Source organism: Erythrobacter sp. EC-HK427 (assembly GCF_902498745.1).
GTDB lineage: Bacteria > Pseudomonadota > Alphaproteobacteria > Sphingomonadales > Sphingomonadaceae > Alteraurantiacibacter.
In genome coordinates this window covers 1189899-1517500 of the sequence record NZ_LR701479.1, presented here as the reverse complement: position 1 = coordinate 1517500, position 327602 = coordinate 1189899, and the positions used below count along the sequence as shown (strand labels likewise).

The 327602-nt window shown below is 63.2% G+C and carries 323 protein-coding genes, 7 tRNA genes, 2 rRNA genes and 1 riboswitch (2 of these 333 cut by a window edge); of the genes, 151 read left to right on the top strand and 181 right to left on the bottom strand.

Annotated elements, in window-relative coordinates; translation table 11 throughout:
• The 4 genes from GC121_RS07380 to GC121_RS07365 all read right to left on the bottom strand — a co-directional run.
• Nucleotides 1–956 (bottom strand): 23S ribosomal RNA (locus tag GC121_RS07380) (it extends 1833 nt beyond the left edge of the window).
• 257 nt (nt 957–1213) lie between these two features.
• Nucleotides 1214–1289: transfer RNA gene (locus GC121_RS07375), tRNA-Ala, on the bottom strand.
• Between the two features lie 17 nt (nt 1290–1306).
• Nucleotides 1307–1383 (bottom strand) — tRNA-Ile (locus GC121_RS07370).
• 181 nt (nt 1384–1564) lie between these two features.
• Nucleotides 1565–3049: ribosomal RNA gene (locus GC121_RS07365) — 16S ribosomal RNA — on the bottom strand.
• Together the 16S and 23S rRNA genes with 2 tRNA genes alongside form the textbook arrangement of a ribosomal RNA operon.
• 692 nt (nt 3050–3741) lie before the next feature.
• On the opposite strand from GC121_RS07365, the gene GC121_RS07360 reads away from it, so the two are divergent.
• Together GC121_RS07360 and GC121_RS07355 are read left to right on the top strand one after the other, a co-directional pair.
• The gene (locus GC121_RS07360; RefSeq protein ID WP_151973509.1) at nt 3742–4653 is read left to right on the top strand and encodes a glycosyltransferase; all 912 of its coding nucleotides are present in this window, start codon (nt 3742–3744) and stop codon (nt 4651–4653) included.
• The gene (locus tag GC121_RS07355) at nt 4650–6113 is read left to right on the top strand and encodes a lipopolysaccharide biosynthesis protein (RefSeq protein ID WP_151973507.1); all 1464 of its coding nucleotides are present in this window, start codon (nt 4650–4652) and stop codon (nt 6111–6113) included. Before GC121_RS07360 ends, GC121_RS07355 begins: the two co-directional genes overlap by 4 nt.
• A 3-nt stretch (nt 6114–6116) precedes the next feature.
• On the opposite strand, the gene GC121_RS07350 is transcribed toward GC121_RS07355, so the two are convergent.
• Entirely contained in the window at nt 6117–6959 is an 843-nt protein-coding gene (locus GC121_RS07350) for a glycosyltransferase family A protein (RefSeq protein WP_151973505.1), read from the bottom strand.
• Entirely contained in the window at nt 6956–7552 is a 597-nt protein-coding gene (locus GC121_RS07345; protein ID WP_151973503.1) for a class I SAM-dependent methyltransferase, read from the bottom strand. Before GC121_RS07345 ends, GC121_RS07350 begins: the two co-directional genes overlap by 4 nt.
• A gap of 120 nt (nt 7553–7672) precedes the next feature.
• Here GC121_RS07345 and GC121_RS07340 point away from each other — a divergent pair, with 120 nt between their 5' ends.
• Both GC121_RS07340 and GC121_RS07335 read left to right on the top strand, forming a co-directional pair.
• Entirely contained in the window at nt 7673–8665 is a 993-nt protein-coding gene (locus GC121_RS07340) for an aspartyl protease family protein (protein WP_151973501.1), read from the top strand.
• Between the two features lie 50 nt (nt 8666–8715).
• Entirely contained in the window at nt 8716–10536 is a 1821-nt protein-coding gene (locus tag GC121_RS07335) for an ABC transporter ATP-binding protein/permease (protein ID WP_151973499.1), read from the top strand.
• A gap of 129 nt (nt 10537–10665) precedes the next feature.
• On the opposite strand, the gene GC121_RS07330 is transcribed toward GC121_RS07335, so the two are convergent.
• Nucleotides 10666–13503, bottom strand: coding sequence for a pitrilysin family protein (locus tag GC121_RS07330; protein ID WP_151973497.1), 2838 nt, complete (start codon nt 13501–13503; stop codon nt 10666–10668).
• A 230-nt stretch (nt 13504–13733) separates the two neighbouring features.
• Here GC121_RS07330 and GC121_RS07325 point away from each other — a divergent pair, with 230 nt between their 5' ends.
• Nucleotides 13734–15239: a SulP family inorganic anion transporter gene (locus GC121_RS07325; protein ID WP_151973495.1), complete on the top strand. Its 1506-nt coding sequence runs from the start codon at nt 13734–13736 to the stop codon at nt 15237–15239.
• Nucleotides 15240–15366: 127 nt separating this feature from the next.
• Here GC121_RS07325 and hslU read toward each other — a convergent pair whose 3' ends face one another.
• The 3 genes from hslU to GC121_RS07310 form a co-directional block, all read right to left on the bottom strand.
• Nucleotides 15367–16668: an ATP-dependent protease ATPase subunit HslU gene (hslU, locus tag GC121_RS07320; protein WP_151973493.1), complete on the bottom strand. Its 1302-nt coding sequence runs from the start codon at nt 16666–16668 to the stop codon at nt 15367–15369.
• Between the two features lie 117 nt (nt 16669–16785).
• Nucleotides 16786–17346: an ATP-dependent protease subunit HslV gene (hslV, locus tag GC121_RS07315; RefSeq protein ID WP_151973491.1), complete on the bottom strand. Its 561-nt coding sequence runs from the start codon at nt 17344–17346 to the stop codon at nt 16786–16788.
• Between the two features lie 46 nt (nt 17347–17392).
• Complete coding sequence (locus tag GC121_RS07310; RefSeq protein ID WP_234421152.1) at nt 17393–17857, bottom strand: outer membrane protein assembly factor BamE; 465 nt, start codon at nt 17855–17857, stop codon at nt 17393–17395.
• A gap of 181 nt (nt 17858–18038) precedes the next feature.
• On the opposite strand from GC121_RS07310, the gene GC121_RS07305 reads away from it, so the two are divergent.
• Nucleotides 18039–18563, top strand: coding sequence for a ubiquinol-cytochrome C chaperone family protein (locus GC121_RS07305; RefSeq protein ID WP_151973489.1), 525 nt, complete (start codon nt 18039–18041; stop codon nt 18561–18563).
• Nucleotides 18564–18573: 10 nt separating this feature from the next.
• On the top strand, nt 18574–19098 hold the full coding sequence (locus GC121_RS07300) for a DUF177 domain-containing protein (RefSeq protein ID WP_151973487.1): 525 nt from the start codon (nt 18574–18576) through the stop codon (nt 19096–19098).
• Here the strand turns inward: GC121_RS07300 and GC121_RS07295 are convergent.
• A complete protein-coding gene (locus GC121_RS07295; protein WP_151973485.1) occupies nt 19095–19538 on the bottom strand; it encodes an Lrp/AsnC family transcriptional regulator in 444 nt (147 codons plus the stop codon). The two genes, GC121_RS07300 and GC121_RS07295, sit on opposite strands and share 4 nt — an antisense overlap.
• Nucleotides 19539–19644: 106 nt before the next feature.
• Between GC121_RS07295 and GC121_RS07290 the strand changes: the two genes are divergently transcribed.
• On the top strand, nt 19645–20841 hold the full coding sequence (locus tag GC121_RS07290; RefSeq protein ID WP_151973483.1) for an indoleamine 2,3-dioxygenase: 1197 nt from the start codon (nt 19645–19647) through the stop codon (nt 20839–20841).
• 355 nt (nt 20842–21196) lie between these two features.
• Here GC121_RS07290 and GC121_RS07285 read toward each other — a convergent pair whose 3' ends face one another.
• From GC121_RS07285 to GC121_RS07255, 7 genes are all read right to left on the bottom strand, one after another.
• Nucleotides 21197–21730: a hypothetical protein gene (locus GC121_RS07285; RefSeq protein ID WP_151973481.1), complete on the bottom strand. Its 534-nt coding sequence runs from the start codon at nt 21728–21730 to the stop codon at nt 21197–21199.
• Nucleotides 21731–22009: 279 nt separating this feature from the next.
• Nucleotides 22010–22159 (bottom strand): hypothetical protein, encoded by a 150-nt coding sequence (locus GC121_RS15270; protein WP_199857787.1) that lies wholly within the window; start codon nt 22157–22159, stop codon nt 22010–22012.
• 382 nt (nt 22160–22541) lie between these two features.
• On the bottom strand, nt 22542–23081 hold the full coding sequence (ssb, locus tag GC121_RS07275; protein ID WP_151973479.1) for a single-stranded DNA-binding protein: 540 nt from the start codon (nt 23079–23081) through the stop codon (nt 22542–22544).
• A gap of 254 nt (nt 23082–23335) precedes the next feature.
• Entirely contained in the window at nt 23336–25183 is a 1848-nt protein-coding gene (locus tag GC121_RS07270; protein ID WP_151973477.1) for a ferrous iron transporter B, read from the bottom strand.
• A complete protein-coding gene (locus GC121_RS07265) occupies nt 25180–25443 on the bottom strand; it encodes a FeoA family protein (RefSeq protein ID WP_255478888.1) in 264 nt (87 codons plus the stop codon). The genes GC121_RS07270 and GC121_RS07265 overlap by 4 nt, the downstream gene beginning before the upstream one ends.
• Before the next feature lie 76 nt (nt 25444–25519).
• Nucleotides 25520–26197: a COQ9 family protein gene (locus tag GC121_RS07260; protein ID WP_151973475.1), complete on the bottom strand. Its 678-nt coding sequence runs from the start codon at nt 26195–26197 to the stop codon at nt 25520–25522.
• Between the two features lie 31 nt (nt 26198–26228).
• Entirely contained in the window at nt 26229–26843 is a 615-nt protein-coding gene (locus GC121_RS07255; protein ID WP_151973473.1) for an ankyrin repeat domain-containing protein, read from the bottom strand.
• An 89-nt stretch (nt 26844–26932) separates the two neighbouring features.
• On the opposite strand from GC121_RS07255, the gene GC121_RS07250 reads away from it, so the two are divergent.
• Genes GC121_RS07250 through GC121_RS07225 form a run of 6 tightly spaced genes read left to right on the top strand, consistent with a single transcriptional unit; the run spans nt 26933 to nt 30817 of the window.
• A complete protein-coding gene (locus GC121_RS07250) occupies nt 26933–27538 on the top strand; it encodes an SCO family protein (RefSeq protein ID WP_151973471.1) in 606 nt (201 codons plus the stop codon).
• Nucleotides 27526–27966, top strand: a complete 441-nt coding sequence (locus GC121_RS07245) for a YcgN family cysteine cluster protein (protein ID WP_151973469.1) — start codon at nt 27526–27528, stop codon at nt 27964–27966. The genes GC121_RS07250 and GC121_RS07245 overlap by 13 nt, the downstream gene beginning before the upstream one ends.
• Nucleotides 27967–28704 (top strand): M48 family metallopeptidase, encoded by a 738-nt coding sequence (locus tag GC121_RS07240; protein ID WP_151973467.1) that lies wholly within the window; start codon nt 27967–27969, stop codon nt 28702–28704.
• 43 nt (nt 28705–28747) lie between these two features.
• Nucleotides 28748–29218 (top strand): hypothetical protein, encoded by a 471-nt coding sequence (locus tag GC121_RS07235; RefSeq protein ID WP_151973465.1) that lies wholly within the window; start codon nt 28748–28750, stop codon nt 29216–29218.
• Nucleotides 29197–30189 (top strand): bifunctional diaminohydroxyphosphoribosylaminopyrimidine deaminase/5-amino-6-(5-phosphoribosylamino)uracil reductase RibD, encoded by a 993-nt coding sequence (gene ribD, locus GC121_RS07230; RefSeq protein ID WP_234421151.1) that lies wholly within the window; start codon nt 29197–29199, stop codon nt 30187–30189. The genes GC121_RS07235 and ribD overlap by 22 nt, the downstream gene beginning before the upstream one ends.
• 10 nt (nt 30190–30199) lie before the next feature.
• Entirely contained in the window at nt 30200–30817 is a 618-nt protein-coding gene (locus tag GC121_RS07225) for a riboflavin synthase (RefSeq protein WP_151973463.1), read from the top strand.
• A 1-nt stretch (nt 30818) separates the two neighbouring features.
• On the opposite strand, the gene GC121_RS07220 is transcribed toward GC121_RS07225, so the two are convergent.
• From GC121_RS07220 to GC121_RS07205, 4 genes are all read right to left on the bottom strand, one after another.
• Nucleotides 30819–31367, bottom strand: a complete 549-nt coding sequence (locus tag GC121_RS07220; protein WP_151973461.1) for a GNAT family N-acetyltransferase — start codon at nt 31365–31367, stop codon at nt 30819–30821.
• Nucleotides 31368–31619: a hypothetical protein gene (locus tag GC121_RS07215; RefSeq protein ID WP_151973459.1), complete on the bottom strand. Its 252-nt coding sequence runs from the start codon at nt 31617–31619 to the stop codon at nt 31368–31370.
• A 64-nt stretch (nt 31620–31683) separates the two neighbouring features.
• Nucleotides 31684–32865, bottom strand: coding sequence for an aromatic amino acid transaminase (locus GC121_RS07210; RefSeq protein WP_151973457.1), 1182 nt, complete (start codon nt 32863–32865; stop codon nt 31684–31686).
• A 92-nt stretch (nt 32866–32957) separates the two neighbouring features.
• Entirely contained in the window at nt 32958–33779 is an 822-nt protein-coding gene (locus GC121_RS07205; protein WP_151973455.1) for a DUF1134 domain-containing protein, read from the bottom strand.
• Between the two features lie 240 nt (nt 33780–34019).
• On the opposite strand from GC121_RS07205, the gene GC121_RS07200 reads away from it, so the two are divergent.
• The 7 genes from GC121_RS07200 to GC121_RS07170 all read left to right on the top strand — a co-directional run bounded on the left by GC121_RS07200 (nt 34020) and on the right by GC121_RS07170 (nt 41684).
• A tRNA-Ser gene (locus GC121_RS07200) sits at nt 34020–34111 on the top strand.
• 202 nt (nt 34112–34313) lie between these two features.
• A riboswitch (glycine riboswitch) is annotated at nt 34314–34406 on the top strand.
• 161 nt (nt 34407–34567) lie between these two features.
• Complete coding sequence (gcvT, locus tag GC121_RS07195; protein WP_151973453.1) at nt 34568–35710, top strand: glycine cleavage system aminomethyltransferase GcvT; 1143 nt, start codon at nt 34568–34570, stop codon at nt 35708–35710.
• 3 nt (nt 35711–35713) lie between these two features.
• A complete protein-coding gene (gcvH, locus tag GC121_RS07190; RefSeq protein WP_151973451.1) occupies nt 35714–36085 on the top strand; it encodes a glycine cleavage system protein GcvH in 372 nt (123 codons plus the stop codon).
• A gap of 144 nt (nt 36086–36229) precedes the next feature.
• Nucleotides 36230–37585, top strand: coding sequence for an aminomethyl-transferring glycine dehydrogenase subunit GcvPA (gcvPA, locus tag GC121_RS07185; RefSeq protein WP_151973449.1), 1356 nt, complete (start codon nt 36230–36232; stop codon nt 37583–37585).
• Entirely contained in the window at nt 37582–39153 is a 1572-nt protein-coding gene (gene gcvPB, locus GC121_RS07180) for an aminomethyl-transferring glycine dehydrogenase subunit GcvPB (RefSeq protein ID WP_151973447.1), read from the top strand. The genes gcvPA and gcvPB overlap by 4 nt, the downstream gene beginning before the upstream one ends.
• 112 nt (nt 39154–39265) lie before the next feature.
• A complete protein-coding gene (locus GC121_RS07175) occupies nt 39266–40876 on the top strand; it encodes a pre-peptidase C-terminal domain-containing protein (RefSeq protein ID WP_151973445.1) in 1611 nt (536 codons plus the stop codon).
• A 94-nt stretch (nt 40877–40970) separates the two neighbouring features.
• Nucleotides 40971–41684 carry a PPC domain-containing protein gene (locus GC121_RS07170; RefSeq protein ID WP_199857786.1) on the top strand — a complete coding sequence of 238 codons (714 nt, stop codon included), beginning with the start codon at nt 40971–40973 and terminating at the stop codon, nt 41682–41684.
• 122 nt (nt 41685–41806) lie between these two features.
• Here GC121_RS07170 and GC121_RS07165 read toward each other — a convergent pair whose 3' ends face one another.
• From GC121_RS07165 to GC121_RS07140, 6 genes are all read right to left on the bottom strand, one after another.
• A complete protein-coding gene (locus tag GC121_RS07165) occupies nt 41807–43240 on the bottom strand; it encodes a sugar MFS transporter (RefSeq protein ID WP_151973441.1) in 1434 nt (477 codons plus the stop codon).
• Nucleotides 43241–43317: 77 nt separating this feature from the next.
• On the bottom strand, nt 43318–45753 hold the full coding sequence (locus GC121_RS07160; protein WP_151973439.1) for a glycoside hydrolase family 3 protein: 2436 nt from the start codon (nt 45751–45753) through the stop codon (nt 43318–43320).
• 71 nt (nt 45754–45824) lie between these two features.
• Entirely contained in the window at nt 45825–47060 is a 1236-nt protein-coding gene (locus GC121_RS07155) for an MFS transporter (RefSeq protein ID WP_234421150.1), read from the bottom strand.
• Nucleotides 47053–48120, bottom strand: coding sequence for a LacI family DNA-binding transcriptional regulator (locus GC121_RS07150; RefSeq protein WP_234421149.1), 1068 nt, complete (start codon nt 48118–48120; stop codon nt 47053–47055). The genes GC121_RS07155 and GC121_RS07150 overlap by 8 nt, the downstream gene beginning before the upstream one ends.
• A gap of 5 nt (nt 48121–48125) precedes the next feature.
• A complete protein-coding gene (locus tag GC121_RS07145; RefSeq protein ID WP_305038606.1) occupies nt 48126–49136 on the bottom strand; it encodes a glycoside hydrolase family 16 protein in 1011 nt (336 codons plus the stop codon).
• A gap of 119 nt (nt 49137–49255) precedes the next feature.
• Nucleotides 49256–52366, bottom strand: a complete 3111-nt coding sequence (locus GC121_RS07140) for a TonB-dependent receptor (protein ID WP_234421148.1) — start codon at nt 52364–52366, stop codon at nt 49256–49258.
• Between the two features lie 322 nt (nt 52367–52688).
• Here GC121_RS07140 and GC121_RS07135 point away from each other — a divergent pair, with 322 nt between their 5' ends.
• Together GC121_RS07135 and GC121_RS07130 are read left to right on the top strand one after the other, a co-directional pair.
• Nucleotides 52689–54197 carry a tryptophan halogenase family protein gene (locus GC121_RS07135; protein WP_151973433.1) on the top strand — a complete coding sequence of 503 codons (1509 nt, stop codon included), beginning with the start codon at nt 52689–52691 and terminating at the stop codon, nt 54195–54197.
• An 80-nt stretch (nt 54198–54277) separates the two neighbouring features.
• The gene (locus GC121_RS07130; RefSeq protein ID WP_151973431.1) at nt 54278–54952 is read left to right on the top strand and encodes a response regulator transcription factor; all 675 of its coding nucleotides are present in this window, start codon (nt 54278–54280) and stop codon (nt 54950–54952) included.
• Between the two features lie 146 nt (nt 54953–55098).
• On the opposite strand, the gene GC121_RS07125 is transcribed toward GC121_RS07130, so the two are convergent.
• The gene (locus GC121_RS07125; protein ID WP_339390147.1) at nt 55099–57795 is read right to left on the bottom strand and encodes a TonB-dependent receptor domain-containing protein; all 2697 of its coding nucleotides are present in this window, start codon (nt 57793–57795) and stop codon (nt 55099–55101) included.
• Between the two features lie 122 nt (nt 57796–57917).
• Nucleotides 57918–59513 (bottom strand): hypothetical protein, encoded by a 1596-nt coding sequence (locus GC121_RS07120; protein ID WP_151973429.1) that lies wholly within the window; start codon nt 59511–59513, stop codon nt 57918–57920.
• A 287-nt stretch (nt 59514–59800) separates the two neighbouring features.
• On the opposite strand from GC121_RS07120, the gene GC121_RS07115 reads away from it, so the two are divergent.
• The 12 genes from GC121_RS07115 to GC121_RS07060 all read left to right on the top strand — a co-directional run bounded on the left by GC121_RS07115 (nt 59801) and on the right by GC121_RS07060 (nt 72457).
• Nucleotides 59801–60172 (top strand): tetratricopeptide repeat protein, encoded by a 372-nt coding sequence (locus GC121_RS07115; protein ID WP_234421147.1) that lies wholly within the window; start codon nt 59801–59803, stop codon nt 60170–60172.
• Nucleotides 60173–60341: 169 nt separating this feature from the next.
• Entirely contained in the window at nt 60342–60977 is a 636-nt protein-coding gene (locus tag GC121_RS07110) for a lytic transglycosylase domain-containing protein (protein ID WP_234421146.1), read from the top strand.
• A 2-nt stretch (nt 60978–60979) separates the two neighbouring features.
• Entirely contained in the window at nt 60980–61285 is a 306-nt protein-coding gene (locus tag GC121_RS07105) for a TrbC/VirB2 family protein (protein WP_151973427.1), read from the top strand.
• Nucleotides 61286–61298: 13 nt separating this feature from the next.
• Nucleotides 61299–61580 (top strand): type IV secretion system protein VirB3, encoded by a 282-nt coding sequence (locus tag GC121_RS07100; RefSeq protein WP_151973425.1) that lies wholly within the window; start codon nt 61299–61301, stop codon nt 61578–61580.
• Nucleotides 61581–61599: 19 nt separating this feature from the next.
• A complete protein-coding gene (locus GC121_RS07095) occupies nt 61600–64035 on the top strand; it encodes a VirB4 family type IV secretion/conjugal transfer ATPase (RefSeq protein WP_151973423.1) in 2436 nt (811 codons plus the stop codon).
• On the top strand, nt 64032–65261 hold the full coding sequence (locus GC121_RS07090) for a type IV secretion system protein (protein WP_151973421.1): 1230 nt from the start codon (nt 64032–64034) through the stop codon (nt 65259–65261). Before GC121_RS07095 ends, GC121_RS07090 begins: the two co-directional genes overlap by 4 nt.
• Complete coding sequence (locus GC121_RS07085; RefSeq protein WP_151973419.1) at nt 65258–66055, top strand: TrbG/VirB9 family P-type conjugative transfer protein; 798 nt, start codon at nt 65258–65260, stop codon at nt 66053–66055. Before GC121_RS07090 ends, GC121_RS07085 begins: the two co-directional genes overlap by 4 nt.
• Before the next feature lie 17 nt (nt 66056–66072).
• Nucleotides 66073–67245 carry a TrbI/VirB10 family protein gene (locus GC121_RS07080; protein WP_151973417.1) on the top strand — a complete coding sequence of 391 codons (1173 nt, stop codon included), beginning with the start codon at nt 66073–66075 and terminating at the stop codon, nt 67243–67245.
• Nucleotides 67246–67255: 10 nt separating this feature from the next.
• On the top strand, nt 67256–68293 hold the full coding sequence (virB11, locus tag GC121_RS07075; protein WP_151973415.1) for a P-type DNA transfer ATPase VirB11: 1038 nt from the start codon (nt 67256–67258) through the stop codon (nt 68291–68293).
• Nucleotides 68294–68352: 59 nt separating this feature from the next.
• The gene (locus GC121_RS07070; RefSeq protein ID WP_151973413.1) at nt 68353–70551 is read left to right on the top strand and encodes an RNA degradosome polyphosphate kinase; all 2199 of its coding nucleotides are present in this window, start codon (nt 68353–68355) and stop codon (nt 70549–70551) included.
• On the top strand, nt 70548–72044 hold the full coding sequence (locus tag GC121_RS07065) for a Ppx/GppA family phosphatase (protein WP_234421145.1): 1497 nt from the start codon (nt 70548–70550) through the stop codon (nt 72042–72044). The genes GC121_RS07070 and GC121_RS07065 overlap by 4 nt, the downstream gene beginning before the upstream one ends.
• Before the next feature lie 89 nt (nt 72045–72133).
• Entirely contained in the window at nt 72134–72457 is a 324-nt protein-coding gene (locus GC121_RS07060; protein ID WP_151973409.1) for a TraR/DksA family transcriptional regulator, read from the top strand.
• Here GC121_RS07060 and GC121_RS07055 read toward each other — a convergent pair whose 3' ends face one another.
• On the bottom strand, nt 72458–74479 hold the full coding sequence (locus GC121_RS07055; RefSeq protein ID WP_234421144.1) for a TonB-dependent siderophore receptor: 2022 nt from the start codon (nt 74477–74479) through the stop codon (nt 72458–72460). It abuts the gene before it with no gap.
• Nucleotides 74480–74651: 172 nt separating this feature from the next.
• Here GC121_RS07055 and GC121_RS07050 point away from each other — a divergent pair, with 172 nt between their 5' ends.
• Nucleotides 74652–75155 carry a hypothetical protein gene (locus tag GC121_RS07050; protein WP_151973407.1) on the top strand — a complete coding sequence of 168 codons (504 nt, stop codon included), beginning with the start codon at nt 74652–74654 and terminating at the stop codon, nt 75153–75155.
• Between the two features lie 37 nt (nt 75156–75192).
• Here the strand turns inward: GC121_RS07050 and GC121_RS07045 are convergent, their stop codons facing one another.
• Entirely contained in the window at nt 75193–76152 is a 960-nt protein-coding gene (locus tag GC121_RS07045) for a hypothetical protein (RefSeq protein ID WP_151973405.1), read from the bottom strand.
• 137 nt (nt 76153–76289) lie between these two features.
• On the opposite strand from GC121_RS07045, the gene GC121_RS07040 reads away from it, so the two are divergent.
• The 4 genes from GC121_RS07040 to GC121_RS07025 are packed head-to-tail and all read left to right on the top strand — an operon-like array spanning nt 76290 to nt 82539.
• Entirely contained in the window at nt 76290–77228 is a 939-nt protein-coding gene (locus GC121_RS07040) for a bifunctional 5,10-methylenetetrahydrofolate dehydrogenase/5,10-methenyltetrahydrofolate cyclohydrolase (RefSeq protein WP_151973404.1), read from the top strand.
• A 34-nt stretch (nt 77229–77262) separates the two neighbouring features.
• A complete protein-coding gene (locus GC121_RS07035; RefSeq protein ID WP_151975639.1) occupies nt 77263–78774 on the top strand; it encodes an NAD(P)/FAD-dependent oxidoreductase in 1512 nt (503 codons plus the stop codon).
• 3 nt (nt 78775–78777) lie between these two features.
• A complete protein-coding gene (locus GC121_RS07030; RefSeq protein WP_151973403.1) occupies nt 78778–79542 on the top strand; it encodes a molybdopterin-binding protein in 765 nt (254 codons plus the stop codon).
• Between the two features lie 12 nt (nt 79543–79554).
• The gene (locus tag GC121_RS07025; protein WP_151973402.1) at nt 79555–82539 is read left to right on the top strand and encodes a DUF2339 domain-containing protein; all 2985 of its coding nucleotides are present in this window, start codon (nt 79555–79557) and stop codon (nt 82537–82539) included.
• Between the two features lie 37 nt (nt 82540–82576).
• On the opposite strand, the gene GC121_RS07020 is transcribed toward GC121_RS07025, so the two are convergent.
• From GC121_RS07020 to rplK, 3 genes are all read right to left on the bottom strand, one after another.
• Nucleotides 82577–83209, bottom strand: a complete 633-nt coding sequence (locus GC121_RS07020) for an outer membrane protein (protein WP_151973401.1) — start codon at nt 83207–83209, stop codon at nt 82577–82579.
• 777 nt (nt 83210–83986) lie between these two features.
• A complete protein-coding gene (gene rplA / locus GC121_RS07015; RefSeq protein WP_151973400.1) occupies nt 83987–84679 on the bottom strand; it encodes a 50S ribosomal protein L1 in 693 nt (230 codons plus the stop codon).
• 4 nt (nt 84680–84683) lie between these two features.
• A complete protein-coding gene (gene rplK, locus GC121_RS07010) occupies nt 84684–85115 on the bottom strand; it encodes a 50S ribosomal protein L11 (protein WP_151973399.1) in 432 nt (143 codons plus the stop codon).
• A 397-nt stretch (nt 85116–85512) separates the two neighbouring features.
• Here rplK and GC121_RS07005 point away from each other — a divergent pair, with 397 nt between their 5' ends.
• Nucleotides 85513–86337, top strand: coding sequence for a CPBP family intramembrane glutamic endopeptidase (locus tag GC121_RS07005; protein WP_151973398.1), 825 nt, complete (start codon nt 85513–85515; stop codon nt 86335–86337).
• A gap of 82 nt (nt 86338–86419) precedes the next feature.
• Here the strand turns inward: GC121_RS07005 and nusG are convergent, their stop codons facing one another.
• A complete protein-coding gene (gene nusG / locus GC121_RS07000; RefSeq protein ID WP_151973397.1) occupies nt 86420–86959 on the bottom strand; it encodes a transcription termination/antitermination protein NusG in 540 nt (179 codons plus the stop codon).
• A gap of 46 nt (nt 86960–87005) precedes the next feature.
• Nucleotides 87006–87227 carry a preprotein translocase subunit SecE gene (gene secE / locus GC121_RS06995; RefSeq protein ID WP_151973396.1) on the bottom strand — a complete coding sequence of 74 codons (222 nt, stop codon included), beginning with the start codon at nt 87225–87227 and terminating at the stop codon, nt 87006–87008.
• A gap of 290 nt (nt 87228–87517) precedes the next feature.
• Here secE and GC121_RS06990 point away from each other — a divergent pair, with 290 nt between their 5' ends.
• On the top strand, nt 87518–89032 hold the full coding sequence (locus tag GC121_RS06990) for a sodium:alanine symporter family protein (protein ID WP_151973395.1): 1515 nt from the start codon (nt 87518–87520) through the stop codon (nt 89030–89032).
• An 88-nt stretch (nt 89033–89120) separates the two neighbouring features.
• Here GC121_RS06990 and GC121_RS15265 read toward each other — a convergent pair whose 3' ends face one another.
• The 3 genes from GC121_RS15265 to GC121_RS06980 all read right to left on the bottom strand — a co-directional run bounded on the left by GC121_RS15265 (nt 89121) and on the right by GC121_RS06980 (nt 90881).
• Nucleotides 89121–89270: a hypothetical protein gene (locus GC121_RS15265; protein ID WP_199857785.1), complete on the bottom strand. Its 150-nt coding sequence runs from the start codon at nt 89268–89270 to the stop codon at nt 89121–89123.
• Nucleotides 89271–89421: 151 nt separating this feature from the next.
• A complete protein-coding gene (locus GC121_RS06985; protein WP_151973394.1) occupies nt 89422–90579 on the bottom strand; it encodes a glycosyltransferase family 87 protein in 1158 nt (385 codons plus the stop codon).
• Between the two features lie 226 nt (nt 90580–90805).
• Nucleotides 90806–90881: transfer RNA gene (locus GC121_RS06980), tRNA-Trp, on the bottom strand.
• 89 nt (nt 90882–90970) lie between these two features.
• Between GC121_RS06980 and aat the strand changes: the two genes are divergently transcribed.
• Nucleotides 90971–91699 carry a leucyl/phenylalanyl-tRNA--protein transferase gene (gene aat, locus GC121_RS06975; protein ID WP_151975638.1) on the top strand — a complete coding sequence of 243 codons (729 nt, stop codon included), beginning with the start codon at nt 90971–90973 and terminating at the stop codon, nt 91697–91699.
• Here aat and GC121_RS06970 read toward each other — a convergent pair.
• Genes GC121_RS06970 through GC121_RS06955 form a run of 4 tightly spaced genes read right to left on the bottom strand, consistent with a single transcriptional unit; the run spans nt 91603 to nt 93712 of the window.
• A complete protein-coding gene (locus GC121_RS06970; RefSeq protein ID WP_151973393.1) occupies nt 91603–92151 on the bottom strand; it encodes a DUF2155 domain-containing protein in 549 nt (182 codons plus the stop codon). The genes aat and GC121_RS06970 overlap by 97 nt on opposite strands.
• A 5-nt stretch (nt 92152–92156) precedes the next feature.
• The gene (locus GC121_RS06965) at nt 92157–92555 is read right to left on the bottom strand and encodes an NADH:ubiquinone oxidoreductase subunit NDUFA12 (RefSeq protein WP_151973392.1); all 399 of its coding nucleotides are present in this window, start codon (nt 92553–92555) and stop codon (nt 92157–92159) included.
• A gap of 55 nt (nt 92556–92610) precedes the next feature.
• Nucleotides 92611–93138, bottom strand: a complete 528-nt coding sequence (locus GC121_RS06960) for a DUF192 domain-containing protein (protein ID WP_234421143.1) — start codon at nt 93136–93138, stop codon at nt 92611–92613.
• On the bottom strand, nt 93122–93712 hold the full coding sequence (locus GC121_RS06955) for a regulatory protein RecX (protein WP_151973391.1): 591 nt from the start codon (nt 93710–93712) through the stop codon (nt 93122–93124). Before GC121_RS06955 ends, GC121_RS06960 begins: the two co-directional genes overlap by 17 nt.
• A 151-nt stretch (nt 93713–93863) precedes the next feature.
• Between GC121_RS06955 and GC121_RS06950 the strand changes: the two genes are divergently transcribed.
• Both GC121_RS06950 and GC121_RS06945 read left to right on the top strand, forming a co-directional pair.
• A complete protein-coding gene (locus tag GC121_RS06950; protein ID WP_151973390.1) occupies nt 93864–95591 on the top strand; it encodes a fatty acyl-AMP ligase in 1728 nt (575 codons plus the stop codon).
• 98 nt (nt 95592–95689) lie between these two features.
• Nucleotides 95690–96646 (top strand): hypothetical protein, encoded by a 957-nt coding sequence (locus tag GC121_RS06945; RefSeq protein ID WP_151973389.1) that lies wholly within the window; start codon nt 95690–95692, stop codon nt 96644–96646.
• Between the two features lie 13 nt (nt 96647–96659).
• On the opposite strand, the gene GC121_RS06940 is transcribed toward GC121_RS06945, so the two are convergent.
• From GC121_RS06940 to GC121_RS06930, 3 genes are read right to left on the bottom strand one after another with little or no spacing between them, the layout of a single operon-like run.
• Nucleotides 96660–96932 carry a hypothetical protein gene (locus GC121_RS06940; protein WP_151973388.1) on the bottom strand — a complete coding sequence of 91 codons (273 nt, stop codon included), beginning with the start codon at nt 96930–96932 and terminating at the stop codon, nt 96660–96662.
• A 23-nt stretch (nt 96933–96955) separates the two neighbouring features.
• Nucleotides 96956–97351 (bottom strand): MAPEG family protein, encoded by a 396-nt coding sequence (locus GC121_RS06935; RefSeq protein ID WP_151973387.1) that lies wholly within the window; start codon nt 97349–97351, stop codon nt 96956–96958.
• A complete protein-coding gene (locus GC121_RS06930) occupies nt 97351–98952 on the bottom strand; it encodes a TIGR00341 family protein (RefSeq protein WP_151973386.1) in 1602 nt (533 codons plus the stop codon). The genes GC121_RS06935 and GC121_RS06930 overlap by 1 nt, the downstream gene beginning before the upstream one ends.
• A gap of 112 nt (nt 98953–99064) precedes the next feature.
• On the opposite strand from GC121_RS06930, the gene GC121_RS06925 reads away from it, so the two are divergent.
• From GC121_RS06925 to GC121_RS06915, 3 genes are read left to right on the top strand one after another with little or no spacing between them, the layout of a single operon-like run.
• A complete protein-coding gene (locus tag GC121_RS06925) occupies nt 99065–100273 on the top strand; it encodes a toxic anion resistance protein (protein ID WP_151973385.1) in 1209 nt (402 codons plus the stop codon).
• A gap of 9 nt (nt 100274–100282) precedes the next feature.
• Nucleotides 100283–101104 carry a hypothetical protein gene (locus GC121_RS06920; protein ID WP_151973384.1) on the top strand — a complete coding sequence of 274 codons (822 nt, stop codon included), beginning with the start codon at nt 100283–100285 and terminating at the stop codon, nt 101102–101104.
• Complete coding sequence (locus GC121_RS06915) at nt 101104–101412, top strand: polyhydroxyalkanoic acid system family protein (protein WP_151973383.1); 309 nt, start codon at nt 101104–101106, stop codon at nt 101410–101412. Before GC121_RS06920 ends, GC121_RS06915 begins: the two co-directional genes overlap by 1 nt.
• 16 nt (nt 101413–101428) lie before the next feature.
• Here GC121_RS06915 and GC121_RS06910 read toward each other — a convergent pair whose 3' ends face one another.
• The 3 genes from GC121_RS06910 to GC121_RS06900 are packed head-to-tail and all read right to left on the bottom strand — an operon-like array spanning nt 101429 to nt 103723.
• On the bottom strand, nt 101429–101899 hold the full coding sequence (locus GC121_RS06910) for a DUF2721 domain-containing protein (RefSeq protein ID WP_234421142.1): 471 nt from the start codon (nt 101897–101899) through the stop codon (nt 101429–101431).
• A gap of 9 nt (nt 101900–101908) precedes the next feature.
• Nucleotides 101909–102940, bottom strand: coding sequence for a mannose-1-phosphate guanylyltransferase (locus GC121_RS06905; RefSeq protein ID WP_151973382.1), 1032 nt, complete (start codon nt 102938–102940; stop codon nt 101909–101911).
• 57 nt (nt 102941–102997) lie between these two features.
• Nucleotides 102998–103723, bottom strand: a complete 726-nt coding sequence (locus GC121_RS06900) for a hypothetical protein (protein ID WP_151973381.1) — start codon at nt 103721–103723, stop codon at nt 102998–103000.
• Nucleotides 103724–103802: 79 nt separating this feature from the next.
• Here GC121_RS06900 and GC121_RS06895 point away from each other — a divergent pair, with 79 nt between their 5' ends.
• The 3 genes from GC121_RS06895 (at nt 103803) to GC121_RS06885 (ending at nt 108601) form a co-directional block, all read left to right on the top strand.
• Complete coding sequence (locus GC121_RS06895) at nt 103803–107291, top strand: hydantoinase B/oxoprolinase family protein (protein ID WP_151973380.1); 3489 nt, start codon at nt 103803–103805, stop codon at nt 107289–107291.
• Nucleotides 107288–108295 carry a DUF2891 domain-containing protein gene (locus GC121_RS06890; RefSeq protein ID WP_151973379.1) on the top strand — a complete coding sequence of 336 codons (1008 nt, stop codon included), beginning with the start codon at nt 107288–107290 and terminating at the stop codon, nt 108293–108295. The genes GC121_RS06895 and GC121_RS06890 overlap by 4 nt, the downstream gene beginning before the upstream one ends.
• A 102-nt stretch (nt 108296–108397) precedes the next feature.
• Nucleotides 108398–108601 carry a DUF2892 domain-containing protein gene (locus GC121_RS06885; protein WP_151973378.1) on the top strand — a complete coding sequence of 68 codons (204 nt, stop codon included), beginning with the start codon at nt 108398–108400 and terminating at the stop codon, nt 108599–108601.
• Nucleotides 108602–108608: 7 nt separating this feature from the next.
• Here the strand turns inward: GC121_RS06885 and GC121_RS06880 are convergent, their stop codons facing one another.
• The 5 genes from GC121_RS06880 to GC121_RS06860 form a co-directional block, all read right to left on the bottom strand.
• Nucleotides 108609–109100 carry a hypothetical protein gene (locus GC121_RS06880; protein ID WP_234421141.1) on the bottom strand — a complete coding sequence of 164 codons (492 nt, stop codon included), beginning with the start codon at nt 109098–109100 and terminating at the stop codon, nt 108609–108611.
• The gene (locus GC121_RS06875; protein WP_234421140.1) at nt 109093–110046 is read right to left on the bottom strand and encodes a polysaccharide deacetylase family protein; all 954 of its coding nucleotides are present in this window, start codon (nt 110044–110046) and stop codon (nt 109093–109095) included. Before GC121_RS06875 ends, GC121_RS06880 begins: the two co-directional genes overlap by 8 nt.
• 13 nt (nt 110047–110059) lie before the next feature.
• Nucleotides 110060–110455 (bottom strand): hypothetical protein, encoded by a 396-nt coding sequence (locus tag GC121_RS06870; protein ID WP_151973376.1) that lies wholly within the window; start codon nt 110453–110455, stop codon nt 110060–110062.
• Between the two features lie 54 nt (nt 110456–110509).
• Nucleotides 110510–112009 carry a CoA-acylating methylmalonate-semialdehyde dehydrogenase gene (locus GC121_RS06865; protein ID WP_151973375.1) on the bottom strand — a complete coding sequence of 500 codons (1500 nt, stop codon included), beginning with the start codon at nt 112007–112009 and terminating at the stop codon, nt 110510–110512.
• Between the two features lie 72 nt (nt 112010–112081).
• The gene (locus GC121_RS06860) at nt 112082–112861 is read right to left on the bottom strand and encodes an enoyl-CoA hydratase-related protein (RefSeq protein WP_151973374.1); all 780 of its coding nucleotides are present in this window, start codon (nt 112859–112861) and stop codon (nt 112082–112084) included.
• 138 nt (nt 112862–112999) lie between these two features.
• Between GC121_RS06860 and GC121_RS06855 the strand changes: the two genes are divergently transcribed.
• Entirely contained in the window at nt 113000–113773 is a 774-nt protein-coding gene (locus GC121_RS06855) for an enoyl-CoA hydratase-related protein (protein WP_151973373.1), read from the top strand.
• A 201-nt stretch (nt 113774–113974) separates the two neighbouring features.
• Here the strand turns inward: GC121_RS06855 and GC121_RS06850 are convergent, their stop codons facing one another.
• The 9 genes from GC121_RS06850 to GC121_RS06800 all read right to left on the bottom strand — a co-directional run bounded on the left by GC121_RS06850 (nt 113975) and on the right by GC121_RS06800 (nt 128351).
• Nucleotides 113975–116128 (bottom strand): acetyl/propionyl/methylcrotonyl-CoA carboxylase subunit alpha, encoded by a 2154-nt coding sequence (locus GC121_RS06850; RefSeq protein ID WP_151973372.1) that lies wholly within the window; start codon nt 116126–116128, stop codon nt 113975–113977.
• Nucleotides 116129–116593, bottom strand: a complete 465-nt coding sequence (locus GC121_RS06845; protein WP_151973371.1) for a lysozyme inhibitor LprI family protein — start codon at nt 116591–116593, stop codon at nt 116129–116131.
• Nucleotides 116594–116879: 286 nt separating this feature from the next.
• On the bottom strand, nt 116880–117104 hold the full coding sequence (locus GC121_RS06835) for a hypothetical protein (RefSeq protein ID WP_151973369.1): 225 nt from the start codon (nt 117102–117104) through the stop codon (nt 116880–116882).
• Nucleotides 117101–119329 (bottom strand): methylmalonyl-CoA mutase, encoded by a 2229-nt coding sequence (gene scpA, locus GC121_RS06830; protein ID WP_151973368.1) that lies wholly within the window; start codon nt 119327–119329, stop codon nt 117101–117103. Before scpA ends, GC121_RS06835 begins: the two co-directional genes overlap by 4 nt.
• A 119-nt stretch (nt 119330–119448) precedes the next feature.
• Entirely contained in the window at nt 119449–119898 is a 450-nt protein-coding gene (mce, locus tag GC121_RS06825) for a methylmalonyl-CoA epimerase (RefSeq protein ID WP_151973367.1), read from the bottom strand.
• Nucleotides 119899–120043: 145 nt separating this feature from the next.
• Nucleotides 120044–120550, bottom strand: a complete 507-nt coding sequence (locus GC121_RS06815; protein ID WP_151973366.1) for a hypothetical protein — start codon at nt 120548–120550, stop codon at nt 120044–120046.
• A 17-nt stretch (nt 120551–120567) separates the two neighbouring features.
• Nucleotides 120568–122100 carry an acyl-CoA carboxylase subunit beta gene (locus GC121_RS06810; protein ID WP_151973365.1) on the bottom strand — a complete coding sequence of 511 codons (1533 nt, stop codon included), beginning with the start codon at nt 122098–122100 and terminating at the stop codon, nt 120568–120570.
• A gap of 122 nt (nt 122101–122222) precedes the next feature.
• Nucleotides 122223–128114, bottom strand: a complete 5892-nt coding sequence (locus tag GC121_RS06805; RefSeq protein ID WP_151973364.1) for a lamin tail domain-containing protein — start codon at nt 128112–128114, stop codon at nt 122223–122225.
• Nucleotides 128115–128275: 161 nt separating this feature from the next.
• A tRNA-Lys gene (locus tag GC121_RS06800) sits at nt 128276–128351 on the bottom strand.
• 187 nt (nt 128352–128538) lie between these two features.
• On the opposite strand from GC121_RS06800, the gene GC121_RS06795 reads away from it, so the two are divergent.
• A complete protein-coding gene (locus tag GC121_RS06795; protein WP_151973363.1) occupies nt 128539–129141 on the top strand; it encodes a hypothetical protein in 603 nt (200 codons plus the stop codon).
• A gap of 144 nt (nt 129142–129285) precedes the next feature.
• On the opposite strand, the gene folK is transcribed toward GC121_RS06795, so the two are convergent.
• Genes folK through GC121_RS06780 form a run of 3 tightly spaced genes read right to left on the bottom strand, consistent with a single transcriptional unit; the run spans nt 129286 to nt 131516 of the window.
• Nucleotides 129286–129771, bottom strand: coding sequence for a 2-amino-4-hydroxy-6-hydroxymethyldihydropteridine diphosphokinase (gene folK, locus GC121_RS06790; protein ID WP_151973362.1), 486 nt, complete (start codon nt 129769–129771; stop codon nt 129286–129288).
• Nucleotides 129772–129800: 29 nt separating this feature from the next.
• Nucleotides 129801–130664, bottom strand: a complete 864-nt coding sequence (gene aguB / locus GC121_RS06785) for an N-carbamoylputrescine amidase (RefSeq protein ID WP_151973361.1) — start codon at nt 130662–130664, stop codon at nt 129801–129803.
• Between the two features lie 6 nt (nt 130665–130670).
• Nucleotides 130671–131516 carry a class I SAM-dependent methyltransferase gene (locus GC121_RS06780; protein ID WP_151973360.1) on the bottom strand — a complete coding sequence of 282 codons (846 nt, stop codon included), beginning with the start codon at nt 131514–131516 and terminating at the stop codon, nt 130671–130673.
• A gap of 104 nt (nt 131517–131620) precedes the next feature.
• Between GC121_RS06780 and msrA the strand changes: the two genes are divergently transcribed.
• Complete coding sequence (msrA, locus tag GC121_RS06775) at nt 131621–132148, top strand: peptide-methionine (S)-S-oxide reductase MsrA (RefSeq protein ID WP_151973359.1); 528 nt, start codon at nt 131621–131623, stop codon at nt 132146–132148.
• A 48-nt stretch (nt 132149–132196) separates the two neighbouring features.
• On the opposite strand, the gene GC121_RS06770 is transcribed toward msrA, so the two are convergent.
• On the bottom strand, nt 132197–133411 hold the full coding sequence (locus GC121_RS06770) for an RsmB/NOP family class I SAM-dependent RNA methyltransferase (RefSeq protein WP_151973358.1): 1215 nt from the start codon (nt 133409–133411) through the stop codon (nt 132197–132199).
• A gap of 145 nt (nt 133412–133556) precedes the next feature.
• Between GC121_RS06770 and GC121_RS06765 the strand changes: the two genes are divergently transcribed.
• Nucleotides 133557–133712, top strand: coding sequence for a DUF1674 domain-containing protein (locus GC121_RS06765; protein ID WP_151973357.1), 156 nt, complete (start codon nt 133557–133559; stop codon nt 133710–133712).
• A 32-nt stretch (nt 133713–133744) separates the two neighbouring features.
• Nucleotides 133745–133957, top strand: coding sequence for a hypothetical protein (locus GC121_RS06760; RefSeq protein ID WP_151973356.1), 213 nt, complete (start codon nt 133745–133747; stop codon nt 133955–133957).
• Between the two features lie 115 nt (nt 133958–134072).
• Here GC121_RS06760 and hemH read toward each other — a convergent pair whose 3' ends face one another.
• The 4 genes from hemH to GC121_RS06745 are packed head-to-tail and all read right to left on the bottom strand — an operon-like array spanning nt 134073 to nt 138339.
• Nucleotides 134073–135107 (bottom strand): ferrochelatase, encoded by a 1035-nt coding sequence (hemH, locus tag GC121_RS06755; RefSeq protein WP_151973355.1) that lies wholly within the window; start codon nt 135105–135107, stop codon nt 134073–134075.
• Nucleotides 135104–136954: a molybdopterin cofactor-binding domain-containing protein gene (locus GC121_RS06750; protein WP_339390121.1), complete on the bottom strand. Its 1851-nt coding sequence runs from the start codon at nt 136952–136954 to the stop codon at nt 135104–135106. Before GC121_RS06750 ends, hemH begins: the two co-directional genes overlap by 4 nt.
• Nucleotides 136955–137377 carry a molybdopterin cofactor-binding domain-containing protein gene (locus GC121_RS15850; protein WP_339390120.1) on the bottom strand — a complete coding sequence of 141 codons (423 nt, stop codon included), beginning with the start codon at nt 137375–137377 and terminating at the stop codon, nt 136955–136957.
• Nucleotides 137374–138339, bottom strand: coding sequence for an Mrp/NBP35 family ATP-binding protein (locus GC121_RS06745; RefSeq protein WP_151975634.1), 966 nt, complete (start codon nt 138337–138339; stop codon nt 137374–137376). The genes GC121_RS15850 and GC121_RS06745 overlap by 4 nt, the downstream gene beginning before the upstream one ends.
• A 94-nt stretch (nt 138340–138433) precedes the next feature.
• Here GC121_RS06745 and hflK point away from each other — a divergent pair, with 94 nt between their 5' ends.
• The 3 genes from hflK to GC121_RS06730 all read left to right on the top strand — a co-directional run bounded on the left by hflK (nt 138434) and on the right by GC121_RS06730 (nt 142152).
• Complete coding sequence (gene hflK / locus GC121_RS06740) at nt 138434–139609, top strand: protease modulator HflK (protein WP_234421139.1); 1176 nt, start codon at nt 138434–138436, stop codon at nt 139607–139609.
• A gap of 1 nt (nt 139610) precedes the next feature.
• Nucleotides 139611–140471: a protease modulator HflC gene (gene hflC / locus GC121_RS06735; RefSeq protein ID WP_151973354.1), complete on the top strand. Its 861-nt coding sequence runs from the start codon at nt 139611–139613 to the stop codon at nt 140469–140471.
• Nucleotides 140472–140619: 148 nt separating this feature from the next.
• Nucleotides 140620–142152 carry a Do family serine endopeptidase gene (locus GC121_RS06730; RefSeq protein WP_234421322.1) on the top strand — a complete coding sequence of 511 codons (1533 nt, stop codon included), beginning with the start codon at nt 140620–140622 and terminating at the stop codon, nt 142150–142152.
• Nucleotides 142153–142239: 87 nt separating this feature from the next.
• Here the strand turns inward: GC121_RS06730 and GC121_RS06725 are convergent, their stop codons facing one another.
• The 4 genes from GC121_RS06725 to GC121_RS06710 form a co-directional block, all read right to left on the bottom strand.
• Nucleotides 142240–144372, bottom strand: a complete 2133-nt coding sequence (locus tag GC121_RS06725; protein ID WP_151973352.1) for a transglycosylase domain-containing protein — start codon at nt 144370–144372, stop codon at nt 142240–142242.
• A 110-nt stretch (nt 144373–144482) separates the two neighbouring features.
• Nucleotides 144483–144905 carry a peptide-methionine (R)-S-oxide reductase MsrB gene (gene msrB / locus GC121_RS06720; RefSeq protein ID WP_151973351.1) on the bottom strand — a complete coding sequence of 141 codons (423 nt, stop codon included), beginning with the start codon at nt 144903–144905 and terminating at the stop codon, nt 144483–144485.
• 280 nt (nt 144906–145185) lie between these two features.
• On the bottom strand, nt 145186–145857 hold the full coding sequence (locus tag GC121_RS06715) for a glutathione S-transferase family protein (RefSeq protein ID WP_151973350.1): 672 nt from the start codon (nt 145855–145857) through the stop codon (nt 145186–145188).
• Nucleotides 145858–145930: 73 nt separating this feature from the next.
• Entirely contained in the window at nt 145931–146290 is a 360-nt protein-coding gene (locus tag GC121_RS06710; RefSeq protein WP_234421138.1) for a hypothetical protein, read from the bottom strand.
• Between the two features lie 111 nt (nt 146291–146401).
• Here GC121_RS06710 and GC121_RS06705 point away from each other — a divergent pair, with 111 nt between their 5' ends.
• The 7 genes from GC121_RS06705 (at nt 146402) to GC121_RS06675 (ending at nt 152632) form a co-directional block, all read left to right on the top strand.
• Complete coding sequence (locus tag GC121_RS06705; protein WP_151973349.1) at nt 146402–147832, top strand: NAD-dependent succinate-semialdehyde dehydrogenase; 1431 nt, start codon at nt 146402–146404, stop codon at nt 147830–147832.
• Between the two features lie 12 nt (nt 147833–147844).
• Complete coding sequence (locus tag GC121_RS06700) at nt 147845–148951, top strand: S-(hydroxymethyl)glutathione dehydrogenase/class III alcohol dehydrogenase (protein ID WP_151973348.1); 1107 nt, start codon at nt 147845–147847, stop codon at nt 148949–148951.
• A gap of 36 nt (nt 148952–148987) precedes the next feature.
• Entirely contained in the window at nt 148988–150424 is a 1437-nt protein-coding gene (locus tag GC121_RS06695) for an amidohydrolase family protein (RefSeq protein WP_151973347.1), read from the top strand.
• Between the two features lie 24 nt (nt 150425–150448).
• Nucleotides 150449–150847, top strand: coding sequence for a VOC family protein (locus GC121_RS06690; RefSeq protein WP_151973346.1), 399 nt, complete (start codon nt 150449–150451; stop codon nt 150845–150847).
• Nucleotides 150844–151233 (top strand): VOC family protein, encoded by a 390-nt coding sequence (locus GC121_RS06685; RefSeq protein ID WP_339390115.1) that lies wholly within the window; start codon nt 150844–150846, stop codon nt 151231–151233. The genes GC121_RS06690 and GC121_RS06685 overlap by 4 nt, the downstream gene beginning before the upstream one ends.
• Nucleotides 151234–152073 carry an S-formylglutathione hydrolase gene (fghA, locus tag GC121_RS06680; protein WP_151973345.1) on the top strand — a complete coding sequence of 280 codons (840 nt, stop codon included), beginning with the start codon at nt 151234–151236 and terminating at the stop codon, nt 152071–152073. It abuts the gene before it with no gap.
• A 64-nt stretch (nt 152074–152137) separates the two neighbouring features.
• Nucleotides 152138–152632 carry a VTT domain-containing protein gene (locus tag GC121_RS06675; RefSeq protein WP_151973344.1) on the top strand — a complete coding sequence of 165 codons (495 nt, stop codon included), beginning with the start codon at nt 152138–152140 and terminating at the stop codon, nt 152630–152632.
• Here GC121_RS06675 and metW read toward each other — a convergent pair.
• Genes metW through GC121_RS06660 form a run of 3 tightly spaced genes read right to left on the bottom strand, consistent with a single transcriptional unit; the run spans nt 152629 to nt 154620 of the window.
• Nucleotides 152629–153216 (bottom strand): methionine biosynthesis protein MetW, encoded by a 588-nt coding sequence (gene metW, locus GC121_RS06670; protein WP_234421137.1) that lies wholly within the window; start codon nt 153214–153216, stop codon nt 152629–152631. The genes GC121_RS06675 and metW overlap by 4 nt on opposite strands.
• Entirely contained in the window at nt 153213–153521 is a 309-nt protein-coding gene (locus tag GC121_RS06665) for a hypothetical protein (RefSeq protein WP_151973342.1), read from the bottom strand. The genes metW and GC121_RS06665 overlap by 4 nt, the downstream gene beginning before the upstream one ends.
• Nucleotides 153514–154620 carry a homoserine O-acetyltransferase gene (locus tag GC121_RS06660; protein ID WP_151973341.1) on the bottom strand — a complete coding sequence of 369 codons (1107 nt, stop codon included), beginning with the start codon at nt 154618–154620 and terminating at the stop codon, nt 153514–153516. Before GC121_RS06660 ends, GC121_RS06665 begins: the two co-directional genes overlap by 8 nt.
• Nucleotides 154621–154864: 244 nt before the next feature.
• On the opposite strand from GC121_RS06660, the gene GC121_RS06655 reads away from it, so the two are divergent.
• Nucleotides 154865–155968, top strand: a complete 1104-nt coding sequence (locus GC121_RS06655) for a histidinol-phosphate transaminase (RefSeq protein WP_151973340.1) — start codon at nt 154865–154867, stop codon at nt 155966–155968.
• Nucleotides 155958–156863 carry a prephenate/arogenate dehydrogenase family protein gene (locus GC121_RS06650; RefSeq protein WP_151973339.1) on the top strand — a complete coding sequence of 302 codons (906 nt, stop codon included), beginning with the start codon at nt 155958–155960 and terminating at the stop codon, nt 156861–156863. The genes GC121_RS06655 and GC121_RS06650 overlap by 11 nt, the downstream gene beginning before the upstream one ends.
• Nucleotides 156864–157040: 177 nt before the next feature.
• On the opposite strand, the gene trxB is transcribed toward GC121_RS06650, so the two are convergent.
• From trxB to GC121_RS06625, 5 genes are all read right to left on the bottom strand, one after another.
• Complete coding sequence (gene trxB, locus GC121_RS06645) at nt 157041–158012, bottom strand: thioredoxin-disulfide reductase (RefSeq protein ID WP_199857784.1); 972 nt, start codon at nt 158010–158012, stop codon at nt 157041–157043.
• Between the two features lie 378 nt (nt 158013–158390).
• Nucleotides 158391–159050, bottom strand: a complete 660-nt coding sequence (locus GC121_RS06640; RefSeq protein ID WP_151973338.1) for a hypothetical protein — start codon at nt 159048–159050, stop codon at nt 158391–158393.
• A 54-nt stretch (nt 159051–159104) separates the two neighbouring features.
• Nucleotides 159105–159329 (bottom strand): hypothetical protein, encoded by a 225-nt coding sequence (locus tag GC121_RS06635; protein ID WP_151973337.1) that lies wholly within the window; start codon nt 159327–159329, stop codon nt 159105–159107.
• Nucleotides 159330–159382: 53 nt separating this feature from the next.
• Entirely contained in the window at nt 159383–159976 is a 594-nt protein-coding gene (locus GC121_RS06630) for an FMN-dependent NADH-azoreductase (RefSeq protein WP_151973336.1), read from the bottom strand.
• A 127-nt stretch (nt 159977–160103) separates the two neighbouring features.
• Entirely contained in the window at nt 160104–160805 is a 702-nt protein-coding gene (locus tag GC121_RS06625; protein ID WP_151973335.1) for a pirin family protein, read from the bottom strand.
• Nucleotides 160806–160916: 111 nt separating this feature from the next.
• Between GC121_RS06625 and GC121_RS06620 the strand changes: the two genes are divergently transcribed.
• Nucleotides 160917–161816, top strand: coding sequence for a LysR family transcriptional regulator (locus tag GC121_RS06620; RefSeq protein WP_151973334.1), 900 nt, complete (start codon nt 160917–160919; stop codon nt 161814–161816).
• Between the two features lie 987 nt (nt 161817–162803).
• Here the strand turns inward: GC121_RS06620 and GC121_RS06615 are convergent.
• Nucleotides 162804–162878: transfer RNA gene (locus GC121_RS06615), tRNA-Gly, on the bottom strand.
• Nucleotides 162879–163120: 242 nt separating this feature from the next.
• On the opposite strand from GC121_RS06615, the gene GC121_RS06610 reads away from it, so the two are divergent.
• Both GC121_RS06610 and GC121_RS06605 read left to right on the top strand, forming a co-directional pair.
• Complete coding sequence (locus GC121_RS06610) at nt 163121–164080, top strand: tetratricopeptide repeat protein (RefSeq protein ID WP_151975629.1); 960 nt, start codon at nt 163121–163123, stop codon at nt 164078–164080.
• 126 nt (nt 164081–164206) lie between these two features.
• On the top strand, nt 164207–164818 hold the full coding sequence (locus tag GC121_RS06605; RefSeq protein ID WP_234421136.1) for an LON peptidase substrate-binding domain-containing protein: 612 nt from the start codon (nt 164207–164209) through the stop codon (nt 164816–164818).
• A 245-nt stretch (nt 164819–165063) separates the two neighbouring features.
• Here the strand turns inward: GC121_RS06605 and GC121_RS06600 are convergent, their stop codons facing one another.
• The 4 genes from GC121_RS06600 to argB form a co-directional block, all read right to left on the bottom strand.
• On the bottom strand, nt 165064–165687 hold the full coding sequence (locus GC121_RS06600) for a MarC family protein (RefSeq protein ID WP_151973332.1): 624 nt from the start codon (nt 165685–165687) through the stop codon (nt 165064–165066).
• Between the two features lie 3 nt (nt 165688–165690).
• On the bottom strand, nt 165691–166464 hold the full coding sequence (locus tag GC121_RS06595; protein ID WP_151973331.1) for a hypothetical protein: 774 nt from the start codon (nt 166462–166464) through the stop codon (nt 165691–165693).
• A 31-nt stretch (nt 166465–166495) separates the two neighbouring features.
• Nucleotides 166496–166753 carry a YggT family protein gene (locus GC121_RS06590; RefSeq protein WP_151973330.1) on the bottom strand — a complete coding sequence of 86 codons (258 nt, stop codon included), beginning with the start codon at nt 166751–166753 and terminating at the stop codon, nt 166496–166498.
• 94 nt (nt 166754–166847) lie between these two features.
• On the bottom strand, nt 166848–167765 hold the full coding sequence (gene argB, locus GC121_RS06585; protein WP_151973329.1) for an acetylglutamate kinase: 918 nt from the start codon (nt 167763–167765) through the stop codon (nt 166848–166850).
• A gap of 90 nt (nt 167766–167855) precedes the next feature.
• On the opposite strand from argB, the gene ppk2 reads away from it, so the two are divergent.
• Together ppk2 and GC121_RS06575 are read left to right on the top strand one after the other, a co-directional pair.
• Nucleotides 167856–168629: a polyphosphate kinase 2 gene (gene ppk2 / locus GC121_RS06580; protein WP_234421135.1), complete on the top strand. Its 774-nt coding sequence runs from the start codon at nt 167856–167858 to the stop codon at nt 168627–168629.
• 4 nt (nt 168630–168633) lie between these two features.
• A complete protein-coding gene (locus GC121_RS06575; RefSeq protein ID WP_151973327.1) occupies nt 168634–169161 on the top strand; it encodes a thermonuclease family protein in 528 nt (175 codons plus the stop codon).
• 3 nt (nt 169162–169164) lie between these two features.
• On the opposite strand, the gene GC121_RS15260 is transcribed toward GC121_RS06575, so the two are convergent.
• From GC121_RS15260 to GC121_RS06555, 5 genes are all read right to left on the bottom strand, one after another.
• Entirely contained in the window at nt 169165–169665 is a 501-nt protein-coding gene (locus GC121_RS15260; RefSeq protein WP_199857783.1) for a YegJ family protein, read from the bottom strand.
• A gap of 41 nt (nt 169666–169706) precedes the next feature.
• Complete coding sequence (locus GC121_RS15255; protein ID WP_199857782.1) at nt 169707–170327, bottom strand: hypothetical protein; 621 nt, start codon at nt 170325–170327, stop codon at nt 169707–169709.
• Nucleotides 170311–170607 (bottom strand): pentapeptide MXKDX repeat protein, encoded by a 297-nt coding sequence (locus tag GC121_RS06565; RefSeq protein WP_199857781.1) that lies wholly within the window; start codon nt 170605–170607, stop codon nt 170311–170313. Before GC121_RS06565 ends, GC121_RS15255 begins: the two co-directional genes overlap by 17 nt.
• Nucleotides 170608–170684: 77 nt before the next feature.
• Nucleotides 170685–171893: a Na+/H+ antiporter NhaA gene (gene nhaA, locus GC121_RS06560; protein ID WP_151973324.1), complete on the bottom strand. Its 1209-nt coding sequence runs from the start codon at nt 171891–171893 to the stop codon at nt 170685–170687.
• A gap of 116 nt (nt 171894–172009) precedes the next feature.
• Nucleotides 172010–172195 (bottom strand): YdcH family protein, encoded by a 186-nt coding sequence (locus GC121_RS06555; RefSeq protein WP_151973323.1) that lies wholly within the window; start codon nt 172193–172195, stop codon nt 172010–172012.
• Between the two features lie 378 nt (nt 172196–172573).
• Between GC121_RS06555 and GC121_RS06550 the strand changes: the two genes are divergently transcribed.
• Entirely contained in the window at nt 172574–173194 is a 621-nt protein-coding gene (locus tag GC121_RS06550; protein WP_151973322.1) for a hypothetical protein, read from the top strand.
• Between the two features lie 127 nt (nt 173195–173321).
• Here the strand turns inward: GC121_RS06550 and GC121_RS06545 are convergent, their stop codons facing one another.
• The 6 genes from GC121_RS06545 to GC121_RS06520 all read right to left on the bottom strand — a co-directional run bounded on the left by GC121_RS06545 (nt 173322) and on the right by GC121_RS06520 (nt 178012).
• Nucleotides 173322–174179 carry a M28 family metallopeptidase gene (locus tag GC121_RS06545; protein WP_199857780.1) on the bottom strand — a complete coding sequence of 286 codons (858 nt, stop codon included), beginning with the start codon at nt 174177–174179 and terminating at the stop codon, nt 173322–173324.
• A 251-nt stretch (nt 174180–174430) separates the two neighbouring features.
• Nucleotides 174431–174685, bottom strand: coding sequence for a YdcH family protein (locus tag GC121_RS06540; RefSeq protein WP_151973320.1), 255 nt, complete (start codon nt 174683–174685; stop codon nt 174431–174433).
• 124 nt (nt 174686–174809) lie between these two features.
• Nucleotides 174810–175952 carry an FRG domain-containing protein gene (locus tag GC121_RS06535; RefSeq protein ID WP_151973319.1) on the bottom strand — a complete coding sequence of 381 codons (1143 nt, stop codon included), beginning with the start codon at nt 175950–175952 and terminating at the stop codon, nt 174810–174812.
• Nucleotides 175949–177016 (bottom strand): ribonucleotide-diphosphate reductase subunit beta, encoded by a 1068-nt coding sequence (locus GC121_RS06530; RefSeq protein WP_151973318.1) that lies wholly within the window; start codon nt 177014–177016, stop codon nt 175949–175951. The genes GC121_RS06535 and GC121_RS06530 overlap by 4 nt, the downstream gene beginning before the upstream one ends.
• A gap of 134 nt (nt 177017–177150) precedes the next feature.
• Nucleotides 177151–177642: a hypothetical protein gene (locus GC121_RS06525; protein ID WP_151973317.1), complete on the bottom strand. Its 492-nt coding sequence runs from the start codon at nt 177640–177642 to the stop codon at nt 177151–177153.
• 64 nt (nt 177643–177706) lie between these two features.
• Complete coding sequence (locus GC121_RS06520; protein ID WP_151973316.1) at nt 177707–178012, bottom strand: hypothetical protein; 306 nt, start codon at nt 178010–178012, stop codon at nt 177707–177709.
• Between the two features lie 104 nt (nt 178013–178116).
• Here GC121_RS06520 and GC121_RS06515 point away from each other — a divergent pair, with 104 nt between their 5' ends.
• The gene (locus GC121_RS06515) at nt 178117–178968 is read left to right on the top strand and encodes an arylamine N-acetyltransferase (RefSeq protein WP_151973315.1); all 852 of its coding nucleotides are present in this window, start codon (nt 178117–178119) and stop codon (nt 178966–178968) included.
• Between the two features lie 6 nt (nt 178969–178974).
• Here GC121_RS06515 and GC121_RS06510 read toward each other — a convergent pair whose 3' ends face one another.
• The 5 genes from GC121_RS06510 to GC121_RS06490 all read right to left on the bottom strand — a co-directional run bounded on the left by GC121_RS06510 (nt 178975) and on the right by GC121_RS06490 (nt 182123).
• On the bottom strand, nt 178975–179253 hold the full coding sequence (locus GC121_RS06510) for a hypothetical protein (RefSeq protein ID WP_151973314.1): 279 nt from the start codon (nt 179251–179253) through the stop codon (nt 178975–178977).
• 102 nt (nt 179254–179355) lie between these two features.
• Nucleotides 179356–179538, bottom strand: a complete 183-nt coding sequence (locus GC121_RS06505) for a hypothetical protein (protein ID WP_151973313.1) — start codon at nt 179536–179538, stop codon at nt 179356–179358.
• Between the two features lie 51 nt (nt 179539–179589).
• Nucleotides 179590–179865 (bottom strand): DUF2442 domain-containing protein, encoded by a 276-nt coding sequence (locus GC121_RS06500; RefSeq protein ID WP_151973312.1) that lies wholly within the window; start codon nt 179863–179865, stop codon nt 179590–179592.
• Nucleotides 179843–180091 carry a DUF4160 domain-containing protein gene (locus tag GC121_RS06495; RefSeq protein ID WP_151973311.1) on the bottom strand — a complete coding sequence of 83 codons (249 nt, stop codon included), beginning with the start codon at nt 180089–180091 and terminating at the stop codon, nt 179843–179845. Before GC121_RS06495 ends, GC121_RS06500 begins: the two co-directional genes overlap by 23 nt.
• Nucleotides 180092–180101: 10 nt before the next feature.
• Complete coding sequence (locus tag GC121_RS06490; RefSeq protein ID WP_151973310.1) at nt 180102–182123, bottom strand: ribonucleoside-diphosphate reductase subunit alpha; 2022 nt, start codon at nt 182121–182123, stop codon at nt 180102–180104.
• A 638-nt stretch (nt 182124–182761) separates the two neighbouring features.
• Between GC121_RS06490 and GC121_RS06485 the strand changes: the two genes are divergently transcribed.
• Nucleotides 182762–182980 carry a hypothetical protein gene (locus GC121_RS06485; protein ID WP_234421134.1) on the top strand — a complete coding sequence of 73 codons (219 nt, stop codon included), beginning with the start codon at nt 182762–182764 and terminating at the stop codon, nt 182978–182980.
• A gap of 59 nt (nt 182981–183039) precedes the next feature.
• On the opposite strand, the gene GC121_RS06480 is transcribed toward GC121_RS06485, so the two are convergent.
• Both GC121_RS06480 and GC121_RS06475 read right to left on the bottom strand, forming a co-directional pair.
• Nucleotides 183040–183126 (bottom strand) — tRNA-Leu (locus GC121_RS06480).
• A 109-nt stretch (nt 183127–183235) separates the two neighbouring features.
• On the bottom strand, nt 183236–184150 hold the full coding sequence (locus GC121_RS06475; RefSeq protein ID WP_339390107.1) for a zinc-ribbon domain-containing protein: 915 nt from the start codon (nt 184148–184150) through the stop codon (nt 183236–183238).
• Between the two features lie 152 nt (nt 184151–184302).
• Between GC121_RS06475 and ftsE the strand changes: the two genes are divergently transcribed.
• Genes ftsE through GC121_RS06455 form a run of 4 tightly spaced genes read left to right on the top strand, consistent with a single transcriptional unit; the run spans nt 184303 to nt 187219 of the window.
• A complete protein-coding gene (gene ftsE, locus GC121_RS06470) occupies nt 184303–185028 on the top strand; it encodes a cell division ATP-binding protein FtsE (RefSeq protein WP_151973309.1) in 726 nt (241 codons plus the stop codon).
• A complete protein-coding gene (locus tag GC121_RS06465; RefSeq protein WP_151973308.1) occupies nt 185025–185945 on the top strand; it encodes an ABC transporter permease in 921 nt (306 codons plus the stop codon). Before ftsE ends, GC121_RS06465 begins: the two co-directional genes overlap by 4 nt.
• A gap of 14 nt (nt 185946–185959) precedes the next feature.
• Nucleotides 185960–186502: a YdcF family protein gene (locus GC121_RS06460; protein WP_151973307.1), complete on the top strand. Its 543-nt coding sequence runs from the start codon at nt 185960–185962 to the stop codon at nt 186500–186502.
• Between the two features lie 18 nt (nt 186503–186520).
• Nucleotides 186521–187219 (top strand): 1-acyl-sn-glycerol-3-phosphate acyltransferase, encoded by a 699-nt coding sequence (locus tag GC121_RS06455; RefSeq protein ID WP_151973306.1) that lies wholly within the window; start codon nt 186521–186523, stop codon nt 187217–187219.
• A 102-nt stretch (nt 187220–187321) separates the two neighbouring features.
• Here the strand turns inward: GC121_RS06455 and GC121_RS06450 are convergent, their stop codons facing one another.
• Nucleotides 187322–188059: a hypothetical protein gene (locus tag GC121_RS06450; RefSeq protein WP_151973305.1), complete on the bottom strand. Its 738-nt coding sequence runs from the start codon at nt 188057–188059 to the stop codon at nt 187322–187324.
• 132 nt (nt 188060–188191) lie between these two features.
• On the opposite strand from GC121_RS06450, the gene GC121_RS06445 reads away from it, so the two are divergent.
• From GC121_RS06445 to GC121_RS06435, 3 genes are all read left to right on the top strand, one after another.
• Nucleotides 188192–188431, top strand: a complete 240-nt coding sequence (locus GC121_RS06445) for a hypothetical protein (protein ID WP_151973304.1) — start codon at nt 188192–188194, stop codon at nt 188429–188431.
• Between the two features lie 87 nt (nt 188432–188518).
• A complete protein-coding gene (putA, locus tag GC121_RS06440) occupies nt 188519–191632 on the top strand; it encodes a bifunctional proline dehydrogenase/L-glutamate gamma-semialdehyde dehydrogenase PutA (RefSeq protein ID WP_151973303.1) in 3114 nt (1037 codons plus the stop codon).
• Nucleotides 191633–192062: 430 nt separating this feature from the next.
• Nucleotides 192063–192689: a hypothetical protein gene (locus tag GC121_RS06435; RefSeq protein ID WP_151973302.1), complete on the top strand. Its 627-nt coding sequence runs from the start codon at nt 192063–192065 to the stop codon at nt 192687–192689.
• Nucleotides 192690–192701: 12 nt separating this feature from the next.
• Here the strand turns inward: GC121_RS06435 and GC121_RS06430 are convergent, their stop codons facing one another.
• The 3 genes from GC121_RS06430 to GC121_RS06420 form a co-directional block, all read right to left on the bottom strand.
• On the bottom strand, nt 192702–194543 hold the full coding sequence (locus GC121_RS06430; RefSeq protein WP_151973301.1) for a DEAD/DEAH box helicase: 1842 nt from the start codon (nt 194541–194543) through the stop codon (nt 192702–192704).
• Between the two features lie 219 nt (nt 194544–194762).
• On the bottom strand, nt 194763–195734 hold the full coding sequence (locus GC121_RS06425) for a hypothetical protein (RefSeq protein WP_151973300.1): 972 nt from the start codon (nt 195732–195734) through the stop codon (nt 194763–194765).
• 84 nt (nt 195735–195818) lie between these two features.
• Nucleotides 195819–196787: a zinc transporter ZntB gene (locus GC121_RS06420; RefSeq protein WP_151973299.1), complete on the bottom strand. Its 969-nt coding sequence runs from the start codon at nt 196785–196787 to the stop codon at nt 195819–195821.
• A gap of 104 nt (nt 196788–196891) precedes the next feature.
• Between GC121_RS06420 and dcd the strand changes: the two genes are divergently transcribed.
• Nucleotides 196892–197446 (top strand): dCTP deaminase, encoded by a 555-nt coding sequence (dcd, locus tag GC121_RS06415; RefSeq protein WP_151973298.1) that lies wholly within the window; start codon nt 196892–196894, stop codon nt 197444–197446.
• A 296-nt stretch (nt 197447–197742) separates the two neighbouring features.
• On the opposite strand, the gene GC121_RS06410 is transcribed toward dcd, so the two are convergent.
• The 3 genes from GC121_RS06410 to GC121_RS06400 all read right to left on the bottom strand — a co-directional run bounded on the left by GC121_RS06410 (nt 197743) and on the right by GC121_RS06400 (nt 201766).
• The gene (locus GC121_RS06410) at nt 197743–199881 is read right to left on the bottom strand and encodes a TonB-dependent receptor (RefSeq protein ID WP_151973297.1); all 2139 of its coding nucleotides are present in this window, start codon (nt 199879–199881) and stop codon (nt 197743–197745) included.
• 131 nt (nt 199882–200012) lie between these two features.
• Nucleotides 200013–201344, bottom strand: a complete 1332-nt coding sequence (gene gltX, locus GC121_RS06405) for a glutamate--tRNA ligase (RefSeq protein WP_151973296.1) — start codon at nt 201342–201344, stop codon at nt 200013–200015.
• Nucleotides 201345–201370: 26 nt separating this feature from the next.
• Nucleotides 201371–201766 carry a hypothetical protein gene (locus tag GC121_RS06400; protein ID WP_151973295.1) on the bottom strand — a complete coding sequence of 132 codons (396 nt, stop codon included), beginning with the start codon at nt 201764–201766 and terminating at the stop codon, nt 201371–201373.
• A 234-nt stretch (nt 201767–202000) separates the two neighbouring features.
• Here GC121_RS06400 and GC121_RS06395 point away from each other — a divergent pair, with 234 nt between their 5' ends.
• Nucleotides 202001–202990: a polysaccharide lyase family 7 protein gene (locus tag GC121_RS06395; RefSeq protein ID WP_199857779.1), complete on the top strand. Its 990-nt coding sequence runs from the start codon at nt 202001–202003 to the stop codon at nt 202988–202990.
• A gap of 6 nt (nt 202991–202996) precedes the next feature.
• Here the strand turns inward: GC121_RS06395 and GC121_RS06390 are convergent, their stop codons facing one another.
• The 4 genes from GC121_RS06390 to rpoB form a co-directional block, all read right to left on the bottom strand.
• Nucleotides 202997–203470, bottom strand: a complete 474-nt coding sequence (locus GC121_RS06390; protein ID WP_151973293.1) for a DNA-directed RNA polymerase subunit beta' — start codon at nt 203468–203470, stop codon at nt 202997–202999.
• 50 nt (nt 203471–203520) lie between these two features.
• Nucleotides 203521–204225, bottom strand: coding sequence for a hypothetical protein (locus GC121_RS06385; RefSeq protein ID WP_151973292.1), 705 nt, complete (start codon nt 204223–204225; stop codon nt 203521–203523).
• A 182-nt stretch (nt 204226–204407) separates the two neighbouring features.
• Nucleotides 204408–208682: a DNA-directed RNA polymerase subunit beta' gene (gene rpoC / locus GC121_RS06380; protein WP_151973291.1), complete on the bottom strand. Its 4275-nt coding sequence runs from the start codon at nt 208680–208682 to the stop codon at nt 204408–204410.
• A 184-nt stretch (nt 208683–208866) separates the two neighbouring features.
• The gene (gene rpoB / locus GC121_RS06375) at nt 208867–213048 is read right to left on the bottom strand and encodes a DNA-directed RNA polymerase subunit beta (protein ID WP_151973290.1); all 4182 of its coding nucleotides are present in this window, start codon (nt 213046–213048) and stop codon (nt 208867–208869) included.
• A gap of 393 nt (nt 213049–213441) precedes the next feature.
• On the opposite strand from rpoB, the gene GC121_RS06370 reads away from it, so the two are divergent.
• The 8 genes from GC121_RS06370 to rplL all read left to right on the top strand — a co-directional run bounded on the left by GC121_RS06370 (nt 213442) and on the right by rplL (nt 219803).
• The gene (locus tag GC121_RS06370) at nt 213442–213933 is read left to right on the top strand and encodes a hypothetical protein (protein ID WP_199857778.1); all 492 of its coding nucleotides are present in this window, start codon (nt 213442–213444) and stop codon (nt 213931–213933) included.
• Between the two features lie 141 nt (nt 213934–214074).
• Nucleotides 214075–216126, top strand: a complete 2052-nt coding sequence (locus tag GC121_RS06365; RefSeq protein WP_199857777.1) for a TonB-dependent receptor — start codon at nt 214075–214077, stop codon at nt 216124–216126.
• A gap of 342 nt (nt 216127–216468) precedes the next feature.
• Entirely contained in the window at nt 216469–216600 is a 132-nt protein-coding gene (locus GC121_RS15775) for a hypothetical protein (protein WP_255478887.1), read from the top strand.
• 26 nt (nt 216601–216626) lie between these two features.
• Complete coding sequence (locus GC121_RS06360) at nt 216627–217178, top strand: DUF2975 domain-containing protein (protein WP_151973287.1); 552 nt, start codon at nt 216627–216629, stop codon at nt 217176–217178.
• Nucleotides 217178–217405 (top strand): helix-turn-helix transcriptional regulator, encoded by a 228-nt coding sequence (locus GC121_RS06355; protein WP_151973286.1) that lies wholly within the window; start codon nt 217178–217180, stop codon nt 217403–217405. Before GC121_RS06360 ends, GC121_RS06355 begins: the two co-directional genes overlap by 1 nt.
• Nucleotides 217406–217474: 69 nt before the next feature.
• Nucleotides 217475–218521, top strand: a complete 1047-nt coding sequence (locus GC121_RS06350) for a type 1 glutamine amidotransferase domain-containing protein (protein WP_199857776.1) — start codon at nt 217475–217477, stop codon at nt 218519–218521.
• 320 nt (nt 218522–218841) lie between these two features.
• Entirely contained in the window at nt 218842–219357 is a 516-nt protein-coding gene (gene rplJ, locus GC121_RS06345; protein ID WP_151973284.1) for a 50S ribosomal protein L10, read from the top strand.
• A gap of 74 nt (nt 219358–219431) precedes the next feature.
• Entirely contained in the window at nt 219432–219803 is a 372-nt protein-coding gene (rplL, locus tag GC121_RS06340; RefSeq protein WP_151973283.1) for a 50S ribosomal protein L7/L12, read from the top strand.
• Nucleotides 219804–219891: 88 nt separating this feature from the next.
• Here rplL and GC121_RS06335 read toward each other — a convergent pair whose 3' ends face one another.
• From GC121_RS06335 to GC121_RS06325, 3 genes are all read right to left on the bottom strand, one after another.
• Nucleotides 219892–220251 carry a hypothetical protein gene (locus GC121_RS06335; protein ID WP_151973282.1) on the bottom strand — a complete coding sequence of 120 codons (360 nt, stop codon included), beginning with the start codon at nt 220249–220251 and terminating at the stop codon, nt 219892–219894.
• Nucleotides 220220–220438, bottom strand: a complete 219-nt coding sequence (locus tag GC121_RS06330; RefSeq protein WP_151973281.1) for a hypothetical protein — start codon at nt 220436–220438, stop codon at nt 220220–220222. The genes GC121_RS06335 and GC121_RS06330 overlap by 32 nt, the downstream gene beginning before the upstream one ends.
• 78 nt (nt 220439–220516) lie before the next feature.
• Complete coding sequence (locus tag GC121_RS06325) at nt 220517–220912, bottom strand: BLUF domain-containing protein (protein ID WP_151973280.1); 396 nt, start codon at nt 220910–220912, stop codon at nt 220517–220519.
• Nucleotides 220913–221231: 319 nt separating this feature from the next.
• Between GC121_RS06325 and GC121_RS06320 the strand changes: the two genes are divergently transcribed.
• Complete coding sequence (locus GC121_RS06320; RefSeq protein WP_151973279.1) at nt 221232–221504, top strand: hypothetical protein; 273 nt, start codon at nt 221232–221234, stop codon at nt 221502–221504.
• A 23-nt stretch (nt 221505–221527) separates the two neighbouring features.
• Here GC121_RS06320 and GC121_RS06315 read toward each other — a convergent pair whose 3' ends face one another.
• Nucleotides 221528–222070, bottom strand: coding sequence for an acyloxyacyl hydrolase (locus tag GC121_RS06315; RefSeq protein WP_199857775.1), 543 nt, complete (start codon nt 222068–222070; stop codon nt 221528–221530).
• A gap of 129 nt (nt 222071–222199) precedes the next feature.
• Between GC121_RS06315 and GC121_RS06310 the strand changes: the two genes are divergently transcribed.
• From GC121_RS06310 to GC121_RS06295, 4 genes are all read left to right on the top strand, one after another.
• On the top strand, nt 222200–223612 hold the full coding sequence (locus GC121_RS06310; protein WP_234421133.1) for an MATE family efflux transporter: 1413 nt from the start codon (nt 222200–222202) through the stop codon (nt 223610–223612).
• A 147-nt stretch (nt 223613–223759) separates the two neighbouring features.
• Nucleotides 223760–224047 carry a co-chaperone GroES gene (gene groES / locus GC121_RS06305; RefSeq protein ID WP_151973277.1) on the top strand — a complete coding sequence of 96 codons (288 nt, stop codon included), beginning with the start codon at nt 223760–223762 and terminating at the stop codon, nt 224045–224047.
• Nucleotides 224048–224119: 72 nt separating this feature from the next.
• Nucleotides 224120–225769, top strand: coding sequence for a chaperonin GroEL (gene groL / locus GC121_RS06300; RefSeq protein WP_151973276.1), 1650 nt, complete (start codon nt 224120–224122; stop codon nt 225767–225769).
• Nucleotides 225770–225903: 134 nt separating this feature from the next.
• Entirely contained in the window at nt 225904–227745 is a 1842-nt protein-coding gene (locus tag GC121_RS06295) for a DUF885 family protein (protein WP_151973275.1), read from the top strand.
• 77 nt (nt 227746–227822) lie between these two features.
• Here the strand turns inward: GC121_RS06295 and GC121_RS06290 are convergent, their stop codons facing one another.
• A complete protein-coding gene (locus GC121_RS06290; protein ID WP_151973274.1) occupies nt 227823–228101 on the bottom strand; it encodes a metal-sensitive transcriptional regulator in 279 nt (92 codons plus the stop codon).
• Nucleotides 228102–228150: 49 nt separating this feature from the next.
• Between GC121_RS06290 and GC121_RS06285 the strand changes: the two genes are divergently transcribed.
• The 3 genes from GC121_RS06285 (at nt 228151) to GC121_RS06275 (ending at nt 231289) form a co-directional block, all read left to right on the top strand.
• Nucleotides 228151–229947 (top strand): copper resistance system multicopper oxidase, encoded by a 1797-nt coding sequence (locus GC121_RS06285; protein WP_151973273.1) that lies wholly within the window; start codon nt 228151–228153, stop codon nt 229945–229947.
• Nucleotides 229947–230942, top strand: a complete 996-nt coding sequence (locus GC121_RS06280; protein WP_151973272.1) for a copper resistance protein B — start codon at nt 229947–229949, stop codon at nt 230940–230942. The genes GC121_RS06285 and GC121_RS06280 overlap by 1 nt, the downstream gene beginning before the upstream one ends.
• A gap of 80 nt (nt 230943–231022) precedes the next feature.
• Nucleotides 231023–231289 carry a hypothetical protein gene (locus GC121_RS06275; protein WP_151973271.1) on the top strand — a complete coding sequence of 89 codons (267 nt, stop codon included), beginning with the start codon at nt 231023–231025 and terminating at the stop codon, nt 231287–231289.
• Between the two features lie 69 nt (nt 231290–231358).
• Here GC121_RS06275 and GC121_RS06270 read toward each other — a convergent pair whose 3' ends face one another.
• On the bottom strand, nt 231359–233530 hold the full coding sequence (locus tag GC121_RS06270) for a DUF305 domain-containing protein (RefSeq protein ID WP_151973270.1): 2172 nt from the start codon (nt 233528–233530) through the stop codon (nt 231359–231361).
• 441 nt (nt 233531–233971) lie between these two features.
• On the opposite strand from GC121_RS06270, the gene GC121_RS06265 reads away from it, so the two are divergent.
• Nucleotides 233972–234982, top strand: a complete 1011-nt coding sequence (locus GC121_RS06265) for a serine hydrolase (RefSeq protein WP_370513747.1) — start codon at nt 233972–233974, stop codon at nt 234980–234982.
• 119 nt (nt 234983–235101) lie between these two features.
• Here the strand turns inward: GC121_RS06265 and GC121_RS06260 are convergent, their stop codons facing one another.
• Nucleotides 235102–235365 (bottom strand): hypothetical protein, encoded by a 264-nt coding sequence (locus tag GC121_RS06260; protein WP_151973268.1) that lies wholly within the window; start codon nt 235363–235365, stop codon nt 235102–235104.
• Nucleotides 235366–235565: 200 nt separating this feature from the next.
• Between GC121_RS06260 and polA the strand changes: the two genes are divergently transcribed.
• The 3 genes from polA to GC121_RS06245 all read left to right on the top strand — a co-directional run bounded on the left by polA (nt 235566) and on the right by GC121_RS06245 (nt 239966).
• On the top strand, nt 235566–238400 hold the full coding sequence (gene polA / locus GC121_RS06255) for a DNA polymerase I (RefSeq protein ID WP_151973267.1): 2835 nt from the start codon (nt 235566–235568) through the stop codon (nt 238398–238400).
• A gap of 40 nt (nt 238401–238440) precedes the next feature.
• Nucleotides 238441–239529: a mechanosensitive ion channel family protein gene (locus GC121_RS06250; RefSeq protein WP_199857774.1), complete on the top strand. Its 1089-nt coding sequence runs from the start codon at nt 238441–238443 to the stop codon at nt 239527–239529.
• A gap of 80 nt (nt 239530–239609) precedes the next feature.
• A complete protein-coding gene (locus GC121_RS06245) occupies nt 239610–239966 on the top strand; it encodes an endonuclease domain-containing protein (RefSeq protein WP_151973265.1) in 357 nt (118 codons plus the stop codon).
• A gap of 63 nt (nt 239967–240029) precedes the next feature.
• Here GC121_RS06245 and GC121_RS06240 read toward each other — a convergent pair whose 3' ends face one another.
• Complete coding sequence (locus GC121_RS06240; RefSeq protein WP_151973264.1) at nt 240030–242336, bottom strand: CDC48 family AAA ATPase; 2307 nt, start codon at nt 242334–242336, stop codon at nt 240030–240032.
• Between the two features lie 468 nt (nt 242337–242804).
• Here GC121_RS06240 and GC121_RS06235 point away from each other — a divergent pair, with 468 nt between their 5' ends.
• From GC121_RS06235 to GC121_RS06205, 7 genes are all read left to right on the top strand, one after another.
• The gene (locus GC121_RS06235; RefSeq protein ID WP_151973263.1) at nt 242805–243527 is read left to right on the top strand and encodes a CoA transferase subunit A; all 723 of its coding nucleotides are present in this window, start codon (nt 242805–242807) and stop codon (nt 243525–243527) included.
• Nucleotides 243527–243874, top strand: coding sequence for a DUF5076 domain-containing protein (locus tag GC121_RS06230; protein ID WP_151973262.1), 348 nt, complete (start codon nt 243527–243529; stop codon nt 243872–243874). The genes GC121_RS06235 and GC121_RS06230 overlap by 1 nt, the downstream gene beginning before the upstream one ends.
• Nucleotides 243871–244680, top strand: a complete 810-nt coding sequence (locus GC121_RS06225) for a hypothetical protein (protein WP_151973261.1) — start codon at nt 243871–243873, stop codon at nt 244678–244680. Before GC121_RS06230 ends, GC121_RS06225 begins: the two co-directional genes overlap by 4 nt.
• Before the next feature lie 12 nt (nt 244681–244692).
• A complete protein-coding gene (locus GC121_RS06220; RefSeq protein ID WP_151973260.1) occupies nt 244693–245328 on the top strand; it encodes a CoA transferase subunit B in 636 nt (211 codons plus the stop codon).
• A 149-nt stretch (nt 245329–245477) separates the two neighbouring features.
• Nucleotides 245478–245996 (top strand): DUF2141 domain-containing protein, encoded by a 519-nt coding sequence (locus GC121_RS06215; RefSeq protein ID WP_151973259.1) that lies wholly within the window; start codon nt 245478–245480, stop codon nt 245994–245996.
• The gene (locus GC121_RS06210) at nt 245996–246454 is read left to right on the top strand and encodes a hypothetical protein (RefSeq protein ID WP_234421132.1); all 459 of its coding nucleotides are present in this window, start codon (nt 245996–245998) and stop codon (nt 246452–246454) included. The genes GC121_RS06215 and GC121_RS06210 overlap by 1 nt, the downstream gene beginning before the upstream one ends.
• Nucleotides 246451–247134 (top strand): glutathione S-transferase family protein, encoded by a 684-nt coding sequence (locus tag GC121_RS06205; protein ID WP_151973257.1) that lies wholly within the window; start codon nt 246451–246453, stop codon nt 247132–247134. Before GC121_RS06210 ends, GC121_RS06205 begins: the two co-directional genes overlap by 4 nt.
• 347 nt (nt 247135–247481) lie before the next feature.
• Here the strand turns inward: GC121_RS06205 and GC121_RS06200 are convergent, their stop codons facing one another.
• Together GC121_RS06200 and GC121_RS06195 are read right to left on the bottom strand one after the other, a co-directional pair.
• Nucleotides 247482–248984, bottom strand: coding sequence for an ABC transporter permease (locus GC121_RS06200; protein ID WP_151973256.1), 1503 nt, complete (start codon nt 248982–248984; stop codon nt 247482–247484).
• On the bottom strand, nt 248981–249907 hold the full coding sequence (locus GC121_RS06195) for an ABC transporter ATP-binding protein (protein ID WP_151973255.1): 927 nt from the start codon (nt 249905–249907) through the stop codon (nt 248981–248983). Before GC121_RS06195 ends, GC121_RS06200 begins: the two co-directional genes overlap by 4 nt.
• Here GC121_RS06195 and GC121_RS06190 point away from each other — a divergent pair.
• From GC121_RS06190 to GC121_RS06170, 5 genes are all read left to right on the top strand, one after another.
• On the top strand, nt 249891–250079 hold the full coding sequence (locus tag GC121_RS06190; protein WP_151973254.1) for a hypothetical protein: 189 nt from the start codon (nt 249891–249893) through the stop codon (nt 250077–250079). The two genes, GC121_RS06195 and GC121_RS06190, sit on opposite strands and share 17 nt — an antisense overlap.
• Nucleotides 250058–250624, top strand: coding sequence for a GbsR/MarR family transcriptional regulator (locus GC121_RS06185; protein ID WP_234421131.1), 567 nt, complete (start codon nt 250058–250060; stop codon nt 250622–250624). The genes GC121_RS06190 and GC121_RS06185 overlap by 22 nt, the downstream gene beginning before the upstream one ends.
• A gap of 154 nt (nt 250625–250778) precedes the next feature.
• A complete protein-coding gene (locus GC121_RS06180; protein WP_151973253.1) occupies nt 250779–251186 on the top strand; it encodes a hypothetical protein in 408 nt (135 codons plus the stop codon).
• A gap of 25 nt (nt 251187–251211) precedes the next feature.
• On the top strand, nt 251212–251589 hold the full coding sequence (locus GC121_RS06175) for a hypothetical protein (RefSeq protein WP_151973252.1): 378 nt from the start codon (nt 251212–251214) through the stop codon (nt 251587–251589).
• 214 nt (nt 251590–251803) lie between these two features.
• Nucleotides 251804–253066 (top strand): MFS transporter, encoded by a 1263-nt coding sequence (locus GC121_RS06170; RefSeq protein ID WP_151973251.1) that lies wholly within the window; start codon nt 251804–251806, stop codon nt 253064–253066.
• Here the strand turns inward: GC121_RS06170 and GC121_RS06165 are convergent.
• From GC121_RS06165 to hisS, 7 genes are all read right to left on the bottom strand, one after another.
• The gene (locus tag GC121_RS06165) at nt 253056–254243 is read right to left on the bottom strand and encodes a DUF418 domain-containing protein (RefSeq protein WP_151973250.1); all 1188 of its coding nucleotides are present in this window, start codon (nt 254241–254243) and stop codon (nt 253056–253058) included. The genes GC121_RS06170 and GC121_RS06165 overlap by 11 nt on opposite strands.
• Nucleotides 254244–254355: 112 nt before the next feature.
• Complete coding sequence (gene metK, locus GC121_RS06160) at nt 254356–255561, bottom strand: methionine adenosyltransferase (protein ID WP_151973249.1); 1206 nt, start codon at nt 255559–255561, stop codon at nt 254356–254358.
• A gap of 51 nt (nt 255562–255612) precedes the next feature.
• Nucleotides 255613–257238 carry an apolipoprotein N-acyltransferase gene (lnt, locus tag GC121_RS06155; RefSeq protein ID WP_151973248.1) on the bottom strand — a complete coding sequence of 542 codons (1626 nt, stop codon included), beginning with the start codon at nt 257236–257238 and terminating at the stop codon, nt 255613–255615.
• A 43-nt stretch (nt 257239–257281) separates the two neighbouring features.
• Nucleotides 257282–257995: a DUF4167 domain-containing protein gene (locus GC121_RS06150; protein WP_151973247.1), complete on the bottom strand. Its 714-nt coding sequence runs from the start codon at nt 257993–257995 to the stop codon at nt 257282–257284.
• 188 nt (nt 257996–258183) lie between these two features.
• The gene (gene prmC / locus GC121_RS06145) at nt 258184–259146 is read right to left on the bottom strand and encodes a peptide chain release factor N(5)-glutamine methyltransferase (protein WP_151973246.1); all 963 of its coding nucleotides are present in this window, start codon (nt 259144–259146) and stop codon (nt 258184–258186) included.
• Complete coding sequence (prfA, locus tag GC121_RS06140) at nt 259139–260206, bottom strand: peptide chain release factor 1 (protein WP_151973245.1); 1068 nt, start codon at nt 260204–260206, stop codon at nt 259139–259141. Before prfA ends, prmC begins: the two co-directional genes overlap by 8 nt.
• Nucleotides 260203–261489, bottom strand: a complete 1287-nt coding sequence (hisS, locus tag GC121_RS06135; protein WP_151973244.1) for a histidine--tRNA ligase — start codon at nt 261487–261489, stop codon at nt 260203–260205. Before hisS ends, prfA begins: the two co-directional genes overlap by 4 nt.
• A gap of 292 nt (nt 261490–261781) precedes the next feature.
• Here hisS and ppa point away from each other — a divergent pair, with 292 nt between their 5' ends.
• On the top strand, nt 261782–262312 hold the full coding sequence (gene ppa, locus GC121_RS06130) for an inorganic diphosphatase (protein ID WP_151973243.1): 531 nt from the start codon (nt 261782–261784) through the stop codon (nt 262310–262312).
• 20 nt (nt 262313–262332) lie between these two features.
• On the opposite strand, the gene GC121_RS06125 is transcribed toward ppa, so the two are convergent.
• Complete coding sequence (locus GC121_RS06125; RefSeq protein WP_151973242.1) at nt 262333–262731, bottom strand: hypothetical protein; 399 nt, start codon at nt 262729–262731, stop codon at nt 262333–262335.
• Between the two features lie 198 nt (nt 262732–262929).
• On the opposite strand from GC121_RS06125, the gene lptB reads away from it, so the two are divergent.
• From lptB to GC121_RS06085, 8 genes are all read left to right on the top strand, one after another.
• On the top strand, nt 262930–263694 hold the full coding sequence (lptB, locus tag GC121_RS06120; RefSeq protein ID WP_151975624.1) for an LPS export ABC transporter ATP-binding protein: 765 nt from the start codon (nt 262930–262932) through the stop codon (nt 263692–263694).
• 11 nt (nt 263695–263705) lie between these two features.
• Nucleotides 263706–265145 (top strand): RNA polymerase factor sigma-54, encoded by a 1440-nt coding sequence (gene rpoN, locus GC121_RS06115; RefSeq protein ID WP_151973241.1) that lies wholly within the window; start codon nt 263706–263708, stop codon nt 265143–265145.
• A 4-nt stretch (nt 265146–265149) separates the two neighbouring features.
• Nucleotides 265150–265989 carry a DUF2971 domain-containing protein gene (locus tag GC121_RS06110; protein WP_151973240.1) on the top strand — a complete coding sequence of 280 codons (840 nt, stop codon included), beginning with the start codon at nt 265150–265152 and terminating at the stop codon, nt 265987–265989.
• An 870-nt stretch (nt 265990–266859) separates the two neighbouring features.
• The gene (ctrA, locus tag GC121_RS06105) at nt 266860–267555 is read left to right on the top strand and encodes a response regulator transcription factor CtrA (RefSeq protein ID WP_151973239.1); all 696 of its coding nucleotides are present in this window, start codon (nt 266860–266862) and stop codon (nt 267553–267555) included.
• Nucleotides 267556–267712: 157 nt separating this feature from the next.
• Entirely contained in the window at nt 267713–268414 is a 702-nt protein-coding gene (locus GC121_RS06100; protein ID WP_151973238.1) for a tRNA (guanosine(46)-N(7))-methyltransferase TrmB, read from the top strand.
• Entirely contained in the window at nt 268414–268767 is a 354-nt protein-coding gene (locus GC121_RS06095; RefSeq protein WP_151973237.1) for a hypothetical protein, read from the top strand. The genes GC121_RS06100 and GC121_RS06095 overlap by 1 nt, the downstream gene beginning before the upstream one ends.
• Nucleotides 268764–269450, top strand: coding sequence for an SDR family NAD(P)-dependent oxidoreductase (locus GC121_RS06090; protein ID WP_151973236.1), 687 nt, complete (start codon nt 268764–268766; stop codon nt 269448–269450). Before GC121_RS06095 ends, GC121_RS06090 begins: the two co-directional genes overlap by 4 nt.
• A gap of 72 nt (nt 269451–269522) precedes the next feature.
• The gene (locus GC121_RS06085) at nt 269523–271310 is read left to right on the top strand and encodes an SLC13 family permease (protein WP_151973235.1); all 1788 of its coding nucleotides are present in this window, start codon (nt 269523–269525) and stop codon (nt 271308–271310) included.
• Here the strand turns inward: GC121_RS06085 and GC121_RS06080 are convergent.
• From GC121_RS06080 to GC121_RS06070, 3 genes are all read right to left on the bottom strand, one after another.
• Nucleotides 271307–272425: a DUF1501 domain-containing protein gene (locus tag GC121_RS06080; protein WP_234421129.1), complete on the bottom strand. Its 1119-nt coding sequence runs from the start codon at nt 272423–272425 to the stop codon at nt 271307–271309. The genes GC121_RS06085 and GC121_RS06080 overlap by 4 nt on opposite strands.
• A 2-nt stretch (nt 272426–272427) precedes the next feature.
• Nucleotides 272428–273846: a DUF1800 domain-containing protein gene (locus GC121_RS06075; RefSeq protein WP_151973234.1), complete on the bottom strand. Its 1419-nt coding sequence runs from the start codon at nt 273844–273846 to the stop codon at nt 272428–272430.
• A 65-nt stretch (nt 273847–273911) separates the two neighbouring features.
• Nucleotides 273912–276176 carry an NADP-dependent malic enzyme gene (locus GC121_RS06070; protein ID WP_151973233.1) on the bottom strand — a complete coding sequence of 755 codons (2265 nt, stop codon included), beginning with the start codon at nt 276174–276176 and terminating at the stop codon, nt 273912–273914.
• 118 nt (nt 276177–276294) lie between these two features.
• On the opposite strand from GC121_RS06070, the gene mutS reads away from it, so the two are divergent.
• Together mutS and GC121_RS06060 are read left to right on the top strand one after the other, a co-directional pair.
• Nucleotides 276295–278919, top strand: a complete 2625-nt coding sequence (gene mutS, locus GC121_RS06065; RefSeq protein ID WP_234421128.1) for a DNA mismatch repair protein MutS — start codon at nt 276295–276297, stop codon at nt 278917–278919.
• A 24-nt stretch (nt 278920–278943) separates the two neighbouring features.
• Entirely contained in the window at nt 278944–279228 is a 285-nt protein-coding gene (locus GC121_RS06060; protein WP_151973232.1) for a hypothetical protein, read from the top strand.
• 39 nt (nt 279229–279267) lie between these two features.
• Here GC121_RS06060 and GC121_RS06055 read toward each other — a convergent pair whose 3' ends face one another.
• From GC121_RS06055 to gluQRS, 4 genes are all read right to left on the bottom strand, one after another.
• Complete coding sequence (locus GC121_RS06055; RefSeq protein ID WP_151973231.1) at nt 279268–279612, bottom strand: hypothetical protein; 345 nt, start codon at nt 279610–279612, stop codon at nt 279268–279270.
• 50 nt (nt 279613–279662) lie between these two features.
• On the bottom strand, nt 279663–280229 hold the full coding sequence (locus tag GC121_RS06050) for a cob(I)yrinic acid a,c-diamide adenosyltransferase (protein WP_151973230.1): 567 nt from the start codon (nt 280227–280229) through the stop codon (nt 279663–279665).
• Between the two features lie 123 nt (nt 280230–280352).
• Nucleotides 280353–280580, bottom strand: coding sequence for an HIG1 domain-containing protein (locus tag GC121_RS06045; protein ID WP_151973229.1), 228 nt, complete (start codon nt 280578–280580; stop codon nt 280353–280355).
• Nucleotides 280577–281467 (bottom strand): tRNA glutamyl-Q(34) synthetase GluQRS, encoded by an 891-nt coding sequence (gluQRS, locus tag GC121_RS06040; protein WP_370513746.1) that lies wholly within the window; start codon nt 281465–281467, stop codon nt 280577–280579. The genes GC121_RS06045 and gluQRS overlap by 4 nt, the downstream gene beginning before the upstream one ends.
• A 241-nt stretch (nt 281468–281708) precedes the next feature.
• Here gluQRS and GC121_RS06035 point away from each other — a divergent pair, with 241 nt between their 5' ends.
• The 3 genes from GC121_RS06035 to GC121_RS06025 are packed head-to-tail and all read left to right on the top strand — an operon-like array spanning nt 281709 to nt 283210.
• A complete protein-coding gene (locus tag GC121_RS06035; RefSeq protein WP_234421319.1) occupies nt 281709–282299 on the top strand; it encodes an HNH endonuclease in 591 nt (196 codons plus the stop codon).
• Nucleotides 282296–282700, top strand: a complete 405-nt coding sequence (locus GC121_RS06030) for a hypothetical protein (protein WP_151973227.1) — start codon at nt 282296–282298, stop codon at nt 282698–282700. Before GC121_RS06035 ends, GC121_RS06030 begins: the two co-directional genes overlap by 4 nt.
• Nucleotides 282701–282736: 36 nt before the next feature.
• The gene (locus tag GC121_RS06025) at nt 282737–283210 is read left to right on the top strand and encodes a hypothetical protein (RefSeq protein WP_151973226.1); all 474 of its coding nucleotides are present in this window, start codon (nt 282737–282739) and stop codon (nt 283208–283210) included.
• 589 nt (nt 283211–283799) lie between these two features.
• On the opposite strand, the gene kynU is transcribed toward GC121_RS06025, so the two are convergent.
• The 6 genes from kynU to dksA all read right to left on the bottom strand — a co-directional run bounded on the left by kynU (nt 283800) and on the right by dksA (nt 288990).
• Nucleotides 283800–285023 (bottom strand): kynureninase, encoded by a 1224-nt coding sequence (gene kynU / locus GC121_RS06020; RefSeq protein ID WP_151973225.1) that lies wholly within the window; start codon nt 285021–285023, stop codon nt 283800–283802.
• Nucleotides 285024–285138: 115 nt separating this feature from the next.
• Complete coding sequence (locus GC121_RS06015; RefSeq protein ID WP_151973224.1) at nt 285139–285933, bottom strand: tryptophan 2,3-dioxygenase; 795 nt, start codon at nt 285931–285933, stop codon at nt 285139–285141.
• Nucleotides 285934–285968: 35 nt separating this feature from the next.
• Nucleotides 285969–286430: a DUF4112 domain-containing protein gene (locus GC121_RS06010; RefSeq protein WP_370513745.1), complete on the bottom strand. Its 462-nt coding sequence runs from the start codon at nt 286428–286430 to the stop codon at nt 285969–285971.
• A 21-nt stretch (nt 286431–286451) separates the two neighbouring features.
• Nucleotides 286452–287969, bottom strand: a complete 1518-nt coding sequence (locus GC121_RS06005) for an ABC transporter substrate-binding protein (RefSeq protein WP_151973223.1) — start codon at nt 287967–287969, stop codon at nt 286452–286454.
• 56 nt (nt 287970–288025) lie between these two features.
• Nucleotides 288026–288361, bottom strand: coding sequence for a PilZ domain-containing protein (locus GC121_RS06000; protein WP_151973222.1), 336 nt, complete (start codon nt 288359–288361; stop codon nt 288026–288028).
• Between the two features lie 170 nt (nt 288362–288531).
• Nucleotides 288532–288990 (bottom strand): RNA polymerase-binding protein DksA, encoded by a 459-nt coding sequence (dksA, locus tag GC121_RS05995; protein ID WP_151973221.1) that lies wholly within the window; start codon nt 288988–288990, stop codon nt 288532–288534.
• A 321-nt stretch (nt 288991–289311) separates the two neighbouring features.
• On the opposite strand from dksA, the gene GC121_RS05990 reads away from it, so the two are divergent.
• Complete coding sequence (locus GC121_RS05990) at nt 289312–289644, top strand: SEL1-like repeat protein (protein WP_151973220.1); 333 nt, start codon at nt 289312–289314, stop codon at nt 289642–289644.
• A gap of 23 nt (nt 289645–289667) precedes the next feature.
• Nucleotides 289668–289808: a hypothetical protein gene (locus GC121_RS15690; protein ID WP_234421127.1), complete on the top strand. Its 141-nt coding sequence runs from the start codon at nt 289668–289670 to the stop codon at nt 289806–289808.
• Nucleotides 289809–289811: 3 nt separating this feature from the next.
• Here the strand turns inward: GC121_RS15690 and GC121_RS05985 are convergent, their stop codons facing one another.
• The 7 genes from GC121_RS05985 to GC121_RS05955 form a co-directional block, all read right to left on the bottom strand.
• Nucleotides 289812–290432 (bottom strand): hypothetical protein, encoded by a 621-nt coding sequence (locus GC121_RS05985; protein ID WP_151973219.1) that lies wholly within the window; start codon nt 290430–290432, stop codon nt 289812–289814.
• The gene (locus tag GC121_RS05980) at nt 290392–290874 is read right to left on the bottom strand and encodes a hypothetical protein (RefSeq protein WP_151973218.1); all 483 of its coding nucleotides are present in this window, start codon (nt 290872–290874) and stop codon (nt 290392–290394) included. Before GC121_RS05980 ends, GC121_RS05985 begins: the two co-directional genes overlap by 41 nt.
• Nucleotides 290875–290952: 78 nt before the next feature.
• Entirely contained in the window at nt 290953–292104 is a 1152-nt protein-coding gene (locus GC121_RS05975) for a GNAT family N-acetyltransferase (protein ID WP_151973217.1), read from the bottom strand.
• Between the two features lie 10 nt (nt 292105–292114).
• Complete coding sequence (locus GC121_RS05970; protein WP_199857773.1) at nt 292115–292855, bottom strand: glycerophosphodiester phosphodiesterase family protein; 741 nt, start codon at nt 292853–292855, stop codon at nt 292115–292117.
• Nucleotides 292848–293309, bottom strand: a complete 462-nt coding sequence (locus tag GC121_RS05965) for a RidA family protein (RefSeq protein ID WP_199857921.1) — start codon at nt 293307–293309, stop codon at nt 292848–292850. Before GC121_RS05965 ends, GC121_RS05970 begins: the two co-directional genes overlap by 8 nt.
• A gap of 20 nt (nt 293310–293329) precedes the next feature.
• A complete protein-coding gene (locus tag GC121_RS05960; RefSeq protein ID WP_151973214.1) occupies nt 293330–293950 on the bottom strand; it encodes an HAD family hydrolase in 621 nt (206 codons plus the stop codon).
• Entirely contained in the window at nt 293947–294216 is a 270-nt protein-coding gene (locus GC121_RS05955) for a DUF3572 family protein (RefSeq protein WP_151973213.1), read from the bottom strand. The genes GC121_RS05960 and GC121_RS05955 overlap by 4 nt, the downstream gene beginning before the upstream one ends.
• 108 nt (nt 294217–294324) lie before the next feature.
• Between GC121_RS05955 and GC121_RS05950 the strand changes: the two genes are divergently transcribed.
• The 4 genes from GC121_RS05950 (at nt 294325) to GC121_RS05935 (ending at nt 296812) form a co-directional block, all read left to right on the top strand.
• Nucleotides 294325–294726 carry a response regulator gene (locus GC121_RS05950; RefSeq protein WP_151973212.1) on the top strand — a complete coding sequence of 134 codons (402 nt, stop codon included), beginning with the start codon at nt 294325–294327 and terminating at the stop codon, nt 294724–294726.
• A gap of 106 nt (nt 294727–294832) precedes the next feature.
• Nucleotides 294833–295075 (top strand): acyl carrier protein, encoded by a 243-nt coding sequence (locus tag GC121_RS05945; protein ID WP_151973211.1) that lies wholly within the window; start codon nt 294833–294835, stop codon nt 295073–295075.
• A gap of 7 nt (nt 295076–295082) precedes the next feature.
• Complete coding sequence (locus GC121_RS05940) at nt 295083–296333, top strand: aminotransferase class I/II-fold pyridoxal phosphate-dependent enzyme (protein WP_151973210.1); 1251 nt, start codon at nt 295083–295085, stop codon at nt 296331–296333.
• Between the two features lie 47 nt (nt 296334–296380).
• Nucleotides 296381–296812, top strand: a complete 432-nt coding sequence (locus GC121_RS05935) for an OsmC family protein (protein ID WP_151973209.1) — start codon at nt 296381–296383, stop codon at nt 296810–296812.
• On the opposite strand, the gene GC121_RS05930 is transcribed toward GC121_RS05935, so the two are convergent.
• Genes GC121_RS05930 through GC121_RS05910 form a run of 5 tightly spaced genes read right to left on the bottom strand, consistent with a single transcriptional unit; the run spans nt 296809 to nt 299453 of the window.
• Nucleotides 296809–297489 (bottom strand): MIP/aquaporin family protein, encoded by a 681-nt coding sequence (locus tag GC121_RS05930; RefSeq protein WP_151973208.1) that lies wholly within the window; start codon nt 297487–297489, stop codon nt 296809–296811. The two genes, GC121_RS05935 and GC121_RS05930, sit on opposite strands and share 4 nt — an antisense overlap.
• Nucleotides 297482–297994 carry an arsenate reductase ArsC gene (locus GC121_RS05925; RefSeq protein WP_151973207.1) on the bottom strand — a complete coding sequence of 171 codons (513 nt, stop codon included), beginning with the start codon at nt 297992–297994 and terminating at the stop codon, nt 297482–297484. Before GC121_RS05925 ends, GC121_RS05930 begins: the two co-directional genes overlap by 8 nt.
• 3 nt (nt 297995–297997) lie before the next feature.
• On the bottom strand, nt 297998–298420 hold the full coding sequence (locus tag GC121_RS05920) for an ArsI/CadI family heavy metal resistance metalloenzyme (RefSeq protein WP_151973206.1): 423 nt from the start codon (nt 298418–298420) through the stop codon (nt 297998–298000).
• Entirely contained in the window at nt 298420–298746 is a 327-nt protein-coding gene (locus GC121_RS05915; RefSeq protein ID WP_199857772.1) for a helix-turn-helix transcriptional regulator, read from the bottom strand. The genes GC121_RS05920 and GC121_RS05915 overlap by 1 nt, the downstream gene beginning before the upstream one ends.
• 59 nt (nt 298747–298805) lie before the next feature.
• A complete protein-coding gene (locus tag GC121_RS05910) occupies nt 298806–299453 on the bottom strand; it encodes a YqaA family protein (protein WP_370513765.1) in 648 nt (215 codons plus the stop codon).
• Between the two features lie 159 nt (nt 299454–299612).
• Here GC121_RS05910 and GC121_RS05905 point away from each other — a divergent pair, with 159 nt between their 5' ends.
• Both GC121_RS05905 and GC121_RS05900 read left to right on the top strand, forming a co-directional pair.
• Nucleotides 299613–300149, top strand: a complete 537-nt coding sequence (locus GC121_RS05905) for a hypothetical protein (protein WP_151973204.1) — start codon at nt 299613–299615, stop codon at nt 300147–300149.
• Between the two features lie 147 nt (nt 300150–300296).
• The gene (locus GC121_RS05900) at nt 300297–301265 is read left to right on the top strand and encodes an IS1595 family transposase (protein WP_151973203.1); all 969 of its coding nucleotides are present in this window, start codon (nt 300297–300299) and stop codon (nt 301263–301265) included.
• 200 nt (nt 301266–301465) lie between these two features.
• Here GC121_RS05900 and GC121_RS05895 read toward each other — a convergent pair whose 3' ends face one another.
• Nucleotides 301466–302248 (bottom strand): DUF3800 domain-containing protein, encoded by a 783-nt coding sequence (locus tag GC121_RS05895; protein WP_151973202.1) that lies wholly within the window; start codon nt 302246–302248, stop codon nt 301466–301468.
• 10 nt (nt 302249–302258) lie between these two features.
• On the opposite strand from GC121_RS05895, the gene GC121_RS15250 reads away from it, so the two are divergent.
• The 9 genes from GC121_RS15250 (at nt 302259) to GC121_RS05855 (ending at nt 308933) form a co-directional block, all read left to right on the top strand.
• Nucleotides 302259–302396, top strand: coding sequence for a hypothetical protein (locus tag GC121_RS15250; protein WP_199857771.1), 138 nt, complete (start codon nt 302259–302261; stop codon nt 302394–302396).
• A gap of 505 nt (nt 302397–302901) precedes the next feature.
• Nucleotides 302902–303210, top strand: coding sequence for a hypothetical protein (locus GC121_RS05890; protein WP_151973201.1), 309 nt, complete (start codon nt 302902–302904; stop codon nt 303208–303210).
• A 263-nt stretch (nt 303211–303473) separates the two neighbouring features.
• The gene (locus tag GC121_RS05885) at nt 303474–304118 is read left to right on the top strand and encodes a hypothetical protein (protein WP_151973200.1); all 645 of its coding nucleotides are present in this window, start codon (nt 303474–303476) and stop codon (nt 304116–304118) included.
• Nucleotides 304108–305439: a DNA-packaging protein gene (locus GC121_RS05880; RefSeq protein WP_151973199.1), complete on the top strand. Its 1332-nt coding sequence runs from the start codon at nt 304108–304110 to the stop codon at nt 305437–305439. Before GC121_RS05885 ends, GC121_RS05880 begins: the two co-directional genes overlap by 11 nt.
• Nucleotides 305440–306204: 765 nt before the next feature.
• On the top strand, nt 306205–307389 hold the full coding sequence (locus GC121_RS05875; RefSeq protein WP_151973198.1) for a phage portal protein: 1185 nt from the start codon (nt 306205–306207) through the stop codon (nt 307387–307389).
• Nucleotides 307386–307694: a DUF6127 family protein gene (locus GC121_RS15685; protein ID WP_151973197.1), complete on the top strand. Its 309-nt coding sequence runs from the start codon at nt 307386–307388 to the stop codon at nt 307692–307694. Before GC121_RS05875 ends, GC121_RS15685 begins: the two co-directional genes overlap by 4 nt.
• Nucleotides 307619–308023, top strand: a complete 405-nt coding sequence (locus GC121_RS15845; protein WP_339390075.1) for an HK97 family phage prohead protease — start codon at nt 307619–307621, stop codon at nt 308021–308023. The genes GC121_RS15685 and GC121_RS15845 overlap by 76 nt, the downstream gene beginning before the upstream one ends.
• Nucleotides 307938–308339 (top strand): DUF2793 domain-containing protein, encoded by a 402-nt coding sequence (locus tag GC121_RS05860; protein ID WP_151975618.1) that lies wholly within the window; start codon nt 307938–307940, stop codon nt 308337–308339. The genes GC121_RS15845 and GC121_RS05860 overlap by 86 nt, the downstream gene beginning before the upstream one ends.
• 60 nt (nt 308340–308399) lie before the next feature.
• Complete coding sequence (locus tag GC121_RS05855; RefSeq protein ID WP_151973195.1) at nt 308400–308933, top strand: superoxide dismutase family protein; 534 nt, start codon at nt 308400–308402, stop codon at nt 308931–308933.
• On the opposite strand, the gene queC is transcribed toward GC121_RS05855, so the two are convergent.
• The 6 genes from queC to GC121_RS15815 all read right to left on the bottom strand — a co-directional run bounded on the left by queC (nt 308930) and on the right by GC121_RS15815 (nt 314180).
• Nucleotides 308930–309622: a 7-cyano-7-deazaguanine synthase QueC gene (gene queC, locus GC121_RS05850; protein ID WP_151973194.1), complete on the bottom strand. Its 693-nt coding sequence runs from the start codon at nt 309620–309622 to the stop codon at nt 308930–308932. The two genes, GC121_RS05855 and queC, sit on opposite strands and share 4 nt — an antisense overlap.
• Before the next feature lie 54 nt (nt 309623–309676).
• The gene (locus GC121_RS05845) at nt 309677–310087 is read right to left on the bottom strand and encodes a hypothetical protein (protein ID WP_151973193.1); all 411 of its coding nucleotides are present in this window, start codon (nt 310085–310087) and stop codon (nt 309677–309679) included.
• A gap of 84 nt (nt 310088–310171) precedes the next feature.
• Nucleotides 310172–311068 (bottom strand): Hsp33 family molecular chaperone HslO, encoded by an 897-nt coding sequence (locus tag GC121_RS05840; protein ID WP_151973192.1) that lies wholly within the window; start codon nt 311066–311068, stop codon nt 310172–310174.
• A 40-nt stretch (nt 311069–311108) separates the two neighbouring features.
• Complete coding sequence (gene argF / locus GC121_RS05835) at nt 311109–312041, bottom strand: ornithine carbamoyltransferase (protein WP_151973191.1); 933 nt, start codon at nt 312039–312041, stop codon at nt 311109–311111.
• A complete protein-coding gene (locus GC121_RS05830; RefSeq protein ID WP_151973190.1) occupies nt 312041–313231 on the bottom strand; it encodes an aspartate aminotransferase family protein in 1191 nt (396 codons plus the stop codon). Before GC121_RS05830 ends, argF begins: the two co-directional genes overlap by 1 nt.
• A 133-nt stretch (nt 313232–313364) precedes the next feature.
• Complete coding sequence (locus GC121_RS15815) at nt 313365–314180, bottom strand: cold-shock protein (protein ID WP_151973189.1); 816 nt, start codon at nt 314178–314180, stop codon at nt 313365–313367.
• Nucleotides 314181–314429: 249 nt separating this feature from the next.
• Here GC121_RS15815 and GC121_RS05820 point away from each other — a divergent pair, with 249 nt between their 5' ends.
• From GC121_RS05820 to GC121_RS05810, 3 genes are read left to right on the top strand one after another with little or no spacing between them, the layout of a single operon-like run.
• Nucleotides 314430–314876, top strand: a complete 447-nt coding sequence (locus GC121_RS05820) for a TIGR01244 family sulfur transferase (RefSeq protein ID WP_151973188.1) — start codon at nt 314430–314432, stop codon at nt 314874–314876.
• A 9-nt stretch (nt 314877–314885) separates the two neighbouring features.
• Nucleotides 314886–315284, top strand: a complete 399-nt coding sequence (locus GC121_RS05815; RefSeq protein WP_151973187.1) for a hypothetical protein — start codon at nt 314886–314888, stop codon at nt 315282–315284.
• Nucleotides 315285–315290: 6 nt separating this feature from the next.
• Nucleotides 315291–316175: a sterol desaturase family protein gene (locus GC121_RS05810; protein WP_151973186.1), complete on the top strand. Its 885-nt coding sequence runs from the start codon at nt 315291–315293 to the stop codon at nt 316173–316175.
• Here the strand turns inward: GC121_RS05810 and GC121_RS05805 are convergent.
• The 13 genes from GC121_RS05805 to GC121_RS05745 form a co-directional block, all read right to left on the bottom strand.
• Nucleotides 316172–317308: an OmpA family protein gene (locus GC121_RS05805; protein WP_151973185.1), complete on the bottom strand. Its 1137-nt coding sequence runs from the start codon at nt 317306–317308 to the stop codon at nt 316172–316174. The genes GC121_RS05810 and GC121_RS05805 overlap by 4 nt on opposite strands.
• A 77-nt stretch (nt 317309–317385) precedes the next feature.
• Nucleotides 317386–317724 carry a P-II family nitrogen regulator gene (locus GC121_RS05800; protein ID WP_151973184.1) on the bottom strand — a complete coding sequence of 113 codons (339 nt, stop codon included), beginning with the start codon at nt 317722–317724 and terminating at the stop codon, nt 317386–317388.
• Nucleotides 317725–317927: 203 nt separating this feature from the next.
• A complete protein-coding gene (locus GC121_RS05795) occupies nt 317928–319256 on the bottom strand; it encodes an ammonium transporter (protein WP_151973183.1) in 1329 nt (442 codons plus the stop codon).
• Nucleotides 319257–319273: 17 nt separating this feature from the next.
• Entirely contained in the window at nt 319274–319612 is a 339-nt protein-coding gene (locus tag GC121_RS05790) for a P-II family nitrogen regulator (protein WP_151973182.1), read from the bottom strand.
• A gap of 153 nt (nt 319613–319765) precedes the next feature.
• Nucleotides 319766–320476, bottom strand: coding sequence for an endonuclease/exonuclease/phosphatase family protein (locus GC121_RS05785; protein ID WP_151973181.1), 711 nt, complete (start codon nt 320474–320476; stop codon nt 319766–319768).
• Between the two features lie 13 nt (nt 320477–320489).
• Nucleotides 320490–321047, bottom strand: coding sequence for a pyridoxamine 5'-phosphate oxidase family protein (locus tag GC121_RS05780; protein WP_151973180.1), 558 nt, complete (start codon nt 321045–321047; stop codon nt 320490–320492).
• 32 nt (nt 321048–321079) lie between these two features.
• Nucleotides 321080–322612 carry a peptide chain release factor 3 gene (locus GC121_RS05775; protein WP_151973179.1) on the bottom strand — a complete coding sequence of 511 codons (1533 nt, stop codon included), beginning with the start codon at nt 322610–322612 and terminating at the stop codon, nt 321080–321082.
• A gap of 48 nt (nt 322613–322660) precedes the next feature.
• A complete protein-coding gene (locus GC121_RS05770) occupies nt 322661–323080 on the bottom strand; it encodes a hypothetical protein (protein ID WP_151973178.1) in 420 nt (139 codons plus the stop codon).
• A complete protein-coding gene (pheT, locus tag GC121_RS05765; protein WP_151973177.1) occupies nt 323077–325467 on the bottom strand; it encodes a phenylalanine--tRNA ligase subunit beta in 2391 nt (796 codons plus the stop codon). Before pheT ends, GC121_RS05770 begins: the two co-directional genes overlap by 4 nt.
• Entirely contained in the window at nt 325464–326573 is a 1110-nt protein-coding gene (gene pheS / locus GC121_RS05760) for a phenylalanine--tRNA ligase subunit alpha (protein ID WP_151973176.1), read from the bottom strand. The genes pheT and pheS overlap by 4 nt, the downstream gene beginning before the upstream one ends.
• Before the next feature lie 80 nt (nt 326574–326653).
• Complete coding sequence (gene rplT / locus GC121_RS05755) at nt 326654–327013, bottom strand: 50S ribosomal protein L20 (RefSeq protein ID WP_151973175.1); 360 nt, start codon at nt 327011–327013, stop codon at nt 326654–326656.
• 22 nt (nt 327014–327035) lie between these two features.
• Complete coding sequence (gene rpmI, locus GC121_RS05750; protein WP_151973174.1) at nt 327036–327239, bottom strand: 50S ribosomal protein L35; 204 nt, start codon at nt 327237–327239, stop codon at nt 327036–327038.
• Nucleotides 327240–327363: 124 nt separating this feature from the next.
• A protein-coding gene (locus tag GC121_RS05745; protein ID WP_151973173.1) for an aspartyl/asparaginyl beta-hydroxylase domain-containing protein crosses the window boundary here: on the bottom strand, nt 327364–327602 show its 3' end. The gene runs 496 nt beyond the window's last position; only the last 239 of its 735 coding nucleotides appear in the window; its start codon lies off the right edge, out of view — the gene reads right to left on this strand; its stop codon occupies nt 327364–327366.

Below are 327602 nucleotides of genomic sequence, written 5' to 3'. Positions count from 1 at the left end.
TCAATGGTATTCGGAGTTTGGTTAGGCTTGGTACGGCTCGCGCCGCCCGCACCCATCCAGTGCTCTACCCCCATTGGCATACATCTGACGCTCTACCTCAATAGATTTCGCGGAGAACCAGCTATTTCCCGGCTTGATTGGCCTTTCACCCCTAAACACAAGTCATCCGATAATTTTTCAACATTAAACGGTTCGGCCCTCCAGTGCGTGTTACCGCACCTTCAGCCTGCTCATGCCTAGATCGCCGGGGTTCGGGTCTAATGCATCGTACTGTGTCGCCCTATTCAGACTCGCTTTCGCTGCGCCTACACCTAACGGCTTAAGCTTGCACGATACATTAAGTCACTGACCCATTATACAAGAGGTACGCTGTCACCCCCTATGGGGCTCCAACTGATTGTAAGCATTCGGTTTCAGGTACTGTTTCACTCCCCTAATCGGGGTGCTTTTCACCTTTCCCTCACGGTACTGTGTTCGCTATCGGTCATGTACGAGTATTTAGGCTTGGAGGGTGGTCCCCCCATGTTCAGACAGGATTTCACGTGTCCCGCCCTACTCGAGTCCTTCATCATCACTTTCGCATACGGGGCTGTCACCCACTATGGCCAAACTTTCCAGAATGTTTTGCTAGTTGAAATGAAGGCACTGGCCTGGTCCGCGTTCGCTCGCCACTACTAACGGAATCTCGGTTGATGTCTTTTCCTCCAGGTACTGAGATGTTTCAGTTCCCCGGGTTCGCTTCACCAAGCCTATTTTATTCAGCTCGGTGATACCCTATCCACCTCTTCTGATCTTCCCGAAGGAAAAACAGAGGAAATGGTGAGGGTGGGTTTCCCCATTCGGAAATCGCCGGATCAAAGTTTGCTCACAACTCCCCGACGCTTATCGCAGCGTGCCACGTCCTTCATCGCCTGTACATGCCAAGGCATCCACCAAATGCTCTTACCTCACGCTTGAGAATCCACACCATCAACGTCAGGCCTGTATAAAACCTGATCGCCTTGCGATGATATGGAAGAATTATCTCAGCCAGATAATCAATTTGATTGATTTGTGATGCATTGATCGCGTCAGATGGTCGGCTAGACCACCCTTGCAATCCATGCGCCACGGCATCGATTTAAAAACCCATTCACAATGTCAAAGACGGCAATCCGAAGATCGCCTACCTGCCGAAGCAGGATCCGCTCTCGTTTCATTCACTGGAGTTGTCTGGTGGAGCCTATCGGGATCGAACCGATGACCCCCTGCTTGCAAAGCAGGTGCTCTCCCAGCTGAGCTAAGGCCCCATATCAGACAAGAGAAATGGTGGGCCTGAGTGGATTCGAACCACTGACCTCACCCTTATCAGGGGTGCGCTCTAACCAACTGAGCTACAGGCCCACACAGCCGCAACTGGCCGTAAGGCCGCGGGCGGCGTGAGCCAGCTCAGGCGCAAACACGCAAGGTTTCCCTTGAGTGTTTCTCCAGTGATGAAAGGACATGAGGACGACGGCAATGTTCTTTGGAAACGGAGGAAGCACTTCCGGAGACTAGCCCCGGCGCTTTCCGCCAATATCCTTAGAAAGGAGGTGATCCAGCCGCAGGTTCCCCTACGGCTACCTTGTTACGACTTCACCCCAGTCGCTGATCCCACCGTGGCTGGCTGCCTCCCTTGCGGGTTAGCGCACCATCTTCGGGTGAAACCAACTCCCATGGCGTGACGGGCGGTGTGTACAAGGCCTGGGAACGTATTCACCGCGGCATGCTGATCCGCGATTACTAGCGATTCCGCCTTCATGCTCTCGAGTTGCAGAGAACAATCCGAACTGAGACATCTTTTGGAGATTAGCTAACCCTCGCGGGATCGCTGCTCACTGTAGATGCCATTGTAGCACGTGTGTAGCCCAGCCTGTAAGGGCCATGAGGACTTGACGTCATCCCCACCTTCCTCCGGCTTATCACCGGCAGTTTCCTTAGAGTGCCCAACTGAATGATGGCAACTAAGGATGAGGGTTGCGCTCGTTGCGGGACTTAACCCAACATCTCACGACACGAGCTGACGACAGCCATGCAGCACCTGTCACTTCGTCCCGAAGGAAGGAAACCATCTCTGGTAACCGTCGAAGGATGTCAAAGGCTGGTAAGGTTCTGCGCGTTGCTTCGAATTAAACCACATGCTCCACCGCTTGTGCAGGCCCCCGTCAATTCCTTTGAGTTTTAATCTTGCGACCGTACTCCCCAGGCGGATAACTTAATGCGTTAGCTGCGCCACCCAAGTTCTGTGAACCCGGACAGCTAGTTATCATCGTTTACGGCGTGGACTACCAGGGTATCTAATCCTGTTTGCTCCCCACGCTTTCGCACCTCAGCGTCAATAATTGTCCAGCAAGTCGCCTTCGCCACTGGTGTTCTTCCGAATATCTACGAATTTCACCTCTACACTCGGAATTCCACTTGCCTCTCCAATATTCTAGCATTGCAGTTTCAAGGGCAGTTCCGGGGTTGAGCCCCGGGATTTCACCCCTGACTTGCGACGCCGCCTACGTGCGCTTTACGCCCAGTATTTCCGAACAACGCTAGCTCCCTCCGTATTACCGCGGCTGCTGGCACGGAGTTAGCCGGAGCTTATTCTCCAGGTACTGTCATTATCATCCCTGGTAAAAGAGCTTTACAACCCTAAGGCCTTCATCACTCACGCGGCATTGCTGGATCAGGCTTTCGCCCATTGTCCAATATTCCCCACTGCTGCCTCCCGTAGGAGTCTGGGCCGTGTCTCAGTCCCAGTGTGGCTGATCATCCTCTAAGACCAGCTAAGGATCGTCGCCTTGGTAGGCCTTTACCCTACCAACTAGCTAATCCTACGCGGGCCCATCCAAAGGCGATAAATCTTTGGTCCGAAGACATTATCCGGTATTAGCAGCAATTTCTCGCTGTTATTCCGAACCTAAGGGCAGGTTCCCACGCGTTACGCACCCGTGCGCCACTCACCCCGAAGGGTTCGTTCGACTTGCATGTGTTAGGCATGCCGCCAGCGTTCGTTCTGAGCCAGGATCAAACTCTCAAGTTTGTGTCACTCACCTATCAGTCACGGATCGAAATCCGCCCGACCGACAAGCAAGAGCTTCAAGGAGCCGATACCTGCACTGTCAAACGTAATGGATACGAATGAACATGCATCATCACACAGAAAACGTGGTGTTTTCCGAGGATGTGGCGTCGGCTTAAATTAACCGGTGATCGCGACCTTGAGGTTCGCGGACCGGGCGCCGTCGCCCACATGTCCCTTCATCAAAAACTAACAATGTCAAAGAGCCACTCAACATTAAAAACCGGACAGCAAGTGTATCCCCGATTTACACCGGGGGACCGGCTATCCAGTTATGTTGGCGACCGAGCGAGGCGAGAGCGGCTGAACCGTCAGCGCCGCGTCGGTGGAGCCCATCTAGGCCCGCTGTTGGATTCGGTCAACGCCTTTTTGCAATTTTATTTCACGGGCCGGTCAAAGTCCCGTCAAGTAACTGGAAAACAGCGATTTTTGCCACTCCGGCATTGCTCGCACGGGCCGCTTCTGCGCCCCCTTGGCCACCGCCAAAGTCACCAATTGGCAAGATTTTGGCCGGTTTCCGGGCTGATTCCGCCGTGGCTAACGCGGCGTAAACGCCTTTGGCCCTAAGGCAGCAGCATGATTCACCGGTCGCACGTGCCACGAATCGCATTTCATGCCGAATCCGATTCGGCCCGGAGGCTTTGAACAGGCGCATGACAGGCGCAATATCCAACCCATGCGGCACCTTGCCGCAGGCTGCGCCGGCGGTCTCCATTGTGCTGCCCGTCTTTAATGGCGCAGCCTATCTGGCGCAGGCGCTCGATTCGGTCCTCGCGCAGAGCTTCACCGGGTTCGAGCTGATTTGCGTGGACGATTGTTCCACCGATGCGACGCCGGAAATCCTCGCCAACTATGCGCAGCGCGATTCGCGCATTCGCGTGATCCGCAATGCCGCCAACAAGAAACTGCCCGGCTCGCTCAATGTGGGCTTTGCCGCGGCCCGCGCTGATTGGCTGAGCTGGACATCGGACGACAATATCCTGTTGCCCGATACGCTCGCCGAGCTGGTAAAAGCGCGCGACGCCCATCCCGCCGCCGATATCATCCATGCCGATTACCGCGTGATCGATCCGGAGGGCACGCACAGGCAGCGCATCCGCACCGGCCCCGCCGACCATCTGCCGCTCGACAACACGATCGGCTGCTGTTTCCTCTATCGCCGCGAAGTCGATGCGCGGCTGGGCGGCTATGACGAGTCGCTGTTCGGGATGGAGGATTACGATTTCTGGCTGCGCGCCTGGCGCGCGGGCTTCACTTTCCACCATTTGCCGAGCGAGCTGTATCTCTACCGCCGCCATCCCGGCAGCCTGACCGACCAGCGCGCGCGGCATATCCAACAATTGGTGCATGACCGGCTGCTGGGCGAAGTCGAAGCCCTGCCCGCCTCTGCATTTCGCGCGCGTGCGCGTGCGAGGCTGGCGACGCGCGATACTTACACCTTCCGGCCCGCACACCTGCTGCGCGCCTTTGGCGAATCGCCGATGGCTGTGCTTGGCCAGCTGCGCGCGATCCTTACTTGGCTGCGCATCAGCCTTGCCGTGCGCCTGAAAGGCTCCACACAATGACCTCTATGCGCGATAGCGTGAAGCGCGCCGTGATGTGGCGTTCGGGCAGCCAGATCCTGTCCCAGATCGTTGCGTGGAGTGCCACGCTGATCGTCATCCGCATTCTCGATCCGGCGGATTACGGCATCTTTGCGATGACGCAGGTGATTCTCACCTTCCTCGCCTTCCTTGGCGGATACGGCTTTGCCAGCTCGCTGATCCAGGATCGCGAAGTGGACGAACGCAAGATCCGGCAGGCGTTCGGGATGCTGCTGCTGGTCAATGGGGCGATTGCGACGGTGCAATTCCTCGGCGCGCCGCTCGCTGCCGCCTATTACCGCACCGAGATGGTGACCGAGCTGCTGCGCGTACAGGCGCTGATCTTCCTCTCCACCCCGTTTATCGCGCTGCCCGAAGTGCTGCTGACGCGCGAGATGGATTTCAAGCGGCCCGCGATCTGCAATCTTATTGCCACCATCGTTTCCGCCTCGGTCGCGCTCACGTGTGCCTTAAGCGATTTCGGCGTGTGGACGCTGGTCTTCGCGCCGCTGGCGGCGTTCTGGACGCGCGGCATCTGCCTGATGATCGCCGCACGCTTCACCTATTGGCCGAGCTTCGATTTGCGCGGCGCGGGGCGGATGTTCAATTTCGGCGCGGCGGTGCTGGCGGGCCACTTCTTCTGGACACTGGTGACCCAGTCGGACATTTTCATCGCCGGGCGTTTCCTGACGCCGGAGAACCTTGGCTATTATGCCGAAGGCCTGTTCCTCACCACCATCGTGGCGGTGCGATTTGTGCCCGCGCTGAACGAAGTCGCCTTCCCCGCTTATGCGCAATTGCAGGATGACCGCGCGGCGCTGCGCTACAGTTTCCTCAAAGCGGTGCGGCTGATCATGCTGGCGACCTGCCCGATGTTCTTCGGAATGAGCGCGGTGGCGCCGGAAATGGTTGCGGTGCTGCTGGGCAGCAAATGGCTGTCGATGATCCCGATTGTCACTGTGCTTGCCTTCGCCATGCCCGCACTCACCCTGCATTCGCTGTTTGCACCGGCGTTGAACGCCATCGGCAAGCCGGGGATTACCATGCAGGCCTCGATCATCGGCTTCTGCATTGTGCCTGCCGCTTTCTATATCGGCGTCGGCTGGGGCGGAGTGGGGCTAGCCTGGGTGTGGGTGCTCGTCTTCCCCGTTCTGCCGCTCTCGGTGTTCCTGCTGGCCAAGCCGCATCTCGGGATCAGCCATGGCCACATGCTTGGCGCACTGGCACCGGGGCTAGGCGCGAGTGCGGTGATGGCGGTGGTGGTCACGCTGGCGAGCGCCAACCTGCCGGTCGAATCGCCCTTCATCCGCCTGCCGCTGCTGGCGGCGTTGGGCGCGGCGACCTATGGCGGATTGCTGCTGCTGGTGGCGCGCGAGACGTTGGGCGAGCTGATCCGGCTGGTTATCAAGCGCAAGCCGCCAGTGGTGCAGCCCGCCGAGTAGCGCCTAGATCGCGCCGCGCATCCGTTTGATCGCCTGCCGGTCAAACCACCACCACACCGGATCGCGGCGCGGCTGCCAGCGGGGGAGCCACTCGGCATAGCGATCGGCAAGACGCGGCGGCAGCGCCTCCGGCCCGCCCTCTTCGCGCATGATGCGGGTGATGATGCGGTTCTGGAAATGGCGCAGGCTGTAATTCACCATCCGCTTGTACTGGCCATGCAGGCTGGCGGGCGAGAGCGCAGTCGGCTCGCACAGAAAGCCAGCGCCCTTGCATGGCACAACGCGGCTATCGTCCCAATGGCTTTCATCGCGCGCATCGGTTTTGGCCATCGCGCAAAGCAGGCCGTCATCGCCGATCAGGTCTTCGGGCAAGCGGATACCGCGTTCGCGCAGCAAGGCGACGAAGCGGCCCGACAAAGCGTAGAGATCGCCAAACAGGCCATGCTCGCGCGCCAAGGCCTCGGCATAGTGTTCGGCCTTGCGGCCATTGCGGGGGAAGCCCGAGGCGGCATTGGCGCGCGGGTTAGCGGCAAGACATTCGGCCAGCGCGCTCACCGAGCCGGGGCAGACCTCGGCATCGCCATCGACGAAAATATAGGTGCCCGCCTCGACCGCGCCCTCGCCAAGCATGATGCGGTTCCAGCTGCGCGACTTTCCGCCCTGCTTGTATTCGTGGACGGTTACCCCGGCAAAGCTGCGCGCAATCTCCGCTGTGCGATCGGTCGAGCCGTTGACGACAACGTGCACCGCCACCGCCGGATCAGTTGTCGGCAAGCTCGCTAGGCATATGCCAATGCGACGCTCTTCATTATGCGCGAGGACAACAATGGCGAGATCCTTGGTCATTGCGGCTTCTTTGCAAAGGCCCAGACGGTGATGGGAAAGTCGGGCTCGTTCTTCAGGCTGCGGTTCCAGCCGGTGCGCGCCCAGCGGTTAAAGTTCGCCTTCACTGCCGCGCGGTTGCCCCATGATCCGGTGCTGATGCTGCTTTCGTCAAAGCCATTGTCTTCTAGGAAGTGGCGCATCCCTTGCTCCGTCCAGCGGGTGCAATCATTCGGGATCGGGTGGCGGCGGATGAGGAAGGGCGTAATATTGACGAACCAGCCGCCGGGTTTGAGCATTTGGAGCACGTGCTGCGTCGCGCGCCACGGATGCAGCAAATGCTCCCACACATTGTCGGCGATGATGATGTCGAATTGCTGGCCCAGCACATCGTTGCAGATATCGTGATCGGGCCAGTTCATTTCGGTGAAGCTGCCCCAGCCTGCCTCGCGCCATTTCCAGCCCGCGGCGATTTCCAGCGCGTCCATCTCGCCCACCGGCAGCCCGGCGAGGAAGGCCTCGACCTCGGCATAGGCGACGGTGCGCGTAATATGCGTTTTATCATAGCCGACCGTGCTGGCGGCGCGTTCGACGAAGGATTTGAGTGCAGGTGTCATACGCCGCCGCGATAGCGCGGAAACCCTAAGAATCATTTGCAATTTGGGGCTTTGCCGCGCGCGTGGTAAACTTGCGCCTCCCAACGCATAGCGGGACGTGCAGCGGGCGGGAGACAGATCATGGATTGGACGGCCCTCAGCGGCGCGCTGGCGCTCGCTCTCGCGGGTTTCGGGATGCAGGAACGCGACCCCGGCAATGCGGCAGACCCCGAAACCGCCGCTACTGGCGATCCCGATACCGAAGAGTTTACCGAAACACTCATCTTGGAACGCGATTCCAACCAGCGCCTCACCGTGCCAGTCACCATTATGGGGCAAGGCCCGTTCGACTTTATGGTCGATACCGGCGCGCAGGCAACCGTCCTGTCAGAAGATCTCGCCACGCAGCTGGAACTGTTCGACCGCGAACCCGCGCTGCTGATCGGCATGGCGAGCAGCCGCATGGTGGAAACCACCATCGTTCCCGAGTTTGCGCTGGGCGAGCGGATTTTCACCATCCGCCAGGCTCCGATTGTCGATGGCGCAAATATCGGCAGCGCCGACGGCATCCTCGGCCTCGACAGCTTGCAGAACCAGCGCGTGCTGCTCGATTTCCGCAACCGGCGGATGACCGTGTCGGAGAGTTTCGAGGCAGGCGGCGCGAACGGCTATGACATTGTCGTGCGTGCGCGCGAACGGCTCGGCCAGCTCATCATCCACCGCGCGCGGATCGACGGGGTGAGCACCGCCGTGCTGATCGATACCGGCGCTTCGGGATCAATCGGCAATCTGGCGCTGCAACGCCGCCTGCGCAATCGCCCCGCGCTGGAAGATGCGACCATGACCGACGTCAACGGCGTGGCGGTGACGAGCGAAACGCGCATCGCCCGCTCGCTGCGGATGGGGGAAATGCAGATCACCAATTTCCCGGTTTCCTTCGCCGCCTCCCCCACGTTCACGCATCTCGGGCTGGAGGACGAGCCGGCGATGATCCTGGGCATGAACGAGCTGCGGATGTTCCGCCGCGTCGCCATCGATTTCCGCGAGCGGCGCATCTTGTTCGAATTTCCCGATGAACTGACCACCGATCAGGCGTGGAACTTCAACGACCGGGCAACGCGGCTGCACGACTGACACCGGCAGGCTTGTTAAAGGCGCGCATCTGCCCCACTTGTGGGCAGCGCATGAGGGATTTCGGAACAGCGACGGGCGAGACTACACCCAGCGGCGACAATGCCGACTGGGTCACCATGCGGCGTTTCCTGCCCTATCTCTGGCCCAAGAACCGCCCCGACCTGCGGCTGCGAATCGCGCTTGCCACGCTGCTGGTGATCGCCGCCAAAGCCGTCACCCTCGCGCTGCCCTTCGCTTATGCCGGAGCGGTCGATGCAATGGCTGCGGATGGCGATGGGCTGCTCTGGCCCGCATTGTCGCTGGTGCTCGCCTATGCCGCCGGGCGCTTTGGCGCGGTGTTGTTCGAGCAGTTCCGCAATATCGCTTTCAACCGCGTCAGCCAGGATGCCGTACGCAGTCTGGCCGAAGACGTGTTCACGCGGCTGCACCAATTGTCGCTGCGCTTCCACCTTTCGCGCCGCACGGGCGAGATCACCCGCATCATGGAGCGCGGCACGCGCAGCATCGGGACGATGCTGTATTTCCTGCTCTTCAACATCCTGCCCACCGTGATCGAGCTGACGGTGGTGGCGGTGGTGTTCTACACCCTGTTCGGCTGGGAATTGCTGCTGGCAACCGCCATCACCGTGGTCGCCTTCGTTTGGAGCACGCAAGCGATCACCGAATGGCGGGTGAAGCTGCGCAAGGAGATGAACGATCTTGATGGCACCGCCATGGCCCGCGCGGTAGACAGCCTGCTGAATTACGAGACGGTCAAATTCTTCGGTGCCGAAGCGCGCGAACAGCGCCGCTATGCCGAAACCGCCACCGCCTATTCCGAAGCCGCGATCAAGACCGAGAATTCGCTGGGCGCGCTCAATATCGTGCAGGCGCTGATCATGAACCTGCTGATGGGTTTTGCCATGGGCTTTACCGTGTGGGGCTGGTCGCAAGGCCGCTTGTCACCCGGCGATCTGGTGCTGGTGAACACCTATCTGCTGCAACTGTTCCGCCCGCTCGATATGCTCGGCTTTGTCTATCGCTCGATCCGACAAGGGCTGATCGACATGGCCGATATGTTTGCCCTGCTCGACCGCGAGGTGGAAGTCGCCGATGCTCCCGGCGCGCCTGCGCTGCTGGTGCGCCGCCCGATGGTGACGTTCGAAAATGTCAGTTTCGGCTACGAGCCTGACCGGCAAATCCTGCACGATCTGAGCTTCGAGGCTCCGGCAGGCGCGAGCGTCGCGCTGGTCGGCCCGTCGGGCGCGGGCAAATCGACTATCGGGCGGCTGCTCTTCCGCTTCTACGACCCGTGGAGCGGGCGCATCTGCATTGACGGGCAGGATATTGCCGCGGTTACCCAAACAAGTCTCAGGCAGAGCATCGGCATCGTCCCGCAGGACAGCGTGCTGTTCAACGACACGATCGGCTACAATATCGGCTACGGGCTCGACCAGCCCGGCGATGAAGCGATCCGGCAGGCGGCGGAAGATGCGGCGATCTGGCCGTTTATCGCCGCCCTGCCCCAAGGCCTCGATACCGAAGTGGGCGAGCGCGGCTTGAAGCTGTCGGGCGGCGAGAAGCAGCGCGTGGCGATTGCCCGCACCCTGCTCAAAAACCCGCCGATCCTGCTGCTCGACGAAGCGACCAGCGCACTCGACAGCCGCACCGAGCAGGACATTCTCGCCACGCTCAAACGGGTGAGCGCCAACCGCACCACCATCGCCATCGCGCACCGGCTCTCGACGATTGCCGATGCCGATATCATCAATGTGATGGAAGCGGGCCGCATTGTCGAAAGCGGCAGCCACGCCGCGCTGCTCAAACGCGACGGGCTCTATGCCGATATGTGGAACCGCCAGCTGAGCGAAGAGCCGGAAGCGGTCGGTTAAAAAGCCCTTCCCCTTGGGGGAGTCGAAGACGGCGCTTTGCGTCTAAGGTTGGGATGGGGGTTCGGCGTCAAATGGGCGTGGAACCCCCACCCCCAGCCCCTCCCCAAGGGGAGGGGAGACGTAAGGATTCTACCCGCCCATCGCAGGGCCAGCCGTATTCAGATCAAGCTCGCTCGCCGGGATAACCTCCACATCGGGCCGGATCGCGCGCAGTTCCTCGATAAAGGCCGCCGCATTGCCGACCACCACCACGCTGGTGCGCGCTGGATCGAAATACTGCGCCGCCGCCGCGCTCGCCTGTTCTGCGGTCACTCCCGCCAGACTATCGGCATAGGTCGCAATTTCCGCCGGATCGCGGCCCAGCGTCAGCAGGCTGGAGAGGATGCCCGCATAACCCGCCGAGCTTTCCAGGCTGCGATCATAGCCGCCGGTCAGGAACAGCCGCCGCCGCTCCAGCAGTTCATCGCCCAGCGGCTCGCTGCCCACGCGGGCAAATTCGTCGAGCATCACCTGTACAACCTCGTCCACCGTCTCGTTCGCGGTCTGCGTGCTGGCGGATAGCAGCGTGCCATCGGCAAAGTCGGAAATGCCCGAATAGGAACCGTAGGCGAGCCCGCGCTCATTGCGGATTTCCTCGAACAACCGCCCGCTCGATCCGCCGCCGAGCACCGCATTGGCGAGTTCGAGCGGGCTGTAGGCGGCATCGGTCACATCGGGGCCGCGCGCCAGCAGGAACACCGCCGCTTGGCCCGCATCGGGCATATCGACCACCAGAGTGCGCGCGGGCAGCTCTTCGCCCGCAGGCGCTTCGATCACAGCGGGCACCGGCGCATCGCTGCTCCAGTCGCCAAACAGCCGCTCGGCCAAAGCAAAGGCCTCTGCCGGAGCAATCCCGCCGCTCACCACGATCTGCGCACGCGCCGGGTGCCAATAGGCCTGCCGGTGGGCGAGCAAATCCTCGCGCGTGATCGCGCCGATCGATGCGAGCGTGCCACCGCCGATATTGCCGTAGGGCGCATCGCCGAACACCAGCGGGCGCAGCACCATGCGCGCCAGCGAGGCCGGCTCGTTCATGGCGACGCGCAGATTGTCGAGCCCGCGCTCCAGCTCGCGCGCGACCTCGTCCTCCGGATAGTCCGCATTCCGGATCACATCGGCGAACACGGTGCCCGCTGCATCCATATTGGCGACCGGTGCGGTGAGGAAGAAGCCGGTATTGTCGGTGCCCGCATTGCCGCCCATCGACGCACCGAGGCTTTCCATGCGCGCCGCGATCTGCTGCGCGGTGAGAGTCGGCGTGCCGCGATCCGCCAGGCTGGCCGCCCATCCGGCCACGCCTGCGGTGGCGCGGTCATCGGAGATCGAACCGCCGGGCAGCAGCACCCGCATACTCGCAATCGGCACATCACCGGTTTGCACCGCCAGCACTTCGATGCCGTTGGAGAGCGTGTGCGTCACGAAGGCGGGCACCGCGACGCTTGGCACCTCGCCCGGAGGGGGCGGCGCCTGCCGTTCGCCTTCGGGCAGCACGACCAGCGGCTCTCCCACCGGCGGCGGCAGTGTGCGGAAAATGGGCATGGGTTCGGGGTTGGCGAAGGTCGAGGGGTCAAACTCGCCGCGCGTCAGCCGCATATCCACCCGCGCATCGGGATCGAGCCAGTATTGCGCCACGCGCAGCACATCTTCCGGCGTGACGGCGGCAATCGCTTCCAGCCGCCGGTCTGCCGCGCGCGGATCGCCGGTGCTGACCAGCGCTTCGCCCAATTCGAACGCCCGCCCGCGCGCGGTCTCGCGGCTGCGCATGGCAGAGGCGATGATTTCGTTGCGGGCTTCGGCAATCTCTGACTCGCTCACCAGCTCGCTGCGCACCCGCGCGGTTTCGGCGGCGAGCACGGCGGCAACCTGTGCTTCATCCGATTGCGGGCTCATCACCGCATATTGCGCCCACACGCCGCCCTCTTCGGAGAGGCTTTCATACTGCACCGCCTGCACCGCAAGGCCGGGCTCGACCAGCGCGGTATACAGCCGCGAGTTCTGCCCCCGGCTCATAATCGCGCCGAGCACTTCCAAGGCAGCGGCATCGGGATGGGTCGCCTCGGGCATTTGCCATACGCTGCCGACGACTGGCAACGGCACGTTGGGGCTGGCGGCGCTGACGCTGCGCGCACTGGTGCGGCGATCTTCGCGCTCGGTGATTGTCACATCCACCGGATTGGCGCGGCGGGGAATATCGGCGAAATAGCGGTCAACCATGCTGCGCAAAGCCGCCATATCGAAATTGCCCGCGACGATCAGCGTTGCCGTATCCGGCCCGTAATAGGCCTGGTGGAAGGCGCGGGCATCGTCCAGCGAGGCCGCCGCCAGATCCTCCATACTGCCGATGCCGGGGCGGCGGTGCGGCAGTTCGTCATAGGCGATTTCGGGCAGCACCACGCGCTGGAACAGGCCATAGGGCGGCGCGAGCACGCGGGTGCGGTATTCCTCCATCACCACGCTGCGTTCGGTTTCGAACACTTCGGTATCCACCACCGGAAACGCCATCCGCTCGCGATGCGTCCACAGCATGGTTTCGAGATATTCGGCAGGCACCGTCTCGTAATAATTGGTGCGATCGGTGCCGTTGGACGCGTTGCGCGTGCCGCCGACATCGGCGGTCAGATCGTTGATCTGGTTGTAATACATATTCTGCGTCTTGCGGCTGAGAATATGTTCGAACAGATGCGCAAAGCCGCTGCGCCCCTCGGGATCGAGCTTGCTGCCGATTTCATACCACAGGCTGGTGGTGACGGTGGAGGTCGTATCATCCTCGATTGCGATCACCCGCAGGCCGTTATCCAGCGTCCATTCGGTAAATTCGATTTCGGGCGCGGTGAGCACGGGCGCGGTGTCGCCGGCGTCCTGCGCCAAAGCGGGCTGGGCAGCAGCAATGGCAAGCGCGGCGGCGGTGGCGAGATAGCGGAATGTCACGGTTAAGTCCCCTTGGAAGTCTGGCGCTTCTATCGGGCGCTGTTAAACCGCAAGCGGCGCGCGGGTGCAAGGCACCCAAAGCCCGTGTCGATAAACCGCTTGGTCAGCTCTGCGAACGACTTGGGCGGGAGCGCAGCCTTGCATTGTGCAGCGCAGCATCTATGCTCCTACCGAAGCTTCCCCCGCGCGCCGCCCGTTGGCTTGTGCGCCCAGCCATAATGGACTGACCCATGTTTGACACCGCCGCGCTCAGGCGCGACTGGCTCGCGCAGCCGCGTGCCGATATCCTCGCCGGCATCGTTGTTGCCCTTGCGCTGATCCCCGAAGCGATCGGCTTTTCGATCATCGCGGGCGTTGATCCGCGTGTCGGGCTGTATGCCAGTATAGCCATTGCCATGATCATCGCCTTTACCGGCGGACGGCCCGGAATGATCTCCGCCGCCACCGCTGCGGTGGCCGTGGTGGTAATCCCGCTGGTGCGCGATCACGGGGTGGAATATCTCTTCGCTGCGACCATTCTGATGGGCATTTTCCAAGGCATTGCCGCGCTGCTGCGGCTCGACCTGCTGATGCAGTTCGTCGGCCGCGCGGTCATCACCGGCTTCGTCAACGCGCTGGCGATCCTGATTTTCATGGCCCAGCTGCCGGAGCTCGATCCCTCGGCTGACGGGGTAAGCTGGATCACCTACGCCATGGTCGCAGGCGCGCTGGCGATCATTTATGGGCTGCCCAAGCTGACCACCGCCGTGCCCAGCCCGCTGGTGGCGATCATCGTGCTCGGCGCGCTCAGCATCGGGATGGGCCTGCCGGTCAACACGGTGGGCGATATGGGCGATATCCCGGAGGGCCTGCCCTATCTGGTGTTCCCCGATGTTCCGCTGACATGGGAAACGCTCGCGATCATCGCCCCATACTCTGCCACGATGGCCGCGGTCGGCCTGATCGAGAGCCTGCTGACCGCCAAGATCGTTGACGATATGACGCATACCAGCAGCAACAAGCGCCGCGAGACCTGGGGCCAGGGCGCAGCAAATATCGGTGCGGCACTGTTCGGCGGCATGGGCGGCTGCGCAATGATCGGGCAGTCGGTGATCAACGTCACTTCGGGCGGGCGCGGACGGCTTTCGACCTTCGTTGCGGGCCTGACGCTGCTCATCCTGCTATGGCTGCTCGGCCCTATCGTGGGCCAAATCCCGATGCCCGCATTGGTCGCGGTGATGATCATGGTGAGCATCGGTACGTTCAGCTGGACGAGCATTCCAAACCTGCGCCACCACCCGTGGCAGGCGAGCGTCGTGATGCTGGCGACCGTGATCGTGGTTGTGACGACGAACAATCTTGCCCTTGGAGTGCTGGTCGGCGTGCTGCTGTCGGGCATTTTCTTCGCCGCGCTGGTGATGAACCTCTTCAGCGTAGAGCGCACCAGCGACGGTAAAACCGCGCATTACACCGTCACCGGCCAGATCTTCTTCGCCAGTGTCGAACGGTTCAACGCCGCGATGAAGCCCGAAAGCCAGCGCGAAAACCCCGCCGACCACGTGGTGATCGACGTATCCAAGGCGCATTTCTGGGACATTTCCAGCGCGGGCGCTCTCGATGCGATTGTCGAGCGGATGCGGAGGAACGGCCGCAGCGTGCAGGTGATCGGCCTCAACGAAGCAAGCGCCGAGATGATCGACAAACACGCGGTGGTCGACCGGACGGGCGTGGAGATTGGTCTCGCACCGCATCCTTGATGGGGACAGCACAAACCCCTCTTCCTCCGCTCATCCTGAGCTTGTCGAAGGATCGCTCTTTCTGTTGGCATAGCACCAGAAGTTAAGGTCGATGCTTCGACAAGCTCAGCATGAGCGGGGTCAGGGTTTATAGGACGTACTTACTCAAATCCGTATCGCTCGCCAGATCGGTCAGCCGTTCGCGCACATAGGCGGCGTCCACCGTTACGCTCTGGCCGTCCATATCCTCGGCTTCGAAGCTGAGTTCCTCGAACAGCTTTTCCATCACGGTTTGCAGGCGGCGCGCGCCGATATTTTCGACGCTTTCGTTCACCTGCGCAGCGATGCGGGCGACTTCGGCGACGGCGTCCTCGGTCATTTCGACCGTCAGATTCTCGGTGCCGAGCAGCGCCTTGTACTGGCTCACCAGATTGGCCTTGGTCTCGCTCAAAATGCGGATGAAGTCTGCTTCGGTCAGGCTGCGCAGTTCCACGCGGATCGGCAGGCGGCCTTGCAATTCGGGGAGCATATCGCTGGGCTTGGCGACATGGAACGCGCCGCTGGCGATAAACAGCACGTGGTCAGTTTTCATCGGGCCATACTTCGTGGCGACCGTGGTGCCTTCGATCAGCGGCAGCAGGTCACGCTGCACGCCTTCGCGGGAAACCGAGCCGCCGCGCACATCGCTGACTGCGATCTTGTCCACCTCATCGAGGAAGACGATCCCGTTGGTTTCGGCATTGGCGAGCGCCACGCGGGCCACATCGTCCTGGTCCATGCGCTTTTCGGCCTCTTCATCGACCAGCTTGTCCCACGCATCGGGGACTTTCAGCTTGCGCTTTTTCTTGGGCGCGCCGCCGAAGGCCTTGCCCATCATTTCCGACAGATTGATCATCGTCGCGCCGCCGCCCATGCCGGGGATGTCCATTTGCATGGCGGGCGCGTCGGACACTTCGATTTCGACTTCGGTTTCGTTCATCGCGTTCTCGACGATGCGCTGGCGGAAGCTGGCGCGGGTCGCCTCGCTCGCGCCGGTGCCGACCAGCGCATCGAGCAGGCGGTTCATCGCCGCCTCGCTCGCGGCTTCGCGCACAGCCTCGCGGCGGCGTTCCTTCTCCAGCCGGATCGCTTCTTCCACCAGATCGCGGGCAATCTGTTCAACGTCGCGCCCGACATAGCCGACTTCGGTAAACTTGGTCGCTTCCACCTTCACGAACGGCGCTTCGGCGAGCTTGGCGAGGCGGCGGCTGATCTCGGTCTTGCCGCAGCCGGTGGGGCCGATCATCAGGATGTTCTTGGGCGTCACCTCGTCGCGCAAATCGGCGTTGAGGCGCTGTCGCCGCCAGCGATTGCGCAGCGCCACGGCAACCGCGCGCTTGGCATCCTTCTGGCCGACAATATGTTCGTCCAATGCGGCTACGATGGCTTTGGGGGTCAAATTCTGGGTCATTACGGTCCTAATTCCGACTGCCCTGAGCTTGTCGAAGGGCTGTACTTTCTTGAAATCTTGGAGCGAGCCAGAAGGAAAAACAGTCCTTCGACAGGCTCAGGACATTCGGTTGAAGGGTCAGACAGTCTCAACCGTCACATTGCCATTGGTGAACACACAGATATCGGCGGCGACTTTCATCGCCTTTTCCGCGATCACCTGCGGATCGTCCTCATATTCGGCAATCGCGCGCGCGGCGGCGAGCGCGTAGTTCCCGCCCGAGCCGATCGCGGTGATCCCGCCTTCGGGTTCCAGCACATCGCCATTGCCGGTCAGCACCAGCAGCACATCCTTGTCCGCGACGATCATCAGGGCTTCGAGATTGCGCAGATATTTGTCCGTGCGCCAGTCCTTGGCGAGCTCGACCGCGGCGCGCAGCAATTGGCCGGAATATTGTTCCAGCTTGCGTTCCAGCCGTTCGAACAAAGTAAAGGCATCGGCGGTGGCTCCGGCGAAACCGGCAATCACCTTGCCGTCCTCGCCAATGCGGCGGACTTTGCGGGCGTTGGGCTTCATCACCGTGTTGCCCATGGAAACCTGCCCGTCGCCCGCGATCACGGTGCGGCCTTCGCGTTTCACGCCGACAATGGTGGTGCCGTGCCACTGGATCAGGCCGTGGCTCGCCTTTTCTGCATTCATGCGCGGGATATGGGCAAAGCCGCCGCGCCGTTCAAGCGGGGTGGCCTTACTGGCCGCCGCCGCCAGCGCCGCCGCCGACACCGCCCACGGTGCCGATATTGCCGAACAGGTCTTCGAAGAAGCCCCGCTCGCGGCCCAGCGTCGGCGTTTCGTCGCGTTCATAGCTGATGCGCGCCACCTGCTCCATGCCGGTGCGCTCGGTCGAGATGACATTCCCTTCCGCATCGAAATGCACGGCAAACACGTTGTGCGTGGCAATGCGCGGCTGGCGGAACGCCGCCTGCTCGGTGCGGCTGGAGACATAGTACCAGATCGGCTGGCCGAACTGGCTGGTCAACGTCGGGCGGCCCAGCGCATCTTCCACCGACTGGCGGTTATCGAGCCCCGGCTGCACCGACTGGAACAGCGTTTCATCGGCGATATAGCCACGGTGGGTGGAGATTGAGTTGCAACCCGTCACCGCGAGGCCCATTCCGGCCAGCACAGCCATCCGCATCATCGCACGCTTCATCGTCAAACCCTTCAATCCATCGCTTCGCAGCGTCTTTGGCCTGCATTGCCACGCCCGCGCTGCGTCCTATATCTGCGCCAGCCTTAGGGGAGCCATCGCGCAGGTGCAATGCGCTCTCGATATGCTAGCCACGATTGAACCCCCGCTTAACTGGCGGCGGAATGACGAAAGAGAAACTGCGATGTCCTTCCTCCAGCGCCTGATGGGCAAAAGCGGCCGCGACGAGTTGCGCACGCTGTGGCACGCCACCGTTGGCACCAGCCGCGAGCGCGAATGGTATGCGGAATGCGGGGTGGAGGATTCGGTGCAGGGCCGGTTCGACATGATCGCGCTGGTCATGGGTCTTGTCACCCTGCGGATGGAGCAGAGCGAGACGCTCGCCCCCAAAACCGCGCTGCTCACCGAATTGTTCGTGGAGGATATGGATCGGCAATTGCGCGATACCGGCGTCGGCGATCTGATGGTGGGCAAGAATATGGGCAAGCTCGTCGCCGCTTTGGGTGGCCGCATGGGCGCGCTGCGCGAAACGCTGGGCGAAAGCGATGCCAAGCTCGCCGAAGTGCTGGCGCGCAATACGACTCTGACCGATCCCGACGCCAAGCCCTACGCGCTCGCGGTGCGGGCACGCGCGTTGCATAATGATTTGCAGGGGCAGAAGGACTCGCTCTTGCTCGACGGGCAGATCCGGCCCAGATTGGTGCGATGAGTTTGGTGCGATGAGCGATACGCCCGAATTTTCCCGCCTGCACGATTTGCGCGGGATTACCGCCGCGCCGGTGGAACTGGTCGCCACGCCGGAAGAATGCGCGGCTTTGGCCAAGCGGTTCGGGCTGGTAGCGGTACACTCGCTCGCGGCGAGCCTCTCCCTGCAAGCCAAGGGGCCGGAGGTTTCCGCCACCGGCCCGATGCGCGCCGAGATCGTGCAAAGCTGCGCGGTTTCGGGCGACGATCTGCCTGCCAGCATTGCCGAAGATATCGCCATCCGCTTCGTCCCCCTCGCCGCGCTGGAAGCAAGCGAGGCGGAGGCGGAGATCGAGCTCACCCCCGAGGATCTCGACGTGATCGGCTATACCGGCACCAGCTTCGATCTGGGCGAGGCGGTGGCACAGAGCCTCACGCTGGCCATCGATCCGTTCGCGGTCGGCCCGAACGCCGACGAAGTGCGGCGCGAAAAGGGTCTCATCGAAGAAGCGGCGAGCGGCCCGCTGGCAGAAGCGTTGCGGGGGCTGAAGGACGGTTAGGCCCGCATATCCTTCGACGATCCCAAACAGATATGCGAGGTGATGCTCGCCACTTGCGGCAGCGTGCCCAGCGTATCGGCGTGGAAGGCCTTGTATTGCGCCAGGCTTTCGACCTCCACCCGCAGCAGATATTCGACCGCGCCGGTCACATTGTGGCACTCGCGCACTTCGTCCGCCGCCGCCATCGCCGCTTCGAACGCGCGCGCATCCTTCGCCAGATGCGCTGACAGGCCGACCATCACGAAGGCGGTGATCTCGCCGCCCAACCGCGAGCGGTCGAGCACGGCGCGGTAGCCTTTGATAAGGCCCGTCCGCTCCAATTCCTGCACCCGCCGCAGGCACGCCGAAGCGGAAAGGCCAACCCGCGCCGCCAGATCGGTATTGCTGATGCGCCCGTTGCTTTCGAGAGTGTGCAAGATTTTGCGGTCTATCGCGTCCATTGCCGAATAATCTGCGAAACAGGCGCGTCCGTCAACGCAGTTCGCAAGGAAATTCGCTCCGAAGCGGTGTATATTTGCGCGCATACTCAGGGAGAGGATGCCAGACATGAACACCGCCACTATCGACAAGTCCGCAATCAAACCGCTCGCCGACTACGATATGTCGGCCGAAACCGGCTTTCTTTGTCGCCATGATGCGGCGGGCGTGACGCTGCCCGACGCTTGGGCCGATGCGGCGAAAGTGGCGCTGCAATTGCCGAACGTGCTCCCCGCAGGCGAAGTGCGCGCGTTCCTCGAAAAGCACCTCCCCGCTCCCGAAGAACTGTCCGACGCGGCGCACCTTTCGGACGCGCAGGCGCGCATGGCGACGGTGCATTACACCTTCATGGTGCAGTCGTGGGTGTGGGGCGAGCAGGCCGTCTCGAACCGCCTGCCCGCCAAGCTCGCCGTGCCGATGGTCGCGCTGGCGGACCGGCTGGGCCAGCAGCCGCTGCTTACCTACAGCTCCTATGTGCTCGACAACTGGTCGCTGATCGATCCGGCCAAGCCCGTGGCGCTCGACAATATCCGCATGATCCAGAACTTCCTCGGCGGCATGGACGAGGCGTGGTTCGTGCTTGTCCACGTGGCGATCGAGGCTTGCGCTGGCGAAGTCCTCGCGCGCTTCGCCGAGATCGACGCGGCGGTGAAGACCGGCGATGCCGAGCTCGCACGCACCCATCTGGAGGCCAATGCCGAACGCTGGGCGCAGATCAACGCGCTGTTCGACCGGATGCCCGAACGCTGCGACCCCTATATCTATTTCGAGCGCGTACGCCCCTATATCCACGGCTGGAAAGACAATCCCGCCTTGCCCGAGGGCGTGATCTATGAAGGCGTCGAGCGGTACGGCACCGCAGCCCAAGCGTTTCGCGGGCAGACCGGATCGCAATCCAGCATCGTGCCGAGCATGGACGCGCTGATGGGCGTGGGCCACGCGGCCGATCCTTTGCGCGAATATCTCGACCAACTGCACGAATACCGCCCCGGCCCGCACCGCCGCTTCGTCGACGATGTGCGCGCGGCAAGCACCTTGCGCGGCTTTGCGAAAGAGGTCGGATCAAAGGGGTTGAACGAGGCCTATAACGCGAACATCCAGGCGGTCGCCGACTTCCGCACGCGGCATCTGGAATACGCGGCGAGCTACATCAACAAACAGGGCAGAAGCAGCGCGGGGAATGATACGGATGTCGGCACCGGCGGGACGCCGTTTATGCGGTATTTGAAGAAGCACCGCGACGAGACGGCGACGAATTTGTTGTGAGGGGGTGGCATGAGATCTGCTGATCTAGGGAGCGCTACTGGTTCGCTTTAGTTGAGGTTTGCCTTCGCTAGTTTTTGCGCGAACCAAGGTGACAAACCAAGCCTATAGACGGAATCGCAACTTTCGCCTATTAAAGCACAACGGCGCTCCCCGTTTGGACCGGAGACGCGCCGTTGCTCTTACCCCGTTTGGACGGGGGTAGGGAACAGGAAGCGAGGGCTATGCCCCCGCGTCCTTTCTGTAGAGGGCCGGATAGGGGCTAAAGGCACCTAACCGGACTGGATGCAAAAGCATCCAGAACCTCCAAACTGTGGGGACTGAGCCGCCCCACTCGGCAAGGCCTGGAAGCCTAGGTTCAAAGATCGGACGAAGCTGCAACTTCGTCCACGTCTGGGGAGGCCTCGGCCTCCCCATTCTCGTTGAGGCGCAGCTTGAGCGCGACCCGTAGGCCTTTACGCTCAATATGCTCGCCCTTCATATTGCTAAGCATCGGGGAGATTGAAGCCATGGCGATTTCCTCTCCCTTTAATGCTGAGGCTCGCTCTTGGATTTCGTTTGCGTCAATCCAAACTCGGTTGGAGAGCATAAGCGCATCCCAAATATACGCCTTGTTCGTCCCTTTGCGGAAAGGATTGCCTTGGCAGTGGTCTTCCGGCGCTGAGTTTGAATAAGCAACGGCAGCTATGCTGGCCATTTCCGCAAGGATTGGCTTGCGAACAACATCACTGTCCACAGAAGCGCCGCTCATAATTGCCAAAATTCGTTCACTAGCATCAAGATCAGCAAGCACAGCCTTAGCCGAAGCAATTGTTTCTTCGGCGTCAGCAATTACTTTGCGCATCTCTTCGCGCTTGCGCTGGATGCTGGAAAGATTGAGAGAATCAGTCATGGTCGCTTACATAAAGCGCCATCGCGCAAAAGACAAGCCTGTTTTAATCTCGCTTGCCGTTTTACCCCGCTGTGCCGCCGCAGCCTTTAGGGCAATGGCCTTGCGTTCTTCAAGTGGAGGACTGTCCGCCCTCGCTTTTCCGCCAATTTGCCCGCCCTTGCGGTTGGCTTCAGCAGAAGGGTCTGGCTTATCACTGTCCCTTGCTTCGCCTGTGGCGATTTGCCCAGTAAGCACGGCAGCGCCGATTACATCGGCTGGCCTCTTTTGTCCGTTGGGCCCTTAGACATCGCGCTTCACTTCCTTGTCGTTGTAATACCAACCTATGGCTAAGGCGGCGATAAAGACAGTCCAGCTTGGCGGCTGTAGCCAAGCGGTGATCGCAAAGGTGGCGATAATCCAAAGAAAAATATGATTGCCGAAACGCGCCACACTGCCTCCAAGTTTGTGCCAAGAGCATAGGCATGGCCATCGGCTGGCGCAAACGGTAGTCAACAGCCTCTATTTTCAAACTGAGACACTACCTTCCGTGGCAAACTTTTATATCGCGGACAATTCAGTGATCCACCCAACCCCTTTCCTACACTCCCCCGCATCTGCAACCACTGCCCCCGCTCTTTCCCATCGTCCGAACCTGCCCGCGTCGAAATGACAGTTTTCGCAGCCCGCGCACAACTGTCACCTTCGCTTTCTCGCGCAGCAAGCCCTTGTCTACAAAAGACAAACCGGTATCGCGCAAAGGTGACACGGTGTCACCTTTGTCACCCTCTCAAGCAGGAGAGCTTTCAGGGGATTTCGTTGGCGTAGTGCCCGATCAGAACGGGATATCGTCGTCCAGATCGTCGTAATTGGCGCCGCCGCCCGAGCCGCCATTGCCGCCGCCGCCCGAGCCGCCATTTCCGCCTCCACCCGAACCGCCGCCGAAGCCGCCGCCGCCTTGGCCGCCGCCTCCGCCATAGCCCCCGCTGCGCTGGCCACCGCCGCCGCCCCCACCGCCGCCTTGCGCGCCGTCGAGCATCGTCATCACCGAATTCGGGCCGCGCAGCACCACTTCGGTCGAGTAGCGGTCATTGCCTTGCTGGTCCTGCCATTTGCGGGTCTGCAACTGGCCTTCGATATAGACCTTGCTGCCCTTGCGCAGATACCGCTCCGCCACGCCCGCAAGCCCTTCGTTGAAAATGGCGACGGTGTGCCATTCGGTGCGTTCCTGCCGCTCGCCCGAGTTCTTGTCCTTCCAGCTTTCGGACGTGGCGATGCGCAGATTGCACACCTTGCCGCCGTTCTGGAACGTGCGCACTTCCGGGTCCGCGCCCAGATTGCCGATAAGCATGACTTTGTTGAGGCTGCCCGCCATTCTCGAATCCCTCTTTTGTGTTCAGACAAAGGCTTATCGAAGGCCGTTGCGAGTCGCCACCCCTGCGGCGCTGATATGTCCACAGTCGAGCTTTTTGAGGCGCTCGCAGAGGCGCGGAGGCGCAGAGTTTTTTGCCGTCGGCGGAGCCGGACAAAACCGATTACCTCGCCGCCAGCGGATAGCTCTCATGTTGAGAGCGGCTTCGCCGCAAGCACCACCTCTCCGCGCCTCTGCGCCTCTGCGAGCGCAAAAACCTAAAGCCCCAGCCCCACAGCCGCCCAATAGGTCAGTCCCGCAAACACATAGGCCAAGGCGAACAGATACCCCACCATCACCAGCGGCCATTTCCACCCGTTGGTCTCGCGCCGCGCTACCGCAATAGTGCTGAGGCATTGCGGGGCGAAGATGAACCAGGCGAGGAAAGCGAGCGCGGTCGGCAGGCTCCAGCGTGCGGCGATCTGGTCGCGCAGGGCGAGTTCGGTCTCCGCCTCGTCGCCTGCATCCACCGCATAGGTTGTGGCGAGCGAGGCCACCGCCACTTCGCGTGCCGCCATTGCGGGCACCAGCGCCAGCGTCATCTCGCGCTGGAAGCCGATCGGCTCGAAAGCGGGCTGCATGAAGCTGGCGATATGTCCGGCGGCGGAGGCGTCGAGCTGGCTCTCGCCCGGTTCGGCCTTGGGGAAAGTGAGGAGCAGCCACAGGATAACGGTCGCGGCAAAGATGATCGTGCCCGCACGGCGAAGGAAGACCCAGGCGCGCTGCCACAGGCCGATCAGCAGATCGCGCAGGGGCGGCCACTGGTATTTGGGCATTTCCATGATGAACCCGCTCGCCGCGCCCTTGGTGGCGGTCATCCGCAGCACCAGCGCGACCAGCATCGCGCCGATAATTCCGGCGATATACAGGCCGAACAGGACGAGGCCCTGCAAACCGATGCCGCCGCCCACACTCGTCGCCGGGATGACTGCGGCGATGATGACGGTGTAGACCGGCAACCGCGCCGAACAGGTCATCAGCGGGGCAATCAGGATGGTGGTCAGCCGGTCTTTCGGATCGGCGATGCTGCGGGTCGCCATGATGCCCGGAATGGCGCAGGCGAAGCTGGAGAGGAGCGGGATAAAGCTGCGGCCCGACAGGCCGACATACGCCATCAGGCGGTCCATAATGAAGGCGGCGCGGGCCATGTAACCCGACTGCTCCATCACGAGGATGAAAGTGAAGAGAATGATGATCTGCGGCAGGAACACCACGACCGAGCCGACCCCGGCAATCACGCCTTCGGTGATAAGATCGCGCAGGAAGCTCTCCGGCATGGCGGACACCACCGCGCCGCTTACGCCTTCGGCCAGACCTTCGATGGCGCCGATCAGCGGGTCAGCCCAAGCGAACACCGCCTGGAACACCACGAACAGCAGGGCGAAAAGGATAAGCGGGCCAAGCCACGGGTGCAGCAGCACCTTGTCGAGACTGGCGTGCAGCTTGCGCTCGCCGCTTTCAGACAACACCGCGCCCTTGGCGATATTGCGCGCCGCCAGCCGCCGTTCGGGCAGGGTGAGCGCGGCGACTTCGTGGCGCTGCGAGAGGTCTTGCGAATGCGCATCGGCCATGGCGGCGGCCAGCGCGTCGAGCCCCTTGCGCCGCACCGCGACTGTCGGCACGACTGGTACGCCCAGCGCATCGGCCAAAGCGTCAGCGTCAATCGCCAAACCATCGCGCTCGGCCAGATCGACCATGTTGAGCGCCGCCACCGTCGGTCGGCCCAAGGCGATTACTTCCTGCGCGAAGACCAGATGCTGCTCGAGGTTCGCCGCATCGAGCACGATCACCAGCAAGTCCGGCTGCGCTTGCCCGGCAAACTCGCCGGTCACAACCTGCCGCGTCACTTCCTCGTCCGGGCTGGAGGAATCGAGCGAATAGGAGCCGGGCAGATCGAGCAGCTCCACCGGCTCGCCGCTCGGCATCACCATGCGGCCCGCTTTGCGCTCCACCGTGACGCCGGGATAGTTGGCGATCTTCTGCCGCGCGCCGGTCAGCGCGTTGAACAGGGCGGATTTGCCCGCATTGGGATTGCCGACCAAAGCGGCGGTGCGCAAAGTGCTCACAGCTTCACCACCTGCATCGCCCGCGCATGGACGCGGCGCACGGCAATCGTGGTGCGGCCGACCAGCAGCGCGATGGGATCCTTGCCGAAGAAGACGCCGCGATGGGCGATAGCCACCCTCGCCCCGGTATCGATGCCCAGCGCGCGCAGGCGCTTGCCTTCATCGGGGGCGAGCGCGGCCCAATCAACGGACATGATCTCGGCCCGGTCGAGCGGGGCGAGCGTATCGAGCGTTACAGGTGAATCGGCAAGCTGTGTCACGCCTCGCGCCGTGCCATGGTGTTCGCGTAATTGCAACTCATTATCAATAGGAAAATCCGCTCATATTGAACGGATGTTACCCCTGCGGATAACGCAGCCGCCCGAGGAAGCGGGCGACATCGAAATGTTCGCGATCCTTGCCGAGGAATTGTGCTTTCACTTTTTCGAACTGCATCACCCCGTCGATGCGGCGATCGAGGAAGGCGGCGGTGTCGGCCTTGTCCTCGCTCTCATCGCTCTTCCACACCGCCAGCGTCGCCGCATAGATCGAGGCGAGGATCGCGCGTTTGGTGTAGTGGTTGTAATCGGTCGCGGTATCCCCCGCGAGCCGCCACATTGTATCCGCGCTACGCCAGCCCTGCTTCATCGCGGCGGCAACGTTCTGCGGCATGGCCTGCACCGTTACTGCGCGCGCGAGTGCTTCTTCCAGCCCGGCAATCGCTTCCAGCCGGAACCAGACGAGGCTGCGGATGCGCTGGCGGATGGACATATTGCCCAGCCGGCCATCGGCAAATTCTTCCGCCATGCGCGCGTCGATAGAGGCGATCCACGCATCGATCATGTCCATCGCGCGGCTGCCCCGTCCGCCGGCGGGAAAGGCGAGGCGCGCAATCGCCGGGTCGATCCCTGCGTTGTCGGCAGCGGCGTCGAGCGCGGCCTCGCTCCACCCGTCAAACATCGCGGCCATGGCAATTTCGGGCGCAAGCGCGATGCGCACTTCGTCCAGCGTCAGATCGTCGGCCACATCAGTCATGCATTTGTCCTTCCCGCGCGCCCAGCCCCGATCAGAAGACCGGGCCGTAAATCCGGCCATCGCCGCCGGCATTTTCGGTTTCGTTTTCCTCGATCGTGGCGAGAATGCGCGGCGGCACACCCGACTGGAGGGCATAATCGCGCGCGCTGCGACCGGTATTGTCGGTGCGATCAGGATCGGCCCCGCCTTCCAGCAGGATTTCCATCAGGTCGACATTGCGCGCGAGCACAGCGGAGATCAGCGGCGTTTCGCCCACGCTGTTCACCACATCCACCCGCGCACCGCGCCGCAGCAAAATCTCCACGCCTTCCAGAAAGCCGACTTCGATGGCAACGTGCAGCGGCATCCGCCCGCGGCTGTCGGCGATATTGGGGTTGGCCCCTTCCTGCAGCAGCCAGCGCGTCCAGGTCGCATCCTGCCGCCCTACCACGATATGCAGCCCTGTTTCGCCGCTGGAGACATCGCGCGCATTGATCACCGTGGTGCCCGGCTGGTTGAGCATCTCGGTCGCATCGGTGCCGTTGCGTTCGCGCACGGCTTCGAGGAATTCATACCCTTCGGAATAGAATTGCGCCGCCGCCGGGCTCGACACCGCCAGCGCAAGGCCTGCGGTGGTGATTGCGATGAATTTACGAAGAGCGACCATGGCCTTCCGGCCTCCTATTGCCTGAAAAATCTGCGCGAAACTGCCCCCTGGCATTGGCGCGCACCTTGAATAGCCCGTGTTAGCAGACCATGAATAGAGCCACCATGTTTGCACGATTATACCGGATTGCAAGCCTTGCTGCGCTCGCCTTTGTGGCGGCGTGCAGCAACGCGCCTGCCGAAATCCCGCCGCTTTACGATTCCGCCGTGGTCGGGGGGTTCGAATTGCAGGATGCGCAAGGGCAAACCGTCTCCAGCGAGGATTTCGCCGGACGCTACCAGATGGTCTATTTCGGCTATGCCTATTGCCCCGATATCTGCCCGTTCGACATGGCCAAGATGGTGCGCGGGCTCGAATCGTTCGAGGAAGCCAATCCCGAATTTGCCGGACAAATCCAGCCGATTTTCATCACGATAGACCCCGCCCGCGACACGCCCGAAGTGATCGCGGAATGGACCAGCGGCTTCTCCGAAGATCTGATCGGCCTCACCGGTTCGCCCGAAGCGATTGCCGCGGCGGCGGGCAATTATTTCGTGCAATACAGCCAGCAGGAGCCGAACGCGCGCGGCGATTATCTGATGGATCACACACGGCTCGGCTATCTGGTCGACCGTGAAGGCCAGCCGATGGCGCTGCTGCCCGTCGACCAGTCGCCCGAAGCGGTTGCTGCCGAGCTTGAAAAGTGGGTGCGGTGAGGGAGCGGTTTTGGGAACTGGAGCTGGGCGAGCTCACCCGTCCCGAATGGGAAGCGTTATGCGACGGCTGCGGCAGGTGCTGCCTGCACAAGATCGAGGATGACGATACCGGCGAAATTCTCGATACCAATGTCGCGTGCAAGCTGCTCGATACCGGCACCGCGCGTTGCCGTGACTATGCCCATCGCAAGGCCTTTGTGCCCGATTGCCTGCGCCTGACGCCCAAGCTGGTGCGCGAAGTGCGCTGGTTGCCCAAGACCTGTGCCTATCGCGTGCGCGCAGATGGCGATCCCTTGCCCGAATGGCATTATCTGCTCACCGGCAGCCGCGACACGATGATCGAGGCGGGCGCGAGCATTGCGGGGCGCTGCGTGTGCGAGACGGTAGCGGGACCGCTGGAGCACCACATTGTCGACTGGGAGCTGTAGATGCTCGACTGGTTGCGCCGCGATCACCAGCATCCCAGCGTAGAGATTGCCGGGCGCAACCTGCCGATTGCCATCCGCCGCCATCCGCGCGCACGGCGGCTGACGATGCGGCTTGCGCCCGATGGCAGCGAATTGCGCATTTCCATGCCGCAATGGGGCCGCACGCTCGATGCGCTCTCCTTCGCCAGCGCGCGCAGCGCGTGGATCGAAACCCAGCTTGCCAAAGTGCCGCAGCCCGTGGCGCTGGGCGATGGCACCGTGCTGCCTTTCTGCGGCGAGAGCCTGACGCTGCGCTGGTCTGCCACCGGCACCCGCAAGGTGCGGCGCGAGGGCAAGCTGCTCCACACCGGCGGGCCGCAAGAGTTGCTGGCCGCGCGCCTGCGCCGCTGGCTGGAGGCAGAGGCGCTCGCCTTGCTGCAAAGCGATCTTGCCGATTATTGCGCCAGAGCCAGTCTCCCCCAACCCGACCTGCGGCTGTCGCGCGCGCAGCGGCGCTGGGGGTCATGCTCCAGCGAGCGGCGCCAGAACGGCGCGTGCATCCGCATCAACTGGCGGCTGGTGATGGCCCCGCCGCATGTCCGCCGCTCGGTCGTCGCGCATGAAGTCGCGCATCTCACCCATTTCGACCATTCGCCCGCGTTCTATGCCGAGCTGGCGCGGCTTTACGAAGGCGATCTCGCCGCCGCCGATGGCTGGCTCAAGGCGGAGGGGCGCGGGCTCTATGCGCTGTTCGGTTAGCGCCCACTGGCGCAGCCGCCCGCAACCGCCTATCTAGCGCGCCATGAAGGACTTCTTCCGCCGCATTTCGCCGTTCCGCGCGGTCAAGGATTTTACCCATGTCTGGGGTGAACCCACGCCGCATCGTTGGCCGATCCTCGGCGTCGCTTGCGCCGCGACCTTTGCCATATTCATGCTGTTCGTGCCCGAAGGCACGCGGATCGTGCCGCGCGCCCCCGATCTGATCTACATCTCCACGCTCGATGAAGACCGCACCGAGGCGGAGATCATCGCCGAGAATTGCGCGAACCAGGAATTGCAGGACGCCATCGCCGCGCGGCTGGAAGAGCGTGCCGAACTGCGCCGTGATATCTATCGCGCGCTGGGCGAGGCGACGTTTGTCGATGTCGATTCGATGGTCGAGGAAGCCGAGCGGCGTGAGCAGGCGGAGGCCGTGGCAGGCGGCGGCAGCGAGCCGACGGGAGAGGAGTTGCAACTCTCCATCGCCGAATATTGCGCGCGCGCAGCGGGCTGACCGTGGCGGCTGGCGACACGCGCTGGCTCGCCGCAGCGGCATCGCTAGCAGAGCGCGCGCGGCCCCTCGCTTCCCCCAATCCCGGTGTCGGCGCGATCATCGTGCGGGACGGCGTGGTGGCAGGGCGCGGCTGGACGCAACCGGGCGGACGTCCCCATGCCGAGGCGGTGGCGCTCGCAATGGCGGGCGAACAGGCCAAGGGCGCGGCGATGTATGTCACGCTGGAGCCATGCGCCCACCGCTCGGAGCGCGGCCCGGCCTGCGCCGATCTGGTGGCCGAGGCGGGACTCGCCCGCGTGGTGATCGGAATGCGCGACCCCGATCCGCGCACCGCAGGCGCAGGGATGGCGCGGCTGCGGGAAGCGGGCGTGCAGGTTGACGAAGCGGGGCTGGCGGCTTCCGCACTCGGGCTGGGCGGACACGAGGCATGGCTGACGCTTGGCCGCCAGCATATCACGCTCAAACTCGCGTTGTCGCTCGACGGGTGCATCGCCATGGCGAGCGGCGAGAGCCGGTGGATTACCGGCGAGGCGTCGCGGGCGCATACCCACCGCGAACGGGCGCGAGCCGATGCGATTCTGGTGGGCGGCGGCACGCTGCGAGCGGACAAGCCGCGCCTTGATGTGCGCTTGCCGGGGCTGGAAGGCCGTTCGCCGCAGCGCCTCGTGCTGACACGCGGTGCATCGCCCGCAGGCTGGCGCGCGCTCGCATCACCCGAAGCCGTGCGCGAACTGGCGGACATACGCTACCTCTTCATCGAAGGCGGCGCGCAGACCGCAGCCGCGTTTCTTGCCGCCGATCTGGTTGATCGCCTGCTGATCTATCGCGCCCCCGTCATCATCGGCGGCGGCATCGCGGGCATTGGCGATATCGGGCTTGCCGGGCTTGCCAGCGCGCATGGCCGGTGGCAGCGCGAGGACGCGCGCAACCTTGGCGCAGATACGCTCGAAATCTATTCCCGAACCCGCTAAGGCTCGACCCATGTTCACCGGAATCATCACCGCCATCGGCACTATCGAGCACGCAGAACAGCGCGGCGACCTGCGGCTGCGCATCGCCTGCCCGTTCGATCCTGCCAGCATCGCCATCGGCGCGAGCATCGCCTGTTCGGGCGTGTGCCTGACCGTGGTGGAGAAAGGCGGCGTTGCGGGAGAAGCGCATTTCAGCGTCGATCTCTCGGCCGAAACCGTCTCCCGCACCGCGCGCAATATGTGGCGCGAAGGCGGCACGCTGAACCTCGAACCGAGCTTGCGGATCGGCGACGAATTGGGCGGGCATATCGTCACCGGCCATGTCGATGCGGTGGGCAAGGTGGTGGACTGGGAGCCCATCGGCGATTCGATGCACGTGGTGATCGAAGCACCCGCACCGCTCGCACCATTTATCGCCGAAAAGGGCTCGATCACGGTCGATGGCGTGTCGCTGACCGTGAACAAGGTGGACGACCGCGAGGATAGCAGCGTGCATTTCCACCTCAACATCATCCCGCACACCGAAGAGATGACGACTTTGGGCGAGCTGAGCCAGGGCCACCAGGTCAATCTGGAAGTCGACACTATCGCGCGCTACCTGCACCGGATGCAGGCGCTGAGAAGCTAGACTAAGCTGCCAGCGGCCCGCCGGCAAAGCCCGCGCGGTCGATCACGTAGAACAGGTGCCGCACGGTGCCGATGCCGGGCACATCAACATCCTCGGTACGGCTCTCGTCAAGCCATGCGCCGATATTCGCCAGCGCACGGCGGCTGCGCCAATTGCCCTCGCCGACGTGGAAATCCACCCGTTCGACGCTTGTGAAGGCATGGGCCAGCATCAGCCGCTTCATCTCGCGGTTGTAGCCGCGCCCCCAATAGGCCTGGCCGAGAAATGTCCACCCGATTTCCAGCGAACCGCCTGCGGCGGGATCATAGCCTTGGAAGCGCGAGGAGCCGATCAACGCGCCGCTCGCCCGGGCAATCACCGCCAGTGCCCCGCCCTGTGCCAGCGCATCAGCAAAGAAGGCGCGAAACACCGGCTCCTGCCAGCGGTTATGCGCCGGATGCATCGCCCAGATTTCGCGCTGCGAAGCGATGGCAAACAGCGCGTCCCAATCATCCGGTTGCAGCGGACGCAACGCGACCAGATCACCTTCCAGATGCGGTTGACGATCCACCTATCCGAACAGCTTTTTGATGAGCCCGCGCGAACGCGGGTCGGGCGGTGACTGGCGCGCGATTTCGAACAGATTGTTGGCCAGCAGCGCCGCCTGTTGCCGATCCATCAGGAAATAGTGCGAATGCACGTCGTCTTCTCCATGCGGCGGCGGCTTGCGCACGCTCTGCAGGCGCAGGGTGAACCGGTCGCCCTGTTCCAGTGTCGTCCAGCCCACCAGCGCGCCGTAGTCATCCTCGGGTGATGCCGTCATAGCTTTCGCCTCCTTTGCAGGGGCAAGCGTAAGCGATTTTACAAGTTCGGGGCAAGCCTGCCCCTCACCCCTCTGCGGTGACGGCAGCCAGCGCAGCGATGAATTGCTCGATATTGCCCAGCGTCAGCCCGGCCACATTGATGCGGCCCGATCCCGCCATATAGACGCCGTGTTCATCGCGCAGGCGCTGCACCTGTTCCTTGCTCACCGGCAGCATCCCGAACATTCCTTTCTGCCGCCCCAGCGGCTCAAGGTTCACGCCGCCCGCATTGCTGGCCGCTGCCAGAGCCGCGCGCACTTCGGCGATGCGTGCGCGCATCGATGCGAGCTCGTCCTGCCACTTGGCGGACATCGCCGCGTCCTCCAGAATCAGCCGCACAGCCGCACCGCCGTGATCGGGCGGCATCGACCAGTTGGCGCGGGCGAGCGAGGCGGCGTTGGACATGGCGCGCTTGGTCGCTTCGGCATCGCCGGTAATCGCGTAGAATGCCCCCACACGGTCGCGGTAGAGGCCGAAATTCTTGTCGCAGCTATAGGCCACCAGCACTTCGCTGCACGCTTTGGTGACCGCGCGCACGCCATAGGCGTCTTCCTCCATGCCATCGCCCAACCCCTGATAGGCAAGGTCGATCACCGGCAGGACGGGGCTGTCCGAAAGGAGCTGCGCGATCTCGTCCCATTCGGCATGGGTGTAATCGACACCAGTCGGGTTGTGGCAACAGCCATGCAGCAGCACCGCATCGCCCTCACCCGCATTGGCGAGCGCACTGCGCAAAGCCGCCATATCGGCACTGCCATCGCTCGCCGCGTGGGAGAAGCCGACCAGTTCGAGGTCGAGGTCGGCGAGGATCTGCGCGTGGTTGGGCCAGCTCGGCGTGCCCATCAGCACGCGGGTCGCCCCCGCCGCTTTCGCCAGCGCCAGTGCCAGCCGTACTGCGCCGGTGCCGCCGGGGGTCTGCATCCCGTCCATCCGCCCGGCTGCGGGGGTGGCATCGCCGAAAATATGCGGCACCAGACCGTTCACAAACCCCATATCGCCTTCAGGGCCGAGATAGCTTTTGCTGGCCTGCTCGGCGACCAGCCTGGCCTCGGCATCCTTGATCGCGGCGAACACCGGTGTGGCCCCATCAGCGGTGCGATAGACGCCCACGCCCAGATCGATCTTGTCGGGCCGGGGATCGGCGTTGAAGAGCTTGATCAGCGCCAGCAGCGCGTCGGGCGATTGGGCTTCGAGTCGGTTCAGCATGATGCGAGGCTCAATGCCCCCCGCGCCGCCCTACCGCAAGGCGGGCGTTGCCGCCGGTGCGGATTTTCCGACCGATAATTACGTATGCGGCGTCAGAAAGGCAGCCAGCGTTGCTCGCGCGAGAAGCGCATATAGCCCGCATTGACCCCCAGCCGCAGCCCTGCGCCCACACGGATCGGGATCAGCACGGTGTCCCCCCGACGCACATAGCTCGCGCTCAGCCCGCCGACGAAATAGGCCTGCCCCTCGCCCGCGGGGAAGCGCTGATACAGATCGTCAGTGTCGTAGAGGTTGTAGACCAGCACAAAGGTGCTGCCCGCATTCGCGCCCGCGTCAAACCCGATCGAGGGGCCCGTCCAGTAGACCGGCATATTGCCTTCGACGCGGTGAAACAGCGTGCCCGAACCATAGCGCAGGCCAAGGACAAACGCTCCGCCCGCCTCGCGCCCGACGATATAGGCGTTGGGTTCGCCCTGATCGGCCAGAATGCTCTGGATCAGCCGGGCAATGCCTTCCGCCCCGTCACCGAACAGATCTTCGGCGGCGCCAATCAGGTCGTCCTCGCTATAGGTGGTCGGATCGGCTGCAGCGGTTTCCACCGGCGCGGCGGGCACAGTGTCGACTGTTCCGCCCTGCTCCCAAGCCTGCGCAAAGGTGGGCGCATCAGGATCGCGCGGCGTGGCGGTGTCCAGCGGTTCGACCTCGGCATAGCGCGGCGCGGCATCCTCGGTCGAATAGCCGCTGTCATAGCTGCCGCCGGTCGTGCCGGGATTATCCATCAGATCGGCATCGATCACATCGTCAGGATCAATGCTCTGCATCTGCGCTGCGGCAGGCGCGGCGGCCAGCACCAGCAAGGGCGCCAGCAGCCCCGCAGCAAAAGCGCGTGTCGAACGGGTGAGTGTGAATCGCATCGCCAAATTCCCTCGACTGGTGGGTGCCCCTTGCCCATGGACACATTCGTCTCGCGCAAGCAGAGTCCTTCGCGCCTGAAGCGGCAATGAATGTTCGGCCAAGCGAATCGGTTTTGCGGTGAGTTGAATCGATTATGCGGCAGCCAGACGGGTGCGGGCGTTAAATGTGCGCAGCGCAATCTTGTCCTTGAAGCGCACCCAACCCCTCGTTATAGCGCCGCTTCTGCCGCACAAAGACCCGGAGACGTGGGTGAGTGGCTGAAACCAGTTCCCTGCTAAGGAACCATACCTCTATCGGGGTATCGAGGGTTCGAATCCCTCCGTCTCCGCCAGCGGCGCCTTTTCTGGCCCACCGCTTCGCTGCTTGATGCCAGTGGCCTTTAATCTAGCCTACCGCTTCGCTGCTCGAGGCCGGTTGTTCGATATCAAATTCGCCGCACCGGTGGAAACCTGCTGTGCAATGCAGCATTCCCGATTGACCGGGCGGGCGCTTTCCCGCAGAGCCAGCTGCGTCTGGTGAACGATTCTTCGTTCGGCAGCTGCGCGGGAGAGCTTTTGCGCGATGCAAAGGCACCGAAGGAGCAACCGCCCCGGAAACTCTCAGGTCACAGGGACCGCGCGGCTGGCACAGGCACTCTGGAAAGCGCAGCGCCCCACGCGGGCGATGCCACCGAAGGAGTAAGGTTCGCTCTGCAAAGCGCGCCGGAATCTCTCAGGTATCCAAGACAGAGGGGGCATGGTGAAGGCGTCCGGTGTCCGGGCGTCGCCTATCCGTGCCGGAAGTCTTGATGAGCGATAGCGAACCCGAATTCGAAGAGCAGCCTCCCGAAAAGCTGCCGCTGGACGCCTGGCACCGCGCGCAGGGGGCACGGATGGTGCCCTTTGCGGGCTATGAAATGCCGATCCAGTATAACGGCGAACACGGCGGGATAGTGGCCGAGCACAACTGGACGCGCACCTCCGCCAGCCTGTTCGACGTCTCGCATATGGGCCAGCTCGCCATCAGCGGAGAGAATGCCGCGCATGAGCTGGAAAAGCTCGTCCCCGGTGCCATCGCCAATCTCGGCGAAGGCAAGATGCGCTACACGCTGCTGCTGACCGAGGGTGGCGGGATTATCGACGATCTGATCGTGACCCACGCGGGCGAGCGGCTGGCGCTGGTGGTGAACGGCGCGTGCAAGTGGGATGACATCGCCCATTTGCGCGAACATCTGCCCGATGCAATTACGCTCACCCACTATGAAGACTTCGCGCTGCTCGCTTTGCAGGGGCCGAAGGCGGCCGAGGTGCTCGAAAGCCTGATCCCCGGCGTCGACGAACTGTCCTTTATGACCGCCGCGGCGTTTACGTGGGACGGCATCGATCTGTGGATAAGCCGCGCGGGCTATACCGGCGAGGACGGGTTCGAAATCGCGCTGCCGGAAGGCGACGCGGAAAGGCTCGCGAATGCACTGGTGGCAGACGAGCGGGTGCAGCCTGCGGGCCTTGGCGCGCGCGATTCGCTCCGGCTGGAGGCAGGGCTGCCGCTATACGGGCATGATCTATCGCTGGAGACCGACCCGGTCAGCGCGGGCCTCGCCTTCGCCGTGTCCAAAGCGCGCCGCGAAACCGGCGGCTATTTCGGCTACCAGACCTGCATGGAACGCCTTGCAGAGGGCGGTTGCGCGCAGATGCGCGTTGGCCTCTCGCTCGAAGGCCGCCTGCCTGCCCGCGAAGGGGCCGAGGTTTTTGCAGCAGCCGCGAAGGTCGGCACGCTGACAAGCGGCGGCTTCTCGCCCACGCTCGGCCATCCGGTCGCGATGGCCTATATCGACACGGCGCACACCGCGCCCGGCACCACACTCGAAGTGGAGGTGCGCGGCAAACGCCTGCCCGCCACTGTCACCACCCTTCCCTTCGTCCCGCACAAATATCACCGCAAAGGAGCCTGAGGCATGGCACGTTACTTTACCGAAGAGCATGAGTGGATCGAAGTCGACGGCGAAGCGGCAACCATCGGCATTACCGATTACGCGCAGGAACAGCTGGGCGATGTGGTGTTCGTCGAAGTCCCGCAAACCGGCACCGCGCTGGAAAAGGGGGCGGAAGCCGCAGTAGTTGAGAGCGTGAAGGCCGCCAGCGACGTCTACGCGCCGATTTCGGGCGAAGTACTGGAAGGCAACGGGGCGCTGGAAGCCGATCCCGAACTCGTCAATTCCTCGCCCGAAGACGAAGGCTGGTTCTTCAAAATGACCGTCGCCGACAAAAGCGAGCTGGAAGGCCTGATGGACGCCGCCGCCTACAAGGCGTTCTGCGACGGGTTGTGATGAATCTCCCCTCCCGCTCGCGGGAGGGGTTGGGGGTGGGCCAGTCCACAGGCGTTCGAAACCTACCCCGCTGCGACTAGGCAGCAAGCTGCCAAGTCTCGCTGCCCCTCCCGCAGGCGGGAGGGGGATTAGGAACAGGAAAATATGCGCTACCTCCCCCTTACCGAAGCCGACCGCACGGAAATGCTCAGCGTCATTGGCGCCCCCAGCGTCGATGCGCTGTTCAGCGATGTGCCGTCCGATCTCTATCTCGAAGGCCCCATCACTGGCCTGCCGCTCCATGCCAGCGAGATGGCGGTTGAAAAGCATATGCGCCGCCTCGCCGGGCAAAACCTTGCGGCATCCGATGCGGCGTTCTTTTTGGGGGCAGGCGCGTATAAGCATCACGTTCCCGCCACGGTCGATCACCTGATCCAGCGCGGCGAGTTCCTGACCGCCTACACGCCCTACCAGCCGGAAATCGCGCAGGGCACGCTGCAAATCCTGTTCGAATTCCAGACGCAGGTGGCGCGGCTCTATGGCTGTGCGGTGGCCAATGCTTCGATGTATGACGGCTCGACAGCGTGCTGGGAAGCCGTCGCCATGGCGGCGCGCGTGACGCGCAAGAAGCGCCACGTCCTCTCCGGCGCGCTGCATCCGCATTACGCCGAAGTCGTGCGGACGATGGCCAAGTTCACCGAGGACGAGATTGCCGGAGCCAGCGTCAGCTTGACGGCCCTGCCCGACGATGACGGGCTGATCGCGCGCATCGATGCCAACACCGCCAGCGTTGTGGTGCAGTACCCCGATATTCTGGGCCGCATTCCCGATTTGCAGAAGATCGCCGACGCCGCCCACGCACATGGCGCGAAGCTGATTGTCGTGAACACCGAGCCGGTGGCGCTGGGTGCGCTGGAGGCTCCCGGTCATCTCGGCGCGGATATTGTCGTGGGCGAAGGCCAGTCGATTGGTGTGGGCCTGCAATTTGGCGGGCCGTATCTCGGCCTCTTCGCTATCACCGATCCCAAGCTGGTGCGGCAGATGCCGGGGCGGCTGTGCGGCGAGACGGTGGACGCCAATGGCAAACGTGGCTTCGTGCTGACGCTCTCCACCCGCGAGCAACACATCCGCCGCGAGAAAGCCACGTCCAACATCTGCACCAATAGCGGGCTGTGCGCGCTGGCCTTCTCGATCCACATGACGCTGCTGGGCGAAAAGGGGCTGACCGGCCTTGCGGCAGAAAACCACCGCCTCGCCTGCATCGCGGCGGATCGTCTGGCCAAGGTGCCCGGCGTTACCGTGCTGAACGCGCAATTCTTCAACGAATTTACCCTGCTTGTGGAGGGCGACGCACGGCAGATCGTACGTGATCTCGCCGCACAGAACATCCTCGCCGGTGTCTCGCTCGCGCGGCTCTTCCCCGATGGTGATGCGCGCGGCCTGCTGGTCGCGGTGACCGAGACGACCACGCTGGAGGATATCGAAACCCTTGCCGCCGCGCTTGAGGAGATGCTGTCATGAACAAGCCGATCAACCAGAGCGGGTGGAAGCCCGGCACGCCTGTTGCCAGCGATGGCAGCGCGCACCCCACCGTCACCGGCAACAAGGCGCTGATGCTGGAAGAGCCGCTGATTTTCGAAAGCGGCGGCGCCGATATTTGCGGTGTGGATCTGCCCGAAACGCCGACCGATCTGCCGAGCCGCCTCGGCGCGTTTGCCCGCAAGGATGCGATTGGCCTGCCCGGACTCTCCGAGCCGCAGACGGTGCGCCACTACACGCGCCTCAGCCGCCAGAATTACGGGATTGATCTCGGCTTCTTCCCGCTCGGCAGCTGCACGATGAAGCACAATCCGCGCCTTAACGAGAAGGTCGCGCGGATGCCCGGTTTCGCTGATGTCCACCCGATGCAGCCCACCGACACGGTGCAAGGCGCGTTGGGCGTGATGAACGAGCTGGCGCACTGGCTCATCACCCTCACCGGAATGCACGGCGTCGCGATGAGCCCGAAGGCGGGCGCGCATGGCGAATTGTGCGGTATCCTGTGCATCCGCGCTGCGCTGGAAGCGCGCGGCGATGCGCGCAAAGTGGTGCTGGTGCCCGAGAGCGCGCACGGCACCAATCCGGCGACCGCCGCCTTTGCGGGCTACAGCACGGAGGATATTCCGGCGACTGCAGAAGGCCGTGTTGACCTCGAAGCGCTCAAGGCTCGCCTCGGCCCCGATGTGGCAGCGGTGATGATTACCAATCCCAACACCTGCGGGTTGTTCGAACGCGATCTGAAAGAAATCTCGGACGCGGTGCACGCGGCAGGCGGGTTCGTCTATTGCGACGGGGCGAATTTCAACGCGATCATGGGCCGGGTGAAGCCGGGCGATCTGGGCGTGGATGCGATGCATATCAATCTGCACAAGACCTTCTCCACCCCGCATGGCGGCGGCGGCCCCGGCTCTGGCCCGGTGGTGCTGTCCGAAGCGCTCTCGCCTTTTGGCCCGCTGCCCTTCACCGCAAAGACGGCGGATGGCTATGTCCATCTGGTCGAGGAAGAGAACGCCCAGGAATACGATCATGTGCAGGCCTTTGGCCGGATGACCGCTTTCCACGGGCAGATGGGGATGTTCACCCGCGCGCTTACCTACATCCTCAGTCACGGCGCGGACGGATTGCGGCAAGCGGCAGGCGATGCGGTGCTCAACGCCAATTACATCCTGCGGCAACTCGAAAGCGATCTCGACGCGCCGTTTGCCGCCAGCGGGCCGTGTATGCACGAAGCGCTGTTCAGCGATGCGGGCTTTGCCGAGGGCTTCTCGACGCTCGATCTGGCCAAGGGGCTGATCGATGAAGGCTTCCACCCGATGACGGTGTATTTCCCACTCGTCGTCCACGGCGCGATGCTGGTGGAGCCGACCGAGACGGAGGCGAAATCGGGCATCGACCAGTTCATCATGGCAATGCGCTCGCTGGCGGAGCGGGCCAAGGCGGGCGATGCAGCGCTGAAGTCGGCTCCGCACCACGCTCCGCGCGCCCGGCTTGACGAGGCGCAAGCCGCGCGCAATCCGCGATTGACTTGGAGCGCGCCGGACGAGACATAGTCCGATAGGTATATCGCCGTACAAGTATGCGTGTACGGTGGGTTTTGTACGGCTTTTATTCAGCTTTCATGCCTTAGGGGTGAACGGCTTTTTGCTTACAGGGGGATTTCCAATGACCAAGACGATGCTTCTGTCCGCTGCCGCATTGGCCGCGATATTGACCGTCACACCCGCCGCTGCCCAGTTCAACCAGAGCGCGGCAGCGCAGCAGTCCATGCAAGAGCAGGAACGCAAGCCCGCTGCCCGCTCCAGCGCGACGGGCCGTCTCGTCATTGGCGAGGGCGTTGATGGACGTCTTTCTGCTCGCAACGAAACGCTGACGATGGAAGGCCGCGCGGGGCAGCGCGTGCGCATCTCGCTCGCCTCCGACCGGTTCGACACCGTGCTGCGGATGACCGGGCCGGGCAACTTCTCTGCCGAGAATGACGATGCGCCGGGCGCGCAGACTCTGAACAGCATGATCGAAACCGTGCTACCTGCCGATGGCACCTACACGCTCACGGTGTCGGCCTATAACAATAGCGGCAGCGGGGCTTACCGCATCGCCGCGTTGGATATGGCCAATCCGGCGGGCGACAGTGCGCGGCCCGTCGCGTTTGGTGAAACCACCACCGGAATGCTGACCGCCAGCGATGATACCAGCTTCGATGGCGCCTTTGTCGATTACTACGCCTACACCGGCCGCGCGGGTGAGCGGGTGACGTTCGATCTCGGCTCGGACGCGATCGATACCATGCTCTCGGTTTACCTGCCCAACGGCACCGAGGAACGGAACGACGACTTCCGCGCCAGCGAAGGCACTGACAGCCGCCTGTCGATCACCCTGCCCGTAGACGGCACGTACACCATCGCCGCCAGCAGCTACTCTCCGGGCGAGCAGGGCGGCTATTCGCTGACCATCCGCGAGGCCGATGCAGGCGTGCGCACCGTGCGCCCCGCCAGCGGCAATGCCCGCGTTTTCGCGCTGTCGGTCGGCGTGGCGGATTACCAGCGGATCAGCCCGCTCAACCGCACCGATGAAGATGCGACCCGCGTCACCGATGCTTTGCGCGAAACCGGAATGCTCGCACCCGAAAGCGTGACGCTGGTGAACGCGCAGGCAACCCGCGCCAATTTCCAGTCCGCACTGACCGACATCACTCAGGCCATGGGCGATGACGATCTGCTGCTGATCTTCTTCTCCGGCCATGGCGAGAAGGTGGAGAACATGACCACCGAACGCGATGGCAGCGCGGAAACGATCGAGTTGTTCGATGCCGCACTGTTCGATTACGAACTCGCCGCGATGATGGAAGGCATTGATGCCCGCACCCTGTTGGTGATCGATGCCTGCTTTGCCGGCGGGTTCGATAACGTCATCCGCAACGCCGACAACCGCATGGGCATTTTCAGCAGCGATGAAGACGTGCTGAGCCTGGTGGCCGAGGGCGAGAAGGCGGGCGGCTATATCAGCCACATCTTCCGCGCCGCGATGGAAGGCTCTGCCGACATGAATGGCGACCGCGCTATCGAGGCGGGCGAGCTGTCCGAATATATGCGCCGCGAATTCTACCGCATGGTGCTGGAAGAACCGCTGGGTACTGATGCCGAGGATTTCCGCGATATGCAGACGCCCGGCTGGCAGAACATCGTGGTCGACCGCGGCGGAGACGGGATGCCGCACCAGCAGGTGCTGATGAATCTCGGCAGCGCGGACAACCGGCAGGTCGCACGCGCCAACTAAGGCGCGCGCCACCACAAACAGCCGTTGCATTGCCATAGGGTTCGTCCATGGTGAGCGGCATCGAACACGCCTATCGCAAGAGGAATTGATGCATATGACCAAATTCGGCGCGCTTCCGCTAGTCGCGCTCGCTGCCATGGCGAGCGTCCCCGCCGCCGCGCAGGTCGCGATCTCGGAAACGGGAGAGCTTACGGCACGCGACACAGTGAACTGGACGGGCAGCCATACCGACACCTACACCTTTGAAGCGAGCGAGGGCGAAACGCTGGAGGCTTCGCTTTCGTCTACCGCATTCGACGCCCACCTCACCGTGCGCGGCCCCGACGGGTTCCGGGTCGAGAATGATGATGCGGATGCCGCAACGCTCGATGCGCGGATCATGCGCCGTCTGCCCGCCAGCGGCACCTACACCATTGAAGTCAGCAGCTATTGGGAAGGCGAGACTGGCGGCTATGCCCTGACGGCAGCCACCCGTCCGGCAGTTCCGCCGCAGATCGTTGTCGATACCACCGCCGCGCTGACCACCGCATCGCAGCTGCTGGACGATGGCAAGTATTTCGAGCTCCACCCCTTCACCGCGCAGGCCGGCCAGCAGGTGACTGTGGAGCTGACGTCTGACACCTTCGATACCTTCGCGGTGCTACTCACCTCCGGGGGGCAGCCGCTGGTCGAGGATGATGATGGCGGCGAAGGCACCAATTCGCGCATCCAGCAGATGCTGACCTCGGACGGGGTCTATCTGGTGGGCGTGACCTCCTACGCACCGGGCACCACGGGCAGCTACACGATTGTGGTCACGCTCGACTAAGACCGCCAAAACACATGCAAAAGGGGCGGGAAGCACGCAGCTTCCCGCCCCTTTTTGTGTCCTCAGGCGATGGGGCGACGCGGAAGGAATTACGCGCCGCCCTCCCCCCGGAAAAACGGCTGCTAGGCCATGGTCGTCGCGGGCCGCCGAGCGAAAATGCCGAAGCCTGCGATAATGGCGTAGCACGCGATCGGAATCGCCATCGCAAGCGAGAGATTGCCGCCCGTCGCATCGGCAACCACGCCGAAGAGCAGCGGGACAACCGCGCCGCCGAAAATCGCGACGTTGATGATCCCCGAACCGTCAGCCGCCTTCGCCCCCAGCTTTTCGCAAGCGAGCGAGAAGATGGTCGGGAACATGATCGAGTTCATCAGGCCGACGGCCAGCAGGCTGTAGGCGGCCACCTCGCCCGACGTCATTGTCGAGATGATGATGAGCAGGATCGCGCCCGTGGCGTTGAAGGCGAGGATCTTGCCCGGGCTGAAAACGCGCAGGAAATACGAACCGATGAAACGGCCCACCATTGCGCCGCCCCAGTACAGGCCGATCATCCAGCCGATCACGTTTTCCGGTTCACCCAGCACGCGCTCGGTGGACAGGTAGTTGATGATGACCGACCCGATTGACACCTCGGCACCGACATAAAGGAATATGCACAGCGCACCGTAGCTGAAGCGCGCACGCTTCAGCAGGTCATTGTCATACAGCCACAGCACGGGTGCCGCGAGGATGAAGGCAACGCCAAGCCACGCATTGACTTGCACCGCCAGAAACGCGCCCAGCGCAGCCAGCGCCAACCCGATCAGATAGCGGCTGTTGGAGACAAATTCGCCATCACCCATGATTTTCGCATCATGCGGCAGCCGGTTGCGGAACATCCACACCGCGGCGGCAACAACGGCAATCAGTGCGGCAACGCCGAGATAGCCTTGCCAGATCGCCTGGCTTTCCGCCGCGCGATAGGCCTGCAACGCTGCACCTTCCAGCTCGTCCGCACTCATTTCGGCAAGGCTGCCGAGAATGACCGCCGCGCCGACAATGGGAAAGATCGTGGTGCCCAGCGAATTGAACGCTTGCGCAAAAGTCAGGCGGCTATGCGTGGTGGATGGCGGCCCGAGCAGACTGATCAGCGGGTTCGCCACCACCTGCACGATCACAACCCCGCTCGCCAGAATAAACAGCGCGCCGAGGAAGATGACATACGTGCCGTTCTGGCTTGCCGGGATAAACAGCAAACAGCCCGCGATCATGGTGGCAAGACCGGCAACCGCGCCGCGCATATAGCCGATCTTTTTCACCAGCTTCGCGCCGGGAATGCCGATCAGCAAATAGGCGGCAAAGAAGCAGAACTGGATAAGCATGGCTTCGGTCCAGCTCAGGGTGAAGAGCTCGCGCAGCTTCGGGATCAGCACATCGTTGAGCGAGGTAATCCCGCCGAAGATGAAGAACAGTCCGAAGACGAAATACTGCAAGCCCGGCGCATCGACGGGCGGCGTGTCGTCATCGGTCACCGGCCGTGGATCGGTGCTTGCGGACACATCGGGCGCTAGCGCCATATATACTCTCCCCTGAAAGCGGGCCGGGCTGCATCCCGGCTCCGCACACTATGTTGGACCCATTTCTCTCTGACGGATCAGAAAGAGCATTCCGCCCCGTCGGGCAAGTCTTCCCGGCGGATTTCCGCGATACGGAAGGTAATCTCGCCTTCGCTGACAAAGCGCAAGGTATCGCCCAGATTGGCGGCGCAGGCATCGGTGATAACCATTTCGCGGAAGCCCTTGCCTTGCGCGTTCTCGAATTCGAGGCGGACATCGAGCTCGCTCATGCTGCCGCCCGCATCGCCGGTCATAATCGTTACCGCGCCCTTCGGGCGGGTGACGACTTCGTAGGTGATACGCCACGCGCCGCCGCTGCTCTCGCTTTGCGTGATGCCGAACTGCGCGCCCGCATCCATGCGGATTTCGCGCGAATCTTCCTGCGCATCGCGGTCGTAACCGCGTGCACGCACGCCGCCTTCGCTGCCGACAAGATTGGGCAGTGCGCCGCCGCCGCGAACCGTGGCGGTCACACCGTCACCCAGACGACCCGAGCCGTAAACTTCCTGACCCGGCCCGACCAGCAATTGCGCGCACTCCTCGCTCAGCGTCTGCAACGGCGCGGTGTCAGCAAAGGTGCGGCCATAGCCGAGCGTGAACAGTGCGCCTTGCGATCCGTTGACCGGCGTGCCGCCGCACTGGAGCGGCCAGCTGAAGGAAAGGCGCCCGGTCGGCTGCATCAGGCCGAACAGCACGTCGGCCACGCCGCCACCTTCGCTGCCCGGCAGCCACGACGCGACAAAGGCGTTCGCTGCATTGAGTTCGCGGTTCATCCACATCGGGCGGCCCGAAAGGAAAACGGCGACCGTCGGGATGCCCTGTTCGCGGAAGCTGCGCAGCAGGTTCAGGCCTTCCTCGTCACGGAAGACGAGATCGGTCTGGTCACCGGCAAATTCGGCGTAAGGCTCTTCGCCGAACACCACGATAGCGACATCGGGGCGGGTTTCGAAACTGCCATCGGCGGAAAGCGTGGCACTGCCGCCGCCTGCCTCGACGGTTTCCTGAATCCCGTCCCAGATCGACATGGCGTTGGGGAACAGCTCGTCAGCGATACCGGCGTCAGCGCCCATCACGCCTTCGAGCCCGCCCTGCCATTCGAGCGTCCATCCGCCCGACGCGCGGCCGATATCATCGGCAGCCACACCCGCCACCAGCACATTGGCACTCGCCTGCAACGGCAACACGCCGTCATTGCTGAGAAGAACCTGAGACTTCGCCACGGCCTCGCGCGCCAATGCGCGATGTTCGTCCGATGCGAGCAGGTCAAACTGGCCGCCAACGCCGCGCTCCGACGGCAGCACCGGTTCGGGCCGCAGCAGACCGGCGCGATATTTGACGCGCAGCACGCGGGTCACCGCCTCGTCCACCCGCGCCATGGGGATGGTGCCATCCTCAACCTGCGCGATCAGCGTTTCAGCAAGCGCTTCCCAATCGTCGGGCACCATATAGATGTCGAGCCCGGCGAGCAGCGATTCCGGGCAATCGGTCACGGTGCAGCCTGCCACCTGGCCGTGGCCGTTCCAGTCGCCGACAACCAGCCCGTCAAAACCCATCTGGCCGCGCAGGACCTCGGTCAGCAATTGCTCGTTGCCGTGCATCTTGGTGCCGTTGATCGAGTTGAAACTCGCCATGATGGATTCGACCCCGGCACCGATGGCTGCCGGGTAAGGCACGGCGTGGATCGACATCAGTTCTTCCAGATCGCCATTCACATCGCCCTGGTCGACGCCCTGCTCGGTCCCGCCATCGCCAAAGAAGTGCTTGGCGGTGGCGATAACGCGGGTGTCGCCGAGGAAATCGTCGGAACCGGGTGTACCCTGCAGGCCTTCGACCAACGCAGCGCCCATTTCAGCGACCAGTTCGGGGTTTTCCGAATAGCTTTCATAGGTTCGGCCCCAGCGGTCATCCTGCGCGACTGCCACGGTGGGGGAGAAGTTCCAGTCGATGCCGGTCACTTCGATTTCGGTCGCGGTCGCATGGCCGATGCGGCGCACCAGATCAGCGTCGCCCGCCGCGCCCAGCGCGATATTGTGCGGGAAGATCGTTGCGCCCACCACATTGGTGTGGCCGTGCACCGCGTCTGTGCCCCACATGGTCGGGATGACCGGCTGGCCATCGGGCAGCGGCTCGATCGAGGCTTCGTACATCTCGTCGGCATAGCGCAGCCATTCAGACGCTTCGGCAAATTCATTGCCGTAAGGGCCCCCATTGCCGCCGTTGAGATAGCTGCCGAAGCGCCAGCGCTCCATGTCTTCAGGGGTGAAGGAATTGATCTGCGGCTGGATCAGCTGGCCGATCTTGTGCTCCAGCGACATCCGCGAAACGAGATCGGCGATAAAGGCCTCTTCATCGTCATACGACACTGCGGATTCGGCGATCGTCACCGCTTCGCCAAAAATGCCATCGCAGGCCGCAAGGCTCAAACTCAAAGCCGCCGCAGCCACGGTTGCGCGGAACACCGCCTTCACTCGCATTGTATCCTCTCCGATTTGAGAACGTTCTCAAAGTCGCTTGTTTTACACCGCAAGCCCCTCTTGGCAAGCGCCTATTTACCGTGGTGGCGGATACGTCCGGCGCTCAGCAGGCACAGGCAAGCAAGCGATGCGAGGCCGGAGAGGAGGACAAACAATCCGTCAAACCCGAACACCGGCACCAGCGTCAGCGTCAGCACCGACATGATCGGGGAAGGGACGGTATTGGTGAGGTTGAACAGCCCGAGATCGCGCCCACGGCGCTCGGGCCGGGGCAACACGCGCAGCGTCTGCGCCGAATGCAACGAGAGGAACACATGGGCGGACAACCCAAACACCGCATAGGCGGCCAGCGCCATGACGAGATTGGGCGCAATGGCCATCGACAGCAGCGCTGCTGCGGCAACTCCGGCAGCGATGGTGAGCGGGAAGATGGGGCGATCCACACGGTCGGCCCAGCGCCCGACCCATAGCGCCACCGGCACAGTCACCAGCAAGACGCCGAAAAAGATCTGCGCCGCCTCATTGTCGCTGAAGCCGGGCGCAATCGAGCGGAGCCAGAGGTAGAGATAGGCGAACAGCGCCGCCTCCGCGATCTGCACCAGTAGCCGGGCGAGCCACATCCGCACCACCACCCCGCGCTTTTGGCTGGGCCTGCGCACAGCCGTCGACGCGACCGGATCGACCAGTTCGGGAAAGCCCGCCGGTTTGCCGAAGAGCAGCGCAGGGGCAACGCAAAGAATGACAAGGACGGCAACCAGTATCAGGCGGGTATCGGGCGACGCGAGGCCGGGGATCGTTATGAGCGCGCCCACCAGCGCACCCATCGCCGGAGCCGATGCCAGCAAGCCGCCGAGCAGGCCTTTCTGATGATCGGGCACCGTATCGCCCGCCCAAGCGGCAAGCGGAGCCAGCATCATATTGAGCGCAAACTGCCACGCCACCAGCATCGCGATCAGCACCGGCAAGTGCGTGACTACGGACATATTGGCGAGCAGCAGGCTGCTGACCATCAGGCCGGTGGCGATCCAGCCGCGCCGTCCCCATGGCAAAGCGCGCGTCAGGTCGGACGCCCAGCCGAAGCCGATATTCGCAAAACTCGCCGCGAGGGCCCCGGCCATTGCCGCATAGGCCAGCCAGTCGACGCTGGCATCCCCCGCCAGCGCCTCCACCCGCACCGGCAGCAGGATCGTAAGGAACGGAACATAGGCAATCGCGCCCCCCGCCACGGCGAGCGCGTACAACAGCAGAAAGCGCGGGGATTGACTCTGCTGGCTGGCTATCCGGTCGGCGGGCGTTGCGTCAGGCACGCGCAACCGGACTGCGCAGCGGGCGCACCGAGGCGCGCTCGATCAGCTCGCCTTCGATCACCACCGGCATTTCGGGCAGGTCCTCGCCGCGATTGGCAGCAATCAGCAATTCGACCGCGCGACCAACCGTGGCCGCAATCGGTTGATCGACGGCGGTCAGCGGCGGCTGCACAAAGCGCACCACCGGCGTGTTGTCGAAGCTGATGATCGAGACATCCCCCGGCACCCGCAGTCCAACGGCATGGGCGACATCATTGGCGGCCATCGCCATCTGGTCATTGCTGGCGATGATCGCGGTCGGGCGACGGATGCTGCTGAGCAATTTGCGCGCGGCCCGCTCGCCCGAAAGGAAGGTGAAATCGCCATCGACACACAGCCTCTCGGTGTCGAGCCCGGCGGACTCCATCTCCTCGCGCCACCCGGCTTTGCGCCTGCCGCTTACGGCATATTCGTCCGGCCCGGCGATAAAGCCGATGCGGGTGTGGCCGCGATCGATCAGATAGCGCGTAACCCTGCGCGCCATCCGCTTGTCTCCCATCGTCAGCGAGATGTTCCCGCCATTGGCGCGGCTGCCGATGCGGGCGAAGGGGATCTGTTCCTGCTCCAGCAGCTCGGTAATCAGCGGATTGTCCGAGTGCGGCGGCGTCAGAATCACACCGTCGGGCTGCAAAGCGGCAATCGCGCCCTGCAATTCGCGCTGCACATTGTCGTCATGCGTATCGACCAGCTCGAAGATCAGGCGATAGCCATATTCTGCGCATTTGAGCATTCCGCCCATCAGCATCTGGTCCACCCAGTCGCTGCCTTCACGCGCTTGCCAGGCAGCAATCGTGCGTTCGCGGTCATTCAGTGCGAGAATGATATAGGAGCGCGAGCCACTCATCCGCTGGGCGGCGATCGAGGGGACATAGCCCAATTTGTCGATCGATGCCTGCACCCGCTCCTTCATTTCAGGGCGGACATTAGCCTCGTTATTAATGACACGGCTGACCGTTTGCAGCGAGACGCCGGCATCGGCCGCCACGTGCTTGATCGTTACCGATTGCTTCCTTCGTGCCACGCGCCTTAACCCCCGGTGCAGCCCCTGCCTGTAGCCGGACTGGCATCGCATTCCCAAACCCGCACCCAATCGACTTCCATCCGCTTGGGAAACCCTTCATCGGATACGCCGCCAAGCGCATTGCCTTCCGGCCAGCGTCCCCCAATAGCCAGATTCAGGATAATGTGGAAATCCCTATCGAACGGGGCGTTCCGTCCCGTGGTTGCGGTTGTATACCAATCGCTTGCGTCGGCGGTGGCATAGACTTCGCCATCGACCGTCCAGCTGAAACGCCCTTCCTCCCAGATCACGCCATAGGTATGGAATTCCCCGTCGAGGAGGGCGGGGAAGGATCGGCCCTGGCTGAACTGGTCATTATTGGGCCAATTGCCGCCGAAATGCAGCGTGCCGTAAATCGAGTTTTCGCCCCCTGCCTCGCAGGTGTCGCACACCACGCCGGGATTGATGATTTCGAGAATGTCGATCTCGCCCGAGGCTGCCCAGCCGCCATATTCGCTGCGTTCGGGCATCATCCAGAAGGCGGGCCACACACCCTGCCCTTGCGGGAAGCGCGCGCGGATTTCGAAGCGGCCATAGGTGCGCGCGAAATTGCCCTGCGTGGTGATCTTGCCCGAAGTATAGGGCTTGGTGCGCTGCTCGCCTGGATCCGTGCCGCTGGGGCCGAAATTGGCGGGCCAAGCAGGCCCCGTCCATTGCTCCGACCGCGCGGTCAGCACCAGCAGACCGTTCTCGACCGAGACGTTTTCGGGGCGCGGGGTGTAGCACTGGCGCTCCTCGTTACCGCCGCCCCAGCAATCATTGATGAGGTTCCAGCGCCCGGTATCGATTGCGGTGCCTGCAAATTCATCCGACCACACCATTTGCCACGCACCGCCGGTTGGCGAAGGTGTGGGAGACGGTGCCGAGACGATTGGGCCGCCGCTGCCGCCGGACGCACTGTCCCCGCCGCAGCCGGAAAGCGCGAGAACGCTGGCTGCCAGAGCAAGCGCGGTAAAATGCGTGATGTTCGCTGTCACATTAGGCCCTTTCGCCGCACGGTCTGTGCGGCGATTGCATGAAACCAAAATGGGCTCCGGCGTGCAATACACCGGAGCCCATCTGCCCCCTCTTGTGGAGGGTATCCGTTGCGCTCCGGTTAGAAGCTGAAGCGCACCAGACCGGTAAAGCGGCGGTCGTTCCGATAGGCGGAACGGATGATCCGCGTCCCGTCAAAGTCGATCACCGAGCTTGTCTGCGTCACTTCGTCGAGCAGGTTGACGCCCTGCACCCCGATCGTGATGTTATCGGTGATGTCGTAGAAGATCGAGCCGTCGAGCTGCCCGGTCGATTCACCCCAGATGGGCGAGAACGGGAAGATCACGTCGCGCGGCGTCTGCAGGAATTCGGAACGCCAGTTATAGGCTGCGCGCGCCGAGAACCCGCCGACCTCGTAGAACAGCGTCGCGTTGACGGTGTGCTCCGAAATGCCGGGCTGCGGCAGTTGACCAAACACATCGCCGTCTGACGAGAAGTCGTTCGAGTCGATATAGGTGTAGGTGAACTGTCCGCCCAGATATTGCAGCGGTCCGGGCAGGAATTCCCACACGTCCTGATAGGCCAATTCCACCCCGCGCAGCTGCGCAGTGCCGAAGTTGACCGGGCCGTTGACTTCCACATCCACCGTTACCCCCGAGGGGCTGGTGAAGGGTCGCACCGTGGGGCCGAAGCCGAACAGGTTGCGGAAATCCTTCTGGAACACCGCCGCCGTGATCGAGCCCACATCATCGAAGTAATATTCGAAGCTAAGGTCGAAATTGTCCGATTCGATCGGGCGCAACAGGCGGTTGCCGGTGAAGATGGCGAACAGCGGGCCATTTGCCAGTGCTTCGGCGCCAGCCAGTTCCAGCGAGCGGCTGTTGTCGAAGATCGCACCGCCGGTGCGGAAATCAGACAGATCGGGACGCGAAATGCCGGTCGAGTAGGCAAAGCGTGTCAGGAAGCCGCCACCGAAGTCCAGCTTCACGTTGAAGCTGGGCAACCAGTTGTCGAACGCGATGTCATCACTATCGTCGATCACTTCACCAGTGAAGGCCGCTGCGAATTCGGCCTGACGGCCTGCGCTGAGCGAGCAATAGCCCGGTGCTTGCTGCCCCGGCTGCACATTGCCGCAAGCCGCAGCGATTTCAGCTTGCGAAACCGTGCCGTTCTGATCGGTGTCGAAGAAGTTGCCGAAGGGGAAGTTGATTTCACCTTCCGAACCGATCAGCGTTTCAACATAGCGGATGCCGATATTGCCCGACAATTCCCAGCCATTGGCGAAGTCCGTGCCGAAATCGACGCGGGCATAGGCTGCGCGGGTCGTTTCATCGACGTCGGAGATTTCACCCGGAAGGAACGGCCCGTCCACCGCACCACCGCGCGCGCTGATCGGGAACCAGGCGTTCGGGGTCAGGGTGAAGGCAGTGATTTCATTCGCCTGCGTGCGGACCGCGCCGCTCAGGTAATCGTCGAGCACATTGTCCGAACCGAAGAAGAAGGCCGAACCATCACCCAGCGGAGTCGGCGCAGCGCCGCGCTGGAAGTTGTCGCCGAACGGATTGCGCACTTCCGCCGAATTCGGGAAGTCGAACACATAGGCACCGCCGCAACCAAAGGCCTGGAAGTCGCCGCAGTTCCAGTTGCCGCCACGGCCCGTCCACGGTGCACCAAGGTTGCCCCAGTTGGAGAAGTTGGCGGTACGGGTAACGCGGTTGCGCTCTGCCCAACGGGCGCCAAAGCGCGCCGTGCGGAAGAAGCCGTCATCCGAAATATCATATTCCAGATCGGCACGCAGGCTGTACAGATCCCCTTCGTTGCGCACCTGGTTGTCCAGCAGGAACCAGTAGAAGGTGCGCGCCGGATCATTGAAGTAAGATGCATTCGAAGCGCCGGTGCCGGGCTCGAGGAAGGTCACCTGCGGCGTTTCACCGGTATTGTCGATCTGCACATCGGTGTAGGTCTGCATCGCGGAGATGAAGCCATCTTCGCTGCGGCTCGAGCTGATATACTGGCCTTCGAAATTGAGCGTCAGGCGATCCGTCAGCTCCATATCGACATCGAAGCTGAAGTCTTCGGTGACGGCTTCGTCTTCACGGTTGAAGCGCAGCAGTTCGGTCGGGATGCCGCCTGCCTGGTTGCCGACAAATGGCTGCAGCTGGGTCAGCACCCCGGTCTGGAACACGGGGCCGTCAAACGTCCAAGTGGAACCAGCGGCCGGAACAGGGAACAGGCCGTCATCATTGACCAGCGCCAGCGCCGCAAATTCGGAAAGCGAGCCTTCGACTTCGGCGCGCAGATATTCGAGCGTGACAACAAAGGCGCCGTCATTGCTTTCAAACTGGCCGGTCGCCGAATAGGCGCGGCGGTCGCGCGTCAGCGTGGTGGTGCGCACACCCGCGCCCTTCGGCACCACAACAGTGCCCGCGGGCGGGAAGTTGGTTTCGTCGAAATTCGGGTTGCCGAAATAGCCACCCGAACCGACGTTCACGACGCGCAGACAGCCGCTGTCGAAAGTATCGGCGCGGTAGCACGGGTCGGTCAGCTGCGACGCATCGGTGCGGGTGACCAGCTCTTGCTGCGAGTAACCGAGCTGCAGACCAAAGGTGCCGATGCCGGTGTCGAAGGTGTTGGAGATCAGGCCAGAGAAACCAGGCGACCATTCTTGTGCCAAGTCGCCGTAATTGCCCTCGATCGTGCCGGCAACGTGAAAGCCTGGTCTGTCGAGCGGGCGACGGGTCACAAGGTTTACCAGACCCGAGATGTTGCCTTCGATCATGTCAGCCGAGACGTTCTTGTAAATCTCGACACGGCCCAGAAGCTCGGGCGATACATCGTTGAAGGACAGCGTACGGCCGCCATTGGCGGAGAAGATGTCGCGTCCGTTCAGGTTGGACAGCACATAGGGGAGGCCACGGATGATGACGTTCGAGCCTTCGACCGAGAAACGGTCCGGATCGTCGCGCTGTTCAAAACGGCTGATATTCACACCGGGAACGCGCTGCAGCGCTTCGGCAACCGAGCGGTCGGCCAGCGCGCCAATGTCTTCGGCGGTGATGACATCAACCACCGTGTCGGCGTTTTCCTTGAAGTCCTGCGCGCTTTCCAGCGAGGCGCGGAAACCCGAGACGACGATAACGTTTTCGTCTTCCGGATCGACCTGCGCTTCAGGATCGGCGTCCTGCGCGAAGGCACCATTGGAAACCACCGCACACAGCGCGAGGCTGGACACAGTTGCAAGCGAACGAGCCCGGTTCGCGGGCGTAAACATGGATTTGCGCATCTAATCTCCCCTTCGATGCAGCCTTGCGGATTGCGTGCACCGGCACCAAAAACTGTCCCGACATTCGGGATCAGCCTTTGCATACCAATAATGTGATCGTTCACAAGTGCAAAAAATGAACGTTCACATTTGCGGGCGCCTGGTGTAACATTTTTGCCAACATTGGCTCCGGCACACCCGCCCGACACAGACCATTGCACAGGGCGAACGCCCCTTTCGCAATGCGCGGCGCGGCGGTATCGTCCGGCAGCGAGAGGATGCAGAACAAGACATGGCAATCGAACATATTGTGATCGTTGGCGGGGGAACCGCAGGCTGGATGGCGGCAGCGGCCTTGTCGCGGTTGCGCAAGAATCGCGAGCTGGCGATCACGCTGGTGGAAAGCGAGGAGATCGGCACGGTTGGCGTGGGCGAAGCAACCATCCCGCCCTTTGTCGACTTCCAGACGCTGCTCGAAATCGACGAATCGGAAATGCTCGCCGCCGTGCAAGGCAGCTTCAAGCTGGGCATCCAGTTCGTCAATTGGGGCAATGTCGGCGAAAGCTACATCCACCCCTTCGGCAATTATGGCTACCAGATGGGCGGGCTGAGCTTCCACCACATCTGGCACCATGCGAAATCGCGCGGCGACAACCGCCCGATCCAGGTCTTCAATGCCGAAACCATGGCCGCCTATTTCGGCAAGTTCGCCAAGACCGACGACATGAAGCGCGACGATCTGCCGCCGATCAATTACGCCTATCACATCAACGCCACCGCTTATGCGGCCTTCCTGCGCAAATATGCCGAAGCGCGCGGCGTGGTGCGGACGGAAGGCAAGGTCGCCGATGTGCGGCTCGATGCCGAAACGGGTTTCGTTACGTCAATCGCCTTGGAGAACGGGCCGGAGATTGCCGCCGATTTCTTTGTCGATTGCACCGGCTTCCGCGGCCTGTTGATCGAGCAGGCGCTCGAAACCGGCTATGAGGAATGGACACATTGGCTGCCGTGCAACCGTGCGGTCGCCCTGCCCTGCAACCGCGATGACGGCGCTCCTCCGCCGCCCTTCACCAAGGCGACGGCGCACAAGGCGGGCTGGCAGTGGCAGGTTCCGCTGCAGCACCGCAACGGCAACGGCCATGTCTATTGCGACGCTTATATGAGCGCGGACGAGGCGACCGATATCCTTATCGCCAATATCGCCGGCAAGCCGACGGCAGATCCCAACCACCTGCGCTTTATCACCGGGCGGCGGAAGAAGTTCTGGAACAAGAACGTCGTCGCGCTGGGCCTTGCCGCGGGCTTTATGGAGCCGCTCGAATCGACCTCGATCCACCTCATCAACACCGGCATCAACAAGCTCATCGCCTTGCTCTCGCTCGACGGAGTGAACGAGGCGCAGCAGGCGAGTTTCAACCGGTTAACGGCCAAGGAATACGAGAAAATCCGCGATTTCCTCATCCTGCATTACAATGCGACGCGGCGTGATGATTCGGACTTCTGGAATTACTGCCGCACTATGAGCGTGCCCGACAGCCTGACCGAGAAGGTCGAGCTGTTCAAAATGAACGGGCAAATCTTCCGCGAGGATGACGAGCTGTTCACCGAAACCAGCTGGGCGGCGGTTATGATGGGTCAGGGCATTTCCATGAACGGCCACAACGCCATGGCGGCGACGCTGGATCAGGCCGAAACGCATAAGGAACTGGACGAAATCGAAAAGTCGATCCGCTTCCTCGTGCAGCATATGCCCGCGCACGGCGACTATCTGGCCCGTTATTGCCCGGCGAAAGCAGCCTAAGCGGAAAACCCGCAGCGCTGTCATAATGCGGTCAACAAATCCCTCCAGCACTCCGGTCACATCAGGGGATGGGCCGAAGCATGAAGCGCGTCAGTATTCTTACCACCAGCACGGAAGCTGCGCAGTATGCCGCGTTTGCGCATGGTGAAATGCAGTTCGCCTTTTCGCTGCTGACCTCTGCCGGACCCAGCCAGCTGGTCGAAGGGCCGGCGTGGATTTTTGTCGACTGGGTGCTGGATGATTGTTCGGGGCTGGAAATGGTGCGCCGCTTGCGCAGCGATCCGCGCCTTGGCGACGCGCATATCACCGTGATCCTCGAAGAAGATGACGTGGAAGACCGGCGCCGCGTGTTGAAGGCGGGGGCGGATGACTATGCGATTGCGCCGCTCAGCCGTCAGGCCATGCTCGATAGGGTGCTGGCCTTGCAAAGCGGCCCCGCCGTCCCCGCGGCCGACCGGCTGATCGAACGCGGCGAGCTCACCATCAATCTCGGCAGCGAGCAGGCGCGTTGGCGGGGCGAGCCGATCCCGCTGCGCCCCAACGAGTTTCGCGTACTACGCTATCTAGCGGAAAATCCCGACAGAATCTTCTCCCGCGAGGAGCTGATCGACGCGCTCGGCAAGGCTGGTGACCCTGGCTATACGCGCACCGTAGATGTGTGGATCAAGCGGCTGCGGCACGGCTTGCGGCAGGCGGGCGCGGACCATGTGCTGCGCACCGTCCACGGTAAGGGCTACGTTTTCGACGCGCCCTGAGCACGACGAACACTGCAGCGAACTGTCTGAGATATCTATCGTAACCGGTGTGTCCGGCCGCCGGATTGATGCTCCCCGGCTTTCGATCGGAAATGCAAAGGCCCCCGGCATCGCTGCCGGAGGCCTTGTTGCTCATGCCGCTTCGATCAGAAAGTGAGCGAGAGCGATCCGGCGATGGTGGTGCCGACGTCAAACGTGTTGATCTCGAACCGGTCAATGCCGTTGGTCTGGAACTCCTCGTTCCCGCGCCCGAAAATGTTGCGCGCTTCGAACTTGAACTCCGCTTCGGAGCCGAACAGATCGATGCCCTGACGGAACACCAGATCGACGCGCAGGCCGGGATCTTCGACGATGTCAGGCAGGCCGGACGTGCCGCGGCTGGTAACGCGCTCGCTCGCATAGTTGAGCAGCACGGTGAACTGCTGCAGCGTGTCGATGTCTTCCAAGCTGACCTGGAAGTTGGCGAGGTGATCGGACTGGCCGGTCAGCGGCACGCCATCGCGGAACAAGTTCGTCGCCGGGGTCACGCCACTGGGGAACAGCAGCGTGGTGTCTGCCGCATCAACCGCGATTTCCGAACTGGTCCAGGTGTAGTTGGCAAAGATCGAGAGGTCCTTGCTTTCGAACCACCCACCCCAATCCATCAGGCTGATCGTGTAAGCAACATCGGCTTCCACACCATACAGCGTGGCCGACGGGGCGTTGGCGAAGCTGGTGAGCTGGTTGTTGTCGGAGAAGCTGGAGAAGGCTTCGATCGGGTCCTGGATATCCTTGTAGAAGGCGGCGACCGAGATGCGGTCACCCCCGCCCAGATAATATTCGCCGCGAACTTCGTAATTGGTCAACTCGCTATCAATCAGCAACGGGTTACCGTTGAACTGGCGGTTGGTTTCCGGATCGTAGAAGGTCTGGAAAATCAGCTCGCGGAACTGCGGGCGGGCAATGGTGCGCGAGGCGTTGGCGCGCAGCTGCAAGTCCTCGATCGGCTCGAAAGTGATCGTGGCTGCTGGCAGCCAGTACTCGTTTTCGAGCGAGGTCGAAGCGGTCGAGACCGACGGGGTGGCGAAGACTTCGGCCGGGCGCACGAACTGCGTCGCGCGTTCGTAACGCACGCCGGCATCCACGCTGAGGCCAAACACCGGCTCCCAGTTGATCTTGCCGTAGCCGCCATGAACTTCAAGACCAGCGTCGAAGGCCGGATCGGACTGCGTCGATTCGATCAGGCCGATATCGAAGAAGTCGATGATGGCATCGCCCAGCAGCAGGTCGGGGCGCAGCGCGCCAACCGCGTCGGGCAGGCTGGTGGGTGCGTTGAACAGGAATTCGCGGCGCTCGGAGAAGCGGATGGTGTCGCTGTAAGCGTAGCCCACCGTCAATGCGAGACTGTCCAACAGCGGGTAGCTAAGGTCAATGCCGCCCGACCACAGTTCTTCCTGCAGGTCGGAGAACACCACCGAAGCGTCGCCCGTCTGGCGGTCGAGCACGTTAATGAAGGTGTTGCCGAGCTCGCCCGGCGTGTTCGAACGCACGTAGGTGAAGGTGTATTCGTAAGGTGCTTCACGGTCGGTGCGGGCGTAGCCGCCGCGCAGATCGACGCCAAGGTCGCCAAATTCCAGCTCGGCCACCAACTGGGTGTCGATCAGCTGCCGTTCGTACCAAGCAGTCTGCTGCTGCTGGACACTATCGTCGTCCTGGAAATCCTCACCCTGCGAAAGCCGCGCCAACTTCTGCGTGTCGCGGATATACAGGTTGGTGAAGCGGAACTGATGATCGCCGATTTCCAGCCCGAAGCCGAGCATGGCGTTCACCAGCGAACGGTTGTCGGTCACCAGATCGTTGAAATCGGTATCGAGCGAGAAGTCGGCCAAGATCGTCTGCGCGGTGATGTCGCGCGTACGCCAGCGGTTCGACACCGAGCCGGTGAAGATAATGCCGAACTGGCCGTCGCTACCAACGTCGATCGCGGCCCCCGCGGTCAGACCCGCCGACCAATTGGCCGGAATGTCACCGATCGTCTGCAACAGCACTAGATTGGGGTTGCCCAGCTGCTGCGCGATATCCTGCTGGGTTACCGGCGCGCCGTCGATGTTCTGCGAGGGATCGAGCGGAATGTCGCTCAACCGCAGGCCGCTGCCGAAATAGGTTTGCAGCGCGGGCGGCGCATCGCGGGTACCGTCGTCAAAGCCGAACCAGTCATAGTCCGAGCCGTAATAGGACAGGCCGTTGTGGAACGTTGTTTCGGTGTCGGCGCTCAGCCCGGTGCTCAGCGTGATGAAGCTTTCATCGGGAATGGCGCGGGTGGTCAGGTTGATCACACCGCCGCCAAATTCGCCGGGGAAGTTGGGAGAATAGGTCTTCTGCACCAGCGAGGAGGCGATGACGTTGGTGGGGAAAATATCCAGCGGCACCACGCGGCTCAGCGGCTCGGGCGAAGGCAGCGGCAGGCCATTGAGCAGCGCCAGCGAATAACGGTCACCGAGCCCGCGAACATAGACGAACCCTTGACCCTGCACCGAAAGGCCGGTCACGCGGCCCAGAGCGCCGGCGATGTCGCCTTCGCCTTGGCGTGCGATCTGCTCGCTCGAGACAACGTCGACAACCTGGCTGGAGCTTTGCACCGGATCGCGGTTGACGCGGCCGGTCACGATGATCGTATTGCCGCCGGGGATGGAAATATCGGGTTGCTCGAACTCATCCTCGGGATCGGCATCGCCGGGATCCTGCGTGGAGGGCGTGTTCGCCGCTTCCTCTTCAGGGGTTGCCTGGGCAAATGCCGCACCCGGCACGGTGAGGGCGGTGGTGAAGAGGAGCAAAGCCGCCAGCTTCTTGCCAGTGGTCATCATCGGGGAATCCCTCGCATACGATCCAGAATGTCATAAGCGGACGCCAAGGCTCCGCTCGCAAATGCGGCAGAGGGGGCCTCAGGCAGACACATAATCATGCCCGCAGCCCCCTCCAAAGCCACTTAGAAGACCGGGATGCTGGTGCAGTCGCCGGTATTGTTGGTGCCGAAGCTCACGGCCGCCGAGTTACACGTCCAACGCTGCGTCCAGTCATCGGTCGGGCTGACCGCGCCGATGAAGTTGGTGGCCACAAAACTGAAGCCGTTATTGTTCAGCGTCGTCACGTCGAAGATCGGGGTGAAGCCGGTCTCGTTGGCACCGTTGAGGTAGCCGTTGACGATGGTGTTGGTGAAGCTGGCATTGTTGCCAGTGCCGGCATTGAACACCGCTTCGGTATTGGCCAGCGAGACACCGCTGCTGCCCGCACGGAAGTCGGTGGCGCAATCGAGGGCCACCGAGTTGAAGCGCGGCGCACCCACTTCATCACCGCCCGGATTGGTGGCAGCGATGGTTTCGGTCTGGTCGATGCGGATACACGGCGTGCCAGCCGACGAAGCATCGATCACCAGCGTGTTGTACAGGCCGTAATCGGTGCCGCCGCGGATGCGGATGACCTGGTCACGGTTGTTGCGCTGGATGAAGGTCGCATTGGCGATCGTCGTGTTCTGACGCGGGGTCTGCTGGTACAGGCCGTTGTCGCTGTCCGCCTCGATGATCGTATCGCCGACATCAGGACGCTGCGCAGCGATCACGAACTGCATGTTCGCCTTCACGCCGGTGTCGGTATCGAGCGAATCGTCTTCCGCGCCCGCCACGATCAGGTTCGCAATGTTGACGATGCCACCGAAGAATTCGACGCCATCATCCGACGAGTTGACCGACTGGATGTGGTTGAGCACGGTGCTGCGACCGGTGCCGCCGGTGGTCAGCGCCTGCAGCTCGCTATTGCCCGACAGCACGAAGCCCGAGAAGCGGATCTGCACGTAACGCATGCTGCCCGAGCTGTCGCCCGGCGACGCACCGCCGAACAGGGCGGGGTTCACAGCGCCTTCAACCTGACGTTCGCAATCCACCGTGCCAGGCGTTGCACCCGGTGCGATACAATCGGTAACCGGAGCGCGGCCCGAAAGCACCACGCCGCCCCACTGGCCCGAAGCGTTGGGGTTGTTGGTGTTGAAGCCCACCACATTGTCACGGCTGGTGAAAATGATCGGCATCTGCGGGGTGCCGACGGCGTTGATGCGGTTGCCGCGGGTCACGTTGAGGAAGCCCGAACCCGAGCTGTAGAGGATCACGCCGGGATCGATGGTGAGCGTCACGTTGGTGTCCGAGAGGCCGTCCGAAGCATCGGCAGCCGGGCCGCCGTCGGTGCCAACATTGGTTTCACCAGCGATGCGGTACAGGAGGCCGTCAAAGCGCGGGAGCGTCGAAGAGACGTTGAGGCGGGCCGGCAGGGTGCACACACGCCAGGTGCCTTCGGGGCCGGTGATCGTGCCTTCGTCGGTCAGGCCCTGTGCATCGGCGATGGTCGGGCAGCCGCCAGCCGGGGTCACCAGCGCCTGGGTCGGCGTGGGAGTCGGGGTCGGTGCCGGCGTCGGTGCCGGGTTGTTGATGATGACATTGCCGCCGGTGCCGGGCGAAGCAATTTCTTCCGGGCCGCAAGCGGCGAGCGCCAGAATCGAGCTACCAATGATGAGTGAACGGGATAGTTTGGTCACAGCTTACAGCCCCTCATGAGGATCGTTTGAATTGCAAAGCAACGGGATCGATGTCGCGAGGGGGGCAATAGGCCTGCGGTGTGACGGTTTATTTGCGATACTGTGACGGTTTGGGGAATCTGCCAGTCAAGTCCCATAAAGCATTGAAAGATTTTGCATTAACTTATCCACCTTTGGTCGGAGGGGCTGAAGGCACAGGCCCGTGTTTCAGATTTATGACAATGTTACAGTTTTGTTGCATCTCGATGCTGGGAGGCGCACAAAGTGCCCAGAACAAGGAGAGAGTTATGATTGCAACGCTAACACTCGCGCCGCTCATGCTGGCCCAGGCGGCCATGCTGCCGCCGGTCGCTGACGCCGATCCCGAAGTCCTGAATGTCGCTTACGAGGAAATCGCCAACGGCAATCTTGAGGGCGCGCTTGCGGTTCTCGAAGCTGCCCATGCGGCTGATCCGGAAGATCCGGCGACGCTGATCAATCTCGGCAGCGTCCATCAGCAGCTCGGCAATGCCGAGGAAGCGCGACTCTATTATACAGCGGCGCTGGAAAGCAGCACGCGCTACGATATGGAGCTGGCGGATGGTCGCTGGGTCGATTCCCGCCGCGTCGCCCTGATGGCGCTCGGCACGCTGGAAAATTACCGGCTGGCGGCCCGCTAAGCCCCGCAATACCCCGTTTCTTCACTGCTGGAAGTGAAGCTGCCTCGGCCCGGTGCGCGTGTTCCTTCCGCGTCCGGGTCGATTTTTGTGTGGCGGACGCAATCCTGCGGGTTTGTCACAGCCGTGTCATTTCGTGTAAGCAAAGGCCTCGCTGCTGGAGGGTCTTTGCATGATTCCGCGCAATCGCCGCGCAATTGCCATGATAATGCTGTGCTGTGCCTATGCGCTTCCCGCGCAGGCGCAGGCGCAGGTCATGGAAATCGGTGCGGATGGCGAGGCGGCGTGGGTCACCGGCGGGCTCGCAGGCTCGGCAGTTGCACCCAGCTTTGGTGCCAGCGCGCCTTCAACCGGCTTGCCCGCAACGAACATCAACCCCGCTACGCCCTCTGCCGGCAATGTGCTGGCGCATATCCCGCCTGCCTATGTCGATCATGTCACCATGCTGGCGGCGCGGTATAATCTCAGCCCTGCTCTCATCGAAGCGCTGGTCTGGCAGGAAAGCCGCTGGCGCTCCAATGCCGTTTCGCCCGCCGGTGCCCGCGGCCTTGCCCAGCTGATGCCGGGCACCGCGCGCGATCTTGGCGTCGATTCCAACGATCCCTTCGCCAATCTGGAAGGCGGCGCGCGCTATCTGCGCCAGCAGCTTGACCGGTTTAACGGCAATCTTGAACTGGCGCTGGCAGCGTATAATGCAGGGCCGGAGCGGGTGATCCGTTCAGGCGGCGTTCCGCGCATCCGTGAAACACAAAACTATGTGGCCGCCATTTTGGGCCGCCTCGCTTATCACTCCCGGGAAACACGATAATCATGCTTCAACCGCTCCGCGCTTCTTTGGCCCGACTGGCCGCGCTTTTCACGCTTCTGTTGCCGAGCGCCGCGATGGCGCAGGATCCTGCCGGTTCGCAGCCGATCAACAATGCCTTCAGCTGGATGCAGGGCGTGCTACTCGGCCAGATCGCGACAACGGCGGCGGTCATGGCGGTGGCCGCCGTCGGCTTCATGATGCTGACGGGCCGGGTGAACTGGCGTTTCGGCGCGACCGTGATCATCGGCGTGTTCATCATTTTCGGCGCGGCGTCGATCGTCGGCGGCATCCAGAGCGCGGCAGGCTGAGGCACCCGCCCCCATGCCGCTGATCCGCCACCCCGTCCATCGCGCGCTGACCCGTCCGCAAATGTTTGCGGGCGTGACGATGAACTTTTTCATCATCAATATGATGGTGTCGACCATTGCTTTTCTTATCCTGAAAAGCTGGTGGTTCGTTCCCGTGGCGCTGGTGATGCACCTGGTCGGCTATTTCGCTTCCTTGCGGGAGCCGCGGATTATCGACCTGTGGGTCACCAAGGTTTCGCAATGCCCCCGCGTGCGCAATTATGCGCGCTGGGGCTGCAATTCCTACGCGCCGTGAATATTCTGGAGCACGCAGCATGAGCAACAAGTGGCTGGGAGCCGCGGCCTGGAGCGCGAAGGAAGCGCAGGCTGGTGACCGCCTGCCCTATGCGCGGCTGATCGACGACGGCGTCCTACTGCTGCGCGACGGATCGCTGATGGCAGCGCTGCAGGTGCCCGGCCTGCTGTTCGAGACCGAGGAAACCGACGCGCTGAACGCCCATGCGCAAACGCGCGAGGTGATGCTGCGGTCGAACCTTGATGCGCGCTTTGTGCTCTATCACCACGTCATCCGCCGCCGCGTGAGCGTGGAGCTGGACGCAACGTTTGAAGACCCGCTGTCCGCGCATATCGACCGGCGCTGGCGCGAAAAGCTCTCCTCCGGCTCGCTTTTCGTCAATGACCAGTTCGTCACGCTTGTGCGCCGTCCAGCGCGCGGCAAGGCAGGCTTGGTCGAGCGGGCAAGCAAATGGTTCAAAGGCAAGGCGCGCGAGGCGGATGAGATCGATCCGCGCGATCTACGCTCCTTGCGCGGCGCGGTGCAGGCGCTCGCGGCCAGCCTTGCCGAATATGGCGCGCAGCCGCTGGGCGATTATCGCGGCGCGAACGGCGAGCTGTTCAACGAAACGCTGGAGCTGCTCTCCGCGCTTTATAATGGCGAAATGCGCCCGGTGCGGCGGCCCTCGGATGAAACCGATATCGGCGATATGCTGCCCTATCGCCGCGCCAGCTTCGGGCTCGATGCGATGGAATTGCGCGGCAGCGGCGGGGCGGATTTTTCCGCCATGCTCAGCCTGAAGGACTATCCCGAGGCAACCCATCCCGGCCTGCTCGATCCGATGCTGCGCCTGCCTTATGAAATGATCGTCACCGAGACGTTCGCGCCGCAGGAACGCCAGAGCGCGCGCGAGCGGATCGATCTCGCGATCCGCCGGTTGCGCAGCGCCGACGAGGACGCGCAGGCCGAGCGGGCGGACATGATGGCCGCGCGCGACGAACTGGGCGCGGGCAGCGTCGGCTTTGGCGATCACCATTTGTCGGTGCTGGTGCGCGAACGCTCGCTCGATCGGCTCGACGATGCCGCAGCCGCGGTCGGCGCAGCGCTGGGCGATACCGGCGCGATCGTCGTGCGCGAGGACACCAATCTGGAGCCCGCCTTCTGGGGCCAGTTCCCGGGGAACGAGCAATATGTGGTGCGCCGCTCGCTGATCTCGACGGCGAATATGGCGAGTTTTGGCAGCCTGCACGGTTTCGCGCTGGGGCAGGCGCAAGGCAATCACTGGGGCGACGCGGTGACGCTGCTGCAAACCACCAGCTCCACCCCCTTCTTCTTCAACTTCCACAATGGCGATCTGGGCAATTTCTCGGTTATCGGCCCGTCGGGTTCGGGCAAGACCGTAGTGATGAATTTCCTCGCCGCGCAGGCGCAGAAATTCGCACCCCGCACGGTTTTGTTCGACAAGGATCGCGGCGCGGAACTGTTCATTCGCGGCATTGGCGGCAATTACGACCGGATTGCCTCGGGCCAGCCGACCGGTTTCAACCCGCTCGCCATGCCAGATAACCCCACCAACCGCGCTTTCCTGCGCGACTGGCTCAGCGTGCTGCTGCAAGCCGAAGGGCCGGAAGAAGCCGCCACCATCGCCACGGCGGTGGACGCGGCCTATGCCAATGCGCCCTCGCTGCGCCGCTTGCGCCATTTCAAAGAGCTGGTTTCCGGCAGCCGCCGCCCGCAGCCGGGCGATTTGGCTGACCGTCTTTCGGCATGGATCGGCTCGGACGACGGTCAGGGCGGCGAGCATGGCTGGCTGTTCGACAATGCGACGGACAATCTCGATCTCACCACCCGCGTGATGGGTTTCGACATGACCGCGCTGCTGGAAAACCCCAAGCTGCGCACGCCGACCATGATGTATCTGTTCCACCGCATTGACGAGCGGCTGGACGGCGATCCGGCGATGATCCTGATCGATGAAGGCTGGAAGGCGCTGGATGACGAGGTCTTCGCAGCCCGCATCCGCGACTGGCTGAAGACCTTGCGGAAACGCAATGCGCTGGTGGGCTTTGCCACGCAATCGGCGCGCGATGCGCTCGATTCCAAGATCAGCACCGCGCTGGTGGAGCAGACCGCCACCATGGTCTTCATGCCCAACGCCCGCGCCCGCTACGAAGACTATTGCGACGGTTTCGGTCTGACCGAGCACGAGCTGGCGCTGATCAAATCGCTGCCCGCGCATAGCCGCTGCTTCCTTGTCCGCCAGCCCGATGCCAGCGTGGTCGTGCGGCTCGATCTATCCAATGCGCCCGAAGTGCTGACAATCCTCTCGGGGCGCGAAAGCAGTGTGCGGCGGCTGGATGATCTGCGCGCCACGCTCGGCAATGCGCCTGCCAAATGGTATCCCGCGCTGACCGGCCATGTCTGGCCCGGCCCCGACGGGGTGGTGTCGGATAGCAACCGCGAGGCCGCCGAATGAGCGCATTGGGCGTCATGACAGCGGACTGCCAGCGCCAGATGGAAGCGGTCGGCGCAGGCATCGGCGCGAGCCTCCGTGGTGTCGACTGCGCCGCCAATGCGATGAGCGAGGCGGCGTTCAACAATCTGTTTGCCGAGGGCGGCGCTCTCGGCCCCACGCTGACGGCAGTGTTGGTTATTTTCGTTGCCCTGATCGGGTATGCCTTGGTCACCGGAAGGACGCGCATCGGGTTGGCATCGCTTACCCCGAAAATGGTCACGCTAGTGCTCGTCGTCACTTTCGCGACGAGTTGGCTACTGTTCCAACAAGTCTTCTATTCCCTGTTCGTAACCGGCCCGGATTCGCTCGCATCGGTAATTATGGATTCGGACGGTTCTGCCACCATTATCTTCGCCGATAAACTAGATGCGGTGATGCTGGCTTTGATGGAAGCATCTGGCGGGGATGCGATGGATGCGAACACCAGCATATTTTCGCCGCCGGGTCTGCTGTGGTCCGGTGGAACGATGCTCCTTCTGGGCACTGTCGGCGTGTTGGCGACGAGCAAAATCGCACTTGCCATTCTGATGGGGCTTGGCCCGATCTTCATTCTCACGGCCCTGTTCGATGGCACGCGCGGCCTGTTTACGGGTTGGCTGAAAGCCGTGGTGTTAATGGCCCTGACGCCGCTCTTTGCGGTGTTGGGCGGGACGCTGATGCTCGAACTGGCGGTGCCCGTGCTGTCCAGCCTTGCCAGCTCGCCCGGCGAGATCGACGTGCGGCCCGCGATGGCCTTTTTCATGATTGGCGCGGTGCATCTGGCGCTGATGTTTATGGTACTGAAAGTGCTCACCACCATGGTCAGCGGGTGGAGCGTATTCGGACTGGTGCGTACTGCGGATGATCGCCCGCAGGCGCCTGCGCCAACGCCTGCGTCGACCATGGCGATTCCGGCGGTCAATCCGGCGCTGGCCACCGCCACCGCAAGCGACCGCGCGCGGCAACTGGCCCCCGCCGTCGCCCGCGATGTGCGCGTGGCGGCAGCGGCGGTGCCCATGGCAGCGAATGATTCAGGTGCGGCGGGCAGCAGCACGACCACCCGCGAAACGCGCATTATCGGCGGTGCCGCCGCCACACAGGCGGCTCCCTCCAACAGCAGCCTGCCTTCCCGCGCGCGCGGCATCGGCAGCCGTTTCAAATCCGCCCCTGTGCGCTCCCAACGACTCTCTACGGAGAAAATGACATGATCCGCCACGCCATCATCATGGCAGTGCTGGCGCTGACCACGCTCGCTACCCCCGCCGCGGCGCAAGACCCGCGCCTGGTCGAGCGGCTGTATGATCCCTACAGCGTCGTGCGGGTCGAAGGCCGTGTGAATGTGCAGAGCACGATCCGCTTCGGCGAGGGCGAGACGATTGAAAACGTCGCCATCGGAGACAGCGCCGCATGGCAGGTGACGCCCAACCGCCGCGCCAATCTGTTATTCGTCAAACCGCTGCTGCCGCGCGCGGCGACCAATATGACGGTCATCACCAACCGCTTCACCTATCTCTTCGATCTGGTGGCAGTGCCCGATACGCGCACGCCGGTGTATATCCTGACTTTCATCTATCCCGCCGAATTGCTCCCGCCCGAGGAAGAAGAGGACGGCCCCGATACGCTGGTCGGCGCAGGCGCACCCAATGCGCTGGAAACAGCCGCGGCGAATGACGAATATGCCGTGCTCGATCCCGCCATGCTCAATTTCAGCTGGGTGCGCACCGGCGACACCAGCCTGATGCCGAGCGAAGTCTATGACAATGGCGTGGCGACCTTTCTTACCTGGCCGGGCGACCGCGCCATGCCCGCGATCCTGCTGACCGATCACGAAGGCAATGAAGGCCCGGTCAATTACGCAGTGCGCGGCGATACGATCGTGCTTGACCTGGTGCCGGCGGAAATCATCCTGCGATCGGGCGACAACGAGGCGCTGCTCGTCAATCAGGGCACCAGCGGCGGCTATCTGGCGGACGGCACAGCCCGTTCGGCGGAACGCGACTGAGAGGAAGGGATCAGACGATGAAACAGTCGAATCAGCTTCCGGGCGAAAGTGCCGCCAGCGAAGGCGATCCGCGTGACAGCGCGAGCGAGGAGAGCATCGATCTCGCCAGCCGCACCGCCTATCCGGCAGTCGCCAACCGCAATGCGCGGGCCGATACAATCGGACTACTGGCAGGGATCGCCTTTGTCGCACTTGTCGGAGCTGGCGCATGGGGAGTCCTGTCTACGAGTGATGGTCCGGCGAGCGAGGATGCTCAAGACCAGCAAGTCGCCCAGCCCAACACCGCACCCAATATGGCCGTCGCCCCCGGCACTACGCCGACCGACGGCTTGCCCAGCGCCAATGCGACCGCAGCAGCGGTGACGCAGCCGGTGGGCGGAGCCACGGTGCAACCCGTCGAATTGACCCGCGCCCCCGATGCGACGGTGATCGCGGGGCCGGTTGCCGCACCGCCCAATTTCAATTCCCCCACGCTCGTTTTCGATGGCGGCACCGCGCCCTCCTCCGCCGCCGCTGTCGCCGCGCAGGCCGAGGCGGCAAGCGCCGCGCAGCCCAATGCGACAATCCCCGGCTCGGGCGGGGCGAATGATTTTGCCGCCCGCGTCGGCGGAGTCGGTGGCGGGACGGCGAGCGCCTCGGTCGATTTCAACCCGGCGACCACGGTGACGCAGGGGACGATGATCCCCGCAATCCTCGAAACCGCGATCAACACCGATGTCCCCGGCTATGTCCGCGCGGTGGTGAGCCAGGATGTGCGCAGCCATGATGGCAGCCGCGTGCTGATCCCGCGCTCCAGCCGCCTGGTCGGCCAGTACCAGAGCGGGCTGCAGGCAGGCCAGCGCCGCGCCTATGTCATCTGGCAACGGGTGATCCGGCCCGATGGTGTCTCGGTCGCGCTGCAAAGCCCCGGCACCGCGTTTGACGGGACAGCGGGGCTGGAAGGCGAAGTCGATACGCATTTCTTCAGCCGTTTCGGCTCGGCCATGCTGCTGTCGGTGATCGGAGGGCTGACCAATATTGCCAGCGGCGGTGCCTCGGTGGTGCTCGGCGGTGGCCAAAGCGCGGCCAGCACCGCCTTGCAGCAGGACGGCCAACGCTCGCCGACCATCCGCGTGGGCATGGGCGAACCGATCCGCGTCTACACCGCGCGCGATCTCGATTTCGGCACGGCTCCGGCGGTGCGCCGGTAAGGCGGTTGCGATGAACGGCGACCTCCATCCCTTGCCCGATGATGCCGGGTCGGACGCAGCACAGCTGGCGGGCGGCGGTTCGGTCTATCTCGACGCCTATCTCGCACCGTTCCGCGAATGGCTGGAGCGGGACACGGTCACCGAAATCCTCGTCAACGGCCCGGGGGAAATGTGGATCGAAGACGCGGCCGTGTCGGGCGGGATGACCCGTATCGAGCGCGCCGAGATTACCGACAAGCTGGTGCAGCGGCTGGCCGAGCAAGTCGCGCGGGTCAGCCATCAGGGCATCAACCGCGAACATCCGCTGCTCGGCGCGACGCTACCCGCGGATGAGTATGGCGGCGCGCGCATCCAGTTCTGCGGCCCGCCCGCTACCCGCAAGCACTGGGCGATGTCGATCCGCCGCCACCGCCGACTCGATCTGCCTTTGGATGCTTACGATGCAGGCCCGCTGACCCCGCACGCCGAGCCCGTTTTGCCCGATCCGCAGGCCGAACCTATTGCCTTCCTGCGCGCCGCGATCAGGGCGCGCAAAACGATCCTGATTTCCGGCGGCACCAGTACCGGCAAGACGACTTTCCTCAACGCCATGCTGGGCGAAATCCCGCGCGAGGAGCGCGTGGTGCTGGTGGAGGATACGCCCGAACTCAAATTCCCCGGCCTCAACAGCGTGGGCCTTGTCGCGGTGAAGGGCGAGCTGGGCGAAGCGAAAGTCACCGCCAACGAATTGCTGCAATCCGCGCTGCGCCTGCGGCCCGACCGGATCGTGCTGGGCGAATTGCGCGGGGCGGAAAGCGTCAGCTTCCTGCGCGCGATCAACACCGGCCATCCTGGCAGCTTCTCCACCATTCACGCCAACAGCCTGCGCGGCGCGCTGGAGCAATTGGCGCTGATGGTGATGCAGACGGGGATCGGCCTCACCCGCAGCGACACCATCGCCTATGCCGCCAGCGTCATCGACGTGATCGTCCAGCTGGATCGCAGCGACGGCAAACGCGGCATCAGCGCCATCGCCAAAGCGAGCGATCTGGCCGAAAGCTGGGCGTGATTGTGTCCGCCGCGCGCCCTCTCTTGCGCGCAGGGCAAAGGGGCGATTAAGGGTCTGCCATGGCCAGCACTCCCCAGCCCCCGTCTGCCGATGCCACCAATGCCGGAGGTGATCTGTCCCAACTTTCTGCCGAGGAACGCTATTTCAACCGCGAGCTTTCATGGCTGGCGTTCAATGACCGCGTGCTGGAAGAAGCGAACAACGCCAACTACCCCCTGCTAGAACGGCTGCGTTTCCTCTCGATTTCGGGCAGCAATCTTGACGAATTCATGATGATCCGCGTGGCGGGCCTTGCAGGCCAGGTGCGCAGCGGGGTGACGCAGACCAGTATCGACGGACGCACGCCCAAGCAGCAGCTCGCCGCGATTGGCACCAAGGTGCGCGAGCTCGAAGCCAAGCAGCAGGCTACGCTCGCAAGGCTGCAACCGCTGCTGGAGGACGAAGGCATCCATCTGGCAGGCGAAGACCGGATCGAGGAAGACGCGCATCGCTGGCTGCGCGATTATTTCGTCAATCACATCATGCCGGTGCTGACCCCGCAGGCGCTTGATCCCGCGCATCCCTTCCCCTTTGTGGCCAATGGCGGCATCGGCGCGCTGTTCAACCTCACGCGCAATTCGGACAGCAGCCAGCTGGTAGAAATGGTGCTGATTCCCGGTGCCTTGCCGCGCTTTGTCCGTATCCCCGAAGAGGTGCTGGGTGATGAGGCGATCTACGTGCCGGTCGAACGGCTCGTATGCCGCTATGCCAAGCTGCTCTTCCCCGGTTTTACCATCGTGGGCGATGGCGTGTTCCGCATCCTGCGCGACAGCGACATGGAAATCGAAGAAGAGGCCGAGGATCTGGTTCGCTTCTTCCGCAGTGCCATCCAGCGGCGGCGGCGCGGGCAGGTCATCATGCTGGAGATCGACGACAGTTTCGATCCCGAAGCCGAGGAATTGCTGCGCGACAAGCTGGAGCTGGAACAGGCCTTCGTCACCAAAACCACGGGCATGATCGGCATTTCCGGCCTGTCCCAAGTCGTCGATGAAGACCGCCACGATCTGAAATTCACCCCCTACAGTCCGCGCTATCCGGAGCGCATTCTGGAGCATGACGGAGACGCCTTTGCCGCCATCAGCGCGAAGGACATCATCATCCACCACCCTTACGAGAGCTTTGAAGTGGTGGTGGATTTCCTCCGCCAGGCCGCGGCCGATCCCAAGGTGATCTCGATCAAGCAAGCGCTTTACCGCGCAGGCAACCAGCCGACCGTTATCAACGCGCTGATCGAAGCTGCCGAAGCGGGCAAATCGGTCACCGCCGTGGTCGAGCTGAAAGCCCGCTTCGACGAAGAGCAGAACCTCAAATGGGCAGGCGAGCTGGAGCGCGCCGGGGTGCAGGTGATTTACGGCTTCATCGACATGAAAACCCACGCCAAGGTATCTATGGTGGTGCGGCAGGAAGAGGGCCGCGCGCGGACTTATTGCCATTTCGGCACTGGCAATTACCACCCCGTCACGGCGAAGATTTACACCGATCTAAGCTATTTCACTGCCGACCCCGCCTTGGGCCGCGATGCGGCGAAGCTGTTCAATTTCGTCACCGGCTATGTCGAGCCGCAATCGATGGAACGCCTCGCGATCAGCCCGCTCAACCTGTACGAACGGATCATCGCGGATATCGACCACGAGATTGCGTTGGCCCGCGCGGACAAGCCTGCTGCGATCTGGGCGAAGATGAACTCGATCACCGAGCAAGGCGTGATCGACAAGCTGTACGAAGCGAGCCAGGCGGGTGTCGAGATCATGCTGGTGGTGCGCGGCATTTGCTGCCTGCGCCCGGGCGTGCCCGGCCTTTCCGACAACATCACCGTCAAATCGGTGATCGGGCGGTTTCTGGAGCACAGCCGCATTTATGCGTTCGGCAATGGCGAGCCGATGCCCAGCAACACCGCCAAGGTCTATATCTCCAGCGCCGACATGATGGAGCGCAACCTCCACCGCCGGGTGGAATCGCTGGTGCCGATCCAGACCGATACGGTGCACGATCAGGTGCTTGACCAGGTGCTGCTCGCCAATCTGATCGACACCCAGCAAAGCTGGCTGCTCGACGGCGAAACCGGGGATTACCAGCGCGTCGCCCCGGCTGACGGGCTTGAGCGGGGCGGGTTTAACTGCCACGAATATTTCATGACCAACCCATCGCTCAGCGGGCGCGGAGAGGCGCTGAAGGAAAGCGGTGTGCCCAAGCTGACGTTGCGCAAGCCGGCATCGTGAGCCCCCCTCCTTCCCGTCGATCAGCACAGGCCATCGAAACGCCCGACCGGGCGGTGATCGATATCGGCTCCAACACTGTGCGGCTGGTGGTCTATTCCGGCCCCAAGCGCGCGCCCAATGTCTGGCTGAACGAGAAAGTCACCGCGCGGCTGGGGCGCGATCTGGCGGTGACGGGCATGATCCCTGAAGAAGCGGAGGCGATGGCGCTGGCCGGTTTGCGCCGCTTTGCCGCGATACTCGACAATCTGGGCGTCAGCGATGTCGCCAGCGTTGCCACCGCCGCATCGCGCGATGCCGGAAACGGCCCTGCCTTTATCGCCAAGGTACGCGATCTGGGCCTGTCGCCGCGTGTCCTTACCGGAGAGGAAGAGGCGCTGGCGGCGGCGCATGGCGTGATCGGCGCCTTTCCCGGCGCGAAGGGCATTGTCGCCGATCTGGGCGGCGGCAGTCTGGAACTGGTCGCGGTGGACAATGGAAGCTGCCATGACGCGATCAGCCTGCCGCTCGGCACGCTGCGGCTTCCCGCTTTGCGCGCGGGGGGCACGAAGGGTTTTCGCGCCGCAGTGCGGGCGGAGCTTGCCAAGGCGGGCTGGGCGAAGGGACAGGGCGGGCCGCTCTATCTGGTCGGCGGCACATGGCGGGCGCTGGCCAGCTATGCGATGCACAAGGCCAAATATCCGCTCAGTGATCCGCAGGCCTATGCCATGACGCCAGCCGAGGCGGAGAAAATCGCCCGCCGCCTGGCCCGATCCGCGCCCGAACAGTTGACGGGGATTTCCGAAATTTCCGCCAATCGCGCCGCCGGATTGCCCGATGCCGCCGCCATGCTGCACGTGATCTTGCGGGAATTTGCGCCGGAATCGCTGGTGATTTCGGCTTGGGGCCTGCGCGAAGGCCTGCTGTTTGACCGGCTCAACAATATCGAGCGCGAGCAAGATCCGCTGCTAACCGCGGTGACGCATTTCGCCACCCCGCGCGGCGCCAATATCACCAACGCGACACTGAAAGCCGCGTGGACGGCCGATGCGGTTGACGGGCGCAATCGCGGGAGCGAGCGCATCCGCCTCGCCGCCACACTGCTGGGCCAAGCCGCCGCACGGATCGAGCCGAATATGCGGGTGGCGCATTCCACCGATTGGGCGATGGAAAAGCGCTGGCTGGGCCTCGACCATACGGGCCGCGCGATGATTGCGCAGGCGCTGCGGGCGAGCAGCGGCTCACCCAAAATCGTCGATGCTTATCTGCGCCTCGCCAGCGAAAAGCAGCTACACCGCGCCTCCGCATGGGGGCTGGCCAACCGGCTGGGGCGCAAACTCGGCGCTGGCACGCGCATCTCGCTCACCGGCAGCAGCTTGCGCCGCCAGAAGAACGCACTGGTGCTGACCTTCGCGCCTGACAGCGCCTTTCTGATGGCCGACAGCGTGGAAACCGAACTCGCCAACCTCGCCGCATGGTTGGGGCTGGATTACCGCGTGGAGATCGCGGGCGGGTAGCTGCGCCACATTTGCTCTCGATCAAAGTGAGCGCGCCGTTGCGGTGCTAACCGATGCTGGTATCACAGCCAGCAGGGAGGGCTCACGACATGGCCGGATTGGATAGCGTAAAGGCACAGCTCGAAGCACAACTAGCCGACTTGCAGGAACGTTTGCAGCGGATCGAGCGCGATCTCGACGAGCCGCATGATCCCGATTCCTCCGAACGCGCGGTGCAGATGGAGGATGACGAAGCGCTCGAAGCGAAGGGGCGGCTAATGCAGAGCAGCATCGCCTCGATCGAACGCGCCCTGCTGCGAATCGAACGCGGCGAATATGGCGAATGCGTGCAATGCGGCGCGCAAATTTCGGAAGGCAGACTGGCCGCGCGGCCCGAAGCGGCCTTGTGCATCACTTGCGCCAGCGCCGAGTAATCAGAACCCCCAACGCAGCCCCAGCCAGAAGGTTTGCGGCGCACCCAGATCGATCGATCCGCCCTGGTTGCGGGTGATGATCGCTTCGTCGAGCAGGTTCTCCACCCGTCCCACCAGCGCCAGCTGCGCGACCAGCGGTACTTGCGCATACAGATCAACCGTTGTCGCGGCGGGAAGCACATCGTCCTCCTGATCGCCTTCGAATTGCGCGCCCACATGGCGCAGCGTCACGCTGGCGAACGCACCTTCGGCAAAGCTGTAGCGCGCGGTCAGATTGCCTGCAATTTCCGGGGTTTGCGGCGGTCGATTGCCATCAAGTGGGGCGGCAGAGCCTGTCCCCACCACTTGCGCATCGGTGTAAACCAGCGTGCCCTCAAGCGCGAAAGCGCCGCGATCCAGCGAGGCGGCGAGTTCCACCCCTTGCGCGGAAATCGCATCGAGATTGCGCCGCTGGCGCAGGTTTTCGGCCACGGTCACATTGGCAATCGCGCCCTCCACTTCGTTGTCGAAATAGGTCGCCGCAAGGCGCAGGCCCTCGGCAAGAGCAAGATCGAACCCGATTTCCCAGCCTTCCAGCCGCTCCGGTTCCAGCGTTTCATTGGCCTGTGTCGTCACCGGAAAGACCACGAAAGGGCGGTATAATTCATTCAACGTCGGCAAACGGAAGCCGGAATAGGCCGCCGCGCGTAAAGTCAGCGAATCGCTTGCCGCGAACAAGGCTCCGGCGCGCCAGGTGACTTCCCAATCTTCGCGGTCGGCAAAGCGGTTATCGCTGACCACGCTGCCATCGGGGGCGAGTGCGCGGAAAAAACCGCCGGTGATCGTGTAGCGATCCGCGCGCAGTCCGCCGGTCAGCGTCAGCGCACCCGATTGCCAGTCATTTTCGATAAAGCCGCCCAAGGTCGAGGTCGCGCCGCCGGCAAAACGGCTCTGCGTCAGATTGCCGGTGAAGGCGGAGTAGGCATCCTCCGCCAGCTCGCCCTCGCTGCGGCGATAGTCCGCGCCCAGCCGCAGCGTGTGCCCGCCGCCGACCGGCGGGCGCAGCTCGATCTTGCCGCCGAGGCCGCTGGCGGGCGTATCGCGCTGGTCGAGCACGGGGACAAAGCGGGTGGCGGAAATCACGACATTGGTGAAATTGCGCCATTGGGCATAGCCGGTCAGATCGACGCCCCACGCGCCCCGCCCCACCAGCCGCAGCGAGACGTCCTGCCCTTCGGAGGTGCTGTCCGCCCCGTCAAAGCGCAAGGTGCGGCTATCGGCAAAGGCGAGCAGGCGGACCTGCACTTCCCAGTCAGCGTCCACCGGCTGAACCACTCTTGCGCCGGTTGACCATGCGTCAAAGGTGGCGCGGGTGGTGGCTGGCACGCGCTGGTCTTCGGGCGTGGTGAAAAAGCCCTCCCCGCGATCCCAGCGGCCATGCAGCACGGCGAAGCCCTCGCCAAGCTCGGGCGCGATGCTGGCCGAGAGTTCGCTATCGCCGCGCGCATTCACCAAGGCGCTGGCATTGACGAGGCCAAGCGTGCGGGCATCGGCGCTGGTGATATCAATCACGCCTGCCAGAGCACCCGCACCGAACGGGCCGGAGCCCCCGCCGCGCGTAACGCGGATGCTGCCCAATTGTTCGGGGGCGATGGCGCTGAAGGGGATGAAGCCGAAAAACGGATCGCCCACCGGCACCCCGTCGAGCAGCACCAGCGCGCGGCTCGACGCATTGCCGCCCAGCGCGCGCAAGGTTGCCCCTTGCGCGGAAGGATTGGCCGAGCGGCTGTCCGACCGGCGGAATTGCTGGAACCCCGCGACGCCCGACAGCACATCTTCCAGCCGCCCGCTGGCGCTGGTGACAATCGCCTCGCGCTCCAGCGTGACCGAGGCATAGGCGGGCGCGGCAGGCGTTTCGGGCAGGCCTTGGCCGGTGACGACGATCACCGTTTCCGGCTCGTCCGCCGCTTCACCGGCCTGTTGCGCCATCGCGGGGCTTGCCAGAATCGGGAGCGCGGCAAAGGCGGGGGCGAGATATTTCATGCGTTCGGAAGGGCCTCTTTATGACAATCGCCGTCATGTAGGCGGCAATTGCTGTAACGCCAGCAATCTGCGCTGGATTTGGCGCGGCGTGCCGTTAGACTACGCTCGTCACGCCACAGTGATCCAAACAGTGTGATCCAAACAGTGTGATCCAAACAGGGGGCTAAGAATAATGAAGGTCAAGACAGCAGTATTTGCAGGGCTCGCCATGGCTGGCGCCGCGCTCGCGCAACCCGCCGCCGCGCAGGCTTACCCGCCGGTCTATACGCTGGGCGAGAATGACGATGCCGATTTGATCAGATGCGGTATCCGCTATGCCGATGCGATCAACCAGGCCAACAACACGCTGCGCGCCAACCGCGTGCCAATGGGCACCGAGGATATGGCGGTAACGCAGCGGGCGCTGGCGCTGTATCTCAATCTCAACATCTCGCCCATCGTCTATGATGACGGCGAGGATTCCGGATCGTGCTATGGCGGCGTGACGATTTCGCTGCAAAGCTATTCCTTCGTTGATGAGCCGGTGACCGGCACCCGTCGTTTTGCCGCGCTGACCTTCTGTCAGGACGGTTTCACCTTCACCCTGACGCGCAACGCGCTGCGCCGTGAGGTCGAGCGGCAGATCGAAGAAAAGGTGAATGGCTGCCTCGCCGAATGGCGCGCTTCGGCCGAGTAAATGGGACCAGACGCTGCGGCTCCCAGAGCCTGCTTCGCTACGCGGGGCCGCAGCGGTTGAGGTAAATCCGGTCATCAAGCACGGTGACGCGGGCGATCTGCCCGTCGCCCATCACATATTCGCGGATATCCAGCCCGTCGCCAAGCTGTTCGTAATCCGCGCCCCATAGCGCGTCGAGTCCGGCGGGATCAGGGAGATTGCGCCGGTCGAGATCGGAGCAGGTGCGGGTGTTTTCGTCCGCGCTGGCGATGGGATCGGGCGTAGGCACTGACCCCACTTCCGCCGCATCGCCGTCCGCCGCGTCAAGCCCGGCGAGGAAATCGTCGGTCATGCGCGAGGGGCGCGGAGCCTCTGCTTCCGGCTCGCCTGCGTCCTCCTCCGCTACCGGCAAAGCCGAGTCGGCAGGTTCATCTGCAGCATCGTCCGACGGCTGCACAGGGTCGGCCATTTCCTCTGCCGCTACCGCAGTTTCCGGCGTCGCCAGTTCCGCCTCGTCCGGCTCATCCGCCGGATCGTAATCGGCGACGGTCTGTGCATTGTCGCGGTCGTAAATCATGCCGTCGGCAAACGGCCCCAAGCCGGTGCCGCGCACCACGCGCACCAGCGGATAAGGTTCCAGCTCGGTGCCGAGATATTCCATCGACATCGTATAGTCGCCGGTCATGGCGAAATGCAGCACATCGCCCGTGCCGCCGCGCTGGGTTGGCGGGAAGCGCAATTGCACCACCCCCTCGCGTTCGGAGCCATCGGCGGCAGTCACCAGCTCCTCGCCCGAAAAGGCCACAAAGACGACGCCATTGCCTTCAAACCGTGCGGGGCGCAGCCAGTTGCCCTCCCACGAACCATCCTCTTGCCGGTCCATGGTGAACACCCAGATCGTGGCATCGTTGATGCGCAGCGCCCAGGTACCTTCCTGATTGCCCTCCGCTTCCTGTGCCAAGGCAGCGGCGGGAATGGCGAGCAGTGCCAGAGCGAAAAGCAGGATAAGTCTCATCATGCCCGCGCTTGTGCAGCAGGCGGGGCAATGCTGGCAAGCAAAAGGCGGCAGGGCGTGGGACAGGGGCTGGGAAACTGCCGGTGAAGTGCTAAGAGCGCGCCATTACCACCCCGCGCACCAGCAGGACGAGACCGCCCATGGCAGAGATTATCGACGGACGCGCCATCGCCGCGCAGTTGGACGAAGTCACCAAGGCCGAAGTCGCGCAGCTTGTGGCGGCAGGGCATCCGGCGCCGGGACTGACGGTCATTCTGGTGGGCAATGATCCGGCGAGCGAAGTCTATGTCCGCCGCAAGATCGCCGCGTGCGAGAAGGTAGGCATCCGCTCGACCGAGCACCGCCTGCCCGACACCATCTCGCAAGACGCGCTGCTGACGCTCATCGCGCGGTTGAATGTCGATCCCGAGGTGCACGGCATCCTCTGCCAGGTGCCGCTGCCCGCGCATATCGAGACGGGCAAAGTGCTGGGCGCGATTGTGCCGGAAAAGGATGTCGACGGGTTCCACCCCGTCAATGTCGGGCGCCTGTCGACCGGAACCGGCGGCATCGTTCCCTGCACGCCCTTGGGCATCATGATGCTCATCAACACGGTGGTGGATGATCTGACCGGCAAGGATGTGGTGGTGATCGGCAAGTCGAACATTGTCGGCAAGCCGGTGGCGAACCTGCTGCTGGAAGCCGAGGCGACCGTTACCGTCACCCATATCCACACTCATGGCCTGCCCGATATCGTGCGCAAGGCCGATGTCATCGTCGCTGCGGCGGGTGCCCCGCGTCTGGTGCGCGGGTTCTGGGTGAAGGAAGGCGCGGTGATCATCGATGTCGGCATTACCCGTGTCGAGGGCGAGGACGGCAAGACGAAGCTGGTGGGCGATGTGGCTTTCGACGAGGTGCAGCACGCCCGCGCCGTGACCCCCGTTCCGGGCGGCGTTGGCCCCATGACCATTGCCTGTCTGCTCGCCAACACGGTGAAAGCCGCGCGCGCCGCCTATGGCCTCGGAACCGAGGGCGGTAGTGACAATCCGGACGCAATCGGCCATTCGCTGTTTACAGGCTCGGGCAGTTTGCCCAATTAGGTTGCCCAGTGAAACGAAACTGCGAGTGGATGCGATGAGCCAGCCCGATACCGACGTTCTGATCATTGGCGCAGGCCTCTCCGGCATTTCGATGGCCGGGCACATGAAAATGCACTGCCCGACGCGCGACTTCGTGATTCTCGACCGGCGCGACCAGCTGGGCGGGACGTGGGATTTGTTCCGCTATCCCGGCGTGCGCTCGGATTCGGATATGCACACGCTGGGCTTTTCGTTCGAGCCATGGAAGCACGACGATGCGATTGCCGATGGCCCCGCCATCCTCGAATATCTTGACCGCGTGGTCGATGAACGCGGCATCCGTCCGCATATGCGCTTCGGCGAGGAAGTGCTGAGCGCGGACTGGGACAGCAAGACCGCGCGCTGGACGATTACCAGCCGCCGCAAGGACGGGACGCAAAGCACGCTCACCGCGCGCTGGCTCTATTTCGGCAGCGGCTATTATGATTACGACAATCCGCACGATGCCGACATTCCCGAACTGGACGCGTTTGGCGGGCAGGTGCTGCACCCGCAATTCTGGCCGGACAATCTCGATTACAAAGGCAAGAAGGTCGTCATCATCGGCTCGGGTGCGACGGCGGTGACTCTGGTGCCCGCGATGGCGGAGGATGCGGAGAGCGTCACCATGCTCCAGCGCACGCCGACCTGGATGGGCAAGGGCCCGCGGCAGGACAAGTGGGACCGCCGCTTCCGCCGCTGGTTTCCGGAAAAGACCGCCTACTGGCTCACCCGCCGCAAGAATATCCTGTTCCGCGCCTACATCTTCAGCCTCTCGCGCCGCAATCCGCAGAAGCTGGCGGACAAATTGCGCGGAATGCAGCGCGCCTCACTGGGCGACAAATACGATCCCAAGCACTTCGAACCGCCGTATAATCCGTGGGAGCAGCGGCTGTGCCTGATCCCCGATGGCGACCTCTACAAGGCGATGCGTGCGGACAAGGCGCAGATCGTCACCGATCATATCGCCGGGTTCGATGCGGGCGGGGTGAAGCTGCAATCGGGCGACTATCTGCCCGCCGATATCGTGGTGACCGCCACCGGACTGAAGCTGGCGCTGGCGGGCAAGGTAGCGGTGCGCAAAGACGGCGCGCCGGTCGATTTCACCGACCACTATTTCTATCGCGGGACGATGTTTTCCAATCTGCCAAACCTGTCTTTCGTGTTCGGCTATCTTAACGCCAGCTGGACGTTGCGCGCCGATTGCAACGCGCAATATGCCTGCGATGTCCTGAACGACATGGCGAAGGCAGGCGCGAATGTGGCGGTCGCCGAACTCGCGCCGGAGGACGAGCCGGGGACGGTGGAGCCGTGGGATTATTCCTCCGGCTATCTCCAGCGCGCCAAGCATCTGATGCCCAAGGTCGGGCCGGAGCGTCCGTGGACGCTGAAGCACGAGTATCTGGAGGACGTGAAGGACTTTCGCCAGCGTCCGGTGCGCGACGGGGTGCTGCGGTTCTATTCGGTGGATGACAGCGCCACCGAAGCTACGCCAGCCGAAGACCACCAGTCCATCGCTGCCGAATAAGCCATGACCGCACAGGGCAAGATCTGGACTGCCGCGCTGGTGGTGATCGGGGATGAAATCCTCTCCGGCCGCACGCAGGATGCCAACATCCACCAGATCGCCCGCTGGTTGCAGGTGCAAGGCATCCGCCTTGTCGAAGTGCGCGTGGTGGCGGACGATATGGGCGCGATTGCCGATGCGGTGAACGCGCTCCGGGCGAGCCACGATTATCTCTTCACCACCGGTGGCATCGGCCCGACGCATGATGACATTACCGTGGATGCGGTGGCGCAGGCGCTGGGCGTGGCGGTAACCATTCATCCCGAAGCGCGCGAGATGCTCGCCGCCTATTACGAGGCGCGCGGGCTGGAACTGACCGAGGCGCGGCTGCGCATGGCGCGCGTGCCCGAAGGCGCTTCGCTCATCCCCAACCGCATTTCCGGCGCACCGGGCATCCGTCACGGCAATGTCTTCCTGATGGCAGGCGTGCCGCATATCACCGCGCAAATGCTCGACGGGCTGACCGGCCAGTTGGAAGGCGGCGCGCCCCTGCTTACCGAAACCGTGGGCTGCTGGGTCAATGAAAGCGAAGTGGCCGAGATCCTGCGCGCGATCGAGGCGGCGCATGAGGATTGCCAGATCGGCAGCTACCCCTTCTTCCGCGAAGGCCGCGTCGGCGCAAATTTCGTCATCCGCTCGACCAACGCCGAAGTGCTGCAAAGCGCGGTCGACACTCTGTGCGAAGCGCTGGGTGAAGAGGGCCATGACTTTACGCCGGGCGGGATATAGCATCACCGCACGATGGATTGGATTTTCATATTCGGCCTGGTGATTGTCTGCCTCATGCTATGGCAACGGCTGGGCGTGATGGAGCGGCGGCTTGATTCGCTTGAGGAGTTCATCTCCTCGCGCTCGCTCTCCGCGTCGCCTCCTCCGCCCCCGCCTCCGGTAGAACCGGTCCGTGTTATCCCGACAACGCGCACGGTGCCAAGAACGGCCCCTGTCAGAAAGGCCGAGCCGGAAGCAGAGCCTGTACCAGAAACAGAGGTGATCCCGGAGCCGGTCGCCAAGGCCCATCCGGCCACACAAGCGGCGATAGCTTCCGCACCACTTCCGCCCAGCAAACCGCCCGCACCACCGCAACCCGCGCCAGAGCCCGAACCCGAACCCGAACCTGAACCCGAGCCCGCGCGCAGCTTCGATTTCGAGGACATATTCGGTCGACGGTTGCCGATCTGGGCCGGCGGGATTGCGCTGGCCGTCGGCGGCATTTTTCTGGTTCGCTATTCTATCGAAGCGGGCCTGCTCGGCCCCAAAGTGCGGGTGGCGCTCAGCTTCATTTTCGGGCTTGTCCTGCTGGGATTGGCAGAGGTGGCATATCGCTGGCCAGATCGCGTCCGCGATGAACGGGTGCGACAGGCGCTTGCCGGGGCGGGCATCGCCACGCTTTACGCAGCGTTCTATCTGGCCGGAGCGATGTACGGACTGATCGGTCCGGCAGCCGCTTTTGCAGGGCTGGCACTCGTCACCGCGCTCGCGCTCGGCCTTGCCTTCCGCTTCGGCCTGCCGACGGCGGTGCTGGGCCTGATCGGCGGCTTCGCCACACCCGTCATGGTGGCCAGCGAAGAGGCGAACGTGCCCATCCTCGCCTTCTATCTCGCTTTGCTGACAGCAGGCCTCGCTTTGACCGCGCGGCGGCTCGGGCATGGCTGGCTCGGCCTTGCGGCGCTGGGAGGCGGGTTTGTCTGGGGTCTACTGATGCTCCTCGGCCAACCGGTGGACTTGAGCGAGCGCATGGCCGTCGGCCTTTATCTGGTTGCGCTCGGCGCAGCGATCCCGCTGCTGGTGGAGCGAGAAAGCGCGGTGCCCGTCGCGCGCATTTTCGCAGGTGCTGTCGCCGCCTTGCAGCTGGCAGCGCTGGTCACTCTGGCGGGATTCGATCTGCTGACCTGGGGGCTGTATCTCCTGTTGGCTGCTGCTTTGGCGATCCTGTCATGGCGAAACACCGATATGCAGCCCGCCAATCTGCTGGTGCTGGCGCTTGGCGTGATCTTGCTGGTCGCCTGGAGCGATCCTTCGGTCGCGGACTTCGTGATCGTGACGGCAGCGCTTACCGGCATCGGGCTTGGCTTGCCTTTGGCCATGGTGTGGCGGCAGCGCGGCGACTTCATGCATATTCTCCAATTGAGTCTGGGAGCCGTTGGCCTGGGCATGGCGAGCTGGTGGCAGTTCGGTTCTGCCGATAACTCCATGGCAATCCTCGGTCTGGCGGCGGGCCTTGCCGCGCTCGCCGCAATCGCCGCTGCCGGAGCATGGCGCGCATGGCCGGGGGAGACTGCCGTCAACCGGCTGGTAGCGCTTCCCGTCGCAGCCAGCGCGCTGCTGGCGTTTGGAGCCACCCATGTCATTATCCCCGACTGGGCCGAAGTCATCGGGGCGGCACTGGTAACCCTCGCGCTTGCAGAACTGGTGCGCCGCAACCGCCGCAGGTCGCTGGCCGCCGTGATGTGGAGCGGTGCCATCGTGGTGCTTGCCGCTCTGGCGACGACCGGCGGTTTCGGCAACGAAGTGGCGCTGGCGTTCGGCCAGTCAGGGTTCGAACATGATACGCCGCGCGCACTGGTCCGCTGGGGTGTGGCGGCTTTGCCTTTCCTTGCGTTCGCACATGTCGAATGGCAGCCGCAAGGCAGGCGCTGCGCTGAGACGGTACTGGGCCTGGTCGGCTACGTGTTTGCCGCCCAGATCATTCCAGCAGACGCGCTACCCTTTGCTTTGGCGCTCGCGGCCATCGCGGCGGTCTGGTTCCTTGCAGAACGAAGCGGCGCTTGGCTGACCCTGCTCTCGCTCGGCGTTCTATGGGCACTGGCCCCGGCAACGGAATGGACGATCGCCGGACTGGCCGCGCTCGGCGGCGAGCCGATGCTGCATAGCGCGCTGCCGAGCCTTGATGAGGCAGCGCGCAAGCTGCTCCCTCTCGCTGTTGCTGCGGGATTCGCCTGCTGGCGCTGCACCGCGCGGGAGAAGCCGCGGCTGGCCATTGGCTTGGGCGTTGTGGCCGGTGTAGCCGAGGGGATCATGCTCCACATCGCCTTCAAGCAGGCCTTCCACCTCACGTCAGACGCCGCATTCGTGACCCTCGGCATGGGAGAGCGCACCGTTTGGCAGGCTTTGCTGATCGGCAGCGGTGCTGCCGTGCTGCATTGGCGCCCCGATTTGCGCTGGCCCGCCCTCGCACTGTTGGCTGCTGGACTGCTCCACTTCCTGCTTTTCACTTTCACGCTCCACAACCCGTTATGGAGCGAGCAGGCGGTCGGGCCGCTGCCCATCGCCAACTGGCTTTTGCCCGCTTACGCTGTAGCCGGCTTGGGCGTGTGGCGGGTGTTCCGCAATCGGGAGAGCATCCTCCATGCCAAGCTGCGCCGAGCGGGCGATGCGGCGATGATGCTGCTGATCGCATTCTACGCGCTGAGCGAGCTGCGCCATGCGTTTGCCGGCACACTCCTGATCTCCACCCCGATGACGCAGAGCGAGGATTTGCTGCGCTCGCTCACCGGCATCGTGCTGGCATTGGGCTTCCTGTGGTGGGGCTCGCGCACCGGCCAGCGCAGTTGGCGCGTGGGTTCGCTGGTGCTGATGCTGCTGGCGGTGGCCAAAGTGTTCCTGGTGGATGCCGCCGGGCTCGAAGGGCTGCTGCGCGTGGCCAGCTTCGTCGCGCTGGGCGCGAGCCTGATCGCCATCGGCATGGTCTATGCCCGGCAACTATCCGCGCGCGCACATACGGAGTAAGGGCCGGAGGATTGCTCCCCCGGCCCTTCGCTTTTGCTCAGAAGCGGATGCCGACGCCCGCGACCACCTGATCGGTGATCGCGGTGCCGAAGCTACCCTCGCCCACATCGTCATAGCGCGAGCGGCGGTATTCGACGCGGGCTTCGAGCGGCCCGGGCAATTGCACCAGCACGCCGCCGCCAAAACGGATGCCGCTGGCATTGTCTTCCAGATCGGCGAGCGATCCCGCCTCGGTAAAAGCGCGGGTGTCGAGCGCGGTGTAGCCGACCTTGCCATAGGCGGCGATGCCCGGCGTCAGGGCAAAGCCCGCGCGCGCGCCGACATAATACTGTCCGTCCGCTTCCAGCCCTTCGCGCGCTGCGCCCACGCTGGCGGGAAAGCTGGTGTCGCTGCTGGTGGCCGAATATTCGGCTTCCACGCCGATAAAGGCAGCGCCAAGGCTGAGATCGTATCCGCCGGCAATGCCATAAACCGCGCTGTCCGCGCTGGCCGTGGCTGCGCCGTCGGTGGTCTCGACATCAAGCCCTTCATAGCCGCCAATGGCTTCGATATGCAGCCCGCCCGGCGCGGTCGCCTGCGCCAGTGCCGGCGCGGCGGCGAGCGTGCTGGCAAGGATGGCGCTGGCGATAGCTGCTTTGGTGGTGATGGCTTTGGTGGTGAGAATTGTCATGATCGTCCTTTCAAGGGTCGCCCCGCGCCCGCTTCGGCGCGGGCGAGTTGCTGGCGCGTGAACGGGACGATTTCTCCTGTGACCAGTGCGACCAAAGGGGCGATGGGGGCGGGGAATCGGTTCCGCGCCCCCTCGCTAGGTTGGCGAGCGCGGCCTTACGCTTCGGGCGCAGCAGCGCAGCAGGCTGCTCCGCAATCATGCGCCGCACAGGAATGCGCCGCACAGGAATGGGCGGCACAGGGATCGGCGGCACAGGGATCGGCCCCGCAATCATGCGCCGCGCAGCAGCCCGCATTGGCAGCACAAGGGTCGGCGCCACAGGCGGCAGCAGCGCAGGGATCAGCTGTGCAAGGGTCGGCTTGGCAAGCCTGCGCAGCCGCCTGCTGCCGACGAGCCTGCCGTTCTTGTCGCCGCGCCGCACGTTCGGCACGGGTTTCGGATGTGCTGGCCGACCGCCCAGATTCGTATCCCGAGCCGGTACGCGGTCCGGCGCTCGCGCCGTAGCATTGGGCCAGCGCGGGCGACGCGAGACCCATGGCGGGGGCGGCGAGCGCCAGACCACCGGCGACTTTCAACAATTGATTGAGCTTGGCAGACATGTTCGAAAACTCCTCATGACGTAACCCCACATCACAAGCTTTCGCCGCCCGCAGGGACGGAGTTACCGACACATGCAAATGGGCCGAAGGATCGCTCCTCCGGCCCATTTTCATTGCATTGCGCGCAGATCAGCGCGTCGAGCGAGGATGTCCACGCGGATGCGCGGACACACCAACATTACGCCCCTTCGACTTCGCTCAGGTCTACCTTCAGGCCCGGGCCCATCGAGCTGGTGATCGAGATCTTGCGGACATACTTGCCCTTCGATCCCGACGGCTTGGCTTTCACGATCGCTTCGGTCAGCGCCTTGAAGTTCGCCTTCAGCGCCGCATCGTCAAACGACAGCTTGCCGATGCCAGAATGGATGATGCCCTGCTTTTCCACGCGGAATTCAACCTGGCCGCCCTTGGCGTCCTTCACGGCCTTCACCACGTCGGGCGTCACAGTGCCCAGCTTCGGGTTCGGCATCAGGCCCTTGGGGCCCAAAACCTTACCGAGACGGCCGACAACGCCCATCATATCCGGCGTGGCGATCACGCGGTCATAATCGAGATTGCCTGCCTGCATATCTTCCATCAGGTCTTCCGCGCCTACCTTGTCGGCACCGGCGGCGAGCGCCTTCTCGGCATTGTCGCCGCGTGCGAACACGGCAACCTTCACGTCCTTGCCCGTGCCCGAAGGCAGCGACACCATGCCGCGCACCATCTGGTCTGCGTGCCGCGGATCGACGCCGAGGTTCATCGCGACTTCAACGGTCTCGTCAAACTTCGCCTTGTGCTCGCGCAGAACGGCGAGGGCTTCATCGACGGTGTACAGCTTCTCGGCGTCGAGCTTGGCGACAACCTGCTGCTTCTTGGTCTGCTTTGCCATGTGCTTAGCCCTCCACCACTTCGATGCCCATCGAACGGGCGGAACCGGCGATGATCTTCACCGCCTGGTCGATATCGTTGGCGTTCAGATCGGCCATCTTGGCCTGCGCGATTTCCGCGAGCTGGCTCTTGGTGATGGTGCCGATGCTGGTCTTGCCGGGTTCCTTGGAGCCCGACTTGATGTTCATCGCCTTCTTTAGCAGGAAGCTCGCCGGGGGCGTCTTCGTGATGAAGGTGAAGGAACGGTCGGCATAGACGGTGATCTTGGTGGGGATCGGCGCGCCTTTTTCCAGCTCCTGCGTCGCAGCGTTGAACGCCTTGCAGAATTCCATGATGTTGACGCCGCGCTGACCCAGCGCAGGGCCGATCGGCGGCGAGGGTGTGGCAGAGCCCGCGGGCACCTGAAGGTTGATGTAACCTTCGATCTTCTTGGCCATGATGGCCTCCTTTTCTCACTGTTCCACCGCAAGCGATTGCGATGGTCATGTTAAGCGGTCTGACGCCGATGATCGCTCACCGGCTCCCGCACGGATTCCCGAACTGTTGGTAAGGGAGCGGCGCAGATAGCGCCTCGGCCCGCTTTTGCAAGCACTTTGCTGCGCCGGAAGCATCGCCGCAAAGCCGAACCTGTTACACCTGTTACACAGTCCAGAAGCAAAACCCCGGCTGTCGTTTGCAGGAGGGGAAAGCGCAGTTTCGTGAACAAAGGTTTTTGGCTCGGGCATACCCCACGGCCCTGCCAAAACGCCGCTGGTGTAGGAAAGCCCCACGATACCCTTGCGCCTCTGCCCCGCCCCGCGCAAAGGAGGATGAATAGGACAACAGGGATCGATCATGGACAATCCGGCAGAAGTGCTTGCCGTCGCGCCGGGGATAGCGCCGCGCAAACGTGGTGTCACTTTCCCCCCGCCAGCGGTGGAAACGCTCGGCTGGGGCTTGCTGATCGCGCAGATTATCACCGTGGCGGTGGTGTATTTCGCCGCCAGCACCGCGCCCGCCATTCCCGCCGCGCTGGCGCATTTCGAAAGCGGCGCGCCGGGCGAGCCTGCGCTCAATTCCTTTACCGTCTGGCTGACCATCACTGTCGGCATGGCGGCAGGCCTGTTCGTCGCATGGCTGTGGCTGCGGCGCGAGGGGCGGGTGGGCGCGGCGTGGACATTGCGCCCGCCACTCATCGGCTGGCCGCTCACACTGCTGTGGGCAGCGGCGGGAACGGGGATGATTTTCGCCATTTTCATCGGCGTGGGCGGGCTTGCCGGAGAGTTGGGACTGGGCGTGCCCGATGCCAGCCTCGTGCTCGATCTGGTGACCGAAAGCCCGACCATGTTCGCGCTGTGGATCGTCGGTGTGGCGTGGCTGGCGGCGGGCGCGGGCGAGGAATTGCTCTATCGCGGCTTCCTGATGGATCGCCTCGCCCGCGTATCCGGCCTGCGCGGCAAGCCGTGGCTGGTGATCTTCATCCAAGCGGCGCTGTTCGGCCTCCCCCACGCCTATCAAGGCTGGGGCGGCGTGCTGGTGACGGGGACGGTCGGCCTGTTCCTCGGCTGGCTGCGCTGGCGGATGAACGGGAACCTGTGGGCCTGCATCCTCGCCCATGCAGCGGTCGATACAATCGTTATGAGCGCCGCCTATGGCGAGACGATGGGGTGGTTTGGCTGAGGCTGGACTGTTCCTGAAAGCAAAAAGGGGCAGGCATCCGCGATGCCCGCCCCTTTTGGAGATTGCCTCTGGCAGGTAGCCCCTACTTCACCAGTTCGACCTGATCGAAGTCCAGTTCCACCGGAGTCGCGCGGCCGAAGATCGAGACGCTGACCTTGACCTTCGCCTTGTCGAAATCGAGTTCCTCGACTTCGCCGTTGAAGCTGGCGAACGGGCCTTCCAGCACCTTGACCGCATCGCCGATTTCGTAATCGACGCTGATGTCTTTCTTCGGCGCAGCCTTGGCTTCTTCCACGCCGCCGAAATAGCGGGCGGCTTCGCGTTCGGAAATCGCCTGCGGCTTGTTGCCGCTGCCGAGGAAGCCGGTCACCTTGGGAGTGTTCTTGACCAGGTGATAGACATCATCCGTCATGTTCAGCTTGGCCAGCACATAGCCGGGCATGAACTTGCGTTCGGTCTGTACCTTCTTGCCGCGCTTGATTTCGGTCACGGTTTCGGTGGGCACCTGCACTTCCTCTACCCCTTCGGAGAGGCCGAGGCGTTCGGCTTCAGCGATGATCGCATCGCGCACCTTGTTTTCGAAACCGGAATAGGCGTGAATAATATACCAGCGGGCAGCCATAACGTGTCTCTAATTTCCCTCAAATTTCCCGAATGTGCGGCGCGGATCAGAGCAGTTCGAGCAATTGCCGAACGACCCAGCCGAAGGTCGAATCGACCGCCAGGAAAAACAGCGACAGCACCACCACCATGATGCCGACGAAAATCGCCGTGCGGGTGGTTTCCTCGCGCGTCGGCCAGACGACCTTGCTGGTTTCCGAACGCACCTGACGGACGAATTCGCCCGGGCTGGTGCGGGTTTTGACGGCGGTGCTCTTTTCCTCGGCCATAGCGGCTCTCGCTCTCAACTTTCACACAATTGCGCCGCCTTCCGGGTAGGACTTCGCGCCGCCCCAAGCACTTCTTGGGAGGGGCTGCGTGAATTTCCAATGTCGGAAGACACCCGGCTATCTAGTTGCCAAGGTGCCGCTTGGCAAGAGCATCGCGCGCATCCGCTGCCGATGCGTGACACGTCCCGTTTCGGCAAAACTGGTTGCAAATGTGACAGAGGGGCTTTGCAGGCGGCGTTTTGGGCTTTAGCACCCCTGTCCTTCGGGGAAAATTTACCAAGGGGTTCCAAGTGGCAGCACCAGAGGCACCGGTCGGCCTGATCGACCACGTAACGAATGTTTCCGACTTTATCTGGGTCGGCACGTGGAACGGGGCGGAAGTCATCCCGCTGCCACCGATGATCATCGCGCTGCTGGGCATGGGCCTGTGGATGATGATCGGGCTGCGCTTCTATCCCATCGTCAAGCTGGGCAGCGCGTTCAAGGGCCTGTTTGCCGGGCGCAAGGGTTCGGGCAGTGGCGAGATTTCGCCCTTTGCGGCGCTCTCTACCGCGCTGTCCGGACAAGTCGGCACGGGGAACCTCGCCGGCGTGGCGACCGCCATCACCCTGGGCGGCCCGGGCGCGATCTTCTGGATGTGGATCACCGCCCTGTTCGGCATGGCACTGGCCTTTGCCGAAGGGTCGCTGGCCATCCGCTTCCGCGAGAAGACCTCCGACGGCGTCTATCGCGGCGGCCCGATGACCTACATCATGATGGGGCTGGGCAAGAAATGGACGTGGCTCGCCATCGTCTTCTGCCTCGGCACGCTGTTCTCTGCTGTGGTGACGGGCAACTCGATCCAGGCTAACGCGATTGCCGACGGCATGAACGAGCTGTTCGGCATCGAGGAATGGATGGGCGGCCTGATCACCGCGATCCTCGTTTTCATCGTCATTATCGGCGGCATCAAGTCGATCGGCAGCGTGGCGGAGAAGGTCGTGCCGTTCATGGCGGGCGCGTATATCGTGATGGCGCTGATCGCGCTGATCCTCAATTTCGGCGATTTGGGCGAAACCTTCGGCCTGATCTTCCACGGTGCGTTTAACGCGCAATCGGCCACCGGCGGCTTCCTTGGTGCGGCGATCATCATCGCGATGCGGGCCGGTGTGGCGCGCGGGCTCTTCTCGAACGAGGCCGGCCAAGGCTCCACCGCCATCGCCCACGCCGTGGCGCAAACCGACGATCCCGAACAGCAGGGCCGGATGGCGATGCTGGGCACCTTCATCGATACCATCGTGATCTGCACAATGACCGCGCTGGTGATCCTGACCGTGCAGGGCGATTTCACCGGCGGCGGGCAGCCTGTGCCCCATGCGTGGAATTCTGACCTGAACGGCTTTGCCATGACCAGCGGCGCGTTTGCGGCGGCGTTCCCGCTGCAGATCGTCGGCATTCCGCTCGGCACGCTGATCGCCTCGGTGGCGCTCATCCTGTTCGTCTTCACCACGCTGCTAACGTGGAGCTATTACGGCGAGCGGGCGATTACCTTTATGTATGACCGCGTGCCCGGTTCGACCCGTGGCGGGGAAAAGGTCCTGCACATGATCTGGCGCGTGCTGTGGTGCGTAGTGATCTATATCGGTTCGACGCAGGATCTGGAGCTGGTGTGGCGTCTGGGCGATATCTCCAACGCTGCGATGGCGCTGCCCAACCTGCTCGCGCTGGCGCTGCTGTCGGGCGTGGTGTTCAAGCTGGCGCGCGGTGATCGCACCGCTGGCCGCACGCACACCGAAGATACGCCGGAAGAGCCGAACGAGTATTAAGCAGGCTCGCGCAGAGCGAACACATCAAAAAGGGCCGGGAGCTGGGTGCAGCTTCCGGCCCTTTGCTTTGGCTGCAAGGACATCGCGGTCAGCCGCGACCCAGCAGACGCTCAAGCCAGGTCGGCTCCTGCATCGGCTGCACCTTGCCATAGGTGGCATAGCGCAGGCTGGCATCGCTCCACGGACGCGGGTTGGTCCATGTATCGCCGCGGCTCGACGTGTAATACCTACTCGACATATCCGGCCTCCTTGATTGACCTGTGTTCCGGTGCTGCGACTTGCCTCGGCTCGTCGTCAGTAAAGAACGGTCTACCGCCTCCAATCTGAATTGCCGGTGGCGCGGATATTTTGCGGAGGTTCAGTTTTGTTAATGCTGGACGCGCTTCAAGTTAACGCTCGGTGCCGCCCCGGCTCCACACCAGCCAGACGAGCAGCAGGCTGGCGAGCGGCATGAGGTTCACGCCCAGCGGGAGCGCCGCCGCGCGCGTCGCGTAGGGCGCGGCCCAAAGCAGGACGAGCGCCAGCTTTTCGTAATCGCGAAAACCCCGCGCCAGCCCCTCGCGCACCAGCCACAGCACGGGCAGGATCAGGAAGGGCAGATCATAGCTGAACAGGTAAGGCGAGGTGAGCGCGGTCGCGGCGAGCACCAGTGCGCCGCTCGCGAGCAGATCGCCGGTGAAACGCCGCGCCGCGAGTGTCGCCAGCCCGATCATCGCCAGTGCGATCACGCCGTGCACCGCCAGCGCCAGCGTCTCCGGTGCAAAGAGGCTCAGCTGGCTGTAAGGCGTAGCCATGCGCAGATAGAATGCCGCATCGGCGCTGCGCATCAGCGCCGCACTCGCGTCCCAACTGGTGGTATAGGCGAGCATGGTTTCGGTGCCGAAGGCGAGCCAAGACAGGCCAAGACAGCCCGCCGCAGCCGCGCCAGTGGCGGCAAAGGCTTTCCACCGTCCTGCACCCGCCAGCCAGAAGGGGATGAGCAACGCCAGATGCGGCTTGATAACGAGCGCGCCGAGCAATGCTCCTGCCAGCAGCGGGCGCTTGTCCACCAGCGCCACCCCGCCCAGCAGCAGCGCGCCCGTCAGCAGCCCGGTCTGCGCGTGCCCGGCGGCGAGCAAGGCTCCGGGAAAGACCAGCACCAGCGGCCAGAGGCGCGGAAAGGCACGGATGCCCGCCCAGGCCCAGAGCGCGTAGGTCACCGCCACCCAGACAATCCACGCCACCGGAAAGGGCAAGGCACCGAAGGGCGCGGCAAGGAACAGGAAGGGCGGCGGATTGACGAAAGCGAACCAGCCGCTGCTGCCCGTGCCGGTCTGCACCCGCTCCTGCACCGCCAGATCATAGGCCGCAGCCGGATCGCCAGCGAGCGCGACATGGCCCGCGCCCCAAAAGGCGAGAAAATCGCTCCCGTCCGGCCCCATCGCCTTGAGATAACTGTTCACTAGCAGCGCGAGGCTCGCAAGCGCAAGAATCACCGCATATCCGCGCACACGATCAGGCGTCAGCCAGTCTGCGGAGCGGAGGTGGTCGAGGATGCGCGCGGTCATATGAGCGCGGTAATGGAATATGGTTAATGGAAGGTAGAGCCTAGGCGGCCCCTCCACCACCCTGCGGATGGTCCCCCTCCCCGTTCCGGGGAGGATCGAGAGGCATCAATCGCTCGCAGAGCGACCGAGCGCACGGCGCGACCCGCAGGTGCCGCGCAGCCGGAACGCAGTCCCGGCGGAGCGAACAGCACCGAGGACGAAAGCGCGGATGCGGTTTCGAAAAAAATGGCAGGGGCGAAGGGACTCGAACCCATGACCCTCGGTTTTGGAGACCGATGCTCTACCAACTGAGCTACACCCCTGCAGGGAGGTGCGCCTCTATAACGCGGCGCGGGCGATGGCAAGCAGGGAAGTGGCGACGCACGCCGGCGCAGCTGCTATTGTCGCGGCGATGCACGCGCCCGCGCCCCCGATCATTCCGCCCGAAACGCTGCTCCTCGCCTATCGCAGCGGGCTGTTCCCGATGGCCGATTCGCGGCAAGACGAGGAGGTGTTCTGGGTCGAGCCGCGCCAGCGGGCGATTCTGCCGCTCGATAGCTTCCGCTGCTCGAAATCGCTGATGAAGATCATCAAGCAGGATCGCTTCACCGTGCGCGTCGATGGCGATTTTGCGGCGGTGATCGATGCCTGCGCGCAGCCGCGCCCCGATCATCCCGAAACCTGGATCAGCCATGTGATCGATGCGAGTTACCGCAATCTGCACCGCCACGGCTTTGCCCATTCGGTCGAATGCTGGCGCGATGGCGCGCTGGTCGGCGGACTGTATGGCGTGGCGTTTGACCGCGTGTTCTGCGGCGAGAGTATGTTCAGCCGCGCCGACAATGCCAGCAAGGTCGCGCTGGCATGGCTGGTCGCGCTGATGCGGCGGGCGGGATACCGTCTGCTCGATTGCCAGTTCATCACCGGCCACCTTGCGTCGCTGGGCGCGGTGGAGGTGAGCCGCGAACGCTATCTCGAAATGCTCCGCGCGGCGCGCGCGGGTTCAACCCTAATGACGCTGCCCGAAGCTCTCGAAGCGGTATATCAGGCCTCTTCGGCAGCGGGTTCGGATGCGGGCGCGTCGGGCGCGTCTTCCTCTCCGGGGAAGCTCATCGCGCAGTCCTTCACCCAGACATCATAGACCGGGTGTTCCACCACGTTGAGGCTGGGCGATTCCTTGAACAGCCAGCCGGAAAACACCGTCACCCATTGCGGTTCTTCCCCCGCAGCGGGGCGTTCGTTCACCAGCACCTGCACAAAAGCGCCGGTCTGCTGCGGGTCTTCCCACGGCGCGGTGCGCTCGCACGCGGCGAGGCGGATGATGACATTGTCGATCCGCTGCTGCTCGCCGGGGCGCATTTCCAGATCGCGGGTATCATTGTTGCGCTTGTTGACGAGGCCGATGGTCGCCACCCGCTCCGCCATCGGCGTGCCGAGCGCTTGCGCCTCTGCAGCCCGTTCCGCTGCTTCGGGCGAGACATTGCGCGCCAGTTCTTCAGGAATGCCGGTTTCTTCCACCACCGGTTCGGGCGCTTCGCCCCCGCACGCGGCCAGTGCCGCCACTGCTGCCAGAAGAGCGAATGTGCCGCGCATCCCGATCAGCCTTCCGGCGACCACGCTTCGTAATCGCCGGTTGCGCCTGCGCGCTTGCCGCCCCGCTCCAGCGCACCGGCGGGCAGATAGCGCGCATTGGTGCCGGTGGCATTGGGGGTGTAATCCACTTCCCAGATTTTGGGCGGCGGCAGATGGCTTTCGGGCAATTCGTCATACGAACCATGCAGCCAGCCATGCCATTCGGACGGCACGCGGCTGGCATCGTTGGGGCCGTTATAGATCACCCAGCGGCGTTCGCGCTGGCCCTTCTTCACCCGCTTGGAACGGTAATATTTGTTGCCCTGCGCATCGGTGCCGATGTGTTCGCCATTCTTGAACGACCACCACAGCGTGCCAAGGGTGGCGCCATCCCACCAGGTGAAGATTTTCATCAGAGGATTCATGCGCCCGCCCTTAGCCTGATCGGTGCCCTGCGCCAAGCGGGCTTGTGCCGATCGCTTACTGTTCCCACGAAACAGTATCGCCCGGCTCGATCCCCAGTTCGGCCGAGGTTCCGCCCAGCAGTTCGAGCACCGCGATGGCAGGCGCTTCGGAGAACACGCTTTCCTCGTTATAGGGCTCGCCAGCCTCGATATTGATGATCGTCCCGTCCTGGGCGATGAAGATGATATCGAGCTCCAGCGAGACGTTGCGCATCCAGAAACCAAGATCGCGCGGTGCCTCGTAAGGGAACAGCATCGCGGTGTCGGGCGCCATTTCGCTACGGAACATCATGCCGCGCGCTTTCTGCTGGTCGGTCGCGGCGACTTCGGTGCGGAAAGTGTGCGTGCCTTCATCCGTGGTGACGGTGACGTCGATGACTTCGAGCCCCGAATCGGGATCAACATTGTCATTGGCAGCGGTTTCCCCGGCGGTGGCAGTCGGCTCCGGCGTGGCTTCGGCGGTTTCGCCATTGCACGCGACCAGCGCCAGCGCGGCGACCAGTCCAAAGGGCTTAAAGCCAAGGGGCTTAAAGAGAGCTGTCATCATCCCAATCCTCTGCTTCGGCGAGCCAGCGGCGCGCCTGATCTTCGGTTTCCGCATCGATTACCGCGCGGGCATGGTCGAATGTGTGGCCTGCGCGCAGCATTGCTGCAATGGCTTTTTCCCGTTTTTCCCTGTCCACAGGCTGACTGGCAAAGGGGCCGAAGCGACGTTTCTGCGCCAGATGCAGCGCCGCGCGGCGCTTTTCCGCCTCGCCCGGCGCGACATCCTCGCGCACTTGCTCGCCGATGCCCGCCTGCCCCAGCGCCTGGTTGACCCGCGCCCCGCCATAGCCGCGCCGCAGCAAATCGCCCGCGCGCATCCGCGCATAGGCCTCATCATCGACATAGCCTTTGGCCACGAAGTCCGCGACAAGGCCCGCCACATCGGGGGGCGTGCTGCCCGCTGCCTCGTCCCAGCCGCGCTCGTAGAGTTTGCGCTGCAAATACCGCTCCAGCTTGGCCGCGCTGGTGGCGTATCGGGCCGCGTAAGACAGCGCCAGATCGTGCAATTGCGCGGGCGAAAGCGGCTTTTTGGGCCGTCGCTCCGTCTTGCGCTTATGTCGATTGCCGTCCATTGGCCTTATTCGTGCCACACTTCCCTTCAAATGGGAAAGTTTACTGCGGTGTCGGATGGGGTTCTGGCGCCGCATTTTTGGATACATGTTTGCATACGGGGCCGCGCCGCAGAAGCGCGGATGGACATATAGAGGGTTTTCGCACATTCTCATGACTGAGCTGACACCTACGCCCAATGACTGCCCGCTGCCGCGCCGGCGGTCCGATTTCGCGACGTTCAACGAAGCGATCGATTATGCGGCGCGAAGCCTTAAGGGCATGAATTTCCACGATCCGCGCGGGACGCTGGAGCGGGTTTATCCTTACTCCCAAATGCGCGAGGACGGGCTGGCGAATGCCTATCGCCTCGCCAATATGGGCCTTGCCAAGGGTGACCGGGTGGCGCTGATCGCCGAAACCGCGCCCGAATTCATCGCCGCCTTTTGCGGCTGCGTCTATTCCGGCGCGTGGCCGGTGCCGCTGCCCTTGCCGACCACCTTTGGCGGCAAGGAAAGCTATATCGAGCAATTGGGCGTGCAGCTGAAAAGCAGCGACCCTGCGCTGCTGCTCTACCCCGCCGAAATCGCCGAAATGGGCGAACGCGCGGCCGCCAACCAGGGCTGCAAGGGCATGACGTGGGAAGAGTTCGCCGCGCTCGACGCGAGCGAGGCTGCCCTGCCCGAAGCCGATCCGGACGATATCTGCTATCTGCAATATTCCTCCGGCTCGACCCGCTTCCCCACCGGCGTGGCGGTGACCCACCGCGCGCTGCTGCACAATCTGTATGGCCATGCCGAAACGATGCAGATGCGCGATTCCGATCGCGGGGTCAGCTGGCTGCCATTCTACCACGATATGGGGCTGGTCGGCTGCTTCCTCTCGATGGTGGGCAACCAGATGAGTGCGGATTATCTGCGCACCGAACATTTCGCCCGCCGCCCGCTCGCCTGGCTCGATCTGATCAGCCGCAACCAGGGCAGCACAATCAGCTATTCGCCCACCTTCGGCTATGACATTTGTGCGCGCCGCATTTCCAGCCAGAGCCATGTGGCCGACCGGTTCGACCTGTCGCGCTGGCGGCTGGCGGGCAATGGCGCGGATATGATCCGGCCCGATGTGATGCAGAATTTCGTCAACGCCTTTGCCGATGCGGGCTTCAAGGCGAATGCGTTCACCCCGTCCTACGGCCTTGCCGAGGCGACGCTGGCTGTCACCGTGATGCCGCCCGAAGAAGGCATCCGGATCGAGCTGGTCGAGGAAGAGCGCCTCTCGGGCGGCGCGCGCGATTTGTCGCGCCCTGCGCGGTACCGCGCCATCGTCAATTGCGGCAAACCGCTGCCCGATATGGCGGTGGAGATTCGCGGCGAAAATAGCGAGGCCAAGGGCGATCACCAGATCGGCAAGGTCTGGTGTCAGGGGCCGAGCGTCATGCATTCCTACTTCCGCGATCCGCAGGCGACCGAGGATTGTCTGGTGGATGGCTGGCTCGATACCGGCGATATGGGCTATATGGCCGATGGCTATCTGTTCATCGTCGGGCGGGCGAAGGACATGATTATCATCAACGGCAAGAACCACTGGCCGCAGGATATCGAATGGGCGGTGGAACAGCTGCCCGGCTTCAACCACGGCGATATCGCCGCCTTCGCGCTGGAGACCGAGACAGGCGAGGAAACCGCCGCCGTGCTCGTCCATTGCCGGGTCTCCGATCCCGAAGAGCGGGTGAAGCTGCGCGACCAGATCGCCGACAAGGTGCGCGCCGTGACGGGCATGAGCTGCGTCGTCGAACTGGTGCCCCCGCGCACTTTGCCGCGCACCAGCTCGGGCAAGCTGAGCCGCGCGAAGGCGAAGAAGCTGTATCTGTCAGGAGAAATCGCGCCGCTGCAACTGGCGGCATAAGGCGCGGGCGCCGGTAACGGTTCCCTTCCGCAGGCGAATCGGGTAGTTTCCCCGCAGGACATCTGGGGGGATTTGCCATGACATCGCACAACACTCGTATGACGCGCCGCGCTTTTGCTGGCGGCGCAGTTGCCTTTGGCGCGCTGGGTGCAGGCGCGGCGCAGAGCCAGGATCTGGGCGGCATTCTTGGCCGCGCCACCGATCTGCTCGGTGATCTGGGAATCGACAACTGGCTCGAAGGCGAGGCCCCGATTACCACCAATCTCGAAGATGCGGTATGGGGCAATCCGGACGCCGATGGCTGGTCGCCCGGCTATGAACCCGCGCCGCTCACCACGCTGGAGCGGACCGCCATCGGCGGGTTCGTCCTGCGCCCCGGCTATTACCGCATGGCCACGCAAAGCTATTGCCTGCACGCGGGCACGCACGGGCCGGGCGGCGGCGATGGCTATCTGTTCGCGCCCTTGCGCGGCTCGCAGGAGGAGGCGGTGCGCGATATCCTGCGCAATTCGGTGCGCCGCCCCGATATTGTGCAGCAGGATATCCAGGTCACCATCTGGGCGATCCTTTCGCGCACGCGGTTCGAGGATATGAACGCGCGCATCCAATCCGTGGCAGCGCAATTGCTGACGCCGGAACAATTGGCGCGGCTCAACCGCTCGGCGATGGATCTGGTGCCGCGCGGGGCGATGAACCGGGTGATGGGCGAAATCCCTGCACCTTTGCGCTCGGTGTTCCAGGCCGAGGCGGATTTGCGCCGCCGCCTGACGCAGGGCCGCTCCACCTATGCCCAGCTGGAAGAAATCGCGGTGTTGGGCGGCAATGCCCCGGTCGGCCCGGGCAGCCGGACGATCCCCGGTGGCCGCTGGAGCGACCATCCCGACGGCTATCGCATCCGCTATATGCCGAGCGGCTACAGCCACACGACCACCGAAATCTGGCTCGACGAGCGATCCGCCGGTGTGGGCGCGGAATATGATCCTTCGATCCACGTCGCCGTCCCCGGCAACACAGCCCGCCAGCGGCTGGCGCAATCGGGCCGCGAGCGGGTTTAGGCTCTATCGGTAGTTACCAAAGGTAGAAGCGGAACTTCCGGTCGGCATTGTGCTCGATCGGCTTGCGCGAGCATTCCCATGACGGATCGCCCGTGTTGGGATAATGCAATGGGTTGAGGCACCATGGGCATTTCCCGTCATGAAGCCGTTCCTGCCAGACCCGCGTTTTCGAATCGCCATAGACCTTGGCAGCAAGGGCAAGCCCCAACGCGGTCAGGAGCACGGCCTCCATAACGGGGAGCGGCGTTTTCACGCCAGCGTCATCATCCCGGTCGCTTATAGCCATGTCGCCCCCTCCCTTGATTTGCCTTAACCCAACAACATCACCCCCAGCACATAGAGCAGCGCCAGCAGGCCGACGCCCCATACGCCCGTGCGCACCAGCGGGATGCCTGCCCAGTAAAGCGGCAGGTAGAGCACCCGTGCGCCCAGCCACACCCACGCGGCGATAGCGGTTTGCGTATCTGCCTTGTCCGCCAGCACCACGCCGAACAGCGCGATGATCGCCAGCGGCAGCGTTTCGAGGAAATTGTCGCGCGCCCGCTCCAGCCGGCCCGCGAGGAAACCCAGCGGCGGCAATTCCTCATCGCGCGCGCCGGTGTTCCATTCGACGCCATATTGCTTCGTCTTGACATGCGCGGCGGCAAAGATGTGGACGAGCAGCAAAATACCCGCCAGCGCCAATACGGTCAGTTCGGCAGGCATTATTCGCTCTCCCCTGTCGTGATATCCCAATCGAGCGTGACGGTGCCGTAGCCTTCGCCCGTTTCCTCGGCCGCCATGCTGCTCTGCTGCGACGCGAGCACAGCGCGCAAATTGGCGACCGCGTCATCCGGCCCGCGCATCACCACCCGCACACCGGTGCGCGCCTGTGCCCAATTGGCGAGCAGCAGCGCGCTGCGGCCCTCGGCGGTGAGGTTCTCGCCGTCAAAGGTGATCTCCGGCAGCGGGCGCAGCGGCGGGGCAATGCGGATATCCCATTCGGGCTCGGTCGCATTGATCCGCGTCTCCAGCTCCTGATAGGCGGCAAGGCTCGCCCCGTCGAGCGGACGCGCCGCCACCAGCGCGCGGCGGCGCTCGCGGTCCACCGTCACATCTTCCACCGGCACCCCGGCGAGCAGCGCAAGCCGTTCGGCAATGTCCTCTGCAGTGGCGCGCATCTGCGCCTCCTGTTCGCGCGCCTGCGCCAATTGCGCCTCTTCCTGCGCCTGCGTGCCATTGCCGATGATGACCTGGCTCAGCGTGACATCGACTTCGCGGTCGAAGCGTTCGGTCAAAAGGCGCTCCGCCTCGCCCTCGGCATTTTCGACAAATTGGGGGGTGAAAACGGTCGCTGTAACGCTCATCCTGTCGCCTTCGAAAGTGCTGTCCACCTGCGTGTTGACCGCGCGCTCGCCGAACACTTCTTCGACAACCGTCTTCGCACCGCGTTGGGCGCGGGTTTCGTCGACGATCTGCAACAGCGACAGAAACAGCGGCACCGCCAGCACGACAAAGGCTCCGAAGATCAGGAACGCCTGCATCTGCGTGTGCTTCTCGGTCAGGCTGGAGGAGAAGCCATAAGCGCGCGCCATCGCCGTTGCGGTCAGCGCAATCGCGGTCAAGTTGGTGATGAAGAGGAACAATGCGCCCCAGAACACGGTGGCATTGAGCGTGGCAAGGCCGAAGCCCACCACCGCAAGCGGCGGCATCAAGGCGGTGGCAATCGCCACGCCGACAATCGTCCCTTCGCGCCCGCGGATCATCGCATAGGCACCGGCAATTGAGGAGAAGATCGCCACGCCCAGATCAAGCAGGCTGGGCCGCGTGCGTGCGGCAATTTCAGTCGTAATCGCTTGCAGCGGCGACATGAAGACGATGAGCGCAGTGAACAAAATGGCAAACGCCGTGCCGATGGCGAGCGACTTGGCCGATTGCCGCAGCCATTTGTAATCACCGATGGCGAGCGCGAAGCCGACGCCCATGATCGGGTCCATCAACGGGCTGAGCAACATCGCCCCGATCACCACCGCCGCGCTGCCTTGCAGCAGGCCGAGAATGGCAATGCCCGCCGACATACACGTCATCAACAGATAGCGCGCCGAAAACGCGCATTCCGCCCGCCGCTTCTCGATCACCGCGATCTGGTCAACCGTGCCCGAAACATCCTTCTGCCACCAATGGTCGAAGGTATGCAGGAAATCGCTGAGACCCTGCCGCAGGCTCTTGGCCTCGGTGGGGGCGGCGGGCTCTGCACCGGCCTTGGCGGCTCCGGTTGCTACACCGGTCTCTGGCCCGGTTTCTGCTGGCGCGTTTGGTGTTTGCATTGCTGCCCAATATCGCGGAAACTCTGGCTATACAAAGGTTGAAACGCGTGTCTTGCATTCCTAATACAGTGGAAAGCACGCCGCATCAGGGCAGGAAGGGAAGAACGCCGCGATGGCCACGAGCAATGAGACCACAACCGCAACCGCGCTTGATTTGCAACTGACGCCGCCCGATCCGGTGCCCGTCGTCGCGCCCGAGAAGGCCGTGGGGCTGGTTCCGGTGAGCGAGGAGAAGCGCACCGCGCTGCAAGCCAAGGTCGATGGTTTCGTCGAAGAGCTGATCGCATTGGATGCCAATTCGCCCGATTTCGGCAAGAAGGTGGACCAGATCACCAATATGGGGCGCAAGGAAATCATGGCCGCCAGCCAGATGTCCAACCGCTTCCTCGATCGCCCGGTGCGCGCGATGGATCAGGAATCGGGCGTGGGCGCGGACCTTGCCGAACTGCGCCGCACGGTCGAAGACCTTGATCCCGGCCGCAAGGGCAAGCTGACGGGGCGCAAGCTGCTCGGCATCATTCCGCTGGGCAACCGGCTGAAGAACTATTTTGACAGCTACACTTCCGCCCAAAGCCACATCCAGTCGATCCTCGCCCGCCTCTCCAGCGGTAAGGATGAGCTGATCATGGACAATGCCGCCATCGATGTCGAACGGCAGAAGCTGTGGGAAGCGATGGGCAATCTGGAACAGATGATCCATATCGGCAAATCACTGGATGCCGAACTGGAAGAAAAGGCCGCCGAACTTGACGCGACCGATCCTGCCAAAGCCAAGGCGATCCGCGAAACCGCTTTGTTCTACGTCCGCCAGCGGGTGCAGGATTTGCTCACGCAAATGGCCGTCAGCGTGCAGGGCTATCTCGCGCTCGATCTCGTCAAGAAGAACAATGTCGAGCTGGTGAAGGGCGTGGACCGCGCCAGCACCACCACCGTGGGCGCGCTGCGCACGGCGGTGACTGTGGCGCAGGCGATGACCAACCAGAAGCTGGTGCTGGGGCAGATTACCGCGCTCAACCAGACCACGGCAGGCATCATCGATTCGACCGGCGAATTGCTGCGTTCCAACACCGCGCAAATCCACGAACAGGCGGCCAGCAGCACGATCCCGATGGAAACGCTGCAACGCGCCTTCCAGAATATCTACGACACGATGGACGAGGTGGACAGCTTCAAGCTGCGCGCGCTCGATTCGATGAAGCAGACGGTCAACACGTTGTCGGTCGAAGTCGAAAAGTCCAAGGGCTATATCGCTCGTGCCGAAGGGCAGGCACAGGCCGCGCGGCAGGTGCAGGATAGCGGCCTGCTGACGCTGGAGCCGTAGAGCCAGGCGATGAGCAGCATCAACGATTCCGACCGTATTCTTGCCGAAAGCCGCGCTGTATTGCGTGACAACCAGAATGGTGGGCGGCATCGGCGGGCGCTGGGGTCAATCGGAGAAGGGTCGGCGCGCATCAGGCGCAGCAACATCAAGACGCGTATTCGCAACATCGTCATCGCTGCTTTCACGATATTCCTGGCAGCGGGAATCGCCGGATCGATGTTCAACGGAATCGGCTTCTGGGGCGTGATGATGGTGTTGGTGAGCGTGATCGTCGCCACCGCCATCTTCTCGAATTACCCCAAAGTGAAGGTGCCCCAACGCGCCGACCTGCGCCGCACCCAAGACGCGCAGCAATTGGTCGCGCGCACCGAATTGTGGCTGGAAAGCCAGAGTGGCGCCCTGCCCGCTCCGGCCCGCGCCATTGTCGATACGCTCGGCGCGCAATTGGATGCGCTCGGCAAGCAGCTCGCCCATGTCGATCCCGCGCATGAGGCGGCGGGCGAGGTGCGCAAGCTGGTGGGCGAAATCCTGCCCGAAACCATCGAAAGCTACACCCGCATCCCGGCGCATTTGCGCGGAGAGGAGCGCGCAGGCTCCACGCCCGATGCGCAATTGGTGAGCAGCCTTGGCAAGATCAGTAAGGAAGTGGACAGCGTCACCCGCCAGCTTGCGCAAGGTTCGCTGGATGATCTGGCGATCAAGAACCGCTATCTCGATTACCGCTACGGCGATGCCGAGGGGATGGCGCTGCCCGAACCCTCCGAGCAAGGCTCCGGCGTGCCGCTCCCCGATTTTGACCGCGCCAAAGCGCCCAGCGGATCGGGCAGCTGATGGACGTTTCGGTTCCCCATAATCTGGGCCGCGAGGAAGTGCGGCGGCGGCTGCGCGAAAAGGGTCACACGATCGGCGACGGGATTCCCGGCGGCATGGCCGACGTCACCACCGACTGGCCGAGCGAAGACCGCATGACGCTGGCGATCAACGCGATGGGCCAATCGCTCACCGGCCATATCGATATCGAAGACAATGCCGTGCGCATCGCGATGCAATTGCCGCCCGCGCTGGGGTTCCTCAAACCGATTGTCGATGCCGCGATCCAGCAACACGGCGCGAAACTGCTGGAACCGCCGCGGGATTAGGCCAAGCGGGAAGCTCTTAAAGCTCCCGCTCTTTCTCCAGATATTCCTCGGGAATCCGCAGCGCCTTGGTCGCTTCCTGCGTTTCGCGCAGGAACAGCACCAGCGCCCACATCAGCAGGCCGATGGCGACGATGAAGGTGCCGGCTACCGGCAGATTGAGCTGCAGGCCGAGAAACTCCTGCACGAACAACAGCATCACGGTGACGCCGATCGCAAGCCCTGCCAGCACCAGCAGCCGCATCGCCGATCCGATCAGCGTGATGCGCCGGTCGAGCGTGCGGATTTCGCGCACCACCAGATCGTGCTCCATTCCCTGCGTCGCGCCGTGGCGCTGCTGTAATTCGCGGCTGCGATCAACCACGCGGCCCAGCCGGTTGGCGAGCGTCGAGAGGATATTGCCCAGCGCCACCAGCACGAACACCGGCGCAAGCGCCAGCTGGATCGTCTGCGCGATCATGCCGTCGGCAACAGGGAGCAAGACCAGCATCGCGCGGGCCTACTGCTTGCTCGCGCCGGTCAGCTTGCCGACCTTTTGCGCGCCGTCCATCGTGGTGACGAGCACTTCGTTCCCGTCCACCACAATCGCCACATCGGTAAGCCCGATGGCGGAAATGCGCGGCCCGTTGGTCTCCGCAAGCACGCCGGAGCAATCGACCAGCTCGACTTCGCCGCGCACGGTATTGCCCCGTTCGTCCCGCTCGCGCGCGTCGCGCAAGGCCGGCCAGCCGCCAATATCCGACCAGCCCATGGAAACGGGCACCATCGCGGCGCGGCGCGTGTTCTCCATCACCGCGTAATCGACCGAATCGCCTTCAATGCTTGCGAAGGGTTCGGGCAGCGGATGCAGCCGGGCACCCTGCCCGCTCGCCCCCGCCATCGCATCGCGCACCGCCTGCGCCATGGCCGGGCGGTGGGCGGCGAGTTCGTCCATGAAAGCGCCCGCGCGGAAGGCGAAAATGCCGCCGTTCCAGCTATAGCCGCCATGGGCGAGGAATTGCGAAGCGCGCTCCAGATCGGGCTTTTCGACAAAGCGCTCGATGGCATAGCCGCCGGGCAATGCATCCCCGCGCAGGATATAGCCATAGCCGGTTTCGGGATGCGTCGGGGTGATGCCGAAAGCGACCATGTGATCGCTCCGCGCCAACTCCGCCGCCGCCTTTGCGGCCGCACGGAAGGCCGCGACATCGGCGATATGGTGGTCACTCGGGCACACCAGCATGATCGCATCGTCGGGCAGAGAGGCGGCCGCCAGCGCAATCGCGGGCGCGGTGTTCTTGGCCTGCGGTTCGACGATGATGCGGGCGCTCGCGCCGCCCAATTGCGCCTCGACATGGGGCAGGTGCGCGCTGCCGGTGACGATGATCGGTGCGGCGAATTGCTCCGCGTCAGCGCAGCGCGCCAGCGTCTGTTCGAACAGCGTGGTGTCGCCCACCAGCGGCAGGAAGGGCTTGGGCAGGCTCTTGCGGCTCTTGGGCCAAAGCCGCGTGCCGCTGCCGCCGCACATGATAACGGGGTGGATTTTGCTCATGCCAAGTCCCTGTGCAATTCGCTGGCGCTCTGCAAGGCGATTGTTGCGCAGCGGTGACTAGCGGGAGCCGAAATCCTGCCGCCAACCGTATTGTGCGGGGACAGGATCCCCGTTTGCGTCGGTTGCCGGGTTAAAGCGGATGCGCTCGATCACCAGCGGGCAAACCAAAGCATTGGTTGCCGGATCGGGGCCGGGCGAACTGACCGAGCAATTGGACGCCCTGCCATCCACGCCCACCGTGAACACGACTGTTACCGACGTGCCGTAGCGCACCTGGCGTCCGCCTTCCGGGATCGGGAAATCGCGCGCGACATTGATTTGGCCGGAGCGGACCGAGGGGCGGGTGACAGCAACGCCGCCTCTTCCCGAACCGCGCCGTCCGCTGCCCGTGCCCTCGCCCTCGCCGCCCGCGCCCGTTCCGTCGCCTTGGTCGCGCGCGCCCGAATTGTTCGCCGTGCCGGTAGAGGTCGCGCGCGGGGCGGGGGTCTGGCGGGGCAGCGGCTGCGGTGGAGCCATCACTTCGCGCGGGGTCGCATCGCGCCCCTCCGCCCCTGCCGCGCCTTCATCAGGCTGCGGCGGCGCGTCGCTCGGCTCGGCGTCGGGCGGCGGGGGCGCGGTGATGGTAACCGAGATGACCGAGGTGGCGCGTTCCACTACGCTTGCAGTAAAATCGGGCGCGAGCAGCCGCGCAAGGCCCGCCAGCGCGACAATATGGAACAGGCCGATCAGCACGATCAGCTTCCAGTTCCATCTTTTGCGCTTCGTCAGATAGCCTTCTGCCATGGCCGATTTACGCCCGCTGCGGCGGGAAAGGCAAGGCTGCGTCTCGACCTGCGGCGGGGGACGGCCTAACAGACGGAGAATGACCGGCTCCTATCGCTTCGCCATCGATCGCGGCGGCACCTTTACCGATGTCGTGGCGCAATTGCCCGATGGCCGCGTGGTGACGGCAAAGCTGCTTTCCAGCAATCCCGAACACTATCCCGACGCCGCCAGCGAGGCGGTGCGGCGGATACTGGCCGAACATGGCGCAGCGCCGATTGCCGAGCTGCGCATCGGAACCACGATTGCCACCAATGCGCTGCTCGAACGAGAGGGCGCGGACGTCGCGCTGGCCATCACCCAAGGCCACCGCGATGCGCTGCGGATCGGCAACCAGGCGCGGCCCGATATTTTCGCGCGGCATATCGTGAAGCCCGAGCGGCTGGAACGCCATGTCATTGAAATCACAGAGCGGATGGGCGCGGATGGCGAGGTGCTGCTGCCGCTCGACGAGGACGCGGCGCGGCGTGATCTGGCGGCTTTGCGCGAGGCGGGCGTCGATGCGCTCGCCATCGTGCTGCTGCATGGCTGGACGTATACGGCGCATGAGGCGCGGCTTGCCGAAATCGCCCGCGATCTGGGCTTTGCGCAAGTCAGCGTCAGCCACGAAGTCTCCCCGCTGATCCGGCTTGTGCCGCGCGGGGACACGACAATTGCCGACGGATACCTATCTCCGGTGATCGAGACATATATCGAAACGCTGCGTGTCCGGTTGCCCGAACACGGCGCGCTGCGCTTTATGCAGTCGAATGGCGGGCTGACCGATGCACGGGCCTTTCGCGGCAAGGATGCTGTGCTCTCCGGCCCGGCGGGTGGCGTGGTCGGCATGGCGACAACCGCGCAGCGGCTCGGCTACGAAAAGCTCATCGGTTTCGACATGGGCGGGACGAGCACCGATGTGTGCCTTTTCGCGGGAGACTATGCGCGCACCGGCGATAGCGTGGTGGCAGGCGTGCGCATCGCCGCGCCGATGATGCAGGTGCATACGGTGGCGGCGGGCGGCGGCTCGATCTGCCGGTTTGACGGGCAGCGGCTGCGCGTCGGCCCGCACAGCGCGGGCGCCGATCCCGGCCCTGCCTGCTACCGCAAGGGCGGGCCGCTGACGGTGACCGATTGCAATCTGGTGCTGGGGCGGATTGACCCCGCACAATTCCCCGCCGTGTTCGGCCCGCATGGCGACGCGCCGCTCGATCCCGCCGCAGCCCGCGCGCGGCTGGACGAAGTGCGCGCTGCCCTGCCGCACGCCATGAGCGCGGAGGAACTCGCCGAAGGTTTCCTCACCCTCGCCGTCGATGAAATGGCCAATGCCATCCGCAAGATCAGCACCGCGCGCGGGCATGATGTAACGACCTATGCGCTCGCCTGCTTCGGCGGGGCGGGCGGGCAATTTGCCTGCCGCGTGGCAGACGAGCTGGGGATGGAGACCGTGCTGATCCACCCCTTCGCCGGAATGCTCAGCGCCTATGGCATCGGCCTAGCTCCGGTGACTGCGATGCGCGAGGCGGGTGTGGTGCGCCCACTCTCCAACGACTTTATGGAGGCGCTGACGAAGCTGCGCGCGGACGCGAAGGCCGAGCTGCTGGCGCAGGGCATTGCGGCGGAGACCATCACCCTCACCAACCGGCTGCGGCTGCGGTTCGAGGGGAGCGATACGACGCTCGATCTGCTGTTGCGCGAGACGGTGGAGGAGGATTTCCGCGCCGCGCATCGCAAACGCTTCGGCTGGTCGGATGATACCGCGCCTGTTGTGCTCGAAGCGATCAGCGTGGAGGCGCAGGGGACAAGCGGCGGGCTGGGCGATGCCGCCATCACGCAGCCCGCGCCCATTCCCGCAGGCGAAACGCGACACGGCCCCGCCATCCTGCCCGCCGCCGGCTCCACCACCGTGCTGGAGGACGGCTGGCAAGCGGTGTGCGAGACCGAGGGCTCGCTCGTCCTCACCCGCACTGTGCCGCGACAGCGCGCTCCGGCAGCGGGCACACAGGTCGATCCCGTCCGCCTCGCCATTTTCAACAATCTGTTCATGGCGATTGCCGAGGAAATGGGCGTGGTGCTGGAAGCGACCGCCAGTTCGGTCAATATCAAGGAGCGCCTGGATTTCTCCTGCGCACTCTTCGATGCGGCGGGCAATCTGATCGCCAATGCGCCGCATATTCCCGTGCATCTGGGCAGCATGGGAGCGAGCATCCAGCGGGTGATCGCCAACCGCTCGGCGAGCGGGCGCGGCATAAGGCGCGGCGATGCCTATATCGTCAACGATCCCTATCACGGCGGAACGCATCTGCCCGATGTCACCGTCATCGCGCCGGTATTCTGGGACGATGTGGCCAAGCAGCCGCACGCCTTCGTTGCCGCACGCGGCCACCATGCCGATATTGGCGGGATTGCGCCGGGCTCCATGCCGCCCGACAGCCGCAGCATTGATGATGAAGGCATCAGGCTGGACGATGTGCTGCTGGTGGATAAAGGGCGCTTCCTTGAGCAGGAGGTGCGCGCCATCCTCGCCAGCGGCACGCATCCTGCGCGCAATCCCTCACGCAATATCGCCGATCTGAAAGCCCAGCTCGCCGCCTGCGCGCGGGGGAATGACCTGCTCGCCGCTGCGGCGCAGGAGCATTCGGGCGCGGTGGTTACCGCCTATATGGGCCACGTGCTCTACAATGGCGAAGCCGCCGTGCGCGCATTGCTGGCGCATTTGCCCGAAGGTGCTTTCACCTACGAAATGGACAATGGCGCGCAAGTGGCAGTGCGCATCGCCATCGACCGCGAGGCGCGCAGCGCAGTGTTCGATTTCACCGGCACCAGCGCGCAATTGCCCGACAATTTCAACGCGCCCGAAGCAATCACCCGCGCCGCCGTGCTCTATGCGCTGCGCTGCCTGATCGACGATGATGTGCCGTTGAACGATGGCTGCCTGCGCCCTGTCACCTTGCGCATTCCCGAAGGCAGTATGCTCAGCCCCAACCCGCCTGCCGCGATCGTTGCGGGCAATGTCGAGACGAGCCAGGTCGTCACCGATGCCGTTTTCACCGCCTGCGGTGCGCTCGCGCCGTCGCAAGGCACGATGAACAATTTGACGTTCGGCAACGAAAGCCACCAGTATTACGAGACGATCTGCGGCGGGTCGGGCGCGGGGCCGGGCCACTCTGGCACCGACGCAGTGCAAACGCATATGACCAATTCGCGCCTCACCGACCCCGAAGTGCTCGAAACCCGCCTGCCGGTGCGGGTGCTTGGCTTTGCCGTGCGCGAAGGCTCCGGCGGCACGGGCGCGCAGCCGGGGGGCAACGGGGTCGAGCGGCGCATCGCGTTCCTGCAAACCATGCGCGTGCAAATGCTCGCCAACCGCCGCCGCGTGCCGCCGCACGGGCTGGCCGGTGGAGGCGACGCACAGCGGGGAGAGACCTTTGTGGAGCATATAGACGGGCGCGTGACGCAGCTGGGCGCAACCGGCGCGGCCGATGTCGAACCCGGCGATGTCATCACCATCCGCACTCCGGGCGGTGGCGGCTATGGAGACGCGGCATGAGCATTGATCCAGGGCTGGCAGGGCGTTTTGCGCGCACCGCTTTGTCCCATGTGGCGCAGGAATATCCCAACAAGCTCGACCATGTGATGGCGGGCGCACAGGATTTGCTTTCGCCCGCCACCCTGCACCCCGCCTTCCCCGGCAGTTTCGATTGGCACAGCTGCGTCCACAGCTGGTGGACTTTGCTCACCATCCGCCGTCTCTATCCCGATCTCCCCGAAGCGCCGCAGATCACCGCACTGGCGGACAGCACCTTTACGGCGGAAAAGCTGGGCGCGGAACTCACCTATGCGCAGCGCCCGCAATCGCGCGCGTTCGAGCGGCCTTATGGCTGGGCGTGGTATGCGATGCTGCACCGCGAAGCCGCGCGCGCACCGGAAAAGCCGTGGGCGCAGCAGATGGAGCCGCTGGCGCGCCATTTCGCCGCGGGCTGGCGCGATTATCTGGGCGTGCTCGCCTATCCCATCCGCACCGGCACCCATTTCAACACCGCCTTCGCGATGCGGCTGACGCTCGATTGGGCGGAGACCTTCGACCCCGGCCTCGCGCGGCTGATGGGCGACAAGGCGATGGAATGGTTCGGTGACCACGCCGATGTCCGCCCGCTGGAGCCCTCGGGCGATGATTTCCTCTCTGGCACGCTCACCGTTGCGCAAGTCATGCGCAAGGTGGGGCGCGTGCCATTTGACGATTGGCTGGAGCAATATCTGCCGACCTTGCGCGAAGGCCGCCCCGCCTGCCTCTTCGATCCGGTCGTCCCGCGCGACCGCAGCGATGGCAAGATGGCGCATCTCGACGGCTTCAACCTCTCGCGCGCGTGGAGCTGGATCGAAATCGGCAATGCGGCGCGGCTGGGCAGCGGCCATGCGGCGCCCGAACTGGCGCTCTACAATGCGAGCATCGAGCAGGTGGACAAGGACTACATGTCCTCGCACTGGCTGGCGAGCTTTGCGCTGCTGGTGATTCTCGCTTACGAGGAACGCGACGCCAGCAGCTCAAATTGATCTGCATCAATGACGGCGTGTAGCCGCGAGCGCATTTGGGGCGAACAGACTGACAGGCGAGTCGCCATTCCGGCACCGCCGCCCAACCGGAAGGACTTTCGCATGAAAAAGAATATGGGCTCGCTCGACAAGACCATCCGCCTGATCGCCGCCGTGGTGCTGGTGGCGCTGGGGCTGACCGGCACGCTGACCGGGACGGCGGCGATTGTCGGCTATGGGGTGGCAGCGGTGTTCGCGCTCACCAGCTTTGTCTCCTTCTGCCCGGCCTATCTGCCCTTCGGCATCAGCACCTGCAAGGCGCGCTAAGCGGCGCCTAGCCGTCGCAGCGTTTGCGCGGGTATTCGTCCACAGCATCGGGTGCTGCGGCATCGACCCTGTGCAAGGTGCCGTCATCCATCAGCGTGAACTGCAACTGGTCGCGCCAAGATTCGCCTTCACCGGACATGGCCAGATCGACTCGCAGCGTGTCGCCGTCAGCCTGTGCTGATCGCACTTGGCCCACGCTTTCGTAGAAGACCAAGCTGTCCTGCGAGATTTCCAGCCGCATATCCGAAGCCGGATCGCAGGTGCCTTCGATATAGTCCCACACGCCGATAAACTGCGCGGGGATAGCACCTTCGGCTGCTGCGGGCGTTGCCACCACATCCTCCGGAACCGCAGCGGCGAGTTGTTCATCGGCGCTCTCGGCGAGAGCGGGCGGGTTGTCACTGGTCGGCGCGGGCTCCTGCGCCTCTCCCCCGCACGCGGCGATAAGCGCGATAGCGGGCAAAAGGGCGGCGATGCGAAGCGTCTTCATGTCAGTCATTTCCCCCTGTTTGGCCCAGCACGCGGGCGTTGAACGCGGCGCGCGCGACGGCTGTATCATTGCGCGCATACCAGCGCGGCGCTGGCAAGCCAGCCTGCCACGCGACTTGCTCGGTCAGCGTGCCTTGCGCACTCGGCGTGTCATAGCTGGCGGCATAGGCACCGAACGGATCGGCAAAGGCTTCGTCCGCCGTGATGATCGTCCAGCCATCCGCTTCGAGCGCGTCGATCAGATCGGCGAGAAACAGCACGGTCACATCCGCCTCGTGCAGCAACATAACGTGCGCGGGCGAGCGGCCAATCGTCCGCACGGCCAGATCATCGAAAAAGTCCGCTGCCTCGACATGGCTTTCGACGAACAATTCGCCGAGTGCTTCCATGTCGACCGCGTGCCCGTCCCGCACCGCTTCGCTCGCCGCCTGATCGTAGAACCAGTCGCTTGCATCGGCGGTGACATAGCCATTGACGAGCCCGCGCTCGGCGAGGCCTGCGCGCACGCCATCGCGCTTGGCATGATCGCGGCGGCCTTCATTCAAATACGGGTAGCGGAACCACGGGCGGTGGTTTTCGAGCTGCTCCAGCCACGCTTCCGCGCGGCCAATCTCGGCGAGGTAATCCTCGACGGTAAGGTCGCTCAGCGAGGCATGGCTGGCGGTGTGATTGGCCATCACATGGCCATCGGCCTGATACGCCATAATATGCGCGACACCATTTTCGCGCTCGTGCAGATTGCCCGGATTGACGAAAAACGCCGCCTGTTCGACGCCCGCCTCGCGCAACGTGGTACGGAGCATTTCGACGCGCTCGTCGGTAGTGAGAAAAGCACCCTGATGGCGCGGGATATCGTCGAAGGTCAGCGCAATGCGGCGTTCGGGCGGCGGCGCCTGTGCGGTAGCACACCCGGCGAGCATGATGGCGGCAAGAAGGGTGGCGAAAAGGCGGATCATCGCTGCCCGCACCTCACAGCGGCGGCATCTCAGGTTCCACGCACCGCTCAAGGATCAGCGCGATGGGCGCTTCAAGCGCGCCGAAATGCAGCACATCATCCGCAACAAGGCGCAAAGCGATGCCTTCATCGGCGTCGGGATCATTCAGATCGGGCACGCGCGCCAGCACGATCAGATCGCGGCCCTGCGCCTCACGCGGATAGAGCGGTGCCGCGCCCTCGCGGCTGGCCTCCTCTGCCGTGATGACCAGCGGCACCGCGCAGTCGCCCCGATGCCCCCATTCGCCGTGGAATGCCTCGGGGATTGCACCGAGCGGGGTCGCCTCTTGCGCCATGGCTGCGCTCGCAAAGCAGGTGGAGGCGAGCGCCGTTGCCAGGCACGCCCCCGATTTCCAAAGCGCAGAGATCATCGCCATGTCCTCCCCATTCGCCAGATCGCTAGAACCGCCTGGCTTGCCACCCGCTTAACCCATCGTCGGGATGAGGAAGGCGTTCGAGCCGTCGCCGCCGCCATCGGGCCAGCGCTGGGTGATCTTTTTCGTCTTGGTCCAGAAGCGCAGGCCTTCCATGCCGTATTGGTCGATATCGCCGAAGCCCGAGCGCTTCCAGCCGCCAAAGCTGTGATAAGCGACCGGCACCGGGATCGGCACGTTGATGCCGACCATGCCGACATTCACGCGGTGGGCAAATTCGCGCGCGGCGTGGCCGTTGCGGGTGAAGATGGCCACGCCATTGCCGTATTGGTGTTCGCTCGGCAGACGCAGCGCCTCCTCGAAATCCTTCGCGCGCACCATTTGCAGCACGGGGCCGAAAATCTCTTCCTTGTAGCTTTCCATGTCGGGCGTGACATGGTCGATCAGCGTCGGGCCGACGAAGAAGCCGTTTTCGTGGCCCTGCAGCGTGAAGCCGCGACCGTCGATCACGATCTCCCCGCCCTCGGCTTCCGCCGTGCTGATCCAGCCTTCGACGCGGGCCTTGTGTTCGGGCGTGACGACGGGGCCGTAATGCGCCTCGGGATCGTTGGAGACACCCACGCGCAGCGCGTTGATCGCGGGGATCAGCTTGGCGCGCAGCGCATTCGCGGTGTCCTCGCCCACCGGCACCACCACCGGCAGCGCCATGCAGCGTTCGCCCGCCGAACCGAAAGCCGCGCCCGCCAGATCGTTCACCACCTGGTCGAGATCGGCGTCGGGCATCACGATGCCGTGGTTCTTCGCCCCGCCAAAGGCCTGCACGCGCTTGTTGTTCGCGGTGCCGCGGCTGTAGATATAATGCGCGATGTCGGAGGAACCGACAAAGCTGATCGCCGCAATCGCTGGATGATCGAGGATCGCGTCGACCATTTCCTTGTCGCCATGGACGACTTGCAAGAGGCCTTCGGGCGCGCCTGCTTCCACGAACAATTCGGCCAGCCGCACGGGGACGGAGGGATCACGCTCCGACGGTTTGAGGATAAAGGCATTGCCCGCCGCAATCGCCATGCCGAACATCCACATCGGGATCATCGCGGGGAAGTTGAACGGGGTAATCCCCGCGCCAATGCCGAGCGGCTGGCGCATCGAATAGACATCGATACCCGGCCCCGCGCCATTGGTGTATTCACCCTTAAGCGCCTGCGGGATGCCACAAGCAAATTCGATCACTTCGAGCCCGCGCTGGATATCGCCATGCGCATCGTCGACGACTTTGCCGTGTTCGCTGGCGAGCAGTTCGGCGAGCGCCTGCTTGTTGGCTTCCACCAGCCGCTTGAATTCGAACATCACCCGCGCGCGCTTTTGCGGATTGGTCGCCGCCCATTCGGGCTGCACCCGCTTCGCATTGGCAATCGCCGCTTCGAGCACCGACGCATCGCCCAGCGCGACTTCGGCCTGCACTTCGCCGGTGGAGGGGTTCCAGATGGAATGCTTGCGCACCCCCGCGCCGCTGCCTGCATAGCCCTGGATGAAATGATCGATCTGTCGCATGGCCTCTACCCGTTTTTTGTGTGTGTTGTTGCCGTGCCCTAGGCGGGCAAGGCGGCGCAATGCAAGCGGCGCTTACCGGCCCTTCCAGTTCGCCGGGCGCTTTTCGACGAAGGCCTTCATGCCTTCCATCTTGTCTTCGGTGGCGGTTAGGATTTGGAACAGGCGGCGCTCATGCGTCAGGCCCTGGGACAGCGTCGCCTCATAGGCGGCATTGACCATTTCCTTGTTCACCATCGCCGCCATCAGCGGCATCGCGGCGATCGTCTCCGCCGCCTTCATCGCCTCTGCCATCAGCTGCTCGTGCGGCACGACACGGGCCACGAGGCCTGCGCGTTCGGCTTCGGTCGCATCCATCATCCGGCCCGTCAGGCACAGATCCATCGCCTTTGCCTTGCCCACCGCGCGGGTCAGGCGCTGGCTGCCACCCATGCCGGGCGCGACGCCCAGCTTGATTTCCGGCTGGCCGAATTTGGCGTTTTCGGATGCGATAATGAAATCCGCCATCATCGCCAGCTCGCACCCGCCGCCCAGCGCAAAGCCGTTGACCGCCGCGATCCACGGCTTGCGGGTATTCGCGGTCATCGTGTTCCAGCCGGAGAAGAAATCCTCCAGATAGAAATCGGCGGCAGGCTTGTCGGCCATTTCCTTGATATCGGCGCCTGCGGCAAAGGCCTTGTCGCCCGAACCCGTCACCACCGCGCAATGCTGGCTGTCATCGGCTTCAAAGCCGGTGAAGGCGCACATCAGTTCGGCGAGAACTGTGCTCGACAGCGCGTTCAGGGCCTCGGGCCGGTTGAGCGTAATCAGCGTAACCGCGCCCTGCGTTTCGACGGTGATGGTTTCGTAAGCCATAGGGAATCTCTCTCACGCAAATATTCGTTGTAAAGCGCCAAACCATGTTGCGCGGACGGGCGCAAGTATCCGCGCAGGAAACCATCGCCAAGGCGGGATAAAGCCGTTATCGCGGGCACCAAAGGGAGAGAATATCCGATGGCCGACGACCTACTCTACAGTTTCGAAAACGACATCGCGACGATCACGCTGAACGCGCCGGACAAGCTCAATTCGCTCTCGCCATCGATGCTCACCGGCCTGCCACCCGCCTTCGCCCGCGCGCAGGAAGACGGCGCGCGCTGCATCATCTTTACCGGTTCGGGCCGCGCCTTTTGCACCGGCGCGCGGCTGGGGCCGGACGGAATTATCGGCGATGATCTGGGTGCGGTGCTGCAGGAATATTACGAGCCGGTCGCGCGCGCCATGGCCGATTGCGATGTGCCTATCGTTACCGCGATGAACGGCGTGGCGGCGGGCGCGGGGCTGGGCTTTGCGCTGATGGGCGATATCGTGATCGCGGCGCGCTCGGCAGAGCTGATTTGCGCCTTCGCACGGATCGGCCTGGTACCCGATGCGGGGACGACCTGGCTGCTGGCGAAATCGATCGGCCGCGCCAAGGCCTTGGAAATGATGCTGCTCGCCGAAGCCATGCCCGCGGAAGAAGCGGCACGGCTGGGCCTGATCGCGCGCGTGGTGGATGACGGGGCATTCGAAGCCGAAGTCGCCAAGGTCACAGGCAAGCTCGCCAAAATGCCGACGCGGGCGCTGGGGATGATCCGCAAGCAAGCGACCGCAGCGCTCGACAGCGGCTTCGAAGGGGCGCTGGCGGCGGAGGCAGCGAACCAGACTGTGGCGGGCCGCACGCACGACTTTATGGAGGGCGTGATGGCCTTCATCCACAAGCGGATGCCGGACTTCAAGGGGAAGTAGGCATCACACCCCTCCCGTGAGGGAGGGGCAGCGAGACTTGCCGAACCGCAGGTGAGGCTTAGTCGCAGCGGGGTGGGATTGCTGGGTTCGATTATCGGGCGTGGCAACCCCCATCCCCCAACCCCTTCCCCCAAGGGAAGGGGAGTTTTGGTTGCTCCCCCTACTGCCTACTGCCTACTCCCTACTCCCCACTGCCCCATCCTACTCCAGCTCCAAAATCACCGCATCCACCACCAGCGTTTCACCCTCGGAAGCGTTGATGCTGGCCACCGTCCCCGCCTTCTCGGCGCGCAGGATGTTCTCCATCTTCATCGCTTCCACCGTGGCGAGCGGCTGGCCGGGCTGGACGTCCTCGCTCGCGCCCACATGCAGCTTCACCAGCAGGCCGGGCATCGGGCAGAGCAGCAGCTTGGAAGTGTCGGGCGGCAGTTTTTCGATCATGTGTCCCGCGTGCTCGGCCAGCCGCGCCTCCAACACGCGCAGATCATGGCTCGCGCCGTGGGTCGTCATACGATAGCCGGTGCGGGTGCGGGCGATGCGGATGCCGTAGCTGGCGACGGGATCGGCGTCCGCATCGGTGCTGGCGAACACCTCCACATCAACCATCCGGTCACCCGGCGTATAGGTGAATTCCAGCACGACCGGCGCGCCATCGACCAGCAGGCCGTGTTCGCCAAGCGACACCGTATGATCGGTATCCCCCAGCCGCACCGTCCAGTCGCCGGGGGGCGGCAGCGGGCTATCGAGCTGATCGGAAATCTGCCGCGCGCGGTCGGCATCGGCGGTGGCGATCACCCCGGCTACCGCCGCCAGCACGCGCTTGGTCTCATCCATCGTCGCCGCGCCGGTGAACCCGTCGGGATATTCCTCGGCGATAAAGCCGGTGGTGAGTTCCCCGCTGCGGAAGCGCGGATGCTGCATCAGCGCGCTAAGGAAATCGACATTGTGGCCGAGCCCGTCGAGCTCGATCCGGTCGAGCGCGGCGATCTGCAAATCCGCCGCTTCGTCGCGCGTGGGTGCCCATGTCACCAGCTTGGCAATCATCGGATCGTAGAAGATCGAAACCTCGCCGCCTTCGGCCACGCCGCTGTCGATGCGGATGTAGCCTTGCGCCCCCTCCCCTTGCGGGAGGGGGTTGGGGGAGGGGTTCGCCGCGTCAGCGGCGACTGGCGTCGCCGACCCCTCTCCCTCCGCGCCTGACGGCGCTCCTCCCTCTCCCGCAAGGGGAGAGGGAACGGGCGGGCCAAACTCGCTCGCTTCCGGAAACCGCAGCCGCACCAGCCGCCCGGTGCTCGGGAGGAAGCCGCGATAGGGGTCTTCGGCATAGACGCGGTTCTCGATTGCCCAGCCGTTGATGCCGATATCCGCCTGCGTCATCGCCAGCTTCTCGCCCGCCGCCACGCGGATCATCTGTTCGACCAGATCAATGCCGGTAATGGCCTCGGTAACGGGATGCTCCACCTGCAGGCGGGTGTTCATTTCGAGGAAGTAGAAGCTCTCCCCCGTCGGGTCTGCGCCGCTAACGATCAGTTCCACCGTGCCCGCCGAATGGTATCCCACAGCCTTGGACAACGCGACCGCCTGCTCGCCCATTTTGCGGCGCATTTCGGGAGTGACAAAGGGGCTGGGCGCTTCCTCCACCACCTTCTGGTGGCGGCGCTGGATGCTGCATTCGCGCTCGTTCAGATAGAGCACATTGCCGTGCTGGTCGCCGAGCACCTGAATCTCGATATGGCGCGGATCGAGGATGAACTTCTCGATGAAAACACGGTCATCGCCAAAGCTGTTGAGCCCCTCGCGCTTGGTCGCTTCGAACCCGTCTTTCACATCCTGATCGTTCCACGCGAGCCGCATCCCCTTGCCGCCGCCGCCAGCGCTGGCCTTCATCATCACCGGATAGCCGATTTCGTTGGAAACGGTCAGCGCCTCCTCGGTCGTATCGATCGCATCGGGGGAGCCGGGAACGGTGTTGACGCCGGCCGCCTTGGCGAGCTTTTTGCTCTCGATCTTGTCCCCCATCGCCGCAATCGCGCTGGCGGGCGGGCCGATAAAGGCGATGCCTTCTGCCGCGAGCGCCTCGACAAAGCTGGCGCGTTCGGACAGGAAGCCATAGCCCGGATGCACCGCCTCCGCGCCGGTCTGCTTGCACGCGGCGATGATCTTGTCGGCCACCAGATAGCTTTCGCTGGCAGGCGAGGGGCCGATATGCACCGCCTCGTCCGCCATCGCGACGAACGGCGCGCGCGCATCGGCATCGGAATAGACCGCGACCGTGGCAATGCCCATGCGCCGCGCGGTCTTGATAACCCGGCACGCGATTTCGCCGCGATTGGCTATGAGGATCTTTTTGAACATTCAGCGAGGCCCACTAATCATTGATTGAAATTCGTCGAGTTCGGCAATTCTTTGGTTGCTCAGTCGTTCTTGGCATTTTGCAAGCAGCGCCCGACTTCCAGTGCCACCCCGGGCAATGCGTCGCTCCAGTTCGCACTGATGCTCAAAGAAAGCGGCCCAATCAGCTTGTGAGTTTGCGAGTTCGTCGTTCAACCAATGTCGAGTGGCTTCTGTTTGCGAACCCCAGCTCTCTAACTCGTCCGTTTCTTGTGCTGCCTGTCGTGCACGCTCAAACGCAATATCAACCTCCGAGCGCGCTTCGGCACCTCGGGCCAGCCAGCAATTGGAGTATTCGAGATTGGACTGTTGATCTCTGCAAGGATCGGCGCCTTGGCTTTCAATTGGCTCTTCCGGCCTGACCTCTGAAGAGGGCACCAGCGACGTCGTTTGCGAAGCTGTCTCCGGTTGACAGCCTGCCAGAACCATAGATGCGGCAGCGAAGCAGGCTGTTATCCTCACCTCTGCCCCTCGCACAGCCGTTTGAAATAGCGCCTGAGCCAAAAAGCGGAAGCAAACAGAACAAGTGATACGCCCGGAAACAAAAGCAATTGCCGGAAGGCGGATGGTGGCTCACAGGCAGGAGAGGCAAAAGCAGGACAGCTTCCGAAGCTCCAAGCCAAGAAACCAAGTGGAAGCATCAGTATAGCCAATACGAAAAGACCAGCCACGATAGCTTTGCGCCAGCCAGTCAACTCCGTCGGTTCGGAAAAACTCACTTCTCCCCCCCCCACAAGCGTTTGATCGCCCATGCCCAGACTAGCATCAGCCCCAGCGCTGTGAGCCATAGCACGTTCTCGTACCAGAGCGGGCCGTCGTAAACGATGTGGCCGTCGAGGCGCAAAGCCGCTCGCTCCGCCGCCATGCTCCCCGCCACACAGGATGTCGGGAGCAACACGAGTGTCAGCAGCACCGAGCGGATGGTGAGGGGTTTGTTCACTCCACCTCTTCCCCTGCTGGCGGCATATTGTGGCCGAGCAGGCGCAGCATATCGGCGGCGGCTTCCACCACATTGGTGCCGGGGCCGTAAATGCCCTGCACGCCTGCGGATTTGAGGAAATCATAGTCCTGCGGCGGGATCACGCCGCCTGCCACCACTTTGATATCCGCGCGGCCCGCATCGCGCAGATGGCGGATCAGTTCGGGGATCAGCGTTTTGTGCCCTGCCGCGAGCGAGCTCGCGCCCACCGCGTCCACCTGGTTGTCCAGCGCCATTTGTGCGGTTTCTTCGGGCGTCTGGAACAGCGGGCCCGACAGCACATCGAAGCCCATATCGGCAAAGGCGGAAGCGATTACATTCGCCCCGCGATCATGCCCGTCCTGCCCCATTTTGGCGACCAGCAGACGCGGGGTGCGGCCCAGCCGCCGCGCCACCGCCTCCACGCCCGCGACCACTTGCGCGTATCGCGCATCGCCTTCGTAAGCGGCAGCGTAAATGCCTTTTACGGGGGTGGGCACGGTGTCGTAACGGCCAAAGGCGGCTTCCATCGCGGAGGAAATCTCGCCCAAAGTCGCATCATGGCGCGCAGCTTCGACGGCCGCTGCCAGCAAATTGTTCTCTAAATCCGACTGGGCTGAGCTTGTCGAAGCCCTGCCCTTTTCTTCCGAAGACAAGGACAGCCCTTCGACAGGCTCAGGGCGAACGGGGTTTTGAGTGGCTACTTCCGTAAGCCGTTCCAGCGCCGCGCGGCACGCTGCCTCATCGCGCCCCTGCCGCACTGCTTCGAGCCGCGCGATCTGGCTCTGGCGCACCGCATGGTTGTCGATATCGAGCGTGTCGAGCGCGGCTTCCTCGGCAAGGCGGTATTTGTTCACGCCCACAATCACCGTCTCGCCCTTGTCGATCCGCGCCTGCTTTTCCGCCGCCGCGCTTTCAATCGCCGCCTTGGGCGCGCCGGATGCGACATAGGCGGTCATCCCGCCTGCCGCGTCGACTTCGGCAATCAGCGCCCGGGCCTTCTCGGTGATCTCGGCGGTCAGCGCCTCGATATAGTAGGAACCGCCCAGCGGATCAGCAACGTTGCACACGCCCGATTCCTCTTGCAGAATCAGCTGCGTGTTGCGGGCGATACGGGCGGAGAAGTCGGTGGGGAGCGCGATGGCCTCGTCCAGCGCATTGGTGTGCAGCGACTGCGTGCCGCCCAGCACTGCCGAGAGCGCCTCCAGCGTGGTGCGGATAACGTTGTTGTAGGGGTCTTGCTCCTGCAAGCTCACGCCGCTCGTCTGGCAATGGGTGCGCAGCATCTTCGACTTGGGGTCCTTCGCGCCCAATTCGGTCATCACCTCGTGCCACAAAGTGCGCGCGGCGCGCATCTTGGCGATTTCCATGAAGAAATTCATGCCGATGCCCCAGAAGAAGCTGAGGCGCGGCGCGAAGGCGTCGATATCGAGGCCGGTGGCCATGGCGCGCTTCGCATATTCCTTGCCGTCGGCAATGGTGAAGGCCAGCTCCTGCACCGCCGTCGCCCCCGCCTCGTGCATATGGTAGCCGCTGATCGAGATGCTGTTGAAACGCGGCATATGCGCGCTGGTGTAGGCGATAATGTCGCTGACGATCCGCATCGATGGCTCGGGCGGATAGATGTAGGTGTTGCGCACCATGAACTCTTTGAGGATGTCGTTCTGGATCGTGCCGCTGAGCTTGTCCGCGCTCACGCCAGAACGCTCCGCCGCGACGATATAGAACGCCATCACCGGAATGACCGCGCCGTTCATCGTCATGGAGACGGACATTTCATCGAGCGGGATAGAGTCGAACAGGATTTCCATATCGCGCACGGTATCGATGGCGACGCCCGCCTTGCCGACATCGCCAACAACGCGCGGGTGATCGCTGTCATAACCCCGGTGGGTAGCGAGATCGAACGCGACGCTCAGCCCCTTCTGGCCTGCCGCCAGATTCCGGCGGTAGAAGGCGTTCGATTCCTCGGCGGTGGAGAAGCCTGCATATTGCCGGATCGTCCACGGGCGGCCGGTATACATCGAGGCATAGGGGCCGCGCGTGAACGGCTCGAACCCCGGCATGGCAGGCTCCGCAGGCGCGTCCGCTGCCGTGTAGAGCGGCTGCACGGCGATGCCCTCGGGCGTGTGCCAGGTCAGGTCACGGCCTTTGACTTCCTTGGCAGCCTTTTCGTGCCAGTCTGATTTTGTCGGCTTTTCACTCATAAATAAATCCGATTGCCCTGAGCTTGTCGAAGGGCTGTCTTTCCTTTTTGGTCCCCGCGCCCGAAGAAAAAGCAGTCCTTCGACAAGCTCAGGACGAACGGGGAGATATAACTAGCGCATCAGTTCGACCAATGCGCGCCATCCTTGGGCGTTTCCATGATCTCGGTCAGCTGGCCCATCATGTCTTTGGGATGGACGAAGAAGATCGGCGTCCCGTGCGCGCCCAGCCGCGTGGGGCCGAGGATGCGCTTGCCCTGCTCCTCGAACCACGCGCGCGCTTCGGCAATATCTTCGACCTCGAAACAGACATGATGCTGCCCACCCGCCGGGTTCTTGGCCAGAAAGGACGCGATGGGGGAAGCATCGGAGAGCGGCTCGATCAGCTCGATCTGGGTGCCTTGGGTGCTATCGAGGCCCGGCGTGTCGATAAAGCACACTTTCACTCCCTGCGCCTCCAGATCGAACGGAGCGTGGATAGTCGTCGCGCCCATGACGTCGCGGTAGAACGCGATGGATTCCTCGATGGAGGGCGTGGCGATACCGATGTGGTTGAGGCGTCCGAGTTTCATCGCCCCCCCTCCCCTTCAGGGGAGGGGCCGGGGGTGGGGGCGAGCAACAGGCGCCGCGCCCGATTGAAGGCCCCCACCCCAACCCCTCCCCTGAAGGGGAGGGGCTTTCCGGTAGCGACCCCGATGTGGTTGAGACGGCCTAGTTTCATCTAAAAGCTCTTTCCTTGTTTCGCTTAAGAATTTCTGCAATTTTCGGTTCGATCTCACTCCGTACAACTCTATGCAAATCTTCGAGACATTCATAGAACTGTGATTTTATTTGATCCGACGAAGCAATTGAACTGGATAGTTTTTCAATTTGGTCAATTTTTGCCGACACGTCATTCCCCAGAACTGACCTGAAACCACGCACTCGTTCATAGTATGCAACATCCAATGCACTTCCTTCATTGATCATGCTCTGCAGATACTCAGCGCCTGCTCCAGAAGTTTTTTGCTCCATATACTTGCTTGCAAGATCAAATTTGCTCTGGCTATGCATCTCTGTAAATTTCCTGAGTTCCATCAGTGTATTAAAAATCCACGATTCCGATTCCATGCGTTTGGCATCTTCAGCGATCACTATTGCTTTTTGAGAATAGTAAAAAGAGCCCATCGCACTTAAAATTGACACTAAAAGTGCAAACATGGCGATCATATCAGCAGTTAACATTGGTTTTATCCCCAAGATCACAACGGCAAATTATCATGCTTCTTCCACGGGTTCTCCAGCACCTTCCCCCGCAGTTTCCGCAGCCCCAGCGCAATCCGCCGCCGGGTTGAGTGCGGGTGGATTACCTCGTCGATATAGCCGCGTGACGCCGCCACAAACGGGTTGGCGAAGCGCTCTTCATATTCGCGGGTTTTCTCGGCGATCTTCTCGGCATCGCCGCGTTCGGAGCGGAAAATGATCTCCACCGCGCCCTTCGCGCCCATCACCGCGATCTCCGCCGTCGGCCAGGCGTAGTTCAAATCTCCGCGCAAATGCTTGCTCGCCATCACGTCATAGGCACCGCCATAGGCTTTCCTCGTGATGATCGTGATTTTGGGCACGGTCGCCTCGGCATAGGCGAAGAGCAGTTTCGCGCCGTGCTTGATAATACCGTTATGCTCCTGCGCCGTGCCGGGGAGGAAGCCGGGGACGTCCACCAGCGTCACGATCGGAATGCTGAAGGCATCGCAGAAGCGCACGAAGCGCGCGGCTTTGCGGCTCGCATTGATGTCGAGCACGCCCGCCAGCACCATCGGCTGGTTGGCGACAAAGCCCACGGGTCGCCCCTCGATGCGCCCGAAGCCGGTGATGATGTTCGCGCCGTGCTTGGGCTGGATTTCGAAGAAGGTGCCCTCGTCCACCACTTTGCCGATCACCTCGTGCATATCATACGGCATATTGGCGTTGGCGGGGATCAGCGTGTCGAGACTGTCTTCCAGCCTGTCCCACGGGTCGCTGGTGGGCAGTTCGGGCAGTTCGGACTGGTTGGAGGCGGGGAGGAAGCCCATCAGCTCGCGCGCGGCGAGCAGCGCTTCGATATCGTTTTCGAGCGCGAGATCGGCGACGCTGGTCTTGGTGGTATGCACCACCGCGCCGCCGAGTTCTTCCTGCGTCACTTCCTCATTGGTGACGGTTTTCACCACTTCTGGGCCGGTGACGAACATGTAAGAGCTGTCCTTCACCATGAAGATGAAGTCGGTCATGGCGGGCGAATACACCGCGCCGCCCGCGCATGGCCCCATGATAAGGCTAAGCTGCGGCACTACGCCGCTCGCCAGCACATTGCGCTGGAACACTTCGGCATAGCCGCCAAGGCTGGCGACGCCCTCCTGAATCCGCGCGCCGCCGCTGTCATTCAGGCCGATCACCGGCGCACCGACTTTCAGTGCCATGTCCATCACCTTGCAGATCTTCTCCGCATGGCGCTTCGACAGGCTGCCACCGAACACAGTGAAATCCTGGCTGAACACGAACACCAATCGCCCGTTGATCGTGCCGCTGCCGGTGACGACGCCATCGCCGGGAATGCGCGTCGCTTCCATGCCGAAATCGATGCAGTCATGCTCGACATAGGTGTCGAGTTCCTCGAACGAGCCTTCGTCGAGCAGCACATCGAGCCGCTCGCGCGCGGTCAGCTTGCCTTTGGCGTGCTGCGCATCGATGCGCTTTTGCCCGCCGCCCATGCGGGCAGCTTCGCGGCGGCGTTCCATTTCGGCGATATTGGCGGACATTCGTGCAGCTCTCCTCTTCGTCAGAGGCCGTGGCACAGGATGCGGGTTCCGGTCAATTCACACAGCAAAAAGGGCAGCAAGCCTGTGCTTGCTCCCCTGCTTTTGCGCGCGGCTATCGCGGGTCAGGCGAAGTGGGTGCCGCCCAGCGGATCGAACAGATCGACCGGCACGATGGCCATGTCGGCATAGGGCGATGCGCTTTCCTCGAAACTGTCCGCGACCGCCGGCGGATAGGTGATCGCCGCTTCCACCACTGCTGCCACCGTGCCCAGCACACGCGCCACCAGCACACCGTCAGCCTCGATCAGCGTATCCGCGCCGTCCTGCACCACGGTAATCGTGCGGCCTTCCGCGCCTTCGATCAGGATAGTGTCATAGAAGGGGAACAGCAGCCCGAAATCGGTGATCGTGTCGGCATCCGCCGCCGTGCCATCGGCATGGAGCACGAATGTATCGATCCCGACCCCGCCGGTAAGGGTGTCCATCCCCGCACCGCCGTCGAGCCAGTCGGCACCATTGCCGCCATCGAGCAAATCGTTGCCCGCATCGCCGAACAGCCGGTCGGCATTGTTCTCGCCGAACAGGCGGTCATCACCCTCGCCGCCCGAAAGCACGTCATCCTGATTGCCGCCATAAATGACATCATTGCCTGTCCAGCCCAACAAGCGGTCCATTCCCTTGTCGCCGTAGATGATATCATTGCCATCGCCGCCATCGATCGAATCGGTCTCGCTGCCGCCCCGCAGGACGTCATTACCCGCCCCGCCAAAAATCAGATCCCGCCCTGGGCCGCCGTTAATGAAATCGTTCCCGCCTTCGCCCGCAATCCGGTCCTGGCTCAGGCCGCCATAGATAATGTCGTCCCCGTCATTGCCCACCAGCGTGTTGCGGAACTTGTCGCCCAGAATGGTCTGCGTGCCAACATTCAGGCGGACGAGCACCGGATCGTGGTCCGACGCGCGCGCGCCCGGCCCGGCGACGAAATTGGTGTGCACGATGTCGATGACCGCGCCGTCTGCCAAGCCGCTGGTCACGAGGATGTGGTCGAGCTGCTGCGCATTGCCTTCAAACAACAGGGTATACCGCTCTTCCACCGGGAGCAGATAAGTGAGGTTGGTCAGCACCACATCGCTGCCTGCGCTGGTCGCACCGCCGGCGAAATCGAGATCGCCTGTCAGCACTTCCATCGGGTCTTCAAAATGGAATTCGTTGAAGTCCCCGGCCACCAGCACATTGGCATTCGCATCGGCGGCCAGCAGCGCGTCGATATAGGCATTGACCGCCGCCGCCTGCGCGGCGCGGCTCAATTCGCCCGCATTGGCGGGAAGCTGGTTGGCGCTGAAGGTGGTGTCGGAACCGATTTTCGACGTCCAGTGGTTGCCGATCACGGTGATCGTTTCGCCGTTGAACGTGAATTCCGCGCCCAGCGGCGGACGCGAGCCGCTGAAGGCTGCATCGAGCGCGCCTGTGTCCGGATCGGTGATGGTGAAGGCGGTGGTCGAATCGAAATCCACCCGGTCATCGCGGTAGAGGAAGGCGACGCGGATATTGCCGCCCGGCTGCCCGCCGCTCTGGCCATCGGTGATGAAGGGATTGTCGAACCACGAATAGCGCACGCCGCTTTCGGCAAAGATCGCGTCCGACAGCGCCTCCAGCGTCAGCGCGGCCGACACCGTGCCATCATCTGCCGAGCCGCTATCATCCTGCACTTCCTGCAGCACGATGATATCGGGATTGCTGAGGTTCGAGGCGATATCGAAAGCAATCGCGGCGAACTGGCCATTGGCCACGTCTGCATCGCCATCGGCATCGTTCACGTCGAGATTGAGGACGTTATACGTCGCCACGGTCAGCTGGTTGGCCGCGCCCGCCAGCGCGGTGGTTTCGGCGGTGCCGGTGCCCGCAGCCACAACCGTTACCGCAGCGGTCGGCTGCACCTGGTAATTGCCGAAAGCATAGGCGACAACGCCGGTCACATCACCCAGCAGCGTGCCGGGCGTTACATCGGGCACGGTGAACAGCACGCCGTTCAACTCGCCCGCGACATCGATCTGGATGCGTTCCGGGTTGAAATCCGAACCCGCGCCTTGATCGAAAGTGCCGAGGCCGCCCGCGCCGCCATCGATGACGACAAAGCCGCCTGCCGAGACATTGCTAGCGTCCAGATTGCCCGCGCCGTCGCTGGCCACGGTCCACAGCTCGCCAAACCCATTGGTGCTGTCCACCGCCACCGGGTTCTCGATGGTGACGAGCATCCCTTCGAGGCTTTCCCAGAAGTCGATGCCGTCGCTCGCCGGATCGAACAGGCCGAACAGATCGTCGTCGATCGTCTCGGTCGGCGGGGTAATGCCGTTGGGGCCGATCACCACGGCTGCGGGCAAGGCATTGCCCGTGCTATTAACGGTGATCGTCGGGCTGGTCAGCTGCGTTGTGCTCAGGCCTGCGGTATCGCCGCCCGCCAGAAACTCGCTGACGGTGCCCTCAACAGTTACGCCGTCGCCCAAGGTGACAGTCGGCGCGGTGCTGGTGAAGACAAAGATCGCGTCCGAAGTCGCGGTGTTCCCGTCGCCTGCATCCTGCATATAAAAGCCGTTGCTGGCGATGGCGGTCACGATCCCATTGGTGGTCACCACATTGCCGACATATTGCGAGGTGTGGCCCGCACCCTGGATCTCGCCGATTGTCAGCACCAGCGCATCGTTGTTTTCGATCGTGCCGACTGCGGTGCCATCGCCGATAGTGGCGCCGCCGGTGGGATTGCTGAGCACGACGTCGAAGAATTCGTTGGGCTCGCCATCCGTGTCGCCGGAGACATTGACCGTGATGGTCTTGAACGTTTCGCCGTCAGCGAAGCTCACCGTGCCGCTGGTGGATCCGGAAAGGTCGCTGGCATCGGCATCGGTGAACCCGGTGCCGAATTGCACTGCGAAATCCGCTGTCACTGCGCCGGTGGTGCCGCCGACGCGGAACACGTTGAAGGTGATTGCCGAGGTGCCGCTGTCGCCTTCGATAACGCTCGCGTCATCGATGAACAGCGCGCCCGCCGGATTGGCCGGGAGGAAATCCTGCCCGGTATTCACCGCGCCGAAATTGTCATCGCGCGGGGTCGCCCAGGTGAAATCATCATAGATATTGCCGCTGCCGGTAAGCTGGAGCGAGAAGCCGAGCGGCGTCGCGCTATCTTCGACAACGCCGATATCCTCGCTGGTCAGCCCAGCCGCTGCGCCGGAGGTCGCGGTCAGCGTGCCTTCGTAGGACAGGAATTGCACCACATTGCCCGCCGGATCGACCAGCGCGAAGCCGTCGGGCGAACCGTTCTGGATGCCGCTGCGGGTGAAGCCGAGCGTGCCGAAGCCGTCATCCTGATCGGGGATCGTGCCGGTCAGATTGATCGTCGCATAGACCGCGCCGTCGCCGCCATTGTAGAAAAGCAGTGTCCAGCCGGTAAGATCGGTACCCGCAGGCCCGGCAATCTCCACCGCCTCGCCCGCATCGGCTCCGGCATTGTCGTAATGGATTTCGTTGATGAACACCGTCGCCGGGCCTTGCGGCGCGAAGTCGTCATTGGTGATCGTGCCCGTCGCGCTGCCTTCGGTCGCGCTGATGGTCGCCCCGCCGGTGGCGTTGGAGAGCGTGGCGGAGAAGGTCTCGTCCGGCTCGATATCGGTGTCGCCATTGATGGTGACGGTGAAGGTTTTGCTCGTCTCGCCGTCGGCAAAGCTCAACTGGCCCGAGGGCAGCAGAGCGCCGACATCGGCGGCGTTCGCCGTGCCATCCAGAGTGACTTCAAAATCGACGGTAACTGCGCCTGCCGATCCGGCGTTGCGCGTCACTGTAAAGGTGAGATCGGTGGTGCCGCTATCGCCTTCGACAACGCTTGCATCGGCGATGCTGAACATGCCTGGATCGGGTGTGTCGGTGACCGCAATCGCTTGATTGGCGCTGCCCGTCCGCGCGCCGCCCGATCCGGTGTTGCCATTATCATTCACGCTGACGCTGAAATTGACACTCGCGGGAGGAGCATCGCCATCAGCGGTGTAGGTGAGCGTGCTCGTCGCATCGCTGCCAAACAGCGCGTTCAACTGATCGAGCGTGCCTTCGACCACCACCGAGCCGGTGCCGTTGCCGCTGACAATGGTCACACCGCTGGTGCCGACGGAAATGTCGAGCACGCCGAAATCCACCGAGACCGTCGCGGTCAATACGCCCGAACCGGCATCAGGATCGGCGATTGTGACAGTGCCTTTTAAGTCGAGAGCGGTCTGCTCGGTTGCATTAAAGGCGCGCACCGGGGCGAACACATGTGCCTTGATTGCAGCGTTGCTGCCATCCTGCGTGGAATCATCTGTTTCCCAAGTGATTACGAAACCACCACCTTCAAGGCCTGCAGCGGTGGCATCAAATTGGGTTCCTGCTGCTTGGCTGTTGACAAGGAATTCGGCGCCAACCTTCGCGCCTGTGGCATCAAACACCTGCGCCTTTATCGCCGTACTATCGCCGTCCTGAGTAGTATCGGTGGTATACCAGCTGACGACAAAACCGCCATCTTCGAGCCCCGCAATATTCGCTAACAGTTGGCTCCCTGCCGATTCTGTATTGACCAGGAATTCGGCACCAACTTTTGCGCCGGCGGCGTCAAAAACCTGCGCCTTTATGGCATTGCCGCTTCCATCTTCCGCTGAATCGTTCGTCATCCAGCTGACCACGAACCCGCCGCCTACCAAGCCGGTGACTGTAGCGTCTGATTGCCCGAAACGCTCTTTGGTATTGACGAGAAATTCACCGCCGATTTTTCCGCCTGCGGAATCGAAAAGCTGCGCTTTAATGGCGGTGTCGCTGCTGTCGCCAAACTGGTCCAGCCAAGTGACTACGAAACCACCGCCGTCAAGGCTATCGACCTTAGAGCGGTTTTGGATGCCAACCACCCTCGTATTGACGAGGAACTCGCCGCCAATTTTTGTTCCGGTTGCATCGAAGACCTGTGCCTTTACCGCTGTTCCGCTGCCGTCTTGTGTGGAATCGAGGGTTGACCAGGTGATAACAAAACCACCATTTATGAGCCCTGTAATCGTAGGCTCCACTTGCGTATTCGCAACTTGCGAGTTGACTAGAAACTCCGCTCCGATCTTCGCACCTGCCGCATCGAACACTTGCGCCGCGATCGCAGAACCACTGCCATCCTGTGTGCCATCATTGGTTGACCAGCTAACAACGAAACCGCCGTTCGATAACCCGGTGATCGTGGGGGTACTCTGGTTGACTGTGGCTTGCGTGTTGACGAGGATCTCGGCGCCCACCTTCGCGCCCGTCGCATCAAAGACCTGCGCCTTGACCGCGAAACCGCTGCCATCCTGCGCAATGTCATCTGTTTGCCAGCTTACGACAAAACCGCCGCCCACAAGGCCCGTAACCTCTGCTGCACGCTGGGCGTCTGTAACCTCGGTGTTGACCAGAAACTCCCCGCCAACCGTCACGGCTCCAATCACCGGCGGTATGATCGTCACTACCGGCGCTTCATTCGGAACCCCTCCAGTGCTGAAAGACTGCCCCGTATTCGCCGACCCGCTCGTTGCCGCAGCAGGCGCGGACCAGGTGAAATCGCCATAGGTGGAGCCGGTGCCCGTCAACTGGAGCGACTGGCCGACCGGGGTCGTGCCGACTTCGGAAACGCCGATATCGGTGCTGGTGAGGCCCACAGCCGGGCCGTTGGTCGCCGTGAAGCTGCCTTCGTAGGAGAGGAACTGCACGACATTGCCCATCGCATCCACAAGTGCGATCCCGTCGGGCGCGCCGTTCTGCATGCCTACCGCCGCCAGCGCGATCAACTGCGCCGAACCGGTGATCGCGATGGTGGCGTAGGATTCGCCATTATTGCCGTTGTAGAGGACAATCGTCCAACCGGTGAGATCCTGTTCCTCGGTATTGGCGATTTCGATAAACTCGCCGACATCCGCGCCGTCATTATCGTAATGGATTTCATTGATGAAAACGGTCGATGTAGTGCCGGCTACCATAAAATTGTCCCCAAAAACTGGCCGGGCGGCAAATCTGCACGCCGGGCGAATCATGATCGGCCTGCGTTATGTCGGAGCCGCGACAGCTTTATGACTAACCCCGTATTAACGCGCAAATTCGCACGCGGCGGCGCCCTGTGGATAGGCTGCGGGGGGAAATGTGGTGAGCCCTGCTGGGTTCGAACCAGCGACCTACTGATTAAAAGTCAGTTGCTCTACCGACTGAGCTAAGGGCCCCACGGGCAGGACGGGTCTCGTCCGGAGGCGCTCCCCTAAAGGCGTGGGCACAGCGGGTCAAGCGTCGGGTCTGCCACCTGACCGATAGGGCATATGCAATTGCGCTTTGCGCCCCGCACCACGCCTCTTGAACCGTCCTGCTGATAACGTTACCAAATCGGGCGATTGCTTTGGGAAAGGGATCGCAATGAAAGCCGTGTTCACTTCACTCGCCGCTCTGTCCTTTTTGGCCAGCACGCCTGCTCTGGCGCAGGATGCGCCCGTCGCGCCGCGCAACACGCCCGGCCTGCCTGACGAGCTGGTGCCAATCGACGATCTGCTGACCGGCGGGCTGCTCAACGATCCGACCAGCCTTTCGTGGGATGCCTACGGTGTCACCCGCGAACTGGTGCAGGATGCGAGCTATCCCGGTGGCGGCGCGGCTAACCGCGTGTCCATCGGGCCGAGCGCCAATGTCTATGATGGCGGGCTCAACATCCCGCTGCTGGCGCCTGTGCGCGCGCAGGAACAGCTGACCATCGGCTTTTTCGCCCGCACCATTTCCAGCGAGGCGGAAGACGGCAACGGCCGCGTGCAAGTGCGCTTCCAGATCAACCAGCCGCCCTATGCCGGGTTTGGCGAGGAAGTTGTGGTGATCGACACCGACTGGGACTTTTACGAAGTCACCGCGCCCGCTGACCGCGCAATGCGCCGCGATGGCATTGTGACGATCCAGTTCGGGCTGGAAGCGCAGACGGTCGAAATCGGGCAGGCAATTGTGGTGAGCGGCACGCGCTCGGTGCTGGATTAGGCAGTCTATATAAAACTCCCCTAAAAGCCCTTCCCCTTGGGGAAGGGTTGGGATGGGGGTTCGGCGTCAATTTGGCCTGGAACCCCCACCCCCGGCCCCTCCCCACGGGGAGGGGAGAATTGCTCAGGCCGATAGTGGCGCTTTCTAAACCCGCGCCGCCAATTGCCGCAGCGTCAGGCCCGTCAGCGGATCGCGCCAGTGCGGGGCGATTTGCGCGGCGGGTTTGAGCACGAAGTCGCGGGTGCGGAAGCGCGGATGCGGGACGAGCAAGTCCGGCGCGGCCACCATGCCGCCGCTCCACAATACGATATCGAGATCGAGCACGCGGGCGCGCCATCGCTGGCCGCGCCGCACCCGCCCAAGTGCCGCCTCCGCTTCGTGCAGCACGTCGAGCAGGCTCTGCGGATCGAGCCGCGTGTCGAGCAACAGCGCCGCATTGGCAAAGCGCCGCTGCGACGGGCCAACCGGCGCGCTGTCCATGATGCGTGATCGCGCGGTGACGGTGCCTGCGGTTCCGTCGAGCAGCTCCATTGCAGTCGCGACAACGCTGCGCGGCGCGCCGAAAACCGCGTGCCGCTGGTTGCTGCCGAGCGCGATCAGATAGGTATGGTCGTCAGGATAGCTTGGCATCGGATTTGACAGGCTCCACGAAAGAGGAGCTAGATATCTTCGGCAATCCGCCCGTATAGCTGCGGGCGGCGGTCGCGGAAGAAGCCCCAGCTGGCGCGGTGTTCGCGCGCGGCGTCGAGATCGAGTGTGGCGGTCAAAACGCCGGTCTCTTCCGCGCCATATTGCCCGATATAGTCGCCCCATTCGTCGCAGATGAAGGAGTGGCCGTAGAAGCGGGTGCCCTCCGCTTCGCCGCCCTCATGGCCGATGCGGTTGGCAGCGACGACGGGCATACAATTGCTCACCGCATGGCCGATCATCGCGCGGCGCCACATCCGGCTGGTGTCCATCTCCGCATCTTTCGGCTCGCTGCCGATGGCGGTGGGGTAGAACAGCACCTGCGCGCCCTTCAGCGCCATCACCCGCGCGCATTCGGGGTACCACTGGTCCCAGCAAATGCCGACGCCGATGCGCGCGCCGAACACGTCCCACACCTTGAACCCGTCATTGCCCGGGCGGAAATAGAACTTCTCTTCATAGCCCGGCCCGTCGGGGATGTGGCTTTTGCGATAGGTGCCCATCACTTCGCCATCCGCGCCGATCATCGCGAGCGTGTTGTAATAATGGTGCCCGTCGCGCTCGAAAAAGCTGGTGGGGATGGCAACGCCCAGTCCCTTGGCCAGCGCGCGCATGGCGATGACCGAGGGGTGCTCCAGTGTCGGGCGGGCGAGCGCGAAGAAGGCGTCCTTCTCCTCGCGGCAGAAATAGGGGCCGGAAAACAGCTCGGGCGGCAGGATCACCTGCGCGCCCTGCTGCGCCGCCGCCTCCACCAGCGCGGAAACGGCGGCGATATTGGCCCCCTCGTCCTCGTTGCCGAGGGCAAGCTGGAGCGCGGCGACCGAAAGCGTGCCCAAGGCGCGTTACGCCCGCTTGCGGAAGAGCAGCGTCATGCGGTCGCTCTCGCCAATGGCTTCGTAGCGCGCACGGTCTTGGTCGCCCAGCGTCAGCGTGGGCGGCAAGGTCCACACACCCTCTTCCCAATTGGCGGGATCGGCGGGATTGGCGTTCACTTCGCTCGTATCGACCAGCTCGAACCCGTTGAGTTCGAACAGGCGGATCACGTCCGACTGGCGCAGATAGCCGTTGGAGCCATTGGCATAATCCCAGCTGGCATCTTCGGAGGCGCGGTGCTGCACCACGCCGACCATGCCGTCATCAGCCAGCAGTGTGCGGATCGCGCGCAGTTCGGCATCGGCGGCGTTGCCGTTGAGCAGGCCGTGGATCGAACGGAAGATCAGCACCCGGTCCAGCGTGCCCGCAACATCGGCGGGAATGGCGTTGCTTTCAAACGCGGTCACCTGCGCGCCCCCTGCCCACTCGGCAGCGGCCATCGCGGCGGTGAAACGCTGCGGCCAGGTGGTGCCGTCTTCCGCAGGCGGACGCCCTCCCTGGAAGGCGAAATACGCGCCCTGCGGAGCGAGCCACGGCAGCAGCACGCGGGTATACCAGCCGCCACCGGGCGCAAATTCGGCGACGCGCATGGTCGGCTCGATCCGGAAGAAGGCGAGCGTTTCTGCCGGATTACGATACTGGTCGCGTGCGCGGTCACCATCGCGGTGCGGCATGGCGAGGATATGCTCCAGCGGATGCGCCTCTGCGCCGTGATGATCGCCATGATGCGCACCGTGCGCGGAATGGTCTTGCGCCAAGGCAGGGGTAGCAAAAGCCAGCGCCGCGGCGGCGGCCAGAAGGGGGGTGTTACGCATGATATTCTCCCAAGCAAAATCTGCCTTGCGAAATGGCAGTCCATTTGCCCGATGACAAGCGGGTCTATCGTCCCCATCTTCGCCGCCAAAGGAGAACCCAGCGTATGAGCGAGACAGTTATCGTGGCCGGCGGCTGCTTCTGGTGCACCGAGGCGGTGTTCAAAGACGTGATTGGCGTGGAAAGCGTGGAAAGCGGCTATATCGGCGGCAGCGTGTCCAACCCGACTTACAAACAGGTCTGCACCGGCAGCACCGGCCATGCCGAGGGGGTAAAGGTCACATTTGATCCCGCGCAGGTGAGCCTGCCCGACATCTACGACATGTTCATGGGCACGCACGATCCCTCGCAGCTCAACCGGCAGGGCAATGATGTCGGCACGCAGTACCGCTCCGCCATTTTCCCGCTCTCCGACGAACAACGCGCCGAGGCCGAGGCCGCGATAGCCCGCTGGAACGAGGGCCATGGCGGCGGGGCGGTGACGACCATCGAAAGCGGCGAATGGTATCCGGCGGAGGATTACCATCAGGAATATTGGGAAGGCGAAGGCCAGCGCAATCCCTATTGCCTCGCGGTGATCCCGCCCAAGCTGATGAAACTGCGCAAGAGCTTTGCGAGCAAGGTGAAATCGTAAGACTTCGGAAACTGCTCAAGCCCGCTTGAGTTAACCTTCGTCTCCCGCTCAGCCCCTGAAGCGGGCGACGAAGAAGCCGTCCAGCCCGCCCGCTTCGTTCAGCATTCCGGGATGCGTGCGCAGCCAGCCCTCGGCGGTTGGCTCAAGGCCTGCGGGAAGCTCGTCTGCGGTGATCGGCAGCGGGTCGAGCGGGCATCCCGCCGCAATTTCCTCGCCCTCTTCGCGCTCCAGCGAGCAGGTCGCGTAGACCAGTGTGCCGCCGGGCTTGAGCCAGTTGGCCGCGCGCTCCAGCAATTGGCTTTGCAGCAGCGCCATCGCCTCGATCTGGCGTGGCCCGATGCGGTGGAGCACATCGGGATTGCGGCGGCAGGTGCCCGTTGCGGTGCAGGGCGCGTCCAACAGGATCGCGTCGTATTGTTCTTCGGGATGCCACCCCATCGCATCGGCCAGTTCGATGGTCGCGGACAGGCCGGTGCGCTCCAGATTCTGTTGCAGCCGCTCCAACCGGCGCGGCGAGTTGTCGAGCGCGGTGACCTGCCAGCCCGCGCTCGCCAGTTGCAGCGTCTTGCCACCGGGCGCTGCGCAGAGGTCGAGCACGTTTCGTCCCTCGCCCTGACCCAGCAGCCGTGCGGGGATCGACGCGGCGAGATCCTGCACCCACCACGCGCCGTCCTCGAAGCCGGGCAGGTTCTCGATTGCGGTGCCACGCGGCAGGCGCATATGGCCGGGGGCAAGGCTCTCGCCCTCCAGCCCGACGGGCACGTCTCCCCGCAAAGTCAGATCGAGCGGCGGCGGCGCGGCGAGACCTGCGGCGATGGCCGGCGCATTTCCCCCCCAGCGCACGGCCACCGCCTCGGGCAAGGTCGGCGCAGCAGGAAGCCCCGCTTCCGCGCGAGACAGAGTTGCGAAAACGCCGTGTGCCAGCCGCTTCGGCCCGCCATCGAGCAGGGGCAAAGCGGTGGCAATCACCGCGTGCGCCGGCGTGTCCAGCCGCAGCCATCCGGCGAGCATGATCCGCAGCACCATGCGCGCCTTGGCATCATCGGGCAGCGGCTTTTGGGTCGCGCTGTCGATCAGCGCATCAAGATCGACCAGCCAGCGCAGCACTTCGCCCGCCAACGCGCGCGCCAGTGCCCGGTCCGAATGCGAAGGCAAGCCATTGGCCGCCCCGCCCGCCTGCTCCAGCGTCTCGCCCCGCCGCAACACGGCATCGAGCATTTTGAGCGCGGCGCGGCGCGGAAGGAGTCCGGGGATTTGTGACATGGCGGATGGCTCTAGGACGATGCGCCGCCTCTATCAATTCGTCATTGCGAGCGACCGCAGGGCGCGCGGCAATCCAGCAGCGACGGGACTGGATTGCTTCGCTACGCTCGCAATGACGAGAAAAGGCCACTACATTGCCAGAACCATGAAACGCGCCACCCAACGCCCCGCCCAATTCGCCAAGCCCGCCCACTGGACAAGCGAACCCCCACCCGCGCCCAAGCCGGGCAAAGTCGACGAAGACCTCAGCCCGACGCGCTACGGCGACTGGGTGCACAAGGGCATTGCGATCGATTTTTGAAAGATCACAGCTGCACTGGTGTCGATCTGACAGTGGCCACAATTGTACAGAACGCGATGCTGCCCAGAATTACGGCGATTGTGACAGAAATCAGAAAGATTGGCAGCAAGAGGGCTGATATTGTCAGAACGACGATTGATCCGATGGCTGAGAATACGATTGGCCGCTGCACAATCTTGTCATTCATCAAGAAAGCGAAAGCGAAAGCCGGAAATATAAACGGAATTGAGAACATTAGTCCGTAACCAAAAGCGTCGGAAATGCTTGCAGTATTCCCGTCATACACAGCAGATCCGACAGCCATTCCTGCCAAGCCAAGCAAGTGCGACAAAGCCAAAGCTGCTAGTAAAGCAATCCGCCTCAAACCCACCCCGCCAATTCGCGTCGCACAATTGTCTCGATCATGTCCATGCTCGTTTCGCGGGCATTCAGACATTCAATCGTTGCAAACTGCTCGCCACCCGCTTCGAGAAATTCGTCGCGGCCTTCCATCGCCAGTTCTTCCAGCGTCTCCAAGCAATCGGCGGAGAAGCCCGGCGCGGCGATGGCGAGGCGTTTGGTGCCTTTGGCCGCCTCGGCCAGGATCGTATCATCCGTCGCCGGTTCCAGCCATTTGGCCGGGCCAAAGCGGCTCTGGAAGCTGACCGCTATACGGATATCGGGGCGATTGATTGCAGCCGCCAGCAGCCGCGCGGTCTTCTGGCAGTGGCAGTGATAGGGATCGCCCTGCGTCAGCGTGCGCAGCGGCATTCCGTGGAAGCTCAGCAGCAGCACTTCGGGCGTGAAGGCAAGTGCCTCCAATTGCGCCGAAATATCCTTCGCCAACGCGGCAATATACACCGGATCATCGTGATAGGGCGGCATCGTGCGCATCGCAGGCTGCCAGCGTTGCGCGCGCAGCCAGTCACTCACCTTGTCCACCACCGTGGCCGAGGTCGCGCCCGAATATTGCGGATACATCGGCGCGAGCAGAATGCGTTCGCACCCTGCCGCCTTCATCGCATCAAGCTGGTCGGGGATCGAGGGCGAGCCATAGCGCATCGCCCATTCCACATGGACAGCATCGCCCATCCGGCGCTGCAAATCCGCTGCCTGATCCTGCGTAATCACCGCCAGAGGCGATCCGCGATCTGACCAGACCTTCTTGTATGCCTCCGCGCTTTTGGCCGGCCGCGTGTTGAGGATTACCCCGCGCAGGATCGGCTGCCAGATCAGCGAAGGGATTTCGATCACCCGCTTGTCGGACAGGAATTGCGCCAGATACCGCCGAACCGGCCCCGTCTCGGGCGCGTCGGGCGTGCCCAGATTCACGAGCAGCACGCCGACCTTGCCGGTTTTAACGGGCGGATGGTCAGCAGGAAGCTGCTGCGGAAGGCCGGAGAAGGATTGGGTCATGTAAAGGCAGACAGCAATGGCAGGCGGCGGAGACGAAGGCCAGTAGCACTAAAGAAGGCATTGGCAACCGCCGGAGCCACCGCGGGCACGCCGATTTCGCCGGGATCGAAGGGCGGCTCCGCGCTTTCGACCAGCTCCACGCGGATCTCCGGGCAATCGGCCAGCGTCGGCAGGCCAAGCGCGGCGAGCCGCTGGTGAGTGGGCAGGCCCGCTGCATATTCGGTCGCTCCGCCCAGCGCCTGCGCCAGCCCGAAGATCAGCCCGCCTTCGATCTGCTGCAAGGCGATATCGCGGTTGACGATCCGCCCGATATTGACCGCTGCCGAAAGCCGCCGCACGCGCACCCCGCCTTCACCCGCGCTCGCCTCTGCCACCACCGCGATGCGGCCGGTTGCGCCGAATGCATCCATCCGGTGGCAGGCGAGGCCCTGCCCGCTGCCTTCGCTCGCGCCGTCCCATGCGCCCAGCCGACCGGCGCGTTGCAGCACGTCGGCTAGCAGCGCATCCTGCCCCAGCATGGCGATGCGGTAACTGAGCGGTTCGCGGCTGTGGCGCAGCGCCACCTCGTCGATAAAGCATTCGCGGAAGAAAGCGGTGTAGCCTGCCGCCCCGCCGCGCATGGGGGCGGTGGGCAGATCAAGCTCCACCGGGATATGCTGGATCTGCACATCGGGGATGGCATAGCTTTGCATCAGCCCTTCGACCATGAAAGGGTCGGGCTGGTCGCCTGCGCCTGCCATCGCCGCCCAGTCGGCGGTATTGTCGAACAGGCGGTGGCCAAACTCGCGCATCGTGGCTGGCGAAGCGATGCGCGCGCGCAGCTGGCTGATCGAGCCTTCCTCGCGCAATTCGGCACCGATAAACGCGGCCACTGGCGCGCGGGGATAGGAGGCTGCGTGCTCCTGCCAGCGCGACCAGGTGAGCTGCACCGGTCGCCCCGCCTCGCGCGCGATCAGCGCGACTTCGATGGCCGCCTGGTTATCCAGCCGCCGGTCGAAACTGCCGCCTGCCGACACCGGATACAGCACGGTATCGGCCAGCGAAATGCCGAGCGCCTTCGCCGCCGCCGCGCGCGCGGCCTCGGGAGTTTGCGTGGGCATCCACAATTCGAGCAGACCGTCGGCAAAGCGCGCGGTGGCGGTGGTTGTCTCAATCGTGGCGTGAAGCGCGGGCGCTACGTCATAGCGGAGCGCGAAATCGGGGGCGTAGCCGTCATCGCCCACGCCGCGCTGGTCGACATTGAACGCCGGGCCGTTGCGCACGCCGTTGTCGAGCGCCTCGGCCATGGAAAAGCTGTCGACCGCGCCTTCGATGCGGAAGTTGGGCGCGATCTTGCGCAAGGCCTCTTCGGCGGCCCACCAGTTTTCCGCCACCGCCGCCAGCCAGCGTTTGCCGCGCACCAGGCTGATAAGGCCTTGCTGGCCGGCGGCGCGGTTCTCGTTGAATTCACCGAGTTCGGCTTTGCGGAACGGCCCGTGGCGGATCGCGGCGAACACCATGTCGGGCAAGCGCACATCGCCTGCAAAGATATGGCTGCCATCCACCTTACTCGGCAGGTCGAGCCGGGGAAAGGCGAGTGCACGCTCGCCATCCTCGGCCTCGATCACCGGCGCGGTTTCAGCAGGCGGTGCAGAGCGCAAGGGCGGCGGGTCGGGCGGGGATTGCCGCGCGGCTTCCAGCGCCAGTTCGGCAAAGCTGGCGCGCTTGTCCTCGTGATAGATGAAGCCTGCCTCGGCGCGGCATTGTTCCCATGCGACATCCCACAGATCGGCAGCCGCCATCGCCAGCATCGCCCGCGCGGAGGCTCCGGCATTGCGGCACGCCTCCTCGTAAGCGGCGAGCGGCAATCAGGCGGCGGTGACGGTGAAGCGGTTGTCCTGCGCCCAGCGTTTGAGCAGCCGGTCGTCCGCATCGTCGGCAAGGCTTGGCACCCACGGCTTCCACAGGGGCGCCCAAGCGGCAGCGAGCGGCAGATTGGCGTAGGCCCCGCTGGTGGGCGCGGGCTCGACCGCGATCTGCCGCCAGTCCGCGCCCAATTCCATCGCAACGATCTGTGGCAGGATGGTGGTCACCCCCTGCCCCATTTCCAGTTGCGGGACGGCAACGGTCACCACCCCGTCGCTGGCGATTTTGAGCCAAGCGTCAAACGCTGCCTCTCCCGGCCCGGGTTCGAGCGGGTGATCGAAGCTGCGCGGCACCAGTGACCATGCGACCAGCAGTCCGCCGCCCACCGCTGCGCCCGTCAACAGGCCACGGCGCGACAGCTTCACCGCGTGCGCTCCAGCTGTTGCACCAATTGTGCAGCCAATATGCGGAAGGGTTCGCCCGCTTTTTCGTCCGCAAATGCAGGCGGCGTGCCCGCATCGGATTGCTCGCGGATGGTCAGCGCCAGCGGAATCCGGCCTAGGAAGGGCACGCCCATATCCTTCGCCGCATTCTCCGCCCCGCCTTGCCCGAAAGGATGGCTCGCCTCGCCGCAATGCGGGCAGAGATACCCCGCCATATTCTCGACAATGCCAAGGATCGGAACATTGGCCTGGTTGAACAGGTCGATCGCGCGGGTGGCATCGATCAGCGCCAGATCCTGCGGAGTGGACACGATGACCGCTCCTGCGGGTCGGAATTTTTGCAGCATCGTCAATTGCACGTCGCCCGTGCCCGGCGGCAAATCGACCAGCAGCAGCTCGGTATCGCCCCAATCGGCTTCCATCAGCTGCGATAACGCGCCGCCGACCATAGGGCCGCGCCACGCAATTGCCTTGCCCGGTTCAATGAGCTGCCCCATCGACACCATGCGCACACCGAATGCGCTGTCATGCGGGATCAGCATTTTCTCGGTCGCGCGCAGTTTCACCCCTTCGCCGCCGAGGAGTTTCGCCTGCGAGGGGCCGTAGATGTCAGCATCGACCACGCCGACCTTCCTGCCTGTCGCCGCCAGCGCCACGGCGAGATTGGCGGTGAGCGTCGATTTGCCCACGCCGCCCTTGCCCGAGCCGACGGCGATGATCTGCCGCTCCACCTTGTCCGCCATCATGGCGACGCGCACCTGTGCCACGCCGTCCACCGCGCCTGCCGCTTCCTCCAGCTCGCGCTGCAATTGCGCGGCGGCGGCTTTGCCGAGCCCGGTGGCATCGGCGATGATGGTGGCTGTCCCGTCCTTGAAGGATACGCTGCGGACAAGGCCCGAAAGTTCGGGCGGAAGGCCTGACCTGATTGCGGTATCGGAGCTCATAGTCACGCCTGCTAGCGGCTCTGCTACGCGCGGTCAGCAATTTTGCGCGATCAAACCCCTGTTTTTTGCGCGGCGGGTTCTTATAGAGAGACATATGGAACGTTTCGGCGGATTATTCGAAAAGATCGGTCTGGCTATGGCCGGCAAGCGCAACCCCTGGGGCAAGCCCTCTGGCAGCGGAGGCGGCAATGATGGCGGGGACGGAGGCGATGGCTCGTCTGGCGGCTCTGGCGGCGGCTCCGACAATGGCCCGCGCAATCCGTGGCTGCCCGGTGGCGGTGATGGGCCGCGCCGCTCAGCGAACATAGAGGACATCTTCAAGAACCGCGGTCCCGAAGGCCCGCGTCGCGGCGGCGGCGGTGGCCCGCGCGGCCCCAATTTCCGCCTGCCCGAACGTCCCGGCGGCAAAAGCTGGCTGCCGGTCATTATCGTCGGGATTGTCGGCGTGTGGGCGATTTTCAGCTCCGTCCATATCGTCCAGCCTTCCGAAAAGGGCATCAAGACATGGTTCGGCGGAGCCTATGCGGGTGATTTGAACGACGGTATCAACTTCACCGCGCCGTGGCCGATTATGACGGTCGATATCGAAAACACCGACCAGATCCGCGAACTTCCCATCGGCGATCAGGGCGGGGACAATCTGATCCTGACCGGTGACCAGAATTTGGTCGATCTGTCCTATCTGGTGCGCTGGCGGGTGAGCGATCTGGTGCAATACCGGTTCGAGCTGGAAAATCCCGAAAACACGCTGCGGGAAGTGGCGGAAGCGGCGATGCGCGCCGCTGTTGCCGAAACCACGCTGGACAATGTTCTGTCGGGTGAAGGCCGCGCATCGGTGCAGTTGCACGTGCGCACACGGATGCAGCAAATCCTTGATGCCTATGGCGCGGGGATCGCGATTGACGGTGTCGAAATCAACCGCACCGAAGCGCCCGAAGAGGTGATCGAGGCATTTAACGACGTGCTGGCGGCGCGGCAGAACCGCGAACAGGCCTTGAACGAAGCGCGCCGCTACGAACAGCAATTGCTCGCCCAGGCGCAGGGTGACGCGGCGCAGTTCAACGAGATTTACGAACAATATGTGCTCGCCCCCGAAGTGACGCGGCGACGCCTCTATTACGAAACCATGGAAACCGTGCTGCGCGGCACCGACAAGGTGATCGTCGAGGCTGAAGGTGTCACACCCTATCTGCCACTGCCCGAAGTCAATCGCCGTGCGCGCGAAGGCAATACGCTGACCGTCACACCGACCCCGCAGGAAGGACAGTAAGTTGGACTCGCTTCTCCAGAACCACAAAGGTTCGCTCATTGCGGTGATCGCCTTGATCGTTGCGCTGCTCAGCACGCTGGTGGTGGTGCCCGAAACCGAGCAGGGCGTGGTGATCCGCGCAGGTGAGCCGAACCGGGTCATCAACCGCTTCGATCCGACGCAGGAATTTGGTGATACCGGCGCAGGCATCAGCTGGCGCATTCCGTTTCTGGAAAGCGTGCAAATGGTTGATCGCCGCATCCTCAGCCTCGATATGGAAGGCGAAACCGTGCTGTCGAACGACCAGCAGCGGCTGGAAGTGAACGCCTATGCGCGGTATCGCATTTTTAATCCTGTGCTGTTTGTCGAGCGTGCGCGGACCGAGGAGAACCTCACCGGCCAGCTGGAACCGATCCTGTCTTCCGCCTTGCGGCAGGAACTGGGCCGCCGCACTTTCGCCAGCCTGCTGACGCCCGAGCGCGGCAATGCGATGGAAAACATCCGCGATGCGCTCGACGCCGAAGCGCGCAGCTATGGCGCTCAGATTATCGACGTGCGGATCAAGCGCGCCGATCTTCCCGAAGGCGCACCGCTGAACGCCGCCTTCCGACGGATGGAATCAGACCGGCAGGAAGAAGCTGAAACCATCCGCGCCGGTGGCCGCCGCGATGCGCAGATCATCCGCGCCGAAGCCGAAGCCGAAGCCGCGCAAATCTATGCCGCAGCGTATAATCAGGATCCCGGATTCTACGATTTCTATCGCGCGATGGAGAGCTATCGCCGGACTTTTGGCCCCGGCCGCGAAGGCGAGGATGTGGGCGAAAGCGCGGTGATTCTGAGCCCGGACAATGATTATCTCCGCCAATTCCGCGGCGGGCAGTAGCCCGCTTTGCGCCAGCGGCGGATAACGATTACAGATGTCGTTAAACGCGCGTTCAGCCGTCATGCGTTGGATTGGCGCGGGACCGATATCGCGGCGCAAGCATTGTGCTCATGCGAATGAAACGAAGGAAAACGAGGACGTGAAGCCAGTGAAATATTCCTACGGCATCACCGGCGCGCTGCTTTTGGGCGGCGCCACCATTTCGATGATCACCGGCCAGCCCGCGGGCGCGCAGGTGGCGCAGAACGATTCCGCGCCGATGAGCAACATCGTGCCGCGCGCGGGCGCTCCGGCGAGTTTTGCCGACCTGACCGAGCAATTGCAGCCGGCCGTGGTCAATATCTCCACCCGCCAGTCGATCACGGTGGAAGCGCAGGGCAATCCGTTTGAAGGCACGCCGTTCGGCCAGTTCTTCCAGCAGCAGCCGCGCCAGCAAGGCCCGCAAACGCGCGAGGCACAATCGCTGGGTTCGGGCTTCCTCGTCTCGGCAGACGGCTATGTGGTCACCAACAACCACGTTGTCGCGCCCGATGCGCGCGCCACGCTGGAAGAAGTGACCGTCACTCTCCCCGATGGCCGCGAATATGAAGCAGAGCTGGTCGGCACCGATCCCGACAGCGATCTGGCGGTGCTCAAGATCAGCCGCGGCGAGCCCTTCCCCTTCGTGCGTTTCGGCGATTCGAGCGAGGCGCGCGTGGGCGACTGGGTGATTGCCATCGGCAACCCCTTCGGCCTTGGCGGCACGGTGACGAGCGGTATCGTCTCGGCAGTGCTGCGCAATGTCGGATCGGGCGCGTATGACCGCTATTTGCAGACCGATGCAGCGATCAATCGCGGCAATTCGGGCGGCCCGCTGTTCGATATGCAGGGCAATGTGATCGGCATCAACAACGCTATCCTCTCGCCTTCAGGCGGCAGCGTCGGCATCGGCCTCGCCATCCCCGCCGAAGTCGCCGCGCCCATCGTGCGCCAGCTGATCGCGGGCGAGGCGATTGAGCGCGGCTTCCTTGGCGTGCAGATCCAGCCGGTGGATGAAGACATTGCCGATGCGCTGGGCATCGAGCGCAATCGCGGCGAACTGGTGCAAGGCGTGCAGCCGGGCGAGGCAGCCGACGACGCAGGTCTGCGCGCGGGCGACGTGGTGATCTCGGTCAATGGCGAGGATGTGACGCCGGACAACACCCTGTCCTTCATCGTCGCCAATATCGCGCCGGGCACGCGGGTGCCGCTGGTCTATATCCGCGACGGCGAGCGCCGCCGCACCAATGTGACCGTGGGCCGCCGCCCGAGCGCGGAAGAACTCGCCCGCCAGCAAATGTTCCAGGACGAGGAAGACGAGCAGGGCGCGATGACGCCCGAAGGCTCGTCCAGCCTGGTGCAGGACGCGCTGGGTATTCAGGCGATCCCCATCGACGCGACGATTGCCCGTCAGCTGGGCGTATCCACCGATACGCGAGGTCTGGCGATTACTGCCGTCGCGCCGGGTACCGACGCCGAGCGGCGCGGCCTTGCGCGCGGGGTGATGATCCTGTCCGCCAATGGCCGCCCGGTGCCGACGCTCGAAGCGCTGGAGCAAGTCATTGCAGAAGCGCGCGACGCCGGTCGCGGGGCGATCCTGCTGCGCGTGCAGGCTCGCCGGGGCCAGCCGCAATCGGTGCCGGTGCGCCTGATCGCCGAATAGCTGCGTGAAACGCTGACAAAAAAGGCCCGGTTCTGCACGCGCAGAGCCGGGCCTTTTGCTATGCGATCACCTTGCGCAAACTAGCCGCTAAAACCGCTCCTCGTACCGCAAATCCTCGCTCGGGCGGCGCTGCTGCGGGGCTTCGCGCGGGATGTCGCGCCCGATTGCCTCTTCGAGGAATTCGTCGCTGGCGGCAGGCGGCGGCTTGTCCTGCGACGTGCCGCCGCGCTCGCCCTGGACATCAAACCCGTTATCGCCCGGGCGGCTGGTGCGGCCCGGTTCGACGAGATTTCCCTGCTCGTCGATGTAGTAATAGTAGTCGCCTTCCTCGCCCGCATAGTCCTCGTCGGGCTCCAGCTGCCATTGCGGCAGTTCCAGTTCGGTGTCGAATTCCTCCACCGGCCGGTCACGCACGGCATAGCGCATAAAGGCGGCAAAGGCGCGCGCGGGGGCGGTGCCGCCTTGCAGACCGGCGACGCGGCCATTGTCATCGCGGCCCATCCACACGCCGGTGGTGATGCCGCTGGAGAAGCCGACGAAATACCCGTCGCGATTGGTGTTGGTGGTGCCCGTCTTGCCTGCGACCGGACGCCCGATCTGTGCCGCGCGACCCGTGCCGGTAGCGACTGCGGTTTGGAGCAGGTCGGTAATTCCGGCGGCGACATAATCGGGCACGAGGCGATAGCTGCGCTCTTCGCGGTGGCGGTAGATTTCCTCTCCGCTCGCCGTGGTCACGCGCAGGATGCCGTAAGGCTCCACCGAATTGCCGCCCGCCGACACCGCCGCAAAAGCGCGGGTCATGTCGATCAGCCGCACTTCGTTCGAACCCAGCGTCATCGAGGGCACCGTACTGATCGCCGTGGTAATGCCGAAGCGCCGCGCCATGCTGGCGACGTTGGAGAAGCCGACTTCATTGCCCAGCTGCGCGGCGACCGAATTCTTCGAATAGGCAAAGGCGGTGCGGATATCGATTTGCCCTGCATAGGAACCGCCCGAATTGCGCGGGCTCCAGCCATTGATCGTCACCGGCACGTCCTGCACCAGATCCTCGGGCGTATAGCCCGCCTCCAGCGCGGCAAGATAAACGAACAGTTTGAACGAGGAGCCCGGCTGGCGCAGCGCGTCGGTCGCGCGGTTGTAATTGCTGGTGACGTAATCGGTGCCGCCCACCAGCGCCAGCACCGCGCCATCGCGGTCCATACTGACCATCGCGCCCTGTGCGCCATCGGGGGCATTGCTCTGGATCGCGGTGGTCGCCGCGCGCTGCATCCCGACATCGAGCGTCGTCCACACCTCGATCGGTTCGGTGGTCTCCTCGGTCAGCAGCAGGTCGAGCTGCGGCAGCGCCCAATCGGTGAAATAGCGGATCGATGTCTGCCCTTCGACCTCGCGCAGATTGACCGAATCGAGCTCTACTTCGCGCGCCACTGACGGGTCGAGATCGCCGTAGCGCACCATCTGCCCAATCACGACATTGGCGCGGCTCACCGCCGCCTCGGCATCCGCGGTGGGGGAATAGCGGCTCGGCGCTTTCACCAGCCCGGCGATGATCGCCGCTTCTTCCAGGCTCAGTTCGGTCGCCGGATGGCTGAAGAACCGGCGGCTGGCGGAATCGATGCCATAGGCGCCGCCACCGAAGTACACCTTGTTGAGATAGAGTTCGAGAATCTCGTCCTTGGTGAAGTTCCATTCCAGCGCCATCGCCAGCACCGCCTCGCGCAGTTTGCGATCAAGCGTGCGGTTGGAATTCAAAAAGACATTGCGCGCCAGCTGCTGCGTGATTGTGCTGGTGGCGCTCACTTGCCGGTCTTCGTTGAAGGCGTTGTACACCGCGCGGCCCAACCCCATCGGATCGACGCCGATGTGCGAATAGAAGCGATGGTCTTCCACGCTGACCATCGCATCCTTCATCACCTGCGGGATTTCGTCGGCCTCCAGCCACTGGCCATAGCTCGGCCCCAGTTCGACGATTTCGGACCCGTCGCGCGCACGCACCAGAATGGTCTGCGCGTTCTGGCTTTCCCTCAGCTCGGAGAAGCTGGGCATCGACTGCGCGGCGAAATAGACCGAGGTAAACAGCGCGATCGTGCCGAGAAAACCGACAAACACGCCCAACAGCACCAGACGCTTCGTCCAGCGCCACAGGCCCGCTTTCCAGCCGGTGCCCGGCTGCTTCTTGCGCTTGGGTGTGGTGGAGCCGCTGCCCCTGCCTCTGGCCATCAGCCTGTCACTACTCCGCAGCGGCGATGGGCGCCTTGCCCGTCACCCGATATGACGAAAACCGCCACTGCATAATGCAATCATAATGCGGGGTGAACGCCAATTCGCGCTTAATCGCCGGATTTGTCGCGAACTTCGCCCTCGGGCTCAAAGGCAAGCGAGGCGGAGTTGATGCAAAAGCGAAGCCCTTCGGGGCCGGGGCCGTCGGGGAAGACGTGCCCCAAATGCCCGGCGCAGCGGGCGCAGGTGACTTCGGTGCGCACCATGCCGTGCGAGCTGTCCTGATGCATATCGACGTTCTGCTGGTCGGCAGGCGCGGTGAAGCTGGGCCAGCCGGAGCCGGAATTGTACTTCGTTCCGCTGTCGAACAGCGGCAGCCCGCAGCCGGCGCATTTGTAAAGACCCCCGGCCTTGTTCTTTTCATACTTGCCGGTGAACGCCCGCTCCGTCCCGCCTTCGCGCAGGATGTGATACTGCTCGGGCGAAAGCCGCTCGCGCCATTCGGCTTCGGTGAGGTTCATCTTTTCGGTCATCGGAGTGCTCCTTTGGGCGACGATATGGGGTTTGGCGCAAAGACCTGCAACGCCGCCATTGGTTCGCTTTTTCGCACCCGCTGCTTTCGGGCAGTCGCCCTTGCCCTAGGTTTGTGCCGAGCGAGCTCCGCGATACCCTAGCTAACCCGCGCTGAAATCGGGCGCGAAGCGGCCGACCGAGCGCACAGCGCGACCCGCAGGTGCCGCGCAGCCGGAGCGTAGCCCCGGCGGAGCGAATAGCACCGAGGACGAAGGCGCGGATGCGCCTTCGCAAAACAAATCAAGCGTTGACGTCAGAGTAGTGCTTCGGCGGCGGGATGCCGTCCATTTTCTGGCGCAGCAGCGGCGCGAAGCTGGGGCGGCTTTTGATCACGCGGTACCAACCATGCGCGCTTTGGTGGCCCGTCCAGTCGATCCCGTCGAGGTAATCCACCACCGAAAGCTGCGCGGCGGCGGCAAAATCAGCCAGGCTTAATTGCGCGCCCGCCAACCAGCGGCGATTGTCCACCAGCCAGTCGAGATAATCGAGATGTTCGTGCAGCAGCCGCGTCGTCTCGCGCAAGGTGCGGCTGTCGGGTGACTGGCGCAGCACCAGCCGCTTCTTGACCTTCTCGTGCAGCAGAGGCCCGGTGATATCGGCAAAAAAGGTCTCGTCATACAGCGCCACCAGCCGCCGGACTTCCGCCCGTGCGCGCGCCGAGCCGATAATCAGCGCGCGATCCGCCACCGTCTCTTCCAGATACTCGCAAATCGCCTGGCTATCGATCAGCGTCACCCGCTTTTCCTCATCGTGCAGCACCGGCACGCGGCCTGCGGGATTGAGCCGCCGGAAATCGTCACCCGCATCCCACGGATAGAGCGTGACGAGCTCATACCCGATCTTCTTCTCGCCGAGCGAGAGCTGCACCTTGCGGCTGAACGGACAAAGCGGGAAGTGATAGAGATGCCACATGATTGTCACACGCTATTGCCGCAAGCGCAGGCAGCGGTCTAGCCGGATTGCCCGGAAATTTTACAGCGCCTGCTTACATCGCCTGCCGCGGCAAAAGCGGCAGGCAAACCGGCATCAACTGATCGAGTGTGCCCCCGGTGCGGATGTCTTGCGCGGCCTGCGAAAGCAGCACCGCCAGTCCCTCGCGCGAAAGGCCGGTTTCATCCATCAGCTGCGCGGAAGACCGGACGAAAAACTCGCGCCCTGTCGCGCGGATATCGGGATAGGCGAGCGCGGAAACCTCGCCCGCTTCCTGCGCGCCAGCCACCAGCGCGAACGCCGCCGAACAGCGCAGCAGCATTTGCTGCTCCAGCGTGAGATCGGGCTCTGCCTCCTGCGCTAGGGCGGAAGCAGGGGCGGCGAGCAGGGCCAAGGCAAAAAGGGTTCGGAACATCGCCTCCCTCTACTAGTCCTTACAGGTGAACCCAAGCTGCATATTGGCCCCAGATTCACCCTTGTGCTGGCGCGCGGCGCCGCAGATATGGGCCGCCAAGAGGAGACTGACATGACCGATTACCCCGCCCTGCACCTGCTGATCGATGGCGAACAGCTTTCGGGCGATGGCCGCACAAGCGAGGATGTTATCAATCCCGCCACCGAGGACGTGCTCGGCCAGCTGCCGCACGCAACCAGCGCCGATCTCGACCGCGCGCTGGAGGCGGCAAAGCGCGGTTTCCATAGCTGGCGCAAGACGTCTGCCGACAAGCGCGCCAGCATCCTTACCAAGGCCGCTGCCCTGCTGCGCGAGCGGGCGGGCGCACTCGGCCCGATCCTCAGCTTGGAGCAAGGCAAGCCGCTCGCCGAAGGGCGCGGCGAGTTCATGTATTCGGCCAATCTGCTCGAATTCTACGCGCAGGAAATCAAGCGCGTCTATGGCCGCACGCTGGTGCGCCCCGAAGGCCAGCGCGCCGAAGTGCAGTATCATCCGGTCGGGCCGGTCGCGGGCTTTGCGCCGTGGAATTTCCCCGCGATCAATGTGATGCGCAAAATCGGCGGCGCGTTAGCGGCAGGCTGCTCGGCGATCGTCAAACCGTCCGAGGAAACGCCTGCCAGTGGTATCGCCATCGTACAGGCTTTGTGGGATGCAGGCGTGCCCGGCGATGTGGTGCAATGCGTGTTCGGCGTGCCGTCGGAGGTGAGCGAGCATTTGCTCGGCTCCCCGATCATCCGCAAGCTGACCTTCACCGGCTCCACTCCGGTGGGCAAGCATCTGGCGAAGCTGGCGGCAGAAGATCTCAAAGTCACCACAATGGAGCTGGGCGGCCACGGCCCCGTGCTGGTGTTCGATGATTGCGATGTCGACCGCGCGGTGCAGGTGATGTTCCAAGCGAAATTGCGCAATGCCGGGCAGGTCTGCGTCAGCCCGACGCGCTTCCTGATCGAGGAAGGCGTCTACGAACGCTTCCGTGACGGGTTTGTCGAGCGGATGAAGGCGGTGAAGGTCGGCGACCCGCTCGCCAGCGGCACCGATATGGGCCCGATGGCCAATGCCCGCGGGCTGGAGAATATCGGCAAGGTGATCGCCAATGCCCGCGAAGCAGGCGCGCAGGTGCTCGCGGGCGGAGAGCGGATCGGCAATCAGGGCTTCTTCCACCAGCCGACCGTGCTCGCCGAAGTGCCGCTCGATGCCAAGATCATGAATGAAGAGCCGTTCGGCCCCGTTGCCGTGCTCAACCCCATGAAGGGCGAGGAGGCGATGATCGCGGAGGCCAACCGCCTCCCCTACGGCCTTGCCGCCTATGCCTGGACGAGCGACGCCGCGCGCCGCAGCCGCCTTGCCGCCGATATCGAAGCAGGGATGCTCGCGATCAACGGGGCCAGCGTCTCGACCGTCGACGCGCCGTTTGGCGGTGTCAAATGGTCCGGCTATGGCAGCGAAGACGGCCGCGAGGGCGTGATGGCCTGCATGGTGGTCAAGACCGTCCACGAAGGCTGAGGAGAGACACGCATGAAAACCAGAGCCGCCGTCGCCTTCGCACCCAAGCAGCCGCTCGAAATCGTCGAGCTTGATCTCGAAGGCCCCAAGGCAGGCGAAGTGCTGGTCGAGATTATGGCGACGGGCATTTGCCACACCGATGCCTACACGCTCGACGGGCTGGACAGCGAAGGCATTTTCCCGAGCATTCTGGGCCATGAAGGCGCAGGGATCGTGCGCGAAGTGGGCGAAGGGGTGAAGAGTGTCGCACCGGGCGATCACGTCATTCCGCTCTACACGCCCGAATGCCGCCAGTGCAAAATGTGCCTCAGCGGAAAAACCAATCTGTGCAGCGCCATCCGGGCGACGCAGGGCAAGGGCCTGATGCCCGATGGCACTTCGCGCTTCAGCTACAAGGGCGAGACGATCTACCACTATATGGGCTGCTCGACCTTTTCGAACTTCACCGTCCTCCCTGAAATCGCCGTCGCCAAAATCCGCACTGACGCGCCGTTCGATACCTCCTGCTATATCGGCTGCGGCGTGACGACGGGCGTCGGCGCGGTGGTGAACACGGCGCAGGTGAAGCCGGGCGACAATGTGGTGGTGTTCGGCCTTGGCGGGATTGGCCTCAACGTGATCCAGGGCGCGAAAATGGCCGGGGCGGATCGCATTGTCGGCGTCGATCTGAACCCCGCCAAGAAGGAATGGGGCGAGAAATTCGGGATGACCGATTTCGTCAATCCCAAGGAAACCGCCGATGTGGTGGCGCATCTTGTCGAGCTGCTCGATGGCGGGGCGGATTACTCCTTCGATTGCACCGGCAACACCGATGTGATGCGCCAAGCGCTGGAATGCTGCCACAAGGGCTGGGGCACCAGCATCATCATCGGCGTCGCCGAAGCGGGCAAGGAAATCGCCACCCGTCCCTTCCAGCTGGTGACGGGCCGCAATTGGCGCGGCACCGCTTTCGGCGGGGCGAAGGGAAGGACGGACGTTCCCAAGATCGTCGATTGGTACATGAACGGCAAAATCGCCATCGACCCGATGATTACGCACCGCCTGACGCTGGAAGAGATCAACAAAGGCTTTGACCTGATGCATTCGGGCGAGAGCATTCGCAGCGTGGTGGTGTATTAGATCGCAACACGGATAGGATGAGGGGGGATAAAAGGTATGCGTAACATAGTACTCGCAGTGGCGACGACGATCCTGGCAGCAGCCATGCCGGCACAGGCGCAAACCGCACTTGTTGGCGGCACGCTGATAGACGGGACTGGCGGTGACGCGGTGGAGGATGCGGTGATCGTGGTCGAAAACGGGCGGATCGCCTGCGCCGGTCCGCGCAGCACTTGCTCCATTCCCGCAGGCGCGGCGGTGCAGGATGTTTCAGGGCGCTTCATCACTCCCGGCCTGATTGATGCGCATGTGCACTTTTCCCAGACCGGCTGGCTCGACGGGCGGCCCGACGGGCTGAATAATCCTGACGTTTACCCCTATGCCGCAACCGTGCAGGCATTACGGGAAGACCCGGATCGCTGGCACCGTTCGTATCTGTGCAGCGGCGTTACCGGCGTGTTCGATGTTGGCGGCGCGCCGTGGACGGTCACTGGCGCGCATCGGGAAACCGAAGGCCGCGCGGATCGCGCGCATGTCCGCGCGGCAGGGCCGCTCATCACCTGGCTCGATTCGCTCAACGCGCTTTTTGCCCCCGGGCCGCTTGCGGACCAGCCGACATTCCTGCCGATGGAATCGGAAGAGCAGGTTCGCGCTGACATCGCTCGACTGGCAGCGATGGGCTCCGATGCAGTGAAAGTCTGGTTCATCGCCCCGCCTTCGCCGGACGATGGCGTTCGCCTCGATGCGCTGATGATGGTGGCGGGCGAAGCCGCGCGCGAAGCGGGTTTGCCGCTGATCGTCCACGCGACCGAGCTCGAAGCAGCGAAAACCGCCCTGCGCGCGGGTGCGAACATGTTGGTCCATAGCGTCGCCGATGATGTCGTGGACGAGGAATTCATCGCGCTCCTGCTCGCCAATGATGCCACTTATGCGCCCACGCTGGTCGTCGGACGCAACTGGGTTCGCGCGATAGTTTCCGCCGCGACCGGGGAAGTGGTGAACGTGCGGGACGACAATCGCTGCGTGGACGAAGCACTCATGGGCCTGATTGCCGATCCTGGTGTTGCCACCGCGGCTGTGCTCGCTGGCACCAACGGGCGCGTCACGCCGCTGGCCAACGCTTTCGAACTCATTGGCAGGGAAGGCGTTATCATGGCGCAGAACCTGCGCGCGGTGCGCGATGCCGGGGGACGGATCGTGCTCGCCACCGATGCCGGCAATCCGCTGACACTCCATGGCCCCTCGGTCTACGACGAGATGGAAGCGATGCAGGCGGCGGGGATGTCGCCGGGCGAGATCATCCGCGCAGCCACCGCCAACGGCGCGATCGCGATGGGTATGGCCGACACGGTCGGCATACTGCGGGAAGGAATGACGGCGGACCTGCTGGTGCTCGCCGAAGACCCGCGCGCCAATATCGCCGCCTTCCGTTCGCTCACCCATGTGATGCGCGAAGGCGAATTGCACACCCAGCAAGAATTGCAGCAGCGATAATTTCACACCGGAAGGAAACCCCCAATGTTCAGCCACATCATGATCGGCACCAGCGATCTCGACCGCGCCGCCGCCTTCTACGAAAAAGTGCTCGCCGTGCTGGGCGCACCTGCGCCGCGTTTCAACGAAGCGCCAACCGGCCACCGCCGCGCGATGTTTGTGCATGGCGGCAATGTGTTCATGTTGTCCGAACCGATCAATGGCGAGCCTGCAACCTGTGCCAATGGCATGACCGTCGGCTTTGCCTGCTCCTCGCCCGAACAGGTGAAGGAATTGCACGATGTCGCGGTCGCTAATGGCGCGACCTCGGTGGAGGATCCGCCGGGCCTGCGCGGCGGGCGGGCGCTGGGCGATCTGCATTTGTGCTATTTCCGCGATCTGGACGGACACAAGGTCTGCGGCCTGCACCGGGTGGCGAAGTGAGCTCCATTTTCACGCACATTGTTGTCGGCACCAACGATCCTGCTGCTTCCGCCGCGTTTTACGATGCGACATTCGCCGCGCTCGGCATCAGTGGTGGGCGATCGGGCGATAGCGCCTATTACGGCGGATATGACGGCGGCTTCTTCTCGGTCGGCCCGCCGCGCAACGGGGAGCCTGCGACTTTTGCCAATGGCGGCACCATTGGCCTCGCCGCGCCCGATCAGGCGGCGGTTGACCAATGGCACGTAGCAGGGCTCGCCCACGGTGGCAGCGATGAGGGCGCGCCGGGCCGCCGCGATATGGGGCCGAGCAAGCTCTACGGTGCCTATCTGCGCGATCCATCGGGCAACAAGATCGCCGCCTTCACTTTCAACGTAGAGGATTGAATGGTGCTGGAACACATCTCCACCGCGCGGTGCTATACGGGTGAACAGCAGGTCTGGCGGCATCACAGCACGAGCACCGGCACGCCGATGACCTTTGCGATCTACGTGCCCGATCACGCGCCCGGCGCAAAGCTGCCGGTGATCTGGTGGCTGTCGGGCCTCACCTGCACGCATGAAAACGCGATGATCAAATGCGAATACAAGCGCGCTTGTGCCGAGCATGGGATCATCTTCGTCTGCCCCGACACGTCTCCGCGCGGAGACGGCGTGCCCGATGACGAGGCGTATGATTTCGGCCAAGGCGCAGGGTTCTATGTCAACGCGACGCAGGAACCGTGGGCCGAACACTTCCAGATGCGCCGCTATTTCGAGGACGAGCTGCCCGCGCTAGTCGCCGCCAATTTCCCCGTCGATATGGAGCGGCAGGGGATTTCCGGCCATTCGATGGGCGGCCACGGCGCGCTCACCGTCTCCTTGCGCAATCCCGGCCGCTTCCGCTCGACCGGCGCCTTCGCGCCCATTGTCTCGCCCTTGAACTGCCCGTGGGGCGATAAGGCGCTGACCGGCTATTTGGGCGAAGACCGCGCGGCGTGGCGCGAATATGATTCCGTCGCGCTGATCGAGGATGGTGCGCGGGTCGCGCCGCTGCGGGTGGAGCAAGGCACGGGCGATGAATGGCTGGAGCCGCAGCTCAAAACGCATCTCTTCACCGATGCGCTCGCCAAGGCGGGGATGCAGGCCGAAGTGCTGCTGCACGAAGGCTATAACCACGGCTATTTCTTCGTCAGCACTTTCATCGCCGATCACATCGCCTGGCACGCCGGATATTTGAAAGGCTGAAACATTCCGGCAATCTCTGGCGAATATACGGGGAACTGCAAACGCTTTCCCGCGCTGGAGGCTTATGGATTACGCCGCGCCATCCTGGTTGCCGCTCGGCTTTGTCGAGGCGCTCGCCGCATCGCCCTATGGCGCGTTTGCGGCCCCGGCGATGATCGCGTTGCTGGCGTTTGGTAGCATATTCTTTTCGATCCCCGGCACGCTGACGCCGACGGCGTTTGTCTCCGGCCTGCTGCTGGGCATGGGCGGTTTGCTGATCGTGGTGGGCGCGGCGGCGCTGGGGAGCCATTTGCTGTTCCTCATCACACGGCGCTGGCTGGGGGAGCGGATGCAGCGCAAGTTTGGTGCGCGGCTGGACCAGATGGCGGATCATCTGCACAAGCGGGGGCCGTTCTACGTCGCCACCGCCCGCCTTGGCGGCGTGCCGCATTTGCTGATCACCGCAGGCGCCGCACCCACGCCGATCACCGCCCAGATGTTTGCCTTGGCGAGCTTTGTGGGGATGCTGCCCATATTGACACTGGCGGCGCTGGCGGGCTCGGGGGTGGCTTTGCTCTAACGGCTCAACCGGAACACCGCGTGTTCGGCGCGCCAGTTGGCATTTGTTCCGCCGATCTCCCGTCCGCGGGCGAAGAACCATGCGCTGTCTACCGCAACGCCCCTTTCGGCGAGCAGGTCGCGGAAGTCCTCCACCGTCAGATGGTGGATGTTCTTCGTGGCATACCAGCTTTCGGGCAAGTGCCGCACCACCGGCATCCGCCCGGTGCGCAGCAGTGCGAGCCGCATCCGCCAATAGGCGAAGTTGGGGAAGCTGACGAAAGCGGTGCGGCCGACGCGCAGCAGCTGGTCGAGCAGCCAGTCGGGGCGTTCTGCTGTCTGCAAGGTCTGGCTGAGGATCGCCACGTCAAAGGCCTTGTCGGGATAGTCTGCCAGATCGCGATTGGCATCGCCCTGTACCACGCTTAGCCCCCTCGCGACGGCTTGTTCGACCGCGAGCGGATCAATCTCGATCCCGCGCGCGTCCACGCCCTTGCCGTCGCGCAATTCCGCCATCAGCGCGCCATCGCCGCAGCCGATGTCGAGCACCCGCGCGCCTTCGGGCACGTTGGCGGCGATCTTCGCAAGATCGGGACGCAGGTTCACGCCGCCGCTCCCTGCCAGTGCTTTTCGAAATCGCCGGACTTGATTTCGAGCACGAAATAGTCTGCGTCGGTCTTGCCGATCGGGATTTCCCAAAAGGAGCATCCTATAAGCGATCCGAATGCGAAGGGGCTTGCTCCGTCCGGATAGCTGGAGATGGCATCCGTTGAAACCCGGCCATCAGCGAAAATCTCGATCATGCGCGTTACATTTCCAGCGGCGTCGACCTCATAGTAGAAACGCACCGGTTCCTCGGGATTAGTATGGCGCCATTCCCCTACGAAGAATTTGTAGGTACCCTCAACCATCGATGAACCCCTTCACCACGCGGTCCAGCGCCGGGACATCGAGCAGAAAGCTGTCATGCCCGTAAGGCGCGGAAAGTTCGACAAAGCTGACCGGCGCGGCCACGGCATTGAGCGCGTGGACGACTTCGCGCATATCGGCGGTGGTGTAGAGCCAGTCGGTATCGAAGCTGACAAGGCAGAAGCGCGTATCGCTCGCCCCGGCAAAAGCATCGGCCAGGCGCCCTCCCGCCTCTTCTGCCAGATCGAAATAGTCCATCGCGCGGGTGATATAGAGATAGCTGTTGGCATCGAACCGGTCGGTAAAGCTGATCCCCTGGTGGCGCAGATAGCTTTCGACCTGGAAATCGGCATCGAAGCCGAAGCTCTTGGCTTCACGATCCTGCAATTGCCGCCCGAATTTCTCGGTCAGCCCCTGTTCGGAAAGATAAGTGATGTGTGCCGCCATACGCGCCACAGCGAGCCCCTTATCGGGTGATTTGCTGCCGTAATAGGCGCCGCCCTGCCAATCGGGATCGGCCATGATCGCTTGCCGTCCGACTTCGTGAAAGGCGATGTTCTGCGCGGTGTGGCGGGCGGTGGTGGCGATGGCGAGGACGCGCTGCGTCCGTTCAGGCCAGTTGGCCGCGCAGCACAAGGCCTGCATCCCGCCCATCGACCCGCCGACGACCGCGTGCAGCGTCCCGATCCCCAGCACATCGAGCAGCGCGATCTGCGCGCGCACCATATCGCGGATGGTGATGACCGGGAAATTCATGCCGTAGCGCGCGCCATCGGGGCCGATGGTGGCAGGCCCGGTCGAGCCCATGCAACTGCCCAGTACATTGGCGCAGATAACGTGGAAGCGGTCCGTATCGATCGGCTTGCCGGGGCCGACCATGCGTTCCCACCAGCCGGGCTTGCCGGTGACGGGATGCGTGCTGGCGACGAACTGGTCACCCGTCAGCGCGTGAAACAGCAGGATGGCGTTGGACTTGTCGGCGGCCAGCGCACCATAGGTTTCGTAAGCGACCTCGACGCCCGCCAGCTCGCGCCCGCTGTCGAGCGGCAGCGGAGCGGGCAGCGTCACGCGCTGGAGATCGAGACTGTGCACGGTGGCCATAGCGGAAGGCGACTTGGGGGAGCGTGGTTGCCAAGTCAATTGGTTCGCGTGGGGCGCCGCAATGGCAAGACCCGGCGGCGAAGCCGCGAAACTCTATCGCGCAGAGCACGCAGAGTGCGCAGAGGCGATAGTGCAAGGCTCTCTGCGCCCTCCGCGTGCTCTGCGCGAAAAATCCTCAAAGCGCCTGCGGCGCTGTTCGCACAAACACTGTGCAAGCCCGCGCCCTCGCGCTAAACGCGCCGCGATGAGTAGCACGCGCCCCCAAATGAAGCCCTATGTGGCCGCCATTCACGCCTATGTTCCCGGCAAGAGCAAGGCTGCCGATGGCAAGCCGCTGGTCAAGCTGTCGGCGAACGAAAACCCGCTCGGCTGCTCTCCGCTGGCGCTGGATACGCTTGCCGAGGCGGGGAGCCCAAAGGACTACCCCGATCCGGGTTCGACGGCATTGCGCGAAGCCATCGGTGCGCTGCACGGGATTGATCCGGCGCGCATCGTCTGCGGCACCGGCTCGGACGAATTGCTCAATCTCACCGCGCAAGCCTATGCCGGGCTCGGCGACGAGGTGCTGTTCAGCCGCTTCAGCTTTGCGGTGTATGACATCGCCGCCAAACGCTGCGGGGCAACGCCTGTGGTGGTGCCCGACTGCGATTATACCGCCGATGTCGACGCGCTGCTGGCGGCGGTGAGCGAGAACACGCGGGTGCTGTTCATCGCCAATCCGAACAACCCTACTGGCACATTCTTGCCGCGCGGCGAGATCGCTCGCCTGCACGCGGGCCTCCCCGCCAATGTGCTCATGGTGCTCGACCAGGCCTATGCCGAATATCTGGCGCCGGAAGACGATGATGCGGGACTGGCCTTGGCTGCGGCGCATGACAACGTCCTCGTCACCCGCACCTTCTCCAAGATTTACGGCCTTGCCGCCGAACGCATCGGCTGGGCGACCGGTGCGCCGCATCTGGTGGATCCCCTGAACCGCATCAGAGGGCCCTTCAACGTGACCTCAAGCGGGCAGCGCGCTGCTGTTGCTGCCTTACGCGATCAGGACTTCGTGGCTGCCAGCCGCGCGCACAACACCGCCACCCGCGCCCGCTTTGTCGGGCGGATCGAGGCGCTGGGCAATCACGGCCTGCGCGCCGTCCCGAGCGAGGCGAATTTCGTGCTGGTGGAGTTCAACGGCGCGGTAACCGCCACCGCCGCGCTTGAGGCGATTGCGGGGGGAGGCTTTGCGGTGCGGCATTTGCCCGAACTCGACCACTGCCTGCGCATCACCATCGGCACGGCGGAGCAGATGGACACCATCGCCGACTTGCTCGACACGCTAACAGGCGCTGCAAATGCCGATTGAGCGGGTTGCGATTATCGGGCTGGGTCTGCTCGGCGGCTCTGTAGGGCTGGCGGTGCAGGAGCGATTGCCGGCTGTGCGGCTATCGGGCTTCGATGCCGATCCCGCCGTGCGCCAGCGCGCCGCCGAGCGCGGGCTTGTCCACACCGTAGCCGATGATGCAGCAGAGGCTGTGCGAGGGGCCGATCTGGTGATCCTCTGCGTGCCGGTGGGTGCGATGCGCAGCGCTGCCAAGGCCATCGCGCCCGGGCTGTCGGAGCAAGCGATTATCAGCGATGTCGGCTCCTCCAAGCAGCGGCTCGCCAAGGCATTGGCCGAGGAATTGCCCGGCCACCACATCATCCCCGCCCACCCCGTTGCGGGCACCGAGCAGTCGGGGCCGGATGCCGGATTTGCGAGCCTGTTCGCGCGCCGCTGGTGCATTCTCACGCCGCCCGAAGGCGCGGATGGGGCAAAGGTGGCGCAGCTGGCGGGGTTCTGGGAAGCACTCGGCTCCAAGGTCGAGATCATGGATGCGGCGCACCACGATATGGTGCTCGCGGTCACCAGCCATATCCCGCATCTGATCGCCTACACCATCGTCGGCACCGCCAGCGATCTGGAGGAAGTGACGCGCAGCGAAGTCATCAAATATTCCGCCGGGGGTTTCCGCGATTTCACCCGCATCGCGGCGAGCGACCCGACGATGTGGCGCGATGTGTTCCTGCACAACAAGGATGCGGTGCTGGCGATGATGCAGCGCTTCGAGGCGGATCTGGGCGCGATGCGCGCCGCCATCGAGGCTGAAGATGGCGAAGCGATGTTCGACCTCTTCACCCGCACCCGCGCGATCCGGCGGGGCATTCTGGACGAGGGTCAGGACGATGCGCGGCCCGATTTCGGGCGCGGACACGAGTAGCTCTTCTCCCCTCCCCTTGGGGAGGGGCCGGGGGTGGGGGTTCGGCAGTCAAACTGTCACACCACGCTCGCACCGCCGAACCCCCATCCCAACCCTTCCCCACGGGGAAGGGCTTTTAGAGCGCGAAACACTCAATCCATCTCCTACTGCCTACTGCCTAATGCCTACTCCCCAAATCTACTCCGCCGCCACAGCCTCGTGTCGCGCGTGTTCAAGCGTCGCCAGAAACCGCTCTGCATCCAGCGCCGCCATGCAACCCGTGCCCGCCGCCGTCACCGCCTGGCGATAGGTGTGGTCCATCACATCGCCGCAGGCGAACACGCCGGGGATGTTGGTTTTCGGCGTGCCGGGTTCGACGATCAGATAGCCGCTTTCATCAGTCGGCAACTTGCCCTTGAACAGCTCGGTCGCAGGCGCGTGGCCGATGGCGACGAAGGCCCCGTCCACTTCCAGCGTGGAAAGCTCACCCGTCACCGTATCGCGCAGTTCGAGGTGGTGCAGCTTGCCATTCTCGCCTTTGACAAACCGCGAGACGGTCTTGTTCCACAGCGGGGTGATCTTCTCGCTGGCGAACAGGCGATCCTGCAGGATCTTTTCGCTGCGAAGAGTATCCCGCCGGTGGATCAGCGTCACATCGTCCGAATGGTTGGTGAGGTAGAGTGCTTCCTCCACGGCCGTATTCCCGCCGCCGATGACCGCGACCTTCTTGCCGCGATAGAAGAACCCGTCGCATGTCGCGCAGGCGGAAACGCCCTTGCCGCCCAGTTCCTGCTCGCCCGGAACGCCCAGCCATTTGGCCTGCGCACCGGTAGCGATCACCAGCACATCGCCGATATATTCATCGCCGCTATCGCCCACCGCGCGGAACGGGGAGCCGTTAGCCAGATCGACCTCGACAATCGTGTCCCACATCATCCGCGTGCCGACGTGTTCGGCCTGTTTCTGCATCTGCTCCATCAGCCAAGGGCCCTGGATCACGTCGGCAAAGCCGGGGTAATTCTCGACATCGGTGGTGATCGTCAGCTGCCCGCCGGGCTGGATGCCCTGCACGACAATCGGCTGCATCCCCGCGCGCGCACCGTAAATGGCGGCGGAATAGCCTGCGGGGCCGGAACCGATGATGAGCATACGGGTAGTGTGGGTGGTCATGATGCGTCTCGAATCTGTCTGCGGTGTTCGCGTTTTGAGGTAGTGTGCAGCGGCATTCGCATCAAGCGAACACGCGGTTTCATCCCAAGGGTTGCGCACATGCGAGGAGTTAGAGCACTTTCGGACCAATCTGGGTCACCCTGACGGAGCCGATTTTGGCTCAGCGCGAGGAAAGAGGAGGGAGCCATGCCAAAGCATAGTGACCGACGATTGACGCGGCGATGGGCCAAAATCGGCCCGCCCCGTCCGGGGTCGCGTCAGGAAGCCCGCTGGCTTCGTCGCGGCCCTTGCAGGGGCAACCGGCCCCTGCTGCGGACCGCTCCTGTCCAGCGGGCTTCCTGACGCGATCAGGGCGATCCAGATTGGTCCGAAAGTGCTCTAAAATTCGGCCGAATTGGTTAGCGCATCGCGGCCCGCGCTTTTCGCTCCTTCAAGCGCCGCCACGCCGCCATATTTCGCAGCGATCAACCAGGAAAGGTTGTTGAACTGCTGGTAGGCAAAGCGCCGGCAATTGCGGCACGGCGCCCAGTATTTCACAACGCCGTTCTCGCGCGTGAAAGACAGCAACACCCATTCTTTGGGATCATTTTCCAAAGCCATTTTGATGTGGTTGTAGACCTTTGGCTCGGCGCAATTCATCGCGCCCCTGCCATGGTCGTCAAAGCCCTTCTTGTTGATCTGCTCTGTTGAGAAGCCGCCCCCTCCGGGCGTTTGTAGGAAGTTGGTCAGTTCGGTGGTTATCGCGGCACCGATGTCACCCTTCACCGGCCTGCTCGACTGCCTGAGCGTCTTCAGCTGCTTGAACCCGTCCTTACCGGAAAACAGAGAGACCTTGGCGCTCCCATCAGCTTTGATCGCAACGGCGCAAACCGTGCTGTCGGCAACCTTTGTCCCGGCATAGGCTGCTTGTGCGGCAGCAAGCGCCTGATCGTAATATTCTTCGAGTTTCACCGTCGCCCCCCAACAATGTGCTGCGCTTGGAAACGATGCGCAGCGACAGAGGCATATCACGAAGCGCGCGGAGAAAACACCGCGCACACGAAAAGGGGCGACACCTTGCCGCCCCTTTGTGTTTCGCTTGCCCGCTGCGTATCAAGCGTTGGCGCGCGGGGGTATGGTTGGAGGGCGGTCACGCTTTTCCAGCACCTTCTTCACCATATAGCCACCTGCTCCGATCGCGAGCATTGCGGGGATGCTCATCCGGGCGATCACGGGCACCGCGACCGAGCCGAGAATCGCGCCCGCGGGGCCGCCGATGCGGCGGGTCTGCTTGCTGAGTGCCGCGCCGACGCCGGCGCCGATAATCCTGCCAATCATGTCAAATCTCCTTTGACTTATCAACGGACAAGCCCCGGCGCCGGTTCCCGGGATCAAGCCGCCAGCGTTGCCGCTTTGGCCTTTGCCTCGGCAATCTTTTCCTCGCCGCCTTCGCCCATAATGCCGTCGGCCGCGACCGTTTCGACATCGGTAATGCCGAGGAAGCCGAGGAAGAATGTGAGCCACGGGGTCATGTGATCGTATGCGCTGCCCACCGGTGTGCCGCCCGATGCGACGGCGAGGTAGACCTTCTTGCCGGTCAGCTTACCCTTCGGCCCTTCGGCGGTATATTCGAAGGTCGTGCCCGCGCGCGCCACCAGATCGGCCCATGCCTTCAACGTGGAGGGCATGGTGAAGTTGTAGATCGGAATGCCCATCACAATGATGTCGGCATCCTGCAATTCGCCGATCAGCGTATCGGCGATGGCGGCGAGTTCCTGCTGCTCCGGCGTGCGATCGGCATAAGGCGCGAGGTTCGCGGCGAAGCGGGCACCGTCGATAAACGGAAGGTCATTCTGCGAGAGGTCGCGCTCGACAACCGTGGCATCGCCCTTCGCGGTGAGGCTGGCGACAATGCGGGTGCTGAGATCGCGGCTGACCGAGTCCCCGCCGCGAATGCTGGCGGTGATGTGCAAGATATTGGGCATTGATGGTTCTCCTGTTGGGTTCGATTTCCCCTCCCTTGAGGGAGGGGTTAGGGGTGGGTGTGCGGCGCAAGTAGCTGCCGCCGAACCCCCACCCCCGGCCCCTCCCCATGGGGAGGGGAGTTTAGGGTTATGCCGCGTCGACCAGCACCAGCTCGCTGTCTTCGAGCGCGGTAATGGTCACGCTGGCGCGCTGCGTAATGGCGACGCCATCGCGGGCCTTGGCCTCCACATCCTCGATCCGCACCTTGCCGGTGGCGGGGACGAGGTAGAGGTGGCGCGAGGCATCGCGCGGGGTGTAGGTGACGCTTTCACCCGCTTTCACCGTTGCGCCCAACACGCGGGCATCGGTGCGGATCGGAAGCGCGTCATCATCATTCGCCACCCCGCTGGCGAGCGGCACGAACTGGCCTGCGCGATCATCCTTGGGGAATTTGCGCGCACCCCAACTCGGCGCTCCGCCACGCTCGGAGGGGATGATCCACAGCTGGAACAGCGTGCATTCCTCGCCTTCCAAATTGTATTCCGAATGCGCCACGCCATTGCCCGCGCTCATCACCTGCACATCACCCGCTTCGGTGCGGCCTTCATTGCCCATGCTGTCACGATGGGTGATCGCGCCTTTGCGGACATAGGTGATGATTTCCATGTCGCTGTGCGGGTGGGTGGGAAAGCCCGTGCCCGGCGCGATGGTGTCATCGTTCCACACCCGCAAAGCGCCCCAATTGACGCGGGCGGGATCGTGGTAGCTCGCAAAGGAGAAGTGGTGGTTCGCATTCAGCCAGCCGTGATTGGCCGAGCCGAGAGTTTCGAAAGGACGCAGTTCGATCATGGCATGTCTCCTTCGTGTCGGAGTGTGTCTTGGGATGACGCGGAGATAGGCCTTGGCGTTCCGCCTGATAACTGCGATAAAATGCCCCGAAATGTTCAGGAAATCCGAACAATGAAACTGGGCGAACCCTCGCTAGACCAGCTGCGCATCTTCCTCAGCGTGGAGGAGGAAGGCAGTTTCGGCGCGGCGGCGCGGCGCATGGGGCGCGCGGTTTCCGCCATCAGTTACGGCATTGCGCAGATGGAGGCGCAGCTGGGCGTGACGTTGTTCGCCCGCGAAGGCTCGCGCAAGCCGGTGCTGACCGATGCAGGGCGCGGCCTGCTCACCGAAGCAAAGGCGATTATCGACCGCTCCGACGCGCTGCTCGCCAAGACCCGCAGCCTCCATGCCGGGCTGGAAAGCGATCTGGGGCTGGTGGTCGATGTGATGGTGCCTGGCGAAGTCACCGCGCAGGTGCTGCGCGAATTTCGCGTGATGTTCCCCACGGTGGCGCTGCGCTTGCAGGTGGAGGGGTTGGGCGCGGTCGCCGCCTGCCTGCTTGATGCCGAGGCGGATCTGGCGATTGGCGGGCCGGTGCTGGGCGACCATCCGGAGCTGGAACGGCAAGCGATTGGCGAGACCGAGCTCGTCCCCGTCGCCGCCCCCGGCCACCCGCTCGCCCGCCATGGCATCGCGCCGGGGCAGAGCCGCGAGCATCTGCAACTCGTCCTCACCGACCGCTCTTCACTGACCAAAGGCCGCGAGTTTTCCGTCCTCAGCCCCCTAAGCTGGCGACTGGGCGATCTGAGCGCCAAGCACGAGCTGCTGCGCCAGGGCATAGGCTGGGGCAATATGCCCCGCCCGATGGTGGAGGCGGACTTGGCCAGCGGCGCGCTAGTGGTGCTCGACCTGCCGGAAAAGCCGGGCGCAACCTACGGCTTCAGCGCGGTATGGCGCCGCGATGCGAAACCGGGGCCGGCGGCGAGCTGGGTGATCGATGCGTTTAGGGAGCAGCTTTGCGCAAGAGACTGAAATGGTAACGCTTCGAGCAGTTCAGCCGAGCCACAGGTGTTAGTCAGCTCGTTTTCTCATTGCTTAAGAGTCCCTTAGCTCAGCCTCAGCCCAACGCTCGAGATATGAGCTCATCTGATCCCAGATTTCATCTTGGCTCTGTGCCCCTTTGTTAGGGCCGCTTACAATCGCGAACGCCTCACTCGAATATCGGGCGTCGGCACCTTCGCTGAGAGCCTTCTCAAAGCAGCGATCCAATTCCGTGGAAACTAGACGCCATTTCCATCGCTCGGGTTGGAAGTGCAAGAGCGGGAAACAAGCCAATGCACGAGCTTCACCCTGTAAGTCGGGGCGGTAGTCTCGTTCTGTTAGCAAACGAAAAGAATCTGTCTTCCAAATCGTAAACGCTAACCGCGGCATCAAAGCGCTCAGCAATTTCGCAGAGGTGCGAAGCTCTCGTTTACTCCAATAAACGCTGAGCGTCTCATCCTCCCCGATCCCTCTAATCGAATATGCCCAATGAAGCGCTTCAAAGTCCAGCTTATGAGTGACTGCACCGACGAACTTCCCGCTAGGTGTCGGTGGTCGATTGTCACAGCATCGAATTTCAACCAATGCGTATGGTTGATGCGGCTCCCGCTGAACCAAACCGTTCCCGTCTATCAGCGCAAAAGGAATGAACTGCTCAACCAAGCAAATTCTGTCAGAAATAACCGACCAATCGCGATCTTTCACTAATACATCAGTCAAACGCGCTGCCCCTTCCTGGCCTCTGCGATTGGGCTACCTCAGCTGGCTACGCGAGTCATGAAGACTCTCGCTTCCTCCTTTGCAAATCGCAGATCTCCAACGCGCCCCGCGAGCGCATATCGGCCAAGCACAAAAACGGTGACGATTTGATGGAACTTGAGGATTCGAACTACCATGGGTTATTATCCCACAGCTACGCCACATCGGGCGCAGGACCATATCGGCTGCCTCGACAAACACTAGCGCTGCGGAAGAAAATGGAGCGGGCGAGGCGATTCGAACGCCCGACCCTCACCTTGGCAAGGTGATGCTCTACCCCTGAGCTACGCCCGCTCACTGGCGTTTTCCGGCGGGTGCGAACCCGTTGATCCGGATGGAGAGCGGCGCGGTTAGCACCGGCACCGGGCCCCCGCAAGAGGGAATCTGCAACAAACTGCGCGCAAGGCCGCACAATCGCATCTGATCGCTAGCCGCAGCCCCTTCCCCCCTTCACAAACCGCGCAAAGGTGCCACATTGCCCCCGACACGCAATGTACAAGCAAAGCGCACGACACAGGAGCATTACCTTGGCAAGCATGGGCCTCAATCTCGACGAGCAGAAAGCCGTCGACCGATTCCGCAAACAGGTTGTGGAACCGAGCCAGACCAAGCTGGTGATCCTCGATTTCTGGGCCGAATGGTGCGGCCCGTGCAAGGCGCTGGCTCCGGTGCTGGAGAAAGTCGCGGCCGAATATGCCGATAAGGGCGTGGTGCTGGCGAAAATCGATGTCGACGAGGAACGCTTCATCGCCAGCCAGTTCCAGGTGCAGTCGATCCCCACCGTCTATGCGATGTTCCAGGGCCAGCCGGTGGCCGACCTGACGCCTGCGCGCACCGAATCGCAGCTAAAAGGCGCGCTCGACCAGTTGCTGGCGCAATTGCCTATTCAGGCGGGCGCGGCGGATTTCGATCCCGAAGCGGCACAACTGGCGGCCATGGAAGAGCAGATCGGCCAGATCATCGCCATGGGCGAACAGGCGCTGGCCGATGGCGAGAACGAAAAAGCGGTCGAGATTTTCCAGCAAATCGCTGCCAACGCGCCGCCGCCCATCGCCCAGAAGCCCGAAGTGCAGGCGGGCCTGATCCGCGCGTTGATCGCGGCGGGCCGTGCGGAAGACGCGCAAACCGCCTATGATGCGCTGCCGCCGGAAGTGCAGGGCGAGGAGCTGGTGGTGCAGGCGCACAAGGCACTCGCGCTGGTCGAAAACAAGGTCGATGACAGCGAATTGCAGGCGTTGCGGGCGGCGGCGGCAGAGCGTCCTGCGGACACCGACGCGCAGATCGCTTTTGCCGAGGCCGCTTTCGCTGCAGGCGAGCGCGACGAGGCGGCGGATGTGTTGCTACGCGCCATTCAAGGTGCGCATGACCCGTCCGCCGAAAAACCGGAGGACAGCCCGGCCAAGGCCAAGCTGCTGCAGATCTTCGAAGCGGTCGGCATGGAAGACCCGTGGGTGGCGAGCCAGCGGCGCAAGCTTTCGCTTATTCTCTTTGGTTGAGATGGCTGCATCCCATACTCCGCTCACCCTGAGCTTGTCGAAGGGTTGCTTTTTCTTCTTGCACCGCCTGCCCGAAGTAAGGGCAATGCTTCGATAGGCTCAGCATGAGCGGATATAGGTAGCCAAGTGACCAAACGCCTCTCGATCTTCCCGCTCACGGGCGCGCTGCTCTTCCCCGGGCTGCAATTGCCGCTGCATATTTTCGAGCCGCGTTACCGCGCGATGGTCGGCGATGCGCTGGCGCGGGACCGGCGGATTGCGATGATCCAGCCCAAGGAATCGGTCGAAGGAGCGCCGCTCTACACCATCGGCTGCGTCGGCAAGATCGAGGATGTCGAGGCGAGCGAGGATGGGCGCTACAATATCCTGCTCACCGGCGAGGCGCGCTTCCGCGTGGTGCGCGAGTTGGAGGTGACAACGCCCTTCCGCCAGGTCGAAGCCGAATTGTTCGACGAGCCGAAGGACGAGTTTCTCTCGCTCGGCGAACGCGCCAGCTTCGAGCACGAGGCGCGCAAATATGCCGACAGCCAGGGCTATGCTATCGACTGGGATTCGGTCGCCAAGCTGGACGATGTAACGCTGATCAACGGCGTGTCGCAGATTGCGCCATTCGATTCGGCGGCGAAACAAGCGCTGCTTGAGGCACCGAATTTGCGCGAACGGTGCGATCTGCTGGTCAGCCTGCTGGAATTTTTTGCCCGCGGTGATCCCGATGAGGGGCATGTAACTCTTCAGTAGTTACGCCCGCCCATCCGGGCGGGCATCCTCGGTGCTGTTCGCTCCGCCGGGGCTTCGCTCCGGCTGCGCGGCACCTGCGGGTCGCGCTTTGCGCTCGGTCGTCGCCTTCGGCTCCGATTGGGCGCCCACAATAGTCGCGAATTTGCTTCGGCCCGCAAGGGCCGCAAAGGCGACTGCCCGCCCGCAGCGGGCGCGGCTTGCCAGCGCGTCTAGCGAGGACGAAGGCGCGTATGCGCCTTCGCAGATCAGATATTAAACGCGCCTCTTAGCCCATCGATCACATACTGCGCGGCCAGCGCGGCCAGTAGGACACCAAGCAGCCGCGTAATCACCGCTTCCACCCGCGCGCCGAGCAGGCGGATCAGCGGGCCAGCGGCGATCAGGGCGATCATCGTGAGGAGCAGCACGCTCACCAGCGCGCCGAGCACGACCAGCGTTTGCTCGTAACCATCAGCCTCGTTTTGCAGCAGCATCACCGCCGCAATCGCGCCCGGCCCGGCGAGCATTGGCATGGCCATGGGGAAGACCGACACGTCCTCCACCTCGGGAGTCGCGGCAACCTTTTCGGCGCGTTCCTCGCGGCGCTGGGTGCGCTTTTCGAAGACCATTTCCCACGCGATCCAGAACAGCATGAAGCCGCCTGCGATGCGGAAGGAATCGAGTTCGATATGCAGCGCGCCCAGCAGGCTCTGCCCGAACAGCGCGAAGATCACGAGGATAACAAAGGCGATCATGCACGCCCGGATCGCCATATTGCGCGCCTGCGCTGGCGTTGCCGCCTTGGTGAGCCCGGCATAGATCGGCGCGCAACCCGGCGGGTCGATCACCACGAACAATGTGATAAAAGCGGAGAAGAAGAGTTCGATCATGGCTTAACCGCCTGCGGGAACGCTGAAGGTATCGGCGATTTGCCATTCGCCGCCGCGATACCATTCGACGATCACGTTCCGGGTTCCCCCTGCATATTGCCGCCATTCGACTTTGAGCGTGCCGTCATCCGCCACCCATTCGCCAATCTCGGGCGGCGCGCCGGAGGTGATATTGATCGGCGACTGCGGCACCGACGCGCCCTCCGCCGGACAATCGGCAATCCGCCCGTTGATGGCCAGCATCCCCGGCACGATAATCGCATTTTCGGGCAGATCGGGATCGACTTCCGGCGCGGGCTGCGGATTGTCGAGCGCGCCGATATCGTAGATCCACTTGTAGCTGCGGTCGCTCTGCAATTCCCACACGGTCACGTAGGAGCCGACGTCGCCCGAGGGCATTTGCAGCCGCCCAAAGGTCACCGCCAGCGTCCCGTCGCAGCTCGACCAGATGTCGGCGGGTGTCCACGCAATGGCCTGTTCGGGATTGGCGCGGCCATTGATGAAGCTCTCGAGCGGCACCGGCCCGCCCGGCCCGTGCACAACGGCACCGCTCGCGGCATAGGCGCGGAAGGCGGTCCACTGCCCTTCGTCGCGCGCCATCCGCGCAAAGGCAATGTCCGCAGCGGCCACGCGGCCCGGATCGCCGATAGTCGGCAGCCGCTCCAAAGTGCGCTCTGCCGCGCGGGCCTGACGGGTCATCGCCTGCTCGCGCGCCGACGTGCAGGCGGTGAGCAGCGCGCCAAGGGCAATCGCGGTGAGGAGCGTCTTTGCGGTCATTCCGTGCCCCTGCTCCGCACCACCCGCATTGTCAAAGTCCGACGGCGAGATTGCCGAGAATGATCGTCACGATGTTGAGCAGGATGATCAGCACCATGGGCGAGAAATCAATCGCGCCGGTATCGGGCATAAAGCGGCGGATCGGCCGCAAAATCGGCTCCAGCAGCGCGTTCAGTGACTGGTACACCTGCGAGAGGAACTGGTTGCTCGGGCTCACCACGTTGAAGGCGAACAGCAGGCCGATCACGAACTGGATGATGACGATCATGATGATCGCGGTCGTAATCATGTCGACGATTTGCAAAAGCGCTAGCACGCGTAACTCCTAAACTGCCCGCCCCAGGTGCATCCCTGAGTGTATCACTCACCTAATACAGGCTCGCCTAACCCGCAAGACTGACCAAAGTCCCTGCCCCGCGGCTGGTGAAGAATTCCAGCAACATGGCGTGCGGAACCCGCCCGTCAAGCACCACCGCCGCTTCGCAGCCCGCCTCCACCGCATCGACGCAGGTTTGCAGCTTGGGGATCATCCCGCCGCTGATCGTGCCGTTGGCGCGCAATATGGCGATATCGGCGGGCGAGAGATCGGTCAGCAGCTTGCCCTGCTTGTCCAGCACGCCCGCGACATCGGTCAGCAGGAACAACCGCGCCGCGCCCAGTGCCGCCGCCAGCGCGCCCGCCATGGTGTCGGCATTGATATTGTAGGTGTGCCCTTCGCCATCGCTGGCAATCGGCGCGACAATCGGGATCATGCCCGCATCACTCACTGTCTTCAGGACAGCGATATCCACGTCCACCGGATCGCCAACAAAGCCAAGATCGACGGCCTGCTCGATCTGGCTGTCGGGGTCTTTCACCGTGCGGCTGACTTTCTCGGCGCGGACCATCTGGCCGTCCTTGCCGCTAAGGCCAATCGCCCTGCCGCCCGCCTGATTAACCCAGCCGACAAGTTCCTTGTTGATCGCTCCGGACAAGACCATTTCGGCGATCTCGGCGGTCGCCTTGTCGGTCACGCGCAGGCCATCGACAAAGGTGCTTTCCACGCCGAGTTTTTTGAGCATCGCGCCGATCTGCGGCCCGCCGCCATGCACCACCACCGGATTGATGCCGACCGCTTTCAACAGCACGATATCCTCGGCAAAATCGCGCGCGGCTTCGGGGTCGCCCATGGCGTGGCCGCCATATTTCACCACAAAGCTCTTGCCCGCATAGCGCTGGAAATAGGGCAGCGCCTCGATCAGCGTTTCGGCCTTGGCCAGCATCGGCTCCGCCGTGGGCGGGGTATCATTGGTCGTGCTCATGCCGGCTGCGTTACTGTGCAGCAGCGCATATCGCCAGCTTTTCCGCGCACAGGCTGGCGCAGCGGCGCAAGGTGCGGCATGATTTGCCCCATGAAAACCAAGCAATATGAAGAGCTGCTCGAACCGATGGAGCAGGAACTGGTGCAAATGGCGCGCTGGGCGAAGGCCACGGGCGAGCGGATTTGTGTGCTGCTGGAAGGGCGCGATACGGCGGGCAAGGGCGGGACGATCAAGGCGATCAGCCAACGGCTCAATCCGCGCCAGTGCCGCGTGGTTGCGCTCTCCAAGCCGGGCGATACCGAGCGCACGCAGTGGTATTTCCAGCGGTATGTTCCGCACCTGCCCGCCGCCGGGGAAATCGTGCTGTTCGACCGCAGCTGGTATAACCGCGCGGGCGTTGAGAAAGTCATGGGCTTTGCCGATGATGCGCAGGTGACGAAGTTCCTCCACGAAGCGCCGATCTTCGAGCGGCTGCTGGTGGATGACGGGATCCGCCTATTCAAATACTGGCTGAGCGCCGGTCAGGAAGCGCAGGAAGAACGCTTTGCCGAGCGGTTGGTAGACCCGCTCAAACGCTGGAAGCTCTCCCCCATCGATCTCGCCAGCCGCACCAAATATGCCGAATATTCGGCCGCGCGCGAGGCGATGTTTGCCGCGACGCACACGCAGCACGCGCCGTGGACGGTGGTCGATTACAACGACCAGAAGCATGGCCGCCTGACGCTGATCCGCGATCTGCTTGACCGACTGCCCGATACCCATGTTCCCGAAGAGCCGCTCGACTGGCCGGAGCTGGGCCATCCGCCGCTTGAGGAAGAGTTTGCCCTGCTCCAGCCGATTGCGCTCTTCCCGCTGGAGGACTGAGCGCATGGCCAAAGCGCCGCGCTTCGATGCGGCATGGAACCGCAAGCGCCGCTGGAAAGCGGCATGGCGGCGGTGGCGCTGGGTGCCGGGTCTGGCCATCCTTGCCGGGCTGGCCGTGTGGGCGCGGCAGGCGGGCTGGGGCGATGGTGAGTGGCAGGAAATGGCGCAGCAATTCCCCGTCTGCGGAACCGCCACGCGCGGCGCGGGCTGCGTGATCGACGGGGACACGCTGGCGATTGGCGAGCGGCGCATCCGCCTCTCCGGCTATGACGCGCCCGAACTCGACGGCGAATGCGAGAACGAACGGTTGAAAGCGGTCGAAGCACAATTCGCACTCTCGCGCTGGCTGAGCGCGGGGCCGTTCGAGCTGGAGGGTGGGGCAGACCGCCCGCGCGACAAATATGGCCGCGAACTTGCCGAAGCGCGGCGCGGCAATGTGCGGCTGTCCGATCACATGATCGGGCTCGGTCTGGCGACCGAAAACGGCTGGATGCTCGCCGACGACTGGGCCAGCGTGGAGTGGTGCGCCTAGCGCCTACCAGCCATAGGCCGCGCGCACCTGCGCCGCTTCTGCGGGCGGCAGGTACTCCAGCAAGACCCTGATCGTGTAGCCGCCATGGGTGTAGCCCTGCGCGTCGACATAGCTCCAGTCGCTCACCTGCGAAAGCGGAACGGCCACCGGATCGCCGAGACGCCAGCCCTCCTGGAACGGACGGTTGGACAGCGTGCCAAGCAAGCGGTTGCCCTCCAACCGCACGTCGCGCACCCAGATATGTTCGTAGCCACCCAGCGGGAACTTGAAGCTGAACGAATGGGCCCCCTCGGGCGGTTCGGCCAGTGCCTCAAGGAAGATCGCAAGAGTGGTCTGCGCATCGGCGATGGCAGCGTTCATCTGCGCATCCTGCGCCGAGACTTGCACCACAGGATCGCTGTTGCCGCTCTCAATAGGCGGCGCCTTCTGCGCGTGCGCCGGAAGCGAAACTGTGGCGAGGCCAGCGGCGATAGCAAGGGCGAGTGTGTGGAACTTTGTCAGCATAGCGAGAGGCTTAATCGCTGATTGACCGTCTGCCAACCGATTCACACGAGGAATGGGGCGCTCGCCAAAATCTCGGCGTGGCGGTCTTGCGGGTCGACTTCGGCCAGCTTCGCATCGCGCGCACGCAGCAGGGCCTCCACATCGCGGCGCGCCACTGCCAGCGCGCAGGTGAGCCAGCGCCCGACAAGGGGAATGCCCTTCGCCGTGCCCGCATCGCTCATATCCATCTGCCCCAGCCGCGCGATGATCGCTTCCGCCGGATAGAGAAACTCGTCGGTCACCCATTGATTGGTGGTGATCCAGTGGGTCGGCAGGCCATCGGTGTCAAAACACAGGGCGGCAACATGGACGACCTTGGCAGGCTTCTTCTTGGTCGGCTTGGCCAGCGGTTCGACACCGTCAAACGCGGCGAGCGGCAGGAACAGGTGGAAGTGTCCGTGCTCCTTCGGCCCGCGCTGTTCGGGCGGGTGCGCGTGGTAGAACCAGCGCGCCTTTGTGACCGGGTCAATAGCATCGCCCTTGGGGTAGTGTTCCCACTGGGTGAAGGTAGCAGGCGGCTGGGGCAGGACGCGCTGGATGAGCACCCTGCCCTCGCCAACCATGACCTCGCTGAGAGATACCAGCTCGGCCAGGGCATCATCGCGGTTACTGGGCAGCGGCATCGCTTTCCATGGCTTCGCCTTCCATGGCGTCACCTTCCATGGACTCGCCCTCCATGGTGTCGCCTTCCATCGCGTCACCTTCCATAGCTTCGCCTTCCATGCTGTCGGCGGCCATCGCGTCTTCGTTCACGGCTTCATCGGCCATGGTCTCGTCAGCTTCGGCAACGGCAGCGCAGCAAGCACCGCACGCGCCGCAGCCGCTGCACGCCGACAGGGCGGGCACGGCGAGGGCAAGGCCACCGGCGACAGCCAGCAAGCGGGTAAGGTTGGTTTCAGGCATCGAACTCATCTCCTTTGGTGCGTCCCCCCAATCGCGGGCGGCTCCAGCGAAGCTGTTCGCCAGCCTCAACGCAAGGGTTACATCGCCTCCGCCATTTCACGCGAAGGCACCCGCGCGGCCTCTTGCGGCAGCGTCTGCCGCAGCAGCAGATAGCCCGCCAGCGCCGCTACCAGCGATCCCGAGAGCACGCCGATTTTCACCGCATCGACCTGCGCCGGATCGGCAAAGGCAAGGTTGCCGATAAACAGGCTCATGGTGAAGCCAATGGCGGCGAGCAGCGAGACCGCGTGCACCTGCTTCCAGCCCACCCCGTCGGGCAGTTTGGCGATACCGGCCTTCACCGCCATGAAGGCAAAGCCGAGAATGCCCACCTGCTTGCCGATCAACAGGCCCAGCGCAATGCCCAAAGGCAGCGGGGCGAGCAGCGTGTCAAAGCCGACACCGCTCAAAGACACGCCAGCATTGGCGAACCCGAAGATGGGAATGACGAGGAAGGCCACATAGGGGTGCAGCGCGTGCTCCATCCGCTCCAGCGGTTGTTCGCCATTCTTGCCCGCAATCGGCACGCACATGGCCGCCGCCACGCCCGCCAAAGTCGCGTGCACACCGCTCTTGAGCACGAAGACCCACAGCACGATGCCGAGGATGACGTAGGGAATGCTCGATGCCACTTTCGCGCGGCCGAAGATGGCCAGCACCGCCAAGGCAATCGCACCGCCTGCCAGCATCGGCAGACTGGTTTCGGCGGTGTAGAAGATGGCGATAATCGCAATCGCCCCGATATCGTCGATCACGGCGATGGCCAGCAGCAGCGCCTTCAGTGCCACCGGCACGCGCGGGCCGAGCAGCGAGAGGATGCCGAGTGCAAAGGCGATATCGGTTGCGGCGGGGATGGCCCAGCCGCTCAAATTTTCGGGCGTATTCCAGTTGAAGGCGACGAAGATCGCGGCGGGGATCGCCATGCCGCCGATCGCTGCGGCCAGCGGCAGGCTTGCCTTGTCCCAGCTGTTCAACTGCCCGATCAATGCCTCGCGCTTCACTTCCAGCCCGATGAGGAAGAAGAACACCGCCATCAGCCCGTCATTGATCCACAGCAGCAGCGGCTTGTCGATCATCGCTTCGCCAAAGCCGACCACGACGGGGATTTGCAGCGCGCTGAAATAGCCCGCAGCAAAGGGCGAATTGGCGATCACCAGCGCCAGCGCGGCGGCGATGATCAGGATGATGCCGCCCGCGCTTTCCTTCTTCAGGAAATCGGCGAACATCGGGGTAATTTTGGCGAGCATGGTAATCTCTCTTGATGAGGCGCGGAGCGCCGAAAAGGCGGCGGGAAGCGGTGTGCGGCAGGCGCGATGGGGAGGGTTGGGACGTAACGCCCGCTGCCCGCTTCCCGCCGCAGGTGTCACCCGGCTCCGGCCGGGCGCAGGGGTCCGTAGGCGAGGCGGGTGAGCGTGTCCTTCACCCACAATTTGCGGCGCTTGATCGCCGTCAGCGTCAGAACATCGGGCACGCGCCGCGCGGTTTCGCGGCGCAGTGCCTCGTCCAGCTTCGCATGAAGCTCGGTCAATCGGTAGAAACGGGCCGTCATCCTTCATCTCCCAAACACGGGTTACAGGGTGATCGGTCAACCAAGGTTTTGCTTCGGGGAAGCGGCAAGCGACCCCATCCAACACGCATCGGCTGTCCGATGCGGTCCGACATCACGTACGCCTAAACGCACGCCAGAGGGGCCCGGTCCGCGAAGGTGTAATGCACAAACACGCAAGCGGTTCCCGCCTGGTGGCGAAAGCTGCGGGGGCTAACCTGTTACACCTGTTACACAGTCCTGAAGGGAAAACTCTTCCCCCGCGCAAAAGTGCCGCAACGGCGCGGTGGAAGCGGGATTGGTGCAACTTATCCAACATGGCGCAAGCGGTGGCACACGCCCGCCATTGTAGGAAAGCCCGCCGCGTGGCAGACCGCTGCCATGACCATTCGCGCCCTCCCCCTCATCGCCCTGCCCCTCCTCGCCGCCTGCGCCACCACGCCCGCGCCCGATCCGCAGGACGCGTTCTGGAGCGCGCTCTCCAGCCATTGCGGGAATGCCTATCGCGGGGAGCTGGTGAGCGAGGACGCGCGCGATGCCGACTGGGAAGGCCGCGCGATGGTGGCGCATTGGGCCGAATGCTCGGATAGCCGCATCGCGATTGCCTTCCATATCGCAGCGGCGGAAGACCCCGGCGGGTGGAACCGCAGCCGCACCTGGGTGGTGACGCGGACGGGCACGGGCCTGCGCCTCAAACACGATCACCGGCACGAGGACGGCAGCGAGGACGCGGTCACGCAATATGGCGGCGACACGGCGGTGGCGGGTGCAGCCAACGGACAGGACTTCCCCGTCGATGCCTTCTCCATCGCCATGTTCGAGCGCGAGGGGCTGCCCGCGTCAGTCACCAATGTCTGGCGGCTGGAAGTCGACCCGGCGGGCGCGGAAGGCGCGGCGTTTGTCTACCAGCTCACCCGCAGAAACGACCCGACCCGCCTTTTCCGCGTCGCCTTCGACGCGAGCGAACCGGTTGCTCCGCCGCCACCGGCTTGGGGGTGGTGAGCGAGCCTCTCCAAACCCCACTCGTCATCCCGGCGAAGGCCGGGATCCATTGTGGGGCCGCGAGAGGGGCAGCTGGATCCCCGCCTTCGCGGGGATGACGAAGGAAAGGGACGGGCGCGCCCAGCCCCTACTCCGCCACCAGCCGTTCGAACACGCCCAGCAGCAGGTCGCGCGTGCCTTCGTAATAGGGGCGTTGCACGGCGGTGTCGGCGGGGGAGTGATAGGCCGGGTTTTCGCTCCCGTCCTCGAATTCCTGGCTCACGCTGGCGACGGTGAAGCCTGCTTGGCGGTACGCCTCGTGATCGGTGTTGGGATAGGTCGTCACCAGCAGCGAGACGGGCAGACCTGCGGCCACCTCTTGATAGAGCGCGGTCAGCTCGGCGGAGTTGCTATCGAATTCGATCACCCCGTCATTGTCGCTGTCCCAGCCGACCATGTCGATATTGTGCATCGATTCGAGCGGCACGCCCGATGCCCGCCACCGCGCCGCGTCCACCCGCGCGCCGACCAGGCCGAGCTCTTCCTGATCGAGCATCACGAAATGCACCGTAGCGCTGCGCGCCTCCAGCGTGGCGAGCCTGCGCGCGACTTCCAGCACGATCTCCACCCCGCTGCCATTGTCATCGACGCCGGGGCTGCCCGGCACGGTGTCGTAATGCGCGGCGATCACGATATGGCGGGTACTGCCCGCGTCCGTCGCCGGAAGCGTGGCGACGACATTCGCGCCGGTGAGGCCGCGCTGCGTGCCGGGAAAGACCTCGTCCGTCGCATAGGGCCGCGCCTCTGCCGCAATGCCGATCCGCGCGAATTCCGCCAGCAACACCCCGCGCGCCGCTTCGCGCTGCTCGGGCGTGGAGCGTTCGGTCATCAGCAGAAAGCACGGCGCGGCACAGTCCGCCGCTGGCGGCGCGGGCGGGCTGGCGGGGACGGTGGTGCAGGCAGCGAGCCCGGCGAGGAGGATGGCGAGCGGGAAGTGGCGGAGCATTCGGGTGAGCCTTTGCAAGCGTTCGATCACGGCTGCATACGCGGATTTGCGGCGAGTGCCAGATGATCTGCATAATCTCCCCTCCCCGACACCTTCGCCCGTCATCCCGCGCCACACGGCATCCCGGCCCCCCTCGTCATTCCGCCCCCCCACGTCATCCCGGCGCAGGCCGGGATCCAGAGCGGAGCCACCAAGCGGCAAAATGGATCCCGGCCTACGCCGGGATGACGAAAAAGGGAGGGAGTCGCCCCCTACGCCCCCGCCCGCGCCGCGTCGACGATGCCGGTAATCTCGTCGAGCAGTTTGAGGCGCTGCTTTTTGAGGGCTTCGGTGCGCGCGTCGCTCGCGGCTTCGGTTTCGGCTTCGATCCGGTGCACCTCGCGATTGACCGCGTGGTAATCCTCCGCGAGCCGCGCGTAATGGCCGTTTTCGGCCTTGAGCGCGGTGAGCAGATCGCGGTCGCGCTTGAAGATTTCGGTGAGCTCGTTGGGGGTGTGCTGCGACATGGATGGCATCCTTCCTGTTGGTGTTGGCAGGAGCCTAGCCGGAGGAGGATGCGCGGGCTTTGATGTGGGTCAAATTGCGAACTTTGAACTGGGTCGTTGCGGAAATATCCGTCAGCGATCAACGTTATGCAGAAGTTTTTTTAGGCGGAACCTGATGGTGAAAGAAACGTCCCATCAACTCTTCGCATGCTCCGTCCAAACCAGGAAAAAGCGACCCAGCCGTGATGCCCATCAGACTCAGTTCGGCCATTACTTGTGGCCTGATGCTTGATTCCAGATCGAACGCGCGAAGATAGACTCTTTCTTGTTCGACTTCTCGCTGCCTTATATAGCCTTCAATATCGTCGACATTTGTAAGGGTCGACACGGCTTGCTGAGGTATAGCCCGTGGATTCTCGATAGCTAGTGCCTCCAGTATCGAGAAATGACGTCGAGAAAAGTTAACCGCATCCAGTTGGTTGAAATCTCTGGTCCACGCTACCTTTTCGAAAGCCAGAATTCGCACTCGGCGGTCTGTTTCATCTGATGGTTTTCTCCTTCTAAATGCGAAGAAGGCAGCAACAAAAGGCGAGTACGTCCAATCAAGCAATGGCGTTGGAAAACCATGGTGCTGTAGTAGGTTCCAAAAGGCCCCTCTTTCTGGACCATTCTCCATATTAAAGATGTGATCCGTTCGCGCAGTTAGCTGGCGGTGCGCTGTTGGAATGTCATCCGCAACATACCTCACAAGGTCCTTTCTGTATGTCCGATGAAAGGCAGTTCTGAGGCGGTAGGGCTTTGGCTGCCCCCTGAAGATCAGCGATCCTGGAGCATTGCTTAGTGCTATGTCCTTGAAGTCCTCCCAGGTTACAGTTTTTGCCTCGAGCTCGGATGGCGAATTCATGTCGGTGCGACTCAAAAGCACCTGACCCGTCGTACCTATATCAGTTGACCAATCCAGAACTAACTGGGGGCCAGCTTTCTTTAATTTCACAACAGCAGTCTCAGCAAACTGTTGTTGCGGGAAAAGTCGGCGCATTTCCGTTGTATCGACGATCCTCGGGGGCCCGTCTGGAATCCAAACGAGGCGCGGCTTCAATTCGAATGCGTCGAAATCCTGCGGCAATTCCAATTCGCAAACCACGCCCGGGGAACCGTCCGAAAGGAATATTCGCACGGTCCCTCGATAGCCATCGACGGATTCATCTAAATCGAGAACAATCTCGCTATTGTTGCCCTCGGAAGAGCCAATCCATTGGCCACCGATGGATAGTGGGGGTCGGCTCACTCCGCAGCAACGCCCTTCACGCCGACGCCTGCATCACCAAACATATCCGGCCCGTCATCCTCGGCTTCGTTCGCGGCGACGGTCTTCGCGCTCTGGCGCTTGTCGAAGCTGCTCCACACGTCGTTCCAGTTGCCGCGCGTCGCCGCCTTCGAATACTCGGTCGCGCGGGTTTCGAAGAAGTTGGCGTGCTCCACGCCGTTCAGCAGCGGGGCGAGCCAGGGGAGCGGGTGGTCTTCCACCATATAAATGCTCGGCAGGCCCAGCTGCGACAGGCGCCAGTCGGCGATGTAGCGGATATACCGCTTGATTTCCTTCGCCGTCATGCCGGGCACGGGGCCGTCTTCAAACGCCAGATCGATGAAGGCATCTTCCAGCCGCACCGTTTTCTGGCACATATCCATGATGTCTTCCTTCACCGCCTTGGTCAGGCAGTCGCGCTCGGCACAGAAGGCGTGGAACAGGCGGGTGATGCCTTCGCAGTGCAGGCTTTCGTCGCGCACGCTCCAGCTGACGATCTGGCCCATGCCTTTCATCTTGTTGAAGCGCGGGAAGTTCATCAGCATGGCAAAGCTTGCGAACAGCTGCAGCCCTTCGGTAAAGCCGCCGAACATGGCGAGCGTGCGGGCGATGTTCTCGTCCGTATCGACATCGAATTCCTGCAGGTAATCGTGCTTGGCCTTCATCTCCTCATATTCGAGGAACATCCCGTATTCGCTTTCGGGCATCCCGATCGTGTCGAGCAGGTGGGAGTAAGCGGCGATGTGCACCGTCTCCATATTGGAGAAGGCGGCGAGCATCATTTTCACTTCCGTGGGCTTGAACACGCGGCCGTATTTCTCGTGGTAGCAATCCTGCACCTCGACATCGGCCTGGGTGAAGAAACGGAAGATCTGGGTGAGCAGATTGCGCTCGTGATCGGTGAGGTTCTGCGCCCAGTCGCGGCAATCCTCGCCCAGCGGCACTTCCTCGGGCATCCAGTGCACCTGCTGCTGCCGCTTCCAGAACTCGTAAGCCCAGGGGTATTCAAAGGGCTTGTAGGTCTTGCGGGCTTCGAGCAACGACATCTGGTATCTCCGGCGTTTGGGTGCGAACGAGATACATAGTGAATCATAGTCGTGATTCGATAGCAAGCAGGGACTTTGGGTCGGGGATAATTCGGGTATTGCCGGACGGGCTTTGGGGCAGGTGGAGAGATTGCTTAAAAGAGGCCTAGCAATGCGACGATGAATATCAGCAGTGATAGGCCAGCTGCCATAATCAGAAACCTCACCAAGATTTGCGGAACGTGGGGAGGAATGCCTTTGGGGGCGGGGAAACCCTCGCGGCACCAAAGGTAGAATTGTGCCACAATAAACCAGCACCATAACGGGCCAAAAACCCAAACTGCGCTTACTCCGCGCCAATGGACAAACTCAAGCGCGAACCAAAGCAGCGCCAAAAGGAGTGCACTCAAGACGCCTGCCTTCCACGGCAAAGGCTCCGGCTTTGCAGGAACGCTCATCGCCAGTTCGATCCGCTCGTCGGCGAACAGCATATCACGCTGCGCCAGCTTGCGCTCCAGCCGCCATGTGGCGAAACGGTAGTGCAACAACGGCCACCAGATCACCGCGAAGGCGATAAGAGGTAGGCTCAACAGCCAAACCCAGTCTCCGCCATCACGCGTTTGCAGGAATTCGAGAACACTCGCCATTACCGCGAGTTATGCCACAAGACACCGCGCCTAGCCAGTGTCGCGGCACTACGCCGCGCGCCGATCACATTTCTTTCTTGTTGATCCGGCGGCTGATTTCCAGCGCGATCAGGATCGGCGTTGCCCATAGCCACGTGAGCAGGCCCGCTTCGCGCCAGCCGCCGCCATCCTGCGGCAGGCGGGACGAGCAGCCATAGACTTCGAGCAGGTTTTCCGGCTGGCAGGAGCTGGGCCAATAGGCGCCCGAATAGAGGTAGAAGCCGAGCACAAACCAGCCCACCATCGCGAGATATAACGCGAAGTAGCGCGAGAGTTTCACCTCGCCATACCCGTGATGGGTCAGAAACCGTTTGTTGCGTCCTGTGGCCATGCGGCTGGATATAACGCGCGAATGGTTAGCATTGTCTTACGACAGGGCGGGAAACAGCGCGCGGCGATTGCGCTGGCCGAGGGCTTGCGGCAGGGATGGCGGCGATGGAGTTGCACGATCCGCTCGCCCGCTATTTTGCGCGCATCGGCCTTGCCGCGCCGGTGGCGGTGACGCCCGGGGGGCTGGCGCAGATGCAGGCGGCGCACCGGCAGGCGATCCCGTTCGAAAACCTCTCGATCCCGCTCGGCGAAGGCATGGCGTGTGAGCGCGCGCCGGTCTTCGCCAAGCTGGTGGAGGTGCGGCGCGGCGGCTTCTGTTTCGAGCACAACCGGCTGTTCGCCGATATGCTGGAGGCGGCGGGATTCGCCGCGCGGCTGTTGCTGGCGCGGGTGCTGTTGGGCGATCCGCCGGAGCTGCCGCCGCGCACGCATTGCCTGGTGCTGGTGCGCTTTGGTGCGGAGACGTGGATTGCCGATGCGGGTTTTGGCGGCGCCTATGCTCCGCCTATGCCGCTGGTGGATGGCGCGCGGGCAGTCAGCGGCGATGGCGCGCAGCACCGCTTGCGGCATCTGGGGCCGGAGGGCGCTCTGCCCGGCGCGTGGCTGCTCGAACGCCAGGGCCCGATGCTCGCCACCGATGGCCGGGCGCAAAGCGACAGCGCGTGGGAGGCGCAATATGTCTTCGACCTCGCGGAGGTCGCGCCCGCCGATATGGCGCTCGGCTGCCACTGGTCGACCACGCATCCGGCCTCGCGCTTCACCAATCTCACCGTAGTGAGCCGCTGCCTGCCCGACGGCTTTGTCAGCCTGACCGACCGCGCGCTGACCCGCTGGCGCAAGGATATGCCGCCCGAACGGCGCGCGCTGGCCTCGCCTGCCGAATATGGCGCGGTGCTGGAGGCGGAATTCGGGTTGGTGTTGGCGGAAGACGAGGTGGCGCGGCTGCCGCTGTTCTAACAGGCGCTACTGCCTCGCCTTCGCGCTGCCGATTGTCCCGCCGCCGAGGAAGCAGATGCCGCAGAAATAGCCGAAATCGTACCAGCCGCCTTTGTTGGGCACGGCGTAGACCGCGATATCGGGGCTGAAGAGCGAGCCGAGGAACGACCACGGGAAGATAAAGCCGTGCCACAAACCCCACCAGAACCCCGGAGCCTCCGGCGCGGCGGAGACCCCCGCATCGATCTGCGACGCGCAGGCGGAAAGGAGCAGGATGGCGGAGAGGGCGATGAGGATGCGGGCCATGCACGGCTCCCTTGGCGAGTGTTGCTGTATTGATGCGATAATACAGTAGGCCCGCGCAGCGGGCAAGAGGTCTGTCGCCGGGGGGCTGTAAAGCGGGAGCAGTCAGATCGGGCGGAGATACACTGCAAATCCGGCGAGCATCAGCATACTCAGCCCCAAGACCAGCGCGCGCCTGCCGCCGGTCTCATTCCCCGACCGGATCAGCACCGCCCCGCGCCACGCATTGGCGAGCGCGAGCAGCAAGGCGATCACAACGGCGCTGATGAAGATGGTGTCGTTGGTCATAAGGCCGTGATTGATGAACGATCAGCCATCACCCGCAATCCGACATAAGGATTAGGCGGCATCAGCTGCGCGGAATTCATGCGATTTGTATCCCAGCACAATGCTCTTGACCGAGATATCCTCGTCGATCTCGTCCCAGTGGATGCCGCTGGGCGAAAGCTCGTATTTCTCCAATTGCTCGGCCGTCGCGTTGAACAGGCGCGGAAACCAGATCAGCGGAACGCCGATCACACGGCCATCCTTAAGTGCAGTCCAGAAATTGCCCTCGTCAAAGCGAACGCTGACGGGTTCGGGGAAGTCCGCTTCACTTGAGGTTGAAAAATCCATTCCACTTGCTCTCGATGACATCGCGCTGAAGCATAACGTGTTGCGCGATGCGCTTCAACTCGACCCCGTTGAAACCGCGATTATACGCGAGGGAAACGAAGGGGCGAAGCCAGAACTTCGCCTCCTTCCCATCCTTGCGAACATGGATATGCGCTGGCTCCAGCGGGGTGCCTTCATGCGCGTAGAAGTAGAAGCGGTAGCCGCGCCATTCGAAAACCTTCGGCACGGCTCACCCCCTACTGGCAGGCCAGACACTCCTCGTAGTCGGTCTGTTCGGCCTGCAGTTCGTATTTCGCCGGATCGACGGTGTTGTCCGCCTCCACGCCGCCGGCAAAGCCCGCGCGCTGCACGCTCTTGGAGCGCAGATAATACAGCGACTTGATGCCCTTCTCCCACGCCTGGAAGTGCAGCATCATCAGATCCCACTTGTCGACATCGGCGGGGATGAACAGGTTCAGCGACTGCGCCTGATCGATATAGGGCGCGCGGTCGGCGGCGAATTCGAGCAGCCAGCGCTGGTCGATCTCGAAGCTGGTTTTGAACGCGGTCTTTTCCTCGTCGGTGAGGAAATCGAGATGCTGGACGCTGCCGCCCTTTTCCAGAATCGAATTCCAGATCGCGACCGAATTCTTGCTCTTCTTGTCGAGGATCTTTTCCAGATACGGGTTCTTCACCACGAAGCTGCCCGACAGCGTTTTGTGGGTGTAGATATTCGCCGGGATCGGCTCAATACACGCGCTGGTGCCGCCGCAAATGATGCTGATCGACGCGGTCGGCGCGATCGCCATCTTGCAGCTGAACCGCTCCATCGCGCCCATTTCTTCCGCATCGGGGCACGCGCCGCGTTCCTGCGCCAGCAGCATCGACGCCTCGGACGCCTTCGACTGGATGTGCTTGAACATTTTGAGGTTCCACGCCTTCGCCATCGGGCTTTCGAACCCTTGGCCCTTCGACTGGAGGAAGGAGTGGAAGCCCATCACGCCGAGGCCGACCGAGCGTTCGCGCGCGGCGGAGTATTTGGCACGGGCCATTTCGTCGGGCGCGCGGTCGATATAATCCTGCAGCACATTGTCGAGGAAGCGCATCACGTCCTCGATGAATTGCTTGTCGCCGTTCCACTCGTCCCACTTTTCAAGGTTGAGCGAGGAGAGGCAGCACACCGCGGTGCGATCATTGCCGAGATGGTCGATGCCGGTCGGCAGGGTGATTTCGCTGCACAGGTTGGAGGTGGAAACCTTCAGGCCCAGTTCGCGGTGATGCTTGGGCATCATGCGGTTCACCGTGTCGGAGAAGACGATATAGGGCTCGCCCGTGGCCAGCCGGGTTTCGACCAGCTTCTGGAACAGGCTGCGCGCATCCACCGTCTTGCGCACGCTGCCATCCTTGGGCGAGACGAGATCGTAGCTTTCGCCCGCGCGCACCGCTTCCATGAAATCGTCGGTCACCAGCACGCCGTGGTGCAGGTTCAGCGCCTTGCGGTTGAAGTCTCCGCTGGGTTTGCGGATTTCGAGGAACTCCTCGATTTCCGGGTGGTGGATGTCGATATAGCAGGCCGCCGAGCCGCGCCGGAGCGAGCCCTGCGAAATCGCCAGCGTCAGGCTGTCCATCACCCGCACAAAGGGAATGATGCCGCTGGTCTTGCCGTTGAGGCCCACCGGCTCGCCAATGCCGCGTACATTGCCCCAATAGGTGCCGATGCCGCCGCCCTTGGATGCGAGCCACACGTTCTCGTTCCAGGTGCCCACAATGCCATCAAGGCTGTCGCTCACCGAGTTCAGATAGCACGAGATCGGCAGGCCGCGCGTGGTGCCGCCGTTCGACAGCACGGGCGTTGCCGGCATGAACCACAGGTTCGAAATGTAGTCATACAGGCGCTGCGCGTGTTCGGCATCGTCGGCGTAATAATCGGCGACGCGGGCGAACAGATCCTGATAATTCTCGCCGGGCAGCAGGTAACGGTCGGTGAGCGTTTCCTTGCCGAAATCGGTGAGGTTCGCATCACGCGCCGCGTCGGTCTGCACCGCGAAACGGCGCGGCAGCACGGATTTGGAATCGCTCTTTGCTTCGGTTGCCGCAGCCTTCGCGGCTTCGGCCAGAGCCCCTGCCGCAGCTGTCGCAACGAGGGCTTCTGTCCCTGCGTCCTTGGTATCCATGCTTACTGCCTTCGCCTTGGGGGACTTCTTTTCGGCAGCGGGGGTTCCGGTGGTCACATTTTCGCCCAGTCCCATTGCTGCTTCGTCTCCGCTTCTGAATTCCATGTGCCCCGTTCCTGTTCTTGCCCTGGGGCGGGTGTGTCCCGATTGGACGGCCCGCCGCTTTGTTCTATTTGTGTTCGACTCGGAGCCAAGCTCCCTATGTAGTCGTTCACGCACCAATCTACACGTCTGCCCGGGACTTTATTTGTCCCGGCTTTTCCACGCCGCATCCCCGGATTTGTCCCGCGACCATAGCGACTCCGGGCCCGTTCGCCGAATCGGCGGCTTGGCTTCGGAAACTAGGTCTAGTGGGTGCCCCCGGCATCGCGACCACAACCCATAGTGAATCAGCGGCGAGTCCGGCGCAAGGGGGTTAAAGCGCATTTACCGCGACTGCTGACAATTTCGCAGGGGTGTATCGGCCTTGTAACACGCCGCGACGCGTGGAGAATCCACGGCTGGCGCGGTGCGCAAGAGGGTAAAACAATCTCTGGAAAAAAATCTGTGCAGTTTCATCTGTGTGAATCTTTCGAACAGGGCTTTGAATCAATCGACTCCGGCCGCGCAACAGATGAACTTTTTGTCCGCAGGGGCTGGACCGGCACTGGCGATACAGCGGATTTTGCGTCAATGCGGGGAGACCCCGATACCGGCCCCCTCTCCGGGCCATTTCAGCTGGCCCGAATGAAGACAGGTGTTCCATGATCGCATTCTTCAAAGCCGTGCCTTTCGGCGCTCTGCTCACCATCCTGATCGCGCTGTTCATGGGATCGGGCGGCGCGACGGGCGGGATGCTGGAAATCTTCCGCGTCGATGTCTACTTTCCCGAATACGGGATCGATTTCGATTTCTACTGGAGCTGGATGCTGTTCATCGGCGGCACGATGCTGGCGTTCTTCATCGTGCTGATGCTGGATTGAACCCGATCAACGCCGACCCCGCCGGAGAGCGCGTCTGCAACCAGAACGTCAGGGAATGATGGTGCGGTCGAGAAGACTCGAACTTCCACGGCCTTTCGGCCACAACGACCTCAACGTTGCGCGTCTACCAGTTCCGCCACGACCGCACATCAATGAAGGGGCGAGCAGCCTTGGCTCGCCTCGGTAGGAGCGCGCCACTAGCAAAAGGGTCTGCCCCCTGCAAGCACACTCTTCACCCGCGCCGCAGCGCCGCGATTACTCCGGCTTCCAGCCGATCTGCACTTCGCGGGCGCTGCGCGGGATATCGGTGACGGCTTCGGCCACGGGAACCGATTCGCCCGGCGCGATCGTGCGCTGCGGCGGCGGGACTTCCCAGCTGTAAACCTTGCGCCCGCGCGCATCGCGCAGGACGATCAGGATGGTCGGGATGGTGCGGGTCTCGGTGCCGATATTGGTGATGGTGCCGCTCGCACCGAAGAACTCGGTGCCGTTGGGCAATTGCCGCCGTTCCTGCTGGTCAGCCGGAAAATCGAGCTGCAAATCCGGCTCGCCCGCGGCAAAGGTCGGGCGTTCGACCGGCACCCAGTCGGGCAGGCCCCAATAGGACACGGCAAACACCAGCGCGGCGGCGACCACGGCAAAAATCCCTGCGGCCCAGTTGAGCACTTTCAACGGATTGCGACGCGGACGGAACGGCGGCTCGGGATCGAAAGGCGACGCAGGCGGATCACCGAAATCGGCCGGAGGCTGCTGGCGCGGCGGGCGGATCTGGTCGCGCAGGCTTTCAGGCGAAGGGCCGGCGGGCGGCGCAGTCTCCGCTTCGGGGAACGGCGGTTCGTCAACCGGATCGGCAGGCGCGTCTTCCGGCGCAGCATCGCTCGCTTCAACCTGCGGATGCTCGGGGATCGGCGGGCGCGGCGCGGGTGGTGGCGCAACCTCAGGCTCAGGCTCAGGCTCCGGTTTTGCCACCGGCGCAGCAGGGCGCGGCACTACCGGAGAGACCTCGCTCGCCAAAGGCGCCTCTTGCACCAGATCGAGCGTCGGCCCGTCCTGGAACCAGCTGTGTTTGCATTTGGCGCAGCGCACGGTGCGCCCGTCCACGCCGATAGCGGTATCGGGCACGACATATTTTGTCGTGCAGGCGGGGCACTGGATGATCATCGCGTTCATAAGATTCCTACGCCTGCTGTTACAAAGCAACAAGATTGCGCGGGCCCAAGAGTGCTGAACTTGCGTCCTTTTCCACAAGCGCCTTGGGCAAAATGCTGTATCGGGGCGATTGAGCGCTTCCCGTTGCCCCGCCAAAGCCCTAGGTGGGCGGCATGACGGGCGCGCCTGACTCCATCGTGCAGTTTGCCAATGTCGGCCTTCGCTACGGCACCGACCGCGAAGTGCTGAGCGATGTGTCCTTCACGCTTTACCCCGGCAGCTTCTACTTTCTCACCGGCGCGAGCGGCGCGGGCAAGACGAGTATGCTCAAGCTGCTCTATCTCGCGCAGCGCCCCAGCCGGGGGATGATTTCGATGTTCGGGTCGGATGTCATCACGCTTCCGCGCGCGGACCTGCCGATGTACCGGCGGCGCATCGGGGTGGTGTTCCAGGACTTCCGGCTGGTGCCGCATCTCAATACCTTCGACAATGTCGCGCTGCCCTTGCGGGTGTCGGGAATGTCGGAGGAAAAGCTGCAAAAGCCGGTGTCCGATATGCTCGAATGGGTGGGGCTAGGCCATCGCAGCGAGGCGCGGCCGGAGACGCTTTCGGGCGGAGAACAGCAGCGCGTGGCCATCGCCCGCGCGGTGATCGGGCGGCCCGATATTCTGGTAGCGGACGAGCCGACAGGGAACGTCGATCCGGAAATGGCGGTGAAACTGCTGCGCCTGTTTGAAGCGTTGAACCGCCTGGGCACCACGGTGGTGGTGGCAACGCACGACGTGCATCTGCTGCGCAAAGTGCCGGATTCGCTCATCATGCGGCTCGACAAGGGGCGGCTGTCCGATCCCACCGGCGCGCTCAAATATCCGCCAAAGCGCGAGAAGGCCCCGCAATGAGCGCGCCCTCGCCCATCCGCCGCAACGCGCCGCGCTTCGGGGATTCGGCGCGCATCCTGCAACAGGCGCGGATTGCCGGGCCGATGCCGTGGGTGATCGCCATCATGATCGCGCTGACGGTGATGGCGGCGGCAGCGGGCCTGTCCTTGAGCAATCTGGCGGGCAATGCGCGCGACGAGATCGCGGGCGGGATCACCGTCCAGATCGTCGAAGGCGCACCCGCCGAACGTGACCGGCAGGCCGAGCGCGCGGTCTCCTATTTCTCCAACCGCGAGGATGTGAGCGAAGTGCGGCGCGTGCCCGATGCCGAGCTGGCAGAGCTGCTGCGTCCGTGGCTGGGCGATGTGGCGCTGGCGGAAGAAGACGGCGTGCCGATCCCCGCGCTGGTGGATGTGAAACTCTCCGGCCCCGTCACCGCAGAGCGGCTTGCCGCCATGCGCAGCGAATTGCTGGAAGCGGCTCCGGCAGCGCGGCTGGATGCGCAGGCAAGCTGGCTGGGGCCGGTGTTCGATGCCATCCGTTCGCTGCAATTCCTCGCGCTGGGGCTGATCGCGCTGCTCGCCATCACCAGCGCGGCGGCGGTTTGGCTGGCGGCGCGCAGCGCGTTGGGATCGAACCGCGAGACGATTGAAGTCATCCACCATCTGGGCGGCACTGACGGGCAGATCGCGGGCATTTTCCAACGGTCAATCGCGTGGGATGCGGCGCTGGGCGGCGCGGCGGGGCTGCTGCTCGGGCTGGCGGCGGTGTTCATTCTGGGCCAGCAATTCGCGCAGCTCGGCTCCGGCCTGATTGCAGGCGGTGGGCTGACCGCGCTGGACTGGATCACAATTGCCGCTATTCCGCTGGTCGGGATTATTCTCGCCGTGATCACCGCGCGCATCACTGTGATCGCGGCGCTGCGGCGAATGCTGTAGGTGTTGGCGCGGCCATGAAGGGCAGTTTTGTACTGGGGCGGATGTTCGCGATCATTCTGGTCGTGTGGGCGCTGGGCTTTGTCTGGTTTGCCGCTGCCTTGCCGCAGGAAGCGGAGATTTCGCAGACCGACGCGATCATCGTGCCCACCGGCAGCGGCGGGCGGATCGAGCGCGGGCTGGAGGTGCTGCAAGCAGGCGCGGCGCAGCAGATGCTGGTGACAGGCGTCGACATCGCCGTGCAGCCGGGCGAGTTCCAAGCCGAATACAATGTGCCAGACCGGATCATGGATTGCTGCGTCACGCTGGGCTTTTCCGCGCTCGACACCCGCGGCAATGCCCGCGAAACCGCGCAATGGATGGACGCGCGAGGGTATAACTCGCTGCGGCTGGTGACGGCAGACTGGCATATGCGTCGCGCGGCAGCAGAGCTGGCTGACCAGTTACCCCCCAATATCACGATGGTGCGCGATGCGGTGCGCAGCGAAGTCACGCTGGCGACACTGTTCCTTGAGTATCACAAGTTTCTTGCGGTATGGACGCTCAAGGCCCTTAGCTGACCCGTCGCTGCACCACCGATGATCCTTCTGCGCAATCTTGCCTTTTACGTCGCATTCTACTGCGGCTCGCTGCTGATTTCCGGCGCGGCGGCGGCGGCGACCTATCTGCACCCGCAATGGGTGCGCCCGCTATGCGACAACTGGTCGCACTGGCACCATTGGTGCTGCACCCGCCTGCTCGGCTTGCGGATCGAAATCACCGGCACGCGGCCCGAGGGCCCGGTGATTTACGCGATCAAGCATGAGAGCTTTTTCGAAGCGATTGCGATGGCGCACACTTTCGAACACCCGGCGGGCGTAGCGAAAGCAGAGCTGTTCGAGCTGCCCTTCTGGGGCCGCGCGGCGCTGGCCTATGGCCTCATCCCGGTGGCGCGCGAACAGGGGGCGAGCGCGCTGCGGGCCATGTTGAAAGCGGGCAAGGACGCGATTGCGCAGGGCCGCCCGATCGTGATCTTCCCCGAAGGCACGCGCATCCCGCCCGGCGAGCGCCCGCCGCTGCGCTCGGGCTTTGCCGGCCTCTACAAGCTGTTCAAATTGCCGGTGGTGCCGGTGGCGGTGAATAGCGGGACGATCTACCGCCAGTCGCTCAAGCCGCGCGGAACAATCACATGGCATTTCGGCGAAGTGATCGAACCCGGCCTGCCGCGCGAGGAGGTCGAGCGGCGGGTGCATGAGGGGATCAACGCGTTGAATACCGGAGTGAGCGAAGCCCACTGATTTCCGACTGCCCTGAGCTTGTCGAAGGGCTGCACTTCTTCTTCAGGCTTGGCGCGGGTAACAAGGAAAAGCAGTCTTTCGACAGGCTCAGGACATTCGGGACTAGGCTTTACCGGAAATCATCCGCACGATCTCGCCAGCCCACCCCCGCGCATCCGCGCGCTCGCCGATATCGGCGACAAATTCCTGCCCCCGCGCCACGCTTTGCAAGCGATCATCGGGAAGCCAGCGTTCGGGCTTGTCGTGATAGCTGAGCCCCGTCTCGCGCAGCCAGCCGGGCACGCGCCAGAGGCTCGCTGGACCTTCGTGAACGGTTAGCCGCAAAGCGTCCAAAGCAGGCGCATTGGCCGCCCCGCGCCCATACCAGATGGCATCATTGTTACCCAGCATCCTGATCGCATGGGGATGACCCACATCGACGAAACTCTTGCGGGACGCCTCGTCGCATTCAGCCAGCTTCACCATTTCGCTGACATAGAGATAGCCGAAGAAGCGGTGATGCGGCGCCCCGCCCTCTTCGCAGAACAGGCCGAAGAAAAGGAACAGGTCGCCCGCGCCCACGCCTTGCCTTTCCAGATGCGTTTGCGCCGCGCCATACTGGCCGAGCGCCGCCCAGCCTTTCTTGCCGAACATCGGATCATTGTGCATCCGGTGCCAGCTTTGCACCTTGCCGCGGCTCGCCCGCCGGACATGGCCACCCATTTTGCGGTTGCTGTATGTCGGCCCGCCCCGACCGCGCTGTTCGGGGATCGGCAAGCTCAGCGCGCGGCCATCGACAATCGGCGACGGCCCGCCGCCCGATCCGCTATCGAACCCCTTGCGGCTGAAAACGATCTTCATGTCCCCCGCTTTCTCCAACCCGCCCCTCCCCCAAGCGGATCCGGTGCGGGAACCTGATGCCCTCCTAGCCAATCTGCGCTATAGCGGGGTCGGGCCGCACATAAACTGTCGAACCATTGGGGGGATTTTTTCATGGGTAAAGGCTATCCGATGTGGGTGAAAGACACCTACGAACATGGCACCACGATATTGTCTTATCGCGCACGTTGCACCTCACATGAAAACGAAACGCGTTTTCATTCTGATGCCAAACGCAGGTTTGCCGATCATTGCCGGACTTTGACAACGCCGTATCAGCACAACAAGGTCTACGTTTCGTCGCAGAAATCGGAGATCGAGATGGATGGTGGCCTGGTGATGAACGGCTATTAGCGTCGTGTCGAAATACGCTAACAAAGAGCGGGAGTGTCTCGACTGCGCTTGATTGCAGATGAAACTGTATGCGATTGGCGCTGGCATATGACAATTGATCGACTCGACCTCCGGCAGGCCTATCGCATGGACGAAGACGCCTGCATCGCCCAACGCCTTGAGCAGGCCAAGACTGTCTCGCAGCGCCATGATGAAGCCGCCGCGCTCGCCGCGCAGCTGATCGAAGGCGCGCGCAAGAAGGTGAGCAGGGGGCTCGATGCGTTTCTGGCGACCTACGGCCTCAATACCGAGGAAGGCATCGCCCTGATGTGCCTCGCCGAGGCTTTGCTGCGCATTCCCGACCAGCAGACCGCCGACGCGCTGATCCGCGACAAGCTCGCCAATGTCGATTGGGCGGAGCATCTGGGCGAAAGCAAATCGGTGTTCGTCAATGCCGCCACCTTCTCGCTGATGCTAACGGGCGGCGTGCTACGCAGCGGCGTGCGCACCGAGGCGGGGCTGGCAAACACGCTGGCGCGCACCACCGGACGGCTGGGCGAACCGGTGATCCGGCAGGCGGTGCAGCAAGCGATGAAGATCCTCGGCGGGCAATTCGTCTATGCGCGCACGATTGACGAGGCGATGAAGCGCGCCGCGCCCGAACGCAAGCGCCGCCTTGCGCACAGTTTCGATATGCTCGGCGAAGCGGCGATGACGATGGACGATGCGGAGAAATACCGCGCCGCCTATGCCGGGGCGATTGCGCGGCTGGCGAAGGAAGCGGGCGGCGTGCGCGGCGGGCCGGGCATTTCGGTAAAGCTCTCCGCGCTCTACCCCAAATACGACTTTCTCCATGCCGAAGCGGCGAAGGCGCATATCGTGCCGGTGGTGCGCGATCTTGCCGAGCAGGCGCGCGAGGCGGATATCCACTTCACTGTCGATGCCGAGGAGGCCGAGCGGCTCGAACTCAGCATGGATATTATCGAGGCGCTGCTGGCCGACGATACGCTTTTCGCCAAGAGCGATGGCAGCCAGTGGGACGGCTTCGGAATGGCCATCCAGGGCTACCAGAAGCGCGCCGTGCCGCTGTGCCGCTGGGTCGCCAAAGCCGCGCGCAAGCATGACCGGCGGCTGTTCATCCGGCTGGTGAAAGGCGCCTATTGGGATGCGGAGATCAAGCTGAGCCAGGTGGGCGGGCACGTCGATTATCCGGTGTTCACCCGCAAGATCGCCACCGATGTCTCCTACCTCGCCTGCGCGGCGGAGCTGCTGAAGGCGGAGGACTGCATCTACCCCGCCTTCGCCACGCACAACGCCTATACGATTGCGGCGATCAAGTCTTTGGCCGGGGACACACCATTCGAGTTTCAAAGGCTGCACGGCATGGGCGAGGAAGTGTATGACACGCTCGCCCAGCTGGAAGGCGATAACAGCCGCACCACGGTGCGCATCTATGCGCCGGTGGGCGGGCACAAGGAACTGCTCGCCTATCTGGTGCGCCGCCTGCTGGAGAACGGCGCGAATAGCAGCTTCGTCAACCGCATGGCCGATGCCGATGTGCCGGTGGAGGAGATGACCGGCGATCCGGTGGCCGAACTCGCCGGGATGTCGCCCTACCGCAATCCGGCGATACCGCTTCCTGCACACATCTATCCCAACCGCCGCAATTCGGCAGGCGTTGACCTTGCCGATCCGCTGGTGCTCGCGCCGCTGCAACAGGAGCTGGAACGCTGGCGGCAGGACGATCCGGTGGCGCGGCCGACTTTGCGCGCCGGGCTTGACGGCAGCGCGCCGGTTGCGGTGCATTCGCCGTTTGACGGGCGGGTGGTGGGGCAATGCCTGCCCGCGGCGCCCAAGGATATCGATCTCGCCATCGCCCGCGCGGTTGCCGCGCAGCCGACATGGGACGCGCTGGGCGGAGCGGCGCGCGCCGATCTGCTGCTCGCCGCTGCCGATCTGCTGGAAGCAAACACCGCGCGCCTGCTCGATCTGTGCGAGCGCGAGGCGGGCAAATCGCTGCCCGATGCCGTGCTCGAAGTGCGCGAGGCGGTCGATTTCCTGCGCTATTACGCCTGCGAGGCGCGGATGCTGTTCGCCGCGCCGCAGCCGCTGCCGGGGCCGACGGGGGAGACGAACCTCTTGCGCCTCCACGGGCGCGGCGTCTTCGCGACGATCAGCCCGTGGAATTTCCCGCTCGCCATCTTCATGGGGCCGACCGCGGCGGCGCTGGCCGCGGGCAATAGCGTGCTCGCCAAACCGGCCGAGCAGACCCCGCTGATCGCCGCGCTCGCCATCGATCTCTGCCACCAAGCGGGCATCCCGACAGACGTGCTGCAATTGGTGCCGGGCGACGGATCGGTCGGCGCGGCGCTCACCAGCGATCCGCGCATTGCGGGCGTGGCCTTCACCGGATCGACCGACACCGCGCAAAAAATCAACCGCAGCCTCGCTGCGCGCGAGGGGCTGATCGGCACGCTGATTGCCGAGACCGGCGGACAGAACGCGATGATCGTCGATAGCTCCGCTCTGCCCGAGCAAGTCACGCGCGACGTGATCGCAGGCGCGTTCCAGAGCGCGGGCCAGCGCTGCTCGGCGCTGCGGGTGCTCTATCTGCAAGAGGATGTCGCCGATGTGATGCTGCACATGATTACCGGCGCGTTCCAGGCGCTGGTGGTGGGCGACCCGACGCAGCTTGCCACCGATGTCGGCCCGGTGATCGACGCCGAGGCGAAGGCCAAGCTGGAAGCGCATATCGCCGCGATGGAGGCGGACGGGTTCAGCGTCTGGCGCCTGCCGCTGCCCGACGATTGCAATGACGGCCATTTCGTCGCCCCGACGATTATCGAGGTCGGCTCGATCCTCGATATTGACGAGGAACAGTTCGGCCCGGTGCTGCACGTGGTGCGCTACCCGGTCGGCACGCTGCGGCAGGTGATCGACGATATCAACGCGACCGGATACGGCCTCACGCTGGGCCTGCACAGCCGCATCGCCGAAACGCGCGAATTCGTCGAGGCGCACGCGAGGGTCGGCAATTTCTACGTCAACCGCAACCAGATCGGCGCGGTGGTGGGTTCGCAACCCTTCGGCGGCGAGGGCCTTTCGGGCACCGGCCCCAAGGCAGGCGGCCCGCACTATGTAACGCGCTTCGCCACCGAGCGGGTGACGACGATCGACACGACCGCAGCAGGCGGCAATGCGAGCTTGCTGGCGGGGGTTTGAAGAGCGAATTGAGGGTAAGGGATTTTTTGCCCCCTACCGACCCAATTGCAGTCGATAGATTAAGAGTTGCTTCAGTTAGTGATGTTAACGTCTGGCCATGCACGACAAAACCTCTGAAAAAATGCCGCTGCTGCAACCGTGGACCTCAAAATCTTCGCCCGTAGAGCCTGACGCAATGTGCTCATACTGTAAGAACCCGTTCGTCGGATTGGATGGCTATGTCAGCGACGATTTTTGCCTGTGCAATGTTTGTAACAGTCGCGATTAGTCCGCATTCCACCCAATTGCAGACGATCAAACAAGCCACGTCTTAGAGAACTCTACCCGTCCCGGCGCGGGCCTCCGGGCGGCTTACCCTTGGGCTTGCCCACGTGGGCTTTGACCGGCGGAGAGTGATTGCGGAATTGGCGGCGGATGGTAGGCTATCCCGATGCTGTCCGACGCCAATCTGAAATACGCCTTTGCCGGCCTTGCCGTCTTCGGTTTGGGGGCCATTGGCTACACGCAATATCAGGCCGCCGAGGAAGCGGAACCGGACGTCGCCGTCATGACCATGGGAATGGCCCCGCAGCTCCCGCTTATCCGCGACATCGCTGACGAGGCGGGCTGGAACGTGTCGTGCGAAGGCGTGTCCGGCGAGATGACCACGCTTCGCCTGTCGCCGGGCTTCTGGGCTGACGACGAAACGGGCGAGGCGCTTGCCGAAGAGCTGGTTTCGGTCGCCAGCAGCGCTTACCCGATATCGGGTGGCGCAGCGGAGGCAGACACTTGCGATGTGGCTCCGTCGGAAACCTCGATTGAGGGGCCGGAGGACAATGTCGCGATTGCATTCGGGCTGACTGCGGAACTGGCGCACTACGCCGAAGTCGCGCGATCTTGCGGCTGGGCGGAGACGGAAATCGCGCCGATCAGCGCGTTCTACCTCGATATGATGGAGCCGGGCACGGTCGGCGATGACTGGCAGGCGCTCTACATCAGTCTTGCGGACGCGGAGCGCCACGGGCCGACCATGTGCTACGTTATCATGAGCAGCCGGAACGAAGCGGACGGGGGATAGTCCCCCGCGCGCCTACCCGTCCCGGCGCGGTCCGCCCGGCGGCTTGCCCTTGGGTTTGCCAGCGCCCTTCCCTTTGAACCCGGGTTTGGGCTTGCCCGCATAGGGTTTGCGCTCGCCCGCGCCTGACCCATCGGCATTGTCGCGCTTGAAGCCGCCCGGCTTCTTGCTGCCCTGCCCCCGGTGGAACGGCTTGGCGCGCACGTCCGGGCCGCCTTGCTTGCGGTTCTGGCGCGCTTCCATGCGCGGGCCTTCGGCGGACTGCTCGATCACAATCGCGTCCTGCTCGTCCTCGGCAGATTCGGTGCGCTTCACCGTCTCGGCGAATTTCGCGGCGATGGTGCGCGGCACCTGGAACCACGTTTCATCGGGGCCGAGGCGGATAGCGCCGATTTCGTTGCGGGTGATATGGCCACGGCGGCAGATCAACGGCAGCAGCCAGCGCGGCTCCGCATTCTGGCGACGGCCGATGCCCATTTTGAACCACACCACGTCTTCAAAGCCGGGGCGGTGGCGCTCGGCCTGTGCCTTGTCGCGCGCTTCGGGGGTGTTGGCGAGCAGCTCTTCGGGTGCCGGCATTTTCGCACGATGCGCCTGCACCAGCGCGGCGGCGATGTCCTCTGCGGGAAGCCGCTGCATCAGCTCGGCAGCGAGCGCGCGGTCTTCCTCGGCATAGTCGGCCGGAGCCGTCAGCTTCTCCATCAGCCGCGCATGATCCTTCTGGCCGATGGCTTCGGGCGTGGGCGCGCCCATCCATTCGGCAGCGATCTTCGCGCCGCGCAACATACTCTCGACCCGCTTGCGGCGGTTGTAGGGCACGATAATCGCCGCCGTCCCCTTCTTGCCCGCGCGACCCGTGCGGCCCGAGCGGTGCTGCAAGGTCTCCGCATCGCGCGGCGTATCGACATGGATCACGAGGCTGAGCGTCGGCAAATCGAGCCCGCGCGCGGCAACATCGGTGGCGACGCACACGCGCGCGCGCCGGTCGCGCATGGCTTGCAGCGCCTGGTTGCGTTCGGACTGCGAATGCTCGCCCGACAGCATCACCACACCAAAGCCACGGTTCTGCAACGTGGCGTGCAAGCGGCGTACGCTGTCGCGCGTGGCGCAGAAGCAGATCGCCGATTCCGCCTCGTGAAAGCGCAGCAGATTGACCACCGCATTCTCGATTTCCGACGGGCCGACCGTGATCGCCTGATAGGCAATGTCGCCATGCCCGCGATCCTGCCCGGCGAGCGAGAGCCGCAAGGCATCGGACTGGTATTTCTGCGCCAGCCGGACAATCGCCTGCGGCATGGTGGCGGAAAACAGCAGAGTGCGGCGTCCCTCGGGCGAGGCGTCGAGGATTTCTTCCAGATCGTCGCGGAAGCCCATGTCGAGCATTTCATCCGCTTCATCGAGCACGACGCCCACCAGACCCGACAGGTCGAGCGGGCCGCGCTCCAGATGGTCGCGCAAACGGCCCGGCGTGCCGACCACGATGGCGGGGCCGGAACGCAGCGCGCGGCGTTCCTTGCTCGCATCCATCCCGCCGACACAGGTCGCGATGCGCAGGCCCGCTTTGGCGTAGAGCCAGTCCAGTTCGCGGCTCACCTGCAAGGCCAGTTCGCGCGTCGGCGCGATCACCAGCGCCAGCGGCTTCTCGGTCAGCGGGGTGCCACGGATTTCGCCGAGCAATTGCTCCGCCAGCGCGATGCCGAAAGCGACGGTTTTGCCCGATCCGGTCTGCGCGGAAACGATCAGATCGCGTCCTGCGGCCTCGGGCGCGCTCACGGCGGTCTGGACGGGGGTGAGCGCGGTATAGCCGCGTTCGGCCAAGGCTTCGCCAATCAGCGGCGGAAGGGATTCAAAAGGCATAAGAGTTTCGCTTGAATGGAAGCGCGAGCAGCTGGCGCGGTGAGTAGGGTGCATGAGCATTGCGCATTGCCTGCACGCGACTCACGGGGCAGCGAACCGTTGCGAACGCGCCTATGGCGTGCCCCATAGCGGCAATATGCCGTTTTGGCTTGCGATTTTTTGCAAGTGCGAAGGGGCGGTGCCTTTCTCCGCCTTCGCACCGCGCAAATTGCCCCTTGCTTACCGCGTGGCGTAGCCGCCGATCAGCACCACCCGCTCGTTCAGTCCGTTCGAATCGGCGTCCTGGAACGAATAGAGGATGAAGCCCGTCTCGCGCCCTTGCGGGCCGTAGAACGCGCCGTTGACCGCATATTGTGGCGGCGTGCCGTCTCCAATCAGATTCCGATAGCCTGCGCGGCTGTCATTGCCGAGATCGATGGGAGCCGTGCCCGTAATCGGGCCGATGGTCGTCTGCACGCCGCCGGGGGCTTCCACCACATAGGTCAGCGAGAAAGTGATTTCTCCCGTCGTGGTGTTGCCGGTAATCGTGCCCGATCCGCTGATGACACGGCTGACAATCGGCTGCCCGCCGCCTGCGGGTTCATCCAGCACAACGCCCTCCATCGCGACATTGCTGTAGGTGACGGTGGTGGTTGCCGGGATATCGTCCGGATCGGTTGCCACGCCCAGCGTGCAGAACCCGCTCTGCCCGCCGCCGCCTGCCAGCGGCAGAAGGTACGAGATCGCCCGGCCATACCGCGCCGATTGGCCCGCGACTTGCGGTGTGATCACGCTCAAGCGGAACGGAACGGCCGTCGCCGTAGAATTGTATTCGACCCGCGTCGCGGTGGTGCTGGTGATGCTTTCCGGCCCGATCGTACGCACCGTTGCGCCATTGATCTCTGCGATGGTCCAAACGCCCGTTGTCGCATCGAGATCGACAGCGCCCGCTCCCGAAAAGAGCACTTCGCCATCAAGTCCGGGCATATTGTTGCCGCGCGGCCGATACGCGACGCAAGCCGTGCCGAAATCCTGCACGCCGGTAAGGTTGGCAAATTCGGTATAGCTGAAAGTCGGCGTCGGCGTAGGCGTGGGCGTCGGAGTCGCCGTAGCAATCGGGCTGGGCGTCGGCGACGGGCTGTCCTCGCCACCGCAAGACGAAACGATCAGCGCGGCCAAGACCGCACCACTCACGCGAGAAAGCTGTGTCATGTGTAGATGTTCCAAAGTGACCCTGCCGGAGTGATACACCCATTGTGCAAGGTCGCATTGCATCACAGCGACATTTGTGCAGGCCTAATCATCCAGCCATCGCTCGACAGCGAACCAGCCTATCACCAGCAGCGCGATGACCACGCAAAAGCCGACCACGCCCCAAAACGCCCATGGCTGGGTGGCAAAGGGAATGCCTTCGACATTCATGCCCAGCAGTCCGGTGATGAAAGTGAGCGGGAGGAAGATAAACGCAGTTACTGCAATCGCCAGCGAGCGCCGGTCGATCATTTCCGCGCGCATATCGGTCAGCTGTTCGTGCAGCAGCGCCGCGCGCTCGCGCACGGCTTCGAGCTCTTCGGCCATGCGCGCAAAGCGGTCTGCCGCATCGCGCAAATGCATCCGGTCTTCGGTGCTGATCCAGTCGAACGGCAATTGCGCCATCGATGCCAGCGCATCGCGGTCCGGCGCGACAAACCGTCGCAGCGCAATCGCCCGCGACCGCAGCACCGCGATCCGGCGGCGCAGCGGGTAGATATCGCCATCGTCGACTTGCCCTTCGCAATCGTCGAGCTGGTCGCCCAGATCGGCAATATCGGGATCAAGCTCGATGCTGATGGCCTGCGCCAATGCAGCGACGAAATCGCCCCCGTCGAGCAACCGGCCTGCGCGCATCGCGCCCTCTACGCTGGCCAGAGCGGCGAGCGGGCGGCGGCTGGCGGAGGTGACGCGCTTGCCTTCCACCCACACGCGGATGGATACCAGCTGGTCGCTATCAAGGGTCGCATCAACGCCCGTCCCGCGCAGATTGATCAGCGCACCTTCTTCAATTTCGTCACAGCGCGGTCGTGTCTCGCCCGCCAGCAGGGCGCGCGCCGCAAGCGTCGGGACGTAGCCCGGCATTTGTTCGAGATCATCGTCCTGCGTGCCATCGATATGCAGCCAGACGAACCCGTCGCCGCGATAGTCCGCAACACTTGCAGGCGGCAGTTCGCTGACACCGCCATTGCTGACCAGCGCACGCATCACAATGGGGCGATCTTCGGCACTCATTGCGCTCGTCTAGCCCGTTTCGCTGCCGCTGCAAGCCGCCTTACGCACGGGAAAATATCCGCTGCACCTTGCCCCGTGCGGCTGCATCGGGAATCCCTTGCGCCATGGCCATTCTCTCAGACAAATGGATTCGCGAACAGGCGCTCAACCACGGCATGATCGAGCCGTTTGTGGAGGCGCAGCGGCGGGACGGGTGCGTGTCCTACGGCGTCAGCTCGTTCGGCTATGACGCGCGGGTGGCGGATGAGTTCAAGATTTTCACCAATGTGAACTCCGCCGTCGTTGATCCGAAGAATTTCGACGGGGAAAGTCTGGTCGACCGGCAGACCGATGTCTGCATCATCCCGCCCAACAGTTTCGCGCTTGCCCGCACGGTCGAATATTTCCGCATCCCCGATGATGTGCTGGTGATCTGCCTTGGCAAGAGCACCTATGCCCGCTGCGGGATCATCGTAAACGTCACTCCGCTGGAGCCGGGTTGGGAAGGCCATGTGACACTGGAGTTTTCCAACACCACCCCGCTGCCCGCCAAGATCTACGCCAATGAAGGCGCGTGCCAGTTCCTGTTCCTGCAAGGGAACGAACGACCCGAAGTGACCTATGCTGACAGGGCGGGGAAATATATGGGGCAAAGAGGGGTGACTCTCCCTCGGTTATGAACCCGCATCCGCGGGTTCATCCTCGGTGATTGTTTGTTTCATGCGCCCACATCCGTGAGCGCGTCCTCGCTAGACGCGCTCCGCTACGCTACGCGCCCGCTGCGGGCGGGCGGTCGCCCTTGCCCTCGGCTGCGCCGAGCGATCTCCGCGACACATAAGCCCGTTCGCGCTGCAATCGGGCGCGATCAGCGCCCGACAGCGAGCGACTGCGAAGCCCGCAGGTGCCGCGCAGCGGGAGCGAAGCCCCCGCGAAGCGAACAGCACCGAGGATGCCCGCCCGGATGGGCGGGCGTAACTCAAAGAGAAGTCCGAACGGTAATCCGGAAATTCCGACCCGGCAGCGGGACGAAGTCCTTGGTGAAGCTCGTGTGCCGCCGCCCTTCGGCGTCGAAGATATTGTCCACCTGCGCGATCACCGTCAGGTTTTCCGCCCCTTCGAACGGGTGCCAGGCAAGCGAGGCGTTGACCATCGCGAAACTGTCGGTCGTTGTTTCGAACGGCGCGACGCGGGTGGCCTCGTCATACCATTCAACTTCGCCGCGCAGATCGAAATGCGCCCAGCGAGCTTCCAGCGCGCCGAACAGGTTCAGCGGCGGGATGCGCGGCGCGTTGGTGCCGTCATCCAGATCGACCTGCGTGTAGGACGCGCGCACATCGCCGAGCAGCGAGAAAGTGCCATGTTCCACCAACGGGAAAGTGATCTGCGTTTCAAAGCCCCACTGGTCGGCATCCTGTTGCAGGTAGTTGAACACCGGCAGCTCGTCCTCTTCCGTGCCGGTATCCTGCAGATAGATGAAATCGCTGAACCAGTTGCGATAAAGGCTGGCGGCGATCTTCACCTCGCCCACTTCGCCGCGCGCATAGGCTTCTGCGCCGAAGCTCGATTCGGTGACGAGAGCGGCATTGCCGACTTCGAATTGCTGCGTGGCGATATGCGGGCCGTCGGAAAACAGCTCGGCCGCCGTGGGCGCGCGCTCGGTGTGCGAGAGATTCACGCCCAGGCGCAAATCGTCGAACAGCATAAAGCCGCCGCCGACCGAGGCGGAGAAGGTATCGAAGCTGCGATCCTGCCCCAACGTCACCGCGTCGATGGAGGTGGTTTCAAAGCGCGCACCGGCTTCGACTTCGAACCGGTCAAAATCGAGCTCCTGCAAGGTGAACAGTGCGAAAGTGCCCACCTCATTGGGCGGGATATAGGCTTCCGCGCCGGTCGCCACGAAATCGACGAAGCTGTATTGCGTGCCGACCGAGCCGCCCCAGCCGCCGCGCCGCGACTGCACCAGTTCGAGGCGGCCTTCCATGCCTTCGACATCGAACACGGTGCCCACTTCATCGCCTTCGAATTCGGTGTGGGTATAGTCCGACCAGCCGAAGCGGCCTTGCACGCTGTCGAAGAAACCGTTGCCCAGATCGAGCTGGCCGCGCGCGTCGATGCGGTATTGCTGGAGTCCGATGGAGATCAGCTCCTCGCCTTCCTCCTCTTCCTCTTCGCCGCCGCCTTCGCCTTCCTCGTGATGGTGGCCGCCAAAGGGCGAGGCGGGGACGCCGTAAAGTGTGTCATAATAGCCGAAGGAGACGCCGAAATTGCTCTCGCCCGAGAAGAAGGCGATGCCGGTGCCGGCCGACCATGTTTCGGCAAAGGTTTGCGGGACTTCACCGCTTTGTTCGGCCAGTTCGCGCAGCTCTTCAGCTTCGGCAAACTCGCCTTCTTCCTCTTCCTCGGCCGCATCGGCGAGCAAGTCTTCGCGCACAAAGGCGCTGTTCACGAAGCCGGGGACGTCGATATTGCCGCTCTCGCGGTACGAGACATCGGCGTGGAAGGCGACGCTGTTGCCCAGCGGCAAATCGAAGGAGAGGCCGCCTTCGCGCAAGTCGGTAGCGGTGTCGATGCCCGCCAGCGCGTCGATATGGATCGCCTCGTCCGGCACGGCGGGCGGAATGCGCTTGGTCACGACATTCACCGCGCCGCCAATCGCTTGGCTGCCGTAAAGCAGCACGGCGGGGCCGCGCAGAACTTCGATGCGTTCGGCAATCAGCGGGTCGGCAGCGACGCCGTGATCGTCCGATGCGCCCGAAGCGTCGAGCGTGCCGATCCCGTCATTGAGGACGCGGACACGGTCACCGCCAAAGCCTCGCAGGATCGGGCGGCTGGCACCGGGAGAAAAGCCGCTGGCGTCAACACCCGGCAGGCTGTCGAGAATGTCGCCCACTTGCCCGGCACTTTCGCGCTGCAAGGCGATGCCGGTCAGCACTGAAGTGCCCGCGATAATGTCCACCCGGTCAACGCCCGCCGCCGAGACATAGATCACATTGTGAAAATCGTCATTATTGGGCTCCCCGCGCTCTTCCGCGGCGGGATCGGCAGGGGTTTCCTGCGCCAAGGCCGCAACCGGCATGGCGGCAGAGGCGAACAAGGCGAAGGCAAACTTTTTCATCGGAGGGGGCGTTTTCCTGAATACGTGATGATGTAACATGGCGCGATGTAGTCTGCGTGCAACGCAGGTCAAGCCGATTCGGTTCCGTTTCGACGAAATGCGACTGCGCGGCGACGAATTGTGCTGGGACGTCAGCCTTGTGCGGCGTTTTGCAACCGCGCGCGCGCCTCGCTCTCGCCGATCAGCGGGAGCAGTTCGGCCATATCCGGCCCGTGATCCATGCCGGTCAGCGCCTGGCGCAGCGGCAGGAACAGATCACGCCCCTTGCGCCCGGTGCTTTCCTTGAGCGCGGCGGTGAGATCCTGCCACGGCGTGTTGTTCCAGACGAGCGCGCTAGCGGCTTCGCTGAGATAGGCGCGGGTGTCCGCATCGAACTCGCGCGCGGCGATTGGCCCGGTGACCAATTGCCACCACTCGCCCGCATCGGCGATAACGCCCAGATTGGGGCGGATGGCGTGCCAAGCCTCGGCATCCATCCCGTCAGGCAGGCGCCCTGCTACTGCGGCGAAATCCATCGCATGGACAATCGCGGTGTTCACCCGCTCAAGTTCGGTATCGTCGAATTTGGCCGGCGCGCGCCCGAAAGTGGTAAGATCGAAGGTGTCGATCAGCGCCGCGCGATCGGCAACCGGTTCGACCGGCAGCGAGGTGCCCAGCCGCGCCAGCATGGCGACCAGCGCTTCGGGTTCGATCCCTTTCTCGCGCATGGCATCGCAGCCCAAGGAGCCGAGGCGCTTCGACAGCTTGCCTTCCTTGCCCACCAACAGCGCCTCGTGCGCGAAAGCGGGCGGCTGCGTGCCCAGTGCGGTGAACATCTGGATTTGCACTGCGGTGTTGGAGACATGGTCTTCGCCGCGCAGAACCTGTGTCACGCCCATGGCGATATCGTCGACCGCGCTTGGCAGCATATACAGCCACGAGCCATCCGCGCGGCGGATCACCGGATCGGCCAATTGCGCGGGATCGAATTTCTGCGCGCCGCGCACGCCGTCTTCCCAAGTGATCGCCTCATCATGGTCGAGCTTGAAGCGCCAGTGCGGGGCGATGCCCTCCGCTTCCTTCGCCGCGCGCTCTTCGGCGGTGAGCTTCAGCGCCCCGCGATCATAGATCGGCGGGAGCCCGCGCCCCAGCTGGATCTTGCGCTTCAGTTCCAGCTCCTGCTGCGTTTCGTAAGCGGGATAGACCCGGCCCGCCGCCTTCAGCGCCTCGAACGCCTGTTCATAGATCGCCAGCCGCGCCGACTGCCGCTCCTCGCCATCGGGGCTGAGACCCAGCCAAGCAAGATCGGCGCGGATCGCCTCGACATATTCCTCTTTCGAGCGTTCGGCATCGGTATCGTCGATGCGCAGCAGGAAGCGCCCCCCGGCCTTGCGCGCCAGCATCCAGTTATGCAGCGCGGTGCGGATATTGCCGACATGAAGACGCCCCGTGGGAGAGGGCGCGAAACGGGTAATGGTGGTCATGCGCGGCCCCTAGCGCAGGCGCAGGCCTATTGCGAGAAAAGTGTCACGCTGCGGCCATTGCCGTGGATGCGGATGCCGTTGGCGGGCGTGCGCTCAATCGTGTCGGCCGCGTCCAGTGCGTCCCAGATTTGCGGCACTTCGGGCGGAAAGCCGATCTCGCACACCACGCCGGGATTGCGGCGGGTGGCGGTTGCGAAACTTGAGCCAGTGATCGTATAATTCACCCCCTGCCCGGCACAAGATGGATCCCACCAAATGCGTTCGCCATTGGCGCTGAGCGCAATGCCGTAAGGCCGGTCGAGCGATTCCCCGTCAATCTCGGCCACCCGCCATTCGCCGGCAAGATCAACTGCTGGCGGAACCGGAGCAGGCGCAGCAACGCAGGCGGCAAGGAGGAGCGGGAGGAGAGCAAGTGAGCGCATGGCTGCGTCTGTGAACGCGACCCGCTGAACAGGCGCTGACATCCGTTTGATACCCCGGCAAAAAAGCGATGGCTTTGGCCAGTCGCCATTGGTATATCTAACGTATAATATTGGTAGGACAGAATTGGGCAGTTGAAAATGGTGAAGGGATTTCTGGCAGCAGCATTTCTGGCATTCGCGACGGGAAGCATCGCCCTTGCCGCTGACCCCGGTGACAATCCTCCCCCCGGCAGCGTGTTCGATTTAAGCCATTGGAAGATAACGCTCCCGCAGGATGATGATGGCGACGGGCGGCCCGATGAAGTCGATGTGGCAGAGATCCAGACCTATGCGCATCCCGACTTCTTCTACCTTGATGACCAGAACCGGATGGTCTTCACCGCGCCCAATCGTGCCGTCACGACAGCCAATTCGTCAAACACGCGCAGCGAGCTGCGGCAGATGCTGCGCGGCACCAATACGCGCATCTCCACGCATGGGCCGGAAAACAATTTTGCGGTTCTGGCGCGCAACGGCTCCAGCAGTTTCGGTTCGATTGGCGGGCGGATGCAGGCGACATTGCACGTCGATCACGTCGCGGTGAATGCGCTGCGGCCAGAGACCAATGCCGCCTACTCGGTGGTGGTCGGCCAAATCCACGCCGTGGGTTATGACGATACCAGCAGCGGCTTCGGCTACGGGAACGAGCCGATCAAGATTTTCTACAAGAAGTGGCCGGGACACGAAACCGGCAGCCTGTTCTGGACGTATGAGCGCAATCTGCCGCGCGGCGATGAAAACCGGCGGGACATTCCTGTGCCGGTGTTCGGCAATCTGTGGGACAATCCCGATGATCCGGGCGAAAACGGCATCGCGCTGGGCGAGGAGTTTTCCTACGAAATCAATGTCCACAACAACACGATGTATGTCTCCTTCCACAATGAACGGCTGGGCACCGTCGGTTATGCCGTCAGCCTGATCGAAGGGGTGGATGCGCTCGACAACCCGCTCAGCTATGGCGGAGACACGCTGTTCTTCAAAGCAGGGGCGTACAACCAGTGTTCCACCCGCACGCAGGACGGCTTCTGGTATGCCGGATGCGCGGGCACGGGGGACTGGGCCACCGATTTCGCCAATGGCGATTACACCCGCGTCACCTTCTCGCAGCTGCTTCTCGGCCCGTCGGTTCCCTATGCCGAGACGATGGCGGGGCTGGAAGAGGCACGGCGCGCGGCAGAACAATAGGCGGGGTCACAACTGCGCCATCGCGCCCATGGCGGCGATGAACAGGCCTTCGCGGCGGTCGGGGCGGATAAACCCGTCGAGCACGCGTTCGAAGGCGCGGTGGTCGCCCGCATCTGCGGCCATAGCCATTGCGGCGAGGGTCGCCTCGTCGGGGCCGAGCACGGGACAGCAGGGGCGATGCACCGCCATCCGCTCGGGCCACACCGCCCCGCATCGGTCGAGAAAGCCGAACATCGCCTTGGCCTCCCCCACACCGCCCAGCCGCCGCGCGAGCACCGCGATGGGATCGTGCCCCGATTGCACGCAGAGCGCGACCAGCCGCAGCGAAATCACTGCTTTCGCCGCCCCCATGCCGAAATCGCCGAGACGCGGCGGGCGCGCCAGCGCCGCGATCAGATCGGCCCGCGAAGCGGTGGAGGAGGAGGGTTTGTCGGTTATGGCGCGCCTTTCTTGCGAGTGATTCGCAAGTAATCTACGCATCCTCGCGCGCATTGCAATGCGAATGGTTCGCAATAGCGATAAAGCCCTGCCTAACGCGGTGCGATGGCGAAAGCGTGCTCGATATAGAGGAACACTTCGGTCTCGCTCGCCTGCTGCCAGTACAGTTCGCCATCAAGCCCGCTGACCGTTACGCCGTAAGAATTGCCGAACATTGCGGCATAGCGGGTGGAAGCATCGGCGATCTGGCGCACCACCGCGTCGCGATATTGCTCGGGATCATCGATGGCGAGCGAGGTTGCGCCCGTTTCGATGAAGGAGCGCCCCGTGGCGGGGATGCTGGCGACAAAGGCGCGGATGCGGTTGCCCGTATCGCGCGCGCTGGCTGTGTTGCCGTCCAGCGGCACGCGGGCGTAGATCTGCACCCGGCTAGTGTCAGGGCGCGCGCCGCCGGTCACCGGCAATTCGCGCATATTGGCGCGGGTCACTTCGGTCAGCGTGTATTGCCCCGCCACCAGCGTAATCCCTTCCGCCTCGGCGCGGGCGATGGTGGCTTCGAGCATGGCGAACAATTCGCTCTCGCGCTCCTCGGCGATGCGCGAATCCGAGCTGACCCATAGCGGCGTGACGAAGTAATCCGCGCGGCGGGTGAGGCCGATGGCGGGGACATTGGGCGTGAGATAGGCATTGGTGGCGGAACGGTCTTGCCGCATCCCCGTCACCACCACTTGCGCCGCCGCAGGCAGGCTGGCGCAGACCGCCGCCACTGCGGCCATGGACAGGATAATCTTTCGCATATTTCTCTCCCGCTTCGCGTGTTGTCGCTGGAGGATACGCCATTGGCCGGGCCGAGGCCATTGCCACGTCAATGGGGGTTGCTTTCCCGACCGCGCGGGCGGCCAAGCGCGCGGCCCACGAAAAAGGGGCTCCGGAGATCGCTCTCCGAAGCCCCTTCTTTACCGGGATAAGGGAGCGCGGCTTACGCCTCGTCGCCCTCGTCCGCAGTGTCTTCGACAGGCGCGGGCGCGGCAGCGCTGGCTGCCATGGCTGCTGCCATCGCGTCTTCGCTGCTGGGCGCATCGGGCGTGACATCATCGACATCGGCCACGGCATTTTCCGCTTCGAGCGCGTCGGCCTGCTTCTTGTAGGCTGCCCGCAGCGCCGCATCGCGGCTGTTGGCGGTGACGCGCAGGCGGTTCATGCCGGCACCCGTGCCCGCGGGGATCAGACGGCCCACGATCACGTTTTCCTTCAGACCGACCAGCGTGTCCTTCTTCCCTTCAACCGCCGCCTGCGTCAGCACGCGGGTGGTTTCCTGGAACGAGGCGGCCGAAATGAACGAACGCGTTTGCAGCGAAGCCTTGGTGATGCCCAAGAGGATCGGCTTGCCTTCGGCCTTCTTCTTGCGCGGCGGCAGCTTGGCGTTCACTTCGTTCATTTCTTCCAGATCGACCTGCTCGCCCGGCAGCAGCGTGGTATCGCCGCCATCGGTGATCTCGACCTTTTGCAGCATCTGGCGAACGATCACTTCGATGTGCTTGTCGTTGATCTTCACGCCCTGCAAACGGTAAACTTCCTGGATCTCGCTGACGAGATATTCGGCCAGCGATTCCACGCCGAGCACTTCCAGAATGTCGTGCGGGTTGGGCGAGCCGGAAATCAGGGTATCCCCCTTCTTCACAAAGTCGCCTTCCTGCACGTCGATCACCTTGGTCTTGGGAACCAGATATTCGACCGTTTCGCCTTCCTCCGGCACAATCGCGATCTTGCGCTTGGCCTTGTAATCGCGGACGAACTCCATCCGGCCGCTGATCTTGGCGATCACCGCTGCATCCTTCGGAATGCGCGCTTCGAACAGCTCGGCAACCCGCGGCAGACCGCCGGTGATGTCGCGCGTCTTCGAAGCTTCGCGCGAGGCACGGGCGACGATGTCACCGGCCTGCACTTCCTGCCCGTCCTCGACCGACAGCGTGGTGCCCGGAGCCAGCATATAGCGTGCAGCTTCGGTTTCATCGCCGGTTTCGTTGAGCAGGGTGATGCGCGGACGCAGATCTTCCTTCTTGGAACGGCTGGTGGCGCGATATTCGATCACGACACGCTGGGCGATACCGGTGGCATCGTCCATCCGCTCTTCCAGCGTCTTGCCTTCGACCAGATCCTGATAGCGCACGATACCCGCCTGTTCGGTGATGATCGGCAGCGTGAACGGATCCCATTCGGCCAGACGTTCGCCTTCCTTCACCGACGCGCCATCTTCGAACATCAGCACCGTACCATAGGGCACACGGTGGATCGCGCGCTCACGGCCTTCGGCATCGACCACGATCATCTCGCCCGAACGGGCCAGCGACAGGCGGCGGCCCTTCTTGTCGGTGATGGTCGGCATATCGCGGTACACGACCTTGCCGTCCGACATCGATTCGAGGTGGCTCGTTTCGTTGATCTGCGCCGCGCCGCCGATGTGGAACGTCCGCATCGTCAGCTGGGTGCCGGGTTCACCGATCGACTGTGCGGCGATCACGCCGACAGCTTCACCGATATTCACCGGCGTACCGCGCGCAAGGTCACGGCCGTAGCAGGTCGCGCAAACGCCCTGTTCGGCTTCGCAGACCAGCGGCGAACGGATCTTGGCGACCTGCACTTCGGCCTCCTCGATCGCCTTCATCATCGGCTCGTCCACCATCGTGCCGGCCTTGACGATCACGTCGCCAGAAGCGGCGTTGACGATGTCCTCGGCCACGGTGCGGCCCAGAATGCGCTCACCCAGCGAAGCAATCACGCTGCCGCCCTGCACGATGGCGCGCATTTCCAGCGCGTTTTCGGTCTTGCAGTTCTCCTCGACGATCACGCAATCCTGCGACACGTCGACCAAGCGGCGGGTGAGGTAGCCCGAGTTGGCGGTCTTCAACGCCGTATCCGCCAGGCCCTTGCGTGCCCCGTGGGTGGAGTTGAAGTATTCAAGAACGGTCAGACCTTCCTTGAAGTTCGAGATGATCGGCGTTTCGATGATCTCGCCCGAAGGCTTGGCCATCAGACCGCGCATACCGGCAAGCTGCTTCATCTGCGCTGGCGAACCACGCGCACCCGAGTGGCTCATCATGTAGATCGAGTTGATCGGCGCCTCGCGCCCATGCTCGTCTTTCGGCGTCGCCTTGATCTCTTCCATCATGGCGTTCGCCACCTGGTCACCGCAACGGCTCCAGGCGTCGATCACCTTGTTGTACTTTTCCTGCTGGGTGATGAAGCCGTCCTGATATTGCTGTTCATAGTCAGCAACCAGCGCTTTCGTCTCCTCGATCATGCCGTCCTTGCTGTCGGGAATGATCATGTCGTCCTTGCCGAAGCTGATGCCGGCCTTGAACGCGTGGCGGAAGCCCAGCGTCATGATCGCATCGGCGAACAGCACCGTGTCCTTCTGGCCGGTGTGGCGATAGACCTCGTCGATCACGTCACCGATATCCTTCTTGGTGAGAAGGCGGTTGACGACGGCGAAGGGCACCTTGTGGCTCTTGGGCAGACATTCGGCGATCAGCATCCGGCCCGGCGTCGTATCGACGCGCGCCATGAACTGCTTGCCCTGTTCATCGGTCTGCGGAACGCGGGTGGTGATCTTCGAGTGCAGGGTCACAGCACCCACGTGCAGCGCCTGGTGCACTTCGTTGATATCGCCCAGCACCTTGCCCTCGCCCGGCTCGCCTTCGCGGTCCATCGAAAGGTAGTACAGGCCCAGCACCATGTCCTGCGAAGGCACGATGATCGGCTTGCCGTTGGCGGGCGAGAGGATGTTGTTGGTGGACATCATCAGCACGCGCGCTTCCAGCTGGGCTTCCAGCGAGAGCGGCACGTGGACGGCCATCTGGTCACCGTCGAAGTCGGCGTTGAAGGCCGAGCAGACGAGCGGGTGCAGCTGGATTGCCTTGCCTTCGATCAGCACGGGCTCGAACGCCTGGATGCCAAGACGGTGCAGCGTCGGTGCGCGGTTGAGCATCACCGGGTGTTCGCGGATCACTTCGTCAAGGATGTCCCAGACTTCCTTGCGTTCCTTCTCCACCCACTTCTTCGCCTGCTTCAGGGTCATCGACAGACCCTTGGCATCGAGGCGGGCGTAGATGAACGGCTTGAACAGTTCGAGCGCCATCTTCTTGGGCAGGCCGCACTGGTGCAGCTTGAGTTCCGGCCCGGTCACGATGACCGAACGGCCCGAATAGTCGACGCGCTTACCCAGAAGGTTCTGGCGGAAGCGGCCCTGCTTGCCCTTGAGCATATCGGAAAGCGACTTCAGCGGACGCTTGTTGGCACCGGTGATGACGCGGCCACGGCGACCATTGTCGAACAGCGCGTCCACGGCTTCCTGCAGCATACGCTTTTCGTTGCGGACGATAATATCCGGCGCGCGCAGTTCCATCAGGCGCTTGAGGCGGTTGTTGCGGTTGATGACGCGGCGATACAGATCGTTGAGGTCAGACGTCGCGAAACGGCCACCATCCAGCGGCACCAGCGGGCGCAGTTCCGGCGGAATGACCGGCACGACTTCAAGGATCATCCATTCGGGACGGTTGCCCGATTCGATGAAGCTTTCGACGACTTTCAGCCGCTTGATGATCTTGGCAGGCTTGAGCTTGGACTTGGTGATTTCCAGCTCGTGCAGCAGATCGGCCTTTTCCTGCTCCAGATCGAGGTCCATCAGCATTTGCTTGACCGCTTCGGCGCCGATGCTGGCGGTAAAAGCGTCCTCGCCATATTCGTCTTGCGCATCGAGCAGCTCGTCTTCGGTGAGCAGCTGGTACTTCTCCAGCGGGGTCAGGCCCGGCTCGGTGACGATGTAGCTTTCGAAATACAGCACGCGCTCAAGCTGCTTCAGCTGCATATCGAGCAGCAGGCCGATGCGCGAGGGCAGCGACTTCAGGAACCAGATGTGGGCGACCGGCGCGGCCAGTTCGATATGGCCCATGCGCTCGCGCCGCACCTTGGTGACGGTGACTTCGACGCCGCACTTTTCGCAGACGACGCCCTTGTACTTCATACGCTTGTACTTGCCGCACAAGCATTCGTAATCCTTCACCGGACCGAAGATGCGCGCGCAGAACAGGCCGTCACGTTCGGGCTTGAACGTGCGGTAGTTGATCGTTTCCGGCTTCTTGATTTCGCCGAAAGACCAGCTGCGAATGCGCTCGGGCGAAGCCAGGCCGATCTGGATCTGGTCAAACGTCTCCGGCTTGGAGATCTGGTTGGTGAATTTGCTCAGTTCGTTCATTTTCGGGTATCCCTGGTTGGGAGACTAACTCTCTAAATCTTTTCCTGCGGCGTTATGCGACTGGGAAGAACCACATCATCACAAGGCCAGCGATTGCGGGGAGCAGCAGGATCGAAACAATGGCGAATGCGGCAACTGCCAACTTCTTGCCTTTGCTCAGTCCTGTGTATCCCCGAACCATCGCCTACTCCGCAGCCATCAGCGCCGGATCGTCGTCTTCATCATTGCCATCGGTCAGGCTGGTGAGTTCGACATTGAGACCCAGCGAGCGCATTTCCTTGACGAGCACGTTGAAGCTCTCGGGAATGCCGGCTTCGAAGGTGTCGTCGCCCTTGACGATCGCTTCGTAAACCTTGGTGCGGCCGACCACGTCGTCGGACTTCACCGTCAGCATTTCCTGCAAGGTATAGGCCGCGCCGTAAGCCTGCAGCGCCCAGACTTCCATTTCGCCGAAACGCTGGCCGCCGAACTGCGCCTTGCCGCCCAGCGGCTGCTGGGTAACGAGCGAGTAGGGGCCGATCGAACGGGCGTGGATCTTGTCGTCGACCAGGTGGTGCAGCTTGAGCATATAGATCACGCCCACCGTCACCTTGCGGTCAAACGCTTCGCCGGTGCGCCCGTCATACAGCGTCGACTGGCCCGAGGAAGCGTAGCCTGCCTTCACCAGCATATCGGTGACGTCGCCTTCGCGGGCGCCATCGAATACCGGGGTGCCCATCGGGACACCGCGGCGCAGATTGTGCGCCAGCTCGGCCAGCTCTTCATTGGTGCGGCTGTCGATATCGGCGTGATAGTTCTCGCCATAGACATCCTTCAGCTTCTCCACGAGCGCGGCGGGCGGCTGGCCTGCCGTGATGTCGGGATTGGCAGCGCGCCATTCGTCCAGCTGCTCGGCAATCTGGTGGCCCAGACCACGCGCGGCAAAGCCGAGGTGCGTTTCGAAGATCTGCCCGACGTTCATACGCGAAGGCACGCCCAGCGGGTTGAGCACGATATCAACCGGCGTCCCGTCTTCGAGGAAGGGCATATCTTCTTCGGGCAGGATGCGCGAAATCACACCCTTGTTGCCGTGGCGGCCGGCCATCTTGTCGCCCGGCTGCAGCTTGCGCTTCACCGCGACAAAGACCTTGACCATCTTGAGCACGCCCGGAGCCAGCTCGTCGCCGCGCTCCAGCTTCTCCTTGCGGTCGTCGAACTTGTCCTTGATGGCCTTGACCGCCTCGTCATACTGGCCCTTCACCGCTTCCAGCTGGGCCTGCATATTGTCGTCAGCCACGGCGAACTTGAACCAGTCGCGCTTGTCGACCGAGGCGAGGATCTCGGCATCGATCACCGCGCCCTTCTTCACGCCCTTGGGAGCTGCCGACGCGGTCTGGCCCGCCAGCATTTCTTCGAGACGGTTGTAGGTTGCGCGGTTGAGGATGTTGCGCTCGTCCTCGCTATCCTTCTTGAGGCGTTCGATTTCCTCGTTCTGGATGGCGCGCGTACGGTCATCGATTTCGATGCCGTGACGGTTGAAGACGCGCACTTCCACCACGGTGCCCGCCACGCCCGGCGGCAGGCGGAGCGAGGTGTCGCGCACATCGCTGGCCTTTTCGCCGAAAATGGCGCGCAGCAGCTTTTCTTCCGGCGTCATCGGCGATTCGCCCTTGGGCGTGATCTTGCCTGCCAGAATGTCGCCCGGATGCACTTCGGCACCGATATAGACGATCCCCGCCTCGTCGAGGTTGCGCAGCGCTTCCTCGCCGACATTGGGAATGTCGCGGGTGATGTCTTCCGGCCCCAACTTGGTGTCGCGGGCCATGACTTCGAATTCCTCGATATGGATCGAGGTGAACACGTCATCCTTCACGATGCGTTCGCTGATCAGGATCGAGTCTTCGTAGTTGTAGCCATTCCACGGCATGAAGGCGACGAGCGCATTCTTGCCGAGCGCCAGCTCGCCCAGGTCGGTGGAGGGGCCATCGGCGATGATATCGCCCTGCTCCACCACATCGCCCACTTTCACCAGCGGACGCTGGTTGATGCAGGTGTTCTGGTTCGACCGCTGGAACTTTTGCAGCGTGTAAATGTCCACGCCGGGGTTGGTCGTATCGACTTCGCCCGAGGCGCGGATCACGATGCGGGTGGCGTCCACCTGGTCGACCACGCCCGAACGGGTCGCGGCGATGGCAGCGCCCGAATCGCGCGCCACGGTTTCTTCCATGCCGGTGCCGACCCAAGGCGCTTCGGCCTTGACCAGCGGCACAGCCTGACGCTGCATGTTCGAGCCCATCAGCGCGCGGTTGGCGTCATCGTTTTCGAGGAACGGAATGAGCGAGGCAGCGACCGAGACCAGCTGCTTGGGGCTGACGTCCATCAGCGTGACCTGCTCGTTCGGAGCCATCACAAACTCGCCCGCCTGCCGCGCCGAAACCAGCTCTTCGACGAACTTGCCGTCCGCATCGGTTTCCGCCGAGGCCTGCGCCACGGTGTGCTTCTGCTCTTCCATGGCGGAAAGGTAGCTGACGTCCTTCGACACCTTGCCATCCTTCACCGCACGATAGGGCGTTTCGATGAAGCCGTACTTGTTGACGCGGGCAAAGGTGCTGAGCGAGTTGATCAGACCGATGTTCGGGCCTTCGGGCGTTTCAATCGGGCAGATACGGCCATAGTGGGTCGGGTGCACGTCGCGCACTTCGAAACCGGCACGTTCGCGGGTCAGACCGCCCGGCCCAAGCGCCGACACGCGGCGCTTGTGGGTGACTTCGGACAGCGGGTTGGTCTGGTCCATGAACTGCGAAAGCTGGCTGGAACCGAAGAACTCGCGCACCGCGGCCACGGCGGGCTTGGCGTTGATGAGGTCGTTCGGCATCACGGTGGACACGTCCACGCTCGACATACGCTCCTTCACTGCGCGCTCCATGCGCAGCAGGCCGACGCGGTACTGGTTTTCCAGCAACTCGCCCACCGAACGCACGCGGCGGTTGCCGAGATTGTCGATATCGTCAACCTCGCCCTTGCCGTCCTTCAGGTCGACCAGCTCCTTGACCACGGCGAGGATATCTTCCTTGCGCAGCGTTGTGACGGTGTCTTCGGCATCGAGGCCGAGGCGCATATTCAGCTTCACGCGGCCCACGGCCGACAGGTCATACCGCTCGCCATCGAAGAACAGGCCTTCGAACAGGGCTTCGGCGGTTTCCTTCGTCGGCGGTTCGCCCGGACGCATCACCTTGTAGATGGCTTCAAGGCCTTCTTCGCGGTTCTCCGCCTTGTCGGCGGCCAGCGTGTTGCGCATCCACGCACCGGTGGAGACGTGATCGATGTCGAGCAGAACAAGCTGGTCGATCCCGGCAGCGTCAAGCTTTTCGAGATTCTCGGGCGACACTTCCTCGCCCGCTTCGATGTAGATGCGGCCGGTCTTCTCGTCGATCATGTCCTTGCTGGCATAACGGCCGAAGATTTCCTCGGTCGGGATCAGCAGGGTCTTGAGGCCGTCCTTTTCCGCCTTGTTGGCGGCGCGCGGGCTGACCTTCTGCCCGGCGGGGAAGACTTCCTCGCCGGTCTTGGCATCAACCAGCGCGAAGGCCGGCTTGGCACCGCGCCACTGTTCGGCCACGAACGGGATCTGCCAGCCTTCGCCAGCCTTTCCGCTCGACCGCTTCCAGGTGACGGTGTTGTAGAAATGCGCGAGAATGTCTTCCTGATCGAGACCCAGCGCATAGAGCAGCGCGGTGACCGGCAGCTTGCGCTTGCGGTCGATACGCACGTTCACAATGTCCTTGGCATCGAATTCGAAATCGAGCCACGAACCGCGATAGGGAATGACGCGGGCAGCGAAAAGGAACTTGCCCGAAGAGTGCGTCTTGCCGCGATCGTGATCGAACAGCACGCCGGGCGAACGGTGCATCTGCGACACGATCACACGCTCGGTGCCGTTGACGATAAAGGTGCCGTTATCGGTCATGAGCGGCATATCGCCCATGTACACGTCCTGCTCCTTGATATCGAGCACGCTGCGGGTTTCGGTCTCGTTATCGACTTCGAACACGATCAGCCGCAGCGTCACCTTCATCGGGGCGGCATAGGTGATGCCGCGCTGGCGGCATTCGGTGGTGTCGTATTTCGGCGCCTCCAGCACGTAATTGACGAAGTCGAGCTCCGCCGTGCCGGCGAAATCGCGGATCGGGAAGACGCTGCGCAGCGTCTTTTCGAGGCCGGAGACATAGCCGATGCTCGGGTCCGAACGCAGGAACTGCTCGTAGCTTTCGCGCTGCACTTCGATGAGGTTGGGCATCTGCACGGCTTCATAAATGTCGCCGAAAATCTTGCGGATGCGCTTCTTCTTTGAGCCCTGAACTTCGGGAGCTTTCGCCTTGGTCGCCATAATACGGAACGGCCTCTTTTTCGCGTGTGTGCACCCGTGACTGTCACGGGCACTGAGAAATGTCGTTAAGCGGGGGAGCAGCGCAAGACGCGAAAAAGGCCGACGATGGGCGCACCGCAACCGGTGCCGCGCTCGCAGCCTTGTTGTATCCGTGTCTCACGCAGATGCCGGAACTTCCGTCCTGTGGCGCGCCCCCGCGTAAAGGCCCACCTTGCTCGAAGCTCTCCGGCTAGGGGGCGCATATAGGGGGCGTGTTGGATGGGGTCAATGGGGGTGTCGCCGCATTTGCAAATCACAGGTGACATTGTCACACGCATCGGCTAGCGGCGGCGGGTTATGCACGCGTTGCGCCGGATTTTCCGTGGCCATGGCACACGGCTGTTCCTCCTCCTGTTGGCGTCTTTGGCCGCGCAGGGGCTGGTGCCGGGCGGGCATATGCTGGCGCCGTCAACGGCGCATATTGTCAGCATTACCCCCTGCCCTTCCACCAACGCGCTGGCCCGCGCCTTTGCAGCCTATGATCCGCAGCCTGCCGCGGCCGGTTCCACAGCGGGCGAGGAGGATCATCACGCGCATCACGCGACGGGCGGGGTCGATCATGCGGCGATGGGGCATGGGCCTGCTTCGGGCCCCGCTTCGGGCCTTGCTTCCGGCGATGACGCAAGCGACGAGGCCGGCGACGATAGCGGCGCGCAAGGCTTTACCCCGCAAGGCCAGTGTGCCTTTTCCGGTGGCAGCCTTGCGGCCGGAGTTCCCGAGCAGCCACAGCCTGCTGCCATACTGTTGCAGGGCGACGGAGCCGAGGCTCCGCCGCTGCAATCCGCCATCATTCCCCCGCTGCGCCATGTGCGCCCGCCCTTGCGCGGCCCGCCGTTAACACTCTGACCCCTCTATAGATTCGCCAAAAACCAGGCCGCGCCGGAGCTGTCTCCGTGCGCGCGCTGTTGCTCTATATTGACGGAACAGATTGTTATGTTTTCCAAGACCCTCTGCCGGGCGGCATTGCTTGCCTCCGGCTCCCTTCTGGTGACCCAGCCGCTCGCGGCGCAGGAAACCGATCCCGATACCGTACTGACCGACACCATCGTCGTCACCGCCACCACCCCCGACCCGGCGACCGACGCGGTCAAACCGCCGCAGCAGATCGCCCTGCCCGCCGATGCCGCCGCGATTGCCGCGCGGGTTCCGGGCGGCGCGCTGGTGGGCAATGGCGCTTTGTCCGGCCAGCTCTCCTATCGCGGGCTCGCGGGCGAGCGCGTGCTGGGCCGTGTCAACGGGCAGCGTTTCGCCAGTGGCGGGCCCAACGCCATGGACCCGCCCTTGCACTATGCGCCGTCGGTGCTGGTCGAGCGGCTGGAGATCGCGCGCGGGGTTGCGCCTGTTTCGCAAGGCCCGTCGCTGGCGGGCGCGGTGAATGCCGAGCTGATGCAGGCGCGCTTTGCAAGCGGCGAAAGCCTTGATGCGCAAGTGCGCCTCGCCAGCCAGTATCGCAGCGTGGACGAAAGCTACGCCGTGGGCGGCCTTGCGGCGATCGCATCGGAGGACTGGCGGCTCGGCGTGCTCGCCAGCCGGGAGGAAGGCGGGGATTACCGCTTCCCCGGCGGCACGGCCGTCGGCACTTCGTTCAAGCGGAATCTGTACGGCGTGCATGGCGGCCTGCGATTAGCGGGCGGCGAAGTCTGGGCCGAATACCGGCGCAGCGAAACCGATCCTTCGGGCAATCCGCCCTTCGCGCTCGACATCGTCTATTTCGATACGGACTTCGTGCAGGGCGGCTGGCGCGGGGAGCTCTCCGACAATGTCGCGCTGGATCTGCGGCTGGGCCATGTCGCGGTGCGCCATTTGATGGACAACCAGACCACCCGCCAGCCCGCCGCCCCGCCGATGCAGGCGCGCGCCACCTTTGCCGATGCCGATACGACCACCGGCGAGGCGTCGCTGCGCTTCGGCGAGCGCGGCAGCTATTTCCAGATCGGCGGCGATTTCGAGCTGGTGGACAAGTTCGTCCGCATCACCAACCCTACCAATGCCGCCTTCTTCCTCGATGCCCAGCCCGATCTTGCCTCGGACCGCTTCGGCGGCTTTGTGCAATGGCGCGGTGCGCTGGACCTTGTGGAGCTGGAAGCGGGCCTGCGGATCGACCACACCGGCCAAAGCGCGGGCGAGCCAGAGCTGGGCAGCGCCGTACCGATGGGGCCGCGCGTGCTCGGCGCCGCTTTCGTCGCTGCCGAGCGCGAGACGGCGGATACCACTGTGGATGCGGTGCTGCGCGGCTGGGTGCCGCTGGGCGATGTCACACCCCGCCTGACGCTGGCGCGCAAGGAGCGGGTGCCGAGCGTGCTCGAACGCTTCGCCTGGCTGCCGACCGAGGCAAGCTACGGCCTTGCAGACGGCAACATCTATGTCGGCAACCTTGCATTGGAGCCGGAAACCGCATGGATTGCCGAGATCGGCTTTGACTATGAAAGCGAGATCGCCACGCTGCGCCCAACGGCGTTTTACCGGCGGGTGGACGATTACATCCAAGGCGTGCCCTTCGATGGCACCGTGGGCGTGATCGACAGTCCGGTGGAGATGGTCGCCAATATGAACGGCGATCCCACACCGCTGCGCTTCGCCAATGTCGATGCCGAGCTGTACGGTGTCGATCTCGATTTCGCGCTGCGCCCGGTGGCGGGTGTCGAGCTGTCGGGAACAGCCAGCTTGGTGCGCGGCGAGCGGCGCGATATTGCCGACAATCTCTACCGCGTCGCTCCGGCGAGTTTGCGGCTGGCGGGCGTGTGGCAACGGGATGCGCTGTCGCTGGGCGCGGAACTGGTCGCAGCAGCGGGGCAGGAAGATGTCTCGCTCACCAATGGCGAGGCGGCGAGCGAGGGCTATGCCGTGGTCGGCCTGTTCGCCCGCTACGGCGTGACCGACGCCATCGCGCTGGAAGCGGGGGTCGAGAACCTGTTCGATCGCTTCTACCAGCCGCATCTTTCGGGCCGCAACCGCGCGGGCGCATCGGATGTGCCGCTGGGGGACCGCCTGCCCGGTGCGGGCCGCGGGGTGTGGCTGCGCCTGACCGCGCAGCTCTGACCGCCCGGTCTTGAGGAAGCGATCGCCCGCGCCTTGCTCCAAAGGGGCGCGGGCGATTGCGCTGTCCTACACCCGAATCGCAGCATTAGCTTCGCTTCGCCCCTCATCACACTCGCCCGCTGCGGGCAGGCTGGCGAGGGGCGGAGCGAAAAACTTTTGACGCGTCACACGGGAGAAAATCGCCAAAAAGAGTAGGGCATTCCATACACATCGTCACGATCCGACTCGCCTTGCCTATCGCAAAACGATGCGCGCCATATTGTTTTTCAATATTATTGATTGACAATAAACTGCGACTCGGCCATATCGTTCTTCAATAAGTCACATCAAGGAGATCGATAAATGACCCGTTTCGCTACCCACTTCGCCGCCCTGCTCGTCGCCGTGATGATCACCGCCACCAGCCTGTCCGCCGTCACCGCAGTGCCTGCCGCCACGCAATTGGTCGCAACCGCCGCCCCCATGCTCGCCTGAGCTGCACTTTCGGTAGGAGACATTCCATGTCCACATCACAACGATTCCGCGATCCGCTGCTGCTGATCGGGCAGGTGCTGGTCATCCTCATGCTGGTCTTGCTGGGGATCGCCGCCTTCACCTTGCTGGTGTCCATCCCCGTCATGTTCTTCGCCGAAGGCGAGATTGTCCGCGCCCTGGCGGAAGAGCTTGGGCCTGATGCTGCGGACTTCCCGCTTGGCCCGATACTCGGCGTTATCACGCTGGCCTTGCTGGCGGTCGGAATGCTCTTCGCCTTCTTCGACAATCTGCGCCGGATTATCCGCACGGTGGGCGATGGCGATCCTTTTGCACCGGTGAACGCCGACCGGCTGTCGCGCATGGCGTGGCTGATGCTGGGGGTGGAGCTGATCGAATTTCCCATGGCCGCAATCGGCATCATGGTGGCCGACTGGGCCGAGCAGTTCGACGAGGCGAGCGTCAGCTTCGAAGGCGGCTTCGACTTTAGCGGCGCGCTGATCGTCATCCTCCTCTTCATCCTCGCCCGGGTGTTCAAACGCGGCGCTGAAATGCGCGATGATCTGGAAGGAACCGTGTGATGGGCGCTGATTCAGAAGGAAACCGTATCATGGTCAAACTCGACGACCTGCTTTACGCCCGCCGCATGACGCTGACCGAACTGGCGGAGCGCGTCGGCCTCACCCTCGCCAACCTCTCGATCCTCAAAACCGGCAAAGCGAAGGCCATCCGCTTCAGCACGCTGGAAGCGATCTGCCGCGAGCTCGAATGCCAACCGGGCGATTTGCTGAGCTACGACAGCGAATAGACCGGGTGAGGAGTGCCCAAGTTGCGGGCACTCCTCCTTGCTCCCTTTCCCTTAACCATGGAGATGACAATGATCCGCTGGATCACGATATTCTGCGCCTTTCTTCTCACTGCCGCCACCGCGCAGGCACAAAACCAGCCCCCCGCCGCTCCGCTGCCCGACCGCGTCCTGCTGGTCGTCAGCAGCCACGGGCGCGGCGGCGGCGACGTCCAGCCGGGCTTTGAAATGGACGAGCTTGCACAGGCTTGGCTGGTGTTCACGGCAAACGGAATGCACGTAGATATCGCCAGTCCCGAAGGGGGCGCGGTTGTCGCCGATGCGTTCGATGCGAATAAGCCCTACAACGCCGCCTTCGCCGCCGATGCGGAAGCCAGCGCCGCACTTGCCGATACCTTGCGGCTCGATCCGGCCATGCGCGGACAATATGCGGCCATCATGGTGATCGGCGGCAAAGGGGCGATGTTCGATTTGCCCTTCAGCCAGGTGCTCCAGCAATTGCTGATCGACACCGAGACTAGCGGCGGTGTGATCGCGGCAGTTTGCCATGGGCCTGCCGTATTGACGCAGATGCGCAATGCCGATGGCTCGCCGTGGCTTAGCGGTCGCAGCCTGACGGGCTTCACCGACGAGGAGGAAGCGCTGTTCGGTGAACGCTGGGCACCGCAATTTCCCTTCTTTGTCGAAAGCGAGGCCGAGAGCTTGGGTGCAAGATTCAGCGAAGCGCCGATGATGCTGCCCTTTGTCGTGACCGATGGCAGGCTGGTGACCGGGCAGAATCCCTATTCGGTCGCTGCCGCCGCCGATGCCACTCTGCGCGCGCTTAGCCGCGAACCGGCGGCGCGGACGCCGTGGGTCGACGAACACAGCCTACAGTTGGTCTCCCAGGCCATCGGAGGAGACCCGGCCGGTCTCGCCGACGCCTTGCAGCGGCAGGATGGCAGCGTCGATGTCCCGCTGGTGGCGATCTGGGGCTATTACCGGGCGGTCGAGGCGAATGGCGATCCGGCATTGCTTGCCCCCGCCTTGCGAGTGATGGAGCTGGCACTGCCGTATTTTCCCGAACCGCAACTCGAAGCCGCGATTGCGGAGGCAAGAACGGCACTTTCCGCTCGCTAAAGGGTGATCGCGTGCTTGACTTTCGGGGTGCGGCCAGTAAAGGCCCGCCCCGACCGGTTCGCCGGTCATCCGTCCGAGACAGCTGCTGACCGGGATTTGCCGGTCTTAATTTGCGGCCTAGACGGGGACAGAGTTTTCGGCGCCGCCTCCGGGTTGCGCCATCCGCGTGATGTATCGCGCACCTCCTTCCCCATCAACGGACCCGCCCGATCGCGTCATGCGTATCGGGCAAACCGAGAGCCGTGCGGCATCAGCCGTGTGGTGATTTGAGCCGATCGCCGGGCCGCAGGGCCTTAGCGATCATGTAGAAGGAGTACGGCATGGATCGTTCGCAAAAAACCGACGCGGTCGCCCAGCTGAACAGTGTCTTCCAAGAGGTTAGCGTGGTGGTTGTCACCCGCAATCTCGGCTTGAGCGTGGAGCAGTCCACCGATCTCAGGAACAAGATGCGTGATGCAGGGGCTACCTACAAGGTTGCGAAGAACCGTCTCGCCAAGCTCGCCCTGAAAGACACCGATTATGTCGGGCTGGAGGAATTCCTCACCGGCCCGACCGCGCTGGCCTGGTCAACTGATCCGGTCGCGGCTGCCAAGGCCGCTGTCGAATTCGCCAAGACGAACGACAAGCTGGAAATCGTCGGTGGCTCGATGGGCACGCAGGTGCTCGACGAAGCTGGTGTGAGGGCGCTCGCCTCCATGCCCAGCCTCGACGAACTGCGTGGCAAGATCGTGGGGCTGGTCAACGCGCCCGCCACCAAGATCGCACAGGTCGTCAACGCGCCTGCTGCCAAGCTCGCCCGTGTCTTCGGCGCATATGCCGCCAAGGACGCAGCGTAAGGGACGCTTTCTCGCAAAGAGATACGAAACATCATGGGACATATCGTCCCGCCTATATTTTGGAGTGATACATCATGGCTGACATTGCCAAGCTTGTTGAAGAACTGTCGACGCTTACCGTCCTGGAAGCTGCCGATCTCGCCAAGGCCCTCGAAGAAGCATGGGGCGTTAGCGCCGCTGCTGCTGTCGCTGTGGCTGCTGGTCCGGCTGCTGCTGCTGAAGCTGTTGAAGAGAAGACCGAATTCGACGTCATTCTCACCGGCGACGGTGGCAAGAAGATCCAGGTCATCAAGGAAGTCCGCGCCATCACCGGCCTGGGCCTGACCGAAGCCAAGACGCTGGTCGAAAGCGCGCCGAAGCCGCTCAAGGAAGGCGTGAACAAGGCGGAAGCCGAAGAAGTGAAGGCCAAGATCGAAGCAGCCGGCGGCACCGTCGAACTGAAGTAAGCTTCCTACAGCTTGCGATTATCGAAGAGGGCGGCACCTGTCTTGGTGCCGCCCTTTTTGTTTGGCGCGGCAACGGCAATGCCGTGCACTAAACCCTGATGCTGTAGAACTCGCCCGCGATCTCTGCTTCCTTGGCTTCACAGAAACCGATCATGTCGTCGATAAATCTGTCGGCTGCGGCGGGATCGGGGACATCGTTGAGCACGTCGACCAGATCTTCCATCATCGGGATGAACTCGGCATCCGCGAGACTACCGTCGGGCGTGCCATCGCGCCGCATGGCGATGACCAACCAGCGCGCCGCCAACTCCTCGTAATCTGCCGCAGTTTGTCCCGCGCTCTCGGTGGACAGCAAGGTAAAGACCGTACTGCATTCCAAGGCTTCCACATAGGTGACGTCGTTCTGCCCAAGGCGTTCATTGGCATCGACTGCAACCGGCATGGTCATCAAAGGCAGAAACGCCAAAGCTGCGCAGAATGTCTTTTTCATAAGTCCCCCAAGCATGATGCGTACAAAGCGCCACCTCACCGCCATTTCCAAAGGTGGGCGAAGGCCGAACTGCGAAGCGTTCAATGGACGCGTAGGTATTGATGCGGGATGAATTATCCAAGCCGATGAAGGTCAGCGTGAACAAGGCAAGCCTAGGCCATGATCCCCGCAGTCCGGGGCACCGGCGAACGCAATCCCCGACCGCGCCGACGCAATTACCGCCTCACCCCTTCGCCCGCTCCGCCAACAGCGCGAACACGCCGCGCAATTCATCCACCGTCGCCGCCTCGATTGCGCCGCTGGCAATCCCCTCGCAGGAAAAGGTCACGCCCGGCATACTGTCGTCGAGCATTTCCCAGTCGGGGAACATCCGCGCCTCCACTATCGCCACATACGCCACCTGCACATCGGCATGACGATCGTCTTGCGCGATCTTGGCGTAGAGGCGGTCAATCGCTTCCTCCGGCCCTTCAAGCAGTTGGAGATAGAGCTCCTGCCGGCAGATCAGCGCGCCGGTAATCCCGTCACGCGCATTGTTGCGCCGCGCCTGCAACAAAATGCCTGACAGCATCGCCTCATCGAAACCGAAGGGGCGCGAGTGATAGATAATCTGCTTCACGATCCATTCTCCGGTGATCTGGTGCAGAGACTGCCTACGCGACCGTGCCGCAGATGAACAGCGCCGGTGATGAATGCAGTGCTATCGCGAGATTTCAAAACCCGACATTCACCCGCAGCCCGATCATGTCGAGCCCCGGGTTCTGGTCGCCGTCGAAAATCTGCGCCTGTCGCATGGGATGACGCGTTTGGGTGGGCAGGACTAAGATTTGCATCGCCCTCCACAGCACTCATTAGCCGGATCACTAGAGAGGACGTCACTTAAGAAGCTGTCGCCGGTTTTGATTGACCGCCAATCAATATGATAGCATCTCTGTGAGGTGATTGTGCTTGCGATCTTTCTCGGCTTTTTGGTCGGTGTTGTCATCGGCCTTGCGACGAGAAGTCAGCTTCTTGGATGCGCAGCCCTTCTGGTCGTTCCATTTGCAATGATCGCGTATGTTGCCTGGTGGCAGGCCGCCAACCCGGGCGCACTGCGTTCAACAAGTGCACTCGAATTCATCTTCGCTCCGCTTTGGCCAAGCCTCGGCGCTCTTGTAGGGTATTTTGCTGCCCGTCTTGCACAAAGCCACCCCGGTAGTGGGCGCGATTAGGTTCAGGGCTGAAGCGGCACCAATCAAAACCCGACATTCACCCGCAGCCCGATCATATCGAGCCCCGGGTTCTGGTCGCCGTCGAAAATCTGCGCCTGGCTGATATGCATCCAGTGCGCTTCGGCGCTGACGCGCTCGCTCAGGCGGTAGCCGACGCCAATCTCGGGTTCGAACAGCACGCGGCTGCCCAGATCGGTGCGGAAGCCGGTCGCTTCGCTCACCCGCAGTTCGGGCCCGTCATGCACCACCAGCCCGATGCCCGGGCGCACGTAAACCGGGCCGCTTCCAAGTGTCCAGGCCAGCCCCACGCCGGCAAAGCTCGTATCGCCAGCCGTGTTGAGGGAGCCAACCACATAGGGCTCGGGCGAGCCGATAAAGTCCAGCGCCGCGATCCCGCCAAAGCGCACGCCCAGCGCGATATCGGCGCTGCCCGTCTCCTCGGTGTCGAGCGTGAAGGGCGTATCGACGCCGTGGGCGTAGACCCCGCCAAACACCTCCTGCGCCCCGGCGGTGGCAGGAAGCAAGGCGATGGCGAGGACGGCGAGCGGGATGAGACGATGGTGCATGGCGCGGCGGTTTAGCAACATCCGCTTGTCGAATCCTGAACGGAGCACGCCAAGGCTTTGCCGCAAAGCCGCGCGCGCCTATCCGGAGCGGCTGTGCGGCCCGGATCGAGTCGCCGCGCGGCCCGAAACATGATGCAGCCTGCTGCCAACCCCTCCCCGCCCGACTGGACAGTCGAGACGCGCGCAACGCTCACGCTGGCAGGGCCGCTGGCGCTCGCCAATCTGTTGCAGATGCTCACCTATGCGGTGGACGTGATGTTCATCGCGCGGCTGGGGGCGGACGAGCTGGCGGCCTCGGCGCTTGCCATCGCCTTTTTCGGGCTCGTCGTCTGGGCCTTGCAGGCGCTGACCGGAGCGGTCGCGCCGATCATGTCGGCCGAGCTTGGCGCGCGCGCTCCAGCCCTACGCCCGGTGCGGCGCGCGATGCGCATGGCACTCTGGCTCAGCCTGATGGTGAGCGCGGCGGGCATGGTGCTGTGCGCGCTGATCGGCCCGCTGATGCGGGTGACCGGGCAGGAGCCGCATATCGCCGCGCTCGCCGTCGGCTATATGCAGGTGCTGCTGTGGTCGGTCGCGCCGATGGTGGTGGCGGGCGTGCTGCGCAATTTCGTTTCGACGCTCGGCAGGCCGCTGTTTGCGACCGCGATTACCGGGGTCGGGATCGGGATCAATGCGCTCGGCAATTATGCTTTCATCTTCGGTAATCTGGGCGCGCCCGCGCTGGGCCTGCCGGGCGCGGCGATGGCGACGCTGATCACATCGCTGGCGATTGTCGGAATGTATGCGCTCGCGATCCGGCTCGATCCGCGCCTGCACCGCTATCGCATTATGGGCTATTTCTGGCGGCCTGACTGGGCGCGGTTCAAAGAGATCGTCAAGATCGGCACACCCATTGCGATTACGATCATCGCCGAGGCGGGCGTGTTCGGCGCAGCGGCTTTCCTGATGGGGCGCATCGGCGCGCTCGATCTCGCCGCGCATACACTGGCGCTGAACCTTGCCGCTTTTGCGTTCCAGGTGCCGTTCGGCGTGGGGCAGGCGGCGACCATTCGGGTGGGCTATTTCTACGGCGCGCGCGATCCGGACGGGATGGGCCGCGCGGGTTGGACGGGGATTATCATGGGCACCAGCTTTATGGCCCTGACCGCGCTGGCGATGGTGAGTTTCCCGCAGCTGCTGCTGTCTGCCTATATCGATGTGGCCGACCCCGCCAACGCGCAGCTGCTGGCGACGGCGGCCGGCTTCCTGGTGATCGCGGCGGCGTTCCAGCTGTCGGACGGATTGCAGGCGGTCGCAGCGGGCGCGCTGCGCGGGTTGAAGGATACGCGGATGCCGATGTGGATCGCGGTGTTCAGCTATTGGGTGCCCGGTTTCGGCCTTGCCGCAGGGCTGGGCCTTGGCACGCAGCTGGGCGGCACCGGCGTGTGGATCGGCCTTGCAACAGGCCTTACATTTGCCGCCGTGCTGCTTATCTGGCGCTGGAACCGGCGCGAGGCACTGGGGCTGACGCTGCGCGGAAAGTTCAGCGCGCCCGCCGCCTGATAGTCGCCTCTGGCCGACGCCAAGCGATTTTTTTCGCTGCCCTACCCATTGACTCGCACCGCATGGAGCCTATCTCCGCCGCGCTGGCACTCTCGATGGGAGAGTGCCAAGAGCAATCACAACTCTAAAGAGGAAGAGGTCATTATCATGGCATTCCGTCCCTTGCACGACCGCGTGCTTGTCCGCCGCATCGAAGCCGAAGAAAAGACGGCCGGCGGCATCATCATTCCCGATAGCGCCAAGGAAAAGCCCAGCGAAGGCGAAGTGGTCGCGGTGGGCGAAGGCACCCGCGACGACGATGGCGACCGCATCCCGCTCGACGTGAAAGTCGGCGACCGCGTGCTCTTCGGCAAGTGGGGTGGCACCGAGGTGAAGATCGACGGTGAAGACCTGCTGATCATGAAGGAAAGCGATATCATGGGCGTGCTCGGCTGAGCCAACCCTGCCCCGGGCCACGATCCGGGGTGACAACGCTACCACAAACAACGTAATTCAGGAGAATATCCAATGTCTGCCAAGGACGTGAAATTCGGCCGCTCGGCGCGCGAAAGCATCCTCAAGGGTGTCGATACGCTCGCCAATGCCGTCAAGGTTACGCTCGGCCCCAAGGGCCGCAACGTCGTGATCGACAAGAGCTTCGGCGCACCCCGCATCACCAAGGACGGCGTCACCGTCGCCAAGGAAATCGAACTGAAGGACAAGTTCGAAAACATGGGCGCACAGATGCTGCGCGAAGTCGCCAGCAAGGCGAATGATGCAGCCGGTGACGGCACCACCACCGCGACCGTTCTGGCGCAGGCCATCGTGCGCGAAGGCATGACCGCCGTTGCTGCGGGCATGAACCCGATGGATCTGAAGCGCGGCATCGATTTGGCTGTCACCAAGGTTGTCGAAAACCTGAAGGCCCGTTCGAAGGACGTGTCCGGCTCGGACGAGATCGCCCAGGTCGGCATCATCTCGGCAAATGGCGACCGTGAAGTCGGCGAAAAGATCGCCGAAGCGATGGAAAAGGTCGGCAAGGAAGGCGTCATCACCGTCGAGGAAGCCAAGGGTCTCGAATTCGAGCTCGACGTGGTGGAAGGTATGCAGTTCGACCGCGGCTACCTCTCGCCCTATTTCGTGACCAATCCCGAAAAGATGACGGTTGAGCTCGATAACCCCTACATCCTGATCCACGAAAAGAAGCTTTCGAACCTGCAGGCCATGCTGCCGGTGCTGGAAGCCGTGGTGCAGGCCGGGCGTCCGCTGCTCATTATCGCCGAAGACATCGAAGGCGAAGCGCTGGCCACCCTCGTGGTCAACAAGCTGCGCGGCGGCCTGAAGGTCGCAGCGGTGAAGGCACCGGGCTTCGGTGATCGTCGCAAGGCGATGCTGCAGGATATCAGCATCCTGACGCAGGGCGAGATGATTTCCGAAGATCTCGGCATCAAGCTGGAAAATGTCGGCCTGTCGATGCTCGGCCAGGCAAAGAAGGTCACCATCGACAAGGACAACACCACCATCGTTGATGGTGCTGGCAATGCCGATGACATCAAGGCCCGCGTCGAGCAGATCCGTGCGCAGATCGACACGACCTCGTCCGACTACGACAAGGAAAAGCTGCAGGAACGCCTCGCCAAGTTGGCTGGCGGCGTGGCCGTCATCAAGGTCGGCGGCGCGTCGGAAGTCGAAGTGAAGGAACGAAAGGACCGCGTCGACGATGCGCTGCACGCCACCCGCGCGGCCGTTGAAGAAGGCATCGTGCCCGGCGGCGGTACGGCTCTGCTGTATGCCACCAAGGCGCTTGCAGGAGTGGAAGGCGCGAATAACGACCAGACCCGCGGTATCGAAATCGTGCGTCAGGCGATTATGGCACCTGTCCGCCAGATCGCGACCAATGCCGGTCACGATGGCGCGGTCGTTTCGGGCAATCTGCTGCGCGAAGACGACGAAACGCAGGGCTTCAACGCGGCGACCGACACGTATGAAAACCTCGTGAAGGCCGGCGTGATCGACCCGACCAAGGTGGTGCGCACCGCGCTGCAGGATGCCGCATCGGTGGCCGGCCTGCTGATCACCACCGAAGCCGCGATCTGCGATCTGCCGGAAGACAAGTCCGCACCCGCCATGCCCGATATGGGCGGCATGGGCGGCGGCATGGGCGGCATGGGCTTCTAAGCCCGCGCTCCCCGTCTTCCCGACGACACAAAAAGGCCCGGCAGGAGCGATCCTGCCGGGCCTTTTCTTTTGCGCAGTAGCCCGCCATACCTTGCAGCAGGGACGTATCGAAGACCTCACGAGGGGATCACACAATGAAACGCTATGCCGCCATCCTGCTGGCATCCGTCGCACTTGCCGGTTGCGACGCCGCATCCGGGCCGACCGCGACCACCATCGAATGCAGCGAGGCCACCCAGACCGAGTGCCTCAACGACTGGCTCGACACCAAGTTCGAGGAATATCTCGCTTTTAGCCCGATCCTGCAGACCAGCCTTGGCATCAAGACCGATTACGGCGCGCTCGATGATTTCAGTGTCGAGGGCATCCAAGAACAGGATGCGTGGCTGCAGCAAGCGCGCGCCGATATGGAAGCCAACTTCGACTATGATGCACTCGATGACGAGGCGAAGCAGTCCTACGATATGATGATCTATCTCGCGGAAAGCAGCGCGAACCGGATCACCTATCTCGATAACGAATATATCCTGCACCAGATGCAGGGCACCCACGCCTTCCTGCCGAGCTTTATCCTGAGCCAGCATACGGTGGAAAGCGAGGAGGACATGGTCGCCTTCATCTCGCGGCTGGAAGCGATGGGCCCGGCGATGGACCAGCTGCTCGCCCGCGCGCAGGCCAATGCCGCAGCGGGCACGCGGCCGCCGCGTTTCTCCTACGATGCAGTCATCACCGAATCGCAGGGGCTGATTACCGGCGCGCCGTTCGATGATGGCGAGCCTTCCGCGCTTTGGACCGGTTCCGAAGGGCACCTCGCCGCGCTGGTGGAAGCGGGCACGATCACCGAAGAACGCGCAGGCGAATTGCGCGAGGAAGCGCGCACCGCGCTCACCGGCAGCATGGCTCCCGCCTACCAGCGCGTGATCGACTGGTTCACCGAAGACCGCGCGAATACCGACGAAATCGCGCAAGGCGTCGGCGCGCTGCCCAATGGCGAGGCCTATTACAACCATATGCTCGCCGAAAGCACCACGACCGAGCTGACCGCCGAGGAAATCCACGAGATCGGCTTGGCCGATGTCGCGCGCATTCGCGGCGAGATGGAAGCGATCATGGCGCAGGTCGGCTTTGACGGCAGCTTGCAGGAATTCTTCGTCTTCGTGCGCGAAGACCCGCAATTCTTCTTCTCCAACGATGAAGCTGGCGCGCAGGCCTATATCGACCGGGCCACGATGCATATCGACACGCTGAGCGCGCGGCTGCCCGAATTCTTCGGTCGGCTGCCGCAGGCTGCGCTGGAAGTGCGGCGGGTGGAACCGTTCCGCGAACAGCCCGGCGCTGCGCAGCATTACCGCCCGGGCACGCCGGACGGCTCACGCCCCGGCGTATATTATGCGCATTTGTCGGACATGAGCGCGATGCCGATCCCGCCGCTGGAAGCGATCGCCTATCACGAGGGCAATCCCGGCCACCATATGCAGATTTCGATCAGCCAGGAGCTGGAAGGCATCCCGCGCTTCCGTACGCAGGGCGCGTACCAGACCGCCTATGTCGAAGGCTGGGCGCTGTATGCGGAGGCCTTGGCGAACGAAATGGGCGGCTATCAGGATCCCTATTCCGAATTCGGCCGCTTGCAGAGCGAGATGTGGCGCGCCATCCGGTTGGTGGTCGATACCGGCATCCACTCCAAGGGCTGGACCGAGGACGAGGCGGTGGCCTACTGCCTCGAAAACTCGCCCAATCCGGAAACCGTCGCGCGCAGCGAAGTGCAACGCTATTTCGTGCTGCCGGGACAGGCGACCAGCTACAAGATCGGGATGATCCGCATCCAGGAACTGCGCGCGCAGGCCGAGGAGGAGCTGGGCGAGAATTTCGACATTCGCGGCTTCCACGATACGCTGCTGAACGGCGGTTCGATGCCGCTCTCCATTCTGGAGCGCCGGGTGAGCCTGTGGCGGGCGAGCCAACAGGAAGGCTGACCTTCCTTGCTCGCTGACTAGGAATGGGCCGGAGAGCTTCGTGCGCTCCGGCCTTTTTTCGTGCACCGATTGCCGTGTCAGCCGCGCTTGCGCTCCATCAGTTCGACGAGCTCGGCAAATACCCTTTCCTGCTCGGCAGCATCCCCCGAGGCGATCGCGCGCTGCACACAGCTGGCAGCGTGGCGTTTGAGCACATCGCTTTCGGCCTTGGCCAGCGCCGCCTTCACTGCCTGCAATTGCGTGAGCACGTCGATGCAATACCGCTCCTGCTCGATCATCCGGGCGACGCCCTGCACCTGCCCGGCGATGCGGTTGAGGCGGTTGACGGTCGATTTGGCATCCTGCACGCGGCTCATGGACGAAAGGTTCCCTTGTATACCCCGTGGGGGTATATATACGGACATCATGCCCGATAGCAATTGCCCCCGATCCACCCTTTCGCGCCGCACACTGCTCAAGGGCACCGGTATGCTCGCCGCCGCCGGCCTCGCCATCCCCGCTTGGGCAAGAGGCGATCCGCTCACCCATGCGCGCAACGGCTTCGGCGAGATTTCGGGTGAGGTGATCGATCTTGCCATTCGCAACCACCATTTCACCACCGGCAATCGCAGCGGACACGCTTTCGCGGTCAACGGGACGGTGCCCGGCCCGCTGATCCGCTTGCGCGAAGGGCAGGATGTGGTGCTCAACGTCACCAACCATCTGGAGGAAGACAGCTCGATCCACTGGCACGGCCTGCTGCTGCCGTTCCAGTTCGATGGCGTTCCCGGCGTCAGCTTCCCCGGCATCCGCCCGGGCGAGACGTTCCAGTACCGCTTCCCGATCCGCCAGAACGGCACCTATTGGTGGCATTCGCATTCGGGCTTGCAGGAACAGGCGGGGCATTACGGCCCGCTGGTGATCGATGCCGCAGCACCCGATCCGCGCTACGACCGCGACCTCGTGGTGCTCTTGAGCGAGTTCACCCCGCGCCACCCGCACGAGATCGCGCGGATGCTCGCGGTGGGTGAGCATTACTTCAACCGCCAGATGCAGACCGCGACCGATGGCGACATGAGCATGGATGATCGGCTGATGTGGGGCGGGATGCGCATGAACCCGCGCGACATCTCCGATGTGACGGGTGTGACCTACACCTATCTCATCAACGGCCACGGCCCGGCAGACGATCTGCAATTCGCCTTCAATGCGGGCGAACGCATCCGCCTGCGGATCATCAACGGCTCTGCCATGACCTTTTTCAATGTCCGCATTCCCGGCGTGCCGATGCGGGTGATCGCCGCCGACGGGATCGACGTGGACGAGGTGGAGGTCGACGAATTCCAGATCGGCGTGGCGGAGACCTATGACGTGATCGTGCGCCCGCCTGATGGCAGCCACGCGCTGGTTGCCGAAGCGATGGACCGTTCGGGCATGGGCGTCGCCAGCCTCACATCGCATCCCGGCCACCGCGCCACCCCGCCGCCGCTGCGCGAGCCGGTGACGTTAACCATGGTCGATATGGGAATGGGCGGTATGGATCATGGCGCGGGTAGCCATGGTGCAGATGCAAACGGCGCGCATGGCGGGATGGACCACTCCGGCCGTGGCGCCCCTGCCGCTGCTGCGGAGCCGATGGACCATGGCGGCATGAACCACGATATGCGTGACACCTCGCTGCTGCCCGACAGCGTCGACGTGAATGCCGGAGTCGATATGGTCGCGCCGATGCCGGTTGACCGGATGGACTTCCCCGGCCTCGGCCTCGACACCGTTTCCCACCGCGTGCTGCGTTACTCCGATCTGCGCGCCAGACATGCCAATCCGCACCGGATGCCCACGCGCCAACTGGAGATCCATCTCACCGGCAATATGGAGCGCTATATGTGGTCGTTCGACGGGCGGCAGTTCAGCGCGGTTACCGACGATCCGATCCGCTTCGCCTATGACGAGCGGGTGCGGGTGAAGCTGGTCAACGATACAATGATGGCGCACCCGATCCATCTGCACGGCCATTTCTTCGAGCTGGTGAACGGTGCCGACCAACTGCACCAGCCGTTGAAGCACACCGTGGTGGTTCAACCCAGCGGGACGGCGACGTTCGACCTCACCGCGAACGAGCCGGGCGACTGGGCGTTCCACTGCCACCTGCTCTATCATATGCACGCCGGGATGATGCAGGTCGTCACCGTGCGCCCCTTCCCCGACGAAGGGGACGCGTGATGCGCGCGATACTGTTTGCCGGAGCGGCGCTGTTCGCCGTGCCCGCTGCCGCGCAGGATCATTCGGGCCATCAGGGGCACGAAGGTCATGCGGAGGGCCAACAAGCCGAAGCCGCGCCCGAACCGGAAGACCACTCCGCGCATCAGGGAATGGATCATTCCGCGCACCAGCCGCAGGTCGATCACAGCCAAATGGATCACCGCGCGATGGATCATTCCATGCACGGCGCCATGCCCGCTGATCCGGACATTCCCTTTGGCCCGCCGCCGCCCGAGGCTTTCTCCGGCCCGCAGCACGCCGCCGATGCCATCTGGGGCCGCGAGGCGATGGCCCCCGCGCGCCGCTACAACCACGCCATGCATGGCGACCAGCGTTTCGGCCTTGCCTTTGCCGAGCGGCTCGAAGTCCGGCTCGGCGGGGAGCATGACGCATATCTGTGGGACGTGCAGGGCTGGCATGGCACCGCGACCAATCGCGTCGTTTTCAAAAGCGAGGGCGAAGGTGCTTTCGGCGGCGATCTGGAGGATGCCGAAGGACAATTGCTTTGGGCCAGTGCCATCGGCCCGTGGTTCGATTTACAAGCCGGGGTGCGGCTGGATGTCGCGCCCGACCCGACTGCCCATCTGGCGATCGGGGTGCAAGGGCTGGCCCCTCATATGATCCATGTCGATGCCGCCGCCTTTGTCTCGCTGGAAGGTGATCTGACCGCGCGGGTGGAGGCCGAGCACGATATGCGGCTTACCCAGCGATTGGTCTTGCAGCCGCGCGTCGAGATCGAACTGTCGGCGCAGGACATTCCCGAACGCGGCGTGGGCGTCGGCCTCTCGAAAATCGAGACCGGCCTCAGGCTCCGCTACGAATTCGTGCCCGAATTCGCACCCTATATCGGCGTCGAATATGAAGCAGCGACCGGTCGGACAGCGGATTATCTGCGCGCCGAAGGGGAAGACCCGGAGGGGCTGGTGTTCCTGATCGGCCTGCGCGCCTGGTTCTAACGCACGCCATATTCATGGGAGCGGCGCACTGCCAAATTCATGCTAGGCAGCAGCCAGTCCAGAACTGTGGAGTGCGCCCCATGACCGAGACACCATCGCCCCAGAAAACGCGCAACAACTGGCTGCTCTACGGCCCGCTTATGCTGCTGACCGGCATCTGCGTCGTGGCAGGCGCGCTGCTGGCCTATGCAATTGTGACCCAATTGTTCGGCTATAGCGGCGGCAAGTCGGGGGTATTCTACATTGGCGGCGCGTTTGGCGGCTATATGTTCACCGTCCCGCTTTGGTCGCTGTATCGCAAATTCTATCCCAAAGCCGAAAGCGACGCGGGCCAGGCTGCGCAATGAAAAGGGCGGAACCGGATCGCTCCGGCTCCGCCGATTCTTTACGCAAGCCTTAGACTTGGCCTGTCGAGCTTACTCGGGCCAGGTGACCGGATACTGCGTCTGCGGGTTGAAGGTTTCGCCCATGTCCGCATTTTCGGCAGCGGCGATTTCCTCGGCGGTGAGGAACTCGCTCGGCGTCAGTTCGAACACGTCGATGCCGCGTGCGATTTCGGTGCCGTAGATGCGGCCATTATACCAGTACACCGACCAGTAACCGCCGGTCTGCACCTGCGTATCGCTCACCGGCCCACGGTCGAAATAGGCGATTTCGAAGGGGTTGTCCGGATCGGTGAAGTCGATCACCGACAGGCCGCCCTGATACCAGGCCTGCACAAAGATATCGCGGCCCGGCACCGGGATGATCGAGCCGTTATGCGCGACGCAGTTTTCCAGCTCGCTCTGCACGCCGGGGATCTTGAAGGTGCCGCGACGCACCAGTTGGCCGTCCTCGATCGAATAGAACGCATCCGCGCCCCATGTGTCCGGATCGGTCGGCAGACAGCGCGGCGCGCCGCCGCCACCCCATTCGTCGGTGAACAGCACGACGCTGCCATCATTGTTGAAGGTGGCCGAGTGCCAATAGGCGAAGCCTTCATCGGTCACCGCGTCAATCCGGACGGGGTTATAGGGATCGCTGATGTCCATCAGGATGCCATTGCCCGAGCACGCGCCCGCCGCGAGGTTCAGCGTCGGGAAGACGGTGATATCGTGGCACTGGTCGGTCGGACGGGTCGACTGCGTGTTGGGGCCATGGTTGCCGCCCTGCCACAGACCGGCGATGTTGCCGGCATCATCGGCAAAAACGCGCGGGCTCGAAACGATGCGCGCTTCGGCCGGATTGGCCAGCGGAATTTCGATCACATCGATGCTAAAGAGCGCAGTTTGCTCGTTCTGCGGGCCGGCATTGACGCAGGTTTCCAGCTCTTCCTGCGCGCGCACGCCGCCGGTGCCGGAGTTGTAGACGAGGATCCGCTCGTCATTCACATTAACCACCGAATGGGTGTGGCTGCCACGGCAGGTCTGCACCAGACCCACCTGACGCGGTGCGGTGATGTCGGAAATGTCGAAAATGCGCAGACCGCGCAGGCGCTTGTCGGAAACGCGTTCCTGCACACCTTCAAGCCCGCAATCGGTGCGGCCACGATTTTCCTCGACGCTCATGAGCAGAAGATCGCCGACAATCGAAATGTCGCCCTGCCCGCCGGGGCAGACCACCGAGCTGACGAGGTTGGGAACGCCGTTCTCGTCAAGCCGGTAAGCGTTGAAGCCGTGATAGCTGCCTGCCACCATCAGATCGCCCGAGAAGGCGATATCGGTGTTGGCGAAGGAGAAGGCGCTGCCGGTGGCGAACACCGGACGGTCATCGCCATCCACGCTCGGCACGCTTTCGGGAAGCTCTGCGCCTTCGGGATAGAACCCGGCAGGCTTGGGCTGGAAATGCACGTGCTCGAGATTGAGGATCGCTTCACCGGCATTGTACACGCCGGGCGAGAGGCCTTCGCGCGGATCGGTCATGCCTGCCAACTGGCGGCTCATCCGGTTGATTTCGAAGGCCTGGTCATTCACTACGTCGGCGGCGAACCGTTCGAGGAAGGAATCATTGGTCGATCCCGGAGCGGACCGCAGCGTGTCGACCATGGTGATTGCGCCCTGATGGTGGGCGATCATCAATTGGAGGAACATGCGATCAAATGCCGCGCCTTCGGACGCTGCCAGCTGCGCCATTTGCGCAGGCGTTGCCATGCCCGCCATGGTGGAGTGATCCATGCCCTGCGGCGCGGAATGGTTCATCCCGTGATGGCCGGAATGATCCATGGTGGAATGATCCATGCCGCCCATTGCCACCGGCTGGCCGCGCTGGGTCAGCCAGTCGCTCATCAGGCCGATTTCCTGTTCCTGCGAGGTCAGGATGCGACCCGCAATGCCGCGGATCGCGGTGTTCTCGGTGCGGCCTTCGACCAGATTGGCCATGTCGACCGCCTGCTGGTGGTGCACGATCATGCCCTGCATGAATTCCACATCGGCGGCGGTGAAGGTCGAATCGGCGATGGCCACCGCTTCGGCAGCGGTCAGCATCCGCGATTCGGCGCCCGGCTCGCCCGGCTGGATCAGCGAAGCGGACTGGCCGAATGCCGGCGCGGTGCTGGCCAGCAGCATGGCGCTCAGCGATAGCGGCGCAAGAAGGGAACGGCGTAGGATCATGGTAAGGGTCTCTCCACAGGTAAGTCAGTCCCGTAACATCAAGCCGATTAGTTCGGCCCGCGTCAACACAATTAGGGCCACGGCCAAGCGATTGCCCCGCCTGTGGCATTTTCGCCCTATCGCGCGGCGGAGCGGAACCGGCGATGAACACGTTCCGCAAGGCCTTTTGTGACATTGCAGGAGCGGATGTGATGCAAGGCAGGCGGGCAAGAGCGGTTAAGCAAAAGCCCCTAACCTCTTTCGCGTGGTTGCAACGATAATGCCGCTGGAAAACGCCATTTTGCGTCAAAATCGGGTCGCCTGGCTCAATACAGCCAAATTTTTGTGCGTTTCGTCGCGCCCGTATCGCCAGAGTTTACATTGTTAATCATTTACCAAGCATATTTCCGGCAGAAAGATGATATGAAACTTACACGGCTCGCTCGCTTTCTTTCTCCCATAGTGCTGGCAGTTGCGGCGATTTCGCCTGCGCAGGCGCAGAGCCAGTCGCATTCGCTGGCGCAATCGGGCGGGTTCGAGGCTGCGTTTGACCGGGCGTTCGGCACCGAAGTGCGCGCCCCGCGCGATTTCACTCCGTCCTACTCTTCACCCTTCGAGGCACGGCTTGCCCAGTTGGCGGATGGTAGCGAAGGCCGCATCGGCGTGGCGGCGCTCGATTTATCAACCGGTAGGCAGATTTCCATATATGGCGACCAGCGGTTTCCGCTCGCCAGCACCAGCAAGATCGCCATCGCCGCCGCCTATCTCGAAGGCGTAGACCAAGGCCGTTGGAGCCTAACGGCGGAATATCCGTTGCTCGTGCCGGTCAATTCCACCCCGCTCAGCAGCGCGCGCGCGCCGGTGCGCCAAGGCGAGTATCTGCCCGCGCACGAGCTCATCGACCTGATGATTACCCGCAGTTCCAATCCGGCGACCGACGCGCTGCTCGCAGCGATGGGCGGAGTCGGTCCGGTGAATGACTGGATGCGCCGCGCAGGGATCACCGAATTCAGCCTCGACCGCGATATCGCCACGCTTGTGCGCGACAACCGCGAATTCGACGCGCGCCATTATATCGACCCGCGCGACAGCGCCACGCCCGAAGCGATGGTGCAGCTGCTCGCGGGGATTTATCAGGGCCGCTGGCTCAGCCGCGAGAGCCGCCATATCATTATCGATGCGATGGAGCGTTGCCGCACCGGCTCTACCCGAATCCCGGCGCTCATGCCCGCGGGCGTGACGGTGGCGCACAAGACCGGCACGCTGCACCGCGTCGCCAGCGATATCGGCATTATCACCGGGCCTGACGGGCGCACGATTGTCGTGGCGATCTATGTAACGGGGCAAAACTCGCCGACCGACCGCAATGCCCGGATCGCCACCATCGCCCGCGCGCTTTACGATGGCTTTGCCGATGAGGCGCAGCGCGGCAATGGCAGCCAGGGCAATTACGGATATTCGGCGGCGCGCTGACGCCCGGATTCGAAGAGCGCGTTTCGTCGGCGCGTTTCACACATAAACGTTAGACATAGAAAAAGGGCGCGGCCATCGCTGGCCACGCCCCTTTCTTTGTCGGTAGAAACCGGCTGAAATTATTCAGCAGCTTCTTCAACAGTTGCTTCGGCTTCTTCCACAGCGCCGTCAACAGCAGCAGCAGCTTCTTCACCAGCAGCTTCCATTTCAGCGCCAGCTTCTTCAGCAGCAGCTTCCATTTCGGCACCAGCTTCTTCAGCAACCGATTCCATGTCAGCAGCGGTTTCTTCAACAGCAGCTTCGGTTTCGGCAGCTTCTTCAGCACAAGCAGCGAGCGACAGAGCAGCGCCGGCAGCGGCAGCAACGAGAACGATCTTACGCATAGGATGAACCCCTTAATTGCGATAATGATGAGAACGGAACCCCCGGTCTCAAGCTAGACTTCCCGTCCAGCTCACTGCCCAAATAATGCCACATTTGGGCAAGCGCAAGAGGAATGTGGCGCAAATGGGGCAAAATTTTTGCCGGGAGGATGACGGCATTCGCGGCTGACCGGAGGAAAACGGCGTGCTAGCAGGCCATTATGGCGGAAAAGCAGCATCTCTATCTGGTCGATGGATCAGCCTATATTTTCAGGGCGTATCACCGGCTCCCCCCTCTGACGAACCCCGAAGGCACGCCGGTGGGCGCGGTTTACGGATATACTACCATGCTGTGGAAGCTGGCGGATGATCTCGAAAAGGCCGACGGGCCGACGCATCTAGCGGTTATCCTTGATAAATCCTCCAAATCCTTCCGCAATGACATCTACCCGCAGTACAAAGCGAATCGCCCGCCCCCGCCCGAAGATCTCGTCCCGCAATTCCCGCTGATTCGCGACGCGACCAGAGCCTTCTCGCTACCGCTGATCGAGGAACCCGATGTCGAGGCGGACGATATGATCGCCTCCTACGCGCTCGCAGCGCAGGCCGAAGGCTTCGATGTCACCATCGTTTCCTCCGACAAGGATCTGATGCAGCTGGTGGGCGAAGAGAATGGTGCCCGCATCGATATGCTCGACACGATGAAGGATGCGCGCATCTATATCCCCGAGGTCGAGGAGAAATTCGGCGTGCCGCCCGCTTTGGTGGGAGATGTGCTCGCACTGATGGGCGACAGCGTCGACAATGTGCCGGGCATTTACGGCGTCGGCCCCAAAACCGCCTCCAAGCTGATCGCCGATAACGGCTCGCTCGCCGCCGCGCTTGATGCGGCGCCAGGCATGAAGGCCTCCAAGCTCAAAGAGCGGCTGCTCGAAGGCCGTGAGGCAGCCGAGCTCAGCCGCGTGCTGGTGGAGCTGAGAGGCGATTGCCCGCTGCCCATCGCGCTGGATGAGATGAAGCTGGCGGGCATCCCGCCCGAACCGTTGGCCGCGTTCCTGCAAACTCACGGCTTCAATTCGCTGCTGAAACGGCTGGAAGCGGGCACGGGCAGTCCGGTGCGCGCCAACAATCTCAACCCTGCCAAGGCTGACACCAAGGGCGAAGCGCACGCGCCCGCGGGCAATGTGCAGCCGCTGCCCGAAATGCCCGCGGTTGATCGCTCTGCCTATGAAACGGTGCAGACGATGGAGCGGCTGGAGCATTGGATCGCCCGCGCCCATGCCGCGCATTCGGTCGCGGTGGATACCGAGACAAACAGCCTCGATGCGATTTCCGCCGAGCTGGTCGGCGTAAGCCTTGCGCTCGGCCCCAATGACGCGTGCTACATCCCCCTCGCGCATGGTGGCAGCGATATGTTCGCCGAGAAACCGCAGCAAATCGACCGCGCCGCCGCCATCGCCGCATTGAAGCCGCTGCTGGAGAGCGATGCGGTGGTGAAAATCGGGCAGAATATCAAATACGATATCAACGTCCTCGCCCGCCAAGGCATTGCCGTCGGCCCGGTCGATGACACGATGATTATGAGCTTCGATCTCGATGCAGGCCGCTCGCAAGACGGAATCGGCGGCGGGCATGGGATGGACGAATTGTCAGAGCGCCATCTCGGCCACACCCCGCTCGCGTTCAAGGATGTGTGCGGCACCGGTAAAAAGGCCATTCCTTTCGGCGAGGTGCCGCTGGACAAGGCCACCCAATACGCCGCCGAGGATGCCGATGTGACATGGCGGCTCCACGCGCATCTGGCGCGGCGGATGCCTGATGAAGGCGCTGTGCGGATTTACCAGAGGGTTGACCGCCCGCTCATCCCGGTGGTCGCCCGGATGGAGCGCGAAGGCATCAAGGTCGACCGCGCCGAACTCGCGCGCCTGTCCGAAACCTTCGCTGAAGCCATCGCCGCGCTGGAAACCGAGATTCACGCCGAGGCGGGCGCTCCCTTCACCATCGGCAGCCCCAAGCAACTGGGCGACGTGCTGTTCGATACGCTCGGCTACAAGGGCGGCAAAAAGGGCAAGAGCGGGCAATATTCGACCGACCAGAGCGTGCTCGAACGCCTCGCAGGCGAAGGCGCGCCGATTGCGAACAAGGTGCTCGAATACCGGCAGCTCTCGAAGCTCAAGAGCACTTATACCGATGCCTTGCAGGATGCGATCAACCCTGAAACGGGGCGCGTGCACACCAGCTACAGCTTGGTGGGCGCGCAGACCGGGCGATTGTCCTCCACCGATCCGAACCTGCAGAACATCCCGATCCGCACCGAAATCGGGCGGCAGATCCGCAAGGCCTTTGTGCCCGAGGACGGCAATGTCCTGCTCGCCGCCGATTACAGCCAGATCGAACTGCGCCTCGCCGCGCATATGGCCGATGTGCCCGAGCTGAAAGAGGCCTTCGCGAACGGCGAGGACATCCACTCGCGAACCGCCAAGGAGATGTATGGCGAAGTGACCCGCGACACACGTGCGGCGGCGAAGACGATCAATTTCGCCATTCTCTACGGCATTTCGCGCTGGGGACTCGCCACCCGCCTCGGCATCGAGCCGGATGAGGCGCAGGCCAAGATTGACACCTATTTCCAGCGCTTCCCCGGCATCCAGTCCTACATCCACTCCACCTTGGAAAGCGTGCGGGCGAAGGGCTATTCGGAGACGTTGTTCGGGCGCAAAACATGGTTCCCGCGCATCAATGCGAAGAACCAGATGGAACGCCAAGGCAGCGAACGCGCCGCGATCAACGCGCCGATCCAGGGCACCAGCGCCGATATCATCAAGCGCGCGACGGTGCGGATGCTCCCCGCGCTGCAGGCGGAAGGCCTCGGCAATGTCCGAATGCTGCTGCAAGTACACGACGAACTGGTGTTCGAATTGCCCGAGACAGATATCGAAGCCGCCAGTCCGGTGATCGAGCGGGTGATGGCCGAGGCCGCGCTTCCCGCAGTGGAACTCTCCGTGCCGCTGGGGATTGAAATCGGCACCGGCGCCAGCTGGGATGATGCGCATTGATGCCCCCTTGCGCCCGACCGCCTGTTAGAGGACTTGCCTGATGTACCGTTTCGATCCGCGCAACTGGGCCATCCAATGGGAAGAGCTGGGCGTCGCTGCCATCGCGCTCATCCTCGCGGTGCTGGTCGCCTATGCCGCGTTCCGCGTCATCTACGCGGTGGTGCTGCGGATTGCGCGGCAGTCCGAAAACCAGGCCGACGACCTGATCCTGAAGCGCATCCGCAATCCGATCAAATGGTCTGCCATTGCGATCGCGGTGACATTGGCGGCGCAAGCCGTCCCCGCGCTGGAAGCGCTGTGGGAGCCGGTGGCCACGCTGATCCGGCCGCTGCTGCTGGGCTGGATCGCCTATGCGGCCGTGCGCGCTTTTACTGCGGTGCTGGAATACCGCCTGGATGCCTCGGCTGACCCGGTAGCCACGCGCAGCCGCCGCACGCGCATCGCCATCCTCTCGCGCACCGCGACCGTGGCGATCATCGTGATTACCGTTGGGCTGGTGCTCTTCACCATTCCGGCGGTGAAGAATATCGGCGCGACGCTGCTTGCTTCTGCCGGTCTTGCCGCATTGGCCGTTGGCGCGGCGGCGCAGCCTGCGTTGAAATCGCTGATCGCCGGAATGCAGATCGCGATTACCGAACCGCTGCGGCTGGGCGATCTGGTGGTGATCGACGGGCATACGGGGCGGGTGGAGGAAATCCACATGGCCTATCTGATCGTGCGCACCTGGGATGAACGCGCGGTCATCGTGCCCACTGCACAGGTGCTGGAGCAAAGTTTCGAGAACTGGTCACGCCGGAACGAGAAGCTGACCGGGCCGGTGTTCCTGCATCTTGATCCGGTCACCGACATTGCGCCGATCCGTGCCGAAGTCGAACGTTTTGTCGCCGCGCATCCGCTGTGGGACGGGCGCACGGTGCAAACGCTGATGACCGAAGCCTTCCCCGAAAGCGTGCAGGTGCGCCTGTCGGTCAGCTCGTCCACCATCGGCGATCTGTTCACGCTGCGCTGCGACTTGCGCGAGCATATGCTCGACTGGCTGCGAACAAATCTGCCCGACGCGCTGATCCGCCACCGGCTGGAAGTGCCCGGCGGGCATCCGAAGGCGGATGAGGTGGGGGGGGCTGCTTAACGTTCCTCCCCGTTCGCGAAAGCGAATGGGGAGGTGGCAGTCCTGAGCCTGTCGAAGGACTGACGGAGGGGTGTGCAACGTTGCGGAAGAGAGATCACGACTATGCGAAGGCACGGCGACTGCGGAGGCAGCTGACGCTTCCCGAAGGCTTGCTCTGGCGCGAACTGCGTGCCCGGAAAACCGGACTCAAATTCCGCAAGCAGCATCCCGTGGGGAAATTCGTTCTCGATTTCTACTGCGCGCAGGCAAAGCATGGCTTTGAGATTGATGGCGCAGCGCATGACATGGGCGATAACCCCGAACATGATCGCCAACGCGATGCGTGGCTGCTCGAGCAGGGGATTACGGTGATCCGGTTTCCCGCGAGCGAAGTCCTCGCCGACCCGTCCCGCGTCGCGGAGGCAATGGTCGCTATTTGTGAAGCAGCGGGGGACTAGACCCCTCCACCACACTGCGTGTGGTCCCCCTCCCCATGCCTGCGGCACGGGGAGGAATGACCATCAATGCTTCGAATCGCGGGTGCTTTCCACCATCCCGTCGGTGATGAAGCCGATGGGGCGGACTTCGGCAGCGCGCTTTTTCAGCTCGCCTTTCATCTTCTTGTATTCGACTTCCATCTGCGGCGTGACCGTGGCGCGGCTGTCTTCCGCCGCGGCGGCAAAGTCGGCCTTGGTCACGCTATCAGGCGCGCCGTCAGCGCGGCGGATCGCGTTGAGACCGGCGCGGCGCACCACGTCTTCCAGATCGGCACCCGTAAAACGTTCGGCCTTTGCCGCAATCGCCGCCAGATCAACATCCTCGGCCAGCGGCATATTTTTGGTGTGGATCTTCAGAATATGCTCGCGCCCTGCCGCATCGGGCGGGCCGACATAGACGAGCTCGTCAAACCGGCCGGGCCGCAGCAGCGCGGGATCGACCAGCGCGGGACGGTTGGTCGCGCCGATCACGACAATAGAGGAAAGCTCCTCCATCCCGTCCATTTCAGCCAGAATCGTGTTGACCACGCGCGCCGTCACCTGCGGTTCGCTTGCGCCCGAACCGCGTGCGGGGACGAGCGAATCGATCTCATCAATGAACACCACGCAGGGGGCCACGGCGCGCGCGCGGGCGAACATCTTGGCGATCTGCTGCTCGCTCTCGCCATACCATTTGGAGAGCAGGTCGGACGATTTCATCGAGATGAAGTTCGCCTCGGCCTCCTTCGCCACCGCCTTTGCCAGCAGGGTCTTGCCGGTGCCGGGCGGGCCGTAGAGCAGGAAGCCCTTGGCGGGACGGATACCCAGCCGGTCAAACGCCTGCGGGTTCTTCAGCGGCAGTTCGACGCCTTCTTTCAGCTTGTCGATCGCGTCATCCAGCCCGCCAAGATCGCTCCAACTGACGGTGGGCGCCTGCACCATGACTTCGCGCATGGCCGAAGGTTGCACGCGCTTCAGCGCCTCGCGGAAGTCGGACTTCTCGACGCATAGCTCGTCGAGCACTTCGGCGGGAATCTCGCGCGCTTCGAGATCGAGCTTGGGCATAATCCGGCGCACCGCTTCAATCGCCGCTTCGCGGGTGAGCGCGGCCAGATCGGCGCCGACAAAGCCGTGGGTGGAGCGCGCCAGTTCCATCAGCTCGACGCCTTCGCCCAGCGGCATTCCGCGGGTGTGGATGGCGAGGATTTCGCGGCGGCCGTTATCGTCGGGCACGCCGATCACGATCTCGCGGTCAAACCGGCCGGGGCGGCGCAAAGCCTCATCAATAGCATCGGGCCGGTTGGTGGCAGCGATCACCACCACATTGGCGCGCGACTGCAAGCCGTCCATCAGCGTGAGCAATTGCGCGACCAGCCGCTTTTCCGCTTCGCCCTGCGTGCGGTCACGCTTGGGCGTGATCGAATCGATCTCGTCGATAAAGACGATGGCGGGCTGGCTGCGTTCGGCTTCCTCGAACACTTCGCGCAGCCGCTTTTCGCTCTCGCCATAGGCGCTGCCCATGATTTCGGGGCCGTTGATAATGAAGAACTCGGCGTCGCTCTCGTTCGCCACCGCCTGCGCCAGCCGCGTCTTTCCGGTGCCGGGCGGGCCGTGCAGCAGCACGCCCTTGGGCGGATCGACGCCGAGCCGCGTGAACAGTTCGGGGTAGCGCAGCGGCAATTCCACCATTTCGCGCAAGGCCTTGATGGTATCGTCCATCCCGCCGACATCGTCGTAATTGATCATACCGCGCGCATCGCGGGGCTCTTCAAACTCGGCGCGCAGCTCGACCTCGGTATCCTCGTCGATATGCACAATGCCCTTGGGGCTGGTGCTGACAACCTGCAGGCGGATCTGGGTAAGCGCATAGGCGGGCGCGTTGAACATCCGCCGCACTTCGGGCGGCACGTTCTGCACCGGCTGCTGGCCGTGGGTGGCGACCAGATCGCCCGCGACCACGGGCTTCTTGAAAAAGACGCGCTTCAACGCCTCGGTTGGGCCTTGCAAGCGCATTTCCTTGCGCGCGGGGGCAAACACGACGCGGGTGGCGGGCTTGCTTTGCGCGCGGCGGACGATGACGTGTTCGCCCGAGGCGGTTTCGGCATTGCCGCGCTGGAGGCCGTCCAAGCGGATTACGGCGAGCGCCTCGTCCTCGTCATAGGCGGGCAGAGCGAGCGCCACGGTCATGCGCTTGCCGGAGATTTCCACCGGATCACCTTCGGTAATTCCCAGCGTCTGGAAGGCGCTGCGCGGCATCCGCACGACGCCCCGGCCCGATTCCTCCTGCCGCGCGGCGGCGACCTGCAACCTTGCTGCTCCGGCTTCCAGACCCGATGCGTCATCTTTGGCCATGCGGCACCATTCCTCTCGCGTTCAATCGTGAGGCAGGAATTAGGTGGCGGGTGGAGCGATTGCAAATGTCCATTCGGCCTTCGCGGCAATGCCGCCGGGCCGGGACAAGAAAAAAGGCCCGGTTGGATGAACCAGCCGGGCCTGAAAAGTTTTGGGAGAGGATGCCTGAAAGGCAGGGAGAGATATGCTTTGACCCGGATCATTTCGCAAGTGCGAAATGAGCAATGCAGGTTGCGCAGACTGCAACAAGCATCTTAGACATTGTTTTTAAGAGTTAATAGTATGGAATTTTGACTGACATCGCTGTCAATTTAGTCGCGGCGTTTGTTTTTTGCGCCCGATTGCTGCACCGCAGCGCGCGCAACGCGGTGTGACAGGCCATGAAGCAGGGCTGGGGTGACAGGGGGGAACGCAGCCATTATCTGCGGGCAGCGATCACCGCGCCAATCGCCTGGAAGGATGTAACCCATGCAAAAGCTCTATCCCGATGCCGCCTCTGCCCTTGATGGCTTGCTGAAAGACGGCCTATTCATCGCTTCGGGCGGGTTCGGCCTGTGCGGCATTCCCGAACGGCTGCTCGATGCGATCCAGGCAAGCGGGGTGAAGAACCTCACCTTCGCCAGCAACAATGCAGGGATCGACAATGAAGGCATCGGCAAGCTTTTGCGCACCAAGCAGGTGTCGAAAATGATCTCCAGCTATGTTGGCGAGAACAAGGAGTTCGAACGGCAGTATCTGGCGGGCGAGCTGGAAGTCGAATTCTGTCCGCAAGGCACGCTGGCCGAGCGGATGCGCGCGGGCGGTGCGGGCATTCCCGGCTTCTACACCAGAACCGGTGTCGGCACGCAGGTGGCCGAGGGCAAGGAGCGCAAGGATTTCGCCAATAGTGATGGCGTGATGGAGGCCTATATCCTCGAACACGGCATTTTCGCTGACCTGTCTATCGTCAAGGCGTGGAAGGCGGACGAGACGGGCAATCTGGTGTTCCGCAAGACCGCGCGCAATTTCAACCAGCCCGCCGCCACCTGCGGCAAGGTCTGCGTGGTGGAAGTCGAGGAAGTGGTGCCCGCAGGCGCGCTCGATCCCGACAGCATCCACCTGCCCGGCGTCTTCGTGCAGCGGATGATCGTGGGTGCGCCGTATGAAAAGAAGATCGAATTCACCACCACCCGCGAACGCGAGGTGGCGTAATGTTCGGTAAAGGCAAACCCAAAGTCGTTGCATCGGCAGAGAAGTATCCCGGCGCGCTGGATGTCGACGGAATCGACGTTTTACAAAACGCGGTAGAAGTAGCACGGCTGTGGGTGGAAAATAACGGCCCAGCGACCTGCATCATCAATCCCGGCGTGCTGCAAGAACCCGAAATGTTCGGAATGCTGATGGTCGATTGCATTCGCCACGCCTCCCGCGCCTATGCCCAGGCGCATGGATTGAGCGAAGAGGCCGCGCTCGAGCGGATCTGGCAGGGTGTCGATATGGAGCGGGATCGCAATACGACCGGGCTTGAGACAATTCAGGACGCAGGCAAATCGCATTGAAGCTCGTCCGCTCTCTCCTCGCGCTCACCACCGCGGCCTTGCTGCAAGGCTGCGTGCTGGCGGCTGCGGCGATTCCGCTCGCGGCGGGCGGGGTGATGGCGTCCAACGCGGTGTTCGGCGAGCGGACTTTGCAGGCGCTGGTCGAAGGCACCGACCGCGACGTGGAGGATGTCGAGATCGGCGATTTGCCGGGCTACACCATCATCACCGCCAGCGAACTGCCCGCGCCTGCCCTGCCCGTCCCCTCGATCGGCCCCTATGGCGATTTGCGGGTCTTTGCCGAGGCGGCGCTGCCGCAGAGCGAAGACCAATCGCTCGAAGGCAGCTTCTCCGCCCTGCTCGCCAATCCCAGCGCGGTGCAGCCGACCCGCGCGCGCTGCGAGGCGGGGATTCCCGCCGTGCTGATCGATCTCGATCCCGAAGGCGGGCTGATGCCTTTGGATGCGCCGCGCCTCTCCGATCCGCAATTGCGCGCGGTGGTCAGCCACTTGCGCGGGCGCAATATCGCGATAGCCTGGATGACCGACCGCGAGCCGACCGATGCGGCGCGGGTGCGCGATATTCTGGAGGCGACCGGGCTAGACCCCTCGCGCCGCGATCCGCTGTTCGTGATGCGGTTTCCCGGTGAACAAAAGCAGCGCCGCCGCCGCGCCCTGCTCGAAACCCACTGCGTCATCGCCATGGCGGGCGATACTCGCAGCGATTTCGACGATCTGTTCCTGTTCCTGCGCAACCCCGCCGCTGCCGAAGCGCTCGACCCGATGCTCGGCTCCAGCTGGTTTCTCATTCCCAATCCCGTCAACTGAAGGACTAAAGCAATGCCCTGGACCCGCGATGAAATGGCCGCCCGCGCCGCCAAGGAACTGCAAGACGGCTACTACGTCAATCTCGGCATCGGCATTCCCACGCTGGTGGCGAACCATATTCCCGAAGGGATGCAGGTAACGCTGCAAAGCGAGAACGGGATGCTCGGCATTGGCCCCTTCCCCTACGCGGACGAAGTGGATGCCGACCTCATCAATGCGGGCAAGCAAACGATCAGCGAACTGCCGCACAGCGCCTATTTCGACAGCGCGGCCAGCTTCGGCATGATCCGTGGCGGGCATATCGACCTGACGGTGCTGGGCGCGATGGAAGTGGCGCAGAACGGCGATATCGCCAACTGGATGATCCCGGGCAAAATGGTGAAGGGCATGGGCGGCGCGATGGATCTGGTCGCGGGCGTCAAAAAGATCATCGTGGTGATGGAGCACACCAGCAAGCACGGCGATCCCAAATTCATTCCCGAATGCACTCTGCCGCTGACGGGCACCAATGTCGTCGACATGATCATCACCGATCTCGCCGTTTTCCACCGGCCCGACCATGACAGCCCCTTCCGGCTCATCGAAATGGCCCCCGGCGTCACGGCCGAGGAAGTGGCGGCGAAGACCGCGGCGCACTACGTCAGCTAGGGCCTCTGCCGCCGGTAAAGCCTTGTAAAGCGCGGCGGCGTGCCCATCACAGGTTCAGCGCAGAGTCAGTGAAGAGTGTGGATAGGGCGCGCCAATCCGGGCGCTGCGTGTGGCAGCTGAGTTTTTGACCGGCAACAGGTGGAACCGACATGATTTCTTTCAAACGCTTCGCGCGTGGCAAGACAGTTCTGGCGGCAGCAGCAGTGATCGGCGCGATGAGCGTCAGCGTGCCCGCCGCCGCGCAATATGCCCGCGTCATCAGCAATGATATGCGCGAATGCGCTTCTGGCGAAGGCCCCGCCGTGCGCGTCACGATCACCGGCCTGCGGTCTTCGCGCGGTAATTTGTTCGTGCGCACCTATAATGCGACCGACCGGGACTGGCTGCGCAGCCAGCGTTACCTCACCCGCCTCGATGCGCGCCCGCGCCAGGGCAGCATGACGGTGTGCGTGCCGCTCGATTCAACCGGTCGCTACGCCATCGCGGTGCAGCATGACGAGAACGGCAACCGCGAAGTCGATTATTCGACCGACGGCGTAGGCATGTCGAACAATCCGCGCGTCGGCAGCTTCCTCGGTGTACCGACACCGCCGGGGGTTGACCGCACCGGGTTTAACGCGGCCAGCGGCGTGACGCGCATCACGATCAATATGCAGTATCGCAACTGATGCGCGTTGCAGCCAGTCCCGGCTCGACATGGCTCGTGGCCGGTGGCTGGCTGTCGCTTTCCGCATCCGCGCTCCACATCGGCTGCATTGTGGGCGGTGAGGAATGGTACCGCTTCTTTGGCGCAGGCGAGGAAATCGCGATGGCAGCGGCGCGCGGCGAAATTTGGCCTCATTTGATGACGCTGGGCATCGCCGCGATCCTCGCCATCTGGGCGCTGTTCGCCTTTTCCGGCGCGGGCCGTTTCGCCCGCCTGCCGCTGTTGCGCACCGGGCTGGTGGCGATTTCGGCAATCTATCTGGTGCGCGGTTTTGGACTCATTCCACTCCATCTCTGGCGACCCGAATTGACCGACGCCTTTACCCTCTGGTCTTCGCTCATCGTGATGGTCTACGGCATTGCCTATGGCGTGGGCACATGGAAGGCATGGCCCGCCATGTCGGCAAGGAGCCCTGCATGACCTACACGCTGATCACCGCGAACCGGAACTATTCGAGCTGGTCGCTGCGGCCCTGGGTACTGATGCAGGCGCTCGGCATTCGCTTCACCGACCGGCTGGAGCCGTTTACGCAGTCGGTGAATTACGAGGCCTTCCGCGCTTTCTCCCCCACCGGGCAAGTGCCGTGCCTGATCGACGGCGAGCGCACCGTGTGGGATTCGCTCGGCATCGTCCTCTATCTGGCGGAGCGGCATGATGGCATTTGGCCGCAGGACGAAGCCGCGCGGGCCTTTGCCATGTGCGCGGTCGCTGAAATGCATGGCGGCTTCTCCGCCTTGCGCAACCAGTGCCCGATGAATGTCGGCGTGCGGGTCAAAATGGCCCCGCATGATGCGGCGCTGCGCAAGGATGTGGCGCGGATTACCGAGCTGTTCACGCAAGGTCTGGAGAGCTTCGGCGGCCCGTGGCTCGCCGGCCCGGATTTCACCGCGATGGACGCCTTCTACGCCCCCGTCGCCTTCCGCATCCGCACCCACGGACTGGATGTCGGCGCGGCGCAAGTCTGGGTCGATCACATCCTCGCCCACCCCGCCATGCAGCAATGGGAGCAAGCGGCGCTCGCCGAGACTTGGCGCGAGGAAAGCCACGAAGCCGAAGTGGGCGCGACCGGCGAGATCGTGGCGGATTTCAGGGCGGGCTGATGACACGGTTCCGGCCGCTGCTCCTTACTCTATTGTTGGCGGGTGTCGGCATTGGGGCGTGGCAAAGCGGACTTTGGAAGAACAGCACGCACACCTATTCCGCCGTAGGGCGCTATTCGGTTTACCAAACGCGCGATTGTATCAGGCACAGAACGGTAAACGCATTCGGCAACATTGAAGAGTTACTTCCCGCAAACAGAGATAACGGCCGCATCCTCGTCTCGTCTGACGGTCACCAAATCATCATTCTGCCCTCGGTCGGAGCGGGGACACGAATTCGCGTCACATCCGAGGCACCACTGTCAAACGAGCAATTGGCAGCAGTGCAGCAATGCAGCTGAAAACCCCTAACGCCCCGCTGTCGGCGATTTCACCCAGCTGACGATCCGCTTCCAGGTCGGCTTGCCATCGTTGAGCAGGCTGGCGCGGAAGAGGTTGCCGAGCAGTTTCAGCTCCAGCCAGATAAACGCCGCCAGCAGTGCTATCGTCCCGATAATCTCCCATGTCGCCACGCCGCTGCCCATGCGGGCCAGCATCGCGAAGGGCGTGTAGAGCGGGATCCATGACAGGATCACTGCTACCGGCTCGTTCGGGCCTTTGAGCGCCGCCTGCATCACCACCAGCACGGGGATCATGATGAGGAAAATCACCGGCGTGAGATAGCTTTGCGCGTCCTGCATACTCTCGCTGATCGCGCCGATGGCGAGGAACAGCATGGCAAGCACGATATAGCCGCCGAGGAAGTAGATAATCATTGCGGTGATGAGCAGCGGATCTTGCAGCTCTTCCAATGATGGCCTGAGGATTTCGGCCGCAAAGCCTTCGAAATACAGTGCGGCAATTGCCGCTGTTCCCGCCCATGTCAGGACGATCACGAGACCGACCGCACCCAAGCCGAGCAGCTTGCCCTGCATCAGCGTATCGGGCTTGACGCAAGCAAGCACGCTTTCAACCAGCTTGTTCGAGCGTTCCTCCACCACGCCTTGCAGCATCAACGAGCCGGTCGTCACAGCTGTTATCAGCAGCAAATAGACAAGTCCGATGGGCACGAGAGAGCGCGTGAAAGTGAGGTTACGCCCGCCGCCGGGCGGCGGCTCGATCACCGATACGGGCGCCTGCATCGCGCCGATGCCCGCTGCCATTGACGGGTCGATCCCTTGCGAAGTGAACGCGTCCGAGCGCACGGTTTCGTCCAGCAGGTCGCGAAAATGGCGGATCAATGACGTGTTGGAGCGGCCATTGCTGAAGATGCGCGCCTCGGCACCCGGTTCGCCGAAGTTCGCCGGAATGTGCAACACTGCGCCGTAGGGCAATCGCCGATCCTCGAAGGAAATGTCGTCCTCGAAGGCGGCGAGCAGGCTGGCCGATAGTTCGGTCCCGCTCGCCGGAATCTCCACGCCATCGGGCAAGGGCACGCGAACGTAGAAAGGGTCTTCGACATCATGGGGAGGGACATTGTCAGCGAGGTCGGGCTCCAGCGCCTCAACCGCGGCTTCCGCGCCGCCCATGTCGATGAAACGTTGTACTTCCGCCGGATTGAGCCACGCCTGCCGGTTGGCCCACGGCGCATCGCCCGCCGCCGTTTCCAAGTCCCACTTTTCGACATATTCCGCGAGATCGCGGAGCATTTGCTGCTGGTAGCTAAAATCAACGCGCGCCTCGATCACGTCGTCAAAGCGCCCGCTTTCGTCGATCACGGTGTAGGCGGTGGTGTCCTCGGGCGCGAGTTGCTTGCTGGCAAAGCCCGAAATGGCGAGCGCAATCGGCACCGCGGCGAGCATGATCCAGAAGCCCTTGGTGGCGATCACCTGACGGATTTCGCGAGTGGCGACGAGCAGGATGTTTCTCATTGGGCCATCTCCGGTTCGGCACCGACGAAGTGGATGAACACCTCGTGCAGACTGGGCGTTTGCACATCGAAACTGCGCAAAGCGAAGCCGGTGGTGGTGCAATGTTCAAGCAAGGCTTCGGGCGGCATTCCGGCTTGCAGTTCGACCGCGTAGCTTTGCCAACCATCCGCCGGATCGCCCTGCGCCCGCGCCTTGGTGACGCCGGTGAGCGCGGCAGGATCGGCCTTGGCGGTCAGCGTCAGGCGGCTGGGGAGCGCGGCGCGCGCTTCCTCCTGCGTGCCGTCGAACCGTTTGGTGCCCTTGGCGAGCATCAGCAGGCTGTCGCACAAACGCTCGGCGTGCTGCATCACATGGGTGGAGAAAATCACCGTCGCCCCACCCTTGGCGGCATCGGCGATCAGCTCTTCGAGCATCGCCTGGTTAACCGGATCGAGGCCCGAAAACGGCTCGTCGAGCATCAGCAGCTTGGGCGAATTGACCAGCGCGGTTGCCACCTGCACCTTTTGCGCGAGACCCTTGGAGAGCTTTTCAATCGGCGATTTGGCGCGGTCGGCCATGTCGAGCCGCTCAAGCAGCGCCATCGCCGCCGCCTTGGCCGCAGCGGGTTCCATCTGTTTGAGCCGCGCGAAATAAACGATGGTGTCGAGCACGCTCATCTTTTTGTATAGGCCGCGCTCTTCGGGAAGGAAGCCGATCTCCGCCGCGTTCTCGCGGCTGGGGGCGACGCCCAGCACTTCGATGCTGCCGCTGGTGGGCGAGAGGATATCGAGCGCCATGCGCAGGCTGGTGGTCTTGCCCGCGCCATTGCCGCCGAGAAAGCCGAAAATGCTGCCTTCCGGAATGCTGAAACTCAGATTGTCGACGGCGGTGAAGTCACCAAAACGCTTGGTAACGCCGTGGAACGCCATGGCGGCTGCTGGCATAGGTGTGGTGCTCCCCAAAGATCACAACGACTTGATAGCAGATGGGGCAGCCGGTCAAGGCCGCAAGGACGAAGCGCCGATGATCGTTGACAAAGCGCATCATTCCTATATTTCTGAACTTACAGAAATTAAGAAAGGCGGCGGCGAGTCGTGGCAAAGGCAGCAATCATAGACATTCCGGAGGCGCGCGCCTTTATCCTCCATTGGGGGGAAATGGGCAGCCAGTGGGGCGTGAACCGCTCGGTCAGCCAGGTGCACGCGCTGCTCTATCTCAGCAAGGAGCCGATGCACGCGGAGGATATTTGCGAGACCTTGGGCCTCGCGCGTAGCAATGTCTCGACCGCACTCAAGGAGCTGCAAAGCTACGGTATTGTCAGCCGCACCCATCTGATCGGCGACCGGCGCGACCATTTCGAGGCCGAGCTGGATTTGTGGGATATGCTCATGAAGATCGTGATCGAGCGCAAGAAGCGCGAGATCGATCCGACAATCCAGACCCTGTCCGACCTCACCGACCAGCTCGCCGCGCGCGATGATGTGCCCGAACACGTGCGCGAGCGGATCGGGCGGATGCACCAGTTCCTCGGCACGCTGGGCGGCTGGTACGACGACGTCCGCCGCCTGCCCCGCCCGACGCTGGTCGCGCTGATGAAAATGGGTGGCAAAGTCGCCCGCTTCATCCCCGTCCGCAGCCAGAGCGGCGGGACGAAGCACTAACTCCGTTAGCCAAGGCAGCTTTCCATCACGTCAAACTGCGCTCTCATATTTCCGTTTTTACCGAAAGGACAAACATATCATGCAAGAGCGAAGCAGATTGGCATTTATCCGGGCAGTTGGCCTTGGCACATTGGTGGGCGGCGGCCCCTGGCTCTTGCTGACACTCCCTATCGGCTTCGTCTTCGCAGTATCAGGAGAAATCGGCGGACTATTGCTGGCGATCTTTCCGGTGCTCATTGCCGGTGGGGTTACCTTCGGTTCCATGACCGTGATCGGCCTCCCGCTGACGGCGTTCCTCGAACAGCGCGGGGCGGAGAGCGAGCGCATCTACGCCGCTGCCGGAGCCGGAGCAGGGGCGATCATTCCAATGATCGTTCTCACGCTGCTTCACGGAACGGACTTGTGGTTCGAAGGTAGCGCCTACGCCTTGGCATTTGGCGGAATGCTTGCCGGTCTCACCACCGCCCTTTCGTGGGCCAATCACCGCGACCGCCTTCGGGCAGAGCGCGAGGAAACCGAGGCGGAGCCGGAGCCCAATCCCATCCACGATCTTATCTACTGACCCCTCCAAACAAAGGAGAATACGCATGATCGAAGTCAGCTATTTCGCCTATCTTATCATCGCCATCGGCATGACCGGCTGGGTCGCGCGGACGCTTAGCGTGAATGGCGAGGTGTTCTTGATCGATTGCTTCGGGCATGATGAAGTGCTCGCGCGCAGCACCAACCATCTGCTTGTGGTCGGGTTCTATCTCGTCAATATCGGCTTCATCCTGCTGACGATCAGCCTCGGCGCAGAGCCGACCACCTATGCCGAGGCCATCCGCTTCGTCGCCACCAAAGTCGGTCTCGCCGTACTGGTGCTGGGCTGCTGGCACTTCTTCAACATGCGCGCCATCGCGCTCTACGGCCGCAAGGTCGGCCTGTGGGTGCGCGAGAACAAGGACGTGGTGGCGGAGGTTTGAGCGTCTTCCACAGGACTAACTAACGGCGGTTCTTGCGGGAGCCGTCGTTGGCATAACCAGCGTCGCACACCCACCCCAACCCCTCCCTCAAGGGAGGGGCAGCGAGACTTGTGAACGCAGTGAACTAGTCGCAGCGGGGTGGGTTTACGGCGGCAGGAAATGGCGACACGCCAATCCCCTACCCCTCCGCCCGATTGCTGCTAAACCCCGTGCCATGAACACCCGCCGCAATTCGCCGTGGCTCGCGCTCGGCATACTCGCAGCCATTGCGACGGTGGGCTTTGTCGACCGCATTGTCGTCAATGTGCTGGTCGAGCCGATCAAGCTCGAATTCGGGCTGACCGACACGCAGGTCTCGATGCTGACCTGGGCCTTTGCCGCGCTCAACGTGCTGGGCGGGTTCGTCACAGCGCGCTTTGCCGAGCGGGTGCGACGGTTGACGCTGATTGCGGGCGGGGTGACGATCTGGTCGGTCTTCACCGCGGCCTGCGGGCTGGCGGGAAGCTGGGGGCAACTGCTCACCGCGCGCATGGGCGTGGGGCTGGGCGAGGCGATTGGCCTGCCGCCCAACCAGTCGGTTATTTCCGACTATTTCCCCGCCAACAGACGCGGCCTCGCGATCTCGATCCTGCTGCTCTCGCCGCCTCTGGGCGCTTTCATCGGCTTTGTCGGCGGCGGCTATGTGGCGCAGACCTATAGCTGGGAGGCGACCTTCCTTGTCGCCGCGATCCCCGGTTTCGTGCTGGGCATTGCCGCTTATATTTTCGTGGCCGAACCGCCGCGCGGGCAATTCGATGCGGAAAAGAGCGACGACGTCCCGCCGATCAGCGCCTTTTTCGAACGTATGTGGTCTCTCCCAAGCGCGCGCTATCTGGTGTTCGGCAGCTTTATCGCCGCCGCGCTCTCCTATGCGCTCAACTTCTTTTTCGCCTCGCTGCTGGTGCGCAAATTCGGCATGGGGCTGGCCGAAGCGGGGCTTTACACCGGCGTTTTAGCGAGCCTGCCTGCCGCGCTCTCCATCGTTGGCGCAGGGTGGCTGGGCGACCGGCTGGGGGAGCGCAACCCGGCGGCCTATGCGCTGATCCCCGGCATTGGCCTTGCGATTGGCGGGCCGCTGGGCGCGTTCGGCGTGTTGCAGGATGATCTGACCATGCTGCTCATCTGCGTCGGCCTCTCGATCTTCTTCACGCTCAGCTATCTCGGCATCACCTTTGCGACCGTGCAGAATCTGATGCACCCGCGCATGCGCGCGACCGCCTCGGCAACGCTGAACGGGATTTACACGCTGGCAGGCGGGGTCGGGCCGACGCTGGTCGCGCTACTAAGCGATGCGTTGCTGGCCGATTATGGCGAGGCGCAGAGCCTTGCGCTGGCGATGGCGGCGGGCGGCGCGTTCTATGTGCTGGCGGCCCTGTTCTACTTCCTCGCCGCGCGGCACCTGCGCGCGGACACCGCGAAAGTTCGCGCTACCGCCTGAAGGGCTTCGCTTTGAGGCTGGCGAGACTGCGCCACAGCCATTCCGCCAGGCCTTGGCGGAAGCGGGCGAGCCACAGCGGTGAGACGAGCAGCATCAGCGCCACGGGAACAAGGCCGAGCAGCAAGGCCTGCGCGCGCGTCACCTCGGCATAGAGCCCCAGTCCCCAGCTCGCGAACAGACTGCCGAACACCACGCTGGTGCCCAGATAATTGGTAAGCGCCATCCGCCCCGCCGCTCCGAGCCGCTGCGTGATCGCGCCGCCGCTTGCAAATAGCGCCATCGCCAGCGCCGCCCAGCCGATGCCGAGCAGCAGATCGAAGGGCGCGCTCCAGACGAGCGCATTGGCGGTGGTGACAATCGGATCGAAACCGCTGCTGATAGACCAAGCCGCTAGCACCACCAGCACGGGCAGCGCAATCGCCGCACACTGCGCCGCCAGCCGCAACAGCCGCGCCCGCTCCCATTCGCCCGCCAGCAATCCGCTGCGCCACAACGCCACGCCGGCCAGCATCGCCGCCAGCGTGGAGGGGAGCGAAGCGACGACGAAAGTCAGCTGCTGCTGCCATTGGCCGATGCGGTGGACGACCCGCTCGGCAAGGCCCATCTCGCTACGGGCCATCGCCTCGGCAATCGCCTGCGGGTTATAGCCATAATTCGCCTCGGCCGCGCTTTGCGCTGCGGCGTCGCCCAGCGCCATCAGCCATTGCGCCGCGTAATAGCCGGAGAAGGCGAGCTGCGCCGCCATCAGCGCCGCCGCGCTCCACAACATTGTGCGCACGCGCCAGCGGATGACCAACGGCAGCACCAGCCCCGCGACGGCATAGCTGCGCAACACGTCATTGTTCGCCAGCAACAGCGCGTGGGTGATCGCAATCAGCAGCAGCGCCGCCATGCGGGCGAAATGCCCACGCAAGGGATGCGCGCTCGCCTTGTCCAGCAGGATCGCCACACCTGCGCCGAACATCATCGCGAAAAGCGCGCGGAACTTGTCTTCGACGAACACAAAGCTGATCGCCCACAGCAGCGTTTCGAGCGGCCCGTCCCCGCCATAGGCACGCGGGTTGATATAGGCGGCGGGCGGCATCGAAAAGGCGATGACATTCATCGGCACAATGCCGATCACCGCAAGCCCGCGCAGCGCATCCAGCGCGAGGATGCGATGGGTAGACTGTTTCATCACAAGGCCCAAACTCCCCTCCCCCTGGGGAGGGGTCGGGGGTGGGGGTTCGACAGCCGATAGGTGCGCCACACCCATCCCCAACCCCTTCCCTCAAGGGAAGGGGCTTTTATCAAGCCAAAGCCGCTTTCAAGTCCGCCACCAGATCGGTGCGTTCCCACGGGAAGCTATCGCCCTCGGGATTGCGGCCGAAATGGCCATAGGCTGCCGTCTTGCGGTAAATCGGCTTGTTGAGGCCAAGGTGGGTGCGGATGCCGCGCGGGGTCAGGCCGCCCAGCTTTGCGATACCCATGATCGCTTGCTCGATCTTGTCGTCACCCACCGTTCCGGTCTCATGCGTATCGACATAGAGCGACAGTGGCTTGGAAACGCCGATGGCATAGGCGAGCTGGATCGTGCAGCGCGTGGCGAGGCCCGCAGCGACGATGTTTTTCGCCAGATAGCGGCTGATGTAAGCCGCCGAACGGTCCACCTTGGTCGGGTCCTTGCCGCTGAACGCGCCACCACCATGCGGGGCCGCGCCGCCATAGGTATCGACGATGATCTTGCGGCCGGTGAGGCCTGCATCACCATCGGGGCCACCGATTTCGAAGCTGCCGGTCGGGTTGATGTGATATTCGGTTTCGCGCAGCAGCACCGGCGGCAGCACGTCGGCCACCACGCGCTTCACGTAATCGTGCAGTTCGGCTTCCTTCTCACCGCTGTCATAACCCGGCGCGTGCTGGGTCGAGACGACCACGGCGGTCGCGGCGACGGGCAGGCTGCCTTCGTAGCGCAGCGTGACCTGGCTCTTGGCGTCGGGTTCGAGGAACGGGGCCACGCCCGAATGCCGGTCTGCCGCCATGCGTTCGAGGATCTTGTGGCTATAATAGAGCGTCGCGGGCATCAGGTCGGGGGTTTCGTCGGTGGCGTAACCGAACATGATACCCTGGTCGCCGGCGCCTTCATCCTTGTTGCCGTTGGCATCGACGCCCTGGGCGATATGCGCGGACTGGCCGTGCAGATTGTTCATGAAGGTCAGTGTTTCGTGGTGGAAGCCGTCCTGCTCGTAACCGATTTCCTTGACCGTGCGGCGCACGGTGGCTTCGATCTCTTCCTTGGCACCGGGTGCCCATTCGCCGTTTTCGTACACGCCCTTGCAGCGGATTTCGCCCGCCAGCACGACCAGCTGCGTGGTGGTCAGCGTTTCGCAGGCGATGCGCGCTTCGGAGTCTTTGGAAAGAAACAGATCGACGATGGCGTCGGAAATCTGGTCGGAAACCTTGTCCGGATGGCCTTCGGAGACGCTTTCGGACGTGAACAGGTAGGATTGGCGCATGTTGGAGATTGCCTTCTCATGGTAAGGGATTCGGATAGTCAGCGGCGGGCCTTACCCACGCGCACGGCGCATGGCAACGATAGCCGCCAGAATAAACAGCCCTGCCCAGATCAGCCCCAGCGCATTGCCGAGCCGCGCGAACAAGGTCAGCGGCGCGGCGGGCGGAATAACGGCATCGATGCGCCCTGCTTCATCGGGGCGAAGAAAGGCACGCACCACGCCGCGCGGGTCGATCACTGCGCTATAACCGCGATTGGTGGCGCGCAGCACCGGCAGGCCTTCCTCGATCGCCCGCATCCGCGACTGGGCAAGGAATTGCGGCGGGCCATCCGCGCCGAACCAGCCTTCGCTCGACGGATTGAAAATGTAATCGGGCCGCGCGCTGCGGTCGGTCACGCGGCCGGAAAAGATGATTTCGTAACAGACCTGCGGGCTGACCGCGCCAACCGCACCAAGGCCTAGCGTGCGCTGCCCCGGCCCCGGCCAGAAATCGATGCTGCCTGCAACCAGCCGAGACAGGCCGATAGGTTCGAGCAGTTCGCGCATCGGCAGATATTCGCCGCCCGGCACCAGCCGCGCTTTGGCATAGCCTGCGAGAATCGCCCCATCGGCAGACAGCGCGGTGACGGCATTGCGCGCGCCCAAAGCGCGGACAAAGCCCGTTTCATCGGGCCCGATCTCCAGATCGACCGCGCCGGTGAGCAGCACGCTGCGCTCGCCAATTGCGCGCCCGATGCGACGGCGGGCAAGCTCCGGATTTTCAAACGCGGTCGAGCGGTAGTAGCGCTGCGGATAGCCGTCGCGCAGATAATCCGCCAAGCCCGCTTCGGGCCACAGCACCAGCCGCGCTGCATCGCCCTGCCCTTCCGCTGGCGCGGAGAGCGCGGCGAGCGTGCGGTAATTCGGCTCGAACCGGTAGGGATTGGCGATGTCGGGCTGCGGGATATTCGGATGGGCGATGGTCACCGCCAGCGTGCCTTCGCGCGGGGCGGAGGCGGGCCAGTACATCCCGGCCGCCAGCAGCACGCTCACCAACATCGCCACGCGCCAGCGCCGCTCCGCCGCCAGCAGAACAACCGCCATGCCGAGCAGCGCGGCGATCCCCGACAGCGCATAGGTGCCCGTCAGCGGTGACAGCGCGGCAAGGCCGGGCCGGTCAAACGGGCCGAGCAGCGCCATTGCCAGCGGATTCCACGGATAGCCGGTAAAAACCCAGCTGCGCAGCCATTCGGCAATGATCCAAGCACCCGCAAAGGCCAGCGCGAAGGCCCAGTTCGGGCCAGAGCCGGGGCTTGATCGCACGACCAGCTTCGCCGCGACGCCCGCCAAAGCGGGAAACAGTCCGAGATAGATCGCCAGCAAGGGCACCGCTGCCCAGCCGAGGATGGCGGGCATTTGCGCCTGGTACGTAAACGCCGTCGCGATCCAGCTATTGCCGAGAGTGAAATGCGCCCAGCCGAACAGCCAGCCAAGCCACAGCGCCTGCTTGCGCGTTTCGGCCCGCGCGATCAGCAGCGCCACCAAGCCGACGCCCAGCAGCGCGAGCGGCCACAGGCCGAAGGGCTGGAAACCGAAGGCGCTGCTAAGGCCAAGGCCAAGCGCCCACGCCCATGCGCGGCGGGGAAGGTGATCGATGACCGGCCAAGACCGCCGCGCGCCTGTTTCCTCCGGTGTCATATCCGGTACCCGTGCGGCCTCGCCTTAAGTTTGCAATGCCGGTTTAGCCGACCGCTTCCAGCGCTCCGCCATCATCGCCTGCGCTATCGCCGGCGGCGCTGTCTTCCCTCGGCTTGCGGCGCGGCTTCAGACCGCGGCGGGGCTTGGGCTTTTCTTCGCCCGCATCTTCGCCCGCATCATTCTCGCTGGCACGAGCAATGGCCGGGGGCAAGAGGCTCGCGTCGAACGCTCCGTCATCATCATCCGTCGCTTCGGCTGCTGGCTTGCGTGCGGGGCGCGGTTTGCGCTTGGGCTTGGCCCGCTCCTCGTCACGGTCGGCGCGGACAAAGGGATTGTCGTCGTCCGCCTGATTGCCGCTTTCGCCTTCGCTGCCTTGCGCGAACTCGTCATCATCGCGGCGCGGGCGTTGGCCGTTGCGGGCGCGCGGCTTGCGCTCTTCGCGGAAATCCTCGTCCTCGTCCTCGTCGAACTGCTCGTCCTGCCGCTCGTTCGAGCGGCGCGGCTGCGATTCATCCTTCTGCGCTTTCGCATCGGCGATCACGCGGAAATAGTGGTCGGCAAATTGCAGGTAATATTCGGTCTGCACCCGATCATCATTCAGCTGCGCTTCGTGCGCCAGCTTCTTGTATTTATCGAGCATTTGCGGAGCATTGCCGCGCGCGCGGCTATCGATCCGGTTGGCCTGCATGGGATTGCCGCCGCCACGATTATTGTTACCGCGGCCACGACGACGATTATTATTGCGATTGTTATTCAAAGGAACTTCGCTTCCTCGCTGCGTTCTCCCCGCCATCGGGCCGGGCGTATCGCGTCTGCACGCGAACCGCCCATCGGGAGCTGGTTTGCCCTTCATTTGCGTGTTGCCGAGCGGTTACCCGCGCCTGCCAACAAATGTCGGAGTTGAGGCGGAGAGCGACCCATCGCTTTTCCTGCCTGATTCGAGAGTTACCCAGTCGATTCGCCTTTGCCAAGCTTTATTCGCAAGACCAGCGCACGGTCGCGCTGGCCGAGATCTTGCTTCACCTCCACGCTAAAGCCCTGCTTTTCCGCGATTTGCGTGACGGCAGCGGCCTGTAAATAGCCGATTTCGAGCACCGCCACGCCGTTTTCTGTCAACAGATCGGGCAGTTGCGGCAGCAAAATCCGGTAATCATTCAGCCCCTCCGGCCCTGCAAACAGCGCGCTGGCGGGTTCAAACCCGCGCACATCGGGCGCAAGATCGGCGCCCGTCTCGACATAAGGCGGGTTGGCGATGATGAGATCGAACCGGCCATGACCCTTCGCCCAGCCGTTTTGTGTCCAATCGGCATGGAGGATGCGCGCGCGCTCGGCCAGCCCCAGCAGCCCGGCATTCGCCGCCGCCACCGCGATAGCTCCCATCGAGGCATCGATCCCGACGCCCTCGGCTGCGGGCACTTCCGCCAGCAGCGTCAGCAACAGCGCACCCGATCCGGTACCACAATCGAGAATGCGCTTAGCTTCGGGCGCAGCAGCGAGCGCAGCTTCGACCACGCTCTCGCTATCGGCGCGCGGGATGAGGACATCGGAGGTGACGAGGAAGGATCGCCCGAAAAACTCCTGCGTGCCGATGATATAAGCCAGCGGCTTCTGCGCGGCGCGGCGCTCCACCAGCGCGGCGAATGCGGGAGGCACGGCGTCCTGCATATGCCGCAGCAGCAGATCGGAGCGCGACACGCCCAAAGCGTGCGCCATCAGCAGCTCGGCATCGAGCCTCGCGGTGTCGGAGGTGGTGGCGAGCTTTGTCGTGGCCTCGCGGATGGCTTGGGCGACATAACTCCCCCTCCTCTTCAGAGGAGGGGGCGGGGGGGTGGTGCTGTCATGCGCGCCCGGTTCGGGGTGTCCACCACCCCCAACCCCCTCCTCTGAAGAGGAGGGGGCTTTAGCCATCCATCGCCGCCAGCCGCTTCGCCTCGTCCTCGGCGATCAGCGCGTCGGTCAGCTCGGCAAGCGCAGTGCCCGCGAGCACTTCGTCGAGCTTGTGCAGCGTCAGGCCGATGCGGTGATCAGTCACGCGGCCTTGCGGGAAATTGTAGGTGCGGATGCGCTCGGAACGGTCGCCGCTGCCGACCATCGCCTTGCGCGCCTCGGCCTCGGCCCCGTGCGCTTCCTCGCGGCGCTTTTCATACAGGCGCGCGCGCAGCACTTTCATCGCCTTGTCGCGGTTCTTGTGCTGGCTGCGCTCGTCCTGCATCGCCACCACGATGCCGGTGGGAACGTGGGTGATGCGCACCGCAGAGTCGGTCGTGTTGACGTGCTGCCCGCCCGCGCCGCTGGAGCGGTAGATGTCGATCCGCAGATCATTGTCGTCGATCGTCATATCGACTTCGGTCGGTTCGGGCAGCACCGCCACGGTCGCCGCGCTGGTGTGGATGCGTCCTCCGCTTTCGGTGACGGGCACGCGCTGCACACGGTGGACGCCGGACTCGAATTTGAGCTTCGCGAACACGCCGGTGCCGTTGATATTGGCGACGATTTCCTTGAAGCCCCCGACTTCCGCCGCATTCATGCTGACCGGCTCCACCCGCCAGCCCTGCTCGGCGGCGAAGCGTTCATACATCCGGAAGAGATCGCCCGCGAACAAAGCCGCCTCGTCCCCGCCCGTCCCCGCGCGGATTTCGAGCATGGCGGGGCGCTGGTCGGCGCTGTCACGCGGCAGCATGGCAAGCGCGAGCGCGCGTTCGGCTTGCGGCAGCGCCTTTTTGAGGGTCTCCAGCTCGTCCTCCGCCATGGCCTTCATTTCGGGATCGGCGAGCATTTCGGTGAGCCCGGCGATTTCCTCGCGCATAGCCTGCACCGCCGCCGCCGCCTTGGCGACCGGCTCCAGCTCGGCATAGTCGCGGCTGGCCTGGACAAAGGCCTCGCCCTCCAGCTGCCCGCTGGCCATCCGCGCTTCGAGCTCGGCGAAGCGGTTGGCGATCTGGTGGAGGCGTTCGGCGGGTATGGTCATGATTTTTGGACGGGAGGCCAATCGTGCTTCAGAAAGTCCGTCACCTGACTCGTCTCGTTGTTTTGCACATGGACATGATAAGCCAAGCTACCATTATCTTCGACGTGAAGCCGGACGATTTCCCTTGCTCCTGCCTTCGACGCCTTTTGAAAGCGTTTCTTGGGTGAACCCGTTACTATCATTTCAGCGATGAACCCGTCGCCCGGACCGCCTGCAACACGCAGCTTGGTCACCAAGTCGATGCAATAGGGAATGGCTTCGTCATTCTCTGCAAAGACGACGACATCAAGCTGATCATCTCCCACTTCCCCCACCAACATCGCCAGCCGCTCGATCCCCGCAGCCCAGCCCACCGCAGGCGTCGGTGCGCCACCGAGCGATTCCATCAGCCCGTCGTAGCGCCCGCCGCCCAGAATGGTGCTCTGCGAACCCAGCGCCGCCGCCGCTGCCGAGCCTTCATCGGGGACGAATTCGAACGCGGTGTGGCGGTAGTAATCCAGCCCGCGCACCAGGCTTTCCGCCCGCGCCCATTTCACGCCCGCCGCGTCCAGCCCGCTCGTTACCGCGTCGAAAAACGCCCGCGCCTCGTCCGACAGGAACGCATCGATCTTCGGCGCATCGGCGACGAACTTCCGGTCGCGCGGGTCTTTTGAATCGAGAATGCGCAGCGGGTTCTTCTCCAGCCGCTCCTGCGAATCTTCGGAGAGTTCCCCGCGCACCGCGCCGAAATAGCCGACCAAAGCCGCGCGCCACGCATCACGGCTGTCGCCGTCGCCCAGCGTGTTGAGGTGGAGCGTAACGCCCTCGATCCCCAGCTCGCGGATCACCTGATCCGCCATCGCCAGCAGCTCGACATCGGCCTGCGGTTCCGCCGCGCCGATAATCTCCGCATCGATCTGGTGGAACTGGCGGTAGCGGCCCTTTTGCGGGCGCTCATACCGGAACAGCGGCCCGTGCGTCGCCACTTTCAGCGGCGCGTGCTGCTGCCAGCCATTGGTGAGATAGGCGCGTGCGATCCCGGCGGTGAATTCGGGGCGCAGGGTCAGGCTTTCATCGCCGCGATCAAGGAAGGAATACATTTCCTTGCTCACCACATCGGTCGTCTCGCCAATCGCGCGGCTGAACACGTCGGTCTTTTCGAACACCGGCATTTCGACGCGGCGGAAGCGGTAGAGCTTGCGCACCCGCTCGAACGTCTCGACCACGAATGCGAAGGCCTCTGCATCCGCGCCGAAAATGTCCTGCGTGCCGCGAATGGCCTGGGGAGTGTTGGGTTTTGCCATGGGGAGCGCCCTTAGCTTGCAACGCCGCTGGCGGGAAGGGCTGAAGCATGGGGTTCGCCAATCGGCGAAGCCGCATTAGACTTGTTCGCGCAGAGAACGCAGAGAACGCAGAGAGCACAGAGAGTAAGCCTAGATTGCACCCTTCTCTGCGGCCTCGGCGCACTCTGCGCGAAATCAATAAAAGCGCCTGCGGCGAGAAAACTCCGCGATTGGCTTTATGTCTGACTTGCGCTAGGCGCGCGCACAGTTTTGGGAGGGGGTGCCTTCTGATTCCGAAAAGGGACAAGCATCCATGCGTATCGAACATATCCCGACGGGCGACAATCCGCCGGAGAGCCTGAATGTCATCATCGAAGTCCCCACGGGCGGCGAGCCGGTGAAGTATGAGTTCGACAAGAAATCGGGCGCGCTGTTTGTCGACCGGATTCTGCACACGCCGATGCGCTATCCGGCGAATTACGGCTTCGTGCCGCACACGCTGTCACCCGATGGCGATCCGCTCGATGCGCTGGTGATTTCGCGTTCGCCCTTTATTGCCGGCTGCGTGGTGCGCGCGCGCCCCATCGGCGTGCTCAATCTGGAAGACGAGCATGGCGGCGATGAAAAGCTGATCTGCGTGCCGGTGGACACGACCTTCCCCTATTACTCGGACGTCGCCGAGCGGCAGGATTTGCCCAGCATCATCCTGCAACAGATCGAGCATTTCTTCACCCATTACAAAGACCTGGAAGCCGAGAAATGGGTGCGCATCGGCAAGTGGGGGAACACCGCCGAAGCCAAGCAGATCGTGGTCGAAGCGATCGAGCGGTATCGGACGGGCTGAGTTGCGGGTGCTTCAGGCGCCTACAACACCGCCGTCACCGCTTTCGCCGCGAAGGTCAGCACCAGCGGCAGGCCGATGGCGGTCAGCCACAGCAGCGCCATTTCGCGGCGGAAGAGCGGGCGCAGCTCTGCGTCGCTCGCGCCCGATGCGGCGAAGCGTTGCCAGCGCATTTCCAGCATCCGCAGCGCGGGGATGATCGCCACCACCAGCACCACCAGCGCGAAATAGGGGAGCAGCGATCCGCCCCCGCTCTTCAGCGCGCCCATGGTCACGAAAATATGCAGGCCGGTGTAAACGAGCAGGCTGTAGGCGACATGATCGCTCGCCTTGCTGCGCCAGTCGACGGCGTGCCCCGCTGCCGGTGATGCATTAGCCGTGCGGGTTTCCGTCTGCGGCTGGTCGGTTAGCGCCTTGCCCATTGGCGACTCCTTTCCTCTCCCCTGAGGAGGCAGAGTATTTCAAACCGGTGACAGATTGGCAAGAGGCACGGTGCATAGGTGGTTTTCCATGCAGGAATCTTGCCAAACCCACTTCAAAGCTGCGCCGCCCGTGCTAAGTGACAGCCCATGAGCGCGCGCGATGATGATGTGACCGACCAGCAGACCTTGCAGCAGAGCATGGCCGGGGCTCCCGCCAGTGCCTCCCCCGAACTGCCGCCCGCAGGCGGTTTGCAGGTCATTTCCATCGCCAAGAGCTATGACAAGCGCGCGGTGCTGACTGACATTTCGCTTTCGGTGGCCAAGGGCGAAGTGCTCGGCCTGCTCGGCCCCAACGGCGCGGGCAAGACGACCTGTTTCTATTCGATCATGGGCCTCGTCAAACCCGATAGCGGGCGCATCCTGATGGATGGCGAGGATGTCACCAAGCTGCCGATGTATCGCCGCGCGATCCTTGGGCTGGGCTATTTGCCGCAGGAAACCAGCATTTTCCGCGGCATGACGGTGGAGCAGAACATTTCCTGCGTGCTCGAAATGGTGGAGCCGGACAAGGCGACCCGCGCGGCCGAGCTTGAGCGGCTGCTGAGCGAATTCGGCCTCACCCGCCTGCGCTCCAGCCCGGCCATGGCGCTATCGGGCGGGGAACGCCGCCGCTGCGAGATCGCCCGGGCATTGGCCGCCAACCCCTCGATCATGCTGCTCGACGAGCCGTTTGCGGGCATCGATCCGCTCTCGATCAGCGATATCCGCGATCTGGTGAAAGACCTCAAAACGCGCGGCATCGGTGTGCTCATCACCGATCACAATGTGCGCGAAACGCTCGAGATCGTCGACCGCGCCTGCATCATCTATGGCGGGCAAGTGCTGTTCGCAGGCTCCCCGGCAGAGCTGGTAGCTGACGAGAATGTGCGGCGGCTGTATCTGGGTGAGCATTTCGAATTGTGAGGGATTAGGTCATGGCATTGGGGCCGAGACTAGACCTCCGCCAATCGCAATCGCTGGTGATGACGCCGCAATTGCAGCAGGCGATCAAGCTGCTGGCGCTCAGCAATCTCGAAATCGAGACCTTTATCGGCGACGCGCTGGAGAGCAATCCGCTGCTCGAAGCAGGCGAATTGCGCGTTTCCGAAGGTGACGCCCCGCCCGAACCCGAAATCCGCGATGCGACCTCGGCCGAAGGCGAGCGCGCGCTCGATATCGATGAGAGCGCGCTCGACCGTGACCGCGACACCGGCGACTGGTCGGCGCAAATGTCTTCGGGCGGGGGCGAGGATGGCGGGTTCGATCTGGAAAACCGCGAGGATGCCGCGCTCTCCCTCGCCGATCATCTGGAGGCACAAGTCGGCACCTGTGCGCCGTGCCAGCACACCGCCTTCATCGCCCACCATCTGATCGCGCAGCTGGACGAGGCTGGCTATCTGACCGCGCCCCTGCGCGATGTCGCCGGCGCTCTTGGCGTGCCGCTCGCCGATGCCGAGCGGGCGCTCGAATGCGTGCAGAGCATGGAGCCGACCGGCGTCGGCGCGCGCGATCTGGGCGAATGCCTCGCGCTGCAGGCGAAAGAGGCGGACCGCTACGATCCGTGCATGGAAGTGCTGCTCAAGAATCTCGATCTGGTGGCCAAGGGCGCGTTTGCGCAATTGAAGCGCATCTGCCGCGTCGATGACGAGGATCTGGCGGATATGCTGAACGAATTGCGCAGCTACGATCCCAAGCCCGGCCTCGCCTATGGCGGCAGCGCGGCGAATGCGGTGGTACCCGATGTGCTGGTGCACGCGGCGGCGGATGGCGGCTGGGATATCCGCCTGAACGAGGCGACGCTGCCGCGCCTGGTGGTCAATCGCGGATATTATGTGGAACTGCGCGCGGGCGCGGTGAACAAGGAAGCGAAGGGCTGGCTTTCGGAGAAGCTGGCGGATGCGAACTGGCTCATCAAGGCATTGGACCAGCGGCAGAAGACGATCCTCAAGACGGCCGCCGAGATCGTGAAGCAGCAAGACGGCTTTTTCCGCCGCGGCGTGTCGGAGCTGCGGCCTTTGACTTTGGCGAAAGTCGCCGAAGCGATCGAAATGCACGAAAGCACCGTCAGCCGGGTGACGAGCAACAAGTTCCTGCACTGCGAGCGCGGGACGTTCGAGCTGAAATATTTCTTCTCGAGCGGCGTGGGCTCGGCAGACGGCGAAGGCGCGAGCGCGGAAGCGGTGAAAGCGCGCATCAGGGCGCTGTGCGATGCCGAAGACCCGAAAGCGGTGCTGTCCGACGATGCACTGGTGGACTTGCTGAAAGCCGAGGGCTTCGACCTGGCGCGCAGGACGGTAGCGAAATACCGCGAGGCGATCGGGATTGGCTCAAGTGTACAGCGGAGAAGGGCGAAGAAGCTGGCGGGGATGGGGTGAGGAGATGAGTTCGTCAGATGAGCCTCCGATCTTTTATAAGTACTATCCCATTGGCGGCCTTGTGGCACTGCAATCGCGTTGTCTGAAATGCACCCGCCCCGAAGAGTTTTCTGATGTTTTCGAGGCATTCCACATCGATACCGATCCGGAAATTTTTGCTGGAAACGTGCTTGGCGATCCCTTGTATCACATAGTTGCAGACCCTCGAACAGGACTGCCAAATGCAGATTGGCGCTCTAAATTTCGCGAATGGTTGCATCTATCTGTCCAGAATTATCCTGGATTCCGTCTACTAGCTACATCCCTCGACCCCGTTCGAAACGAGGACGAACTCAAAATCATAAGGGAGGGAATGCAGGCATATGATGACCAAAATCCGCATCCCATATTTGTCTTGAGCCTCACCGAAAGCTGGTCCTCAGCAACCATGTGGGACACTTACGCCGGTGGGCATACAGGCTTCACGATGGGGTTTCGTTCCGAGGGAACGCTTTTTACATCTCATGAGTGGGGCCGCCCTAGAAAGATTTTTTATCAGGATGAACCTTCATCAGGCCCATCCGAAGTGGCAAAGTGGAGGCGTTGGCTGATTAAAAAGACGGACTATCAGCACGAGAAAGAATGGCGCTCGCTCTTTTTCTCTTCTCATCTTGAAGAGGTTGCGTCGAACCTCTTCACTCGCAAATTTGTAGACGAAGACCTTGTGGAGATAATTGCAGGCGTCAATGCAAGCCCAGAGTTTGTCGATGCTTTACTCGCATCGAAACCAACGGGTGCAACTCTATATCAGGCTGAAGTATCGGCGGACGGTAACATAGCCAGAAAACCAATCCATCGCGACTAGGCGTTGTGGCCGCTTGCTCCGTCATCCCGAACTTGTTTGACCTTCGGCCAGCTTCGCTTCCAGGATCCATTTCTGTCCCACGCTCCGCCGCTTGCAAGTCGGGGATGGATGCTGAAACGAGTTCAGCATGACGATAGAGAAGGTTGGACGGCTTCCGCGATGCTGGCCTCCCGTTGTGCGGTCGGCTAGCATCGTGCGATGGAGCCAAGCGATCTCTCTGCAATGCCTGACACCCGCCTTATTGCACTACGCAAGGCGATAGATGACGGACTCTCGGGCGGGAACAGCAAACGGTCGCTTGATCAAATTTGGGCGGAAGGCGAAAAGCGGGCCAAAAGCAAGCTGGACCCCGGATCGAGCCCGGGGTGACAAGCGAGGGAGAACCAGTGTGCCGACAAGACACCGCCCAACCCTCGCCATCCTCGCCATCCTCTCCAGCGCCACCCGCATCGCGGTAAGTGCCGACGGGACGAAGATTGCGGTCGTCGGGATCAGTAACAAATAGGCTTTCCTACAGCCCAATCCCGCCACTAGCTTCGCTGCGCCCCTTTTCATTCACGCGGAGCTTTGCAGGCCATGAACAGCCTCCCGAAACTTCACTTCCCGCTGCGCACACGGACAAACTTCATGAAAGACCCACAGCGCAAACCTTCACCGCGGCACGGGCGAATCGCCTCCAAACCTTTCCGAGCCAACGCGGAAAAGACCCGCCAAATTAACTCCCTGCCGACTGTCACCCCAAAGACTCACTCACAAATCTTAACGCCGCAAACGCTTTATTAACCTTTTTTGGTGAGAAGTGTCGTGGTTAATTCATGGCAACACCTCGTTCAGGGGGGTTACCCAAGGGGACACGAAGGGAACGGAAGAATGCGCGTTCTGCTGATTGAAGACGAGCCGACAACCGCCAAGGCGATCGAGCTGATGCTCACCGCCGAAGGCTTTAACGTCTACTCGACCGATCTGGGCGAAGAAGGGCTCGATCTGGGCAAGCTGTATGATTACGATATCATCCTGCTCGATCTGAACCTGCCCGATATGCACGGCTATGACGTGCTGAAGAAGCTGCGCGTCGCCAAGGTGCAGACGCCGGTGCTGATCCTGTCGGGCATTTCGGAAATGGATAGCAAGATCCGTTCCTTCGGCTTTGGTGCCGACGATTACGTGACCAAGCCCTTCCACCGCGACGAGCTGGTCGCCCGCATCCACGCCGTGGTGCGCCGTTCGAAGGGCCACTCGCAATCGGTCATCCGCACCGGCAAGCTGGCGGTGAACCTTGATGCCAAGACTGTGGAAGTCGATGGCGCCCGCGTCCACCTGACCGGCAAGGAATATGCGATGCTGGAGCTGCTGTCCTTGCGCAAGGGCACCACGCTGACCAAGGAAATGTTCCTCAACCACCTGTATGGCGGGATGGACGAGCCCGAACTCAAGATCATCGACGTGTTCATCTGCAAGCTGCGCAAGAAGCTGTCGAGCGCGTGCGGCGGCGAGAACTACATCGAGACGGTCTGGGGCCGCGGCTATGTGCTGCGCGATCCGGACGTGGAAGCCGAAGCTGCTTGATTTGAGAACCCTCTCCTAGAAGACTTCGTCTGCGATTGCGGACGAGGGGTACCCAAAAGCCCCGGAAGCGATCCTCCCGCTTCCGGGGCTTTCCTACTGCCGCCAAAGCTGCTTCCCCACTGGACAAGCCGACCTTGGGGAGACTAGCGAGCGCGCCATGACTGCACACAAGGAAGGCGATCCGCTCACGCTCAACCGGCTCTATGGCCGCAGTCAGGGCAAGCCGCTGCGCAAGGGGCAACAAGAGCTGGTCGACACGCTCCTGCCGCGCATCGCCGTCCCCGACGAAGGCGAAGTTACCGCGCAAGGCCTGTTCGGTGAGGATTGCCCGCTGCATTTCGAAATCGGCTTCGGCGGCGGCGAGCATCTCGCTTATCGCGCCGACCTCTTGCCCAATCACGGGCTGATCGGGGCCGAGCCGTTCCTCAACGGTGTAGCGATGGCGCTGGGGCATATCCGCGACCAGAATCTGGGCAATGTGCGCATCTATCACGGTGATGCGCTGCAGGTGCTGCGGCGCATTCCCGACGGCGCGCTCACCATGGCTTACCTGCTCCACCCCGACCCCTGGCCCAAGGCACGCCACGCCAAGCGGCGGATGATGAATGACGGGCCGGTGCAATTGCTGGCGGACAAGCTGAAGCCGGGCGGCGAATTCCGCTTTGGCACCGATCACCCCGTCTATGTCCGCCACGCGCTGATGGTGATGCGTCGCTTCACCCATCTGTTCGAGTGGGTGATCGAAGGGCCGGACGACTTCCGCGTGCGCCCCTCCGGCTGGCCCGAAACCCGCTACGAACACAAGGCCCGCACCGTGTTCGGCCACGAAGTGTGGTATTTCCGGTTTAGGCGGCGGTGATGTGGGTGCGTGCGACACTTTGGCTCTATGAGCGGATTTGGCTGTTGCTTGGTGCTGCCTTCGCTATTGATCTGGTAATCGCTTTCGGGCCGCCGCTCTTTTCCTCAGGCACGGCATTCCGCTCTGCTGTTTTGATGTCTCGCTGGTTGGTGATGGCCGCAATCATCTTTGCCCTTGCCAGTGCCTTCAAGAAGGGCCTGGCTTCACGGCGAAGGTTCGTCGTCATGGGATCTTACGCTGTTTGGGCCTTTACCGCCGCAGCGTTAGCTAACGGCGCTTTTAACCCGAGCAATCGGGAACCCTTTGCTGTACCGGCAGCTTCAACACAAACCGCCGAGGAAACAACCCCATGACCACCAGCACCGCCATCATCATCGGCGCATCGCGCGGCATCGGGTTGGGCTTTGCCCGGCATCTGGCGCAGCGCGGATACCGCGTCATCGCCACCGAGCGCTGCCGGAGCGACGCTTTGCACGCCGCTGCCCATGCGAGCGATGGCGCGATCAGCATTGCCCGATGCGATGTGACCGACACAGCGAGCGTCGCAGCCCTCGCCACGCAAGCGAGCGCCGGGACGGTCGATCTGCTGATCATGAATGCGGGCATCATGGGTGATCGCCCGCAACCGCTGGACGCCCTCACCCGCGAGAATGTCGCCGATATCGTCTACACCAATGCCACCGCGCCGGTGCAGGCGGCGCTCGCGCTCTTGCCCTTGCTTAAAGACGGCGCGACGATTGCGATGCTCACCAGCAAAATGGGCTCGATCGAAGACAGTTCGGGCGGGGCGAATCTCTACCGCGTCAGCAAGACCGCACAGAACATCTTCGCCCGCTCGCTGTTCGAAGAACACGCCAAGGCGCGCAAGATCGGCGTGCTGTCGTTCCACCCCGGCTGGGTGCAGACCGATATGGGCGGGCCCAATGCGCTGATCGATGTCGACACCAGCGTCGCCGGGATGCTCGAAGTGATCGCAGCCGAGACCGGGCCCCGCCATGTCTTTCTCGACTATGCGGGCAACACCGTACCCTGGTGACAGCGAATCCGTTGGACAAGCCCCGCGATTTGCCCGATTTGGACAGACGATGACCGATAGCGATGCGACTCGATGCTAAGCGAATATTCGGCCCAAATCGGCCTTGCTCTCCTTATCGCCTTGTTCGTCGCCTTTGCGATGGAGCGCCGCCCCCCGGTGGTGATCGCGATTCTTGGCGCAGCCGCGATGCTGCTGCTGGGGTATCTTACCAAGGACGAAGTGCTGGCGGTGTTCGGCAATTCCGCGCCGATCACTATCGCCGCCATGTTCATCCTGTCGGGCGCGCTGCTGCATACTGGCGCACTGGAAGCGGTGTCGGGCTGGGTTATCGGCCGCACTCTGCGCAAGCCGAAACTGGCGCTGGGCGAGATTGCGCTGGGCACGCTCGCCGCTTCGGCCTTTATGAACAACACGCCGGTGGTGATCGTCATGATCCCGATCGCCAAACGGCTCGCCCGCGTGATGAAGATCGCGGCGACGCGCCTGCTGATCCCCGTCAGCTATCTCGCCATTCTTGGCGGCACGCTGACGCTGATCGGTACCTCTACCAATCTGCTGGTAGACGGCGTTGCGCAGGATGCGGGGTTGGCGCCCTTCGGCATCTTCGAGATTACGCTAGCAGGTTTGGCAGGAGCGGCGGCTGGCCTTGCCATGCTCGCTTTGCTCGGCCCGCTGCTGCTGCCCAATCGCGGGCCGCGGGCGGATGACGAGGAGCGCGAGAGCGACCTCTATCTCTCGCATCTGACGCTGGCTCCGGGGAGCCGCTCGACCGGGCGTCCGCTCGCTGAAACGCAATTCATGCGCCGCCCCGGCCTCAAATTCCTTGCGCGCCAAACCGGCCGCGAACTGACGCGCAACGGGTTCGAACGATACGAGCTGGTCGAAGGCGACCAGTTCGTCGTCTCCGCGACACCGCAGGAGCTTGCCTCGCTCGCCGAAGCGCATGATTTCCGCACCGGGCTTGTCGGCCTCGGCGGCGGGGTGGCGACGCGCAAGAGCGAGCGGCCTGCCGATTTGCGGATTGTCGAGGCTGTCGTTTCGTCCACCCATCCGGTGGTCGGGCGCAGGCTGGCAGAGATTCCGCTGCTCTCGCGTTTGCAGGTACGCGTGCTCGGCCTCTCGCGCCCGCGCCATCTGGCGGGGCCGACGCTCGCCGATGTGCGGGTGCGCGCGGGCGACCGCTTGCTGATCGCCGCCACCGAGGATGCGGCCGCCACGTTGCAGGCCAATGTCCAGCTGACCAATGTCACCGAGAGCGGCATCCGCTCGTTCCGCCGCGAGAAGGCACCCATCGCGATTGTTACGCTGGCCGCCGTGGTTATCGGCGCGGCGATGTTCGGCCTGCCGATAGAGCTGATGGCGATTCTTGGCGTTGGCCTGGTGCTTGCCACCCGCTGCCTCGAACCCGATGAGGCTTGGGCCAGCCTTGATGGCAGCACGCTGGTGCTGATCTTCGCCATGTTGGCCTTCGGCAAGGGGCTGGAGAACGCCGGAACCATGGAGCTGGTGGTGGAATCGCTGGGCCCGCTGCTGATCGGCGGATCGCCCATCCTGCTGCTGGTGGCGATCTATGCCATCACCTCGATCATGACCGAACTGGTAACCAATAATGCGGTCGCCGTGATCATGACGCCGATTGCCATCGGCCTCGCACAGGCAGCGGGGATCGATCCGCGCCCGCTGGTGATCGCGGTGATGCTGGGAGCGAGCGCGAGCTTTGCCACGCCCATCGGGTACCAGACCAACACGCTGGTCTATGGCGCGGCGAATTACCGCTTCACCGATTTCCTCAAGGTTGGCGTGCCGATGAATATCGCCGTGGGTGTTGCTGTCTGCACCGCGATTACGATGTTCTACTAGGCTGCGCGGACAGCAGCGAGCGCCCGCTCCGGATCAAGCGCGAAGTGCCCGGCGATGCCGCGCGCCATGATGTCCAGCACATTGGCGGTCGCCCGCAAATCGCGGTTTTCGTAAAGCTGGCTCGGCGCAAGGCCTGGCCAGTCCGCCACCACCGGATCGCCCGCAGGCAGCGCGCCGCCCAGCATCAGTGCGGCAGCGCCGGTGCCGTGATCGGTGCCCATCGTGCCATTGATGGCGGCAGTGCGGCCAAACTCGGTCGCGATCAGCACCAGCGTATCAGCCCACACGCTGCCCAGCCCTTCGCGCATCCCGCCGAGCAGCGCGTCGAGCCCGCCCAGCTGCGTGCGCAAGCGGCCCGCCTGCCCCAGATGCGTATCCCAATTGCCCGTCTCGATCATCGCCAAGCGCGGGCCATCGGCGGCGGTCAGCAGCGAAGCGACCAGCGCGCCCACAGCGGCACCATTGCGGCCATTGTCCGCACCGATATCGCTCGCCAGCATCCGCGTGCGCAGCCCTTCCTCCCACAAAGGCGCGAGCTGCGCGTCCTCGGCATAGAGCGTGCCGAGCTGCGCCAGCAATTCATCGCTGGGGTCGGGAATGCGGTTGGGCGGGGCATAGGTGGCAACAGGGCGCTCGCCGCGCAACGCCAGCGGAACCGTGGCAGACATGGCCATCGCCCCGCCCTCGCCCGGCAGCAGCGGCACCAACCGTCCAAGCCAGCCGGTACCAATGGCGTAAGGGGCGGACGCCCCCGTCTCCAGCAGGTTCTGCCCGTCAAAATGCGAGCGTTCGCGGTAGGATGTAGCGACCGCGTGAAAGGCCCGCGCTTCGCCCGCCGCAAACATCCGCGCGGTCTGCTCCATCGCGGGATGCAGCGCGAAGAAGCCGTCGAGATCGTGCGCGTCGTCATCCACCAGCGCAGCGCGCAGGCTGCGCAACGCCGGATCACCATGCGGCTGCACCATCGCCAGCCCGTCTGCCGCGCCGCGCTGGATGATGAAGACCAGCCGCTTGCTCTGCTCGGCCCCCATGGCGATGCGCGGGAAGGTAATGCCCAGCCCGGCCAGCGCACCGGCGGCGATCAGTCTGCGGCGGGTAAGGGGGAAATCAGGCACGGTCACCTCCGCATGAATTCGGGGCTGGACAGCAGCAGGGCAAGGCCAGTGCCGCGTGTGCCGCTCGCTTCGGCGGCGATGATCGCATCGGCGGTTGCGCTGCGCAAGGCATCGCCCAAAACGTGCGTGGCGAGCGCAGGCACGTCCCCTTGCCGACCTGCCCGAGGCGCGAAGCGGTTGGCAAGCTCCACCCGCGCCAGCAGGGCACCGGGCGAGGCCCAATCGACCATCTGATCGCTCCAGCCCGCCGGATGGCCCGATTGCCAGACCGGCTGGCCCAATGCGCCGAAAGCGCGGATCGAACCGCGCAGATTGTCGCCCGCACCGGCGATGCCCGTCACTCTCAGGCTGGCGACCAGCCAGTCCCACGGGCTGCGGAACTTGGCGCGCGGCGCGCTCCATACTGCGGGCTCGTCAATCAGCGCCGCATAGACGCTCGGCAAGTCGCCATCACTTGCCAGAAACGCCTGCGCCAGCCGCGTGACAGCGGCAGCGGGCGGATCATCGGCGATGAAATGCACCGCCAGCTTGCGCGCGATATGCGCCGCGGTTTCCGGGCGAAGGGCGAGATCGCGCAGGATAGCATGTGCCTGTTCAGCACCAGTATCGGCATAGGATCGGCCCAAGACCGTGCGAGGGCCGGGCTCGTGCAATTCCTCGACGAACACCGTCTCGCCATCGGCTGCATCGACAAAGCGCGCCAGCCGCCCGTCACCCACGCCCGCCACCGTCCAGCCGGTGAGCGCGCGGGCAAGCTCGGTCACGTCTTCCTGCCCGTAGCCCGAGCGCACGCCCAGCGTATGCAGTTCGAGAATCTCGCGCGCATAATTCTCGTTCAGCCCGATTTCGCGGTCGCTGCGGCGGCGATTGGCGCGCACCGCCAGCGCGCTGCCGGGGCCGACCGAGCGCGTCTGGTCGAGGAAAATCAGCATCGCCGGATGCGCAGCGACCGACAGCAGCAGATCGGTAAAACTGCCCATGATATTGGGCCGGATCACACGGAATTCGTAGTCCGCCGCATAAATGCGCAAAGGCAGCTTTTCGACCGAGACGGCAAAATGGTTCGACCAGAAATGCACCAGACGCTCGGCAAAGCTCGTCTCGCTCGCCACCGCCATTTCGATACGGGTGGCGGCGGCTTCGGCCAGCAGGCGGGCATCCTCTTGCCGCGCTGCCATACCCATCGCACGCGCTGCCTCGGCATCCCCGCCCTCTTCCCGCGCGCTGCGGCGGATGCGGACGAGATCGGCATAGGCTCCGCCAATGGCCGCGCTGTCAGGATAGGCTGCCAGCGCAGACGGCGCAGGATCGAAGCGGCGCAGCTGCTCGCGCAGCCAGCAGCGCAGATCATCCGGCACCGCCTCGTCCGCCTGCACGCCAAGGCCAAAGCGATCGGTCGCAATATTGCGCTGCGGGTTCATGCCACCAGCCTCTAGCAGACCGAGCTGAACCTCAGGCGTATCGAAATGTCATTTTGTGTCGCAAATCAGCCGAGGATTCCCGCCGCTGCCAGCACCGCCAAAGTCAGCACATCGGGCGCGATGGCGGTCATCGGAGCGATCTGCACCGGCTTTTCCGAACCGATCATCAGCGGGCCGATGGTGACATCGCCGCCCAGCTCGCGCAGCAGCTTGGCGGAAAGGTTCGCCGATTGCAGGCCGGGCATGATGAGCACGTTCGCCGGGCCGGACAGGCGGCTGAACGGATACAGCGCCATCACCTTGGGGTTGAGCGCGGCGTCGGGCGCCATTTCGCCTTCATATTCGAAATTCACGCTCTCATCGGCATCGAGCAGCGCCACCGCATCGCGGATATTGCCAAGCCACTGGCCCGACGGATTGCCGAAGGTCGAATAGGACAGGAAGGCGACACGCGGTTCGTGCCCCATGCGGCGGGCAACAGCGGCGGTTTCCTTGGCGATATGCGCCAATTGCTCGGCATTGGGCCGCTCGTTCATCGTCGTATCGGCGAGGAAGGTCGTGTGGTTCTTGCCGACGATCATGTGTACCCCAAACAGGATCGCATCGGGCTTGGGATCGAGCACGCGGGCAATTTCGCGCGCGGTCTGGCTGAAGGTGCGGGTGAGGCCCGTCACCATGCCATCGCCCTTGCCAATCGCGACCAGCAGCGCCGCGAACACGTTGCGCTCCTGATTAACCATGCGGCGCACATCGCGCTGGGTGTAGCCGCGCCGTTGCAGGCGGGAGTAGAGATACTCCACCATCGGCTCGATTTCGGCATAATTGGCCGAATTGGCGATCTCGAAACTCTCGGGATTGTCGACCGCCAGCTCGCGCAGCTTTTCCAGCACTTTGTCGGTGCGACCGACCAGCACCGGCGTGCCATAGCCGAAATCGCGGAACTGGATCGCGGCGCGCAGCGCGACGTCTTCCTCCGCCTCGGCAAAGACGATGCGCTTGGGATTGGCCTTGGCATCCTCGTAGACGCGGGTGAGCGCGGCGGTCGTCGGGTTGAGCCGCGTGCGCAGCGCCAGCGAATAGGCCTCGAAATCGGCGATCGGTTCCTGCGCCACGCCCGAATCCATCGCCGCCTTGGCCACCGCGCAGGATACCCGCTCGATCAGCCGCGGATCGAAGGGCGCAGGAATGATATATTCACGCCCGAACTTGTGATTGATGCCGTATGCGGCGGCGACTTCCTCGGGCACGCGCTCGCGCGCCAGATCGGCGATTGCCTTCGCCGCCGCGACTTTCATTTCCTCGTTGATCGCGGTCGCCCGCACATCGAGCGCGCCGCGGAAAATGAAGGGGAAGCCCAGCACATTGTTGACCTGGTTGGGAAAATCGCTGCGGCCCGTGGCGATGATCGCGTCGGGGCGCACAGCCTTGGCTTCATCGGGCATGATTTCGGGCGTGGGGTTGGCCATCGCGAAGATGATCGGCTGATCCGCCATCTTGCGCACCCATTCGGGCTTCAGCGCGCCCGCTGCCGACAATCCGAGGAAAATGTCCGCGCCTTCCAGCGCCTCTTCCAGGCTGCGATGTGGGGTATCCACCGCGTGCGCGCTCTTCCACTGGTCCACGCCCTCGCGGCCCGGATAGATCGGCCCCGAACGGTCGCACACGATCACATTCTCGTGCGGCACCCCCATCGCCTTGATCAGCGCGGTGCAAGCCAGCGCGGAAGCGCCCGCACCGTTCACCACCATCTTGCAGTCTTTGAACTCGCGCCCGGTGAGGTAGGCGGCATTGAGCAGACCCGCCGCCGCGATGATCGCGGTGCCGTGCTGGTCGTCATGCATCACCGGAATGTTCATCCGCTCGCGCAAGGCCTGCTCGATGATGAAGCATTCCGGCGCCGCGATATCTTCCAGATTGATGCCGCCGAAGGTCGGCTCCATCAGCGCAACGGCATTGATGAAAGCCTCCGGGTCTTCGGTGTCCAATTCGATATCGATCGAATCGACATCGGCGAACCGTTTGAACAGCACCGCCTTGCCTTCCATCACCGGCTTTGAGGCAAGCGCGCCCAGATTGCCGAGGCCGAGAATTGCGGTGCCGTTGGAAATCACCGCCACCAGATTGGCGCGCGCGGTATATTTGGCGGCCAGCGAGGGATCCTTTGCAATCGCTTCCACCGGCGCGGCCACGCCCGGCGAATAGGCGAGCGACAGATCGCGCTGCGTCGTCATCGGCTTGGACGCGATGATCTCGATCTTACCGGGGCGGATCGTCTCGTGATAAAACAGTGCTTCGCGGGTGGTGAAGCCGGTGTTGTCTTTCTCGTCCAAGGCGTGTGTCTCCTGTCTCGCGGCCCCCGCATAGAGGCATCGGACGCGAAGGGGTAGGGGAAAGGTTGCCGCTATCCCTTCCCGAATCGGCTGCACCGGCCCTATCGCCTGTGCACAGATGGCCGACACCCGCACCCCGATGATGCAGCAATATTTCGCGCTGAAGGAAGAGGCGGGGGATTGCCTGCTGTTCTACCGCATGGGCGATTTTTTCGAGCTGTTTTTTGACGATGCGAAGGTGGCCGCAGGCATTCTCGATATCGCGCTGACTTCGCGTGGGGAAAGCGGCGGCGAGAAGGTGCCGATGTGCGGGGTGCCGGTGCATTCGGCGGAAGGCTATCTGGCGCGGCTGATCAAGGCCGGCTGCCGGGTGGCGATTGCCGAGCAGGTGGAAACGCCCGACGAGGCCAAGGCGCGGGCCAAGCGCGACGGGCTGCCGTCTTCCAAAGTGCTGGTGCGGCGCGATATCGTGCGCTTCGTGACAGCGGGAACGCTGACCGAGGACGCCCTGCTCGAACCGCGCCGGGCCAATATGCTGGCGGCCTTGTGCGATGTGCGCGGCACCTTTGGCGTGGCGGCCTGCGACATCTCGACCGGCGCGATGGTGCTGGAGGAATGCCCGCCCGAACGGCTCGGCGCGGTGCTGGCCCGCATCGGCGCGAGCGAAATTGTGGTCCCCGATGAAGGGGATACGCCGCTTGGCGAGGCCACTATCCGCCCCCGCGCCACCTTCTCCAGCGATGCGGGGGAAGCGGCGCTAAAGCGGCTGCACGGCGTGGCGACGCTGGACGGGTTCGGCCAGTTCACTCGCGCGATGTTGGCAGCAGCGGGCGGGCTGCTCGCTTATCTCGACCATGCCGGTCGTGGCTCTATGCCCCTGTTATTGCCGCCAATTTCGCGCCAATCGGGCGCGCATCTGGCGATGGACGAGGCGACGCGCGCATCGCTGGAGATCCTCGCCAGCCAGCAGGGAGGGCGGGCTAACACGCTGATTTCGGCGATAGATCGCTGTGTGACCGGCGCGGGCGCGAGGCTGCTCGCTGAGGACTTGTCCGCGCCCCTCGCTCACAAAACCGCGATCGAGGAACGGCTGGCGGTTGTCCATTATCTCCACCGCGATCCACTGCTGCGCGCCGATTTACGTGAGTATCTCAGAGCCTTACCCGATATCGGCAGAGCGCTCGGGCGGCTGGTTGCAGGGCGCGGCAGCCCGCGTGATCTGGGGCAAGTGCGCGATGGTCTGATCGAGGCACGGCGCATCCATGACCTGCTGCACAACACACCGGACAAACCTGTTTTGCTGGCGAGATATTTGCCGGAAATCACCGGACACGCCGAATTGACCGACCTGCTCGCCCGCGCACTCGTCCCCGCCCCGCCGACCGAGCGTAGCAATGGCGGCTATATCGCGGGCGGATACGATCATGCGCTGGACGAGCTGCGCGAAGTCTCCGGCAATGCCCGCCGCGCCATAGCCGCGATGGAAGCGCGCTATCGCGAGGAGACCGACACGCCCTCGCTCAAGATCAGGCACAATGGCGTGCTGGGCTATTTCATCGAAGTGCCGAGCAAGCACGCCGACAAGCTGATGGCGCCCGACAGCGGCTTCACCCACCGCCAGACCATGGCAACGGCAGTGCGCTTCAACTCGCTCAAACTGCACGAGGAAGCAAGCCGTATCGCCGAGGCAGGCGGGCGGGCACTGGCAGCGGAAGAAGCGCATTTCGAGGAATTGTGCGAGCGGGTGAACGCGCGGCGCGAGGCAATTGCGGCGACGGCGGCGGCCTTGGCGCGGCTCGATGTCAGCGCGGGCCAGGCCGAGCGGGCGAGCGAAGGCGAATGGTGCAAGCCGGTGATTGTCGAGGAGCCGGTGCTCGACATTCAAGCGGGGCGGCATCCCGTCGTCGAAGCGGCGCTGGCCAAAGCGGGCGAGCGGTTCGTCGCCAATGACTGCGCGCTGGCAGAAGATGACCGGCTGTGGCTGGTCGGCGGGCCGAATATGGGCGGTAAATCGACTTTCCTGCGGCAGAACGCGCTGATCGTGCTGATGGCGCAAGCGGGCGGATTTGTCCCGGCAAAGGCGGCCACCATCGGCCTTGTCGACCAGCTTTTCAGCCGCGTCGGCGCAGCGGACAATCTGGCGCGGGGCCGCTCGACCTTTATGGTCGAAATGGTCGAAACCGCCGCTATCCTGAGCCAGGCCCGCGAGCGCAGTTTCGTGATCCTCGATGAAGTCGGGCGCGGTACCAGCACCTATGACGGGCTGGCGCTGGCATGGGCGGTGGCCGAGGCGATCCATGAAACAAACCGCAGCCGCTGCCTCTTTGCCACGCATTACCACGAGATGGCGCGGCTGGCGGAGACGTGCCCTTCACTCAGCCTACACCACGTGCGCGCAAAGGAATGGAAGGGCGATCTTGTCCTGCTGCACGAACTGGCCGAGGGCGCGGCGGACCGGTCTTACGGGCTCGCCGTGGCGAAGCTCGCTGGCGTGCCCGCACCGGTGGTCAAGCGCGCGAAATCTGTGCTCGACCGGCTGGAGAAAGGCCGCGCCGAAACCGGCGGGCTGGCGGCGGGGCTTGGCGAATTGCCGCTCTTCGCCGCGATGGCGCAGCAGGAGGACGAGCCTGCCGATGCCTTGCGCGAACGACTTGCCAACGTGGATGCAGATGCGCTCACCCCGCGTGAAGCACTTGATATTCTGTATGAACTGAAGCGCTTGGGCGGCGAAACAAAATCCTAATTCTCTGCGATTATCCTGCCGCGCATGACCGGATATATGTTCCGCAGTAAACTCGGCGCCGTCGTCTTTGTCGGCCTCATCCCCTTTTCGGTGTACCGCATGGTCGGCACCGAGAGCGATGGCGGCGAGCTGGTTGATGCCGTCGAGACGATCGAGGCGGGACGGCAGTCCGGCTCGCCCCGGCAGCAAAGCGCCCCTGCATATGAAACAGGCGGCGAATTGACTTTCGAGGAATGGGCGCGCGAGCCAGACCAATTTGCGCCGGAAGAATCAGCGGGCTCGCAGGCGGTCGGCAAGCCGTACCGCTAGCCTCCTCGTACCTGCGCGCCCGGCCGAGCCGCTTGACGCTTAGCTGCCGTGGCCTTTGAGCCCACCCAACTTTTTCGATTTGCCGAATTTGTCGACATTGTCGTCATGGTTCGGCTCATTGGCAAATGCGTCCATGTCGATCCGGCCCGAGGCTTCCATGTCGCGCATGTGATCCACCAGATCCTGCTTCGACGCGCCTTGCACGCCGATGCTCTCACTGACTTTCTCGCTGTCGAGCGGGCTACCGGTTTCGGTGGTTGTGCCCTGCGCGTCTTCCGACACTTGCTGCGCCTGCGAGCGGTGATCGTTCTGCTCGTCATTGTGGGTTTCAGGCGCGAGGCCGGACTGGCGGGCTTCGGGGCTGCTTTGCTTGGGGTCTGTCATCATAAACTCCTTTGCTGCCCTAACGGCCGGCGCCGGAGTCGCGTTCCCGATTAGCGGTTCGCTCCCGGCGTCCACAGCACATCGCCCGCGCCGCCATTGTTCACCGCGCGGCACAGCACGAACAGCAAGTCGGACAGTCGGTTGATAAAGGCAATGGCCGCCGGATTGACCGGCTCCTGCGCCGCGAGCGCCGATGCCGCACGCTCGGCTCTGCGCGTGGCGGTGCGCGCCATGTGCAGCCGCGCCGAAGCCTCGCTGCCGCCGGGCAGGATAAAGCTGGTGAGCGGCGCAAGACCGGCATTCACCGCGTCGATCTGCGCTTCCAGCCAGTCGACTTGCGAGGGGACAATCCGCAGCGTCATTTCGCCGGGCTCAAAATCGTCACCTGGCGTGGCGAGGTCAGCGCCGAGATCAAACATATCATTTTGCACCCGGATCAGCGCGTCACGATGCGCGCCGTCCAGAACCTGCACCGCCATGCCGATGGCGGCATTCGCCTCGTCCACCGCGCCCACCGCTTCCATGCGCGGCGCGTGTTTGGGCAGGCGCGAGCCATCGACTAGGCCGGTGGTGCCATCGTCTCCGGTGCGGGTGTATATGCGATTCAGCTTTACCATGAACTTCGTCCAATTCTCCGACTGCCCTGAGCTTGTCGAAGGGCTGCACTTTCTTCGATAAGCGCAAAGGAAAGAAAAAGGCAGTCCTTCGACAAGCTCAGGACACGCGGAAACCGGGAAAAATTAGCTATTGACGGCCAGCAGCACGGCAATCGCGACAATCGTAAGCGCCTGGAACTTGATGCGGGCGAACATTGCGCTGTTTTGCCGCATTTGCAGCTCTTTCACATTGTCTCCGCCGCGTTCCAGATCGATCTTGGTCGTCTGCAAAAAGGCGACGATGCCGCGCACCAGCGAGACGACGACCATAATGGCCAGCAGGGCGATAACGATAACAAGGAAAGTGTTCATACGGCCTCATGTGGGAAGCGGGAGAGCGTAATGCCACACGGCATTTCGCCCATGCGGAGCCGCTCGGCAAGGTCGCGGCCATTCTCGCCTGCTTTGCGGCGATCCGCAAGGCCCCACCCCAGCGCGCCCGAACCGCGCCGTTTGGCGAGCTTCTGCCCGCTTTCATCGAGCAGCAGCGGATGATGGTGCCAGCGCGGCACGGCCAGTCCGAGAATGCCCTGCAGTAGCCGGTGGACATGGCTGGCGGGGAACAGGTCAGCCCCGCGCGTGACCAGCGTTACGCCATCGGTGGCATCGTCCAGCGTCACTGCAAAGTGATAGCTGGGCGAACCGTCCTTCCGTTGCAGCACAATGTCGCCGAAAAGGTGGGGATCGACCGGCTGCACGCCCGCCAGCGCGTCTTCCCAAGTCAGCTTGGCGAGTGAGGGCTCCGCCGCAATGCAATTGGTGACGTTGAGCCGGAACGCGGGTTCGCCCGTTATATCGGCATAGGACTTGTCGCGGCAGGTGCCGGGATAAACCGGCCCGTCCGGCCCCTCGCGCGTGGAGGTCGCAATGATCTGCGCCCGCGTGCAGTCGCAAGCATAGATGCGCGCATCTCTGGCGAATGTGCCTTCGGCCAGCATCAGGTCATGAAATTCCGCCCGCGTCGATTGCGCAGGCACCTCCTCCCATTCGAGGCCGAGCCATTCGAGATCGCGGCGGAATTCGTCGGGCAATTCGGGCCGCGCGCGCTCCGCGTCAATATCCTCGATCCGCAGCAGGAACCGCCCGCCTGCCTCGCGCGCCAGATCATGCGCCACGATGGCGCTATAGGCGTGGCCCAGATGCAGCGGGCCATTGGGGCTGGGGGCGAAGCGGGTGACGGTCATTGCTAAAACCGTCATTGCGAGAAGCGCAGCGCCGAAGCAATCCGGTTCTGCCCTGCATGATGAAAGCCGATGCTCGCCCATTGCAGTAACGGGGACTGGATTGCCGCGCCGCCTGTCGGCAGCTCGCAATGACGAGGAGCAATTATGTGCACAGCCCTGTGGACAGGTGGTGTGTAACAGTCTTGACGCTTAACCGTGCAAATGCACACTCACCGTCAATCACGGGAGGACACGAGGCGTGTTCAAAGCCGAATTGATTGAAAGAGCCGCCGTCTTCCGCAGTGCGGAGGACGATCCGGTACGCAAGCTGGAAAGCTGCCCCGCGCTGGTGCTCAATGCGGACTATACCCCGCTGTCCTATTACCCTTTGAGCCTGTGGCCGTGGCAGACCGCGATCAAGGCGGTGTTCCTCGAACGGGTGGATATCGTCGCGAGTTATGACCGCGCGGTGCACTCGCAATCGCTCGACATGAAAGTGCCCAGCGTCATCGCACTGCGGCAATATGTGAAGCCGAGCGCCTTCCCCGCCTTCACCCGCTTCAACCTGTTCCTGCGCGACCGGTTTTCCTGCCAGTATTGCGGCAGCGAGAAGGACTTGACCTACGACCACGTGATCCCCCGCCGTGCAGGTGGCAAGACAACTTGGGAAAACATCGCCACCGCCTGCGCGCCGTGCAATATGCGCAAAGGCGGGCGCACGCCGAAGGAAGCGGGAATGCGGCTGCAATACGAACCGATCCGCCCGACTTCGTGGCAGCTGCAACAACACGGCAAAAGCTTCCCGCCGCATTACCTGCACGAAACGTGGCGGGACTGGCTGTACTGGGATATCGAGCTGGAGGCTTGAGAAGCGCACTCGCCCTTTGGCTGGCCCTAAGTGTCAGCCTGACAGCGGCTTGCGCCGAAAGCGAGCCACCTGACAATCCGCAAGAGACCGCACCAATCGGGCCAGTCCTCACGGCTGTTCAGGACGCGTCCTCTATCGAAGCCTGCGATCTTCTTCGGGAAACAGTCGTGGCAAATGGTACTTACCGCGACGAGCAAATCTATGGCTGCGAGCTGGGGCCGAGAGAGGGCACTGACCTGCATACGGGGCGCCTGAATGCCCATTGCCGTGAAGAAATCTGTGGGAGCGTACTGCTCGGTTGGTATGCTGTCGATTTGGAAGCTGGCCGGGTTTATGATTGGGACTATGAGGAGTGGCAACCGGGCGAAGAAATCACCTCGTCACCTCGAACCAGCAACTGATCTAGGCGCTCACCCAACGCAGTGCTAACAGGTCGCATGAGCGTATACGATTCCAATTTCGACTGGGTGATAGACACAGCGCTGCGTGTCCTGTTCGACAAGGGTGCAGATATTTTCACTTTCGCGCTCTATTACGATCACGAGAGCTACGGGGTTTGTGCTTACGCCGATACGCGGGGCAATTCATTGGCGACGGCGCGGCAATTCAATGCGTTTCAAGCAGCCCGATTTCACGAGGCATTAGCGGCAAAGGATCTTGAAAAGGCAAGCTCTTGGGCGAAAGTCCCCGAAAGGAGTTATTCGATTGGCGATTTCACGCACAAGCATCTCGGCTGGGTCGACATCAAAGCGCCAAACAACAGCGCGCCGTTCTATCTGGCGATGCTCAATGCACTGCTGCGGAACGCGGATCGGATTGCTGCCCTGTCCAGAGACCCTGATAGTCTGGTGTTTTGCAGCAATGGCAAGAGGGACGAAGTGGAATTTACCTGGCGATACCGGGCAGGCTAAGCGCCGCAGCTTACGTCACCGCTCCCCGCTCCGCATATTCCGGCTTCCGCCATTCGCCGCTGTCCAGAATATCGCGCAGTTCGCTGACTAGCCATGCGCAGTCGGCGAAGAAATCGCCTCGTCACCCGGACTTGATCCGGGGTCCTGCTTATCTTCTGTTCGGCCAAGCTGCGGAAAGCTCACTATCTTGTGGACAGAAGATGGACCCAAAACTCAGGTAGGTGAACACCGCTTTCATCAAGTTCCGACACGACGTCGATCGGCGCGACGAACAATACTGACGCTGCTAAGCCAAACAATGCTAACGCTCTTACGCGGACTGATATTATATTCCAAGTTTTACCAGCTAATCCGAAAAGCAGGAATGGCCAAACCAAGACTAGCCACAATCCTGCGGTTGTCCAAGCGCCCTGCCAAAGGCCACCCTGGATAAAGGCACCAAGGCATAGGGTCGTTCCGAAAACGCTGCTCCAAAACAGGTTCGTTAGGTTCCCAAAAGACAGCAAGGGTGTGGCCAACCAAGCCGCGATCGGGACGAAGGTGGCCAAGAGCCTGAATTGGTTCCGGCTGACCGAAGAAAGCGCCAAATTCACGTCACCGCCCCCCGCTCCGCATATTCCGGCTTCTGCCACTCCCCGCTGTCGAGAATGTCGCGCAGCTCGCTCACCAGCCGTGCGCAGTCGGCGAACCTCACATAGGCAGGCGCGAAGCCTACGCGCAGGACGTCGGGGGCGCGGAAGTCTCCGGTGATTTTGCGGGCGATCAGGGCTTGGCATAGTTCGTAAGCATGGGCGTGACGGAAGCTCAGTTGGCTCCCGCGCGCTGCCGGATCTTCCGGCGCGATGCATTCGAGCTCGGGAACGTGCTGCGCCATCGCCTCGCGTGTGAATTCGGACAGGGCGCGGGATTTTGCGACCAAAGCCTCCATTCCGATGCGCGCCATCAGCTCCACCCCGCATTCGAGCGCGCGCATGGCGAGGATCGGCGGGGTGCCGCAGAGCAGGCGGTTGACCCCCGGCGCAGGCGCGTAATCATCGGTGAAGGCAAAGGGCTTGGCATGGCCCATCCAGCCGCTCAGCGGTTGCTCGACGGCGCTGTGGTGCCGCTCGGCGACGAAGGCGAAGGCGGGCGCGCCGGGGCCGCCATTGAGGTATTTGTACCCGCAGCCGACCGCGAAATCGGCATTGGCAGCGTTCAAGTCTACCGGCACCGCCCCTGCGCTATGCGAAAGGTCCCACAACACCAGCGCGCCCGCTTCATGTGCCTTGGCCGTCAGCTGCGCCATATCGAACATCGCGCCCGATTTGTAATGTACATGGGTGAGCATCAGCAGCGCGACATTCTCGTCGAGCGCGTCCTCAATGGCGTCTCGTTCCGCCAGCCGTTGTTCGGCCAGCCCCTGCCCTTTGAGGCCTTGCACCATGTAGAGATCGGTCGGGAAGTTGCCGGGTTCGCTCAGCACGACCTTGCGCCCGGGCCGCATTTTCAACGCCGCGCTGATCAGCTTGAACAGGTTTACCGAGACGCTATCCGCCGCGATCACTTCATGCGCCGCCGCGCCGATCAGCGGGGCGATTTTCGCGCCGATGGTCTGCGGCAGGCGGATCCAGTCGGCGGTATTCCAGCTGGAGATGAGGTCTTGGCCCCATTCCTGCTGGATGGCGTGCTGGAGCCGTTCGGGTGTCACCTTCGGAAGCGCTCCCAGCGAGTTTCCGTCGAGATAGGCGATATCGTCCGCGATCAGGAACTCGCTACGCCACCGGGCAAGCGGGTCGGCGGCGTCGAGGGTGGCGGCTTTGGCTTCTAGATCCATATCCCACCCCCGTCCGTCCTGAGCCTGTCGAAGGACTGCTTTTCCTTCTGGCCACGCGCAAATAGGGAAATACAGCCCTTCGACAGGCTCAGGGCAGTCGGTTGAAGAGGCGATGTCAAAGCTCCGTCCTCACGCTCAACAGCTCGGGAAAGAACCCCAGCTTCAAGACACTTTCCAGATAGGGAATGCCCGCCGTGCCGCCCGTCCCGCGCTTGAATCCGATGACGCGCTCCACGGTCTTCAGATGGCCGAAGCGCCAGCGTTGGAAGTGGTATTCAAGATCGACCAGCTTTTCGGCCAGCTCGTACAAGTCCCAATGCGTTTTCGGGTCGCGGTAGACCTGTGCCCAGGCTTGCACGACTTCCTCGGCGGGCTGGTGCGGGCCGCGCGTCTCGCCTTCGACCAGACCTGCCGGAATGGCAAAGCCGCGCCGCCGCAACAGCCGCAGCACTTCGCCATACAGGCTGGGCCGGGCGAGTTCGGCGCGCAGATTCTCCGCCACGTCTGGCGTCGCTTCGTGCATCGTCACCATGTCGGGATTGCGCCCGCCCATGATGAATTCCATCAAGCGGTATTGCGCCGACTGGAACCCGCTCGAACGGCCCAGATGCGGGCGGACTTGCGAATAATCATGCGGCGTCATCGTCGCCAGCACGTCCCAGCTCGAAATCAGTTGCCGCTGTGCCTGCGCCACACGGGCGAGCATTTTGAATGCCGGATCGAGATCGTCGGCGATGATCAGCTCGCGTGCGGCCATCAGTTCGTGCAGGCACAGTTTCAGCCACAATTCGCTCGCCTGGTGGACGATGATGAACAGAAACTCGTCATGCGCATCGGACGCAGGGTGCTGCGCCGCCAGAATGCGGTCGAGATCGAGATAGCTAGAATAGGTAACGTCGCTCTTGCCCATGGCCACGGCCTAGCGCCAAGCGGTCACAAAAGAAACTATCGGTCGACCAGCCGCGTTTCGGGGTGATGCTTGTCGAGATGGTTCTTCACGATCCGCAAGTTCTTTGAATTGGAGCGGAACATGAAGTCGAACACATCTCCCACCACGGGCACCGCGCCCACCGCGGTATCCACCGCCACATTAGCCGCCATGCGCAGCAGCTTCCATTTGGGCATTTTCAGATTGCGCGCTTCCCACACAATGTAGGCGGCAAGGCCCATCGCGATCACATCGCCCACCACCGGCACCAGCCCGATGATCGAATCGAGGCCGATAGGGCGATTGATGCCGGGGATGACAAAGCTGCGTTCCAGCAGCATTTCCATCGTTTCGATCCGGCGACGGATCGAATGCGGGTGATTGTCCAGCGGCAATTCCAGCCCCAGCGGGGTGGCGCGCGGCTGGTCGCCGCCAAACGGCTCTGCTTGCATCGGCACTGGACGGTTCGGCTCGGCCATCGCGGCAATCCTCCTTCGGCGCTATCTGGGTATTTCGGCGAGCTGCGGCAAGGGATGGAAGGCGTAGATGTTTGGAACAAAGCCTTCGACACTGCCACGCGCCAAAGACCAGCGCAGCGGCGACCCTATGGGAATGTAGATGTTTTCCAGTGTCAGATCGGCCTCCGCCTCGGCCATCAGCGCGGCACGGGCGAGCGGATCGGTCTGCTGCAAAGCGGCTTCTACTTTGAGATCCGCAATCTCGCTGCACGGGCGGCCCAGCGAACAGTGGAACTGGTTGAGAAACCAGCGCGGGGAAGGATAGCGGGCCACCCGGTCGATCAGCAGCAAATCGGCCCCGGCACTGCTTTCGGCGCGCACCAGAGTGATACCGATGGTGGCAAATTGCTCCGCCAGATTGCCCAGAAAGATCTCCCAGCCGGGGCCGCGCGGCAGATGGATGCTGAGCTCGGCCGCGTTCGCGCCGCCCTCTGCATCGAATTGCTGCCGCCACGACGCAACGCGCGCCGCCGCCTCGCTGCGCAAGTCTTCTATCGGCCTGTCAGCCCAGCGTTCGGCCACCAGGCCCGGATCATCGGGCAGGTCGGGATAGACCGGGCGCGTGGTCGAAACCCAGCCGCCCAGATTGAAATCGGCCAGCAGTGCCTCACGGTCGAGCGCCATCGCCAGTCCCTCGCGCACCCCGCTATTGCCGAGCAAGCCGTCCTCGCGCTGGATGCGCAGGCCGAACAGGCCGATCGTCGCGCTGATCCGCAAGGTTGCGGTGGACAGCGGGCCAAGCTCCACCAGCGGCAGCGCCCCCAATGTACCGCCCAGCACGACATCGGTCTCACCGGTATCGAAGCGGGCAATTGCGCTTTCCGCATCGCTGGCCGTCAGCGTGATCGTGCGGACATCCTCCTGCCAGTCCTCGTCCATAGCGAGACCGCGCTGGTCTGGCGGTTTGAAGGCGAGGCGCGCCGCATTGCTGTCCTCGCGATCTGCTGCGTCCAGCCGCGTCATTACCATTGGCCCGGTGCCGCCGCCCTCCGCGCGCAAGGCAAGTTCGGGCTGGGCGAGGATTTGCAGCAGGTAGGGCTCGGGCGAGGAAAGCCGCACTTCGATCACCCGGCCGGCCATGGCGCGCACTTCCTCGATCACCACCAGATCGCGCCCCAGCGAGGTGCCTTCCAACGCGGTAATCGTGCGGTTGAGCGCAGCAGCGGCGGTATCGGCGCTCATCGGAGTGCCATCGGGCCAATCGGTGTCGCGCAGGCGGAAATAGAAGCTCAGCCCGTCATCGGCGGGCAACCAGGTTTCGGCAAGTGCGGGCACGACGTCGCCTTGGGCATTGAGCGCGACCAATCCGCTTTGGGTGGCTGCACGAACGTGTTGCGCCCCCGATGACAAGCGCAGATCATCGGCAAACACCGATGCGGGCGTACCGATCACCGCGATATCGACCGTCCCGTCATCCCCGCCGCTGCATCCTGCGAGCAGCAGCAGTCCGGCCGCGCTGATGCTCAGCCGCCGGATGGAAGGAATGTCGCGCAGGGCCATAGCCGCAGCGATAAGCCACAGGGCGCATGGCTTCAATGGCCAGCGTAGCTGCGGTGTCAGATCTTGCGGAAAGCCTGTGGGATGCCGTCGGGGTTGACGGTGGAGCCTTCCACCGGGGCGCGCGCCAGCTTGGGGTCGATTTCATCGAGGAAGGCGATGCCGAAGCGGTTGCCCTGTGTCCACGCCACAGAGCCTTCGATCCAGCCGATATTGCGCAGCTCGACAGTTACCCGCGCGCCGCGCACCACCGGCACGTCACCTTCCGCCATCATGCCGCCTGCGGAGAGGTTGCGCACCTTGATGCGGAACACGTTCTCGTTCCCGTCGACGCGAATCTGCGCCAGCAGGAACAGGCTGTCTCGTCCGACCTGGCGGGTATCGACATTGCTCATTGCGGTCACGTCTTGCCTCTGTCCGTTTGCTTGCAAAGTGCTGCCGACATGGGGGCCGGAAACGATTTTACAATCTGCCGGATGGCTGCATCCGACATCATCGCAATGCGGCGGAAAGGGCTAACCAGAAGTTAATTTCGGGTGGTCATGTCAGACTGTCCCGAAACGGATCAATCGTCGCGGGAAATCTTTTCGCGCCGCTCATGCGCAGCCTGCGCTTCCACCGTCATGGTGGCGATCGGGCGGGCGATCAGGCGGTTGATGCCAATCGGCTCGCCGGTCTTGTCGCACCAGCCATATTCGCCCGCATCGATGCGCCGCAGCGCCGCATCGATCTTGGCAATCAGCTTGCGTTGGCGATCACGGGTGCGCAATTCGATGCCCCAATCGGTCTCGCTTGATGCGCGATCATTGAGATCGGGCTCGCGGATCGGGCCATCCTGCAGGTTCTGCAACGTCCCCTCGGCTGCCGAGAGGATCGACTTCTTCCATTCCAGCAGCAGGACACGGAAATAATTGAGCTGCGCATCCGACATATAGTCTTCAGCGTCATGCGGCACGTAATCCGCCGGCAGGGCGCGCTTTGCCTGGGCGAGAACATCGATATCGTCACGCGTGGCGGTTGCCATCAGCTACTCCAAATCCCGCTCGCTGGAGCCTTCATGGGGTTTGCGCCAATGGCCGCCCGTTTGCCGGGTCTGACACCGCTGGCCGCGAAGGCATTGGGGGTCGTGGCGGGCCTATAGGGGCGCGATTTCACGCGCACAAGCGGCAAAGCTTGCGTGTCCCCAAATGCGGTATTTTGTTTAGCGCGGGCGGCGCCGGACTTGCGTAGAATTTCGTAAAACCTCCGCCGCGTTAACCTTTTCTTGACCATAAGCGTCAAAACCTTGGCCCATCGCGAAGCCGGAGCGTGTGGAACACCGGTACGACAACAGGGGATCAAGGGCATGGAACTCGCCAGGATCGAAACATTTGTGAAGGCCGAGCCCGCCGATATGCGCGGGGCGGATATGCTGATTGCGCGCAATCTTGGCGCAGCGGCGGATGGCGATGTCGACGCGCTATATAATCTGGGGGTCGCCTATTCGACCGGCAGTCATGGCGTGGAGTGCGATCTTGTCGAGGCGCACAAATGGTTCAACCTCGCCGCATCGCGCGGTCACGAAGAAGCGAGCTGGTGCCGCGCCGACATTTCCGACGAAATGACCGCGCGCGAAATCTCCGAAGCGCAACGCCGCGCCCGCGAATGGCTGCGCGCAGGGGACATGCGGGCAGCTTGATTGTCCGTTGCGCGGTTTGGAGAATGATTTTGCGTAAATTTGCGATGAGCATGAAGCGGCTGGTGCTGAGCCTGTCGATTTCGGGGAAGTCCGGCCAATCGGGCGATGCGCTGATCCGGCAGTCCCCTTACCTCCACGAGATGATGGCGGGGTTTGAGCGGTAGGGGTTAGAATCCAAACTCTTTGAGGGCCTGTACGACCTGAGGCCGAAGTGTCCACTCCCACTCGACATATTCTCCGGTTCCGTCGGAGTTCTCATCCCGTTTTCCTTCGGCCAGCGCGAAAGTCCAAACAGTAGAGCCATCTGCCGGATGTGTATTCGGCGGCACATATTCCATTTCTTCTGCAAGATCGCGTGCGAGCGACCCGTATTGAGAATTGGCATATGAATGCGTGTCTTTGCCGGCAGCATTGGCTAGCTGTGTAGCGGTAAGGGTATGGTTTTTGGCCTTGTAATGCGCCTCAAGCATAGCAAGCTGCCCCGCATGAGGCCTGAGTCGCAGAAGTGCGGACAGGACGTGCTGCGCTGTAGGGAAGCCATCGGACTCACGGCTGGCCAATTCTGCCCGACGCTCCTCGTCAATATCTGCTTTGACCGCGTCAATCGCCTGTTCGTGGGCTGCTGCTAGATGCGTTTGGCTTACAGGCCGCTTGCCGGCAAAGGCACGTGCTTCCCAGCCGCCCTTCGCTTCACGCGCCACAATTTTGAGACGACGATATACGACTTCTCTTCTTCTCTGAGGCACCTCAGCGTTCTCCATCAAGCTTTTCGGAAAGCTCGGCTTCAACAGCTAGCCTTGAAGTTTCGGGCAAGGAATACCGAAAGCCGTGCTCGTTATCCCAGTCCTGCTCAAAGAAGAACATATCTTTTTCGTAGCCGGGCGTATGCCACATTCGGCGACCAAAAGCACCCATCATCCCGCGGAATTGCGCCGGACTATGGGAGAGAAGATCGCACAGCTCGTTGCCAAAAATACCTTCTTTTCCAGAGTTATAGATTGCGACAATGGCCTCAGCCATTGCGCCTGACAAGGGGCGTCTGGAGAGCAGCCCCCTGGCAACAGCAACAGGCATTGGCCGGCATCCCTCACTCTCACCGACCTGATCGCCCACTTCGCTTTGTGACGAATCTGTATCTTTCGAAAGCACAATATCCTGTTGCTTCACACCGAGCTCCAAAAGTGCCCGACTCACTTCTTCGGAGTTTCCCTCCAAGATGATGGCTCGCATTTCAAATCTCCATTGTTCTCTGGAGTTATATGAAAAGCAATTTCCCAATTGTCAAGTTCTCTGGAGAACACAGAGATATTAACCCTGCCGAAACGGCATCCTCCGGCTCAACATTTCCCGGTCCATCGCCGCGCCGCGCCGTTCGGCTTCCAGAAAAGCCTCGACCGCCTGCCGGAAGCCGGGATCGGTGATCCAGTGCATCGAGGTGGTCGCAACAGGTTCATAGCCGCGCGCCATTTTGTGGCCGCCTTGCGCGCCTGCCTCCACCCGCGCGAGGCCCCGCTCGATTGCGGCGTCGATCGCGCGGTAATAGCATAGCTCGAAATGCAGGAAGGGTTTGTCAGCGAGGCAGCCCCAATAGCGGCCGTACAGCGCCTCTGCGCCGATGAAATTGAGCGCGCCCGCAATCGGCATCCCGTCGGCATAGGCGAGCAGCAGCAGCAGTTGCTCCCCCATCCGCTCGCCGAACAGGGTGAAGGCTTCTCGCGTCAGATAGGGCGTGCCCCATTTGCGCGCGCCAGTGTCCTGATAGAACAGCCAGAAGGCGTCCCAATGATGCGGTTTGATGTCATCGCCCGACAGCACCTTGATCTCGACGCCTTCATTCGCCGCCCGCCGTTCCTTGCGCAGATCCTTGCGTTTGCGCGAAGTCAGCGTCTCCAGAAACGCATCAAAGCTGGCATAGCCGCGATTGCTCCAGTGAAACTGGATATCCTCGCGCTTCAGCCAGCCAGCCGTTTCGAACAAGTGCAGTTGATTGGGCTCGATAAAGGTCGCGTGCGCGCTCGACCAGCGGTTGCTCGCTGTGAGTTGCTGCGCGGCGCGGAGCAGCGGGGCGGCGTAGGCGGCATCCTCCACCAGCACGCGCGGGCCGGTGGCGGGGGTGAAAGGCGCGCTGATCTGGTATTTGGGATAATACTCACCGCCCGCGCGGTGGTAGGCATCGGCCCAGGCGTAATCGAAGACATATTCGCCCTGGCTGTGCATTTTGAGATAGCCGGGGAGCGCGCCCAGCTTCCGGCCCGCTGCATCTTCCAGCACCAGCGGCGCGGCCTGCCAGCCGGTGCCCGCGTCCTCCCCCAGCCGCCCGACGCTGCCGCTGTCTTCCATGATCGTCAGGAAATCGTGGCTGACAAAAGGATTACCGCTTCCTGCCAGCCGATCCCACTCCGCTTGCGGAATGGCGCCAACGGCGGGATAGATTCGTGCAGAGAGTTCGCCGTCAGCCATGACAGGCTAATTAGGCGCGCGCCTCCCACGCGGCTACCCCATCACCTTCCAAAATAGGTATCGCGCCCGTAGCCAGCACGGTTTCGACATCGCTGCCGCTCTTCACCGTCCAGCTGAGCAAGGGCGTGCCACATTTGGTGTAGCTCTTGGCAAAGCGGCTCGGCAAATCGCGCACATCATAGGCGAGGAAGTGCGGCAGGCCCCGTTTCGTCTGCACGCGCCGCTTCACCGCGCCCGACAGCGTGCGCGAGCCTTGTTCGGTAATCACCATGCCGCGCGGCAGATCGGGCATATGGCTGGCAAACCATGCGCCGATACGCGGGTCGAAGCTCATCACCGCGACCGGCCCGGTATAGCCCTCGACATCGCGCCGCACCGCGCGGCAGAGCTTGTGCACGCTCTCTTTCCCGTCGGTTTTGAGTTCGAGCAGCAATGGCACGCGCCCCGCCACCAGTTCGAGCATATCGCGCAAAGTGGGAATGTGCTCCGTGCTCCCGCCCAGCGTCAGCGCGGTGAGTTGGCCCACGGTCATATTCGCTGTCACCCCCGCTTGGCCGGTCAGCCGTTCGGTCTCGGCATCGTGGAACACCACGGCGCGGCTATCGATGCTGACGCGGATATCGCATTCGATCCCCAGCCCGCGATCCATCGCGGCGCGGAATGCGGCGAGCGAGTTTTCCGGCGTTTTGGCATCGTGCAGCCCGCGATGGGCATAGGCCTGCGCGGTCAACCAATCGGGAGCACTAACCATTATCAAGCTCGATAATCGCATCGACTTCCACCGCCGCGCCCAGTGGCAGGGCGGGCACGCCCACGGCGGCGCGGGCGTGCTTTCCGGCATCGCCGAACACGTCCACCATCAGGTCTGACGCGCCGTTCACAACCTTGGGCTGATCGGTGAAATCACCGGTCGAATTGACGAAGCCGCCCAGCTTGACGATCCGCGTCACCCGGTCGAGCGACACGCCAGCGGCTTCGACCTGTGCGAGGATCATCAGCGCGCAGGCCCGTGCGGCAGCCTGTCCCTGTTCCAGCGAAACATCCTCGCCCAGCCGCCCTGTCACCAGCGCGCCGTCGATAAAAGGCAATTGGCCCGACACATGGGCAAGGTTCCCTGTCACCACCACCGGCACATAGGACGCGACCGGTGCGGCGGCTTTGGGCAGGGTAATGCCCAGTTCGGCAAGGCGGGCAGCAATCGTCATGTCAGTCATCCTCACACATTCTAGCGATGCAAAGTCTCAAGAATCCAGGGCAATGCCTCGTCCCAGCGATCAATCCGCGCGTGGGCATCGCCGGCTTCATGCGCGCAAGGAATATGCGGCGCAACGGCAGGCTCGCCGCACAAATGCAGCCTGTGCACAAACGGGACTTTTTCCAGCGCACTCTTATGGTGCCCCGCAATGTCATCGATGAAGACCGCGCGGGTCGCGCCGTGCTCTTCGACAATGCGCTTCAATGCTGCGCCTTTGGGCCCTTGGTTGGTGAAGACCGGCGCGGTGAGGCCGTGTTTGCGCAATTGCTGCACGCGCGCCGCGTTGCGCTCATCGGTCAAATTGGTCAGCACCACGACATCGGCATCCTCACCGATCTTTGCGACCGCTTCGAGCGCGCCCGCAATCGGCTCCTGCGTGTCCATTTGCGTATCGAAGAAGCCGCCGAGATATTCCCACATCTTCTCTTCGGGCACGGTCTCTCCGGTGGCGCGCACCCGCATGGACTCGGCGAAAGGATTGCCGTTCAGCGAGAAATCGATGGCGTGTTCTTCATCGAGCCAGGCGCTGAAATGGCGCACCATATGCAGCAGCACCTCGTCACAATCGGTCACCAGCAGCGGGCGGCTCATCGCGAAAGCTCCTGTCCGGCGGCGACTAGCGTTTCGGGCGCGAACCCCAGCGCGGCGGCAGCGCCCAGCAGATCGGGTTCATGTGCGGCGAGGAATTCGAACACCGCGCGGTGCGTTGCCGGTTCTGCCAATGCCGCGCGCAGGCCATCGGGGGTCAGCCCGGTCAAATCGAGAAAACGCTGCGCCCGCGCTTCCTCCGACAATATCCACCCGAGCGCACCCAGCGCGATAGCAGCAGGATCGGTGGGCGGCGAGGGGTCAGACATGGTTTTACAATTCCGGTCAAATGCGGCATTTCGCGAATCGGCGATCGAATGGTAAGGAACCAGCCGAAAGGCAAGTCGATCTTGCAGATCGGTATTGCGGGGGCGCACATGACCAAACGGATACTCGTTGTCGAGGACAACGATCTCAACCGGAAATTGTTCTGCGACGTGCTGGCCGCTGGCGGTTTTGCAGTAGAAGGCGTCGCCGATGGCAATATCGCGATTGATACCGCGCGTGCTTTTACGCCCAATCTCGTTGTCATGGATATACAGCTCGCCGATATTTCCGGCCTTGACCTGATCGCCACAATGAAGGGCGATGCAGAGCTGCGCGGCGTGCCCGTGCTCGCCGTCACCGCCTATGCGGGCAAGGGCGATGAAGAGCGGATTCGCGCTTCGGGGGCGGAGGGTTATCTCTCCAAACCGGTCAGCATCGGCCCCTTCATGGCGGCGGTCAGAGGGCTGGTTGATGCCGCCGGAACCGCCGCTGCCAACCCTGCCGCAGCCTGACACCACCTTTCAGACCAGCTTGACATTCGCCGCGCCGAAAGGTTTGCCGGACGCAGACACGCGTTCTATGACGCGCATAACGCTTTGACCCGAGGAATACCCCTTCATGGACCGTGCCACAGTTGACGAGCGCATCCGCGCCATCCTTGACGAATTCAACAAAAAGGGTGTGGAGATTGCCGACGCCACGACCTTTGCCGGCGACATGGAGTTCGACAGCCTGACGGTGATGGATTTCGTCGCCGCGATTGAAGACGAATTCGACATCATCATCAGCATGAACCAGCAGGCCGAGATCGAGACATACGGCCAGCTGGTCGATGCCGTCACCTCCATGGTTTCGGAGTAACCAGAGCATGAGCGAAGCTGTGATGCAGGCCGACCGGCCCGAGGCGCAGGAGGGCGGCGCGAAAGACCTCCTCTCCAAATTCGATGACGTGATCGCGCTGCGGCAGAACCTGCTGGCGAGCGGCGCGGAAGACCCGTTCAGCCTCGTCATGGAAAAGGTGCTCAGCCCCACCCGCGCCATCTGCAACGGGCGCGATACGATCCTGCTCGGCACGTATAATTACATGGGCATGACCTTCGATCCCGATGTGATCGCGGCAGGCCAGGCGGCGATGGCCGATTTCGGCGCGGGCACCACCGGCAGCCGTGTGCTGAACGGCACCTTCCGCGATCACCGCGATGTCGAGGCCGCGCTGCGCGAGTTTTACGGAATGGACCATGCGATGGTCTTTTCCACCGGCTACCAGGCCAATCTGGGCATCATTTCCACGCTGGCGGGCAAGGGCGATTACATCGTGCTCGACATCGATAGCCACGCCAGCATCTGGGATGGCTGCGCGATGGGCAATGCCGAAGTCGTGCCGTTCAAGCACAACGATATCGAAGCGATGGAAAAGCGCCTGAAGCGCATTCCCGAAGGCGCGGGCAAGCTGGTGGTGCTCGAAGGCGTCTATTCGATGCTCGGCGATGTCGCCCCGCTGGCCGAGATGGTCAAAGTCGCCAAGGCCAATGGCGCGATGGTGCTGGTGGATGAAGCGCACTCCATGGGCTTTATCGGCGAACACGGGCGCGGCGTGGCCGAGGAACAGGGCGTATTGGACGAGGTCGATTTTATCATCGGCACCTTCTCCAAATCGGTCGGCACGGTGGGCGGCTTCTGCGTGTCCAACCACCCGAAGTTTGAAATCATGCGGCTGGTGTGCCGTCCTTACGTGTTCACCGCCGCCCTGCCGCCTGCGGTTATGGCGAGTTCCGCCACCTCGATCCGCAAGCTGATGCACGGCGGGGAAAAGCGCGCGCATTTGTGGGAGAATTCGCGGCGGCTCCATGCCGGGCTGACCGCGCTGGGCTTCACACTCGGCACCGATGAGCCGCAAAGCGCGATCATCGCCGTGGTGATGCCCGATCTGGAGCGCGGCGCTGCAATGTGGAGCGCGCTGCTGACCGAAGGCCTTTACGTCAATCTCGCCCGCCCCCCGGCGACGCCCGCGGGGATGACGCTGCTGCGCTGTTCGCTATGCGCGGAGCATTCGAGCGAACAGGTCGAAACGATCCTCGGCATGTTCGAGCGTGCGGGCAAGGCTGTGGGGATAATCTAGGAACGCCTTGGCCGGGCGGCGCGTTGGAGCGGGAAAGGAGACTTCCCATGAAAACCACCAATACCGGCAGTGCGACCTATAAAGGCTTCGGCAAAACCGGCAAAGGCCACGTTTCGACCGGCTCGGGCGCGCTGGCGGCGCAGCCCTATGGCTTCACCACGCGGTTCGCAGATGAAGCGGGGACCAATCCCGAGGAACTGATCGCGGCGGCCCATGCTGCCTGCTTCACCATGGCGCTCAGCTTCAAGCTGGCCGAGGCGGGGCATAGTGACGGTGATCTCACCACCTCGTGCGAGGTCACGCTGGAAAAAGGCGATGGCGGCTGGACTGTCACCAAATCGGCACTTTCGACCAAGGGTAAAGTGCCCGGAATGGATCAGGCAACGTTCGAAGCCCTCGCCGCCGAAGCGAAGGCAGGTTGCCCGATTTCGAGACTGCTCGACACCGAGATCACGCTGGAAACCGCGTTCGAGGGTTAGGACTTCCCGCCGGACGGCGCGGCGAACAGCCAGCCGCCCAGCAAAGTCGCCAGCACCGCGCCCGCCAGCTGCGCCGCAATGAAGGCGGGCACATCAGCAGGGGCAATGCCTGCAAAGGTGTCCGAGAGGCTGCGCACGATGGTGATGGCGGGGTTGGCGAAGCTCGTCGAACTCGTAAACCAGTAGGCGGCGGTGATATAGAGCGCCACGCCCGCCGGAATCGCGTCCGGCTTGTGGCGGATCAGACCGAGGATGGTCAGCACGAGGCCGAACGTGGCGATTCCCTCACCGCTCCACTGTCCAATTCCGGCGCGGGCCTTCGTCGAAAATTGCAGGATCTCCAGATCGAACATCAGATGCACCGCGAATGCGCCCAGCGCGCCCGCTGCAATCTGCACCAGCACATAGGCCGCGCCCTCGCTCCAGCCGATCTCGCGACGCAGCGCGAAGGCCAGCGTGACCGCCGGATTGAAATGTGCGCCCGACACCGGGCCGAGCATCGCGATCAGCACGAAGAGGATTGCGCCCGTCGCAATCGTGTTGGCGAGCAGCGCCAGCGCGACGTTGCCGCCCGCCAGCGTCTCCGCCATGACGCCCGATCCCAGCACGCCTGCGAACAGGAAGAAGCTGCCGAGCCCCTCTGCTGTCAGTCGCCTTGGCCTCGATACATCAGCCATAAGTTGCCCCTTCGGCATCCCGCCCGATGGCGGTGAGCGCCCTGCGCCAGTCCGCCGGAGCGAGCGCAGCCTCGTCCAGCGCCAGCATCGCCTGCACCCTGTTCGTCAGCCGCGTGTACGCGGTTTCAAAGCCCGACAGATCGCCATCGATATGCGAGCCGTCCGCTGCGTAGCCTGCGGGGTCGGGAATGCCCCAATGCGCCTGCACCGGATGGCCGGGGAAGACGGGGCACGCCTCGCCCGCGGCATTGTCGCACACGGTGATGACGGCGTGGATTTCCGGCGCTTCCGCTCCCGCAAATTCGCTCCAGCTTTTGGAGCGCAGATCATCGACCGCGTGGCCTTTCGCCGCCAGAAATTCGAGCGCCAGTGGATTGGGCACGCCGCGCGGCGTGCTTCCGGCGGAGTAGGCAGCGAAGCGCCCCGGCGCGGCATCGCGCAGAATCGCCTCGGCGAGAATCGAGCGCGCCGAATTGGCGGTGCAGAGGAACAGGATATTGCGCACGGGTCAGCCGCAGCATTGCGCCGATGGGACGGGTGGGGCGATTTCGGCGGCATTGCCGTATACGGTTGCCTCCCCGCTCGTGTAGAAGGCTTCCCAGTTTACTCCATCAGGGTCGGCGATCCAGCTCTTTTCGCTGTTGGCGTAGCAGCAGGTCGTGCAGCCTTCTTCCAGCACCGGAGCCTTGGCCGCCTCCAGCCGCGCATAGACCTCGCGCAGTTCATCCGCGCTTTCAGCTTCGATACCCAGATGCTCGATGCCCAAAGCAGCGTGTTCGTGCGAGATCGCGAAGTTGAGGCGGGGATCGTCGAGCATCCACTTGGCGTAATCTTGCTTGCGCACCGTCGGTTCAGCAGCGAACAGCGCAGAATAGAAAGTGACGGAGGCGTCGAGATCACGCACTCCGACATGAACGTGCATCCGTTTCATCAGCATTGCTCCTTCGTTTGTGCCACCGATGGAGCGCACCCTGCGCCCTGGCAGCAATTTTCCGTGAGGAAACCCATCAGAGCCTCCATCGCGTCGTAATCGGCGGAATAGATCAGGCTGCGCCCCTCGCGCCTTTGCGCCACGATTCCCGCCTGCTGCAATTGCGCGAGGTGGAAGGAGAGCGAGGAATTGGGCAGGCCGAGCGCCTTCGCGATATCGCCAGCCGCCATCCCGTCACGCCCGCGCTGCACCAGCAGGCGGAATACGGCGAGGCGGTGATCGTGGGCGAGCGCGCCCAAGGCTTGAATGGCAGAATCAGAGTTCATTTCGACTATTATCGAAATGTTTTTCCCGATTGCAAGTTTTATTTCGAGAAAACTCGAAATTAAAGGTCTTCGATAGAGGTCACGCTGTCACACGGGTGCGCTGCGCCGTCATCCTCGCCGCCGCCCAGCTGGGTGATCGCGAGAAATCCGCCGACCACCAGCACCACGAACAGCGTTGTCATCCAGCCGAGGTATTTTTCGATGAATGCCTTGATCGGCGCGCCGAAGATCTGGAACAGGATTCCCACGACCATAAAGATGAGCGCGCGGCCCGCAATCGCGGCGAGCGTGAAGGTGAGCAGGTTCATCCCGATAAAGCCCGCGGTGATCGTCATCAGCTTGAACGGGATCGGGGTTCCGGCCGCCAGAAACACCGCCAAGGCCCCTTGTTCGCGGATGTAACAGGCGGCGACTGGGAAGCTTTCGCTCAGCCCCAGCACGCCCAGCATCCATTCGCCAATCGCCTCGTAAGCCAGCGCGCCGATCGCATAGCCGAACAGCCCGCCCAGCACGCTTGCCACGGTGCAGACGAGCGCGAAGCGGATCGCCTTTTTCGGCTCCGCCAGGCACATCAGCCCGAGCAAAGGATGCGGCGGCACGGGGAAAAAGCTCGATTCGATGAACGCGAAGAAGGCCAGCCACCATTCCGCCTTGGGATGCGAGGCCTTCTCCATCGTCCAGTCATACAGACCGCGCAGCAATTTCATCATGGCGGGGGAGCTTTCAGGCAGGTGGGCGCTGGCTGCGCCTCTAGGCAAGCGGCCCGTAGCGCGCAAGGCGAATGCGTGCGCCTAACAGCAAGTGTAATTGGACACGAGCCGCACAAACGATAATCAGGGTGGCGGACACGCAAAGGGGATTCGGCCATGGGGGCACAGGTTTTTTCGAACAATCGGGCGGCTGCACGCCGCGTTCTGCGGCGGTGCATGATGGCGGCGGCACTGTCTTGCACGCCAGCTCTGCCGGGCGCCGCTTTCGCCCAGGCGGAAACGCCGCCGCCAGCGGCTGCCGGGTGCGAAATCCGTTTTATGGCAGCGGCGAATACCTCGGCCCTCATCGAGGAGTTCCAGTTTGACTTCGAAAGTTTCGAGACCCTGTGCGCGCAGCTTCGCGCCAACAATCTGAGCATCACCCTGATGACAGATTCGGGCAACGGCTTGGAACGGTCTGTGGCATGGGCTGTCGTGGGCATTATTGACACGAACCGGATGATCTCCTCCCCCCGATGGGCGAACGAACTCCGGATGATTGACGACACCACGGGCGAAACCCAGCGCGAACTCGAGATGCGCGCGGTGAATTTCGCGATGGAAAGGCTAGCGCAAGATTTCGATCAGCACCTTTTTGAGCTGCGACAGGAAGAAGCGCGCGTTGCAGCACTCTTCGGCGCTACGCTGCAGTAGCAGGGACCTCCCTTCTCCAACAAAGTAACCGCTATGGCACTTTTTTATTGACATTGTGACGCTGTTCCGGCACATAAGTGGCGATTATGTACTTTACAAACCCACGACTAAGTGGTAGATAATGCTCAACAACGGAGCAATATCACCATGTCGGTTCTTTCATCCCCTCATTTCCACGACGACGCCAAGGCATACGAGTACCTTGAAAGCATCGTATGGGCTGACGGAATTGTTTGCCCGCATTGCGGTACGGTTGGCGGTCGCGTGTACGATCTGTCCGGTGTGCGCACCAAGGCGAGCGTGAAGAATCCCGAAGGCAAGGTGCGCCACGGCCTTAAGAAGTGCGGTGAGTGCCGTAAGCAGTTCACCGCCAAGGTTGGCACCGTGTTCGAACACGCCCGCCTGCCCCTCACCAAGATGCTACAGGCCGTTCACCTTATGGTGTCCAGCAAGAAGGGCATTAGCGCCCACCAGCTTAGCCGCGTACTCGAAGTCCAGTACAAGAGCGCGTGGTTCCTTGCTCACCGTATCCGCGAAGCAATGCGCTCCGGTGATCTGGCACAACCGTTTGGCAATGGCGGTGGCGCTGTCGAAGTGGACGAAACCTACATTGGCTTCAAAAAGGGCGTGGACATGAAGCGTGGCGGTACTGGCCATAAGCGCGCTGTCGTCACCCTCGTAGACCGTGAGACGGGCAAGAGCAAATGGTTCCACGTTGCCAACGCCAGCGCAGCAGACATTCACCCCATCGTTCTCGGCAACATTAGCCGTGAAGCGCGCCTAATGACTGACGAAGCCACGATGTACCGCAAGATCGGCGCTGAATTTGCCGAGCATGGCAAGACGCTGCATGGCGCTGGCCAGTACGTCGATCTTAACGACCGCACTATTCACACCAACACCGTCGAAGGCGCGTTTTCGATCTTCAAGCGCGGTATGCGCGGCGTGTACCAGCATTGCGCAGAGCATCACTTGCACCGCTACCTTGCCGAGTTCGAGTTCCGGTACAACACGCGCACTGCAAACGGCTTTGACGACCGAGAGCGCAGCGCGGAAGCGGTGAAGGGCATCGCAGGCAAGCGTTTGACCTACAACCAATCTGATATCCGCGCCTAAGAGCGCAGAGCAGCTATGGTTGCCAGGATTCAAGCCACGCAGAAAGTCGCGTTGGCGCTAAGTCATTGATCTTGAATCAATCTAATTTCTTGATTTTTCTGCGATATCTGTGTATTTAGACAGCTAATCCACTGCTACGGCGGGTGGTACACGGATGGTACATTAATCCATCGGGGCGGCTCATAGGCCGCCCTTTGTGTTCATGGAAGGTGTTTGTAGCCATAGCCTTTAACTTTGCCTGACGCAGATCGATCATACTTGCCATGATTAAGTAGGATGTTCCCCACCATTGTCGAGAACGCGCTTCGATTAACGTTGTGCCCCATTTTCTCTCGCACAAACATGTGACTTGGATGAGCTAATAGATCACACAACTGCAAGCCCGCGATATTGTCGCGCTTCGTACGGAACTTAAGTGAACCACCCCGCAACACGCTTTGTATGCGGGCGCTGTCTACATATTGAGTACCTTCTGCACGCACACGGGCGTACTCTGATTGCAGTAACCGATCCTTTTTTTGTCTGCTTTCAGGCATTATATCGCCGATATCGCCAGCGCGCTCCAAATATTGCGCGAATTTCTCGACGAGGATTTCCATTAGGTAATGGTAGGGATGCCTTCGCTCCCAATGCCACTGTTTCACCATCCATTGTTTGTCGATTAGGGCCGTGATGACCTTGTAATCTGTGTCCACAAATATATCAGTGATACGCTGGTTAAACTGCGCTTTGAACGCGTCATCTGTGCGGATTTTATGGAACGGGCCGTTGCCACCCAAAATGTGGCTTCTGTGCAAAGAGAAGGGCTCATCAGGGTCTTCATTAAACAAGTCGCCCTTCAAGCTGTTTATGGCGGGTACAAGATTATCGCGTGCGTACTCGCGATTCAGCGCGACACCTGTTAGGCTGAGGAAACGATGCTTATCTTGGTCAAGATTAGTCAGGGTATCAGTACCCTGTTCGTCAACGTACAAGCGGATCATGGAGCGGGGTATGCCTGACACCAAAGACAAAACGCAACTGGAGAAGTTCAAAGAGGCAGCCCGCGACCTCGAATGCGACGACGACGAAGCGCGCTTCAAAGAACGCCTGGGTAAGCTGGCGAAGGTAAAGTCGGAGAAGGCTAAATGAGCCACGAATGGCTGCCGAGCGCATTGGCATACGGCGCTGGCTTTATGGCGCTTTCACTTTTGTATCACATAGCGACGAAGCTAGATGCGATTGAGAAACTGCTCCGCAACCGGAGAGATCAATAATCACTTTCCTACATCGGCCTGCCCGCCTTATCTGCACCGGATGCGCCAGCTTAATCGCGAAGAAATCGAATTCTCGATCCTGCTGTTCCTGATGCTGGCACCGCTCGGCTATTGGATTGTGCGGGCGCTATTCGCTGCGCTCTGACGGGCTTAGTTCAAATAATCCCCAGAAAAACTGGAAAAGGGATTCGCTTTCAACGGCTTGAGTCGGAATCATGTCGACTGACATGAATAGGGGCCGAGCTTCCGACCCGGCCCCATTCATTCCACCTTGGTTTTAGAGCAACCGTCTGGTGGACTGAGCTTGAAACAGCAGGGACACACTAGCCCTGTTCACTCGAAGGTCAAGACGGTTGCGTTAGTCCGAAAGGCACACCGTTATGGCAACCTACGCCGTGAGCTTCAATATCCATTATGACACCGCGAATTCCTATAATGAACGGTATGAGAGCTTGATGGATGAAATCAAGAAATGCCCAAAATTTTGGCTGGAAACCACATCCTTTTGCCTTTGCGAAACGAACGAAACTTTAGAAACTTTCGAACGCCGTTTGTACCTGAGCAAATTCAGCCCCACTAAGGATAAGATGCTTGTCTTGGATGTACGTTACGATGACGCTATTGCGCGCGGGAACATCAAAGATCAAATGACGCTGCGATCGCTTTTACCATCAGTAGTGGTGAAATAAGATTGATGGACTTGGACTGGAACGCGCAGAAGTCTAGCCAAGTCCATCACGACCTTCAAGCGAACCAGTCTGGCAAACGCCATTGTGTACTTTTTGCTCATGTTATCAATCCTATATTGGCTGGGTTTGTAAAGTACATAATCGCCACATAAGTCGAACATCGCGATAAAGCGAGTCGGCAGCACGAATCACCCAAGGGCGGCCTCCTTCACCGGAGGGCCGCCCTTTTTCGTGCCTGCCCGCCTGCATTTTCTGGAGGGATTATGGCGGAAATAACGATCCCGGGGCCTGCATGGATTCCCGGCTTCCTGACGGCGCTCGCTGCCACACGGAGCGTAGACAGGGCAATTGAAGCGGCACCGGTATCGCGCAAGGCAATCTATGATCAGCGCAGGCGCAACCAACGTTTTGACGACGCATGGAAGGCGGCTTTGCATACTGGCGACCTCTTCGTGCCGGTCGATGCGTTGCCGAACAGCAGTGACGGGAAATGGCAGCACCAGTTCCTCGAATTGCTGGCGCAAACATCCAACATCGCCGCCTCGGCGCGCACTGCCAATGTGCCGCTGTCGACTGTCTACCGGATGCGGCGCAACGATCGCGAGTTTGCCGCGAAGTGGGAACACGCGCTTTATGAAGGGTATACCAGCCTCGAAATGGAGCTGCTCGGCCATTTGCGGAGCCCAGAGGCAGACCGCAAAATGGACGTGGCCAATGCCCTGCGTTTGCTGACCGCACATCGCGAGACCGTGGCGCGCGAAAAGGCGCGGCGGGGCAAGCGCGACCGGAAGGAAGTGCTCGCCAGTCTCGAGGCGAAACTGGAGAAAATGCGCGAGCGCCGCTTGCAGGCCGAAAAGCGGGAGGCGCGCAAGGCTGCCGCCCAACAGGCCAGCAGCCATGGGCAGTGAGCAAAGATATGCGCTCGACACCATCGGGCGACGCAAACGCAGCGCCTTCTATGACCAGCTGGACGACAACGAGTGCGACGCGCTCGAAAGCTATTGGCCACTCTGGGCACGGCCCGAGCAGATGCCGCCGCAGACCGCATGGCGACTGTGGTTGATCTGCGCAGGACGCGGCTTCGGCAAAACGCGGGCAGGCGCGGAATGGGTGCGGCACATTGCGTGCCAACACGAAGATGCGCGCATCGCTCTTGTCGCCCGCTCTCTGGGCGAGGCTCGCGCCGTCATGGTCGAAGGCGAAAGCGGCATTCTGGCTTGCTGCAAGCATGACGAAGAACCGCATTTCGAACCGTCGTTGCGGCGCCTGACCTGGCCAAGCGGGGCGCAGGCGACGCTCTATTCGGCAGGCGAGCCCGAAAGTCTGCGTGGCCCGCAGCACAGCCATGCCTGGTGCGACGAAATTGCCAAATGGGACAATGCCGCAGGACGCGCCGAGGCCGCATGGGACAATCTGCAAATGGGCTTGCGGCTGGGCGACCATCCGCAAGTGGTCGCCACCACCACGCCGCGTGCCGTGCCGCTGATGCGGCGACTGGTCAGCGATGGCAGCGATCCGGATCTCGTCGTTACACGCGGCACCACTTATGACAACGCGGCGCATCTTCCCGTCGAGTTTCTTGGCGCGATGAAGCGGCAATACGGCGAGAGCGCGCTGGGACGGCAGGAGCTGGAAGGCGAGCTGCTCACCGACATTGAAGGCGCGCTCTGGACGCGCAGCCTGTTAGAGGCGTGCCGCCTGCCTGCCTGTCTGGAGGACACAGCGCGCATCGTCATCGGGGTCGATCCGCCTGCAAGCGCGAAGGGCGATGCCTGCGGGATCATCGTCGCCGCGCTGACGGCGGGCGGCGAAGGGCGGGTGCTGCACGATGCCTCAATCGAGGCACCCTCGCCCGAAGCCTGGGCACGGCGCGTGGCGGTGACCGCTCGCGAATGGAAGGCCGACCGCGTCGTCGCCGAGGCCAATCAGGGCGGCGATATGGTTTTGAGCGTGTTGCGCGCGGCGGATATCACGCTGCCGGTGAAGAAGGTGCACGCGAGCCGCGGCAAAGTCGCCCGTGCCGAACCGGTCGCCGCGCTCTACGAAGCAGGCCGCGTCGCCCATGTCGGGATGCTGCCCGAGTTGGAAGACCAGATGTGCGGAATGCTGACCGGCGGCGGCTACGAAGGCCCCGGCCGCTCGCCCGACCGGGCCGACGCACTGGTGTGGGCGCTGACCGAACTGATGCTGGGGGAGCGGAGGGTGGTGCCTAGGGTGCGGGGGTTGTGAACGCTTAATCAGCATTTGCGCAACTTGCGGTGCCCGTTCACACCCGAAGTCTCCAAGCATTGCGAGGACTTTGTCGCGGTCACCCGCCATCCGCACCCGTCTCAATTCTTCGCCACGCCCCGCCGAATGTATCCTGTCGAAAACCGAGCTTCCCCATTGGTTGGTGCTTTCCGAGCGATCAGCGTCCGCAAGCCGTCCTTCTAGATCGGGTTGGCGTAGGAGTTTTCCAGGGCGACCGTCTTCGCTTTCCCAGAATTCGAGAATTTCAATCTCTAGCGAGTTCATTACTCGGCCTGTGCAATTCAAGGTACGGGGTATTGGCGGATAGCCACAGGCATTGGGCGGATCGCCGACGCCCAGTTCACGGTAAAAGGCAAGCAAGTCCCGCAGATTGTTGCCCAAGAAAGCCGAAGTGACTGCGATGTCATATCGGGTGCGACAGTCTTGGCACTCTGTATGCACAAGCGCGACCTGCGTGGCGGGATATACGTGATGCGGAGTGAAGGGACGGAAGCGCGGAACGCCTTTGTCCCACCACAGTGGAGGCTTGCTAGCCACTTCGAGAATGTCGTCGTAATCGGGGTACATGGCGCGCTCCGAGATGTGTCAGCTTTTCCGCCATAGCGCCTAAATCTAATATTTCGTTCGTCCTGAGCCTGTCGGAAGCGAAGCTGGCTGTACGCCTACGACGTTGGCACTCGCGCCCTTCGACAGGCTCAAGACGAGCGGGTGTTGGTCGACCATCCAAAAACCAAAGGAACCCCCATGTCATTCCTCACATCGTTACGCTCCGCCTTCAAGGGCGGGGCGCCTTCTCGTGTGCCGCTTGCCCGCACCTTTGCCGCGCCGTGGGGCTCGGCTTACGAGAGCGGCGGCACGCGGCCGCCCTTTGCCTATCGCGATGCGGTGCAGCGCGCCTATTGCGATAATCCGGTGGCGCAGCGCAGTGTGCGGATTGTCGCCGAGGGGGTGGGCAGCGCGCCGCTGGCCGAGGCTGATCCTGCCGCCATCGCGCTCATCCGCGCCACCAGCGGCGGGCAGTCGCTGCTCGAAACGCTCGCGGCGCATTTGCTGCTGCATGGCAATGCCTTTGTGCAGATCGCCCGCGATGGCAGCGGCAAGCCGGTCGAGCTCTACGCGCTGCGGCCCGAGCGGGTCAGCATTGTGCAGGGGGCAGATGGCTGGCCCGTCGCCTATCGCTACCGTCCGGGGGAGCGCACGCTCGAACTGCCCGTGGAGGATGCCGATGGCTGGCCCTGCGTCATCCACCTCAAGGGCTTTCACCCGACCGACGACCATTACGGCGCGGGCTGCCTCGCCGCTGCCGCGCAGGCGGTGGGAATCCACAATGCGGCGGCGGAGTGGAACCGCGCGCTGCTGGAAAACGCGGCCCGGCCATCGGGCGCTTTGGTCTATGAAGCGGGCAGCGATACCAGCGGGCTCACCACCGAGCAGTATGAGCGGCTGAAGGCGGAGCTGGCGCAGGCGTACCAGGGCGGTGGCAATGCCGGGCGGCCGATGCTGCTGGAAGGCGGGCTCAAATGGCAGAGCCTTGCCTTGTCGCCCGCCGATATGGACTTTGCCGAGCTAAAGGCCGCCGCCGCGCGCGACATTGCGCTCGCATTCGGCGTGCCGCCGATGCTGCTCGGCCTGCCGGGGGACAACACCTACGCCAATTACCGCGAGGCGAACCGCGCGCTGTGGCGGCTCACCCTGTTGCCGATGGCGGACAATCTGCTGGGCGCGCTCTCGCAAGGGCTGGCGCCGTGGTTCCCCGGTCTGGCGCTAACGGTCGATCTCGACCGCGTGCCCGCGCTCTCCGAAGACCGCGAGCGGCTGTGGAGCCAGGTGAGCGCGGCAGACTTTCTCGACGAACACGAAAAGCGCGCGATGCTGGGCCTGCCCGAACGCAAAGCCCCCGCACGCGCTTCGACAGGAGACCCGCAATGATCCGCGAAGATATGCTCGCCGCCTTGATGGCGCAGGCCAACAATACCGGCACCGACCTCGTTACGCTGCGCGCGATTGTCGAGGAGGCCAGCGAAGGCGGCGCGCGGCGCGCGGTCGAGAAGCTGGGCTTGGGCGATGACGCCGCGCCCGAGGATCTGGGCGAATTGCGCGACTTGCTGGGCGCATGGCGCACCGCGAAATCCTCCGCCCTGAAGGCTGCGATCGACTGGTGCGTCAAGGTGATCGGCGCGCTGCTGCTGATCGGTATCGCCGTTCGGCTGGGCGTGACGGAGCTAGTGCGGTGAGTGCGCACTGCAAATCCCCCTCCCCGTGGGGAGGGGTTAGGGGTGGGGGTTCCACGCCGATTACTGCCGCCGCAAACCCACCCCTAGCCCCTCCCTCAAGGGCGGGGAGTTTGCGCATCGCCGGATACGCCGCGCTGTTTGCGATTCCCGATGGCGCGAAGGACACTATCCTGCCCGGCGCCTTTGCCCGCACGCTGGCTGAGCGAACCATGCCTCTGCCGCTGTTCTGGCAGCACCGGCCCGATCGTCGGGCAGGCGCAGAAGGAGTTCACCGTAAACGAAGCGCTCGCACGGCTCGACGGGCTGCTCCATCCCGCCGTGGCGGGTGAAGCCGACGCGCCGCCGGGCGCGCCCGCAGATGGCGAGTGCTGGATCGTTGGCGCGGCCCCCACGGGCGACTGGCAGGGCGAAGCGGGCGCGCTCGCCTGTCGCCAAGCGGGAAACTGGCTGTTCGTCGCTCCGCAAGCAGGAATGCGCGTGTTTGACACTGCGCTTTCCGCCTATCGCGTTTACGAGAACGGGTGGTCGCTGCCTGTCGCCGTGGCTGCCCCCACGGGCGGCGCGGTTGAGGATGCCGCAGCGCGCGCTGCCATAGCAGCGCTAATCGCCGCGCTTATCGAAGCGCGGATTCTCCCCGCGACATAGGGAACCGGGCGCGGCATAGAGGGGTTATACTGGCAAACCGTAACGCCAAAGGAAACCCTCATGCTTCGTTATTCCGCCCTGCTCGCTTCCCCGATTGCCCTCTTCGCACTGGCCGGTTGCCAGACGGTATACGAGGAAGCCGCAAGCGAGATCGCCACGGCGCAAATCCGTGACCGGAGCGGCGCGAATGTCGGCACCGCGCGGCTCTATTCGCTGAGCGGCGAAGTAACCGTCAGTGCCAGCTTCACCGGCCTGCCTGCAGGCACGAAGGCGGTGCATCTGCACACGGCGGGCGATTGCAGCGCGGCAGATTTCACCTCGGCTGGCGGGCATCTGAACCCCGGCGGGCACGAACATGGCACCGCCAATCCGCGCGGCGCGCATCTGGGCGATCTGCCCAATGTCACCATCGCTGCCGATGGCTCGGGCACGATGAGCACGGTGCTTCGCGGCACGCTGGAGGGCATTTCGGACGACATTTTCGACGCGGACGGCACCGCCATTGTGGTGCATGAAGGGCCGGACGATTACCGTTCCGACCCTGCCGGTGCGGCGGGCGGCCGCATCGCCTGCGGTGTGGTGACCGCCAGCTAGGCGGGTTCCGCAGCGTAGGGCGTCGTATCGACCAGCCCTGCTTCGGCAAAGCCCTTGCGCCGCAAGCGGCAGCTATCGCATTCGCCGCAGGCAATGCCTGCAGGCGTCGGATCGTAGCACGACCAGCTCCACGCCGGATCAAGCCCGAGCCGGTGGCATTCGCGCGCGATGTCCGCCTTGGTCATATGCTGGAGCGGAGCGTGGATCGTGAAGGGCCGCCCCTCCACCCCTTGCTTGGTGCCGAGCCGCGCAGTCTCGGTGAAGCTGGCGATGAATTCGGGGCGACAATCGGGATAGCCCGAATAATCGAGCGCGTTGACGCCGATGAACAGGTCGCTCGCCCCCGAACTTTCGGCAAAAGCCGTGGTCAGCGCAAGGAACAGCAGATTGCGCGCAGGTACATAGGTGACCGGGATATCTTCCCCCACCCCGCTTTTGGGCACATCGATATCGGCCGTGAGTGCCGAGCCGCCGAACTGCCGCAGATCGAGCGGCATGGTGACGTGCCGCGTCACCCCCAGCTTTTCGGCAATCGCGCGCGCCGACAACAGCTCGCGTACATGGCGCTGGCCGTAATCGATGGTGATCGCGTGGAGCGTAAACCCCTGCTCGCGGGCAATCGCCGCGCTCACCATGGAATCGAGCCCGCCCGACAGCAGGATGACGGCAATCTTCGGTGTATCGGTCATAGCCCGTGCGCTAGGACGCTTGGGCGCAGCCGACAAGATCGAAACAGCGGGATTCTAGCAGGTCGGCGACGTCCGCCGCGCTTCGCCCGTCATCGAGAACGGCGCGCCGCCGACGATGCCCTGCGAATCCACCTGCACCAGACTGTTGCCCTCGCGGCGGATCGTCGTGCGGCCATAGCCATTGCCGCGGCAGGTATATTGCACCGTCACTTCGTCCGCTCCGTCGCGCACGACAAATTGCTCGCAGCCCGGTTGGCGGTGGCGCAGCTGGATCAGCTCGCGCCCGGTACGCAAACAGATCCGCTGGCTCGGCTCGCCCGAGCGGAAGGTCAGCGTCCAGCTGCCCCGGTCGAGATTGTCGAGCATCTCCAACTCGGGCGCCTGCGCGGCGGCAGGCACGACGGCATAGGCCGCCGCGATGGCCGCCATGCCCAGCTTGATCATGCCCGTTCGACGCATTGTCATGTTTCCAATATCCATGCTCACCCTATAAAACACACAAGATGAACGACGAGTTGCACTTTTTGAGCGACGAACTGCTCACTTCACTCAGTCCTGGATGGCAAACTGCTTCGAACAGAACGCGCAATCGACCAGAATGAGCCCGTCTTCATTAGCCATGTCGCGCCGTTCCTCCTTGGGGAAACGCGACAGCACGGACTCGTAATAGGCGGCCGTACAGCGGCATCCCTTGGTCAGATTATCGCCAGGCAGGATGCGCACTTCGCGCTCTTCATGGTACAGACGCCAGACGAGTTCTTCCAGCGACAGCAGCGTGTCTGCCAGTTCCTCGTGCCGAAGGCTTTCGGCCATCACGGAGACGTGTTCCCACTCGGGCAGGTCGTGCCGGACATGCAGCCGCTCGCGCCCTTCCTCGCCATCGGGCAGGTGCTGCACCAGCAGGCCTGCCGCCATGCAACCGTCTGGGCCGGAGCTGATCGCGGTGCGGATGCGGGTGGGCACCTGCTCGCTCTTGGCGAAATAATTCTCCACCGCGCCCGCCAGCGAATCCCCTTCGAGCGGCACAATCCCCTGATACCGCTTGCCATTGCGCGCGATTTCGAAGGTGATCGCCAGATGCCCTTCGCCAAACAGCGTTTGCAGCGAGGCGCTAGTCCCGACATCGGCGGTCATCAGCGGATCGTGCTGGATATAGCCGCGCAGCTGCCCGGCACGATAATCGCAAACGAGCAGATTGGCCACGCCGCCCTTGCTCTGCGCCTGCAGCGTCAGCTGGTCGCCATGATCCTTCAGCAGCCCGCCCATCAGCGCGGTCAGCACCAGCGCCTCAGCCAGACAATGGGTTAGCGCGGGCGGATAGTCATGCGCGCCAAGGATTTCCTCCAACACCGGCCCCAGCCGCACCACCCGCCCGCGGCAATCGCGCTCGGGCAGGGTGAAGCCGAGCAATTTGTCGGAGAAAGTCTGGGTCTGGATCGTGCTCATGCGGGGAATATGGGGGGCGTGGACGCTTTTGTAAGCCGCATCAGCCGATCAGGCCAAAGCACCACAGCAGCACCGATTTCTGCGCGTGGATGCGGTTCTCTGCCTCGTCGAACACGACCGATTGCGGGCCTTCGAACACCTCTTCGCTCACCTCGTCGCCGACATGGGCGGGCAGGCAGTGGAGGAAAATCGCCTCGGGCTTCGCCTGCGCCATCAGCGCCGCATCGACGCGGTAGGGCTGCATCGCGGCGAGCTTCTCCGCGCTGTCCGCCTGCCCCATGCTAACCCACGTATCGGTGACGAGCACATCCGCCCCCGCGGCGGCAGCGCCTGCATCCTGCGTTAGCGTGACCGTGCAACCGGCGGCGCGCGCCAGCTCCACAAACTCCGCTTCCGGCTCGTACCCGGCGGGCGTCGCCACGCGCACGTTGAACTTCATCAGCGCCGCTGCCTCAAGGATCGAGTGCAGCACATTGTTGCCATCACCCAGCCAGGCGACTTCGAGCCCGGGGAGCGGTTTCTTGTGCTCGATCATGGTGAGCAGATCGGCGACGATCTGGCATGGATGCGAACGGTCGGTCAGCCCGTTGATGACAGGCACGCTGGCATAGCGCGCCATTTCCTCGATCTTCGCATGATCGTCGGTGCGTACCATGATGGCATCGGCCATCCGGCTGAGCACGCGCGCGGTATCAGCGACGCTTTCCCCGCGCCCCAATTGCGTCGTCCCTGCATCGAGGACAATCGCGCTTCCCCCCAATTGCCGCATGGCGATGTCGAAGCTCACCCGCGTGCGGGTTGAGCTCTTTTCGAACACCATGCCCAGCACGCGGCCAGCGAGCGGTGCGTCGGCATCGGGCTGGCCCTTGGGCCAACTGGCCCGCGCCACCTTGCGGGTGATCGCATCGTCGATCATCGCGGCAATCGCGTTGCCGCCCGCATCGGACAGGTCGAGGAAGTGGCGCACCGCCATCAGGCTGCCTCGGCAGCCGCGAAGGACGCCGCACCGGCGGAAAGCTTCTCCAGAAACTCGTCCATCTCCGCATCGCCGATCACCAGCGGCGGCAAAATGCGCAGCGTCGAGTCGCCCGCCGCCACCGTCAGCAACTGGTGGTGATCGCGCAGATGCACCATGAAGGGCCGCGGTTCGATCTTCATCTTGAGGCCGAGCATCAGCCCCATGCCGCGCACGCTTTCGAACAGGTCAGGATAATTGCCGATAAACTGTTCCATCCGCGTCCGCAGCCGTTCGCCCTTGGCGCGCACATCGGCGAGGAATTCGTCATTGGCGACTGCATCCATCACCGCCATGCTCGCGGCCATGGCGAGCGGGTTGCCGCCATAGGTGGAGCCATGCGTGCCGAACACCATGCCGCGCGCCGCCTTTTCGGTGGCAAGGCACGCGCCCATCGGGAAACCGCCGCCCAGCCCCTTGGCGCTGGCAACGATATCGGGCGTGATGCCATACTGCTCATAGGCATAGAACGTGCCGGTGCGCGAGACGCCGCATTGCACTTCGTCCAGCACCAGCATCAGATCATGCTCGTCGGCGAGTTGGCGCAGGCCGGTCATGAATTCCTGGCTGGCCGGGCGAATGCCGCCCTCGCCCTGCACTGGCTCCACCAGAAAGCCTGCCGTATGCGGGCCGATCGCCGCCTTGGCCCCTTCCAGATCGTCGAAATCGACATAGCGGAAGCCGGGCAGCAAGGGACTGAAACCCTTGTGCATCTTTTCCTGATTCGACGCGCTGATCGTCGCCATCGTGCGCCCGTGGAAGGCGTTCTTGAAAGTGATGAGCTCGTACCGCTCTTCATTGCCTTCGTGCTGGTGATAGGCGCGCGCGGCTTTGATGGCGCATTCCACCGCCTCTGCGCCCGAATTGGTGAAGAAGACGGTGTCGGCAAAGGTCGTATCGACCAGCTTCTGCGCCAGTGCTTCGCCCTGCGGGCTTCCGTAGAGGTTGGAGACGTGCATCAGCGTTTCGGCCTGTCGCTGGATCGCGCCGATCAGCCCTTTGTGGCTGTGGCCGAGCAGGTTCACCGCAATGCCGCTGGCAAAATCGAGATAGCGGGTGCCGTCCTCGTCAATCAGGTGGCAATGTTCACCACGCACCGGGCGCACGCCGCAGCGGGGATAGACGGGCATCAGCGGAGTAATCGTCATCGGGAAAACGTCCTTCAAAACGCGAAAAAGCGAACGGCGGCCGGGCCTTGATGGTCCGACCGCCTGTTCTCTTCGCCTTTAGGACGAGGCAAGCAGGGGGTCAAACCTTGCCGCCTTATTTTCAGGTGCGGTTCTAAGCCTGAACCGGCACCAGATTGACGGCGGAATATTTGCCGCGTCGGTCGACTTCGAGATCGAATTCGAACCGGTCGCCTTCTTCGATGCTCTGGATGCCCGAGCGTTCCACCGCGCTGATATGCACAAAGGCATCTTCCTTGCCATCGTCGCGGGTGATGAAGCCGAAGCCCTTCATCGCATTGAAGAACTTGACCGTGCCAACGGCCTTTTCGCCGGTCAGCTCGCGCTGCGGTGCGGCCTTTGCGGGAGCGGCGATAACATCGCCGACAACCTGCAGATCAGCAGCCGACACTTTGCCGCCGCGATCCACCAGATTGAACTGCAGCTCCTGCCCTTCGGCAAGACCATCAAGCCCGGCGCGTTCCACCTGGCTGATGTGCACGAACACGTCCTCACCGCCCTCGTCGAGCTGGATGAAGCCGAAGCCCTTTTGTGCGTTGAAGAATTTGACCTTGCCCGATCCGGTGCCGACAACCTGTGCGGGCATACCGCCGCCGCCGCCGCCAGCGCCGCCGCGCGGGCCACCGCTGCCGCCGCCGCTGCGGAAACCACCGCCGCCGCCAGCGCCACCACCGCTACGCGGGCCGCCACGGTTTCCGCCGCCAAAGCCGCCGCCGCGATCGTCATTGAAGCCGCCACCGCCGCCGCCAAAGCCGCCGCCACCGCCTCCGAAGCGGTCATTCCCCCCGTCGCGCCAGCCGCCGCGTTCCATCGGCGGCGGTCCGCCTTCCATGAACGGATCGAAGTTGTCTTCGCCGAAACCATCCCGCTTGTCTCGACCCCTGCCGCGACGTCCTTTGTCGTAACCCATGTAAACCAGAAACCTTGTTTTCCCGCCCTGCGCTATCTTGGCCGGAACTGCGGACGAACTCAGCACCGGCCGGGGATACAAGACAATTCCCGCATCTCCGCCGCTGGTCTATAGCTGTAAATTGGGCGGGACGCGAACAATTTAAGATTGCAGCAAAATGACAGTTGTGATTCAGCAACGCCCTTGCATCGGGCCGGTCGAACCGCCACGTCGCAACAGGCAATTCTTGAACAGGCGGGGAGCAGGCAGTTGAGCGATTTTCGCAGGCTTTCGGGCACGGTGTGGGCAAGCCCGCAAATCGATGCAGAGGATATTGCCGAGGCGGCAGAGCAGGGCTTTACGCTGGTCATTAACAACCGCCCCGATCATGAAGAGTCCAGCCAACCCGAAGGTGCCAGCATCGAAGCCGCCGTGCGCGCGGCCGGGATGGACTATCTGGCGATTCCCATCGACCATACAGGCATATCGGACGAGAAGATCGCCGCCATGGCGCAAGCGCTTGCAGGCCTTGCGGATGGCGGCAAAGTGCTAGCCTTTTGCCGTTCGGGCACCCGCTCGACCTTTCTCTGGTCACTGGCGCAGGCCTCTGTCGGAATATCGGCTGATGATCTGATCGCTGCGGCTGCCGGTGCTGGTTACAACACCGCCGGTATGCGTGAGACGATGCAGCTGCTGGCGGAACAGGCGCGCGGCTGAGGCGAACCGGTGAACTCCGAGCTCCTGCAATTTGGCGGTAGCCTGCTGGCGATCACGGCGCTGGTGGCGCTTGCCCACTGGCTCGGCTTTTCGCGCAGCGCACGGCTCGAAAGCGAAGAAGCGGCACGCCAGCTCCTCGCTCTGGCCCCCGGCGGTTTTCCCGTTGCCGCGCTCGCCCTCGCCGCCGACGGTGCGGGCGCCATTGCGCGCAGCCGCGACGGCCGGCTGGCCCTGCTTAGGCCGCATGGCGGGCGCTTTATCGCGCAGCCGCTTCCCCCGGAAACGCTGCTGGAGGCGCAAGGCGAGACGCTGTGCATCCACACGACGCCGCGAATCGCTTTGCAGCTGGGCCAAGAGGCACAGGCTTGGGCGCAGGCTGGGGCGCAGCGCCCCGTTGCTGCTAGGTAAGCCGCGATGCCGTTCGATCCCGTAGCCTTTGCGATTCCCCTGTTCGTGGTGCTCGTCATCGCCGAGATGCTGTGGGCACGGCGGCGCAATCCCGTGGCTTACGAATCGCGCGATACGGCAACATCATTGGCCATCGGGCTCGGCAGCACGGTCGCGGGCGCGCTGACCGGCGGCGTGGTTGCCGGAACGCTCGTCTGGGCGCATTCGGTGAGTCCGATTAGCCTCGGCTGGGTCTGGTGGGCGTGGCCGCTCTGCTTCGTGCTCGATGATCTCGCCTATTACGCCTTCCACCGCAGCGCGCACCGCGTCCGCTGGTTCTGGGCGAGCCATGTGAACCACCATTCGAGCCAGCACTACAACCTCTCCACCGCGCTGCGGCAAAGCTGGACGGGGTTCTTCGCGCTGACTTTCGTCTTCCGCCTGCCGCTCGCTTTCGCAGGCTTCGAGCCGGGGATGATTCTGGTGTGCGGCGGCTTCAATCTCATCTACCAGTTCTGGATCCACACCGAGAGCATCAAGCGGATGCCGCGCTGGTTCGAAGCGGTGATGAACACGCCGAGCCACCACCGTGTGCACCATGCGGTGAACCCGCGCTATCTCGACAAGAACTACGCGGGCACCTTCATCATCTGGGACAGGATGTTCGGCACCTTTGTGGCAGAAGATGATGCCGATCCGATCCGCTACGGCATTGTCAGCCAGCTGGGCACGTTCAATCCGCTGAAGGCGGTGTTCCACGAATGGGCGGCGCTGCTCAAAGACCTGTGGCGCGCACCTTGGCGGCACAAGCTGTCTTATCTCTTGCGCGAACCCGGCTGGACGCATGACGGCAGCCGCGAAACCTCGGACATGATCCGCGCCCGCTGGGAACGGGATAAGCTCGACAGCTAACTGCCCGAACCGGGGCCGAACATGATCTCGACCCGGCGGTTCTGCGCTTCGCGTACGCCATCGCTGGTCGGGACGCGCGAGCGGCTCTCGCCATAGGCCTCGGCGGCCATCATGTTCCCGGGCACCCCGCGATCCGCCAAATAGGTGCGCACCGCCGCATTGCGCCGCTGCGACAGGGTGACGTTGTAGCCCTGCGGCCCGGAACGGTCGGCGTGGCCGGCCAGCATCACCGATGCATTGCCGCAATTGGCGTAAGCGCGGATAACCGAATCCAGCACCTGCTCGGCTTCGATTGTGATCGCAGCCTCATCCCAGTCGAAATAGACGATGTAAGGGCCGGTCTCGCAAGGAACCGGAGGTGGAAGACGGGGGCCAGGCGGCGGGCGCCGCACAGGCGCGGGCGCGATGGCCGCAACCGGCGGCGCGCTCGGTTGGATCATTGGCGCTTCGCGGCCACCGCCAAACCGCACGGTCAGCCCGAGCGAAAGGCTGTGCGTCGCCAGTTCGAATTGCGTATCGCGCCCCAGCGTATCGTCGACTTCAAATTCCAGCGTGCTGAAATAGCGGTAGCGCAGGCCCAGATCGACACGCTCGCTCACCGGCACGCGCGCTTCGGCGAGCGCCTGCCACGCCCATTCGCTATCGCGCGCGTCGAGATGCGCGATGGTGCTTCCTGCCAGCGCCGTATCCGCCTGCATCCAGCTGCGCCCGACCCCGCCGCCGATAGCAAAGCGCGCCCCGTCTTCTTCGCCAAACTCGGCCAGCGTGTTCGCCATCAGTGAGGCGAGCGAGAAATCCCCGCCATAGGGGAAGCTGCCATTGGCGAGGCTCTCGCCGCCAGCGGGAAGGCCCTGCGTCGCCACGCTGATCTCGTCCGCGCCGAAGCTCTGGTAGGAGCCTTCCAGCTCGGTGCGCAGCCAGTCCCAGCGATAGCCCGCGCGCAGCGATGCGCCCCAGCCGGTCTTGCCGGTGCTTGTGGCGTCTTCGCGCACGCCAGCGATGTCACTGCTGAACTCCACCGGCAGCACCGCGCCAGCATCGGCCGCGATGTAGGGCCCGCTCTCCTGCGCCGCTGCCGGAGCAGCAAGCGCGATCAGCGCCATGCCTGCCAAATGTGCCGCTATTCCCCGCATTCTGCCTCTCCAACCCTGCGCCTTACGCGCTTCTACGCGGGCCGCGCGGCGGGCGCAATCGCGCAGCAAGAGGCGAGCTACAGCGCCAGCTCGCCGCTTTCGCCGGTGCGGATGCGGGTCGCGCCTGCCAGTTCGAGCACAAAGATCTTGCCGTCGCCGATCTGGCCATTGTTTGCTGCATTGCGGATGGTTTCGACAATCTGCGGGGCGAGCGCATCGTCGCAGGCGATTTCCAGCCGCACTTTGGGCAGCATGTTCACCGCATATTCGGCCCCGCGATAAATCTCGTTCTGGCCCTTTTGCCGCCCGAACCCCTTCGCCTCGCACACCGTCATTCCAGCCACACCGATCCCCGCGAGCGCCTCGCGCACAGCTTCCAGCCGGTGCGGTTTGATCACGGCAATGACGAGTTTCATGGCGCGGCCCCCTTTTTGCAGCTCTTGCCGCCAGCTTGTGCGGCGCAGCCGCGCGGCTGGCAAGTCCCCACGCGGCACGCGGGCACAAAAAAGGGGCCGGAGCGGGTGGCTCCGGCCCTTGGCAGTTTTTATGTTCGCAGGAGGAACGAGGTGAGGCAGAGCCGGGGAGAGAGAGGAGAGGTCCCGGCCCTGCCAAACTTGGGTTAGTTGTAAGCGCGCTCTCCATGTTCGGAGATGTCGAGGCCGTTGACTTCGGCTTCCTCGTCAACCCGCAGGCCAACCAGCGCCTTGGTCACCAGACCAGCGATCAGCGTACCGACACCGGCCCAGACGATCGTGATGAGCACGCCCTTGATCTGGATCCAGAGCTGCACGCCGAGCGGATTGGCGGTGTCGCCAGCAGGCCCGCCGAGGAAGGCCTGATAGACCACCGCCGTGCCGATAGCGCCGACGATCCCGCCCACGCCGTGGATGCCGAAAGCATCGAGCGAGTCGTCATAACCGAACTTGCCCTTCACCTTGGCGACCGCGATGTAGCAGACGAGCGAAGAGATGATGCCGAGCAGGATCGCGCCGAACGGGCCGCTATTGCCCGCAGCAGGCGTCACGGCCACGAGGCCTGCAATCACGCCCGAGCAGAAGCCCAGTGCCGAACCCTTGTGGCCCGCCAGCTTCTCGATCACCATCCACGCGAGGCCGCCCGCTGCGGTGGCAACAAAGGTGTTGATCATGGCAAGCCCAGCCGAACCGTCAGCTTCGAGCGCCGAACCGGCGTTGAACCCGAACCAGCCCACCCACAGCAGGCCCGTGCCGACCATCGTCAGCGTCATCGAGTGCGGCGGCATCTGTTCTGCCGGATAGCCGCGACGCTTGCCGAGGAGGTAAGCAAGCACCAGGCCCGAGACACCGGCATTGATATGCACCACGGTGCCGCCGGCAAAGTCCAGCGCGCCATCGACATAGAGCAGGCCATTGCTCGCCCACACCATGTGGGCAATCGGGAAGTAGACGATTGTAAGCCAAAGCGGCACGAACAGCATCGTCGCGGCGAACTTCATCCGCTCTGCCGTGGCCCCCAGGATCAGCGCCGCGGTAATCGCCGCAAACGTCATCTGGAAGCTGATGAAGACATATTTGCTGATGACTTCATCGGTGAAGGTTGCCGCCGTGCTGCTGGCATCGGTGCCAATCAGGAAGTAGCTGCCGCCACTGATGAACATGCCCAGCGTGCCTTCGTAGGACGTATCCCCGAAAGCCAACGAATAGCCCCACATCACCCAGATCAGCATGGCGAGCGCCGCCGTCGCGCCGATCTGCGTCATGGTGGACAGCATATTCTTGGAACGGGTCAGGCCGCCGTAAAACAGCGCCAGACCCGGCAGGATCATCAGCAGGACGAGGATGGTCGAGGTCATCATCCAGGCGTTGTTGCCAGGATTGGGAACCGGCGCAGGAGCCGCCGCCATGGCGGGCCCCGCAACGAGCAGCGCGGCAGTTGCAGCAGCGCCAAGCTTGAAGAGAGATGTTTTCATTGAAGCTGACCCCTGTTTTACAGCGCGGTTTCGTCGGTTTCGCCGGTGCGGATGCGCGTGGTCGATGCCAGATCGAGCACGAAGATCTTCCCGTCGCCGATGCTTTGCGTGGTGGCGGTTTGCTGGATGGTTTCCACCACCTTGGGCGCCAGCTCATCGCTCGTCGCGATTTCCAGCTTCACCTTCGGCAGCATATTTACCGAATATTCGGCGCCGCGATAGATTTCGGTCTGGCCCTTCTGCCGACCGAAGCCTTTGACCTCCGAGACGGTCATTCCGGCAACGCCGATCCCGGCAAGGGCTTCGCGCACCTCGTCCAGCTTGAACGGCTTGATAATGGCGATGACAAATTTCATGCCTGACCCCTGTTGTATGCCGGAGGAATTCCCGGCTGGGGGTTCAAACAGCAAACTCCGTGCCAGTTCGGCTTTACACTTGTTTCACAAGGAGACTCCGCGATTGGCGGAGTATTGCCGATGCTGCATCGCACAAGAATCGGGCAGGTGCGCCTATTTTTCGGGCAGGTCTGCCCGCTCCAGCGCGAGCCGCGCGATGATCGGCAGATGATCAGACGCTTGCCGCGCCAGCGCGCTCGAATGCACACGCGCCGCGGCAAGCCGCCAATGCGGCGTGTGCATCACCCGGTCGAGCGACAGCAGCGGGCGGCGCGCGGGAAAGCTCTTGCCCGGCTCCACCATCTGCCAATGCGCCGCCAGCCCCCGCTCCCCGCCGATGGGGCGGAGCCATTCGTTGCAATCGCCCAGCATCACCGCAGGCAGGCCGGGCGCGCGGCTGGCATTGCACAGATGCGCAAATTGCCGCTTGCGCGCGAGCCCGCTCAAATCGAGATGCATGGCAGTGACGCAAATCTCCTGCCCCTGCGCGACCAGTCTTGCGCGCACTGCGCCGCGCGGTTCGAGGCTGGGGAGATGCTCGGCCTCAACTTGCGCGATACCAATCCCCTCGCGCACCAGCAGCGCATTGCCGTGCCAGCCCATGCTCGCCGGCTTGGTCGGCACTGCCGCCACTTGCCAGCCGCGCCGTTCAATGTCGCGCAGATCAAGCACGCTCTGCCGGTTGCCGAAGCGGATATCGACTTCCTGCAAGGCGACCACATCCGCGGCCATTTCATCCAATACATCGAGAATGCGCAACGGTACGCGCCGCCCGTCGCCGCCCACGCCCTTGTGGATATTGTAGCTGGCGAATGTCAGCTCCATGCGATCAGGCTTGCTATTCGCCGGCAATATAGCGGTCGGTCTTGCGGGTGGGCAGGCCGTCAATGCTGCCGGGGTGGTTCTGCCGCTTGGCGAGCCACTTTTCCTCGTCCACTCCGCTATGCGCTTTGACCAGCGTGTTGCGCTCCGACTTCAGCTCCATAAACGGGACGCCCCAGCCGCAGCTCGTCTGCACGCTCTCGACCTGTATATCGAAGATTTGCCGCGTGCCGGGCAGGAGGGTGAAATGCGCGGCCAGTTCCGCCCAGCCGTCATCCGCCGGAAGCACCGGCGTGCCGCGCCCGTAAATGCGCAGGATCAGCGCGGGCTGATCGAAATTGCAAAACATGATCGTGATGCGGCCATCGGCGAGCAGATGCGCATTGGTCTCATTCCCCGAACCCGCCAGATCGAGCCACGCAACACGGTCGGGCGCCAGCACGCGAAACGCATCATAGCCCTTGGGCGAGAGATTGATCCGCGCATCCGCTGCCGCGGTGGCGACAAAGAACACCGGCTGGCGTTCGATCATGGCGATGTGTTTGTCAGTGAGCGTGTCGGAGAAGTCGGCCATAGCGGCGAGCCTAGGCCCGCGCGCCACGCTTGTCACCGCTCCTTCGTGGCCGAGAACACGATCTCCGGGTTCTTTTCCTGCTGGTAGCCGACATCCCACGGGCTCTTGGCCATGAACACCAGATCGCCGTCGCGGTCTTTGCCGAGATTGCCCTGGTTGAAGCGCTCGAACTCGTCGATTTTGGCTTGCGGACCCTTGAGCCAGCGCGCGGTCGCGAAAGGCGAGGGTTCGAGCGCCGCCTCGACCTTATATTCCGCCTCCAGCCGCGAGATCAGCACTTCCAGCTGCAACTGCCCGACCACGCCGACAATGCTTGATCCGCCGATGATCGGGTAGAACACCTGGATCACGCCCTCTTCGGACAAATCATCCAGCGCCTTGCGCAATTGCTTGGTCTTGGTCGGGTCTTTCAGCTGCACGCGGCGCAGGATTTCCGGCGCGAAATTGGGCAGACCGGTGAAGCGGATGGTGTTCTTCTCGCTGAGCGTATCGCCCACGCGCAGCGTGCCGTGATTGGGAATGCCGATAATGTCGCCGGGGCTGGCGGTATCGGCAATCTCGCGGTCTTGCGCGAAGAACAGGATGGGCGAATGCACCGCGATGGGTTTTCCCAGCCCGCTCGGCGTCAGTTTCATGCCGCGTTTGAACGTGCCCGACACCTGCCGCATGAACGCGATGCGGTCGCGGTGGTTGGGGTCCATATTGGCCTGCACCTTGAAGATGAAGCCGGTGACCTCATCGCGCTCCGGCCCGATTGTCTCCTCACCCGCGGGTTGCGGACGCGGCGGCGGGGCATAGCGGGCAATCGCGTCGATGAGCTCCTCCACCCCGAAATTCTTCAAGGCGGAGCCGAAATAGACGGGCGTCAGATCGCCATTGCGATAGGCTTCCAGATCAAGCTCGGGATAGCCTGCGCGCGCCAGTTCGATTTCCTCGGCATAATTATCCGGGATAGCGGCATCGGCATCGCGCTTGCCCAGATACTCCTTCGAGCCACCCTCGGGCCGCGCGACCTCGCCGGTGCGGAAATCGAGCAGGCCTTCGAACAGCCCGCCCATGCCGATGGGCCACATTTGCGGGCTGACATCGAGCGCCAGCTTGTCCGCCACTTCGTCCAGAGTCTCGAACGCGTCGCGGCCTTCGCGGTCCACCTTGTTGACGAAGGTGATGATCGGCACGCTGCGCAGGCGGCAGACTTCGAACAGCTTGAGCGTCTGCGGCTCGATCCCCTTGGCGGCGTCAATCACCATGATGGCGGAATCGACCGCGGTCAGCGTGCGATAGGTGTCTTCGGAGAAATCCTCGTGCCCCGGCGTATCGAGCAGGTTGAAGGTAATCGTCTCTCCGTTGAAATCTTTTTCGAAGGTCATCACGCTGGAGGTGACCGAGATGCCACGTTGCTGCTCGATCTTCATCCAGTCCGACCGCGCCCGCCGCGCTTCCCCGCGCGCCTTCACCGCCCCCGCCGCATGAATCGCCCCGCCTTGCAGCAGGAGCTTTTCCGTGAGCGTGGTCTTCCCCGCGTCAGGGTGCGAAATGATGGCGAAGGTTCTTCTGGTGGACATGGCTTGCGCGCCTAGCCGAGCGAGGCATCGCGGTCGAGAGCGATCATATCAGCCGAACGGGTCGGGAACCGTGCGCTCCTGACCCAGGACCCAGTCGCTTCCATCATAGGCGTCTTCGCGGTCACCGAACTGCACCAGCGTGCCTGCCGGAGCACCGAGAACTGGTAAATGGAAGCGCAGCAATTCCCGAACCTTGTCCAGATGCGACGCTTCGATGTCGACAATGCAATAGGCGATCTCGTCCTTGCCGTCTGGCGTCCATTCATCGCGTTCAAAATATAGCGTTCCGCCACCCGATGAGCAGCCGAGACCTGCGAGCCGAAGCTCGGCATCCAACGGAATGCTGAAGCGCGCGTGCCGCTCGAATGGGTCGATATCGCCTGGAACTGCGACAGTCATAAAAATATCCGCGTCTGGCGCCGTTTCCGGATCGGGCAAGCCCTGGGTCAGACGCTCGATAAGTTTCACCCACGCAGCTCCGCACCCAGCTTCCCAGCCGACGCAACAACCGCCTCCGAAATCGCCTTCAGCTCGTCATCCTTGAACGACTTCTCGCCCGGTTGCAGCGTCACTTCTACTGCGACCGATTTCTTGCCTTCGGGCACGCCTTGGCCAGCGAAGACGTCGAACACGCGGGCATCGACGATGTTCACCTTGTCCGCGCCTTTGGCCGCGCGCAGCAGGTCGCCCGCCGGGAGGCCAGCGGGGACGAGGAAGGCGAAATCGCGGGTTACCGCTTGCAAGGCGGGCGGGGCGTAATGCGGTTTGGCGAAGCCGGATTTGCCCTTCTTCGCAGGGATCGCATCGAGATACATCTCCACTGCGACCACCGGGCCATCGACATCGAAGGTTGCGAGCGTTGCCGGATGCAGCGCGCCGAAGCGGGCGAGCACGGTCTTGGGGCCGAGCCGCAGAGTGCCCGACTGGCCGGGATGGAATTGCGGCCCTGCTTCTCCCATCACTTGCAAATTCGCTACCGGAGCGCCGGCTTCCGCCAGCAAAGCTTCAGCCTCAGCCTTGGCGTCGTAGGCGTCGAACAGCGTGGCCTTGCCTGTGGCCCAGCCGCGCGGGGTCTTCTCGCCCGCCAGCAGCACGGCGAGCGTGGGATGTTCGGCAGACGAACTATCAGCGCTGCGCAAATAACGGCGACCGACTTCGAACAGGCGCAGGCTATCCGCGCCGAGATCGGCATTGCGTTTGGCAGCGGCGAGCAGGCCGGGGAGGAGCGAGGGGCGCATCGCCTTCATGTCCTCGCTGATCGGATTGTCGAGCACCCAGAGCGGCGCGCTAGCCGAAAAATGTTCGGCATCGGGTACCGGCAGGAAGCTCCATGTCACCGCCTCGTTCAGCCCGCGCGCGGCGGCGGCGCGGCGCACGCGGCGCTCAAGCTGCTGCTGCGGCGTGGCGGTGGGCTTGGCCACACCCTCTGCACGGGGGAGCGCGACACTGGCGACATTGTCGATGCCGTAGATCCGCACCACTTCCTCGACCAGATCGGCTGGGCCTTCGATATCGTGGCGGCGCAGCGGGCACGTGACGTTCCAACCCGCATCGACCGCGAAATCGAGCGCTTCGAGGATGCGTTTCTGCTCTTGCGCCGGCACTTCGACCCCGCCCAGCTTCGCCGTCATCGCCGGATCGAACGCCACCACTTTGGGCGCGTTCGGCGGCGAGCCTGCGCGCACCACCTCGCTCGGCGTCCCGCCGCACAGGCGCAGCACAAGGTCGGTCAGAATGGCAAGGCCGTCATCAAGGAAAGCCGGATCGACGCCGCGCTCGAACCGGGTGCGAGCATCGGTGGCAAGACCCAGCTTGCGGCCCGTCACCCCGATCTGCTCGGGATCGAAATAGGCGATTTCGAGCAGCACATCGGTCGTGCCGTCCTGCACTGCCGAATGTTCGCCGCCCATGATCCCGGCAATATCGTGCACGCCCGCATCATCGGCAATCACCGTCATGCTGGAATCGAGCGTGTAGCTCTTTTCGTTCAAGGCCTTCACGCTCTCGCCATCGACCGCACGGCGAGCGACGACGGGGCCGGTCAACATGGCAAGATCGTAGACGTGCGCAGGCCTGCCGAAAGCCAGCATCAGATAATTGGTGATGTCCACCAGCGCGCTTTTGGGCCGCTGGCCTGCCGCGATCAGCCGCTGCTGCATCCAGTCGGGCGAAGGGCCGTTGGTCACACCGGTAATGACGCGGCCATAGAAGGCCGGACAGCCTTCGGGATCGTCGGTGCGGATTTTGACCGGGCAAGGCGCTTGCGCGGCGATGTCCGGCGCGGTGACCGGTTTCAGCGTGCCAAGGCCAGCCGCCGCCAGATCGCGGGCTATGCCATAAACGCCCATGCAATCGGGGCGATTGGGCGTGATCGCCACGTCGAAAATAGGCGAGGCATTGTGATAGTCGGCAAAGGCGGTGCCGACAGGCGCATCAGCGGGCAGTTCGATAATCCCGTCATGCTCGTCGCCCAGCTCCAGCTCGCGCACCGAGCACATCATGCCGTTCGATTCGACGCCGCGGATCGCGCTCTTGCGCAGCACCATGCCGTTCGCCGGGACGACCGCACCAGCAAGCCCAAGCACGCCTTTCATCCCCGCACGCGCATTGGGCGCGCCGCAGACGACTTGGAGCGGCTCGCCTTCACCAGTGTTGACCGTGAGCACTTGCAGCTTGTCGGCATCGGGATGCGGCGCAGCGGTGAGCACTTCGGCCACGTGGAATCCGGCCAGCTTTGCCGCCGGATCGTCGATCTCTTCGACTTCGATGCCGATGGCATTCAGCTTGGCGGCAATTTCCTCCACCGTCGCTTCGGTTTCGAGGAAATGTTTCAGCCATTCGAGCGAGAACTTCATGCCTTTGCTCCCACACCGCCGGAAAGGGTTGGCTGGTCAAGCCCGCTGAACCCGTAATGCGACAGCCAGCGCGCATCGCCGTCAAAAAAGGCGCGCAGATCGTCCATTCCGTATTTGAGCATGGCGAGCCGGTCTACGCCGACGCCAAAGGCAAAGCCCTGCCACTCGTCGGGGTCGAGTCCGGCAAATGCGATCACCCGCCGGTTGACCATACCGCTACCCAGCAGCTCCATCCAGCCATGCCCCGGCGCGTCGCCGCTGCCGCCCAGCACCCGCTTGCCGTTCTCGATAGCAAAGCCGACATCGACTTCCACCGAAGGCTCGGTGAAGGGGAAATAGGAAGGGCGCAGCCGCAACACGATATCGTCGGTTTCGAAGAAAGCCTTGAGGAAAGTCTCCAGCGTCCATTTGAGGTGGCCGAGATGGATATCCCGGTCGATCACCAGCCCTTCAACCTGATGGAACATCGGCGTATGCGTGGCGTCGCTGTCCGAACGGTAGACGCGGCCCGGCGCGATAATGCGCAAAGGAGCACCTTCGGCGATCATGGTGCGGATTTGCACGGGACTGGTATGCGTCCGGAGCAACATTTTTCCGCCATTGGGCGCCCGGTGGTTATCGCCGAAATAGAAGGTATCGTGCATCGCCCGCGCCGGATGGCTTTCAGGCATATTGAGCGCGGTGAAATTGTACCAGTCGTCCTCGATCTCCGGCCCGGTAGCGACCGAGAAGCCCAGATCGGCGAAGATTTCGGACAGCTCGTCCATCACCTGGCTCACCGGATGCACGCTGCCCTTGGGCACAGAGGGAGCGGGCAGGGTGAGGTCAAGCGTTTCGGTGGCGAGCCGCGCTTCGAGTTCGGCCGCTTCGAGCGCCGTCTTCTTCGCCTCGATCGCATCGGCCACGCGGGCGCGGATGCCCTGAATGCGGGGGCCTTCGCTTTGCCGTTCCTCGGGCGTCATTTTGCCCAGCGTTTTCATCAGCGCGCTGATCCAGCCCGCCTTGCCCAGCGCTTCCACACGGATCGCTTCGACATCGCCCGCACTGGCCGCAGCATCGAGGCGCGCCAGCGTATCGGAAACTTGCTTCTCTTGTTCGGTGCTCATGGGCTCGCTCGCTTAGTGGGCATAAACAAAAAGCGCCACCCTTTCGGATGGCGCTTCCTGAATTTCATGGCAATCAGCAATCAGGCCGGAAGCGCTTCCTTGGCCTGCTTGATGATGCCGCTAAAGGCTGCGCCTTCGTTCATCGCCAGATCGGCCATGACCTTGCGGTCCAGCTCGATCCCGGCCAGCTTCACGCCGTGCATGAACTGCGAATAGGTGAGGCCTTCGGCGCGCACCGCAGCGTTGATACGCTGGATCCACAGAGCGCGGAAATTGCGCTTGTTCACCTTGCGGTCGCGATAGGCGTACTGGCCGGCCTTTTCGACGGCCTGACGGGCGACGCGGATCGTATTTTTGCGACGGCCGCGGTAACCCTTGGCCTGTTCGAGAACGCGCTTGTGTTTAGCGCGGGTGGTCACACCACGTTTAATGCGAGGCATATCTTATCTCCTTATCCCCGGCTCAGCTAAGGCCGTAGGGTGCCCACTTTTTGACGGCTGCAAAGTCGGCCTTGGCCAGAACCTTGGTGCCGCGCTGCTGGCGGATATACTTGGCATTGTGGCTGATCAGGCGGTGGCGCTTTCCGGCGACACCATGCTTGACCTTGCCGGTGGCAGTGAGCTTGAAGCGCTTTTTGACACCGCTCTTGGTCTTCAGCTTGGGCATTTTCGTCTCCTAGTTCGAGAACACGTCCAACCAGCCCTGGCAGCCCTTTCAGCCAGACCGGAAGAAGAATCACGTGTCAGTGAAGGGGGCGCACATAGCGGATCGGCCAGCGAATGCAAGCATCTCAGCTAGCATTGCTGCGCCGCCAGTTATCGTAATTCACCTTCGCCTCCTGCACAAAGCCGGAGCGGGCGATGATTTTCAGCACGCCCTTGTTCACCCAAGAAAGCGGGCGTTTGAGCGGGCGTTCGAAATCGACGAACAGAACCACGCGCGGCCTGTCTGTGAGGTTGCGCGCCGAATGGTAATAGGTGTCGTCAAAAATCAGGCTCTTTCCTTCCGCCCAGCCGCGAGTCTCGCCAT

Bases quoted from the DNA above. Each gene is read 5' to 3' on its own strand.
- GC121_RS06270 (WP_151973270.1), bottom strand. From the start codon at position 233,530: ATGATCCTACGCCGTTCCCTTCTTGCGCCGCTATCGCTGAGCGCCATG.
- GC121_RS05895 (WP_151973202.1), bottom strand. From the start codon at position 302,248: ATGATCCGCTTGTACGTTGACGAACAGGGTACTGATACCCTGACTAAT.
- GC121_RS06875 (WP_234421140.1), bottom strand. From the start codon at position 110,046: ATGATCCGCCTTTTCGCCACCCTTCTTGCCGCCATCATGCTCGCCGGG.
- GC121_RS06900 (WP_151973381.1), bottom strand. From the start codon at position 103,723: ATGGCAGAAGGCTATCTGACGAAGCGCAAAAGATGGAACTGGAAGCTG.
- GC121_RS06385 (WP_151973292.1), bottom strand. From the start codon at position 204,225: ATGCGAAAGATTATCCTGTCCATGGCCGCAGTGGCGGCGGTCTGCGCC.
- GC121_RS06360 (WP_151973287.1), top strand. From the start codon at position 216,627: ATGTCCACATCACAACGATTCCGCGATCCGCTGCTGCTGATCGGGCAG.
- GC121_RS07095 (WP_151973423.1), top strand. From the start codon at position 61,600: ATGAGCAACAAGTGGCTGGGAGCCGCGGCCTGGAGCGCGAAGGAAGCG.
- nhaA (WP_151973324.1), bottom strand. From the start codon at position 171,893: ATGCTCGCCAAAATTACCCCGATGTTCGCCGATTTCCTGAAGAAGGAA.
- GC121_RS05795 (WP_151973183.1), bottom strand. From the start codon at position 319,256: ATGAAAACATCTCTCTTCAAGCTTGGCGCTGCTGCAACTGCCGCGCTG.
- GC121_RS05910 (WP_370513765.1), bottom strand. From the start codon at position 299,453: ATGAAATTGCTGCGCGGTCTGTATGACTGGACGATGGAGAAGGCCTCG.
- GC121_RS05805 (WP_151973185.1), bottom strand. From the start codon at position 317,308: ATGCGGGGAATAGCGGCACATTTGGCAGGCATGGCGCTGATCGCGCTT.
- GC121_RS06565 (WP_199857781.1), bottom strand. From the start codon at position 170,607: ATGCCTGAAACCAACCTTACCCGCTTGCTGGCTGTCGCCGGTGGCCTT.
- GC121_RS06700 (WP_151973348.1), top strand. From the start codon at position 147,845: ATGAAAACCAGAGCCGCCGTCGCCTTCGCACCCAAGCAGCCGCTCGAA.
- GC121_RS06705 (WP_151973349.1), top strand. From the start codon at position 146,402: ATGACCGATTACCCCGCCCTGCACCTGCTGATCGATGGCGAACAGCTT.
- GC121_RS06410 (WP_151973297.1), bottom strand. From the start codon at position 199,881: ATGAAAAAGTTTGCCTTCGCCTTGTTCGCCTCTGCCGCCATGCCGGTT.
- GC121_RS06625 (WP_151973335.1), bottom strand. From the start codon at position 160,805: ATGATCGAACTGCGTCCTTTCGAAACTCTCGGCTCGGCCAATCACGGC.
- putA (WP_151973303.1), top strand. From the start codon at position 188,519: ATGACAATTGATCGACTCGACCTCCGGCAGGCCTATCGCATGGACGAA.
- ppa (WP_151973243.1), top strand. From the start codon at position 261,782: ATGCGTATCGAACATATCCCGACGGGCGACAATCCGCCGGAGAGCCTG.
- GC121_RS07340 (WP_151973501.1), top strand. From the start codon at position 7,673: ATGGATTGGACGGCCCTCAGCGGCGCGCTGGCGCTCGCTCTCGCGGGT.
- GC121_RS06725 (WP_151973352.1), bottom strand. From the start codon at position 144,372: ATGGCCAGAGGCAGGGGCAGCGGCTCCACCACACCCAAGCGCAAGAAG.
- GC121_RS06220 (WP_151973260.1), top strand. From the start codon at position 244,693: ATGCCCTGGACCCGCGATGAAATGGCCGCCCGCGCCGCCAAGGAACTG.
- GC121_RS07250 (WP_151973471.1), top strand. From the start codon at position 26,933: ATGAATAGAGCCACCATGTTTGCACGATTATACCGGATTGCAAGCCTT.
- GC121_RS07210 (WP_151973457.1), bottom strand. From the start codon at position 32,865: ATGCTGAACCGACTCGAAGCCCAATCGCCCGACGCGCTGCTGGCGCTG.
- kynU (WP_151973225.1), bottom strand. From the start codon at position 285,023: ATGGATCTAGAAGCCAAAGCCGCCACCCTCGACGCCGCCGACCCGCTT.
- GC121_RS06780 (WP_151973360.1), bottom strand. From the start codon at position 131,516: ATGCGTAACACCCCCCTTCTGGCCGCCGCCGCGGCGCTGGCTTTTGCT.
- GC121_RS07080 (WP_151973417.1), top strand. From the start codon at position 66,073: ATGAAACAGTCGAATCAGCTTCCGGGCGAAAGTGCCGCCAGCGAAGGC.
- GC121_RS06075 (WP_151973234.1), bottom strand. From the start codon at position 273,846: ATGAACCCGCAGCGCAATATTGCGACCGATCGCTTTGGCCTTGGCGTG.
- GC121_RS06090 (WP_151973236.1), top strand. From the start codon at position 268,764: ATGACCACCAGCACCGCCATCATCATCGGCGCATCGCGCGGCATCGGG.
- folK (WP_151973362.1), bottom strand. From the start codon at position 129,771: ATGCCAAGCTATCCTGACGACCATACCTATCTGATCGCGCTCGGCAGC.
- GC121_RS07100 (WP_151973425.1), top strand. From the start codon at position 61,299: ATGCCGCTGATCCGCCACCCCGTCCATCGCGCGCTGACCCGTCCGCAA.
- GC121_RS06695 (WP_151973347.1), top strand. From the start codon at position 148,988: ATGCGTAACATAGTACTCGCAGTGGCGACGACGATCCTGGCAGCAGCC.
- GC121_RS06850 (WP_151973372.1), bottom strand. From the start codon at position 116,128: ATGTTCAAAAAGATCCTCATAGCCAATCGCGGCGAAATCGCGTGCCGG.
- argB (WP_151973329.1), bottom strand. From the start codon at position 167,765: ATGAGCACGACCAATGATACCCCGCCCACGGCGGAGCCGATGCTGGCC.
- rplL (WP_151973283.1), top strand. From the start codon at position 219,432: ATGGCTGACATTGCCAAGCTTGTTGAAGAACTGTCGACGCTTACCGTC.
- GC121_RS05950 (WP_151973212.1), top strand. From the start codon at position 294,325: ATGACCAAACGGATACTCGTTGTCGAGGACAACGATCTCAACCGGAAA.
- GC121_RS06310 (WP_234421133.1), top strand. From the start codon at position 222,200: ATGATGCAGCCTGCTGCCAACCCCTCCCCGCCCGACTGGACAGTCGAG.
- GC121_RS05785 (WP_151973181.1), bottom strand. From the start codon at position 320,476: ATGGAGCTGACATTCGCCAGCTACAATATCCACAAGGGCGTGGGCGGC.
- gcvT (WP_151973453.1), top strand. From the start codon at position 34,568: ATGAGCGATAGCGAACCCGAATTCGAAGAGCAGCCTCCCGAAAAGCTG.
- GC121_RS06460 (WP_151973307.1), top strand. From the start codon at position 185,960: ATGAAGGGCAGTTTTGTACTGGGGCGGATGTTCGCGATCATTCTGGTC.
- GC121_RS06620 (WP_151973334.1), top strand. From the start codon at position 160,917: ATGAAACTGGGCGAACCCTCGCTAGACCAGCTGCGCATCTTCCTCAGC.
- groL (WP_151973276.1), top strand. From the start codon at position 224,120: ATGTCTGCCAAGGACGTGAAATTCGGCCGCTCGGCGCGCGAAAGCATC.
- polA (WP_151973267.1), top strand. From the start codon at position 235,566: ATGGCGGAAAAGCAGCATCTCTATCTGGTCGATGGATCAGCCTATATT.
- GC121_RS07175 (WP_151973445.1), top strand. From the start codon at position 39,266: ATGACCAAGACGATGCTTCTGTCCGCTGCCGCATTGGCCGCGATATTG.
- GC121_RS07260 (WP_151973475.1), bottom strand. From the start codon at position 26,197: ATGACTGATGTGGCCGACGATCTGACGCTGGACGAAGTGCGCATCGCG.
- GC121_RS15775 (WP_255478887.1), top strand. From the start codon at position 216,469: ATGACCCGTTTCGCTACCCACTTCGCCGCCCTGCTCGTCGCCGTGATG.
- GC121_RS06190 (WP_151973254.1), top strand. From the start codon at position 249,891: ATGGCGGCTGCTGGCATAGGTGTGGTGCTCCCCAAAGATCACAACGAC.
- GC121_RS06610 (WP_151975629.1), top strand. From the start codon at position 163,121: ATGGGCCTCAATCTCGACGAGCAGAAAGCCGTCGACCGATTCCGCAAA.
- GC121_RS06170 (WP_151973251.1), top strand. From the start codon at position 251,804: ATGAACACCCGCCGCAATTCGCCGTGGCTCGCGCTCGGCATACTCGCA.
- GC121_RS06665 (WP_151973342.1), bottom strand. From the start codon at position 153,521: ATGGTTGAGGGTACCTACAAATTCTTCGTAGGGGAATGGCGCCATACT.
- GC121_RS07205 (WP_151973455.1), bottom strand. From the start codon at position 33,779: ATGCGATTCACACTCACCCGTTCGACACGCGCTTTTGCTGCGGGGCTG.
- GC121_RS15265 (WP_199857785.1), bottom strand. From the start codon at position 89,270: ATGTCGAGTAGGTATTACACGTCGAGCCGCGGCGATACATGGACCAAC.
- GC121_RS05960 (WP_151973214.1), bottom strand. From the start codon at position 293,950: ATGAGCCGCCCGCTGCTGGTGACCGATTGTGACGAGGTGCTGCTGCAT.
- GC121_RS06010 (WP_370513745.1), bottom strand. From the start codon at position 286,430: ATGGCCGAGCCGAACCGTCCAGTGCCGATGCAAGCAGAGCCGTTTGGC.
- lnt (WP_151973248.1), bottom strand. From the start codon at position 257,238: ATGACACCGGAGGAAACAGGCGCGCGGCGGTCTTGGCCGGTCATCGAT.
- GC121_RS06175 (WP_151973252.1), top strand. From the start codon at position 251,212: ATGATCGAAGTCAGCTATTTCGCCTATCTTATCATCGCCATCGGCATG.
- GC121_RS06650 (WP_151973339.1), top strand. From the start codon at position 155,958: ATGCCGATTGAGCGGGTTGCGATTATCGGGCTGGGTCTGCTCGGCGGC.
- GC121_RS06765 (WP_151973357.1), top strand. From the start codon at position 133,557: ATGAAACGCGCCACCCAACGCCCCGCCCAATTCGCCAAGCCCGCCCAC.
- GC121_RS06555 (WP_151973323.1), bottom strand. From the start codon at position 172,195: ATGACGGCCCGTTTCTACCGATTGACCGAGCTTCATGCGAAGCTGGAC.
- GC121_RS07225 (WP_151973463.1), top strand. From the start codon at position 30,200: ATGTTCACCGGAATCATCACCGCCATCGGCACTATCGAGCACGCAGAA.
- hslV (WP_151973491.1), bottom strand. From the start codon at position 17,346: ATGAATGCAGAAAAGGCGAGCCACGGCCTGATCCAGTGGCACGGCACC.
- trxB (WP_199857784.1), bottom strand. From the start codon at position 158,012: ATGACCACCCACACTACCCGTATGCTCATCATCGGTTCCGGCCCCGCA.
- GC121_RS06655 (WP_151973340.1), top strand. From the start codon at position 154,865: ATGAGTAGCACGCGCCCCCAAATGAAGCCCTATGTGGCCGCCATTCAC.
- dksA (WP_151973221.1), bottom strand. From the start codon at position 288,990: ATGGCAACCGCCACGCGTGACGATATCGATGTTCTCGCCCAGGCAAAG.
- scpA (WP_151973368.1), bottom strand. From the start codon at position 119,329: ATGAGTGAAAAGCCGACAAAATCAGACTGGCACGAAAAGGCTGCCAAG.
- hslU (WP_151973493.1), bottom strand. From the start codon at position 16,668: ATGACCCAGAATTTGACCCCCAAAGCCATCGTAGCCGCATTGGACGAA.
- GC121_RS05840 (WP_151973192.1), bottom strand. From the start codon at position 311,068: ATGAGCACGATCCAGACCCAGACTTTCTCCGACAAATTGCTCGGCTTC.
- rpmI (WP_151973174.1), bottom strand. From the start codon at position 327,239: ATGCCCAAGCTGAAGACCAAGAGCGGTGTCAAAAAGCGCTTCAAGCTC.
- GC121_RS07305 (WP_151973489.1), top strand. From the start codon at position 18,039: ATGTCCTTCCTCCAGCGCCTGATGGGCAAAAGCGGCCGCGACGAGTTG.
- GC121_RS06815 (WP_151973366.1), bottom strand. From the start codon at position 120,550: ATGTTAACTGCTGATATGATCGCCATGTTTGCACTTTTAGTGTCAATT.
- GC121_RS06215 (WP_151973259.1), top strand. From the start codon at position 245,478: ATGATTTCTTTCAAACGCTTCGCGCGTGGCAAGACAGTTCTGGCGGCA.
- GC121_RS06985 (WP_151973394.1), bottom strand. From the start codon at position 90,579: ATGACCGCGCGCATCCTCGACCACCTCCGCTCCGCAGACTGGCTGACG.
- GC121_RS06210 (WP_234421132.1), top strand. From the start codon at position 245,996: ATGCGCGTTGCAGCCAGTCCCGGCTCGACATGGCTCGTGGCCGGTGGC.
- hisS (WP_151973244.1), bottom strand. From the start codon at position 261,489: ATGGCAAAACCCAACACTCCCCAGGCCATTCGCGGCACGCAGGACATT.
- GC121_RS06165 (WP_151973250.1), bottom strand. From the start codon at position 254,243: ATGAAACAGTCTACCCATCGCATCCTCGCGCTGGATGCGCTGCGCGGG.
- GC121_RS07070 (WP_151973413.1), top strand. From the start codon at position 68,353: ATGGCCAGCACTCCCCAGCCCCCGTCTGCCGATGCCACCAATGCCGGA.
- GC121_RS07040 (WP_151973404.1), top strand. From the start codon at position 76,290: ATGGCAGAGATTATCGACGGACGCGCCATCGCCGCGCAGTTGGACGAA.
- GC121_RS05800 (WP_151973184.1), bottom strand. From the start codon at position 317,724: ATGAAACTCGTCATTGCCGTGATCAAACCGCACCGGCTGGAAGCTGTG.
- gcvPA (WP_151973449.1), top strand. From the start codon at position 36,230: ATGCGCTACCTCCCCCTTACCGAAGCCGACCGCACGGAAATGCTCAGC.
- GC121_RS06860 (WP_151973374.1), bottom strand. From the start codon at position 112,861: ATGGCTTACGAAACCATCACCGTCGAAACGCAGGGCGCGGTTACGCTG.
- GC121_RS06690 (WP_151973346.1), top strand. From the start codon at position 150,449: ATGTTCAGCCACATCATGATCGGCACCAGCGATCTCGACCGCGCCGCC.
- GC121_RS07005 (WP_151973398.1), top strand. From the start codon at position 85,513: ATGGACAATCCGGCAGAAGTGCTTGCCGTCGCGCCGGGGATAGCGCCG.
- GC121_RS07030 (WP_151973403.1), top strand. From the start codon at position 78,778: ATGACCGCACAGGGCAAGATCTGGACTGCCGCGCTGGTGGTGATCGGG.
- rpoC (WP_151973291.1), bottom strand. From the start codon at position 208,682: ATGAACGAACTGAGCAAATTCACCAACCAGATCTCCAAGCCGGAGACG.
- GC121_RS06000 (WP_151973222.1), bottom strand. From the start codon at position 288,361: ATGAGCAATGTCGATACCCGCCAGGTCGGACGAGACAGCCTGTTCCTG.
- ssb (WP_151973479.1), bottom strand. From the start codon at position 23,081: ATGGCGGGCAGCCTCAACAAAGTCATGCTTATCGGCAATCTGGGCGCG.
- lptB (WP_151975624.1), top strand. From the start codon at position 262,930: ATGGCCGGGGCTCCCGCCAGTGCCTCCCCCGAACTGCCGCCCGCAGGC.
- gltX (WP_151973296.1), bottom strand. From the start codon at position 201,344: ATGACCACCATTACCCGTTTCGCGCCCTCTCCCACGGGGCGTCTTCAT.
- gluQRS (WP_370513746.1), bottom strand. From the start codon at position 281,467: ATGACGGTTTTAGCAATGACCGTCACCCGCTTCGCCCCCAGCCCCAAT.
- GC121_RS06525 (WP_151973317.1), bottom strand. From the start codon at position 177,642: ATGGCGAGTGTTCTCGAATTCCTGCAAACGCGTGATGGCGGAGACTGG.
- GC121_RS05830 (WP_151973190.1), bottom strand. From the start codon at position 313,231: ATGACGATTACTCCGCTGATGCCCGTCTATCCCCGCTGCGGCGTGCGC.
- ctrA (WP_151973239.1), top strand. From the start codon at position 266,860: ATGCGCGTTCTGCTGATTGAAGACGAGCCGACAACCGCCAAGGCGATC.
- GC121_RS15685 (WP_151973197.1), top strand. From the start codon at position 307,386: ATGATCCGCGAAGATATGCTCGCCGCCTTGATGGCGCAGGCCAACAAT.
- GC121_RS06660 (WP_151973341.1), bottom strand. From the start codon at position 154,620: ATGGCCACCGTGCACAGTCTCGATCTCCAGCGCGTGACGCTGCCCGCT.
- GC121_RS05970 (WP_199857773.1), bottom strand. From the start codon at position 292,855: ATGGTTAGTGCTCCCGATTGGTTGACCGCGCAGGCCTATGCCCATCGC.
- GC121_RS06545 (WP_199857780.1), bottom strand. From the start codon at position 174,179: ATGCTCCGCCACTTCCCGCTCGCCATCCTCCTCGCCGGGCTCGCTGCC.
- prmC (WP_151973246.1), bottom strand. From the start codon at position 259,146: ATGGCTAAAGCCCCCTCCTCTTCAGAGGAGGGGGTTGGGGGTGGTGGA.
- GC121_RS06955 (WP_151973391.1), bottom strand. From the start codon at position 93,712: ATGGACGGCAATCGACATAAGCGCAAGACGGAGCGACGGCCCAAAAAG.
- GC121_RS06285 (WP_151973273.1), top strand. From the start codon at position 228,151: ATGCCCGATAGCAATTGCCCCCGATCCACCCTTTCGCGCCGCACACTG.
- GC121_RS05955 (WP_151973213.1), bottom strand. From the start codon at position 294,216: ATGTCTGACCCCTCGCCGCCCACCGATCCTGCTGCTATCGCGCTGGGT.
- GC121_RS06500 (WP_151973312.1), bottom strand. From the start codon at position 179,865: ATGGATTTTTCAACCTCAAGTGAAGCGGACTTCCCCGAACCCGTCAGC.
- GC121_RS06805 (WP_151973364.1), bottom strand. From the start codon at position 128,114: ATGGTAGCCGGCACTACATCGACCGTTTTCATCAATGAAATCCATTAC.
- GC121_RS06590 (WP_151973330.1), bottom strand. From the start codon at position 166,753: ATGATTACGACCGCGATCATCATGATCGTCATCATCCAGTTCGTGATC.
- GC121_RS06930 (WP_151973386.1), bottom strand. From the start codon at position 98,952: ATGCAAACACCAAACGCGCCAGCAGAAACCGGGCCAGAGACCGGTGTA.
- GC121_RS06770 (WP_151973358.1), bottom strand. From the start codon at position 133,411: ATGTCACAAATCCCCGGACTCCTTCCGCGCCGCGCCGCGCTCAAAATG.
- GC121_RS06430 (WP_151973301.1), bottom strand. From the start codon at position 194,543: ATGCCTTTTGAATCCCTTCCGCCGCTGATTGGCGAAGCCTTGGCCGAA.
- GC121_RS06205 (WP_151973257.1), top strand. From the start codon at position 246,451: ATGACCTACACGCTGATCACCGCGAACCGGAACTATTCGAGCTGGTCG.
- pheT (WP_151973177.1), bottom strand. From the start codon at position 325,467: ATGAAGTTCTCGCTCGAATGGCTGAAACATTTCCTCGAAACCGAAGCG.
- GC121_RS07090 (WP_151973421.1), top strand. From the start codon at position 64,032: ATGAGCGCATTGGGCGTCATGACAGCGGACTGCCAGCGCCAGATGGAA.
- GC121_RS06390 (WP_151973293.1), bottom strand. From the start codon at position 203,470: ATGCGTAGATTACTTGCGAATCACTCGCAAGAAAGGCGCGCCATAACC.
- GC121_RS05920 (WP_151973206.1), bottom strand. From the start codon at position 298,420: ATGAAACGGATGCACGTTCATGTCGGAGTGCGTGATCTCGACGCCTCC.
- GC121_RS07085 (WP_151973419.1), top strand. From the start codon at position 65,258: ATGATCCGCCACGCCATCATCATGGCAGTGCTGGCGCTGACCACGCTC.
- GC121_RS06845 (WP_151973371.1), bottom strand. From the start codon at position 116,593: ATGGTTCTGGCAGGCTGTCAACCGGAGACAGCTTCGCAAACGACGTCG.
- GC121_RS06200 (WP_151973256.1), bottom strand. From the start codon at position 248,984: ATGAGAAACATCCTGCTCGTCGCCACTCGCGAAATCCGTCAGGTGATC.
- GC121_RS05930 (WP_151973208.1), bottom strand. From the start codon at position 297,489: ATGGCTGATGTATCGAGGCCAAGGCGACTGACAGCAGAGGGGCTCGGC.
- GC121_RS06970 (WP_151973393.1), bottom strand. From the start codon at position 92,151: ATGCGCGGCACATTCGCTCTTCTGGCAGCAGTGGCGGCACTGGCCGCG.
- fghA (WP_151973345.1), top strand. From the start codon at position 151,234: ATGGTGCTGGAACACATCTCCACCGCGCGGTGCTATACGGGTGAACAG.
- GC121_RS06905 (WP_151973382.1), bottom strand. From the start codon at position 102,940: ATGAGCAAAATCCACCCCGTTATCATGTGCGGCGGCAGCGGCACGCGG.
- GC121_RS06950 (WP_151973390.1), top strand. From the start codon at position 93,864: ATGACTGAGCTGACACCTACGCCCAATGACTGCCCGCTGCCGCGCCGG.
- metK (WP_151973249.1), bottom strand. From the start codon at position 255,561: ATGCGCCAATCCTACCTGTTCACGTCCGAAAGCGTCTCCGAAGGCCAT.
- GC121_RS06125 (WP_151973242.1), bottom strand. From the start codon at position 262,731: ATGGGCAAGGCGCTAACCGACCAGCCGCAGACGGAAACCCGCACGGCT.
- GC121_RS07115 (WP_234421147.1), top strand. From the start codon at position 59,801: ATGATTGCAACGCTAACACTCGCGCCGCTCATGCTGGCCCAGGCGGCC.
- aat (WP_151975638.1), top strand. From the start codon at position 90,971: ATGCACGCGCCCGCGCCCCCGATCATTCCGCCCGAAACGCTGCTCCTC.
- GC121_RS05900 (WP_151973203.1), top strand. From the start codon at position 300,297: ATGTCGGTTCTTTCATCCCCTCATTTCCACGACGACGCCAAGGCATAC.
- GC121_RS06095 (WP_151973237.1), top strand. From the start codon at position 268,414: ATGTGGGTGCGTGCGACACTTTGGCTCTATGAGCGGATTTGGCTGTTG.
- GC121_RS06420 (WP_151973299.1), bottom strand. From the start codon at position 196,787: ATGAGTGCCGAAGATCGCCCCATTGTGATGCGTGCGCTGGTCAGCAAT.
- GC121_RS06880 (WP_234421141.1), bottom strand. From the start codon at position 109,100: ATGACTGACATGAAGACGCTTCGCATCGCCGCCCTTTTGCCCGCTATC.
- GC121_RS05945 (WP_151973211.1), top strand. From the start codon at position 294,833: ATGGACCGTGCCACAGTTGACGAGCGCATCCGCGCCATCCTTGACGAA.
- GC121_RS07045 (WP_151973405.1), bottom strand. From the start codon at position 76,152: ATGATGAGACTTATCCTGCTTTTCGCTCTGGCACTGCTCGCCATTCCC.
- GC121_RS15255 (WP_199857782.1), bottom strand. From the start codon at position 170,327: ATGCCGCTGCCCAGTAACCGCGATGATGCCCTGGCCGAGCTGGTATCT.
- GC121_RS06935 (WP_151973387.1), bottom strand. From the start codon at position 97,351: ATGCCTGCCGAACTGACCGTATTGGCGCTGGCGGGTATTTTGCTGCTC.
- GC121_RS07310 (WP_234421152.1), bottom strand. From the start codon at position 17,857: ATGAAGCGTGCGATGATGCGGATGGCTGTGCTGGCCGGAATGGGCCTC.
- GC121_RS06260 (WP_151973268.1), bottom strand. From the start codon at position 235,365: ATGCGTAAGATCGTTCTCGTTGCTGCCGCTGCCGGCGCTGCTCTGTCG.
- GC121_RS06885 (WP_151973378.1), top strand. From the start codon at position 108,398: ATGAAAAAGAATATGGGCTCGCTCGACAAGACCATCCGCCTGATCGCC.
- GC121_RS06520 (WP_151973316.1), bottom strand. From the start codon at position 178,012: ATGGCCACAGGACGCAACAAACGGTTTCTGACCCATCACGGGTATGGC.
- dcd (WP_151973298.1), top strand. From the start codon at position 196,892: ATGGCCATTCTCTCAGACAAATGGATTCGCGAACAGGCGCTCAACCAC.
- GC121_RS07055 (WP_234421144.1), bottom strand. From the start codon at position 74,479: ATGAAATATCTCGCCCCCGCCTTTGCCGCGCTCCCGATTCTGGCAAGC.
- GC121_RS06540 (WP_151973320.1), bottom strand. From the start codon at position 174,685: ATGTCGCAGCACACCCCCAACGAGCTCACCGAAATCTTCAAGCGCGAC.
- GC121_RS06630 (WP_151973336.1), bottom strand. From the start codon at position 159,976: ATGCCCAATATCTTGCACATCACCGCCAGCATTCGCGGCGGGGACTCG.
- GC121_RS06055 (WP_151973231.1), bottom strand. From the start codon at position 279,612: ATGACAGACCCCAAGCAAAGCAGCCCCGAAGCCCGCCAGTCCGGCCTC.
- GC121_RS06925 (WP_151973385.1), top strand. From the start codon at position 99,065: ATGGCCACGAGCAATGAGACCACAACCGCAACCGCGCTTGATTTGCAA.
- GC121_RS07125 (WP_339390147.1), bottom strand. From the start codon at position 57,795: ATGATGACCACTGGCAAGAAGCTGGCGGCTTTGCTCCTCTTCACCACC.
- GC121_RS05885 (WP_151973200.1), top strand. From the start codon at position 303,474: ATGGCGGAAATAACGATCCCGGGGCCTGCATGGATTCCCGGCTTCCTG.
- GC121_RS07170 (WP_199857786.1), top strand. From the start codon at position 40,971: ATGACCAAATTCGGCGCGCTTCCGCTAGTCGCGCTCGCTGCCATGGCG.
- GC121_RS06600 (WP_151973332.1), bottom strand. From the start codon at position 165,687: ATGATCGAACTCTTCTTCTCCGCTTTTATCACATTGTTCGTGGTGATC.
- GC121_RS05975 (WP_151973217.1), bottom strand. From the start codon at position 292,104: ATGGCTGACGGCGAACTCTCTGCACGAATCTATCCCGCCGTTGGCGCC.
- GC121_RS06960 (WP_234421143.1), bottom strand. From the start codon at position 93,138: ATGACAGCTCTCTTTAAGCCCCTTGGCTTTAAGCCCTTTGGACTGGTC.
- virB11 (WP_151973415.1), top strand. From the start codon at position 67,256: ATGAACGGCGACCTCCATCCCTTGCCCGATGATGCCGGGTCGGACGCA.
- GC121_RS06865 (WP_151973375.1), bottom strand. From the start codon at position 112,009: ATGCGACAGATCGATCATTTCATCCAGGGCTATGCAGGCAGCGGCGCG.
- groES (WP_151973277.1), top strand. From the start codon at position 223,760: ATGGCATTCCGTCCCTTGCACGACCGCGTGCTTGTCCGCCGCATCGAA.
- GC121_RS06295 (WP_151973275.1), top strand. From the start codon at position 225,904: ATGAAACGCTATGCCGCCATCCTGCTGGCATCCGTCGCACTTGCCGGT.
- rplA (WP_151973400.1), bottom strand. From the start codon at position 84,679: ATGGCAAAGCAGACCAAGAAGCAGCAGGTTGTCGCCAAGCTCGACGCC.
- GC121_RS06490 (WP_151973310.1), bottom strand. From the start codon at position 182,123: ATGGAATTCAGAAGCGGAGACGAAGCAGCAATGGGACTGGGCGAAAAT.
- GC121_RS05775 (WP_151973179.1), bottom strand. From the start codon at position 322,612: ATGTCCACCAGAAGAACCTTCGCCATCATTTCGCACCCTGACGCGGGG.
- GC121_RS06045 (WP_151973229.1), bottom strand. From the start codon at position 280,580: ATGAACACTTTCCTTGTTATCGTTATCGCCCTGCTGGCCATTATGGTC.
- nusG (WP_151973397.1), bottom strand. From the start codon at position 86,959: ATGGCTGCCCGCTGGTATATTATTCACGCCTATTCCGGTTTCGAAAAC.
- GC121_RS07360 (WP_151973509.1), top strand. From the start codon at position 3,742: ATGACAGGCGCAATATCCAACCCATGCGGCACCTTGCCGCAGGCTGCG.
- GC121_RS06195 (WP_151973255.1), bottom strand. From the start codon at position 249,907: ATGCCAGCAGCCGCCATGGCGTTCCACGGCGTTACCAAGCGTTTTGGT.
- rplT (WP_151973175.1), bottom strand. From the start codon at position 327,013: ATGCCTCGCATTAAACGTGGTGTGACCACCCGCGCTAAACACAAGCGC.
- GC121_RS06920 (WP_151973384.1), top strand. From the start codon at position 100,283: ATGAGCAGCATCAACGATTCCGACCGTATTCTTGCCGAAAGCCGCGCT.
- GC121_RS06910 (WP_234421142.1), bottom strand. From the start codon at position 101,899: ATGCTGGTCTTGCTCCCTGTTGCCGACGGCATGATCGCGCAGACGATC.
- GC121_RS06855 (WP_151973373.1), top strand. From the start codon at position 113,000: ATGGCCGACGACCTACTCTACAGTTTCGAAAACGACATCGCGACGATC.
- queC (WP_151973194.1), bottom strand. From the start codon at position 309,622: ATGACCGATACACCGAAGATTGCCGTCATCCTGCTGTCGGGCGGGCTC.
- ftsE (WP_151973309.1), top strand. From the start codon at position 184,303: ATGACGGGCGCGCCTGACTCCATCGTGCAGTTTGCCAATGTCGGCCTT.
- GC121_RS06085 (WP_151973235.1), top strand. From the start codon at position 269,523: ATGCTAAGCGAATATTCGGCCCAAATCGGCCTTGCTCTCCTTATCGCC.
- GC121_RS15690 (WP_234421127.1), top strand. From the start codon at position 289,668: ATGATTTTGCGTAAATTTGCGATGAGCATGAAGCGGCTGGTGCTGAGC.
- GC121_RS06745 (WP_151975634.1), bottom strand. From the start codon at position 138,339: ATGAGCTCCGATACCGCAATCAGGTCAGGCCTTCCGCCCGAACTTTCG.
- GC121_RS06435 (WP_151973302.1), top strand. From the start codon at position 192,063: ATGCTGTCCGACGCCAATCTGAAATACGCCTTTGCCGGCCTTGCCGTC.
- GC121_RS06275 (WP_151973271.1), top strand. From the start codon at position 231,023: ATGACCGAGACACCATCGCCCCAGAAAACGCGCAACAACTGGCTGCTC.
- GC121_RS07300 (WP_151973487.1), top strand. From the start codon at position 18,574: ATGAGCGATACGCCCGAATTTTCCCGCCTGCACGATTTGCGCGGGATT.
- prfA (WP_151973245.1), bottom strand. From the start codon at position 260,206: ATGACCATACCCGCCGAACGCCTCCACCAGATCGCCAACCGCTTCGCC.
- GC121_RS06110 (WP_151973240.1), top strand. From the start codon at position 265,150: ATGAGTTCGTCAGATGAGCCTCCGATCTTTTATAAGTACTATCCCATT.
- GC121_RS07350 (WP_151973505.1), bottom strand. From the start codon at position 6,959: ATGACCAAGGATCTCGCCATTGTTGTCCTCGCGCATAATGAAGAGCGT.
- rplJ (WP_151973284.1), top strand. From the start codon at position 218,842: ATGGATCGTTCGCAAAAAACCGACGCGGTCGCCCAGCTGAACAGTGTC.
- mce (WP_151973367.1), bottom strand. From the start codon at position 119,898: ATGAAACTCGGACGCCTCAACCACATCGGTATCGCCACGCCCTCCATC.
- GC121_RS07130 (WP_151973431.1), top strand. From the start codon at position 54,278: ATGAAGCGCGTCAGTATTCTTACCACCAGCACGGAAGCTGCGCAGTAT.
- rpoB (WP_151973290.1), bottom strand. From the start codon at position 213,048: ATGGCGACCAAGGCGAAAGCTCCCGAAGTTCAGGGCTCAAAGAAGAAG.
- GC121_RS06550 (WP_151973322.1), top strand. From the start codon at position 172,574: ATGACCATTCGCGCCCTCCCCCTCATCGCCCTGCCCCTCCTCGCCGCC.
- pheS (WP_151973176.1), bottom strand. From the start codon at position 326,573: ATGAGCACCGAACAAGAGAAGCAAGTTTCCGATACGCTGGCGCGCCTC.
- GC121_RS06710 (WP_234421138.1), bottom strand. From the start codon at position 146,290: ATGTTCCGAACCCTTTTTGCCTTGGCCCTGCTCGCCGCCCCTGCTTCC.
- GC121_RS05915 (WP_199857772.1), bottom strand. From the start codon at position 298,746: ATGAACTCTGATTCTGCCATTCAAGCCTTGGGCGCGCTCGCCCACGAT.
- GC121_RS07025 (WP_151973402.1), top strand. From the start codon at position 79,555: ATGGATTGGATTTTCATATTCGGCCTGGTGATTGTCTGCCTCATGCTA.
- GC121_RS06505 (WP_151973313.1), bottom strand. From the start codon at position 179,538: ATGACCAACGACACCATCTTCATCAGCGCCGTTGTGATCGCCTTGCTG.
- msrB (WP_151973351.1), bottom strand. From the start codon at position 144,905: ATGACCGAAAAGATGAACCTCACCGAAGCCGAATGGCGCGAGCGGCTT.
- GC121_RS06475 (WP_339390107.1), bottom strand. From the start codon at position 184,150: ATGAACGCGATGATCATCCAGTGCCCCGCCTGCACGACAAAATATGTC.
- GC121_RS06810 (WP_151973365.1), bottom strand. From the start codon at position 122,100: ATGTCCGCCAATATCGCCGAAATGGAACGCCGCCGCGAAGCTGCCCGC.
- GC121_RS06445 (WP_151973304.1), top strand. From the start codon at position 188,192: ATGGGTAAAGGCTATCCGATGTGGGTGAAAGACACCTACGAACATGGC.
- GC121_RS06530 (WP_151973318.1), bottom strand. From the start codon at position 177,016: ATGTCGTTGCTCGAAGCCCGCAAGACCTACAAGCCCTTTGAATACCCC.
- GC121_RS07060 (WP_151973409.1), top strand. From the start codon at position 72,134: ATGGCCGGATTGGATAGCGTAAAGGCACAGCTCGAAGCACAACTAGCC.
- GC121_RS05940 (WP_151973210.1), top strand. From the start codon at position 295,083: ATGAGCGAAGCTGTGATGCAGGCCGACCGGCCCGAGGCGCAGGAGGGC.
- GC121_RS07035 (WP_151975639.1), top strand. From the start codon at position 77,263: ATGAGCCAGCCCGATACCGACGTTCTGATCATTGGCGCAGGCCTCTCC.
- GC121_RS06355 (WP_151973286.1), top strand. From the start codon at position 217,178: ATGGGCGCTGATTCAGAAGGAAACCGTATCATGGTCAAACTCGACGAC.
- GC121_RS06235 (WP_151973263.1), top strand. From the start codon at position 242,805: ATGCAAAAGCTCTATCCCGATGCCGCCTCTGCCCTTGATGGCTTGCTG.
- GC121_RS07295 (WP_151973485.1), bottom strand. From the start codon at position 19,538: ATGGACGCGATAGACCGCAAAATCTTGCACACTCTCGAAAGCAACGGG.
- GC121_RS06715 (WP_151973350.1), bottom strand. From the start codon at position 145,857: ATGTGGCATCTCTATCACTTCCCGCTTTGTCCGTTCAGCCGCAAGGTG.
- GC121_RS07020 (WP_151973401.1), bottom strand. From the start codon at position 83,209: ATGACAATTCTCACCACCAAAGCCATCACCACCAAAGCAGCTATCGCC.
- GC121_RS06350 (WP_199857776.1), top strand. From the start codon at position 217,475: ATGATCCGCTGGATCACGATATTCTGCGCCTTTCTTCTCACTGCCGCC.
- GC121_RS05845 (WP_151973193.1), bottom strand. From the start codon at position 310,087: ATGACAATGCGTCGAACGGGCATGATCAAGCTGGGCATGGCGGCCATC.
- GC121_RS06050 (WP_151973230.1), bottom strand. From the start codon at position 280,229: ATGGTAAAGCTGAATCGCATATACACCCGCACCGGAGACGATGGCACC.
- GC121_RS05810 (WP_151973186.1), top strand. From the start codon at position 315,291: ATGCCGTTCGATCCCGTAGCCTTTGCGATTCCCCTGTTCGTGGTGCTC.
- GC121_RS15260 (WP_199857783.1), bottom strand. From the start codon at position 169,665: ATGCTGACAAAGTTCCACACACTCGCCCTTGCTATCGCCGCTGGCCTC.
- GC121_RS06575 (WP_151973327.1), top strand. From the start codon at position 168,634: ATGGCCAAAGCGCCGCGCTTCGATGCGGCATGGAACCGCAAGCGCCGC.
- GC121_RS05965 (WP_199857921.1), bottom strand. From the start codon at position 293,309: ATGACGATTGCTGCCCGCCTTGCCGAACTGGGCATTACCCTGCCCAAA.
- GC121_RS05855 (WP_151973195.1), top strand. From the start codon at position 308,400: ATGCTTCGTTATTCCGCCCTGCTCGCTTCCCCGATTGCCCTCTTCGCA.
- GC121_RS07290 (WP_151973483.1), top strand. From the start codon at position 19,645: ATGAACACCGCCACTATCGACAAGTCCGCAATCAAACCGCTCGCCGAC.
- msrA (WP_151973359.1), top strand. From the start codon at position 131,621: ATGAGCGAGACAGTTATCGTGGCCGGCGGCTGCTTCTGGTGCACCGAG.
- GC121_RS05780 (WP_151973180.1), bottom strand. From the start codon at position 321,047: ATGGCCGACTTCTCCGACACGCTCACTGACAAACACATCGCCATGATC.
- GC121_RS05905 (WP_151973204.1), top strand. From the start codon at position 299,613: ATGGGGGCACAGGTTTTTTCGAACAATCGGGCGGCTGCACGCCGCGTT.
- GC121_RS06400 (WP_151973295.1), bottom strand. From the start codon at position 201,766: ATGCGCTCACTTGCTCTCCTCCCGCTCCTCCTTGCCGCCTGCGTTGCT.
- GC121_RS05790 (WP_151973182.1), bottom strand. From the start codon at position 319,612: ATGAAATTTGTCATCGCCATTATCAAGCCGTTCAAGCTGGACGAGGTG.
- rpoN (WP_151973241.1), top strand. From the start codon at position 263,706: ATGGCATTGGGGCCGAGACTAGACCTCCGCCAATCGCAATCGCTGGTG.
- GC121_RS06230 (WP_151973262.1), top strand. From the start codon at position 243,527: ATGTTCGGTAAAGGCAAACCCAAAGTCGTTGCATCGGCAGAGAAGTAT.
- GC121_RS06890 (WP_151973379.1), top strand. From the start codon at position 107,288: ATGAGCATTGATCCAGGGCTGGCAGGGCGTTTTGCGCGCACCGCTTTG.
- GC121_RS07110 (WP_234421146.1), top strand. From the start codon at position 60,342: ATGATTCCGCGCAATCGCCGCGCAATTGCCATGATAATGCTGTGCTGT.
- GC121_RS06015 (WP_151973224.1), bottom strand. From the start codon at position 285,933: ATGGGCAAGAGCGACGTTACCTATTCTAGCTATCTCGATCTCGACCGC.
- GC121_RS06025 (WP_151973226.1), top strand. From the start codon at position 282,737: ATGAGCGTATACGATTCCAATTTCGACTGGGTGATAGACACAGCGCTG.
- GC121_RS07165 (WP_151973441.1), bottom strand. From the start codon at position 43,240: ATGGCGCTAGCGCCCGATGTGTCCGCAAGCACCGATCCACGGCCGGTG.
- GC121_RS06675 (WP_151973344.1), top strand. From the start codon at position 152,138: ATGGATTACGCCGCGCCATCCTGGTTGCCGCTCGGCTTTGTCGAGGCG.
- GC121_RS07235 (WP_151973465.1), top strand. From the start codon at position 28,748: ATGAAGGACTTCTTCCGCCGCATTTCGCCGTTCCGCGCGGTCAAGGAT.
- argF (WP_151973191.1), bottom strand. From the start codon at position 312,041: ATGGCGGTGCGCCACTTCCTCGACCTGTCCGATGCGGGCGGCAACGCG.
- GC121_RS07215 (WP_151973459.1), bottom strand. From the start codon at position 31,619: ATGACGGCATCACCCGAGGATGACTACGGCGCGCTGGTGGGCTGGACG.
- hemH (WP_151973355.1), bottom strand. From the start codon at position 135,107: ATGACCCAATCCTTCTCCGGCCTTCCGCAGCAGCTTCCTGCTGACCAT.
- GC121_RS06945 (WP_151973389.1), top strand. From the start codon at position 95,690: ATGACGCGCCGCGCTTTTGCTGGCGGCGCAGTTGCCTTTGGCGCGCTG.
- GC121_RS06635 (WP_151973337.1), bottom strand. From the start codon at position 159,329: ATGATTGGCAGGATTATCGGCGCCGGCGTCGGCGCGGCACTCAGCAAG.
- mutS (WP_234421128.1), top strand. From the start codon at position 276,295: ATGGCCGACACCCGCACCCCGATGATGCAGCAATATTTCGCGCTGAAG.
- GC121_RS06510 (WP_151973314.1), bottom strand. From the start codon at position 179,253: ATGGCCCGCATCCTCATCGCCCTCTCCGCCATCCTGCTCCTTTCCGCC.
- GC121_RS06060 (WP_151973232.1), top strand. From the start codon at position 278,944: ATGACCGGATATATGTTCCGCAGTAAACTCGGCGCCGTCGTCTTTGTC.
- GC121_RS06870 (WP_151973376.1), bottom strand. From the start codon at position 110,455: ATGATCTCTGCGCTTTGGAAATCGGGGGCGTGCCTGGCAACGGCGCTC.
- GC121_RS06005 (WP_151973223.1), bottom strand. From the start codon at position 287,969: ATGGCCCTGCGCGACATTCCTTCCATCCGGCGGCTGAGCATCAGCGCG.
- GC121_RS06290 (WP_151973274.1), bottom strand. From the start codon at position 228,101: ATGAGCCGCGTGCAGGATGCCAAATCGACCGTCAACCGCCTCAACCGC.
- GC121_RS06595 (WP_151973331.1), bottom strand. From the start codon at position 166,464: ATGACCGCAAAGACGCTCCTCACCGCGATTGCCCTTGGCGCGCTGCTC.
- GC121_RS06965 (WP_151973392.1), bottom strand. From the start codon at position 92,555: ATGAATCCTCTGATGAAAATCTTCACCTGGTGGGATGGCGCCACCCTT.
- GC121_RS06795 (WP_151973363.1), top strand. From the start codon at position 128,539: ATGAAAGCCGTGTTCACTTCACTCGCCGCTCTGTCCTTTTTGGCCAGC.
- rplK (WP_151973399.1), bottom strand. From the start codon at position 85,115: ATGGCCAAGAAGATCGAAGGTTACATCAACCTTCAGGTGCCCGCGGGC.
- GC121_RS07325 (WP_151973495.1), top strand. From the start codon at position 13,734: ATGTTTGACACCGCCGCGCTCAGGCGCGACTGGCTCGCGCAGCCGCGT.
- GC121_RS06335 (WP_151973282.1), bottom strand. From the start codon at position 220,251: ATGACCATGCCGGTTGCAGTCGATGCCAATGAACGCCTTGGGCAGAAC.
- GC121_RS07335 (WP_151973499.1), top strand. From the start codon at position 8,716: ATGAGGGATTTCGGAACAGCGACGGGCGAGACTACACCCAGCGGCGAC.
- gcvH (WP_151973451.1), top strand. From the start codon at position 35,714: ATGGCACGTTACTTTACCGAAGAGCATGAGTGGATCGAAGTCGACGGC.
- GC121_RS06315 (WP_199857775.1), bottom strand. From the start codon at position 222,070: ATGCACCATCGTCTCATCCCGCTCGCCGTCCTCGCCATCGCCTTGCTT.
- GC121_RS07255 (WP_151973473.1), bottom strand. From the start codon at position 26,843: ATGGTCGCTCTTCGTAAATTCATCGCAATCACCACCGCAGGCCTTGCG.
- gcvPB (WP_151973447.1), top strand. From the start codon at position 37,582: ATGAACAAGCCGATCAACCAGAGCGGGTGGAAGCCCGGCACGCCTGTT.
- GC121_RS07050 (WP_151973407.1), top strand. From the start codon at position 74,652: ATGAAGGTCAAGACAGCAGTATTTGCAGGGCTCGCCATGGCTGGCGCC.
- ppk2 (WP_234421135.1), top strand. From the start codon at position 167,856: ATGAAAACCAAGCAATATGAAGAGCTGCTCGAACCGATGGAGCAGGAA.
- GC121_RS06485 (WP_234421134.1), top strand. From the start codon at position 182,762: ATGATCGCATTCTTCAAAGCCGTGCCTTTCGGCGCTCTGCTCACCATC.
- GC121_RS07345 (WP_151973503.1), bottom strand. From the start codon at position 7,552: ATGACACCTGCACTCAAATCCTTCGTCGAACGCGCCGCCAGCACGGTC.
- GC121_RS05980 (WP_151973218.1), bottom strand. From the start codon at position 290,874: ATGCGAGCCATCATCTTGGAGGGAAACTCCGAAGAAGTGAGTCGGGCA.
- GC121_RS07240 (WP_151973467.1), top strand. From the start codon at position 27,967: ATGCTCGACTGGTTGCGCCGCGATCACCAGCATCCCAGCGTAGAGATT.
- GC121_RS05880 (WP_151973199.1), top strand. From the start codon at position 304,108: ATGGGCAGTGAGCAAAGATATGCGCTCGACACCATCGGGCGACGCAAA.
- GC121_RS06240 (WP_151973264.1), bottom strand. From the start codon at position 242,336: ATGGCCAAAGATGACGCATCGGGTCTGGAAGCCGGAGCAGCAAGGTTG.
- hflK (WP_234421139.1), top strand. From the start codon at position 138,434: ATGGAACGTTTCGGCGGATTATTCGAAAAGATCGGTCTGGCTATGGCC.
- GC121_RS06250 (WP_199857774.1), top strand. From the start codon at position 238,441: ATGTACCGTTTCGATCCGCGCAACTGGGCCATCCAATGGGAAGAGCTG.
- GC121_RS07285 (WP_151973481.1), bottom strand. From the start codon at position 21,730: ATGACTGATTCTCTCAATCTTTCCAGCATCCAGCGCAAGCGCGAAGAG.
- GC121_RS15250 (WP_199857771.1), top strand. From the start codon at position 302,259: ATGCCTGACACCAAAGACAAAACGCAACTGGAGAAGTTCAAAGAGGCA.
- GC121_RS06280 (WP_151973272.1), top strand. From the start codon at position 229,947: ATGCGCGCGATACTGTTTGCCGGAGCGGCGCTGTTCGCCGTGCCCGCT.
- secE (WP_151973396.1), bottom strand. From the start codon at position 87,227: ATGGCCGAGGAAAAGAGCACCGCCGTCAAAACCCGCACCAGCCCGGGC.
- GC121_RS06515 (WP_151973315.1), top strand. From the start codon at position 178,117: ATGGAGTTGCACGATCCGCTCGCCCGCTATTTTGCGCGCATCGGCCTT.
- GC121_RS07160 (WP_151973439.1), bottom strand. From the start codon at position 45,753: ATGCGAGTGAAGGCGGTGTTCCGCGCAACCGTGGCTGCGGCGGCTTTG.
- GC121_RS07105 (WP_151973427.1), top strand. From the start codon at position 60,980: ATGCTTCAACCGCTCCGCGCTTCTTTGGCCCGACTGGCCGCGCTTTTC.
- GC121_RS06450 (WP_151973305.1), bottom strand. From the start codon at position 188,059: ATGAAGATCGTTTTCAGCCGCAAGGGGTTCGATAGCGGATCGGGCGGC.
- GC121_RS06465 (WP_151973308.1), top strand. From the start codon at position 185,025: ATGAGCGCGCCCTCGCCCATCCGCCGCAACGCGCCGCGCTTCGGGGAT.
- GC121_RS05875 (WP_151973198.1), top strand. From the start codon at position 306,205: ATGTCATTCCTCACATCGTTACGCTCCGCCTTCAAGGGCGGGGCGCCT.
- GC121_RS06915 (WP_151973383.1), top strand. From the start codon at position 101,104: ATGGACGTTTCGGTTCCCCATAATCTGGGCCGCGAGGAAGTGCGGCGG.
- GC121_RS06455 (WP_151973306.1), top strand. From the start codon at position 186,521: ATGATCCTTCTGCGCAATCTTGCCTTTTACGTCGCATTCTACTGCGGC.
- GC121_RS07135 (WP_151973433.1), top strand. From the start codon at position 52,689: ATGGCAATCGAACATATTGTGATCGTTGGCGGGGGAACCGCAGGCTGG.
- GC121_RS06940 (WP_151973388.1), bottom strand. From the start codon at position 96,932: ATGGCTATAAGCGACCGGGATGATGACGCTGGCGTGAAAACGCCGCTC.
- GC121_RS06100 (WP_151973238.1), top strand. From the start codon at position 267,713: ATGACTGCACACAAGGAAGGCGATCCGCTCACGCTCAACCGGCTCTAT.
- GC121_RS05890 (WP_151973201.1), top strand. From the start codon at position 302,902: ATGGCAACCTACGCCGTGAGCTTCAATATCCATTATGACACCGCGAAT.
- GC121_RS06895 (WP_151973380.1), top strand. From the start codon at position 103,803: ATGACCGGCTCCTATCGCTTCGCCATCGATCGCGGCGGCACCTTTACC.
- GC121_RS07355 (WP_151973507.1), top strand. From the start codon at position 4,650: ATGACCTCTATGCGCGATAGCGTGAAGCGCGCCGTGATGTGGCGTTCG.
- GC121_RS05990 (WP_151973220.1), top strand. From the start codon at position 289,312: ATGGAACTCGCCAGGATCGAAACATTTGTGAAGGCCGAGCCCGCCGAT.
- GC121_RS06425 (WP_151973300.1), bottom strand. From the start codon at position 195,734: ATGACACAGCTTTCTCGCGTGAGTGGTGCGGTCTTGGCCGCGCTGATC.
- GC121_RS15815 (WP_151973189.1), bottom strand. From the start codon at position 314,180: ATGGGTTACGACAAAGGACGTCGCGGCAGGGGTCGAGACAAGCGGGAT.
- GC121_RS05935 (WP_151973209.1), top strand. From the start codon at position 296,381: ATGAAAACCACCAATACCGGCAGTGCGACCTATAAAGGCTTCGGCAAA.